The 461,373-nt window shown below is 29.5% G+C and carries 381 protein-coding genes and 4 tRNA genes (2 of these 385 running past the window's edge); 156 read left to right on the top strand and 229 right to left on the bottom strand.

The genetic code is table 11. From position 1 onward, the window contains the following. The 4 genes from ACJJVK_RS00345 to ACJJVK_RS00360 all read left to right on the top strand — a co-directional run. On the top strand, positions 1 to 1,127 hold the final stretch of the coding sequence (locus tag ACJJVK_RS00345) for a TonB-dependent receptor domain-containing protein (RefSeq protein WP_405562176.1). The gene continues 1,555 nt to the left of window position 1, outside the view; 1,127 of the gene's 2,682 nt are visible here — the last part of the coding sequence; its start codon lies off the left edge, out of view; the stop codon is at positions 1,125 to 1,127. Between the two features lie 400 nt (positions 1,128 to 1,527). Then, positions 1,528 to 1,830 carry a hypothetical protein gene (locus ACJJVK_RS00350; protein ID WP_405562177.1) on the top strand — a complete coding sequence of 101 codons (303 nt, stop codon included), beginning with the start codon at positions 1,528 to 1,530 and terminating at the stop codon, positions 1,828 to 1,830. Continuing rightward, positions 1,830 to 3,902, top strand: coding sequence for a PepSY-associated TM helix domain-containing protein (locus tag ACJJVK_RS00355; protein ID WP_405562178.1), 2,073 nt, complete (start codon positions 1,830 to 1,832; stop codon positions 3,900 to 3,902). Before ACJJVK_RS00350 ends, ACJJVK_RS00355 begins: the two co-directional genes overlap by 1 nt. 16 nt (positions 3,903 to 3,918) lie before the next feature. Beyond that, the gene (locus ACJJVK_RS00360) at positions 3,919 to 4,272 is read left to right on the top strand and encodes a DUF6686 family protein (RefSeq protein ID WP_405562179.1); all 354 of its coding nucleotides are present in this window, start codon (positions 3,919 to 3,921) and stop codon (positions 4,270 to 4,272) included. A gap of 50 nt (positions 4,273 to 4,322) precedes the next feature. Here the strand turns inward: ACJJVK_RS00360 and ACJJVK_RS00365 are convergent, their stop codons facing one another. Then, the gene (locus tag ACJJVK_RS00365; protein WP_405562180.1) at positions 4,323 to 5,783 is read right to left on the bottom strand and encodes a magnesium chelatase; all 1,461 of its coding nucleotides are present in this window, start codon (positions 5,781 to 5,783) and stop codon (positions 4,323 to 4,325) included. Positions 5,784 to 5,878: 95 nt separating this feature from the next. Further along, positions 5,879 to 7,003 carry a vWA domain-containing protein gene (locus ACJJVK_RS00370; RefSeq protein ID WP_405562181.1) on the bottom strand — a complete coding sequence of 375 codons (1,125 nt, stop codon included), beginning with the start codon at positions 7,001 to 7,003 and terminating at the stop codon, positions 5,879 to 5,881. 125 nt (positions 7,004 to 7,128) lie between these two features. On the opposite strand from ACJJVK_RS00370, the gene ACJJVK_RS00375 reads away from it, so the two are divergent. Continuing rightward, positions 7,129 to 8,007, top strand: a complete 879-nt coding sequence (locus tag ACJJVK_RS00375) for a TIGR01777 family oxidoreductase (RefSeq protein WP_405562182.1) — start codon at positions 7,129 to 7,131, stop codon at positions 8,005 to 8,007. 4 nt (positions 8,008 to 8,011) lie between these two features. Here the strand turns inward: ACJJVK_RS00375 and ACJJVK_RS00380 are convergent, their stop codons facing one another. The 7 genes from ACJJVK_RS00380 to rsfS are packed head-to-tail and all read right to left on the bottom strand — an operon-like array spanning position 8,012 to position 13,335. After that, positions 8,012 to 8,647, bottom strand: coding sequence for a YceI family protein (locus ACJJVK_RS00380; protein ID WP_405562183.1), 636 nt, complete (start codon positions 8,645 to 8,647; stop codon positions 8,012 to 8,014). Then, positions 8,644 to 8,949: an acyl-CoA-binding protein gene (locus tag ACJJVK_RS00385; protein WP_215995941.1), complete on the bottom strand. Its 306-nt coding sequence runs from the start codon at positions 8,947 to 8,949 to the stop codon at positions 8,644 to 8,646. The genes ACJJVK_RS00380 and ACJJVK_RS00385 overlap by 4 nt, the downstream gene beginning before the upstream one ends. Next, positions 8,924 to 9,580, bottom strand: a complete 657-nt coding sequence (locus ACJJVK_RS00390) for a phosphatidylserine decarboxylase family protein (RefSeq protein ID WP_405562184.1) — start codon at positions 9,578 to 9,580, stop codon at positions 8,924 to 8,926. The genes ACJJVK_RS00385 and ACJJVK_RS00390 overlap by 26 nt, the downstream gene beginning before the upstream one ends. 2 nt (positions 9,581 to 9,582) lie before the next feature. Then, positions 9,583 to 10,377, bottom strand: a complete 795-nt coding sequence (locus tag ACJJVK_RS00395; protein ID WP_405562185.1) for a phosphatidate cytidylyltransferase — start codon at positions 10,375 to 10,377, stop codon at positions 9,583 to 9,585. A 2-nt stretch (positions 10,378 to 10,379) separates the two neighbouring features. Further along, entirely contained in the window at positions 10,380 to 10,964 is a 585-nt protein-coding gene (locus ACJJVK_RS00400; RefSeq protein ID WP_405562186.1) for an LUD domain-containing protein, read from the bottom strand. 21 nt (positions 10,965 to 10,985) lie between these two features. Then, complete coding sequence (ftsH, locus tag ACJJVK_RS00405) at positions 10,986 to 12,947, bottom strand: ATP-dependent zinc metalloprotease FtsH (protein ID WP_405562187.1); 1,962 nt, start codon at positions 12,945 to 12,947, stop codon at positions 10,986 to 10,988. Positions 12,948 to 12,966: 19 nt separating this feature from the next. Further along, positions 12,967 to 13,335: a ribosome silencing factor gene (rsfS, locus tag ACJJVK_RS00410; protein ID WP_215995936.1), complete on the bottom strand. Its 369-nt coding sequence runs from the start codon at positions 13,333 to 13,335 to the stop codon at positions 12,967 to 12,969. 87 nt (positions 13,336 to 13,422) lie between these two features. On the opposite strand from rsfS, the gene ACJJVK_RS00415 reads away from it, so the two are divergent. Next, the gene (locus tag ACJJVK_RS00415; RefSeq protein ID WP_405562188.1) at positions 13,423 to 14,154 is read left to right on the top strand and encodes a biotin--[acetyl-CoA-carboxylase] ligase; all 732 of its coding nucleotides are present in this window, start codon (positions 13,423 to 13,425) and stop codon (positions 14,152 to 14,154) included. On the opposite strand, the gene ACJJVK_RS00420 is transcribed toward ACJJVK_RS00415, so the two are convergent. Together ACJJVK_RS00420 and pyrE are read right to left on the bottom strand one after the other, a co-directional pair. Next, on the bottom strand, positions 14,151 to 14,540 hold the full coding sequence (locus ACJJVK_RS00420) for an SRPBCC family protein (protein WP_405562189.1): 390 nt from the start codon (positions 14,538 to 14,540) through the stop codon (positions 14,151 to 14,153). The two genes, ACJJVK_RS00415 and ACJJVK_RS00420, sit on opposite strands and share 4 nt — an antisense overlap. Positions 14,541 to 14,552: 12 nt before the next feature. Further along, positions 14,553 to 15,194 carry an orotate phosphoribosyltransferase gene (pyrE, locus tag ACJJVK_RS00425; protein ID WP_215995933.1) on the bottom strand — a complete coding sequence of 214 codons (642 nt, stop codon included), beginning with the start codon at positions 15,192 to 15,194 and terminating at the stop codon, positions 14,553 to 14,555. A gap of 7 nt (positions 15,195 to 15,201) precedes the next feature. Between pyrE and ACJJVK_RS00430 the strand changes: the two genes are divergently transcribed. Further along, positions 15,202 to 15,798 (top strand): NUDIX hydrolase, encoded by a 597-nt coding sequence (locus ACJJVK_RS00430; RefSeq protein ID WP_405562190.1) that lies wholly within the window; start codon positions 15,202 to 15,204, stop codon positions 15,796 to 15,798. 48 nt (positions 15,799 to 15,846) lie between these two features. Then, positions 15,847 to 17,508, top strand: a complete 1,662-nt coding sequence (locus tag ACJJVK_RS00435) for a SulP family inorganic anion transporter (protein ID WP_405562191.1) — start codon at positions 15,847 to 15,849, stop codon at positions 17,506 to 17,508. A gap of 57 nt (positions 17,509 to 17,565) precedes the next feature. Here ACJJVK_RS00435 and ACJJVK_RS00440 read toward each other — a convergent pair whose 3' ends face one another. Then, positions 17,566 to 17,760, bottom strand: a complete 195-nt coding sequence (locus ACJJVK_RS00440; RefSeq protein WP_405562192.1) for a hypothetical protein — start codon at positions 17,758 to 17,760, stop codon at positions 17,566 to 17,568. Positions 17,761 to 17,871: 111 nt separating this feature from the next. Between ACJJVK_RS00440 and ACJJVK_RS00445 the strand changes: the two genes are divergently transcribed. Then, positions 17,872 to 18,141 (top strand): helix-turn-helix domain-containing protein, encoded by a 270-nt coding sequence (locus ACJJVK_RS00445; RefSeq protein ID WP_405562193.1) that lies wholly within the window; start codon positions 17,872 to 17,874, stop codon positions 18,139 to 18,141. Then, entirely contained in the window at positions 18,142 to 20,109 is a 1,968-nt protein-coding gene (locus ACJJVK_RS00450) for a DUF2075 domain-containing protein (protein ID WP_405562194.1), read from the top strand. Positions 20,110 to 20,194: 85 nt separating this feature from the next. On the opposite strand, the gene ACJJVK_RS00455 is transcribed toward ACJJVK_RS00450, so the two are convergent. The 3 genes from ACJJVK_RS00455 to ACJJVK_RS00465 all read right to left on the bottom strand — a co-directional run bounded on the left by ACJJVK_RS00455 (position 20,195) and on the right by ACJJVK_RS00465 (position 23,795). Beyond that, the gene (locus ACJJVK_RS00455; protein ID WP_405562195.1) at positions 20,195 to 20,584 is read right to left on the bottom strand and encodes a (deoxy)nucleoside triphosphate pyrophosphohydrolase; all 390 of its coding nucleotides are present in this window, start codon (positions 20,582 to 20,584) and stop codon (positions 20,195 to 20,197) included. A gap of 539 nt (positions 20,585 to 21,123) precedes the next feature. Then, positions 21,124 to 23,337 (bottom strand): molybdopterin cofactor-binding domain-containing protein, encoded by a 2,214-nt coding sequence (locus tag ACJJVK_RS00460; protein WP_405562197.1) that lies wholly within the window; start codon positions 23,335 to 23,337, stop codon positions 21,124 to 21,126. Further along, positions 23,337 to 23,795, bottom strand: coding sequence for a (2Fe-2S)-binding protein (locus ACJJVK_RS00465; RefSeq protein ID WP_405562199.1), 459 nt, complete (start codon positions 23,793 to 23,795; stop codon positions 23,337 to 23,339). The genes ACJJVK_RS00460 and ACJJVK_RS00465 overlap by 1 nt, the downstream gene beginning before the upstream one ends. Before the next feature lie 152 nt (positions 23,796 to 23,947). On the opposite strand from ACJJVK_RS00465, the gene ACJJVK_RS00470 reads away from it, so the two are divergent. After that, positions 23,948 to 25,015, top strand: coding sequence for a T9SS type A sorting domain-containing protein (locus tag ACJJVK_RS00470; RefSeq protein WP_405562201.1), 1,068 nt, complete (start codon positions 23,948 to 23,950; stop codon positions 25,013 to 25,015). 1 nt (position 25,016) lies between these two features. Here the strand turns inward: ACJJVK_RS00470 and ACJJVK_RS00475 are convergent, their stop codons facing one another. The 3 genes from ACJJVK_RS00475 to ACJJVK_RS00485 all read right to left on the bottom strand — a co-directional run bounded on the left by ACJJVK_RS00475 (position 25,017) and on the right by ACJJVK_RS00485 (position 28,358). Continuing rightward, complete coding sequence (locus ACJJVK_RS00475; RefSeq protein WP_405562203.1) at positions 25,017 to 26,762, bottom strand: M14 family metallopeptidase; 1,746 nt, start codon at positions 26,760 to 26,762, stop codon at positions 25,017 to 25,019. 106 nt (positions 26,763 to 26,868) lie between these two features. Beyond that, on the bottom strand, positions 26,869 to 27,324 hold the full coding sequence (gene coaD / locus ACJJVK_RS00480) for a pantetheine-phosphate adenylyltransferase (RefSeq protein ID WP_405562204.1): 456 nt from the start codon (positions 27,322 to 27,324) through the stop codon (positions 26,869 to 26,871). A gap of 59 nt (positions 27,325 to 27,383) precedes the next feature. Beyond that, positions 27,384 to 28,358: a D-alanine--D-alanine ligase gene (locus ACJJVK_RS00485; RefSeq protein ID WP_405562206.1), complete on the bottom strand. Its 975-nt coding sequence runs from the start codon at positions 28,356 to 28,358 to the stop codon at positions 27,384 to 27,386. A gap of 93 nt (positions 28,359 to 28,451) precedes the next feature. Here ACJJVK_RS00485 and ACJJVK_RS00490 point away from each other — a divergent pair, with 93 nt between their 5' ends. From ACJJVK_RS00490 to ACJJVK_RS00500, 3 genes are all read left to right on the top strand, one after another. Next, positions 28,452 to 29,006: a PASTA domain-containing protein gene (locus ACJJVK_RS00490; protein WP_215995921.1), complete on the top strand. Its 555-nt coding sequence runs from the start codon at positions 28,452 to 28,454 to the stop codon at positions 29,004 to 29,006. 83 nt (positions 29,007 to 29,089) lie between these two features. Beyond that, positions 29,090 to 30,127, top strand: coding sequence for an RluA family pseudouridine synthase (locus ACJJVK_RS00495; protein WP_215995920.1), 1,038 nt, complete (start codon positions 29,090 to 29,092; stop codon positions 30,125 to 30,127). Between the two features lie 40 nt (positions 30,128 to 30,167). Then, entirely contained in the window at positions 30,168 to 31,124 is a 957-nt protein-coding gene (locus tag ACJJVK_RS00500) for a hypothetical protein (protein ID WP_405562209.1), read from the top strand. A gap of 56 nt (positions 31,125 to 31,180) precedes the next feature. On the opposite strand, the gene ACJJVK_RS00505 is transcribed toward ACJJVK_RS00500, so the two are convergent. The 3 genes from ACJJVK_RS00505 to ACJJVK_RS00515 all read right to left on the bottom strand — a co-directional run bounded on the left by ACJJVK_RS00505 (position 31,181) and on the right by ACJJVK_RS00515 (position 32,473). Continuing rightward, complete coding sequence (locus ACJJVK_RS00505) at positions 31,181 to 31,438, bottom strand: DUF6952 family protein (protein ID WP_215995918.1); 258 nt, start codon at positions 31,436 to 31,438, stop codon at positions 31,181 to 31,183. A 2-nt stretch (positions 31,439 to 31,440) separates the two neighbouring features. After that, a complete protein-coding gene (locus ACJJVK_RS00510; RefSeq protein WP_215995917.1) occupies positions 31,441 to 31,749 on the bottom strand; it encodes a co-chaperone YbbN in 309 nt (102 codons plus the stop codon). An 82-nt stretch (positions 31,750 to 31,831) separates the two neighbouring features. Then, the gene (locus tag ACJJVK_RS00515; RefSeq protein WP_215995916.1) at positions 31,832 to 32,473 is read right to left on the bottom strand and encodes a peroxiredoxin; all 642 of its coding nucleotides are present in this window, start codon (positions 32,471 to 32,473) and stop codon (positions 31,832 to 31,834) included. Positions 32,474 to 32,778: 305 nt separating this feature from the next. Between ACJJVK_RS00515 and katG the strand changes: the two genes are divergently transcribed. Together katG and ACJJVK_RS00525 are read left to right on the top strand one after the other, a co-directional pair. After that, complete coding sequence (gene katG / locus ACJJVK_RS00520) at positions 32,779 to 34,956, top strand: catalase/peroxidase HPI (protein WP_405562212.1); 2,178 nt, start codon at positions 32,779 to 32,781, stop codon at positions 34,954 to 34,956. Positions 34,957 to 35,019: 63 nt separating this feature from the next. Further along, entirely contained in the window at positions 35,020 to 35,520 is a 501-nt protein-coding gene (locus ACJJVK_RS00525) for an ankyrin repeat domain-containing protein (protein ID WP_405562214.1), read from the top strand. Here the strand turns inward: ACJJVK_RS00525 and ACJJVK_RS00530 are convergent. The 5 genes from ACJJVK_RS00530 to ACJJVK_RS00550 are packed head-to-tail and all read right to left on the bottom strand — an operon-like array spanning position 35,498 to position 40,668. After that, positions 35,498 to 36,661, bottom strand: coding sequence for a sigma-54-dependent transcriptional regulator (locus tag ACJJVK_RS00530; RefSeq protein WP_405562215.1), 1,164 nt, complete (start codon positions 36,659 to 36,661; stop codon positions 35,498 to 35,500). The two genes, ACJJVK_RS00525 and ACJJVK_RS00530, sit on opposite strands and share 23 nt — an antisense overlap. Then, on the bottom strand, positions 36,662 to 37,534 hold the full coding sequence (locus ACJJVK_RS00535; RefSeq protein WP_405562216.1) for a DUF6268 family outer membrane beta-barrel protein: 873 nt from the start codon (positions 37,532 to 37,534) through the stop codon (positions 36,662 to 36,664). It lies immediately after the preceding gene. 7 nt (positions 37,535 to 37,541) lie between these two features. Beyond that, entirely contained in the window at positions 37,542 to 38,408 is an 867-nt protein-coding gene (locus ACJJVK_RS00540; RefSeq protein ID WP_405562218.1) for a mechanosensitive ion channel family protein, read from the bottom strand. Then, the gene (locus ACJJVK_RS00545; RefSeq protein ID WP_405562220.1) at positions 38,409 to 39,734 is read right to left on the bottom strand and encodes an ABC transporter permease; all 1,326 of its coding nucleotides are present in this window, start codon (positions 39,732 to 39,734) and stop codon (positions 38,409 to 38,411) included. It abuts the gene before it with no gap. A gap of 4 nt (positions 39,735 to 39,738) precedes the next feature. Continuing rightward, positions 39,739 to 40,668, bottom strand: coding sequence for an ABC transporter ATP-binding protein (locus ACJJVK_RS00550; RefSeq protein ID WP_405562222.1), 930 nt, complete (start codon positions 40,666 to 40,668; stop codon positions 39,739 to 39,741). Positions 40,669 to 40,843: 175 nt separating this feature from the next. On the opposite strand from ACJJVK_RS00550, the gene ACJJVK_RS00555 reads away from it, so the two are divergent. From ACJJVK_RS00555 to ACJJVK_RS00590, 8 genes are all read left to right on the top strand, one after another. Continuing rightward, positions 40,844 to 41,299 (top strand): MarR family winged helix-turn-helix transcriptional regulator, encoded by a 456-nt coding sequence (locus ACJJVK_RS00555; RefSeq protein ID WP_215995908.1) that lies wholly within the window; start codon positions 40,844 to 40,846, stop codon positions 41,297 to 41,299. 25 nt (positions 41,300 to 41,324) lie between these two features. Then, positions 41,325 to 43,727 (top strand): 3-hydroxyacyl-CoA dehydrogenase NAD-binding domain-containing protein, encoded by a 2,403-nt coding sequence (locus ACJJVK_RS00560; RefSeq protein ID WP_405562224.1) that lies wholly within the window; start codon positions 41,325 to 41,327, stop codon positions 43,725 to 43,727. Between the two features lie 77 nt (positions 43,728 to 43,804). Further along, on the top strand, positions 43,805 to 44,995 hold the full coding sequence (locus ACJJVK_RS00565; RefSeq protein ID WP_405562226.1) for an acetyl-CoA C-acyltransferase: 1,191 nt from the start codon (positions 43,805 to 43,807) through the stop codon (positions 44,993 to 44,995). Between the two features lie 21 nt (positions 44,996 to 45,016). Continuing rightward, entirely contained in the window at positions 45,017 to 46,825 is a 1,809-nt protein-coding gene (locus ACJJVK_RS00570; protein ID WP_405562228.1) for an acyl-CoA dehydrogenase family protein, read from the top strand. A gap of 124 nt (positions 46,826 to 46,949) precedes the next feature. After that, on the top strand, positions 46,950 to 47,924 hold the full coding sequence (locus ACJJVK_RS00575) for a M20/M25/M40 family metallo-hydrolase (protein WP_215995904.1): 975 nt from the start codon (positions 46,950 to 46,952) through the stop codon (positions 47,922 to 47,924). A 499-nt stretch (positions 47,925 to 48,423) separates the two neighbouring features. After that, positions 48,424 to 49,326, top strand: coding sequence for a septum formation inhibitor Maf (locus ACJJVK_RS00580; protein ID WP_405562231.1), 903 nt, complete (start codon positions 48,424 to 48,426; stop codon positions 49,324 to 49,326). A 12-nt stretch (positions 49,327 to 49,338) separates the two neighbouring features. Further along, complete coding sequence (locus ACJJVK_RS00585; protein ID WP_405562233.1) at positions 49,339 to 49,740, top strand: hypothetical protein; 402 nt, start codon at positions 49,339 to 49,341, stop codon at positions 49,738 to 49,740. 54 nt (positions 49,741 to 49,794) lie between these two features. Then, on the top strand, positions 49,795 to 50,241 hold the full coding sequence (locus ACJJVK_RS00590) for a KTSC domain-containing protein (protein ID WP_405562235.1): 447 nt from the start codon (positions 49,795 to 49,797) through the stop codon (positions 50,239 to 50,241). Between the two features lie 79 nt (positions 50,242 to 50,320). On the opposite strand, the gene trxB is transcribed toward ACJJVK_RS00590, so the two are convergent. Together trxB and ACJJVK_RS00600 are read right to left on the bottom strand one after the other, a co-directional pair. Beyond that, entirely contained in the window at positions 50,321 to 51,268 is a 948-nt protein-coding gene (trxB, locus tag ACJJVK_RS00595; RefSeq protein ID WP_405562237.1) for a thioredoxin-disulfide reductase, read from the bottom strand. A gap of 123 nt (positions 51,269 to 51,391) precedes the next feature. Beyond that, positions 51,392 to 52,468, bottom strand: a complete 1,077-nt coding sequence (locus tag ACJJVK_RS00600; protein WP_405562239.1) for a PQQ-dependent sugar dehydrogenase — start codon at positions 52,466 to 52,468, stop codon at positions 51,392 to 51,394. Between the two features lie 84 nt (positions 52,469 to 52,552). Here ACJJVK_RS00600 and ACJJVK_RS00605 point away from each other — a divergent pair. Then, positions 52,553 to 52,630: transfer RNA gene (locus ACJJVK_RS00605), tRNA-Pro, on the top strand. 64 nt (positions 52,631 to 52,694) lie between these two features. Here the strand turns inward: ACJJVK_RS00605 and ACJJVK_RS00610 are convergent. The 16 genes from ACJJVK_RS00610 to ACJJVK_RS00685 form a co-directional block, all read right to left on the bottom strand. Beyond that, a complete protein-coding gene (locus ACJJVK_RS00610) occupies positions 52,695 to 53,699 on the bottom strand; it encodes a LamG-like jellyroll fold domain-containing protein (RefSeq protein WP_405562241.1) in 1,005 nt (334 codons plus the stop codon). A 25-nt stretch (positions 53,700 to 53,724) separates the two neighbouring features. After that, positions 53,725 to 56,154, bottom strand: a complete 2,430-nt coding sequence (locus ACJJVK_RS00615; RefSeq protein ID WP_405562243.1) for a C10 family peptidase — start codon at positions 56,152 to 56,154, stop codon at positions 53,725 to 53,727. A 105-nt stretch (positions 56,155 to 56,259) separates the two neighbouring features. Further along, positions 56,260 to 58,257 carry a C10 family peptidase gene (locus ACJJVK_RS00620; RefSeq protein ID WP_405562245.1) on the bottom strand — a complete coding sequence of 666 codons (1,998 nt, stop codon included), beginning with the start codon at positions 58,255 to 58,257 and terminating at the stop codon, positions 56,260 to 56,262. 4 nt (positions 58,258 to 58,261) lie between these two features. Then, on the bottom strand, positions 58,262 to 59,152 hold the full coding sequence (locus ACJJVK_RS00625; protein WP_405562247.1) for a LamG-like jellyroll fold domain-containing protein: 891 nt from the start codon (positions 59,150 to 59,152) through the stop codon (positions 58,262 to 58,264). 27 nt (positions 59,153 to 59,179) lie between these two features. After that, on the bottom strand, positions 59,180 to 60,673 hold the full coding sequence (locus tag ACJJVK_RS00630; RefSeq protein WP_405562249.1) for a RagB/SusD family nutrient uptake outer membrane protein: 1,494 nt from the start codon (positions 60,671 to 60,673) through the stop codon (positions 59,180 to 59,182). A 16-nt stretch (positions 60,674 to 60,689) separates the two neighbouring features. Further along, positions 60,690 to 64,076 carry a SusC/RagA family TonB-linked outer membrane protein gene (locus ACJJVK_RS00635; RefSeq protein ID WP_405562251.1) on the bottom strand — a complete coding sequence of 1,129 codons (3,387 nt, stop codon included), beginning with the start codon at positions 64,074 to 64,076 and terminating at the stop codon, positions 60,690 to 60,692. A 56-nt stretch (positions 64,077 to 64,132) separates the two neighbouring features. Further along, on the bottom strand, positions 64,133 to 65,353 hold the full coding sequence (locus ACJJVK_RS00640; RefSeq protein WP_405562253.1) for a FecR family protein: 1,221 nt from the start codon (positions 65,351 to 65,353) through the stop codon (positions 64,133 to 64,135). A gap of 173 nt (positions 65,354 to 65,526) precedes the next feature. After that, the gene (locus ACJJVK_RS00645) at positions 65,527 to 68,091 is read right to left on the bottom strand and encodes a M14 family zinc carboxypeptidase (protein WP_405562255.1); all 2,565 of its coding nucleotides are present in this window, start codon (positions 68,089 to 68,091) and stop codon (positions 65,527 to 65,529) included. Positions 68,092 to 68,202: 111 nt separating this feature from the next. Next, the gene (locus ACJJVK_RS00650; RefSeq protein ID WP_215995867.1) at positions 68,203 to 68,769 is read right to left on the bottom strand and encodes an RNA polymerase sigma factor; all 567 of its coding nucleotides are present in this window, start codon (positions 68,767 to 68,769) and stop codon (positions 68,203 to 68,205) included. Positions 68,770 to 69,187: 418 nt separating this feature from the next. Beyond that, positions 69,188 to 69,295: a hypothetical protein gene (locus ACJJVK_RS00655; protein WP_405568285.1), complete on the bottom strand. Its 108-nt coding sequence runs from the start codon at positions 69,293 to 69,295 to the stop codon at positions 69,188 to 69,190. Between the two features lie 115 nt (positions 69,296 to 69,410). Continuing rightward, the gene (locus ACJJVK_RS00660) at positions 69,411 to 69,587 is read right to left on the bottom strand and encodes a hypothetical protein (RefSeq protein ID WP_405562257.1); all 177 of its coding nucleotides are present in this window, start codon (positions 69,585 to 69,587) and stop codon (positions 69,411 to 69,413) included. Between the two features lie 698 nt (positions 69,588 to 70,285). Continuing rightward, entirely contained in the window at positions 70,286 to 71,437 is a 1,152-nt protein-coding gene (locus tag ACJJVK_RS00665; protein WP_405562259.1) for an adenylyltransferase/cytidyltransferase family protein, read from the bottom strand. A gap of 6 nt (positions 71,438 to 71,443) precedes the next feature. Next, a complete protein-coding gene (locus tag ACJJVK_RS00670; RefSeq protein WP_215995865.1) occupies positions 71,444 to 72,592 on the bottom strand; it encodes an alpha-hydroxy acid oxidase in 1,149 nt (382 codons plus the stop codon). A gap of 30 nt (positions 72,593 to 72,622) precedes the next feature. Beyond that, positions 72,623 to 73,921, bottom strand: coding sequence for an L-fucose:H+ symporter permease (gene fucP, locus ACJJVK_RS00675; protein ID WP_405562261.1), 1,299 nt, complete (start codon positions 73,919 to 73,921; stop codon positions 72,623 to 72,625). Between the two features lie 77 nt (positions 73,922 to 73,998). After that, positions 73,999 to 75,438 carry an aldehyde dehydrogenase gene (aldA, locus tag ACJJVK_RS00680; RefSeq protein ID WP_215995863.1) on the bottom strand — a complete coding sequence of 480 codons (1,440 nt, stop codon included), beginning with the start codon at positions 75,436 to 75,438 and terminating at the stop codon, positions 73,999 to 74,001. 255 nt (positions 75,439 to 75,693) lie between these two features. Then, the gene (locus ACJJVK_RS00685; RefSeq protein ID WP_405562263.1) at positions 75,694 to 76,593 is read right to left on the bottom strand and encodes a helix-turn-helix domain-containing protein; all 900 of its coding nucleotides are present in this window, start codon (positions 76,591 to 76,593) and stop codon (positions 75,694 to 75,696) included. 97 nt (positions 76,594 to 76,690) lie between these two features. Here ACJJVK_RS00685 and rhaD point away from each other — a divergent pair, with 97 nt between their 5' ends. The 4 genes from rhaD (at position 76,691) to fbp (ending at position 81,703) form a co-directional block, all read left to right on the top strand. Further along, positions 76,691 to 77,485, top strand: a complete 795-nt coding sequence (rhaD, locus tag ACJJVK_RS00690; RefSeq protein ID WP_215995861.1) for a rhamnulose-1-phosphate aldolase — start codon at positions 76,691 to 76,693, stop codon at positions 77,483 to 77,485. 19 nt (positions 77,486 to 77,504) lie between these two features. Beyond that, positions 77,505 to 79,295 (top strand): L-fucose isomerase, encoded by a 1,791-nt coding sequence (locus ACJJVK_RS00695; RefSeq protein WP_405562264.1) that lies wholly within the window; start codon positions 77,505 to 77,507, stop codon positions 79,293 to 79,295. Between the two features lie 68 nt (positions 79,296 to 79,363). Next, on the top strand, positions 79,364 to 80,674 hold the full coding sequence (locus ACJJVK_RS00700; RefSeq protein ID WP_405562266.1) for an FGGY family carbohydrate kinase: 1,311 nt from the start codon (positions 79,364 to 79,366) through the stop codon (positions 80,672 to 80,674). 36 nt (positions 80,675 to 80,710) lie between these two features. Further along, complete coding sequence (gene fbp / locus ACJJVK_RS00705; RefSeq protein ID WP_215995858.1) at positions 80,711 to 81,703, top strand: class 1 fructose-bisphosphatase; 993 nt, start codon at positions 80,711 to 80,713, stop codon at positions 81,701 to 81,703. 224 nt (positions 81,704 to 81,927) lie between these two features. On the opposite strand, the gene ACJJVK_RS00710 is transcribed toward fbp, so the two are convergent. Further along, positions 81,928 to 83,112, bottom strand: a complete 1,185-nt coding sequence (locus ACJJVK_RS00710) for a DUF6786 family protein (RefSeq protein WP_405562267.1) — start codon at positions 83,110 to 83,112, stop codon at positions 81,928 to 81,930. 417 nt (positions 83,113 to 83,529) lie between these two features. Between ACJJVK_RS00710 and ACJJVK_RS00715 the strand changes: the two genes are divergently transcribed. After that, a complete protein-coding gene (locus ACJJVK_RS00715; RefSeq protein ID WP_405562269.1) occupies positions 83,530 to 83,667 on the top strand; it encodes an RteC domain-containing protein in 138 nt (45 codons plus the stop codon). A 136-nt stretch (positions 83,668 to 83,803) separates the two neighbouring features. Here ACJJVK_RS00715 and ACJJVK_RS00720 read toward each other — a convergent pair whose 3' ends face one another. From ACJJVK_RS00720 to ACJJVK_RS00730, 3 genes are read right to left on the bottom strand one after another with little or no spacing between them, the layout of a single operon-like run. Continuing rightward, a complete protein-coding gene (locus tag ACJJVK_RS00720; RefSeq protein ID WP_405562271.1) occupies positions 83,804 to 84,640 on the bottom strand; it encodes an aspartate/glutamate racemase family protein in 837 nt (278 codons plus the stop codon). 5 nt (positions 84,641 to 84,645) lie between these two features. Then, positions 84,646 to 86,214 (bottom strand): sulfatase, encoded by a 1,569-nt coding sequence (locus ACJJVK_RS00725; protein WP_405562273.1) that lies wholly within the window; start codon positions 86,212 to 86,214, stop codon positions 84,646 to 84,648. A 53-nt stretch (positions 86,215 to 86,267) separates the two neighbouring features. Next, positions 86,268 to 87,158, bottom strand: coding sequence for a BPSS1187 family protein (locus ACJJVK_RS00730; protein WP_405562275.1), 891 nt, complete (start codon positions 87,156 to 87,158; stop codon positions 86,268 to 86,270). A 607-nt stretch (positions 87,159 to 87,765) separates the two neighbouring features. On the opposite strand from ACJJVK_RS00730, the gene ACJJVK_RS00735 reads away from it, so the two are divergent. From ACJJVK_RS00735 to ACJJVK_RS00755, 5 genes are all read left to right on the top strand, one after another. After that, positions 87,766 to 89,145 carry a sugar porter family MFS transporter gene (locus ACJJVK_RS00735; RefSeq protein ID WP_405562277.1) on the top strand — a complete coding sequence of 460 codons (1,380 nt, stop codon included), beginning with the start codon at positions 87,766 to 87,768 and terminating at the stop codon, positions 89,143 to 89,145. A gap of 41 nt (positions 89,146 to 89,186) precedes the next feature. After that, entirely contained in the window at positions 89,187 to 93,341 is a 4,155-nt protein-coding gene (locus ACJJVK_RS00740) for a two-component regulator propeller domain-containing protein (RefSeq protein WP_405562278.1), read from the top strand. A 428-nt stretch (positions 93,342 to 93,769) separates the two neighbouring features. Continuing rightward, the gene (locus tag ACJJVK_RS00745) at positions 93,770 to 96,754 is read left to right on the top strand and encodes a SusC/RagA family TonB-linked outer membrane protein (RefSeq protein WP_405562280.1); all 2,985 of its coding nucleotides are present in this window, start codon (positions 93,770 to 93,772) and stop codon (positions 96,752 to 96,754) included. A gap of 18 nt (positions 96,755 to 96,772) precedes the next feature. Beyond that, positions 96,773 to 98,314: a RagB/SusD family nutrient uptake outer membrane protein gene (locus ACJJVK_RS00750; RefSeq protein WP_405562281.1), complete on the top strand. Its 1,542-nt coding sequence runs from the start codon at positions 96,773 to 96,775 to the stop codon at positions 98,312 to 98,314. Between the two features lie 80 nt (positions 98,315 to 98,394). Beyond that, positions 98,395 to 101,679: a VCBS repeat-containing protein gene (locus ACJJVK_RS00755; RefSeq protein WP_405562282.1), complete on the top strand. Its 3,285-nt coding sequence runs from the start codon at positions 98,395 to 98,397 to the stop codon at positions 101,677 to 101,679. Here the strand turns inward: ACJJVK_RS00755 and ACJJVK_RS00760 are convergent. The 5 genes from ACJJVK_RS00760 to ACJJVK_RS00780 all read right to left on the bottom strand — a co-directional run bounded on the left by ACJJVK_RS00760 (position 101,676) and on the right by ACJJVK_RS00780 (position 109,449). Beyond that, the gene (locus ACJJVK_RS00760) at positions 101,676 to 103,016 is read right to left on the bottom strand and encodes a GntP family permease (protein WP_405562283.1); all 1,341 of its coding nucleotides are present in this window, start codon (positions 103,014 to 103,016) and stop codon (positions 101,676 to 101,678) included. The genes ACJJVK_RS00755 and ACJJVK_RS00760 overlap by 4 nt on opposite strands. 9 nt (positions 103,017 to 103,025) lie before the next feature. Then, on the bottom strand, positions 103,026 to 105,281 hold the full coding sequence (locus tag ACJJVK_RS00765) for a glycoside hydrolase family 3 N-terminal domain-containing protein (RefSeq protein WP_405562284.1): 2,256 nt from the start codon (positions 105,279 to 105,281) through the stop codon (positions 103,026 to 103,028). A gap of 8 nt (positions 105,282 to 105,289) precedes the next feature. Continuing rightward, positions 105,290 to 106,276 (bottom strand): SMP-30/gluconolactonase/LRE family protein, encoded by a 987-nt coding sequence (locus ACJJVK_RS00770; protein ID WP_405562285.1) that lies wholly within the window; start codon positions 106,274 to 106,276, stop codon positions 105,290 to 105,292. 11 nt (positions 106,277 to 106,287) lie between these two features. Further along, positions 106,288 to 107,031, bottom strand: a complete 744-nt coding sequence (locus ACJJVK_RS00775) for a prolyl oligopeptidase family serine peptidase (protein ID WP_405562287.1) — start codon at positions 107,029 to 107,031, stop codon at positions 106,288 to 106,290. Positions 107,032 to 107,226: 195 nt separating this feature from the next. Beyond that, positions 107,227 to 109,449 carry a beta-glucosidase gene (locus tag ACJJVK_RS00780; RefSeq protein WP_405562289.1) on the bottom strand — a complete coding sequence of 741 codons (2,223 nt, stop codon included), beginning with the start codon at positions 109,447 to 109,449 and terminating at the stop codon, positions 107,227 to 107,229. Positions 109,450 to 109,703: 254 nt separating this feature from the next. Between ACJJVK_RS00780 and ACJJVK_RS00785 the strand changes: the two genes are divergently transcribed. The 22 genes from ACJJVK_RS00785 to ACJJVK_RS00890 all read left to right on the top strand — a co-directional run bounded on the left by ACJJVK_RS00785 (position 109,704) and on the right by ACJJVK_RS00890 (position 127,327). Continuing rightward, on the top strand, positions 109,704 to 111,803 hold the full coding sequence (locus ACJJVK_RS00785; RefSeq protein WP_405562291.1) for a thioredoxin domain-containing protein: 2,100 nt from the start codon (positions 109,704 to 109,706) through the stop codon (positions 111,801 to 111,803). A gap of 149 nt (positions 111,804 to 111,952) precedes the next feature. Continuing rightward, a complete protein-coding gene (locus ACJJVK_RS00790; RefSeq protein ID WP_405562292.1) occupies positions 111,953 to 112,609 on the top strand; it encodes a TetR family transcriptional regulator C-terminal domain-containing protein in 657 nt (218 codons plus the stop codon). A 6-nt stretch (positions 112,610 to 112,615) separates the two neighbouring features. Continuing rightward, positions 112,616 to 113,920 carry an ABC1 kinase family protein gene (locus ACJJVK_RS00795; protein ID WP_405562294.1) on the top strand — a complete coding sequence of 435 codons (1,305 nt, stop codon included), beginning with the start codon at positions 112,616 to 112,618 and terminating at the stop codon, positions 113,918 to 113,920. Further along, the gene (locus ACJJVK_RS00800) at positions 113,920 to 114,543 is read left to right on the top strand and encodes a flavin reductase family protein (RefSeq protein WP_405562296.1); all 624 of its coding nucleotides are present in this window, start codon (positions 113,920 to 113,922) and stop codon (positions 114,541 to 114,543) included. Before ACJJVK_RS00795 ends, ACJJVK_RS00800 begins: the two co-directional genes overlap by 1 nt. Before the next feature lie 3 nt (positions 114,544 to 114,546). Next, positions 114,547 to 115,968 carry an SDR family oxidoreductase gene (locus ACJJVK_RS00805; protein WP_405562297.1) on the top strand — a complete coding sequence of 474 codons (1,422 nt, stop codon included), beginning with the start codon at positions 114,547 to 114,549 and terminating at the stop codon, positions 115,966 to 115,968. 2 nt (positions 115,969 to 115,970) lie between these two features. Beyond that, positions 115,971 to 116,111, top strand: coding sequence for a DUF2256 domain-containing protein (locus tag ACJJVK_RS00810; protein ID WP_215995839.1), 141 nt, complete (start codon positions 115,971 to 115,973; stop codon positions 116,109 to 116,111). Continuing rightward, positions 116,081 to 117,391 carry a DASH family cryptochrome gene (locus ACJJVK_RS00815; protein WP_405562299.1) on the top strand — a complete coding sequence of 437 codons (1,311 nt, stop codon included), beginning with the start codon at positions 116,081 to 116,083 and terminating at the stop codon, positions 117,389 to 117,391. The genes ACJJVK_RS00810 and ACJJVK_RS00815 overlap by 31 nt, the downstream gene beginning before the upstream one ends. After that, positions 117,392 to 118,879 carry a cryptochrome/photolyase family protein gene (locus ACJJVK_RS00820; RefSeq protein ID WP_405562300.1) on the top strand — a complete coding sequence of 496 codons (1,488 nt, stop codon included), beginning with the start codon at positions 117,392 to 117,394 and terminating at the stop codon, positions 118,877 to 118,879. It begins immediately after the preceding gene. Then, positions 118,869 to 120,356, top strand: a complete 1,488-nt coding sequence (locus ACJJVK_RS00825; RefSeq protein WP_405562302.1) for a deoxyribodipyrimidine photo-lyase/cryptochrome family protein — start codon at positions 118,869 to 118,871, stop codon at positions 120,354 to 120,356. The genes ACJJVK_RS00820 and ACJJVK_RS00825 overlap by 11 nt, the downstream gene beginning before the upstream one ends. A gap of 90 nt (positions 120,357 to 120,446) precedes the next feature. Then, positions 120,447 to 120,881: a hypothetical protein gene (locus tag ACJJVK_RS00830; RefSeq protein ID WP_405562303.1), complete on the top strand. Its 435-nt coding sequence runs from the start codon at positions 120,447 to 120,449 to the stop codon at positions 120,879 to 120,881. A gap of 11 nt (positions 120,882 to 120,892) precedes the next feature. After that, positions 120,893 to 121,165 carry a TIGR03643 family protein gene (locus ACJJVK_RS00835; RefSeq protein WP_215995835.1) on the top strand — a complete coding sequence of 91 codons (273 nt, stop codon included), beginning with the start codon at positions 120,893 to 120,895 and terminating at the stop codon, positions 121,163 to 121,165. A 60-nt stretch (positions 121,166 to 121,225) separates the two neighbouring features. After that, positions 121,226 to 121,924, top strand: a complete 699-nt coding sequence (gene folE / locus ACJJVK_RS00840; RefSeq protein ID WP_215995834.1) for a GTP cyclohydrolase I FolE — start codon at positions 121,226 to 121,228, stop codon at positions 121,922 to 121,924. A 3-nt stretch (positions 121,925 to 121,927) separates the two neighbouring features. Beyond that, positions 121,928 to 122,155 (top strand): hypothetical protein, encoded by a 228-nt coding sequence (locus ACJJVK_RS00845; protein WP_215995833.1) that lies wholly within the window; start codon positions 121,928 to 121,930, stop codon positions 122,153 to 122,155. A gap of 76 nt (positions 122,156 to 122,231) precedes the next feature. Beyond that, a complete protein-coding gene (locus ACJJVK_RS00850; protein WP_109404891.1) occupies positions 122,232 to 122,447 on the top strand; it encodes a hypothetical protein in 216 nt (71 codons plus the stop codon). 5 nt (positions 122,448 to 122,452) lie between these two features. Next, the gene (locus ACJJVK_RS00855; RefSeq protein ID WP_405562304.1) at positions 122,453 to 123,136 is read left to right on the top strand and encodes an SDR family NAD(P)-dependent oxidoreductase; all 684 of its coding nucleotides are present in this window, start codon (positions 122,453 to 122,455) and stop codon (positions 123,134 to 123,136) included. Positions 123,137 to 123,149: 13 nt separating this feature from the next. Then, positions 123,150 to 123,623, top strand: coding sequence for a glutathione peroxidase (locus tag ACJJVK_RS00860; protein ID WP_405562305.1), 474 nt, complete (start codon positions 123,150 to 123,152; stop codon positions 123,621 to 123,623). A gap of 5 nt (positions 123,624 to 123,628) precedes the next feature. Then, positions 123,629 to 123,796 (top strand): Lacal_2735 family protein, encoded by a 168-nt coding sequence (locus ACJJVK_RS00865; protein ID WP_405562306.1) that lies wholly within the window; start codon positions 123,629 to 123,631, stop codon positions 123,794 to 123,796. Positions 123,797 to 123,801: 5 nt separating this feature from the next. Next, positions 123,802 to 124,263, top strand: a complete 462-nt coding sequence (locus tag ACJJVK_RS00870; protein WP_405562307.1) for a TspO/MBR family protein — start codon at positions 123,802 to 123,804, stop codon at positions 124,261 to 124,263. 15 nt (positions 124,264 to 124,278) lie between these two features. After that, entirely contained in the window at positions 124,279 to 125,076 is a 798-nt protein-coding gene (locus ACJJVK_RS00875; RefSeq protein ID WP_405562308.1) for a DUF3050 domain-containing protein, read from the top strand. 6 nt (positions 125,077 to 125,082) lie between these two features. Then, positions 125,083 to 125,547, top strand: coding sequence for a cell division inhibitor (locus tag ACJJVK_RS00880; protein ID WP_405562310.1), 465 nt, complete (start codon positions 125,083 to 125,085; stop codon positions 125,545 to 125,547). Then, positions 125,548 to 126,849, top strand: coding sequence for a cryptochrome/photolyase family protein (locus ACJJVK_RS00885; protein WP_405562312.1), 1,302 nt, complete (start codon positions 125,548 to 125,550; stop codon positions 126,847 to 126,849). Between the two features lie 115 nt (positions 126,850 to 126,964). Then, complete coding sequence (locus ACJJVK_RS00890; protein WP_215995824.1) at positions 126,965 to 127,327, top strand: nuclear transport factor 2 family protein; 363 nt, start codon at positions 126,965 to 126,967, stop codon at positions 127,325 to 127,327. A gap of 89 nt (positions 127,328 to 127,416) precedes the next feature. On the opposite strand, the gene ACJJVK_RS00895 is transcribed toward ACJJVK_RS00890, so the two are convergent. The 7 genes from ACJJVK_RS00895 to ACJJVK_RS00925 form a co-directional block, all read right to left on the bottom strand. Beyond that, a complete protein-coding gene (locus ACJJVK_RS00895; RefSeq protein ID WP_405562314.1) occupies positions 127,417 to 127,884 on the bottom strand; it encodes a DUF6428 family protein in 468 nt (155 codons plus the stop codon). Between the two features lie 20 nt (positions 127,885 to 127,904). Continuing rightward, entirely contained in the window at positions 127,905 to 128,231 is a 327-nt protein-coding gene (locus ACJJVK_RS00900) for a helix-turn-helix transcriptional regulator (RefSeq protein ID WP_068358662.1), read from the bottom strand. Between the two features lie 59 nt (positions 128,232 to 128,290). Continuing rightward, a complete protein-coding gene (locus ACJJVK_RS00905) occupies positions 128,291 to 129,208 on the bottom strand; it encodes a hypothetical protein (protein ID WP_405562315.1) in 918 nt (305 codons plus the stop codon). A 13-nt stretch (positions 129,209 to 129,221) separates the two neighbouring features. Next, complete coding sequence (locus ACJJVK_RS00910; RefSeq protein WP_405562316.1) at positions 129,222 to 129,695, bottom strand: hypothetical protein; 474 nt, start codon at positions 129,693 to 129,695, stop codon at positions 129,222 to 129,224. Positions 129,696 to 129,740: 45 nt separating this feature from the next. Further along, the gene (locus tag ACJJVK_RS00915; protein ID WP_405562317.1) at positions 129,741 to 130,613 is read right to left on the bottom strand and encodes a hypothetical protein; all 873 of its coding nucleotides are present in this window, start codon (positions 130,611 to 130,613) and stop codon (positions 129,741 to 129,743) included. A gap of 79 nt (positions 130,614 to 130,692) precedes the next feature. Further along, a complete protein-coding gene (locus ACJJVK_RS00920) occupies positions 130,693 to 131,226 on the bottom strand; it encodes a hypothetical protein (RefSeq protein ID WP_405562318.1) in 534 nt (177 codons plus the stop codon). 41 nt (positions 131,227 to 131,267) lie between these two features. Further along, positions 131,268 to 131,777 (bottom strand): RNA polymerase sigma factor, encoded by a 510-nt coding sequence (locus ACJJVK_RS00925; protein ID WP_252726890.1) that lies wholly within the window; start codon positions 131,775 to 131,777, stop codon positions 131,268 to 131,270. A gap of 215 nt (positions 131,778 to 131,992) precedes the next feature. On the opposite strand from ACJJVK_RS00925, the gene yaaA reads away from it, so the two are divergent. Both yaaA and ACJJVK_RS00935 read left to right on the top strand, forming a co-directional pair. Beyond that, positions 131,993 to 132,751 (top strand): peroxide stress protein YaaA, encoded by a 759-nt coding sequence (yaaA, locus tag ACJJVK_RS00930; RefSeq protein ID WP_405562320.1) that lies wholly within the window; start codon positions 131,993 to 131,995, stop codon positions 132,749 to 132,751. 2 nt (positions 132,752 to 132,753) lie between these two features. Further along, a complete protein-coding gene (locus ACJJVK_RS00935) occupies positions 132,754 to 133,398 on the top strand; it encodes a vancomycin high temperature exclusion protein (RefSeq protein ID WP_405562321.1) in 645 nt (214 codons plus the stop codon). Between the two features lie 91 nt (positions 133,399 to 133,489). Here ACJJVK_RS00935 and ACJJVK_RS00940 read toward each other — a convergent pair whose 3' ends face one another. Then, entirely contained in the window at positions 133,490 to 134,914 is a 1,425-nt protein-coding gene (locus ACJJVK_RS00940) for an L-serine ammonia-lyase (protein WP_405562322.1), read from the bottom strand. 87 nt (positions 134,915 to 135,001) lie between these two features. Beyond that, positions 135,002 to 135,340, bottom strand: a complete 339-nt coding sequence (locus ACJJVK_RS00945) for a DUF2853 family protein (protein ID WP_215995814.1) — start codon at positions 135,338 to 135,340, stop codon at positions 135,002 to 135,004. 249 nt (positions 135,341 to 135,589) lie between these two features. On the opposite strand from ACJJVK_RS00945, the gene dnaK reads away from it, so the two are divergent. From dnaK to ACJJVK_RS00965, 4 genes are all read left to right on the top strand, one after another. Further along, the gene (gene dnaK / locus ACJJVK_RS00950) at positions 135,590 to 137,497 is read left to right on the top strand and encodes a molecular chaperone DnaK (protein WP_215995813.1); all 1,908 of its coding nucleotides are present in this window, start codon (positions 135,590 to 135,592) and stop codon (positions 137,495 to 137,497) included. Positions 137,498 to 137,667: 170 nt separating this feature from the next. Continuing rightward, positions 137,668 to 140,559, top strand: coding sequence for a histidine kinase (locus ACJJVK_RS00955; protein WP_405562323.1), 2,892 nt, complete (start codon positions 137,668 to 137,670; stop codon positions 140,557 to 140,559). After that, entirely contained in the window at positions 140,552 to 141,289 is a 738-nt protein-coding gene (locus ACJJVK_RS00960; RefSeq protein ID WP_405562324.1) for a LytR/AlgR family response regulator transcription factor, read from the top strand. Before ACJJVK_RS00955 ends, ACJJVK_RS00960 begins: the two co-directional genes overlap by 8 nt. A gap of 329 nt (positions 141,290 to 141,618) precedes the next feature. After that, positions 141,619 to 142,506 (top strand): metallophosphoesterase, encoded by an 888-nt coding sequence (locus ACJJVK_RS00965; RefSeq protein ID WP_405562325.1) that lies wholly within the window; start codon positions 141,619 to 141,621, stop codon positions 142,504 to 142,506. 57 nt (positions 142,507 to 142,563) lie between these two features. Here ACJJVK_RS00965 and ACJJVK_RS00970 read toward each other — a convergent pair whose 3' ends face one another. Beyond that, positions 142,564 to 143,022, bottom strand: a complete 459-nt coding sequence (locus tag ACJJVK_RS00970; protein ID WP_215995809.1) for a hypothetical protein — start codon at positions 143,020 to 143,022, stop codon at positions 142,564 to 142,566. Positions 143,023 to 143,281: 259 nt separating this feature from the next. Between ACJJVK_RS00970 and ACJJVK_RS00975 the strand changes: the two genes are divergently transcribed. Both ACJJVK_RS00975 and ACJJVK_RS00980 read left to right on the top strand, forming a co-directional pair. Beyond that, positions 143,282 to 144,325, top strand: a complete 1,044-nt coding sequence (locus ACJJVK_RS00975; protein ID WP_405562326.1) for a hypothetical protein — start codon at positions 143,282 to 143,284, stop codon at positions 144,323 to 144,325. Positions 144,326 to 144,370: 45 nt separating this feature from the next. Then, on the top strand, positions 144,371 to 147,349 hold the full coding sequence (locus ACJJVK_RS00980) for a leucine-rich repeat protein (RefSeq protein ID WP_405562327.1): 2,979 nt from the start codon (positions 144,371 to 144,373) through the stop codon (positions 147,347 to 147,349). 90 nt (positions 147,350 to 147,439) lie between these two features. Here ACJJVK_RS00980 and ACJJVK_RS00985 read toward each other — a convergent pair whose 3' ends face one another. Further along, positions 147,440 to 149,605 carry a response regulator gene (locus tag ACJJVK_RS00985; protein ID WP_405562328.1) on the bottom strand — a complete coding sequence of 722 codons (2,166 nt, stop codon included), beginning with the start codon at positions 149,603 to 149,605 and terminating at the stop codon, positions 147,440 to 147,442. A gap of 268 nt (positions 149,606 to 149,873) precedes the next feature. On the opposite strand from ACJJVK_RS00985, the gene ACJJVK_RS00990 reads away from it, so the two are divergent. The 11 genes from ACJJVK_RS00990 to ACJJVK_RS01040 all read left to right on the top strand — a co-directional run bounded on the left by ACJJVK_RS00990 (position 149,874) and on the right by ACJJVK_RS01040 (position 159,391). Continuing rightward, the gene (locus ACJJVK_RS00990; protein ID WP_405562329.1) at positions 149,874 to 150,704 is read left to right on the top strand and encodes a hypothetical protein; all 831 of its coding nucleotides are present in this window, start codon (positions 149,874 to 149,876) and stop codon (positions 150,702 to 150,704) included. Between the two features lie 274 nt (positions 150,705 to 150,978). Continuing rightward, entirely contained in the window at positions 150,979 to 151,503 is a 525-nt protein-coding gene (locus ACJJVK_RS00995) for a hypothetical protein (protein WP_405562330.1), read from the top strand. 52 nt (positions 151,504 to 151,555) lie between these two features. After that, entirely contained in the window at positions 151,556 to 152,842 is a 1,287-nt protein-coding gene (locus ACJJVK_RS01000) for an NAD(P)/FAD-dependent oxidoreductase (protein WP_405562331.1), read from the top strand. Position 152,843: 1 nt separating this feature from the next. Further along, positions 152,844 to 153,149, top strand: a complete 306-nt coding sequence (locus ACJJVK_RS01005) for a hypothetical protein (protein ID WP_405562333.1) — start codon at positions 152,844 to 152,846, stop codon at positions 153,147 to 153,149. Between the two features lies 1 nt (position 153,150). Continuing rightward, a complete protein-coding gene (locus tag ACJJVK_RS01010) occupies positions 153,151 to 153,504 on the top strand; it encodes a hypothetical protein (RefSeq protein WP_405562334.1) in 354 nt (117 codons plus the stop codon). Further along, positions 153,501 to 154,421, top strand: a complete 921-nt coding sequence (locus ACJJVK_RS01015) for a GyrI-like domain-containing protein (RefSeq protein ID WP_405562335.1) — start codon at positions 153,501 to 153,503, stop codon at positions 154,419 to 154,421. The genes ACJJVK_RS01010 and ACJJVK_RS01015 overlap by 4 nt, the downstream gene beginning before the upstream one ends. Positions 154,422 to 154,516: 95 nt before the next feature. Further along, on the top strand, positions 154,517 to 156,673 hold the full coding sequence (locus tag ACJJVK_RS01020) for a TonB-dependent receptor (RefSeq protein ID WP_405562336.1): 2,157 nt from the start codon (positions 154,517 to 154,519) through the stop codon (positions 156,671 to 156,673). Positions 156,674 to 156,813: 140 nt separating this feature from the next. Continuing rightward, on the top strand, positions 156,814 to 157,614 hold the full coding sequence (locus ACJJVK_RS01025; protein ID WP_405562337.1) for an alpha/beta hydrolase: 801 nt from the start codon (positions 156,814 to 156,816) through the stop codon (positions 157,612 to 157,614). A 90-nt stretch (positions 157,615 to 157,704) separates the two neighbouring features. After that, positions 157,705 to 158,136, top strand: coding sequence for a DUF2141 domain-containing protein (locus ACJJVK_RS01030; protein WP_405562339.1), 432 nt, complete (start codon positions 157,705 to 157,707; stop codon positions 158,134 to 158,136). Then, positions 158,136 to 158,756: a DUF2306 domain-containing protein gene (locus tag ACJJVK_RS01035; protein ID WP_405562340.1), complete on the top strand. Its 621-nt coding sequence runs from the start codon at positions 158,136 to 158,138 to the stop codon at positions 158,754 to 158,756. The genes ACJJVK_RS01030 and ACJJVK_RS01035 overlap by 1 nt, the downstream gene beginning before the upstream one ends. Positions 158,757 to 158,767: 11 nt before the next feature. Further along, the gene (locus ACJJVK_RS01040; RefSeq protein WP_405562342.1) at positions 158,768 to 159,391 is read left to right on the top strand and encodes a tetratricopeptide repeat protein; all 624 of its coding nucleotides are present in this window, start codon (positions 158,768 to 158,770) and stop codon (positions 159,389 to 159,391) included. Between the two features lie 52 nt (positions 159,392 to 159,443). On the opposite strand, the gene ACJJVK_RS01045 is transcribed toward ACJJVK_RS01040, so the two are convergent. From ACJJVK_RS01045 to ACJJVK_RS01095, 11 genes are all read right to left on the bottom strand, one after another. Continuing rightward, the gene (locus tag ACJJVK_RS01045; RefSeq protein ID WP_405562344.1) at positions 159,444 to 160,529 is read right to left on the bottom strand and encodes an amidohydrolase family protein; all 1,086 of its coding nucleotides are present in this window, start codon (positions 160,527 to 160,529) and stop codon (positions 159,444 to 159,446) included. Between the two features lie 37 nt (positions 160,530 to 160,566). Then, a complete protein-coding gene (locus ACJJVK_RS01050; RefSeq protein WP_405562345.1) occupies positions 160,567 to 161,409 on the bottom strand; it encodes a metallophosphoesterase in 843 nt (280 codons plus the stop codon). Next, positions 161,410 to 161,940: a 3-hydroxyanthranilate 3,4-dioxygenase gene (locus ACJJVK_RS01055; RefSeq protein WP_405568287.1), complete on the bottom strand. Its 531-nt coding sequence runs from the start codon at positions 161,938 to 161,940 to the stop codon at positions 161,410 to 161,412. It lies immediately after the preceding gene. 147 nt (positions 161,941 to 162,087) lie between these two features. Beyond that, positions 162,088 to 162,864: an SDR family oxidoreductase gene (locus tag ACJJVK_RS01060; protein ID WP_405562346.1), complete on the bottom strand. Its 777-nt coding sequence runs from the start codon at positions 162,862 to 162,864 to the stop codon at positions 162,088 to 162,090. 106 nt (positions 162,865 to 162,970) lie between these two features. Further along, positions 162,971 to 163,183 (bottom strand): DUF6500 family protein, encoded by a 213-nt coding sequence (locus tag ACJJVK_RS01065; protein WP_405562348.1) that lies wholly within the window; start codon positions 163,181 to 163,183, stop codon positions 162,971 to 162,973. A 52-nt stretch (positions 163,184 to 163,235) separates the two neighbouring features. After that, a complete protein-coding gene (locus tag ACJJVK_RS01070) occupies positions 163,236 to 163,757 on the bottom strand; it encodes a DUF1697 domain-containing protein (protein ID WP_405562350.1) in 522 nt (173 codons plus the stop codon). Between the two features lie 136 nt (positions 163,758 to 163,893). Next, the gene (locus ACJJVK_RS01075; protein WP_405562352.1) at positions 163,894 to 165,303 is read right to left on the bottom strand and encodes an FAD-dependent monooxygenase; all 1,410 of its coding nucleotides are present in this window, start codon (positions 165,301 to 165,303) and stop codon (positions 163,894 to 163,896) included. After that, positions 165,287 to 166,498, bottom strand: coding sequence for a S41 family peptidase (locus ACJJVK_RS01080; protein ID WP_405562354.1), 1,212 nt, complete (start codon positions 166,496 to 166,498; stop codon positions 165,287 to 165,289). Before ACJJVK_RS01080 ends, ACJJVK_RS01075 begins: the two co-directional genes overlap by 17 nt. Beyond that, entirely contained in the window at positions 166,495 to 167,754 is a 1,260-nt protein-coding gene (gene kynU / locus ACJJVK_RS01085) for a kynureninase (protein WP_405562355.1), read from the bottom strand. The genes ACJJVK_RS01080 and kynU overlap by 4 nt, the downstream gene beginning before the upstream one ends. Positions 167,755 to 167,824: 70 nt before the next feature. Continuing rightward, positions 167,825 to 168,325, bottom strand: coding sequence for a sterol desaturase family protein (locus ACJJVK_RS01090; RefSeq protein ID WP_405562357.1), 501 nt, complete (start codon positions 168,323 to 168,325; stop codon positions 167,825 to 167,827). A gap of 153 nt (positions 168,326 to 168,478) precedes the next feature. Beyond that, positions 168,479 to 169,276, bottom strand: coding sequence for a 2-oxo acid dehydrogenase subunit E2 (locus ACJJVK_RS01095; protein ID WP_405562359.1), 798 nt, complete (start codon positions 169,274 to 169,276; stop codon positions 168,479 to 168,481). A gap of 110 nt (positions 169,277 to 169,386) precedes the next feature. Between ACJJVK_RS01095 and ACJJVK_RS01100 the strand changes: the two genes are divergently transcribed. After that, a complete protein-coding gene (locus ACJJVK_RS01100; protein ID WP_405562361.1) occupies positions 169,387 to 170,574 on the top strand; it encodes an NlpC/P60 family protein in 1,188 nt (395 codons plus the stop codon). Between the two features lie 4 nt (positions 170,575 to 170,578). On the opposite strand, the gene ACJJVK_RS01105 is transcribed toward ACJJVK_RS01100, so the two are convergent. After that, a complete protein-coding gene (locus ACJJVK_RS01105) occupies positions 170,579 to 172,306 on the bottom strand; it encodes a hydroxymethylglutaryl-CoA reductase, degradative (protein ID WP_405562363.1) in 1,728 nt (575 codons plus the stop codon). A gap of 143 nt (positions 172,307 to 172,449) precedes the next feature. Here ACJJVK_RS01105 and ACJJVK_RS01110 point away from each other — a divergent pair, with 143 nt between their 5' ends. The 3 genes from ACJJVK_RS01110 to ACJJVK_RS01120 are packed head-to-tail and all read left to right on the top strand — an operon-like array spanning position 172,450 to position 176,759. Continuing rightward, positions 172,450 to 174,636: a S9 family peptidase gene (locus tag ACJJVK_RS01110; protein ID WP_405562364.1), complete on the top strand. Its 2,187-nt coding sequence runs from the start codon at positions 172,450 to 172,452 to the stop codon at positions 174,634 to 174,636. 32 nt (positions 174,637 to 174,668) lie between these two features. Continuing rightward, entirely contained in the window at positions 174,669 to 176,183 is a 1,515-nt protein-coding gene (locus ACJJVK_RS01115; protein WP_405562366.1) for a peptide MFS transporter, read from the top strand. Between the two features lie 54 nt (positions 176,184 to 176,237). Next, positions 176,238 to 176,759, top strand: a complete 522-nt coding sequence (locus ACJJVK_RS01120) for a thioredoxin family protein (RefSeq protein WP_405562367.1) — start codon at positions 176,238 to 176,240, stop codon at positions 176,757 to 176,759. Positions 176,760 to 176,762: 3 nt separating this feature from the next. Here the strand turns inward: ACJJVK_RS01120 and ACJJVK_RS01125 are convergent, their stop codons facing one another. The 5 genes from ACJJVK_RS01125 to surE are packed head-to-tail and all read right to left on the bottom strand — an operon-like array spanning position 176,763 to position 181,470. Beyond that, positions 176,763 to 178,781, bottom strand: a complete 2,019-nt coding sequence (locus tag ACJJVK_RS01125) for a ComEC/Rec2 family competence protein (RefSeq protein WP_405562368.1) — start codon at positions 178,779 to 178,781, stop codon at positions 176,763 to 176,765. Positions 178,782 to 178,819: 38 nt separating this feature from the next. Next, positions 178,820 to 179,308, bottom strand: a complete 489-nt coding sequence (locus ACJJVK_RS01130) for a C40 family peptidase (protein WP_405562370.1) — start codon at positions 179,306 to 179,308, stop codon at positions 178,820 to 178,822. A 4-nt stretch (positions 179,309 to 179,312) separates the two neighbouring features. After that, positions 179,313 to 180,425, bottom strand: coding sequence for a lipid-A-disaccharide synthase (gene lpxB, locus ACJJVK_RS01135; protein WP_405562372.1), 1,113 nt, complete (start codon positions 180,423 to 180,425; stop codon positions 179,313 to 179,315). Beyond that, positions 180,425 to 180,712 (bottom strand): hypothetical protein, encoded by a 288-nt coding sequence (locus ACJJVK_RS01140; RefSeq protein WP_405562373.1) that lies wholly within the window; start codon positions 180,710 to 180,712, stop codon positions 180,425 to 180,427. Before ACJJVK_RS01140 ends, lpxB begins: the two co-directional genes overlap by 1 nt. Then, positions 180,700 to 181,470: a 5'/3'-nucleotidase SurE gene (surE, locus tag ACJJVK_RS01145; RefSeq protein ID WP_068363899.1), complete on the bottom strand. Its 771-nt coding sequence runs from the start codon at positions 181,468 to 181,470 to the stop codon at positions 180,700 to 180,702. Before surE ends, ACJJVK_RS01140 begins: the two co-directional genes overlap by 13 nt. 359 nt (positions 181,471 to 181,829) lie before the next feature. On the opposite strand from surE, the gene ACJJVK_RS01150 reads away from it, so the two are divergent. Beyond that, positions 181,830 to 183,968 (top strand): carboxy terminal-processing peptidase, encoded by a 2,139-nt coding sequence (locus ACJJVK_RS01150; protein ID WP_405562375.1) that lies wholly within the window; start codon positions 181,830 to 181,832, stop codon positions 183,966 to 183,968. 68 nt (positions 183,969 to 184,036) lie between these two features. After that, complete coding sequence (locus ACJJVK_RS01155) at positions 184,037 to 184,480, top strand: thioesterase family protein (protein ID WP_215995774.1); 444 nt, start codon at positions 184,037 to 184,039, stop codon at positions 184,478 to 184,480. Between the two features lie 61 nt (positions 184,481 to 184,541). On the opposite strand, the gene ACJJVK_RS01160 is transcribed toward ACJJVK_RS01155, so the two are convergent. The 18 genes from ACJJVK_RS01160 to ACJJVK_RS01245 form a co-directional block, all read right to left on the bottom strand. Next, positions 184,542 to 186,170 carry a sodium/sugar symporter gene (locus ACJJVK_RS01160; RefSeq protein WP_405562376.1) on the bottom strand — a complete coding sequence of 543 codons (1,629 nt, stop codon included), beginning with the start codon at positions 186,168 to 186,170 and terminating at the stop codon, positions 184,542 to 184,544. A gap of 258 nt (positions 186,171 to 186,428) precedes the next feature. Then, on the bottom strand, positions 186,429 to 187,700 hold the full coding sequence (locus ACJJVK_RS01165) for an alginate export family protein (RefSeq protein WP_405562378.1): 1,272 nt from the start codon (positions 187,698 to 187,700) through the stop codon (positions 186,429 to 186,431). 134 nt (positions 187,701 to 187,834) lie between these two features. Beyond that, positions 187,835 to 188,665 (bottom strand): ABC transporter ATP-binding protein, encoded by an 831-nt coding sequence (locus ACJJVK_RS01170; protein WP_215995771.1) that lies wholly within the window; start codon positions 188,663 to 188,665, stop codon positions 187,835 to 187,837. Positions 188,666 to 188,673: 8 nt separating this feature from the next. Then, positions 188,674 to 189,522 carry an ABC transporter ATP-binding protein gene (locus ACJJVK_RS01175; RefSeq protein WP_405562380.1) on the bottom strand — a complete coding sequence of 283 codons (849 nt, stop codon included), beginning with the start codon at positions 189,520 to 189,522 and terminating at the stop codon, positions 188,674 to 188,676. Positions 189,523 to 189,605: 83 nt separating this feature from the next. Beyond that, positions 189,606 to 190,712, bottom strand: a complete 1,107-nt coding sequence (locus ACJJVK_RS01180) for an ABC transporter permease (protein ID WP_405562382.1) — start codon at positions 190,710 to 190,712, stop codon at positions 189,606 to 189,608. Positions 190,713 to 190,792: 80 nt separating this feature from the next. Beyond that, positions 190,793 to 192,178: a CmpA/NrtA family ABC transporter substrate-binding protein gene (locus tag ACJJVK_RS01185; protein ID WP_215995768.1), complete on the bottom strand. Its 1,386-nt coding sequence runs from the start codon at positions 192,176 to 192,178 to the stop codon at positions 190,793 to 190,795. 298 nt (positions 192,179 to 192,476) lie between these two features. Then, entirely contained in the window at positions 192,477 to 193,229 is a 753-nt protein-coding gene (locus tag ACJJVK_RS01190) for a Crp/Fnr family transcriptional regulator (RefSeq protein WP_405562384.1), read from the bottom strand. Between the two features lie 15 nt (positions 193,230 to 193,244). After that, complete coding sequence (locus ACJJVK_RS01195) at positions 193,245 to 194,678, bottom strand: rubredoxin (RefSeq protein WP_405562386.1); 1,434 nt, start codon at positions 194,676 to 194,678, stop codon at positions 193,245 to 193,247. Beyond that, entirely contained in the window at positions 194,675 to 198,196 is a 3,522-nt protein-coding gene (locus ACJJVK_RS01200) for a molybdopterin-dependent oxidoreductase (RefSeq protein ID WP_405562388.1), read from the bottom strand. The genes ACJJVK_RS01195 and ACJJVK_RS01200 overlap by 4 nt, the downstream gene beginning before the upstream one ends. 153 nt (positions 198,197 to 198,349) lie before the next feature. Beyond that, positions 198,350 to 199,771: an MFS transporter gene (locus tag ACJJVK_RS01205; RefSeq protein WP_405562390.1), complete on the bottom strand. Its 1,422-nt coding sequence runs from the start codon at positions 199,769 to 199,771 to the stop codon at positions 198,350 to 198,352. A gap of 169 nt (positions 199,772 to 199,940) precedes the next feature. Continuing rightward, positions 199,941 to 200,600 (bottom strand): response regulator, encoded by a 660-nt coding sequence (locus ACJJVK_RS01210; protein ID WP_405562391.1) that lies wholly within the window; start codon positions 200,598 to 200,600, stop codon positions 199,941 to 199,943. An 86-nt stretch (positions 200,601 to 200,686) separates the two neighbouring features. Next, positions 200,687 to 201,706: a putative zinc-binding metallopeptidase gene (locus tag ACJJVK_RS01215; RefSeq protein ID WP_405562393.1), complete on the bottom strand. Its 1,020-nt coding sequence runs from the start codon at positions 201,704 to 201,706 to the stop codon at positions 200,687 to 200,689. Between the two features lie 142 nt (positions 201,707 to 201,848). Further along, positions 201,849 to 202,367, bottom strand: coding sequence for a hypothetical protein (locus tag ACJJVK_RS01220; RefSeq protein ID WP_405562395.1), 519 nt, complete (start codon positions 202,365 to 202,367; stop codon positions 201,849 to 201,851). Between the two features lie 75 nt (positions 202,368 to 202,442). After that, positions 202,443 to 204,263 carry an ATP-binding protein gene (locus tag ACJJVK_RS01225; RefSeq protein WP_405562397.1) on the bottom strand — a complete coding sequence of 607 codons (1,821 nt, stop codon included), beginning with the start codon at positions 204,261 to 204,263 and terminating at the stop codon, positions 202,443 to 202,445. A 15-nt stretch (positions 204,264 to 204,278) separates the two neighbouring features. Beyond that, complete coding sequence (locus tag ACJJVK_RS01230; RefSeq protein WP_215995760.1) at positions 204,279 to 204,863, bottom strand: DUF4202 domain-containing protein; 585 nt, start codon at positions 204,861 to 204,863, stop codon at positions 204,279 to 204,281. A gap of 9 nt (positions 204,864 to 204,872) precedes the next feature. Next, the gene (gene nirD, locus ACJJVK_RS01235; RefSeq protein ID WP_405562399.1) at positions 204,873 to 205,250 is read right to left on the bottom strand and encodes a nitrite reductase small subunit NirD; all 378 of its coding nucleotides are present in this window, start codon (positions 205,248 to 205,250) and stop codon (positions 204,873 to 204,875) included. Between the two features lie 317 nt (positions 205,251 to 205,567). Continuing rightward, the gene (gene nirB, locus ACJJVK_RS01240) at positions 205,568 to 208,087 is read right to left on the bottom strand and encodes a nitrite reductase large subunit NirB (RefSeq protein WP_405562401.1); all 2,520 of its coding nucleotides are present in this window, start codon (positions 208,085 to 208,087) and stop codon (positions 205,568 to 205,570) included. Between the two features lie 310 nt (positions 208,088 to 208,397). Continuing rightward, complete coding sequence (locus tag ACJJVK_RS01245) at positions 208,398 to 208,619, bottom strand: hypothetical protein (protein WP_405562402.1); 222 nt, start codon at positions 208,617 to 208,619, stop codon at positions 208,398 to 208,400. An 83-nt stretch (positions 208,620 to 208,702) separates the two neighbouring features. Here ACJJVK_RS01245 and ACJJVK_RS01250 point away from each other — a divergent pair, with 83 nt between their 5' ends. The 4 genes from ACJJVK_RS01250 to ACJJVK_RS01265 are packed head-to-tail and all read left to right on the top strand — an operon-like array spanning position 208,703 to position 212,793. Continuing rightward, positions 208,703 to 209,701, top strand: a complete 999-nt coding sequence (locus tag ACJJVK_RS01250) for a GntR family transcriptional regulator (RefSeq protein ID WP_405562404.1) — start codon at positions 208,703 to 208,705, stop codon at positions 209,699 to 209,701. Beyond that, on the top strand, positions 209,701 to 210,594 hold the full coding sequence (locus ACJJVK_RS01255; RefSeq protein WP_405562406.1) for an aldose 1-epimerase: 894 nt from the start codon (positions 209,701 to 209,703) through the stop codon (positions 210,592 to 210,594). The genes ACJJVK_RS01250 and ACJJVK_RS01255 overlap by 1 nt, the downstream gene beginning before the upstream one ends. Before the next feature lie 8 nt (positions 210,595 to 210,602). Next, positions 210,603 to 211,751, top strand: a complete 1,149-nt coding sequence (galK, locus tag ACJJVK_RS01260) for a galactokinase (protein WP_405562408.1) — start codon at positions 210,603 to 210,605, stop codon at positions 211,749 to 211,751. 19 nt (positions 211,752 to 211,770) lie between these two features. Beyond that, positions 211,771 to 212,793, top strand: coding sequence for a UDP-glucose--hexose-1-phosphate uridylyltransferase (locus tag ACJJVK_RS01265; RefSeq protein ID WP_405562409.1), 1,023 nt, complete (start codon positions 211,771 to 211,773; stop codon positions 212,791 to 212,793). Positions 212,794 to 212,908: 115 nt separating this feature from the next. On the opposite strand, the gene ACJJVK_RS01270 is transcribed toward ACJJVK_RS01265, so the two are convergent. The 6 genes from ACJJVK_RS01270 to ACJJVK_RS01295 form a co-directional block, all read right to left on the bottom strand. Continuing rightward, entirely contained in the window at positions 212,909 to 214,720 is a 1,812-nt protein-coding gene (locus tag ACJJVK_RS01270) for an arylsulfatase (RefSeq protein ID WP_405562410.1), read from the bottom strand. An 85-nt stretch (positions 214,721 to 214,805) separates the two neighbouring features. Next, a complete protein-coding gene (locus ACJJVK_RS01275) occupies positions 214,806 to 216,194 on the bottom strand; it encodes a sulfatase (protein ID WP_405562412.1) in 1,389 nt (462 codons plus the stop codon). A 7-nt stretch (positions 216,195 to 216,201) separates the two neighbouring features. Beyond that, complete coding sequence (locus ACJJVK_RS01280) at positions 216,202 to 217,743, bottom strand: arylsulfatase (protein ID WP_405562414.1); 1,542 nt, start codon at positions 217,741 to 217,743, stop codon at positions 216,202 to 216,204. Positions 217,744 to 217,752: 9 nt separating this feature from the next. Then, on the bottom strand, positions 217,753 to 218,901 hold the full coding sequence (locus ACJJVK_RS01285) for a putative glycoside hydrolase (protein ID WP_405562416.1): 1,149 nt from the start codon (positions 218,899 to 218,901) through the stop codon (positions 217,753 to 217,755). 11 nt (positions 218,902 to 218,912) lie between these two features. Continuing rightward, positions 218,913 to 220,718 (bottom strand): alpha-L-fucosidase, encoded by a 1,806-nt coding sequence (locus ACJJVK_RS01290; protein ID WP_405562417.1) that lies wholly within the window; start codon positions 220,716 to 220,718, stop codon positions 218,913 to 218,915. A gap of 47 nt (positions 220,719 to 220,765) precedes the next feature. Beyond that, the gene (locus ACJJVK_RS01295) at positions 220,766 to 223,885 is read right to left on the bottom strand and encodes a TonB-dependent receptor (protein ID WP_405562419.1); all 3,120 of its coding nucleotides are present in this window, start codon (positions 223,883 to 223,885) and stop codon (positions 220,766 to 220,768) included. 319 nt (positions 223,886 to 224,204) lie between these two features. Here ACJJVK_RS01295 and ACJJVK_RS01300 point away from each other — a divergent pair, with 319 nt between their 5' ends. The 11 genes from ACJJVK_RS01300 to ACJJVK_RS01350 all read left to right on the top strand — a co-directional run bounded on the left by ACJJVK_RS01300 (position 224,205) and on the right by ACJJVK_RS01350 (position 242,727). After that, positions 224,205 to 225,722 carry an alpha-L-fucosidase gene (locus ACJJVK_RS01300; protein ID WP_405562421.1) on the top strand — a complete coding sequence of 506 codons (1,518 nt, stop codon included), beginning with the start codon at positions 224,205 to 224,207 and terminating at the stop codon, positions 225,720 to 225,722. A gap of 12 nt (positions 225,723 to 225,734) precedes the next feature. After that, positions 225,735 to 226,928, top strand: a complete 1,194-nt coding sequence (locus ACJJVK_RS01305; protein WP_405562423.1) for a putative glycoside hydrolase — start codon at positions 225,735 to 225,737, stop codon at positions 226,926 to 226,928. Positions 226,929 to 226,966: 38 nt separating this feature from the next. Beyond that, complete coding sequence (locus ACJJVK_RS01310) at positions 226,967 to 228,883, top strand: sulfatase (protein WP_405562424.1); 1,917 nt, start codon at positions 226,967 to 226,969, stop codon at positions 228,881 to 228,883. A 10-nt stretch (positions 228,884 to 228,893) separates the two neighbouring features. Further along, a complete protein-coding gene (locus ACJJVK_RS01315; protein ID WP_405562426.1) occupies positions 228,894 to 230,819 on the top strand; it encodes a sulfatase in 1,926 nt (641 codons plus the stop codon). A 101-nt stretch (positions 230,820 to 230,920) separates the two neighbouring features. Beyond that, entirely contained in the window at positions 230,921 to 232,399 is a 1,479-nt protein-coding gene (locus ACJJVK_RS01320) for an arylsulfatase (RefSeq protein ID WP_405562428.1), read from the top strand. Between the two features lie 12 nt (positions 232,400 to 232,411). Further along, the gene (locus ACJJVK_RS01325; protein ID WP_405562429.1) at positions 232,412 to 234,292 is read left to right on the top strand and encodes an alpha-L-fucosidase; all 1,881 of its coding nucleotides are present in this window, start codon (positions 232,412 to 232,414) and stop codon (positions 234,290 to 234,292) included. Between the two features lie 13 nt (positions 234,293 to 234,305). Further along, positions 234,306 to 235,913 (top strand): arylsulfatase, encoded by a 1,608-nt coding sequence (locus ACJJVK_RS01330; RefSeq protein WP_405562431.1) that lies wholly within the window; start codon positions 234,306 to 234,308, stop codon positions 235,911 to 235,913. 33 nt (positions 235,914 to 235,946) lie between these two features. Beyond that, the gene (locus tag ACJJVK_RS01335) at positions 235,947 to 237,443 is read left to right on the top strand and encodes a sulfatase-like hydrolase/transferase (RefSeq protein WP_405562433.1); all 1,497 of its coding nucleotides are present in this window, start codon (positions 235,947 to 235,949) and stop codon (positions 237,441 to 237,443) included. Between the two features lie 15 nt (positions 237,444 to 237,458). Then, positions 237,459 to 238,604, top strand: a complete 1,146-nt coding sequence (locus ACJJVK_RS01340; protein ID WP_405562434.1) for a carboxylesterase family protein — start codon at positions 237,459 to 237,461, stop codon at positions 238,602 to 238,604. A 193-nt stretch (positions 238,605 to 238,797) separates the two neighbouring features. Next, entirely contained in the window at positions 238,798 to 240,351 is a 1,554-nt protein-coding gene (locus tag ACJJVK_RS01345) for an arylsulfatase (RefSeq protein ID WP_405562436.1), read from the top strand. Between the two features lie 372 nt (positions 240,352 to 240,723). Continuing rightward, entirely contained in the window at positions 240,724 to 242,727 is a 2,004-nt protein-coding gene (locus ACJJVK_RS01350) for a T9SS type A sorting domain-containing protein (protein ID WP_405562437.1), read from the top strand. Positions 242,728 to 242,977: 250 nt separating this feature from the next. On the opposite strand, the gene ACJJVK_RS01355 is transcribed toward ACJJVK_RS01350, so the two are convergent. The 5 genes from ACJJVK_RS01355 to ACJJVK_RS01375 are packed head-to-tail and all read right to left on the bottom strand — an operon-like array spanning position 242,978 to position 254,431. Further along, the gene (locus ACJJVK_RS01355; protein ID WP_405562438.1) at positions 242,978 to 245,719 is read right to left on the bottom strand and encodes a T9SS type A sorting domain-containing protein; all 2,742 of its coding nucleotides are present in this window, start codon (positions 245,717 to 245,719) and stop codon (positions 242,978 to 242,980) included. Positions 245,720 to 245,774: 55 nt separating this feature from the next. Continuing rightward, complete coding sequence (locus tag ACJJVK_RS01360) at positions 245,775 to 248,597, bottom strand: chitobiase/beta-hexosaminidase C-terminal domain-containing protein (protein WP_405562440.1); 2,823 nt, start codon at positions 248,595 to 248,597, stop codon at positions 245,775 to 245,777. Positions 248,598 to 248,646: 49 nt separating this feature from the next. Beyond that, the gene (locus ACJJVK_RS01365) at positions 248,647 to 250,260 is read right to left on the bottom strand and encodes a hypothetical protein (protein ID WP_405562442.1); all 1,614 of its coding nucleotides are present in this window, start codon (positions 250,258 to 250,260) and stop codon (positions 248,647 to 248,649) included. 42 nt (positions 250,261 to 250,302) lie between these two features. Further along, the gene (locus tag ACJJVK_RS01370) at positions 250,303 to 252,861 is read right to left on the bottom strand and encodes a hypothetical protein (protein ID WP_405562443.1); all 2,559 of its coding nucleotides are present in this window, start codon (positions 252,859 to 252,861) and stop codon (positions 250,303 to 250,305) included. Between the two features lie 46 nt (positions 252,862 to 252,907). Then, positions 252,908 to 254,431 carry an arylsulfatase gene (locus ACJJVK_RS01375; RefSeq protein WP_405562445.1) on the bottom strand — a complete coding sequence of 508 codons (1,524 nt, stop codon included), beginning with the start codon at positions 254,429 to 254,431 and terminating at the stop codon, positions 252,908 to 252,910. 284 nt (positions 254,432 to 254,715) lie between these two features. Here ACJJVK_RS01375 and ACJJVK_RS01380 point away from each other — a divergent pair, with 284 nt between their 5' ends. From ACJJVK_RS01380 to ACJJVK_RS01400, 5 genes are all read left to right on the top strand, one after another. Further along, positions 254,716 to 257,094 (top strand): glycosyl hydrolase family 95 catalytic domain-containing protein, encoded by a 2,379-nt coding sequence (locus ACJJVK_RS01380; protein ID WP_405562447.1) that lies wholly within the window; start codon positions 254,716 to 254,718, stop codon positions 257,092 to 257,094. An 8-nt stretch (positions 257,095 to 257,102) separates the two neighbouring features. Beyond that, positions 257,103 to 258,638 carry a sulfatase-like hydrolase/transferase gene (locus tag ACJJVK_RS01385; RefSeq protein WP_405562448.1) on the top strand — a complete coding sequence of 512 codons (1,536 nt, stop codon included), beginning with the start codon at positions 257,103 to 257,105 and terminating at the stop codon, positions 258,636 to 258,638. Positions 258,639 to 258,662: 24 nt separating this feature from the next. Then, positions 258,663 to 260,501, top strand: a complete 1,839-nt coding sequence (locus ACJJVK_RS01390) for a sulfatase (protein WP_405562450.1) — start codon at positions 258,663 to 258,665, stop codon at positions 260,499 to 260,501. Positions 260,502 to 260,599: 98 nt separating this feature from the next. Further along, entirely contained in the window at positions 260,600 to 262,582 is a 1,983-nt protein-coding gene (locus ACJJVK_RS01395) for a T9SS type A sorting domain-containing protein (RefSeq protein ID WP_405562452.1), read from the top strand. 138 nt (positions 262,583 to 262,720) lie between these two features. Beyond that, positions 262,721 to 265,711 carry a sulfatase-like hydrolase/transferase gene (locus tag ACJJVK_RS01400; protein ID WP_405562454.1) on the top strand — a complete coding sequence of 997 codons (2,991 nt, stop codon included), beginning with the start codon at positions 262,721 to 262,723 and terminating at the stop codon, positions 265,709 to 265,711. 751 nt (positions 265,712 to 266,462) lie between these two features. Here the strand turns inward: ACJJVK_RS01400 and ACJJVK_RS01405 are convergent. The 10 genes from ACJJVK_RS01405 to ACJJVK_RS01450 all read right to left on the bottom strand — a co-directional run bounded on the left by ACJJVK_RS01405 (position 266,463) and on the right by ACJJVK_RS01450 (position 286,207). Further along, on the bottom strand, positions 266,463 to 268,376 hold the full coding sequence (locus ACJJVK_RS01405; protein ID WP_405562456.1) for a sulfatase: 1,914 nt from the start codon (positions 268,374 to 268,376) through the stop codon (positions 266,463 to 266,465). A 164-nt stretch (positions 268,377 to 268,540) separates the two neighbouring features. After that, on the bottom strand, positions 268,541 to 269,893 hold the full coding sequence (locus tag ACJJVK_RS01410) for a T9SS type A sorting domain-containing protein (protein ID WP_405562457.1): 1,353 nt from the start codon (positions 269,891 to 269,893) through the stop codon (positions 268,541 to 268,543). A gap of 156 nt (positions 269,894 to 270,049) precedes the next feature. Next, entirely contained in the window at positions 270,050 to 272,179 is a 2,130-nt protein-coding gene (locus tag ACJJVK_RS01415) for a putative glycoside hydrolase (RefSeq protein WP_405562459.1), read from the bottom strand. A gap of 27 nt (positions 272,180 to 272,206) precedes the next feature. Next, complete coding sequence (locus ACJJVK_RS01420) at positions 272,207 to 275,548, bottom strand: T9SS type A sorting domain-containing protein (RefSeq protein ID WP_405562461.1); 3,342 nt, start codon at positions 275,546 to 275,548, stop codon at positions 272,207 to 272,209. A 549-nt stretch (positions 275,549 to 276,097) separates the two neighbouring features. Further along, complete coding sequence (locus ACJJVK_RS01425) at positions 276,098 to 276,439, bottom strand: hypothetical protein (RefSeq protein ID WP_405562462.1); 342 nt, start codon at positions 276,437 to 276,439, stop codon at positions 276,098 to 276,100. A gap of 83 nt (positions 276,440 to 276,522) precedes the next feature. Beyond that, positions 276,523 to 276,675: a hypothetical protein gene (locus ACJJVK_RS01430; protein WP_405562464.1), complete on the bottom strand. Its 153-nt coding sequence runs from the start codon at positions 276,673 to 276,675 to the stop codon at positions 276,523 to 276,525. A gap of 66 nt (positions 276,676 to 276,741) precedes the next feature. Continuing rightward, entirely contained in the window at positions 276,742 to 278,931 is a 2,190-nt protein-coding gene (locus ACJJVK_RS01435; protein ID WP_405562465.1) for a T9SS type A sorting domain-containing protein, read from the bottom strand. A 541-nt stretch (positions 278,932 to 279,472) separates the two neighbouring features. Next, positions 279,473 to 283,606, bottom strand: a complete 4,134-nt coding sequence (locus ACJJVK_RS01440; protein ID WP_405562466.1) for a two-component regulator propeller domain-containing protein — start codon at positions 283,604 to 283,606, stop codon at positions 279,473 to 279,475. Positions 283,607 to 284,729: 1,123 nt separating this feature from the next. Next, positions 284,730 to 284,811, bottom strand: a tRNA-Leu gene (locus ACJJVK_RS01445). A gap of 88 nt (positions 284,812 to 284,899) precedes the next feature. Beyond that, positions 284,900 to 286,207: an NAD(P)/FAD-dependent oxidoreductase gene (locus ACJJVK_RS01450; RefSeq protein WP_405568290.1), complete on the bottom strand. Its 1,308-nt coding sequence runs from the start codon at positions 286,205 to 286,207 to the stop codon at positions 284,900 to 284,902. Between the two features lie 192 nt (positions 286,208 to 286,399). Here ACJJVK_RS01450 and ACJJVK_RS01455 point away from each other — a divergent pair, with 192 nt between their 5' ends. Together ACJJVK_RS01455 and ACJJVK_RS01460 are read left to right on the top strand one after the other, a co-directional pair. After that, positions 286,400 to 287,785 carry a dipeptidase gene (locus ACJJVK_RS01455; RefSeq protein WP_405562468.1) on the top strand — a complete coding sequence of 462 codons (1,386 nt, stop codon included), beginning with the start codon at positions 286,400 to 286,402 and terminating at the stop codon, positions 287,783 to 287,785. 156 nt (positions 287,786 to 287,941) lie between these two features. Beyond that, on the top strand, positions 287,942 to 289,120 hold the full coding sequence (locus tag ACJJVK_RS01460) for an OmpA family protein (RefSeq protein WP_215995751.1): 1,179 nt from the start codon (positions 287,942 to 287,944) through the stop codon (positions 289,118 to 289,120). 88 nt (positions 289,121 to 289,208) lie between these two features. Here ACJJVK_RS01460 and ACJJVK_RS01465 read toward each other — a convergent pair whose 3' ends face one another. Then, on the bottom strand, positions 289,209 to 289,838 hold the full coding sequence (locus tag ACJJVK_RS01465; protein ID WP_405562470.1) for a peptidylprolyl isomerase: 630 nt from the start codon (positions 289,836 to 289,838) through the stop codon (positions 289,209 to 289,211). A gap of 109 nt (positions 289,839 to 289,947) precedes the next feature. On the opposite strand from ACJJVK_RS01465, the gene ACJJVK_RS01470 reads away from it, so the two are divergent. The 6 genes from ACJJVK_RS01470 to ACJJVK_RS01495 all read left to right on the top strand — a co-directional run bounded on the left by ACJJVK_RS01470 (position 289,948) and on the right by ACJJVK_RS01495 (position 297,908). Continuing rightward, positions 289,948 to 290,319 (top strand): BlaI/MecI/CopY family transcriptional regulator, encoded by a 372-nt coding sequence (locus tag ACJJVK_RS01470; RefSeq protein WP_405562472.1) that lies wholly within the window; start codon positions 289,948 to 289,950, stop codon positions 290,317 to 290,319. Then, positions 290,316 to 292,610, top strand: a complete 2,295-nt coding sequence (locus ACJJVK_RS01475) for a M56 family metallopeptidase (protein ID WP_405562473.1) — start codon at positions 290,316 to 290,318, stop codon at positions 292,608 to 292,610. Before ACJJVK_RS01470 ends, ACJJVK_RS01475 begins: the two co-directional genes overlap by 4 nt. A gap of 91 nt (positions 292,611 to 292,701) precedes the next feature. Then, positions 292,702 to 293,802, top strand: a complete 1,101-nt coding sequence (locus tag ACJJVK_RS01480) for a DUF4407 domain-containing protein (RefSeq protein ID WP_405562474.1) — start codon at positions 292,702 to 292,704, stop codon at positions 293,800 to 293,802. A gap of 431 nt (positions 293,803 to 294,233) precedes the next feature. Beyond that, positions 294,234 to 295,931: a lysine--tRNA ligase gene (gene lysS, locus ACJJVK_RS01485; RefSeq protein WP_405562475.1), complete on the top strand. Its 1,698-nt coding sequence runs from the start codon at positions 294,234 to 294,236 to the stop codon at positions 295,929 to 295,931. 145 nt (positions 295,932 to 296,076) lie between these two features. Then, positions 296,077 to 296,994 (top strand): glutaminase, encoded by a 918-nt coding sequence (locus ACJJVK_RS01490; RefSeq protein ID WP_405562477.1) that lies wholly within the window; start codon positions 296,077 to 296,079, stop codon positions 296,992 to 296,994. A gap of 56 nt (positions 296,995 to 297,050) precedes the next feature. Further along, positions 297,051 to 297,908 (top strand): DUF3667 domain-containing protein, encoded by an 858-nt coding sequence (locus ACJJVK_RS01495; protein ID WP_405562478.1) that lies wholly within the window; start codon positions 297,051 to 297,053, stop codon positions 297,906 to 297,908. Here ACJJVK_RS01495 and rsmG read toward each other — a convergent pair. Beyond that, positions 297,905 to 298,537, bottom strand: a complete 633-nt coding sequence (rsmG, locus tag ACJJVK_RS01500; RefSeq protein WP_405562479.1) for a 16S rRNA (guanine(527)-N(7))-methyltransferase RsmG — start codon at positions 298,535 to 298,537, stop codon at positions 297,905 to 297,907. The two genes, ACJJVK_RS01495 and rsmG, sit on opposite strands and share 4 nt — an antisense overlap. A gap of 119 nt (positions 298,538 to 298,656) precedes the next feature. On the opposite strand from rsmG, the gene ACJJVK_RS01505 reads away from it, so the two are divergent. Both ACJJVK_RS01505 and ACJJVK_RS01510 read left to right on the top strand, forming a co-directional pair. After that, complete coding sequence (locus ACJJVK_RS01505; RefSeq protein WP_405562480.1) at positions 298,657 to 299,748, top strand: fatty acid desaturase family protein; 1,092 nt, start codon at positions 298,657 to 298,659, stop codon at positions 299,746 to 299,748. A gap of 27 nt (positions 299,749 to 299,775) precedes the next feature. Continuing rightward, positions 299,776 to 300,963 carry a pyridoxal phosphate-dependent aminotransferase gene (locus tag ACJJVK_RS01510; RefSeq protein ID WP_215995741.1) on the top strand — a complete coding sequence of 396 codons (1,188 nt, stop codon included), beginning with the start codon at positions 299,776 to 299,778 and terminating at the stop codon, positions 300,961 to 300,963. Positions 300,964 to 301,046: 83 nt separating this feature from the next. Here ACJJVK_RS01510 and ACJJVK_RS01515 read toward each other — a convergent pair whose 3' ends face one another. The 15 genes from ACJJVK_RS01515 to mraZ form a co-directional block, all read right to left on the bottom strand. Further along, positions 301,047 to 301,259 (bottom strand): hypothetical protein, encoded by a 213-nt coding sequence (locus ACJJVK_RS01515; RefSeq protein WP_405562482.1) that lies wholly within the window; start codon positions 301,257 to 301,259, stop codon positions 301,047 to 301,049. Between the two features lie 204 nt (positions 301,260 to 301,463). After that, positions 301,464 to 304,100: a T9SS type A sorting domain-containing protein gene (locus tag ACJJVK_RS01520; protein WP_405562483.1), complete on the bottom strand. Its 2,637-nt coding sequence runs from the start codon at positions 304,098 to 304,100 to the stop codon at positions 301,464 to 301,466. 180 nt (positions 304,101 to 304,280) lie between these two features. Next, on the bottom strand, positions 304,281 to 306,170 hold the full coding sequence (gene ftsZ / locus ACJJVK_RS01525; RefSeq protein WP_405562485.1) for a cell division protein FtsZ: 1,890 nt from the start codon (positions 306,168 to 306,170) through the stop codon (positions 304,281 to 304,283). A 62-nt stretch (positions 306,171 to 306,232) separates the two neighbouring features. Continuing rightward, positions 306,233 to 307,558 (bottom strand): cell division protein FtsA, encoded by a 1,326-nt coding sequence (ftsA, locus tag ACJJVK_RS01530; protein WP_215993774.1) that lies wholly within the window; start codon positions 307,556 to 307,558, stop codon positions 306,233 to 306,235. A gap of 6 nt (positions 307,559 to 307,564) precedes the next feature. Further along, entirely contained in the window at positions 307,565 to 308,290 is a 726-nt protein-coding gene (locus ACJJVK_RS01535) for a cell division protein FtsQ/DivIB (protein WP_405562487.1), read from the bottom strand. Beyond that, positions 308,280 to 309,632: a UDP-N-acetylmuramate--L-alanine ligase gene (gene murC / locus ACJJVK_RS01540; RefSeq protein ID WP_405562489.1), complete on the bottom strand. Its 1,353-nt coding sequence runs from the start codon at positions 309,630 to 309,632 to the stop codon at positions 308,280 to 308,282. The genes ACJJVK_RS01535 and murC (ACJJVK_RS01540) overlap by 11 nt, the downstream gene beginning before the upstream one ends. Then, a complete protein-coding gene (gene murG, locus ACJJVK_RS01545) occupies positions 309,629 to 310,720 on the bottom strand; it encodes an undecaprenyldiphospho-muramoylpentapeptide beta-N-acetylglucosaminyltransferase (protein WP_405562491.1) in 1,092 nt (363 codons plus the stop codon). Before murG ends, murC (ACJJVK_RS01540) begins: the two co-directional genes overlap by 4 nt. Next, positions 310,707 to 311,894 (bottom strand): FtsW/RodA/SpoVE family cell cycle protein, encoded by a 1,188-nt coding sequence (locus ACJJVK_RS01550; protein WP_405562493.1) that lies wholly within the window; start codon positions 311,892 to 311,894, stop codon positions 310,707 to 310,709. Before ACJJVK_RS01550 ends, murG begins: the two co-directional genes overlap by 14 nt. 39 nt (positions 311,895 to 311,933) lie before the next feature. After that, positions 311,934 to 313,268 carry a UDP-N-acetylmuramoyl-L-alanine--D-glutamate ligase gene (gene murD, locus ACJJVK_RS01555; protein WP_405562494.1) on the bottom strand — a complete coding sequence of 445 codons (1,335 nt, stop codon included), beginning with the start codon at positions 313,266 to 313,268 and terminating at the stop codon, positions 311,934 to 311,936. 2 nt (positions 313,269 to 313,270) lie between these two features. Further along, a complete protein-coding gene (mraY, locus tag ACJJVK_RS01560) occupies positions 313,271 to 314,497 on the bottom strand; it encodes a phospho-N-acetylmuramoyl-pentapeptide-transferase (protein WP_405562496.1) in 1,227 nt (408 codons plus the stop codon). Positions 314,498 to 314,499: 2 nt separating this feature from the next. Further along, positions 314,500 to 315,966, bottom strand: coding sequence for a UDP-N-acetylmuramoyl-L-alanyl-D-glutamate--2,6-diaminopimelate ligase (locus ACJJVK_RS01565; protein WP_405568292.1), 1,467 nt, complete (start codon positions 315,964 to 315,966; stop codon positions 314,500 to 314,502). Between the two features lies 1 nt (position 315,967). Beyond that, positions 315,968 to 317,929, bottom strand: a complete 1,962-nt coding sequence (locus tag ACJJVK_RS01570) for a penicillin-binding protein (RefSeq protein ID WP_405568295.1) — start codon at positions 317,927 to 317,929, stop codon at positions 315,968 to 315,970. Between the two features lie 59 nt (positions 317,930 to 317,988). Then, complete coding sequence (locus tag ACJJVK_RS01575) at positions 317,989 to 318,315, bottom strand: FtsL-like putative cell division protein (RefSeq protein ID WP_405562497.1); 327 nt, start codon at positions 318,313 to 318,315, stop codon at positions 317,989 to 317,991. Position 318,316: 1 nt separating this feature from the next. Further along, the gene (gene rsmH / locus ACJJVK_RS01580) at positions 318,317 to 319,219 is read right to left on the bottom strand and encodes a 16S rRNA (cytosine(1402)-N(4))-methyltransferase RsmH (protein ID WP_215993782.1); all 903 of its coding nucleotides are present in this window, start codon (positions 319,217 to 319,219) and stop codon (positions 318,317 to 318,319) included. After that, a complete protein-coding gene (mraZ, locus tag ACJJVK_RS01585; protein WP_215993783.1) occupies positions 319,212 to 319,679 on the bottom strand; it encodes a division/cell wall cluster transcriptional repressor MraZ in 468 nt (155 codons plus the stop codon). Before mraZ ends, rsmH begins: the two co-directional genes overlap by 8 nt. A 203-nt stretch (positions 319,680 to 319,882) precedes the next feature. Between mraZ and ACJJVK_RS01590 the strand changes: the two genes are divergently transcribed. Genes ACJJVK_RS01590 through ACJJVK_RS01605 form a run of 4 tightly spaced genes read left to right on the top strand, consistent with a single transcriptional unit; the run spans position 319,883 to position 322,679 of the window. Then, the gene (locus tag ACJJVK_RS01590) at positions 319,883 to 320,647 is read left to right on the top strand and encodes an alpha/beta fold hydrolase (protein ID WP_405562500.1); all 765 of its coding nucleotides are present in this window, start codon (positions 319,883 to 319,885) and stop codon (positions 320,645 to 320,647) included. A 12-nt stretch (positions 320,648 to 320,659) separates the two neighbouring features. Continuing rightward, positions 320,660 to 321,271, top strand: coding sequence for a ribosome biogenesis GTP-binding protein YihA/YsxC (yihA, locus tag ACJJVK_RS01595; RefSeq protein WP_215993785.1), 612 nt, complete (start codon positions 320,660 to 320,662; stop codon positions 321,269 to 321,271). A 6-nt stretch (positions 321,272 to 321,277) separates the two neighbouring features. After that, complete coding sequence (locus ACJJVK_RS01600; protein WP_405562501.1) at positions 321,278 to 321,964, top strand: RluA family pseudouridine synthase; 687 nt, start codon at positions 321,278 to 321,280, stop codon at positions 321,962 to 321,964. Between the two features lie 25 nt (positions 321,965 to 321,989). Further along, a complete protein-coding gene (locus tag ACJJVK_RS01605) occupies positions 321,990 to 322,679 on the top strand; it encodes a DUF6624 domain-containing protein (protein WP_405562503.1) in 690 nt (229 codons plus the stop codon). Here ACJJVK_RS01605 and ACJJVK_RS01610 read toward each other — a convergent pair. Further along, positions 322,676 to 325,060, bottom strand: a complete 2,385-nt coding sequence (locus ACJJVK_RS01610) for a penicillin acylase family protein (protein ID WP_405562504.1) — start codon at positions 325,058 to 325,060, stop codon at positions 322,676 to 322,678. The two genes, ACJJVK_RS01605 and ACJJVK_RS01610, sit on opposite strands and share 4 nt — an antisense overlap. Before the next feature lie 73 nt (positions 325,061 to 325,133). Here ACJJVK_RS01610 and ACJJVK_RS01615 point away from each other — a divergent pair, with 73 nt between their 5' ends. Together ACJJVK_RS01615 and galE are read left to right on the top strand one after the other, a co-directional pair. Next, positions 325,134 to 326,297, top strand: coding sequence for a DegT/DnrJ/EryC1/StrS family aminotransferase (locus tag ACJJVK_RS01615; RefSeq protein WP_405562505.1), 1,164 nt, complete (start codon positions 325,134 to 325,136; stop codon positions 326,295 to 326,297). Between the two features lie 28 nt (positions 326,298 to 326,325). Then, entirely contained in the window at positions 326,326 to 327,336 is a 1,011-nt protein-coding gene (gene galE, locus ACJJVK_RS01620) for a UDP-glucose 4-epimerase GalE (RefSeq protein ID WP_215993790.1), read from the top strand. An 80-nt stretch (positions 327,337 to 327,416) separates the two neighbouring features. Here galE and ACJJVK_RS01625 read toward each other — a convergent pair whose 3' ends face one another. The 4 genes from ACJJVK_RS01625 to ACJJVK_RS01640 all read right to left on the bottom strand — a co-directional run bounded on the left by ACJJVK_RS01625 (position 327,417) and on the right by ACJJVK_RS01640 (position 331,266). After that, positions 327,417 to 327,959 (bottom strand): DUF2911 domain-containing protein, encoded by a 543-nt coding sequence (locus ACJJVK_RS01625; protein WP_215993791.1) that lies wholly within the window; start codon positions 327,957 to 327,959, stop codon positions 327,417 to 327,419. Positions 327,960 to 328,156: 197 nt separating this feature from the next. After that, positions 328,157 to 330,268 carry a ferrous iron transport protein B gene (feoB, locus tag ACJJVK_RS01630; RefSeq protein ID WP_405562507.1) on the bottom strand — a complete coding sequence of 704 codons (2,112 nt, stop codon included), beginning with the start codon at positions 330,266 to 330,268 and terminating at the stop codon, positions 328,157 to 328,159. Then, positions 330,268 to 330,498 (bottom strand): FeoA family protein, encoded by a 231-nt coding sequence (locus tag ACJJVK_RS01635; RefSeq protein ID WP_215993793.1) that lies wholly within the window; start codon positions 330,496 to 330,498, stop codon positions 330,268 to 330,270. Before ACJJVK_RS01635 ends, feoB begins: the two co-directional genes overlap by 1 nt. Before the next feature lie 87 nt (positions 330,499 to 330,585). Further along, positions 330,586 to 331,266, bottom strand: coding sequence for an SCO family protein (locus ACJJVK_RS01640; protein ID WP_405562509.1), 681 nt, complete (start codon positions 331,264 to 331,266; stop codon positions 330,586 to 330,588). A 170-nt stretch (positions 331,267 to 331,436) separates the two neighbouring features. Here ACJJVK_RS01640 and rseP point away from each other — a divergent pair, with 170 nt between their 5' ends. After that, positions 331,437 to 332,783, top strand: coding sequence for an RIP metalloprotease RseP (rseP, locus tag ACJJVK_RS01645; RefSeq protein WP_405562511.1), 1,347 nt, complete (start codon positions 331,437 to 331,439; stop codon positions 332,781 to 332,783). Between the two features lie 581 nt (positions 332,784 to 333,364). Here the strand turns inward: rseP and ACJJVK_RS01650 are convergent. The 4 genes from ACJJVK_RS01650 to ACJJVK_RS01665 form a co-directional block, all read right to left on the bottom strand. Next, complete coding sequence (locus ACJJVK_RS01650) at positions 333,365 to 334,981, bottom strand: RagB/SusD family nutrient uptake outer membrane protein (RefSeq protein WP_405562512.1); 1,617 nt, start codon at positions 334,979 to 334,981, stop codon at positions 333,365 to 333,367. A 30-nt stretch (positions 334,982 to 335,011) separates the two neighbouring features. Further along, on the bottom strand, positions 335,012 to 338,143 hold the full coding sequence (locus ACJJVK_RS01655; protein ID WP_405562514.1) for a SusC/RagA family TonB-linked outer membrane protein: 3,132 nt from the start codon (positions 338,141 to 338,143) through the stop codon (positions 335,012 to 335,014). A 287-nt stretch (positions 338,144 to 338,430) separates the two neighbouring features. After that, entirely contained in the window at positions 338,431 to 340,323 is a 1,893-nt protein-coding gene (gene serA, locus ACJJVK_RS01660; protein WP_405562516.1) for a phosphoglycerate dehydrogenase, read from the bottom strand. A gap of 141 nt (positions 340,324 to 340,464) precedes the next feature. Continuing rightward, the gene (locus ACJJVK_RS01665) at positions 340,465 to 341,286 is read right to left on the bottom strand and encodes a hypothetical protein (RefSeq protein WP_405562518.1); all 822 of its coding nucleotides are present in this window, start codon (positions 341,284 to 341,286) and stop codon (positions 340,465 to 340,467) included. A 186-nt stretch (positions 341,287 to 341,472) separates the two neighbouring features. Here ACJJVK_RS01665 and gcvP point away from each other — a divergent pair, with 186 nt between their 5' ends. Beyond that, positions 341,473 to 344,358, top strand: coding sequence for an aminomethyl-transferring glycine dehydrogenase (gene gcvP / locus ACJJVK_RS01670; protein ID WP_405562519.1), 2,886 nt, complete (start codon positions 341,473 to 341,475; stop codon positions 344,356 to 344,358). 147 nt (positions 344,359 to 344,505) lie between these two features. After that, complete coding sequence (locus ACJJVK_RS01675) at positions 344,506 to 345,210, top strand: FadR/GntR family transcriptional regulator (protein WP_405562520.1); 705 nt, start codon at positions 344,506 to 344,508, stop codon at positions 345,208 to 345,210. Between the two features lie 142 nt (positions 345,211 to 345,352). Here the strand turns inward: ACJJVK_RS01675 and ACJJVK_RS01680 are convergent, their stop codons facing one another. Continuing rightward, a complete protein-coding gene (locus ACJJVK_RS01680; RefSeq protein WP_405562521.1) occupies positions 345,353 to 345,970 on the bottom strand; it encodes a class I SAM-dependent methyltransferase in 618 nt (205 codons plus the stop codon). Positions 345,971 to 346,145: 175 nt separating this feature from the next. Between ACJJVK_RS01680 and ACJJVK_RS01685 the strand changes: the two genes are divergently transcribed. From ACJJVK_RS01685 to ACJJVK_RS01695, 3 genes are all read left to right on the top strand, one after another. Continuing rightward, complete coding sequence (locus ACJJVK_RS01685) at positions 346,146 to 347,075, top strand: GYDIA family GHMP kinase (protein ID WP_405562523.1); 930 nt, start codon at positions 346,146 to 346,148, stop codon at positions 347,073 to 347,075. Then, positions 347,072 to 348,283, top strand: coding sequence for an NAD(P)/FAD-dependent oxidoreductase (locus ACJJVK_RS01690; RefSeq protein WP_405562525.1), 1,212 nt, complete (start codon positions 347,072 to 347,074; stop codon positions 348,281 to 348,283). Before ACJJVK_RS01685 ends, ACJJVK_RS01690 begins: the two co-directional genes overlap by 4 nt. A gap of 116 nt (positions 348,284 to 348,399) precedes the next feature. Beyond that, positions 348,400 to 348,954: a thioredoxin family protein gene (locus ACJJVK_RS01695; protein ID WP_405562526.1), complete on the top strand. Its 555-nt coding sequence runs from the start codon at positions 348,400 to 348,402 to the stop codon at positions 348,952 to 348,954. Between the two features lie 295 nt (positions 348,955 to 349,249). On the opposite strand, the gene ACJJVK_RS01700 is transcribed toward ACJJVK_RS01695, so the two are convergent. Both ACJJVK_RS01700 and ACJJVK_RS01705 read right to left on the bottom strand, forming a co-directional pair. After that, positions 349,250 to 350,758 (bottom strand): hypothetical protein, encoded by a 1,509-nt coding sequence (locus tag ACJJVK_RS01700; protein WP_405562527.1) that lies wholly within the window; start codon positions 350,756 to 350,758, stop codon positions 349,250 to 349,252. Between the two features lie 43 nt (positions 350,759 to 350,801). Next, positions 350,802 to 351,839, bottom strand: a complete 1,038-nt coding sequence (locus tag ACJJVK_RS01705; protein ID WP_405562529.1) for a glutaminyl-peptide cyclotransferase — start codon at positions 351,837 to 351,839, stop codon at positions 350,802 to 350,804. Between the two features lie 241 nt (positions 351,840 to 352,080). Between ACJJVK_RS01705 and ACJJVK_RS01710 the strand changes: the two genes are divergently transcribed. Together ACJJVK_RS01710 and ACJJVK_RS01715 are read left to right on the top strand one after the other, a co-directional pair. Beyond that, positions 352,081 to 352,332 (top strand): type B 50S ribosomal protein L31, encoded by a 252-nt coding sequence (locus ACJJVK_RS01710; protein WP_068363688.1) that lies wholly within the window; start codon positions 352,081 to 352,083, stop codon positions 352,330 to 352,332. 251 nt (positions 352,333 to 352,583) lie between these two features. Further along, the gene (locus ACJJVK_RS01715; protein ID WP_405562532.1) at positions 352,584 to 354,089 is read left to right on the top strand and encodes an FMN-binding glutamate synthase family protein; all 1,506 of its coding nucleotides are present in this window, start codon (positions 352,584 to 352,586) and stop codon (positions 354,087 to 354,089) included. Between the two features lie 120 nt (positions 354,090 to 354,209). Here the strand turns inward: ACJJVK_RS01715 and ACJJVK_RS01720 are convergent, their stop codons facing one another. From ACJJVK_RS01720 to ACJJVK_RS01745, 6 genes are all read right to left on the bottom strand, one after another. Then, positions 354,210 to 354,398: a Lacal_2735 family protein gene (locus ACJJVK_RS01720; protein ID WP_215993809.1), complete on the bottom strand. Its 189-nt coding sequence runs from the start codon at positions 354,396 to 354,398 to the stop codon at positions 354,210 to 354,212. Positions 354,399 to 354,530: 132 nt separating this feature from the next. Beyond that, a complete protein-coding gene (locus tag ACJJVK_RS01725; protein WP_405562533.1) occupies positions 354,531 to 356,135 on the bottom strand; it encodes a family 16 glycosylhydrolase in 1,605 nt (534 codons plus the stop codon). A 99-nt stretch (positions 356,136 to 356,234) separates the two neighbouring features. Further along, positions 356,235 to 356,948 carry a DUF4197 domain-containing protein gene (locus ACJJVK_RS01730; RefSeq protein WP_405562535.1) on the bottom strand — a complete coding sequence of 238 codons (714 nt, stop codon included), beginning with the start codon at positions 356,946 to 356,948 and terminating at the stop codon, positions 356,235 to 356,237. A gap of 58 nt (positions 356,949 to 357,006) precedes the next feature. Continuing rightward, positions 357,007 to 357,171 carry a DUF5522 domain-containing protein gene (locus tag ACJJVK_RS01735; RefSeq protein WP_215993812.1) on the bottom strand — a complete coding sequence of 55 codons (165 nt, stop codon included), beginning with the start codon at positions 357,169 to 357,171 and terminating at the stop codon, positions 357,007 to 357,009. Between the two features lie 55 nt (positions 357,172 to 357,226). Continuing rightward, on the bottom strand, positions 357,227 to 359,041 hold the full coding sequence (locus ACJJVK_RS01740; RefSeq protein WP_405562536.1) for a Xaa-Pro dipeptidyl-peptidase: 1,815 nt from the start codon (positions 359,039 to 359,041) through the stop codon (positions 357,227 to 357,229). 12 nt (positions 359,042 to 359,053) lie between these two features. Beyond that, positions 359,054 to 360,973 carry a CocE/NonD family hydrolase gene (locus ACJJVK_RS01745; RefSeq protein ID WP_405562538.1) on the bottom strand — a complete coding sequence of 640 codons (1,920 nt, stop codon included), beginning with the start codon at positions 360,971 to 360,973 and terminating at the stop codon, positions 359,054 to 359,056. A 237-nt stretch (positions 360,974 to 361,210) separates the two neighbouring features. Here ACJJVK_RS01745 and ACJJVK_RS01750 point away from each other — a divergent pair, with 237 nt between their 5' ends. The 3 genes from ACJJVK_RS01750 (at position 361,211) to cdaA (ending at position 363,516) form a co-directional block, all read left to right on the top strand. Next, positions 361,211 to 361,939, top strand: a complete 729-nt coding sequence (locus tag ACJJVK_RS01750; RefSeq protein WP_405562539.1) for a DJ-1/PfpI family protein — start codon at positions 361,211 to 361,213, stop codon at positions 361,937 to 361,939. Between the two features lie 143 nt (positions 361,940 to 362,082). Further along, entirely contained in the window at positions 362,083 to 362,688 is a 606-nt protein-coding gene (locus ACJJVK_RS01755) for an ExbD/TolR family protein (RefSeq protein ID WP_405562541.1), read from the top strand. Between the two features lie 51 nt (positions 362,689 to 362,739). Beyond that, complete coding sequence (gene cdaA, locus ACJJVK_RS01760) at positions 362,740 to 363,516, top strand: diadenylate cyclase CdaA (protein WP_215993817.1); 777 nt, start codon at positions 362,740 to 362,742, stop codon at positions 363,514 to 363,516. A 62-nt stretch (positions 363,517 to 363,578) separates the two neighbouring features. Here cdaA and ACJJVK_RS01765 read toward each other — a convergent pair whose 3' ends face one another. The 3 genes from ACJJVK_RS01765 to truA all read right to left on the bottom strand — a co-directional run bounded on the left by ACJJVK_RS01765 (position 363,579) and on the right by truA (position 366,652). Next, positions 363,579 to 364,019, bottom strand: coding sequence for a hypothetical protein (locus ACJJVK_RS01765; RefSeq protein WP_405562543.1), 441 nt, complete (start codon positions 364,017 to 364,019; stop codon positions 363,579 to 363,581). Between the two features lie 137 nt (positions 364,020 to 364,156). After that, complete coding sequence (locus ACJJVK_RS01770; protein WP_405562544.1) at positions 364,157 to 365,923, bottom strand: ABC transporter ATP-binding protein; 1,767 nt, start codon at positions 365,921 to 365,923, stop codon at positions 364,157 to 364,159. Positions 365,924 to 365,926: 3 nt separating this feature from the next. Further along, entirely contained in the window at positions 365,927 to 366,652 is a 726-nt protein-coding gene (gene truA, locus ACJJVK_RS01775; RefSeq protein WP_405562546.1) for a tRNA pseudouridine(38-40) synthase TruA, read from the bottom strand. 63 nt (positions 366,653 to 366,715) lie between these two features. On the opposite strand from truA, the gene ACJJVK_RS01780 reads away from it, so the two are divergent. Then, the gene (locus ACJJVK_RS01780; protein ID WP_405562548.1) at positions 366,716 to 367,213 is read left to right on the top strand and encodes a metallophosphoesterase family protein; all 498 of its coding nucleotides are present in this window, start codon (positions 366,716 to 366,718) and stop codon (positions 367,211 to 367,213) included. Here ACJJVK_RS01780 and ACJJVK_RS01785 read toward each other — a convergent pair. The 4 genes from ACJJVK_RS01785 to ACJJVK_RS01800 form a co-directional block, all read right to left on the bottom strand. Continuing rightward, positions 367,200 to 369,023: a tetratricopeptide repeat protein gene (locus ACJJVK_RS01785; protein WP_405562549.1), complete on the bottom strand. Its 1,824-nt coding sequence runs from the start codon at positions 369,021 to 369,023 to the stop codon at positions 367,200 to 367,202. The genes ACJJVK_RS01780 and ACJJVK_RS01785 overlap by 14 nt on opposite strands. Before the next feature lie 107 nt (positions 369,024 to 369,130). After that, positions 369,131 to 369,817, bottom strand: coding sequence for a hypothetical protein (locus tag ACJJVK_RS01790; RefSeq protein ID WP_405562550.1), 687 nt, complete (start codon positions 369,815 to 369,817; stop codon positions 369,131 to 369,133). A 169-nt stretch (positions 369,818 to 369,986) separates the two neighbouring features. After that, the gene (locus tag ACJJVK_RS01795) at positions 369,987 to 370,652 is read right to left on the bottom strand and encodes a response regulator (RefSeq protein WP_405562551.1); all 666 of its coding nucleotides are present in this window, start codon (positions 370,650 to 370,652) and stop codon (positions 369,987 to 369,989) included. Positions 370,653 to 370,919: 267 nt separating this feature from the next. Continuing rightward, positions 370,920 to 371,351, bottom strand: a complete 432-nt coding sequence (locus tag ACJJVK_RS01800; RefSeq protein WP_215993825.1) for a DUF4293 domain-containing protein — start codon at positions 371,349 to 371,351, stop codon at positions 370,920 to 370,922. Positions 371,352 to 371,553: 202 nt separating this feature from the next. On the opposite strand from ACJJVK_RS01800, the gene rho reads away from it, so the two are divergent. Next, a complete protein-coding gene (gene rho, locus ACJJVK_RS01805) occupies positions 371,554 to 373,215 on the top strand; it encodes a transcription termination factor Rho (RefSeq protein WP_405562553.1) in 1,662 nt (553 codons plus the stop codon). 148 nt (positions 373,216 to 373,363) lie between these two features. On the opposite strand, the gene ACJJVK_RS01810 is transcribed toward rho, so the two are convergent. The 7 genes from ACJJVK_RS01810 to ACJJVK_RS01840 all read right to left on the bottom strand — a co-directional run bounded on the left by ACJJVK_RS01810 (position 373,364) and on the right by ACJJVK_RS01840 (position 381,025). Continuing rightward, on the bottom strand, positions 373,364 to 375,451 hold the full coding sequence (locus ACJJVK_RS01810) for a peptidylprolyl isomerase (RefSeq protein ID WP_405562555.1): 2,088 nt from the start codon (positions 375,449 to 375,451) through the stop codon (positions 373,364 to 373,366). Between the two features lie 121 nt (positions 375,452 to 375,572). Next, positions 375,573 to 376,838 carry a hemolysin family protein gene (locus ACJJVK_RS01815; RefSeq protein ID WP_405562557.1) on the bottom strand — a complete coding sequence of 422 codons (1,266 nt, stop codon included), beginning with the start codon at positions 376,836 to 376,838 and terminating at the stop codon, positions 375,573 to 375,575. A gap of 12 nt (positions 376,839 to 376,850) precedes the next feature. Next, positions 376,851 to 377,054, bottom strand: coding sequence for a hypothetical protein (locus tag ACJJVK_RS01820; RefSeq protein WP_215993011.1), 204 nt, complete (start codon positions 377,052 to 377,054; stop codon positions 376,851 to 376,853). A 3-nt stretch (positions 377,055 to 377,057) separates the two neighbouring features. Continuing rightward, entirely contained in the window at positions 377,058 to 377,621 is a 564-nt protein-coding gene (gene lptC / locus ACJJVK_RS01825) for an LPS export ABC transporter periplasmic protein LptC (protein ID WP_405562559.1), read from the bottom strand. Further along, a complete protein-coding gene (locus ACJJVK_RS01830) occupies positions 377,621 to 378,979 on the bottom strand; it encodes a lipopolysaccharide assembly protein LapB (RefSeq protein WP_215993009.1) in 1,359 nt (452 codons plus the stop codon). Before ACJJVK_RS01830 ends, lptC begins: the two co-directional genes overlap by 1 nt. 16 nt (positions 378,980 to 378,995) lie before the next feature. Further along, the gene (locus tag ACJJVK_RS01835; protein WP_215993008.1) at positions 378,996 to 380,300 is read right to left on the bottom strand and encodes a hypothetical protein; all 1,305 of its coding nucleotides are present in this window, start codon (positions 380,298 to 380,300) and stop codon (positions 378,996 to 378,998) included. Continuing rightward, positions 380,297 to 381,025, bottom strand: a complete 729-nt coding sequence (locus tag ACJJVK_RS01840) for a type III pantothenate kinase (RefSeq protein ID WP_215993007.1) — start codon at positions 381,023 to 381,025, stop codon at positions 380,297 to 380,299. Before ACJJVK_RS01840 ends, ACJJVK_RS01835 begins: the two co-directional genes overlap by 4 nt. A 98-nt stretch (positions 381,026 to 381,123) precedes the next feature. On the opposite strand from ACJJVK_RS01840, the gene ACJJVK_RS01845 reads away from it, so the two are divergent. Continuing rightward, positions 381,124 to 381,196, top strand: a tRNA-Phe gene (locus ACJJVK_RS01845). Positions 381,197 to 381,241: 45 nt separating this feature from the next. On the opposite strand, the gene ACJJVK_RS01850 is transcribed toward ACJJVK_RS01845, so the two are convergent. From ACJJVK_RS01850 to ACJJVK_RS01885, 8 genes are all read right to left on the bottom strand, one after another. Continuing rightward, on the bottom strand, positions 381,242 to 381,688 hold the full coding sequence (locus ACJJVK_RS01850; RefSeq protein ID WP_405562562.1) for a DUF1569 domain-containing protein: 447 nt from the start codon (positions 381,686 to 381,688) through the stop codon (positions 381,242 to 381,244). A 70-nt stretch (positions 381,689 to 381,758) separates the two neighbouring features. Then, positions 381,759 to 382,592 carry a pseudouridine synthase gene (locus ACJJVK_RS01855; RefSeq protein ID WP_405562564.1) on the bottom strand — a complete coding sequence of 278 codons (834 nt, stop codon included), beginning with the start codon at positions 382,590 to 382,592 and terminating at the stop codon, positions 381,759 to 381,761. 115 nt (positions 382,593 to 382,707) lie between these two features. Next, complete coding sequence (locus tag ACJJVK_RS01860; RefSeq protein ID WP_405562566.1) at positions 382,708 to 383,625, bottom strand: geranylgeranylglycerol-phosphate geranylgeranyltransferase; 918 nt, start codon at positions 383,623 to 383,625, stop codon at positions 382,708 to 382,710. 10 nt (positions 383,626 to 383,635) lie between these two features. Beyond that, positions 383,636 to 384,562, bottom strand: a complete 927-nt coding sequence (locus tag ACJJVK_RS01865; protein WP_215993003.1) for a mevalonate kinase — start codon at positions 384,560 to 384,562, stop codon at positions 383,636 to 383,638. A gap of 53 nt (positions 384,563 to 384,615) precedes the next feature. Beyond that, a complete protein-coding gene (locus ACJJVK_RS01870; protein WP_405562568.1) occupies positions 384,616 to 385,011 on the bottom strand; it encodes a toxin-antitoxin system YwqK family antitoxin in 396 nt (131 codons plus the stop codon). Between the two features lie 28 nt (positions 385,012 to 385,039). Then, positions 385,040 to 386,122 carry a diphosphomevalonate/mevalonate 3,5-bisphosphate decarboxylase family protein gene (locus ACJJVK_RS01875; protein WP_405562570.1) on the bottom strand — a complete coding sequence of 361 codons (1,083 nt, stop codon included), beginning with the start codon at positions 386,120 to 386,122 and terminating at the stop codon, positions 385,040 to 385,042. Positions 386,123 to 386,156: 34 nt separating this feature from the next. Beyond that, positions 386,157 to 386,843 carry a LytR/AlgR family response regulator transcription factor gene (locus ACJJVK_RS01880; protein ID WP_405562573.1) on the bottom strand — a complete coding sequence of 229 codons (687 nt, stop codon included), beginning with the start codon at positions 386,841 to 386,843 and terminating at the stop codon, positions 386,157 to 386,159. Further along, positions 386,833 to 387,888, bottom strand: coding sequence for a sensor histidine kinase (locus tag ACJJVK_RS01885; protein ID WP_405562576.1), 1,056 nt, complete (start codon positions 387,886 to 387,888; stop codon positions 386,833 to 386,835). The genes ACJJVK_RS01880 and ACJJVK_RS01885 overlap by 11 nt, the downstream gene beginning before the upstream one ends. Positions 387,889 to 388,093: 205 nt before the next feature. Here ACJJVK_RS01885 and ACJJVK_RS01890 point away from each other — a divergent pair, with 205 nt between their 5' ends. The 6 genes from ACJJVK_RS01890 (at position 388,094) to ACJJVK_RS01915 (ending at position 392,810) form a co-directional block, all read left to right on the top strand. After that, complete coding sequence (locus ACJJVK_RS01890; RefSeq protein ID WP_215992999.1) at positions 388,094 to 388,429, top strand: MotA/TolQ/ExbB proton channel family protein; 336 nt, start codon at positions 388,094 to 388,096, stop codon at positions 388,427 to 388,429. An 80-nt stretch (positions 388,430 to 388,509) separates the two neighbouring features. Further along, a complete protein-coding gene (locus ACJJVK_RS01895) occupies positions 388,510 to 389,118 on the top strand; it encodes a thiamine diphosphokinase (protein WP_405562579.1) in 609 nt (202 codons plus the stop codon). A gap of 8 nt (positions 389,119 to 389,126) precedes the next feature. Then, on the top strand, positions 389,127 to 389,360 hold the full coding sequence (locus tag ACJJVK_RS01900; RefSeq protein WP_405562582.1) for a hypothetical protein: 234 nt from the start codon (positions 389,127 to 389,129) through the stop codon (positions 389,358 to 389,360). 244 nt (positions 389,361 to 389,604) lie between these two features. Then, entirely contained in the window at positions 389,605 to 391,224 is a 1,620-nt protein-coding gene (locus ACJJVK_RS01905) for a glycoside hydrolase family 30 protein (RefSeq protein WP_405562585.1), read from the top strand. A 297-nt stretch (positions 391,225 to 391,521) separates the two neighbouring features. After that, a complete protein-coding gene (locus tag ACJJVK_RS01910; protein WP_215992995.1) occupies positions 391,522 to 392,202 on the top strand; it encodes an SDR family oxidoreductase in 681 nt (226 codons plus the stop codon). A 17-nt stretch (positions 392,203 to 392,219) separates the two neighbouring features. Then, positions 392,220 to 392,810 carry a SprT-like domain-containing protein gene (locus tag ACJJVK_RS01915; RefSeq protein ID WP_405562589.1) on the top strand — a complete coding sequence of 197 codons (591 nt, stop codon included), beginning with the start codon at positions 392,220 to 392,222 and terminating at the stop codon, positions 392,808 to 392,810. 7 nt (positions 392,811 to 392,817) lie between these two features. Here the strand turns inward: ACJJVK_RS01915 and ACJJVK_RS01920 are convergent, their stop codons facing one another. The 4 genes from ACJJVK_RS01920 to ACJJVK_RS01935 form a co-directional block, all read right to left on the bottom strand. Continuing rightward, entirely contained in the window at positions 392,818 to 394,254 is a 1,437-nt protein-coding gene (locus tag ACJJVK_RS01920) for a TIGR00341 family protein (RefSeq protein ID WP_405562592.1), read from the bottom strand. A 118-nt stretch (positions 394,255 to 394,372) separates the two neighbouring features. Then, positions 394,373 to 394,445, bottom strand: a tRNA-Lys gene (locus ACJJVK_RS01925). 63 nt (positions 394,446 to 394,508) lie between these two features. Then, positions 394,509 to 395,276 carry an ABC transporter ATP-binding protein gene (locus ACJJVK_RS01930; RefSeq protein ID WP_215992992.1) on the bottom strand — a complete coding sequence of 256 codons (768 nt, stop codon included), beginning with the start codon at positions 395,274 to 395,276 and terminating at the stop codon, positions 394,509 to 394,511. Further along, positions 395,277 to 396,017 carry an ABC transporter permease gene (locus ACJJVK_RS01935; protein WP_215992991.1) on the bottom strand — a complete coding sequence of 247 codons (741 nt, stop codon included), beginning with the start codon at positions 396,015 to 396,017 and terminating at the stop codon, positions 395,277 to 395,279. Positions 396,018 to 396,126: 109 nt separating this feature from the next. Between ACJJVK_RS01935 and pafA the strand changes: the two genes are divergently transcribed. Then, positions 396,127 to 397,764: an alkaline phosphatase PafA gene (pafA, locus tag ACJJVK_RS01940; protein WP_405562594.1), complete on the top strand. Its 1,638-nt coding sequence runs from the start codon at positions 396,127 to 396,129 to the stop codon at positions 397,762 to 397,764. A gap of 33 nt (positions 397,765 to 397,797) precedes the next feature. On the opposite strand, the gene ACJJVK_RS01945 is transcribed toward pafA, so the two are convergent. Both ACJJVK_RS01945 and ctlX read right to left on the bottom strand, forming a co-directional pair. Beyond that, the gene (locus ACJJVK_RS01945) at positions 397,798 to 398,469 is read right to left on the bottom strand and encodes a PrsW family intramembrane metalloprotease (protein WP_405562597.1); all 672 of its coding nucleotides are present in this window, start codon (positions 398,467 to 398,469) and stop codon (positions 397,798 to 397,800) included. A 6-nt stretch (positions 398,470 to 398,475) separates the two neighbouring features. Next, positions 398,476 to 399,417, bottom strand: coding sequence for a citrulline utilization hydrolase CtlX (gene ctlX, locus ACJJVK_RS01950; protein WP_405562599.1), 942 nt, complete (start codon positions 399,415 to 399,417; stop codon positions 398,476 to 398,478). A gap of 142 nt (positions 399,418 to 399,559) precedes the next feature. Here ctlX and ACJJVK_RS01955 point away from each other — a divergent pair, with 142 nt between their 5' ends. Further along, complete coding sequence (locus ACJJVK_RS01955; protein ID WP_405562602.1) at positions 399,560 to 400,018, top strand: nuclear transport factor 2 family protein; 459 nt, start codon at positions 399,560 to 399,562, stop codon at positions 400,016 to 400,018. 6 nt (positions 400,019 to 400,024) lie between these two features. Here ACJJVK_RS01955 and ACJJVK_RS01960 read toward each other — a convergent pair whose 3' ends face one another. The 36 genes from ACJJVK_RS01960 to rpsL form a co-directional block, all read right to left on the bottom strand. Beyond that, positions 400,025 to 400,939, bottom strand: a complete 915-nt coding sequence (locus ACJJVK_RS01960; RefSeq protein ID WP_405562604.1) for a dimethylarginine dimethylaminohydrolase family protein — start codon at positions 400,937 to 400,939, stop codon at positions 400,025 to 400,027. A 75-nt stretch (positions 400,940 to 401,014) separates the two neighbouring features. Continuing rightward, positions 401,015 to 402,301 (bottom strand): citrate synthase, encoded by a 1,287-nt coding sequence (locus tag ACJJVK_RS01965; protein ID WP_215992985.1) that lies wholly within the window; start codon positions 402,299 to 402,301, stop codon positions 401,015 to 401,017. A 175-nt stretch (positions 402,302 to 402,476) separates the two neighbouring features. Beyond that, positions 402,477 to 403,763: a phosphopyruvate hydratase gene (eno, locus tag ACJJVK_RS01970; RefSeq protein ID WP_215992984.1), complete on the bottom strand. Its 1,287-nt coding sequence runs from the start codon at positions 403,761 to 403,763 to the stop codon at positions 402,477 to 402,479. Between the two features lie 266 nt (positions 403,764 to 404,029). After that, on the bottom strand, positions 404,030 to 405,148 hold the full coding sequence (gene carA / locus ACJJVK_RS01975; protein ID WP_405562609.1) for a glutamine-hydrolyzing carbamoyl-phosphate synthase small subunit: 1,119 nt from the start codon (positions 405,146 to 405,148) through the stop codon (positions 404,030 to 404,032). 152 nt (positions 405,149 to 405,300) lie between these two features. Further along, a complete protein-coding gene (gene rplQ / locus ACJJVK_RS01980; protein ID WP_405562611.1) occupies positions 405,301 to 405,783 on the bottom strand; it encodes a 50S ribosomal protein L17 in 483 nt (160 codons plus the stop codon). 63 nt (positions 405,784 to 405,846) lie between these two features. Continuing rightward, positions 405,847 to 406,839 (bottom strand): DNA-directed RNA polymerase subunit alpha, encoded by a 993-nt coding sequence (locus ACJJVK_RS01985; RefSeq protein ID WP_215992981.1) that lies wholly within the window; start codon positions 406,837 to 406,839, stop codon positions 405,847 to 405,849. 96 nt (positions 406,840 to 406,935) lie between these two features. Next, positions 406,936 to 407,541 carry a 30S ribosomal protein S4 gene (rpsD, locus tag ACJJVK_RS01990; RefSeq protein ID WP_068363346.1) on the bottom strand — a complete coding sequence of 202 codons (606 nt, stop codon included), beginning with the start codon at positions 407,539 to 407,541 and terminating at the stop codon, positions 406,936 to 406,938. 140 nt (positions 407,542 to 407,681) lie between these two features. Next, positions 407,682 to 408,065 carry a 30S ribosomal protein S11 gene (rpsK, locus tag ACJJVK_RS01995; RefSeq protein WP_068363343.1) on the bottom strand — a complete coding sequence of 128 codons (384 nt, stop codon included), beginning with the start codon at positions 408,063 to 408,065 and terminating at the stop codon, positions 407,682 to 407,684. 83 nt (positions 408,066 to 408,148) lie between these two features. Continuing rightward, positions 408,149 to 408,514 carry a 30S ribosomal protein S13 gene (rpsM, locus tag ACJJVK_RS02000; RefSeq protein ID WP_215992980.1) on the bottom strand — a complete coding sequence of 122 codons (366 nt, stop codon included), beginning with the start codon at positions 408,512 to 408,514 and terminating at the stop codon, positions 408,149 to 408,151. After that, positions 408,514 to 408,630 carry a type B 50S ribosomal protein L36 gene (gene ykgO, locus ACJJVK_RS02005; protein WP_004568720.1) on the bottom strand — a complete coding sequence of 39 codons (117 nt, stop codon included), beginning with the start codon at positions 408,628 to 408,630 and terminating at the stop codon, positions 408,514 to 408,516. Before ykgO ends, rpsM begins: the two co-directional genes overlap by 1 nt. Before the next feature lie 12 nt (positions 408,631 to 408,642). Next, a complete protein-coding gene (gene infA / locus ACJJVK_RS02010) occupies positions 408,643 to 408,858 on the bottom strand; it encodes a translation initiation factor IF-1 (protein ID WP_068206835.1) in 216 nt (71 codons plus the stop codon). Position 408,859: 1 nt separating this feature from the next. Continuing rightward, on the bottom strand, positions 408,860 to 410,185 hold the full coding sequence (gene secY, locus ACJJVK_RS02015; protein ID WP_405568297.1) for a preprotein translocase subunit SecY: 1,326 nt from the start codon (positions 410,183 to 410,185) through the stop codon (positions 408,860 to 408,862). Between the two features lie 13 nt (positions 410,186 to 410,198). Next, positions 410,199 to 410,651 (bottom strand): 50S ribosomal protein L15, encoded by a 453-nt coding sequence (rplO, locus tag ACJJVK_RS02020; protein ID WP_405562621.1) that lies wholly within the window; start codon positions 410,649 to 410,651, stop codon positions 410,199 to 410,201. A gap of 10 nt (positions 410,652 to 410,661) precedes the next feature. After that, the gene (rpmD, locus tag ACJJVK_RS02025; RefSeq protein ID WP_215992978.1) at positions 410,662 to 410,844 is read right to left on the bottom strand and encodes a 50S ribosomal protein L30; all 183 of its coding nucleotides are present in this window, start codon (positions 410,842 to 410,844) and stop codon (positions 410,662 to 410,664) included. An 11-nt stretch (positions 410,845 to 410,855) separates the two neighbouring features. Further along, on the bottom strand, positions 410,856 to 411,380 hold the full coding sequence (gene rpsE, locus ACJJVK_RS02030) for a 30S ribosomal protein S5 (RefSeq protein WP_076686301.1): 525 nt from the start codon (positions 411,378 to 411,380) through the stop codon (positions 410,856 to 410,858). Between the two features lie 3 nt (positions 411,381 to 411,383). Then, positions 411,384 to 411,728: a 50S ribosomal protein L18 gene (gene rplR, locus ACJJVK_RS02035; RefSeq protein WP_405562624.1), complete on the bottom strand. Its 345-nt coding sequence runs from the start codon at positions 411,726 to 411,728 to the stop codon at positions 411,384 to 411,386. A gap of 11 nt (positions 411,729 to 411,739) precedes the next feature. Continuing rightward, on the bottom strand, positions 411,740 to 412,285 hold the full coding sequence (gene rplF, locus ACJJVK_RS02040) for a 50S ribosomal protein L6 (protein ID WP_405562627.1): 546 nt from the start codon (positions 412,283 to 412,285) through the stop codon (positions 411,740 to 411,742). Between the two features lie 10 nt (positions 412,286 to 412,295). Next, positions 412,296 to 412,694: a 30S ribosomal protein S8 gene (gene rpsH, locus ACJJVK_RS02045; protein ID WP_405562629.1), complete on the bottom strand. Its 399-nt coding sequence runs from the start codon at positions 412,692 to 412,694 to the stop codon at positions 412,296 to 412,298. A gap of 163 nt (positions 412,695 to 412,857) precedes the next feature. Beyond that, positions 412,858 to 413,127, bottom strand: a complete 270-nt coding sequence (rpsN, locus tag ACJJVK_RS02050) for a 30S ribosomal protein S14 (RefSeq protein WP_091891535.1) — start codon at positions 413,125 to 413,127, stop codon at positions 412,858 to 412,860. Positions 413,128 to 413,130: 3 nt separating this feature from the next. Beyond that, positions 413,131 to 413,682 carry a 50S ribosomal protein L5 gene (gene rplE, locus ACJJVK_RS02055; protein ID WP_215992975.1) on the bottom strand — a complete coding sequence of 184 codons (552 nt, stop codon included), beginning with the start codon at positions 413,680 to 413,682 and terminating at the stop codon, positions 413,131 to 413,133. 8 nt (positions 413,683 to 413,690) lie between these two features. Beyond that, positions 413,691 to 413,993, bottom strand: coding sequence for a 50S ribosomal protein L24 (gene rplX / locus ACJJVK_RS02060; protein WP_405562633.1), 303 nt, complete (start codon positions 413,991 to 413,993; stop codon positions 413,691 to 413,693). A gap of 13 nt (positions 413,994 to 414,006) precedes the next feature. Next, positions 414,007 to 414,375, bottom strand: coding sequence for a 50S ribosomal protein L14 (gene rplN, locus ACJJVK_RS02065; RefSeq protein WP_068363309.1), 369 nt, complete (start codon positions 414,373 to 414,375; stop codon positions 414,007 to 414,009). A gap of 1 nt (position 414,376) precedes the next feature. Then, positions 414,377 to 414,634, bottom strand: a complete 258-nt coding sequence (rpsQ, locus tag ACJJVK_RS02070) for a 30S ribosomal protein S17 (RefSeq protein WP_299062192.1) — start codon at positions 414,632 to 414,634, stop codon at positions 414,377 to 414,379. A gap of 20 nt (positions 414,635 to 414,654) precedes the next feature. Continuing rightward, positions 414,655 to 414,846, bottom strand: coding sequence for a 50S ribosomal protein L29 (gene rpmC / locus ACJJVK_RS02075; RefSeq protein WP_087565044.1), 192 nt, complete (start codon positions 414,844 to 414,846; stop codon positions 414,655 to 414,657). Positions 414,847 to 414,857: 11 nt separating this feature from the next. After that, on the bottom strand, positions 414,858 to 415,289 hold the full coding sequence (gene rplP, locus ACJJVK_RS02080) for a 50S ribosomal protein L16 (protein WP_068363304.1): 432 nt from the start codon (positions 415,287 to 415,289) through the stop codon (positions 414,858 to 414,860). A 23-nt stretch (positions 415,290 to 415,312) separates the two neighbouring features. Continuing rightward, positions 415,313 to 416,029, bottom strand: a complete 717-nt coding sequence (gene rpsC / locus ACJJVK_RS02085; protein ID WP_068363302.1) for a 30S ribosomal protein S3 — start codon at positions 416,027 to 416,029, stop codon at positions 415,313 to 415,315. An 11-nt stretch (positions 416,030 to 416,040) separates the two neighbouring features. Next, the gene (gene rplV / locus ACJJVK_RS02090) at positions 416,041 to 416,445 is read right to left on the bottom strand and encodes a 50S ribosomal protein L22 (RefSeq protein WP_068363299.1); all 405 of its coding nucleotides are present in this window, start codon (positions 416,443 to 416,445) and stop codon (positions 416,041 to 416,043) included. A gap of 6 nt (positions 416,446 to 416,451) precedes the next feature. After that, positions 416,452 to 416,730, bottom strand: coding sequence for a 30S ribosomal protein S19 (gene rpsS, locus ACJJVK_RS02095; RefSeq protein WP_109403430.1), 279 nt, complete (start codon positions 416,728 to 416,730; stop codon positions 416,452 to 416,454). A gap of 7 nt (positions 416,731 to 416,737) precedes the next feature. After that, positions 416,738 to 417,562, bottom strand: a complete 825-nt coding sequence (gene rplB, locus ACJJVK_RS02100; RefSeq protein ID WP_405562639.1) for a 50S ribosomal protein L2 — start codon at positions 417,560 to 417,562, stop codon at positions 416,738 to 416,740. 11 nt (positions 417,563 to 417,573) lie between these two features. Continuing rightward, a complete protein-coding gene (gene rplW, locus ACJJVK_RS02105) occupies positions 417,574 to 417,864 on the bottom strand; it encodes a 50S ribosomal protein L23 (RefSeq protein ID WP_215992972.1) in 291 nt (96 codons plus the stop codon). A gap of 4 nt (positions 417,865 to 417,868) precedes the next feature. After that, entirely contained in the window at positions 417,869 to 418,498 is a 630-nt protein-coding gene (gene rplD / locus ACJJVK_RS02110; protein WP_068363288.1) for a 50S ribosomal protein L4, read from the bottom strand. Then, a complete protein-coding gene (rplC, locus tag ACJJVK_RS02115) occupies positions 418,498 to 419,115 on the bottom strand; it encodes a 50S ribosomal protein L3 (protein ID WP_215992970.1) in 618 nt (205 codons plus the stop codon). Before rplC ends, rplD begins: the two co-directional genes overlap by 1 nt. A gap of 295 nt (positions 419,116 to 419,410) precedes the next feature. Beyond that, entirely contained in the window at positions 419,411 to 419,716 is a 306-nt protein-coding gene (gene rpsJ / locus ACJJVK_RS02120; protein WP_068363283.1) for a 30S ribosomal protein S10, read from the bottom strand. Positions 419,717 to 419,734: 18 nt separating this feature from the next. Then, positions 419,735 to 421,852 (bottom strand): elongation factor G, encoded by a 2,118-nt coding sequence (gene fusA, locus ACJJVK_RS02125; protein WP_215992969.1) that lies wholly within the window; start codon positions 421,850 to 421,852, stop codon positions 419,735 to 419,737. A gap of 5 nt (positions 421,853 to 421,857) precedes the next feature. Beyond that, positions 421,858 to 422,337, bottom strand: a complete 480-nt coding sequence (gene rpsG, locus ACJJVK_RS02130) for a 30S ribosomal protein S7 (protein ID WP_068363273.1) — start codon at positions 422,335 to 422,337, stop codon at positions 421,858 to 421,860. A gap of 27 nt (positions 422,338 to 422,364) precedes the next feature. After that, the gene (gene rpsL, locus ACJJVK_RS02135; RefSeq protein ID WP_018943587.1) at positions 422,365 to 422,739 is read right to left on the bottom strand and encodes a 30S ribosomal protein S12; all 375 of its coding nucleotides are present in this window, start codon (positions 422,737 to 422,739) and stop codon (positions 422,365 to 422,367) included. A 174-nt stretch (positions 422,740 to 422,913) separates the two neighbouring features. Here rpsL and ACJJVK_RS02140 point away from each other — a divergent pair, with 174 nt between their 5' ends. From ACJJVK_RS02140 to ACJJVK_RS02165, 6 genes are all read left to right on the top strand, one after another. Further along, positions 422,914 to 424,578, top strand: a complete 1,665-nt coding sequence (locus ACJJVK_RS02140) for a POTRA domain-containing protein (protein WP_405562646.1) — start codon at positions 422,914 to 422,916, stop codon at positions 424,576 to 424,578. A 195-nt stretch (positions 424,579 to 424,773) separates the two neighbouring features. After that, complete coding sequence (locus ACJJVK_RS02145; RefSeq protein WP_405562648.1) at positions 424,774 to 427,872, top strand: SusC/RagA family TonB-linked outer membrane protein; 3,099 nt, start codon at positions 424,774 to 424,776, stop codon at positions 427,870 to 427,872. Between the two features lie 10 nt (positions 427,873 to 427,882). After that, entirely contained in the window at positions 427,883 to 429,340 is a 1,458-nt protein-coding gene (locus tag ACJJVK_RS02150; protein WP_405562651.1) for a hypothetical protein, read from the top strand. Positions 429,341 to 429,363: 23 nt separating this feature from the next. Next, positions 429,364 to 430,059, top strand: a complete 696-nt coding sequence (locus ACJJVK_RS02155) for a hypothetical protein (protein WP_405562653.1) — start codon at positions 429,364 to 429,366, stop codon at positions 430,057 to 430,059. 82 nt (positions 430,060 to 430,141) lie between these two features. Further along, the gene (gene rlmB / locus ACJJVK_RS02160; protein WP_405562656.1) at positions 430,142 to 430,885 is read left to right on the top strand and encodes a 23S rRNA (guanosine(2251)-2'-O)-methyltransferase RlmB; all 744 of its coding nucleotides are present in this window, start codon (positions 430,142 to 430,144) and stop codon (positions 430,883 to 430,885) included. A 136-nt stretch (positions 430,886 to 431,021) separates the two neighbouring features. Then, entirely contained in the window at positions 431,022 to 431,660 is a 639-nt protein-coding gene (locus ACJJVK_RS02165) for a peroxiredoxin (RefSeq protein ID WP_215992963.1), read from the top strand. 74 nt (positions 431,661 to 431,734) lie between these two features. Here ACJJVK_RS02165 and ACJJVK_RS02170 read toward each other — a convergent pair whose 3' ends face one another. Next, complete coding sequence (locus ACJJVK_RS02170) at positions 431,735 to 432,400, bottom strand: rhomboid family intramembrane serine protease (RefSeq protein WP_405562660.1); 666 nt, start codon at positions 432,398 to 432,400, stop codon at positions 431,735 to 431,737. A gap of 76 nt (positions 432,401 to 432,476) precedes the next feature. Between ACJJVK_RS02170 and ACJJVK_RS02175 the strand changes: the two genes are divergently transcribed. After that, positions 432,477 to 433,748: a replication-associated recombination protein A gene (locus ACJJVK_RS02175; protein ID WP_405562663.1), complete on the top strand. Its 1,272-nt coding sequence runs from the start codon at positions 432,477 to 432,479 to the stop codon at positions 433,746 to 433,748. Here the strand turns inward: ACJJVK_RS02175 and ACJJVK_RS02180 are convergent. From ACJJVK_RS02180 to ACJJVK_RS02195, 4 genes are read right to left on the bottom strand one after another with little or no spacing between them, the layout of a single operon-like run. Then, the gene (locus tag ACJJVK_RS02180) at positions 433,745 to 434,557 is read right to left on the bottom strand and encodes a hypothetical protein (protein WP_405562665.1); all 813 of its coding nucleotides are present in this window, start codon (positions 434,555 to 434,557) and stop codon (positions 433,745 to 433,747) included. The two genes, ACJJVK_RS02175 and ACJJVK_RS02180, sit on opposite strands and share 4 nt — an antisense overlap. Before the next feature lie 2 nt (positions 434,558 to 434,559). After that, positions 434,560 to 435,933 (bottom strand): DUF5723 family protein, encoded by a 1,374-nt coding sequence (locus ACJJVK_RS02185; RefSeq protein ID WP_405562668.1) that lies wholly within the window; start codon positions 435,931 to 435,933, stop codon positions 434,560 to 434,562. A 2-nt stretch (positions 435,934 to 435,935) separates the two neighbouring features. Beyond that, the gene (locus ACJJVK_RS02190; RefSeq protein WP_405562671.1) at positions 435,936 to 436,484 is read right to left on the bottom strand and encodes a hypothetical protein; all 549 of its coding nucleotides are present in this window, start codon (positions 436,482 to 436,484) and stop codon (positions 435,936 to 435,938) included. A gap of 53 nt (positions 436,485 to 436,537) precedes the next feature. Next, positions 436,538 to 437,221 carry a YjjG family noncanonical pyrimidine nucleotidase gene (locus ACJJVK_RS02195; RefSeq protein WP_405562674.1) on the bottom strand — a complete coding sequence of 228 codons (684 nt, stop codon included), beginning with the start codon at positions 437,219 to 437,221 and terminating at the stop codon, positions 436,538 to 436,540. Between the two features lie 71 nt (positions 437,222 to 437,292). Here ACJJVK_RS02195 and ACJJVK_RS02200 point away from each other — a divergent pair, with 71 nt between their 5' ends. Then, positions 437,293 to 438,426, top strand: coding sequence for a glycosyltransferase family 4 protein (locus tag ACJJVK_RS02200; protein ID WP_405562677.1), 1,134 nt, complete (start codon positions 437,293 to 437,295; stop codon positions 438,424 to 438,426). Between the two features lies 1 nt (position 438,427). Further along, complete coding sequence (locus tag ACJJVK_RS02205; protein WP_405562679.1) at positions 438,428 to 439,693, top strand: polysaccharide biosynthesis C-terminal domain-containing protein; 1,266 nt, start codon at positions 438,428 to 438,430, stop codon at positions 439,691 to 439,693. Here the strand turns inward: ACJJVK_RS02205 and ACJJVK_RS02210 are convergent. Genes ACJJVK_RS02210 through ACJJVK_RS02225 form a run of 4 tightly spaced genes read right to left on the bottom strand, consistent with a single transcriptional unit; the run spans position 439,663 to position 444,830 of the window. Beyond that, complete coding sequence (locus tag ACJJVK_RS02210; RefSeq protein WP_405562681.1) at positions 439,663 to 440,514, bottom strand: hypothetical protein; 852 nt, start codon at positions 440,512 to 440,514, stop codon at positions 439,663 to 439,665. The genes ACJJVK_RS02205 and ACJJVK_RS02210 overlap by 31 nt on opposite strands. Further along, a complete protein-coding gene (locus tag ACJJVK_RS02215) occupies positions 440,515 to 441,819 on the bottom strand; it encodes a polysaccharide deacetylase family protein (protein WP_405562682.1) in 1,305 nt (434 codons plus the stop codon). 39 nt (positions 441,820 to 441,858) lie between these two features. Continuing rightward, positions 441,859 to 442,545, bottom strand: a complete 687-nt coding sequence (radC, locus tag ACJJVK_RS02220) for a DNA repair protein RadC (RefSeq protein WP_405562684.1) — start codon at positions 442,543 to 442,545, stop codon at positions 441,859 to 441,861. A gap of 38 nt (positions 442,546 to 442,583) precedes the next feature. Further along, entirely contained in the window at positions 442,584 to 444,830 is a 2,247-nt protein-coding gene (locus ACJJVK_RS02225; protein ID WP_405562687.1) for a tetratricopeptide repeat protein, read from the bottom strand. Positions 444,831 to 444,999: 169 nt separating this feature from the next. Here ACJJVK_RS02225 and trkA point away from each other — a divergent pair, with 169 nt between their 5' ends. The 6 genes from trkA to ACJJVK_RS02255 all read left to right on the top strand — a co-directional run bounded on the left by trkA (position 445,000) and on the right by ACJJVK_RS02255 (position 453,457). Further along, entirely contained in the window at positions 445,000 to 446,346 is a 1,347-nt protein-coding gene (trkA, locus tag ACJJVK_RS02230) for a Trk system potassium transporter TrkA (protein ID WP_215992951.1), read from the top strand. Between the two features lie 4 nt (positions 446,347 to 446,350). Continuing rightward, complete coding sequence (locus tag ACJJVK_RS02235) at positions 446,351 to 447,850, top strand: TrkH family potassium uptake protein (RefSeq protein ID WP_405562691.1); 1,500 nt, start codon at positions 446,351 to 446,353, stop codon at positions 447,848 to 447,850. Between the two features lie 174 nt (positions 447,851 to 448,024). After that, positions 448,025 to 450,934 (top strand): lamin tail domain-containing protein, encoded by a 2,910-nt coding sequence (locus ACJJVK_RS02240; RefSeq protein WP_405562693.1) that lies wholly within the window; start codon positions 448,025 to 448,027, stop codon positions 450,932 to 450,934. Positions 450,935 to 450,961: 27 nt separating this feature from the next. Continuing rightward, on the top strand, positions 450,962 to 451,132 hold the full coding sequence (locus ACJJVK_RS02245; protein ID WP_215992948.1) for a hypothetical protein: 171 nt from the start codon (positions 450,962 to 450,964) through the stop codon (positions 451,130 to 451,132). A gap of 95 nt (positions 451,133 to 451,227) precedes the next feature. Beyond that, entirely contained in the window at positions 451,228 to 452,355 is a 1,128-nt protein-coding gene (locus ACJJVK_RS02250; protein ID WP_405562696.1) for a hypothetical protein, read from the top strand. Further along, positions 452,345 to 453,457, top strand: a complete 1,113-nt coding sequence (locus tag ACJJVK_RS02255) for a nucleotidyltransferase family protein (protein WP_405562698.1) — start codon at positions 452,345 to 452,347, stop codon at positions 453,455 to 453,457. Before ACJJVK_RS02250 ends, ACJJVK_RS02255 begins: the two co-directional genes overlap by 11 nt. Here the strand turns inward: ACJJVK_RS02255 and murC (ACJJVK_RS02260) are convergent. Further along, positions 453,441 to 454,793 (bottom strand): UDP-N-acetylmuramate--L-alanine ligase, encoded by a 1,353-nt coding sequence (gene murC, locus ACJJVK_RS02260; RefSeq protein ID WP_405562701.1) that lies wholly within the window; start codon positions 454,791 to 454,793, stop codon positions 453,441 to 453,443. The genes ACJJVK_RS02255 and murC (ACJJVK_RS02260) overlap by 17 nt on opposite strands. Before the next feature lie 170 nt (positions 454,794 to 454,963). Between murC (ACJJVK_RS02260) and ACJJVK_RS02265 the strand changes: the two genes are divergently transcribed. Further along, positions 454,964 to 461,373, top strand: the 5' portion of a protein-coding gene (locus tag ACJJVK_RS02265; RefSeq protein WP_405562704.1) for an MG2 domain-containing protein. The gene runs 232 nt beyond the window's last position; the window shows 6,410 of its 6,642 coding nt (coding positions 1–6,410); its start codon is at positions 454,964 to 454,966; the stop codon falls past the right edge of the window.

A 461,373-nucleotide genomic window follows, 5' to 3' on the forward strand; every position in this document is an offset into this window, starting at 1 on the left:
TAATTGCCACCCTTAATGCTTTAGGTTTATCTCCTTTTTCAGAAGCAATAGAGAGCAATTTTTCTACTTTTCCATATTTTGATGCTTTTATAGCAGCAAATGGAGATGTAATACCAACTACATTTACACCAAATGCTACATATTTTACAGATGCAAAAAATGTACAAGAAAACTTTGATAAATTAGATCCTTTTGTAAGTAATTTAAAATCTCAAACGCTTGCAGCTTATGTTTCTGATGTAATCAATATTACACCTGCATTAACAGTTAATGTTGGTTTACGTTTAGATCATTTTATACAAGATGGTAAAGAATCTACTACAGCAGATGATTATACAAAAACAACCTTATCTCCAAGCGCAGGTATATTATATCAGCCAATTAAAGATCAGTTATCAGTTTTTGGAAATTACCAAACAGGTTTTGTTAATAACAATCCTATAGTTAATGCAGATGGTTCAGTAGATGTCTTTCAACCAACTAAAGCTGTACAGTTTGAAGGAGGAGTAAAAACAAATTTATTTAAAGGAAAATTAAATTTAGGAGCTAGTTATTATTATATAACTGTAAATGATTTTACAACAAGTGATCCTTATGCATTATTATTTCCTGTAACAATTGACATGGCAGAAAGTATTAGTAAAGGTTTTGAATTCGAGATAAATACAAACCCTATTAAAAACCTTAATATTAGAGCTTCTTATTCTATTAACGACAGAAAATACACAGATGTATATAGTGAAAAAGCAATAGATCCAACAACTGGTATTGTAGGTAGACAAGTTGTAGAATATTTAGACAGAAGACCCACAGAAGCAGGTGCAGAAAATTTATATAATTTTTGGGCAGACTACAAATTTGATGAAAATAGTTTTGCAAAAAACTTTGGTGTAGGTTTTGGTTTTAATGGAGCTTCTGAAAACTTAACAAAAAACAATGCTATTGCAGGCGTATTTACAATACCAAGTTATACTGTTTTTAATGCTAGTTTATACTATAATGTTGATAAATTTAGAATAGCAGTAAAAGCAAATAATTTCACAAATAAAATATATTATAATGGTTGGACAACTGTAAACGCACAAGCACCTAGAGCATTTTTAGGCACAATTAGCTATAATTTTTAATGTATCCAAAAGGTTTAATTGAATACAAAATTCTAAGTATAGAGTTTTATAATATATAAAAAAATGATAAGTATTTTAATAATAGTTATTTTATTAGGGTGTTATTTTTTGTACAACACATCAAAAAAAACTCAGTTAGAAAAAAACTCTCTATTAGATTTTTGGTTGCAAAAAAACATCAAAAGAACTAAATATTTGGGGCTAATAATTTTATTTATTGCACTCATATTAACTATCATTTTTTTTGGATTAACAAGTGGCTTATTTTTTTGGTTCTTTACAATATCTACTATTTTTATTTTACTAATTCTAGTATATCCGTTAAAAATATTTAAGAAAAAACACATTATTATTCTGTTTTTAACAACTCAAACACTTGAAATAATTCTAAACTTATAATATGCCTGCTAACAAAAAATATTTAACTAAAAATTCTTGGCAAAAATTTGCTAAAATATCAGCAGGAATTATAGGAGGATATATTATAACTGCTCTTTTTCATTTATCATTAGCCTTATGGTTACCAAATCATAAAGAGGTTTTAATAACATCTATCTATACCTTTTTTATACTTTGGGGAGTTTTGTTAATTATTCCTTATTTGTTTAAAAACGGATGGAAAGTTTGGGTGATATATATTTTAATATCTATACTTTTTTATACAATTTACTTCTTTGGCAAACAACAAAATCCTTTTATATAATGAGTAAAAGAAATTATAATATTTTTTTTAATACACATACTGTAAGCGGTATTGTAATAAGTATAGCTTTATATGTTATATTCTTTGCAGGTGCATTTTCGTTATTTAAAGATGAAATTTCAATATGGGAAGAAGGAAATAATTTAAAACATATTGAGAAAAAAGATATAAATTATGATAAAATATTAAATAATTTAGATCAAAAATATAATTTAATAGGTAGAGATTTACAATTAAACTTTAACTTTAAAAGTGATGATATTTCTGTTTCTATTGATGCACAAAAAGACTCAATTAATAATAAAATTGATCTTGAAAGAAAAGTCTTCTATATAAACACCAATACGTTTGAGCAAAAAACTTATAAAGAACAATATAGCTTAGGAGAGTTTATTTATAGATTACATTATTTTAGGCAAATTCCTTTTATTGGGCAATACTTATCTGGTTTTATTTCTTTATTTTTTTTGTTTGCTATAATAACTGGTGTTATTATTCATTGGAAAAAAATTATTCCTAATTTTTATCAATTCAACCCTAAATCAACATTAAAACGTATCTGGACAGATTCTCACACAGCTCTTGGTGTTATTGGTTTACCTTTTCAATTTATATTTGCTGTTACAGGAGCTTATTTGGGTATTGGTGTTCTAGTGCTTTTACCAGCCACATTTTTATATAATGGGAGTCAAGATAAATTAATAGAAGATTTACGTCCTGCAAGAAAAACTTACGAATGGAAAACCACTACAGATAAAGAAGTTTTAAGTTTTAATTCTTTTGCTAAAAAAACAAACGATACTTGGGATAATTTTCAATTAACCAGAGCATTTATAAGAAATTATAAAGGTAATAATATGGAGTATGTATTAATTGGAGAGCTTAGTGACAAAGAGAGATATATAGGTATTGGTAGAATTGTTTACAATGCATTTACAGGAGAAATACAAGAAATTAAAAACCCTAATAAATTAGGTTATTTAGAAGATTCACAAAGATTATTAGCAAGATTACACTTTGCTGATTTTGGTGGATTTTGGGTGAAAATCATCTATTTTATTTTGGCATTAATTACTTGTTTTGTAATAATTACAGGAGTTTTAATTTATGTAGAAGCTAGAAACAAAAAAAGCATGACGTTAAAACAACGTTTGTTTACTGCTAAAGTTGGTCATATTTATTTAGCAATGTGTTTATCTATGTTTCCTATTATTGCTGCTTCATTTTTATTGATAAAACTGTTACCACAAGCATACATGAATCAAAGAATGGACATTTTGTATGTTTTCTTTTTTATTACTTGGTTAATTACAACAATATATTTTCGCTACAAGAGAGATAATTATTTTACAAACAAAGTCAATTTATTAGCAGGCGCAATTATCGGAATTTTAATTCCAATTGCTAACGGAATTGTTTCTAATAATTGGATTTGGCATACTTATAAGAATAATCAATTTGAAATTCTTTCAGTAGATCTTTTATGGATACTATTGTCTATTACAGCTTTTCTGGTGTATTTAAAAATTAAACCTTCCATTAAAGAACAAAGTGCTTTTACTAAAAACCCTATTGATTTTAAGAATCGAAAAATATTATTACAAGCTGAGAAAAATAAATCAACTATACCTCTTAAAAAAGTAATTACAGTAAAAAATTCATTAAATAAAAACAATATTTCTATGAGAACAAAAATTATAATTCTTTGGATATTTTTAGCAATAGGTTGGATTATTCATCATATATATGGGCTATTCAACATCTATTATAATGAAACTCTAATTATTGATGGAGCTACAGGAAAAGTACCAATGGCACATCACATTTATAGAGTGATATTTGAAGGAGTTTGTTTACTTTTTGCTTTATTTACTCTAGAAGTTTCTAAAAAATGGTTTAGATGGACTTCTTTTACCTGGGCAATTATTACAAGTATGTATAATATATATCATTTTATAGAAGCCCTAATTTTTGAAAGTAGTAATATTTCAGAAATTTTTATGTTGGCATTAGTTTCAGTGGCTAGTATTTTCTTGGTTAGGAATTTAAATAATTGGAGAAAACTTAAATAACCCCAAACAATAAAATATGTGTCAGAATTCAAGAATAATATCAAGTGTAAAAAATGGCGAACTTGCTGTTTGCGATAGTTGTAAAAACTATGCATTAACCTATAATAATGTGTATTTTCAATTTGATAAAAACCAACTTTTACAATTTAGAAAATATGTTGCAAATATAGATATTGATTACTGGCAAGATTATTATGCATGTACAACTAAAAAAAGAAAAATACCTGTAACTACATTACATCAAAATTTAATATTAATTTTTAGTTTAGAAGAAATTGAAGATTTAAAAGTGTTGTTATTACTAAAAGATGATAATAAAGAAGAGTTTTTAATCCCTATTGAAATTGATTACCCATTAATCTTGAATTAATGTTAACTAGAAACCTCATAGATTTTTGTCTATGAGGTTTTAATTTTTAATTATAATCCATTTATAAAATTACCATAAGGATCTTTAAATTGTGTGCCTTCTGCAAATCGATATTTGCTTAGTTTTTTAAATTCTACTAAAGCCCAAAGCACAAATTCTTTTACAAAATACGTATCAGATTTATTCATGTTAGGTTGATGATCTTTTAAGAAATCATCTAAAGGTTTTATTTTATCTAACTCTTTTTTATAAGCTTCTTCTGAGTAATCATCTAACAATTCAAAATCTTCATCAGCATTAAAAAACCAAGACACAATATCATCATAAGGTGATTCATCTGTAGTTTTTTCCAATTTTTTTATTTCAGGAAAATAAGTAGGAAAAAGTGTTTTAATTGCTCTTTTAATTAAAGTTTCTGCAACAACCTGTGCACCTTCTTGTTCTCCTTCATAAACCAATTCTACTTTACCTGTAATTGCTGGTATAATTCCATCAAAATCATTTAAACGAATCATAGTTTCAGCATCACCAGATAAAATGGATCTTCTTTCTGCTGTGCTTAATAAATTCTCGAAAGCAGAAATACTTAAACGTGCACTTACACCACTTTTAGCATCAATATATTCACTATCTCTTGCCTCAAAAACAATTTGTTCTAACAAATCTTTTGCCAATTCTGGAACTTTTATAAAATCCTTTTGAACATTTTTTGCTTCTTGTTGAGTAATTATTTTTGCAGTTTCAATATCCTCTGGATAATGTGTTAAAATCTGCGAGCCAATTCTATCTTTTAAAGGAGTAACAATACTACCTCTATTTGTATAATCTTCAGGATTTGCAGTAAATACGAATTGCATATCTAAAGGCAATCGTAATTTAAATCCGCGAATTTGAATATCTCCTTCTTGCAAAATATTAAACAAAGCCACTTGAATTCTTGCTTGTAAATCTGGCAATTCATTAATAACAAAAATACATCTGTTTGCTCTTGGAATCATTCCATAATGAATAACTCTATCATCTGCATAACTCAATTTTAAATTGGCTGCTTTTATAGGATCTACATCACCAATAATATCTGCTACTGTAACATCTGGAGTTGCTAATTTCTCTGCAAAACGATCACTCCTATGCAACCAAAAAATCGGAGTTGCATCTCCCTTTTCTTTGATTATTTCTACTGCAAATCTAGATATTGGATTTAAAGGATCATCATTGATTTCTGAACCTTCTACAACAGGTATGTATTCGTCTAACAAATCTACCATTAATCTTGCCAAACGTGTTTTTGCTTGACCTCTTAAACCTAATAAGTTGATATTATGTTTGCTTAAAATTGCTCTTTCTAATTCAGGAATTACTGTGTTTTCATAACCATGTACACCTTTAAAAACGGTTTCTTTACTCATCATTTTACTTATGAGATTTTCTCTTAACTCGTCTTTAATTGATTTTGATTCGTATCCAGAATTTTTTAATTCTCCTAATGTATTTATAGTACTTATGTTCATATAATTTGCTTTTTGCCTTTGGTTTTTAGCCATTAGCACTTACATTTATGTTATTACCACTAAAAGCGAAAGGCCAATAGCCAATAGCTGTTTTTCTAACCTTTTATCCTTTTCTTTCTATTCGTTTCATAATCTTCAAAAATCATTTCTCCTAAACCTTTTAAGCCAGTGTAAAATGCTTTTCCTTGATTTGCCTGTGTAAATGCTTTTACAAATTGCATTAAATAAGGGTCTTGTGCAATCATAAAAGTAGTAATTGGTATATGTAATTTTCTGGCTTGTTGAGCCATTGCATAGCATTTATTTACAATGTGCTTATCTAAGCCATTGCTATTTTTATAATATTGTCCATCAGGCAAACGCAAACAACTTGGTTTACCATCAGTTATCATAAAAATCTGTTTATTGGTATTTTTCTTTCTACGTAATAAATCCATTGCTAATTGCAAACCAGCTACTGTATTTGTGTGGTAAGGACCAACTTGTAAATAAGGTAAATCTTTAATTTTAATGGTCCATGCATCATTACCAAAAACCAAAATATCTAAAGTATCTTTTGGATAACGAGTTGTAATTAACTCAGCTAAAGCCATTGCAACTTTTTTGGCAGGTGTAATTCTATCTTCACCATATAAAATCATTGAGTGACTAATATCTATCATTAATACAGTACTCATTTGACTTTTATGTAGTGTTTCTTCTACAACCAAATCATTTTCTGAGAGTGTAAAATCGCCAATTCCATTATTAATTTGAGCATTTCTAATACTTTCAGTCATGGAAACTTTGTCTAAATTATCTCCAAATTGATACGCTCTAAAATCTCCTGTATGTTCATCTCCAATTCCTGGCGATTTACTTTTGTGATTCCCAGAACCACTTCTTTTAATCTTACCAAAAATATGATTTAATGCTTGCTGACGAATTGCTCTTTCTGTTTTAGAAGTAATTTTTGTGCCTCCTGTTCCATCTCCTTTTATTTCTTCTTTAATATAACCTTTCTTCTTTAAATCCTCAATAAAATCATCAATGGTATAATTTTCATCAGTTAAATTATATTCTTTATCTAGAGAACGTAACCAATCTATGGCTTCATCAAAATCGCCAGAAGTATGAGTGATTAACTCTTTAAAAATTTCAAAAAGTTTCTCAAAAGGAGATTGTTTATCTGCTTCATACGTTTTAAAAACAAAACCTTTTCTTTTAATATTATCTTTCATCAGTATAAAAATACAGCTTTATCTACTTAAAAAATAAAGATTAACATTGCTTTAATATATGTACACATAAATTTGTTTTATTATATTTAAAAAAGATTAAACAAAAAAATATTTAACTTTGGTATATGGCAAAAATAATTATTACAGGAGGCACAGGTTTGGTAGGTACAAAACTTACAGAATTGTTATTAAAGAACAAATATGATGTCATTGTTCTAAGTAGAAATCCGAAGAAAAATAACGAATATAAATGGGATATTTCTAAAAATTATATTGATAAAAAAGCCTTAGAAAATGTAGATTATATTATTCATTTAGCTGGTGCAGGTATTGCTGATAAACGTTGGACAAACGAAAGAAAAAAAATAATTATTGATAGTAGAGTTGATACTGCTAACTTACTTTTTCATAAAATAAAAGAACACAATTTAAATCTAAAAGGTTTTATTTCTGCTTCTGGCATTGGTTATTATGGAGCTATTACTTCCGATAAAATTTTTGAAGAATTAGATAAAGTTGGTAACGATTTTTTAGGTGAAGTTTGCCAAAAATGGGAAGATGCTGCACATCAATTTAAAACCTTAAATATACCAGTAACTATTTTAAGAACTGGTGTTGTTTTATCAGAAAAAGGTGGTGCATTAGAAAAAATGAAAACGCCAATTATTACACCTTTAGGTTCTGGTAAACAATATATGCCATGGATTCATATAGAAGATCTTTGCCAAATATATTTTAAAACAATAAATGATAATTTATCAGGAATTTTTAATGCTGTTTCTCCAGAACATCAAACAAATGCAACTTTTTCTAAAGAATTGGCAAAAAGTATAAAAAAACCATATTTGGGTATTGGTGTACCTAGTTTTATGTTGAAAGTAATATTTGGAAATATGGCAAAAATACTTTTAGAAGGTAGTAGAATTTCTGCAAAAAAAATCGAAAAGAATGGGTATTCTTTTCGATTTAAAACGCTTAAAAAAGCATTAAATACTTTATTTTAAAATCTTAGAATGTTGTTGTAATATTTAAAGCAACATCGCTCCAAGTTTTAGAAACTCCATCTGCACCTGTATGTAAAATTTCACAAACTTTATTTAAAGACGCTAAAGCTTCACCTGCATTCCAATTATTAATATCAATTGTAGTTTGCATATTAAAAGTTTTATCTACAATTGTGTAAGTAAAAAGTACATCTTCTGTTTTACCATTCATTGTAATTTTAGCAATACCATCTTTATCTGTAGTTAAAGATAATTTACCAGTAAGCAATTTTGTATCAGCCATTGCACCAAAGAAAAACTTTCTAATTTTAAAATCTCTACTGCTATCTTTAGTAGCTAAACTACTAACAGGTATAGAAAATTCAGTGTTGTTAATAGCTTCTTTAACAGAATTACCTTCACCTCCAGCAATAATATCAATTTTATCAAACTGACCTCCTACCCCAATTTTTTCTGTAGTTTTATAAGCTGTAAATTTAATATCGTTTTTTGCCTTTGCTACAGAAAAAGCTGCAGAACTAGTTTTAACTTCTGTAGTTATCGTTTCTTTATTTTCTTCTTTTTTAGTTTCTGATTTACAAGCAGAAAAATTAAATGCTGTTGCTACAATTAAAAAAGAAATAATACTTATTTTTTTCATGATTTTAGATTTTTACTATTTAAAATTATATTTGCAAGTGTAATGTATTCTTGTTTTGCTTCCTTTACAGACATACCATTTAATTGCATCCAAGCATTAAATTTAAAAGCATTTCTAACATCTAATTCGTTGTTATTAGAAAATTTATTACCAAAATTTGCTTGCTTATAATAAGCATACAATTTTAGCATGTTGTCTGGTGCAACTGCTTCTTTTAATTCAGATATTTTTTTAAAAGCCGTTTTAAACTTTTCATCTAAATCGTCTGAATTATTTCTATTTTTCTGCGATAACTTGGACACCACCTTTAACTTTATCTCCTAATTTTACATTAATTTTAGTACCTAATGGTAAATAAACATCAACTCTAGAACCAAATTTAATAAAACCTGCATCTGTGCTTTGCACTACTTTATCTCCTTCTTTAGCATAATTTACAATCCTTTTTGCTAAAGCACCAGCAATTTGTCTGTATAAAATTTCACCTACAGTTTTATTTTCTATAACAACAGTTGTTCTTTCATTTTCTGTTGATGCTTTTGGATGCCAAGCCACTAAATATTTACCTGGATGATATTTACTATATTTAATTATACCACTCATTGCATATCTAGTAACATGCACATTTATTGGCGACATAAAAATAGAAACTTGTATTCTTTTATCTTTAAAATATTCTGGTTCTTCTACTTCTTCTATAACTACAACTTTACCATCTACAGGTGCAATAATGGTATGATCTTCTAAAACACCAACTCTTGTAGGGTTTCTAAAAAACTGAAGTACTATTATAACAAAAGCTAAAACTATTATTTGAATTACTTTAACAAGCCAATAAATATCAATAAATTTTTCTGCCAAAAAAATTGCTGCAATAGCAATAATAAAAGTGATTGATATTATTTTATAGCCTTCTTTATGAAATCGAAACATAGTTAAATTATATAGTTAATATACAAATATACAAAGGGTGCAGCAAACAACAAACTATCTAACCTGTCTAAAATACCTCCATGACCAGGCATAATATTTCCACTGTCTTTTATATTTGCTTGTCTTTTAAATTTAGATTCTACCAAATCTCCAACTGTACCTATTAAAGATACTATAACAGCAATTATAAGCCAGTTAAGTGTTGTAAAATCTGTATTATATTTACTAATGATAAAGCCTGTAATAATTGCAAAAACCAAACCTCCTAGAAGACCCTCAATTGTTTTTTTAGGTGATACTGATGGAAATAATTTATTTTTCCCAAAGTTTTTACCAACTAAAAAAGCAAAAGAATCATTTACCCAAATTAATGATAATATGCTAATCATTAAATAAGGATGAAAACTATCTTCATAAAATGGCAACATGACTAAAAAACACATCGAAAAAATTACATAACGAATTGTTAGTCCTAATTTAGATCTGTCATCTGTGAATTTAATCTCTTTTTTTGCAAATAATTGATAGATTAATAATATTGATGACAATAAATTAATAATTAAAATACCAATAGTTGCAAAACTATTTTGTCTTTTTATTAATAGAAACAAAATAAGAGGAAAAAACAAATAGGCAGCATAACTTTTAAGTTGAGCAATTTTAGAAAATTCCCAAATACAAAGAAAGCCAAATAGTGTAATTAATATAATGTATGATTCTTTTGAAAAAAGAATCGCAGAAATAAAAATTAAAATGTAAACAATTCCAGAAAAACTCCTTCTTAAAAGGTTGCGCATATTTATAAATCTTCAAGCAGGAGCAAATATAAGTTTTTTGAGTTATTGTTACCGTAGTTTAAAAAGTTATCATCACTATTATTACTATTATAGTTCTTTATTGATGAAATATTGGTTGGTAAATCTTTTTTAAACTTGGTTTTTATACCTGTTAAACCCTGATTAGTATCTTTAACCAACTGACTTGTAGTTGCAAAAACAATAAAATTATCTGGAAAATCTTTTAAACGCGTACTTTTTAATTGATTAGACGAAAAAAGAATTTCTCCTTTATCTGCTATTAAATGTTCGCAAGAAGTAAATATAGAAGGATCATCGTTAAAAGAATCTACTATATTTAAATCATTAGTTTTTAAAAGTGAACTTAATCTATCATCTAAAAGAAAAATATTTTTCCAGTTATTCTCTGCTATAACTTTTTTAAAATTAGCTATAACTTCCTGATTATTTATACAATACAAAAATTTACCACCTTTTTCTACAAAATTATGTGCAAAAAGATCATCTAAAGCTAGATTTACTTCTTGTTTTTGAACCTCTTCTTCCTCTTTATCAGGGATACTAAAAATTTTCTTAAAAAAATTCATTCAAAAAGTTTAATCAGAAACCTAATCTATAGACGGCGTTTCAATTTCTTTTATAACCTCTACTTCTTCATTATTACTAACTTCAAAAGGTCTTTTACCAAAGATTTTAACTAAATCATCTTTAAAAATAACTTCTTTTTCTAATAATAATTCTGCTAAAACAGTTAATTTTTCTTTATTATTTGATAATAAATCTATAGCTCTTGCATACTGTAACTCTATCATTTTAGAGATTTCTCTATCTATTTTCTTTCCAGTTTCTTCGCTATAAGGTTTAACAAATGCGTCATTACCAGAAGAATCATAATAAGTAATATTCCCTACTTCTTCATTTAAACCATAAACAGTAACCATTGCTCTAGCTTGTTTGGTAACTTTTTCTAAATCGCTTAAAGCACCAGTAGAAATTTTATTAAAAATAATTTTTTCTGCAGCTCTACCACCTAAAGTAGCACACATTTCGTCTAACATTTGCTCTGTTTGTACAATTAACCTTTCTGCTGGTAAATACCAAGCAGCTCCTAAAGATTGACCTCTAGGTACAATTGTAACTTTTACTAATGGTGCAGCATGTTCTAACATCCAACTTACAGTTGCATGACCTGCTTCGTGAAAAGCAATTACTTCTTTTTCTTTTGGTGTTATTACTTTCTTTTTCTTTTCTAAACCACCAACAATTCTATCTACAGCATCTAAAAAGTCTTGATGATGTATTGCTTTTTTACCATTTCTGGCAGCAATTAAAGCTGCTTCATTACACATATTTGCAATATCTGCACCAGAAAAACCAGGTGTTTGTTGTGCTAAAAACTCAACATTAACATCATTAGCTATTTTTAATGGTTTAATATGTACATCAAAAATTTCTTGTCTTTCTCTAATATCTGGTAAGTCAACATAAATCTGACGATCAAAACGACCTGCTCTCATTAATGCTTTATCTAAAACATCTGCTCTGTTTGTAGCAGCAATAACAATTACATTAGTATCTGTACCAAAACCATCCATTTCTGTTAAAAGTTGGTTTAAAGTATTTTCTCTCTCATCATTACCACCTGTCATAGAATTTTTACCACGAGCTCTACCAATAGCATCAATCTCATCAATAAAAATAATAGAAGGCGATTTTTGTTGTGCTTGTTTAAATAAATCACGCACTCTAGAAGCACCTACACCAACAAACATTTCTACAAAATCTGAACCAGATAAAGAGAAAAATGGCACACCTGCTTCACCTGCAACTGCTTTGGCTAATAAAGTTTTACCTGTACCTGGAGGACCTACTAATAAAGCTCCTTTTGGTATTTTACCACCTAATGAAGTATATTTTTCTGGGCTTTTTAAGAAATCTACAATTTCTTGTACTTCTTCTTTTGCACCTTCTAAACCTGCAACATTTTCGAAAGTTGTTTTAACTTTTGTGTCTTTATCAAATAATTTAGCTTTAGATTTTCCGATACTAAAAATTTGACCTCCACCTCCAGAGCCACTTCCTCCTCCAGACATTCTACGCATAAAAAATAACCAAACTGCTATTAAAATAATAAAAGGTAAAAAACCTATAATTGCATCAAAAATGCTAGTTCTTTCTCTATTATCTATATCAACAATTAAATCATTTTCTTGTTTTGCTTTTGCTACACTTTCTTCAAAAGTTCTTTGATCTCCAAAATTATACTCATATACAGCAGAACCTGGTCTGTAAAATGTAGAATTCGTAAACTCTTTATGAGTCGTTTTTTTTAAAGCCTCTTGCGTTAAAAATATTTGAGCTACGTCTTTATTTAAAACAACAATTTCTTTAATATCATTTGCTTTTAAAATTGCATCAAACTTATTTTTAGAAATACTTTTTGATGCTAAATCTCCACTATTAAAAAACTGAACTGCTATAATTACGATTAAGATTGCTCCATAAATCCAATAAGAATTGAATTTAAATTTTGGCAAATTACTTTTGTTCTCTTTATTTGAATCACTCATTGTTATAAAATCAATAGGTTTAAATTGGGTTAATTTCGGTGATTTTAGCATCACCCCAAAGACTTTCTATGTCATAAAAATCTCTTACTTGCTTTTGGAAAATATGAACTACAACATTTACGTAATCCATTAAAACCCACTCAGAATTACCTTGCCCTTCTATATGCCAAGGTTTATCTTGTATTTCTTTACTAACTATTTTTTGTACAGAACCTGAAATTGCATTTACTTGCGTATTAGAATTACCTGAACAAACTACAAAATAATCACAAACTGTATTTTCTATTTCTCTTAAATCTAGTAATTGAATGTTTTCTCCTTTAACATCGTCAATTCCTTTAATAATTACAGCGATTAAATCGTCTGTGCTTACTTGTTTTTTTGTCATTAATTTTATTCTAATTTAAAAGCAAAGTTATTATTTTTTTGCGAGTTTTTTATGTAATATTGAACTTGTTTACACTTTATTTAACAATTGAAAATAATCAAACTTAGTGCCATTGATTCTACAAATTCTTTTTTAAAAGAATTGTCTCAAAAATCTCCAATAGATAACTTTACTGTTGTTGTTACAGACAAGCAAACAAAAGGTAGAGGACAACAAGCTAATACTTGGATTTCTGAACCCTATAAAAACCTTACTACCAGTATATTTATCACAAATTTTGATTTAGAGATTTATCATCAAAAATACTTGAATTTTGCAATTAGCTTGGCTATTTTTGATGTATTATTTGCAAACAACATTAAAGCTCTTTCTATTAAATGGCCAAACGACATTATGTCAGCAAATAAGAAAATATGTGGCATTTTAATAGAAAATAACATCAGAAAAAATAAAATTTATTCATCTATTATTGGTTTAGGCCTAAATGTAAACCAAGAAAGTTATCCAGATTATTTAGAAAAAGCATCATCATTAAAAATGATAACTAACATTAACTATAATTTAGATGACTTACTTTTAGAGTTAATCAATTATCTAAAAGAAAGGGTTAATCAATTAAATTTAAAAAATTATAGTAAACTAGAAAGTAATTATTTAAACGTATTATACAAAAAAGAAACACCATCTATGTTTAAAGACAAAAATGGTGTTTTATTTATGGGTAAAATTACAGGTATTTCTAGTTTTGGTAACCTTTTAGTTGAAATTGAAGATGAAACCATTAAAGAATTCGGAATTAAAGAAATTTCTTTCGTTTAAATTTTCTCTAAATTACTGGTTAAAGTTTCAATAAAACTGGTTAATGGTTTTTTAACCATCATTGCCATCATTGCATTAAATTGACCATTAAAATCTAATTGAACTTCAGATGAACTTTCATCAATAGCATTAATATCTGCAACCAATTCAAAATCTAACTTACTACTTGCAGCACCTAAAGTAATGTTAGAATATTCTGTAGAATCTTTTAAAACCAATCTAATTTCTGGCATTCCTTTTAATCCGAAGATAAAAGAATCTCCATCCACTTCGAATTTTTGGATAGATTCTGGCATTAACTGCTCAAAGTTTTTTAGTTCAGTTAAAAATTCAAAAGTCTCTTGTTGAGATTTTTGCAATACTACTTTATTACCTTTAATGTTCATTATTATTTGCTTTTAAATATTCCATTCACTAGGGTTGGCACGCCATTTCTGTAGTGTTAACCATTCTTTTTCAGAGATGTAACTACTATCTAAAGCTTGTTCTAACAAGTTTTCGTAATTACTTAACGTTTTTAAGTTTACGTTTTTTTCTTCGAAATTTTTTGTAGCCACATCAAATCCGTAAGAAAAAATAGCAACCATACCTTTTACAACAGCTCCTGCTTCTTTTAAAGCAGCAACAGCATTTAAGCTACTATTACCTGTACTTATTAAATCTTCTATAACCACTACATTTTGACCACTTTCTAAATGCCCTTCAATTTGGTTTTTTCTACCATGTTTTTTAGGTTCGGGTCTTACATAAATAAAAGGAACACCCAATTCTTGAGCCACTAATACACCAATAGCTATTGCACCTGTTGCAACACCAGCAATAACATCTGGCTTACCATATTCTAATTCAGCAATTTTAGCAATTTCTTCTTTTAAGAAAACACGTACTGAAGGATAAGATAAAGTGATTCTATTATCACAATAAATTGGAGATTTCCATCCTGAAGCCCAATTAAAAGGCTCTGTTGGACTCAACTTTATTGCTTTTATTTGCAACAAAAGTTCAGCCGTTTTTTTTGCAGTATCTTTGTTTAAAATCATATCGCAAATGTATAAAGTTTTTGTAAATGATACCCCTATTATTATAACTCAATCATCAAAAATTGAAAGTATTTTTCCTGTTTTTGCATTTAACGATATTACTTTTGATGAAATTCTTAGAAGATTAAACGAGAAACTAATAAAAGGAATTATACTCTACTCTATTGATTTAGAGAAAGATTGGAAAACCTTTAAACAAAACCTAAGAGTTATTTCTGCTGCAGGTGGTTTGGTTTTAAATGATAAAAAAGAAGCGCTATTTATTTACAGAAATAAAGTTTGGGATTTACCTAAAGGATGGGTTGAAAAAGACGAATCTCTTGAAAACGCTGCTATTAGAGAGGTTGAAGAAGAATGTGGAATTTTTAATCTTACTATCACAAAAAAATTAATTACAACTTATCATATTTATCATCAAAATGGTTACATTTTAAAAGAAACTTATTGGTATTTAATGCACTCAAATTATAATGCACCTTTAATTCCGCAATTGGAAGAAGGAATTACTGAGGTTTCGTTTAAAAAAACGGATGAAATTGAAGATATTTTAAAAAATACTTACGCGAACATTAAAATAGTGTATGCTACTTATAAAGCGCAGTAGTTTTCTAAAAAACATACTATATTTGCGGACTTAAACAGGCCGATTTTCATGACAAATTTTATCAAAAAGATTACACCTAATGCTAAAAATGACGTTTTAGCTGGAATTACAGTTTCTTTAGCTATGATTCCAGAAGTGGTTGCTTTTGCTTTTGTGGCACAGATAGACCCATTAATGGCACTTTCTGGTGCATTTATTATCGGAATAATTACAGCTATTTTTGGAGGTAGACCAGGATTAATTTCTGGTGCTGCTGGTGCTGTAGCAGTAATTTTTGTACACATGATTTCTGAAGGCCATACCAAAGGAATGTTATTAGATCAGCCAGTAGAAAATATGGGCTTTTTCTATTTAATGGCTTGTGTTATTCTAATGGGAATCATTCAAATTTTTGCAGGTGTTTTTAAATTAGGAAAATTTGTTCGTTTAATTCCGCATTCTGTAATGATGGGGTTTGTAAACGGTTTATCTATCGTTATTTTTATTGCACAGGTAAAAATGTTTTCTCATAAATCATTATCTGTATCTGCAGAAGGCGTTAACCAATATAAAAGTACTTTTATGCAAGGTACTGAGCTGTATACCATGATTGGTTTGGTTTTATTAACCATGGCCATTATTTGGTTGCTACCAAAAATCACTAAAAAATTACCTGCAGCATTAACCGCAATTTTAGTTACTACTTTAATAGTTATCGGTTTTAATATAGATACAACAACTGTAGGTTCTTATATTATAGAAGGTGGTGGAACAGGTTTAAAAGGCGAATTCCCAACTCCGAATTTAGCTTTATGGCAAAATTTACCTTTTAATTTAGATACTTTACAATTTATTGCATTGCCTGCTTTTTTAGCGGCTTCTGTAGGTTTAATAGAAACTTTAATGACCATGAATTTGGTTGATGAATTGACAGAAACAAGAGGAAATGGAAATAAAGAATGTATTGCACAAGGTTCTGGAAATATTATTTCTGGTTTGTTTGGTGGTACAGGAGGTTGTGGAATGATAGGACAAACTGTAATTAATATTAATGCTGGTGGTAGAGGACGTTTGTCTGGTATAATGATGGCAATAACCTTGTTAACTTTTATTCTTTTTGCTGATAAATACATAGAAATGGTGCCTATTGCAGCTTTAGTAGGTGTTATGTTTATGATGGTGATAGAAACTTTTGCTTGGTCAAGTTTTAGAATTTTAAAGAAAATACCAAAATCGGATGCTTTTGTTTTAATTTTAGTATCTGCTGTTACTGTTTTTGTAGACTTGGCTGTGGCTGTTTTTTTAGGTGTTATCGTTTCTGCTTTAGCTTTTGCTTGGGAAAATGCCAAGAAGATTAGAGCTAGAAAACGTTTTAGAGAAGATGGCACAAAAGTTTATGAAATTTGGGGACCTTTATTTTTTGGTAGTATTGCTGCTTTTAACGAAAAGTTTGATATAAAAAATGATCCTGAAAGTGTGGTTATCGATTTTGTTGAAGCTCGTATTTCTGATCATTCTGCCATAGAAGCTATTTTTGCCTTAGTTCAAAAATACCAAGCTGCTGATAAAAAAATTGTATTAAAACATTTAAGCGAAGATTGTAAAGTTTTACTATATAAAGCTAGTCCAATTTTTACGGATATTATTGTAGAAGATATTGATGATCCTAGATACCACTTGGCTGCAAATCCTGAGAAATTCCCTAAACCTTTAGGGGAGTATAAGTTTTAGGTATAGTAATACAATAATAAAAAAAAGCTCAACTTTTAAAAGTTGAGCTTTTTTTTATTATTGTATTTTAACTACTCTATACCTCATAATATGTTCGCAATTCTCACAGGTTATAAAACTATTATTGTTAACAATATTGTTTTTTACATCTATTTCAATATCGCAACTTGGACAATTAATATATTCTATAAAATTTAGTTTAATTGGCGGATCTAAAACAGATTTAATCTCAATTGTTGAATACGTTTTCATTAAAATATGTTTAATTAAATTTAATTAAAAATTTCTTTTTTTTAGACAAAAGTACAAAAATGATACTAATTGTATGTTGACTATTGCATACAATAAGTATAGTTTCGAATAATGATAAATAAATTTCTTCTAAAAGAATTTGGTTTAAAAATTCGAAATTTAAGAACTCAAGAAAATTTGAGTCAAGAACAACTTTCTTTCAGAACAGGTTTTCATCGCACATATATAGACATGATTGAAAGAGGAGAGAGAAACATATCGCTTACAAATATTACTGTATTTGCAAAAGCTTTTAAAATGGATGTCTCTGAATTGTTGAATTTTAAAATTCAGAACCCCAAATTAAGTTATCATGATTATCAACTAAAATCTGATAATTAAATGAGAAGAGCTTATTATAATAATTCAATTAAAGATTTCTTACTTGAAGATTCAAATAAAATTTTAGGTCAATTAAGTTTAAACCATTCTAATCGTTCTCTTGAAGATTTACAAAAAAATGCTTGGGTTAAACAAATACAGATTCTTAAAAGTGAATTAATAGGAGTTGATGGAATAATTTACTTTGAATTTACAATTCCCAGAATGGGAAAAAAAGTTGATAATATAATTATTGTTAATGATTGTGTATTTGTTGTGGAATTTAAAGTTGGAGATGATTCTTATGGGAAGCATGCAGAAATACAAGTAATAGATTATTGCTTAGATTTAAGAAATTTCCATGAAGGTAGTCACTTAGTTAAACTTGTACCTGTTTTAGTGGCAACCAATGCACAATCATGTTCTTTTAATATTGAAGAAGTGATTGAGTTAAACAAAGTTGCTAAATGTAATAAAGAAGGAATTAGTGATGTAATAAAAAAATTTACTCCTTTTTCAAAAAATAAGATTGATGCTAATCTTTGGGAAAACTCTATATATAAGCCAACTCCATCAATAATAGAATCAACGCAAGCTCTATATAAAGGACATAAAGTTGAAGAGATATCAAGAAATGATGCAGGAACTATAAATCTTTCAAAAACATCGAGTTACATAAGTAAAGTCATAGATAATTCAAAATTAAATAAAAAGAAATCTATTTGTTTTATTACAGGTGTTCCTGGTGCAGGTAAAACATTAGCAGGTTTAACTATTGCTAATGAAAGAATGAATGCAGATAAAGATGAGCATGCCGTTTTTCTTTCAGGAAATGGTCCTTTAGTTGATGTTTTAAGAGAAGCTTTAACAAGAGATACTGTTAAAAATTCTAAAGAAAAAGGGGAAAGTATTACAAAGGAATCAGCCAAAAGAAGAACTAGTGCTTTTATCCAAAACATTCATCATTTTAGAGATGAATATTTAAAGCATAAAATAGAACCTACTGAAAAAGTAGTTGTTTTTGATGAAGCTCAAAGGGCTTGGACTAAAAAACAAGTAAGTTCCTTTATGAAAAGAAAAAAAGGAATTGATGATTTTGAAATGTCTGAACCTGAGTTTCTGATTGATGTGATGAATCGTCATAAAGATTGGTGTACAATTGTATGTCTTATAGGTGGAGGACAAGAAATAAATACTGGAGAAGCAGGTTTAGAAGAGTGGATTAATGCTTTTCAAGTCAATTTTAATGATTGGAAGATTCATTATTCTAATTCAATTGTTGACAGTTCAAATTATATAAAAAAAGAATCACAAAAAAAATGGCTTTTAAAAAACGCCATTTCAGAAAAGGATTTGCATTTATCAGTTTCTGTTCGTTCTTTTAGGTCAGAAAAGGTATCAGATTTTATTTATCAACTTTTGGAATTAAATATTGTTAAAACTAAAGCTCTTTTTTCTCAAATTAAAGATGATTTTCCTATTTACTTAACAAGAGATATTGAATCAGCTAAAAGTTGGCTGCGAAAAGTTAGAAAAGGATCTGAGAGAACAGGGCTGATAGCATCATCAGGAGCTAGAAGATTAAAAGCATTAGGTTTAAATGTGAAAAATGAAATTTCAGCTCCTAATTGGTTTTTGAATTCAGAAGATGATATAAGGTCCTCTTTTTTTTTAGAAGATATAGCAACTGAATTTGATATTCAAGGATTGGAGATTGATTATACTTGTTTGATTTGGGGAGCAAACTTCCATTTAAATAATGGTGTCTGGAAATATCAAAGTTTTAAAGGTAGTAAGTGGATGAATATAAATCAGGAAATAAGTAAAGATTATCTCAAAAATACTTACAGAGTGCTATTAACACGAGCAAGACAAGGTATGGTGATTTTTATTCCTGATGGCTCTACATTAGACCAAACAAGACCAAAAACTTTTTACGATGAAACTTATAATTATTTAAAAGAGATTGGTATAACAGAAATACCCTAAAAAAAAAACCTTGTCATTCTAAATTAAGTCTAGACAACTAAATAGAAAATATGATTTTTCTCTAATTACAACTTCATCATTTCTATTAAATTGCTAAAAATTCTTTCAAAATAGGTACATCTGATTCAGCCCAATCTAGGTTAATTAATTCTTTTTTATGAGCTAAAACAAAATCTGAATGCTCTTTTAAGATTAGTTCTCCTGAAATATAATCAGTTAAAAAAGGAATCAATTTAATTTTAAAATCTGGATACTCATAAGCTACAGGAGTTAGCCTTTTTTTAATTTCAATTTTAATATTTAATTCTTCAAATATTTCTCTTTTAATGCATTCAATATCTGTTTCTCCTTTTTCTATTTTTCCACCTGCAAATTCCCATTTTAAAGGTATTTTCATTGTATCACTTCTTTGTACAGCTAGAATTTTATCATTAAATTGAATGATTGCACAAGTAACTTTAATTCTTTTTTCCATAACACAAAAAGCTGAAGAAATTGCTTTTAAACGAATTTACAAATAATTTATAGTTTAAAATAATACTCTCATTCTAAAATTAATGAAATTTTTAATGTATTAAAATTCTAGAAATACCAATAACTAACTATTGTAGCTAAAGTCAACAACTTTATAATATTGCTCCTTATACTTTAATACATTTGTTACCTAATATTTTTCTATAACTTTTGTTACTTTTTTATCCTTAGTAAGTTATTTTTTTAACACTATACTAGTATATTCTAAAAAGTAAAGTGTATAATTTTAAAAAAATTGTAGTATTATTTGACTAAAGGCAATCTTGTAGATTTGGATAAAGTAGACAAATTTAAAAACGGGATTTCAGTGCACAGCATAAGAAGATTATAAACACCTATCGCCCAATAAAAGCATTAAAAAATAACACATTAATTATTAACCTTCAATAAAGATGAAACGTAAATTAAAAGGAGGCATTACAACTTATAAAGAAGGTAGTAAAAGTAAGGATTGATTTTTTTCTTATTGAGAAAAACAAATTAAACCAGTCCAGCATCAATTAAAGGCAAACTTCTTACACGTTTACCTGTAGCATTGAAAATAGCATTGCAAATTGCTGGGGCTATAACTGGAACTCCAGGTTCTCCTACTCCAGTTGGTTTTTCGTTCATTTTATCCATAATATGAATATGGATATTTGGTGCATCTTTCATTCTTGTCATTTGATAATCGAAAAAATTATTTTGCTCAACAGCACCTTCTGTTGTAGAAATTTTTCCATACAAAGCCAAAGACATTCCAAAAAAGACAGAACCTTCTAGCTGATTTTTAACATTGTCTTTGTTTAAAACCAAACCACAATCTATGGTGGTCCAAGTATTTTTGACTTTAACTTTATCATCTATAACAGTAACCTCAACAATAGTAGCTACATAACTGTAAAAACTGTATTGAATTGCAACTCCCAATCCATGATTTTCGGGCAAAGTTCTGCCCCAATTTGCCATTTGAGATGATTTTATTAAAACATCTTTCATGCGTTTTGAATTGTAAGGATGTTCTGATTTTCCTTGAATAACCCTATCTTTCCCTATTAAATCTAAATGAAACTGAACAGGATCTACATTTGCAGCATTTGCTAGCTCGTCTACAAAAGAGTTATTCCCAAAACCACTGTGAATATTAATTACAGAGCGCATCCAACCAATTCTTACATGTGCTTCTGCTTTCGCATTTTCTAATCTAAAGTTTGTTAAATTATAAGGGTTATTGGTAAAACCTTGGTTTAATTCTGAACCAGTTGCATAATCTGACAATGGTTTAAAAATTGATGCAATAGAAGGCATAGCCAATCTTTGCAACCAACCAGAAACATTTCCGTTTTTATCTAAACTTCCTTTTAAATATTGCGCACTTGTAGAATGATAAAAACCGTGTTTGATGTCATCTTCACGTGTCCAAACTACTTGTATTGGTGTACCCATTTCTTTGGATAAAGTAACTGCTTCTACAACAAAATCTGACTTTGATTTTCGTCCAAAGCCACCTCCTAACATAGTTACATTTACAGTAATATTCTCTAAAGGAATCTCAAAAAAATGTGCTAATTCTGCTCTTGCCGTTTGCGGATCTTGTACAGGCGCCCAAACTTCAATTTTATTTTCTTGAAACCAAGCTGTTGCATTGGGTACTTCCATAGGTGCATGTGCCAAAAAAGGAACGTGATACGTAGATTCTACAATTTTATCTGCTTCCTCAAAAACAGTAAAAACATCGCCTTTTTTACCTGGCACTAATTTTGCTTTTTGATGCACTCTTTGGGTTAAGCGTTTTTTATATTCATCAGAATTAAAAGAATGATTCTCTCCATAATTCCACTCAATATCTAATTCTAATTTTCCCTGAAAAGCAGACCAAGTATTATTAGCAATTACAGCAACACCACCTAAAGCTCCAAAAAATTGACCAATTGGAGGATCCATTTTGTTTAATTTAACCACTTTTTCTACACCAGCAACTTTTTCTGCATCAGCACTGTCAAAACTTCTTACAGTTCCGTAAGTTACAGGACATCTTGCAATGGCTGCAAATTTTAAATTCGGAATTCTAAAATCGATTCCATAAGTTGCAGTTCCGTGTGTGAAATCTTTTAAATCGACACTTTTTAAATCTTTACCTATATATTTAAAATCTTCTACTTTTTTTAGTTTGATGTTTTCATCAGCAGGAATTGCAACTTTAGCAGCTTCATCAACCAAATCTCCAAAGAAAATTTTATCACCAGAATTGGTATTTATGATATAGTGATTCTCTGCTTTACAAATAGATTCAGCTACATTCCATTTTTTTGCTGCTGCAGTAATTAACATCATTTTAGAAGCTGCACCCATTTTACGCATAGGTTCTAAAATAGTTCGTACACTTCTAGAACCATCCGTATTTTGATTACCATATTTGGCATTTCCTGTGGCTTGTTTTACAGTAATAAATTGCCAATCTGCTTCTAATTCATCTGCAATAGCAGAAGCCAAAGAAGTTTTAATGCCTTGCCCCATTTCTGAACGAGAAGCAATTAAAGTAATGTTGCCATCTTTTTGAATTTGTACAAATAAGTTGGGTGTAAACGTTCCATCCACTTTTGGTAAAAATTCTTTTTTGTTTGATGACACATTGCAACCTAAAATAATCCCTGTAGATGCTAAACCAAATAATTTCACAAAATCTCTACGATTTATTTGTTGTATTTTACTCATCAATTTTGGTTTTTAAGTGCTACAGCTTTGTGTATTGCTTTTCTAATTCTTGAATAAGTTCCACATCTGCAAATATTAGCACTCATAGCATCATCTATATCTTTATCTGTAGGATTTTCAATTTCATCTAACAAAGAAGTGGCTGCAATTAATTGCCCTGACTGACAATAACCACATTGTGGCACGTTACCTTTAAACCAAGCTTCTCTTAAATATTCTAAATTTTGTGTTGTCCCTTCAATAGTTAAAATCTCTTTACCTACTCCATAAGAAACTGGCATACTACAAGATTTTGTGAGTCTACCATCAATTAAAATAGAACAAGCACCACATTGTGCAACTCCACAACCAAATTTTGTACCTGTCAAACCAACAATATCTCTTATTGCCCACAAAAGTGGCATATCATCCTGCACATCAATCTCATAAGATTTATTATTAATTGAAAGTTTTGTCATATTTTATGTTTATTGTTTTACAAGGTACATAAATTTTAAAAATGATAATTTTATGACGTTAATTTAATAAATCTCGTAATTTTTATATAACACAAAAATTCTTTCTATATTTGGATAGCCAAAATTGGTTAACCAATTCTATCACAATCAAAATGAAACATTTATACCTTCTTTTTTTATTTGTATTTTGCTTTTCTTCTCCAACTTTTTCTCAAGTAACTTTAACTGCAGATGGTTCAGGAAATACTTATGAATTGATAAATTCTGTTTTAGCACCTAATTATGATGTAGTTGAAGTGCCAGATTGCAAACACACCACTTTTGGCAGACATATAGATGAACTTTTTGATGCTGACTTAAACAAAAACGTTTTTCGATTTTTTGCACATGCTAATGAAGATGATGATCGTTGTAAAAACGACGATAGACAACGAACTGAAATTAAATCTTATGACAAAAGTCCTGAAAATTTAAAAGCGATTGAAGGCGAAAAAGTTGTTTACAAATGGAAAATGAAAATTGATGCAAATTTTCAAGCATCACCTAATTTTACACACTTGCATCAATTAAAATCTGTGGGTGGCGATTTTTCTTCTATACCAATGTATACGTTAACTGCAAGAAAAGGGACACCAGATCAATTAGAATTAAGACAAACGAGCACTGATGATCAAGAAACATTAAAAAAAGTAGATTTATCTTTAATAAAAGGACACTGGGTTGAGTTTACAGAAAGAATTGAATTTGGCACAAACAGTTATTATTCCATAGAAATTAAAAGAGTTGACAACCAAACTATTGTTTTTGAATACGAAAACAACTCTATTGATAATTGGCAAAATGGTGCTGAATTTGTACGCCCAAAATGGGGTATTTATAGAAGTTTAAACAACGTGCAAGATTTAAGAGATGAAGCTGTTTTATTTGCCGATTTTAGTATTGAAGAAGTAAATACTTTGTCTGTAAACGATTTAAAAACCAACAATCAAATTATTAAAATATTTCCTAATCCTGTTGTAAATGAAATTCAGATTATTAATTATTTTCCTGAAGATTACAGTCAGATTTACATTTATAATGTACTTGGTAAATTAATTGATATCAAACAAAAAAACAGCTCTAACACGCATAATATTTCTCATTTAAAAAGCGGAACTTATTTTTTAATCTTTAAAAATGATGAAAAAATCATCAGCAGAAACACTGTAGTTATTCAATAAATTAAAAAACTTTAAAAACGGGTAAACGTAAATGCGCTTTTTCGTAATATGGTGAATTTTTATGAATAAAATCTAACTGCATTCTTGGATTCTTAGCAAAATCTGAATCATTGCTTAATTTATCTTCAAACTCTTTTTTAAGTGATGGATTTTCTGCTAATAATTGTTCAGCAACATCTTCGAACACATAGGCAGAATACCCTTCTTTTTGTTGTAAAATAGTATCGAAAAAGTTCCAGTTAAAAAAGGAATCTGTAGCTTCTGCTTCTAAGGTTTCTAATAAATAACGAACTCCATTTTGATTGGTATCAATATAAATATCACCTTTTAAAAATTTAATACTTTCTTTAGATGCAGAAATTGTAGTGTTATAATGCAGATAGTGTCCTTCATAAGGCGATGTTCTACTTTTATAATCTTTAATATGATTTACCTCAACTTTAATTATGGTATCATTATTAAAACGTGTAAACTCAATATTGTTATTCTTTAATCGATCAACAACATTATGCCAACCTTGAGGCAAAATATACGCTTTCGGAATTTCGATTGTTTTGGTAACTTTAAACTCATCAAAATACTTAGTTTCTTTTACAAAAGGTTTTGATTTATCATAAAACAATCGTTTTCCATTGGTAACTTTACTATCTATAATTTCACCTTCATAACCTTTAAAATTTAAAGTTCTATACTTTTCTCTATCCACTTTAAATTGTATAGGATATATTTTTTTAGCTAAAATTTCTGATGTAGCTTTGGCACGTAATTCTTTAATATCTACTGAATTATTTTCAGCAAAATCAAAAGCAGAAAGCATTAACTCATACGTTTGCTCTACTCTAATTTTATAAGGTTTTAGCATATGCGTTTCTACCATTAAACCTAAAGTATTAAACATGGTTGTGTAACCTGTAGAATATCTTGGTGAATCGAAAAATTGCGAAAATCCAGTTTCTGGAGTTGTGCCCCAAACATTTACATAAGGTGTAATATTAATGCCTTTATTAACCAAAGATGTTTCTAAATCAGGTCGCATTTTATTTTGTAAAAAGTTACCTAAACTGCCACCTAATTTGTTATGTTGCGTAAATAAATGTGTAATTGCATATTGATAATCTGCTCCATTACTTACGTGATTATCTATAAAAACATCAGGATTTACAGTGTGAAATATCTCTGCAAAAGCTGCCGCATTTTTTGTGTCTTGTTTTACAAAGTCTCTATTTAAATCGTAATTTCTGGCATTACCTCTAAAACCATATTCTAAAGGCCCATTTTGATTAGCTCTTGTGTGCGAATTTCTATTTAAAGAACCACCAACATTATATACAGGTATTACACAAATAATTGAATTTTGATACTTTTTCTGTAAAGAATCATTTTTCACAATGTCTCTTAACAACATCATAGAAGCGTCAATTCCATCAGATTCACCTGGGTGAATTCCGTTATTGATTAGAATTCGATTTTTTGGTGAGTTTTTTATTTCATCAACATTATAAATGCCTGATTTGTCATACACCACCAAATGCAAAGGTTCCCCTGAATCTGTTTGCCCAAAAGAAAACAAAGAAATTTCATCATATACTTCTGCCAAATCTGTGTAATACGAAATTACCTCTTTGTATTCTGGAGTTTCTGTACCTTTTGAAGTTTCAAAAAGTGTAGTGAAATCTATATTTTCTTTGGATGAATCATCACAAGAAAAAATTAAAATTGAGATAAGAAGTACGATTATTTTTTTCATTTTATATTAAATTAAAATGTCGACAATAAAATCAACATTAATGTATGAGATTTCTCCACAAGGTCGAAATGACAAAACAAAGTGGAAAGCATATTTGTTTTGATTTTTATTTTACTCTAACAGCCTCTGGCACTAAACCTGTGTAATCTCCATCGTTTCTAATTACATCTCTTACAATTGATGAAGAAATATAACTTTTACCAGAAGATGTTAATAAGAAAACCGTTTCAATTTCTGATAATTTTCTGTTGGTATGTGCTATGGCTTTTTCAAACTCAAAATCCCCAGGATTTCTTAAACCTCTTAGAATAAAATTTGCATTTTGTTCTCTACAAAAATTTACAGTTAAACCTTGGTAGGTTACAACCTTTATTTTGGGTTCGTGTTTAAAGGTTTCTTCGATAAACTTTTTACGTTCTACTAAAGAAAACATATATTTTTTATCTGCATTAATACCAATGGCGATAATTAATTCATCGAAAACGGTTACCCCTCTTTCAATAATATCTACGTGACCCAATGTTAGTGGATCAAATGATCCTGGAAAAATTGCTTTTTTCATCTTTATTCTTTTGATTGTCATAAATTCACATTTTTTTATCAGTGAATTTGTAACAGAAATTATCTTAATGTCATTTCAATGGAATTGTCAAACAGTTCTTTTAAAGAAATTCCAGCAGCTTTGGCTTGTTGTGGCAAAATGCTTTCTTCTGTCATTCCTGGCACTGTATTCATTTCTAAAAAATGAGGTTCTCCATCAACAAAAATATATTCAGATCTAGAAAAACCACTCATATTTAAGGCCTTGTATACTTTTTTCGCAACCACTTCTACCCTACTTTTTTCTTTTGATGAAATTCTGGCAGGTGTTATTTCTTGAGATTTACCTTCGTATTTGGCTTCATAATCAAAGAAATCATTTTCTGATACAATTTCTGTAATTGGCAATACTTTTATTTCGTTTTTATACTCAATAACTCCAACTGAAACTTCTGTTCCGTTTAAAAAAGACTCAATTAAAATGGAATTGTCTTCTTTATACGCAACATCAATTCCTTTTAAAATTTCTTCTTTATTATAAGCTTTAGAAATTCCGTAACTAGAACCAGCATTATTTGGTTTTATAAAACAAGGTAAACCAACTTTTTCAATAATTGCATCAGTATCTATAACATCACCTTTATTTAAATATACAGAAATTGCAGTTTTAATCCCATATTCTTTTACAACACTTAAACAATCTCTTTTATTAAAAGTTAATGCCATTTGATAAAAAGGAGCAGAAGTATGAGGTATATTTAGCAGTTCTAAATAACCCAATAGCATTCCGTTTTCACCTGGTGCACCATGAATTGCGTTAAAAACACAACTAAATGTTATAGTTTCATTCGCTAAAACAAAAGAAAAATCGTTTTTATTGATTTTATATTCCTTATCATTATCATCTAAAGCAACCCATTTATCCTTTAGAATATGCACTCTAAATGCGTTGTATTTTTCTTTATCTAAATGTTTGTAAACCACATTTCCACTCACTAAAGAAATGTTAACTTCGGATGAATATCCACCCATTATTATGGCAATATTTTTTTTCATCAAATTGTATTAATTATAACAAATTTATCAAAATATAAATAGAAACTGCAACGTTTAGTTTTTATATCTTTGTGCATCTATCAAAAAACATTTATGAGTATTTTTAAATTTCTGAAAAGCAAATCGTTTTTATTGCAAATTGTAATTGCAATTGTTGGTTTTTTTATATTATTTTTTGTCTTAAAGTTTTGGTTAAACATAACCACAAATCACGACCAAAAAATACAAGTTCCTAATCTTCATAAAATTACTTTAGATGAAGCCGAACGAAAATTAAAAGAATTAAATTTAGATTTTAAAGTGATAGACAGCGCAAGCTACAACCCAACTTATCCTAAAAAATCTGTGATAGAACAAAGCCCTGAAGCTGGAGATTTTGTTAAAGAAAAACGTAAAATATACCTTACTTTAAATCCGTCTAAATTTAGAGATATTACCATTCCAGATTTAAATGGACGCACCAAAAGACAAGCTGAATCTGAATTAACAGCAATTGGTTTTATTGTAGGTACAGATTATACTTATGTTAGAGACATTGGTTTAGATGTAGTTAGAGGTTTACGCCACAAAGGAAAAATCTTAAACCCTAATGATAAATTGCCTAAAAACTCTATTATTGAGTTGGTTTTGGGTGATGGTGAGAGATAGAATTCAGTTAGCAGTTAGTTAGCAAAAATAAAATTCATTAAACTTTACAACTTTGTTTCTTAGAAACTTAGTAACTAGAAAATATGCAAGAAAATAATTCTCAAGACATAGAAAATGATGATTTATACGAACATCATAGATTTACAGCCACTGCTGGTCAAGAGCCATTAAGAGTTGATAAGTTTTTGATGAATTTCATTGAAAACGCAACAAGAAACAAAGTACAACAAGCTGCAAAAGCAGGTAATGTTTTAGTGAATGATGTTGCTGTAAAATCGAACCATAAAGTAAAACCACTTGATGTAGTAAGAGTTGTTTTGGCATATCCACCAGCAGAAAACTTATTGGTTGCAGAAGATATTCCTTTAGATATTGTTTACGAAGATGATACTGTTATTGTGGTTAACAAACCAGCAGGAATGGTTGTGCATCCAGGTCATGGAAATTATTCTGGAACTTTAGTAAATGGATTAATTCATCATATTGAAAATTTACCAACAAATTCTAACGAAAGACCAGGTTTGGTACATAGAATAGACAAAGATACTAGTGGTTTATTAGTTGTTGCTAAAACCGAATTTGCAATGGCACATTTATCGAAACAATTTTTTGATAGAACTACAGAACGCTTATACTACGCTTTGGTTTGGGGAAATATAGAAGATGATGAAGGTAGAATTGAAGGCAATATTGGGCGTAGTTTAAAAAACCGTTTGCAAATGGCTGTTTTTCCTGATGGTGATTTTGGAAAACATGCAGTTACTCATTTTAAAGTTTTAGAGCGTTTAACGTACGTTACTTTAGTACAATGTAAGTTAGAAACTGGTAGAACTCATCAAATTAGAGCGCATTTTAAACATATAGGCCATACTCTTTTTAATGATGAAAGATATGGAGGAAATGACATTTTAAAAGGAACAACTTTTACCAAATACAAGCAATTTGTACACAACTGTTTTAAAGTTTTACCAAGACAAGCTTTACACGCAAAAACATTAGGATTTACACACCCAATTACTGGTGAATTTATGCAGTTCAATTCAGAAGTACCTAAAGATATTACAGACTGTTTAGAAAAATGGAGAACATATTCTGAGAATTCTAAGGATGTTGAATTGTAACTCCTATAAATCATTATAAAAAACCCTAAAAAAATTGAAAATGAAAAAAATATTACTATTTGCTTTTATACTTCTTTGTCAAAATTTATCCTTTTCTCAAACAGATAGCACTACTGTTTCTTTTGTAGCTTATTGGTCTTTAGGTGATATGTATGAATATAAAGTGTCTAAAATTCAACAACAAACTAAAGAAGGCAAATTAGTTAAAGATAGAAAAAGTGAATATACTGCACTTTTTGAAGTGATCGATTCTACCGAAACTTCTTATACGATTAGCTGGAAATATGAGAATGATTTGGGCAATAATTATAACATTCCTGAAGAACTTTTAGAAAAATTTGAAAAATATGAATTTACAGAAGTAAAGTATAAAACCTCTGAAACTGGCGAGTTTTTAGAAATTTTAAACTGGCAAGAAGTCAGTACTTTGTTAAGTGCCATGATTGATGATGTTGTTATTGTTTTAGGTGCAGAAGATAAAGAGATGGAGAAGGTTTTAGAAAAATCTATGAAACCAATCAAAGCCATGTATGCTACTCAACAAGGTATTGAAAAACTGGTTATTAAGGAATTACAATATTTTCATTTTCCTATGGGATATGAATTTAACACTAATGAAACATTAACTTATGTAGATCAATTACCAAATATGTTTGGTGGAAATCCTATAAAAGCAGATGCAAAAGTGTTTTTTGATTCTGTTGATGTAGATGATGATTTTTGTGTATTTAAACAAGAATTAGATTTAGACCCTAAAGATTCTTTAGAATTACTAAAATTGGTATTTAAAAAATTAGGTATTACTGATGAAAAGTTTGAAGAAGCTTTAAAAACATCAAAATTTGAAATAAAAGACAGAAATACTTACGAATATTATTACTACCCTGGTTTACCTCATAGAATAGAAACCGAAAGAACATCATTAATAGATATTAATAATGAAAAAGGTACAAGAGTAGATAAAACTATTATTGAACTACAATATCAAGAAGAATAAAACACAAAAAAACCTCAAGCTTCCACTTGAGGTTTTTTACTATTATTTTGCAATACTTATTTATCTATAGAGCCTAAAACTCTTTTCATAAAAGTATTTAAAGCTTCTTTTTTTGGTGTGCCAGTCTTTACCATTTTATCTACTTCTATAGCACCATACATGTTAGAAATTAACTCACCAATAACATCTAATTCTTCGTCTTTTAAAGAAGGAACTTCTGTTAATGCTTCAAGTGTTTCTATAGTTTCTAAAACATAATCTTGATCGTTTTCTTCGATAAAATTAGTTAAGTGTTTTATTACAGGTAATTTCATAACTACACAACTTCGTTTACTAAATCTTTTAATACATCAAACTTATTGGTTTGGGTTTGATTTACAATTTTACCATCTACAAAAGTTGCAAAAGTTGGTAAATTACTTACATCTGCTAACTTTCTGCTTTCTGGATAAGCTTCTGCATCTGCAATAACAAAAGCTACGCTTTCGTTTTCTGAAGCCAATTTTTTAAATTTTGGTTTCATTATCCTACAATTTCCACACCAAGTTGCAGAATATTGTACTACTACTTTTTGATTATCAGCAACAATTTCTGATAAATTATCTTGACTTAATTCTTGTAACATAATTCTGTTTTTTTATATTTAAAAAATGAGTTTGTGCTATTATCCCCCAACACTAACACAAACTCATTTAAAAAAAATCTATTTAATGAGAAGCTAAATATTCTGCAGTTCCTTTTGCATTAGGAGACATAGCATCTTTACCTTCTTCCCAGTTTGCAGGACAAACTTCACCTTTTTCTTGAACATGAGTTAAAGCATCTACTAAACGTAAATATTCACCAACATTTCTACCTAAAGGCATGTTATTGATACTTTCATGTTGTACAACACCTTCTTCATCAATAATATATGTAGCTCTGTAAGTTACGTTATCACCTTCTACTTGTACAGTTTGTGTAGCTTCATCAAAAGTTTCGTTTGTAATATCTAAAATTCCTAAAATTGAAGATAAGTTTCTGTTAGAATCTGCTAATAATGGATAAGTAACACCTTCTATACCTCCATTATCCTTAGATTGACTCAACCAAGCAAAATGTACTTCAGGAGTATCACAAGAAGCACCAATTACTATTGTGTTTCTTTTTTCGAATTCACCTAAAGCAGCTTGAAAAGCATGTAATTCTGTAGGACATACAAATGTAAAATCTTTTGGGTACCAGAATAAAACAACTTTTTTGTTATTATTAACTGCTTCTTCTAATACATTTACTTTAAATGTATCACCCATTTCATTCATTGCGTCTACATTTAAATCTGGAAATTTTTTACCAACTGCTGTTGCCATTTTTTTTAAATTTTATTTTATTAATAATTTGTTCTTATTTCTTTTACAAAGATACTAATACAAGCAAACTATTTTAAAAATATTAATGGGATGTTCTTATGTTTTAATAAATTTTATTTATACCAAATTACACTTAAGATAAATTAACTTTATTTAAAATTTACTATTTTTAGAAATGCTACAATTCATTATCAATAATTAATATCTATATTAAAATAAAAACAATAGATTTTAATTATTTATAAAATAGTCGTAGGTTTGCCTCATCAATAAAAATAAAACTAAAATTTAAAAATATATTTATAATGGAAAATTTAAAACACGGTTCTGGAGATATCACTAAATGTCCTTTTCACGGAGGCAATACTTCAGCTGAAAAAGATAATAAAGAATGGTGGCCAAATGCATTAAATCTAGACATTCTACATCAGCATGACACTAAAGTAAATCCTTTAGGTGAAGAATTTAATTATCATGAAGAATTAAAGAAACTTGATGTTGCTGCTTTAAAAGAAGATGTTACAAAACTTATGACAGATAGCCAAGATTGGTGGCCAGCAGATTGGGGTCATTATGGAGGTTTAATGATAAGATTAGCTTGGCACTCTGCAGGTTCTTATAGACTTTCTGATGGACGTGGAGGAGGTGGAACAGGAAATATTCGTTTTGCACCTTTAAATTCTTGGCCAGATAATGCAAGCTTAGACAAAGCAAGACGTTTACTTTGGCCTATCAAGAAAAAATATGGTAACAAATTAAGCTGGGCAGATTTAATTGTTTTATCTGGTACAATTGCTTACGAATCTATGGGTTTAAAAACTTTTGGTTTTTCTTTTGGTAGAAATGATGTTTGGCAACCAGAAAAAGACACGTATTGGGGTGCAGAAAAAGAATGGTTAGCACCAAGTGATGAACGTTATGAAGATGTAGAAGAAGCAAGCTCAATGGAAAACCCTTTAGCTGCTGTACAAATGGGACTAATTTACGTTAATCCAGAAGGTGTAAATGGCAAATCTGACCCTGCTAAAACAGCTTTTCATATTCGTGAAACTTTTGCAAGAATGGCTATGAATGATGAAGAAACAGCTGCTTTAACTGCTGGTGGACATACTGTAGGTAAAGCTCATGGAAATGGAGATGCAAGTAAATTAGGTCCTGAACCAGAAGCTGGGCCATTAGAAAACCAAGGTTTTGGTTGGGAAAATTCTAACGGAACTGGTATAGGGAGAGATACTTTTACAAGTGGAATTGAAGGTGCATGGACAACAGAACCTACAAAATGGGATAATGGTTATTTTGATCTTTTATTTGGTTATGAATGGGAACTTGTTAAAAGTCCAGCAGGTGCAACTCAATGGGCACCAATTAATATAAAAGAAGAAGATAAACCTGTTGACGTAGAAGATCCATCAATAAGATTAAACCCAATGATGACAGATGCAGATATGGCAATGAAAGTTGACCCAATTTATCGTGAAATCTGTGAGAGATTTAGTAAAGATCATGATTATTTTACAGAAACTTTTGCAAGAGCTTGGTTTAAATTAACTCACAGAGATATGGGACCAAAAGCAAGATATTTTGGACCAGACACACCTACAGAAGATTTAATTTGGCAAGATCCTATTCCTGTAGGTAATGCTAATTATGATGTAAATCTAGTAAAAGAAAAAATTGCAAATACAGATTTAAGTATTTCTGAATTAGTAAGTACAGCTTGGGATAGCGCAAGAACTTACAGAGGCTCTGATATGCGTGGAGGAGCAAATGGAGCTCGTATTCGTTTAACACCACAAAAAGATTGGGCTGGTAACGAACCAGAAAGATTACAAAAAGTATTATCTGTTTTAGAACCAATTGCAGCAGAATTCAACATCAGTATTGCAGATACTATTGTTTTAGCTGGTAATGTTGGTGTAGAAAAAGCTGCAAATAATGCTGGCTTTGATATAACTGTTCCTTTTTCTTCAGGACGTGGAGATGCTACTGATGAAATGACTGATGTAGATTCTTTTGATGTTCTTGAGCCTGTTGCTGATGGATTTAGAAATTGGTTAAAACAAGATTACATTGTTAGCCCAGAAGAAATGTTATTAGATAAAACTCAATTATTAGGCTTAACTGCTGTAGAAATGACAGTTTTAATTGGTGGTATGCGTGTAATTGGAACAAATTACGGAGATACTAAATATGGAGTTTTTACTGATAATGTTGGCTCTTTAACCAATGATTTCTTTGTAAACTTAACAGATATGGCAAATACGTGGCATCCTGTTGCTGGTACTTTATACGAAATTAGAGATCGTAAAACAGAAACTTTTAAATGGTCTGCAACTAGCGTAGATTTAGTTTTCGGGTCTAACTCTATATTACGCTCTTATGCAGAAGTATATGCACAAGATGATAGCAAAGAAAAATTTGTAAACGATTTTGTAAAAACTTGGACAAAGGTGATGAACGCAGATCGTTTTGACATCAAATAAATAATAAACTACATAAAGGATAAACTCTTTAAATAGAGTTTATCCTTTTTAAAAAATAAAAATATGAATACTTTAAATGCTTTTTTTGGAGCAATCCAAAATGTAAATATTAACTTAATTGAAACACTTTTAAAAAGGTTTCCAAGCTTAGCAAACTCTAAAGATCAAAGAGGATTCAGTCCCTTAGTTTTTGCCACTTATTTTGATAAAAAAGAAATTGCAGAAACTTTAATAAAACACAATGCCAATGTAAATCATAGAGATGCAAAAGGTAACACTGCTTTATTAGGTGTAGCTTTTAAGGGTAATGTAGAAATTGCTGAACTTTTATTAAATAATGGCGCTAAAATAAATATTCAAAATAAATTAGGCTATTCTGCTTTAATTTTTGCAACCTTATACAATCAACCAAAAATGGTAGAATTTTTAATAAAGCAAAATGCAGATTCATCACTAAAAGATTTAGAAAACAAATCTGCATTAGATTATGCAAAAGAAAAGAATTTTAAAGAAATAATTACACTCTTAGAAACTAAAGAAGTTACTTACTTGCAAACAATTTAATATCGTTTGCAGAAACTTCTTTTTCTCCTAAAATAATTAAACGCTCTACTACGTTACGTAATTCTCGTATATTACCTGTCCAATCATATTTTTGTAATAGCTGAATTGCATCCAAAGAAAAAGATTTTTTAGGTGTACCTTGTTCATTAGATATTTTTTCTGTAAAAAAGTCAACTAATAAAGGTATATCTTCTCTTCTATCATTTAACGCAGGTACTTGAATTAAAATAACTGCTAATCTATGGTATAAATCTTCTCTAAATCTACCTTCTGCAATTTCTACTTTTAAGTTTTTGTTAGTTGCTGCAACAACTCTTACATTTACTTTAATGTCTTTATCAGAACCTACTCTAGAGATTCTATTTTCTTGTAAAGCACGTAAAACTTTTGCTTGTGCAGATAGGCTCATATCACCAATTTCATCTAAAAAAATCGTTCCTCCATTTGCAGCTTCAAATTTACCTGCCCTATCTTTATTTGCTCCTGTAAATGAACCTTTTACATGACCAAACAACTCACTCTCAATTAATTCTGATGGAATTGCAGCACAGTTCACCTCAATCATAGAAGCTTTAGAACGATTTGATTTTTCATGTAACCAATGTGCAACCAACTCTTTACCTGTTCCATTTGGCCCTGTAATTAATACTCTTGCGTCTGTTGCTGCTACTTTTTCTATGATTTCTTTAATGTGAGTAATTTCACTACTCTCACCAATCATTTCATAATTTTTACTTACTTTTTTCTTAAGCCTCTTGTTTTCTACAACTAGAACTTTTCTATCTAAAGCATTTCTAACCGTATTTAAAAGTCTGTTTAAATCTGGTGGTTTAGAAATATAATCAAAAGCGCCTAAACGCATTGTATTTACTGCTGTATCTAAATCTCCATGGCCAGAAATCATAACAATTGGCACTTCTGGTTTAATCTTTTTTGCTTTCTCTAAAACCTCAACACCATCCATTTTTGGCATTTTAATATCGCATAAAACCAAATCATAATCGTTATTTTTTATCATTTCTATACCCAACAAACCATCTTCTGCTTGCTCTACATTGTAATCATCATTTTCTTCGGATATTATTTTTGATAAAACTCTTCTAATTGCTGCTTCGTCTTCTATGATTAGTATTTTTGCCATCTATATCTTAAATTTTATTCCTGTTCTTAAATATTGAGCATTCACATTATCTAATGTAAATACATTTTCTCTGTCTTTGTCTCTTAAAACGTTATTCATTCTTAACGTATAACCACAATAAGCATACAATACCAAATGCTTACTAAGTAAATACTCATAACCCAAACCAGAAATTACGACAGATAAAGATATGTGATCTACTTCTTTATCTAAAATTGTTGCTGGTCTTTGTAAATGAGCAAAATAACCATCTATACCAACAAAAGCTTGCAAGTCATTTTTATCATTTAAGCTATATTTTATATTCGATTTTGGCACACCTGCATTAAAAGACCAAGACTCATTAATTTGTCTAAAATAACTAACAAAAGGTAAAGGAAAAGGTATACCAGTTGTTGTGTTATAGGTTAAACCTAAAATTAACCTATATGGCTTTTTTAATTTTGTGGCTTTTGTTCTATCTTTTACAAAAAACATACCACCATTTAAAAATAAGTCATCACCAGTAATTTTTTCTGTTAAAGTAGATGCTAATCTTGGTGTTAGTTTAAAGCCTGCCCTCCATTTATCATTAATTTTATATGTATAACCTAAATTAATATCTAATATGGTTAAGGTTTCTAAAAGTGATTTATCAAAAGGATAATTATCATTAAGGTTCAAAAAAATATTATTATACTCAGCACCTATAAAAATATATTTATCATTTTTTAACTCTATGGGATAGTTAAATAAAGCTCTAATTCTTGTATACTCGTCATCTGATTTTTTTTTAGGTATAAAAGAATATTCTAGCCTTGCTAAATCTGTTAATTGAGCATTCAAAAAACCGATAGAACTTAAGAAGATTAATAAGGTTATTCTTTTTATCACAATTATATTATTTTTCGGTAAACAAATGTACATCTCTTTGTGGAAAAGGGATTGTTATGTTATTTTGTTTAAAAGCTTTATCAATTTCGAAACGAATATTACTTTGAGTAAAACGTACTTCAAAACTATTATTTAACGTAAAAACTACCTTAAAATTGAGTGAACTGTCTGCAAAATCTGTAAATAATACTACAGGTGCAGGATTTTTTAATACAGTTGGCTGATTTTTAGCAATTTCTAATAATATTTTTTTTACTTTTTCTACATCTGTACCGTAAGCAACTCCTACACTAACAGACTCTCTTGTTTCTGTTCCATTCTCTGTCCAATTAAATAAAATATTGGTTAAATATAAATGGTTAGGTATCACTAAAACTTTATTGTCTACAGTTACAGCTCTAGTGGTTCTTAATCTAATATCTAAAACTCGACCAATTTTTCCTTCTAATTCTATAATATCGCCAACGTGAACAGTTTTATCAACCAAAATAAAAATACCAGAAATTATATCTTGAAAAAGGGTTTGCAATGCCAAACCCACACCAATTAATAAAGCTGCAGAAGCCGCAAATACTGCTGTAACATCTACCCCAGAAGTATTCATTGCAATTAAAAAAATAACCAAAAACACAAACCACCTTACATAACCAAAAACTGTTGCAAATTTTTGTTTATCATTAGCAGGCATTTTTCTGGTGATAAACCTTCTTATCAGTTTTAACACATAAGAAGTTACCAATAATGCAACCACAACAAAGATTAACCCTCTTACTGTAATTCCTATTTCTTGACTAAAAACAAATTTATAATCTAAAATAGAAGTGGTTTCTTCTACAATGGTTTCTTTAACTTTATCAATAGTATCTTGCAACATTTATCCTTTATATTTTAACCACTTATATAAGTCTTTGTAGGTAGGTTTTTTACCATACATTAAAATACCAACTCTATAAATTTTGGCAGCTAACCAAACCATAAATACAAATGTAATGATTAACAGACACATAGAAATTGCCAATTCTACCCAAGAAACTCCAAAAGGAACTCGCATTAACATTACAATTGGGCTAGTTAATGGAATGTAAGAAAAAGCAACCGAAATTGGTCCATGAGGATCGTTAATTACAGTTGCAAAACCAACATAAACACCTAAAATTAAAGGCAACATTATTGGCAACATAAATTGTTGTGTATCTGTTTCATTATCTACAGCTGCACCAACAGCAGCAAATAAAGAACTATATAACATATAACCACCTAAAAAATAAAAGATAAATAAAATAAACATTTTTAAAATTGGTAATCTTAAAATCTCTTGAATTACCAATTGCATTTTATCTCCACCAGCAGCTTTTTGTACAGCTTCTAATTGGTCTGCAGGAATTCTAGAAGTTTGCATTTCTGCCACATCAACCCCAAAAACAGAAGATGCTATAGTTATTATAATAAACAATAAAATTCCCCAGATAAAAAATTGTAACAAACCTGCAGAGGCATTACCAATAATTTTACCCAACATTAACTGAAAAGGTTTTACTGATGATACAATAACTTCTATAATTCTACTGGTTTTTTCTTCGATTACGCTACGCATTACAGAAGTTCCGTAAATCATTACAAACATCATTAAAAAATAACCAGCTATTACACCTACTCCAATTTTTAATCCGTTTATTAATTTTGATGATTCTTCACCAGAAAAATTATACATTTTAATATCAGACTGAATTCTAGATGCATTAATTTTTGCAATATCAATTCCGAAATTATTTAGTTTTTCGTTTCTGATTTTAGATTCAATTTTACTTTCTAAAGCACCCATTACAGACATTCCTGGTGAATCTTTTGAGTAAAATTCTATTGATTTTGCCAAAAGCTCTAAACTATCTTGTTTAGGTATTATTAAAGCTCCATAATGATTACCAGCTTCTACTTTCTTTTTGGTTTCCTCAACTCCTAAAGCCGTAAAATCTTGATAGTGCAACGTTTTGGTATTTTTAAAATCTTCTTTAGAAAACAAACCTGATTGATCTACATAAACGATTTCTTTAACCTTTTCGTCATTTTTTTTCATCAAAAAATAAACTAAAGCCCCCATACCTACCATAATTAGCGGACTTAAAAAAGTCATCACTATAAACGATTTATTACGTGCTTTTGCAATAAACTCTCTCTTTATAATTAGTGTTAATTTGCTCATTTTCTTAACTGTTTTTATTTATTGCCTGAATAAAAATATCGTTTGCACTTGGTATTAATTCTACAAAATGTTGTACTTCTCCTCTAGTTGTTAAAAATGATAACAAATCGTTTGCAGAATTTGTATCTCCTAATTTCACATTCATTGTCATTTCTTCTCCAAGCAATTTAAAATCCGCAGGAAAAACTTCGAAACTCTCTTTTAATTGCGCTTTAACTTCATTCGGATTTGCTGTATTTAAGCCCACTTGAAAAGTATTTGTTCTAAACTCGCGTTTAATATCAGCCAACTTACCATCTAATATTTTGTTTGATTTATTAATTAATGCAATTTCATCACACATTTCTTCAACAGATTCCATTCTGTGGGTAGAAAAAATAATTGTTGCACCTTCATCTCGCAATTGTAAAATTTCTTTAGCAATTAATTGTGCATTTATAGGATCGAATCCAGAGAAAGGTTCATCAAAAATTAATAATTTAGGATTATGCATTACAGTAACTATAAATTGTACTTTTTGTGCCATTCCTTTTGATAGTTCTTCAATTTTTTTACCCCACCAAGCAGAAATATCAAACTTATCAAACCAATATTTTAATCGTTTTTTAGCTTCAGTTTTAGACAAACCTTTTAATTGAGCTAAATACAAAGCTTGTTCACCAACTTTCATCGATTTATATAAGCCACGTTCTTCTGGTAAATAACCAATATCTGCAGTATGTTTTGGTGACAAAGGCTCACCATCTAATAAAATAGAGCCAGCATCTGCCATTGTAATTTGATTAATAATTCTTATTAATGAGGTTTTACCTGCTCCATTTGGGCCTAGTAAACCATAAACACTACCTTTTGGTATATGGATAGAAACATCATTTAATGCTCTAAAATCTCCATAATTTTTTACAACATTATTTATTTCTAGTAAGTTATTCATAAATTAGAGTCGATTTTTTAAAGTTGATTAATCACAAATTTAGGTATTTTTTACAGCTATTAGTATCTAAACAAGAGATTTGTTACAGATAAATAAATTGTTAATTTTATTATGCACGCATAACTTTTTTAAAATTTACTATGCACGCATAATAAATTTTAATATATTTGTCAAAATGGACAAAAGTAAATCAATAGATCATCAATTAAGAGCAACTTGGCAAGCAGTCGCAAAACTATACAATGAGCAAGCAACAAAGTATGATAGCACAATGTCTTCTGCTTTTGTTTTGCTAACCATAGACAAAGTAAACGGAACACCATCAACTGCTTTAGGTCCATTAATGGGTATGGAACCCACTAGCCTTTCTAGAATATTAAAATCTATGGAAGAAAAAGGGGCTATTTACAGAGAAAAAAACCCAGATGATGGTAGAAGTGTTATTGTAAAACTAACAGATTATGGATTAGAAAGACGTAAGTTTTCTAAAAATCACGTTTATCAATTTAACAATATTGTAAGAGAACATGTTAATGAAAATGATTTAGAATCTTTTTTTAAGGTGATGAAAACCATTAACATATTAATTGCCGAAAAGAAAATTTTTGAATCTACAAATCAAGATAAATAAGACATAGTTAACTAATTACAAAGAAATGACAAGAAGAATTAAAAAAGTAGCAATTATAGGATCTGGAATTATGGGTTCTGGTATTGCATGTCATTTTGCTAATATTGGCGTAGAAGTTCTTTTATTGGATATTGTTCCAAGAGAATTAAACGACAAAGAAAAAGCAAAAGGACTCACATTAGAAGATAAAGTAGTTCGTAATCGTTTGGTAAATGATGCTTTAACCACTTCTTTAAAATCGAAACCATCTCCTATTTATAGTCAAAAATTTGCAAGTAGAATAACTACTGGTAATTTAGATGATGATATTGCAAAAGTAGCAGATGTAGATTGGATTATGGAAGTTGTTGTAGAACGACTAGACATTAAAAAAATCGTTTTTGAAAAATTAGAGAAATATAGAACTCCTGGTACTATTGTTTCTTCAAATACTTCTGGAATTCCGATTCAATTTATGAACGAAGGCAGAAGCGATGATTTTCAGCAACATTTTGCAGTAACTCACTTTTTTAATCCTCCAAGATATTTAAAACTTTTTGAAGTTGTTCCAGGACCAAATTGTAAACAAGAAGTTACAGATTTCTTAATGATGTATGGAGATAAATTTTTAGGTAAAACATCAGTTTTAGCAAAAGATACTCCTGCATTTATTGGGAATAGAATTGGAATTTTCGGAATTCAATCTTTATTTCATCAAGTAAAAGAATTAGGTTTAACTGTAGAGGAAGTAGATAAATTAACAGGCCCTGTAATTGGTCGTCCAAAATCGGCTACATTTAGAACTGTAGATGTTGTTGGACTAGATACTTTGGTACACGTTGCCAATGGTATTTATGGAAATTGTCCAGATGATGAAGCACACGAGTTGTTTAAATTGCCAGGTTTCATCAACACAATGATGGAAAACAAATGGTTAGGAAGCAAAACTGGCCAAGGGTTTTATAAAAAATCTGTAGTTGATGGTAAAAAGGAAATTTTAACCTTAGACTTAGACACATTAGAATATCGTTCTAAAAAACGTGCGAAATTTGCAACTTTAGAACTTACGAAAACGATTGATAAACCAATTGATAGATTTAAAGTTTTAGTGGGTGGTAAAGATAAAGCTGGTGAATTTTATAGAAAAAACTTTGCTGCCATGTTTGCTTATGTTCAAAATAGAATTCCTGAAATTTCTGATGAACTTTATAAGATTGATGATGCCATGAAAGCTGGTTTTGGTTGGGAAAATGGTCCTTTCGAAATTTGGGATGCAGTTGGTGTAGAGAAAGGAATCGAACTAATGAAAGCAGAAGGAAATGAACCTGCTACTTGGGTAACAAAAATGTTAGCTACTGGTTCTACCTCTTTTTATTCTGTTAAAGAAGGTGCTACTTATTTTTATGATATTCCTTCAAAATCTCAAACTAAAAAACCAGGTCAGGATTCTTTTATCATTCTAGATAATATTAGAAAATCAAACGAAGTTTGGAAAAACTCTGGTGCTGTAATTGAAGATTTAGGAGATGGAATTTTAAATCTAGAATTCCAATCGAAAATGAATACCATTGGTGGTGATGTTTTAGCTGCAATTAATAAAGCAATTGATTTAGCAGAAAAAAATTACCAAGGATTAATTATTGGTAATCAAGCTGCAAACTTTTCTGTAGGTGCAAATATTGGTATGATTTTTATGATGGCTGTAGAGCAAGAATATGATGAATTAAATTATGCAATTAAATATTTTCAAGACACAATGATGCGTATGCGTTATTCTGCAATACCAACTATTTCTGCTCCTCATGGAATGGCTTTAGGTGGTGGTTGTGAAATATCACTTCATGCAGATAAAGTTGTTGCAGCAGCAGAAACTTATATAGGTTTAGTAGAATTTGGAGTTGGTGTAATTCCTGGTGGTGGTGGTTCTAAAGAAATGGCTTTAAGAGCATCAGATTTGTTTCATAAAGGTGATGTTCAATTGAATGTTTTACAAGAACATTTCTTAACAATTGGTATGGCAAAAGTTGCAACTTCTGCTTACGAAGCTTTCGATTTAGGTTTATTACAAAAAGGAAAAGATGTAGTGGTTGTAAATAAAGACAGACAAATTGCACAGGCTAAAAAGCATGCGTTATTAATGGCAGATGCAGGTTACACACAACCAACAAAACGTAATGATGTTTTAGTGTTAGGTAAACAAGCTTTAGGAATGTTTTTAGTAGGTACAGATTCTATGGAAGCAAGTAACTATATTTCTGCACACGATCAGAAAATTGCAAATAAATTGGCTTATGTAATGGCTGGTGGAGATTTATCTGAACCAACAAAAGTATCTGAACAATACTTATTAGATATTGAGCGCGAAGCTTTTTTAAGTTTATGTACAGAACGTAAAACTTTAGAAAGAATTCAGCACATGTTAAAAACGGGTAAACCTTTAAGAAATTAGATTATTAGAATGTTAGATTTCTCGATTGTTAGAAATCTAAATATCTAAAAATCAAATAATCTAAAAATCACAAAAAAATGAAAACAGCATATATAGTAAAAGCATATAGAACAGCAGTTGGTAAAGCACCAAAAGGACTGTTCAGATTTAAAAGAGCTGACGAATTAGCTGCAGAAACCATTCAATATATGATGAATGAACTGCCTAATTTTGATAAAAAAAGAATTGATGATGTAATTGTTGGTAATGCAATGCCAGAAGGTGCTCAAGGTTTAAATATGGCACGTTTAATCTCTTTAATGGGGTTAGATATTGTTGATGTTCCTGGGGTAACTGTAAACCGTTTTTGTTCTTCAGGGTTAGAAACAATTGGTATGGCTGTTGCTAAAATTCAATCTGGAATGGCAGATTGTATTATTGCAGGTGGAGCAGAAAGTATGAGCTCTGTACCAATGACAGGTTTTAAACCAGAATTAAATTATGATACAGTTGCAGCTGGTCATGAAGAATATTATTGGGGAATGGGTAATACAGCAGAAGCTGTTGCTAACGAATTTAAAGTGTCTAGAAAAGACCAAGATGAATTCGCTTTAAACTCGCATTTAAAAGCATTAAAAGCTTTAGAAGAAAATAGATTTCAAGACCAAATTGTACCTATAGAAGTAGAACAAACTTTTATTGATGCAAAAGGTAAAAAAGCAACCAAAAAATATACAGTTAACAAAGACGAAGGTCCAAGAAAAGGATCGAATATTGAAGGTTTAGCTAGATTGCGTCCTGTTTTTGCTGCTGGTGGAAGCGTAACTGCTGGTAACTCATCTCAAATGAGTGATGGTGCTGCATTTGCTTTGGTGATGAGCGAAGAAATGGTGAAAGAGTTAAATCTAGAACCTATAGCAAGAATGGTAAGTTATGCTGCTGCAGGTGTACCTCCTAGAATTATGGGAATTGGACCAGTTGCTGCAATACCTAAAGCATTAAAACAAGCAGGTTTACATCAAAATGATGTTGAATTAATAGAATTAAATGAAGCATTTGCTTCTCAATCTTTAGCTGTAACTCGTGAGTTAGGCTTAAACCCTGATATCATCAACGTAAATGGTGGTGCAATTGCATTAGGTCATCCTTTAGGTTGTACAGGTGCAAAATTATCTGTGCAATTGTTTGATGAAATGCGCAAAAGAGAAATGAATAATAAATACGGAATGGTTACCATGTGTGTAGGAACAGGACAAGGTGCTGCTGGTATTTTTGAATTTTTAAACTAATCATCCGTAAAAAACATTAAAATGGAAACTACAAACAAAGACATATTAAGAGGAGGACAATTCCTAGTTAAAGAATCAAAATGCGAAGACATCTTTACTCCTGAAGATTTTTCTGAAGAGCAAGTAATGATGAAAGAAGCTGTAAGTGAATTTACAGACAGAGAAATTGTTGCAAATAGAGATCGTTTTGAAGCTAAAGATTATGCATTAACAGAAGAAGTAATGAAAAAAGCTGGAGAACTTGGCTTTTTAGGTGTGGCTGTTCCTGAAGAATATGGAGGAATGGGAATGGGCTTTGTTTCTACTATGATTACTTGCGAATATATTTCGAGTGGAAATGGTTCTTTAAGTACTGCTTTTGGTGCACATACAGGTATTGGTACAATGCCAATTACATTGTATGGAACAGAAGAACAAAAACAAAAATATGTACCAAAATTAGCTTCTGGTGAATGGATGGGTGCATATTGTTTAACGGAACCAGGTGCTGGTTCTGATGCCAATTCTGGTAAAACTACTGCTGAGTTAACAGAAGATGGTAAATCATATAAAATTAACGGACAAAAAATGTGGATCTCAAATGCAGGTTTCTGTAATGTGATGATTGTTTTTGCACGTATAGAAGATGATAAAAACATTACTGGATTTATTGTTGAGTATGATTCTGAAAATCCGAATGGAATTACTTTAGGTGAAGAAGAACATAAGTTAGGTATTAGAGCTAGTTCTACAAGACAAGTATTTTATAACGATACAATTGTACCTGCAGAAAATATGCTATCTGTTAGAGGTGGTGGATTTAAAATTGCTGTAAACGCATTAAATGTTGGTCGTATTAAATTAGCTGCAGCTTGTATCGATTCTCAAAGAAGAGTGTTAACAACTGCTTTACAATATGCAACAGAAAGAAAACAATTTAAAACTCCTATTGCAGAGTTTGGTGCTATAAAAGCCAAATTAGCTGAAATGGCTACAAATTGTTATGCAGGTGAATCTGCTAGTTATAGAGCTTCTAAAAATATTGAAGATAGAATTAATATGAGAATGGCTTCTGGTAACACACATCAAGAAGCTGAATTAAAAGGTGTTGAAGAATATGCAATTGAATGCTCTATCTTAAAAGTAACTGTTTCTGAAGATGTACAAGCTTGTGCAGATGAAGGTATCCAAATTTTTGGAGGAATGGGCTTTTCTGAAGAAACTCCTATGGAGGCTGCTTGGAGAGACGCAAGAATTGCTCGTATTTACGAAGGTACAAACGAAATTAACAGAATGCTTTCAGTTGGTATGTTAATTAAAAAAGCAATGAAAGGTCACGTAGATTTATTAGGGCCTGCTACTGCTGTTGGAGATGAGTTAATGGGTATCCCTTCTTTTGATACACCAGATTATTCTGAACTTTTTGCAGAAGAAAAAGAAATGATTGCTAAACTAAAGAAAGTCTTTTTAATGGTTGCAGGTTCTGCAATTCAAAAATATGGACCAGATTTAGAGCAACATCAACAATTATTAATGGCAGCTGCTAATATTTTAAATGAGATTTATTTAGCAGAATCTACTTTATTACGTGCAGAAAAAAATGCAAAACGTTTTGGAGAAGATGCACAAGAAGGCCAAATAGCTATGGCTAAGTTATACTTATACAATGCTGTAGAAATTATTGCCAAAAATGGTAGAGAAGGTGTTGTTTCTTTTGCTGAAGGAGATGAGCAACGTATGTTATTAATGGGGTTAAAACGTTTTACTAAATATGCTAACTATCCTAATGTTGTTGCACTAAGAAACACTATAGCAGAAAAATTAAAAGCAGAAAACAAATATTGTTTTTAAAAATTATTTTAAAACTAAAAATGTTTTAAATTTAGTTGTTTGTTTAAAAAGACCATTGTAATTAATGGTCTTTTGTTATATTTGCCATTGAAATTCCCTGATTAACCATAACTTTAACCAATTTATGAAAACAAAACTATTTTCATTTATTTTATTTTTTGTGCTTTTAGGGAGCTGTAAAGAACCAAAGGTAATTGAAATCAACTCCGAAAAATTATTAGAATCTATTAAGTTTCTTTCTAGTGATGAAATGCAAGGAAGATCTTTTTCTGCTCCAGGTAATTTAAAAGCAAGACAATATATTGTAGATCAATTTACAGCATTAGGTTTACAAAAAGTAATGAATAACGATTACGTACAAGAATTCTCTCATACATTTAAAGGTAAAAGTAGACACGAGGTTTTTCCTATGACAAAACCAAAACCATTAGATGATTACTCTAATGTACCAGACACAACTGCAACTGGGGGTAATGTAATTGGTATGCTTAAGGGCCAAACAAATAAAACTTTTGTAATTAGTGCTCATTTTGATCATTTAGGTATAAGAAAAGGTAATATCTATAATGGTGCAGATGATAATGCTTCTGGTACAGCTGCTTTATTTACAATTGCAAAATATTTTAAAGACAAACCAACAAAGCATAATTTAATATTTGCTGCTGTAGATGCAGAAGAAATTGGTTCTTTAGGTGCAGATTATTTTTTAAAAAATTATAATGACAAGTCTAATATTGATTTAAATATTAATATGGATATGATTGCACATAGTGATTACGATCCTGAGTTATTTGTAAGTGGTTTATACCATTATCCAGATTTAAGAGATCCTTTAGAAGATATAAAATCAGAAAAAATAATTTTATTATTTGGTCATGATGATCCTGAAAACAAAGAACAAAGTGATTGGACTTTCTCTTCTGATCATCGAGTTTTTCATAAAGCACAAATACCTTTTATTTATTTTGGGGTTCCAGATCATAAAGACTATCATAGAAGTACAGACACTTTTGGTTCTATAAACCAAGATTTTTATATAGAGGCTGTAAAGATTGTAATTCAAGCTATAGAAAATCTTGATGAAGATTTAAGTGAATAAATTTAAAAGAGGTTACAATTTGTAACCTCTTTTTTTTGATAAATTATTTAACAAAAAAAATAATTATTTAAATTAATAGTAATCTTAATTTTATCAGTTTCTACTTCTTGTAAATCAGTTCAAAAACCATTAGTATAGATATCGTTTTTTTTATTGATAATAAATTAACAAAAACCAAGTAACTGATATAGCTTTTGAAGCCCATATTTTATCCATAGAAAATCTAAAAACAAGAAAAAAGTGCAACAATTGAAGTTCAGTTTAACTCCTTTTCTAATAGAAAAATTCTAGAAAACAATCCTTTTGTTTTTTATAGAAATAGATGGAAAAAGATTTAGTTTATTGCTTTAAATTAATTAAAAGTTATACCAACACTCTGCATCAAGCTTCTTAAGAATTAAGACAAGTTCTATTATTATACTTATTTCAAATTCAAAAAAAAATCATTCTAAATAGTTTTTGTAATTTATCGTAAATTAGTTCTTTTAAAGCATTAATTATGAAACGAATCACAAAAATATATTTACCAACTCTTCTAAGTCTACTCTTTTTTTATTGTTCAAAACCTGAAGTAAAAAAAGAAAAACCAAAATCAAATACAATTATAGTAAAAAAAAATCCTGACTTTGATAAATATTGGTATTCAGGAAAAGCAGAAATAACTTCGTATAAACTATTACAAGTTCGTTATGGAGAAATTTATGAGGGAACTGCTGTAAACATCTTTGTAACAGAAGGTTTTTTACCTGAAAAACAAGTAAAAGCTGATTATCAAAATGAAAAAAACATTCCTGTTATAAAATTAAATAGTACTAAGAAATTTACAACTGGTATTTATCCATATTCTATAATGACAAGTACCTTCTCTCCTATTAATATCAACAAAAAAGCTCTTAAAATTTCTTTTTCTAGCCAAGAATGGTGTGGAAATACTTTTGCTCAATTAAACAATAAAAGTGATTATCAAATTCAGTTTTATTCTTATTTTGAAACCAATTCTGATAAGAAAATTACATTAAAAAAAGAAATTTTAGAAAATGAACTTTGGAATCAACTGAGAATATCACCAGAAAAAATACCTGTTGGTGAATTGCAAATTATTCCTTCTTTTGAGTATTTGAGCTTGAATCATAAAAAAATTCAAGCTTACAAAGCTGAGGCTAGTTTGTTGAAAAACAGCGATTTTTTAGTCTATACTATCAATTATCCATCACTAAAAAGAAAACTTTCTATACAATTAACAAAAGAATTTCCATTTATAATAGAATCCTGGAAAGAAGAAATAGTTAGTCGTAATAAAACTTTAATAACTAAAGCAGAAAAAATAAAAACGTTACAATCTGCATATTGGAGTAAAAATGGAACTGCTGATGTTGATGAACGAAAAGCATTAGGCTTATAAATTCATATAATTATGAAAATATCAGAATCTAAAATTTTCATTCTATCTGGATTAGTAAATATAATTGCTATTTTAATTTTATCTCGCTTTTTTACTAACCAATATATTCCTAAATATGATGCTATAGTAATGTCTAACTTTGGGTTATTAATGATTGTTCTTTGGGGTTTTGCGTATATCTCAGTTGCTAAAAGTTATAAAAAAGTAAAATGGATTGTGGCTGTATTTGCAATCGAAAAACTAATTTATGCACTTATTTGGTTGAATTGGCGTTTACAAAACAATCTTTCTCCTATTTTTGAAAAAGATGTAATGGCTGGTATTTTCTATTCTATTTACGGAATTAACGATACTATCTTTTTTATCTTCTTCTCTATGGTTTTTATAAAATTATTTAGAAATAAAGCTATTTAAAACAGCTAATCCCTTTTTTATCAATACTTTTGCACGCAATTTGAAAACAAAGCAATGAAACGTATAAAACAATATAAAAAACTCTTTAACGTAGAAGGAGCAATCGATCTTAAAGAATTAAAGAAAACTTATCGAGGTTTAGTAAAAGAATGGCATCCAGACAAATTTCAGGATGAAGAAAAAAAAGCAGAAGCAGATATAAAAAGTACAGAAATTATAGATGGATATCACTTTTTGGTAAGTATTGCTCCTGAAACTAAAGAAGCAAATTTAGAGGCTTATAAAAAAACGATAACAGAATTTCAAGTATCAGATTGGCATCATAAAAGTATGTTGTTAGAAGTAACTTTTACTGATGGTAATACTTATGAATATTTTGGTGTAAATAAAATTCTTTTCGGAAAATTTGTAAATGCTAGATCTATGAATAATTTTGGTAAAAGAAATATTTTTAATTCTTTTACGTACAGAAAATCGATGAAAGCTTCTGTATCAGCTTAAAACACTGATTTAATTATATAAAAAAAAGAGATTACAAAAAATGTAATCTCTTTTTTTTTATATCAAAACTTATATCTATCTATTCTAAAGCACCTAAATAGCGTTCTGCATCCAAGGCTGCCATACAACCAGTTCCTGCAGCAGTAACTGCTTGTCTGTATTCTTTATCTTGTATATCTCCAGCTGCAAAAACACCTGGCATATTTGTATGTGTAGTTTTACCTTTGGTAATTAAATAACCAGTTTCATCCATATCTAAAACTCCTTTAAATAAATCTGAATTTGGTTTATGACCAATAGCAATAAACACTCCTGTTACAGAAATATCGTGCTTTTCTTTTGTTTGATTATTGATTGCTCTTACACCTTCAACAACATTATCACCTAAAACTTCATCAATTTCTGTATTATATAAAACTTCGATATTTTCAGTTTTATTTACACGATGTTGCATTGCTTTAGATGCTCTCATATAATCTTTACGCACCAGTAAAGTTACTTTTTTACAAATATTAGCCAAATAAGTAGCTTCTTCAGCAGCAGTATCTCCTGCTCCAACAACTACAACATCTTGTCCTTTATAGAAAAAACCATCGCAGGTTGCACAGGCAGAAACTCCACCTCCAATTAAACGTTGTTCACTTTCTAAACCTAAATATTTTGCAGTTGCCCCAGTAGAAATAATAATTGTTTCTGCTTCAATTTCTTTAGACTCATCAACAATCACTTTGTGTTTACCTCCTACTTCTGGGTTTAATTCTACTTTAGTAACTAAACCAAAACGAACTTCTGTACCAAAACGTTCTGCTTGTTTTTGTAAATCTGTCATCATTGCAGTACCATCAGTTCCATTTGGGTAACCAGGAAAATTATCAACCTCTGTTGTTGTTGTTAATTGCCCTCCCATTTGCATACCTGTATACATTACTGGTTTCATGTCTGCTCTTGCAGCATAAATTGCGGCAGTATAACCTGCAGGTCCAGAACCAATAATTAAACATTTAATTTTTTCTATATTTTCAGACATAATATTGTGTATCAATTTTGAATAGTAAAAATAAAAATTTTTACATCTTAAAAAAGAGAAAGTTTATAAGTTTTTATGATGAAAAAATAAGAGAAAAGAATAGTAATAAAATAAGTTAAAAATCTATTGTGGTAGCAAACGAACTATGCCCAAATTTTCAACTCCTATATAGATAAAACCGTCTAAACCTTGCTCAATAGAACGCACTCTACCAATATCTTTAAGCAATTTAACTTCTTTAAAAACTTTATTTCCTTTTAAAATACATCTGCTCACATATTGGAATTTTAATGAACCAACTAACAAATTACCTTTCCATTTTCCATATTTATCACTATTGATAAAAGCCATACCACTAGGTGCTATAGAAGGCGTCCAATAATGAATAGGACTTTTCATACCTGGAGCACTTGTTTTATCTGTAAATTTAGTACCACTATAATTAATTCCATAACTCACTTTTGGCCAGCCATAATTTTCTCCTTTTTGTATGATGTTAATCTCATCTCCACCTTTTGGTCCATGTTCATGAGCCCAAATTTCATTAGTAAAAGGATTCATTTCCATTCCTTGCGGATTTCGATGTCCATAACTATAAATTGCCTTTTTGGCATTTTTGTTATTTACAAATGGATTATCTTTAGGGATTGAACCATCATCATTTAATCGATAAATTTTGCCACAATCTCTAGTAATATCTTGCGGATTTACATCTCTATTCCCTCTGTCTCCAATGCTAAAATAAACATGATTTTTTGCATCAAAAGTAATTCTAGAGCCAAAATGTTGACCTCTTGTAGTATTTGGATACGCCTTATATAAAATTTCTTTATTTATTAATTCATTGTCTTTTAATTTTGCCCTCATTAAAGTGGTGTTACCCCCACTACCTGAACCTTCTGAAGAAGCGAAAGTAAAATAGATCCAACCATTTTCTTTATAATTCGGATGTATTTCAACATCCATAAAACCACCTTGACCTCGAACGTAAATTTTTGGAAGATTTGTAACCTGGGTTTTCTTACCATTTTTAAAATGAATTAACCTTCCATCTTTTTCTGAGATTAACATAGAATTATCTGGCAAAAAAGTAAAACCCCAAGGATTTTTTAAACCAGGAACAATCAATTCATATTCCTTATTTTGAGAAAATATTGATAAACTAAAAAAGAATATTGTTATAAAAATAAAATGTTTCATAATCTTTAAAATTAAAATCTAAAAACAAATACAATATATAAATATTATTCTATATTTGCAGTCCTAAAATTGATGACTATTTTTCGGGGTGTAGCGTAGCCCGGTCATCGCGCCTCGTTTGGGACGAGGAGGTCGCAGGTTCGAATCCTGCCACCCCGACCAAAACAAAAACCTTCAGAAAAGTTCTGAAGGTTTTTGTTATTTAATTACAAGAATATAATAATAACTACTTTATCATAATTTTTTCAATTCCTGCTCCTTTATCAGTTACTGTTTTCACAAAGTAAATTCCATTATTTAATTCAGTTGCATTTATTAAAATATTATTCTTTTTTTCTGTTATATTAATTTTCTTTACAGATTTACCTAAAATAGAAAACATCTCTATACTTTTAAGTAATTCGTTATTACTTGTTTGAATTGTAAAACTTTTATCCAAAGAAGGATTTGGGAATAACTTAAATATTGTAGAGTTTAATTTATTAACAGATAATGTATTAGAAAGTTCTACCCATGTTGGTAATTGTGTACAATCTGTTGCAGTACAGGCTAATTCTCCACTAATATTACTAGACTCGTTAAGAGTTGCTGTACCACTTCCTTCATTAAAATTTAATAAAACAACTGTATTATCATCAGATGTATAATCAGCATCTGCAATATCAGTTTGTAAACTAGTTATAATTTCTGTGGTCGTTTTTATTCTTACTTTATCTATGTTTGCATTTAAATAGGTACCAGAACCTCCATATGCCACATAAAAATTAGCAGCTTCTGGTGTTGTAGCCAAAGGTAATGCTACTTGATCAGATAATGTTACATCTACTCCGTTAGCGTATAGTTTTACAGAATTTGTAGCAGAACTACATACTACAACTAAATGGTTCCATTCATCAATATTAATTGCATTGTCTATAGTATTTACAAAAGTATTTCCTGACGTACTATAATGTGTAAAATAGAATCTTTTATCAGCATCTTTATATAAAGTTAACGCAAATTGATTCCATCTTTTAAGAATAACTCTATTATGAATTTCTGTTGATAATGGTTTTACCCAAACCTCAATAGTATAATCTGAAACTCCATTTAGTTTATCTAAAGTATCGTCTGTTTCATACTTTATTCTCTGATCTACACCATTAAACTCAAGGGTATAATCTGTTTGTGCATATGTAAAAACATTTGCAAGTAAAATAAAAAATAAGGTAATTTGTAGTTTTGTTTTCATACTGTATTTATTTAAAGAATTAATATTAGTTTTTTATAAATTTTGATTTAATTAATTTCGTGTTTGTTTCAATTTGAATTATATAATATCCATTTTTAAAATTTGAGACATCTATAGCAACCCTATTATTTTGCTTTTCATATATTATTGTATTTGGTTCTACTAATTTTCCTAAATAATTATATATTGTAATCTTTTTTACTTCTTCTAATAAAGTATTATCTAAATAACAGAATAGAGTATTTGTAGACGGAACTGGATATAATTTTACTTTATTTAATTTTACTTCTTTAGCAACATTTAAAGTTTTAAATTCTAGATTATCATCTGAACTCATCCAATTTGGCTGATTTGGAGAGGAACGCAACTGAATCGTGCTAAAATTACTTGCATCATCTGTTAAATTAATTCCTGTTCCTTCATCTAATGCTAAAAGTATTCTTGTATTACTATCTGCAAAGTATTCTTCTTTTAAATCGGGAATAAAATTAGATGTGTATACAACATTGTCTGTTATTCTAATCTTATCTATTTTGCCATCTAAATAACGACTATAGCTACCCCAATATCTTGCTCCAATGTTTAATGCATTTGATGATGCTGACAAAGAAAAATCACTATCTGTTGAACTATTAATTAAATTACCATTAATAAATAATTTAGTTATGTTTCCTGTTCTAGATACTGCAACATGTACCCAATCTCCGTAACTTAAATTTTCTGTTGAATTATCAGATTGTAATGATGCATTTATATTTCCTGAAGAATCTCGAGATACAAATTTAACAGCATAATCTGCATTTGAATCAGCAATTAAAAACATAGAAAACACTGTTCTTCTATCTAGAATAATTGGATAAGTATCACTTGTTCTTGAATCAATATTTATCCAAGTTTCGATAGTATATGTATTAGAAATATCAAAGTCATTATTTGAATTTTCGTACACAAAGAAAGAATCATTTCCATCAAAATCTAAATAGATATATTCATATGGAACTACAACATCAATAGGTTCAGAATAGCTATTAGCATAATAATTCCCATCAACTTTAGATCGAACTCTATATTTATATGTACCAGCTGATGGAACTATTCTTGTATATGTGGTATCTGTAATATTATTACTTATAGTAGTGTATGAAGAACCCCCATCTGTACTTTCTTGTAATTCAAAAGCATCCCAATTTATTTTCTCACTTGTTTTCCAATTTAAAGTAAATGTTTTACTAGTTGCTGTTATACTACTTTCCACAAAAGCAGGCTCTGGTAAAAGATCAAAAACTGCAGCACTAACACTAGTATATCCACCAGCACTAAAAGATCCTTGCAACCTATACCAAGCATTACTTGTACCATACCAACCCATATTTAAGTGGTAATAAAATTCATTTTCAGGATCCCCTTCATTATAACGATACCCATCAACAACAGGGGCATGTCCTACTCCACTAGAGGCATCTATTGCAATTGGTACTGGATGTCCATTTTCTAAATTCTCATGCATTCTAGACCAAAAGTTTGACCAGCTAGAATATTGATGATGACCTGAAGACCTAAAATAAGAACCAACTGCAGACGGTATCCTATTAATATTACTTGTGGATCCAGATGATTCATAATCCATATCTAAGGCTGTGGCTGTATGAAAAGAAATATAACCCATCGCTTGCTGTTGAGCTAAAGTAGACGAAACTCCATAATATTCATTTAACATATTATTCCAATTGTAGTTGGCACTAGCAAAATTTGCTGTCCAACTTGTTTGAGAATTTCCAGTAGTATCATAATTTGTATGAGAACCAACACCTGTCTCTGGCCATTTGTAATAATGTAAAATCATACTAAGTGATGTTGCTACACAACCTGGTGAATAATTATTTGGAGTGTAATAATTACCTACATTTATTCCGTTTCCAGAATCATTATAACAATTTACCCCTCCCCAAATACTTGATAAATGAGCTCCATATTGTATTAAATTAGATTTCGCTGAAGTTTTTGCTGCAACTTTAGAACTTGCTTGTTTTAACTTTTCCCAAGATTCATTATTCAATAAAACTTGTTTTTTCTTTTTTAGATTTATTTTTTCTGATAAATTTTTCAACTCCTTTTTTGCGTTATTTTTTATCATTTCTAAAAGAATATTTTCTTTTGAAATTTTATAGTTAAAATTAGATTCAGTTGAATAAGAAATTACTGGCAATAAATTTTTAGAAGTAGAAAAAACTATAAACCCTTTAGGTTTTAGGTTCACAACGTAAGAAATTACAGCGTTATTTTCATCTTTTAACTCAAAAACACTTACAGGTTTAATATTATTCTCAAAATTTAAATTTTGTGAGTTTAGAAAACCTAAACCATACTCTATAAAGTCACTTTTCTTTATCTGCGCTATTATACTAAGCTTTATAAATAAAAAAATAATTGTGAAAATAAGTAGTTTTGCTCTCATAGTTTAAATATTTAGAAATGAATAATGGTTATACTGTTTTAATTATAACTAGACTTTATTTTACAGACTTTACTTAGTTTCTCCTAAAACATTCTTTAGCTAATTTTACTTTACTATAACTTTTCTAGTCATACTCAAATTATCTAATGTAATCTGTAATAAATACACTCCACTTTTTACCTTATCTACATCTAATTCCCAAGATTTCATAGACTGTAAACTGGTATTAATTAGCATATCTCTACCAGCTAAATCATACATTTTAAATTGAATTTCATCAAAGTTAAAATCTTGATTTAATGATATTTGCAAATATTTATTTACTACCGGATTTGGAAATAATGTTATGGAATTTTTAATTTTATTTACATCTTCAATAGATAAAGTACCGCTATTTAATTCGTAACTCCATTCTGTATTATTAATATCATTTAGAACGATAACACTGATATTTGATGCTTCATCTTTAAAACGAACTTTATGTATATCTTGAAATGTAAAATAGGATATGGTATTATCATCTAATGAAAAATGATTTTCTTGACTTGGTGTAAAATTATCTGAATATCTATCTACTTTAGAGATTCTTAACTGATCGAAATCTGCTTTAATTCTAGAAGAATAACTACCATGATATTTTTCTGCGATATTTAAAGCTTTATTAGAACTGGGTAAATTAAAATTTGAACCTTCATAAAAATTAATTAAAGAACCATTTATAAACAGTTTTGTTTTATTATCTGAGTGTGAAACTGCGACGTGTACCCATTCATTTAATAAAATTGTATTGTTAGAAACTAATGCTTCTCCACTTGAGTAAGATTTATATTTTATTGCAAAATTATTGGCATTTACATCAAAAATTTCTAATCCAAAAACTCCTTCTATGTCTAAAATTGTATTGCCATTTGCATTATTATCTTTTAACCTTAACCAAGTTTCTAATGTATAATCAGCAGTAAAATCTAAATCGTAATTTGGTGTTTGACGTGCATATGCATATTGGCTACCTCCAAAACTAACATAACCATTATAACCACCTGTTACATTATAAGTTTCTATTTCTGACCAAGAATTAGCATAATAATCTCCATCAACTTTAGCTTTTACCCTAAATTGATACATTTTACCAGTTGGATTATTTACATTAAATTCTTTTGAGGTAATTTCTGTTGAGACTTCTTCCCAATCTCCATTGTCTACTTTTTGTTCTAACGTAAAAACTTCCCAATTTAATTTATCACTTACTTCCCACTTTACAAGAAAACCATTCCCTAAATCTGATTTAGAAATAGAAGTAATATGTGGATTGGGTAAAACATCAAACATAGCACCTGTAATGGTATTATATCCTCCAGAAGAGGCAGTCCATCCTTGTATGTTGTACCAACCATTAATTCCATTATCATTATACCACCCCCAATTAAGATGATAATAGGGTTTACCATTAATTTCTTTGTACCCATCAACTACAAACACATGGCCATCTCCTGTTCTACTTGCATCTACAGCTACAGGAACTGGTCTACCTTTCTGCACATTATCATACAATCTGTCCCAAAAACCTGACCAAGTTACATCTTGATAATGCCCAGAAAAACGAAAAAAATTCTGATAAACAAAAGCTGTTTTATTAATATTAGATGTAGATCCTGAAGGCTCATAATCCATTTGTAAAGCAACACCTACATGATAAATTAATTCGCCAACCGCTTTTTGTTGTTGTTCAGTAGATGGCTTATTCATGTATTCATCTAAAATATCATCCCAATTATAATAAGTACTATCAAAAAAAGCTGAGTGCCTTTTTAATTGCCCATTGTAATTTTCGGAATAAACGTTATTACCTACTCCTTTGATAGGCCATTTATAATAATTTAAAACTTGCGCCATAGAAATTGCTACGCATCCTGGTGAACTGTTGTTTGGTGTATAGTAATTTGTTGGATAAATTGTTTTTCCATTATCATCTACACAATTAACCCCACCCCAAACATCTGTTAAAAAAGGATTTATTTCTTGTGAATACAAAGGTTTAGTTAACAAAAACAAGAGGAATACAAAACCCTTAATTGATAATTGATTTAGACTATTTTTCTTCATCTGTTTATTTTGTTGGTACTGTTGAATCTTCGCTAGTCCAATAAACAGTATTAATTACTTGTATATAATAACTATACACTCCTTTAATTTCTACTTTATCAAAATCTGTAGCAGGCTCAAATGGTGTTAAATTCTCATCTAAATCCATTTGTAATAATGTATTACTATCAACAGCAAATTTTTCATATTGATTAGGAATAAATGCTGTTGGATATCTATCTATATATGAAACTCTAATATTATCAAAAGATCCTTTAAAAAAGTTTATGTTACCACCTCTATACATATAATTAAAATCTAACCAAGTATCATTTACTGGTTGTATCCATAAATCATCTGTACTAGAATCTATTAAAACTCCATTGATATAAAATTTAGCTGTATTATCTGATGAAGAACGAGAAATGGCTATATGTGCCCATTCATCAAAACTTAAATTAATATTAGAATCACTAGAATTCATTGAGCCAAGAGCCAGATTATCATCATCTAATCGATTATATTTTATTGCAAAATCTGCATCTGAATCTTCAACTAAGTACAATTCAAAATTTCTACCTCTTTCCATAATATTTGCTCCGCCTGCTGTTTTACCAGAGATAGAATCTAAACTGCCAATTAATGCATCTGAGTCTACTTTTATCCAAGTTTCATAAGTAAAATCTTCTCCAGACATTGAACTTAAATCTGTACTTGCACCTCCACTAAAAGCGTAAAATCTATCATCTGAAGTATTTGAGCCTGTAAAAGTTGGGTAAGTACGATTAACTCCTTTTACAAAAACGGTATCTACTCTTACAATTATACCTGGATAAACCTCTACAGGATCATCTGAACAAGAAACAAAGATTAGTCCTAAAGAAAAGATGATGATCAGTAATTTAATTATTTTCATATTGTTGTAATTATTTTATGTTATTATTTAAGGTTTGTACCATCCGTTTACAGAAACATCTTCATTTGGTGTTCCAAATTGTGGTGCTAAACCTCCAAATGTGTAAAATGATTCTTGGATTACTTCTAATTGTTGTGCTGGCATAGGAAAATGTAGTAATGAACCATCTTGTAAATTTCCATTTCTTCTCATATCAAAATACTCTATTCCCATCCCTGTTAATGCTAATTCTATAGTTCTTTCGTATGTTATTGCTTTACTAATATCATTTTCATTAACTAATACTTCTGGTAAATTACCTCTGGTTACTCTAGTGCTTGAATTTATTATATCTGCTGCTTCAGACAATCTATTAAGTTTTAATAGTGCTTCTGCTTTAAGCATATCTATCTCTGCTTTTCTCATTAAAATTACGGGTGCAAAAAAGTTTGCATTTATATAATCGTCTAAACGAGAGTATCTATAAGTAGACCACCTGTACATACCTCTTTCTGGCCTGTTATTAGATGCATCATATTCAAAGTCTGTTAGAATTCTTTTATCGTTAGAAATTATTTTCCCTTCATGGGGTAAATCATTTACACCACCATCTGGCCAGTTTGCAGGTATTGATTCATCTAATAGATTTACAACTCTCATATCTACTTTACCCCAGTTTGGTCTTGCTAAATAATATTTATACCAAGACATCCATTTTCTATCAGATCCATTTCCATCTCCCTCTACATTAAAATCTTCTGTAATTCCTTTATTAGTATGTTCTAAAACCGAAAGCCAATCTATAGCCTCTGTTTGTTCTTTATTTCTGGCTGAATACACCATTAATCTCGCTATAAAAGAATGCGCGAGTTTAGACATATCTCCACTAGTAAATGCGTTACCATTTATCCAATCTTCTGGTAATACAAAATCATTATTATCAAAAATTTCTATGGATTTTTCTAACTGCTCAATTGCTAAATTTATTGATGCTGCATAATCTGTAACTAGTAAAGTTTCGTAATCTGTATTTTCATCAGATGGAAAAGTTTTATCGTAAACTAAACCTATATAACCATTACCTAAACCTTGCATAAAATGAGAAAAGCCTTTAACCATTGCTGTTTCTGAACCATTTTCTCCTATCTCTAAACCATTTTGAATCGCTAAAACAACATCATTTGCAGTAGTTGTTACACTATACATATAGCGCCAATAATTATTAATTACAGAATGATAGGCATATGAAGGCGAATTATCTAGAAAAACTCTAGGTTCCATACTCATATCTAGAGTACCATAATTAGCCCAAGTAACAGTTCCCCAATCTGCCATTACCCACATTGCAGGACCTGGTGAACCAAAATTATGTTGTTCTTGTATAAACCAAGTATTAAATAAACCAGATGCTAATGCTCTTACACCATCTGCACCTCGTAAAACTTCTTCTCTATTTGGTTCGTTTATATTCTCTACATCTAATTCTGAAGAGCAAGCAATAAAAAACATACTTCCTAAAAAAAGTAAAAAAGTTTTTTTCATGTTATTAATCATATTTTTAAAATTTTAATTCAACAGAAAATGAATAACTACTAAAATTTGGGTATCCGAAATTATCGAATAAGAAACCATCATAACCTGCTTCTGGATCGTAGCCAGAATAATTGGTTATGGTTAACAAATTTCTACCTAAAACCCCAAGTTTTACAGATTCTATATATTTACCAAACTGACCTAAATCTTTCTTATCAAACAAATAAGAAATAGAAGCCTCATTTAATTTTAAGTATGAAGCATCTTCTACCCAAAATCCGTTTAAAGCTTGTGCATCATATAAAGCCTGATAATAATCTACCGTTTTTTTATTTTCAGGTTTAGTATAAATTTGGTCTATCATTGCATGACGATTGTCGCGAACTAAATACTGAGCAGTTGCATTATAAAGATCTCCTCCGTTTTTCCATTGCCAAAGCATATAGGCTGTAAATCCTTTGTATTTAAAGGTAGAATTGATTCCTAATCTAAAATTAGGGTTAATATCACCTATTTTAACATTTTTTTCGGCTCCATTTTCATCTAAAACAACAAATGGCTTCTCGTCTACTGTACCAACATCTGCTTTATTAACTACAACTCCATCTCTATTTACTATATAGTTGGTTATATCATCATCACTAGCTAATTGTTCAGACATTTGGTCTAAGGTTCTAACAAAATCTACCCCATACATACTTCCATAAACTTCACCTTCACGTATTTTAAATGCACTTCTTGGTCCTGTGCTATATTCAGGAATATTTAATTTTGTTATTTCTTGTCTTGTTCTATCGTATGTTAAAGTTAAATCCCAAGAAAATTGATCATTTGAGATAATTTTAGAGTTTAGCATTGCTTCGAAAGTATTGCTTTCTAATTCACCTCCATTTAACCATTGATATGGATAACCACCTGCGTGTACAGGTAAAGGAGCCAATAAATATTGATCTGTTACTTTTGTATTAGAGTAAGTTGCTACAAAATTAAATCTCTTAAAAAAAGAAGATTCTATACCAATTTCTAACTCACTAGAACGTGATGGTTTTAAATATTTATTACCTAAAGTGCTTTTTGTAAAAGAACCATCATTTACATTAAAAGTTTCGTATTGCGAAGAAAATGAAGGCCTTAACCCAGATGTACCATAAGCAGCTCTTAACTTTAACTCTTCTACATTTTTTATCTTAATATCTTCTGTTAAACGATAAGCTCCTGAAACACGAAAATAATTTTGCCATCTTTCTTCTTCTCCAAATAAAGAAGAACCATCTATTCTAAATAAACCATCTAAAATATATCTGTTTTTATAAACAAAAGATGCAATAGCAAAATAGTTAATTGCTTTTTGATCTGTTTGATAATCTGTAGCATCTATATTTTCTTGAGGTATGTATTTTAGAGATGGAATACCTGGTAAAGTAAACCCAGTACCTGAAGATGTTAAACTATTAAAATGATTGTTCTCGTATAAATAACTTAATTTACCGTTAAAAGCTAAATCATTCCATTTTTTATTAAAACTAAAAGTAGCTCGTAAACTATTGTTATCGATTTTAGAGCGATATTTATTTAAAGAACCTTCTGAGTATTGTGGACTTATAATAGAATTATTATTAGTTTCTTCTGATAATAAATCTATAATTGTACCTTTTGGTATATAATCTGTACTTTGATAATCTTGAGATTCTATTGCAAAAGATCCTTCGAATTTTAACCAATCTGCTATTTTCCATTCTAAACTGTAAGAACCTAAAAATCTTGTTTTTTCTGAGTCGCTTTCTTTAACCCATAAATCGTATAATGGATTTGCAAATTGAGTATTCCATTGATTTGGATAAAAATTATATTTTTGACCATCTACATTGTTTGAAAATAAATCTACATCAGGATCTGTCATTAAAACTTCGAAAAAGGCTTGTGTACCTCCACCTAAAAAATCATTAGAAGTTTTAATAAAATTATTACTTGCAGAAATTTTAATATTATCAGAAATTCTATGATCAATATTCATTCTAACACTTTGTCTTTCGTAACCTTCTGTTTCAATAACAACACCTTTGTTTTGGTTATTTTCGAATGAAAGAAAAATACTCGTGTTATTTACCCTGTGCCCAACACCTGCATAGTTGGTTAAATATTGCCCATTAGTAAACATTTGCTCTTGTAAATCATTATTTACTCTATAAGGCATATCTTGATAATGATCTTCTTTCTCTACTCTATTACCAATAATATTAGGATCCCAACCTGTTACATAATCAGAAGGATAATCTACAAAGTAATATTGTGTATATGTAGTTTGGTCTAACCAATCTGGAGAAAGTTGATAATGATGAGATGTTGATAAATCTAAGTATTTAGTAACTTGTTGTATACCAACTTCATTTCTGATGGTTACAGAGGTAGTGCCATCTTTTAAATTTCCGGCTCTTTTTGATGTAACTACAACAACACCATTTGCTGCTCTAGATCCATACAAAGAAGAAGCAGAAGCACCTTTTACAACCTCTATAGATTCTATATCATCTATATTAATATCTGCTAAAGAGCCTTGAAGTATAACACCATCAACCAAAATCATAGGGCTATTGTTACCTGTAAGATTTGTAGAACCTCTTAAAACAATATTAGAACTACCACCAGGAGAACCACTAAAAGAAGTTACTGTTACTCCAGGAACTTTACCTGCTAAAGAAGCTGATACTGATGTTTGCGGAACTTCATTAAATTTATCTTCATTTAATTTAGATACTGAAACCGACATTAATTTTCTTTTTGTTCCAGAAGCAACACCAGCTATTATTACTTCTTCTAACATATTGTTTTCTAGTTCTAAAACAACATCAAAATAAGATTTATCACCAACTAATATTTCTTTATTTTTAAACCCTAAAAAAGAAAATACTAAAACATCTTTAGCGTTAACTTTTAAGGTAAATTTTCCATCTACATCTGTAATTGTTCCTTTACTTGTGTTCTTTATCAAAACATTTACATCTTGTAAAGGGTAACCTAAATCGTCTTTAACAATACCAGAAATTGTTTTATTTAACTGTTTTGTATTTTTTCTGATAAGAATATCGTTCCCTTTTATAGTATACTCTAAAGACAAATCTTTAAAAGCAATATTTAATATTTTAGAAACAGGTGCTTTAATTACACTCAAGTCTATTTTATAATTTAGTTCTTCTAAATCGCTATTATAAAAGAAATCATACTCTGTTTTTTCTGTTATTAAATTGAATAATTCTTTAATTGTTAATTCTTGATTTACAGTTAATGTAGAGTCCTTAAATTTTTCATAACCAAAGGTGTTAAAGGAATTAGAAAATATTGAAATAGCAATTAAAAGTTGTACTGCAACTCGCATTACTTTTTTACTACTTCTTATAAAAATATGTTTATTCATAAGTTATCTTTTTTTGTCTTTAATTGAAAAAACTTGTTTGCGTAAATAAGTGTATTTTATTTCTCTAGATCTTTGGTTAACTTTACTTTTTTACCTTCAATAGAATAACTTATACCTTTTGTATACTTAAGCATTTGTAAAAAATGATTCAGGTCGTTTTCTTTTTTCAAGGTTCCTGTAAATTTAAAATCTAATAATTCTTCGCCTTCAAACTCAAACTCCTTATTAAACCATCTGTTTAATCTTGGTATTAGTTTTTCTAATTTTTCATTTCTAAAAATAAATACGCCAGATGTCCAAGCAACTACATTTTGCACATCTGTATTTTCTACAATTATCTTATTTTGATTATGATATAATTTGGCCTGATTACCTGGCTCTATAATTTTACTTTCTCCTTGAGGATTAGAAACTTGTATAGAACCTTCTACCAATGTTGTACTAGTAAAATTATTTTCTTTGTAATTAGAAACATTAAATTCTGTACCTAAAACTTTAATTTCTAAATCTGAAGAATTTACCAAGAAAGGGCGTTCTTTATTATGAGCTACACTAAAAAAAGCTTCTCCATTTAAGTTAACTTTTCTTTCTTTAGATAAAGTAGAATTGTTAAAAGTGAATTCTGAATCTGAATTTAATTCTACTTCTGTACCATCTATCATAGAAACATGGTAATTTTTACTTTTCGGTACATAAATAGTATAATCTACAGCTCTTGCTTTACTTACATTATCTGTAGATACAAAAGATATTTCATCAGAATTTACATTTACTAAAATTCCGTTTTCCATTAACCATTTACTATTGGTATCATCTTTTATTTTATAAAACTTATTGCTAGGTGTTTTAATTAATATTTCTGAAGAATTAAAGTCTGAAGTAGCTAGATATTTATCAAAAGATTTTTTTGACAACTTATTTACAACAACATTACCTAAAGTAAAAAGTAAAATAAAAATTGCTGCATATTTTAATACATTTCTAAAAACAACATATTTCGATTTTTTTGCAATTTTCTCTTTCTTAGATTTTTCTAGTAATCGAATATATTGTTCTTGTATAAACTCTGCAGACAAATTAGTATCATCTATATGTAACGCAAATACTTTTTTTAAGATAGAAATTGCTTTTTCAAAATTAGCTTTTCCTTCTGCATTTAATTGCTTTTTATATTCTTGCCAATTGTCGTTGCTATTTTTTTCGTTCGATTTAATCCAAAGAATAAAATCATCATTATTTAACAATTCGTCAATCTTAAAATTTTGATTATTTAACATACTTTTCGTTATGATTTATAAGTACAAGTAAAACTTTACCATTTTGTACTATAAGAAAAGTGTTAAAATTTAAATTTTCTTATTTTTTATTCATCTTAAACATAAAAAAAAGAGAAATAATCTATTAAAACAGACATTTCTCTTCATTATCAAGAATTGAATAATTATTGCTTCTAAGGGATATTTATAATAGATCCAAAGAAAATAGCATTCATAAATAGTTTATTTGTTCCATACCAAGCTCCTCTAAAATTAGGATTATCAGCAAACATTACAACTCTTCCTTTACCTATTTGATTTACTATTATTGATGCAGATTTTGTAAGATAATTATCTAAATTCTCTTTGGTAATATAACCATCTATATGTGGGTTTTTTGTGTACTTTGCTACTGTAGAAAATTTATTTTTACTTGGTGCCAACCAAACTCTATTATTTTTATAAATAGGTAATTCTCTGTTATGATAACCATAACCAATAGGGTGTGTAGTATCTAAATCTACTTTAAAAATTGCTCCACCTATGCTATTTCTTCCTAAATGTTCTCTAGATTCTCCATAATTTAAACGTACTAAAGAATCTTTCGTACTATTTTTATGAACCACCAATTTTTCTTTAACCAATTTATTTCTAATTGCCCAAGAACTTGCTGTACGTATAGTAATTAACGTATTACCCTGAGCTACCCAGTCTTTAAGTTTTTGTCTACTTTTTTCATTTAACAAATTATAATAACCAGAAACCATGATAATAACATTATACTTTCTTAAATCTGTTCTATAAAAAATTCTTTCTGGAACTTTACTAATTGGCATTTGCATTCTTTGTTCTAATAAATGCCAAACTTCACCAGCCTCGTAAGCAGAAACACCTCCTTCTACTAACATCATTGCTTTTGGTTTTTCTAAAGTTATAAAATTAGAACTTCCTAAATCTATACCCTGTAAGCTAAACCCAGTTTTTACAGCGTTTATATTTATATTATATTTTTCTGATGCCTCTTTTAAAATAGTATATAAAGATTCTTCTGAAACATTTTGTATTCCTACAGCAATTAACAAACTGCCTCTTTCTAATTGTTGTGATGAATTCTTTACACTTACTTTAAAAGGTTTGGTGGCAGTTTTTACAATTACCCCTTTATTATGCAGATAATTTAATAAAGCAGGAGCATAATAATCATCCCAAGAAATTAAATATGCATAATTACTTCTAGTAAATTTTTCTAAAGTTATTTTATTTGTTTTTGATGTAAGTTCACTTTTATATTGTGGTGTTTTTTTAAGCGAACTATATTTCATATTATAAAAATTAGCCAAAGACCAAGAAGATGCATCATAAAAAACACTATCTCTATATTTATTATAGGTTTCAAACATAGTTCTTACCATTAAATATTGTGCTTGTTTTGTAGGCACAAAATAAGATTTGTCTTTTCTGTATTTTTTATTTTCTACAGTAATATCATTCTCTAAATCATAAACTTTAATCTTATGTTTTAACAATAAGTCTATAAAGGATTTATTTCTGTTTTTATCATAATCATCACCAAAAACATAGCCTTTTATTTTACTTTCTGATGCTTTATCTATAGATGATCTAAAGAAATTATTTTGATATGAATACAACAACTCTTTATTTGAAATAGCAGCTTTTATGGTAGAAAAACTTGTAACAAACTGATTTCTAATTGTAAATTTAAAGGTAATGTTACCTGTTGGTGTTTCTTGTATATGCCCCCTAGAACTCGCTTGCTCAAATAATAATGATAAAGAACCTTGTAAATCGCCATAAGTAGAACCATAACCAGGATAAGTAGCATCATATTTTTCTTTAGTAAAATACAAGGATTTAATTTTATCTAAATCTGCAGTAAAAAATTTTGCAAAAGCATCATTTAAAACTGTGTAATTTTCTTTTGGTGTAACTGGCGTTAAAGATGCAGAAAGTTGTTTTGGCTCAAAGAAAAAAGTACTATTAGTACCCATTTCATGAAAATCTGTTACTACATTTGGATACCATTCATGATACCATTTTAACTTTGCATTACTTTCGGTCTGCACTGCTAACAGCAAATCTCTATTTAAATCGAACCAATAATGATTTGTTCTACCTCTTGGCCAAGCTTCATTATGTTCTATATCATATTTATCTGCTATTAACGGACTACCTCTAAAAGTATTTACCCAATTGGTATGTCTATCTCTACCATCAGGATTTATTAATGGATCTAGAAAAATAATAGCTTCTTTGAGGTATTCTTTTACTTTAGGATGTTCTGATGCCAATAATACATAAGCTGTTAATAAAGCTGCTTCAGTACCAGAAGGCTCATTACCATGCACATTATAACCTAAGTTGATAAAAATAGGCAAATCAGAAAAATCTTTTATATCTATATTTTTATGAATAACTTGTAGATGCTTTTCTTTTAAATTTTCTAAATTCTTAAGGTTTTTTTCTGAGGATATTACTAAATTAATTAGTTTCCTATTTTCATTTGTTTTTCCATAAGGCTGTAAAATTGCATTATTAGATACTTCTGATAGTTTAGTTATATATGCAACCACTAAATCGTGCCTGGTATGATAATCTCCAATAGCATATTCTAAGAACTCTTCTGGACTTGGAATGTTTTTATTAAAAGGAGCATATTCATTATAAAAGTAACTTTGAGAAAAAGAAAAATAAGAAAAAAAGAATGTAAAAATTACTAATAGCGTACGAGTATTTGTCATATAGAAATTCATTAAGAAGTTTGTCTTTATATTTAAAAACCTTAGTTATTGTTTTTAAGAGCAAACTAAATTTAAATTGTACTATATGAAATATGTTAATTTTAAAGAAAATTATTTTGACAATAAAAAAAACAAAATTTCTATAAAATTACTTCCTAATTTTCTTAATTTTTTAATAGCTCCTGCCAAAACATTTCTAACAGTCTGATATTTAACATCTAATAATTCAGATATTTCAAAATTATTAAAGCCTTGAAAATATTTTAAATAAATTAATTCCTTTTCTCTCGGACTTAATTTTTCTATAAGTAATTTTAATTCATTCAAAACCTTTTCTTTATCTGTATCATCTTCTTGATAAGCAACTGTGCCATCTATAAGATCAAATTCTATTTTTTTAGATTTCTTTACTTTATAAATTTGATTTCTTAAACTTTTAAATAAATAAGCTTTAACATTAGTAATTTCTGATATAGAATCTTTATAATGAATAATATTTAAAAAAGTATCATGAACACAATCTGTAACCTCATTAGAATCAATATATCTAAGACCAAAATTATACATCATTTGATAATGAAAATTATAAATTTTACGAAAAGCAATCATATCTCCTTTCAAAAATAACTTCCATAAATCTTCTTGTGTATCTAAATTAGAGGTTTTTTTAAAACTCATTTTTAAAGTTTAATTTAAAGTTATCTTTAAATTTATTTAATGCTAACATACAAAAATGTCCTAGATACGTTGTCAGGTAATTATATAATTTTGAATATTACATTAATTTAACATTATTGTTAATTTAATAAAAATAATAAGCTATTTAATTGTAATTTTCGAAGTCGAGTTGCTATACAGTTTTTAAATTATATTACTATTTAAAAAGTAATAATTTGGGTATATACTTACCTCCCAAAAAAAAACAAAAACTTAATTTTTACTTTCTTGTTGAATTTCTAAAAACTAAATCTGTATTAAAAACCACTTCTTCATGTGCATATATATTTTTATGTTTTAATTTCTTTATAGAGTAATTTAAAAGCCTTTTTACCCATTTCAAATCCAGGTTGATTTATAGTGGTTAAAGGTGGAGAAATTACAGACGCCATAAACCAATTACATTTATTTGTTCTGGTACTTTTATGCCTTGATTATTAAGTTCTGATATGGAGCCAATGGCTACTAAATCTGTATTAATAAATATTCCATCAACGCTGGTATGATTTTTAAACGTTTATTCGCTTAAAATTTTCCTTCTTAAAAACTCATATTATTTAAGAAGTATACCAAATTGGGGTCATAAATTATATTATTATCATTTAAAGCCTGTTGTAACCTAAAAAACAATCAATTGAATTTTGAGGCAATAATGACCCTCTAAAATGTGCAATTCTTTTACAACCAATGTCTATTAAATATTGTGTTGCTTTGTAAGCTGCCTTTCTATCGTCAATTATAACTTTAGAGCATTTTATAACATCAATTGAAATCTCCAAACCTTAAATATTTTAAACATCAAAGTTCTGCTTTTTATCGTTACTCCAAACTTTTGGTATTGAGCCTAAATTATTTTAAAAAGTTAAAAAGGCAACCGAATTATATTGGTTTGATTTTCGTATTAAATTATTTTCCAACAAATTTAATGACGAAAAATCATGAAAACTTGAACCACAATTAATACCAGAACTTTCCTGAAATAGGTTGACTAAAAATAAATTACAGTGACTTATGAAAACACAAAATTAATAATAGTGAAAAAAAATTACCAAAAAGCAACTTTAGATCTCCAATAATTGGTTGTTATCAAATTTAAAACGGTCTTATCTTAACAAACTTTACAAGTAAAAAATATGAGAATAATATGCTACTGGATTAGAAGGTATTGAACCTTAGAGCAACAATAAACGGGTATAATTAAACTAGATGAAATTAAAAAACTAAAAGAACATAATATTAGAAAGAACTTGAGTTTAAAAAAGAGTTTTTACAAGATATTATTGCAAATATTGAACTCAATACAGGTGTAGATATATCCAAAAAAGTAGTTCCAAAAAATATTTACAAAAGAGATTTAACTAGAAAATAAAAATAGTTAAACGACAAAAAAATCATCAGAATAGTAAAAGAATTTCGAAAAAGATCAACTTATAACAATATAAAACATACTTTATTTAAAATAGATTGTAATATTATGTTACAGCATTTCTTTTCTTCTTATTTTAATTCTCATAGCGCCTTCAATAGGTTTTTCTGAAACTAAAATTAGATATCCAGCACCTCCAGCACCTGCTAATTTCCAAGCAAGGGCTTTTTCTTTATATTTATCAATTTCATTTAAAATTCTATCATTAACCATTGATGGAAACATTTTAACTTGAGCATTAAAAGATTTTAAAAAGCTATCAGCAAACCCTTCTAAGTCCTTCTCTTTTATAGATTCCCAAACATTATCAGCTGCAGTTGTAAGAGATTTTACATTTTCCTCATTGATAAAAGTGTCAGATAGTAAATCTAATCCTTTTTCTCTAGGCCATAAAAGAACCATAGAAATATGTTCTTCTAACCATTCTAATGTGGTTTCATCTTGTATAGATTCAAATTTTGTAGGCCAAAATCCATCATTATAATAATGCCTTGTTAATCCAGGCATACAAATACCAATAGCATCTTGTGCTCCAGATATCATTGTAGAACCTGGTGTATTTTCAAATTTAAAAAGTATTTCAGCAAGTTTTTCTGGCTTTTCTAAAGGCAAATAATAAGGCCATATTTTTTTTGCAGCATTTCTGGTTGATGTAGACATTCCACATCGTTCATTATATTCTACTATTGGCTCTAAAGAAATAGTAATAGCCCAACCTGGATGGTATTTAGAAACATATGGTTGATCTATCCAAGTTCCTCCTAAATCAATTCTATAAGGTAAAGTACAATTTCCACCAGTTCTTATAGCTGTTGTTGATCGTTCAGGAAGACCAGTATCTGGAATTCTCTTTAACTTTTTTAATTCAATATTTAATTCCTGACACAATTCTTCTTTCTTCGGAGAATAGCCATCTTCATTAACAACAAAAAAATCTGGTTTTAGTTTTATAAGATCTTCTTTAAAATCTAAAATCCCAGAACCTGAATTTACGAATGCTTGTTTTACATGCTTTATGGCATTAATCATATAAATTCTCTCTTGCTCAGAATTTATAGTTTGTCTTCCTTTTAATTCTGAAATTGTGCTGTCAGAACCAATACCTACATACAAATCTCCATATTTAGATGCTTCTTTGAAAAATGCAATATGACCACTATGAAGCATATCAAAACAACCAGAAACAAATACTTTCTTTTTCATTTTTACTTATTTCAATAAATGTTTAGGTAAATCTTCAACTCTCTCACAACAAAGCTGCTCCATAACTTGCTGTAATTCAGTTTTTAAAAGCGATATAGTATGATCTCCACCTTTTTTACCAAGAGCAGCAGCTCCATACATAAAAGATCTTCCCATAAATGTAAATTTCGCTCCACTTGCTAATGCTCTAGCAACATCTGGTCCAGAACGAATTCCACTATCCATCATTACCTCAATTTGATCACCATATTTTTCTGCAATAGAAGTTAATGGTTTAATTGATGATTCTCCTGCATCTAATTGTCTTCCTCCATGATTAGAAACGATTATTCCATCTAAACCTAAACGTATTGCTTTTTCTGCATCTTGATGACATGCAACACCTTTTAAAACGATTTTACCTTTCCACATTTCACGAATTGGTTTTATTTTTTCTTCATCTAACCTTCCAGAAAAAGTTTGATCCATAAATTTACCTAATTGTTTTAAATCTAAATTTTTAGGCATATATGGTAGTAAATTCGCAAAATTTGGGATTCCATGTTTTAAAGTTTGTAAACTCCAATGAGGTCTTCCAAAAGCTTGTAAAATATTAGTTAGGTTCATTTTTGGAGGCATTGCCAATCCATTTCTGATATCTCTTGGTCTAAATCCAAAACTTGGCACATCACATAAAATAACTAAAACAGGGCACTCTGCAGCTTCAGCTCTCTTTAAAATATCATCTCTTAAACTATCTTCAGCTGGATGATACAATTGAAACCAAGCTTTCCCTTCAGTTATTTCACTTGCACGTTCTATACTAGTAGTAGTAACTGTACTTAAAATAAAAGGAATATTTTGTTCAAAAGCAGCTTTTGCCAGAATTTCTGGAGAATTTGGCCACATTAAACCTTGTAATCCTACTGGAGCAATTCCAAAAGGCGCATCATACTCAATGCCAAATAATTTAGTTTTTTGGTTAGCTCCATTAAATTTTCTTAAGTATTGAGGTACCAATTGTACATCTCTTAATTCTGATGTATTTCTGTGCAGATTAACATCTTCATTACAACCACCATCTAAATATTCAAAAGCAAATTTTGGTATTTTTTTTTGTGCTTTTTTCCTTAGATCATCTATAGATGGGTATTTGGTATTAAAATTTAATGCCATTTTATATTTAAATTTAACGTTGGTTGATTTTTATTTATAAATTTTTAAAGTTCTATAGCCATAAACTGCAATTACACAAAAACAAATAAGAGGTAAGATAAAAGAAAAGTTTACCCCAGAAAAAGGACCTATTTTCTCCATATCTATCATTGTTCCTTGTAAAATTGGCATTAATGCTCCTCCAACAATTGCCATAACCAATCCAGCAGCACCTAAAGCTCTATCATCTTCTTGTAAACCATCTAAAGCTATTCCATAAATTGTTGGAAACATCAATGACATAAAAGCAGAAGTAGCAACAAGTAAATACAGTCCTATAATACCTTCAATTAGTATAACTCCAGAAACAGTAACCATTGCACAAAGTGCAAAAATCATAAGTAATTTTTTGGAGTTTATATACTTCATTAAAAAGGTACTTATAAATCTGCTACATAAAAAGATAGTCATTGCTATAATATTATAGTTTTGAGCATCTGCTTTGGCTATTCCTAAATTTCCAGCATATTGAATAATGAACGTCCAACACATAATTTGTGCAGCAACGTAAAACAATTGAGCCAATACTCCTTCTTTATACTTTCCGTTTTTAAATAGCCTAGAAAATGATGAAGATGCACTTGAATAAGTTGCTGACTTATTCCTTTTTGGCATTTTAGTTACTGCTATTAAAATAAGCATAGCAATAACAACAAAACCAAGAATTACATACGGATTTCTAATAATTGCTAAATCACTAGTTCTAATAATTGCTTTTTGAGCTTCATCAAGAGTACTGAAAATTAATTCACCTGCTTCATTTCTTTTATCAGAATCTAAAGCTACTAAAATAAATTTTGATGCCACAAACATTCCAAAAAGAGAACCAATAGGATTAAATGCTTGTGCAAGATTCAAACGTCTTGTAGCTGTTCTTTCATCTCCCATTGATAAAATATATGGGTTTGCTGTGGTTTCTAAAAAAGCCAAACCGAAAGTTAAAATATATAAAGACCCTAAAAAGAATCCAAATACTTCAAATTTTGCTGCAGGGAAAAACAATAATGCTCCAACAGCATATAAGGTTAATCCTAATAAAATACCTTTTTTGTAGCTAAATTTCCTAACAAACAAAGCTGCAGGAATTGCCATTGTTGCATATCCTCCATAAAAAGCTAGTTGTACTAAAGCAGCTTTTGCTGTAGATATTTCCATAACTGTACCAAATGCTGCAACCATTGGGTTTGTAATATCATTAGCAAAACCCCAAAGCGCAAATAAGGAAGTAATTATTATAAATGGAACTAGCATTTCTTTGGATACTACTGGTATTTTTTTCGGATCTGACATGGAAATAGTTATTTTTTTAAGTTTATAAGTTAAAATAAAAGTGTAATTATTAATTACACTTTTATTACTCTTTCTTTCTATCTGTATTGAGCGTATACAACTTTAGTCTGTAAATACTCTTGCATACCATGTTTACCATCTGCTCCACCAAGTCCAGATTTTTTCCAACCTGCATGGAAACCTTGAATTGCTTCAAAATGTTCTCTATTGATGTATGTTTCACCAAATTCTAATTGATCTGCAGCATGCATCACTTTATTAAAGTTTTCTGAAAAGATTGATGATGTTAAACCATATTCACAATCATTAGCCAAAGCAATAGCCTCATCTAATGAACCGAATTTCATCACTGGTAAAACAGGTCCAAAAATCTCGTCTTTCATTATTTTCATATCTTGAGTCACGTTGGTTAATAAAGTTGGTTGATAAAAATAACCTTTATCAAATTGGTTAGATTTAGTACCACCTACTAAAACTTCTGCTCCTTCTTTTTTAGCAAACTCTACCATTTCTGCAACTTTATCCATTTGTGCTTTTGAAACCAAAGCACTTAAATCTGGATTATCTTTAGAAAATGCATCTTGCACATTTAGATTATTCATTTTTTCAGTAACCATCTCCATAAATTGATCATGGATTTTATCTTCTACATAAACTCTTTCTGCACAATTACAAACCTGTCCACTATATATAACTCTAGAGTTAACAACAGCATTAACAGCCAATTCTAAATTAGCATCTGCACAAACAATAGCAGGTGCTTTACCACCTAATTCTAAAGAAACTTTTGCTATATTTTCTGCAGCAGCTTCCATAACTTTTTGTCCGGCCATAACACTACCAGTTAAACTAATAATCCCTGTAATTGGGCTTTTACAAAGTGCGTTACCTACAACTGGTCCTGTTCCACAAACCATGTTTAAAACTCCTGCAGGTAATTTAATTTTATCAATTAATTTTACCCATTCTAAAATGGTAATTGGAGCAATACAACTAGGTTTAATTACACAAGTGTTTCCTGTAATTAATGAAGCTGCTACTTTTCTTGCCATTACAAAAAATGGAAAGTTCCAAGGTAAAATACCAACAGCAGTACCAATAGGAGATTTGTGTAAAAAGATGTGTTCTTTTCTACGATCACTTTGTATAATTTCTCCTTCTATTCTTCTAGCCCAACCAGCGTAATAATCAAAATAATCTGCAGTAACATCAATTTCTACTTGCGCTAATCCAATTACTTTAGCTTGTTCAGCAGCTAAAGTCTCTGCTAAAAAAACTCTATTATCTCTAATTACTGATGCCATTTTATTTAAGTAACCAGCTCTTTCTATAGCAGTCATGGATCTCCATCCAAATTGCGCATTTTTCGCAGCATCTAATGCTTTATTAGCATCTTCTATAGAACCTTCTGGTATAACAGATAAAACTTCTTCTGTACAAGGGTTTACAACCTCTGTAACCTTTGTTGAAGTAGATTTTATCCATTGTCCATTAATAAACTGGTCGAATTCTTTCATAATGATATAATTTAATTTTTTGATATTGATTTTAATAAATCAGTTATTATAATTTAATTTTCTAGTGATTTGTGTACTTTTTAAAAATCAGTAAACTTCACTTAAGCCTAAACAACTACCAATAAACCTTTGATAGCCAAGCAAAACTAAATTAATATTAAAAGTAAAAGTTTATCCATAATAATCAAAATTATGTATAATTTAAACATCGGCACTTTGCTCCAATAAAACATCAACAAAAAAAAGCACTAAAATTTAAGTATATTTCCCTGATTTATAAATAGCAGGTGTTAAACCTGTAACTAATTTAAAAACCCTTGAAAAGTGATATCGATCTGAAAAACCTAAATCAAATGCAACTTCTTCAATTGTTTTATTAGAATGATCAAAGAAATCACAAGATTTTGCGATTTTTCTATTTTGAATAAAATTATGAAGCGTAATATTCATCTCCTTTTTAAATAATCTTGCAAAAGAATTTGGAGCCATATTTACCTTATCTGCAAGGTTTGGGTTGCTAAATTTCTGAGTAATGTTAGATTCTATATATCTAATAATTTTTAAAACTCTATCATCTATATTTATGGCTTTCCATAATTCTGGCCCCATGTTCGTTAAAACCTCTTTAATAAATGATTGCAGCTTTAAATTAAAAGTCAACTTAAAATTAGTGTTTTCTATTTTTAACCTTTCAGTAATATAATGTAATCTATCTTTTAAATAGTCTGTTAATTTTATTTCGATAATACCTGGATATACGTTATCAAAAGGAAGTCCTAAATTAAAATGTGTAAAAAAATGAACAAGAGATTTATCTAAATAGCTTTCTTCACTATAATTCGTAGTTAAATGCCTCCCAGAAACATGTATCCCTTTTGAATAAATATTATTTTTTACAAATCGAGATGAAAAAGAGGTGAATGGTGGAATTATATATAAACTGTCTGGATTCATAACATACACTTTTTCTCCATGTGTTAATTCTCCACCATCATTTTTATTCCAATAAATACGCCAATATGGAAAAACCATATCATGACAATCCCACAAGTCTAATAGCCAATATCTACAACAAAGAATCTTTAACTTAATATCTATTAGGTTTTGATTGTTAGAAGATGGATCTCCTAGCTCTATGCTTTTTGGGTATTTCAAAAATGTAGAATGTTTAAATTAGATACAAAAATACAGATTTTAAATATTTATTACACTTGAAGTTAGGTTTATTTTTGTAGAATAAAATATTCTTATTATGAAAAAAGTTAATCTTCCTAAGGAAGTAGAAATAGAATTAAAAAAAGTATCTGAAGTTGCAGGTTATTTATGGCAACGTGAATGGGCAGAAAGAAATGCAGGTAATATCTCTATGAACCTTACTTCTTTCTTCAACATAGAAGATTTAAAAGGAATTGGTACAGAAGTACCTTTCGAATTTCCAAAAGGCGCTGCTAATTTTGTTATATACATTACTGGTACAGGTTGTTATTTAAGAGACTTAGTAGATCATTTAGAAAATGTTTCTTGTATCCTTTTAATTAATGAAGATGCAACTGGTTATTCTATAGTTTGGGGTGGAGAAAGAGAAAACTTTGGCCCTACATGTGAGTTGATTTCTCATTCAAGTATTCACTTATTTAATAGCATTCATCATCCAGAAAATTTAGCAGTTGTGCATACACATCCTTTAGAATTAATCTGTATGAGTCATCATGAGTTGTTTGATAATGAAGAAGAATTAAACAGACAAATTTGGATGATGTGTCCTGAGGTTAAAGTATTTGTTCCTAAAGGAATTCACTGTACACCTTACGCTTTATCTAGTACAGCAGCTTTAGCTGAAGTAACAATAGAAGCTTTTAAAACAAGAAATGTTTCTCTTTGGGAAAAACATGGAGCAACAGCAACAGCACCAGATGTAATGAAAGCATGGGACTTTTTAGATGTAGCTAATAAAGGAGCTAAAATGTTAATGATGTGTTGGGCTGCAGGTTTTAAACCAGCAGGATTATCAAACGAGCAATTAACAGAGTTAGAACAATTTACATAGGACTTAAAAAATTAATATAATGAGTAGTAGACTTATAGGTAGATTACCAAAAGTAGGAATTCGTCCAGTGATTGATGGACGTGAATTAGGTGTTAGAGAGTCTTTAGAAGTTCAAACAATGGACATGGCTAAAGCTGCAGCTAAACTAATTGAAGAAACATTGCGTTTCCCTAGTGGAGAAAAAGTAGAATGTGTTATTGCAGATACTACTATTGGAGGTGTTGCAGATGCAGCAGCTTGCGCAGATAAATTTAAAAGAGAAGGTGTAGAAGTTTCATTAACAGTAACTCCATGTTGGTGTTATGGAACAGAGGTTATGGATACAGACCCTTCAACTCCAAAAGCAGTTTGGGGATTTAATGGAACAGAAAGACCAGGTGCAGTTTATTTAGCAGCAGCTTTGGCAGGATATTCTCAAAAAGGGTTACCAGCTTTTGGTATTTATGGTAAAGAAGTTCAAGATGGTGGAGATCAAACAATTCCTCAAGACGTTTCTGAAAAGATTTTACGTTTTGTAAAAGGTGGTTTGGCTGTCGCTCAAATGAATGGGAAATCTTATTTATCTATAGGATATAGTTCTATGGGTATTGCTGGTTCTATGGTTGATGTGAATTTTTTACAAGATTATTTAGGTGTTAGATCTGAGTTTGTAGAGTCTGTAGAAATTTTAAGAAGAATAGATGAAGGAATTTTTGATCAAGAAGAATATGCAAAAGCATTGGCTTGGACAAAAGAAAACTGTATAGAAGGAAAAGACTATAACAGTCCTGAAGCTCAAAAATCGGCAGAAGTAAAAGAAGCTGAGTGGGAAAAAGTTGTGAAAATGACATTAATCTGTAAAGATTTAATGAACGGAAATCCAAAGTTAAAAGAAATGGGCTTTGGTGAAGAATCTAAAGGTAGAAATGCTATTATGGGAGGTTTTCAAGGTCAACGTCAGTGGACAGATTACCAACCAAACGCAGATTATACTGAGTCTATTTTAAATTCTTCTTTTGATTGGAATGGAATTAGACAAGCATATACTTTTGCTACAGAAAACGATTGTTTAAATGCAATTTCTATGTTATTTGGACATTTGTTAACTAATAAAGCACAATTATTTTCTGATGTAAGAACTTATTGGAGTCCTGAGTCTGTAGAAAGAGTTACAGGTAAAAAATTAACAGGAATTGCTAAAGATGGAATTATTCACTTAATCAATTCTGGTTCTACAACCTTAGATGCAACTGCACAACAAGAAGACGCTGAAGGAAACCCTACAATGAAACCATTCTGGGATATTTCTGAAGAAGATGTTCAAAGATGTTTAGATAACACAAAGTGGCCTGCTGCAATTGCAGAATATTTTAGAGGTGGTGGTTTTTCATCTCAATTTAAAACTAGAGGTGAGTTACCAATGACAATGTGTAGAATAAACTTGGTAAAAGGAATTGGACCAGTTTTACAAATTGTAGAAGGTTGGAGTGTTGAGTTACCAGAAGATGTTCATGAAGTTTTAGATGAAAGAACAAACCCAACTTGGCCAACAACTTGGTTTGTTCCAAGAACTACAGGTACAGGTTTCTTTAAAGATGTCTATACAGTAATGGCTAAATGGGGAGCAAACCATGGAGCAATTTCTCATGGTCATATTGGTGCAGATTTAATTTCTTTAGCTGCTATGTTACGTATTCCTGTGAATATGCACAATGTTAGTGAAGATGATGTATTTAGACCAAGTGCATGGTCTGCTTTTGGAGAAGGATTAGAAGGTGCTGATTATAGAGCTTGTAAAAATTATGGTCCTTTATACGGATTTAAAGAATAACGAATTTAGAAAACAACTAAAAAGGTGTGAGGTTAAAACTAAACACCTTTTTTAAATTAGGGTTTGTAATGAAAAATGTAATAGCTGTAATAGATATTGGAAAAACCAATAAAAAAATATTTTTATTCGATGAAAAATTTGAAGTTTGTGCAGAAAATTCCACTCAATTTCAAGAGGTTCTAGATGAGGATGGTTTTCCTTGCGATGATTTAGAATCTATAGAAAGTTGGATTTTAAACGAAGTAGAAAAAGTTCAAGACAATCCTTATTACAACTTAAAAGCTATTAACTTTTCTACACATGGAGCGTCACTAATCTATTTAGATAAAGAAGGAAAACGCATTGCTCCATTATACAATTACTTAAAACCATTAGAAACAGAAGATTATAAAGATTTCTATCAAAATAATGGTGGTGTAGAAGAATTTTCTAGAAGAACAGCATCTCCTTCTTATGGAATGTTAAATACTGGTCTTCAGATTCTTAAACTAAAGAAAGAAAAACCTCAAGTTTGGGAAAAAGTACATTCTATTTTACATTACCCTCAATACTTAAGTTATCTTTTTACAAAGAAAATTACTTCAGATTTTACTTCTGTTGGTGCTCATACAGCTACTTGGGATTTTGACAATATGGAATATCATTCATGGTTAAAAAAAGAGAATATAAATTTACCAGAACCTACTAATGGAGAAATTGCTATTTCAACAACTATAAATGGAAAAAAAGTTGCAGTTGGCTCTGGTTTACATGATAGCTCTTCATCAATAATCCCTCTTTTAGAAGAAAATAACACTAAAGACTTTATGTTACTTTCTACAGGAACTTGGATTATTGCTATGAATCCATTTAGTCATGAAACGCTTACAAGTCATCAATTGACTAACAATTGTTTATGTTTTATGACCCCAAAAAAGCAACAAATAAAATCTTCAATGCAATTTTTAGGACGCATTCATGAGGTATATTTAAAACCCTTAAGTGAGCATTATAACGTTCATATAGATAGGCACCTAAGCCTTGGTTTAAATGAAAAACTTTGTCAAGAACTAATTGTCGAAAACGCTCAAATTTTTTTAGCAGAAGGTATAGATACTGAATTTGAAGCAAATGAAAAATTATTCAAATATTTTGGCTCTTATGATACTGCCTATTATCAATTAATATTAGAAATCTGTAAAAAAGTTATTAATGGTATTAATTTAATATCAGATAAAAATTCGGAACTAAAATGTATTTATATTTCTGGTGGTTTTAATAGAAATAGAATATTTATTAAATACTTATCATTATTAAAAAAGAATTGTAAAATTAAAATTTCTAACTGTAAAAACGAAAGTGCTTTAGGGGCTGCTATGTTAATGAAGAAATATCTATAATAAATTATTTCTATTAACATACAAAAACAAAAAACTATGAGCGACCATATTACTTTAGGAGAATTTATTATTGAAAATCAATCAGCATTCCAATATTCATCTGGCGAATTATCTAAATTGTTAAATGGTCTTAGACTTGCTGCTAAAATGGTAAACCATGAAGTAAATAAAGCAGGATTAGTTGATATTATTGGAGGTGTAGGCGAGGTAAATGTTCAAGGAGAAAATCAACAAAAACTTGATGTATTTGCCAACGACAAGTTTATCCACTCTATAATAAAACGTGATATTGCTTGTGGAATTGTTTCAGAAGAAGAGGATGAATTTATTTCTATAAACGGAAGTGATAAAGCCAATAAAGGTAAATATGTAGTTTTAATGGACCCTTTAGATGGTTCTTCAAATATTGATGTAAACGTATCAGTTGGTACTATTTTTTCGATTTTTAGAAGAGTTACACCAATTGGAACTCCAGTACAACTTGAAGACTTTTTACAGCCAGGAAGTTTACAGGTAGCTGCAGGATATGTTGTTTATGGCACATCAACTATGCTAGTATACACAACAGGTAATGGTGTAAACGGTTTTACATTAAACCCAGCAGTAGGATCATTCTATTTATCGCATGCTGATATACAAATACCAAAAACAGGAAATATTTATTCTGTAAATGAAGGAAACTATTCTCATTTTCCTCAAGGCGTAAAAGATTATATTAAATATTGTCAAAAAGAAGAAGAAGATCGTCCATATTCAGCTAGATATATTGGTTCTATGGTTTCAGATTTTCACAGAAATATGCTAAAAGGTGGTATTTATATGTACCCAAATTGTACTAAAAACGCAAACGGAAAATTAAGATTACTTTACGAAGCAAACCCAATTGCTTTACTAGCTGAACAAGCAGGCGGAAAAGCTACAAATGGTGTTCAACGTATATTAGACATTAAACCTACTGAAATACACCAAAGAGTACCTTTTTTCTGTGGTAGTACAGAAATGGTTGATAAACTAGAATCATTTTTATAACATTAAGTTTAAATCTATATTAAAAACATATTCCCCAGTGATATATTTCAATACATGAAAATATCCAAAGAAATGGGTATCTAGATGAAATTGATTTCTCTAATGCCCATTTTCCCTTAAACAATTTCAATACTTTTTATTGTTTGTATTGCATTTATGTAAAATTTTTAAGGTTGTAATTACTGTACAAAAAATGATTATGTTGCTTTTTAACGAACTTTAAATTAGAACATTTTTATAATCTCATCTAAGCTAACACCTAATGTTGCTTCTGAGATTTCACTTAATTCTTGTTCTTCTCCTTGTAAATGAATCGTGGTTTGGATATGAACCATAGTTTCATTAGGTTTTAATGCTGCTGCTGGTGACGAAGTTTCTAACTCATAAAAAGGTCCCATTGGAGGAACTCCTGGTTCTGGAGAACCATCATTATATGCGTTTAATACATCTCCTACATATGGTTCTTCTTGATATTCCCATGAAGAATTAACATAACCATTGGGTGCTTCTTGTATATTATAAGTTACCAAAGTCAATACTTTACCATTAGCATCATAACTACCTGCAATTCCTTGTGTTCTTTTAGCTCCCACACCTATTTTACCTCTTTTGGTTCCATCTCCTTTAAAAAACAAAACATCTTCCTTTGTTATTAAGTATTCCTCAGATATTTTCCCAAAATATGCGTCATTTACCTTTTCTCCTAATTCAATTTCATTTCCTTCTTTAAAAGGAATAACTACAATTGTTTCTGGAGATGGATTGTACATTCCCAATATCCAAATAGATGGTAACCCTGTTTCTGGAATCCATGCGACTTCTCCTGTATTTGTAATTTGATTATTTGTTTGATAACCTACAAATTCAATTTTTGTAGAAATATCTTTTTTAAGAATATTTTCTATAGATTTTTTTTCTAAAATAGTAACAGTACGTCCAATACCCATTTTAAAAATAGTTCCACTTTTATTAATTAGCTCACAACTGTGTTTAAACTTAACTGTACTTTCTGTTTTAGTTACTAAAGTAAAAGCATCTGTATCTATAACTGCAGGTGTTTTCCAATTAGAAAAATCAAAATTATCTCCTTTTTTAAAAAAAATAGAAAATTGACCACCTTCTGGCCCTAACCAAAAACGCTCTTCTCCTCCAAATACATAAATTTGATTTTCTATTCTTCCTTTACGTTCTTCTTCTGATAAAAAACCTGTCTCAATTACTTTTTTGTTAATCCATCCAAATCCAGTACCTTCAACTGAATTGGTAGTACTTGTCATAACTCGCCCTTGAAATAAAGGAGCAACAGCTACTGCACTATTATCATTTTTTAAAACAACAATATCTGTATGTTTTTGAAGAAATGATACATCTTTAGCAAAACTTCTATGTTCTTTTGTGTTTTTAGTCATAATACTAGGAATAATTGATGATTTTTAGGAATGCTAATTTGGCTCTTCTTTTTTATTATTCTTATATCTAATTCAATCAAAACTATATCTCATTTAATTATTAAGAAAACACTTTATTTCATTTTTAAGGTATTGTAAACAGCCTGAAGGCTTTTTGAGAGGTTTTATCATTAGAACTATCTAACCCACAATCATTATTATTTAGATGCTGAGTTTTTACAAGTAATTATTTGAAAGTACTGCAATCATTTCAAATAATTTATTAAAAGCTTTTGCAAAAAAAATAGAAGTATTAAGCACTATGAATGATCAATTTTTTTTATGATAATTTTAAAAATCTAGTTGAAAAAAAAAAAAATCAATCTGAAATGTAATCAGATCCGATTTAATTAAATTAATATCTTCAAACATTCAGAAGTGAAAAACATAGGAATTCTTCGAATGAAAGAAATTATACGATTTTTAGAGGATATTTTTGTTGTTGCCTTAGGGAGTTTTCAAAAAACTTATACTGAAATAAAAAACAGAACAAAAGAGAGAACTAAGTTTAAATAAATTATCAGAAAATTTAATGTAACCTCGAAAACTAAAAAAAAATTCTAGTAAAATTTAATTTTGATGGATACAGAGAACCCAATGAGTTTAAAGTCTTTATTAGAATATAATTTCTGACAAATTTATCTTTTTAAACTTATTCTTTTAAAATATAATTTACGGCTGCTTCTGAGTGTATTTTAGTAGTGTTAAAAATAGGAATTTCTAAATCATCATCAAAAATCATTAAAGGAAATTCTGTGCACCCTAACACAATACCTTCTGATCCTCTATTTACCAATTCTTGAATAACATTTAAAACATAAGTTTTAGATGCTGGTTTTATAATACCATAAGTAAGTTCTTCTTCTATAATTCGTTGTAATTCAGTAAGAATTTCTTTTTCTTCAGGCACAAAAACCTCAACATTATTATCTGCAATTCTTTTGGTAATAAAATCACCTTCCATTGTATAAATAGTACCCAAAAAACCAACACGATTAACTCCCTTATTTTTTATTGCAGTTGCAGTTGCATCTCCAATATGAATTATGGGAAGATCTAATTGTTTTTGTACAATATCAAACACTTTATGTGGTGTATTTGCACAAAACATTACTGATTTTGCTCCTCCTTTTTGTAATCCTAATGCAGCTTCTTTTAACATTTCTGCAATAGCATCCCATTTATTAATTTTTTGTAATCGATGAACTTCTGCTTGATTAATTGTGTAAACCAATAAAGGTGGATTTGTATTATTACCATAATAATCATTTATAGATTGATTTATTGCAGCATAATATTCTATAGTAGAATGCCAAGAAGTTCCACCAATCAACCCTAATTTATTCATTTCTTTGTGTGGTAATTTATTTTGTTCCATTTTTGTTTTGGTACTTTCTGATGTTTTGCTTTTGTCAGTTACTTTATCACAAGAAATAAAGAATACAAACAGTAGACAATATATTATATTTTTTAAAATTACTTTTTTCATAAATTTTATAATACACTTTTAGGCAATGCTCCCTTCCATCCTTTTGATAATTGAATAGATAGTTGTTTTACAATTTCAGCCTTATCTTCATCTGCTGCAACATTTACAGTTTCATTAACATCTACAAAATGATCGTATAATTCTGTAGCTGCAAAATCTCCTTTTTCTTTTTTAACATTGTCCCAATGATACCATTCTATATAATGGTATTGTTTGGTTTGCATAGAATACCCCATGTATTCCTGTCCGTCTTTAGATATTCTTGGTCTTCGTCTGAATTGTGTAAAAACTGCATCTTTCCATTCTAATTCTGGGTTCTTAAAAACAGGAGTTAAACTAGTCCCTTGAAAATAATCTGCTTTATTAACACCTGTTAAATCACATAAAGTAGGGAAAATATCTACCAATTCAGACAATGCTTCTATGCGTTTTCCCTCTTGCTGATGTGCTCCTTTTATAATTAAAGGAACATGAGTATCTATATAAAAATTGGTCATTTTTCCCCAACCATTATGGTCTCCTAACTTCCATCCATGATCTCCCCAAAGAACAATAACAGTATTTTCGTACAATCCTCTTTCTTTTAATCCTGCTATTAATTTACCAACACAAGCATCAATAAAACTTACACTTGCATAATAACCTCTTTTTAAAGAATCTGCATATTTTTCTGGTAAAGGTGCATCTTCTGGTCTTCCAATTTTAGTTGGGTTTGTATAAGCTCTTAACTCGTAATTTGCATTGGCAGACATTATAGGTGCATTTTTTGGCAACTTCGGATTTGCTGCAGGAGAAACGGATCCTGCAGGATATAAATCCCAATATTTTTTTGGCGCTACAAATGGTAAATGTGGTCTGTACAAACCAAGCCCTAAGAAAAAAGGTTCTTTTTTATCTTTAATTCGATCAATAGTTGCTAAAGCTAATTTTGTTTGCATAGCATCGTAATACAAAGAATCTGGAGCATCTGCACTTTCTAATGCAGGTCCTCTATTCCATCCATCACCATAAACTACTTTTCCTTTTCTTCTTTCTAATAAAATTTCTCTTTTTATTTTTTGATCTGCTAACGCTTCTGGTGTGTAATAATATGTTTCTGCATCTCTTTTAGAATATTCTTTGGTATTATATGGATAAGGCTTTAAATCTGGCTCGTCCCAAGAAATAGAATCTGGCATATAATTATGAAAAATCTTACCAATATTTACAGTATGATATCCCGCTTTTTTAAAATACTGAGGCATTGTTACAGCATTAGGATTGATTTCTCTAAACTTATCTCCCAAATGCCAAACTCTGGTAGAATCTGGCCTGTACCCCAACATTGTACTTGCTCTTGAAGGTGCACAAACTGCTGCTTGAGAATGGGTATTTAACATTACCATAGAACTTGCAGATAATGCATCTATATTTGGTGTTTTTATTTCTTTATTACCATAAGAACCTAAATCTGCTCTTAAGTCATCAATAGATAAAAAGATAATATTTGGTTTTTGTTTTAATGCTTCTTTCTTTTGTTCTTTACAAGATGTAAATAAGAGAAATGATATTAGAACTAGAAGTGATAGCCTCATATATTTTGTTTTGAACGATTTTATTTAACTTAAATGATTAAAAAACATCCATTTTAATTTCCTTTTCCTAATAACTCAATCCATTGAGCTTTATATCCTATATTTCTAACTCCATTAGAATGTCCTTTTTTTCCTTCTGGAACAGCTAAATTAAAAGGATAAATATGGTTTTCTGGAATTCCTAAGGCATCATAAGTTTCTTTAATTGTTTTCGCTTTAGGTTCTGTAACATGAAAGGTACCATACCACAAATTAGTAGGAGTTACACTCTTATTAAAATACCATTTTGCTATTTCATTTTTGGCTGCATAATCCCAACCTCCAGAAAAATCGATAACTCTTGCCACTAAATGTTCTTGTGCTATAAAAGCTGCCATCCCTCCTCCTTGAGATTGACCAGAAACAGCTATTTCACTCCATTTTGGTTTACCATCTTCTAAGTAAGCATCCCAATTACCTTCTTTATCATTTTTAGATAAATAAATTAATAATTTAGTTAGCCTACTAACTATTGCATCATGAGGTTTATCATCAATTAAAGAAAAATCGTTATCACCATAAATACGTTTTGTTCTAAATTCTGATGTACATTTAGTGTTATTTGCTAAGTTTTCTCCTCTACAAATTTGAGCAACTGCTGGTCTATTTATATAAGAAATATTAATAACATGATAACCTTGAGAAACAGCTGTTGCAAACAACTTTTTTGGCCCTCTTAGAGCTATTCCTCCTGTACCTGGCATAAAAAAAAACAATTTTCCTTGTTTAGATTTAGGATTATAAGCTACCAAATGTGGCGAATTTGCTTCTGTAATTTTTGCATCTGTATCAGAAGGTTTTACCTTTAAAACTTTGTATTCTTTTGGAAAATCAGAAAAAGATTGGGCAAAAGAAAAATTAGAAACGAAACAAATAAAAGCTAGTGAAATTAAAGGAAACTTCATTATTATAAAATTATAATTAGATTTAAAAAAGAATTAAATTGATTAAAAAAAATGGTCGAAAAAAATTAAATTTTTTGTAACAAATAAAAGCTTTTACTGTTTTTTAAACAATCATTCTTAACAAATATAAATAAATATTGCATTTTTATTAATGTTTTAAATACTTTAACATAAAAGAAGTCTTTTATTAAAAACTGCTAATCTATTTTAATTTACAAATCTCTTTATATTTTTAATATCTAAAAATTACATCCATATTAAATATTGTTTATCTTAAAACATCATCAAAAAAAGTATCTAAAATTTACACTTATATACTTACAATTATAAATCTTCTTTAAAAAAAAAAAAACACTCATTTATAAACTTATCTCTTATTTTTATTAATTAAATAATATTTTTAGAAGTATATTTTATATTTCTAAACAGCTAGCTTTTCTTAGCGTTAAAATCATAATCTTTACGTTATTTTTACCTAAAAGCAACATTTCTGTTAGTAGATGTTTATTATGTTGCACCCTTATTTAAGTTGTAAACCTATCTTTAAACATTCTTTAATTAAAGAAAAGGTCTTTTTTAAACATCATAAAATAAACAGTATTGCAAAATGAATAATGTAAAATTTTTACTATTAATAACTTCAATTAGTGCCTTAGGGGGCTTACTTTTTGGGTATGATACAGGCGTAATAAACGGAGCACAATTTTACTTAACCAAATACTTTCAACTAGATGCAGCCACAAAAGGTTGGGTAGTTGGTAGTGCCTTATTAGGGTGTTTATTTGGGGCAATTATTGCAGGCCCTTTAAGTATAAAATTAGGTAGAAAAACTTCTTTAATTATTTCTGCCATTTTATTTACCTTTTCTGCCTGGGGATCTGGATTACCTAGTTTTCTAGAAGAATCTGTAACCTTATTAGTAGTGTTTAGAATAATTGGTGGATTAGGTATTGGAATTGCTTCTATGAATGCACCTATGTATATTGCAGAAATTGCGCCTGCAGAAAAAAGAGGTAAATTGGTCACCTATTATCAATTAGCCATTGTAATTGGTTTCTTTGCCGTTTTTTTAGTCACCTATTTTATAGGAAATAATTTAACAGAAGCAGAAAACTTAGCCTTTGGTTGGCGAAGAATGTTTTGGTCTGAATTAATACCTAGTGGTTTATTTTTAAGTGCATTATTTTTGGTTCCTAAAAGTCCTAGGTGGCTTTTACTTAAAAACAAAGACGAAGAAGCTTTAGCTGTTTTAACTAAAATACATGGTAAAGACAATGCTAAAAAAGAGGTGGATGAAATAAAAAAATCTTTGGCAAAAGAAACTAAAAAAGGAAAGGTAAATTATTTATCTAAAAGTATTATTACAATCATAATTATAGGTTCTGTATTCTCTTTGCTTCAACAATTTACAGGTATAAATGCAGTTTTGTATTATGGAGCAGATATTTTCGAAAAATCTTTGGGTTTTGGTAAAGAAGATATTTTAAAACAACAAGTTTTATTAGCTTTTGTTAATTTAATATTTACATTAATAGCTATGGTAACTGTAGATAAATTTGGTAGAAAACCTCTTGTTTACATTGGTTCTATAGGTATGTTAGCTGGTTTTTTAATTCTTGGTTTTACCATTCAGCAAGAGTCAATTGGTATTTTATCTCTGTTAGGTGTTTTAATTTTTATTGGTTCTTTTGCCTTATCAATGGGACCTGTGGTTTGGGTAGTGTTATCAGAAATGTTTCCTAATAAAATTAGAAGTGTTGCTATGTCTGTTGCAGTTGCAGTTCAATGGGCAGGTAACTATGTGGTGTCTCAATCTTTTCCTATGGTTACAGTTAGCGAGGTAAATAATAATAATTTTTGGAATGGTTCTTTACCTTATTTTATTTTTTCTTTCTTTATCATAATTATAATTATTTTCACATATAAATTTATCCCAGAAACAAAAGGTAAATCTCTAGAAGAAATTGAAGCTATTTGGAGTGAATAATTTCAATAAAACTGTATAATCAATACCATCAAATTTAAAGTATGAAAAAAACCTATGTTTTAATAATCTTGTTTTTGTGCATAAAACTGTATGCTCAGAAAACTAATAAAGAATATAGTTTTGTAAACATAAAAGAAGGTATTCCTAAAGTTGCTGTTTCTTCTATTATACAAGATCATTATGGTTTTATTTGGATTGGAACAATTGGAACAGGTTTATATAAATTTGATGGTATTGATTATACTGCTTATAAATTTAATTTCGAAAACTCAAACTCTTTAAGTAGTAACCTTGTACAATGTAGTTTTATTGATAGTAAAAATAGACTTTGGTGTGGTACAGAAAACGGATTAAATCTTTACATAAGAGATTTAGACCAATTTAAAAGGGTACAAATAAATAAAACAAGCACACTTAAAGAAAATGTAACTGCTATAGAGGAAGATTCTTCTGGAAATTTACTAATAGGCACAGATAACAAAGGGCTCTATAAACTAAACATCAACACCTTAGAAGCAGACCGAATTTTAAATAGCACCTCCCCAGATTTAAGCATAAACAGTATAAAACACACAAAACAAGGCAAAACTTTTGTGGGTACAAATCTTGGATTAAAAGAGGTCGATTTTATACATAATAAATTAATACACACCAGGGTTTTTACTGGTAATAATAAATCTATTGATGCTGCTATTGAAGATCTATACATAGATAATAAAGACAATTTATGGATTGGTTTTCAAAGAGATAAAGGTGTTTATAAATGTAAATTAACTGATGATAGAAACAATAATATCATCAACCTAAAAAAATTAAACTTTACTAGTAAAAAAATCTTAAAAATCATTCAATTATCAGACTATACTATGATGATTGGAACAGAAAACGACGGGCTTTTTCACCTAGATGAAAATGATAACATCATAGAAAATTACGTTTACAACAAATCCGCAGAAAACAGCATACTTCATAATTCTATTTGGGAACTTTTTATTGATAAAAATGATAGAATTTGGCTAGGTTATTTTAATAGTGGAGTTGCTGTTAGCGACCATCTTTTTAATAAATTTAATAATCTTAAAAGTTTACCTAATAAAATCAATTCCCTAAATACAGCTTCTGTAACAAGTATTGTTAAAGATAAATCAGACAATTTATGGATTTCTACAGATGGTGGTGGTATTGATGTTTACAATCAAAAAACATCAAAAATAACACATATAAATACTCAAAACAACAAAGTATATTCTGGTTTAAACTCAGATTATATTGTAAGTTTATTTTTAGATTCTAAGAATAATTTATGGGCAGGTAGTTGGGATAATGGTATTTTTTTACTTAAAAATGGCACTAAAAAATTTCTTAATTTTAATAAAAAAAACAAACCAGATATTTTTTCATCAAACACAATTAGAAGTTTTTCTGAAGACTCTAAAGGAATTATTTGGATTGCAACTTTTTTTGAAGGGCTACATTCTTACAACCCAGCAACAAATCAATTTAAAAAACACAAGTCTAAAGAATTTTTAGAACAAAAATCTTTAAGTAATAAATTAATGACCGTTTTTGTAGATTCTGAAGATATTATTTGGGTAGGTACAGCAGACGGTTTGTTTAAAATAAAAAAGATTAATGACAACAAATTTAAAGTAGTTTCTCTTGGAGAAAGAATGCAAAAAGAATTTGGTAATTCTTCTGATGCCAGTCATATATTATACATCTACGAATCTTCTGAAAATGATATTTGGATAGGTACAAGAGGTTCTGGTCTTTGTAGATACAACAAAACTAAAGACACTTATACTTGGTATAATAAATCTAAAGGTTTAATTGAAGAAAACATTGCAGCTATAATTGAAGATAATGATAAAAATATCTGGCTTAGTGGTAATTCTGGATTAACCAAAATGGATGTAAATAATTTAGAATTTACAAATTACACATCTAATGACGGGCTTTTATCTAATGATTTTAATTTTGGGGCTGTTTTAAAAGATGAAAAAGGCATTTTGTATTTCGGTAATTTTAAAGGTTTAGACTATTTTAATCCTAAAGAAATAAAAACAAATGCTAGTATACCTTCTTTGCACCTAACAGATTTTAAACTTTTTAATGAAAAAGTTATACCAAACACAAAAAACTCGCCACTGCAAAAAGTAATCTCAGAAACAAAAAGTATTAATTTATCTCATACTCAATCTGTATTTACCATAGAATTTACAGGTTTAAATTATACAAGGCCAGAAAAAAATAATTACGCTTATTATTTAGAAGGATATGAAACTGCATGGAATTATGTTGGCAGAAAAAGAAGTGCCACTTATACAAATTTAGATCAAGGAAATTATACTTTTAAACTAAAAGCATCTAATAATGATGGCATTTGGAATGAAACACCTTTAGAACTTAAAATTACCATTTTACCTCCTTGGTGGAAAACTAACTTAGCCATAATTGCATACACACTTGCTTTTCTTTTTTGTGTATATTTATTAAACAACTTAACTCAAAAACGTGTAAAAGAAAAAGAATTACTAAAAAATGAACGCTTACAACAAACACAAAATGATGAATTAAATAAAAACAAACTTCAGTTTTTTACTAATATTTCTCATGAGTTCAGAACACCTTTAACCCTAATTATCAACCCAATAAAAGATTTAATCAACAATAAAGAACTAAACTTACCACAAAGCGTTAAAAACAAACACGCTATTATTTACAAGAACACAGACAGGCTTTATCGATTGATAAATGAATTGATGGATATTAGAAAACTAGAACATAACAAAATGAAAGTTAGAGCTAGTAAAATTAACTTAATTGCGTTTACAAAAGATTTATCTAGTTATTTTCAAGAAGAAGCTAACAAGAAAAACATTTTATTAAGTGTAGATGCAGATGTGCCAGATTTAACAGTTTGGGCAGATGAAAAAATGCTAGAAAAAATAATTTTTAACCTACTTTCTAACGCCATAAAAGCAACACCTAATGGAGGCACCATTAATATAGAACTTTTATCTAATGACAATTTATACAACTTACCTTTAATTAATGATAAAAAACCTGTAAAAGCAATAGAAATTATTATTTCTGATAGTGGTTCTGGATTAAATGAAAATGAAGTAGAAAAAATATTTGACCGTTTTTACCAAGTAGAGAATCAAAATAAAACATATATAGGTGGTACTGGTATTGGTTTAGAGGTCGTTAAAAATTTCGTTCACCTGCATAAAGGAGCTATTAAAGTAGAAAGCAAACTTAATTTAGGTACTACTTTTAAAATTTTACTTCCTATTGGTAATAAGCATTATAATGAAAACCAAATACTATCAGAAAAAAAAGAAGAAGAGTTTTTAAAAGAAGAGTTTTTGTTATTTAAACCAGAAGAAACACAAAATGAGTCCAATAAAAATACTGATTTCAATAAAACAAAAACAATTCTAATTGTAGAAGATAATGTAGAATTATTAGATTATTTAAAGCTAGAATTAGGTACAGAGTACAAAGTATTTGCCACTAGTAGTGGTACAGATGGTATAAAAATAGCTAAAGAAACATTGCCAGATGTAGTAATTACAGATGTAGTAATGCCAGAAATGGATGGCTTTCAGTTCTGTAATTTAATTAAAACAGATGCATCAACCAGCCACATACCTGTACTTATGTTAACAGCAAGAACAACAATTGAAAACAGAATAGAAGGTATAGAAAACGGTGCAGATGCATACATGGTAAAACCTTTTGATTTAAAACTATTAAAACTACGTTTATCGCAATTAATAACTAGTAGACAATTAATTTTTGATAAGTTTTTTGGCGCAATAAGTGGAGCTGAAGAAAAAATAAACTCAAATTCTATAGATAAAGAGTTTATACAAAAATTATTAGATTATATAAATGATAATATTTCTGACTCTAATTTAAGTGTAGAAGAATTAGCATCTCAATTAAAATTAAGCAGAAGTCAATTGTATAGAAAAATTAAAGCCTTAACAGGCCAAACTGTTAACGAGTTTATCAGAAAAATTAGATTAGAAAGAGCAAAACAAATTTTAGATGCAGGTAATGCAAATATTAGTGAAGCATGTTTTAGTGTAGGTTTCTCATCTCCATCTTATTTTTCTAAATGCTTTAAAGCACATTTTGGCATCTTACCTTCTGAAATAGAAACTAACAAAAATTCTAAAAATTAACATCTAATTACTATTAAATCAATTACATTTAATCACTTAATTTTTAAAAAATGCTATATATTAAATATCAACACAAAAAAGAACTATAAAACAATTGTTGCGTTAAATGAATTAAATGTAGCATAACTGTTAATTAAAGGTTAAATAGCAACAATAGTTTTAAATTCTGTTTTTTTCGTGGCAAAAAAGTTGAATTTGTTCATATACTTTTGAAGAGTACAGCAATGTCCATGAAACAAAAAAACTCAAAAAAAAAATTATTCTATGAAATCCTATTAGTAGTAATAATGTCTTTATTACTAATATTAATTTTTAATAATATTTAAGTTACTTGTTTTTTCATTGTGAATCAAAAAATTTTTACTAACCAATTAATATGAATGATGATAAAATTTAAAGTCACGATTATTGCATGCCTAATGTTATGTATGCAGAATGTTTTTTCACAAAACAAAACAATTACAGGGCAAGTAAAAGATACTTCCGGAAACCTTTTACCTGGAGTATCTGTTATGATTAAAGGAACCGAAAAAGGAACAAATACAGATTTTGATGGTAATTACTCTTTATCTAATGTTTCTGCAAATGATGAATTAATTTTCTCTTTTATAGGGATGAATTCTTCTACAATTCTAGTAGGCAATCAAACTAAAATTGATGTTGTTTTACAAGATGATTTAGAGTCTTTAGACGAAATTGTAGTTGTAGGATATGGAAGCAAGAAAAAAAGCTTGGTAACAGGTGCCATTTCTAGTATAGATTCTAAACAAATTAAAAGTTCATCTAACCAAAGAGTAGAAGCTGTTTTACAAGGTAGAACCTCTGGGGTTACTGTATCTTCTTCTTCTGGTTCTCCTGGTTCTGGTGCAAAAATTAGAATTCGTGGAGCGGGTTCTAGTGGTAACTCAGAACCTTTATTTATTGTTGATGGAATGAAAGCTTCTTCTATTGCAGATATTGCTCCTGCAGATATTGCTAATATAGAAATCTTAAAAGATGCTGCTTCTGCTGCAATTTACGGTACAGAAGGTGCAAATGGTGTAGTTATAATTACTACAAAAAGAGGTAAAAAAGGGGGGCTAAAAGTTTCATACAACAGTCAATTTGGTGTTCAATCATTAAGATCAAACATGGAGTTAATGAATGCTTCTCAATTTGTACAATACATGAACGAAGCTGGTATTACAAGTGTTGTTGATAATGGCTATGATACAAATTGGATAGACGAAACCTTTTCTACAGCTTTAATGCATAGAAATGATATAAATTTATCTGGTGCTACAGATAAATTTTCTTACTACACCTCTGCTTCTCATTTAGACCAAGATGGTATTATTAAAGGAGGTAATACTTCTTTTAAAAGAACTACATTTAGAGTAAACTTAAAAAGTGATGTTGCTAAATGGTTAGAAGTAGGTATCAATTCTACTTATTCTAATTCTGATAAAAGCGGAATTCCAGAGAATAGTGATACAAGAGGGGTAATACAAAACATGTTAATTTTAGACCCTTTAACTCCAGTAACTTATGCAGATGGGCAAGTACCACAATCTGTTATAGACAATGCAAATGATAATGGAGTACCTTTATTAAGAGATAAAAACGGTAATGTTTATGGTTACCCAAGTTATTCTACAGGAGAAGTAATAAATCCAGTAGCATATGCAAATGTAATAAACAAAACAACTGTAGATGCTTATCAATTTCTAACCTCTGCTTATTTAAAGTTTAAACCTTTTGATGGTTTTTCTTTTACAACCAGATTTGGATATGATGAAAATCAGTGGGACACTAGAAACACAATCAACCCTTATTATGTAACATCAGAAGCAGCAAATACAGCATATACAGGTTCTCAAGATATTGTAGAATCTAAAAGATGGTTGTGGGAAAACTTTGCATCTTATGAAAAAGAAGTTGGCAATCATTCCTTTAAATTATTAGCAGGATATTCTGCTGAAAATACAAGAGTAAAAACGGTAATCTCTAGAAGTGGATCAGCATCCATTGCAGATTTTAAAGGTTTCGATTTTGATTTGCCTGACTTTAATACTCAAATTAACTTAATAGACCCATCACCAGACAATATGGTTTCTATGTTTGGTAGATTCTCTTATGATTATGCTGGTAAATATTTATTTGAAGCTTCTTTAAGAAGAGATAAATCAGATAAATTTCCATCAGCAAATAAAGTGGGTACTTTTCCTGCATTTTCTGCTGGATGGGTAGTTTCTAAAGAAAATTTCTGGAAAGAAGATTCTAAATTAGATTACTTAAAACTAAGAGCTAGTTGGGGGCAAAATGGAAGTAGAAGTAACTTAAGTGGTAACTCAGACAAAACCTATATTACTTCTATTATTAACGGACAAACTATTGATTATTTAGGTAGTACAGGTGCACAAATTACAGGATATTCTAACCTTAACTTAGTTTGGGAAACATCAGAACAATTAGATTTAGGTGTAGATTTAAGAGCATTAGATAATAGATTAAACTTTTCTATAGATTACTACAAAAAAACAACTAGAGATGCAATTGTAAACGATGGTAGTTTAATTACACCTGGTTCTGCAGGTTTTGTTTCTAACGAATTTAACTCAGGAACCATAGAAAATAAAGGTTTCGAATTTGAATTGGGTTATGGAGACACCACAGAAAACGGACTTAGTTATAACATAAACGCAAACTTGTCTACCTTACAAAACGAGGTAACAGAAATCCTTTTTGTTCCAGAAGGTACATCTCTTACAGGAGCAGGTGCACCTCAAAATGCAGACGGAATTACGAGGTTTACAGAAGGGCAACCTTCTTGGTATTTTTACGGTTACCAAACCAATGGAATAGACCCAGCAACAGGAGAAGTAATTATTGTAGATACTGATGGTGTAAGTGGTATTACAAATGCCGATAAAACAAATATTGGTTCTCCACATCCAGATGTTTTATTTGGTGGTAATATTAGCTTAGGTTATAAAGCTTTCGACTTTAATTTACAGTTTCAAGGTACAATTGGTAATGATATTATTTCTACATACCACCAACCTTCTAGAGCAATTACAAACAAACCTGTACACTTTTTTAACGAAAGATGGCAAAACCCAGGTGATGTAGCTACATATCCAGGTGCAGGTAGTGTTATTGGCTCGTATCAAACAGATTTAATGGTTGAGGATGGCTCTTTTATGAGAATTAAACAAATACAATTTGGATATACTTTACCAGAGCAAATTGTAAAAAGAATTCATGCTAAAAACTTAAGAATATATGTTTCTTTTGATGATTATTTCACTTTTACAAAATACAAAGGTTTAGATCCTGAAGTTGGTAATTTTAGCTTTAACAGTATAGGAGTTGATAGAGGATTTTTCCCTACAGCAGCAAAAGCAATATTCGGATTATCTCTAGACTTTTAATAAAAAACACAACATATTATGAAAAAAATATTTTTAACAATTATTGTAGTTCTTTTCTTTGGGGTTTACTCTTGTAGTGAAGAATTTACAGAAAACCCAAGATTAAATGTACAAGATTTAGAAACATTTTTTCTTGAAGAAGAAAATGTAGAATCTGCCATTATAGGTATTTACGATTTAATGCAATTTAATTATGGTAGAGATTGGCATAGTGCTTTTTTAGTAAAACTTTTACCTGGAGATGATGCAAATGCTGCTGGTGGAAATTCAGAAGATCAAGGGCAATTACAAAACATAGATGATTATGCAAATGTGTCATCATCAAACGTATCAATTGCCAGTGTTTGGGATCTTTATTACAGAACCATATCACTTTCTAATTTAGTTATAGAAAACATTAAAGATTCTAACTTAAGCAATAAAGACAATGCATTAGCAGAAGCTAAATTTATGAGAGCTTGGTCTTACATGGAGTTAACAACCATGTTTGGCGATGTTCCTTTACGTTTAACGGTACCAACAAGTGCAGAAGAATTCGGAATAGCAAAATCTTCTAGAGCAGATATTTACGCTCAAATACAATTAGATTTAACAGACGCAATTGCTTCACTACCAGAAAAGGGTGCTTTAGCAAATAACTTTAGAGTTTCTAAAGGAGCTGCACAAGCTTTAATGGGTAAAGTATTGGTTTTTCAAGAAAAATATTCTGAAGCCATTCCTTATTTTCAAAGTGTAATTAGTAATACTGCTCACGATTTAGAAACAAATCCAGCAGATGTTTGGAGTGTAAATAATGAATTTGGTATCGAATCTTTATTCGAAATTGGTTATGTATCTACAACTTCTAGAGATTGGGGTAACCTTGCTTGGGGAGGTAGAAACGAAAGTAATTTACATATACAATTAATGGGTCCTAGAGGTGATGGAATTTTCGATCTTACTGGTACTGGTTTAATTAATGGATGGGGTTTTAACTTACCAACAAGCAAGTTAGTAAGCGCTTTTGAAACTGCTGGTGATGTAGATCGAAAAGCAGCAACATTAATGACAGAAGCAGAACTAATTGCTGCAGGTGGTGCTGTAGATGCTTCAGCAGCTTCTGGTGGTGTTATTTGGGATTATGAAGGTGCCATCAGAATTAAATACGCTACAAATCCAGATGATTCTAGCGAAGATGGAGTAAAAGAATTAAATTACAGTACCAACTTTAGATTGTTCAGATATGCAGAGGTTTTATTATTAGCAGCAGAAGCTTATAATAAAGCTGGGCAAGATGCTGCTGCAATAACTGAATTAAACAAAGTAAGAAACAGAGCTGGCTTAGCAGATATAGATGCAGCAACTTCTGGAGATGCATTGTTTGAAGCTATTGTAAATGAAAAATTCTTAGAATTAGCACACGAAGGGCAACGTTTTTGGGATTTAGTTCGTTGGGGAAAAGCAAGTACAGAATTAGCTGGTACTGGTTACTCTTCTACTAACGATTTATTTCCAATACCTATTACAGAAATTGATAAGAACAGCGAGTTAACAATCGCTGATCAAAACCCCGGCTATTAATATTTTATTTTGATTTGTTATCGTAAAGCAGTATGAAAAAATTCATACTGCTTTATTTACATTTACTAAACTTTTCAATTATGTATAAATCAATCATAATATCTCTAATTTGTTTAGTTCTTTTTAGTTGTTCTGATAAAGCGCATCAACAAAAAACAAAAACGATTTTTACTCAACTTTTATCAGAAGAGTCAAAAATTAATTTTAGCAACAATTTAAAAGAAACAGATTCTTTAAACTATTTTAAATACACCTCAATTTATATGGGTGGTGGTGTTTCTGTGGGTGATATTAATAATGATGCTTTAGTAGATCTTTTTTTTACAGGCAATCAAGTAAGTAATAAATTATACTTAAATAAAGGAAATTTACAATTCGAAGATATAACTAAAAAAGCAAATATTTCTGGTGATGATAGGTGGTATACAGGCGCAACAATGGCAGACGTAAATAACGATGGATATTTAGATATTTATTGCGCTGTTGCTGGTAAAAATGGCGTTAAAAACAACCAACTTTTTATCAATAATAAAGACAATACTTTTACAGAAAAAGCAAAAGAATATCATATAGATAATGAGGCAAACTCTGTGCAATCTACTTTTTTTGATTATGATAATGATGGCGATTTAGATCTCTATATTGCCAATTATCCTATTGCACATCCATCAACATCTAATATGATTTACAAAAACAGAATGCAAAATGCTTCTGACAAAGAAACAGACAAATTGTTTAGAAATGATGGCGCATTTTTTACAGATGTTACAGAAAGTGCAGGAGTTAAAAATTATAGTTTTTCTTTAGGGATTACTGCTGCTGATATAAATAATGATGGTTGGCAAGATTTATATGTATCTAATGATTATAGCATTCCAGATTTTTTATACATCAACAATAAAAACGGAACCTTTAAAGAGGTTGTTAAAGAAGCAACTTCGCAAACTTCTTTTTACGGAATGGGTATTGATATTTCTGACATAAATAATGATGGATTTTTAGACGTTTTTCAAGTAGATATGGAATCTAACAACAACCGTCGTCAAAAAGCAAATATGGCAAGCATGAATCCTAAATTGTTTTTTGAGACTGTTTTTTATGGTTTTCATTATCAATACATGAGCAATTGTTTGCAATTAAATTCAGGGTTAATTGATGATGGAATTCCTAAATTCTCTAACATTTCTAGACTTACAGGAATGTCTTCTACAGATTGGAGTTGGGGACCTTTATTTGCCGATTTTGATAACGATGGATTTAAAGATTTATACATAACAAATGGCACAAGAAGAGAAGTAAACAACAAAGATTATTTTAAAAAAATAGATAAAAAAGAATATGATAAATATTCATTATTAGAAAAAACTAAAATGATTCCTAGTGAAAAAATAGACAATTTTATGTTTAAAAATCAAGGGAATTTAAATTTTGATAATGTTGGTAAAAAATGGGGTTTAGAGCACAAAGGTTTTTCTAACGGAGCTGCTTATGCTGATTTAGATAATGATGGAGATTTAGAAATTATTATCAATAATATTGATGAAAAAGCCACTATTTTTAAAAACCATAGTTCAGAAAACAGCAGTTATTTAAAAATACGTTTCAAAGGTAATTCTACTAATAAATTTGGATTAGGAAACCGAGTTTACGCGTATACAGGTCATCAAAAACAAATGCAAGAATTAACATTAACAAGAGGTTTTCAGTCTTCAGTTGCGCCAGAACTTCACTTTGGATTCAACCAAGAAAAGAAAATTGATAGCTTGCAAATTGTTTGGCAAAATGGAAAAAAACAAACTTTAAAAAACGTTTTCACCAATCAATTATTAATGATAGATCTCAAAGATTCTAAAATTCATCAAACAAAAAAAGAAACAAAAACCGCAAAAAATTTATTTACAGAAACAACAGATTTTCTAAAAGTAAAACATAAAGAAAACGTTTTTAACGATTTTGATAAACAGGTTTTATTACCACATAAAATGTCTACTCTAGGCCCTTCTTTAGCAGTTGCTGATGTAAATAATGATGGTTTAGAAGATTATTTTATTGGCGGTTCTTTTGGTATTTCTGCACAATTATATGTGCAAAAAAATGGCAATTTTATAAAAACTAATATTCCGTTTATAGAAAAAGATAAGTTATCAGAAGATTTAGGGTCTTTATTTTTTGATGCTGATGCTGATGGAGATCTAGATTTATATGTTGTTAGTGGTGGTTATGAATATGCTCAAAATTCATCAATGTTACAAGACAGATTGTATGTTAATGATGGTGTTGGAAATTTTGAAAAATCGAAAAATGCATTACCTAAACTTACAGAAAGTGGTTCTAAAGTTTATCAATTAGATTATAATAAAGATGGTAAACAAGATGTTTTAGTTTTAGGCAGACAAGTTCCTGGTAAATATCCGCTTGCAGCCAGCAGTTATTTGTTAGAAAATAAAACTACCACAAACGATTTAAAATTCATAAAAAATAAAACAAGATTATTTACTGATTTAGGGATGGCAACAAGTGCTATAATCACAGATTTTAATAACGATTCTTGGCAAGATATTATTATTGTAGGAGAATGGATGTCTATCAAAATTTATAAAAACAATAAAGGAACTTTTGAAGATGTTTCTACAAAAATGGGATTAACAAAAGATACTACTGGTTGGTGGTGGAGTATTAATCAGGGTGATTTTGATAATGATGGTGATCTAGATTACATATTGGGCAACAATGGTTTAAACTACAAATACAAAGCCACAGAAAACGAAACTTTTGATATTTATGTTAACGATTTTGATAAAAATAACAAAAGTGATATTGTATTAAGTTACTATAATGATGGCGAGCAATATCCACTTCGTGGAAGACAATGTTCCTCTCAACAAATACCCGGAATTAAGAATAAATTTAAAAATTATGATGAGTTTTCTACTGCAACTTTAATTGATGTTTATGGCAAACAAAACTTAGAAAAAGCGTTACATTATCAGGTAAAATCTTTTGCAAGTATTTATTTAGAAAATAAAGGCGATTCTTTTAAAATACATCAACTACCTATTGAAGCTCAGTTTTCGAGCATTCAAAAAATATTGGTTAATGATTATGATAAAGACGGAAAATTAGATGCTCTAATTGCTGGAAATCTCCATAATTCTGAAGTAGAAACACCAAGAAACGATGCGAGTTATGGTTTATTTTTAAAAGGAAAAGGCAATGGAACTTTTAAAGCAACATCGGTTTTAGAAAGTGGTTTTTATGTTTCTGGTGATGTAAAAGAAATGGCTGAAATACAAATCAACAACACAAAACACATCATTGTAGGTAAAAATAATGATGAAATACAGTATGTAAAAATTAACAATTAAACTATCAACGACAAAATCATAACACTTGTAAAACCTACAAGAGAGAGTAAAATTGTCATAACAGACCAACTTTTAAACGTTTGCTTTTCATCAATATTTAAATATTTACTTACTAGCCAAAAACCACTATCATTAACGTGAGACATTATTGATGCCCCAGCTGCAATAGCAATTACCAAAAGCGCTTTGTCTATTTCTGTAATAGTATCCGCCAAAAGTGGCGCTGTAATTCCTGCAGCAGTTATCATTGCAACTGTAGAAGATCCCTGTAAAACACGCACAACAACAGCTGCTAAAAAAGCAAAAAACAAAATACTTATTCCTTTATCTGCAAAATAATTTGCCAACATAACTCCAGTTCCTGTGTTTATTAATACTTGTTTAAACACGCCTCCTGCACCTGTTAATAATATAATAATACCAGCTGCCTCCATAGATTTTGTGGTAATTTTTGATAATGTTTCTTTGTGATAACCTCTCTTAATCCCCAATAAATACCAGGCAATTAAATTGGCTATAATTAATGCTGAAAATGGATGACCAATCATTTGCAACCAATTTTTTATATTTACAGGAATTGTATCTTCTGCAAACAAAGGACTATTTAAAACGGTATTACTCACAATTAAAGCAATAGGAATTCCGATAATAGCCAATATTAAACCTACAGCAGGATAATTTTGAAGCGCTTGTTTCTGTTCTATTTTAGGAGCAGCAACAAATATTTTATTTGAAATATGTTTTGCAAATAATGGTCCACTAACAACGGCAGTAGGTATACCTACAATAAACCCAAATAAAATTACCCAACCTAAATCGGCTTTTAAAATATCTGCCACTGCAACTGGACCTGGAGTTGGAGGAATAAAAGCATGAGTAATTGCCAAACCTGCCAATAAGGGAATTGCATACAACAATAAAGACTTTTTAGTTTTACGTTGTAAAGAATAAATTAAAGGCACTAAAATGATAAAAGCAACATCGAAAAAAACAGGAATTGCAATAAAAAAACCTGTAATTACCAATGCCCAAGACGCATTTTTTTCTCCAAATTTATGTAATAGATAATTTGCCAAAGCTTCTGCACCTCCAGAATGTTCTAAAATGGCTCCAAAAATTGCACCTAAACCTACTACAGTTGCCACAAAACCCAAAGTACTACCCATACCTTCTTTTATGGTAGTAATGATTTCTAAAGGATCCATTCCAGAAAATACACCAACAGCAATACTAGCAATTAACAAGGCTATAAAAGCCGGAATTTTTAATTTTAAAATAAGAAAAAGTAAAATTACAATTCCGATAAAAACAGCTGCAATCAGTGTAAAATCAATCATAAAAAAGGATTATTTTTTTAATGAAAAAGCGGTTTTTAAACCTTGTGCAGCATTTGGACCAACCCAAAGATTAAAACTCCCTTCTTCTGCACTCTTTATTAATTTATGATTGACAAACTCTAAATCTTTAGATGAAATTTTAAAAACAATTTCTTTGGTTTCTCCTGTTTCTAAAAATACTTGTTGATACCTTTTTAACTCTTTTACAGGTCTAGTAATACTACCTACAACATCTTGAATGTATAACTGCACAATTTCTTTACCTGCTTTTTTTCCAGTATTTGTAATTGCTATTTTCACCTCTAAATCTTCATCAAAATGAATTGTTTCTTTAGATATAGAAATATCAGAATATTTAAAAGTTGTATAAGACAATCCATATCCAAAAGGAAAATGGGGAGTAAAACCAGCATCTAAATAATGAGAATCGTTACCCAAAGAACTCTGCCAAGCGCCAATAGGAATTTTATCAATTGGTACAAAATTGATACTATCTGCAGGTCTCCCTGTATTTTTATGATTGTAAAAATAAGGCAACTGGCCTGCAGTTTTTGGCCAAGAAACTGGCAATCTTCCTTCAGGTGAACTTATTCCGTTTATAATTTCGTACAAAGCTTCTCCACCCATTGTTCCTGGATGCCAAGCCATAACAACAGCGTCTATTTTATCAATAATATTTGTAATTGTAATGGGTCTACCAGCCATAATTACCAAAACAATAGGTTTCCCTGTTTTAGCCAGTTCATTGATTAATTCTTCTTGAGCACCAGGTAAATCTATATTTGCTCTACTATGTGCTTCTCCAGAAAGAATCGCTTCTTCTCCACCAAAAAATAAAATAACATCAGATTTTTTTGCTATGGATATGGCTTCTTTAAAACCTTTTTTAGAATGATCTCTACTATGCCCTAAACCTTTTGCAAAACTAAAATTTGAATGCACTTTATGGTACGCATCTAATGGTGTATTTGTATGTTCTTTTTCGCCATCAAAAGCCCAAGTACCCAATTGTTCGTGAGGCGCATTTGCCAAAGGCCCAATAATTGCCACTTTTGTTTTTTCTGAAAGTGGTAAAATGGATTCTTTATTTTTTAATAATACCGTACTTTTAATTGCTGCTTTTTTAGCTTCTTTTAAATGATTTTCTGCATAAAAATTTCCTGAATGTTCTTTATTTCTATGTGGATTTTTAAAAAGCCCTAATCTAAATTTTACACGTAAAATATTACGAACAAAATCATTCAGTTCTTCTATAGAAACTTTATTTTCTTTGATTAACTGTTTTAAATGGTTTTCATAGGCTGTACTAGTCATTTCCATATCTAATCCTGCTTTAGCAGCTAATTCTCCTGCATGTTTTTCATCACTTGCATATCCATGAGCAACCATTTCTATAACAGAATCCCAATCACTAACTACAAAACCATCAAACTGTAATTCACCTCTTAAAACCTCTTTTAATAAGAACTCATTTCCTGTTGCTGGTATTCCATTAATTTCATTAAAAGAACTCATTACAGTTGCAGAACCAGCATCTATTGCAGCTTTAAATGGTGGCATATACACATTTCTTAACAATTGTTCGCTTATATCTACTGTGTTGTAATCTCTACCTCCTATTGCTGCTCCATAGGCAATATAATGTTTTGCTGAAGCTGCCATTCTGTAGGAACTACTTAAATCATCGCCTTGAAAGCCTTTAACATAAGCTGCACCTAAAACTTTTGCTAAATACGGATCTTCTCCTGGAGATTCTGCAATTCGACCCCATCTACTATCTCTTGCAATATCTAACATGGGTGCAAACGTCCATCTTATACCATAAGCAGAAGCTTCGTAAGCCGCAATTTCTGAAGATTTTTCTACTATTTGTGCATCCCAAGTTGCTGCTAATCCCAATGGAATTGGAAACATTGTTTTAAAACCGTGAATTACATCTCTACCAAAAATTAACGGAATTCCATTTGGACTTTCTTCAACAGCAATTCTTTGCAATTCGTCTACATAATCTAGGTTCATAATATTTAAAAAAGCACCTACATTTCCTTTTCTTACAGACTCTTTTAAATCTGTTGGCAAAGAAGTTGCTCTGCTAGAAACACCTCTTAAATTGGTTTGCCCAATTTTTTCTTCTAAAGTCATTTTAGCAAGTAAAGCTTCTATCTTTGCTTCATGCTTTGTGTCTTTTACAAAAGATGAATTTTGATTTTCTTTACAACTTATAAGTGTTACTATTAATAGTAATAAAAGGACTATTTTTTTCATAATATAATTTATTTCGTTGATTTATTTTCTATATAAAAATTACTATTTACGCCTTTAACTCCAGGTTTTATTTTAAAAACAGAACCAGCTAAGGGATATTTTTTAACCTCTTCTGCTGTCATATCTACACTTGCAGAAGTAATGTATAAAATATCTAAATTTTCGCCACCAAAAGCACAAGAAGTTATATTATGAGCAGGAACTTCAATTTTAGAAATAACTTTACCATTTATAGGATTAAAACGAATAACTGCATTACCATTCCACATACCTACCCAAAGCATATTTTCTTCGTCTATAGTCATTCCATCAGGAAAACCTAAAGATTCTGGAATCTGCACAACTACTTTTCCGTTTGTAATTTCTCCTGTTTTATTATCGTAATCAAAAGCTTTAATAGATGATGTTGGTGTATCTATATAATACATCGTTTTTTTATCTGATGTCCAAACAATTCCGTTAGAAATTGTTACACTATCTACCTTTTTTATCAATATATTTTCTGAGGTAATTGTATACAAATTCGCTTTATTTTTAAGTTGATTAAAATGCATAGAACCTACCCAAAATCTTCCTGCAGGATCGCATTTACCATCATTTAATCTACTACCTGACAATTCGTTTTTCATATCTGTAAACAAAGTACTTTCTCCTGAATTTAAATTCATTTTATGCACACCATCTTCTAATGCAATTAAAGCTTCTTCTTTAGTAAAAGGAACAACTGTACCAATTCTAGATTTGGTTTTTAAAACTTTGTTTTCTTTTGATTTTGGATTGAAAACATTTAACTGTTTGCCTTCAATATCTACCCAATACAATTCTTGTGTTTTATAATTCCAAATAGCTCCTTCTCCTAAAACTGCTTTTGTTTTATAAGCTAAAGTTGCTGTTTTTATGTTGTTAGATTTCACTTCTTTTTCGCTTTCTTTTTTTGATGAATTACAAGCAATGATCAGAATTAAAAGAGTAACAATTGATATTTTTTTAAGCATAAATTATTTTATTATTTTGATTTAGAAAACAGCCAAGGTATGAATTCTGGCTCTTGAAATGCTTTTTTAAAAGTAGCTCCATGCCCTAAATTGTATTCTGTATATTTTACATCAGCATTAATTTCTGATAAAAGTTTGTACATATTCCTAGAACCTTCTACAGGATTCCATTTGTCTTTATTTCCGTGGAAAATCCAAATTGGGATTTCTTTTATTTTCTGTATTTGATTAGGATCTGAATACCCAGCCATTGGGATTGCTGCTGCAAATAAATTGGGTTTTCTTGCTATAAAATCCCAAGTACCAAAACCGCCCATAGATAAACCTGTTATGTATATTCTAGAACTATCAATTGATTTTTCTTTAATTAATTGCTCTATTAATTCTAGAGTTGCTTTACCAGAATCAGAAGGTATTGGATTTATTTGATAAGCACCATCTTTACCTAAACCTTTAAAAGGTGTTTCTGGAGAATTGCCAATCCATTTTGCCCATTCTTCATTTTCTGTTTTGTCAGAACATTGAGGAACCAAAACATAACAAGGATATTTGTTTTGAGATTTTGGTGTTATTAATGAATTCTTATTCATTATAAACCCTGCATTTCTATAAATTTCACTTCCGTTTTTTGTTCCTCTTTCTCCTCTTCCGTGTAAAAAAATTACCAAAGGAAGCTTTTTATTCTTATTTAATTTAGGAATAAACAAACGATATGGCAGTTTAAATCCGTTAGAAGAAAAATACGTTTTTTTCACCAATAAACGATCTACATTATTCGCTATTCATTGAGTATTAAACCTTTCTTCTTTTAAATTTTGTTTTGAATTACAAGCCAAAAAACATCCAATGATGAAGAGACTTGAGCATATTTTATTTTTCATAGGATAAAAAATTTAAAAAACAGTGTAAATAAATTCACACTGTTCTTCAACATTAATAAACAATAAAAATCAATAAATAATAAACTTAATTTTCTTTTTGATGTTATTAGAAGCGTTACCTACATATAAATAATAAGTTCCTTTTTCTAATGACCAATCTGATATTTCTGTATTATAATACGCTAAATCTGAAGCGTTAATAGTAACAGAAGCTGTTTTTTCAGTTCCTTTATCCAAAGAAATCTTGGCAAATCCTTTTAATTCTTTTAATGCTCTTTTAACTTTAGATTTAGGCTTACCTACATAAACTTGCACAACCTCTGCTCCTTCTCTATCACCTGTATTTGTTACGTTAAAGGTTACTTTAATTTTATCGTTCTTATTGAATTTTGCTTGGTTGATTTTTACATCAGAAATAGTAAAATTTGAATAAGATAAACCATAACCAAAAGCATATTGTGGTTCTATTTTTTTTGTATCAAACCATCTATAACCCACAAAAATATCTTCTTTATATTCTTGATCTACTCCATTTCCTGGATATGAAATTTCTCCAAAAGAATGCGCTGCATTATCGTTTAATTCTTTTGGAAAAGAAAATGGTAATTTACCTGAAGGATTTACATCACCACTAACAACATCTGCAATTGCATAGCCAGCCATACTACCCAAATACCAAGTCTGTATAACTCCTTTTGTTTTCGGCAGCCAATTCATTCCTACAGCATTACCTGTTAATAATAAAAAACCTAAGTTTTTATTAACTTCATAAATGCTGTTTATTAATTTTTCTTGTCCATAAGGCAATGCAAAATTTTCTCTATCATCACCTTCACTGTCTTGATGATAACTTTTGTTTAATCCGCCAGCAAACAATACAATGTCTGCTTTTTTAGCCACTTCTATTGCTTTTACGTACAAAGAATCTTGATTTAAAGCTGCAGGAATGGTTGCATCGTATACAGATGGACCAGATTCATAACCCATAGTATGAATAATTTTTGCATGCTTATACCTTTCTTTTAATCCTTGTAAAGGAGAAATTTCGAAAAGTGGTTTTAATTGAGAAGAACCTCCACCTTGCGTCATATTTCTTGTGGCATTTTCTCCAATAACTGCAATAGTTATTCCTTCTTTATCTTGAATAGGAAAAAAATTATCTTGATTTTTTAATAAAACAATGCCCTCTGCTGCAACTTCTCTTGCTACTTTATGATGTTGTTTTGTATTTAGTTTTCCTAAACCTCTATCTGGATTTAAATTGGTTCTATAAATTAAACGTAAAATTCTACGTACTTTATCATTTACCAAATCTTCACTTAATTCTCCATTTTTAATCGCTTTTAAAAACGGAGTTGCTAAATAGTAATGTTCGTAATGATTAGAAGTTGTAGTACCTAAACCATCTGTACCTGTTCCCATTTCCATATCTACACCATACAAAGCAGCTTCTTTAGTAGAGTGCACTGAACTCCAATCACTGATTACAACACCATCAAAACCCCAATCAGTTTTTAGAATTTTATGTAAAATTTTGTTGTGAGTTGTATACTGCCCTCTAAATTTATTGTAAGCGCCCATTAAAGCCCAAACATTTCCTTTTTGTACAGCTGCTTTAAAAGCAGGTAAATAAATTTCGTGTAAAGCTCTGTCACTAACTTCTACATTAATTTTATCTCGCCAATGTTCTTGATTGTTTAAAGCAAAATGTTTTACGCAAGCTGCAATTCCGTTTTCTTGAATTCCTTTTATATAAGGAACAACCATTGTTGATGCCAAAAAAGGATCTTCGCCTAAATACTCAAAATTTCTACCATTAAAAGGGGTTCTATAAATATTTACACCTGGCCCTAGTAACACATCTTTTTCTCTATACCTTGCTTCCTCTCCTAAATTATAACCGTATTTATTGGCCAATTCAGGATTAAAAGTAGCAGCTAAACAGGTTAAAGCAGGAAAAGCTGTAATTGAATCATTAGACCAACCTGCATTTTCCCAAGCATCCCAACTAATTTCTTCTCTAACTCCATGTGGTCCATCAGACATCCAAACTTCTGGTATTCCTAATCTTGCAACTCCTTTTGTACTAAACTTAGATTGCGCATGCGTCATTGCAACTTTTTCTTCTAAGGTTAAAACAGCAATTATACTATCTATTTTTGCCTCTATAAATGCTGTTGTTGCTTCACCTTTTTCTACTTGAATTTTAGGAATTTTATTTTGTGCCAGTATACAAGTTATATTAAGACATAAAATAAAAACGATGATATTCTTTTTAAACGGTACTCTCATGTTTTTAATTTAATATGGTATTGTTTTTTTTATAAAACTACTTTTTAAGGGCAAATACTAGTAAAACTTATTCTACTAAGATTAAAACATTTGTTGCATTTTTTTTGTAAAAACATTGGTTTTACTACAGAATAGCACATCTGTTATACTCCTTGCTTTAGATTTTATAGTAAAAGAATTTTATAATTTACAGTTTTATAATACATTAGTACACATCACATTTTTATTGTAATCATTATTAAAAACAGCTAAAATTGAATTCTAAAACAAACTTCTTATTATTAATTTGTGTACTTTTTTTATGGAGCTGTTCTAAAAAATCTAACAATGGAAATGAACTAAAATTTGAAACCAGTCCGTATTTATTACAACATGCCAATAACCCTGTGCATTGGAAACCTTGGAATCCAAAAAGCTTAGAACTTGCCAAAAAAGAAAATAAATTAATTATTATTTCTATTGGATATTCTGCTTGCCATTGGTGTCATGTTATGGAAAAAGAAAGTTTTACAAACGATTCTATTGCCAAAATAATGAATACTAATTTTATCAATATTAAAGTAGATAGAGAAGAAAGGCCAGATATTGATAATATTTATATGAATGCTGTACAGTTAATGACAGGCAGTGGAGGTTGGCCTCTTAATTGCATAGCTTTACCTGATGGAAGACCCATTTTTGGTGGCACCTATTTTACCAAAGAACAATGGAAAAGTGTTTTGCAAAACATCACTAAACTTTATAAAGAAAATCCTGAAAAAGCTATCAATTTTGCAAATAAGCTTACAGATGGAATTAAAAATTCTGAATTAATTACACTTAAAAAAGAGAACATCAATTTTAAAGAATCTAATATTTCTAAAGCTGTATTAAAGTGGCAACAAAATTTTGATACCATTTATGGTGGTTCTATAGATAGTCCTAAATTTCCAATGCCAAACTCTTTGGATTTTTTATTGAGATACGCGCATCAATTTAACGATAAAAAGGTGCAAAAACACATAGACAACACACTCACAAAATTAGCATATGGTGGTATTAACGATCAAATTAATGGTGGGTTTTCTAGATATGCTACAGATAAAAAATGGCATATTCCACATTTCGAAAAGATGCTTTACGATAATGCTCAATTAGTAAGTCTTTATGCCAAAGCGTATCAACAAAATAAAAATCCACAGTATAAAGATGTAATTACAGAAACCTTAAACTTTGTAAAACTAGAACTTACAGATAAAAACGGAACATTTTTTTCTTCTTTAGATGCTGATAGTAAAAACAACAAAAATGATTTAGAAGAAGGTGATTATTATTATTGGACTGCTCAAGAATTACAAAGTTTGATTAAAAATAAGTATCCTTTATTTAAAGAATATTACAACATTAACGACTTTGGTTTGTGGAAAAAAGAAAGATATGTTTTAATCAGAAAAATTTCGAATAAAGATTTTTCTAAAAAGCATAAAATAACTTCGGATGCACTTAACAAACTAGTTAAAGATTGGAAAAAAACTTTAAAAAATGCAAGAGAATTAAAAAACAAACCAAATTTAGATGATAAGGTTTTAACATCTTGGAATGCCTTAATGATAAAAGGATATACAGATGCTTACAAAGCTTTAAAAAATGAAGATTATTTAAAATCGGCATTAAAAAACGCCAATTTTATTTTAAAAAATCAATTAAAAAAAGACGGAACGCTTTATAGAAATTATAAAAACGGAAAGATTTCTATTCGCGCATTTTCTGAAGATTATGCCACATTAATTGATGCTTTTCTAAACCTTTACGAAGTTACCTTAAATGAAAAATGGCTAAGGCAATCTAAAAAACTCATGGATTATTGCTTAACACACTTTTTTAATAAAGAGAACACTATGTTTTATTTTATTTCTAACAAAGACTACAATTTAATCTCTAGAAAAATAAAAGTGATTGATAATGTTATTGCCTCACCAAATTCAATTTTAGCTAATAGCCTATTTAAATTAAGCCTATATTTTGCTGATGAAAACTATAATAAAATTGCACATCAAATGCTAAACAACATGCATACTGATGTTTTAGAAAGTGCTGCTGGTTATAGCAATTGGTTACATTTAATGGTAAATTACACCAAACCTTTTTATGAGGTTGCAACTGTAGGTAAAGAAGCAAAACTAAAAAATGATGCTCTTTTAAGCCTCTACAATCCAAATGTAATTTTGGCTGGAGATATCAAAAACAATAATACAATTCCTTTATTAAAAAATAAATTTATTAAAGATGAAACCTACATTTATGTCTGTAATTTTGGGACTTGTAAACTACCTCAACAAGAAGTAAACAAAGCCATAAAATTTATAAAAAAATAAAAGCCAAACTACTTTCAAATTCCCTTTTTGAAACTCATATTCTTACTAATTTCTGATTGTAATTATCTGTTATATTACATTTTAAATTTTTGTTTAACTTATTTAAAAATTAATTAAACATTTTGTATCTTTGTACAAAATAAATAATTATGGCTACAGAAGATAAAATATCAAAAGATAACATTATTTCATTATATATGGAATTTGTTTTAGAAAACAATCATCAACCAAAATCTGTTTTTAGTTTTGCAAAAGACAATAATTTTGAAGAAAGTGATTTTTACAAATTTTATGCTTCTTTTGAAGCGATTGAAGAAGCCATATTTTCAGAATTCTTTCATCATACCATTAATGTTTTAGCAAAAAGTGAAGACTATGAAAATTTTGATGCAAGAAACAAATTATTAAGTTTTTACTTTACGTTTTTCGAAATCTTAACTGCCAATAGAAGTTATGTAGTTTATGCCTTAAAAGACAGCCAAAAAGATTTTAAAAAGTTAAAATCATTAAAAAAATTACGTGAAGATTTTATCGCTTACATCAAAAATTTGGGCATAGAAAAATTAGATTTAAAACAAGAAAAGCTAGAAAAAATTCAAGATAAAAGCATACAAGAATCTTCTTGGTTTCACTTATTAGTGACTATGAAATTTTGGTTGGATGATACTTCTGCTTCTTTTGAAAAAACAGATATTTTTATCGAAAAATCCATCAACGCTCGTTTTGATTTAATGGATATAAAACCGCTGAAAAGCATTATCGATTTTGGGAAATTCATCCTAAAAGAAAAAGTTAACTTTAATTAAAAGCCTATGAAAACAATAGATTCTATACCAACTTCTAAAATTCAGAGGGCTTCTAAGTTAGTTACTACTGGAGCAAAAATTGGGGTAAATTACCTAAAATATTATGGTGATAAAATTACCAAAACCGAAGACGAAGCAAAATCGAAATTAAACGAAAACAACGCAGAAGATATTTACGATGGCTTAAAACAACTTAAAGGAAGTGCTTTAAAAGTAGCACAAATGTTAAGTATGGAAAAAAGCATTTTACCACAAGCTTATGTAGAAAAATTTTCGCTTTCTCAGTTTTCTGTACCTCCTTTATCTCCTGCTTTGGTAACCAAAACTTTTAAAAAATATTTTGGTAAAAATCCGAACGAAATTTATGATAAATTCGACTCAGTTTCTGTTAACGCAGCTAGTATTGGCCAAGTTCACAAAGCTGAAAAAGATGGAAAAAAATTAGCTGTTAAAATTCAATATCCAGGAGTAGCAGAAAGTATTGCATCAGATTTAGCTTTGGTAAAACCAATTGCTATTAAAATGTTTAATATTAAAGGTAAAGATTCTGATAAATATTTTAAAGAAGTAGAAAATAAATTGGTTGAAGAAACCAATTATATTTTAGAAGTAGAACAAAGTAAAGCCATTGTTAAAGCCTGCGCGCACATACCCAATTTAAAATTCCCAAATTATTATTCAGATTTATCTTCGGATAGAATTATAACTATGGATTGGATGAATGGCGTACATTTATCTGAATTTTACACAGAAAATCAAGAAGTTGCCAATAAATTAGGACAAGCTTTGTGGGATTTTTACATGTTTCAAATCCATAAATTAAAGAAAGTTCATGCAGATCCACATCCTGGAAATTTTTTAATATCACCAGAAAACGATTTAATTGTAATCGATTTTGGCTGTATGAAAACCATTCCTAATAGTTTTTATGTGCCTTATTTTGAATTGGCAAAACAAGAAAACATTTCTGATCCTGTTTATTTTGAACAAAAATTATTTGAATTAGAAATTTTACGTGAAGATGATTCTAAAGAAGAATTAGATTTTTTTAGAGCTATGTTTCACGAAATGTTAAGCTTATTTACCCAACCTTTTCAACAAGAAAAATTCGACTTTTCTGATGAAGTTTTCTTTGGAAAAATTTCAGATTTAGGTCAGAAATACGCAAAAAGTACAGAGCTTAAAAACATGAATGGTAATCGAGGTTCTAAACATTTTATTTACATCAACAGAACATTTTTTGGCTTGTATAATTTAATGCACGATTTAAAAGCTAAAAATGTAGTGATTAATAATTTTAACAATTTGTAATGGCTTTTTTTAATTTTGATGACATTAATGCTTTAGAAAAAATTTATAAGATAAACCTTATAAACAGTTGTTCTGGCTTTAAATCTGCCAACTTAATTGGCTCTATTTCTAAAGATGGAACTACTAATGTTGCCGTTTTTAGTTCTGTTACACATTTGGGCTCTAACCCACCTACTTTGGGTTTTATTTTAAGACCTACAACTGTGCCAAGAAACACGCATCAAAACTTAAAAGACGTTGGTTATTTTACAATCAATCATATTTGGGAAGAAATTGTAGAAGATGCACATCATACTTCTGCAAAATATCCTGCAGATATTTCTGAGTTTGATATGACAAATCTAGAACCTGAATTTAAAGGAAATTTCAAAGCTCCTTTTGTAAAAAATGCACCAGTACAAATGAACATGAAATTTATAGAAGAAATTTATGTTCCTTCTAATGATGTTATGTTGATTGTAGCTCAAATTCAAGAACTATATGTTCAAGATAAATTACTACAAGAAGATGGTTTAATCAACTTATCTAAAGGAAACGTAGCTGCTATAAATGGGTTAGATACTTATGCAATTCCTAAGTTTAAAACCCAATTGGGTTATCAAAGACCTAAAACAAATAAATAGCTTATGAAAATTCTTGTAACAGGCGCAACTGGTTATATTGGCAAACGTTTAATTCCTTTATTATTAAACGATGGTCATACTATAGTGTGCCCTGTTAGAGATAAAAAAAGAGCAGAAAACTACTACAAAGATCAAACAAATATACATTTAGTTGAAGCTGATTTTTTAGATGCAAAATCTTTAAATCTAATTCCTAAAAACATAGATGCTGCTTATTATTTAATTCACTCTATGTCTAATTCTGCAAAAGAATTCCATGTTTTAGAAGAAAAATGTGCGTTTAATTTTAAACGATTTGCAGAATCAACATCCATAAAACAAGTAATTTATTTAAGCGGAATTACAAACGACACAAAACTTTCGAAACACTTATTATCAAGAAAAAATGTAGAAAATACATTAGCTTCTAAAAAATATGCTTTGACCACTTTTAAAGCAGGAATTATTGTGGGTTCAGGGAGTTCATCCTTCGAAATTATTAGAGATTTGGTAGAAAAACTGCCAGCAATGATTGCACCTAAATGGTTAAATACCAAAACTCAACCTTTAGCGATTAGAGATGTTTTATCATTCTTACAAAAAGCATTAGCTAAAAAAGAATTGTACAATACTTCTTACGATATTTTTGGACCAGAAATTCTAACTTACAAAGAAATGCTTTTGCAATTTGCAGCCGTTAGAAAACTAAAAAGATCAATTATAACAGTGCCTGTAATGACTGCAAAATTATCTTCTTATTGGTTGTATTTTGTAACCTCAACTTCATACAAACTAGCATCTTCTTTAGTAAACTCTATGGGTGTAGAAGTTATTGGTAAAAAAAGTAACATCAATCAAATACTTGATATTAACCCTATGTGTTACAAAGAAGCTGTACAATTGGCTTTTAATAAAATTGAGCAAAACAGCATTATTTCTAGTTGGAAAGATTCTTATGTAAGTAGTGGAAAACTTAAAAATTATGTTGATGAATTTATTAATGTTCCAAAATATGGATGTTTTAGAGATTTTAAGAAAAGAAATATAAAAGACAAAGAGCGCGCTTTAAATAGAATTTGGGCAATTGGTGGAGAAACAGGTTGGTATTATGGCACTTTTCTATGGAAAATCCGTGGTTTTTTAGATCAACTTTTTGGAGGAGCTGGTTTGCGTAGAGGAAGAAGACATCCTACAGAATTAAATGCTGGTGATGCTTTAGATTTTTGGCGCGTAATTTATGCGGATAAAGAAAAAGGCAAACTACTACTCTATGCAGAAATGATTTTACCTGGTGAAGCTTGGCTAGAATTTAAAATCGAAAAAGGAATTTTATACCAAACAGCTACTTTTAGGCCTCGTGGTTTGGCTGGCAGATTGTATTGGTACTCAGTAATGCCTTTTCATTGGTTCGTTTTTAATGGTATGATAAACAACATCAATAAATAATTTTGAAAAAAGAAAATCTTCCTTCTAAAAATTGCCCAGTCTGTAACAGACCTTTTAACTGGCGAAAAAAGTGGGAAAAGAATTGGGAAAACGTTAAATATTGCAGCGAAAAATGCAGGAGAAACAAAACACAACTGGCTTAATATGGTTTCGTAATAACTTACGAACAACAGACAATATCTCATTAAAAAAAGCAATCGATCATCATAAAAAAGTAATTGCTGTCTATTTTTTTGATCCAAAATATTTTACTGTGGATGAATTTGGTTTTCAAAAAACTGCAAAATTTAGAGCCCAATTTTTAATTGATACCATCAGCAATTTAAAAGAAAATTTAGCCAAGTTAAATATTACACTTCTCACCTATTTTGATGCTCCAGAAAATAAAATTTATTCTTTGTGTGATGAATTTTCTGTGGATACTATTTACACACAAAAAGAATGGACTAAAGAAGAAGTTGACACCACTACTAACATCAAAAATAGTTTAAAAAGTGATGTGAAATTTATTGAAGATTTTGATCAGTTTTTATATCATCCAGACACCGTTTCTAACAATTTTAGTAATATTCCTGATGTTTTTACGCAGTTTAGAAAAAAATTAGAAAAGTATGTTCGCATTAAAGAAATTGCAACTTTCCCCAAACTTCCTGAAACAAATATATTTAACAATACAACTAAAATTCCAACTTTAAAAGATTTAGGTTTTTCGGATTTTGAAATGCATCCTAAAACTGCTTTTCCTTTTTTAGGTGGAGAAACTGCAGCTTTAAAAAGATTAAATTATTATCTTTTTCAAAGTAACAAAGTTAGTTTTTATAAAAAAACAAGAAATGGTTTAGTAGGTACAGATTATTCTACAAAATTTTCTCCTTGGTTGGCAAATGGTAGTTTATCAGCCAAAATAATTTATCATCAAGTTAAAAATTACGAAGCAGAATTTGGTAAAAATCAATCTACGTATTGGGTAATTTTTGAGTTGATTTGGAGAGATTATTTCAAATTTATTTCTTTAAAATATAATGCTAAAATCTTTAAAATTGGTGGAATTTTAAACAGAAATTATCATTGGAATACTGATAAAAATATCATACAAAATTGGATTAATGGAGAAACCAAAGACGATTTTGTAAATGCAAATATGATAGAATTGCAACAAACAGGCTGGATGAGCAACAGAGGCAGACAAAATGTGGCTTCGTATTTTGCAAAAGAATTACTACAAGATTGGCGAATTGGAGCTGCTTATTTTGAGTCGATGTTATTAGATTACGATGTACACAGCAATTACGGAAATTGGATGTATGTGGCAGGAGTTGGGAATGATCCTAGAGACAGAAAATTCAACACTCAATTGCAAGCAGAACGTTATGATACCAACTATAAATTTAGAAATTTATGGTTAGAAAAAACTTTGTTTTAAATGGATATAAAAGAAATACATATCATTTTTCCACATCAGTTGTTTAAAAATACTGAGGTTTTAAATAAAGTTGACGACATTATTTTGATTGAAGAATATTTGTTTTTTAATCAATATAAATTTCATCAACAAAAAATAAGTTTTCATAGAGCTACAATGAAAGCTTATGAAAATTATTTAATTCAATTGGGCAAAAATGTACGATATATAAATGCAATTAATAATTTAAATGACGTAAGAAATATACTACCAAATTTAGAAAAAGAAGGGATTACTAAAATCCATTTGATAGATCCTACAGACAATTGGTTGCAAAAACATATCCATCAAAAAAAAGGAAATTTAGAAATTATTTGGTACAACAATCCTTTATTTATCAACACAAAAGAAGAATTATCTAGTTTTTTTAAATCCACTAAAAAGAAATATTTTCAGACTTCATTTTACAAATCCGAAAGAAAAGAAAGAGATATTTTAATGGACGGAAAAAATCCGTCAGGTGGTAAATGGACGTTTGATGATGAAAACAGAAAAAAATATCCTAAAAATAAAATTGCACCACATATAAATTTCCCAGAAGAATCTGAATATCAAAAAGAAGCTAAAGAATATGTACTCAAAAACTATAAAGAAAACTATGGGAAATTAAATGATTTTGTCGTTTATCCTATAGATTTTAAAACCTCAGAACAATGGTTACATCAATTTTTTGAAATCCGTTTTCACGAATTTGGTACTTATGAAGATGCGATTGTAAAAGAAGCACATTTTTTAAATCATAGTTTGTTATCTCCTTTAATTAATGTGGGTTTGTTACACCCAAAAGATGTTATTGAAAAAGCTATTGATTTTGCAACTAAAAATGATGTTCCTATCAATTCTACAGAAGGTTTTGTACGTCAAATTTTAGGTTGGCGAGAATTTATAAGAGGTGTTTATGAAGCCAAAGGTTCTGAAGAACGCACCAAAAATTTCTGGAAATTCTCTAGAAAAATTCCTAAATCTTTTTACAACGGAACTACTGGCATAGAACCTATTGACGATGTTATTAAAAAAGTGAATAAAACTGCGTATGCACATCATATAGAACGATTAATGATTTTAGGCAACTTTATGGTGTTGTGCGAATTTGATCCAGATGAAGTTTACCAATGGTTTATGGAACTTTTTATAGATGCTTATGATTGGGTTATGGTGCCTAATGTGTATGGAATGAGTCTGTTTGCTGATGGTGGTTTAATGAGTACAAAACCATACATAAGTAGCAGCAATTATGTAATGAAAATGAGTAATTACAAAAAAGGGAATTGGCAAAAAACATGGGATGGTTTGTTTTGGACATTTATGGACAAACACAGAGATTTCTTTTTAAGCAACCCAAGATTAGGGATGTTAATTAGAACTTTTGACAAAATGGCACAAGATAAAAAAGAATCTCATTTTAAAAATGCCGAACAATTTTTTAAACAATTAGACAATGAGCAATAGAGAAGAAATAAATATTGTTTGGTTAAAGAGAGATCTACGTTTGCAAGATAATGAAGCTATTTACAATGCTTTACAAACAAACAAAAGAGTTTTATTTTTGTATGTTTTTGAAAACTCTTTGATAAACGATGCACATTATAGCCAACGCCACTGGAATTTTATAAAACAATCGATTCAAGATCTTAATCAAGATTTAGAAAATTATAACACCAAAATTCTCTCTGTAAATTCAGAAGTTATCAATGTATTTAATCAACTGCAAACCTATTTTAAAATTGGTACTGTTTTTTCGCATCAAGAAACAGGCTTATTAATTACCTATAATCGCGATAAAGATTTTAAAAGATATTGTAGAAACAATAATATTAACTGGAAAGAAAACAATAATAATGGTGTTTTAAGAGGATTGTTAAACAGAGAAGATTGGTTCGAAAAATGGGATGATTATATGGGTGCTAATCCATTTAAAACTAATTTTAAGAACGATGATTTTATCAATATTGATGAAATTCTAGCATTAGAAAAAAGATTTATTACCACAGATTTAGAAACAGAAAAACATCCTTACTTTCAAAAAGGAGGCACAAAAATGGCTTGGAGATATGCCAATGGTTTTTTTAAAGAAAGGCACAAAAACTACATGTATCATATTTCTAAACCAGCATTGTCTAGAGAAAGTTCGAGCAGATTATCGCCTTATATTGCTTGGGGAAATGTTTCCATTCGTCAGATTTATCAAAAAACACAAGAATACATTACCGATGAAAATAAAAAACACTTAGGCGCATTTATTTCTAGATTAAGATGGCAAGCGCATTTTATTCAAAAATTTGAAATGGAACATACCATGGAAGAAGCTAGTGTAAATAAAGGCTATCATAAATTAAAGAAAAACCTTTCTGAAGCCTACCAAAAAGCTTGGAGAGAAGGCCAAACTGGTTTTCCTTTAGTAGATGCTAGCATGCGTTGTTTAGTAGAAACTGGTTATTTAAATTTTAGAATGCGTTCTATGTTAGTTTCCTTTTTTACGCATATTTTATGGCAACCTTGGCAAGCTGCTACACATCATTTATCGCAACAATTTTTAGATTTTGAACCTGGTATTCATTTTCCTCAATTGCAAATGCAAGCCGCAGAAACTGGCATTAATAATATCAGAATTTATAATCCGATTAAAAATAGTTTAGAACATGATGCTGATGCAACATTCATTAAAAAATGGGTGCCAGAATTAGCAAATTTACCTTTGGCTTTTATTCACGAACCCTATTTAATGACTCCTATGGATGAGCAATTCAATAGTTTTAAATTAGGCGAAAATTATCCTTTTCCTATTGTTGATGGAAAAACTGCAAGAAAAAAAGCAAGTGATATTCTTTTTGGAATGCGAACAAATCCTGAAGTTTTATCAGAAAATTTTAGAATTCTAAAAAAACACACATTATCAGATAGAAAAAGGATGTTAAACAGCAACTAAACTATAGTTTTTGAACAAATTATAATGCTTTGTTAATTTTTGTTTAACTATTTTTATATTTCGTTAAACATTACTATATTTGATGTGTTAATGATTTACAATACAACAAATACAAACAAAGAAGCAGTATCAATGTTTAATAATTTATTAGGCAAACCTTTTTCATTTTTACAATCTATAAAAATGAAAGGAACTGGTTCTAAAAGAATGATAATAGAAGAAGTAAGTCCTAGTTTCTTTAAATATATGAATTCAGTTTCTGATATTAATTATGGAAATATTGAGCTAAGAGAAAAAGGAATTTTATTACACATTAATAAAGGTTTGCAAAATTTTAGCTGGGCAATTCCCTTTTATCAATTACACACTTATAAAACTTCTGGTTTTAGCATTCACGCTCAAGGTAATTTTGTTCGTTTTAAAAACAATAAATTATTGAAAGAAAACAAGAAGTTTCTCGACAAAATAATTAACCTAAAAATAGAAAACGACAAAGAGTACGAATTCTATGATGTTATAAATTAATTCTATAGAGAATGAAGTTAGATGGAATAGCAATTGATAGAATTATAGAAATGGCTTGGGAAGACAGAACAACTTTTGAGGCCATACAGTTTCAATTCGGATTAAAAGAACAAGAAGTTATTAATTTAATGCGAAAAGAAATGAAACCTTCTAGTTTTAGAATGTGGAGGAAAAGAGTGCAAGGAAGAAGAACAAAACACCAAAAATTAAGAACATTCGCAAAAGGCAGATTTAAATGTTCTAGACAAAAATCAATATCTAATAACTCTATAGCAAAAAGATAAAAACAGTGCTTTGCTTTTAAGATTAGAGTACTTAAAGACAGCACATTAAAAAGACAAATAATGATTACAGAAGTAGTATTAAAAGAAAAACAAACAGACCAAAAATTAAATGGATTTTCATTCGAAGAAATTGGAGATGACCATTTATACACTGGTTTAGAAACCCCAATGAAAAGAGGTGCATTCTTACTTTCTGATGATGAAAAGAAAGAAAAAATTGAAGGTTTATTTTCTGAAATTATGGATGTAATGGGTCTTGATTTAACTGATGATTCTTTACAAGGCACTCCTAAAAGAGTTGCCAAAATGTATATAGATGAAATTTTTTCAGGATTAAATCCTGCCAACAAACCAAAAGTGGCATTGTTTGATAATAAATATCAATATAACCAAATGTTGGTAGAAAAAAACATTACGTTTTATTCTAATTGCGAGCATCATTTTGTGCCCATTATTGGTAAAGCACACGTAGCCTATATCTCATCAGGTAAAGTTATTGGTTTATCAAAATTAAATAGAATTGTACAGTATTATGCAAAAAGACCACAAGTACAAGAACGTTTAACAAATCAAATTGCTGAAGAATTAAAAAACATATTAGAAACAGAAGATGTTGCAGTTATAATAGACGCAAAACATCTATGTGTATCATCTAGAGGAATTAAAGACGATACTTCATCCACAGTAACTTCTTACTTTGGTGGTAAATTTAACAACCAAGATAAAATTCTTGAATTACAAAATACATTAAAATATTAAGTTATGGAACTTATTGACAAGGCATTAGAATTCGAAAAAAGAAAAATGAGATTTCCAACTACAAGCGACAGAATCTTAGCAGCAAGAGAAGCAAAATCTTTAATTTTAAGCTTAAACGAAGTTTATAAAAAAAGTAAAGACAAAAATATAATGGACATTATGAAACGATTAACGGCCATAAAACAAAGAATTGAAAAGCGTTTAAAAGGGAAACCACTAACAGCAGCATAATATTTTTCAGATTTTTCTTGCAGTTCTAACTTTTATAATTATATTGCCAAATTAGTTAAAAGAGAGAAACGAAAGAATGAATTTATTAGAAAGAGCTGTAGAATTTGAGAATAGAAAATTCTCATTTAAAACAACAAGTGATCGTATTTTAGCCTCTAGAGAGGTAAAAGCTTTAATATTAGAGCTTAACGAAGTTTATAAATTAGAAAAAGATCCAGAAATTATGGATCAAATGAAGCGCTTAACTGCAGTTAAACAAAAAATTGAAAAGCGCTTGAAAGGAAGACCTTAAAGCAAATGAATAAAATTTTAATTATTGGAGGAAGCAAAGGAATTGGTAATGCAATTATCAATGCTTTGGTTAATAAAAACAAAATTATTAACATTAGTAGAACTGCGCCTTTGCAGCCTCACAGTAATTTAACACACCATTCGTGTGATATTCTTACAGATGATTTACCAAATATAGATGAAATAGATTCGTTAATCTATTGTCCTGGTAGTATCAATTTAAAGCCAATTTCTAGACTTGAATTAGAAGATTTCAGAAGCGATTTTGAAATTAATGTTATTGGTGCTGTAAAGGCAATTCAACATTATTTACCTTCATTAAAAAAAGGAAGCAATCCTTCAATAGTATTATTTAGTACTGTTGCTGCAAAATTAGGGATGCCTTTTCATGCAAGTGTTGCTGCAGCAAAATCTGCTGTAGAAGGTCTTACAAAATCTTTAGGTGCAGAATTTGCACCAACGATTCGTGTAAACGCAATTGCACCCACTGTAACAGATACTGACTTAGCAGCTAAATTATTACGTAACGAACGTTTAATAGACAGCATTAAAGAACGTCATCCTCTTAAAAAAATCTTGGCTCCAAATGAAGTTGCAGATCTTGCTACTTTTTTAATTTCTGATAAAGCAAAATCTATATCTGGTCAAATTTTTGAGTTAGACTGTGGTATTGTAAGTTTTAAAATATAACAACATTACATTTATGACTGATATTTATAATATAGAGATTAATAGTCTCCAGAATAACCCTATACAATTATCAAACTTTAAAGGGAAATACATTTTATTTATAAATGTGGCTTCTAAATGCGGTTTTACACCTCAATATAAAGAATTAGAAAAACTACATCAAACCTATAAAGACAAGTTAGTTGTAATTGGTGTTCCTTGTAATCAATTTGGAAGTCAAGAACCAGGATCATCAGAAGAAATTCAAGAATTCTGCCAAGTAAATTATGGCGTATCTTTTTTAATTACTGAAAAAATTGATGTAAAAGGAATTAACCAACATCCTTTATATTCTTGGCTAACTAAAAAAAAATTTAACGATAAAAAAAGTTCTTCTGTAAAATGGAACTTTCAAAAATACTTAGTTTCTCCAGAAGGTAATTTAATTGATTATTATTTTTCAATTACAAAACCATTAAGTTCTAAAATTACAAAACATTTAAAATAGATAGAATGTTTGGATTATTTAAAAAGAAATCAGAAATAGAAAAGCTTCAAGAGAAATATAAAAAATTGATGGAAGAAGCTTATAAATTACAATCTATAAATAGAAGTGATAGCGATCAAAAATATTTAGAAGCAGATACTCTTTTAAAGAAAATAGAATCTATACAAGCATAATAAATATGAAACAATTAAAACTTACTTTTTTATTTTTAGTAATTAATTTTGGTGGTTTAGCCATTGGTAGTTTGTTAATGAATAATGGGCCAACTTCAGATTGGTACGTTAATTTAAATCAAGCTCCTTGGACACCTCCAGGTTGGGTTTTTGGTGTAGCTTGGACTTTAATTATGATTTGTTTTTCTATTTATTTAGCCAAGCTATTTACTAAAGAAAATTCTTTAAAAATGAAAATTATATTTCTTTTTCAATTTATTTTAAATGTAAGTTGGAACTATATTTTCTTTAATAAACATTTAGTATTAATTGGCTTAATTACCATTGCACTATTAACGTCTCTCTTATTTATTTATTTTTTTAAATTAAGCACCAAAGTAAATAATTATAAATATTTACTTTTACCTTATATGGTCTGGTTGTGCATTGCCACTTCTTTAAATCTTTACATTTTAGTTCATAATTAAATGACAAAAAGTAATATGAATAGCACACAAAATATTGAGAAAAACATAGCTGATTTAAGAACAAAGCTAAAGGAACATAAACTCTATAAAAACTTAAATTCTTTAGATGATATTAAGATTTTTATGGAAAACCACGTATTTGCTGTTTGGGATTTTATGTCGCTTTTAAAAAGTTTACAAAATCATTTAACAAATGTAAATATTCCTTGGACACCACCAAAAAACCCAACATTATCAAGATTTATAAACGAAATTGTTCGCGAAGAAGAAAGTGATGTAAATGAAATTGGCATACCTAAAAGTCATTTTGAAATGTATATGGATGCCATGTATCAAATTGGTGCAAAAACTAATAAGATAGATACATTTATAGACTTAATTTCTGAAGGTAATGAATTAAATTATGCTTTTAGTGAAACACAGTTAAACCAAAAAGTTGTAGATTTTTTAAAATTTACATTTTCTATTATTAATACTAAAGAACCACATTTAATAGCAGCAGCTTTTACTTTTGGTAGAGAAGATATTATACCAGATATGTTTATAGAAATTCTACAAAATGCTGATGCAGATAATAAATTATACTACAAATTAAAGTATTATTTAAAAAGACATATAGAACTTGATGGAGATGAACATGGGCCACTTTCTCTAAAAATGGTTGCAGAACTTTGTGGTAATGATGATGAAAAATGGAAAAATGCAAATATCGTAGCAAGAAAAGCATTGTTAAAAAGAATTGAACTTTGGGACGGAATTAACGATTTAATAAAAAATAAAGAATCAAATAATACCAAACCCATTTTAAAATAAACAACCTTGAAAATCTACACTTTACATAAGAAACAAAATTTACCAATTTCTTTAGAAAAAGCTTGGGAATTTTTATCTAGCCCAAAAAATCTAAAAACAATTACACCAGATTACATGAGTTTTGATATTATTTCTGATATAGATAAACCTATGTATCCAGGGCAAATTATTCAATATATTGTTACTCCAATTCTTGGTATTAAAACAAAATGGGTTACCGAAATTACACACGTTAAAGAATTAGAATATTTTGTTGATGAACAGCGTTTTGGACCTTATGCTTTATGGCATCACAAACATTTTATAAAAAAAATTGATGGTGGTGTAGAAATGGAAGATATTATAGATTACAAAATACCTATGGGTATTTTAGGCCAAATAGTACATCCTTTTTTGGTAAAACCAAAATTGGAGGAAATATTTGCTTACAGACAAAAAAAATTACATGAACTTTTTGGGGAATATAAATAAATGAAATCAGCAATTAACATTTTTTGGTTTAGAAGAGATTTACGTTTAAATGATAACTGCGGATTATATCACGCATTAAAATCAAGTGAAAACGTTTTACCTATTTTTATTTTTGATGATGATATTTTATCAAAATTACCAAAAGATGATGCTCGTGTTACTTTTATTCATCAAGAGTTAGAGAGCATAAATAATCAATTAAAAAAAGTTGGAAGTTCTTTGGCTGTTTTTCACGGAAAACCGAAAGACATTTATCAAAAATTATCAGAAAAATATAATCTTGATACTGTTTTTACAAACCACGATTATGAACCTTATGCTAAAACTAGAGATTTAGAAATTAAAGATTTTTTAGCATCAAAAGAAATTGATTTTAAAACTTATAAAGATCAAGTAATTTTTGAAAGAAATGAAATTGTAAAGCAAGATGGAACAGCTTATAAAGTTTACACACCTTACTCAAAAAAATGGTTAGAAGCTTTTCAATTTAAAGGACTTCAATTTTATCCATCAGAAGAAAATTTAGGTAATTTTATCAAAAAAGAAAATAATACTTTTTTAAGTTTATCTGATATTGGTTTTACAAAATCTAAAATAAAAGTTGCTTCTTATAAAGTTTCTTCAAAATTAATTGATGATTATGAAGAAACTAGAAATTTTCCAGCAAAAGATGCAACATCAAAATTAGGTACACATTTACGATTTGGTACTGTTAGTATCAGAAAAATGGTAGAAAAGGCTCAAAAAAGTAATAATATTACTTTTTTAAAAGAATTAATTTGGCGAGAATTTTTTATGCAAATTCTATGGCATTTTCCACATACTGTAAACGCTAGTTTTAAACCCAAATACGATAGAATTGTTTGGAGAAATAACGAAGCCGAATTTAATGCTTGGTGTAAAGGACAAACTGGTTATCCTTTAGTTGATGCTGGTATGCGTGAACTAAACCAAACTGGTTTTATGCACAATAGAGTGCGTATGTTAGTGGGTAGTTTTTTGTGCAAACATTTACTAATTGATTGGAAATGGGGTGAAGCTTATTTTGCAGAAAAATTACACGATTATGAAATGGCAAGCAATGTTGGTAATTGGCAATGGGTGGCTGGTTCTGGAGTAGATGCATCACCATATTTTAGAATATTTAATCCTACAACTCAAATTAAAAAGTTTGACAAAGATTTACAATATATAAAAAAATGGGTGCCAGAATTTGAAGAATTAACCTACGCCAAAGTAATTGTAGAACATAAAGCTGCTAGAGAACGTTGTCTAAAAATTTATAAAGAAGCAGTCTCTTAATAAACTTGTGTTCTTAAAAATTGTGATTTTTTTTAAATCAATAAAACTAACAATTATTTAATATTTTGTATTTCAATTTTTTATAACTTTAAGCAATTACTAAAAACTTAAAATTATGAATACATTAGAAGTAGCTACAAAATGGAAACAAATGTGCCTTGAAGGTAAAAATATTGAATGCATAGAAGAACTTTATGCAGATAATATTGTTAGTAAAGAAATGCCAGGAGTACCTTATGGAGAAGTGCTTACAGGTAAAACAGAAGTTCTAGAAAAAAGTAAACAATGGTTAGATGATGTTATTGAATTTCATAGTAATGAAATTTCTGAACCTTTAATTGCTGGTAAACATTTTTCTAGTAAAATGGCTTTTGATGTAACATTTAAAAGTAGAGGAAGGCAACAAATGGAAGAAGTTTGCGTTTTTAGTGTAGAAGATGGCAAAATTGCAACTGAGCAATTTTTCTATTCGATGTAAAATTTATTATTCTTGACTTAAAAAGCTTCAATTTCTTGAAGCTTTTTTTATTTTTTCTACGCTAAATTAAATTAGAATTTACTTTCTTTTTAACAACAACCAGAACTTGGGTTACAGCAAGAACTCTCTACTTCTGCTATTTTTACTTTTGGTTTTGCTTCTGGAATTCCACAGGCATCTAATGCCAAACAAGCAGTAATTTTTGAGGTTAATAAAAAGTTTTTACCATCAAAATCTAAATTGTATTTACCAATTGTTTCTTTACCTTGATATTCTACTTCAATTTCTAAATCATCAAAATTAAAAATACGTTCAGACAATTCTATAATTTTAACTAATTTCTCTGGATGCAATCTGTGATCGTAATCATTTTCTTCCCAAAGTTGAAAATTGATAACAGTTTCGCTTCTTACTTTACCTCCACAATCTATAAAATCTCTTGTTATTCTACCTACTTCTGTTACGTGAAAATGTGCAGGAACTAACTCTCCATTTGGTAATTGAAAACCAATAGTTTCTAATTTATTTAGGTGGTTTTTAATTTCTGATAACTTCATATTTTGTCTTTTTAAAATTTTTAACAACAACTTTCAGTAGGATTTTTACTTAAAAATTTACTCAATTTATTATTTATTTCTTTCCAATTTTCATCATCTATACAATAACAAACACTGGTACCTTCTATAGTTCCTTTTAAAATTCCTACTTTTTTTAATTCTTTTAAATGCTGAGAAATAGTGGGTTGCGCTAAACCAATTTCTTTTACTAAATCTCCACAAACACAAGATTTTAATTTGATGATATAATCTAAAATTGCAATTCTTGCTGGGTGACCTAATACCTTTGCAATAGCTGCAATTTCATTTTGCTCGTCTGTAAATATTTCTGATTTAGTTAAACCCATATTAATATATTTATTTATTGCAATATTACGATTAAGTGGTTAAATAAAAAAGTAAATCTCTATTTTTTATTTAAATCAAACATATAACCTACAGAAAGGTTAAAGAAACTTGTTATGTTTACATCAGGTTCGTTTGCAAGGGCATTTGGTAAATTTAAATTGTAACCTAACTCAAAATCCCAAGAATTGGTAGAAAGTGACACAGGAAATGAAATTTGAGTATTTAATAAATCGAACACATTTTGGGTATATTTATATGTTTTATATCCTGAAGCTGTTAGTCTTCTAACATCAAAAGTAATACTCTGATTTGCTATTACAAAACTAATGTTTGGTCTTAACCTTAAAGCAAAATTTGGTTTTCTTTTTAAGTTGATGTTGGCATAAGTATTAGATACTATTTGATAAGATTGGTCTGTACCAAATATATAAGAAACTGCTAATGTACTACCTATAGTGCGTTTTATATTTCTGATGCCTAAACTTACATCCAAAGAATTTGTAAAAACATCATAATCATCAGAATACAAAAAACGGGTGTATCCCAGATTATAAGTGATATTTTCTGTAACTCCTAAAGTATTAAAATAACCTACTGAAAGGCTGGTAAAATCCCAACTTGGGGCAAAATTTTGATAATAAATACCAGAAATACTGGCATTAAAACCAGAAGAATGATAATAAGAAACTTGAGGAATTATATTATACTGATCTGTGCCAGAATCTCTACCAGAAAAATAGGTATTGCTGTTGTAAGAAAGGGATGTATATAAAAAATTATAAGAAAAATCGCTCTCTAATAATTCGTCTAAAAATTGTTGATCATTAAAAAAAAGTTCATCAATTAAACCATCTAAATCTTCTAAATTATCCAAATTTTTATCTTGTGCATAAGAACAAAAAGAGGTTGCCATTGAAAACAATAGCAACCCTAAAACCTGTAAAGTTGTTTTTAATCCTTTATATAGATACACCATAAATAGTTAAAAGCTAATCTTCTTTATTTCTAACTTTTTTATCTTTTTCGTTATTTATCCTTGGTCCACTTTTCAACTCTCCTCTATCTTTAGAGTTTCTGATTTTGTCAATTCGTTCTTTAAGCATTTTCCTTTGCTCACTAGTTAAAGTCTTACTAAAACTTTCTCTAGTTTTTCTTAAACGAACCTGTTGACTCTGAACCATACTTTTTTGATCTGCAGAAAATGTAGCTACCAAACGTTGTTTCATTTCAGTTTTAGAAATGGTTCTATCTTTTAAAATAGCCAATTGCTCTGTGGTTAAAGATGCTTTAAAAGCTTCGCGATTTGTTTTCATAACCTCTCTTTCTTTCTGTAACAAATCAATTTGCTTTTGGGTAAGCTCTTTTTTAATCAAATTATAATTAGAATCTTGAGCAAAAAGTCTTGTATTAAATAGCATCAAACCTAAAAAGCTAACTGTTAATATGATGTTTTTTAATTTCATTTTTTTATTTTACACTGCAAAAAATCTAAAGTACAAATTTACAAATTAAATTGAACAACTGTCTTTAGCAGCTTCATAAGCTGTTTCATCTGCAATAGTTTCTATTGTACCATCTTTATATTCAATATCTAATGGAAAAATTTTAGTTGGTTTTACAGTAAAATCTGGATTTGCTTTTTTCCATTCTCTTATCAATTTATAATCTGCTCTTTCTGTTACTTCAATCACTGTTCCATCTTCCATTGTAAAACTTACTGGCAATACCAATTTAAAACATTTTCTTTTGTCTTTACCACTTTTACAAGAAGATCTTACAATTGCTAACTCATCACTATCTAATAAAGTTTGCACAGTATCATCTTCTAAAGTAACATCTACAGGATAAACTAATTCTGGTCTTTCTGTAGCATCTGGGTTTGCTGCATACCAATCTTTCTTTAAACTCCAATCGTCTGCACTATTTAAAGTAATAGAAGAATCGTCTGGCATTATTAAATCTATAGGATAAACAAACTCAAAACATTTACTTCTACTTCTTCCTCTTTTAGAACTTGTGCTATTTAATTGACGACCTTGTATAGAAAAGAAAACATCTGTTTTTGTATCTTCATAAGAAAGATTATCAGAAACTAAAGCAACTTGATATCCTAATTCTGTAGCCAATTGAACAGTTTCTACAAAACTATCTGCTAAATCTCCATTTAATGCTGATGATGTTGCTGATGGTAAACTTGCTTCTACTATTGTTGTTTTGTCTGCACTTTCTATTTGTTCAATTAATTCTTCATCGTCAGTAACTTCTACACTTGTAGTATCTGAACAAGATGTAAATAATAATGCTGATAAAATTAAAGCAGATATTGTAAAAAATAAAATGCTAGATTTTAAAATGCTTTCTTTAGAAATTGTGGTCTTCATGATTTTTGTTTTTAATTAATTTTGATTCAATTACTTAGAACTACAATTTTTAAAATAGTTTGAAAATTTTTTATTTTTTTTATAAAATAATGGTTTCTAGCAACTCATCATCTATATAATTATCTAATAATGAGTCTTCTACAATAAGTGAATTTAAAATTAAGTTATCAATTTTTTGTTCAGTAAGCTCTGCCTTTACCACAACTTCATTAAATAATGTAGCTTCTGCAAAAGCATCTATTTCTAAATCTTCTATTAGTAAAGAGTTGATTAAAACGTCATCAGAAAAAGTAAATTCTTCAAAATTAGTTTCAATTTCTAAATTTGAATTGTTACTATTTTGTAGCCAAACTGTAAGACTTAATATAAAAACTAAAGTTGCTGCTGCAATATATTTAAACTGTGGTTGTAGATAAAAAACATTTTGTTTTTTTGAATCCTCTTCTACTCTAGCTTCCTCTTTAATTTTATCTAAAATTGACAATTTAGATTGTGCAAAATAATCTTTAGGAATAGTTGTGCCTAAATATTCTTTATGATGTGTAGAAACATCACCTTTTAAACCTTCTTTTAAAAAGTTTTGATTCTTATTATTTTCTGTTGACTTTTCCATATTATAATTCTTAGACCTTTCTAATTTTATTTAGTTTATAATTATAAAAATATTTTTTGTTCAATAATTTTAACGGCTGCATAATAGGTCGATTTTAATGTACTTTCAGAAACGTCTAAAACTTCAGAAATTTGCCTAAAACTTAAATCATCAAAATATTTCATTTGAAAAACACGTTTTTGTTTCTCTTTAAATCCGTCTATAATTGTATTTAATTTTTTCTGAATTTCATCACCATCAAAATACTCATCTTCAAATAAAACTTGTAAACTAGTATCAGAAACCGTTTCTATATTTTGATAACTTCTTTTTTTATTTTTATCTAAAAAACGGATAGATTCATTATACGCAATTCTATACATCCAAGTATGTAAACTACTCTTTTCTTTAAAATTAGCAATACTTTTATAAATTCTGATAAAGGTGTTCTGCAACACATCATCTGCATTTTCATGCGTACCCACAATTTTTCTTATATGCCAATACAAACGTTCTTGATAGACGTTAAGCAACTCACTAAAAGCTTTATCTTTTAGTGCAGGATTCTTCAACTTTTTTACAAGCTCAGCGTCTTTACTCAAGTTATTTTTGGTTGATTACTATTCTTTAGACCTAAGATAAATGAAATAGTTTGATTTTAGAGTCAGAAAAAGGCAAACCCATTAAATCTGATAAATTTTTTAAATAGTTTTATCAATATAAATTGATGTGTTTCTTTGAGAAGTTTTAGAAACCTTAGTATTTTTACATTAGAAAATTATAACAAATGAAAATCATTATATCTCCAGCAAAATCTTTAAATTTCGAAAGTAAAGTACCAACAAGTTTACATACACAACCACGTTTTTTAGAGCAATCTATAAAACTAAATAAAAAACTTAAAACGCTCTCTAAAAACAAGTTATCAGATTTAATGTCAATTTCAAAAGATTTGTCAGCATTAAATTATGATAGAAATCAAAATTGGACAACACCATTTAATCCAGATAACTCAAAACAAGCAATTTATGCATTTACTGGTGCTGTTTTTCAAGGTATTGATGTAAACTCTTTAGCTGAAGAAAAATTGCCTTTACTGCAAGATAGATTACGTATTTTATCGGGTTTATATGGTTTATTAAAACCTTTAGATTTAATACAGCCTTACAGATTAGAAATGGGCACAAAATTAAAAGTTGGCAGAAATGATAATTTATATAAATTTTGGGATGATACTTTGGCTAAATCTTTAAATGATGAATTAGGAGATGATGAATTACTCATTAATTTAGCAAGTGCAGAATATTTTAAAGCTTTGCCTAAAAAGATTTTAAAAACACCAATGATTACACCTGTTTTTAAAGATTTTAAAAACGGACAATATAAAACCATAATGACATATGCTAAAATTGCTCGTGGTTTAATGGTTCGTTACATAATAGAAAACAACGTTAAAACTATAGAAGATTTAAAAGGTTTTAATGTTGATAAATATCGTTTTTCTGAAGAAATGTCTAATGATACAGAATTGGTTTTTACTAGATAATAATGAAAAAATTGATCATTAAATCATCTAAGATTTTACTGTTTTTTGGTCTCTTATGTTTAATTAGCATTTTCATATCTAATATAATTATTCAAAAAAATGCAACTGAAAAAGTTTTTTCAGAAACTAAAAATATCCCTAAAAATAAAATTGGATTAATTCTAGGAACCTCAAAGTATTTAAGAAATGGATATATAAACCTGTATTACAAATACAGGTTAGATGCTGCAATTAATTTGTTTAAATCTGGTAAAATAAATTTTATAGTTATTAGTGGAGATAATGGCTCAAAAAGTTATGATGAACCTACAGATTTTAAAAACGATTTAATAAAAGCTGGAATACCGGAAAATAAAATATTTTTAGATTATGCAGGTTTTAGAACTTTAGATTCTGTTGTAAGAATAAAAGAAATATTTGGTCAAAATTCGGTAACCATAATATCGCAAAAATTTCATAATGAAAGAGCTATTTATTTAGCAGAACACTTTAATATAAAAGCAATCGGATTCAATGCAAAAGATGTAAGTGGAAAATCAGGAATTAAAGTTCAACTCAGGGAATACCTTGCTAGGGTTAAAGTTTTTGTGGATATTATTTTTGATGTAAAACCCAAATTTTTAGGCGATAAAATAGAAATTAAATAAAGATTTATTACTTAAAATAACAATGATTTTTTTTAATTTACACTGTTACTGCTTACTGTCTATTGCAAACTGTGTACTAATAGACTAACTTCTAACAATCAGCCAAACCAACATTTATAGCCAAACCACCTTCTGAGGTTTCTTTGTAGTTTTTATGCATATCTTTTGCAGTTTCCCACATGGTATCAATTACTTTATCTAAAGGTACTTTTACTTCTTTAGGGTTGGTTTCTAAAGCCATTTCTGCTGCATTAATCGCTTTTATTGCTCCCATGGAATTACGTTCTATACAAGGTACTTGTACCAAACCTCCAATAGGATCGCAAGTTAAACCCAAATGATGTTCCATTGCTATTTCTGCTGCTACTAAAGATTGTGCTGGTGTACCACCTAATAATTCTGTTAAAGCTGCTGCAGCCATTGCAGATGACACGCCTATTTCTGCTTGGCAACCACCCATTGCTGCAGATATTGTAGCATTTTTTTTAAAAATACTGCCAATTTCACCAGCTGTTAATAAAAATTGTTTTATTTCTTTAAAACCAGCATCATGATTTTCAATTACTAAATAATACATTAAAACTGCTGGTATTACTCCTGCACTTCCATTTGTTGGTGCTGTTACTACTCTACCTAAAGCAGCATTTACTTCATTTACAGAAAGTGCAAAACAACTTACCCATTTTAGAATTTCTCTAAATTTTACTTCAGAACTTCTAATGGCAGTAATCCATTCTTTAGGGTTTGTATAGACTGCATCTTTTATCAACTTTTCTTGAATGTCAAAAGCTCTACGTTTTACATTTAAACCTCCAGGAAGTATACCTTTGGTATGACAACCAATGTACATACACTCTAACATAGTATCCCAAATTCTATTCAATTCAGCATCAATTTTTTCTTCTGAATTGATTTCTAATTCATTTTTAAAAACGATATCAGAAATTAGTAAATTTTCATTTTCACAATACTCTTCTAATTGTTTGGCACGATTTATAGGATAAGGAAAGTTCTTTTTATTAATTTCTATTTCATCCTCTAAATTATTATCCTCTTGAATAATAAAACCACCACCAATAGAATAATAAGTTTCTGTTGATATTTCTACTCCTTCTGAGAAACCTCTAAAAGTGACTCCATTAGAATGAAAAGGTAAAAAATCTCGATTAAAAACAATAGATTCTTTATAAAAAGGGATTTTTTTGCCGCCTTTAAAATAAATTTCTTTTTGTGTGTTAATTCGATCTACAATAATGGCAATATCCTCTATGGGTATATATTCAGGATCAGCTTCACTTAAACCTAATAGAATTGCTAAATCAGTTGCATGCCCTTTACCTGTTAAAGATAAAGAACCATATAAATCTACTTTTACTGCATCAATTTTATCAAACAAATTAGTAGTTCTCAAATTACTAACCCATTCTTGGGCAGCTCTCCAAGGACCTAATGTATGCGAACTTGATGGGCCAACACCTATTTTAAGCATATCAAAAACACTAATAAATTGCGACATTCGTAAAAGCGATTAAATTTTAGGCTGTAAAAGTAAAAAATCCAACTCAATGAGTTGGATTTTTTATAATAATTATAAAGTTCTATTTTAGCTATAAATAGATTCCTTACCAAATTCAACAGCTAACATATAATAAACAACAGCTCTGTATTTACTTCTTTCTGATTTACCAATTGCTTCTATTACTTTAGCAATTGCTTCATCTAAAGCAGGTGTATCATCTAAACCTAACTTTTTCATTAAAAAGTTCTTTTTTACAGTGGCTAATTCTTTAGCATCTGAACCAGATACAGTTTCAGCATCTCTTTTATAAATAGACGGACCTAAACCTTTTGTTACAGCTTTTAATAAGTCTGCATCATACTTTAGCCCTTTTTCATCCATAAATTTAGAATACTGTGCTACTTTCTCGTCAAATTTACTCATCGTTTTTTATTTAAGTTAATTATTAGGATTCTTTAATTTCTTAAGAATTACTCAAATATATAAAAATAAATGCTTTAAGTAAAGTGGAATTCGTTGAGATGTAGGTTTTACAAGTTGTGTCATATTGTCACAACTATGAATGTCTTTTTAAAAAAAACTGACAATTTCTATGCAAAAAGCGGTTGGCACAGCCTTTGACTAATACACATTGTAAAATTGAATTTAAAAAATTAATATAAAATTATTATTATGAGTAAAATAATTGGAATTGATTTAGGAACAACAAACTCATGTGTTTCTGTAATGGAAGGTAATGAGCCAGTTGTAATTCCTAATGCTGAAGGAAAAAGAACCACACCATCTATTGTTGCCTTTGTAGAAGGAGGAGAACGTAAAATTGGTGACCCTGCAAAAAGACAAGCAGTAACTAACCCTACAAAAACCGTTTCTTCTATTAAACGTTTTATGGGTAATAAATTTTCTGAATCTTCTAACGAAATTAAGAGAGTACCTTATAAAGTAGTAAAAGGAGATAATGATACACCTCGTGTAGATATTGATGGTCGCTTATATACACCACAAGAAATCTCTGCAATGGTTCTTCAAAAAATGAAGAAAACTGCTGAAGACTATTTAGGAACAGATGTAAGTTCTGCTGTAATTACAGTACCTGCATATTTTAACGATGCACAAAGACAGGCTACTAAAGAAGCAGGTGAAATTGCTGGTTTAAAAGTAGAAAGAATTATCAATGAGCCTACAGCTGCTGCTTTAGCTTATGGAATGGACAAAGCACATGACGATAAAAAAATTGTTGTTTTTGACTTTGGTGGAGGAACACATGATGTTTCTATCTTAGAATTAGGAGATGGTGTTTTTGAAGTATTAGCTACAGATGGAGATACACACTTAGGTGGAGATGATGTTGATGCAAAAATTATTGATTGGTTAGCTGCAGAATTTAAAGCGGAAGAAAACATGGATTTAACAACAGATCCTATGGCTTTACAACGTTTAAAAGAAGCTGCTGAAAAAGCGAAGATTGAATTATCTTCTTCTGCTTCAACAGAAATTAACTTACCATATATTACTGCTACTGCAAGCGGACCAAAACACTTGGTTAGAACTTTAAGCAGAGCTAAATTTGAGCAATTAATAGACGATTTAATCAAAAGAACAATAGAGCCTTGTAAAACAGCTTTAAAAAATGCTGATTTATCAACTTCTGAAATTGACGAAATTATCTTAGTTGGTGGTTCTACAAGAATACCGGCAATACAAGAAGCAGTAGAAAAATTCTTTGGTAAATCTCCAAGTAAAGGTGTAAATCCTGATGAAGTTGTTTCTTTAGGTGCTGCAATTCAAGGTGGAGTTTTAACTGGTGATGTAAAAGATGTATTGTTATTAGACGTTACACCTTTATCATTAGGTATTGAAACTATGGGGAATGTTTTCACAAAATTAATTGATGCAAACACAACAATTCCTACTAAAAAATCTCAAGTATTCTCTACAGCAGTAGACAATCAACCATCTGTAGAAATTCACGTTTTACAAGGTGAAAGAGCAATGGCTGCAGATAACAATACTATTGGTCGTTTCCATTTAGATGGTTTACCACCAGCACAAAGAGGAGTTCCTCAAATTGAAGTAACTTTTGATATTGATGCTAATGGTATTATTAAAGTTTCTGCTTTAGACAAAGGAACAAACAAATCTCATGAAATTAGAATCGAAGCTTCTTCTGGATTATCTGAAGAAGAAATCGAAAAAATGAGACAAGATGCAGAAGCAAATGCTGATGCTGATAAAGCTGCTAAAGAAACTGCAGAAAAAGTAAATGGAGCTGACTCTATGATCTTTCAAACAGAAAAGCAATTAAAAGAATTTGGTGATAAATTATCTGCGGATAAAAAAGGACCAATTGAAGCTGCTTTAGTAGAATTAAAAGCTGCTCATGAATCTAAAGATTTAGCACAAATTGATGCTGCTATGGAAAAGATTAATGAAGCTTGGAAAGTTGCCTCTGAAGAAATGTATGCTGCAGAACAAGCTGCTCAAGGAGGTAATCCTGGTGCAGAAGCTCAAGGACAACCAGAATCTGGTGCAGACCAAGGAGATAATGTAGAAGATGTAGATTTTGAGGAAGTAAAATAAGTAGAATAACAAAATTTCGATAGAAATTTTATGTAATTCACTTATTTCCTTAAAAAAGAAATTTCAAAAAAAGAAAACGTCTTTTTTAATATTAAAAAACCCATTGCAAAAAATTGCAATGGGTTTTTCTATTAATATTAATTACTTTTGATTCAGTTGTTTTAAACATTATGAAAAGAATTACTTTATTTCTTGTTTTCTGTTTTTTATTTCTTTCAATTAAAATAAATGCTCAGCACCCTATTTTTCATCATTTAACTGATAAAGAAGGTTTGCCTGATATTGAGTTCTACGATATTATTGAAGATAGCAAAGGTTTTATTTGGCTTGCTGCTAATAAAGGTCTTTTTCGTTATGATGGTAAAACTTTTAAGAATTACACTCATCAAAAAAAAAGAGGCTTATCTGTTTTTGGATTAAAATTAGACTCAAAAGGTAGAATCTGGTGTAATAATATTTCTGGTCAGTTTTTTTTTATTGAGAATGATGAACTATCACTTTTTTTAGATATAGGTAATGAAACTAATGGAATAATTACTTCTTTTGCTTTTCATCAAAATAAAATATTAATAAATACCATGAAAGGTATTTACACTTATGCAATAGACAATCCTTCTGAGTTAAGAGAGTTTAATAAAGGGGTTTTAATAAAAAACAAAAGAAAAACTGATACTCTTTACATCTATAGAGATTATAAAATATTTCGAACAACTAAAAATTCATCATCTAAAATAATATATAATTTAGACGGTTATAAAAATTTTCGTTTTAATAAATGGTCTATACATTCTTATGAAAAAAAGAATTTAATTTATGCATACAATGTTGTAAATTCTAAAATAAAACCAAAACTATTTTATGAAATAAACGATAAACTAAAAGAAATAAAGCTTCCTAAAATATTTGATAATAACGAAATTATAAATATTTATGAAGTAAATAATCAAATTTGGCTCTGTACTTATTTAGGCGTTTATACCTACACTATAAAAAACGAAAAGCTAAAACATATTAACACCTATTTTATAGGAAAAGATGTGGGTGGCCTATTAAAAGATAGAGATGATAATTATTGGTTTGTATCTTTAAGAAATGGAATTTATATAATACCTAATTTATATATAGAAAAATATGATATTCCTGAAGAAAAATCGAATATAAGTGCATTATCTAAAATAGATAAAGATGCACTTTTTTTGGGTTCTGTAAAAGGAGATTTAGCCATATTAAATATAAAAAAAAGCAAATTAAATTTTATAAAAAATAAGTACACTAAAAAAATATATGATATTGGCCAAAATAAAGAAAAGGTATTTTTAAGCTTAAATAATTACTCATTAATTTATGATAAGAAAAAGAAAGAGTTAGTAAGAGATGATTTTTTAAGAAATGCTAAAGATTTTGTTGTAATAGACAATAACAACATACTTAATGCCTTACATGATGCAGCTAGAGTTACTAATATTAACAATAAAAAAAGCAAAATTTTAAGAAGAACTAGAGCATATACCACACATTATAGTAAGAATAAAGAAATGTTTGTTGGTTATGTTGATGGTGTAGAAAAACATTCAGAAAATAACGAAAGCACAAAAATAAAATTTAAAAATCAACCTATAATTGCTATAGATATAGATGAAACAAATAATGGTATAATTTGGATATCTACATTAAAAGACGGTATAATTGGGCTTAAAAACAATGAACCTGTAATTAATTATACTACTAAAAATGGTTTATTATCTAACCAAGCAGGTAAAATAAAAGGAGATGGAAATTATCTTTGGGTTACTACAGATAAAGGGTTACAATTATTAAACTCTGAAACTGGAAAATTTAAAAACCTTACCCAAAAAGATGGTTTAAATTCTTTTAATATTTCAGAAATAATTCCATTTGAAAAACATATTTATTTTAGCTCAAATAAAGGCTTATTTAAAATAAATAAAGAAAAAGTTTTTTTGGACCGTAAAATTCTTGATTTCTACTTTACATCTATTTTAATAAATGATGAAAAAGTTACAGAAAAAGTAAATTATGAATTAAAATCCAACGAAAAAAAAATAAAAATTAATTTTCAGACAAATGGTTTTTTAGGTGATAGTGATATTACTTATAAATACAAATTATTAGATGGTTCTGATAAACCTAAATGGAATACTATTGAAAAAGGGATAAATCAAGTTACATTTAATAATCTTGCACCAGGTAATTATAATATTACATTAAAAGCAATAAAACTTAATCAACAACAACAATCTTTAGAAAAAACGATAATATTAAAAATAAATGCACCATTTTATAGACAAATATGGTTTGTATTCTTAGTACCAATTCTAATATTTGGATTATTTTGGTTAATTATCTTAAAAAGCATCAGAAAAAAAGAAAGAAAACAAAAACAAGCCATAGAAAAAGAAAGAATGCAAAAAGAGTTAATAACCTCTAAACTAGAAACTTTACAGTCTCAAATGAATCCGCATTTTACATTTAATGCTTTAAACTCTATACAAAACTTAGTACTAAAAGGTGAAAAACAAAAAGCTTATAATTACCTTACTAAATTTTCATCACTATTAAGAGAAAACCTAATCTTAAGCACTAAGAGTTTTGTTTATTTTGATGAAGAATTATCTATCATAAAAAAATATTTAGAGTTAGAAAATTTACGTTTTAAAGATGGTTTTTCTTATAAAATTATTGGATCAGAATCTATAGATAATGTAAAAATACCAACTATGATAATTCAACCATTTATAGAAAATGCTATTAACCACGGATTATTACATAAAACAGATGGTGTTGGTATTATAAATATTGAATTTATTTTAGAAGACACATTAAATTGTATAATTATAGATAATGGTATTGGCATAAAAGCAGCAACAATAATAAATGATAAAAGAAATAAAACAAAAAAATCTTTCTCTACAAAATCGATAAGTAGTAAATTAAAAATTTTAAAAGATTATTATAAAACCGATATTGGTTTTAAATATGAAGATGTTAATAACGGAACTAAAGTAATTATTAAAATACCCTACACTTTTTCAGATGACTAAAATTAATGCCATACTTGTAGATGATGAAATTAATGCAAGAGAAAACTTAAGATACTTATTAAACGATTTCTGTAGTAATGTAAAAATTTTAGCAGAAGCATCTAATGTAAAAGATGCAGTTCTTTTAATACAAAAAAACAAACCAGATATTGTTTTTTTAGACATACAAATGCCTCAAAAAAATGGTTTCCAGTTGTTAGAAGAATTCTCAGAAATTAATTTCCAAATAATTTTTGTAACTGCTTACGATAACTACGCCATAAAAGCATTTCAAGTAGCAGCAATTGATTATCTATTAAAACCAATAGATGTAGATTTATTAAAAGAAGCAATTCTAAAAGTAGAAAATAATATAAAAAATAAAATATCTGTAAATCGATATAAATTATTAAAAGAGAACAATAAAAAATTAGCTATTCCTCATAAAAATGATTATGTAATAGTACAAATAGATAATATCTTGTGTATTGAGGCAGATAGAATGTACTCTAAAATATATCTTTTAGATGATAAAACATTTTTAGTTTCTAAAAAACTTAGCTATTATGAAAACTTATTCTTAGAAGATGAAAAATTTATTAGAGCACATAGATCATGGATTATTAATATAAATACCATTAAAACTTATTCTAAAAAAGATAAAGAAGTTATTTTAAAAAACGGTTTTAAAGTACCAATTAGCAAAGGTCATAAAGATGATTTTGAAAAAATATTTACAAACCATTTGTAAGTGAAGTAATTAAGATTTATAACTTAAAAATTAAATTCGGAAACAAATACTTACAGTTCGGAAACTATTACTATGTAAATTTCACAAATACTATTACCTTTAACAAAAAAATTCAACCATAAATTTTAAAGGATTACTCATGTAGTCCTTTTTTTTAAATATTCTATTGGGGGATAGCTTATTTAAAACATTAACCGAACTGTAATTTACAGTTCGGTTTCTTATTTTTACACAATAAATAAATCATTAAAAATCTAATTATTAAAACATAATCTTTAATTTGATTGCGTTTTTTATTACAATATATTTGTAACTAATTACATTAAATAATGAAAAAAATAATTTTATTTTTTGCTTTTATATTAAATATTGCATCTTCTCAACAAACAAATAACACTACTTTTAAAATAGGTGTAATTTCTGATTGCCAGTATTGTAATTGCGAAATAAAATGGGATAGATATTATAAAAAATCACCACAAAGATTAAAAGAAGCAGTAGCAACCCTAAATAAAGACTCTTTAAGTTACACTATTCATTTAGGCGATTTTATAGATCAAAGAATAAGTAGTTTAGACAGTATTCTACCAACTTGGAATTCTTTAAAATCAACATCTTATCACGTTTTAGGAAACCACGATTTTGATGTTGGTGAACCTAACAAAAAGAAAATTATTGCTAAACTAAATTTAAAAAACAGGTATTACAGCTTCACCAAAAAGAATTGGCGTTTTATAGTTTTAGATGGTAATGATTTAAGTTTTTATGGAGCAATTTCTGCTGATAAAAAACAACAAACAGATTCTCTTTATAATATTTTAAAGGATAAAAATTTACCTTATATAAAAAAGTATAATGGCGCTTTAAGCAACACACAACTAAAGTGGATAAAATCTGAATTAGATTTGGCTACTAAAGAAAACCAAAAAGTTGGCTTCTATTGTCATTTTCCTATTTATCCTGTAGACCAACATAATATATGGAATAGAGAACAATTTTTATCACTAATAAAACCTTATAAAAACGTAAAGTTATTTTTTAATGGCCATAATCATGCAGGTGCATACGAGTATGTAGACAATGTACATTACTTAACTTTTAAAGGAATGGTAGACACAGAAAACTCTTCTGCATTTGCAAAAGTAAAATTTAGCAAAGACACTATTTTTGTTGAAGGTTTTGAAAGAGAACTTTCTAGAAAATTAGTGATTCAGTAAATGTTTACATCAAAAAAATATACGTTTTGTTGCGTTACAACATTAAATCCAAGATTATTAAAACTCTCCAACATATTGCATTGCGTATTCTAATGCCTTTTCTCTTGTCATTGTAGAAACTTTTACTTTGTCTTTACTAAAAAAATCTACTACTGTTTCACCTTCAGCTTGATTTCGTTCTTTTTTTTCTCTAACCATAACTAAACTGTTTTCATCATACATAAAAATCATAGACATTCTGTTACGAAAAACAGCTTTTTTTATTTTTTTAGCAACAGGTTCTTGAAATACAAAATATGCTGGCATACCACCTTTTGTTAAGCTAAGAGTCATCATTTTTGTTGTACCTGGTTCTCCAACTGCTAGGTATACTTCTTTTACTTCTTGCCCAGGATTGCCGATCTTATTTAATGAGTAATATTTTCCATTGAATACATCACTCTTTGGGAAATAGTCTTGAGCATTTATATTTAAAACGCTAACCAATAATACTAGTAATAATCCTTTTAATTTCATGATTTTTAATTTTTAATAATTTGTATTAATATAAAATCTAACACTAAATAATTAGCTTATTTCAGCCAAACATTACCCAAATATATACTTTAATTATATAATTATTTTACCCTAATAACAGTTTGAATCAAATGGATGCTTTTTGAATCAAATAGTTGATTTTTGATTTGAATAGCCATTTTTTGAATGATGTAAATATCTGTTTAGAAGTAATTTTGACATGAAATAAAAAAACAAACTAATACAAAAAATGAAAAAAATGAAACAATTAATTTTAGCAATAGTGGTATTAATTACTGCTGCAACTCAAGCCCAAAAAAGTTTTTTCGATAACATTTCTGAAAAGGATACATATAATATATATAGTGGAATTACTGAAAATGGTGATGGTACTTTTAAGGCTACAAAAAAGCTTAAAGCTGTTAAATTTAAAAAGGAATATTTATCAACTGGAGAAGGCTATAAATTTTCTACTATTCTACAAGAAGGCCAAAAAAAAGGTGAAACTGATGTAACAGTTGATATTTCAGATAAAAAAATAGATTGTAAAGGATATCCTTATGAATCAGTTATAAGTCAAGAAGATTGGGGCTATTACTATTATTACGTTTCTATAGATGATTACGTTTTTTGCCTTAAAGGAGTTTCAACTAAAAACGCCACTTTTAAAGACATTTTAAGTGTTTTCATTAAAGCAGGAAAGGTTGAAGCAGCAAGTGATAATACAAAAAAGAAAAAAAAGAAAAATTCTTTTTTCTCTAAAATGAAGGCATTAAAAAATGAAGCATTAGGATCTGCAGGTGTTTTTGGGTCTGAATATAAAGAGTTTAAAAAGAAGAATATAAGGAAATTGATTACTGATTATTTGGTTACCATGAAAGCAAAACAAAATGGTAGAACTGCAGCACAAAAACAATCAGACACAAACGTTGCAAACCTTACTAAAAACAAAATGGCAAAAGAAAAAGCAGCCAAAGATGCATCTTATGCAGAAGCTAAAAGATATAATGATTCTGTAAAAGCTACACCAGAATGGAAAGACTTAGAGCGCAGAAAAAGACAAAACGAAGCAAATTATCAAAGTCGTCAAAAAGCAGATTTTGTAACGCTACGAAATACTAGCGGAAGTGCTATTTATGTAGCACGAAGTGGAAGCAAGAACAGAGGAACAAAAATTAGTGCTGGAGGTTCTGTAAAGTGGAGTTGTGGTCAAGATGCATATATACAAGTAAATAATACAACTACCACTACAAAAGTGTACAGTAAAAATTCTGGATGTGGTAACACCATTACTGTAAGATAATTAAGCCTTAAAAAACGAAAAAATAAATATTAAAAACATTAAATTATGAAAACAAAATTAATTTTATTCTTAGTAACATTTGTTGCTATGGTGGCAAATGCACAACAAACTGTTGGAACTATCTTTACAGTAGGTGGTTTTAAATATCAAATAACTGTAGCAGGTTCAGCAAATGCTTCTTCTGTGAGAGAAGTCGCTGTTATAGACTATTTAGATGTAAATAATTTTACACCTACCATACCTTCAACCGTTTTTTATGGGACAACGTATAATGTAACTTCGATAGGAGTAGAAGCTTTTCGTTCAAATTCACTAACAAGTGTTAGCATTCCTAATTCAATAATTTCGATAGGTGAAGATGCTTTCCTTTTTAATTCATTAACGAGTGTTAGCATTCCTAATTCTGTAACTTCAATAGGACAAAGTGCCTTTAGTTATAACCCATTAACAAATATTACCATTCCTGCATCTGTAACAGCTATAGGTGCTTATGCTTTTAATTATAATTCATCTTTAGTATCAGTTATTTCAGAAAGCACAAACCCAGCATTTTTATTAAGTGGTGTTTTTGATAACAATAATAGTATCGATTTAACAATACCAACAGGTTTAGAACAAACATATTTAGATGCCAATTGGGTTGGTTTTAACACCATTAATTCAATTGATTATACGTTTACTCAAAATGATATCGTTTATCAAATATTGGACATTACAAATAATGATATCGTTGCTACTTATGATTATATAGGAACAAACACTACAATTAGCATACCAGCAACAGTTACTAATTCTGGATCTACTTATAATGTAACTACTATAGGAGATGCTTCTTTTGATTACAATTCATTAACAGAGGTTACCATTCCTGCATCTGTAACAACTATTAGAGCTGCTGCTTTTAAAAATAATTCATTAACAAGTATAACCATTCCTGCAACTGTAACAACTATTGGAGCTTCAGCATTTGAAAATAATTATTATTTAACAGACGTTACTTCAGAAAGTACAACACCAGCAACATTATTAAGTTTTACTTTTAGTAATAATAATATTGATACAGATTTAACCATACCAGAAAACACAACAACGGCTTATACTACAGCAGGTTGGGTTGGTTTTAAAAGTGTAACAGAAGTAGCATCACTTTGTACCGTAAACATACCAGACGCAAACTTTAAAGCATATTTAGTAGGTAATTCATTAATAAATACAAATGGAGATACAGAAATACAATGTAGTGAAGCAACTGCTTTTACAGGTTCAATAGTTGCTATATCTTTAAATATCTCAGATTTAACTGGTATTGAAGCTTTTACAGCTTTAACAAGTATAGATTGTCGAGACAACCAATTAACGAGTATAAATCTTCCTTCTAGCACTGCTTTAACAGAATTAAAATGTGGTGAAAACCAAATAACGAGTTTAGATGTTTCGGCTAACACGGCTTTAACTAATTTAAGTTGTCATACTAACCAATTAATGAGTTTAGACGTTTCAAGTAATACAGCTTTAACAGAACTTGATTTTGATACAAACCCAATGACAAGTATAGATGTTTCTGCTAATACTGCTTTAGTAAGGCTAGCTATTAGTAGAACCCAATTAACGAGTATAGATGTTTCTACTAACACTGCTTTAGAGGACTTTTTTGCTACTGATTGCCAATTAACGAGTTTAGACGTTTCTGCGCAACCAAATTTAGTATTATTATGGTGTAATGAGAACCAATTAACAAGTTTAAATATAGCCAATGGAAATAATGCAAATATGACCTCTTTTTATGCTACAAATAATACTGCGTTAACTTGTATTGAGGTAGATGCTGCTATTGTAGGTACTTCGCCAACTGATTGGTATAAAGATGCTACTGCTACTTATAGTGCAAGTTGTACAACTTGTACCGTAAACATACCAGACACAAAATTTAAAACGTATTTAGTAGGTAACGCAGCAATAAACACAAATGGAGATACAGAAATACAATGTAGTGAAGCAAGTGCTTTTACTGGAACAATAGACGTTAGTAGTTTAACGATTAATTATTTAACAGGTATTGAGGCATTTATTAATATTACAGAGTTAAATTGTAATTATAATAACTACATAAGCAGTATAGATATTTCTGCCAATACAGCTTTAACATCCTTAGCTTGTAATGGTAATGTAATAACAAGTTTAGATGTTTCTAATAATACAGCTTTAAAATATTTAGATTGTGCCAATAATTTAATACCAAGTTTAGATGTTTCTGCTAACACTGCTTTAACAACCCTAGCTTGTAATGGTAATTTATTAACAAGTTTAGATGTTTCCCAAAATACCTTATTAATAAACTTATGGTGCCATATCAATCAATTAACAAGTTTAGATGTTACTAATAATATAAATTTAGAATTTTTAACTTTATATATTAACCAATTAACAAGTTTAGATGTTACTAATAATATAAATTTAGAATTTTTAACTTTATATATTAACCAATTAACAAGTTTAGATGTTTCTAATAATACGGTTTTAGAACAGTTACATTGTTCTAATAATCAATTAACAAGTTTAGATGTTTCTAATAATAGAGCTTTAACAAGATTGTCTTGTGCTATTAACCAATTAACAAGTTTAAATGTAGCAAATGGTAATAACAGTAATATAGTAACCGCAAGTTTTTATGCAGGTACAAATCCTAACCTTACTTGTGTTACTGTAGATGATGTTGCTTATAGTGATGCCAACTGGACAAATATAGATGCACAAACTAGTTTTAGTACAAATTGTGGAGCATTAAGTGTAGATGATTTTAGTTTAAATACGGTTTCTATATACCCAAACCCAACAACATCAGTTTTAAATATAAAAATGGATAGCAACTTAAAACGTGCAACCATCTATTCTGTATTGGGTATAAAGATTTTAGAAACTTCATCAAAAAACATTACAACATCTAACTTAAAAAGAGGTATTTATTTAATTAAAATAGAAGATGAAGATGGAAGTATTTCCTCAAAACGATTTATGAAAGAATAAAAAGTAGTTTAGTTAGTTTTTTAAAACCTTGTAAACATAATGTTTATGAGGTTTTTTTATGAAAATATTTTAATATAAAAATGATAATTTTTAAGTACCATAACGTTCTTTTAATTTATCAAACAAATAAGTAGTGTTTGTAACACCAACAGCTTCTGCAATTTCTTTTTTCGTAGCAAAAGGGTCTTCTATTCTTAAATTACGTGCTTTTTCTAAACGTGCTTCTTGTATTAATTGGTTAACAGTTTGTCCTAAGATACTTTTTACCTTACGATTTAATGTACTTCTAGAAACATTCATATATTCTGATATAGAATCTACAGTAAGCAAATGAGAGTTTAGGTTTTTGTTTATGTAAGATGTAATTTTAGTATTAAATTTATCAGCATATTCATTTAAACTTTTTAAAGTTTCTGGAGAATTTTCATTATCAAACTCTTTAACATTTTTATAAAGTGCTATAGAGTTTTTAATATTAATTAAAAGTTCTTCTTCTAAAAAAGGTTTGTGTAAATAACCATCTATACCTAAACGTAACATAGATAATTTTCCTTGCTGATCTGTTCTTGCAGTAAGTACTATAATTGGTGTTTTATTTTGTTGTTTTTTTAGTTCTTTTACCAAATTTTCTCCATCCATAACAGGCATCATATAATCTGTTAAGATAAGATCAAAACTATTTTTATGAAGTTTACCAAGAGCTTCTTTTCCGTTTTCAGCTTCAGTAACGTCGTAGTTTTTTAAGACCTTTTTTAAGAAAGTTCTCATTTGTTCATGATCATCTACAACCAGTATTTTTGGTTGTTTATTTACAAAAGTTGTTTTTGTTTTTTTTGTGGTAATACTTGTATTTTCATCAATAATACCAATAGTTTTTACTGATGATTTATTTGTGGAAGAACTCAAATACTTCTTTGGAATAGAAATAGTAAAGCAACAACCTTTTCCAAAACTACTTTCTACATCTATTGTAAAATTATGAGCATGAACTATACTCTTTGTAAAAGCCAAACCAATACCACTTCCTTGGCTTTTTGTTATATCGTTTTTAACTTGATAAAAACGTTTAAAAACAGCTTCTGTTTCTTCTTTATTGATGCCAATACCATCGTCTATAATATCAATATTAAGACCATTAACATTAAAAGAAGTATTTATAGAAACAGTTCCATTAGTTGGTGTAAATTTTAATGCATTACTAAGTAAGTTAGTAATGGCTTTAGAAAAAAGCTCTTCATCTACTAAAATACTGGTTTCTAAAGTTTTGTTATTAAAAGTAAAGTTTATGTTTTTTTTAGTGAAAAGGCTTTCAAAATTAGTGTAGTGTTTTTCTAATAAAACGTTAATATCAACAGGAGTACTTATTAATTTAAATTGATTGCTTTCCATTTTACTCAAATCCATAATACTATTAATAATATCTTGCATTTGTTGGCACTGCTCTTTTATAATTGTTGTTTTTTGTTTGTTCTCTTTATCAGATTCTTTAAATTTTAATTGATTTGTATACCCTTGAATTAATGTTAATGGTGTTCGTATTTCATGAGATAAGTTTACAAAAAAGTGAGATTTAAACTCATTCAACTCGTGCAATTCTGCTTCTTGTTTTTCAAGTATTATTTTATCAGAAAGTACTTTATCTCTTTCTAAAGATAAAAGCCTTTCATATTTTAAATTATTTGCTTTAAAATAATTTACTAAAAGGTGTATCACTAAAAAAATACATGCAGTTTCTAAAATTATTAATCGATCAACATATTCAGGAGGATAAACAATATAAATATAATAGGGTGTTAAAAAGCACAAAAAACCGATAGCTAAAAAAAGGTATGATGTAATTTTTTTCTCATAAAGTGTAATCGCTATAGGTGAAATTAATAAAAAATAATACTCAATATAGCTACCAGGAGAAATAATAAGAGAAGCATAGACATTTACTATAATAACAGTACTTATAAAAATAAAACGCCCCCATTTAAAATGAAAATTTTTATTAAGAAAAACTATCGAAATTAGTGAGGTGAGTATAAAAAAATGAGTAACTAAAGATTTTACATTAACAAAATCAAAAGTTATAGTGTTTTGATTAATAACCTCAAGCCCAGAACCAATAAGTGTTTCTAAACATAAAAAAAAGAAAACTACATGCCCCCAAACTAAACAATAAGTATTTAATAAACGTATTTTTTTATTAAGGTTATTCGAAAAATTATTTTTTGTTCCTAAAGCTATAATGCTTTCATATTTATTTCTCATAAAACAATTAAATATTAACTTTTAAACAAAATTAAAATCTTTTAAAAGGGCTAAATGTACTCTAAGACAGTAAAGTTTTGGTGTCTTTATTTTTTTGTAAATATAAATATATTAAGACCATTTTTTTCTACCATACAAAGTTAAATTGATTCATATGGTCATTTTTTGAATTAAATAGTTGCACTATGATTTAAATAGACATTTTTTGAATGACGTAAATAACTGTTTGCTAATAGATTTGTGGGTATAAAAAAAAACATATTTTATAATGAAAAATTTTAAAAAAACACAATTAATAAAAACATCAAAATTAGTATTAATAGCAATTACAATGGTATTTGTTTCTTGCTCAAATAATGAAGATGATGACATGATTAAAGAACAAAGTATTACTGCTGCAAATTTTGAGTCGTATACAAGTTATAGTGATAATGGCTATACAAACATTCAGTTTGGAGACGTGATCAATAATAGTTTTACACCAATTATTAAAGTAGAAAATTATAACGATGCTTATAATTATAGCATTGTTATTAAGGGAGATTATCTAGAAAATGAATATAAAGTAGCTTTAACTTTTGATAAAATTGATGAATATGGAGAAACTATTTTAAAATTTGACAAGGCCGAATTTGATGCAGTTCCAGATACTTACCAAGCTTATGTTTTAGAAGAAGATAGCAATACAGAGGTTATTATAAATAATGCACCTAACCAAGGAGAAAGAACATATTACGTATACGATGCAGATAATTCAGAGTATTTATATGACATCTTTTTTAAAACATCTAGTACAAACTATACAATACCTAATAATATAAATCTTTCTAATACTTTTTATTTAGGCTACCTTAATTCTGTAAACTTTTCTACTGGATTAAATCTTAAATTATTCGTTTATGATGCAGCTTTAAATACTTTAGGAAGTACAGATGTTAGTTCTTTTGGGGGCACTAATTCAATAAATGGATCTAGTTTAAGTTTTATAACAGAAAGTGGCGATTACATTTTTCAAATTGTAGGAACACCAAAAGTTGTTGGAGGTGAATATTCTGCTAGAAAAAGTACTTACAAAACAATGTCAGTAAATATAAATTAATGTAACAACCGTATTTTAGTAAAGTACTAAATAATACGTTTTAATAATAATAAAAACCTACAATCCAAATTGTAGGTTTTTGCTATTATCAATATAGTAAGTATTAAAACTACTATTTTCCAGAAAAACGGACTCTAATTATACACAGTATAAAAAGTTTCAGCATCTACATTTTAAAAACATTGTTTTTACTATTATCCCCAATTAACAAGTTCAAATGTTACTTTAGACGTTTTGTAAACATTAAGAATAGTATTTTTGCAAAAACAACGTTTTGAAAACTTTTAACAAAAACAACTTCTTTAAATACACTTTCTGTGAATTTCAACAAGTTAATGATTTTGATTTTCCAGAAAACACAAATTATAAAAGTAAATCTGAAAGTCAATACTTTTATACCAAAGAAGGGGTTTACAGAAAATCCAATCATTGGGGAAGAGTAGCCAATTGCAGATGGAAATTAATTGCTAATGATAATTACAAAAACCAAAATATTGTAATTGGTTTTGCAAAATGGGCAAACTTCTACCCTATTAACTCATCAGAAAAACTCTTTTTTATTTCTGTTGATTTTAAAGAAAAAACAGCCAAAATTAAATCAGAAAAAGAAATAAAAGAACACATTTTATTTACCTATTCAGAAGCTCAAAAAAGAATAAAACAAATAAATCATTTATTTAAAGATGATAAATGGGCAACTTATTTTAAGTTACCAATTAAAGATTTACGTTTTAAAATAATATCAGAATTTATTTCTTCGGATAAAACATTGCAAGAAATAAAAAGAAGTTTCAAATAAGAAATGATCGGTTTTCAGTAAATTTGCCATTCTAAAAATCAATCCGTTTAAAATGAACATACCACAGTCAAGTTTTCCTAGAGTAGTAATAATTGGTGGTGGTTTTGCAGGTTTGGCTGCAGCAAAAGGTTTAGAGAAACAAGAACTACAAGTTGTTTTAATAGACAAACATAATTATCATACTTTTCAACCTTTGTTATATCAAGTAGCAACTGGTGGTTTAGAGCCAGATTCTATTGCTTTTCCGTTAAGAAAACGTTTTAACGATGTTGATAATTTCTTTTTTAGATTGGCAAACGTTATCAAAATTAATCCTGATAAAAACGAAATTGAAACTTCTATTGGTAATATAGATTATGATGAATTAATTATTGCAACAGGTTCTACAACCAACTTTTTTGGAAACACCAACATCCAAAAAAATACGATGGAAATGAAATCTGTACCTCAATCTTTAGACATCAGAAGTTTAATTTTAGAAAATTTTGAGGAAGCACTTTTAACATCAAACTTAGAAGAAAGAAAAGCTTTAATGAACTTTGTAATTGTTGGTGGTGGACCTACAGGCGTAGAATTAGCTGGTGCTTTAGCAGAAATGAAAAAAGGAATTTTGCCAAAAGATTATCCAGATTTAGATATTAGACAAATGAACATAAACCTAATACAGAGTTCTGGATGTATTTTAAAAGGGATGAGTGCAAAAGCTTCTGAAAAAGCAGAAGATTTTTTAATTAAATTAGGTGTAAACGTTTGGAAAAATTTGCGTGTTTTAGATTACGATGGCAAAATTGTAACGACTAATGGAGAAGATAACTTTAGGGCAGAAACTGTAATTTGGGCTGCTGGTGTTAAAGGAGAAATGGTAGATGGTTTAGAAGCTGAGTGTGTTATAGAACGTGCAGCAAGAATTAAAGTTAATGAATTTAATCAAGTAGTAAATCATCCTAATATTTATGCAATTGGTGATGTTGCATGTATGGCATCCAAAGAAAATCCTTATGGTCATCCAATGATGGCACAACCTGCCATTCAACAAGGTAAATTGGTTGCAAAAAATATTTTAGCAAAGATTTTTAATAAAAAACAGAAAGCATTTGTTTATAATGATAAAGGTTCTATGGCTACAATTGGACGAAATAAGGCTGTTGTAGATTTACCTAAATGGAAATTTCAAGGAGTTTTTGCTTGGTTTGTTTGGATGTTTGTACATCTTTTTTCTTTAATAGGTTTTAGAAACAGAGCCATTGTATTTCTAAATTGGGTGTATAACTACATTCGTTTTGATAGAGAAACAAGACTAATCATTCGTCCTTTTAAGAAGAAAAATAAATTATCTTAAAATGAGTATAAGAAGAATTAAATGCCCTAACTGCGGAGTTTTTAACACCAATAAAGATTATTGTGAAAATTGTGGTCATTTAATATCTTATCAAAAAAAACGAGAACTTAAAATTAAAGCAGAAAAACAAAAACAGATTAAAGAAGCTATACACGAAATTGAAAACCCTAATTTAGCTGAACGTTTAAAGAGACATCCTAATATATTTTTTAGAGTTTTAGGCTGGGTAATTTATTCAGCTATTACAGTTGTAAGTGCTATTGGTGCTGGTTTAGCTTGGTTTATTGCAATGGTTGCAGCTGGTTAAAATGAATAAAAAATTATCTATTTATTGTATTTCATCAATTCTTTTAGGTATTACCATTTACCTTTTTCAATATTTTAATATTTCTTTACCTAAAATCATCAATAATTATTTGAATGATTTTTTAATAATACCTATTGTACTTTATTTGAGTTTACATTTCTTAAAACGGTCTAGAAACAATGCTGATTTTACTTTAGCATTACCCATAATTCTATATGTTTGTTTTATGTATAGCATACTCTTCGAATTTATTTTCCCTAAATATTTAGCAAGATATACCAAAGATTTTGTTGATGTTATTCTTTATTTTGCAAGCGGATTCATTTTCTACAAACTGCAAAACAAACAAAATTGAATACACAACATAAAATAACAAACAATACAATTACCAGAATTTGTGATGCTATTGTATATGTTGAAGAAAATTTAGACAAAAAACTAACTTTAGAAAAAGTTGCTCAAAAAGCCTACTTCTCTCCTTTTCATTTTCATAGATTATTTAAAGTTGTTACCAATGAAACTTTACAAAATTTTATCAATAGAAAAAGAATAGAAAAAGCAGCTTCTTTTTTATTGCATCAAAAAGATAAAACTGTAACTGAAATTTCTGAACTTATAGGGTATTCAAACCTATCATCATTTTCTAAATCTTTTAAAAAATTCTACGGAATTTCACCAACCAAATTCAAAGAAATAACTCCTAATAAATTTAGCAAGATTAGCAAAACAGAAAGCAAGAAAGGACAAATTAAAATTAGTCTTGAGCAATATATTTGTAATATCAATAACGCATTAAATTGGTTAAAAATGAACACAAAGCCAGAAATAAAAAAAACACCAAGATTAGATTTAGCATACATTTCTCATAAAGGAAAAATTGATGCAATTGGCAGTGTTTATAACAAATTAGTAAAATGGGCAACACCAAAAGGTTTAATAAATGAGCAAACAAGAATGGTAACTATTTATCATGATAGTCCTAAAATTACAGATCCAAATAATTTAAGAATGAGTGCCTGTATTGTTTTAAATGATCCAATTGATTTGGATGATTCAGTAAATTTAAGAATACTAAGTCCAACAAAATGTATTGTTTCTCGATTCGAAATTACACCTTTTCAATTTCAACAAGCTTGGGAATCTTCTTTTGTTTGGATGTCTGAAAATGGATACAAAAAAGCCGATAATGATCCTTTTGAAATTTATTATAACAATGCTGCAGAACATCCAGAAAACAAGTTTATTGTAGACTTCTGTATTCCTATTTTATAAAACACAATTCATCAACCAAAACTTACAACTCAGTATTTCTTATTATTTTTTTATTGAACATCATTACATCTTTGTACCATCAAAAATTAATAATGATGAAACGAATTTTATTTTTACTATTTACCATAACTCAATTTTCTTTATTAGCACAAACCACAATATCTGGTAAAGTTACAGACTCTAAAAAACAACCAATTTTAGGAGCAAGTGTATATTTAGAAGGCACTTACGATGGAACATCAACCAACGAAAAAGGAGAATATACTTTTACAACAGAAGAAACAGGAACACAAACCTTAGTAATATCGTTTGTTTCTTTTGAAACTTTTGTAAAAATAGATGATGTATCTAAATTCAAAAATTTACAAGTAAAATTAAGAGACGATGTAAATTCTTTAGATGCTGTTACCATAAACGCTGGTACATTTAAAGCTGGCGAAAAAGCAAAAGTAACCGTTTTAAAACCTTTAGATATTGTTACCACAGCAAGTGCAGTTGGCGATGTTTTAGGAGCCCTACAAACCTTACCAGGAACTTCTGCAGCAGCAGAAGATGGTCGTCTTTTTGTTAGAGGTGGTAATGCAGAAGAAACACAAATTTTTATAGATGGTGTTCGTGTTTTTACACCTTACAGTCCAACACCAAACAACACTCCAACTCGTGGTCGTTATTCACCATTTTTATTCAAAGGAATTACATTTTCTACTGGTGGTTATTCAGCTGAATATGGGCAAGCTTTATCTGGTGTTTTAGATTTAACAACCATAGACAAACCAGACCAAGAAAAAACAGACATTTCTTTAATGACATTGGGTGTTGGTCTTGGTAACACACAAATTTGGGATAACAATTCTTTAAGTATAAATACCTCTTATATAAACCTTGGTCCTTATACAGCAGCATTTCCAGATAGAAATAATTGGTTAAAACCTTACCAAGCTGCAAGTGGAGAAGCTGTTTACAGACACAATTTTAAAGACGATTCTATGTTAAAAGTGTATGGCGCTTTTAGTTATACTGATTTAGATGTTATTCAAGATGATATTAATTTCGAAGACGGATTTCGTTTTGGCTTACAAAACAGAAACCTCTACATAAATAGTACCTACAAAAATAAGTTTGGCAACAATTGGAAAATAGAAAGTGGAGTAAGTTTTACAAATGATAATTCTACCGTAAAAATTATTGATGATGTTGTAAACAACACAGAAAACTCAGCACATTTTAAAGTAAAAATCAGAAAACAATTTTCTAGCAGATTTAGAATAGCCTTTGGTTCTGAATATTTTATCACTAATTTTAACGAAGATTACACACCTATCAACAATCAAAAATTTGATTATGGTTTTAATAATAATCTTTTTGCATCTTTTGCAGAAACAGACATCTTTTTCTCTAAAAATTTAGCCGCAAAAATTGGTGTTAGAGTAGAAAATTCTGATTTACTAAACCAATTTACAGTATCTCCTAGAACATCATTATCTTACAAAACTGGTAAAAATTCGCAATTATCATTGGCTTATGGTCAATTTTATCAAAACCCTAGCAATAATTATTTAAAGTTTCATCAAGATTTTAAAGCAGAAAATACTTCGCATTTAATAGCTAATTATCAACATACAAAAAAGAACCAAATCTTTAGAATTGAGGCATATTATAAAGACTATAAAGATTTGGTAAAGTACGATTCTGAAATAGCTAGTTTCGATTCTAATTTTTCAAATAACGGAACTGCCTATGCAAAAGGAATTGATATTTTTTGGAGACAAAATCAAAAAATTAAAAACACAGATTATTGGGTATCTTACTCATTTTTAGACACAGAAAGAGATTACAGAAACTACACAACCTCAGCAACACCCAATTTTGCATCTGCACATAATTTATCGATTGTTGGTAAACATTGGGTAGAAAAATGGCAAAGTCAGTTTGGTATTACTTACAATTTTGCATCTGGTAGAACCTACACAAACCCAAATGAGCCAGGTTTTTTAAATAATAAAACCAAAAATTACAATTCTGTAAGTTTAAATTGGGCGTATTTAATAGACCAACAAAAAATTTTATATTTCTCTGTAAATAACGCATTAGGCACCAAAAATGTCTTTGGCTACAATTATAAAAACACACCAAATACAAATGGAAATTTTGATAGTCAAGCCATTGTACCCAATGCAGATAGTTTCTTTTTTGTAGGCTTTTTCTGGACAATTAGCGATGACAAAAAATCAAATCAATTAGATAATCTATAGTCTTTTTAGAAGCTATTTCCTGCTTTCAGCACTCGCTTTTTTTCTGAAAAAGAAAAAAGAGCTCAAACAAATGCTTCAATCAGGGCTAAGTCTGTTTGCAAACGAACAGCATAATAATTAACCACTATACTTTTTAACTAATGAAAACATTTACAACAATATTATTTCTATTTCTTATTCAATTTAGCAATGCACAATTCGAAGATCGATTTTATTACCCAAGTAAAAAATTAAAAAAAATTGAAATTCCGCATACAGAAGAATTTATATTAGTAGAAAAAGACACGATACACACTATTTTTTTTCAACCAAAAAAATCAGCAAAAGCAACCATTTTATTTTTTCATGGAGCAGGAGGTAATATTTCTACCTATCAATTTATGATAGCCCCTTTAGTAAAAGATGGTTACCAAGTTTATGCAGTAGATTTTAGAGGTTATGGTAAATCTACAGGAAACGCAACTCATATTAATGTAGCTACAGACAGTGAAATTGTATTTTCGAAAATGAAAAAACATAAAGCCATAAAAAACAAAAAACTAATTGTTTATGGTGCTTCTTTAGGTTGCCAAATTGCAACACATCTTACTAATAAACATCAAAAAGAAATAGACGCTTTAATTTTAGATGGTGGTTTTTCATCTTTTGCAGATATTGCTAAAGAAAACGCACCAGAACAAGTTCATGATTATATAGATAATGCATTAGGTAAAATGTACCCTTCTAAAGAGGAAATAAAAACAATAAAAAATATACCAAAATTAATTATTCATAGTACAGCAGATAAATCTATAACTATAAATCATTCTAAAATTGTTTTTAAAAACGCAGCAGAACCAAAAGTTTTTTTCACTTCTAAAAAAGGGCATTTACTTGCTATAACTTACGAAAGCGAAGCTGTTTTATCAAAAATTAATAGTTTATTTACAATTCAGGAATAAAAAATTACAATTGGGTATGTTTCTTGTTTTAAAACCCTAAAAACATCAGATATTTGAATCATCAAACAGAAACAATTTAAAAATAACAATATGAAAAAAATACTTTTAATAGCAGCTTTTCTTTTTAGCGGAATCATTTCACTACAAGCACAAGATAAAAATACTTACGATTTAACCATCAATATTTCTGGAATGGAAACAGATAAAGGAAAAGTTTTTATAGCCATTTATAACAGCGAAAAAATATTTTTAAAATCTAGTAAAGACACAAAAGGAACCAACGCAATTGTAAAAGATGGTAAAGCAATAGCCTATTTTAAAGGGTTACCAAAAGGTGAATATGCAGTTTCTTTATTCCACGATTCTAATGACAATAAAATTATGGATACCAAGATATTTGGTATTCCTAAGGAACCATATGGGTTTTCTAATGATGCAACAGGTTTTATGGGACCTCCTAAATTTAAAGACGCTAAATTTAATTTAGATACAAATAAAACAATAACCATAAAAGTAAACTAATGTTACTTAAAAAAATATCTTATTATTTAATTGCTTTATGTGGGGTTTTAATAGGCTTATATCCTTTTGCATATTTTATAGTTTCTGATAGAAAATTCGGTTTACTTGCAAGTAAATCAAGTGAGCTTTTAGCTGATAATTTATGGAATATTATGTTTTATATACATATTATTTTAGGGGGTATTGCATTATGTATAGGTTGGCTTCAATTCAATAAAAAATTTAGAAATAAGAACTTAAAACTTCATAAAAACATTGGAAAAATATATGTGTTTTCTGTTTTATTAAGTGCTGTTTCTGGTCTTTACATTGGTTACTTTGCTACTGGTGGCATAATTGCTAAATCTGGATTTATAACAATGGCAGTTGCCTGGTTTCTAACCACTTTATTTGCCTTTACCACAATTAAAAAAGGAAACATTATAAAACATCAAAAACTTATGACATACAGTTATGCAATTTGTTTTGCAGCTGTTACCTTAAGAATTTATTTACCAATATTCATTCCTCTATTTGGTGCTTTTTTACCAGCCTACAAACTTATTGCCTGGTTGTGTTGGGTGCCAAATATTCTAGTCGCTTACTTTATTAACAAACAACATTTTAAAATAGTAAATTAAACATTAACATTATGAAAAAAGTATTATTTATCATCGCAATTTTCATTGCGACAGGGATTTCTGCGCAAACAAAATATCAAAAAGGAATGCAAAAAGCATTCGATTTATGGAACCAAAATAAATTAACAGAAGCATCACAATTATTTGAACGAATTTCTAAAGCTGAACCAGAAAACTGGTTACCTGCTTATTATGCAGCAACTGTAGAAATTATAAGCAGTTTTGGTATAAAAAATGAAACAGTTTTAACTGCAAAACTAACCAAAGCTCAAGAGTTTTTAGATGCAGCAAAATCGAATTCAGAAAACAACCCAGAGCTTATAATCACTCAGGCTTTATTAAATTTAGGATATATTGCTTTTGATGGTCAAAAATATGGAATGACACTTTCTGGTAAAAACAATATGTTATATGCTAAAGCTTTAGAACTAGCACCTAATAACCCAAGAGTAATTTTAGGAAAAGCTGAATGGGAAATGGGTGCTGCAAAATTCTTTGGCAAGTCTACAGCCCCTTATTGCGATGCTATAAAAAAAGCAATTGAATTAGGAAAAGCTGAAAAAGTTGAGCAAGAGTTTTATCCAAAATTTCAACTAAAAAGAGCTGAAGAAGTTTTACAAAAATGCCAAGGATAAAAATTAGTTGGCAGTTGGCAGTTGAAACAGACTGGCAACTGCTTACTGTTTTTTAACTAAGAATTTTATCAATTAAATCTTGTTTTGCTTTTTCATCATCACCAAAAAGCCATTGTAATACATTGTCTTCCCAAATTTGCCCTTTTTCTACTTCTGAAATTATATTTTTTTCGATAGCTAAATCTAATATTTTACCAGGATAAGAAGATTGTTTATCACTTTCCATTTCTCCTAAAGGATAAGGATCGTCTAAACCCATTAAAACTTGTTTGGTTCCTTGTCTTTGTAACATCAATTTTAATGAATCTGTATCGTGAACTAAAGTATCAAAAAAGATATTTTTATGGCCCACAGCTTTTCTAGGATGGTATTTGCCTTCAAACAAATCTGGTCTGCCATCAAAACCTTGAATTCTTCTTCCTAAATTCATTTGTGCTAATTGACCTCCATGTGCAAAACAAGTTCTAATATTTTTAAAACGTTCTTGCATTCCGTTTAAAGTATAAAAATGATAAGCATCTCCACATTGTGCTAACATCCAAATTAAATGAAAACGCCAATTGGTATTTTCTAATTTTATCATTTTATCTCCATCATAAGGATGAATTTCAATCGCCAATTTATATTGATCTGCCAATTCAAAAATTCGGTCATTTTCTTTATCAAAAACACATCTCCATTGTCCAATAGAATCCATAAAATGAGTTGGCAAACAAAGTACTTTTAAATCTAATTCTTCTACACAACGTTTAATTTCATCTAAAGCGCCATAAATAAAACCAGGATGAACCACAAAACCACAAGTAAACTTACTTGGATGATTTTTTTGAATTTTAGCATTAAAATCGTTCTGAAAACGCAGGGCTTTTTTCATCTCTTCTAAACGCAAACCATTACCATATAACTGAGAAAGATTCAGTACAACAGCATGATCTAGTTTATTTCTTTCCATCCATTTTAGTTTTTCATCTAAGAAAAAGCTAGAATCTGTTACAGGCCTTTTCCAGCCTTTTTGCAACATGTGTTTTCGCTCATCATCTACCCAAAAAATTTCTTTTTCCTTCATAAACTGAGGAATTTCTTCTGGATAAGGCAACAAATGCGAATGTCCGTTAATGCGTAATTTTCTTTTTGACATTTTTAATTTAAAATTAAATTATTGAAAAAGTAATTATTTATGCTTGTTCTAATTCGAATATGGTAATTTCTGGTCTTACATTAAATCTTACTTGCCTTAAACACCCCAAAGCTCTATTAATATATAATGTTCTACCATCTTCTAAATCTATTTTACCTGAAGAATATCTTTTGTTTTCTACTGGTAAAATTGGTGGTGGTAAAAAAGGTGGTTTTACTTGTCCTCCATGTGTGTGACCAGAAAGAATCCAACTATTATAGCCATTCCAAACATCTAAATCACAAACATCTGGATTATGACAAAGTGCTACATATGGTTTGTTTACATCTAAATTTTTAGTTGCTTCTTTTGGTTTAAAATTAAAACTCCAATAATCATCAATACCAATAAAATTTAAACCTTGGTAACTGGTTTTACTATTTCTAAGCACATCTATTTTATGTTCTTTTAAAATAGAAATTACATTTTGTGCTACTTCTTCTTGCGACCATTCTTTACCATAATCGTGATTACCCAAAACACCAACAGTGCCAAATTTACCTGTTACAACGTGTTTTAAAACTGTACTTAATTGTGTAAATTGTTCTTCACTCTCATAGTCGATAAAATCGCCAGTGTAAACCACAAAATCTGGGTTTAACTTTTGTGCTTTTTTAAAAGAATCGATTAAGTAATTATAATCAAAACGATTACCTACGTGAATATCGCTAATTTGCATTAATTTTTTACCAACTAAATTTTCTGGCAAATTTTTGATTGGCATTTTTAGTTTTACAAATTCTAGCCAAAATGGTTCTAATTGCCAAGAATAAAAACCTGTAAATAGACTGAGCCCTAAAACAGAATACATACTTTTTTTTAAAAAAGCTTTTCTATTCATTTATTTTATTTTTCGAGGTTTTTGCATTATTGTTCCACAATTACTACAGGTACATTTTTCTTTATCAGAATAAAACTTATCGAAAATAATTGGCATATCTGTTTCTATATTATCGAGTTCAAATTCTTCCCTATACAATTGATTTCCACAGTTTTCACAATACCATTCTAGGGCATCTAACATACCTTCTGATCTTGGATACTCGATTACCAAACCTACTGTATTTTCTTTTCTTTGTGGTGAATGTGGTACTTTACCTGGCAGTAAATAAATATCACCTTCATTAATTTCTACATCAATTTGTTTGCCTTTATTATCTATGATTTTTAAAATCATATCGCCTTCTAATTGATAGAAAAATTCTGGTGTTTCATTATAATGATAATCTTTTCTGTTGTTTGGCCCACCAACAACCATAACAATATATTCGCCATTATCCCAAACTTGTTTGTTACCTACTGGAGGTTTTAATAAATGACGATGTTCATCTATCCATTTTTTAAAATTTATTGGTTGTACTAGATTCATAATAAGCCCTTCCTAACCTTCCCAAAGGGAAGGAACTCCAATCTGGGTGGGAATTGGAATTCTTTATTAATACTTTTTTATTTCAATTACTAATGTAATTATTTTTTCAGAACTTAATTCCCTTCCTTTTGGGAAGGGTTAGGGATGGACTTACAGACTTTTTGTTCTTCCACCATCTACAGGCACGTTAATTCCGTTAATATAACTTGCTTTTTCACTTGCTAAAAACACAATAGCATTTGCAATTTCTTCTGGTTTTGCAAAACGTTTTGCAGGTGAAGAATTCATCATAATTTCAGCTACTTTTTCTATGGGCAAACCTGTTTTTTCTGCTTTATTATTAATGATTTCCTTTAAACGTTCTGTATTGGTTGCACCTGGCAAAACGTTATTTACTGTAATACCAAATTCGCCTAATTCATTTGCCATAGTTTTAGACCAACTTGCGACTGCACCACGAATTGTATTGCTTACCCCCAAACCATCTAAAGGTTGTTTTACTGAGGTTGATATTACATTAATAACTCTACCAAAACATTTACTTTTCATAAAAGGAGCCACAGTTTGTACTAAAATATGGTTGCATTTTAAATGTTGGGTAAATGCTCTTTCGAACTCACCAATTTCTGCATTAAAAATAGGACCTCCTGCAGGACCACCTGTATTATTTACTAGAATATGAAACTGTAAACTTGATGTTTCTAACACTCTTTTTAATTCTTCTGGTTTCGAAAAATCGGCTACCAAATAATTATGTTTTTGGTCTGAATTTGGCAATTCTGCTAAAACTGTCTGTAATTTTTCTTCGTTTCTGGCTAACAATGTGATATTTGCACCTTCTTCTGCTAATAAAATTGCAGTTGCTTTACCTATACCTTGTGTGCTACCACAAACTAATGCATTTTTATTTTTAAGTTCTAAATTCATAAAAAAGCCCATCCTAACCTTCCCAAAGGGAAGGGACTTCAAACTGGGTGGTTAAAGTTTTGTTGTTATTTTTCATAATATTGCTCACTACCTACCTTTGGGAGGGTTAAGCTTTAATCATTTGCTTAATCTTAACCGCTTTTTCAAAATGATCTAATTGATGAGTTTCTATCCACCAAGTTGCAACCTCCATTAATAATTTTGGATTATCGTTTTTATTTTTGAAAAATGCGTAAAAAGACAAACCAACATTATCTCCTTTTTTAGCAATCTTTTCATCACAAACTTGTATGATTTTTTCTTTGATTTCTTTATTCATAATTATTCTAAAACGAACTCTTTAATTTTTGATTTTTTTTTAAATATAGAAACTAACTTTTTGCCAATTCTAACAATTTTAAAGTTGTTCTTAAATTTCTTGTAGTTGCAGTTACTTTTAACTTTTTTTCTAAAATATTATTAGTCAGTTTTGTTTTTGCAAATGTTGACGGACAGTTTAAATAAACTATATCTTCATTTATTTTATATTCATCTTCTCCAACATTTTTAATTTCAATTTCTGTAATTTCTGATGCTTTGTCTAAAAAAGTAAATGCTACTATTTTTTCATTTTCTGTTGAAAAAGGATAATTATTAATCGCTTTTTCCCATTCAGGAATTGTTCTTGCAATTACAGGAACATCAAAACCAAATTTATCTTTAATTCCTTTTTTTATTGTTCTACAAGTTACTGATTTTGTTTTACTTGAATCTAAAATAATATTTCCACTTTGGATGTATGTTTTTACTTTTTGAAACCCTAAACTGTTTAATAAATCTCGTAAATCTGCCATCGGAATTTTGTTTTTACCTGAGACATTAATTCCACGTAATAAAATAATGTAAGTATTCATTATAGTTTTTAAATTTTCTATTGATAGCAAAATTCAATAGTTTTTATAAATAGATTTAGCCCTGATTGAAATGGCATCCTTTTTTCTTTTTCAGAAAAAAGATATAATGGAAAGCAGGAAATAGCTTCTAAAAAAACTACAATCCTGCAATTTTATCTTCTTCTAATATTTTATCTGTTTCGTGAATTACTTTGTCTAAAATAGTTCTTAGTTCTTCTTTTGTCATATTTAAATGCGTGTGGACTTCATCATCTGCAATTAAATTTAACAAAGCTTTATCTTGTGCTCTACCTCTTTTCATAGCTTCATTATAGCCTATATTTTCGTTGAATGTAACTAAAGAATATTTAGAAAAATATTGATTTGGAAACATTTTTTCTAAATCCATTTCAATTTTTCTTTTTTCTTTAAACAACGGATTTGCAACGTGATCTCTCATTTCGTAAAAATTATCAATCGCCAAATCTGCAATTGCATCTGTGTCTTTTTTTCTTGCTTTTTCATAAGCTTTAAAAACAGATTTCCAATCTGATAATTCTTGATTTAAGATTTCATCAAACACAAAAACATCTTCGAAAGAAGCGTTCATTCCTTGTCCGTAAAAAGGAACAATTGCATGAGCAGCATCACCAATTAACAATGTTTTGTTGAGGTAAGACCAAGGAGAACATTTTACGGTACCTAAAGCTCCTGTTGGATTGTGTGAAAACTCCTTTTTTATATTGGGAATTAACGCTAAAGCATCTGGAAATTCTTTTTCGAAAAACTCATTTATCTTTTCTGTAGTTGTTAAATTCTCGAAATTATAATCGCCTTCGTTATAACTTAAAAAGAGTGTTACTGTAAAACTACCATCTAAATTTGGTAAGGCAATTAACATAAAATCGCCTCTTGGCCAAATGTGTAAATGACTTTTGCTTATTTGGTGATTTCCTGAATTATCAGCAGGAATTTCTAATTCTTTATAGCCGTGATTTAAATAGTTTTGCGAATAACTAAACAAAAATTTACGCTCAGAAATATAGCTTTTTCTTAAAGCAGATCCTGCACCATCTGCACCAAAAATAACATCTGCTTTTACAAAAAACTTTCTTTTATTTTTATAATCTTTAAAATGAGCAATGGTATTTTCTATATCTACACTCTCACAACCACTATTAAAATGAATGTTTACATTTTCGTGCTTTTCTACTTCATCTAACAAAATGGCATTTAAATCTCCTCTAGAAATTGAGTTGATGTACTCACCTTCTCTACCAGAATAATTTGATGCAAAAGTATTACCTTCTTTATCATGCATTAATCTACCATACATTGGTATGCTAATTTCTTTTGCTTTTTCTTCCATTCCACATAATCGTAAAGCTTTTAAACCTCTATCTGATAATGCTAAATTTATAGATCTACCTGCAGAAATATCAACCTTTCTTAAATCTGGTCTGCTTTCATACAATTCTATTTTATAGCCTTTTTGTGCCAATCTTAAAGCGAGTAAAGAGCCACATAAACCTGCTCCTATAATTAATATTTTATCTTGTTTTGTCATTGATTAATTCTAAGGCTTTTAAATACGTTTCTTTATAACTATTTGTAGTAAAATCTGGTTTAAAATATTCTCTAGGCAAACCATTAACATTGTATAATTTCTCAAAAGGATAACAAAATCTAATTCCTGAATTCTGCAATTGATTACACTTAATTGCACCTAATAATTTTGCCATTGTTGTACCTACAACTGTTACATTTTCCATATTAGAAAAACCTTGAGCAATTGCTTCTCCAACACTACCTGTCCATCTGCTCACCAAAACATAAACTGGTTTATTATACGGATTTTTAAGTGGTGATAATAGTTCTATATATTTTCTTTTGATCCCAAATTCTCTTTCTAAACCTACTCTTTCGTGAATTTGATAAGGCATTTCTTCTTTTACAAATTTGCCCATAATTGATTTTGCTACATCTGTATTACCTCCATTTGCAGTATTTCTTAAATCAATTATAATAGCTTTACTATTTTGTAAACTATCTACAATTTTCGGAAATTGCTTAATAACATTATTATTACCTAAAGAATTATTGATTTTAATATAACCAATATTTTCTGGCAGCAATTTATAATCTAATAGTGTTGAATTGTATTTTTTAAGATTAGGTTTTAGTAGTTTTAAAGTGATAATTTTACCATTACGTAAAACTTTAATTTTTCTTGGTTTATTATGTCTGCCTGCAAAAATTAAATTGGCAAAATACTCTTTTACTTTATGGTCTGGATTTTCTATTGATTTAGGTAAGTTCCATTGTACAATATCAGCAAAATTAACTCCATTCATTTTTACAATTTCGTCACCAATTTTTAGATTAAAATTTGTGATTGTATAATTTTCTCTGATGTCTTTAATGTAATATTTGTTATTTTTTACTGATACAAAAGCATCAACATCATTAGGAATTAATCGAAATGAAAAAGCCAGATTTTTATTTAAGGTAAAATGCGCATCATAAAGTTCGTGTTTCATTAACTCTATTAAATAAGTAAACTCCCAATCTTCTTTTATCGAATTTAAACGTTTACTATAAACCTCTTTTACCTTTTGCCAATTGGTTTGTTTTACATCAAAATAAGCATATTCCATTTGGATGGTTTCCCAAAAATAATTGAAATCAGACAAATATTTATTTTGAGAAAAAGTTACAAGAGACTGTAAAGTCAGTAAAATAATTAAGATGTTTTTTCTCATAAAAGATTCTTTAAAATTGTAACTATTTTATATACATCTTCAAACGAATTATACATTGGTGTTGGCGCACAACGTATAACATCTGGTTCTCGCCAATCTGTAATAATATTATTTTCTGTTAATTTTTGATATAAACTTTTATCGGCGTTTTTAACTTGAATGGATAATTGACAACCTCTTTCTTTTGGATTTTTTGGTGTGATAATTTTGATGTTATCTGCACCAATTTCATTGATTAAAAACTCGAAATAACCAGTTAATTTTTCTGATTTTTCTCTTAAAACTTCCATACCAACTTCATCAAACAAATCTAAAGATGCTTTTATGGCTGCCATAGATAATATTGGTGGATTACTCAATTGCCAACCTTCTGCACCTTCCATAACATCAAAAGGCATTCGCATATTAAAACGAGTAGATTTGTTATGATTCCACCAACCTGCAAAACGTGGTAAATCTTTATTTTTAGAATGTTTTTCGTGTACAAATAAACCCGCTAAACTTCCTGGACCAGAGTTTAAATATTTGTAGGTACACCAAGCTGCAAAATCTACATTTGAATCGTGTAAATTAGGTTGAATATTTCCAGCTCCATGTGCTAAATCTATACCAACTACACAGTTTTTTGAATGCCCAATTTCTGCAATTTTTTTAAGATCCAAATACTGACCTGTGTAATAATTTACACCTCCAATTAACAACAAAGCAATTTCATCACCTTGTGTAGCAACGATTTTTTCTAAATCATCAATATGTAACAATTCTTCTCCTTTTCTAGGTTTCCATTCAATTATATCATCTTCAGAAAAACCATGAAATTTTAATTGAGACTGCACAGCATATCTATCTGAAGGAAAAGCATCTGACTCAATTACAATTTTATATTTTGATTTTGTAGGTCTGTAAAACGAAACCATTAACAAATGTAAATTTGTTGTAAGCGTATTCATAACCACAACTTCAATTGGTTTTGCACCAACAATTTTCGCCATTTTATCAGTTAAATATTCGTGATAATGTAACCACGGATTTTTAGCTTCAAAATGACCTTCTACACCTAAATTTGCCCAATCTTCTAATTCTTGATTGATGTATTCTTTTGTTGATTTTGGCTGTAACCCTAAAGAATTCCCTGTAAAATACAACCAGTCATTTCCGTTTTTATCTTTAGGGATATGAAATTGATTTCTTAAGTGAGCGAGTTTGTCTTCTTTATCTAATTGTTGGGCAAAAGCCAATGTGTTTTTGTACTTCATCAATAAAAAATAGGATTGTTCTCAAATATAAAACAATCCTTTTTTAGACTAAACTTTTATGATTAAAAACTTATTTCTTTAAAATTAAATCTTCGATTTGATTTTTTGTTAAAATCAGTTTTTTGTATCGATCATCATAAGTATTAAACACCTTATCCCAAATAGTAATTGTATTTCCAAAATTTACATTCCAGTTTTTATAATGATGATATAAATGATATTTCTGAAACAAATTTAGATATCCTTTTTTATGTATTTTTTTATGAATTTGATAATGTACATATTCATAAAAGAGGTAATAAAAAGTTTTACCCAAACCAAAACCAACAGTTAAAACAATACTATTTGTGAGCAAATATATTACGACTAAAATAATAATAGTTAAAGGATACATTAATAAAAAACCAGCATTTAAAACTCGATAATCTTTTAAGTTTTTATGATGATGTAAATGAAAAGCATCTAAAAACCATTGCAATTTTCTACTATTTGTGCGTTTATGATAACCTACTCTATGCACAAAATACTCAAAAAAACTCCAACTTAAAACACCTAAAACAATCCATAACAAAAGTTTGTGAAAAATAAAATTGTTTTGGAGTAACACAAAAATATAAAAACACAAAACTGGCAATATTTTAAGGAATACAAATTTTGGATTTCTAGATGCAAAAAACCGTAACAAATAATGATTATCTGATGCCATATTTTTCATTAGCAGCAGTTATTTTAAGATTAATTTTGGATTAGAAAAAAAACTTTGAAACGTTTCAATAAATTTAGAGAAATGAATACCATCCATTATTCTATGATCAAAAGTAAACCCAAAAGTAGATATATTGCTTTTTACAATTTCATTGTTTAAAATAGTTGGTTTTAGTTCAATTCTACCTAAAGAAACCACCATAGGAATTCTAGTATAAGGTGCAATTGGACAAAATGCTTTTTGAAGGTTTAAACTTCCAATATTGGTAAGCATTACACTTCCAAAAGGATCTTTTGGTGATGGAAATAAATTAATGTGAATGTTTAATGAATACATTAAAAAGCTTAAAAAATCTAAAGTATATTTTGATAAAATAGCAGGAATTATTTTAAAATTTCTTTTAGATGAAATGTGTTTTTCTTCTCCTTTTTTTACTTTTTTTATTTCTGATTTAAATTCAATATCTACCTCTTTTATTTCTTTACTAAAAGCTTCTTCAATTAAAACACCAGATAAATCATCTTTAGTTCTATTGGTTAAAGTATGTATAAAAATGGTGTTTTTTTCTCTTTGATAAATATTTCCAAAACGAACAATACTATTAATTCTGTTGTTTTTATTTATGGTTGATGATAAGGCTTTAATTACAAAACTGTTAAAAGAAATACTTTGTTGTTTACAAAAAACTAAAACCTTATCCACATTAAAATCTTCAAAAACATAGGTAGATGAATCTCCTTTTGGTTTCCAAGAACCTAAAGATATTTTTCTCCAAGGACTTAATTTTAATTTGGACTTGTATTTTATATGTTTCATATAACTTTACTTCAAATATTAATTAACATCATAATTAAAAACGAATGGTTTTTACAATTATTATCATTTTAAATATTACTATCTTTATTTAAAATTAATTAAATCTGAAAATGAAATCCTTAAAATATATATTACTTTTTGTTCTAATCTTATTTATTTCTTGTAATAACAAAGAGAAAGAATTAAAACAAATAAAACAATATGCTTCTTTATTAAAAATGACTGAAACACCAGATCAGAGAGTAGCTCTATTTAATGTGGATATTAATTATGAAGAGGATAAAATTAAACTTGAAGGAATAACAACTACTAAGACACCTATGTTTAAATTAATGAATAGTATTAGTAGAAAAAAAATAAAATACATAAACGAAATTAGAGTTTTACCAGATACTGCTGTTGGAGATTTAAAATATGCTGTTGCTCGAAATTCTGTAATTAACATTCGTTCTCAACCCAAACATTCTGCAGAATTAGGTACACAAGGTTTGTTAGGAATGCCTTTAAAAGTATTAGATAAAAAAGGGGATTTTTATAGAGTTCAAACTCCTGATAAGTATATTTCTTGGGTTGATAAAGGAGGAATTACAAGAATGAACAAAGCCGATTTTGATGCTTGGAATAATGAAAAAAAAGTAATTTTTACTAAAAACTTTGGAGCAATATTTAGTCATAAAAGTGATAAATCTGAGATTATTTCTGATATAACTTTAGGTGGAATTTTAAAATATAAAGCTTTGCATAAAGATTTTATTGAAGTTGAATACCCTGATAAAAGAATGGGTTTTGTAAAAAGAGATGAGGCTACTTTATTTGAATCTTGGCTTACTAATTTACAAGTTTCTCAATCTAATATTGAAGAAATAGCGAAGTCTATGGATGGTTTCCCTTATTTATGGGGAGGAACTTCGAGCAAAGGAATGGATTGTAGTGGGTTTACAAAAATGGTGTATTTATTGAACGGTTTTATCATTCCTAGAGATGCTTCTCAACAAGTTCATGCTGGGCAAATTGTGGATTCTGATTTGAAATTTGAAGGTTTAGAAAAAGGTGATTTAATGTTTTTTGGTAAAAAAGCCACAGCAGAAAAAGGAAAAAAAGTAACACATGTAGGTATTTGGCTTGGTAATGGAAAAGGTGAATTTATCCATGCTTCAGGTAATGTCCATATTAGTTCTATTGATGATTATCAACCAAATTACGATGAGTTTAATAAAAACCGTTATTTGGGTAGTAGACGTTATTTAGGTGTTGAGGATAAAAACATCATCAACCTAAAAGAAGAAATTAAGCTATAAAAGTTTATAATAAATTGAATTGTTTAAAGTGATGCGTAAAATGTTTTACGTGAAATTTTTTCCAATACTCAAAATCTAATTCACCAAAAAACGGATGATTTTCTGTTGTAGCTGTTTTAAAATGATTTTTAAAATCGGTAATTTGATCTACTAAATCAGCAATCGCTTCTTGTATAGTGTTAAATTTTTCTGGAGTTGGTTCATCAGACAAAATAGCCGCTCTAAATCCAATATGCAATTCACCATCTGTATCTAAAAATGGTTTTCTTCTGGCCGTTTTTTCATCAGAAACATAATAATCTGCATCAATTTTTCCGTTAGAAATTTGCATCAACAAACTTAAATGCTCAATAACTTGTTGCCCATTCATTTTACCAAAAACAGGTTTTGTTGTTCTTGTTAAACCACTTAATTTATTAGAAATTTCATCTATATTTAAAAAATTAATCCAATTTATTTTCGGTTTTCTTAATTCATTAAATTGAGTAACCACAGCAGAATGAGAAACAGTTCTGGTTTCGAAATATTTGGTAATTTCTTCTTTTTCTTGCTCATTTGCACCCAACTGATTTAGAATATTTTGCAAGTGCATTTTCATATGTCCATGCTGAATTCCTTTGGTTGTTAAAGCTCTTAAAGCTGCAAAATTTTGTGCTAAACCTGCTGCTGCCATAATTTGCATTAAAGTTCTTGCAGATGGTTTTTGCAACATTTCTAAAGACAATTTAGCCATTGGATGCAAAGCTGTTAAACCACCAACTGTACCTAATGCTAAAGGAATTTCTATCCAAAATTTAAAAATGCCATCATCAATAGAACAATGAGACAAACTAGAATACGAACCATTTCTAGAAGCATATGCATGTGCACCAGCTTCTACTGCTCTAAAATCGTTACCAGTTGCTAAAACTACAGCATCAATTCCGTTCATAATTCCCTTGTTATGCGTAACTGCTCTATAAGGTTCAACTTCTGCTATTTGTACAGCTTGGTAAAATTTTTCTGCAAATTTCTGCGGATTTTCTCCTCCCAATTCTTCAATTTTACAACTCACTTCTGCCCTAACCAAACATTCTGGAACATAGTTAGACAAAATACTCATTACAATTTCGATGTCATCTTTCTCAAACTTTTTAGCAATCGCTTCTAAACAAGAATTAATAAAGTTTGCACCCATTGAATCTTTGGTTTCGAAAGTTACGTGCAATTGATAATAATTGGCAAGTTTATCAGTTTTATCAATCAATTTAATATCTAAAATTCCTCCACCTCTTTTTTTCATATTTTTGGTGATGGAAGCAGTTGCTGCAAACAATTCAGTTTTATTTTGATTAAAATAAATTTCTAAATCATTTTTATTGCCAGCAAACATAAAATGAACCTGCCCAATTTTAGTTGTAGAAATTACGGTTGTTTTAAAACCACCTCTAGTACTCCAAAATTTACCAACCAAAGATGCTGCAGCCACCACAGAACTTTCTTCTACAACCATAGGAATAACGTAGGTTCTATCATTAATTACAAAGTTAGGTGCAACTCCATAAGGCATGTAAAAATTAGAAATTGTGTTTTCTATAAAATCGTCATGCAATTCTTGTAAATTGGTATCAACATTCCAATATTGTTTGATAATATTTACAGTTTCTGTTTGATTGTGAAAGTAGTTTTTAGTTAACCAATCAATTTTTTCTTCTTTGGTAAACTTTGAAAAACCAGATATAATTTTACTCATTTAAGTATCTATAAGCTATAAAGAACAAATATAATTGAAACCTTTCAAAAAGTATGATATAATCAAGTTTTATGGATTTTTAAGATATTTTTTGTGGATTTTTCCGTAAACTTGGCAAATCTTTATTAAAAACAAAGTCTCAAATGAAAAAAAGCATCATTTTAGTAACAATTTTCACATTGATCACTTCCTTAAATTATTCACAACAAGAATCAAAAAACACTTCTGGCACCAAAGAAATTACCCTCGAAGAAATTTGGGATGGTACTTTTTCTGCTAAAAGAATGAACTCTTTAAACTCTATGAATGGCGATTTTTATTCGCTCTTAAATAGGGATAAAGACAGAAACACCTCTGTTGATAAATATAGTTATGCCACTTTAGAAAAAGTTGAAACTATTGTAAATAGCAAAGATTTACCAGAAATTAATGGTTTTCAATCTTACAGTTTTAACAATGATGAGACAAAAATTATATTAGGTACAAACTTTAAAAAGATTTACAGACATTCTTATACAGGTACTTATTACGCTTATGATGTTGCATCAAAAAAAGCAACTTTAATAGGAGAAGATATTCAAGAGCCGATTTTTTCTCCTGACAATCAAAAAGTAGCTTACGCTAAAAACAACGATCTATTTATCAAAGATTTTTCTGAAAACAAAATTATTCAGGTAACTAAAGACGGAAAAAAGAACAGTATTATAAATGGTATTACAGATTGGGTTTACGAAGAAGAATTTGCATTTGTTAGAGCTTTTGAGTGGAGTAATAACAGCAAATACTTAGCATATTTACGTTTTGATGAAAGTAAAGTACCAACTTTTTCTATGGATATTGTTGGTAAAGATTTATACCCAAATCAGCAAGTTTTTAAATATCCAAAAGCAGGAGAAACAAATGCAGTAGTTACTTTACACATGTACACGATTGCATCAGAAAATAGTAAGAAAATTGCTTTAGGTGATTATGAATACATACCAAGAATAAAATGGTCTAATGATGATGAAATTTTAGTGGCAACCACTTTAAATCGTCATCAAAATAATTTAAAATTATATAAAGTTGATGCAGTAAAAAGCACAACTTCTGTATTGTTAAACGAAACTGATAAAGCGTATATAGACATTACAGACAACCTTACTTTTTTAGTTGATAATTCTTTTATCTGGACAAGTGAAAAAGATGGATATAACCATATATATCATTATGATTTTGATGGAAAATTAATCAATCAAATAACAAAAGGAAATTGGGAAGTAACTCGTTATTATGGTTTTAACGAATCTAAAAAAACGATTTATTATCAATCTGTAGAAAACGGATCTATTAACAGAGGTGTATATTCTATTAAATTAAATGGAAAAAACAAAAAGCTTTTAAGTAATGCTGATGGACAAAATTCAGCTGCTTTTAGCACCAATTTAAATTACTTTATCAATACATATTCTTCTGCTGAAACTCCACCAATTTATTCTTTATACAATGCAAAAGGAAAAATGCTAAAGGTGATTAAAGATAATGCAGAATTAAAAGAAGAATTAGCAGCATACAAAATGAGTCCTAAAGAATTTTCTACCATCAATATAAATGGTAATGATTTAAATATGTGGATGATAAAACCTGTAGATTTTGATGAAAGCAAAACTTACCCAATGTTTATGTTTCAATATTCAGGACCAGGTTCTCAGCAAGTAGGTAATCATTGGAATGCAGCAAATGATTATTGGCACAATATGTTAGCCCAAAAAGGGATGATTATAGTTTGTGTAGATGGTAGAGGAACAGGTTTAAAAGGCGCAGATTTTAAAAAAGTTACACAAAAAGAATTGGGTAAATTTGAGGTTGAAGATCAAATAGCTGCTGCTAAAAAATTAGCAGAATTGCCTTATATAGATAAAAAAAATATTGGTATTTGGGGTTGGTCTTATGGTGGTTTTATGAGTACAAATGTTTTGCTAAAAGGTAATGACATTTTTACAACTGCAATTGCTGTAGCACCTGTTACTTCTTGGCGTTTTTACGATACTGTATATACAGAACGTTACATGCAAACTCCGCAAGAAAATGCAAGTGGTTATGATGATAATTCTCCTATAAATTATGCAGATAAGCTAGAAGGAAATTACTTATTAGTTCACGGAACAGGAGATGATAATGTACACGTGCAAAACTCAATGAGAATGATAAATTCTTTAATTGAAGCCAACAAACAATTTGATATGTTTATTGTGCCAGACAGAACTCACGGAATTTATAAAGGAAGAAATACAAGATTAAATTTATACACCAAAATGACAAATTTTGTTGTAGAACATTTATTAAACTAATCAAATAAAACTTAAGAAATAAAAGTAGAATTATGTTAGATAAAGGAGTTAGCACAACTGTTGAAGAACAACAAATGTTTGGACACCCAAAAGGGTTATTTTATTTATTTTTTGCTGAATTATGGGAGCGTTTTAGTTTCTATGGAATGAGAGCATTACTTACGCTCTACATGGTAGAGAAAATATTTGTTGCAATTACAGAAAGAGATACTGCTACAGCTGTTGTTTATGCTTCTTACGGATCTTTAGTTTATGCTTCTACAGTTATTGGAGGTCAAATTTCTGATAAAATTCTTGGAATGAGAGCTTCAATATTTTTAGGAGGAATTTTAATGTCTTTAGGTCATTTTGTTTTAGCAATTGAAAATGACATCGCTTTCTTTTTAGCATTGGCTTTTATTGTAGTTGGTAATGGTTTTTTTAAACCTAATATATCAACATTTGTAGGTGCTTTATATAAAGATGGTGATGTAAGAAAAGACTCTGGTTTTACCATTTTTTATATGGGTATTAATATTGGAGGTATGGTTGCACCATTTTTATGTGCTTTATTAGCTGTTAAATATGGTTATCATTATGGTTTTGGTTTAGCAGGAATTGGAATGTTAGCTGGGTTAGTTTTCTTTTGGAGTGGAATTAAGAAAAATGTATTTGGAGACAAAGGTATGCCACCAAGTCAAGAAATTTATGAAAAGAAAGTATTAGGAATTCCGCAAAAAACTTTAATTCCAGTTATCGCTTTTTTATGTGCTCCTGCAATTGCTTTCTTATTATCTTCTTGGAAACAAAACTACGTAAGTAACATTTTCTATATTATAGGTATTGCTGTTTTAGTATATCTAGGTTATATTATTGCAAGATTAAATAGCAATGAAGCTAGAAAAAAATTAATTATGGCAGTTTTAATTACATTTTTTATGACACTTTTTTGGGGTTTCCATGAATTATCAGGAAGTGTAATTACTTTATTTGCTTCTAGAAATGTCGATTTAGAAGGTATAATGACTGCAGGTCAAACTAATGGATTGAACTCTATGTTTATCATTATTTTAGCCATACCAATTTCTTTACTTTGGGGATGGTTATCTAAAAAAGGATTAAACCCAAGAACTCCTTATAAATTTGGTTTAGGATTACTTTTTGCAGGTTTAAGTTTCTATATTCTTTCAATAAGTGGAGCTAGTGCCAATGAAAACGGAATGGTTCCTTTTTATTATTTATTTGCTATGTATTTAATTATTTCTATTGGTGAGTTATTTATGTCTCCAGTAGGTTTATCAAAAATCACAGATTTATCTCCAAAAAACATTGTAGCTTTTATGATGGGAGTTTGGTTTTTATCATCTGCATTTGCGTTTCAAATAGTTGGGTTTATTTCTGAAGAATTAGCTATAGAAAATGTTCCTGGGCAAGTTATAAATCCAATAGACACATTAGGTGTTTATACAGATGGTTTTAATTTAATTGCAATGTATGCACTTGGTGCTGGAGCAATTGTTCTTTTATTTTCTCCATTAATGAAAAAATTATTAGGGAACGTACATTAAATTTTAATGAAAGTAGAAATTTAACTTTGGCATATACTTTGTAAATGTTTAATTATGAAAAAAACATTTTTATTATTACTAATAGTATTCGCTAGTTTTACAAGCTATGCACAAAACGAAATCAATTGGCTTTCTTTCGAAAAAGCAATCGCTTTAAACAAAGAAAACCCAAAACCAATTTTAATAGATGTTTATACAAATTGGTGTGGCTATTGCAAAAAAATGGATAAAGAAACCTATTCTAATCCAGTAATTATAGACTATGTAAATACAAATTTTTATGCTATTAAATTAAATGGAGAAGGCAAAGAAGATATTAATTACAAAGGCTACACTTTTAAATATAAAAAAGAAGGCAGAACTGAGTTCCATGAATTATCTGCTGCTTTGTTAGAAGGTCAATTATCATATCCTTCAACAATATTTATGTCTGCTAAAGAAGAAATGCTACAAAAAGTACCAGGTTATTTATCTGCTGAGAGATTTGAAAAAATACTCGCTTTTTTTAACACAAAAGCATATAAAGATCAAGAATGGATTAATTTTGAAAAAGGTTTTAAAAGCAACCTAAAATAAGAGTTAATTCTCTAAAATATAAGCTCCTTTTTGTTCTGTATAATGAAAAGGAGTTTTTTTATTCTCTGCAGTTTTCTGCCATCTTTTTACATAACTTTTATAATTAGAACCATCAGCAATAATTTGTTTTGGCTTTAATTCATTAATTAATCTCTCTAAATTTATTTTAGGTGATTGTTGCAACAATACAATCGGATTTTTTAAACCATTTATTTGATAAATACCTAAACTATCTACAACTAAAATAATTTCATTTTTAAATTGATAAATGTTTGAAACTTCATTTTTTAACGTTTGATGTATATTTTCTCCAATCCTATAAGAAGCTAATAAACCCAAATTTTGGATCATAACAGTATCTAAATCGTGATGAATTACAACTTGTTCTCCTACTCTATTTCCAAGAATTGAATTTCTACTTTTATGAAAAACAATAAACTCTTCCTTTATTTTCTTTTGATGTTTCTCATACAGGAAAAAGCTTTGTACAACTAATATAGATGCTAGAAAAGAAACTAATCTTTTGGGTGTATTTTTTATCAAAAATCGAATTCCGAATACAATTAAAGTATAAGTTAACAACATCATAAAAAATGAAAGAGAGATCTCTTTAAGTAAGAATTGTTCTTGATGAGAAACCCAACTTACAAAACTGTTCATTGCAGAGATTATATAACCATAAAGATTTGCCAAAAATTGAGGTAAAACTCCAAATACTGCCAATATTATAATTAAAATTCCGAAAATTAAAATAGTTCCTAAAAACGGAATAATGATTAAATTAGAAAGCATAAATAAGCCTGGAAACTGTTGAAAATAGTACAAACTTAAAGGCAAAATTCCTATTTGAGCAGCAATAGAAACTGAAGCTAATTGCCAGATTTTTTCATCAACTTTAAATCTTGGTTTATAAATTTTATACAATTTGGGTTGCACTAAAATAATTCCGAAAACTGCTAAATAACTCATTTGAAAACCAACATCAAATAAAAACATTGGTTTAAAAATCAACAAGAAAAACATTGACGTTATTAAAGAAAATAACGAAACATTTTTTTGATTAAAAGACATACCAATTGCCAAAAAAGTAAACATAGTTACAGCTCTTGTTACTGAGGCTGATAAACCAGCTATAAATGCAAACATCCAAAGTAATACAACAACAAGTACTGTTTTAATAATTCTACCATTTTTAATTCTTACAAGAGGTTTTAATAACCAATTTAAAATCAGTAAAATTATACCAACATGTAAACCAGAAACTGCCAAAATATGAATGGCTCCTGCATTAGAATAATTTGCTAAAAGTTCTTTAGAAATTTCTTGTCTTTGCCCTAATAAAAGCGCGTTTATTACTGCTAGTTCATCATCTTTAAATTGATATTTTTCTAGTGATTCTTGAATTTTATTTCTAACTTTTGCTGATAAACCAATTAACGAAAAGCTTTTAAAACCTAAGCTTAAAAAGTTATTTTTTGTAAGATATAATTGCTGGTGAATGCCTTGTTTTGCTAAGTAAAACCGATAATCAAATTGATGCGGATTTACAGGCTTGTTTATTGCTAGAAAAGATGATTTTATATAAAAAACTTCATCAACCTGAAAAGATTTAAGTTTACTATCTTTTGATAGGTTTACTAATATTCTACCTCTGGTTTTTATGTTATCTATTTGTATAACCTCTGCTTCAAATTTATAATTATATAAACTTGATTTTAGTATTTTATCAACCTTTAAAATAGCAGCAGAATTATCAGTTAAATGGTTTTGATAATAGTTTTCATAATTCAAATCGTTGTTTACAAAAACAGAAAAAACCCCTGTAAAAAAGAAAAAGATGAATGCTAAAATAGTTCTGATAATTATATTGTTAAGCAACAATATAAAACCTAAAAGCAAAGAAAATAGTACTCCTATTTTGATAAAACTAAAGTGCCAAATTTTGAAGTAAAATTGTAAAACAATCCCTAGAATTATAAAAACAACAAAATGTAAGGGTAAATAACCCAGTATCTTTTTCATATAGCTTGATAAAGATACTAAATTTTTAACAGACTTTATTACAGTATATTAGTCGCTTTTACAAAGGTGTTTTTCCAATATTTTTCTGACATTGATGAAATAATTACACCTCTAGAAGTTGTTGCATGTATAAAGAAAATTTGTCCGTTTTTAATCTCAGTTACCAAACCCACATGATTAATTTGGTTTGACCTTCTGCTTATTTTAAAGAATAGTAAATCGCCTTTTTTAACTTTACCTAAAGCAACTTTTTTTCCTTCATTTGCCATGTATCTAGAAGATCTTGGCAATGCAATATTTTCTGCACCAAAAGAAACAAAAACAACTCCAGAACAATCCATCCCTTTTCTAGTTGTGCCTCCATATTTGTATTTTACACCTTTATATTTTAGTGCATTTGCAACAACAATATCTGCTTTTGTAATAGATTTAGATTTTGTTTTACTATGGTAATTTACAGCACTGTTTGTAGAAGAACAAGAACTTAAAATAAAAAGGAATAGTATAAAAAGTATTTTTTTCTGCATAGGCTTAACGCTTTAAATTCTCTACTATAAGTTTTGCTGTTTTTGCTGATGCTCCTTTACCACCTAACTTTTTCTCTAGTTCAAAATAGTCCAAAAACAATTTTTCTCGATGTTCTTGATCTAGTATTTTAGACAATTCTTTTTTAAGTTTTGTTTTGGTAAAATCGTTCTGAATCAATTCAGTAACAACCTCTTTATCCATAATTAAATTAACTAAAGAAATGTATTTTAAAGTTACAATTCTTCTTGCTATTTGATACGATATAAAACCACCTTTATAACAAACCACTTGTGGCACTTTAAACAAAGCTGTTTCTAAAGTTGCTGTACCAGAAGCTACTAAAGCTGCACTTGAAACCGATAATAAATCATAGGTTTTATTATTTATAAAACTTACTCTTTTAGTACCAATTATATTTTGATAAAAAGAAAAATCTTGACTTGGTGCACCACCAACTACAAATTTATAATTAGGATAATCGTCTACCAAAGACAACATTACAGAAAGCATTTTGGTAATTTCTTGTTTTCTACTTCCTGGTAATAAAGCAATTATTGGCTCATTACCTAAATTATGTTCTTCTCTAAATTTTTCTACATCTGTTTGCTCTCTATCTGCAATGGCATCAATTAAAGGATGACCAACAAAATCTACATTATAATCGAATTTTTTATAAAACTCTTTTTCGAAAGGTAAAATCACAAACATTTTATCTACATCTCTTTTTATCCCTTTAACCCTTGTAGCTCTACTTGCCCAAACTTGTGGAGAAATGTAATAATTGGTTTTAAAACCTTTTCTTTTTGCCCATTTTGCAATTCGTAAATTAAAACCAGAATTGTCTATAAAAATAATTACATCTGGTTGAAATAATTCGATATCATTTTTACAAAATTTAATAAAAACTAGAATTTTATTTAAGTTTTTTAGCACTTCAAAAAAACCCATAAAGGCTCTTTCTTTATAATGACTTACTAAATAACCACCAGCAGCTTTCATTAAATCTCCTCCCCAAAATTTAATATCTGCATCAGCATCTTCTTTATACAAGGCTTTCATTAAATTAGAACCATGTAAATCTCCTGAAGCTTCACCTGCTATAATGTAATATTTCATCAGATAAATTTTAAAATTAAGGTGGTTAAAGCAATAAAAATGGTTGTCATTAACACACCTTTTGCTCTATTATCTTGTTTCTTTTTGATAAAAATTAAGAACACAAATAAATTAGGAATTGCTGCTATAGATAGAATTTTACCATATAAATCTCCATCTTCTATCAATTGCAAAGTCTCATTAAAACCTACATTAGAAAAATATTCTACATATAAATAACAACCAGCAAGCGTGGCAAATACAGCCACTAAAACTCCTATGAATATTTCTTTTTTTACAGTTCCCAAGAATTTAATTTTTGAATCATATGATGTGCAGTTAAATCGAACTGAACAGGTACAATAGAAATGTAACCATTTTCTAGCGCATAAATATCTGTGTCTTGACCTTTATCTCTGTTTACAAATTCGCCAGAAAGCCAATAATATTCTTTACCAAAAGGACTTTTTCTTTTATCAAAATCTTCTTTCCAAACTCCCATTGCTTGTCTGCAAATTTTTGTTCCTTTTATTTCTTCTTCTTTTAGATCAGGAATATTTACGTTTAAAACAATACCTTCTGGCAAACCGTTTAACAAGGTATTTAAAGTAATGTTTTTTACAAAGTTTTCACAAGATTTAAAATCTGCATGCCATTTAAAATCTAATAAAGAAAAACCAATTGCAGGAATCCCTTCTATACCAGCTTCTATTGCAGCACTCATTGTACCAGAATAAATAACATTTATAGATGAATTTGGTCCATGATTAATACCAGAAACACACAAATCTGGTTTTTTATTAAGAATTTCACTAATTGCCATTTTTACGCAATCTGCAGGTGTACCAGAACAAGTATATTCTAACTGAGGTCCATCATCTATGGTTATAGGATTACATGTCAAAACATTATCAACTGTAATTGCATGTCCCATTCCACTTTGTGGGCTATCAGGAGCTACAACTACAACTTCTCCAATTTTGTTCATTATTTTAATAAGCGCTCTAATTCCTGGAGCTGTAATTCCATCATCATTTGTTACTAAAATCAAAGGTCTTTCATTCATAAAGAATAATTTTTAGATTTTAAATTTAAGTCTTTTAAACAAATGTAATTTATTTTAATCAAATTTCTTTTTAACATTTTGTAAAGATTGAAAACCTCTATTTTTAAGTAATATTGTTAGTTAAATAACAAGGAATTAAACAGAAAAAATATTTAACTCATTAAAAAAACAAATACTTTTCTTTTAATGTTAATTATATAATATTCTGTTTAAATTACTATAAAATTAGAAACCTTAATTATCTCTTAAATTTTAGAGGTAATTATAAAAAGTGTTGATTCTTAAATAATTTGGCACTATTTTAGTAGATTAGCAAGTAATATTAGTAATTTTTAAATAAAAATAACGACAGTAGATTTATGAAGACGAAATTTAAGTTAAGTACCATTTTATTAGCATTTGTATTGTTTATAAATAGTATGTCTATAAATGCATCAGAAAATAATGAAATAACAAACCTTGATCCTGAAAAAGACAAAGTTTTAATTTTTGTACTAAAAAACATTTTAACAAGAGGTCATTTTGTAGTTAAAGATATGAATGATGATTTTTCTGAACATGTTTTTAATTCTTTTATTGATGGTTTAGATAGCAACAAAAGATATTTTACTCAAAAAGATATTAAAGAGTTTTCGAAATATAAATATCAAATAGACAATCAGCTTTTACAAGACGATTTAACTTTTTACAAATTAGTTTACGGGCGTTTTTTAAGTAAAATTAAAAATGCAAAATCTTATTATGGAGAATTATTAGCTCAGCCATTTAATTTTAACAAAAATGAAGTTATTGATTTAGATTATGAGAAAGTTCCTTTTGCTGAAAATGATAATGAATTAATTGATTATTGGAGAAAGCAATTAAAATTACAAACTCTAAGTAGAATCGAAGAACAAACTGACTTACAAGAAAATAAACTTAAAAAAGACAAAACATTTAAACCAAAATCTTTTGCCACTTTAGAAAAAGAATCGAGAGCTAAAGTGCTAGAAAATATGGATGAATTGTATATTAGAATTGAAGAATTAGAACATGATGATTGGTTTTCTACTTTCTTAAATTCGGTTGTTGGTGCTTTTGACCCTCATACAACTTATATGGATCCTTCTATAAAAGAACGTTTTGACCAAACCATTTCTGGTAAATTAGAAGGTATTGGAGCGCGTTTACAAAAAAAGGGAATTTACACTCATGTTTTTGAATTGGTTGCTGGTGGACCTGCTTCTAAACAAGGTGAGTTAGAACCTGGAGATATTATTTTAAAAGTTGCACAAGGTGATGAAGAACCTTTAGATATTGTTGGTATGCGTTTAGATGATGCCATTAAATTTATTAAAGGGAAAAAAGGAACAGAAGTACAATTAACAGTTAAGAAAAAGTTAGATGGTTCTACCAAAGTAATTTCTATTATTAGAGATGTTGTACAACTTGATGAAACTTTTGTAAAATCGAGTATTGTAGAAAAGAACGGAAAAAAATATGCAATTATAGATTTACCTAGTTTTTATATCGACTTTTCTGATAACAATTACAGAGATTCTGCAAAAGATATGGAAAAGGAAATTGAAAGATTAAAAGCAGAAGGTGTTAATGGTTTAATTATCGATTTAAGAAATAATGGTGGTGGTTCTTTAAAAACTGCCATAGAAATATCTGGTTTATTTATTGATGAAGGCCCAGTTGTACAAGTAAAATACAGAGGAGAAAGCCCAATTATTAAAAATGATATAGATCCTAAAATGCAATGGGATGGAGCAGTTGTTGTTTTGGTAAATGAATTTTCTGCATCTGCATCAGAAATCTTTGCAGCTGCAATGCAAGACTATAAAAGAGGTATTATTTTAGGTGGTAACCAAACTTATGGTAAAGGAACTGTGCAAAATGTATTACCTATCAATCAATTTTATCAAAAATATGAAGGCGACTTAGGTTATTTAAAAATGACAATTCAAAAATTCTACAGAGTTAATGGTGGTTCTACTCAAAAAGAAGGTGTTTACTCTGATATTGCAATGCCAAGCAGATTGAGTTATATGAAATATGGTGAGCGTGATTTAGAAGATGCTTTAGATTGGGACAAAGTACCACAAGCCAACTTTACTCAAACAAATTCTTACACTAATTTTAATGATGTAGTATATAATAGTAAACAAAGAATTGCAAATAGCGATAACTTTAAATTAGTAAATGAATATGCAAAATGGCTTAAGAAAAACCAAGATGACACTTCATATTCATTAAATTATAAAACATTTTTTAAAGAAAGTGAAACTAGAGAAAAAGAAGCAGAAAAGTTTAAATCTGTTTTTGATTACAAATCTAATTTAACCTTTACTTCACCAAAATACGAACAATCTTTATTTAAAGAAAATGAAGATTTAAAAGATAAAAGAGTTGCTTGGCACAAAAATTTATCTAAAGATATGTATATATCTGAAGCTCTAAATGTTTTAAGTGAATTAAAATTAAAAGAAAAAACAGACATTGTTAAACATTAACAATTATTAAAATTAATTTTTAAGCCTGATAAGTTTCTATAACTTATCAGGTTTTTTATTTTTGAACTATGGAATTTAAAGTAAACTTTACAACAAAATGGTCAGATTTTGACCCAAACAGGCACATGCGTCATACAGCCTATAATGATTATGCAGCAGAAGTAAGAGTTCGTTTTTTTGCAGGCCAAAACTTTACGTTAGAAGATTTTAGCAAACACAATATTGGACCAATACTTTTTACAGAAGAAACTTCTTTTAGAAAAGAAATTTATATTGGCGAAAATATTTCTGCAAACTTTAAAATATTAGGTCTTTCTAAAAACAATGAACGCTGGAAAATTACTCATGAAATCTTTAATCAAGCAGGTAAATTATCAGCAATTGTAAAAGTTTACGGTGCTTGGTTAGATTTAAAAACTCGTAAGTTAACAGTACCTCCAAAAGAAGCTCAACATTTATTTTTAGCAGCAGACAAAAGTGATGATTATGAAGAAATAATTCTAAAAAAATAATTACAATAAAAAAACGTCTAAATTTCTTTAGACGTTTTTTTATTGATTTTTAATTTAATTTTTACCAAAATAAAGAATACAATACTGCTAATAAAATACAAACTACGATTGACCCCATATTAAATAATGGTGATGTTTTAAATAGGTTTTTAGAAATTTCTATACCTTTTTCATCATCAGCACCTTTGTTCTGTAAATAACTTAATATCATTGTTACTGCCATAGATAATAAAGTTGCAATTCCCATTTGATGCATCCAAGGCTCTAAAGCCGCAATTGGAATGAATTTTAAAGCTAATGCAATCGGAATTGATAAAATAGCTCCCCAAATTGCTGCGTTGTTAGTAGTTTTTTTCCAAAATAAACCTAACATAAATACAGCTAAAATACCAGGACTTACAATACCTGTCCACTCTTGTATAAATTGAAAGGCTTGATCTATACCCCCTAATAAAGGAGCAACAATTACAGCAATTAATAATGAAACTGCAGCAGAAATTCTTCCCACATTTACAGTTTGTTTATCATTTGCATTTTTATTGATGTATTGCTTGTAAATATCCATCGTAAAAATGGTAGAAGTTGAATTTAACATAGATGCTAAAGAAGAAACAACAGCAGCTGCTAATGCAGCAAAAGCTACACCTTTTAATCCTGTAGGTAAAAATTGTAATAACCAAGGGTAAGCTTTATCTGCTTGTTCTGGAGAAGGTGTGTTTAACATGCCAACTTCACCTAAATTTGCCATAATTGCAGGGTCATTTACCATAACATAAGCTGCAATACCTGGTACAACAACTATTAATGGAATAATTAATTTTAAAAATGCAGCTAATAAAATCCCTTTTTGAGATTCTTTTAAAGATTTTGCTGCTAAAGTTCTTTGAATTATATATTGATTGAATCCCCAATAATATAAATTGGCAACCCATAAACCACCAACTAAAACCCAAATTCCTGGTAAGTTTACATAGTTTTCATTGCTTTCTTCTAAAATCATATGAAACTTTTCTGGTGCAGCTGCCCACACTTTAGAGAAACCAGCTATCATTCCTTCACCTCCAGAAACTGTGTTTAAGGCTAAATATGTGGTTATTAATCCTCCTAAAACTAAGAAAACTACTTGTATAACATCTGTCCAAGCAACTGCAGATAAACCACCATATAAAGAATATGCAGCTGCAAATAATGCCAAACCTATTATAGCATACATCATATCTACACCCATAATAGTTTCTATGGCTAATCCTCCTAAATAAAGAACAGAAGCTAAGTTTACAAAAATGTATAATGCCAACCAAAAAAGCGCTAAAATGGTTTTTAAGTTTGTTGAAAAACGTTTTTCAACAAATTCAGGAATTGTATATAAGCCTTTTTCAATAAAAATCGGTAAAAAGTATTTACCTACAATAATTAAAGTTAAGGCTGCCATCCACTCATAAGAAGCAATTGCAATACCCAATGCAAAACCAGAACCAGACATTCCAATAAATTGTTCTGCTGATATATTTGCTGCAATTAAAGATGTACCAATAGCCCACCAAGGTAAAGATTTACTTGCTAAGAAATAATCTTCTGCATTTTTTTGGTGCCCTTTTTTATCACGTGAAACCCATAAACCTACACCTAAAATTAAAATGGCGTAAGCTACAAAAACTACATAGTCCCACATATCAAATCCTGCTGTCATAATTGTTTTTATTATTTGTTTAGTTAATTTTTAAGACTCAAATATACTATATATTAAAAAGAATAGTAATAGCTAGAACATAAACCAACAGAACAAATAACTTAAATTACACAATTAATTGAGTTTTTTTTTGATAATACAAGTAGACCTCAACGATATACTTTTTTAAGTAAAGTCAAGTTTTATTTTATAAAAAAAGGCTGTTCTACGTAGAACAGCCTATAGCTAATTATCAAATTCAAATAATAAAAAGTTTATTTATTTACCTAAAAACTTTGGTTTAATTACCAACATAACCCAAGCCCAATTTTGAGTACCTGCAGCTGCAGCTTCTGTTACTCCTTTTAATTCATACATACCATCAGAAGCAAACATTTGAGAATAACCTGCAACTAAAGCGTAACCTTTAAACTTCTTTTTGTATACTAAATCCACCTCTGTTCCTAAAGATTTCTCTCCACTAGCTAAAGCTTGCTCTCCACTAAAATTTAATGCTTTTACTAACAAACTAGAACCTTTACCTAAATTAAAATTAGCACTTACATGAAAATCTACTAAACCAATTGAGTTTGCATGATTACCTACATAGAAATAATCCATAAAACCATTAAATTTATGATTTGTACCATATAAAGGGAAGAACGCTCCTGTTTCTCCTGCTGCACCATCATTACCACTTATAGATTCTATACCTGCTCCTAAAGTAACTTTATCTGATGCTTTAAGTGATGCATCTAAACTAAATAAATAAGCTCCTTTTACATCTACAGCTCCTTGTCTTTTACCTGTTTGTAAAAATGCATTAGCAGCCAAACCAAAACTACCAGATTTATAATTTAAATGTGTACCAATAGTTTGTAAATTACTTACACCATCTGCTGCACTTGCTGCATCAAATTCTTGAAAACCATTATTTAAAAGTAATAAACTACCTGTAAATTTCTCCCAACTTTGTTTCATATATAACATTTGCATTGTTTTATATGAGAAAAAACCAGTTGTATTATATGCTGTACCTGATGAAATAAAACCTGTTGGGTTTGAGTAATCTTGATTAAAAGCAAACGCAAAATCTAACATAAATTTATCCTTTTTATATTTAATTAATGCTGCATCATGATTTCTACCTTGTTGTGCCCAATCTAAACCTCCTAAAATTCTTTGATCATCGTAAGAAAGTACTTGACGACCAATTTTTGTAGTTGTATTTTCTCCTAACTTAAGAGATGCCCAAGCTTGGAAAACTGCAAATGAATTGTTAGCATCATAAGGCAAAATTTGTCTGTTTTCTCCCCAAACCATTACATCTTGCAAACTAATAAAAACGTTATATGAATCTGTTTTAAAACCTGCATTTAATCTTGCTCTTGTAGATATTCCAAAACCTGCATCTGATGCATCAGGAATTAAACTACCAAATCCGTTTCTATATTCTGTACGTGGTCTAAATTCTCCATCTAGTGTAAACTGTGCATTTACGAATTGAAAGCTTACTAACAATATCGCTAAAATTGTGTATTGTCTTTTCATTTTTTTACTTTTTTAATTAGTGTTGTTTGTTATTTAATTTGTTAAGTTTTGGCTGTTAATGCCTAAGTTTATGAAGTTTCATACTTCAAAAACCGATTTTAATTTTAAAATTTATGTTTGTTTATTATACTTTCTTAATGCTCTAAAAAGTCGATTAAGTGTTTTCGATATTTATAATAATCGTCGTGTTCTAAAACTGATTTTCTTGTTCTTGGTCTTTTAAAATCGATATCTAAAACATCTCCGATTTTTGCTCTTGGCCCACTTGTCATCATTACTACTCTGTCTGCTAAAAAGATGGCTTCATCAACATCATGAGTAATCATTACAGCAGTAATTTTTTCTTTGTTCCAGATTTCGATTAAAATATCTTGCAACTCTCCTCTTGTTAAAGAATCTAGCATTCCAAAAGGTTCATCTAGCAATAATACTTTTGGTTTTATAGCAAATGCTCTTGCAATTCCCACACGTTGTTGCATTCCTTGCGATAATTCACTTGCTTTTTTATGAAAAGCATCTTCTAAACCTACTTTTTGCAAATAATATTTAGCAATATCATTTCTTTGCGCTTTTGTTGCGTGAGGAAAAACTTGATTTACCCCAAGTAAAACATTCTGTAAAGATGTCATCCAAGGCATTAAACTTGGCGATTGAAATATTACACCTCTATCTGGCCCTGGACCTTTAATATGCTTACCCAGTACAGAAATATTACCTCCAGAAATAGGATTTAAACCTGCAATCATAGAAAGCATAGTTGTTTTACCACAACCTGAATGCCCAATAATGGTTACAAATTCTTCTTTACGAATTTGCAAATTTAAGTGTTCTAGAACTACATAATCTCCTTTAGGAGTTGGGTAAACTTTCTTTAAATCGTTTAGATCTAACATTACATCATTAGAAGGAAATTTTCCGTTTTCTAAAACATTTTTTGTGATGGTATTTTCAGTTATTATGCTCATAATTTTTCCTATCTAAATTGATTAACAAAATCTTTTGGTGTTAAATCTGGTAATATAAATTCTTCTTTAGCTTCAGATTTACGTTCGTTCCCTATATCCATCAAATACTCAATAATTGCGTTTCTAGTTTTCTTAAAACTTTCGCTATCATTCATTTCTGTTTTATCTCTTGGTCTGTCTAGATCAATTTTAAATTCAGGGCCTAAAGTTGCATTTGGTCCAGGTCTTAAAGGAATAATTCTATCTGCCATATAAATACCTTCATCAACATCATTAGTAATTAACAAAGCTGTTCTTTTATCTTTACCCCAAATGTTTAAGATTTGATCTTGTAAATTACCACGAGTTAAAGCATCTAAAGCTCCAAGAGGTTCATCCATTATAATCATGTCTGGCTTCATAGATAAAGCTCTAGCTACAGCAACTCTTTGACGCATTCCTCCAGACAATTCTTTTGGAAGTTTATTTATAGCAGGTGTTAAACTAACCATATCTATATAATGTGCAGCTTTACGTTTCCAAACAGCTTTTTCTCTTTTCGGAAATGCTTCCTTTACTGCCATTAAAACATTTTGCTCAACAGTTAACCAAGGTAATAACGAGTAGTTTTGGAAAATTACACCACGTTCATGGCTAGTTCCAGAAACAGGTTCACCTTTAAACAAAACCTCACCACTAGTAGGTTTCAATAATCCATTTATAAGATTTACTAAAGTAGTTTTTCCACTACCCGTAAAACCAACTATGGCAACAAATTCTCCTTCTTCTATTTTTAAGTTGATGTTAGACAATACTTCTGTCTCACTATCTCCTTGACCATAGGTTTTATAAATATTATTTAATTCTAAATATGCCATTTTTTGTATGTTGAATTGTTTAATTGTTTAATTGGGTAATTGTTTACGCTTACACGATTTAACAATTACACGTTTACACATATTTATATTGCATCTTGTTTATCAAAAGAAACCCAGTTTTGAATAGTTAACATTAATCGATCTAATAAGAAACCAATAATACCAATCACAAACATTGCAACAATAATTTTTGCATTAGAATCGTTAGCTCCATTCTGGAATTCTTCCCAAACAAATAATCCTAAACCAGGACTTTGAGCTAATAATTCGATTGCAATTAAAACCATCCAAGCTACTGATAATGTAATTTTTAATCCTGTAAAAATTAATGGTAAAGAAGATGGTAACACCACTTTAAATATCTTTTGAAAAGTTCCTAATTTTAGAACTTTTGCAACATTTATATAATCTTTATCTACAGTAGAAACTCCCATAGCTGTATTTACTAATGTTGCCCACATAGAACATAAACCAACACTTATAAATGAAATTGTAAAAGAACTATCGTCTGTAGAACCTATTAATAATGTTTTTACAATCATAAAAACTAATAGATACCAAACTACTGGAGATACTGGTTTAAAAATTTGAATAAACCAATTGAATGCGCTTTTTAAAGTAGGACTCAATCCAATAAAAATACCTAGTGGCACAGCTATAAATAAGGCTAATAAAAAACCTGCAAATACAGTTTGTAAACTTCTAAAGATTTGGTCTACAAAAGATGGTCTACCTGTATAAACGATTGCATCTTTACCAGCAGCAACTCTTTTTGCATTTAAAGCTGCTGTTTTTTCTACAAATGCGGATTTGTCTGCACTAATAATATTGTGATCTCTTAATAATGATTGAAAAGAATCCCAAACTTGACTTGGAGATGGCAATGTATTTGGCTGACAACTAGATTCGCCAGAAGCTATACAAGCTGTTAAAGCATCTGCTGCTGCTTGCCCTTGATCTTGTAAAGCTTTTTCAATTTTATATTCTGCCTCTATATTGTATAAAGATTTTGCACCTAAATGCCATAAAAGAAAGAACAATAAAATGGAAGCAAGTGGAACAATAAACTTGCGTAGTAAATTTTTAAAGTCTTCTTTTTCTAACTTTCCAGTAAATAGATCTTTAAGCGTTGTAAAGAAACCCAATCCTAAAAAACTAGAAACTTTTCCTAATGTTAAACTTGCTTTCATTTTTTTATCCTTTTTAGTTTTGTTTGCTTTAAGTTATACCTACAAGGCTTTAAAACCTTGTAGGATTTTAGTAAACTAAATTATTTTTTGTCTTTATTACCTATCGAGAAACTATTGATGTATCCAATAGGATCTTTTGCATCATAAGTAGTACCATCTATAAAATCTGCAGTTGCTGGTTTATAACCATCTGTTGCTGGTATATCTGTTGCTGGTATATTACCTTCTTCTACTAAAAGAGCCGCAGCTTTTTTCCAGATATCAGGTCTGTAAATATCTTTTATTGTAGAAGAATACCAATCTGCAGTTTTAGCTTCTGGTATTTGTCCCCATCTTCTCATTTGAGTTAAGAACCAAATTCCATCAGAATAAAAAGGATAAGTTGCATTGTATTTATAGAAAACATTAAAATCTTCCATTTCTCTTTTATCACCTTTTTCAAATTCGAAAGTACCTGTCATTGAATTTGCTAAAACTTCTACTGGAGCTCCAACATATTGACTCATAGATAAAATTTGTACAGCTTCTTTTCTGTTTTCTGGTTTATCTAACCATTTACCAGCTCTAATTAATGCTTTTGTAACTGCAACTGCTGTATTTGGGTTTTCTTCGATAAATTTCTCTGTCATTACAAATACTTTTTCAGGATTATTTTTCCAGATGTCGTAGTTTGTAACTACAGGAACTCCAATTCCTTTAAAAACCGCTTGTTGATTCCAAGGTTCACCTACACAATATCCAAAAATAGTACCTGCTTCTAAAGTTGCTGGCATTTGTGGTGGTGGAGTTACAGATAATAAAACCTCTGCATCAATTTGTCCTTGTACATTTTCTTTTGTGTACATACCTGGGTGAATCCCTGCAGCAGCTAACCAATATCTAATTTCGTAGTTATGAGTAGATACAGGAAAAACCATACCCATTTTAAAGGCTTTACCAGAATTTTTGTATTCTGTAATTACAGGCTTTAAAGCATCTGCCTTAATTGGATGAACTGGTTTTCCATCACCATCTGTAGGTACATTTGGTTTCATTTTAGACCAAACATCATTAGAAACTGTAATTCCATTTCCATTTAAATCCATAGAAAAAGGAGTTACTAATTTTGCTTGACGACCAAAACCTGCACCAGCAGCAATTGGCTGACCTGCTAACATGTGAGAACCATCTAATTGACCATCTATAACTCTGTCTAAAACATTTTTCCAGTTAGATTGTGCTTCTACAGAAACAAATAAACCTTCGTCTTCGAAAAACCCTTTTTCTTTAGCAATTGCTAAAGGTGCCATATCTGTTAATTTGATAAAACCAAAAGTTAATTGAGGTTTTTCTATGTCTAATTGTTTTGTTTTTGATGTTTTTACAACTTCTGTTGTTGTTTCTTTCTTTGTTCCTTTACCTCCACAAGCAAATAATAACATTGCTACTGGTAAAATGTAAATTGTTTTTTTAAATAAAGATTTCATTGTTTCGTAAGTTTTAGTAATCTACGTATTAATACTTAATTTTTTAACAAATATATACCTAGTTATTATTTCAACTTATGATATTACACATACTTAAAACTCTTTTTATACATATAAAAACCTATCAAAAAACATATTTAAACAATAAAACATTGTTATACATATACTTAACTAAAAAACAAGCACTAAGTAAAAACTAGATATACTTATTTTTTTTTTAAATAAGTACGTAAAAAAAAGCCTTTCAATTAAAAAACTGAAAGACTTTATGGTTCAAAAATAAAAAAGGGTACTAATTTTATGAATCTAGATAATAATTATGTTCGCTGATTTCGTTTTTAAGTGCCTGAAGATTAGTAATACCAATCTTTTTTCCTTTAGCAATTATTAATTCTTCTTTTTTTAATAAAGAAAAAACTCTAATTACTTGCTCTTCTGTTGTACCTGCGTAATCTGCGTATTCTTTTCTACTTAAAGGCAAATTTAAAAAACCTCTTAAGTCACCAAATTTTCTATTGATATATAATAAAGTATCTATAACTCGTTCACGAACCGTCATTTGAGAAATAGATTTAACTTTAGATTCACTCCTATTGAGTTCGTTAGCGTAAAACAACATCATATCATAAGCAAACTTCGGATTTTTTAATAAAGCTTCTTGTAAATCAGTTTTAGAAAAATAACACAAAATAGTATCTTGTAATGCGATTGCACCTATTGAATAATACTCTTCTGTACCAAAACCTCTGTGCCCAATAATTTCACCTTCTTTTGCAAAGCGCACAATTTGTTCACGACCATTAATACCTGTTCTAAATACTTTAACTGTACCTTTTAAAATAAAAAACAAGCCATTTACTGGTGCACCTTCAATAATAAATTGTTGACCTTTTTTACATCTCAGTGATTTTTTATTATCAACAAAACCAGCGTTACCAATAATATTTATATTCTTTTTAATTAAACAATTAGTATTAATACAAGAACCACAAGAAAAATCAACATTTACTTTTCTTGAATTTTTTACCGCTATGTTTTGATTAAATGCCAATTTATAATTAGGGTTTTATTTTACCATCACAACCTTTTCAAAATTACTTTTAGAAGCCTCACAAAGAGGGCATTCGTAATTTTCTGGAAGCGCTGTAAATAAGGTTTCTGGTGCTATATTTTGAGTTACATCTCCATAAGCTTCATCGTAAATTGTGAAACAATCTTGACATTGATACACCTCTAACTCAACCTGTTCTTTTTTAACTTCAGCTCCTTTTTCATCTTCTTTTTCACTACCTAAGTCATCAAAATACAGCTGACTTAACTCCATTAACAAACCAGGTAATTCAACTTTATCTACATCTTGTACATGCATGATATATTGCCTTGTATTTGGATCAAAGTTTTTGGCATACAATAAATTATAAGTATCTCTAGTTTGAAAATTACCAATCATTTCTGGTTGCTTATTTTTCTGAACTACTATAGATGTAAAATAATAAGAAGCTTTACTGTAATTTGTAATTCCAAAAGTTAAACCATAGGTACTAATATCATTTTGATCGAAATTAGCTACTAAGTATTTTTTTAAATTTAATGCTTCTTTATTTGCAACTGGTAAGTGCCAATTTAACTCTAACATTGAGTGACGCACATTGATACCTCTTTTACCCAAAAATTTTTCCCAAACTAATTTAGATTCTCTTGGAATTCCTTTTACAATAAAAGATTTCCAAGGTGTAATTGAAATTTTACCAATCTTGTTTTCTGAACATAATTCGCACATTTCTTTTAGAAAAGAAATATCATATTTATTATTTCTCCAATATAAACCCAACCAATACTTATCAGGTCCAATTTTATTCATTCCTTCAAAATAAGGAAAAGGGTAAAAAGGAACCTCTAAAGGCTTATCTACAGTTCTATTATTTGCATCTAAAGCATCGTTTACCAATTCAAAAATGGTTTCAATAGTCTCAGGCTCTTCTTTTAAAATATTCTCTATTGTCGTTTCAATTTTATCTAAATCCCAAGTATAAATTAAAGCTGGGTACATTTTTATTTCATCCCAACCAGGAAGCCTTATGTACAAATACCAATAATCTTCGTGTTCTGAAGCAATAAAATTAATATGCCCTGTAAATAAAGGCACTAAACGTTGTTTTGGGTCTGTAATATTTATTTTTAAGGTTGATTTTGATCGGAATTGCTCTAAAATATACAAATATCTATCTCCAGTTAACCAAGAAGTACTAGGAAAAATATCTGCACAAACATAAGAAGACACCATATTCTCTATACCAATTTCATCTGCTTCTACCACTTGTAATTTATCAAATTGAGATAAATCTTCTTTTTTTACTTTTTTAGGCAATAAAATATCTTGTCTAGAACCAAATGAAATAGTTTCTTGACCTAAACTTTCTACAGATTCGCAAATGTATTTTAGTTCTCCTGGCGATAAAACACCACCTTTTACAATAACTCGATTCAATTGCTTGCTCATACTTTTACTTTTGCGTTATTCAAAATTTCTCTTACCTCAGTTTTACAACTTCCACAACCTAAACCAGCACCAGTTTTATTACATAATTCTGTAAAGTTTGTGCAACCACCAGCAATTGCCTCTTCTATATTACCAGCACCAACTTGACTACAAGAACAAACCAACTCACCTAACATTGGCACATCATTAGAAGAACCTCTTAATAAAGTATCTCGTTTATCAGACATTTCGATTTTGCTTTCTATCATTGTTTTGAATTCTGCAAACTCGTTTTTATCACCCATTAAAACAGCTCCAATTAAAAGATCATCTTTAACAATACACTTTTTATAGTATCGTTTAGACATGTCTGTAAAAATGATTTCTTCGTAACTATTATCGTTTTCTGGCACTTTAATTTCACCTATTGAACAAAGGTTTAAATCGTTGAATTTTAAGATATTCATTAACACAGAACCTTTATAAGATTCACTAATATCACCTGCAATAAAATTGGCTAAAATTCCTGCTTGCTCTTCTGCTGCAGATGTAATACCAAATAATTGATTGTTAAATTCTGCAATTTCTCCGATAGCAAAAATATCTGGATGTGAAGATTGTAAATGCTGATTTACTTTTACACCTCTACCACAAACAATTCCGTTATTTTTTGCAATTTCTATATTTGGTCTTGTACCAATTGCATACACAATTGCATTAGCTGTAATGTATTTTCCTGATTTTAGGTTGATGGTTAACTCACCAGTTTCATCATCATCAAAAACAGTACTTACTTCATTATCAAAATAAATTTGAATGCCTCTTTCTTGTACATCTAAAGACAATAATTTACTAGAAATTTTATCTAATTGACGCTCCATTAATCTTGATGCTCTTTGCACAATTGTAATTTTCACATTCTTGTGCTTCATTGCTGCAGCCAATTCTAAACCTAATAAACCACCACCAACAATAACAACATGTTGCTCTTCTGGAGGCAAACCTGTATTTTCTAAATATTTTTTAAATTCATCTGCATCACTTTTATTACGCATTGTAAAACGACCAGGTAAATCAATTTGCACATCTTTAGGAATAAATGCTCTACTACCTGTGGCTAAAATCAATTTATCAAAATTATGCGTTTCACCATTTGAATCTGTAACTATTTTAGCTTCTTTATCAATCTTATCAATTAAAGTTTCTGGATGAATATGAATGTCTAAATTACTTAATTCAGCATTTTTAATCTTTAATAATTGTTGCCAAGTAAGCTCTTCTGTAATATATTCTGGCAACAAAACACGATTATAAAATAAGTTTGACTCTTTAGAAAACACATGAATTTCATCTACCTCATTATAATCTCTATAATTCTGTAAAAAACGAAAAGCAGCAGCTCCTGCACCAGCAACAATTATTTTTTCTTTTATTTTTTTATACTTAGAAACTGAAACCGTAGTAAATTTAAAATCTGGCTCTTTAGAAACAGGATCTATATGTGTATTTGTTAAATTATTAGCTCTATTTAAATTACTTTTTAAAACCTTACCCCAATGCATAGGTAAAAAAACGACACCTTCTTTTATAGCATCCGTAATTTTTACACGCACTCTAACTACACCATTTGTGCTTTTTATTTCTGCAACATCACCATCTTTAATTCCATTTAAATATGCATCAACAGGATTAATTTCTAAAACTGGTTTTGGATAATGCGTTTTTAAACGCGACACTTTACCCGTTTTTGTCATGGTGTGCCATTGATCTCGAATACGACCAGTAGTAAGTATTAATGGATAATCTTGATTCGTTTTTACTGATGTATTCTCTATGGTTGATGGAACATTAAAAATTGCTTTTTGAGATGGTGTATAGAATTTTTTATCTTCAAAAAGACGAGGTGTACCAGAATGACGATATTCATTTACTGGCCACTGAAAAGTACCTTCGTTTTTTAAACGATCGTAGTTTAAGAAAGAAACATCAATATTTGTACCTTTTGTCATTGATGCATATTCGTCATAAATTTCTTCTGCACTATTGTAATTAAAACCTCTAAAGCCCATTCTTTGCGCAAAATCGCAGAAAATTTCTACATCTGGTCTTGCTTCTCCTGGTGCATCTATTTCTTTTGGCAAATAAGAAATTCTTCGTTCAGAATTTGTCATTGTACCTTCTTTCTCTAACCAAGCTGCTGCTGGTAAAACCAAATCTGCATATTTTACAGTATCTGATTTATGAGAAATTTCTTGTACCACAACAAACTTAGAATTTGCCATCGCTTTTTCTATTTGATGCGAATTTGGCAAACTCACTAACGGATTTGTACAAGCAATCCAAACTGCTTTTAGCTTTCCACTTTCTAAAGCATCAAACATTTCTGTTGCAGTTAAGCCTGGTTTTGGTGATATTTTATCTACACCCCAAAACTGTGCAACTTCTCTTCTATGCTCTTCGTTTCCTAAATCTTTATGAACTGCTAAAAGATTAGCCATTCCACCAACTTCACGACCACCCATTGCATTTGGCTGACCTGTTAACGAAAATGGACCTGAACCAGGTTTACCTACTTGCCCCGTAATTAACGATAAGTTTAAAAGCGATGTATTTTTATCTGTACCCACCACACTTTGGTTTAAACCCATTGCCCACATACTAATAAAGCCTTTTGATAGCCCAATAATTTCTGCAGCTTTTTCTATATCATCTTCAGGTACTCCACATATTTTTGAAGCTTTTTTAAGATTTGTATCTAAAATTATTTTACGATAATCTTCAAAACCTTGAGTATGTTTTTTGATAAAATCTTCATCAATTAAACCTCTTTTATACAAACGTCTGGCAATTGCATTATACAAAACTATGTCTGTACCTGGAGTTAGTTGTAAATGTAAATCTGCAAAATTTGCAGAATCTGTTCTACGAGGATCAATTACAATAATTTTTACATTCGGGTTTTCTTCTTTTCTTTTTTCTATCCTTCTAAATAATATTGGATGACACCAAGCAGGATTTGCACCTGTTATTAAAAAACAATCTGCTAATTCTATATCTTCGTAAGAAACTGGTACACTATCTTCTCCAAAAGTTTTTTTGTACCCCACAACAGCAGAACTCATACATAAACGTGAGTTTGTATCTATATTATTTGTACCTAAAAAACCTTTGGTTAATTTATTTGCGATGTAATATTCTTCTGTTAAACTTTGTCCAGAAACGTAGAAAGCCACTGAATCTGGCCCATGTTTTTTTATGATAGATTTAAATACGTTTGCAGCTCTATCCAAAGCTGTATCCCAAGAAACTCTTTCTCTAGGATGAGAACGAGACCAACGCATTTCTGGATATAAAATTCTATCAGACACATCATTTGCTACATAATGTAAGTTCATTCCTTTAGAACACAACATCCCTTTATTTACAGGATGATCTTTATCTCCTTCAACAAAAACCTTGTTGTTAATGTCTTTTTTTACGATAATACCACAACCTACCCCACAATAAGAACATGTTGTTTTAACTTCATTTTTGATCATTTAAACTAAGATTTTATACTAAATACGACATTAAATTTTCACAAACCAAACATTGACTTTATTATTCTTAATAACTTAAAATAGTTTAGTTGGTTTTACATCAAAAAAAAACAAATATTTTTTTCTGATTAAGAATACAACAACTGTAATTCTTTATTTTACAGTTACCAATTCTGGTGCTATTTCTTTTATTTTTTCTGATGCTTCTGAGTATTCATCTTCTTTAGAAAACTTAATAGTTAAAGATACAACTGCTGTTGCAATTACCACAAAACCAATTAATAAATACCCACTAGAAACTGCACTTGATGAAGCTACAGATTGGGCTGCTTTAATTGCTTCTTCTCCCAAACCTTCATTAGCTGCAATAGCTGCTTTTTCTGCTACAGCAGATTTTGATTTTAATAACATTGCTGCTAAAAAAGCACCAACATTACCACCTGCACCAACAATACCAGAAACAGAACCAATTGCTTTTTTATTGATAAATGGCACTACAGAAAATGTAGCTCCTTCTGCCATTTGTACACTTAAACTAAAAGAAATTAATAAAACAATTCCTAAAATTATACTTGTTGATCCTGAAAAGGATATCAACATAATACCTTGTAATGTTAAGATAAAAGACAAGAATAAAACTCGACCTCTTAAACCTTTTAATTTCCCAAATTTATCACCAAAGAAACCACCTAAAGTTCTTGCAAAAATATTCATTAAAGCAAATGAAAGTACAATATTACCAGCTGTAACTCTTTCTAATTGAAATGTATTTTGAAGGTAATCATCCATAGTTCCGTAAACTGTTAATTCAATTCCAAAACTTGCTGCATATACTACAAAAAGAATCCAAACTCTATAATCTTTTAAAACCTCTAAAAAACCAATCTGATCTTTTTTGGTCGTAATCATTTCTCCTGAAGCTTTTAATTCTTTAAAATTTCCTTTTGGAGTATCTTGTGTAAAAAAGAAATAAACAATACCCATTAAAAAACAAACAACACCTGCAATAACCATAGAATATCTCCAAGCATCTGCATCTGCAATTCCAAAAGCAACAACTGCCCCAGCTATTAAAGGCATTCCTAATCTATTTGCTCCTCCTCCTAAATTACCCCAACCTGCAGAAGTTGCATTTGCAGTACCCACAATATTTGGCGCAAACATTAATGAAGTATGTACTTGCGTTATTACAAAAGATGCCCCTATAAAACCAATAAATAATCTACAAACTAAAAATTGAGTTGGTGTTTGCACTAAACCACATAAAATAACTGGAATAGCACCTAACATTAACAACCAAGTATAACATAATCTTGGCCCATATTTATCGCATAATTTACCTATTAGTAAACGCGCAAAAACAGTTCCTGAAACTGCTAAAATTATAGAATTCCATTTTTGATCTGGTGTTAAACCTAAATCTTTTACAACATCTGGCATAAAAGGCACAATACCAAACCAGGCAAAAAAGCACATAAAAAATGAAATAGATGTAATCCAAAAAGTACGAGTGGATACATTTTTAAAATTAAACAAACTTAGTTTTGTTGCTTTTTCTTGAGCTAAAGTAGACATAATACATATATTTATACTACAAAACTAAGTATAAATACTTAATTCTAAGTATAAAAATACGTATATTCTAATTATTAGGATATCAACAATTACACAACACTGATTTTAAGGATATTGTAAAATTGACGTTAAAAAATAATTGTTTTAAAAAACAAACTTAACTAAGTACTTATATTAATTGATATTCTTTAACCTTATTAGTTAATTCCATTAGATTTTTAACCTCTAATTTCTTCATTAAGTTAAATCGATGTACTTCTGCAGTTCGTTTACTGATTTTAAGTTCATCAGCAATATCTTTATTATTTTTTAATTCTAAAACTAGATCTAAAATCTGCCTTTCCCTTTTAGTTAATTTAAAAGGAAGCTCTGTACTTACTTTTATAGAAGTATCAATACTTGTGGTATTTCCGCTTACAAAATTGTTCATTATTATAGAAGAAACATCACCTGTAAAGTATTTACCACCAGAAGCTACTTTTATTACAGCTTTTAAAAATTCTTCTTTACTTGCTCCTTTTAACAAATAACCATCTGCACCTGCTTGTATAGATTTTACTACATATTCTTCTGAATCGTGCATAGAAAGCATTAAAGTTTTTACATCACTAAAATGTTTTTTTACTTCTGCAACAGCTTCAATTCCATTCATTTCTGGCATACGAATATCTATAATTAAAACGTGTGGTTTGTTTTTAGAAAGCACCTCTAAAGCCTCTATACCATTAGAAGCTTCATCAATTACAGTAATTCCTGATTGATCTTCTAATAGCGCTTTTATTCCATCTCTTACCAAAACGTGATCGTCTGCTAACACAACATTTATCATAATTAATTATAGATTTTATACTTACAAAAATAAGAATTTTAAGTAAAACTACGTATGTTGAATAATTAGATTAAGTTTATATTAAATTATTTCAGATTCCAATTGTTATTAAATAATAAATTGTGAATGAACTCTAACTTAAAATAAACGGGCTCTGGAATAACAAAAGGATAAATATCTGGCAAGCCCATTGCTCTATTTAAACTATTTGCAGCAGAAGTTAAAGTAATACTTGCATCAAAAATTTTTCTAAAATCTTTAATTTTATAAGGATCATCAAAATTAGAAACACAATCTTTAGACAATATTGTTTTAGATTTTGTAAAAGAAATACCTAAAGAACTTGCAGTTTCTAAAGTATCCATAATATGTAGATAATGTGCCCAGGTTTCTGCCCAATCTTCCCAAGGATGTGAACTTGCATAGTTACTTATAAAATTCACGTTCCAATCTTTTTGCTCACCGTTTTTGTAATGTGCTTCTAATGATTTACCATAATCTTTTCTTTCATCACCAAAAAGATTTCTAAAACTCTGTAAGTGTTCTTTTTCGAAAAATAGCATCCAATAATAATGTCCTATTTCATGCCTAAAATGCCCCAACAAAGTTCTATAAGGTTCGTTCATCAGCTTTTTTAACTGAGCTCTATGAACAGCATCAGCTTCAGAAAGGATTATAGTTACAACACCATCTGCATGACCAGTAAGTTTATTTTCTTTGTTGTTTTCTGATAAAAAATCAAAAGCAATACCTTTGTCATTAAGGTTTTTTGCAACTAATGGTAATTTTAATTTATACAACTGATAAATTAATCGATGTTTAGCAAATTCTAATTGCTCCCATTTATTAAAGTCATCAAGATCTCTTTTATTTGGTATTGTTCTATTTAATTGGCAAGCTGTACAGAAATCATTTTCATCAGAAACATTTATCAACCAATTACAATTATCATAGATATAATTTTTACAAAATTTTAGGCTATTATTATCTGGTATCTTAAAATTATCAGAGTCTAGATGATAACCTAAAGTGCTTTCACAATTTTCGCAACTTGTATTCTCAAAATAAACAGTATTACTACAATTAGGGCATTGAAAAATATTCATAACTATCGTGTTTATATAAGTTTAGTTGCGTGATTCAGTTGTTAATTTAGTAAATAAACCATGAACGTCGAAATTACTTCAGAATTTCGCAAATAAGTAAATCTAGCAATATTTTTATGTGATGTTGTCAATTGGATTTTTATTAAACAATATCGAATCCAATTTCTTTAATTCCTAAAAAATCTTGTTTAGATTTTCTTTCAGTTAATATTCCGTTTTCTTCTAATTCTCGTAATAGTTTTTTTAAGACCTTAATCCTTTGCTTTTGACCTAACAACCAAGCTTGATTAGAAACAGGTGCTCCATTCAATTTCATTAAATTAATTGGGGTAATAACTATTTTTTTTTCAGAATTTTTAAGAGTATTTATCAATTCCGAAAGCAATTCTAAAGATAGTTCTTTGTGTTCAATTTTGGTAACATTAGGATATGTTTTCCAATCATAAATAGACTCCAATTCTTGAGCTTTTAAATCGAAACTATTTTCGAATTTTAATAACCCTTCTAATAAATTTTCGTCTTCAATATAAAATACTTCAGGATTAGATTTTTTAGTCTTAGTTCCACAAATAATTAATTGACCTAATCTAAAATCAGGATTAGCTTTCCAAATTCTTTCCAGTTCACTTAATATTTTCGGTATTCGATTCTTATCTCTCAATTTCGGATTCGTAATTTTTCAGCTTGTTGTCAACTTAGATATAAAATGATGCTTTAGCAAGCATATTAAAATAAATTAAACTGTTTTTAAAGGGATATTTAAAGTTACTCTAGTACCTTTTCCTAATTCAGAATTTAAGAACAAACGACCATCAATATACTTAATTCTTTCTTTCATAAAAGTCATACCCATTCCCCCATCACCATTTTTAACTTTTTTCACTTTGGCTGGCTCAAAACCCTTACCATCATCATCTATAACAATGCTTAACATATTTTTACTATGAGAAAGTGACACTAAAATACTGGAAGAATTTGCATATTTTATTGCATTATTAATTGCTTCTTGCGTAATTCTGTATAAATTTATTTCGGTTAAAGAATCTAATCGTTGATTGAAATCGGTTTTATTAAATAAAAGAATTTCTTTACCTGTTAGTTTACCTAATTCTTGAGTTAATTTTGATATTGCTGGTACAATTCCATGATCTGACAATTCTGGTGGCGTTAAATTAAAAGTAGCTGTTCTAACCCCTTTTATAATATTGGTAGTCAATTCTTTTAAGTGCTCAATTTTAGTTTTAGACTTTTCTAAATCACCTAAATTTATACTTTCTAAATTAAACTTTAAGCCTGTTAACATTTGCCCTATTCCATCATGAACATCTTTTGCAATTCTATTTTGTTCTTTTTCTTGATTTTCTATAATCTTGCTAGAAATTATTTTTTGCTGACTCATCTTCTCTTCGAAACTAACTTTTGTAAGTCTCTCTACTTCTATCTGCGCTTCTTTTCTATCTGTAATTTCTGATGCAATAATTAATAATTCTGATTTATCTTCTGTGGGTCTATAAGGTATAATAGACATTTCTAACCAAATAGAAATATTATTTTTAGCAGTTGCTTTTACCTCTCCTTGCCAACCTATTTTTTTATGTTTATTTATTAAATTTTCTATTACAACTTTTTCATTTTCGTTGATTGACAAAAGGTCCCAAAATAAAATTTCTTTATTAAAGTTTGATAATCGAAACAAACGCGAAAACTTATTACCCATATGGATTAAGTTTCCATTTGGAGAAATTCGTGCAAACAACAACGTTTCATCCATTGCATGACTTAAAGCTCGTAATTCTTTTACAGACTCTTCTTTAGCAACACTTAACTGATCTGCATTAAAAGCCATTTTTTTAGCTCTTTTTTCAGCCAATAATAATTCTGACAATGTTGCTTTTACCGATTTTGCAGTTGGCCAAAAAATGAATAAAAATTCACCTAAAAGAATTATTAAGGTTAATGCCATTAAAAAGAACTCCAACTTTCTTAACCAAGCTACTTTTTCATTTGCCTCTAAATCATATTGATTTACAATATCATCCATCTTTGCTAAAAAAGAACCTTCATTTTGAGTCACTTTTTTTATATCAGTAGCTAAATCATAAATAGCCAAATCTGAATTTTGTTGCAATTTTTCTATGATAGATTCTGAAGCAGTTTTTATAATCTTAAAAACAGGGTTAATTTCTTTAAAACGTCTTTTTATCTCATAACTATTTTCTGCTGGTAAACCTAAAGAATCATTACCATTTTGGAGTGCATAGTGAGAAAGCTCCCACAAAGTTAATGTATTTTTAATTCTATTTTTTAATTGATTTCTAGTAAGTTCTTGGTCTGAAATAGATAAGGAAAGAATATCTTTTGTTAATTTTTGACTTAACATTCGTTGCCTACCAGCAACATTTATTACAGTTGAATCACTTTCTTGATTTGCCAAATGATTACGAACTAAAACTTGGCTAATTATAACAGAAAGCGCAATTGTACTTAAAGCAAGAATATACAAACGGCTTAATTTAGAAAACGTACGTTGATCTAAAGAATTCCCGTTTTTTGTCATTTTAAGTCATTTTTGTTATGAAATAGCTTGTTTTACCAAAGCCAAGCTTTTATCTGAAAAAGGAATAGTTAATGCAGCTGCATGACCTTTGTCTGACATTTTAACCCAAGTCTTTTTTAAGATATCAATTACTTTTTCATCATTGTGTTTAGCTGCAAATTCATCGAAATAATAATCTAAAAAAACCAAGCAAATGGCATCTTCTAAAGTTTGAGATTCCTCGTTTTTCTTTATTAATTTCTTAAGGATAATTTTCTTTACTCTTTCTTGAAATTGCTCATCAAAACCTACTTGTTGCAAAATTTCTACAGTTAAATCTGCGTGCATTTTTTTAAGCGTTTCTCGCCATTTTAAATACCCAACTCTATCCATAGGATATTCTTTCCTTTCAATTTTCCACCTACAAATGTGCTGTGCTCTTGCTGCAATTTGTAATGCCTTAGATGCATTAGGCTCAAATTGAAGTAATTTTCTTGTCATTCTTTGCGAGTACAACAGCTCTTTAGCGTATTCTAGACCAGCAACTTGATAGGCATTTGGGTCTTCAGCATTTTTTTTATCTATTAAGGCAATTGCAGTTTCGAATCTTGTTGGCTTCATAAAATGGCTTTATTCTGAAAAGCCAATATACACAATTTCATCTTCTATTTTAACAGGATAAGTAGCAATTTTAAAATCTTCGCCAGTTAAATTAGATCCGTCTTCTAAAGAAAATGTTTTTTTATGTAAAGGACAAGCAACTTTTGGAGTTCCTTTATCATCACCAATCATACCTCTACTTAACACCATTTCCATTTTATGAGGACAAACATTTTGGCAAGCATACCATTTATTTAGTCTTGCAAAATTAAAAACAGCAATTTGTTTGTTTTTGTATTTTACACAAGCACCACCATCTAAAGGAAAATCTTGTACAGTTGCAGCTTTAAACCAGATTTTTACATCTTCTAGTTTTGTTGATGTGTATTGTTCTAAAATTTGTTCCATAGTTATGTAATTAAAAACCCCCTTAGTATCTCTGAATACAAGAAATAATTATTAGAGAAATAGTATTATTTTTATTCTGTTTAGACTTTTCAGGTTTTAAAAACCTGAAAAGTCTTTTTTTTTATTTAGTCTTAAAAATGCTTCTATTAAATTAGTTTTTACCAATTGTATTCGCTGGCTTTTGCGTTAGGGATTGAAGCATTTGTTTGAGCTCTTTTTTCTTTTTCAGAAAAAAAGCGAGTGCGTAAAGCCCGTTAAAACGCCCAAATTAATTTATCTCTTATATACCTACACCATTTTTGAAACCTTGCAGGAAACTAAACCCATTGTTCTGGCATTTTCTGATCTCTCATTGGTACAAAAACTATATTATCATCTTCTTCATCAGAATTTACAAAGTGATTAAAACGCTTCATAACTTCTGGGTCATTTACAGCTTGCGTCCATTCACATTCAAACTTATTTACTAAAGTTTCCATTTCAGTTTCTAAGTCTTCTACAATACCTAATTTATCTTCAATAATTACCTCTTTTAAATACTCTAAACCACCTTCTAAACGCTCTTGCCAAGCAGCAGTTCTTTGTAAAGGTTTTGCTGTTCTCATATAAAACATTAAATATCTGTCTAGATATTTAACTACAGTTTCATTATCAATTTGTTCTGCAAACAACTCTGCATGTCTTGGGTTTGCGCCTCCATTTCCACCTAAATAAAGATTCCAACCACCTTCTACAGCAATTAAACCAAAGTCTTTTCCACGAGCTTCTGCACATTCACGAATACAACCAGAAACTCCTCCTTTAATTTTGTGTGGTGCACGAATTCCTCTATATCTATTTTCTAATTCTATACCAAAACTGACACTTTCTGCCATTCCATATCTACACCAAGTAGAACCAACACAGGTTTTTACAGTTCTTAATGATTTACCATAAGCGTGTCCGCTTTCAAAACCGTGAGCAATTAATTCTTTCCAGATTAATGGCAGTTGATTTAAGGTTGCACCAAACAAATCGATTCTTACTCCACCTGTAACTTTAGTGTATAAATCGTATTTTTTAGCAATTTGCCCTAAAGCGATTAATTTGTCAGGAGTAATTTCTCCACCAGGAACTCTTGGAACAACAGAGTAGGTTCCATTTCTTTGGATGTTTGCCAAAAATCTATCATTAGAATCTTGAATTGCATATTCTTTATTTGCAGTATCTGCATTAATTGTAGCCATTAAAGAAGCTACTAAAGGTTTACATAACTCACAACCATGACCTCCATTTCCGTGATTATCTAAAACTTCATTAAAAGTTGTATACCCTTTTACTTCTATAATTTTATATAAATCTTGTCTGTTATAATCGAAATGTTCGCAAACAGAATCTTTAACTTCTATACCTAAAGATTTTAATGTTGCTGTAGTAATATCTTTTACCATAGGCTTACAACCACCACAACCTGTACCTGCTTTTGTACAAGAAACTACATCTGCTAAATCTTTAGCTTCTCCACTTTCTATAACTCCACAAATCTGACCTTTTGTAACGTTTTCGCAAGAACAAACTTGAGCTTCATCTGGCAAATCCATAACATCACCAAAAGAAGAACCGCCTTCTGTTGCAGGTAAAATTAATTGTGCTGGATCTTCAGGAATTTTCATTCCGTTTAAATAAATTTGATGCAACATATTATAGTCTGATGCATCACCAACTAAAATTCCTCCTAATAAAGATTTACCATCCAGACTAACATTAATTCTTTTATATAAATGTTGTGTTTTATTTTCGAAAATGATAGAATGCCCTTTTGATGCAGGCATAAAAGGTTCTCCAAAACTTGCTACGTCTACACCTATTAATTTTAATTTAGTAGACATATCTATACTTGCAGGCATTAAACTTTCTTTATTACCTAAAATTTGGTCTACTGCAACTCCAGCCATATCATAACCTGGAGCTACTAAACCATATATCATTTGATTATACAAAGCAACTTCACCAATTGCAAAAATATTTTCATCTGAAGTTTGCATTTTATTGTTTACTACAATTCCTCCACGAACTCCCATTTCTAAACCAGAAGTTTTACCAAGCTCATCTCTTGGACGAATTCCTGCAGAAACCACTAGCATATCTACATTTAGAACATCATCTTCACCAAATTCCATTCCAGTAATTTTACCTTCATCACCTAAAATCTGATTTGTAGCTTTACTTAAATGTATATTTAAACCAATAGATTCTAATTTTAACTGTAAAACCTGACTACTTCTAGAATCTAATTGTCTTGGCATTAATTTAGGAGCAAACTCTACTATATGTGGCTCTAACCCCATATCCATAACAGCTTTACCAGCTTCTAAACCCAACAACCCACCACCTAAAACAGCAGCTTTTGCATCTGGGTTTTCTTTTCTTAGCTTATCTGCATAAGCTAACATACCTTCTAAATCCTCTATGGTTCTATAGACAAAAACCCCTTCTTTTTCCACTCCTTTAATTGGAGGCACAAAAGCAGAAGAACCTGTAGCTAAGACTAAATAATCGTAAGTAAAAACTCTATTTTTAGCAGTTATAACTGTTTTTGTATTTCTTTGGATATCAGAAACCCTTTCATCAACAATTAAATCGATAGCATTTTCTGCATACCATTCAGCAGGTGCCATTTCTAAAGCCTTTGCATCTTGATTTTCAAAAAACTCGCTTAAATGAACTCTATCATAAGCTGGTCTTGGCTCTTCACCAAATACGATAACCCTAAACCCTTTATTATTAGCAGCTGAAACAAATTTTTCACAAAATTTATAACCTACCATTCCATTACCTACAACTATAATAGTTTTCATAATTACGTATTTTATATCACAAAACTACGTATTATTACTTACTTTTAATTATTTTTAACTATAAATTTTAAGTATATCACTTATTATTAGAGATTTCGAAAAAAATTGATAATTAATTTATTTTTATTAAATAAAACATCATTTAAATTATTAAAACTATACTAGGGCAATTATAAAATGGAATAAAAAAAAGATAAAAAAGAAAATAAGACTTCCTTTAATAGAATAACTTAAAACAATAAAACCTGAAATTATTTTAGAGTTATCTGAATATTTAAATAAAGAAAAAATGGTTCATCTATTTAATCATTCACACAAATACATTTTTTTTTCTTTTAAAAGCCACTGTGGTTCTAGGAAAAATAGTATTTATAAAAGTTGATTTTGTACTTATAATTTTAAAGATTCTCTCTAATGTTACTTTTGATGAATTTGACAAGTCATCTAAAATTACAACATAGCACTTGCTTTCTTTTAATTCAATTACAGTGTGAGAACCAATATAACTAGTCATTTTAATTTTATTTTTCATTTTTAGAACAACAAAAAAAATAAAAAAAAACATACCAGAACCTACTAGTTGTTTTTTATAGTAAAAACATATATCTTTGTTGTATGAAAATTGTATCACTTAAAAAAAATATTGGTATTCCAAAATACAAACAGATAGTTGCCTCTATAGAAGAAGCTATATCTAATGGGTTATTAAAAAAAGGAGACCAATTACCTTCTTTAAACGCTATAAGAGACAAACACAAACTATCTAGAGACACTGTTTTAACTGCATTTAACGAATTAAAAAACAGAGGCATTATCCATTCTATAGTTGGTAAAGGGTATTATGTTACCAGCGAAGACATTTTAGTTCAACAAAAAATATTTGTATTGTTTGATGAATTGAATTCTTTTAAAGAAGATTTATATAATTCTTTTTTAGAGAACCTTGGAGACTCTATTCAGGTTGATATTTTCTTTCACCACTTTAACCATGATGTATTTAAAAAACTCATAAATGATAGCGTAGGCAATTACTCCTATTATGTTATTATGCCTGCTAATATAAATAACACAAAAGCTATCATCAATAGTTTACCAGATGATAAAGTTTACATTTTAGATCAAGTACCTGAAGGATTAGAGAATTACCCAGCAATTTATCAGGATTTTGAAAATGACATTCAAAAAGGGCTATTTACTGGTTTGCACGCCATCAGGAAATATGAAAAATTAGTTTTAGTTTTCTCAGATTACAAACAACCCAATCAATTACTAAAAGGATTTAAAAGTTTTTGTAACGATTACAAAATTAATTTTGAAGTTACTGAATCCATCTACAAGAGAGTTCCACAAAATGGGGAATTGTATCTTGTTTTTGAAGATAAAGACCTAATTAAAATTATTAAAAAAATTAAAGAACAAAAACTAGAACTAACTAAAGATATTGGAATTATTTCTTACAATGACACACTGTTAAAAGAAGTGGTTGCAGATGGTATTACAACCATTTCAACAGATTTTAATTTGATGGGTAAAACATTGGCAGATATGATTACTAATAACTCACAAACTTCTGTTGCAAATCCAAGTAAATTAATTTTTAGAAAATCAATATAATGTTTAGCATATTCAACAAAACTGAGAACAATTTACCAACCATCATTTTACAAAACGCAGACAACTCTACTTCAGCAAAAATTTCTTTACAAGAAGGAGGTAGATTACAAGAATTAAAATGTAAAAATATCTATTTAATAAAAGACATCGCAAATTTTGATTATGTAAATTCTTATTCGTCTTCGATCTTATTCCCATTTGCTAGTAGAATTGAGAATGGCTCATACAGTTTCTTAGAACAAAAATATCAACTAAAGAAAAACGACAATAATACAAGTGCATTACATGGTTTAGTCTATGATAAAAAATTTGAATTATTTGATTCTAAAACAGATAAAGACAACTGCTCAGTAACATTAAGTTATTATGAAAATAATGAAAGCGTAGGTTTTCCTTTTAAATACTTTATATCGCTTACCTATACTTTATTTGAAAATAGTTTGCAATTAAATATTACTATTAAAAATATAGACGATTCTCCTTTTCCTTTTATTTTAGGTTGGCATCCTTACTTTTTAAGTGATGAATTATCAAATAGTTTTTTAAAGTTTAAGAGTGATAAAAAAGTAATTTTTGATGAAAACTTAATCACGAAAGAAATTGTAGAAAACACACAAGATGAACTTTTTAGAATTGAAGATAAAGGGTTAGATGATTGCTTTTTCTTAAAAGACAATAAAGCATCATTTTCAACATCAAAATACAACTTACAAATAACAAGTAGTAATAAAGAAAATTTCTTGCAATTATATACACCCAAAGACCTACCAGTTATAGCTATAGAACCAATGACGGGCATTTCTAACAGCTTTAACAACCTTGTAGGATTAAAGGTATTAGAACCTCAAAAAACAGATGGTGTTACTTGGAATTTAGATATTGATATTAAATAAAAAAAGATATGAGTGAAATATTAGTAAAAGAGGTAAAGCAAAAGTTTCTAAAAACTTTTAATTTAGAACCTATGTTAGTTTTTTCTCCTGGAAGAATTAATATTATTGGAGAACATACAGATTACAATGGAGGTTTTGTATTTCCTGCAGCAGTAGATAAGGGAATTGCAGCTGCAATTCAAAAAAGTGATACAGGAAGTTGTACTGCAATTGCTATGGATTTAGATAGCACTATCCATTTTGAATTAGACAAATTAAAACCATCAAAAGAAGGTAGTTGGGAAAATTATGTTTTTGGTGTGGTTGCAGAAATTCAGAATAGAAATAAAATTATTGGTGATTTTAACATCATATTTAAAGGTAATATTCCTGGTGGTGCAGGTATGTCTTCTTCTGCAGCTTTAGAAAATTCTGTTGTTTTTGGTTTAAATGAATTGTTTGATTTAGGTTTGACTAAACATCAAATGATTTTGATATCTCAAAAAGCAGAACACAATTATGTGGGTGTAAACTGTGGAATTATGGACCAATATGCAAGTATGTTTGGAATTAAAGACCATGCATTGCATTTAGATTGTAGGACTGTAGAATCTAAACCCTACAAAATTGATTTTAAAGAACATCAACTAATGTTAATCAATACAAATGTAAAACATAGTTTGTCTGATAGTGCTTATAATGATAGACGTTCTGCTTGTGAAAGTATATCTGAATTATTAGGAGTTGAAGCTTTAAGAGATGCCACAGAAGAACTTTTAGAAACTGTGATTGATAAAGTTACCCCTACTAATTATCAAAAAGCATTGTATGTTATTCAAGAAAATGCAAGAACAATTAAAGCTGCAAAAGCTATTGAAAACAATGATTTAGAATTATTAGGTTCTTTAATCTATCAATCTCACGCAGGTTTATCTGATCAATACAAAGTAAGTTGCGAAGAATTAGATTTTCTTGTTGCACAAGCAAAAAAGAATAAACATGTTTTAGGAGCAAGAATGATGGGTGGTGGTTTTGGTGGTTGTACTATCAACTTAATTGCAAAAACGGAAGCAAAAGTTTTTGCTGAAACAGCTTCAAAAGCTTACAAAAATAAATTTGACAAAGATTGTTCTGTGTATTTTATTGAACTTTCTGAAGGAACACATTTAGTAAAATAATCAACTAAAAATAAAAAAAATGAGCAATACCAATCTACAAGATTATTCGCATAAGCGATTTAATATCTTAACAGCAGAATGGGTTTTAGTTTCACCTCATAGAGCAAAAAGACCTTGGCAAGGTCAAAATGAAGAAGTAAATAACGAGAAAAGACCAACATATGATGAGTCTTGTTATCTATGTGCAGGAAACACAAGAATTAACGGAGAAATAAATCCAGAATATAAAGATGTTTTTGTTTTTACCAATGATTTTGCTGCTTTACAAAATGATTCACCTACATTTAATATAAATGACGGTCTTTTAAAAGCTGAAAGTGAAACAGGTATTTGTAAAGTAATTTGCTTTAGTCCTGATCATTCAAAAAGCTTGGCAGATATGTCATCAGAAGAAATACAAAAAGTAGTTTTTGCATGGCAAAAAGAATATACAGAATTAGCAGCAAATCCAAACATCAACTACGTACAAATTTTTGAAAATAAAGGGGCAGTAATGGGATGTAGCAACCCTCATCCTCATGGGCAAATTTGGAGTCAATCTTCTTTACCCAACGAAGTTGATAAAAAAAACACACAACAATTAAATTATTTTGAAAAAAATAATAGTAGTTTGTTAGGTGATTATTTAGCACAAGAATTAGAAAAAAAAGAACGTATTATTTTTGAAAATGATGGTTTTGTTGTGCTAGTTCCTTTTTGGGCAATTTGGCCATTTGAAGCAATGATTGTTCCTAAGAGACATTTATCTAATATTTTAGAAATGACAGAAGACGAAACATTACAATATGGAGAAGCAATTGCTGTTTTAACAAAAGCTTACGATAAAATTTTTAACACTTCTTTCCCTTATTCTAGTGGAATACACCAAGCACCAACAGATGGAAATACTAATAAACATTGGCATTGGCACATGAGTTTTTATCCACCTTTATTAAGAAGCGCTTCTGTAAAGAAATTTATGGTAGGTTATGAAATGTTTGGAACTCCACAAAGAGATATTACTCCAGAACAGGCTGTAAAAATGATTAAAAATTGCTTGTAATAACATATAAAGTTAAAAAAGCTTCTCATAATGAGAAGCTTTTTTAATTTAGATAAATAAATTCTAATTATAACATTAGTCCTTAAAAATCCTTTAGTTTTTTTGTTTGAAGGGATTATTTAGATAATCTTGTTACTCTAATATAAAAAGCACCCCAATCAACATTTTTATTATTTTTAAACCAAGTACTCATATTTGTTTTTCCTTTAGAAAAATTTCCTTCAAAAACAATAGCTTTAGCATCTTTTATTACTTGTTTTTCTTGTTCCCAAGCTCCAATCTTAATTCCACCTTTTGTAAAATTCATACTTCTACCTTCACTAATTTCTTCTGTAGAAATTGTTTCTGGTCTTCCTTTAACAGCATCATTAATCGCTAATCCAGATTCAAAAGGCCATCTACTAATTTCTATTTGATATTTACCAGTTTTTTCAAACTCTACAGTAAACTCACCCCCAATAGGATTCTTTTTAGCTTCTCTTATATAATCTTGATTCCAAGGAATTTTAGAATCGTGAATATGCGTATCATGACAAGTTAATTCTATTGGATTTTGATTATCTGACCCTAAAATAACAACTGGAAAAATATTAAACTCTGTAGAAACTGAACTCCACCATTCATTATAATAACCTCGCATTTTTTCAACCTTCTTTGGAAATTGATTTGCAATGTTATTAATTTGACCTGGATCTTTAGATAAATCGTACAACTCTGTACCATTAACTAATCTCATTTTATTAGACATTACAGTACTTTTTCTCCATTTTATAGGACTCTGAACTCTTTGAGAATCTGTAATAAGATATTCTCTACCAATAGTTTCTTTGTCTCCTAAAAGTAATGAAGAAATATCTGAACCATCAATTTTTCTTTTTCCTTCTGGTAACTCTAAATCACATAAAGTTACTAATGTTGGTAAAATATCTAAATGTGCTGTTAAATCAGTAACATCTTTACCACCTTTAATATTTTTTTCTGGGTATGATATAAAAAACGGAACTCTGTGTCCTCCTTCATATTCACTATTTTTTGTCCCTTTCATTCCAGCATTAAAACCATATTGTTTACCTCCTATTTTTTTATAACCAGAAGCAGTTCCATTATCAGTCATAAAAATTACAATTGTATTATCAGCAATTTTTAAATCTTTTAATTTCTTTTGAAGTTTTGCAAAATTTTCATCAACATTAGTTATCATTCCGTAAAATATTTTTTGAAATTCTGGGATATCTAAATCTTTGTATTGATTATAATATTCTTCTGGCACATTATAAGGTAAATGTGGTGCGTTAGTAGAAATATAGGCAAAAAATGGTTCATCTTTCTTTTCCTCAATATATTTTATAGCTTCATCAAACCAAACATCAGTACAATAACCTTTATACTTAGTTGGAACTCCATTTTTTAAATACGTATCATCAAAATAATCGTTATTCCAGTAATCTGGTGTTTGCCCTACACCTCCACCTCCATGAGATACTGTATATTTAAAGCCTTTATCTTGTGGTCTAGAAGGATACGTGTCACCTAAATGCCATTTACCAAACATTGCTGTTTCATAACCGTTTTCTTTAAAAACATCGGCCATAGTAGCTTCTTCTTTTCTTAAAATAGAAACACCACCAATTGTATGCCACACACCTACTCTATTTGCATATCTACCAGTCATTAAACCTGATCTAGAAGGTGCACATGTTGGCCCAACATGAAAATCTGTTAATCGAACAGATTCATCATGAAATTTATCTAAAGCAGGTGTTTTAACTAATGTGTTACCATGAGCAGCAATATCTCCATAACCTTGATCGTCTGTAATTACAACAATTACATTTGGTCTTTTTACTTTTTGAGAAGTTTTAGATTGAGAAGTACAAGAAATTGTAATTCCTGCAAGAATGATTAACAGCGCTATTTTTTTATTCATTTTATTTTATTTATTAAATTAATTTTGCCTTTTTTTATTCATTTTAAGACTAATCAATTTTATGACCATCAAATTTTATAAAAACCTATTTAGGTAAATCTTTTTTCCAATCGTTCCACAAACTTTTAAACTCAGTTACAATTTGATTATTATTTTCTGCTAAATTATTTTTTTCAAACGGATCTTTAGCAATATTATATAATTCTTCTCTATTGATTTCCTCATTAAAAAGTAATTTAAAATCACCATTTCTAACAGCACCCTTTGCCCAGTGATCTGTTTGTACTTTTGGAAAACGCCATTCCCAAAACAAAGGTTTTGTTCTTTCAAAACTTTTATTATCTAAGATTGATGCAATATTTTCTCCATCAATGCTATAGTTTTTTGGTAATTTTGTTTGTGCTAAACTTGCAAATGTTGGTAATAAATCTACTGTAGAAAGTACACTTGTAGAATCTACTTTATTCGCTTGCACGTGATTTTTCCATTTTACAATAAAAGGTACTACAACTCCACCTTGAAGAATATCAACTTTCCTACCTCTTAAACCAGCAGTAGAACCTGCTTCTTTAGATGGTCCCCAACCTGCAGGTCCATTATCACTAGAAAAAATCACTAATGTATTTTCATCTAGCCCCATTTCTGATAAAGAATTTAATAACCTTCCTACATGAAAATCAGCATCTTTTAAAACGGCATAATAGGTTTCTTTACTTGGAGATAAACCCTTGAATGGTTTACGTTGGTCTTCTGAAGGCCATAAAGGTGTATGTGGATCTTTTAACCAAAGATTTATAAACATTGGTTGTTTTCCCTTATTTCTTTCTATAAAATTTATGGTTTCATCAACAACAATTCTACTAGAACTTTGTACCCAAAGTGTATCATTATCCATATATCTTGTGGTTGGCCATTTTTTATCACCTTTCCAAGTTGGGCCATTTCCGTTCCAAACTCTGGTTTCATCATAACCATATACTTTTGGTTCTGGCGCAGTTGGATCTCCATGTGGTTTTCCACCACCACCTAAATGCCATTTTCCAAAATGGGCAGTTTTATATCCTGCATTTTGCATTGTTCTAGGTAAATAAACAGCTAAAGAATCATTCAAATAATTTGGCATATTACGTTTTGCATTCACTTCATTTCCTGCAAAATGACCATGAACACGATTTCTTGCAGGAAAATGACCTGTTAAAACCGAAGATCTACTTGGAGAACACACCCCACTTGTAACATGAAACTGTGTAAATCGTGTTCCTTCAGCAGCCATTTTATCGATGTTTGGCGTTACTACTTCATTATTTCCATAAACACCTAAATCTCCATAACCCCAGTCATCAGCAAAAATAAAAATGATATTTGGTCTTACGTCTTCGGATGAATTTTGCTCATCTTTTTTTGTATTTGCACAAGAAAGCATTGAAACTGTAACAAATAACAATGCAATGTATTTTATAATGCTTATTTTCATTATCACTTTAATCTTTAAATGTTTCTTCTTTTTGTTGATGGATTAATGCTGCATTTAATTCCATAACTTTATTTGGATAGGTACTTGCTAAATTTTTGGTTTGTTCAATATCTTGTTTAAGATTAAATAGTTGAACGCTATCCTTAGCTGTTTCAAAATGATTTCCTTTTTCAAACCATTTTGGTATTCTTGAGTGATATCCGTCTTTATTGTTGATATACAGCCAATCACCTTTTCTAATTGCATATTTAGTTTTCCAAGTATTATGCACAAGCAGATCTCTTACAGGTTTATCAGTATCCTTTAACCAAACCTCAGAAAAATTATGGCTATCGTGTAAAAAACCTTTAGGTAACTCACTTTTAGTAATAGATGTTAAGGTTTTTAAAATATCAATTTGACTGAATAATTGATGATTTATTGTGCCCGCTTTTATGTTTTTTGTCCATTTTACGATAAAAGGCACATGATGTCCTCCTTCATAAATATCTCTTTTAACTCCTCTAAATGGTTTTGAACTATCGTGATTATAATTTTTAATTCGATCATAAGCATATCTTTCAGATCCATTATCTGAAGTAAAAATAACAATCGTATTTTCATCAGCTTTTATTTCTTTTAATGCTTTTAAAACCTGACCAACTGCATCATCAGTTTGATATACAAAATCACCATAAGGGCCTGCTTTACTTTTGCCTCTAAACACTTTATTAGGAATTATTGGTGCATGAGGTGAAGGAAATGGCAGATATAAAAAGAATGGTTTCTTTGCTTTTTCTTGATTTTTTATAAACGTTACTGCAGTTTTTGTTATTGTAGGTAAAACCTTATAAAAGTCCCAATCTTTAACTGCTGGTCCTGGTCTTAATTCCCAATTTCCTTCTAGGGCAAATTCTTTTTTTGGATGCTGTAAAGTAATTGTTGGTGCTTCTGTAACTTTATCATTTTTTATCCAAGTATAAGGAGGAAAGTTAATAGTTCCATCACCAAAATAAGAATTGAAGCCAATAGATAAAGGTCCATTAGGAATCTTTTTATTCCAATCATACGCTTGTGCTGGCCAAATTTCGATTTCCTTTTTCCTTAATTTTGTTTTTACTTTTTCTGTAAATTCTTTTTTTCTGATAGCCTCCCAGTTCCAACCTAAATGCCATTTGCCAATAGCTGCAGTATTATAGCCATTATCTTTAAGAATTTTTGGTAAAGTGACTTGATTTTCTTTAAAAACGGATTCGTCCATAGAATGCACAATATCATTAAAATCTCTCCAATGATATCTGCCAGATAAAAGCGCATATCTACTTGGTGTACAAACTCCAGAAGAACTATGAGCATCTGTCATTAGCATTCCTTCTCTTGCTAATTGATCTAAATTTGGTGTAGGTATTTTTGATTGTGAATTTTGAATTGCTAAATCTCCAAAACCCATATCATCGGCATAAAAAATAATGATATTTGGTTTATTTTCTTCTTTTGATAATTTTATTTCTTGCTTACAAAATGTTAAAAACATCAAAAGAAGAAAATAGAAATAGTTACTTATTTTCATTCCTTAAACCTATTTTTTCCAATCGATTTTTGCATTTTTATTTTCTAAATCTACCCAAACGTTTGCATATTCATATTTTCTTGTTAAAACCCAACCATTCGTTTGCATTTCATTTAAAGGCTTTCCTAAAGGTTTGTCAAATTCTGGATACCATAAAAGAGACCCCATTTTTAATCGATAACCCCAATTGTAAATAATATAAGAATGTTTTTGTGCTCCAGCTAAAAAAGATGCTAGAGCAAAAGTTATATGTTTTTTAGAAATTTCCTCTTTTTCTTTTTCTGATTTGGCCATAAAACCTTTGTTTAACCAAGCATTTTCTGGCCACGTTTTAAAAACTACAATTTTACCAGTTTTACCCGCTTTTTCCATTTCTTGAATATCACTAAGCATACTTTCTTTAGTTTTACTATTAAAGTATCCAAAATGCTCAATCATTATAGCATCCGTATTTTCAGGAAAATCATTTCCTGTAATTCTTTTAGGAGTTGATCGAATTCCGTTATAAACGATTAATTTTTCGTCACCAATTTTAGCTCTAGTTTCTTTAATTAAATCTTTTAATCCTTTTTGGATTGCATTGTACTTATCAATACCCCACAACCTTTTATTCCCTGGACTGGTTACTTGGTTTAATGCATCAAAGAAAACACCATCTATATTTTTATTATCCAAATTTTCTTTGGCAATATTAGACCACCAATTTCTAACTTCCGGGTTAGATAGATCGTATCTTTTAATTTTGTTATCTTTTAAATCATACTCCCCTTTTGCTGTTTTTAACCACCAATCCTCTTTTGTTTGATATTCATTATGCGCTTTATACATAGAATAATCTAAAAAAGCATTCCAATAAAAAACCACTTTTACATCTTTATTTAGTTTTTTTAAAACTTTAGCATCTGCAGCAATTGATTCTTCAGAATATTTATATTTTGGAAAACCATGTGCTTTTTCTAATACCACAAAATTGGAATGACAAGCAATAAACTTTGCCTCTTTTTTTGTTAAAAGATCTCCTTTTTTTCCAAAGTGAAAAGCTACAGGAACTTTATCCCAACTAAAAGCTGGATAATATGAGTCGTTTTGAGAAAATGCTGTTTGCACTAAAAACAAACCAACTAGCAATAAAGATGTATGCAAAAAAGGGTATTTCATTATTCTTGTATTTATTTGATAGGTCTTAACTTTAGAGATTTTAAACTTGATGTTTTTTTATCTCCATCAACTAAAGATGTTGTAATTGTATGTAACCCTGGAGTTTTAAATTCTAAGATACCCATACTATAAAAAACATACTTTTCTGTAGCTGCTTGTTGATTTTGTAATACAACTCCCTCATCTGTAACAGTTTTCCATACTAATCTTTTTTTACCTGCATACGATAAATCTAAGTAATAATAACCAGCTTCTTTTACATCAATATTCCATGTAATTGTTCCATTCTCTTTCCAATTACTCACTTGATCAGCATGTTTCCATTCACCAAACTTTTCCATCCAACGTTTGTTAGATTGAGTTGCATTTTTAGCTTCTCCAAATTCTGTAATTAAAACAGTATCTGTATTTGGGTAAACACCTAAAGAATTATCTTCTACAGAAATTGTATCTTCTTTATCAAACTTTACTTCAATAACAGAAATTAAATCATCTGGTGCTTTATAAGGCACATCAAAAGATACCCAATCAGTATCATCACTTTGATTAAATTTAACTTTTTTGTTTTTCCCTTTAGGATTAACAATATAAGCTGATTTAATTTTAGTTTTTAATCCTGGTAAGTATAACTTACCATCCGTAGGCCATTCAGAAACCGCTAAAAACATAGAATTGTCTTTAGTTGTAACATCTCCCCAAGGTAATTTGTAACTCCATGGAGATGGATTAGCGTTATAAACAACTTGAGAATATTTCTTTAACCAATCTCCAGATTCTCTTAAAAATTTTGCTCCAATTTCTGGAATAACACCCATTTGATTTGGACCTACATTAAATAAATAAGTACCACCTCTAGCAACAGTTTCTATAACTCTTCCTAAAATTACTTTAGGACTCTTAAAGTTGTTGTCATACCAAGCATAAGACCATGAATCGTTGTTTGTGTCTGCAGTTTCCCATAATCCTTTAATTTTTTTTGTAGGCACCTCCATATCTCCAACACTAGCATAGTCTCCTAAACCATAACCAACTCTACTACACATCATTGCATTTGGTTGTAATTCTCTTACCAAATCTGCTAATTCTACAACATATTTTTCCTCCATATCTCCTGGAGTATCAAACCAAACAAAATCAATTTGTCCGTAGTTAGAACATATTTCTTTTACTTGTGGCTTACATTTATTGTAGAAATAATCTTCAAATGTAGCTTCTTTTCCATTTTCATCAACTTTAGGACCTCTAGTTCCACCTGGAGCAGTCCAATCTTGATTATGCGAATAATAGAAACCAAAACCTAACCCTAATTCATGACAAGCATCTGATAACTCATGCATAGGATCTCTACCAAATGGTGTAGCTTTTACAATATTAAAATCACTTGCTTTACTATCAAACATAGCAAATCCTTCGTGATGTTTACTTGTTATAATAATGTATTTCATACCAGCATCTTTTGCTAATTGAGCAATTGCTTTAGCATCAAATCCTGTTGGATTAAAATCATTAGCAACTTTCTTATAATCCTCTACAGGAATACCTGCCATTCTTGGATTCATAATCCACTCTCCAATACCATAATATGTTTTATTATCCCAAACACCTGCTAGGTTTGAAAATAACCCCCAATGAATAAACATTCCGTAATTACCTTCATCAAACAATTTTGCTTTTCCACTTTTTAAAGCATCTCCAGAAACTTTCGTTTCTCCCCACATTTCTTCCATTCCTTTTTCTTTAGGTTCTTGAGAATTTATATCTAAGACACCAATAAAGAGTACTAAAATGGAAAAAATTAAATATCCTTTTTTAAACATATGTGTATATTCTAATTAAATTTATTTTGAATCAACTATTTTTTTTATTAAAATTTATATCTCATCGTTAATTTCCAAATTGGGTTTCTAGCATAGTAAGCTGAAAAATTTCTAGTATCACCTCCTTGAAATCTACGAATATCTTCACCTGTAAGGTTAGATACTCCTGCACTAAGTTGTAATTTTTTATTTAATAAATTCTTTCTAACGGTAATTCCAAGAGTAGTATTTCCTTCAGTATAGTGTGGTTCATCTGCACGTGTATTTCCTCCAATAGCTCCTAAATTACTCAAGTAATCACCTCTATAAGCTGCCGTAAACCTTACCGAAAAACCAGATCGTTCATAATACAAAGTTCCATTAGCATTATGCTTAGCTGTACCAGGAAAACCATCAGCTTGCTCACCTAAATCTCCATCAAACTCACTTTCTACAAAAGAATAATTAGCTTTTATACCAAAATCTTTTGCAAAACCAGGTAAAAAAGAAAGGTGTTGATTAAGGCCCACTTCAAAACCATAAATTTGTCCATCAGTAATGTTTATTGGCTTAGTTATATCAAATAACAAACCAGTTAAATCATCTGTACCACCTGTTCCATCTGGTAATGCTATCCCTAATAATTCTTCTCCAGGATATGCTTGATCTGGTGTTACTGCTTTTACGATGTAATTTTTAAGATTTTTATAAAAAGCACTAAAAATAAAAGCACCTCCGTTGTTAGTATAAAACTCCAAAGTAGTATCATACATCCATGCTGTATAAGGTTTTAAATCAGGATTCCCAGATACAATAGTTCCTCTTAATCCAGAATTAGCTAGGTCTGCTGCATCTGCAGGGGCAATATTGGATAGAAAAGTAATCTCATTGTTTGGAATTAAATCAACAAACTTTGGTCTTGAAACTCCTCTATAAGCGCTAAATCTTAATTTTGTTCTTTTTTGTAATGTAAAATTGGCATTAAAGCTAGGTAATACATCCCATCTTGAAGTTTCTACTTCATAATAAAAATTCTCTATTGAAAACTCATCAAGATCATCACCAGTATCTGCATCTTCAAATGCAACTCCACTAAATCCTCTAGAATTATTTTGTATTCTTACAGCTCTAACTCCAAAATTAAAACTTACAGGAAGCTTAAAAAGCGCTGTTTTTATATCCATTTGTGTATAAAAATCGGTTGTAGCTTCATTTGCACCATATGACCTTCTAGCATCAAAACCTAAATTATTTTCTTCTGCCTCTACGTCTTTTAAATCTACATCAAAATCAAAAATACTTCCTCCATCTATATCAGAATAACCTGGAATTAAGTCTAATACTGCTTGCCCAGGTACTTTAACCCATCCATTTTCTAAACCAGCAACATTGCCTTCATTAAAACCTACTCCTGTAATTTCTCCTAAAAGGTCTGTATAAGCACCACTAGAATTTAGGTCAGCCACAATACCTCCATATAAACCACTTAATTGATCACTATCAGTATGCGATGAAGTTGTTTGCCTAGCTTCAAAATCAGTTTCCGCATATCTAGCTCCAAAAGATATTATTGATTTTTTATCTAACTTATATTCAAAATCAACTTTTGCTGCATAATTATACCCTTTAGTTCTAATAAGTCTACGTGAAACTCTATTAAGATCGAAAGAAGCTGGATCAAAAGCCTCTACTGGTAATCCATAATCAGGAGTATCCCCTCTCAAATCAACATCCAAACTTGTTTGATCATATCCTCCATTACGTCCTTGAACTCTGTGAGTTATTTGTGTTAAATTTTGAAAATAATCTAAATCTGAATACGAAATATCTGAAATGATTTTTAATTTTCTTGTTGGTTTATATGTTGTATTTAAACCAACTATATTATTGGTTGAGTGATTGTCATAAAATTGATTTGCATTTGTAATGGTAGTCCTTACATTGTCTTCTGAAGAAGGACTAATATAAGTTAATATATTTCCATTAAAATCAAGATCTTCTTCATTAAAAATATGGTTTCCTCCTAATAATTGAGTACCTCCTGTACTTCCCAAGCCTATCTGAAATTGCTGTCTATCTGAATTAGCTTCTACAGTTGTTCGAGTATAGTCTAATACCATATCTATTTCTTTTATTGGTCTCCATTGTATAGCTGCAGATGTTGCAAAACGCACTTGATTGGTTCTTAACAATGAATTATTAATGGTTCTTCCAACAATTACATCAGAATATTCTGTCCCATTTTCATCTGTAAGGTTTATACCCTGAGTAATCCCTCTTAAAGAAGCTTCATCTTTTATATTGTCTTCATCAGCATAAATAACTGAAAGAGCGACACCTAGTTTATCATTTATTTTAGTACCATAAACACCTGAAAATCTATGACCAAAATCAAGATCTTCAATAGTTGAATTAGATGCACCTCTTACATTTATACTGGCAAAATAATTCTTCTTTCTATATTTTGCGTCTAATGGTCTAATCGTTTGAAAATCTACAGTACCTCCAATATTCGTTGAAACTTCTTTAGCCTGCGTTGTCTTATGAATTCTTGCTCCCGAAATAATTTCGGTAGGGATCACATTTAAATTAAACTTTCTAAAATCTGATTTTCCTTCATTACCTGCAGATATTGGTGTACGTCCATTCATTGTTACACCAACAAATTGCGGCCCTATTCCTCTAATAGAAACTCTATCTCCAGAAACCCCATCAACATCTCTTTCTATTTGTACACCTGCAACTCTTTGCAAAGCATCTGCTGCGTTGGTGTCTGAAAAATTACCAATATCTTCTGGAGTAATCGCTTCTATAACTGTAGCAGCATCTCTTTTAGCTCTTACTTCAGATATATTAGAAGCACGAATACCTGTAATCACAATTTCTGTTAAAGATTGTGCATCAACATCCATTTGAACATTAATTTGTTTTTTATCTGCTATTGCAATTTCTTTAGTCTTATACCCTAAATAATAGAATGTCATTACTGCATTAGCTTTCTTTACCTCTATACTATATTCACCTTCCATGTCAGAAACTGTACCATTAGTAGTTCCTTTAATAATAATACTTACCCCTGGTAAGGGTTGATTGGTTTCATCAGTAACTTTTCCTTTAATCACTTTTCCTTGCGAATAAGCAAATGATGACATCAAAACAACAATAATAATAGTTATGATTTTTTTCATGTTTAATAAATTTAGTTCTAGTCTAATTATGTGATGCTAATTTCTAACTTATTTAAACAAATGGTCTTCTTATTTCAATCATTTCTTTGCTCTTTTTAAAAAAACACTAGTAATACACCTTGGCTTTGCTGCTATATATAAGGCCTTTAAAAAAAATATTGCTTTTAATAGTGCATCAATTTTTTATTTTCTAAAAAACATTTTTCTCTTTATTGTTATTGATATTTATTTTTTACAGCAAAAAATTGATGGAATAGAGAATCGTTTGTTAATAGGTAAATAGTTACTTTGTTTACCTGATAAATGAATGAATATAGCAATGAAGAAATTTTTAACAATCCTTTTTTTAACATTAAGTGCATCTTTTGTTTTCTGTCAGAACAATCAGCTTCAAAAAACAATTGATGCTAATTGGGAATCAATGGCAAAAAACTATCAGGTGCCAGAATGGTTTCAAGATGGTAAAATTGGAGTTTGGATGCATTGGGGAATTCCTTCCTCTATTGATGAAAATAGAATAGAAGATGGATCGCATTATGGAAGAAGAATGTATGGAGATACAGATTACGATGCCAGAAACGAACCAGACAGAGTACGAACTGTAAAATTAACCAAATGGCATGCAGAAAGGTATGGAAATCCTGCTGAATTTGGTTATGAAAAATTTATAAAAGATTTTAAAGCAGAAAACTTTAATGCCAATGAAATTGTAAAGTTTGTGAAAGAATGTGGAGCTCGTTTTATTATGCCAGTGGCAACTCATCATGATAATTTTGATATGTATGATTCTTTTTTTCCTTGGAACTCTGTTAAAATGGGGCCAAAAAAGGACATTCTTAGAGAATGGAAAAATGCTGCAACAAAATATGATTTAAAATTCGGAGTCTCAACTCATTTATATTGGTCTCCTCGTTTTTTTAGAACTGCAAGAAAATTTCAGAAAGAAGATACTCCAGAATGGGAATTCTTTAATATGGATTATGATACTAAAGAATTTGCCAGCCAAGATAGTTGGAACCAACATTGGTACAAACGTTCTTGGGATTTGATAGAGAAATATGATCCAGATATGTTTAATAACGATTCTCCTTATCCAACAATAAAAACCGGAAAAGGATTAGGTGTTAAACTATTTTCTGATTACTTAAATAGAGATTTAAAAGAAAATAACGGAAAACAAACCACTGTTTTATCTTTTAAAAATGCGAAAGAAAATAAAGCAGCATTTACCTACAATTTGGAAAGAGGTATGTTTGGCGAACAACAAAAACATCCGTGGATTTGGGCTACAGATTTATCTGGAAGTTGGTTCTACAGAAAAAAATCTTTCACAAAAATGTCTTTAGATGTTTTAATTGGCAATGCCATTGATGCCATCAGTAAAAATGGTGTAGTTATGATTAACATTGCTTTAAAAGGAGATGGAACTATCCCTGAAAACCAAACAAAAATGCTAAGTGATTTTGGTGCATTTGTAAAAGTTAATCAAGATGGAATTTACAATACAAGACCTTGGATAGTTTATGGGGAAGGGCCTTTAAAAATAATTACTAAAAGAGCAGGTGAAAATCTTAAAAAATTCTCTGAAAAAGACATTCGTTTTACTAAAAAAGAAGGAAACCTTTTTGCTTTTGTTTTAGCAGTACCAACAGAAGATATTTTAATTAAAACATTAAGTAAAGATGGTGTTTTACAAAAACAGATAAAAGAAATAAAACTGTTAGGTAGTAATCAAAAAATTACTTGGCATCATAAAAAAGAGGGGTTAGTTATTCAAAATAACTTTCAAAAATTATCGAATCAATCAGCCCTTTGTTTTAAAATAATTCTAGAATAATTTATGTATAAAATGTATTTAAAATCTTCATTTTTATTGGTTGTTTTAGCACTTTGTTTAAGTTCTTGCAAAACACAAAACATAGATACCCCTTCTGTGAAGTTGGTAAAAAATAAGTTGCCAGAATTTTCTTGGGATACAATGCCTTTGTATATGCATGTACGTAAATCAACTACTTTTACTAAAAAAGAGATTAAATATTTATCAAAATTTCCTTTAATAACTTTTGAAAAAACAACAGGAAATAAAACTTTTGGATCAACAGAAAAAGGAACTATTAAAGCTGCTAAAGCCGTAAAACGTATTAATCCAAATGCAAAAATATTATATTATAAGAATGTAGTTATCAATTGGGGAGGCTATAATGAAGATGAAATTTTTTTATACGAACAGCCAGAAGCGTTATTAGTCAATGCCAAAGGAAAAAAAGCGGTAATGCCAAATGGTAAAACAGGATTCTTTGACATATCAGAAGATTACGTTCGTAAGTATTGGTTAAATCATGTAAAAAAGGTTACTGAAAATCCATTTATTGATGGTGTTTTTTTAGATGCTAATATAAAAGTACTAGTTCCAGGTTTTTTTAATAGTCGTATTGGAGAAGAAAAACAAAAAGCAATTGAGAAGGGATATTTAGCCATGATGTCAGATTTAGAATCACAATTAGGAGATGATAATTTACTCATAGCAAATATTCTTCGTGTTCGACCAGAATTTAAAGATTCTGGTAGAGAATACTTAAAATTCTTTGACGGTTCTTATTTAGAAGGGTTTGAACATAAAAGTTTTGGCATGACTTATGAAGATTACTTAGCACAAGGAATTGAAGCTGTACAAAAATCTGCAAGAGAAGGGAAAGTAATAGCCATGTCTCTTGGAATTGGTAAAGGATTAAAAGGCGTAGAAGAAGGTATTGATGATGTTAGAAAAAAAGTAAGCATAAATAAAGATTTTACAAAACGATTAGATTATCTATTAGCCATTTTTCTTGTTTGTGCAGAAAAATACAGTTACGTATATCCACATGATGGTTATGGTATTGAAAAATCTGCTGTTTGGCTTAAAACGTTTCCTCAATATGAAAAACCTTTAGGAAAACCTTTGGGTTTTGCAAAACGCGAAGGCTACATTTATACCAGAAAATTTGAACATGTAGACGTCTGGTTAGATATCAAAAACAAAACATCAAAATTAAACTATAAATAAAACTTTACGTCCTAGAATTAATATAACAAATTAAAAAAATGAAATCAATTTTAACATCACTAGCAATTTTATTGTTCTTTTCTAATTATGTTATTAGTCAAGAAAAAAAGGATTTAATAAAACCCAATGTCATTATTTTTTATGCTGATGATTTAGGTTGGCAGGATACAGAAATAAATAATTTAGACGAACCAAGCCCATGGGAAACGCCTAATATTTCAAAATTAGCTGAAGATGCTGTAAACTTTACAAACGGATATTCTCCTGCACCTACTTGTGCTCCATCTAGATGTGCTGTTTTAAGCGGATTACACCCTACCAAAACAGGAGTAACACACGTTGCTGGTGGGCAAATGCCTAATGCAGGACAAAGTGCAAACTATATATCACCTTTTTTTGAAGGAGGATTGTTTCCAAAACATTTTACAATTGCGGAAGCTTTAAAAATGAATGGATATACAACAGGACATATTGGAAAATGGCATGCAGGACATGACGATTCTCAAAAATCAAAAAACCAAGGTTTTGATTTTGTTCATGAATCTAGAGGAGCACATCAAGGACCTAAAAAACCAGACAATAGATTAACAAAGTTTGCAACATATGATAAAAATGATGCATATAGATTGAGTAAAGAAAAATATCCTCCTTTTACAAAAGAATCTCCAGAAGGAATTTCATACCCATATGATGAAATTACTGAGAATGCTCTTAAATTTATTGGTGAAAGTAAAAACGAACCTTTCTTTTTATATTTAGCACATTGGATGGTTCATTCTCCAATTCATACTAAAAACCGCGAGTTATTACAATACTACTGTGATAAATTAGGAATTGATTTTCCAACAAAAGATGTTCCTGTAACTACAGAAGGTCAAACAAATCCATATTTTGGATCTATGGTAACCACTTTAGACTGGAGTTTAGGACGTGTTGTTGATTTACTTAAGAAAACAGATGACCCTAGAAATCCTGGTAAAAAATTACACGAAACTACGTACATCTTTTTCTCTTCGGATAATGGAGCTGTTGAACACGTAGGTAAAGAAATAGTTACAGATAATTTTCCATTGGATGAAGGAAAAAAATATGCTCAAGAAGGAGGTATTAGAGTACCAATGCTTATTTCTGGACCAAGTATACCAAAAGGAAAAGTATATGATGGATTGGTAAATCAATTAGATTTTTACCCAACAATTTTAGACCTTACAAATAGTAAGATACCTACTAAGTACAGTTCAGATTTAGATGGTTTAGATATTTCTGGTGTTTTGTTAAATAATGAAACTGTTATCAAAAATAACAATGGAGATCCAAGAAAAGATTTATGGTGGCATTTTCCTCACAATCGTGAATTTCAAATGCAATCTGCAATAAGAGCGGGAGATTATAAATTGTATAAAAACCATGTAAAAGGTAATTATGAGTTATACCGTTTGTACAAAAATGGTGAAAGAGCAGATTTAGAAGAGAAATTTGATATTGCAGAACAGTCTCCTAAAGTTGTTAAAGATTTATCTACAAGATTAGAAAAGTATTTAAAAGAGTACGATGCTAAATTCCCTTATAAAAATCCTTTAAAAATAAAAGGAGAACCAGAAAATGTAGCTGCTATTCCACAAATTAAAACAGATTCTTTTGATCCTACATCACGTAAAATTACGGTTACATTAGAAAAAGGAAAGTCTAAAGTTATTGAGTTTTATGGATTGATATCTTACAAAGATTTACATGCTGTTAAGAAAAATGGCCAGAAAAGAAAAGTACATGAACCTTTTACAAAATTAGAAGGAGAATTTAATAAAAAAACATTAGAATATACCTTAACCCTTCCAGTTGGAGTAACAGAAGCAGGTATCATTTTTATAGATGAAAATAGGTTTATGATTAAGAGTAAATTTCATACTTTAAAATCGCCTAAAAAAGTTAAGAAAAATAGAAAAAATAAAAACTAAAATACTTAAAATGAAAAACAAATCAAATCTTTTAGGTTTATTGTTCTTATCACTACTTGTATCTAATACAATGTATAGTCAAAAGAATTCTAAATTAATAAAACCAAATATCATCATTTTTTATGCGGATGATTTAGGTTGGCAAGACGTACAATTAAATGATTTAGACGAACCTTGTGCTTGGGATACACCAAACATTACAAAGTTAGCTGAAGATGCTATTAATTTTACGAATGCATATTCTCCAGCACCTACGTGTGCGCCCTCAAGATCTGCTATTTTATCAGGCTTACACCCTGCTAGAACTGGGATTACAAATGTAAGTGGTGGAAGCATTCCTAAAGCAAGTAAGGGTTCTAGATTTATTAGTCCTTATTTCCCATCAGGATTAATGCCAAAGAATTTTACTATAGCTGAAGCTTTAAAAATGAATGGTTATAAAACAGGTCATGTAGGAAAATGGCATGCAGGAGAACTTAAAATTCAGAGTTCTGAAAATCAAGGATTTGATTTTGTTCATGAATCAAGAGGAGCTCACCAAGGACCTAAAAAGCCAGACACTCGTTTAACTAAGTTTGCTACAAACTCAGCAAGTGATCCATTCCGTTTAAGTAAAGAGAAGTATTTTCCTTTTACAAAGGATGATCCTAAAGGAATTTCTTATCCAACTGATGCAGTTACAGAAAATGCACTTAAATTTATTAACGAAAGTAAAGAAGAACCTTTCTTTTTATATTTAGCACACTGGATGGTTCATTACCCAATTCATTCAAAAAACCGTAAATTATTAGACTATTATTGTGATAAATTAGGTGTAGAGCTTCCAGAAGTAGATACTGAATGGACTAAAGAAGGTCAGAACAACCCTTATTTTGGTGCAATGGTTACAACCTTAGATTGGAGTTTAGGACGTGTTGTAGATTTGTTAAAGAAAACAGATGACCCTAGAAATCCTGGTAAAAAATTATACGAAACTACTTACATCTTCTTTTCATCTGATAATGGTGGAGCTGAAACTCGTAAGGCAGAAGTAATGTCTGACAATGCTCCTTTAGATAAAGGTAAAAAATATAGTGAAGAAGGTGGTATTAGAGTGCCAATGCTTATTTCTGGACCAAGTATTCCTAAGGAAAAAACAAAAGATGTTTTAATCAATCAATTAGACTTCTATCCAACTATTTTAAACCTTACAAATAGTAAAATACCTTCTAAGTACAGTGATGATTTTGATGGTCTAGATATTTCTAATGTCTTGTTGAATAACGAAAATGATGTAAAAGATAACAAAGGCAACCCTAGAGAAGATTTATGGTGGCACTATCCTTATGGTGATGATGTTAAAAACCAATCTGCTATTAGATCTGGAGACTATAAATTGTATAAAAACTTTAACTCAGGTAAATATGTATTACATCGTTTATATAAAAACGGAAAGAGACATGATTTAGAAGAACAACATAATATTGCAGCAGAATCTCCTAAAATTGTTAAAGAATTAGCTGGGAAATTAGAAAAGTACCTTAAAGATTACGATGCAAAATTGCCATATAAAGACGTTTCAAAATTTAAAAATGATAAAAATTCAACTGCTATTCCAGTTGTTGTAACAGATGTTTATGACGCAACATCTCGTAAAGTTTCTATTCAATTAGAAAAAGGAAAATCTAAAGTAATTGAAAGCTATGCACTTATTAAAATTTCTGATAAACCAAGTGCTAAAGGAAGAAAAAAGTTAAAAACAACATACATAGAAGTGCCTTTAGAGGCTAGTAAAGATAAATTAGAATACACTTTTAATGTACCTAAAGATACACATGCGTGTGGTGTTGTTTTTATTGATGAAAATAGATTTATGGTAACAAGTAAATTCCATGAATTAATAAAAGCACCAAAAAAGAAAAAGAAAGGTAAAAAGAAAAAGAATAAAAAGAAATAAGCTCTTAAAAGAAGTGAAAATAGATTATATGTATTTAATAGATTTATAGTCTTTTTATGGAAAAAAGAATTCCATAAAGCAAAATTATAAAAGCAGGAATTATGAAAAATATCGTTACTACTTGTTTTTTGTGTTTCCTGTTTTTATCAAAAATAACATATTCACAAAAAAGCATAAAAAAATTAAAAAATAGCAGGCCCAACATCATCTTTGTAATGACAGATGATCAAGGTATGGGAGATTTCTCTTGTATGGGAAATCAAGTAGTAAAAACGCCAAATATTGATGCTTTTTATCAAAAGTCAACACGTTTTACAGAATACCATGTAAGTCCTACTTGTGCACCAACAAGAGCTGCATTAATGAGTGGTAACCATGAGTTTAACGCAGGAGTAACACATACTATTTTAGAACGTGAAAGAATGGCTTTGGACATTTACACACTTCCACAAGCTTTGCAATCGGCAGGTTATAAAACAGGTCTTTTTGGCAAATGGCATTTAGGAGATGGAGATGAATATCTCCCTCAAAATAGAGGTTTTGATGAAGTATTGATGCATGGTGCTGGAGGTATTGGTCAAGTAAGTTTAGGCGATTTCCCTGCGAATAAAGAAAACTTATATTTTGACAATGTTTTACTTCATAATAAAACGATTGTAAAAACGAAAGGCTTTTGTACAGATGTTTTTTTTGATGCAGGATTGGCTTGGACAAAAAAACAAATAGATACTAAAACTCCATATTTTACATATTTATCATTAAACGCACCTCATGCCCCATTGATTGCTCCTGAAACGTATAAAAAGCGTTTCTTAGAATTGGGTTATGATGAAGGTACTGCTGGCAGATATGGAATGATTGAAAACATTGATGATAATTTTGGAAGGTTGATAAAAAAACTGAAAGAATGGGATGTTTTAGATAATACGTTAATTATTTTTACAACAGATAATGGCGCAACACATTTAAGAGGAACATTAAATGGAGATAAAGTAAAACATTTTAATGCCAATTTAAAAGGTGGAAAAAACTCACCTAATGAAGGTGGTAATCATGTACCTCTTTTCTTTTATTGGAAAGGTGTTTTATCCGAAGGAAAAGATATCAACCAACTTACAGCACATATAGATTTATACAAAACCTTTACAGAATTGGCTGGTGCTAAATTGCCAGGAACCATGCAATCTTTAAAAGGATTATCGCTAATTCCTTTATTAGAAAATACAGTAACAAATTGGGAAGATCGTTTGATGTTTACGCATTGTGGACGCTGGAAAACAGGAAAATTAGAAGAAGCTAAATATACTAAAATGGCTATAAGAAGTCAGCAATGGCGTTTTGTAAACAATAAAGAATTGTATGATGTTATCAATGACCCTGGCGAAACAAAAAATATTGCAATAGAAAACCCTGAAGTGATAGAGAATTTTAAACAACCTTATGATGAATGGTGGAGTAATTCTATTCCTCTAATGGTTAACGAAAATAGAAAAAGAATAAAGGAGCAACCGCTTCATGCAAAGTATTATAAGCAATTAAAGGAGAAAGGGATTTTAGAATGGAAACCTACAGTTGATTAAAAAATTACGAAAATGAATGTTATAATGCGTCCGTCTAAAACCAAAATAAGAATCTATAGTATTGTGTTTTCTATGTTTTTAGTTACTATATCTTGTAAAAAAAAGGAAGATATTACTGTGTCGATTGAAAAACCATTCGACCAAACCAATAATTGGATTGTACTGGAAAAAACAAATGCGGAAAAAAAAGAAACTACATATTCTTGGTACTTTAATGTAAAACATCCTGCTGAATATGTGCTTCAAATGGTTTCAAGTGGAGCAATATCCGAAGATAAAAAATCTGTAAAAGTAAAGATTGATAAACAAGAGTTTGAAGAATCACTCTCAGAAAACTACCTAATTAACTCGAATGAGATCGTTTCAGAATTCAAAAGCAAAATTCAATTTAAAAATACAGGAGAACAGAAGATTTCAATAACAACTGATAAAAATTTTAAAACGCTAAGAATTATTCCTTATTATAAAAAACCAATTGGTTCTGGCAACTATCATCAAGAATGGTTAACAATGCACAATTCTGATGAAAAACAAAAAGCACTAAAACGTTTTAAAGAAGCAAAGTTAGGAATGTTTATTCACTGGGGATTATATTCTGAAATTGGTGGAATATGGAAAGGAACTAAAATAAGTCATTCTCCTTACCCTGGACCAAAAGTTGCAGAATGGTTAATGTATGCTTTTAAAATACCAAGAGAAGAATATAAAGAACTTGCTAAAACGTTTAATCCTGATAAATCATTTGCTCAGAACGTTGCAAAACTTGCAAAAGATGTTGGTATGAAATATATGGTTATCACCTCTAAACACCATGATGGTTTTGCTTTGTTCGACTCTAAAAGTTCAGAATTTGACATAGCTGATGCAACACCATATAAAGCAGATATTATTAAAGAATTGTATGACGCCTGTTTAAAAGAAGGTATCGATTTTGGTGTATATTATTCTCATGGAAATGATTGGATGGATGGTGCTGATGGTAATTATGCCAACGTTAAGAAAATAAATGATTCTTTAGGGATTTACACACATCCAACAGGTAAAAACTTATGGGATCCAAGTAAAAACACACATAAAGAATACCTACAAAACAAAGCATATCCTCAAGTAAAAGAACTTTTAAATTTATTACCAGAATTGCGCTTAATTTGGTTTGATGGAACTGGTTTTACTACAGAAGAACAAGCATTTCAGTTTTATAAATTGGTTTATGATACCAATCCAAATGTAGTAGTAAACAGAAGAGTTGGTTATGCGTTTGGAGATTATTTAGATGCTGGAGATAATAAAATTCCTTCTGCATCAGAAAAGTTAGAAAAATATTGGGAAACCTGTGGAACAACAAACAATTCTTGGGGTTACAAATCTTATGATAAAGACTGGAAAAGCCCAAAAGAATTGTTATACTACTTTGTTGATATTTTATCAAAAGGAGGAAATTACTTATTAAATATTGGACCTGATGGAAAAGGAAATGTACCAGAAACAAGCGCCCAAAATTTACGCGAAATGGGTAAATGGATTCATCTAAATGCTGATGCTGTTTATGGAACATCTCGTTGGAAAACACCAAATGAAGGTCAAGAAGAAACCCTTTTAGATGGTACAGGTCATAGAGCTGCTAAAGGTTTTGAAAGAAAATTTACTTCCAAAGATTTTTGGTTTACAACAAAAGAAAATAAAGTATATGCTATTTCTTTAACAAATACAGAGGGAGATATCCTTATAAAATCGCTGAGAAAAGGTGAAGGAGATATTGAACAAGTAAAGTTATTAGGAAGCGGCAAAATCCTTAAATGGAATCAAAATAAAAACGGATTAAAAACAACTGTAATTGGATTACCAAAAAATGCGCTTGGTTATGTTATAGAAGTTACTTTAAAAAACAATTAAACTAAATTACATTATGAAAAGTAAATTGAATCAAATTCTTCAAATACGATTTCTACTTTTAACAGTATTACTAATTACTACAAATTGTGCTAGTAGCCAGACATCAAAAAAGGAAGATCAAAAAAAACCAAACATTATCTATATTTTAGCTGATGATTTAGGTATTGGTGATGTTAGCCTTTATAATGAAAAAAGTAAAATACAAACGCCCAATTTAGATAAAATGGGTAAAGAAGGTATGCAATTTACAGATGCACATACCTCCTCTTCTGTTTGTACACCAACCAGATATGGTATTTTAACAGGTAGATACAATTGGAGAACACCCTTAAAAGAATTTGTAACTTGGGGAAACTCACCATCTTTAATTCAAAAAGAACGATTAACAGTTGGGCAATTACTAAAAGATAATGGCTATAACACAGCAAGTATAGGAAAATGGCATTTAGGTTTAAACTGGTCTATGAAAAATGATAGCCCAGAGTTTGATCATTTTTCAAATAAATCTGAGCGTTTAAATTTCAAAAATATTGATTATAGTAAACCTTTAAAATTTGGACCTAATGATATGGGATTTGATTATTCTTATATGATTTCTGCATCCTTAAATATGCCTCCTTTTGTTTATATAGAAAACAATAAGGCAACTATGATTCCTACAAAAATAACTGAAAGAAGCAGAAAGAAATACCCTTTTAGTAGTTGGATAAAAGGAGATGTTGCTGATGATTTTAAACATGAAGAAGTACTTCCAAACGTTGTAAATAAATCAATTTCATTTATTAAAGAGAATGCCAATAAAGAAAAACCTTTTTTTATGTACATTCCATTGCCTTCTCCACATAATCCTGTTTTACCAATTGCTCCATGGAAAGGACAAAGTGAAATTGGTAGTCCTTACGCAGATTTTGTAATTATGATTGATGATTTAATGGGTACTATCTTTAAAACATTAAAAGAACAAGGTATAGAAGACAATACATTAGTTGTTTTTACAAGTGATAATGGTTATGCTACTACAAACGATTTAAAAACTCTAAAAAAGGAAAAACACAGTCCAAGTTATATTTATAGCGGTTACAAAGGAAGCTTTTTAGAAGGTGGACATAGAGTACCGTTTTTAGTAAAATGGCCTGGAAAAATTAAACCAAATTCGGTTTCTGATGCAACCTTATGTACCACAGATTTTATAGCAACTTGTGCAGACATTATTAATTATGATTTTAAAGATAATGAAGCAGAAGATAGCTACAGTATGTTACCATTATTAACCAATAAAGGAACCTTTTTAAGAGACGCAACGATTCATCATGATAAATATGGGGTATTTGCGATTAGAAAAGGGGATTGGAAATTAATTGTATCGCCAAATTCTGGAATTGCAGCATCTGGAAAAACAAAAATACACAAAGATATTTCATCAAAAGAAATACTATACAATCTAAAAACAGACGTTAAGGAGAAAAAAAATATTGCTAGTAAATTTCCAGAGAAGGTAAAAGAATTAAAAGATTTGTTAATCAAACAAATTAAAGAAGGTAGAAGTACATCTGGAAAAGTTCAAAAAAATGATCCTATTTTAGATCCTTGGCCACAAGCAGATTTTGCTTTTAAAAAATAATTTTTCCTTGTAAATATTAAATCAAAAAATCTAATGAAAATATTGAAATTACTTTTCATACTATTTGTAGTAATCTCTTGTAAAGCTAATCAAGTTACAAAAAAACAGATTATTCCTTCTAAAAAAACAGCACCAAATATTGTATATATTTTAGCGGATGATATGGGGTATGGAGACCTTTCTGGATTAAATTCAGAATCAGGTATTCAAACGCCTAACATGGATAGAATCATAAAAGAAGGTGTTCATTTTACAGATGCACATACCAACTCTTCAGTATGTACACCAACTAGATATGGAATAATTACAGGACGTTATGCTTGGAGAAGTTCCTTAAAAAAAGGGGTTTTAAATGGTTATAAGCCAGCTTTAATTGAAGAAAGTAGACCTACTATTGCTTCTTATCTCAAAAGTAATGGTTATACAACAGCCTGTATTGGAAAATGGCATATAGGCTTAGGTTTACAACCAAAAGATGGAGATAAAAGGATAATAGCAAAAGACGGAGTTAGTAATGTAGATTTTTCTAAACCAATAAAAGATCCTAGTGATTTAGGGTTTGATTATTCATACATTATTCCTGCTTCTTTAGACATCCCTCCTTATCTTTATATAGAAAATGGAAAAGCTGTAGAACTACCTACAGAATATACAACAGAGAAAAGAAAAGGTCGAGGTCTTAGTTGGAGACCAGGAGAAAAAGCACCTAATTTTGTATTTGACCAAGTATTAGATAATTTTACAAAAAAATCTGTTTCTTTTATTGATAATCAAAAAAAAACAGATTCACCTTTCTTTCTTTATTTTGCGTTAACAGCACCTCATACTCCTTGGTTGCCAGTAGGTAAAGCCGTTGGTAAATCTAAAGCTGGCAATTATGGCGATTTTGTGACGATGGTAGATGATGCTGTAGGTACAGTTATTACTGCGTTAAAAAAATCTGGTCAATTAGAAAATACATTGATTATTGTTACTTCTGATAACGGATCTAATTGGACAGAAAGAGACAAGGAAAAATTTGCCCATCGTGCAAATTATATTTACAAAGGTCAAAAAGCAGATATTTATGAAGGAGGTCATAGAGTGCCTTATATTGCGCAGTGGCCTGGTGTAATTCCTGCAGGATTGGAATCGAATCAATTAATGTGTACAACCGATTTATTTGAAACTTTATCAGGTATTTTAAATCAACCAAAAGTAGAAAAAGGCGCAGATGATAGTTATAACATATGGCCTGCTTATACTTCTAATGTAAAAACACCCATTAGAGAAGCGGTTGTACACCATTCTATGTACGGTATGTTTTCCATCAGAAAAGGAAAATGGAAATATACTCCAGAATTAGGATCAGGTGGTTTTACAAAACCAAAAAATGTAGAAGCAAAACCCAATGAAGCTGCAGGAACTTTATATGATATAATTAATGATCCAGAAGAAAAAAACAATTTGTATAAAGAAAATCCAGAAGTGGTTGCAGAATTAAGTAGTCTTTTAGAAAAGTATAAAAAACAAGGTTATAGTAATAAATAGGAAGACAGCAGAGTTATGACGCAATCTAGAAAATTTAATTTTAATGTTTCACTAGTAATTCTATGTATCACATTTCCTTTTTTTAAAGGAATTGCTCAAACAGACGATCAATCCAATGGTGCGTATCGTGAAGTTTACATTAACAAAACTTGGGAAAGATTAGACGAAAACAAAGACGGTCAATTTACAGAGGAGGATAACAAACGTATTTGGAAACATTTAAATAAATTATTGGACAGTAACAAAGATGACCTAATTAGCTTTGAAGAATTTTCGACTAAAAAGCAAGTTCCGTATTTGCAGACGGAAGGAAAAAGAAAGTTAAACATTCTATACAAAACAACTAAAGAAGAAAATCTATATCTAGATATTTATTATCCTAAAAACAAAAAAGTAAGTCAAAAATTACCTGTAGTTATTTATACGCATGGAGGTGGCTGGGCTGCAGGAAGCAGACATGTTGCTGCAAACGCATCTTTTAAAACCGTACATAAAGCACTTTTAGAAAAAGGGTTTTGCGTAGTTTCTGTAAGTTATAGACTTTGGGAAAAAGGAGGAAATACTACTATGAGAGATTGTGTAATAGACAGTAAAGATGCTATGCGTTATTTGTCTAAACATAGAGAAACACTAGGAATTGATGCTAATCGTTTTTTCTCTTTTGGAGATTCTGCTGGTGGTCAAATAGCACAGATGTTATTACTAAGTCCTCCTGAAAGTCTAAAAGGAGAAAAATCATTAGAAAAACATACTTATAAAATGGTTGCAGGAGTTTCTTGGTATGGCCCTTGTGACTTTGAAGATATTAGTTTATTCAACCATGATGATAGCCCAAATTTTAAAGATAGATTTGGTGCAAGAATAACAAAACCAAATACCAAACCGAAAGACAAATTATTGCTATATAAAGAAATGAGTCCGATTAATTATTTAGATAAAAACAGTGCTCCGTTATTTATGATTCAAGGAGACAAAGACACTACCATCCCAGTAAAACATGCTTATTATATGGCAGAAAAAGCAAATGAGTTTGGCGCACCTGTAACCACATTAATTGTAAAAAATGCAGGACATAATTGGCGAAAAGTTGGTGCGGATATTAATCCTAATAGAGGAAATATTGAACAAGCAACAATTGATTATTTTGTTTCTCATTTATAATTAATTAAAGCAAACAAACGATTGAATAGAGAAACTATTGTTTTTAGTTTAGCTTTAAATTTGTTTTATAGACTTATAATATTATGAGAAATGACACGATTTGGTATGCATTCTTAAAAAACAATAAGAGTTAGTAGTATAGTCTGTTCATTAGTATAACTATTTAAAAAGTAAAACATAAAGTAAAATAATCATGAATAAATTTAGTTTTTTTAATGTAAAATTAGTTTTTTTAGTAATGTTGGTATCTGTTTTGTCCTCATGTGCACAAAGTAAACCAGCAATTGCACATAATAAATCAGAAAAACCTAACATAGTTTTTATACTATGTGATGATTTAGGATATGGAGAGATACAAAGTTTAGCTCCAGAAACAAGTAAAATTAAAACTCCTCATGTTGATAAACTAACCCAAGAAGGGATGGTTTTTACGGATGCTCATTCAGGGTCTTCAGTTTGTACACCTACTCGTTATGGAATTATGACAGGGCGTTATAGCTGGCGTACAAAATTGCAGAGTGGAGTGGTATCTGGTTTTGCTCCAGATTTAATTAAAGAAGATCGCCCAACCGTTGCAAATTTTCTTGGTAATCAAGGTTATAACACAGCAATCATAGGTAAATGGCATTTAAACTTTCAATATGTAGATTCTATTTCGAAAGAAACAATAAGAAAAAAAGGTAGAAATTTACCTGCAGTAGGTTCACTTATACCAGATGGACCAATTCATAGAGGATTTGATTATTACCATGGTTTTCATCATGCTGGTAGTATGAAAGCGGTTTTAGAGAATGATAAAGTGATTCTTCATGATGATGAAATTAATATGCTACCTCGTTTAACAACAAAATCTGTAGAATACATTAATAATCAAGCAAAAAATAAAGATAGAAAACCATTTTTTCTATATGTGCCTTTAGGTTCGCCACATACGCCAATTGTACCTTCAATAGAATGGCAAGGTAAAAGTGGACTTGGAAATTATGCAGATTTTGTAATGCAAACAGATGCCACTGTAGGCGCTATTACAAAAGCACTAAAAGATAATGGGTTATCAGAAAATACATTGATAATTTTTAGTAGTGATAATGGTACCTCTAAAGCAGCAAATATAAAAGGCCTTGCGAAAAAAGGACATATTGTAAGTGCAGGTTATCGTGGTTCAAAATCTGATTTATGGGATGGTGGACATCGTGTGCCTTTTATTGTAAAATGGCCAAATAAAGTAGAAGCAGGTTCTGTAAATAATAATTTAATCTGTTTAACAGACATGTTTGCTACTTTTTCAGAGATCATAAACGTTCCTGTACCTAGTAAAAGTGGAGAAGATAGTGTAAGTTTTTTACCTGCCTTAAAAGGAGAAAAATTAAAAAGCACTAGACCTGGTGTTATACATCATTCAATAAGTGGCCATTTTGGATATAGACAAGGAAAATGGAAGTTACTATTAGCAAGAGGGTCAGGAGGTTGGAGTTCACCTCAAGAAGACAATACTACATTAGATAATATGCCTATTGCTCAGTTATATGATATGGAAAATGATGCTACTGAAACAACTAACTTATATTTAGAGCGTCCAGAGATTGCAGAAAAGTTATTAGAACTTTTAGAAAATGACATTAAAAATGGAAGAAGTACAACAGGGGAGTTTTCTCAAAACGATATTGATAATATCATTTTATGGAAAAAAAGAACTGTTAAAAGAAGTAAGAAAGCGAAAAATAAAAAGAAGAAAGCGAAAAAATAATTTATTTAGAACTTTTAAAATTTAATTTATCACAAATACTTACTGAGCAATACATAAAACCTATTATGTATCGCTCAGTTTTTTTATATAACAAAGAAGAATTCTTTGAAAAAGAAAAAATTACCATTCAATTCTTATAAATATATAAAACACTAAAAAAACACTTTAATCAATCTATATTAATTGTTTTTGTTACTATGTAATTGAAAAGAGAAAGTAAATGATCTAAACAAGCATAAATAATAAGAAAAAAAAGACAAAATTGTAAAACCAAATATCAAGAAGGAATATTTTATTTTACAAATTGTTTTTTACTGTGATAAGTTAAAAACTTAAAAATAAATATTAGTTCCTTTAGTAAAAAAATAAAAAATGTCAAAGCTAAATATTTTATTAATATCGTCATTTTTCCTTTTGTTAGGAAACAAAATTCATGCACAACATATTTGGTATGAAAATGAATCAGAAAAGGAAAATATTACATTTACAAAAACAGTAGATGGTACTTTTACTATAAATGAAACCAATCCAGATGTTAGCGATATAAATACAAACACAACAAGTTCTAAGTTTGTTAGAGATGCAAATGTTACTAGAGGGTTTACCTATTTTGATTTGTTTACCCCACTAACAACTGCTTCAAAATATACAGTAACCTTAAAAGCTTACATAGATGTTGCAACTTCAGACTTATCGTTTGAACCAAATCGTTTACGTATCTATTTACGAAATACAACTACTGGAGATTTTAAACAGGTAACCAAAACATTTACAGTAGGTCAAGCCTGGGAGGAGTTCTCTTTTGTTTTTGAAGCTACTGATTTTACTACAGAAGGTTTAGAAAGTGGAGGTTATAATCGATTAGACATAGGTCTTGGAAATGGACAAGAATCAACTTCTGAGATAACCTATTATATAGATCAAATTAAAGGATCAATACCACAAGTGCCACTTGATGAAGTTCTTAAAGGTTCTTGGGGAGGTCGTTTTTACATAAGATCAGGAGAAGATTTAGATGAGTATGTAGATAATAGAGGCTATGATTATATAACAGGAGCACAAGAAATTGCTGATAGTTACCCTACAATGGGGCATATAATTACCAATGGTACCAATAACGCAAATGCGCAATTGTGGTCTTTAAGAACAAATCCTAATGTAGATGCTGTAATGGGAGCTACAGGTTCAGTTGTAGATGAAGAATTTGTACCTAGTTTAGCTAATGAACAAATTATTATTGATGTTATTGATATCTTTAAAAATTCAGGTAAAAAAGTTATTTTATATGTAAATACGCAAAGTCCAGCAAATAGAGCAACAGCATCAGGAGCAGTAGCTTGGAATAATTATGTAGATACTTATTTTGCTGGTGATGGTCATGCAGCATGGATGAACTATTGTGAAGGTTATATAAAACGTTTTACAGAAATAGGAGTTGATGGCTATTGGTTTGATTCATTTGGAAGTTATAATATAAATAATAGTCTTGGAAATGCTGATGTTGATAGTACTACTGAGCAAAAAGATGAATTTGTAGCAATGATTCGTAATGCAGCTCCTAATGCTATCATAACAACCAATATTGATAAAGATTCTTTTGTTGATGAAAATGGAGATTTAATATTGGTAGATACTGATGGAATTGATGAATTGGTAGGTGTTGATGGAACTGGTGATGATCCTAATAGAGATTATACTATTATAAAGATGACAGCAACTAACCCTTGGTCAGATTTTACAGCAGGACATATTACTCCTCTAGGACAAGGAGCTCCTCCTAACTCTTGGGCGTATGAAGAATTCACAGTAACAGATATTGAAGAATCATCAATATCTATATATGAAAATGAAAAACAAGCATTAAAACATTTATTTTTACCAATAAGAGCTACTTGGTCTAGTGAAAGATCCGATTTAATGTTTGATAATGATCAAGCCTATCGTTTTGCTAAAAGAATTACAGATGCAGGAGGATCCGTTACATTTTCAAACACAACTGCTACAGATGGTACCACATCAGAAGATGAAGTAGAAATATTAACATTTATGGATCAACAATTTGCCATCAATGCAGATGCAACTGTTTATGAACGTCCTGAGGGAGCATTTCTTGTTGGAGAAGAAGTTCTTTCTATAGAATCTAACGTGCTTGAAGATTTCTCTCTTAAAGTATTTCCTAATCCAGTAAAAAATGTTTTTAGTCTTACAAAAGAGGTTGTATCTGGTGTTTTGTATAATACATTTGGTGCTAAATCATACGAATTTAATAATCAATATAAAAACATTGATATATCAAATCTAAGTTCTGGTTTGTATTTATTACAGGTAAATTATAAGGATGGCCGTAAAGAACATCTGAAATTATTAAAAGAATAATTTTTTCTGTTTTCAGTAATCGTGTTAAAAAGTTTAGAATACTAGTCAAATCTCAAAACCGAAATACATTCGTTATGCTTTATAGGGAAAGCAGCAGTAAATTTGGTTAATGAGCTGGACTTTCCTGTATATCCATTTCGTACAGATATATTTAAGCCATAAAGTGTTGATTCTTATTAAAGAATCAAAAAGAAACAGAATTAATAATACTATAGTTTTATAGAATTATTAACCTCAAAACTTATTTTACTTATTGAATAATTACTCTTTGAGATTTTAATACTTTATTTCCTGAATAAATTTTCAAGATATATACTCCACTTGAAGCTTCTAATTTTATTTGTTTTGTATTAGAGGCCTTTAATTCTAAATTATGAACATCATATATTTTGGCTCCTTGTAAATTATAAATTTCTACAGAAGTATTGTAGTTTTCTTCTGTTGTTTTTATATTGAAAACACCGTCATTTGATATTGTTGGATATACAACTAAAGAATTACTATTTAACTCATTATCATTTATTGATAAAGCTTCATCTGTTGTAAAAGTACTTGTAAACAAACCTCTACCATAAGTAGAAGCTAACACTGTATTATCAGCTTCTCTTAATTCAAAGGATGTTACTTTTACACTAGACATTCCGTTTTGAGAATGTTCCCATTCTGGGGTATCATCTGTAAAGTTATCTGTTTGCCAAACTCCATAATTTGTTCCTATAATTACTTCATCTTTATCCAAAGGATTCATCATTATTGCTTTTACAGGAATGTCTGCAAAATCCCCCTCTTTTTCAGCCCAATTAGCTCCACCATCAGAAGTGTAATAAATATTATTTACACCGTAATTATGAAATGTTACCAATATCTCGTCTTCATTTGCTCCAAACGCTATACTAGAAATTGCACCTGTATTTAAAACACCATCAACATCTAAATTTGTATAAGTAAGACTAGTACTACCAAAACTATCGTCATCAGCATTTACTATCTTTACAATTGATCCTGTCTCAGTACCCACAAATAATGTAGTACTACCTGTAGTATATGGAGAAACTTTAATTGCAGTAGGCTCACTGTCTATAAAATTAGTATTAGCAAAACTACCTGCCCCAGCATCACCAGAAGTTAAATCCGTAAATCGTGAAACTCTATAAGTACCACCTGAAGAACCATTCACATATAAAATATCTAAATTATCATCTAAATCTGCAACATTTGCGAAAGAACCTCTTGAAGTATCGTCTCTAATTTCTATAGGCCTACTATTGGCAGTTATTGGTAATAAATAAGATTCATATACATTATATACATAAGAAACTATTAAATACTCTTCATCTTTATCTATAAAAGTAGCAATTCCATCACCTGAATAAATTCTAGAAAATGAATTGGACTCACTAGTAGCATTAGCAACATATAAAGAACCATTGTCTTGTGCTCCTCCTAATAATAACTCATTTTCAGGATCTGGACCAATAGCTCCTGAATAAAATTGTGTAATATTGTAATTGTTATTTCTGGCAACTATTGCCCTTTCACTTGATGAAGCACTTGACAAATTAGATGAATAATAAACTCCTCCATCATTGGCAAAGATACCTTTATTAGAATCAGAGGGATCAAAAACAAGTGCATGTTGATCTGCGTGAACTAAGGATACATCTAAATCTGCTAAATCATTATTATTAGACCATTTAGAAATTTGATCCCATGAAGTACCTCCATCATTAGATCTAAATAAATCTATTCCTCCTACATAAACAATGTCATCATCTGTAGGATCAATCTCTATCATTAAATTAAAAAAAGCCTGACCTCTTGTAAAATGATCTGGATCAATACCAGTATCTACATCTGCTGGTTCTGATAAAAGCGTAAAGTTTTCTCCATCTGTTGTTTTAACAATTCTAACACCTGTCGAATTTCCTTCTTCTACCAAAGCATATACTACATTAGCATCTGTTTTAGATACAGAAAGTTCTACCCTATCCCCTGTAGATAAAGAATATTTCTGTGTAAAGTTTTCACCATCTGTTGTTCTATAGATCTCTCCACCTCCATTATTCCATCTATTCTTTTTTGTAGCACACCACAAAGAATTATCTGCAGCTACCTCTACATCACTAAAAACATAGGCTCTTCCATCAACTTCAAATTCTATTTGATTTATGTCCCCATTAGTATCCATTTTATACCAACCAGCTGCATTAAAACCAACATAATCATAATCTAACCAGCCATCTAATGAGAAAAACACTTCGGTTGTACCATTATTATCCCAGGCTACAATTTCATTAAAGAAGTAAGGTCGTCTTCCTCTCCCTTGATTCAGGTTTACAGACCATAATACAGACCATGTAGCTCCTCCATCTGTAGTATACCACGCTCCATTTCCTGTACCATCATTATGTGTATATGCCTCTCCAGTACCTACATACCAAGTATTAGAATCGTTTGGATCTATAGCGAAACACGTAATCGCTAAGTTTTCATCTATTCCTACTTGAGTCCAAGAAGAAGATGCATCACTAATATCATCGTTTACCCATAAACCTCCACTTACTCCTCCTGCAAACACCCTTTTTCCGTTTACATCATTTGGATCATAAAAAACAACTCTAGTTCTACCTCCAATATTATTTGGCCCTCTATCTACCCAAGCATTCTCTGAAGTTTCACCAGGTGATTTAGCATAATTCCCTAATAGTTTGGAATTTCTTTCTTCTTCTATTATTGCTTGAATGTTTTCAGGATTTGTTTTTCCTGTAGTAGGATTCATCTCTAATAAATATTGATCATCAAAATATCTATTTGGGGGAGTTCCTGCTTTTTTTCTCTCTGATTTTGATAATTTTAATCTTTCTTGCATTGGATGATGATCTATCAACGCTTTAAATTCTGCTTTAGTAACTCCTTTATTTTCTTTAAAAAAGAAGGTTAACAAAACAACAAAAGCTGTTGTAATGATTAAAAAAGTAGTAATCTTTTTCATAAAAAAATATTTTAATTTATTGAGTTTTTTTTAGACTAAAACACATATAATTTACTTAAGGAATGGTTAGCTCAAATACTTTAGAACCATAATCTCTGGCAGCAGTAATCTTTACGGTTTGTCCAGAGTATTTTTTAAGAAACTTCTGTAAATGAGCAATATTTGAAATTTTATGTTGATTTAATTTTTGAATTACCCAATCTTTTTTTAATCCAGCATCTAACCAAATTTTAGCTTTTTTAGGATTTAATGACTCAATATAACAACCAAAATTATAGCCACCTGTAGCATCTATTAAATCTGGATCATCTGCAATATTTATTAACAAAGCTCCTTTTACTTCTTTTTTAAGTGCTTTTTTTGTTTTTGCAGTCTTTCCTACAGCAACAGTTTCTCCATCATATTTACCAGCTAATAGCGTTGCTAACCAACTAGGGTAGGTAACTCTTTTAACTTTTGTAAATTCAACCTCATTTGTAAAACCAACTGGAATTCCTTTAGCTGTAAACGTTCTAACTCTCAACAAAATTGATTCGTTTATTGTAAATGGCTCTGAATATTTTAACGAACTCATTGTTGGTTCTGAACCATCTATTGTATAATACACTTTGGCTTTTTTACCTGCATTATCATCTGCTTTTAAACGTACAGTGGTTTCGTTTTCGAAATCACCTCCAAATGGTAGAATACGTGTCATTTTATGACCAAACTGATCCATAGGGAAGTTTATAAACCCTGTCTTTAATGCTGGAGAATTTTCTTTAACTTGATAATTACCGTTGATTGGATCTACAAAATTTGGATTTGCTGAAACAGAGTTTAAATCATATCCTTCCTTATTCCAAACTTCTATTTTTTGATTTGGTGACATCTCAAAATTATCAGGGAAATTTACATTCCAATACGTGTTATTGTCATAATTTTCACTCCATTTAACTTCTTTAGACAATCCTACACCACGAATAAAGTTTTTAGTAGGTACATTTTTACCAGGTAATGTACCAGCAATCACAAAAATGTTTTTATATATTTCGTCTTCTGAATGTTCAGGCCATACATGCCATCCTGAAGGAACTGCACTTACTGTAATATTATTATACACTTTACGCCCCATACCATCTCTTAACTTAATGGTAGAACCTAAGTTTAAGTTATTGTATATTTCGTAATAGCTAGAACCATCATCTAAATCAATAGTCCAGTTTCCTGCACTAATAGATTTTCTATAATTGGCTATTTTGTTATTTCGTAAAATAGTGTTGTCAATAGCATCCAATCTAGTAAATTCCTTTATAAAATGCTCATTGGTTCCTCTACCACCTTTCCATTGTCTTTCTCGTCCCCAAGAATTAAAAGGTCCATGCTCACCAGTTTCTCTAACCGTTTCCCAAATATCATTAAATTCAATAAGATGTCCTCCCCAAGTTCCATCATTAATACATATTCCTGCACGCGGACAGTTATAAATGGTATTGTGAGACGCTGTAATTTTATGACTCATAGAAATATAAACACCTGCAACTTGCTTACCAACATCTCCAAAATCGTGCATGATACTATTTTCAACAATACATTCTTTTGGATAATCAGGTGTTTTAGGTCCAGGCTCTAAATCCATGTTTTCACGCATTTTATTCCAATTTTTTCCATCCAATAATCTATCGTCCCACGTTTGATAAAAACGAACTGCTTTAGGAGAACCAACAAAGCAAACAGCACTTTCTCCAGTATGCACAAATCGACAACCGCTTACTTTATTATTACGATTGTAAGCACTCATAAATACACCATTACCACCTACATACTCAAAATTACAGTCTTCAATTAACAGGTTTTCTGTACCTTCCATAAAAATGGTACCACCTCTGTGAATAGCCCAATCTCCACGAGCAACTGGCTCATAAGCCTCCATAAACGTAAAATTGGTTTGTGTAAAATTGAACCCTTTAAATTGAATGTTTTTTACAGGAGATTCTTTAGTTCCTTTTAATTGAATGATATCTGCTATTACTGGTACTTCAATTTTAACGTCACTTAATTTTACATCTTGCATCGGATAATAGTAAAGAGTACTAGTTTTGGTGTCTAAAAACCATTCACCAGGAACATCCAATTCTTCAAAAATATTTTCTACGAAATAATAAGAAGCATGACTTTTTTTTCCTCCAATACCATGTGTTCTTTGTAATTGCCAACCACCTTCGTTCAGAAAAATTTTATTTTGTTCTCTATTTATAGATTTAAGTCTATACTGCATATTTCCCCAGTTATGACTTTGAAAACCGTGTACAATTCCTGTTTCTGGGTGCTCCCACTTTTTATCTGAAAAAGTTTTAGGATCGTATGAAAACCACTTGTCATAACGTTTGTCTGTACCACCTGTTACTTGAAGGTATCCTTTTCCGTCACGAAGTGGGTTTTCGTAATCATAATTAGGAAAACGCGCTCTTACCTGACGAACATCATCAACAAATAATTGATCCATTGACAATCCACTAGGAACTTGAGTTTTATAAATCCCTCCTTTGTGTTTTTTCCATTTTAAAGATGTTAATTGACGAGAACCTTTAATAACAACTTTTTCTCCTGGTATTGCAGAGAATACAACTGGTTTTTTTGTTGCCCCTGAATACTCGTTACCTAATGTAAGCGTTTCATTAATATAATATTCACCAGCAGAAAACCAAACGGTTACTAATTCTTTACCTGCATACTTTTTTACTTCTTGTAAGGCTTTTTCAAAGCTTAAATAAGGACTGTTTTTTGTGCCTGAATTCGCATCATTTCCTTTGGGAGATACATAAATATCATTCGCAAAAGAATTGCTAAGCATTAACAGAACTAGAAGGATTGTTAATAAATTTCTGTTTATTATCATCTTATAAAATTTAATTTTCGTTTTAAATACGAGTGGTGATTTTTAAATCTTATTTATCAAACGAAACAACTACCTTATCTAAAATTGGTTTTGATTCATTTTCTGTAGTATCCGTCATTTTAACCTCAAATTGAAAACCATATCCTTTAGGTAAGTCAGAAAAATTCATTTGCGCAGGAGTTTTTTCAATTTGTTTAGAAAAACCTTTGATATAATCATACTGCTCCTTTACAACTTGCCAATCGCTCCACTCATTCACCAATCCATCATTAGTGGTATCTACACCCATTCTTACTTTTACGGTTTCAACCCAAGGACCAGAACTTACATAATCATTTCTTGTTTGTGTAAGTAAGTAGTATTTACCTTCTGCAAACATAATATCTGGATCTGGATGTCCTTGACCTATATTTCCACAAAACTCAAATTGTTTATTGATGTTATCAGAAGTAAACCAAGCGACACTCATATGTTTACCACCTGTTTTACCTGCAGGATCATAATCTGCGAATAAATAATATTGACCACCAATAGAAATAGAAGCCCAATCTCCAAAAGAATTTTGTTCTGGCTCATGGATTTCGTATTTACCAAAAGAAACGACGTCTCCTTTTTTGATTCTTTGTCTAGGAATATCAACAGGTGACGCTTTTCCAGGATAGTTATCAGGGTCTTCCTTAAACCAATGTGGATGTGCATATTCAGCAAATTTACCAGTTGGTTTGGTGCGTTCATCTACAGCAGGATTTAAAATTTTAAAATCATTAAAACCATCTTTACTAACTGCATGAGTTGCTAAGGGCGAATCCCAAGCATGCGTAGAAGCATCAATAGGCGACCAATCTTCAGCTATAATATGAAAATTTCCATCTAAATCTCTAATAACTGCACAATCTGAACCATCTGAAGGATCCTTAAAAGCCATGCCCATTTTTTTACCAATAAGACCATCAGTTAAGTTTTCATCAATAAGTAAATGCGGATCTTGATCGTTTGGAAAATCATAATAAAAATAAAATTTTCCATCAATATATTCTGCAGAAGTTACCCAACGTGAAGACATATCTGATATAGGTCCATAATGCACCCAGTTTTTCATATCGATACTATGCCAAGCATGGTACCCCTTTTTAGTTTTCTTTAATCCTGCTGGTGCATCAAATTGATTTTTAAGATGTGTTGTTTTTAATACAACATCATAACCTATTAAGGTTGTATCCTTACTCTTAAAATCTTTTGGGCGTTTATTCTTTTTTCTAGTATCATATTTACCAAACATCCAATAGTTTCCATCACCTAACTGTAATGCTACAGGGGCATCACCTAAATTGGCTGGTGCTGCAGTAGGAATTTGTTCCCAATTTAACCATTCTGCTGATTGAGAAAAAGTAATGGATTTTGCAGATTTCTTTTTCGTAAACTTTTTCATTGAGCTTTTGAAAACAGCCTCTTTCTCAGTAGGAATTACTTTTCCTTCGGTGATTTCTAAATTTGATTTCTCAGCAATATTTGCTTGCCAGTCTTCTTGTGACTCAATTGTCCAAGTGTTACCTTTTGAAGAATCAATGTTTTGGGCTTGTTGGACTCCACAAGCTACGAAAAGTAAAGTTGTAAATGCTAGTAAAAAGGCATTACTTATTTGTATTCTATTCTTTGTTTTCATTAAATTATTTTTTAATTGTAAATACTGAATTTTGTATATTATTTATTTTGTAAAAGAGAAAGTAATTGGACTCTGATGTCTCCACACTTTTACTGTGTGTTTACCACTAGGTAAGCTTTTCATATTTTTAATAAAAGTTTGTTCTTCTTTTATTTTATCAGAATTTAATTCTATCACAACATCATCAACTTTAAATCCCATTTTAGCCAATTTACTATTCTTAGGAACAGAAACTAATAACACTCCATATTTCTGAAACATTCCAGTTGCAGAAAGTTCTGCTTCTGTATTTAATGTTTTAAATTTAGCTCCAAAAAGCCCTTTCATCTTTTTCTTAACAAAAACATTAGACGCTACTTCTTTAGGTGAAAGAATTTTAGGTTTCATTGCCAAACGCTTCAATTTATCTGAAGTAACACCGAAACCAGACATTGGAAAATTTTTAAATCCAAGTTTTAAAGCTTCTGATTTACTTGAGACTGTAAAATCGCCATGCTCAAGTTTAGATTCTGTAAAAAGAACATTACCATATAGACTTTCTGCATCATCTTGTGTTTGCTGTTGTGCTCCATAAGCTGGTACAACTTTTTTAGAATCTGGATTGTGAGCGAAATTGAAATTTCTAGTTCCTCCCCAAAGCGTTGGGTTACTAGAACGATATATTGGTGAACCCCAAAGAATGTTTCTTTCAAAAACATCCTGAGTTGGTTTAGGGTAGGGTACATTACACGTGTATCCTCTGCCAAGGATGATATTATTAGTTACAACACGATGATATCCTTCACGTGTTTTAATACCTCCAGATAGACTTATATTATTGTAGATCTCATAATTGGTAGATCCGTCATCTAAATCAATATCCCAACCATGATCACATTGCATTCTATTATTTCGAATAATAGTTGTTTGATAAGCATCCCATAAAGGAGCATTTGGATACTTTTCTATATAGTAACTAATCATTGCTTTTCCATTCTCATCTCTATAGTCAGGTCCTGATGGTCCAGCTCTAAACCAGTAACGATCTCTTCCCCAAGAGTTAAAAGCTCCATGATCGTGTGTTTCTAAAACCGTTTCAAAACAATCATTCCATTCAATAATATGACCACCCCAAGTTCCATCACAAACGTTAATGGCAGCTCTTGGTGTATGACTGATTGTGTTATGACGAAGTGTAATTCTTGATGACATAGATATATTAATTCCTGATGCTTGTTTTTCAAAACGACCACAAAGCATCATTAAATTATTTTCTACAATACAATCTGCTGGATAATCTTCTGATTTTGGTCCAATAGTAGTATCTATTTCATCTAATGGTGGAGGAAGATGTTGAAAACTAAATGAAGGATCACGAACTGCAGCAAAGGAACCAACAAAGTTTACATCCGTAGAACCATTATTTTGAAAAATATTTTCTTTTATTTGAATATTACGACTATAGCTATCAACAAATACAGCATTTCCTCCCAATTCTTTAAAAGAACAATGATTGATGACAATATTTTCCGTTCCTCTCATATGAATAGCTCCACCACGATATACACACCAATCACTTCTTAGTAAAGGTTCAATGGTTTCTCTTAAAGTTCTTTTAGTACCTGTAAAATTAATTCCAGAAATCTGAATATGTTTTACTGGATTAGTTGTTTCATAATTTTTAACAACGGTCTCTTTTTGAGCATTACCACTTTTAAGAATGACCATTTCTGAAACAGGATGCTTATAGTCTCCATAAATATTGATAAGATGCTTAATTTGAAGTACAGCTTCAATCTTTATGTTGTTAAGATTTATATCCGCTTCTGGCATATAATACAACCAACCATCCTTAGTATTATGATACCATTCTCCTGGAACATCTAATTCTTCAAAAACGTTTTCTATCATTCGATACCCTTTGTGAGGTGGAGCAGAACGATTGTTTTGCCAACCACCTTCATAAACCAATTCTCCTTTAGCATCTTTACCAGTCACAAAATAATGCTGACTTCCCCATAACCCTCTATGCATACCATTTAAAATTGCTCCAGTAGGATCTTTCCATTCTGCCGCTTTTTTAGCATCCCAAGCATCTGGAGCTGCTCCTGAAAAAGGAACTGTTCCTGCTTTTTTTCCACGTACAGAAGGGTCACCATCAGTAGGTATAAAACCTGCATTAAAATTAGGATATCTTGCCATGTGTTGTCTTTTCTGATCTACAAAAAGTTGATCAATTGCATTTAAATCTCCCACATTGGTGCGATAAATACCATCTTTAAATTCTTCCCATTTAGAAGTAATTAATTGTCCTCCTGTAATAACTACGTTTTCATTTTTAGCTGCAGCATAAACAACAGGATATTTTTCATTACCACTATCTGCTGTGGTAATTTGTAAAGGCGTTATTAATCTATAAACTCCCTCATGTATAATAATGTTACATGCTTCTTTTCCTAAAAGCCCACTAGCTCTTAATTTAGCTTGTGCTGCTTTTATGGTAAGTAAAGGTTTGGATTTTGTTCCATCATTAGAATCCGAGCCATTAGTTGCCACATGGATATCTATTGCATACACTGGCATAATGCACAGTGCTAATAATAAGACGATTAATTTCTTCATTAACTTATATATTAATTTTTATTTTTTTTCCTTTTTAAACAGTAAATTATTTAGCTTTATCTTCTGCATATATATTTACTTCTCTATCATTTTTTTGATTTTCTCCAGATGTACTTCTTCCTTTATCTACATAAGATTGAAGTAATTTTGTCAATTCTTTTACTTTTTCAGGATATTTATCATACAGATTCGTGGTTTCAGCAATATCGTCTGATAGATTGAATAACTGCAAACTAGGAGATCCTGCTGGAGTTTTACCAGCTCTTGGAGTACTCCAACCACCAGATCCAGGACAAAGAGCTAGTTTCCAATCTCCTTTTCTGATAGAAAAAGAACCATTAATACTATGACTAATAATGTCTTCTCTATTTGTTTTCTTTGGATTTTTTAATGTTGATAAAAAAGAAATGGCATCTACACCTGATGCATCATCTAACTTTACACCTGTAATATCAGAACAAGTAGCTATAAAGTCAGTCATACATGTTAGTCTTTCTGTTTGCGTTCCAGGTTCTATAACTTCTGGCCAACGAATAATAAAAGGAACGCGATGTCCACCTTCATAAATATCTGCTTTATTCCCTCTTAAATTTCCACTTGGTGAGTGTCCTTTCTTTTTTAAAGCAGGAATTTTTGCTGCAGGCGAACATCCATTATCCGTAGAAAATAAAACAATTGTATTTTCGGCTAAATTATGTTTATCAAGTGCTTTTAGAACTTGGCCTACAACCCAATCTGTTTCCATTAAAAAATCTCCATAAGGCCCCAATTCAGATTTTCCTCTCCATCTTTCACTAGGAACAATAGGCGTATGTGGTGAGGTTAATGGCAAGTATAAAAAGAAAGGTTCTTTTTCTCCAGCTCTCTCGTTTATATAATCAACAGATTTTTCTGCAAAAACTTGCAAACATTCACCTGATTTAAAACTTGGAGCAGATGGTCCTTTCCTAGAACGTATTTTTGGATCATTCATAACAGAAGGAAGTTCTGTCACTTTTTCATTTTCAATATATACATATGGAGGCATATCTAAAGAAGCTCCTATTCCATAAAAGTAGTCAAAACCATTACTCGTAGGTGTTATAGCAGGTTTTGTATAATCGATATTCCATCCACCACCTATTTGCCATTTTTCTTTTTTGTAATTAGGTAACAATTCCCAACCAATACCTAAATGCCATTTCCCAACCATAGCTGTATGATAGTCTGCTTGCTTTAACAAACTTGCTACAGTGGTTTCACCTTTTTTAAGCAACGGTTTCGTAGTTGGTTTATTGATAACCCCTTTAGATAAACTTGTACGCCAATTATAACGTCCTGTTAAAAGTGAATATCGAGAAGGTGTACAAACAGAAGATGAAGTATGCGCATCTGTAAAACGAATTCCTTCTGCAGCCAAACGATCTAAGTTTGGTGTTGCAGCTTTCCCTGTGGTATGAGAAACGTCACCTATTCCCATATCATCAGCATAAATAAAAATGATATTAGGACGACTTATATCTGCCTTTTTTTGCGCCCAAAAATTTTGACTCAAAATTAAAACAACAACAGCAATTATAGATTTGTACATTTTTAATAAGATTATATTGTTAAGGTAAAATTATTATTTATCATTAATATAAGCTTACTCTAATCTCTCTTTTTGTTGCTCTTATTGAATAGAGTTAAACATCCATACTTTATGACAAGAATTCTCATCATACATACTTATCGCCTTATAATGAATTGTTTATATTTCAGATTTATCAACTAAATGTTAGCGAAATGTTGAATTACAGAAAGGAATTGAATGATTAGAGTAAAGCTTTTTTTAATATAAAAATTAACTTTGTCTTTTGTAAATAATAATTATCTATGTTTAACTTAAAAGTTTTATTTGTTTGTATTTTAATTTTATTTTCAATTCCGTTTTCTTCTCAAGAAAAACAGGTTGATTTTAAAGTGGACTACGAATCGTTTCTATCTAAACATGATATGCTTTGGGATTTAGTTCCTGATAAATGGCAAACAGCACCTTATTCAGGTAATGGAAATATTGGTTTTTTATTTTATCAAGCACAAGAATCAGAAAAAAATGTAATCTCTCTTCACATAGGAAGACATGATTATTACGACCATAGAGAAGCTAAAACAAAGGCAGATGAAATGCTTTGGATAAAAAGAAGTAGATTACCTCTTGGCCATTTTCAGTTAAAATCTAAAGGAAAAATAACAGGAGTTGATATGCGTTTGGATTTATGGAATGCTGAATTAACAGGTTCTGTAACTACTTCTAAAGGAACTTATAAAATTAAGGGTTTTACGCACAGCACAAAAGATGTTATCTTTTTTGAAACAGACACAACTGATGAAAATGTAGAAATTACTTGGCATGCAGAAGATCCTATTCCTCCTGTTTATGAAGTTTTAAAAAGTGGAGGAGGTCCAAAAGGTGGCACTTGGGATAAAATGAGAGCGGTAACTTTAGAGATGGCTCCAAAACCAACATTTAGCGAGAAAAACGGCTACTCTTTTTGTTATCAACCTTTATTTGATCATAGAGGAGAAACCACTACAGGTTATAAAATTACTGGAAATCCTTCTGGAAAACAGCAATTAATAACGAGCGTTCATCATAGCTATCCAGAACGAAATTCACTAGAAATAGTTACTAAAAATTTAGAAATCGGAGAAAAACTGATTAAAGAAAATAGCTTTATTTCAACACATAAAAAATGGTGGCATGAGTATTATCCGTTGAGTTTTTTAACTATTAATGATGCAGAAAAAGAATCTTTCTATTGGATACAGATGTATAAACTAGGATCTGCATCTAGAGGAAATGGACCTATTTTAGATCTGATGGGACCTTGGTACAATAGAACTTTTTGGCCAATGGTTTGGGGAGATTTAAATGTGCAATTAATTTATTGGACACATTTAACTGCAAATAGAATGTTTATTGGTGAATCTTTACCAAATAATATTGATAAATACACTGCTAATTTAGAAGGAAACACACCAAAACATTGGAAAAACAGTGCTGCAGTTGCTGCTTTAATGCCTCAAGATTTAATCGCTTTTAATGGTGGGAAAGTGCCAGATATGTTAGCTTGGATATTAAATGATTATTGGTTGCATTGTCAATTTGATGGTGATGATATCCGAATGCGAGATAAATTATTTCCTATTTTAAAGAAGACAGTGAATAGTTATTTAAATTACATTAAAGACAATCCTGTTGATGCTAAAGATGGAAAAATTCATATAAAATATAGCTGGTCTCCAGAATACAAACCAGGTCGTGGTCAAGACATTAATTTTACGCTGGCTTTAATTCGTTGGAGTTGTCAAACTTTAATAGACATTGATAAGCAACACAATTTAAATGATCCTTTGGTAAAAGAATGGGAGAATTTACTAACTAATTTGGTTGATTTTCAAATTGATGAAAACGGATTGATGATAGGAAAAGATAGACCTTTTGCAAATCCACACAGACATTATTCGCACTTATTGGCTTTTTATCCATTAATGGTTATTACTCCAGAAAAAGAAGCTGATAAAAAACTATTACGCACTTCATTAGACCATTGGTTAGATGTTACTTTTAATAGTGGTAAAAAAATTAAAGCAATGCCTGTAACAGGTTATACAGCTACTGGAGCTTCTTCTATGTACGCTAATTTAGGAGACGCAGAAAAAGCTTATTATTATCTTGATTTTTTAATCAAACATAAAAATATTTCATCAACAACAATGTATTCAGAAGGTAAAATCAATCCAGTAATTGAAAGTCCTTTATCATTTGCTACAAGTTTACATGATATGATGTTGCAAAGTTGGGGAGGTAAAATAAATGTATTTCCTGCAAGTCCAAAAAGATGGAAAGATGTTTCGTTTCATAACTTAAGAACACAAGGAGCCTTTTTAGTTAGCGCAAAAAAAGTAGATGGAACAACAGAATTTGTATCCGTAAAAAGTTTGAAAGGAAACGAATGTAACGTTCAGGTCGATTTTAAAAACCCTAAATTTTATATCAATGGAAAATGTGTTTCAATAAAGCAAAATGCAAATGGTTCTTATCATATAAATTTAAAGAAAAATGAATCGGTAATAATTACTTCCAAAACTTTAAACAAAACCGATTTAAGTATTAAAGAGTTACCAAAATCTAAAAAAGAACAGAATCTTTTTGGATATGGGAGCAAAACAAAAAGATTACCTGGTCATAAATATTACAGTGCTTATTAAATTCAACAATGAAAACAATTTTATATAATTTATTTATTATTTCTTCCTTTTTATCATGCACTGCAGTTACACAAACTGTGCAAGCGCAAAAGAAAAAACCGAATGTAATTTTTATCTTTTCTGATGATCAAAGATTCAATTCTTTGAGTATGACAGGAGACCCTATTATTCAAACTCCAAATATTGATGAATTGGCTAAAGAAGGAGTCTTTTTTAACAATGCATATATGACGAGTCCTATTTGTGGACCAAGTAGAGCAAATATTTTTACAGGACAATGGGAACGAAGAAATAAAATTGGCTTTACTTCTGTTTCTAAAAATCTTATTTCTGAAAACACCTATAAAAATAGCTGGCTAGCACAATTAAAAGAAGCAGGATATTCAACCGCTTTTATTGGAAAACATCACACGAAAATTGGAGATAAAAAAAACACACCTTTAAGAGAAGATGTTGATTTTTGTTATTATGGTAATGGTCATTTAGGATTTTATCCTGGTAAAAAGCACAAAGTATTTAGAAACTTAAAAAACGAAACACAAGTTGAAGGAATGTTAGAGGCTACTAAAGCTTTTTTAACACAAGGAGAAACTTATGATTATTTTTATAAAAATGCGGATGAATCTATTAAAAATCAAATTAAAAAAAGAGATCCTAAAAAACCTTTTTCTGCTTGGATTAACTTAAACCTTCCACATGCATCTAGTATTGGAGGAATGGGTACAAGAGCATCTGATCCTGAATATTACAAAACAGGATATGATGATGTGAAACATAAAATTGAATTGCCAGATGGATATCCACAGAAAATCAGTTTACCTGAAGATGTATATGCCACTAAAGATTTAATGAAATATTATATTACTGCAAAAAAAGGGAAATTATTAAATGAGAAACTAAAAATGACTCGAGCAATTCATGCCATTGATGTGATGGTAGGTAATTTGCGTTCATTTTTAAAGGAAATTGGTGAAGATGAAAACACAATTATTGTATTTACTTCAGACAATGGTTTATTTTTAGGCGAACATGGATTAGGTGGAAAAACTATTTTATACGATGAATCTGTACATGTACCTATGATTGTGTATTCTCCTTTTTTCAAAAATAAAACAAAAGGAAAAGTAATAGATAATTTGGTGGTAGGTCAAGATATTCCTGCTACTCTTTTAGAAATGTGTGGTGTAACTATTCCTAAATCTTATCAAGGAGAAAGTGTACTTCCTTTAATTGAAAAAAATAATGTAAAATGGAGAGATGAAATCTTTTTAGAAAACTTATTTACAGATCAAGGATATCCACGTCAAGAAGGAGTAAGATCTAAGCAATATAAATACATTCGTTCTTTTAGTAAATTAAATGACCGAAATAAATATGTTCCAAATCTATCTTCAAAAAATAACGAACAACCTATTTACGAGGAATTGTTCGATATCATAAAAGACCCAAAAGAACAAAATAATTTAGCGGGAGATAAAAAATATATCAAAATATTAAACGAATACAGACAAAAATGTAAAACCTTAGTGTCTGAACTAAATTAGTTTTAAAATTAAGTAATTAGCATCATGAAAAAAGTATTTCTATTAGTAATGGCCTGTTTAGTTACGTCAAGCAGTTTTACACAAGAAAGACCACAAAAACCAAATGTATTAGTAATATTAACTGATGATTTAGGTTGGCAAGATGTAAAGTGTTACGATATTGACGAACCTTCTCCATTCGAAACACCAAATATTGATAAATTAGCTACAGAAGGCGTTCTTTTTTGGCAAGCTTATTCTGCTGCAACTGTTTGCTCTCCTTCTAGAGGAGCTATTTTATCAGGTAAACATCCTGTTCGTCTAGAAAGAACTAGCGTTAGAGGAGGTCATCCACCATTACCTTTTAATCATGGGTCTTCATTAATAAGTCCTTGGATGAGAGGTGCTTTAGACACATCAGAAGTTACAATTGCCGAATCTCTTAAAACCAATGGTTACAAAACTGGACATTCTGGTAAATGGCATGTAGGTATTGCAGTAACAGACTATCCAGAACCGAAAGATCAAGGTTTTGATTTCTCAAAGCATGGTTTTGGATCTCATAAAAGAATGAAAGACCGCACAAAAGGATTTTCTACTTCTGATAAATCTGATCCCTTTTATTTAGATGAAGAAGGTTTTCCGTTTGATGATATTACTCAAGATGGAATCGATTTTATGGATGGAAACAAAAACGATCCATTTTTTCTATTCTATTGTTCTCGTTTAGTTCATACACCAATTCATACAAGAAGTGAAGCTTTATTAAAAAAATACTACCAGAAATTAGGAATAGATTATCCTAAAGAAAAGGATCTTTGGGAAGAAAAAGGACAAAGAAATGCCTATTATGGTGCAATGGTAGAAACGATTGACCATTATACAGGTTTATTGATTAAGTACCTTGAACAAACTGAAGACCCAAGGTGGCCTGGGCATATGTTAATTGAAAATACGTATGTGGTTTTTACTTCTGATAATGGAGGTATGGAGCAACATACTGGTGAAATTATTACAGACAACTATCCATTAGATAAAGGAAAAATCAATGCTAAAGAAGGAGGTACCAGAGTTCCTTTTATTGTAAAAGGCCCAACAATTTCTTCAAATATAGAATCTAACGTAATGGTAAATGGTCTTGACCTTTATCCTACAATACTTAGTTGGACAGGAACCCAAAAAGAAGACAATCAAATCTTAGATGGTGCTGATTTGTCTATTTTACTAGACAAAGATCCTACAGATTCAAAATTAGTAATAGATACTGAGACTGGAGGCCCAAGAAACACAATGATGTGGCATTTCCCTAACAGCTCTATGCAATCCACCTTACGTATTGATGGATACAAACTTGTTCGTCAATATGTTGATACTGATGAAAAAGCAAAATTAGAGTTATATCATTTATACGAAGATGGTTCAAAACGTATAGATATTGAAGAGGCTAAAAATATTGCTTCTGCAATGCCTAAAAAAGCAAAAGAAATGGATCGCCTTTTAGATAAAAGATTGGAGAAATTAAATGCTAGATACCCATTTTTAAACCCTGCTAGTAAGAAATCATTACCTAATAAAGCTAAAATACCTACTGTTGTTAAAAATGGTGTTGACGGAAATAAAGTATGGCTACAGTTTAAAAACAATGGCGCTAAAGTTGTAAAAGCAGAGTTAATATATACAAAAAACGGCGGTGTAAAAGGTGAAATTTGGTTTCCTATTACCATGAAGCTTACTGGTAATAAAGTTTGCGTAAAATTACCTAAAGGAACCACACATTATGTCTTTAATTTGGTTGACGAAAACAATTTTTTAATTAGTTATCCAGATGCCGGTTACCAAAAAACCACAAAATTATTTGCAACGAAAGCAATACAAGTTAAATAATATATTTCAATCAAAGAAAAAGGGATATTTTACAATGTACCAAACATTGAAAACTATGTTTCTAATTTAAGTAATGAACCAACCTTATCACTAACATCATGATCAAAAAAATTACGTTTTTAATAGTATTCCTTTTTTCTGTACAAGTTTCTAACGCACAATTTTTGTGGTTAGAAGATGAAACAAATACGCGCAAAATTGAGTTTACAGCCGAAGAAGATATACCTACAAATTTAACAGGAAACATTCCAAACCCTAATACATCAGGAATTAACACACACACTATTGTCTCTAAATATAATAGACCTGAAGGGACTAGTGATTTTTTATCTTTTAACTTATTCAATTATGTAACAGATTTAACCGATTATACAGTTACTCTTAAAGCATATATTGACATACCTACTGATGAGCTTACTTCAAACAATTCAAAACTTAGAGTCTTTTTTCAAAGTTCAGATGAAGGAGGACGTGTTTTTGAACAATTGAATTTCACAGTTGGGCAACAATGGGAAACTTTTACATTTCATTTTCAAGATGTTGCTATTCCACAAAATGTATTAGATGTTGGAGGATATGATCTTATGGTTATTGGTTTAGCTAATGGTAGTATAGAAGAACCAGCTACAACTTACTATTTTGATGAAATATATGGAGCAACAGATCAAACTGCAACAACAGTAGATCACCCAGCTGAATGGTTAGCAGGTTCGTGGGGTGCTACCTTTCCTGTTTGGGGTGGAGAAAGGCTAGATACAGAAGTCGCTGGCGGTCACGATGCTATAAGCGGTGTACAGGAACTAGTAACAGAACTTCCTGCAGTAGGACATGTAATTACAAATCTTTCTTATTTTGCTCATTCACATTATTTTACTATCAGAGACAATACCAATGTAGATGTAGCTACTGAGATAAATGAAAGTTTAGTTCCTAGTGCTGAAAATCAAGAAATAATACTTGAAGTTTTACAAACTCTAAAAAATTCTGGAAAGAAAATTATTTTGTACATATCTACAAATTATTTAAACAGAGCAAGTGATGAAACACAAGCAGCTTGGACAGCATATTATACAGCTAATTTTGGTGGAGATGAATATGCAGCATATAGGGATTTAGTACAAGGATTTATTCCTGCCATAGCAGAATATGCTGATGGTTATTGGTTTGACACAACCTCAACACTTCGTGACGATGGATATTTAGAAGATTTTGTACAAATGTTTAAAGATGCGGATCCTGGTGCTGCAATGTCAGTTTCTGAGTTTGGGCATTTACATTATATAGACGGAGAACCAGTTACTGTTGATTCAGATGGAATTGATGATGAAGATGAAAGAGACTATAATGTATCAAACTTTAGAGGAAACAACTCTTATTCAGATTTTACAAGAGGACACGTCTCAGCATTGGGTGGTGGAGCTCCTCCAAATTCATGGGGATATGAAGAGTTTACATTACCTGCTATGGTTGGGAATCCTTGGTCAATTTATGAAAAGAAACAAGTACTAAAACATGCATGGTTTCCTATTAGAGCTTCTTGGCATGGAACCAGATCTGATTTAGTATTTGGGATAGAAGACGCTTACCGATTTTCTAAAATTCTTTTAGATGCTAAAGCTGGTGTTACATTTGCTAATACAGTATCTAGTACTACTGGAATTGCGGGACGTATGACTCCAGATGAAATGGTGATTATGAAAGAAATTAATGATAGACTTTTATCTAGTTCTGTACCTAATTATGAGCCTTATGTAAGACCAGAAGGAGCTTTTCTGTTGGGAGAAATTGATGATATTCTTTTATCAACTGATGGTTTTATAAATCCAACATCCAATCCATCTCAAATTAATTTATATCCTAACCCTGTAGTTGATGAGTTAACCATTACAAAGACTGCAACTGGTATCTCAAAGATAATTGTTGTGTCTGTTACAGGTACAAAAGTATTAGAAAAGTTATGGGATGATGGGACTTTAACAACACAATTAGATTTGTCTAAATTAAAATCAGGAATGTATTTTATAAAACTTTCAAGTGGTAATAACTTGAGTATCACTAGAAAAATAATAATAACAAAATAAGCTACTCAAACAGTATAGAATAATTACTTATCAAATTATAAGTTAATTGTAATCATAGAGTCAATAATTGATTGTTTAGAGCAAATTGAATATTGTAGAGCCCTTTATTTTTGTATAAAAAATAATAAAACATAAATAATGAAAAAATCAATTTTATATTTCTTTTTGTTTATCACAATTTTTTCTCTTAAAGGGCAAGAATTAGTTAAGCCCAATATTGTTTTTATTTACGCAGATGACCTAGGTTGGCAAGACACTCAATTAAATGATGTTGGTGATGTTGTTCCTTGGGAAACACCAAATATGTTAGCATTGGCAGAGAGTGGAGCTAATTTTTCACAAGCCTATGCTTCAGCACCTAGTTGTGCTCCATCAAGAGGAGGTACAATGAGTGGTAGAATGCCTCTTAAAAATAAAATGACTCACGTAGCTGGAGGGCAAATACCTGAAGGAAAAAATTCAAATAAAATCATACCTTCATATTATCCAGGTAGATTACAACTTGATGAAGTTACTATAGCTGAAGCTTTGAACCCTTTAGGATATGTATCTGGTCATGTTGGTAAATGGCATATGGCAGCCAATCACAATATTTATCCAGAGGCCGTAGATCAAGGTTTTGATTATCAAGATACTGATAGAGGAATTACGAGATCTATGGGAGATAGGTCAGTTGATTTTGCTACTGATGCTGAAGATGATCCTTATAGATTAGATGAAGATGGAAGACCTTATGATGCTGTAACAGAACTTGCATTGGATTTTATGGCTGACAATAAAGAAGAGCCCTTTTTTCTTTACATGGCTCATTGGTTGGTACATTCTCCTATTCAAACTAGAGATTTAGCATTGCTACAATATTATTGTGATAAATTAGGAATTCCTCTGCCAACAACGGATGCAAATATTACGACACCAGGGCAAACGAATCCATATTATGGAGCAATGATTGCTAGTTTAGATTGGAGTTTAGGGAGAGTTGTAGATTATTTAAAAGAGACTGATGACCCAAGAAATCCAGGGAAAAAATTATTTGAAACTACGTATATTATTTTTTCATCAGATAATGGAGGTGCAGAAGTTCATGGTACAGAAATTATTACAGATAACTTCCCTTTAGATAGAGGAAAAACAAGTCCTAAAGAAGGTGGGTTACGTACGCCTCTTGTGATTGCTGGACCTGGTATTGTTGCAGGTGAAACATACAATAATATGGTTTCTCATTTAGATTTCTATCCTACAATTATGGAGGTGACTGGAGCTGATGAGCATGCTGATAATACAAATGTAATAGCTAATTTAGATGGTGTAAGTTTATATCCTTTTTTAAGTGGATCTGAAACAGAAATAAAAAACAACGACGATACAGAAAGAACAGATCTTTTTTGGCATTTCCCACATGGAACAGATGATAGATCAGCGTCAGCTATTAGAAGTGGAAATTATAAATTGTATAAAATCTATGTTGATGGAGGTTATTATCAAGCGTACAAATTATATAATGACGATGGTTCTGATAATGATATAGAAGAAATGTTTGATGTTATAGATACAATGGATTCATCTCTAAAAAATGAAATGATCCAAAAATTAGAGACCCTTTTAACTGAGAACAATGCAAGAACACCAGTGTTTAATCCAGATTATAATGGTGATCCATTAGAGAATCAAGATATTGTTCCGTCTGTTGTTTCAACAGTTTTTGATCAAGATACAGGTGTAGCCACAGCAACACTAACTACTAATGCTGGAGATGCTATTATTGAAACGGCTTATTTACTTTATAGAATAGAAGAGGTAGATTCATCAGAAGAAGAGTGGTTTGAAATTTCAGCAACTATAAATGGCAATGTGATTACAGCTGATGTACCAGAAGTAGCTACAGGGGTTATATTTACGTTAGTAGATGAAAATAATTTTTTAGTAAAATCAGAAGCGATATCAATATTTAATCCTCATAAGATAACACTTGCTAATTCTGTTGGAGAACAATCTTTTAAAGTAGTAGAAGAATATGCTGAGATAATTGGAAATACAACTATAGGAGGTACAGCTTATTTACAAGCAAGGACTGAAGAAGGAGGAGATGGAGCTAAATTTTATGTAAAAGCTCCTGCTGATGTTGAAACTATAACTTGTGATAAAATTACATTAGGAATTATATCTCAATCAGGAGATACTGTAAATGTTGATATAATTATTGATGGAGAAACACAAAGTTTTACCTATGTAAGTACAAATAATAATACTGCTGAATTATTTGAATTTGATACTCCAGTTACATTTACACAGTCAGCTAAAGAAATTCAGGTGATAACAACCTCACTTTCTAACTCAGAAGGGTTAGCACCGAGAGTAAGATTTGTAAATCTTTTCTTTAATGTTTTAGGGGCAACAGAACCACTTCATGAAATAATTCTGAATAGTTCAGAATTGGAACAAACTTTTACAGCTGTAGATAATTATTCAGAATTGCTTGGAGGTACAGCTGCTGGGAGTAATATTTATTTGCAAATGAGAACAGAAATTGACCCAGAAGATAATCTTGAAGGAGATGGAGCTAAATTTCTTGTGAAATCTGCAGAGGGTTATCAAAGTACATTAAATAAAGTAACATTTGCTGCGACTTCTCAAAAAAATGATATTGTAGATGTGGCAATTACCATTAATGGAGAGACGCAACAGCAAGATACTTATACAAGTGGTGGTAATAATGAAGGTAATAATTTCGAGTTTGTATTTGATACTCCACTTACGATAGCTGATGATGAGGCTACAGAAATAAAATTTGTAACAACAGGTCTTTCTAATTCAGGAGCGGATGTTGTTGGACGATTAAGAGTTCAAGATATTATATTTCATATCTCTGAATTTGTTTTAGGAGTTGATGATTTTGATAAGGAAACGAATAAAGAGATAAATCTATATCCTAATCCTGTAAAGAATACTTTTAGCCTCACAAAGGAAGTAGAATCTGGTATTTTGTACAATGCATATGGGGCAATAGCGTACAAATTTGAAAACGAAAATAAAGACATTGACATATCTAATTTAAAGCCAGGTATATACTTACTAAAAGTAATATGTAAAGATGGCGTCAGAAAACATATAAAATTATTAAAAGAATAAGTTTATTATACCCCAATTTAAGCCCCCCTCTATAAATTAGAGGGGGATTTTTATATAAATAAGAATCGTTAGAGAATAAAGTTATTGTATATACTTATTTCAATTTACGTACATAGATAAGTATTCTTTTAATATCTAGAAATAGAAACGTTTTTTTTATTAACCAGACAATAAGTGAAAAAAAGGCTAGAAATATTCGAAATGTAAGAACGCCACTCATTTAAATATAAAAACTATGATTTAATGATATTTAGACGAAGGGTAAGTTGTCTAAGTAGAATTTATTTCTAGGTACCTTAGAAATATATACTAAGAAACCTTTTTATTATCTAATCTGATATTGAAACAGAACGTCCATCACACGTAGATGTAAATTTTAAATCTGTTACTGAATTGTCAATGTATTGATCCTGTTAAAGCTAAAATAATTGTAAGTAATTGTTTTTCATAATATAAATATATTTTTTCTTAATAATTTATATAAGTTTACACAATGAAGCTTGAGGTTATTTACTCTGTCTTATCTAATCATACTCCTATTCATCAAAACACTCCTCAGACTTTATGAAAACAATAGTAAATGCACTTTACTTTTAAAAAATCAACAATTAATCAATTCTCAAATAAGTAGGAAACAAAATTAAATGAATGTTAAAGACACTTCAAATAAGTGTAATTCATCTATATAACAAAAAAAACGGGACAAAGCCCGTTTTTTTTATAGTTTTTAGATTATACTAAAAATAATTATCTAGTTATTCTTCAAAGCATATTTAGAATATTGCTTTTTCTCTGTCTTAAGAGATTTTTTAGTAGGCATTTCTGGGTAACTTACTAAAAAATTATGCTCATCAATTAAATTAATTAAATAGTGAGTTGTTCCTTTTGGTAGAACAGCTGTTATCGTAAAATCTTCTTCTATTTTTGCATCTGCCTTAAACCACTCTTCATATTTATGTCCGCCATTTGTTGTATAAATAAGATTAGCTTTTACCACTTTTGCTCCATTTTCTTTGTACTTAAATGTAGCCTTACCTTTCTTTTTAGATTCAGAAATCACTGTTGGAACCGTTTCTTTATGCTCCATCTTTTTTAAGTAAAAGGGATTGTAAGAAGGATAACTTGCTTTCATTTCTGTTAAGATTGATGTAAGCTTATCATTCATCTCTTTTGTTCTTTTAGTATCTACTTTTGCTAAGTTATTTGCTTCTTCTATATCAACACGTTCAGCAATTCCGTTAGAGGTATCATACAATCTGTAAAGCTCAAATTCTTGAGTTTTAGGATTGTTTTTATAATCATAATTCCTAATAATTTTATAATCTCCTACACGTAATGTACTTTGATATGATGAATGTGGAAAATGCCACATCATTGTATTTCTCTCATTTCCTTCTTTGTCTAAAACTAATTTAGAATCCGTAGGATCTTTAAGTAATAAAGTTGATAAATCATCACCATCTAAATGTTTATTTTCTGGTTTTTCAACATTTAATAATGAAAGAATTGTAGGGTAAAAATCAAGCCCATTTACAACAACATCAGATTGTATTCCTTTTTTAATTCCAGGTCCTGAAATAATTAAAGGAACTCTTGTACCACCTTCTTTAGCGTTTATTTTCCCTTTATCTAAAGGATAATTATCTGTAAAAACTTCACCTGGGTGACCTTCCATTCCTCCATTATCAGAAGTAAAAATAACATAAGTATTTTCACTTAATTTATGACCAGGCCAACGAGGATCATCTGTAGTTTCTAAATAATCAAAAACTTGTCCTACATAATAATCTAACATTTCTACCATTGCAGCATAATATGGATTATTTTGTCCTTTTACGTCCCAATGACTAGGGTCTGTAGGGTATTCTAGACCTAATTTTTCACAGTATTTTTCTAATAGCGCTTTACTTCTAGTATGTATTGGAGCATGTACTAAAAAAGTAGCGTAATACAAGAAAAATGGATCTTGTTTGTTCTCTTTTAAGAACTTTAACGCATTTTCGTTATTTAGATGAAAAGGAAACCCTTTTTCATCTAAACGATAAGGATCTGATGCTTTATTAGTTGCAAAATCTGTAAGTCTATGTGGTTTTTGAGGACTTGTAACTCCACGATCATGCGTAGTAACATTAAAACCTTGGTCTTCTGGTTGCGGATAAGCAAAGTGGTTTATAGCCATATGCCATTTACCTGCATGCCCTGTTGTATATCCTTTTTGTTGTAAGACTCTCGCTAATGTCATTTCGTTTTCTGGCATACGACCACTATACCAAGGCTCTATAATTCTTTGTGAATTTTTACCAGCATAAACTGTAGGAGGTCCACCACCTACAACATGTGTTTTTTGTGCTCTTGCAGGATGATTTCCGCTCATAATTGCGCATCTACTGGGTGCACAAGTAGGTGCTGGAGAATAGGCTTGCCAAAACTGAACACCTTCTTTAGCAAAAGCATCAATATTTGGTGTTTCGTAAGGAGATGGTTCATCAATATCATAAACTTTTAAGTCTTGCCAACCTAAATCATCTGTAAGCAAGAGCACAACATTTGGCTCTGGTCTATCTGTGCTCTGCGTTTTGTTGTTGGCTACTTTTTGTGTGTTACAACTAAATAGTAGTGCACTTAATAAAAATAAAGTGAGCTGATTTTTGTAATGTGTTTTCATTATTGTATATGATTGTAATCCATTAAAATTATCTGGAAAAAGATAGTTGTTTTTACAAAAAAAAAGGTAGTAATATAAAATTACCACCTCTTCTTTTCAATAAATTTATATATTCTTGAATATTTTACAGAAACAAAATTTCAAAAAATAATAAAGATATATGGTTACTTTTTTACAAGTCTTAATGTTTTAGACCCTAATTGAGTTTTAATCGTTGTAATATAAACTCCTGTAGCTAAATCGCTAACATCATAATTAGTATTTGCTTTAAATGTCTTTACCAAACGTCCACTAATATTATACAGTTTTACATTATCTACTTTCTCACTAGAATCTATTTGAAAGCTATTGGTTACAGGATTAGGATATGCTGTAATAGAAGCGCTATTTAACTCAAAGTTATCTACAGGTAATGTATCTGCAGAAGGCCCTTGAAAAGCATCTAAATAATACACATTTCCTGTAGCATCAAAATTAGGGTCTGGTTGATCAAATAATAGGTTTACAGTACTATAACTATCTGCTGTAAGATTTACCCCTGTAAAATCAAAGGTATATTCTTGCCATTTATCAAAAGTAGTAACATCAATGGTTACATTTTTTTGAGTATTGTTACTTAAGTCTCCATCTCGTAAAAATAATCTTAATCTTCTAGCCGTAGTTCCAGGTGCATTATTAGTTGACGGTATATAGGCTCTGATTTTAAAAATAGCCTTCGATTGATTTGCTGTGGTAATTAGAGCTGGTAATTGGAATTTTACTTGTGAACTTGCCTCGTCTTCTTTTGTGAATTTGGCAACTAAAGTACTACTATTTTCAGTAGTTGATGGTGTAGCCACTGCATCTCCTTGTGCTAAAAACACACCACCTTGCACCTCATTAACTGTTGCTCCAAATGTATCTGGACTATAGTTAAAATACCACTCATTTCCAGCATCTAAAGTTGCTTCTGAATCTAAAGGAGGAGTAGGTACTGTCCCATTAATTTTAATACTGTAAATTCTAAAACGTAGCGTAGAAGCAGCATTTTTAACAAATTCATTAAGAGTGAATGTTACATTAGTTGCTGTTGAAGATATAGGAAATTCTACAGTGTAATCAAAAAACTTATGAGTACCAGAATGATCAGGATCTCCATCTTCTACTGTAGTATCTGGTAAATCAAAAGGAAAATCAGCTTGTCCAGCTATAGAAATAACTCCACTTACAGTACTAGCTGCAAATTTTCTATATTTAAATGTTAGGGTTGCATTTATGTTACTACCATCCGTGTTTATACTAAAAGTTTCACTAACAGGAGCATCAACACCAGAAACAATTTCTTTGTTATATTGGATAAATGCACCACCTTGTGTGAATGAAGGATCAGCAGAAAGCGCATAGATTTCTTGGTTAGATCCAAGACCTAATTCTTGATTTTCATCACCACCACTAGTATATGTTAATGTGTTTGATTGTGCAGAGGCAACAAAGGTTACTAATAAAAAGGCGAAAGTAAAAAGTAATGTTTTTTTCATAATTTTATGTTTATTGATTAATCATTTTATGTAAAAGTAATTGATTTTAGTAGATGTAAATTGCTTAAATCCATCATTTACTTGCTTGCTTACACATATATTACACTCATTTAGAGGGGTTTATTGTTTTTGATATGATGTAATTGAAATTTTAATCTATTTTTTCACAAAACGAATGCTATTTATCTTATCATTATCTAACACAGTTTTAACGATATAAAAACCGTTTTTAAGACTAGATACATCATATTGATTTTGGTTATTAGAAAACGACATCACTTCTTGACCTAATAAATTAAAGACAGTTGCAGATGTAATTTTTTTTGATAAACTAAAAGTATCCTCTACAGGATTAGGATATAGACGGATGATATCATTAAAGATTTGTTTATCAGTAGACAAAATCGTTTTATCTTTCCAATTAAAAACAGTTTCATTGGTTTCTATATTTACCCAAAGATCTAAGTTTTCAAAAGAGCGTTCGTAGATGTAACCATTTTTTATAGGATTGTTTAAAGGTTTTCCTAGAAAGTACTGAAATTCATCTATAAAACTTGCGTCCCATAAATCTGAACTAGAAGGTAAAGCATTTACACCTGTTGTATAACTAAAATAGGCGTTCTCTTCTGCAATTATTAAAAAAACTGCCAAAGGAAAGTGTATATTTTCTTTTGTATAGGCCATTAACTCATCATCATCTGTAGGCTCATCATCATCTGTACTATAACTTGGGTTTGTTTGTAGATTAATCATTTTGCCTTTTTGCAATGCTTCTCTCATTAATTGGATAGATACAGCAATTGCATCTGCTTCAGACTGTCCACTACTTGCTATATCCCATCGTTCTAAATAAGAACCATCCATGATTTGCATAAGTGCTCTAGCACCTCCTGATCGTTCATTTCTTAACGTGTTACCAATAAGTAATTTATGATCAGGTAATTCATCATTTAAATCACTCAACATTTTAACATAATTATTTGCTAAGTTCTCATCTGTATCATATAAATTACCATTAGCGTCTGGATTTGTAATTTTATCTACAAAAACACCATCAATTACATCTAAATTAGCCATTGTTACACAGGTATCAATCCACCAGTTTCTCATGGCTTCTACATCATGATTATACCAATAATATAGGTCTTTAAAAAGATATATTTCTCCATCTTCATAAGTGCTCCAATCTGCAGCATTATCATTGAATTCCAGGTTTGCTTCATAATTAAAGTAATTTATACGTGTATTGTAATAAAACAGCGTTGTTAAATCTGGATTTATAGCTTTAATTCTTGTTGCTGCATTTTCAACACCATCTTCAATATATTGAAAACCTTGTTGATTCGCTTTTTCTAACATCACTAACTGGTAATTGTTTGCTATACTTGTAACGTCTTCTTCAGTAAAAGAGGCACTATTTCTTACAGCAAGCCATCTAGGAATCTTATTCCATGAAAATTTAGGTAATGTTGTTTTCTTTTCTGTTAGTGTAGGATAATTATGATATAAAGTAGGCCCTTTTTCAAAAGTAGCATAATCAGTTACATCCCAAAAAGTAGTATCTGGTCCATTTATTTCAATCTTAATTTTTAAGGATGAAACTGCAATTTCTCGAAAAGTTGTAGTAAGACTTCCTGCTCCTGTTAAAGAAAAAACAGTATTTATACCCAATGGAGAAACACTTTTATCAACATCTATTTCAAATGATTCTAAATCATTACCAAAACCAAAAACCATGGTATGATCTCTACCTCCATTTGTTTCAATTAAATTAAAAACTGAGAAACGAATATTACTACTAAAATCAGAACTGACTCCATTAATTGTAAAGTTTTCTATTTCATAAACTAATGATTCACCAGCATCAATATCAAAATCACCAAAAACTCCCCAAGTATTGTCTATAATTGTTACATCAGATTGTAATCCGTAATCTGTTACAGAAGAAGCATTTGTTTCTGTACTATAATTGTATGTTGCTTCTCTATAACCTTTTATTCTTAAGTCAAAAGATACTTGATTTTCTGTACCATTATTATCAAAATCACTATCTGTGTATGTAACTGAATATCTTAACTCATCATTTATAGTAGATTGTGATACACTTATATTTCCTGAAGAAATATCGTTAATAAAAACTCCATTGTTAATGGTAACATCTTCATTAATTTGATCTACACTACCTGCATTGGGTTTTAAAGTAATCCATAAATTCGAAGATTGAGCATATGAAATACCAGAAATCACAAACATCAAAATAATAAAAAAGTACTTATAAGTTCTCAACTTTAAAATTTAGGGATTATAATAAATTTATTCTAAAATTATTTTCTTGTTCAGTATTCCTGAGGCAGTTTTTAACTGAACTATATAAATTCCTGTTGCTAATTTTGGTAAAGAAATATTATCGTTAGCACTACCATTTGAATCAAAATAAACATTCATTAATTGTTTACCTAGAGTATTAAATAGTTTAATATTTGCTTTTATTTTAGACAAACCCTTTATTTTTAAGGTAGAATTATTAGTTTTATAAATAGCTACATTTTCTGAAATTTGAGTTTCTGTGCTTAATACTTGTCCTGAAGTATGAAGATAAAAACGTCCTTTTCCATTTAAAACTTCTTCCGTAGTAAAGCTAAAAGAAGTATTATCATTTAATAATGTAAAAGAACCTTTATTTCTATCTTCTAAATACGCATAACTATCTGATAGAAAATTATCGAATTCTGTATTTATAGTAATGATTTTATTAGCATCTACATGTAAGCCTAAAGGAATAATAGCAGATTGTTTTAACGATGTTGGTAAAGATTGTACTTGATAATTTTTACCATTATCATCTAATAACTCTGAGTATAAAGCAAAAGAATGAGAAATACCCCCAAATAATTCTCCATCATAACCATTATCAAAACCTTTAGTTGCTTCTTCATTAAAATAGATTTTTGCCATTCTAATATTACTATCTTCATCAGTAATAGAAATACTTATTGAAGATTTTGTACTTGTAGATTTTTGAAAAGTATCTGTTCCTTGGTGAGAAACAGCATTGATATCAAAAGTTAAATTATCATCTGTATTCGCAGCGGTTCCTGCTTGTACAAAAAATGCTTGACCATGTGCAATTTCATAATCACCATCATTTCCAGAGGTTTTTACATCATAAGTAGCATTAGTAGCATTCCAAACCCAAATTGAATTTTGACCTAATAAATTAGATGTAGCATTATCTTGAAAAAAGTCTCCTAAATTTAGATATGCAGTAAAAGGATTACTTACTAAGTTATAATTACTTGTACTTTGTGTAATAGTAGTGGTTTGACTATCTGAATAAAACTCAGAACCTGTAAAAGAAATTGTACCTGTTGTTGCACGAATAACTCCATAACCTTGACCTACATTAAAGGAGGTGACAGCTCCATCTGTTTGAAAATATCTCCAATAACCAGTTGTATCATCTAAAGAAGTATTGTCAAAAATACTTATACCTCTATTACTACTTGTACCTGTAGCAATACCATTTTCAGTAACCCAATCGTCATCAAAACTTTCTCCTATTACTGGCGATGATATTTGATACCATTTGTTAGCATCTATTATTCTTTTGTAAACTACATTTGTAGTAGCAGTTAAAGTTCCTCCTGCACTAAATACTAAAGAAGCATTGTCTTCTATAGAAACGCTGTTTACAGAAACTGCAGTAGTAATTGTTGGGTAATTTGGCGCATTTGAAGGTATTATGATATTGTCTGTAAACACTGGTACTTTAGCTTTACTCCAGTTTGTATCAGTACCCCAAGTTGAATCTGAAGATCCATCCCAAGTATTTAATGTTTGAACTTCGCCAACAAGAAAGGCACCTGCAGGACGTTGATAAACGGTTGCATCTGCATTGATAGCAAATTGTTGATCTATAAATGTTAATATTTCTACCTCATCATCTGAAGTAGTACCATCTGTAGATGTTGTATTAGAAAAAGTAACTGACCCTCCTGCATCTGTAATTCTTTTAGCAAAACGATACGCTTGTTCTTTATCAAACATTAAATCAGATCTTTCGCTAGACCAAGTAGATCTTATAGGTAAAAATAAATGTTTTAATGTTTGTTTAGAGTTTTCTTCATATATCGTTATATGATTTTCTTCAATATCTGGTACTGTGAATTCTTCATACGCCCAAGAATTAGGAGGAGCTCCTTGCCCTAAAGGTGTAATATGTCCTGCTGTAAAGTCTGACCAAGGGTTTGTTGCTTGCATTTTTATTATAGCATAATCTCTTTCATCTTCCTCAAAAGGTATATCATCATCATCTTCACCTTCAGCTAGATCATTATAATCAATACCTACTGATTCATTAATCCCATCAGTATCAACAAGTATTAGCTCTCCGTTTTCATCTAGAAACTGATGTTTATCTTTATTATTTGCTATAATAGCATTAGGAGCTGTATTACGAATCATTTCTACAAACTCATTTTTTTCTTCATCAGTCGTATCAACACCAGCACTTCCAAGACTATTATTTCTAGCATATTGTCCAAATGTATCAAACCAGTAACCATCAACTCCTAATTCTGTAAAACGTTTGATATAACCTTCACAATAATTCATCCATGCTTCATGATTACTACCCTCAAAATAAGTATCTACATAGTTATTCCAGGATGCTGCCCCTTCATCTGTTGCTCTATCTCCTGGGCTTAAAGAGTTTATATATAAGATTACTTTTTTACCTGAATTTTTAAAGATATCAATAACATCAATAATGATTTGTTCATTAGCTAAACTCGGTACAAATTCTTCATCTACAACTGAACCTGTAGCTCCCATTACAGCATCTACATTAGGATTTGTTCTTAAAGTCCACAAATGTGAATTTGCATTATTAGTACCATTGGTAATTACATGCCCCATTGTAGGGTAATTATCAGCAATTTCTTGTGCTCCTGCTATATAATCATAGCCTCTGTTGTCAACATATTCATCTAAGTCTTCACCTCCTCTTACATAAAAACGTCCACCCCATGATCCTTTTAGTACATTTACAAGTGGATCTTCTGGAAGCGGTTCTGGCACAACTATTTCCTGTAAAACTGAACCATATATTTGATCTATATAATAAGTAACTTCTGATGTTGATCCTTGTCCATTTCCATAACCTATATATACTTGATTGTAACCATCCTCTATAAATCCTTCAGAAGGTAAATCACCTTGGTTAAAAACAAACGAGAACTCTTCCCATTCTTGGCCTTTTGAAAATTTTAATTGAACTGCCTTAAGATCTCCTGTAGTTGTATTTTTTATATAGAAACGTATACGATTTATACTTGTCAAATCTTCAGTTGGTATATCTACATATGCTTTAAGGCTTATCGTATATGTTACATCTTCTAAAAGGTTTTGTGATAATTCAAAATAAGAAAAACCTTTGGTAACATTTGCTTCTCTAACAAACTTAGAAGTTAATGCGTTTGTATTTATACCACTGGTATCTGGATTGGTTTCGTTAATAGAAAAAGTACCATTTCCAGAGTTTGAAAATATAATATTCTCTATGTCTGTTTCATTTTCGTACCAAAGATGTTGTGCTTGTAAAGAGCATAAACAGATGCATGAAAACATAACTATTAAATATACCTTTTTAATCATATTATTGATGGTTTTTTTGCAAATACTATTGAAATAGGAATGTTGTACTTTCTCGAATTAAACAATTTCTTACTGAAATAAGTCTAAAATTTGATGATACTGAATATTTTGGAAACACTTATTTTTTTTCTGTTGACAAGAACATATTAGGATGCTATTATTGTTACAGTTTATAAATACCCAACTGATAATTGTTATTATAATAAGCTGTTAAATATAAGCATGAGATTAATGTTTCTTCTTTAAGTTTCTATTACACACGATAAACATCGAAATGATAAAATAATACTTGTATAGCTTCATCTTTTTTCTAATTTTTAGAACAAATTAAAGATTAAATGTCGCTAAGTCTTTACTCTATTACATCTTTTTGTTGCTTTGTTTAGTGTATAAACAAGATGAATATTAAATCAACACATTCCTACAAATACAAGATTTAGTAGGCTTTACCTATTTCTAAACACAGAACATCCTTTTGGCTGAATTTTATAAAAATATCAGAAACACAAAAGGATGTTCTATATGTAAAAGAAATACTAAAAGCTCGTTTTATTCTTTCTTCTTTTTCTTCTTTTTAGCTGCTTTTCTTATTTCTTGAGCTCGCTCTTTTCCAAAAGCTTTTATAAGAGCTTTAGAAAAATCTTTATTACTTGCTTTTCTTTGCTCTTTTAATTCTGGCGTACCTTTTTCATACTTTTTATTAATTTCAAAAGCAGATTGCATCTGTGCCGCTTTTAAGGTTTTTAAGGTTTCTTTTTCTTTACTAGATAGTGTTATTTTACTTGCAACAGTTTCTACATATGTATTTACCTTTTTTTCTATATTTTTTTGAGCAAATGATGAGCTAATCATTGCTACTGTAAATACTAAAAATAATATTATTTTTTTCATAATTTCGAATTGTTATTAAAATACAAGCATTTAAAATATCATTTCTTTTAAATGCTTGTAATATGTTATGTTAATTATTTTATTTAAAATCCACTACCTGCATCAGGTGGTGCAGATTGTGCTTGTGCCTTTTGTGGGCTTAATATTATAAATGTACCTAATGCCGTAAGTGCAGCATACTTACCCAGTTTTTTAACAGCTTCTTTTCTTGTGATTTCTTCTTGATTGTTTTTCATTTTATATGTTTTAAATAATTTTATTAAAGTTTTTTTTTAAAAATTTAAATAGTTATTAGTAGTCTATTACTTAATAATAACTTTTTGAATTTTATTTTCTAATTGTACCATGTATACTCCTGTATTTAATGAATTAGCATTAATTACATTTGTAATATTAGAACTTTCTATTTTTTGTTCTAATACCATTCTACCTTGTATATCAAATACTTTTGCACTTGCATCCGTTTTTAATAATCCTTTAATAATAATTGATTTATTTGCTTGGTTTGTGTAGATTAACATTTCATTTACTGAAAACTCATCTGTAGCTAATACTGATTTAGCAGAGAATTCTAAAAAGAAACGTCCAGTTCCATTTAATGCTGTAGTTGGTGTAAAAACATAATCTACATCATTTAATAATGTAGTAGTATTTAACACATTGTCTTTAAGAAATACATAAGTATTTTCTGGTAACGTTAATGAAGCTATATCTAAACTAATTGTTAATTCAGCACCTGCCTCAGCATTAATAGCAACTGGTACAACTACATTGTTATAATCATCATAAGGTAAAGCCTGAATTAAAAGACCTTCACCTGTGTTAGCTTCAACTAAATTTGTAAAAATACCATCAGTACTACCTGCAAAAGCACCTGCATCATAACCAACATCTAATCCTCTAGTTTGGTTTTGTATAAAATAGATATCTGTAGCAAATGTTTTTGTAGCTGTAGTTAAATTTATTTTTGCTAAAGCTTTCTCATTATTATTAGCAGATTTAGACACTAAAGTTCCATCAGCAGCAATTTTTCTCATTGCTGGCGTAAATGTTACAGTACCTGTTGTAGAAGCTATTGTTTTTACAAAGAAACCTTGACCTGGAGCTATCAATGAAGTAGCTGTGGTACTAGCATTATTATAAACTGAATAACCTGCACCATTCCACATATAAAGAGCATTGTTTGTACCAGATTCAAACTGATCTGTATTAGCTGTAAAGAATTCTTGAAAATTTAAATAAGTAGGGTAAGGGTTCCCTATTAAATTCCATTGACCATACGTTGCATGATTTCCATGATCAATAGTAACTTCTATATTTGCTATTGTTGCTGGTACAGCTTTAAATTGAACAGTACTTCCACCTGTTGTTGCTGCTCTATATCCAGTTCCTGGTTCTGCGTCAGTACTATTATTGTCAGTAGTGTTCCATGTTTCAAACATCCCACTATCATTATTAAAAGGACCAAAAAGTTTTTCAGTTGTATCTAAAGTATTCTCAAAAAGATCTCCACCAGATTGAGATAACATTCTTGATAAAGATTCAATAAAAGGTGGTGAAATAAGCTCGTTACCATTACCATTTGAATCTATAAATAAGTTATACCCTACAGCCTGGGTTACAGAACCATTTAACATTATACTAGCAAAACTAGTTTCTGTTGAATTTCCAAAAAGCTGATGTCCTGTGTCTGCCACTCCATTTATAGTAATAGAAAAACCTGGCTCAACTGTTACACTACCTGAAGAACGTGCAAGATCATTTATTGTTACATCTGAATTTATAGTTACAGTATTATCTATGATTATATTATCTGTTGCTTCAAAAGGAACAACACCACCTACCCAAGTACCAGGAGTTTCCCAAGCACCATCAGTTGTTGTTGTGTAAGTGGTTGCAGTAGGAGCACCAGCAACAGCAGTTTTATTAATAGAAACTCCATCAAACCTAAATGTTGGCGAATGCGACGAAATCTGAGATTCTCTTAATAATGAAGTTAAATTTACTACAATAGTTTTAGGTGTAGTTGTTAATGTAACATTACTTAAAACTACATCAGAAATATCATGGAGAGGCTGGTTTGTAGTACCATCTGAAGCAGCAGAGAAAGTTGCGACTTCACTACCCTCTAAATCAACACTTCCAGTAACTGAATTACCTCTTCTTTTTCTAAAAGATAATGTAATATCTGAAGTTACATCTACACCAGTTGATCTTACCGTAAAAGTGAAGGTTCCTTGCACATTATCAGATGAAGAATATGGTTCTGCAGAACCCACTGCATCAGATAAAATAGAGATAAAACCACCACTTTCTGTTGCTGTTCCAGTTCCTGCAGTAATTGCACTTATAGTACTATCAAGATCTCCATCCCTTTGAACCGTAAAGGCTTGAACTTCTACAACATCTGTTACTGTTAATTCTGTTTGCGCATTTACTTGAAAACTACATAAGCCTATAAAAGCCAGTAGCAGAAGTGCAGTTTTTTTCATGTTAAAGTTTTTTTGTAATTGTTTTTTCATGATATATTTTTATAGTTAAATTAATCTATTGCAAATCTATTAAGTATAGAGATAAATGGATTTTCTTTTATTCATCATTCTTTTGCTCAATGCCATCATTTTGTTGTTTTTAGGGGCTAAAATGCAATCTCTGTATGGTTTTTTAGTAAATGTTGTAAAATAAAAATAGCCATTTTAACTGTCCTCTCAAAGTTTGAATAACTCTAAAAATATTATTTCAAAAGGATAATTTAGCAGTTTTTTAGAATCAATAATAACATAAAACTACGTTTGATATTTGCCCTAAAAGTTCTTTATATACTTTTAATAGATTTAGTAAAATTTGCTTATTTTTTATACAATGTGTAAGCTTATTTTAGAAAAAAGTTAAATGTTTTTTATTCTTTTTTGGTTTTGTATTACAAAAAAAAATGATTTGGTTAAACATTTATCTTCCATAAATACTAACTCCTAAAGCTGTTTATTTGAGAATAAGTAATTGGAATTTTCTGGTTTTTATTTAGCTCAAAAACTATCTTTTGGATCTTTTAGAATACTCAGAAGGAGACACTCCATGTAATTTCTTAAAAGATGTAGAAAAATAAGAATTAGACTCTATACCAATTTGATACATTACTTCTGCAACATTATAACCACTATTACTAGCTAATAATTCTGCCGCTTTTTGCAATCTAAAGTTACGCAAATATACATTAGGTACTTGCCCTGTAAGTTGTTTTAGTTTTCTATAGAAATGAGCAGAACTTAAACCTGCTTGTATAGAAAGTTCTTCTACACCAAAAGTTGAATTAGATAAATTTTTCTCTATTACTTCTGCAATTTTCTCTAAAAATTCTAAATCTCTTTTAGATAGACTTAATTCTTTTTTATCTTTTGGTGGTAAACTGTTTTTTGAAAAATAATCTTTTATTTTAAGATTGTTCTCAATTAATTTTTTTAAACGTAGCTCTAGATGTTTTAATGAAAATGGTTTGCTTATATACTCATCTGCGCCAAATTCTAATCCTTTTATTAAATCTGCATTATCTCCTAAAGCAGTTAATAAAAGCACAGGTAATTGGCAAGTTTTTGGGTTTTCTTTTATTCTTTTACACAGTTCAAAACCATCCATCTCTGGCATCATAACATCACTAATAACGGTACTAAATTCTGTTTTATTAATTTCTTCTAATGCCTCAACACCATTGTTGGCTATTGTTATATTATAGTTGTTTGAAAGTGCACTTTCTAGGAAATTTTGAATGTCTGGTTCATTTTCTACCACTAAAACACTTTGCTTCTTTTTACTTTGTTTTTTACTAGTATTTTCTTCTAAGTTTTCAGATTGTAAAGGCACCCAATTTTTTATAAATGACTTTTTTACACTACTCTCTTCTATCAGAATCTCTTCTGTTTTAGAAGATGGAATTACAACTGTAAAACGAGTTTCCTTTTTTGGGATACTTTTTACTGAAATACTGCCATCAAATAAATCTATTAAAGATTTACAAAATGACAAACCAACACCACCACCACTTACATTACCATCTTGATTTCCTAATTGATAAAATCTTTCAAAAATATTGTCTAAGTTTTCTTTGGGAATCCCTTTTCCTGTATCTACCACATCAATTTTAATACTTTTAACTTTGTCTTCAAATACAATTGATGCATCAATACTTATAGTTCCTTGTGCTGGCGTGTTTTTAAATGAATTTGAGAGTAGGTTAAAAAGTATTCTTTCAACTTTTTCTACATCTATAACAATTTCTTCATTAGGCGAACTAATTTTATAGTAAAAATTAATATTTTTTTCTAGGGCATAATTTTCAAAAGCTTCTGTTGTTGGATATAAAAAATCACCTAAAGTAGATTTTGTATAGTTTAAATTTAGAAAACCTTGTTCTGCCTGTCTAAATGTTATTAATTGGTCTATTAAACTTAAAAGTCTGTGTGTGTTTCTTTTAATGATTGCTAAAAAACGTTCGTTTTCTTTGTTAACATTGTTTTCTATAACTCTATCTAAAGGGCCTGATATTAATGTTAGAGGTGTTCTAAACTCGTGAGATAAATTTGTGAAATATTTAAATTTACCTTGGTTAATCACTTCCATTTTATCCTTGTCTAGTTGCTCGTAAATAAGTTTTTGTTTCAACTTTTCATGTCTAACAAAATAGAAAACGATACCTACTCCAACACCTAAAAAGAGCAATACCAATAAAGAATAACTCCACCAAGTTTGATACCAAAGAGGTAAAATAACGAGCTTTAATGATTTTGTTGTTGCACTCCAAATACCATCGCCATTGGCAGATTTTACTTTTAAATTATATGTGCCAGCAGCCAGATTTGTATATGTAATAGTAGACTTTCCTTTATTTATTTCTACCCAATCTTTATTAAACCCTTCTAATTTATACGCTAATTTATTTTTAGTTGGTGCAGCTGTATGCTCTGCAGCTAAATTAAAAGATATAATTCGTTGACTTTGGCAAAGAGTAACTGTTTCTGTTTCGGAAATTGCCTTTTTAAGAATAACAATATCATTTAATTTTTCACCTATTTCTATAGGTTTGTTATTAACAGATAAAGAAGTTATTAAAACTTTTGGAGGTTGGTTATTTAAATATATTTTATTTGGATTAAAAATGGTTAAACCATTTAAACCTCCAAAATACATAAAACCAGATTTACCTTGAGTATAGGCAGATTGTCTAAAATTATTTTGCATTAAACCATCGTTTACATCAAAAACATTAACTTGGTTTGTATCTTTATTAAAACGAACTAAGCCCATATCTGTACTTATCCATACTTTATTGCTATTCTCTTGAGGTAAAATTCCATAGACAACGTCATCTGGTAATCCATCGCTTTTTCTAAAATAACCAATTTTTATAGGATTCTGGTCTTTATCAAATCTAATCTTATTTAATCCACCACCAAAGGTACCAATCCAAATATTAGTTTTTTCATCTTCATAAATAGTAAAAATACTATTGTAACTTAATTTATGGTTTCCTGTTTTGTTTTTTTGATATTGTCTAATTACAGTAATATTACCACCTTCATATGTACATTGCAACAAACCATCATTTGTACCAAACCATAAGTATTTATTACTTGCTTGTAAAAAACATTGCACTTTAGCAGCTTTAATTTCTAGGCTAGCTTTAACTTTAATTTCAGGATTTCTTTTTTGATCTAGCTCTTTCCAAGGGTTTTCTATAACGATAATTCTCTTTCCAGATAAAACAATCTCATTTTTATTTATTTGTGAAATAACTCTTACCAAAGGCAATGGTAATTTACCATTTTCTGATAAAAACTGAACTTCTTTAAAATTTCTTTGTTTGGGATTGTAAACAAATACTTTTTTGTCTGTACCAAACCAAATGTAATTTTTTTGATCTTGATAAATAGACCTAATTACATCATTTTCTCCTATGGGTAATTCAGCTTGTATATCTTTAAATTTTAGGTTGTCAACATTATTTTCATTAATTGCCTCAGTACTCCTAAATAATTTTTTATGATAACCAGAAATCCAAACTTTACCAGTATTATCTTCTAATATAGAGGTAATTAGATTGTCTCCAATAGAAAACTTATTACTAGGGTTACTTGTGTAAGCGTAAAATGGCTTTTGAAAAAGGTCTAATTTATTAATTCCTCCTTGGGCAGTACCAACCCAAAGAATGTTAAAACTATCTTGATAAATAGCATTAATTTGATTACTACTAATACTATTTTTAGCATTTAAATCATATTTATAATGATTAAAGGAATTTAAAATAGGATTATAATTATAAATGCCATTTTCCAATGTACCAATCCAAATGGTGTTTTCATTATCTTTAAAAAGACTATTTACAAAAAACGTAGTATCCTGATTATTAATTTTTATTTTTTTAACTAAATGTTTTGAATTGGAGTCTAAATTAGAACTGAATAACCCTTTTCTTGTGCCAATCCAAAAAATATTATCTACTTTAATTAATTCAGTAATTTCTTTATTATTAAAAAAACTAAATTCTTCTAAATTAAAAGAACCTTTATTTACTAATAAGAAATCTGACGAATAATTAACTTTTTTTAAACCTTTATTTGTTCCTAGAATAATAGTAGAATTGAGTCCAAAAGCGAAAGTGTTAATTTTTATGTTTTCTGTATTATTTTCAAGAATATTATCGAAAACAGAAAAACTACCTTCATTAATACTTGTTAATTTACATCTTATTATTTTTTTAAATGATGAAATCCATACAGAACCATCATTTTCAGAATCAATTTTATTTACGTCAATATTATATTTAAGCGGAACTGTAAAAAAACGTTCTAACCAAGGTACATATATATTAATACCAATATTAGTTCCTATCCAAAGAATACCATCTTTATCATTAAATAAATAGGTAATATTATTGCTTGAAATTGCACCTTTACCTTTAGTTTGCGTGGTAAAAGTTTTAAACTCATACCCATCATATCGTATCAATCCATTAGGTGTTGCATACCATAAAAACCCATATTTATCTTGTGCAATGGCATTTACAGTATTCTGATTAAAGCCTTCGTTATTAGAAATTCTTTCAAAATTTTGAGAATTAATTTGCTGTGTAAATAGCGTAATTACAAGGCCAATAAAGAATACAATTCTATGCATGCTACTTTTTTTGAATTTGCTCTAAAAATATGCATATTTTTAATTATTCTTTAATAAATTCTTGTAATTATTTACTAAACACTAAATTTTGTATTTTAAAGACTCATTAGTTGTAGAATAAATAGTAAAAACGACGCCACATCTCTATAATGTCGTTTTAAATGCTTTAGTAACAAAACTATAATTACTGTATACTTTTAAGATTTTTTGATTGTTCAGATAAAAGCTCAATTCTTATTTATTCTCTTATCCTTTTTAAAAAGTTTTTAAGATTATTTACCTAGACTTTAGTTTTTAGATTTTTTGGCGGAAAAAACATAGGTAACTGGAAAGAAGTATTTCCTACTTATATTTCTTAAACAAATACAAGTCCTGAAATAGATTTTAAAGAGGTTTAATTTTAATTTAAAAGAAATAAACCTATATGATGTTTATAACATGTCATCTAAAAAATATATTGAAAAAAAAGATGTAGTGTTTGAACTCCCAAAGGAAGAGTTACGGATCCTTCATCAAACCCAGAAACCCCAAAAATAACTAAACCTGCTTATTTGATCTTTGATCAGAATGATATACTTCTTTATGCTAATTTTTCTTCATTAAATTCTTATATGTATTTATGCTCCCATACTTTTAGTAATGAAGGATGGTAGCATACCTCCTAAAAACTATAATAAGGGAATAAACAATCTAAGTACATTTCTGAATGACTACTTTACAAATAGTTCTGATAGTAAAACTACGAGTAATTATAGCATCAAAATTTATGATATAAATCTTCTAGATTATATAAATTTTGCTGATGCAAAAAGGAGAAAAAAGAAGTAAGAAATCATCTTACTAGCAAACAAATAAACCACCTCATATTGGGTTAGTTTCTCTTTTACTTCAAAACTTTTTTCTTCTAATCCATATTATCAAGAGCTGACAGCCATCATTAATTTTTCTGGAAATTAAGTCGTTTTGAATTCTCTTTTTTATCCATAATTTATAGGTTTTAAGATTAATAAAAAGACCAAAATTTTAATCTTATGTTTTTGGATTTTCTAAAACACTAAAGTAAATCCTTATTTGTTGTCCTAATAAAAAAACCTTTCAAAGAAAAACTCTGAAAGGCTTATTGTACAGGCGGAGAGACTCGAACTCTCACACCTCGCGGCACTAGATCCTAAGTCTAGCGTGTCTACCAATTCCACCACGCCTGCATTTTGGATTGCAAATATAATCAAGATTTTTAAATAGCAAACCTAGAAAGTATAAAAATGTGTTTATGTTTATTCGAAAGACAAACACTTACAATTCAGAATTTGTTCTCACCTTTCTCTCACTTACACTAAACCTTCTAATGATTAGCCTTGAAGCTTTATTATAATTTGTGTAATTATATATCCAATTAAAAAACACAATTAGCCTATTTCTAAATCCTACTAAAGCCATTAAATGAATAAACATCCAAACCAACCAAGCTAAAAACCCATTAAGTTGTAAGTTTCCAATATCTGCAACAGCTTTGTTCCTTCCAATGGTTGCCATAGAACCTTTGTCTTTATATTTAAATGACTTTAAATTAGTATCACCTTTCAATATTTTCTTAAAATTACTAGACAGATTATTTGCTTGCTGAATTGCAGGTTGAGCTACTTGTGGATGACCATTAGGATAATCTTCACTTTCCATTAAAGCAATGTCTCCTAAAGCAAACACATCCTCATAGCCTTTAATTTTATTGTATTTATCTACATAATAGCGTTTACTTCTTGCATTGTAACTTTCTTCAGGAAAACCTTTTATTAGGTTACCTATTACTCCTGCAGACCATATAAGCGTTCTCGTTTTAAACTCTTTACCGTCTTTGGTTTTTACAAGTGTACCATCAAAATCCGTAACTATAGTATTGGTATGTATTTGTACACCTAATTTCTTTAAAGCTTCAGCAGATTTATTGGAAGATTTTATACTCATTGGAGGTAGCACCCTATCAGCACCTTCCAAAATGTGAATTTGCATCAGCTCTGGATCTAAATCAGGAAAATCCAATGGCAGCACACTATGCTTAAATTCTGCAATGGCACCTGCTAATTCAACTCCTGTTGGCCCTGCTCCAACAATTACAAAATTTAATAAAAATTCTTTATCAGCCTTAGGAACAACTACAGTACTCTTTTCAAAATTCTGTAAAATCAAACTTCGCAAATTCAATGCCTGAGGTATAGTCTTCATTGACATCGCAAATTTTTCAATACGTTTATTACCAAAAAAATTGGTTTTTGTCCCTGTATTTATAATCAAATAATCATACGTCAACTCACCAATATCAGCAATAATTGTTTTACTTTCTGGATTTATTTCTTTTACATCCGCTAATCTGAAATAGAAATTTTTTTGGCGTTTGATGAACATTCGTAATGGGTAAACAATGGAATCTGGTTCAATACCACTTGTAGAAACTTGATACAGCAAGGGTTGAAATGCATGATAATTATGTTTATTAATCATTACTAATTGTACTGGAAGTTTTCTCAGTTTTTTAACAAGATTTAAACCTGCAAACCCTCCACCTATTACTACAACTCTTGGTAAATCTGATTTTTGAACATTCATGTAAATTATTCTTAAAATTGTTTGTAAATTTACAACAGTCACCATTAAAATGCACTTTGAATCTTAATATTTTTCAACTATTGGCACTTTTATAAAATATACTAGCTATCTCTTGATCATTGCCAAAAAAAACCATGAAAAATTAATATCTTCACACTATTGATGTCAAAAATAAAAACACTTTAAAAATTTATGGATTCTATAAAAAACTATATTAAAGAACATAAAAATCGCTTTTTAACCGAACTTATTCAACTTTTAAAAATTCCATCTATTAGTGCAGATGCTTCTTATCATAAAGAAATCTTACTTTCTGCCGATTTTATTAAAAAAAGTTTAGAAAAAGCAGGTTGTGATAAAGTAGAATTATGCGACACCCCAGGAAATCCAATTATTTATGGTGAAAAAATTATTGATGCAAGTTTACCTACAGTTTTAGTATATGGTCATTATGATGTACAACCTGCAGATCCTATAGAACTGTGGAATTCTCCTCCTTTTGAACCTGTTATCAAAAAAACGGAGATTCATCCAGAAGGTGCCATTTTTGCACGTGGTTCTTGTGATGATAAAGGACAAATGTATATGCATGTTAAAGCTTTAGAATACATGACATCAACAGGAAATTTGCCTTGTAACGTAAAATTTATGATTGAAGGTGAAGAAGAAGTTGGTTCAGAAAGTTTAGCTTGGTTTGTACCAAGAAACAAAGAAAAATTAGCCAATGATGTTATTTTAATTTCTGATACAGGAATGATTGCAAACGATATTCCGTCCATAACAACTGGTTTACGTGGATTGAGTTATGTAGAAGTTGAAGTTACTGGACCAAATAGAGATTTACATTCTGGTTTATATGGAGGAGCAGTTGCAAATCCTATCAACATTTTAACCAAAATGATTGCTTCTTTACATGATGAAAATAATCATATTACAATTCCTGGTTTTTATGATAATGTAGAAGAACTATCAACTGAAGAAAGAGCAGAAATGGCAAAAGCACCTTTTTCTTTAGATGATTATAAAGATGCTTTAAAAATAGATGATGTTTATGGAGAAAAAGGTTTTTCTACAAACGAACGTAATGCAATAAGACCTACTTTAGATGTTAATGGAATTTGGGGAGGTTATACTGGTGAAGGTGCAAAAACAGTAATTGCAAGTAAAGCTTTTGCAAAAATTTCTATGCGTTTAGTTCCTAATCAAGATTGGAGAGAAATTACGGAATTATTCAAAAATCATTTTGAAAGTATTGCTCCAAAATCAGTAAAAGTAGTTGTAAAACCTCATCATGGAGGTCAAGGTTATGTAACTCCAACAAATAACATTGCTTATAAAGCAGCAAGCCAAGCTTATGAAACAACTTTTGGTAAAACTCCAATTCCTCAAAGAAGTGGAGGAAGTATACCAATTGTAGCCTTATTTGAAAAAGAACTTAAAAGTAAAACTATATTAATGGGCTTTGGGTTAAATTCAGATGCCATTCATTCTCCTAACGAGCATTTTGGAGTTTGGAATTACTTAAAGGGCATTGAAACTATTCCATATTTTTATACTAATTTCACTAAGCTTTACTAATAATTATTATCTTTGACGCAATTTAACAAGTAATTTTATCTCTTTAACGATAAAATGAAACAGTTGATAAGATAAAATTCCCCAAAATCATTAATAGTATTAATTTTGTCATTAATCAAGTAACTGAAAAAAAAATAATAAATAAACAAAAATAAGATGAAGAAAATTTACTTTGGGGCAGTATTTACATTATTGTCTTTTTTAACTCAAGCACAAGAAGATTTCGACCACTGGTCTATAGATATTGGAGGTGGATTACATCAAATTGGTTCAACTATATCTCCAGGTTATTCTGCAAATATTTTAGGGCAAGGAAGTATGGGGTATAGATATATGTTCAATGAAAAATTTGGTGTACGTTTAGACTTAGGTTACAATAGCTTTAGTGCAAACGAAAACAGTACTGCAGATTTTAAATCTAATTATTACAGAGCTTCTTTAGAAGGTGTTGTAAATTTAGGTAACCTTTTAAATTTTAAATCGTTTACTAATCGTTTTAATCTTTTAGCACATATTGGTGCAGGTGCAGCTTCTTTAAATGTTACAGAACCAACAGATAATGGTGGAGACTTAATGTATGTAATGAATTTGGGGTTAACACCACAAATTAAATTAACAGATAGGTTTTCATTATTTTTAGATATCAATTCTTTAATTCATTTTCATCAAGAAGATAATTTTGATGGTGGGGCTAATACAAGTTCAAGAGAATCTAATATTAGTTTAATGAATACTTCTATAGGTCTAAATATTGCTTTAGGTAAAAACAAGCAATCTGCTGATTTCTGGAATGAAGAATTAGATGAAGAAGTAATGGATAGCGAACTAGTTACATTAAAAAAGCGTTTAGATTCAGCTGAGAAAGAAATTGCAATCTTAAAAACAAAAGGATCTGGTCCTAATAAAGAACTTATTATGACAGAACTTGATGAAAGATATGTTAAAAAGAACGAAATTAATAAATATGCAAATGTTGTTAGTGGTTCTAATGTAGATTTTATCAAAAACTTACTAAACAGCGGTTATATTAATGTATATTTTGATACAAACAAAACTAAAATTCAGGATGGTTCATTAAACTCAGTAAATTATTTAAAACAATTTATGTTAGATAACCCTTATGTAAATGCAGAATTAATTGGTTATGCTGATGAAACTGGTACTGCTGAAAGAAACAAAACACTTTCTCAAAATAGAGCAAAAATGGTATTTGACGTTTTAGTAGCTGCAGGAATAAACCCAACAAGACTTTCTTATTTTGGTGGTGGAGAAGATACATCTGTTGCAAAAGACGCAAGACAATTAGCTAGAAAAGTTACTTTTAAAATTAAATAAATTTTAAATTTTATCATATTTAAAAAGCATCAACATTAATTTGTTGATGCTTTTTTTATATTATAAGAAACTCTAAGCTTTCTTAAAGTTATTTTTTTAAAATATAAGCTTTGGTTATATAATCTACTTTAGGAAACTTTTCTCTTAAAAACTTATTCCCAAATTTGTTTATAGAATCTTGTTTACGGCCTAATTTATCTCCATAACCATCGTAAAACTCTAAAATATTTTCTTGACCAGAAATTACTTTGGCAATTACAGGAAAACCAGTTACTCCAGAATAAGCCAATTTATCTAATCTATGATTTTCTTTTAGGTTGATAAATATTTGATTGGATCTAGAATTTACTCCTCCTCTAGCAAAAGAAATAGTCATAGAATCATTTTTCTGAACTACAGGCTCATCTATAATTTTTCTACTTTGCCAAGCTTTATTTATTAGAGTATCATTATGTAAACCAAATTGAGCAACAAAATTTGGTACAACTCTAAAAATAGCTATATCTTCATAATAATCATTTTTTATTAGTTGATACAATCTATCCACTCCATTTGGAGACCATTCTCTTTTTGCTTCAATCTCAAAATTACCTTTTGTAGTTTCAAATCTTGCTTTAAAACTAGCAGGAGCTTCTTTTTTTAACCATTTTTCATTAAACTTTTTTGCTGCACAAGAATACATTATAAGTATCGATACTAATAGTAAAATTCGTTTCATTCTATTTTTTTTATAAAACCAAAGGTATAAAAAGTAAAAACTATTTTAACTCTACGTTTGTAGAATTAAAATTTTTATTCTATGTTTGTAGAGTAAAAATATTTGAAGGATGCAATTATCAAAAACAGAAGAACAATTAATGCAATATTTATGGAAGCGTAAAAAGGCATTTTTAAAAGATTTATTAGAAGATTTTCCTGAGCCAAAACCAGCGACTACAACTGTTGCAACCCTTTTAAAAAGAATTAAAGACAAAGGTTTTATAGATTATAAATTATTTGGAAAATCTAGGGAATATTACCCAATCATAAAAAAGACAGATTATTTTTCGAAACACGTAAATAGTCTAATCAAAAACTTCTTCAATGATTCTGCAAGTCAATTTGCATCGTTTTTTACTAAAGAAACAAATTTATCTACTAATGAATTAGAAGAATTAAAAAAGGTAATAGATTCTCAAATAAAAAAACAACAAAAATGATTGCATATCTTTTAAAATCAGCAACTTGTTTAGCATTACTTCTTGCATTCTATTACTTAGTTTTAGAAAGAGAGAAAATGCATAATTTTAATCGATTCTATTTAATAGGTAGTATATTCTTTTCATTTTTAGCTCCTTTATATATTATTTATGTTGATGCTACTCCTATCATTATTGAGAATGTTTCAGCCGGAAATATAACTTACGATATTGAAAATATCTCATCAGAAATTATTATTGAGAACCCTATTGATTACAAATCAATTTTAGTCACCATTTATTTTATAATATCAACAATATTATTCATTCGTTTATGTAAAAATTTATTTAACATAATTCATAAAACAAGAAAAAACACAGCAATTCCTTTTGAAAAAGCAATTTTAATTTTGGTTAATGATAAAATATTACCTCATACTTTTTGGAACTATATTTTCATCAATAAAAATGATTACGAAAACAAAAAGGTTGAAAAAGAACTTTTTACACACGAGCTAACACACGTTACACAAAAACACACACTAGATATATTACTCTTAGAATTATTACAAGCCATTTTTTGGGTAAACCCTTTCTTTATTTTGCTAAAAAAAGCGGTGCAACTAAACCATGAATTTTTGGCAGATGAGAGTGTAATTCATCAACATAAAAACACAATCCAATATCAGCATTTATTAGTAAATAAAGCTGCTTGGAAAAACGAATATTACTTGGCCAGTAATTTGAATTATTCACTTACTAAAAAAAGATTAAAAATGATGACCACACAAAGTTCGCACACAAAAATCTTGTTAAAAAAACTGGCGGTAATTCCGTTATTAGCAGGATTTGTTTACCTCTTTGCAGAAAGAGTTGAAGCGCAAGAAGTACAAGAAATTGTAGAAAACCCAATAGAGACTATTGAAGAACAACTTAATTCAAAAGAAGGATACCCTATTAAAACAGGGTTTATAGAAATTAAAAACAACAAATATTTTTATGTAGATGTAAATAAATCTATTAAATATTATAATAAAAATGGAATATTGAGTGATAAAAATGGTAAAACATTATCAAATAAAAAAGCAAATGCAAGTGAAATTCTACCAGATAATTACATAACAAAAACATACTTAAATAATAAAGTATTCTGTGAGTTTCTAGATGATAAACCAAGTGAAAAAGCTAAATGGCAAAAATTATCTGATGTAGATACTATACAAATTATTGAAGTTATAGAAGAAAAGAAGCCAAAAGAAATTGAAATAAAAGAGCAAAAAAAGAAATATAATTCTCCAAGCAGTAATGGTTCTCAACAAAGTTTTAATGATATTAAGTTAGCGGATGTTAAAAAACTATATGCAAAAATAAATTCAACAAGTAATGTTTATAACAGAAAAAATAAATATTACGAAGAATTACGTTTAGAAAAACCACATTTTGTAAAAAGTACTAAAGAAAGACAAAAACAATTAGAAAAATTATTTTCAGAATTAGGGAGTTTGTACTTTAAATTATCAAAAGAAAATAAAGAAAAAGCTAAAAGACCTATTCATCCCTATGATCCTTATTTAAAATTAAGAAAAAACAATAAAGTATTTTATAAATTAAGAAAAGAATTAACAGAAGAAGACAAATTATTAATTCCACCTCCACCACCTGTTCCAAATGCATCAGAAGAAGAAATTTTAAGAGCGAAAAAAGCTTATGAAGCTTGGAAAAAAAGGACTGGAAATGACTTTGCTCCTCTACCTCCACCAAATAATCATTTAGACCAAGTGATTGAAATGGCAAAAAAAGGAGCCGAATTTTATTATGAAAAAGAGCCTATAAATTCTGATAAAGCAATAGCCTTATTAAAAGAGAATAAAAGTTTAACCATACACTCAGAAAGCACAAATAATAGCAATTATAAAGTATGGATTTCAAATACATCACTAAAGAATAAACCATCAGAGAAAGGAACAATAAGTATTCACAACAGCACAAATAAAGTAGTGAAAACAAAATTTTCTATCATTCTTGAAAAAGATCAAGAACAAATTAAAATGATTTGTAAAAAAGGATGTGAATGGAAAGAATTAAATTTTAAGCTGAATCTAAAAACTCCTCAAATTGTAAATAAATATGGGTTAAACGAAGTGAATCAAAGAAATAAAGATGATTCTTTTTACTTAGTTCTATTACAAGATAAAGGCACTTTTGATATGAAAAGCACAAAAAACACAAAGTGGAAAGGCGTTAGTGGGTCTTCTAATGAAAAGATGAAACTACTAATTAATGAAAATAAAGTGAAATCTATAATTAAATAAACAGTTTATAAGCCTCGAAAATTTGAGGCTTTTTTTTATGTAACAAATTCGCTTTTAAAACGTTGTATTTATACATTTAAATACAAAACTTTTGCTTAAAAATTTCTTTCTTACCTGTTCTGGAGTTGATAAAAATTTAATTAACGAGTGTTCTAATGGAGAACAAAATAAATATGTTGGTATTGGTGCCACAGTTTTTTTTACAGCAATTATGGCAATTATTGCTGGTTCATATGCTTTATACACTGTTTTCGATAATTTGTATAGTGCTATTTTCTTCGGATTAATTTGGGGATTGTTAATCTTTAATTTAGACAGGTTTATAGTCTCTACCATTAAAAAAACAGATTCTAAATGGAAAGAATTTACACAAGCAACTCCTAGAATAATTTTGGCAATTATTATTGCAACTGTTATTTCTAAACCTTTAGAATTAAAATTGTTCGAAAAAGAAATCAATCAGGTTTTGTTGACAGAAAAAAACCAAATGACTTTGGACAACAAATCTCAAATTGCACAACAATTTATACCAGAGATTGATAAAATAAACGCTGAAATTGAAGTGCTTCAACAAGAAATTATTAGTAAAGAAAATGAAACCAATAATTTGTACGAGATTTATATTTCTGAAGCAGAAGGTACAACTGGAACAAAAAAATTAGGCAAAGGACCCGTTTACAAAGAAAAAAGAGCAAAACACGACGCTTCTTTATTGGCTTTACAGCAACTGAAAAAAGAAAACTCAGCTAAAATTGAACAAAAAGAAAGTACAATTGCTTCTTTAATAGAAAATCAAAAGTTGGCAGAAACAAAATCGCAACCCATAATTTCTAATTTTGATGGATTAATGGCAAGAATTAATGCTTTAGGTGAGTTACCATTCTTTACATCTTTTTTTATTTTCTTGCTGTTTTTGGCTATTGAAACATCTCCAATTATTGCAAAATTATTAGCGCCAAAAGGTGAATATGATTTTAAACTCGAAGAAAAATTATCTGCTGTTAAAACTTGGGCAACTCAACAAATGCAACAAAGAGAACAAATGTTAAATGCTGATATTACTATAGATAATAAAGTTTATAAAGATATAACTGCTGATGAAGAATTGTACAACTACAAACAAAAAATGGCAAGAGAGTTAATGAAATTACAGGCAGATTCGTTTTATAAAAAACAACAGAAAATGTTATAAAAAATAGTATTCTTCTTTAAGATTCGAATAACCTTAAAAACTTCAATAACACATCAAACAAGTTTAGCCCAGATTGAATGGCTTGTTTAAGCTCTTTTTGTTTTTACAAAAAAGCGAGTAATGAAAGCTGGAAATAGCTACAAATAATATATATAAAAGTCTCGTTTCTAAAAGAGTATAAAAAAGGTGTAAAAACAAAAAAAGCGTCCCTTTATAGGGAAGCTTTCCATTGGTTAACAAAACCACGACACTTTTACTAAAGTGCCAAAACAACACAACTAAATGTTACTTTAACAAAAAGCAACATGCAAATATACACTGTTTTTAATTATCAAGAAATAATTATCTGTTTTTTTACAATTTTCTCAATTGTCTATTTACTCATAGATTGTATCTTTGTTGCCTTTATTTAACACTAGAATTATAAGCAAATGCAATTATCAGAACAAGAAGTTGTACGTAGAGAGAAACTCGAAAAATTAAGAGATTTGGGTATAAACCCTTATCCAGCAGATTTATTTCCAATAAATTCAAATTCGAAGGAAATAAAACAGGAGTTTACTGAAGAAAAACAGGTAATTATTGCTGGTAGACTAATGTCTAGAAGAATACAAGGTAAAGCGTCTTTTGCTGAATTACAAGATGGTGAAGGTAGAATACAAGTGTATTTTAATCGTGATGAAATCTGTAAAGGTGAAGATAAAACGTTGTACAATGACGTTTATAAAAAATTACTAGATATTGGTGATTTTATAGGTATTGAAGGTACGTTATTTACTACAAAAGTTGGTGAAAAAACAGTAATGGTTAACAATTTTAAATTGCTTTCTAAGGCTTTAAAACCACTACCATTACCAAAAGTAGATGCAGAAGGTAACACTTTTGATGCTTTTAACGATCCTGAAATGCGTTATAGACAACGTTATGCAGATTTAGTGGTAAATCCGCATGTAAAAGAAGTATTTGTAAAAAGAACAAAATTGTTTAATGCAATGCGTTCTTTCTTTAATGATGCTGGTTATTTTGAAGTTGAAACTCCGGTTTTACAACCAATTCCTGGTGGTGCAGCAGCAAGACCTTTTATTACACATCATAATTCTTTAGACATACCTCTTTATATGAGAATTGCTAACGAATTGTATTTAAAAAGACTAATTGTTGGTGGTTTTGATGGTGTTTATGAATTCTCTAAAAACTTTAGAAATGAAGGAATGGATAGAACTCATAATCCTGAATTTACAGCCATGGAAATCTATGTTTCTTACAAAGATTACAACTGGATGATGGATTTCTGTGAGCAACTTTTAGAGCATTGTGCAATTGCTGTAAACGGAACTTCTGAAGCTACTTTTGGTGAGCACAAAATAGACTTTAAAGCGCCTTATGCTAGAGTTACTATGGCAGATTCTATTAAACATTTTACTGGTTTTGACATTACAGGAAAAACAGAAGATGAAATTAGAACAGCTGCTAAAAGCATGAATATTCCTGTGGATGAAACAATGGGGAAAGGAAAATTAATTGATGAAATTTTTGGTGAAAAATGTGAAGGAAACTACATTCAGCCAACTTTTATTACAGATTATCCAAAAGAAATGTCTCCACTTTGTAAAGAACACAGAGACAACCCAGAATTAACAGAGCGTTTTGAATTGATGGTTTGTGGTAAAGAAATTGCAAATGCATATTCTGAATTAAATGACCCAATTGACCAACGTGAGCGTTTTGAACATCAACTAAAATTAGCAGCAAAAGGAGATGATGAAGCAACAGAATTTATTGATCAAGACTTTTTACGTGCTTTAGAATACGGAATGCCACCAACTTCTGGAATGGGAATTGGAATGGATAGATTAATAATGTTTTTAACAAATAACCAATCTATACAAGAAGTGTTATTTTTTCCGCAAATGAGACCAGAAAAAAAAGCTCCTTCTATAGAACTGAATGATGAGGAAAAAGCGGTTTTAGAAATTATTACAAAAGCAGAAAAAATAGAATTAGTTGCATTAAAAACACAATCTGGTTTATCTAACAAAAAGTGGGATAAAACCATTAAAGGCTTAACTAAAAAAGATGTTGCAAAGGTTTCTAAAACTGATGAAGGTTTGTTTGTAGAAATTGTTTAACAATTACTAATTCTGATTTTTTTTCAGAATCTATAAAATATTAAGAAGGGATTACAGCAATGTAGTTCCTTTTTTTGATTTCTTATTTGTTGTTTCTTAACAAATATTCTAATACGTTTGCAAGTACTAATTCTATAAATAATCAATGGAAAATTATAAAGAAGTAATTGAATGTGTTTATGATGATTTAAAACACATAAACGATACAGGTAAAGTTGCAGATTATATACCAGAATTGGCGTTTGTAGATTCTAATAATTTTGGAATTAGTATAACTACAATTGATAAACAAAACTTTGGAGTTGGAGATTTTGAAAAAAAATTTTCTATACAAAGTGTATCTAAAATTCTTTCATTAACCTTAGCGTATAAATTTGAAGGCGCAAAATTATGGGACAGAGTAGATGTAGAACCTTCTGGAAATCCGTTTAATTCTCTTTTGCAATTAGAAGCCGATTTTGGGAAACCTAGAAACCCATTTATAAATGCAGGAGCCATTGTTATTTGTGATGTTTTAGTTAGTCATTTAAAAAATCCGAAGAAAGAATTTTTAGAATTTTGCAGAGAAATCTCAAACAATCAAAACATTAATTACAATGAAAAAGTTGCTGAATCTGAAAAAACATCTGGTTTTAGAAACGTCGCTTTATGTAATTTTATTAAATCTTTTGGCAATATTAAAAATGATGTAGATGATGTTTTAGATTTCTATTTTCATATTTGCTCTATAGAAATGACTTGTAAAGAGCTCTCAGAAATTTTCCTTTTTTTAACTGATGACCAGTATACAAACAAAAAAGGAGAAAGTATACTTACTGAAAGCCAGGCAAAAAGAATAAATGCAATAATGCTTACTTGTGGTTTTTACGATGAATCTGGTGAGTTTGCCTTTAGAGTTGGTTTACCAGGTAAAAGTGGTGTTGGTGGTGGTATTGTTGCCATTCATCCTGATGAATATTGCATTACAGTTTGGAGCCCAAAATTAAATAAAAAAGGGAATTCTTATAAAGGAATGCTATTTTTAGAAAAATTTACTACTAAAACAGCTTCTTCTATTTTTTAAAAAACTAAAATTCAATTATTTAAAGTTAAAATAATTTTATTTTTATCTTTGGTTTTATGAATTGTAAAAACTGCCAAAATCCTTTAAAAGAAAATGCACATTTTTGTGAAAATTGTGGAGCTAAAGTAGTTACAGATAAAATTACTTTTAAAAATCTGTTTTTAGATTTTTTTATAAATGTTTTCGGTTTTGATAGTACTTTTTTTCTAACAATGAGAACTATTTTAATTACTCCTGAAAAAATTCTAAAGGAATATTTAGGTGGAGTTCGCAAACGCTATATGAATCCGTTTGCATTTTTAGCAGTTTCTGCTGGTATTTCTCTTTTAGTTTTCAATTATTTTGCTGATGATTTTATTGCTATCAATAAATCTGTAAACACAAGTCAATTAATTCAACTAGAAAAAGACACCAAAATTGACACTTCTAAAATGATAGATCTGTCTGAAAAAGAAAAAAGCAAATTAGAAAGAAGAAAAAAAACTGCAGAAATGCAATTGAAGTTGAATGATGGTATAATGCAATTTATGCTTCGTTATTTAAATCTTTTAACTTTTGTATTTTTATTTATACTTGCTATTTTAAGTAAATGGACCTTTTGGAAACCTTATAATTATGGTGAACATTTAGTGATTAATGCTTACATATATGGTTTTGCTAATTATTTAACTTTAATCTTATTTTTCTTAGCAATTGCCTTTTATCCTTCTATATACTTTTACAGTACTTTACTTTATATACTATTTTATATCTATGCTTTTGGTAGATTTTTTAAAGTGTCTATTTGGAAAAATTTTCTAAGAACACTAAAGTTTTTATTTGGTTTAGCAGTTGTTTGTTTAATACTATTTATAATTACTACTATTATAGTTTTGCTTTTGAGTGTTATGGGAGTTATAGATTTTGCTGTTTAATTCGCTTTATACTTCATACCTAAATGCACCACTTTTTTAGTTTCAAAAAATGGTTCATCAAAATAATTAGGCAAATCGTAAATGGTTGCAGAAGTATATAGTTTTAATTCTTCTGATAAATCACCACCTTTTAAATATAGAATTCCGTTTTTTAAATCGTGATTTTGCTTTTTGGCAATTTTACCTTTATTCCACCTTACAAAAGTTTCCATTTGGGCAACTGCTCTACTCACTATAAAATCGTAAGTATCTTTTACCTCTTCTACTCTACCATGTGTTGTTTTTACATTTTCTAATCCTAAACCTACCACAACTTCATCTACCACTTTTATTTTTTTACCAATAGAATCTACTAAATGAAACTGTGTTTCTGGAAACAAAATTGCCAAAGGAATACCTGGAAAACCACCACCTGTACCAACATCCATTACTTTTGCTCCTGGTTTAAATTGCATTACTTTAGCAATCCCTAAAGAATGCAAAACGTGTCTTAAATACAGCTCATCAATATCTTTTCTAGAAACTACGTTTATTTTCAAGTTCCAATCTTCATATAAATCTTGTAATTTAGAAAATTGCTTAATTTGATTTTCAGATAAATCTTTAAAATATTTGTGTATAATTTCCATGAATAATAAAATTTGTAATGCAAAAATAGTTATTTGTTACTTACAATTCTTTACAAAAGCTGACGTTTATCATATACAGCAATGTAAAATATCTTATTTTTGCTAACTTTAATAAATATATGAATACAATAAAATTTTCTAGAGTAGATAAAGCTAAGTTTTTTAGAACTCTAAATAAAAGAGTAAATACTTACTTTAAAGAAAATAATATAAAAAGAACAGGGAACTGGAAACTATATACAAAAGCAATTGTAATGTTTTCTTTATTTTTAATTCCTTTTATATTAATACTAACAGTTTCTATGCCTCAATGGGTTATGGCACTTTTAATGGTAATTACTGGTGTTGGAATGGCTGGTGTTGGTATGAATGTAATGCATGATGCTAATCATGAATCTTTTTCTAAAAGAAAATGGGTTAATAAATTAATGGGGAGCAGCATTTATATTTTAGCTGGTAATGTTTATAATTGGAAAGTACAACACAATGTTTTACATCATACTTTTACTAATGTAGAAGGCCATGATGAAGATATAGATGCTGGTAGAATTATCCGTTTTTCATTACATTCTAAATGGTTAAAAATTCATAAAATTCAGAAATATTATTCTATATTTTTATACGGATTACTAACCATAAATTGGGCAATAACTACAGATATAAAACAAATGCGTAGTTATTTAAAACGCAAATTATCTTATGGTAAGTTTCCTAATCCAAAAGTAGAATGGACTAAATTAGTGATTTCTAAAATTGCATACTATGCACTTTGGATAGTTTTACCAATCTTGGTTTTAGACATTGCTTGGTGGAAAGTTTTAATAGGCTTTTTTGTAATGCACTATACTGCAGGTATGATTTTGAGTTTGGTTTTTCAATTAGCACACATTGTACCTAATACAGAAATGCCTCTTCCTGATGAAAATGGAAATTTAGAACACACTTGGGCAGTCCATCAATTATACACCACAAGTAACTTTGCACCAAGCAATTGGCTTGTAAATTTTTATACTGGAGGCTTAAATCATCAAGTTGAACATCATATTTTTCCACACATTTCTCATGTACATTATAGTAAATTAGCTAAAATTGTAAAAGAAACAGCTAATGAATTTAATTTGCCCTATAATGAATATCAAACAATGAGAAAAGCTATTATAGAGCACTTTAAACACTTAGGTGTTTTAGGACAAGAACCTGAATTAGCGTAAACAAAATTTCAACAATTTACATTTAAAATGACACATCCATTATCGGACAGAATTAACAGCTTGCCAGCGTCTCAGACATTAGCAATGGCTGCTAAAGCAAGAGAATTAAGAGCAGAAGGAAAAGATATTATTGGTTTAAGTTTAGGAGAACCTGACTTTAACACACCAGATTTTATTAAAGATGCTGCTATTGATGCTATTAATGAAAACTATAATTCTTACACACCTGTAGATGGTTATGGAGAATTAAAAGAAGCAATTTGTACAAAATTTAAACGAGACAACGATTTAGATTACAAACCAAGTCAAATTGTAGTATCTACAGGAGCTAAACAATCTATTGCAAATATTGCACAAGTTTTATTAAACCCTGGAGATGAAGTTTTATTACCTGCACCTTATTGGGTTAGTTATTCTGCAATTGCAACTTTATGTGAAGCTTCTTTTGTAGAAATCCCTTCTTCTATTGATACTGATTTTAAAATTACACCAGAACAATTAGAAGCTGCTATTACTCCTAAATCTAAAATGATTTTCTTTAACTCACCAAACAACCCTAGTGGAACTATTTATAGTGAAGCTGAGTACAGAGCATTGGCTGCAGTTTTAGAAAAATATCCGCAGATTTATGTTTTATCTGATGAAATTTACGAACATATTAACTACGACACAAAACCTTTTAGTTTTGCAGCTATAGAAAGTATGTACGATAGAACTATAACTGTAAATGGTTTAGCTAAAGCATTTGCAATGACTGGTTGGAGAATTGGTTATATTGGCGCTCCAGAATGGATTGCTAAGGCGTGTACAAAAATGCAAGGGCAAATAACTTCTGGTACAAACTGTATTGCACAAAGGGCTGCAATTACTGCTGTATTAGCTCCAATAAATAAAATTCAATATATGGTAGACGAGTTTAAAACTCGTAGAGATATTATTATTGGCTTATTAAGAGAAATAGAAGGATTTAAAGTAAATGTACCTGAAGGTGCTTTTTATGTTTTTCCTGATGTTTCTGCATTTTTTGGTAAAACTATTGATGGCGTAAAAATTGAAACTGCCAGCGATTTTTCTTTATTTATTTTAGAAAAAGCTAATGTTGCCACTGTAACTGGTGATGCTTTTGGTGCACCAGATTGTATTAGAATTTCTTATGCAGCTTCTGAATTACAAATTAGAGAAGCAGTTAAGAGAATTAAAGAGGCTTTAAGTTAGTCTTAAACCTAAATAATTTTCGCATATTAAAAATAAAAATCCATCTAAAAAGATGGATTTTTATTTTTACAAATACTTTTTAATTAATAAACAATTTTAATTATTGCTACAAAAAACAAAGCAACTCTTAATATAGTACCTGTTTGGCTTTGTACATGATCTTGATGACTTTCTATTATAGATTTAAAATTAGATAATGTAGCTCTTTTAGAGGCTGAAATACCTTGTTTAATTTCTCTTTTATAAGTTGATGTTAAAATTCCTCTTTCTGTTGTGTTTGTGTATATTGATTTCATAAGGTTTGGTTAAATTGATTACATACTTAAGACGAGATATAATTTATTTTGTTACAAGCTAAACAACAAACAATCAGCCCAAAAAATCATTTTTTATAGCATTGATGGTTTACGAGCATCAGAAAAAAAATCAAAATAAAACAAAAAAACCACCAAAAAGATAAACTTTTTGATGGTTAAATTTAATATTAACTATTTATTAAACTAATCTACTACCAATTTACTTGCAGTATAATTTCTATAATCATTAGAGACTTTTACTAAATATAAACCTCTTTTTAAGCCTTGTCTAAACAATTCTATACTATTATTCCCTATCTGAGTTTCTACTTCTACTCTTCTAATTAAAGCACCTGTTAAAGAATACACTTCAATTTTAGTTTTAGTATCTATTTCTGAATAAAAACGAATATTAGTTTTTGTACTTAAAGGATTAGGGTAAATGATGCTTTCATTTTCAGCAATAACCTCAGATCCTACACTTAAAGCTTGTTGTGTAAACTCAATGTTTTTTAGTTCCAATTCTTTATCAACCGCTGTTTGTCCATCAGAAGACATCGTAAAGACCATATTTACAGCATCACTTAAATCTATATCACCTTCTGTTGTTGATTTAAAATAAGAATAAGGTATTGCATAATGTGTTTCTCCTTCTGTTAATGTAATTGTTGTTCTAAATTGGCTCTCCCAAGCATCTACGCTTTCTTTAAGTATTGTAATTTCTATATCTCCTGTTCCACTTGCATCAAACTCTAAAACATCGTATTCTGATAAATCTAATGCTGTAAATCTTGGTGTAAAAGATCTAAAGACTGCAACATATTCACTTGTATTTGCTTTTAAAGAAATGTTTCTTTCTACTCTATAACCACTTCCTGTATAAACATTATCGTTTTGAGATATTGTAAACTCTGTTACAGTTGTACCTGCAGGTGAATCGTCTTTACCCCAAACACCATCAGACATAAACAAATCATCAGGAGTTAAATTAAACTCATTTTCAATTCTAAAACCTATATCAAAAATGTTTCCTGTTTCTATTGTTACGTGTTCTATATAGTTACCATTTAATTGAATTGTATTATTAAAGTATTCTGTATCTGAAGTTTCTGTTCTTTTAAAACCAGCATCTATTACTGCAGAAGAACTTCTTCTAACATTAATTAATTCTAACTCTAATTTTCCGTTTACATATTCACCTTTTTTAACAAATATTGGTGGTGGAGATGATGTATCGTAATTTGTAATTGGCTTTTGTACTTCGAATAACTCTAATGCTTCATGACCAAGTGTTAATAAATCATCTATACTACTTGCCCAAATTTGGAAGTTGTAATATGTTGCACCTGCTTCGTATTTATCTATATTCCAATGGCTATCAATTTGAAAGTTTTCGTCATTATTAATTAATCTACCAGAAAAACTTAAAACAAATTCTTTACTACCATTACTATTTTTTATAATTGATTTTATAAAATGAACCCCTTCTCCTTCTCCATTTTCATCACTTTCTTGAAATAACTCAATTGTAGAGACAGATAATAATTCTGCACCTAATAAACGATCACAAATAAACTTAGTATGTTCATAAACACCATCTTCTGTTTTAGTTGCTAAGACTACTGCTATAGTTTCGTTATTTTTCACATAATCTAAAGAATATAATTCTGTAGCATTTGTAATATCAACTAAATCTGTAGCAGAAGATTCTACTGCTGTTGCACCCTCTATTACATCTAAAGGAATTAAATCTTGTAAAGCAATATTTTCATTTTTTGCTATGGATGTTTTATATTTTTTAGTCTTTACTACTTTTTTAGCAGTTTGAATATCAAATTTATGATTGCCTTTTACTCTTAAATAATTTCTCTGATTAATTTTTTGTGATAAACGATCGTTACTTTCTAAACCACCATCATTACCACTAGAAACTTCTGGTAAAATAACTGGGCATTCTGCAACACCAGAACAAGAAGGATCATCACAATCTGTTAAACCATCTCCATCATCATCTAAACCATTAATACAATCTTCTTGTGGTACAGGAGCTGTAGGACATCTTGCACCATCATTAGAGCTACTAGAAGGTCCGAATGCAAAAAGATTAGAATCCATTGTATCTCCTGATTCTAAAGATTGTACATCTTTAATTACATATACTGTACCTGTTTGATTTGCTGATACATAAAAACGACCAGAAGCATCAAAATAAACGGCTCCATAATGATAATCTAATCCTGTTAATATTGGCACTTCACCTAAATCTACAATTTCACTTGTTGTTCCATTTATTCTATATAAATGATTTGTACCTTTTTCTACAGTATATAAATGCCCATCTACAGCATTAAATGCCCAATCATGAATACTTAAATTTACAGAAAATGTTCCTTGACTTATAAATTTTGTATAATTTTCAGAATCTGGATTTAAATCAATTGTATAATAAATTTTTCCTCCTCCTTTTAAATAATAGATTCCTTCTGAACTAACATCTCCTATATATCTACTAGAAGTAGGCAATTCATCAATATAAAAACTTTCTACATTAAAATTCTTTCCAATTCTTACAATTGTTTTAGAAGGAGTAGCTACTGACCCCCAAATGTACCCATCTGTAGGATTGTAACCTACAGCATTAACATTGCCTTCAGTAACATTTTCTTTTATTAAATAAGAGCTTCCTGAAGCTAAATCTAATGCATAAATATCATTTCTTTGAAATAAATATGCATTATAATCGCAACTAAAAGGTTCGTCTTGTGCATACCCGAAAAATCCTACTAAAAGAATTAATACGAATAGTTTAAATGTTTTGGTTTTTTTTTGTGTTGTTTTCATTGTCCTAGATTTTGGTCAAAGATACAGAGTGGACTAACTATAAAACTTTAAAAAAAGTTGCTTTACTTTAAAGTGTCGACTAACGGTATAATTGGGGGTTATTACTTGTTTGATAACAATTTACAAAAAAAAGTCACATCAAAACGATGTGACTTTTATAATTTAATGAAAACTTAAAAATTAATCTACATTATCATGTAAAAAAGAGTTATTTGATTTAAAATCAATACTTTCTTCATCTTTTTTTAACGCTGTTTTAGTTTTACTTGTAGTCATATTCTTATCTAAATCTACTCCTAGTCTTTTATAAGCTGGCTGACGTTCTATTTCGTCTATGTTTTTATTTAAGTTTTCTTTAAAGTCGTAATTAAATTTTTTCATATTCTTACGTCTTTCTTCTGCTCTTTTTTGCAACTCATTTATAGTTAAATCCATAGGAGAAACTTCTTCACTTAAAGTTTCTATATTATTAACTTCATTTGGAGTAGCTGATTTTAGCTCAAACTTAATTTCTTCTTCTGCAATTTTTCTTTCTTCAGTAATTCTAGAACTCTTACCAATTGTTGGTTCTGCTGCAAAATCTTCTAAAACGTAACGTGTTTCTTTTTTTGCTACAATTTCTGTTGCTCCAAACACTTCAATATTATTAACATTTACTTCCTTTTCTTCGTTTGTAATGCTAAATTTTATTTCATCGTCTTTTGTAACTTCTGTGTAAGAATTTAAAGGCAAATCAAACAACAAATCAGTTTGTATAGGTTTTGGCTCTTCTTCTATTTTTTCTTGTTTAACAATATCAGTAATAATAAAGTCATCCTCAGAAATTATAGTATTAGAAACTTCTTCGAATTCTACTGGCATACTTGCAATAATAGCATTCGTTTTTACTAAATCCATTTTAGGTTTAGTATCCTCTACTTCTTCAACTAAAGTATGTACTATTTTTTCTTCTGCTCTATTTGTAGCTAAAGGTGTATTTATTGTTGGTTGCTTTGTAATTGTTTTTTCTGCAAAATTATAAGTTGCTTTTTGCTCATCTTCTAATGTGTGAATTACTTTTTTAACCTCTGTATTTGTAATTGTACTTTGTTGATCTGCAGCAAAACCTGTGGCAACAATGGTAACAGAAATAGCATCTCCTAATTCTTCATCTTCTCCAATACCCATAATAATGTTGGCATCATAACCAGCTTCATCTTGAATATAATCATTAATTTCTCCTATTTCATCTAATGTAACTTCACTAGTACCAGAAACTATTAACAACAATACATTTTTGGCTCCTGTAATTTTATTATCATTTAATAAAGGTGAATCTAAGGCTTTAACAATTGCATTTTTGGCTCTTGTTTCTCCTTCTTCTTTTGCAGAACCCATAATTGCTGTACCACTATTAGATAGTACAGTTTTAGCATCATGTAAATCAATATTTTGTTTATAGTGATGTGTAATAACTTCTGCAATACCTTTAGATGCAGTAGATAAAACCTCATCAGCTTTAGAGAAACCAGCTTTAAAACCTAGATTTCCGTAAACTTCTCTTAATTTATTATTGTTTATAACAATTAAAGAATCTACATTTTGGCGCAGTTGATCAATTCCTAATTGTGCTTGTTTTGTACGTCTTTTACCTTCAAAAGCGAATGGCATTGTTACAATACCAACCGTTAAAATATCCATATCTTTTGCAATTTTTGCAATTATAGGTGCAGCTCCTGTACCTGTACCACCACCCATACCAGCAGTAATAAATACCATTTTTGTTTGGGTATTTAACATTTGCTGTACTTCTTGCATACTTTCTTTAGCAGCTTGTGCTCCAATTTCTGGATTTGCACCTGCACCCAAACCTGAAGTAAGGTTTGCACCTAATTGAATTTTATTAGGAATAGGGCTATTTTCTAGAGCTTGTGCATCTGTATTACAGATTACAAAATCTACTCCGTTAATGTGTTGCTTAAACATGTGGTTTACAGCATTGCTACCTCCACCACCAACACCAATTACTTTTATGGTGTTCGATTGTGTTTTTGGCATATCAAATAAAATGTTATCAAATTCTGCGCTCATAATAACGTTTATCTTTTTAAATTTATATTGTTGTTTGTTCTTTCTATTATTCTTTACTGATCTTACTCAGCATTATCTAAAAAATCTTTTAATCCTTCTGTAAACTTCTCGAAGAAAGATTTCTTTTTTGGCTTTGCCTTAATTTCTACTTTTGGTGTTGTATCTTCTTCTGTTTCTTCTTCAGTTTGTTCGTTTACAATTTCTTCTACAACCTCTTCAATTTTTATTTCTTTTTCTAAACCTTCCATTAACAAACCAACTGCAGTTGCATAAGAAGGGCTTGACAGTGCTTCATCAGAATCGCCTGCTAAATGTTCGTTTGGAAATCCAATTCTAGCATCCATACCAGTAATATATTCTACTAACTGACGTAAGTGTTTTAATTGAGAACCACCACCTGTTAACACAATACCTGCAATTAGTTTACCTTTTGCAGTTTCATGTCCGTAATTTTTAATTTCTAAATACACATGCTCTATAATTTCTTGAACTCTAGCATGTATAATTTTTGATAGATTTTTTAAGGTAATTTCTTTTGGTTCTCTACCTCGTAAACCTGGTATAGAAACAATTTCTGTTTCTTTATTTTCTCCTGGCCAAGCAGAACCGAACTTAATTTTTAATAATTCAGCTTGCTTTTCTATAATTGAACAGCCTTCTTTAATATCATCAGTAATAACATTACCTCCAAAAGGTATTACAGCTGTGTGTCTAATAATACCATCTTTAAAAATGGCTAAATCTGTTGTACCACCACCAATATCAATTAAAGCAACACCTGCTTCTTTTTCTTCTTGACTCAATACTGCAGATGCTGATGCCAAAGGTTCTAAAGTAATTTCACTTAAATCTAAACCAGCACTTTTTACACACCTTCCAATATTTCTGATAGATGAAACTTGCCCAACAACTACATGAAAATTAGCTTCTAAACGACCTCCATACATACCTATTGGTTCTTTAATATCAGCTTGAGAATCCACCTTAAATTCTTGTGGTAACACGTGAATAATTTCTTCTCCTGGTAACATTACCAATTTATGTACTTGGTTTACCAAATCATCTATATCTACATCTTCAATTACTTCATCTGCATTATTTCTTGTGATATAATCGCTGTGATGTAAACTTCTAATATGCTGACCTGCAATACCTACTACAACTTCTTCAATTTTAACACCAGATACACTTTCTGCTTCATCTACTGCTTGTTGTATAGATTGTATAGTTTGTGTAATATTACTTACTACACCACGTTTAACGCCTAAACTTTTTGCTTTACCTATACCAACAACCTCAATTTTTCCATATTCGTTTTTACGACCAATCATGGCAACTATTTTGGTTGTACCAATATCTAAACCAACAGCTATTTTATTATCTTCCATTTTAGTTTATTTAGTGCACACAACTTGGTTGTGATATTTTACATTTATTGTTTTATAATTTTGAATAGTTTTATCCAAAAATGTTTTATTATAAAACGCTTTTAATTTTTTAAATTTTACGTCAACTTCTTCTAATTTTCCGAAATCAATTTTATAATTACCACTTCTTACAGAAAATTTATACTCAGAAACGTCAGATTTCTGAATTCCGACTATTTCTTTTTGCAAAAAATCATCCTCTAGAATTTTAGATATTAAAGGCAATATTTCTTTAATATCTTCCTCTTTTCCTATACCAGAAACCAAGATAACTCTTGCTGAATAATTCTCTGACAAAGGCACTTTTACTCCCTGTTTATCAACATAATAAGAACCACCATCAGCAATAATTCTTGCTACAGGAGTTCTTTGTTTTATGATAGATTTAAGTGTACCATTTATGGTTAAAAATACAGATGCTTTTTCTACATAAGGGTTCTTTGCTACCTGTTTTTCTAAACCGTATAAATTTATCACAGATTTTGCTTGGTTTATCACACTCGAGTCATTTTGTATTAACAATTTATTAACCATCGAATGTGTTAAGAAATTATTGTCACCATCTTCAAATTCTATTACTATTTCTGATACTTTTTTTTCTTGATTTCTTACAGATGAAAAACTATACAAAAACCCTAAACTAGCTATTATCAAAAGAAATAGAGTGTATTTTAAAACCTTTTTAAACTTCATTTTCTTGGGGTTTTAAAAATTGTTCTGCAACCTCATTTATCATTACTCCAATATCACCTGCACCTAACATTACTACTATTTTTGATGCCGAATTCTTAATATCTTTAACCAAATGTATTCTTTGGGTCAACTTTTTGTTGCTATTCTCAATTTTATTTAATAACCACTCAGAGGTTACTCCTTTTATTGGTTCTTCTCTAGCAGGATAAATATCTAATAACAAGATTTCATCAAACTTTGATAAGGCATTTGCAAAATCATCTATAAAATCTTTAGTTCTAGAAAACAAATGCGGCTGAAAAACAACCAACACTTTTTCATTTGGATACATTTCTCTAACTGCACTTTCAACTGCATTTATTTCTGTTGGATGATGTGCATAATCATCAATCAAAACAAAATCATTGCTTTTAATCTTATAAGAAAACCTACGTTTAACCCCTTTAAATGTTGCTAAACTTTTTCTGATAATCTCTAAAGAAACTCCATATACATCTGCCATAGCTAAAGCTGCCAAAGCATTCATTATATTATGATTACCAGGTAAAAGAAACGTTATATCATATATTTTTTCTGATGGTGTTTGTACATCAAAAATATACTTTCCGTTTTTAATCCTTAAGTTAAATACCTTATAATCTGCATCTTCATTTATAGCATAAGTTAATCCTTCTATAGGTAAGCCTTTGGCAACTATTAAAGTATCTGACACTTTTTGTGAGAATGCAAAAAACGATTCTTGTAAAGCTTCTGGGGCTCCATAAATATCTAAATGATCTGCATCCATAGAAGTTATGCAAGCAATGTTAGGACTTAATTGTAAAAAAGATCTATCAAATTCATCTGCTTCTACTACAGAAATTTTATCTTCTCCTAAAATTAAGTTTGAATTGTAGTTTTCTGCAATTCCGCCTAAAAAAGAAGTGGCTTTTACTTCTGCCATAATATGACCCAAAATAGAAGAAGTTGTGGTTTTACCATGTGTACCTGCTACTCCTAAACAAAAGGTAGATTTTGTAATTTCTCCTAAAATTTCTGATCTTTTATAAACCTTAAAATCATTTTGTATAAAATAATTTAATTGCTTATGATTCTTAGAAATTGCAGGCGTATAAACAACCAAAGTTTTATCCTTATTTAAAAATGAAATTGGAATGTTTTTAACAACATCATTAAAATGAATTTCGACTCCTAATTTCTCTAAATCATTTGTAATTTGAGAAGGAGTTTTATCATAACCAGACACAGCTTTATTATTGGCGGCAAAATAGCGTGCAATTGCACTCATACCTATACCTCCAATACCTATGAAAAAAACGTTATGTATATTTTTTAAATTCACTTATTTAATAACTTTTCTATTTCGTTTACAATATTTGTTGTTGCACTTGGCAAAGCCAATTCTTTAATGTTTTCTGATAAATTTTCTTGTTTCCCTTTATCTTTTAATAAAGTTTCAAAAACAATTGGAAATGTGTCTATTTCTTTTTCAGGTAATAAAATTGCTCCATGATTATCTGCAATTGCTTTTGCATTTTTTGTTTGATGATCTTCTGCCACATTTGGAGAAGGAATAAAAATTACAGGTTTACCAACTATACATAATTCAGAAACTGAACTTGCACCTGATCTAGAAATCACAAAATCTGCAGCTGCATAAGCCAAATCCATTCTATTGATAAATTGATGTACTTGAGTATACTCTAAATCACTGTATTTCTTATAATCATCAATATAAAATTTACCACATTGCCAAATTACTTGAACTTCTTGCTTTTTAAAAAACTCTAAATTACTTTCTATTAACTGATTTATTTTTCTTGCGCCTAAACTTCCTCCTAAAACTAAAACTGTTTTCTTTGTTTTATCTAACTTAAAAAACTGTTTTCCCTCATCAACTTTTGTATAAATATTTAACAAATCTTGACGAACAGGGTTACCCGTTTTTACAATTTTATCCGAAGAAAAAAAACGTTCTAAATTATTGTACGCTACACATATTTTATGAGCTTTTTTACTTAATAACTTATTCGTTATTCCTGGAAAAGAATTTTGCTCTTGTATTAATGTTGGCACTCCATTTCTACTTGCCATTATTAATGTTGGCCCACTTGCAAAACCTCCTGTACCAATAGCAACATCTGGCTGAAACTGCCTTACTATACTTGATGCTTTAATTAAACTACTAATGAATTTAATTGGAAACATTAAATTACTGAATGTTATTTTTCTTTGAATACCAGAAATCCACAAGCCTTTAATTTTGTATCCTGCTTGTGGCACCTTTTCCATTTCCATTTTATCTTTTGCACCTACAAACAAAAAGTTTGCATCTGGATATCGCAATTTTATTTCATTTGCGATTGCAATTGCAGGATAGATATGACCTCCTGTTCCTCCTCCAGAAATAAGTATGTTATATCGTTTCATGCAAAATATCTAAAGGGTTATCATCTAAAATATCTTCTTCCGTTTCTTCTTTTGATGCACTTACACTTAAAATCATTCCAAGTGCAAAACAAGTCATCCAGATAGAAGTACCACCACTACTAATTAATGGTAATGTTTGTCCAGTTACTGGAAACAAATTTGTAGCAACTGCCATATTTATTGTTGCCTGAAAAATTATGGGACAACCTACACCAACCACCAATAAAGTTCCGAAAATTGTGGTCGTTTTTCTAATAACAACAAAAATTCTAAACAACAATAGAAAGTATATAAATATTACCATAAGTCCGCCAGCCAAACCATATTCTTCTACAATTATTGCAAAAATAAAATCTGATGATGATTGTGGTAAAAAATTTTTCTGTACACTTTTTCCTGGACCTCTACCAATTGGACCTCCTGTTGCTATTGCTATTTTCGCTTTTTCTACTTGATAGGCTTCTTTGCTTTCTTTATCAGAAAAATTTTCTATTCTATTTTGCCAGGTTTGCACTCTGTTTGGCATTGCGTCTGGAAATGCTTTTGCTATTAAAACAAAAAATGCTAGTGCTAAAATACCTGCTCCTAAAATGATCCCTATATATTTTATTGGGTATCCACCTATAAAAACAACCATTAAAATCATTACAAAAATAATAGCTGTTGTAGAAAAGTTTGCGGGTAAAATCAATATTAAAACTATAGCTACAGGCAACCAAAGTTGAAAAATACTTTCTTTAAATTTTATTTCTTTCTCTTTATTCTTTGCCAAATATCTTGCTACATAAACCATTAATACCAAACCAGCTAAAGTTGATGTTTGAAAACCAACACCTACAAACGGAATACGAATCCATCTACTTGCGTTTGCGCCTTCTATTACTGTACCTTGCATTAAAGTAAAAATCAATAGAATAATTACGATTGGCAGCATTAAAACTGAGCCTCCAGAAAAATATCTGTATGGTATTTTATGTACTCCATAAATAATAGCGAAACCCATAATTAATAAAACCATATGTTTTATTAAATATCCTAAAGTAGAACCAGAACCCACAACATATACCAGATTTGTGCTTGCACTATACACTGGCATAAATGAGAAAACCGCCAAAATAGCAACAATTGCCCAAATGGTTTTATCTCCTTTTATATGTTGAAAAACGGTTTTCATTTCCTATTTATCTCTTTTTAAAAACTAGGATTTTATTTATTATAAATTTCTAACTGCATTTTTAAATTGACGACCTCTATCTTCGTAACTTTCAAATAAATCGAAACTTGCACAAGCTGGTGATAACAAAACAGCATCTCCTTTTTCTGCCAATTTATGAGATACTTTTACTGCTTCTTCTGCACCTGCAGTTTCTACAATAAAATCTACAACATTGCCAAACGTGTTTTTAATTTTGGTATTGTCTAAACCTAAACAAACAATTGCCTTAACTTTTTCTCTAACTAATGGCAACAAATCTGCATAATCATTTCCTTTATCTACACCACCTACAATCCAAACTGTTGATTTTTCCATACACTCTAATGCATAAAAAGTTGCGTTAACATTAGTCGCTTTAGAGTCGTTTATGTATTCTACACCCATTATTTTACCAACATTTTCTAAACGATGCTCTGCACCCTCAAACTCTGCCAAACTTTCTTTAATAAACTCTTTTCTTACACTCAACAATTGTGCAGCCATAGCAGAAGCCATTGCATTTTTTGTATTGTGTTTTCCTTTCACTGATAATGTTGAAATTGGCATATTTATTTTTTCTTTATTTATATTGATCATTATTGTATTTTCTTTGATATAAGCTCCATATTCTAATTCTTTGTCAAGCGAAAAAGGAACCAATTTTGCGCTTGTTTTATTTACTTTTAACCAATTATATATTGCTTCATCATCTGCATCATAAATTAAATAATCAGTTGGTTTTTGATTTTTAGTAATTCTAAATTTTGAGGCTATATATTTATCAAAATCATATTCATATCTATCTAAATGATCTGGTGTAATATTGGTTATAATTGCAATGTGTGGGCAGAAATCTACAATACCATCTAACTGAAAACTACTGATTTCTAAAACATAGTTTTTAAAATCGTTTTCTACCACTTGCTTTGCAAAACTGTCACCTATATTACCTGCAATACCAACGTTTAAACCTGCGTTTTTTAAAATATGATGCGTTAATAATGTGGTCGTTGTTTTACCATTAGAACCTGTAATACCAATAATTTTTGCATCCGTAAATTGTGCTGCAAATTCAATTTCAGAAATTACTGGAATCGAATTTTTAATCAATTTTTGAATTAAGGCAACTTTATCAGGTATACCAGGACTTTTCATTACAACATCAGCATTTAAAATTTTGCTTTCTGTATGTTGATTTTCCTCAAAATCTATTTCGTTATGTAAAAGAACTTCTTTGTACTTTTTTGATATTAAACCTTTGTCTGAAACAAAAACATCATATCCTTTTTGTTTGCCTAAAATTGCTGTTCCAGCTCCACTTTCTCCTGCTCCAAGAACAACTAGTCTCTTCATTTTTATCTTAATTTTAAAGTAACAATTGTAAAAACTGCTAATAGAATTCCGATAATCCAGAAGCGAACAACAATTTTACTTTCGTGATAATTTAACTTTTGATAATGGTGATGTAAAGGCGCCATTTTAAAAATCCTTCGTCCTTCACCAAACTTCTTTTTTGTGTATTTAAACCAAGAAACTTGCATAATCACAGAAAGATTTTCTACTACAAAAATTCCTGCTAAAATTGGCAACAACAATTCTTTACGAATCGAAATTGCAATTACTGCTATAATACCACCAATGGTTAAACTACCAGTATCACCCATAAAAACTTGAGCAGGATATGTGTTGTACCATAAAAACCCAATTAAAGCTCCTGCAAAAGCAAGTATAAAAACTGTCATTTCTCCAGAATTTGGTATGTACATTACATCTAAATAATCTGCAAAAATTATATTCCCAGAAACCCAAGCAAATACTGCTAGTGTAATAACAATAATTGCTGATGATCCTGCAGCTAACCCATCAATTCCGTCTGTTAAATTTGCTCCATTAGAAATACCTGTTACAATAAAAACGGTGATGAAAATGAAAATAATCCAACCATATTTTTGATAACCATCACCTAAAAAACTTAAAGGTTTTGCATAATCGAACTCGTTATTTTTAAAGAATGGAATTGTTGTTTTGGTTGATTTATGTGCCTCTCCAAAAACCTTTCTCTTTCCATTTTCTTGAACAACTTGCTGTTCTACTGGCAATTGTTCTTTTATAGTAACACCATCATTAAAATAAAGCATAGAACCAACAATTACACCTAAACCAACTTGCCCAAGAACTTTAAATTTACCTTTTAAACCTTCTTTGTCTTTTTTAAAGACTTTAATATAATCGTCTAAAAAACCAATAGAACCCATCCAAACTGTAGTTATTATTAGAATTACAATGTAAATATTATCTAACTTTGTTAATAAAATAACTGGGATTAAAGTTGCCAAAATAATGATAACACCTCCCATTGTTGGTGTACCAGATTTCTGTTTTTGTCCTTCTAAACCTAAATCTCTAACTGTTTCACCTATTTGTTGTTTTCTTAAAAAATCGATAATTCCTCTACCATAAATAGAAGAAACTAATAAAGACAAAATAAAAGCTGCTGCTGCTCTAAATGTGATAAACTGAAACACACTTGCGCCTGGAATGCTAAACTGACTTTCTAAATATTCGAATAAATAATACAGCATTTCTACTTCTTTTTTAGTTGATTGAAACAATTAGTAACTTCTTCTAAATCATCAAAATGAGTACGAACTCCATTTATTTCTTGATAATTTTCGTGTCCTTTTCCAGCAATTAAAATAATGTCTCCAGTTTTAGAAATTTTACACGCTGTTTTTATAGCCTGTCTTCTATCTAATACTGTTAATGTTTTTCTATAATTTTCTGCAGAAACCCCAACTTCCATTTCATCTAAAATGGTTTGTGCATTTTCTGTTCTTGGGTTATCTGATGTAAAAATGGCTTGGTTACTTAATTGCGATGCAATATTTGCCATTTTTGGTCTTTTTGTTTTGTCTCTATCACCTCCACAACCTACAACTGTAATCACACTTTCGTTGTTGGTTCTAATATCATTAATGGTTTCTAATACATTTTTTAATGCATCTGGAGTGTGTGCATAATCTACAATTGCTGTAATTCCATCATCAGAAATTGTGTACTGAAATCGCCCACTCACACTTTCTAATTGACTTACAATTGTTAATATTTCTAATTTATCTAAGCCTAATAATTCTGCAGTTGCAATAATTGCAGTAAGATTATAGATATTAAAAACACCTATTAATTTGGTCCAAACTTCTGTACCATCCACAGAAATTAAAGTTCCAGAAAGTTGTTTTTCCAAAATTCTAGTTTTATAATCTGCTAATGTTTTTAAAGCGTAAGTGTATTTTTTAGCTTTGGTGTTTTGCAACATAAAGTTGCCATTTTTATCATCGATATTTGTTAATGCAAAAGCCGAATTAGGCAAAGCATCAAAAAATTGTTTTTTTACATTTCTGTACTCAGCAAAAGTTGCATGATAATCTAAATGATCGTGAGAAAGGTTTGTAAAAATTCCGCCAGCAAAAGTTAAACCTTCTGTTCTTTTTTGATGAATTCCGTGCGAACTCACTTCCATAAAACAATACTCAACACCAGCCTCTAACATCATATCTAAATACTTGTTAATGGTAACTGAATCTGGAGTGGTATGCGTGGCTTTGAACTCGGCATCATCAACCAAAATTTTAACTGTTGATAATAAGCCTACTTTATAACCTGCCTTATGAAATAACTGATATAAAAGTGATGCAATTGTGGTTTTACCATTTGTACCTGTTACACCAACAACTTGAAATTTTGTGGAAGGATTATCATAAAAATTAGAAGCCATAATTGCCAAAGCAACATTTGCATCATCAACCTGAATATAAGTTATTCCTTCCTTTTTATCCGAAGGAAAATCTTCGCAAACAACAGCTGTAGCACCTAAAGCAATTGCTTTATCAATATATAAATGACCATCTACTTGCACACCTTTTTGCGCAATAAAAACATCGTTCTTTTCAATTTTTCTAGAATCGAAAACAATCTGATTTACATCAATATTGGTAATACCAAACACTTGTTTGATAGCAACCTTATATAATATGTCTTGTAAATTTTTCAGTTTATGATAATTTTAAAATAATGGTACTTCCTTTTACTAACTTTTCTCCTTTTTTAATAGATTGCGATTTTACTTTCCCAACTCCAGAAAATTTTACTTTTAAGCCAATATTTTCTAACATAGAAATGGCATCCATTCCATTCATCCCTTTTACATTTGGCACTTTTGTAAAATCTACACTTAAAAGTTTGTTGTATTTTTTATACTGATCATCTATTGCTGCAAATTCTACTTTATCATCTACAGATTGATTATCAATAGGCGTTGTTGTATAAATTTTCTGAGCAATTTCTTTAAACACTGGTGCAGCTACTGTTGCTCCATAATACCCCTTCTTTTTATCAGGATTATGCACCACAACAATACACGAGTATTTTGGTTCATCAGCAGGAAAAAAACCTGCAAAAGAAGCCACATATTCTTTTGTAGAATAGTAACCACCTTGCCATTCTCCTTTACTATTTTTAGTTCTTGGAATGTATTTTTTAGCAGTACCAGTTTTACCAGCCATCGAAAAGTTTGGAGAATAAATATTATCTGCAGTACCTTTAATGACTACATTTTCCATCACTTTTTTAATCTTCTTTAAAGTTTCTTCGGATGCAATTTTTGGATTAACAATTTCTGTTTCGAAAACTTTTTCTGCTTTATTTTCTCTTCTTAATTCTTTTACAAAACGTGGTTTTACCATAACTCCATTGTTAGCAACAGCATTATAAAACATAAGTGTTTGCATTGGTGTTACAGAAATTCCATATCCCCAAGACATCCATTCTAAAGAAATTTTACTCCAACTTTTGTCTGATGGTTTTGGCACATAAGGTTTTCCTTCACCTTTAATTTGAAAACCAATTGGTTTTGTAAATCCGTATTTTTCTACTTTATCAATAAATTTTTCTGGTTGATGATCGTAATGCTTTTTTATCAACTTAACAATACCAACATTAGACGAAACCTCAAAAACACGCGCTGCAGAAATTTTACCATAACCACCTCTTCTAGAATCTTCTACTTTTCTGTTATTGATGTAAATTCTACCTTTTTCTGTATCAACCACTGTAGATGTATCAATTACTTTATCATCTAAAGCCGCCATTAAGCTTGCTAGTTTAAAAGTAGACCCTGGTTCATGACTTTCCCAAACTGCGTAATTTCTCTTTTCGAAATACTTTCCTTTTGATGTTCTTCCTAAATTAGAAATCGCTTTAATTTCTCCTGTTGCAGTTTCCATAACTACTGCACACCCATGATCCGCTTCAAAATTCTCTAATTGACGTAATAATGCATGATGTGTTATATCTTGAATATTTACATCTATAGTTGTAATAATATCATGACCATCTATTGGCTCTTTTTCATTTACATCAGAAATTGGTTTCCATTGATTTTTAGCAATTTTCTGTTTCCATCTTAAACCATTTTCACCTTGCATAAAATCTGCAAAAGCACCTTCTATACCTGCTTCTCCTCTAAAATCATCATAACCAATTGTACGTTCTGCAATTTTACCAATTGGATGCGCACGCACAGTTTTATGTTCTGCAATAAAGCCACCTTGATAAACACCTAATTTAAAAATTGGGAATGTCTTCATTTTTAGATAATCATTATACCCCACATTTCTGGCAATTAACAGATATCTGTTTTTGCGTTTTTTAGCTGTTCTTAATTTATTCTGATAGTAGCTTGCAGATCTACCAAACATTTTTGATAACTCTTTAGATAAAGCTGCAATATTTTTTTCGAACACATTACCATTTACAGCTACAACATCCATTCTAATAGTGTATTTAGACATTGAAGTTGCTAACAAATTACCATCTGCAGCATAAACATTTCCTTTATTTGCAGCAATTGTAAATTGCTTAACTGTAAGTTCTGTAGAAAGTTTTTTGTATTTTTCTCCTTGAAAGTATTGAATATCTACAACCCTAAAAATGATTGCAAACAAAATTAGCGTCATAAAAGAAGCTACTATGTAGAATTTGGTAAGTATGCTTTTTTTGTGAGTTGCCAATTTTATTAGTCTTTAATCGTTACTTTTATTTTCTTTGGAGGAGTTTCTGATGGTTTTAATCCTCTTGCTTTTGCTTTTTCTCTAACACTAGATTCCATTTTCATTCGCATTAAAATGGTACCTGTATCTACATACTCTGCTCTTAATTCTCTTTTTCTTTTATTTAATTCTGATATTTCAAACACTTTCTTTTCAGAACTATGAGCACTATAAATCATAATTAACATCAATAACACCAAAAAAATGATAATTCGCCAATTTTTAAAAGCTGATTCGTCTGTAAGGAAACTTCCTCTTAGAAAATCGTAAACCCCTTTTTTAACTTTTGCCATTCTAATTCTTTAAAGTTGCAATTCTTAATTTTGCACTTCTTGCTCTATTATTAATTTTGATTTCTTCAGGTTTTGGAATAATTAATTTCCCCACCTTTTTTAATGGTTCATTAGAAACCCCAAAAACATCTTTTTCAGGTTCACCCTCAAACAAACCTGTTCTTATAAATCTTTTCACCAATCGATCTTCTAGAGAGTGATAAGAAATTACACTTAACCTACCTTCATCATTTAATAAATTTGGCACTTGTTCTAAAAACTCTTTTAAAACATCTAATTCTTCATTCACTTCAATTCTGATGGCCTGAAAAATTTGAGCCAATATTTTATGTTCTTTTGCTTTAGGCAATACTGTTCTTAAAGCCTCTTTTAATTGAAAACTGGTTTCAATTTTTTTATTACTTCTATCATGAACTATAAGTCTCGCTATCTTTCTCGAATTTCTTAACTCACCATAAGCAAATAAAATAGCTGCTAATTGCTCTTCAGAATATTTATTTATAATTTCTTGTGCAGATTTTTTAGATTTCTGATTCATTCGCATATCTAAATCACCTTCAAAACGCGTTGAAAAACCTCTTTCAGCTTCATCAAACTGATGAGAAGAAACTCCTAAATCAGCTAAAATCCCATCAACCTTTTTTATTCTATGAAATCTTAAAAATCTTGAAATGTATCTAAAGTTTTCTGGAATCAAAATAAAACGCTCATCGTCAATCTCATTAGCTAAAGCATCAGGATCTTGATCAAAAGCGAACAATTTTCCGTTTTTGCCAAGTCTGTTTAAAATTTCTTTAGAATGACCTCCACCTCCAAAAGTAACATCAACATAAATACCATCTTCTTTTATGGCTAATGCATCTATACTTTCGTGCAATAAAACAGGACTGTGGTAACTACTCATTATCATTATTATTTGAATCCCCCATTACTTCTTCAGCTAAACTTGCAAAATTATCTCTAGCATCTGCAATTGCTTTTTCGTACTTCTCTTTATCCCAGATTTCTATAATTCCTGCTGATGCAGACATTACGATTTCTTTTTTTACACCAGCGAAATCACATAAATTCTTTGGAATTAAAAACCTACCTGTTGCATCTAATTCAACTAACTTTACACCCGCTGAAAAAATTCTTATGAAATCGTTTGTTTTTTTATTGAACCTATTTTTTTTACTAACCTCTGCCATTGTTACATCCCACTCTTGCATTGGATACAACTCTAAACAAGACTCAAATATAGATTGCTTTAACACAAAACCTTTTTGTAAAACTGGCGCAAGTGCTTTTTTAAAAGCTGATGGTAGCATCACTCTTCCTTTGGCATCTGCCTTGCAATTATGTTCACCAATTAGGTTTATCACTTAAAATCTCGATTTATAGGTCAAAAATATACAAAATATACCACTTTTTACCACTTTTTACCACTTTGTTAATAAAAACAGAGCATCCTCAGTATTTGCAAGAAAAAACAGTTGTTAACAACTCTAACTTACTGATACTGAAATCAATTTTTATATCATAAAAAAGAACTACATTTGCGATTAGTGAATTCAAACAAAAATCAATGACTGACAAGTTAAAAACTGAAGGTAAGTTTACATATGCAGAAGCTGGAGAAGGACCTGCAATCATTGTTTTACACGGTTTAATGGGGGCTCTGAGTAATTTTGGTTCTACATTCGAACACTTTTCTAAAGAAGGTTACACAGTGTTAATTCCAGAATTACCATTGTACACACTTCCATTAATAAAAACTAATGTTAAAAACTTAGCTGCTTACTTAAAAGAATTTCTAGAATATAAAGAAATTGACAGCGCTATTTTATTAGGAAACTCTTTAGGAGGCCATATTGCATTGTATTTTACCAAACATTACCCAGAAAAAGTGAGTGGTCTTGTACTTACTGGTAGTTCTGGTTTGTATGAAAATGCAATGGGAGATAGTTTTCCGAAAAGAGGAAACTATGAATTTATAGAGCAAAAAGCGAAAGATGTTTTTTATGATCCTGCAGTAGCGACTAAAGAATTGGTAGATGATGTATATGCCACTGTTAACGACAGAATAAAAGCATTAAAAACAATATCTATTGCAAAAAGTGCCATTAGACATAATATGGCCAATGATTTGCCAAACATGCAACAACCAACCTGTTTAATTTGGGGAAAACAAGATGGAGTTACGCCTCCTGAAGTTGCTCACGATTTTCATAAATTGTTACCAAATTCAAACTTGTTTTGGATAGATAAATGTGGACATGCTGCAATGATGGAAAGACCTGAAGAATTTAATCAGATTTTGGGTGATTGGTTAAAATCGACAAAATTCTAAACATTTTACGTTGTGAAAATTAAAACTGCTGAATTTGTAATGAGTAACAGCAATGTTATTAATGCACCTAAAGAAAGGCTACCAGAATATGCTTTTATAGGGCGTTCTAATGTTGGTAAATCTTCATTAATAAATATGTTAATGGAGCGTAAAGCGCTTGCAAAAACTTCTGGAAAACCTGGTAAAACGCAATTAATTAATCATTTTAAAATTAATGATGAGTGGTTTTTGGTAGATTTACCTGGTTATGGTTATGCTCAAGTTTCTAAGAAAAAAAGAGTTATTTTTCAGTACTTTATAGAGAACTACTTTAAAGAAAGAGAACAGCTAGTTTGTACTTTTGTTTTAATTGATTCTAGACACGACCCACAAAAGATCGATTTAGATTTTATGCGTTTTTTAGGCGAAAACCAAATTCCTTTTTGCTTAATTTTTACAAAATCAGATAAATTACCAAGTTCTAAATTAAACAAACAAATAACATCTTATAAGAAAAAGTTATTGCAACACTGGGAAACTTTACCTACTTCTTTTTTAACCTCATCTACTTCTGGTTTAGGTAGAAAAGAATTTTTAGAATTTATTGATGGTGTTAATAAAGATGTTGCCAAAGATTTTAAATAATCGATAATGCATTCTAACAAAGACAACTTACAGGTTTTGTTTGAAGACAATCATATAATAATTGTTAACAAACGTTCTGGAGATATCACACAAGGTGATAAAACTGGAGACAAACCTTTAAGTGATGTTGTAAAAGAATACATTAAAGCAAAATACAATAAAGCTGGGAATGTTTTTTTAGGTGTTGTACATCGTTTAGACAGACCCACTTCTGGTGTAATTATTTTTGCAAGAACCTCTAAAGCTTTAGAGCGTTTAAACAAAATGTTACGTGATAAAACCATTAACAAAACCTATTGGGCTGTTGTTAAAAATCATCCGAAGAAAGAAAAAGACACACTTATTAATTTCCTAAAAAAGAACCCTAAAAACAATAAATCTTCTGTTTTTAATAAAGAAATAGAAGGCTCTAAAAGAGCAATTTTACATTATACTGTTCTTAAAAAATTAGACAATTACTCTTTATTAGAAATTGATTTAGAAACTGGCAGACATCACCAAATTAGAACACAATTATCTTCTATTGGTTTTCCTATTAAGGGCGATTTAAAATACGGTTTTAACAGAAGTAATAAAGATGGCAGCATACATTTGCATGCTAGAAAAATTGAATTTATTCACCCTGTTTCTAAAGAACAGATTTCTGTAATTGCACCTACACCTATTGAAGTAATTTGGAATGCTTGTAGTTAATAATTATCTTTATAGAAAAATTCTAATGAGAAAATTATTAATTCTATTGCTTATTTTTCCACTGATAATATTTAGTCAAACTAAAGAAAATGAAGCCTCTCTAAAAACTGAATTAGATAGCATATATAAAGTTGATCAAAATTTCAGACGCTTTATAAATAATTCTTCAGCTGACTCTTCATCAGAGTTAAATGAATTTCTAAAAGAACAAGGTTATACTCTAAAAGAATTTAGAGCAAACAGTTGGCCAATTATAGACAAACACGACAAGCTAAATCTTGAGAGAATAGAAGAGATTATAAGAAAATATGGTTACCCAGGAAAAAGCTTAGTAGGATACCCAACAAATGAAGTAGTTTGGTATGTGATTCAGCATTCAAAAAAAATAAAAGAATATTTACCTATTATAGAAAATGCTAGTAAAAATGGTGAACTGAAATTTACTTTAGTTGCTATGATGCAAGACAGACAATTAATGTTTGAAAATAAAGAGCAAATTTACGGGACACAAGGATCTTCAAGACTAATAAAGAATAAAGATACTGGAGAAGAAGAATATAAATGGTTTATTTGGCCAATTAAAAATCCTGAGAAAATTAATGAACTGAGAAAGTCTACAGGATTTACTTCAACAATTGAAGAATATTCTAAACAATTAAGCATTACCTATAAAGTTTATACTCTTAAACAAGTTAAAAATCTTGATTTTGATTAATTCTTAGGCTTCAAAATCAAGACATTCTCACTTTTTTTAATTTCGGTTTCATTTAATTTCATTTTTTCAAATTTACCATCAACATATTTTTGTGCCTGATCTTTATAATAATTGCTAAAAACATTACCAGATTGACCTGTTGGAACAATACCTAAACTATTTTCTACATCAGAAAAATCGATAACTCTTCTAGAGGATGGCCCTGAAGTTATTTTATAAATCCCTGTACTATCTAACTTAAAAATTTGATTGTTAATTACCTCATTACCGCCAACTGTTTTAAAAGGCCCAACATTAAAAATTTTACGTAAAAGTCCACCAGCTTTACCAATTGCGTGTTCGTGTTCAACAGAAATCACTCTATCCCAAGTCCAACTTTCTACATTTTGTCCCAATTGATTTTGTAAAAAAGAGATTGCATTTTTAAACGATGTTGTAATAATTTCTTCTTTTATTTCAATTTTATTTTTGGTAGAAACATCATCCCACCAAACAGAATTTTCTCTATCTATTTGACTAACCAAAACCTGATCTTGTAACTGAGAATTGATAAATAAATCAAACCCATTACCTAATTCATCTTTATAGGTATTTTGTAAAAACTCAAACAAAAAACGATTGTAAATTGTAGGTGCAATTGATGATTTTAAATAAATACCTTCCCAATTTTCTAAAATTGAAAATGCTTGTTTTTCTGATGCTCCAAGATTATCCTTAGCAACAAATTGCAACATATCATGAGCAATATTATGATCTACAGAAGAAGTAACATCGTATAACATTTCTGCAACATTTTGTTTTGTAAAATCGTTTTTAGCTTCTAAAAGGGTAACAATTCTTTTAGTTCTATTTTCTGGCTGATAATAACCAGGATACAATTTACCTCTTACAGAATCTGGCTGATGATTTGCAGAATAAACATAATTTGATTTCGGATTTATCGATTTCGGATTTTCGCTGAAATCTAAATATTCTGTAATTTCATCTTTACCAGAAGCACCATTTAAATACATTTTAGTAGACAAACTATCTCTTAATTGATACAATTTTGCAGAAGCAAACCAAGCAATATTATCATCAGCATCACCATACATTACATTTAAACCTGGAGCATGAATTTTAGAAACAGCAACTTTAAAATCATCAATTGAATTAGAATGAGATATTCCATAAGAAACATCTAACATTTCGTTTTTTAATTGTGTATAAATCCAATTCATTGCTATTGGCCTTTTATCTTCTAAATGAGATATAATACCGTTCATAATTGGCCCATGTTTAGAAACTTTAACTGTAAAAGTAGTATCTGTATCTCCTTTTATATTGATAGTTTTTGTTCTAGTTTCATAAAATTTATAACCATTTTCAGTTTTATAAGCTCCTTCATTTTTCGGATTATTTTCTTCGATATAAAAGTTTAAATCGTCATTTGCCAACATTGTTAATCCAAATGCATAATCTTTATTATGACCCAATAATGGAAAAGGCATTAATGCAATATTAAATCCATACATTTCAAAATCGGGTGTTTTTATATGATTTTGATACCAAACAGAAGGTTGAGAATAACCAATATGAGGATCGTTTGCAAAAATTACTTTTCCGTTTTTAGTTTTATCAGCACCAATTACCCAAGAATTACTCCCTATTAAAGGCGGAACTGGCATTTGATCCATAATTGCACTTACACTTTTAGAAAAATTAGCATTAATTTTAGAAACGCTATCCATTTTGTTGATGAATAAATTTTTGGAGTAAGCACCTAAAACTTCATCTAAATAAGGTTTACCCAATTTCTCTTCTATTTCTGTTAAAAGCGGATCTGTTTTATGAGCAACAGCAAAGCTAAAAGACATATAACCAAACACATTATAAATATCTTTTAGGGTATATTTCTCTTTTTCAATACCTAATAACCTAAATTCTAAAGGCGTACTTCCTTCTTCTAAATATTGATTAATTCCATCTAAATAAGCTTGAGATAACATATAAGAATCTGAGTTTTTATCTAAACTAGCAATCGTTTTATCTGCAGCTTCTTCTATTCCTAATCCAGAGAAAAACACATCTGTACTTACTAAATCTTTACCAAAAATTTCCGATAATCTTCCTGGTGCAATTCTTCTGATGAGTTCCATTTGCCACAATCTATCTTGTGCGTGAATATACCCCAAAGCCAAATATGCATCTTTCTGATTTTGTGCATTTATATGTGGCACACCAATTTCATCAAAATAAACAGTTACTTCTTCTGATAGATTTTTAATTTCTAATTCACCTGAATATTTTGGTTCATTTACTTTAGAATACACAAAAATTAAGACAGCAATTAGAATTACAAGAAAAACTACAACTTTTAAACCTTTTTTTAGAAATTTCATTTGAAAATTTTTGAACTTATCAAAGATAAAGGATTTAAATCGTATTTTTGATGTATCAATATATGTAGCTTTTATGAAAAAAATTCAAATGGTTGATTTGCAAAGTCAATATCAACAAATTAAAGAAACTGTTGACACTTCAATTCAAGAAGTCTTAAATTCTTCAGCTTATATAAATGGTCCTTTAGTAAAAGAATTTCAAAAAGATTTAGAAGATTATTTGGGCGTAAAACACGTTATTCCTTGTGCCAATGGTACAGATGCCTTGCAAATTGCAATGATGGGTTTAGGTTTAGAACAAGGTGATGAAGTAATTACTGCAGATTTTACATTTGCAGCAACTGTAGAAGTTATTGCTTTACTAAAATTAACACCTGTTTTGGTTGATGTTGAAGCTGATACTTTTAACATTGATATTGATGCTCTTAAAAAAGCAATTACTCCAAAAACGAAAGCCATTGTACCTGTTCATTTATTTGGACAAGTAGCAAATATGGATGCTATTTTAGAAATAGCTAAAGAATACAACTTATTTGTAATCGAAGATAATGCACAAGCTATTGGCGCTGATTACACTTTTAAAGATGGTTCACAGAAAAAAGCAGGAACTATTGGTAATGTGGGTACAACTTCATTTTTTCCATCAAAAAACTTAGGTTGTTATGGAGATGGAGGTGCTATTTTTACAAATGATGACGAACTTGCACACACAATTCGTGGAATTGTAAATCACGGAATGTATACAAGATACTATCATGATGTTGTTGGTGTAAACTCTAGATTAGATTCTGTGCAAGCTGCTGTTTTAAAAGCAAAACTACCTAAGTTAGATAGTTATTGTGATGCTCGTAGAAATGCCGCACGTTTTTACAATAAAGCTTTTGCAAACAACTCTAACATTATTACACCTACTATAAAATCTAATAAAACAGAAAATTGTAATTCTATTTGTGATGTTTGTGACTGCCACGTTTATCATCAATATACATTACAAATTACAAACGGAAAAAGAGATGAATTGCATAAACATTTACTTGCAGAAGGCATACCAAATGCAATTTACTATCCTGTAGCTTTACATTCGCAAAAAGCCTATCAAGATAAAAGATATAAAGAAGAAGATTTCCCTGTAACCAACAGTTTAATAAAAACAGTTATTTCTTTACCAATGCACACAGAATTAGATAAAGAACAACTTACTTTTATTACAGAAACTATAATCAATTTTTTAAATTAACTAACCCTAAAAATAACAATCAAAAAAAATGAAAAGAATTTTAGTAACAGGAGGTCTAGGTTTTATAGGATCGCACACAGTAGTAGAATTACAAAATGAAGGTTTTGAAGTAGTAATTATTGATGATTTATCTAACACAACAATTTCTGTTTTAGATAGCATTACAGAAATTACAGGTACAAAACCAGATTTTCACCAAATAGATTTACGTGTTAAAAATGATTTAAAAAACTTTTTTGACAATAACAAAGTAGATGGAATTATACATTTTGCTGCCTTTAAAGCTGTAGGAGAAAGTATGAGCAAGCCTTTAGATTATTACGAAAATAATTTAGGAAGCCTTGTATATTTACTACAAGAAATGAGAGATCGTAAATTAGATAACTTTATCTTTTCTTCTTCTTGTACTGTTTATGGACAAGCAGATGAGTTACCAATTACAGAAAATGCACCTGTAAAAACTGCTGAATCTGTTTATGGAAATACAAAACAAATTGGAGAGGAAATTATTAGAGATGCTAGTACAGCACACAATATAAACACAATTGCTTTACGTTACTTTAATCCTGTTGGTGCTCACCCAACTGTAAAAATTGGAGAATTGCCATTAGGTGTACCTGCCAATTTAATACCTTTTGTAACACAAACTGCTGCAGGAATTCGTAAAGAATTATCTGTTTTTGGTGATGATTACCCAACTGAAGATGGAACTGCTGTTCGTGATTATATTCACGTTGTAGATTTAGCCAAAGCACATATTGCTGCTCTAAAAAGATTAATTGGTAATAGCAACAAAGAAACTTTTGAATATTTTAATGTTGGTACAGGTAGAGGAACGTCTGTTTTAGAAATTATAAATACTTTCGAAAAAGTAAACAACGTAAAATTAAATTATAAAATTGTTGGTAGACGTGAAGGTGATATTACTGCTGCTTTTGCTGATACTACAATTGCAAACAAAGAATTAAACTGGAAAACAGAAAAAAGCTTAGAAGAAGCTTTAGAATCTGCTTGGAAATGGCAACAGAAACAATCTTAATTCTATATTGAATTCTCATAAAAAAACCTCAAAAGTATATTTACTTTTGAGGTTTTTTATTTTTTATTGTTATCCGTTTTTTACCCTTTAACTGGCAAAGAAACAACTGTTTCTCCCCAAGCTAAATACATTGTTACGTTCTCTTCTTCACCATCAAAAGCAATAGAAAAAGCCTCAACAGATTCCTTTCTTTTAGAAACTTCTGCTGTAACTCTAACTACATCTTCATCTTCATCATAAAAATAAGAACCCCAAACATTTTTTTGATTACTTAAAATTACTGTCCATTTACCATCAGCAGGAATAGTAAATAACGTATAAGTACCTGCTTTTACTTTTTTATCTCCAAAAGTTACATTTTTATAAAATGTAATTTCTGCAGCTTCGTTTGCACCAGTTCTCCAAACTTTATCTTTTGGCGCTAGTTTTTCTAAAGATCTTCCTTTTAATTGCGGTCTACTGTAAATAACTTTTACTAATTTATCTGCATTTCTCCAGTTTACAGGATAAGCAGCTGCATCCATAGGACTTACATCTAATTTAGCAAATTCTTGAGCAAAAGTGTTTTTTGTTGAAATTAAAGCAATTGTAAATATTGCAATTGATAAAATAGCTTTTTTCATTTATTTTAAATTTATATTTTCTGTTTTGTGTTATAAAAGTAAAAAACCTTACAAAGACAATCCTTAAGTTTCTGTTAATATTTAATGACAATTGCAATCTGAACTGCAATTCTTATCTTTTTTTGATGGAAAAACGTACTTTTTTATTAAAAAAACAGCTGCTAAAGCCACTAAAAGATATACAATAACTTGTTGCATTAACTTAAAATTTGATAGGTTAATAATGATGAAACATAAGCCAATAATGCCATTCCAAACAACTGAATTAAAGGCCATTTCCAAGATTTTGTTTCACGTTTTACAATGGCTAAAGTTGCCATACATTGCATTGCAAAAGCATAAAAAACCATTAAAGACATACCCACAGGAAAATTAAATCGTTTTTTACCTGTATCAGGATTTATTTCAGAAGCCATTTTTTGTTTAATTGTTGTAGTATCTTCATCATCTGCTTCTACACTATAAATGGTAGCCAAAGTACCAACAAACACTTCACGAGCTGCAAAAGAGGTAATTAAAGCAATTCCTATTTTCCAATCGTAACCTAAAGGTTTAATTGCTGGTTCAATTGTTTTTCCTAAAACACCTATATACGACTTCTCTAATTTTACTGATGCTATTTTTTGCTGAAGCTCATCATCATTTAAATTCTGATTATCAACATTAGTAATTACACTTTGTTCAGCTTTTTTATAGTCTTCACCTCCATTAGATGCCAAAAACCATAATACAATAGAAAGTGCTAAAATAATTTTACCTGCTCCAAAAACAAATGCTTTAGTTTTTTCTAACACCTCATAAAAAACATTTTTAACAGATGGTATTTTGTAATTTGGCATTTCTACTACAAAAAAAGATTTTGTTTTAATCTTTAATGTTTTGTGTAAAATATAAGCAGCAATAATTGCTGACGCAAAACCTAAGAAATATAACAGTAACAAAACTAAACCTTGTAAATTTAAAAATCCTAGAATTTTAGTGTCAGGAATTATCAATGCAATTAGAATAGCATAAACAGGTAGACGTGCAGAACAGGTTGTAAAGGGTGTAACTAAAATGGTAATTAAACGTTCTTTCCAACTAGAAATAGTTCTAGTTGCCATTATTGCAGGTATTGCACAAGCTGTACCTGAAATTAGCGGAATTACACTCTTACCATTCATACCAAAACGTCTCATAATTTTATCCATTAAAAAGACGACTCTACTCATATAACCAGTTTCTTCTAAAATAGCTATAAATAAAAATAGAATTGCAATTTGAGGTATAAAAATAATAACACCTCCAATTCCTGGAATTATACCTTCTATTAACAAATCTGTAAAAACACCTGTTGGTAAATTATTTTTTGCAAAGTCTGCCAATTGTGCAAATATGGTATCAATAAAATCCATAGGAATTGATGACCAATCAAAAATAGATTGAAAAATTACAAGTAAAATCAAACTAAAAAACACATAGCCAAAAATTTTATGGGTAAAAATTTTATCTAATTTACCTCTTAAGTCTGTAGCTTTAGTTTTATCAATAATATAAGTTTTTTTTAAAATCTTATTTATTTCTTGATAACGATAAATGGTTTCTTTATGCTGATATTTTTTAAGCTTAGAAATATCTTGTTTAAAAGCTAAAAGTTTTTCTTTTTCTTCTTTAGTAATAGATTCTGGAAAATTATTTTGGGTAACCATTAACCACAATTGATACATTGAGAAGTTAGGGCTAATTTCTTTTAATTTTTCAAAATAATCAGGATCAATTTTAGAATCTATACTACATAAAGGAGACGCTTTTGCTGCAACATGACAACGAATTATAGCTTCTTTAACCTCTTTAATCCCTTCATTTTTTCTTGCACTAATAAGAACTATTTCTGTATTTAATTCTTCCTTTAAAAGAGATAAATCTATACTAATTCCTTTTCTATGCATTTGATCAACCATATTTATGGCCAAAACTGTAGGAATTTCTAAATCTTTAATCTGCGAAAATAACAGTAAATTTCTTTTTAAATTTTCTATATCTGCAACCACAAGAATAACATCTGGTGAAGCTTTAATATCATTATTTAAAAGGGTTTTTAAAACAATACTTTCATCCAACGAAGTTGGATTTATACTGTAAGTACCAGGTAAATCTGTAATTATTGCGTTCTGAGTAGGTGATAATTTACTTACTCCTTGTTTTTTATCTACAGTTACTCCTGGGTAATTCCCTACTTTTTGATTTAAACCAGTAAGTTGATTAAATAAAGAGGTTTTACCTGTATTTGGGTTACCTATTAAAGCAACTTTTATATCGTTCTTAGACATTAATTACTTGCTTTAAGAATTTGAATTTTACTTGCTGTTTCTTTTCTAATTGCCAAATGACTGCCATTTACACATATATAAAGTGGATCTTTTAATGGCGCAATTTGTACTAACTCTACTTCTGCACCTGGCAAACAGCCCATTTCTAATAATTTTAAAGGAATAAAATCTAATGATTCTTCAGAAATATAACCTATTTCACCAATATTTAAAGTTGCAATTGTACTCAATTCGTTTGTTATAAAAAGAATCCCGCAAAAAAAAGCGGGATATATTGTTCTCTACAAAGATAATACTTTAGAATGATTCTAAACAAGTTATTTAGTGCTATATTCTTCTTTTAATAGCGCAACATCTTCTTTTAATTTTACCATATCTTTTTTTTCTGTACCATCGTAAAATCCGCGAATGCGTCTTTCTTTATCAATTAACACAAATTGTTCTGTGTGTATAAAATCGTTTTCTCCTCCATCACCATCTTCAATAACTGCAAAATAACTTTTTCTAGCAAGTTCATAAATGTGCTTTTTAGAGCCAGTTGTAACATTCCATTTACTATCAATTACACCTTTATTTATGGCATATTCTTTTAAAACAGAAACGCTATCAATATTTGGAGTTACTGAATGAGATAAGAACATTACATCATCATCATTTTTATAAAATTCTTGTAATTCACTCATATTGTATGCCATTGCTATACAAATATTCGTACATCGTGTAAAAAAGAAATCTGCAACATAAATCTTATTTTCATAATTTTTATTGGTAATTATATCTCCATTTTGATTTGTTAATTCAAAATTAGCAATTGTATGATCTTTGGTTATATGTTTTATTGAAGCATCAACTAAACTGGGATTTACATCAGCAGGGCTATAGACTTTTAATTTTTTATCAGATTTTAATAAATGATAAAAAACAGGGAGAGAAACTGCCGAAAAAACAATTAAAAATATTAATGTTGATTTACTTTTTTTGAAGAATTTAAAATCCATTAAACGAGTTATTTCTGCAAATTTACTGCTTAAAAATAGCTTAGAAAAGTGAGGCGAATTAAATTTGTACCAAAATGTTTGTTAAAAATAAAATCAACCTAAAATAGTTCTTTTTATCCAATCTTTAAAAACGTACATTTGTGCGTTTTTTAATTATGATTTAACGCTGAATGGAAATATTAATAAAAGCATCGCAATTTATTTTAAGTTTATCTTTATTAATTGTTTTGCACGAATTGGGGCACTTTATCCCTGCAAAATTATTTAAAACAAGAGTAGAAAAATTCTATCTATTTTTTGATTATAAATTTTCTTTAATTAAGAAAAAAGTTGGTGAAACTGTTTATGGTATTGGTTGGATTCCTTTAGGAGGTTATGTAAAAATCTCTGGAATGATTGATGAAAGTATGGATACTGAACAAATGAAACAACCTGCACAACCTTGGGAGTTTCGCTCAAAACCAGCTTGGCAACGTTTAATAATTATGTTAGGTGGTGTTTTTGTAAACTTTGTTTTGGGTATTTTTATTTACATTATGTTGATGTATGCTTATGGAGAAAAGTATCTGCCTAATGAAAACGTAAAAGATGGTATTTGGGTACAAGACTCTTTAGCGATGAATTTAGGTCTACAAACTGGTGATAAAATTTTAACTATTGATGGACAGAAAATTAAAAAATTCTCTGGCTTAACTTTAGAGTTTATCAACGGAAATAATTTTCAGATTGAAAGAAATGGTGTTGTAATTGATAAGGAAATTCCTACAGATTTTATTTCTCAATTGATGGATCGTGGCAAAGAAGCAGGCGCTTTTTTATACCCACGTTATCCGTTTGCAATTGCAGAAGTTTCAGAAGATTCACCTAATATAGATTCAGAACTTAAAGCGAAAGATATTATTACTGCTATAAATGGTAATGCTTTAAAGTATTATGATGAGGCAGAAGAAGTATTATCTAATTACAAAGGACAAGAAGTAACTGCAACCATAAAAAGAGGAACTGAAACTAAAGATATTACTTTAAAAATAACAAACGAAGGTAAAATTGGTGTTGCATTTGCAGGATTAAAATACAAAGATTTAGAAAAATTAGGATATTATGATTTAGCTGATATAGAATATTCTTTTGCAGAAGCTATTCCTGCTGGATGGAACAAATCTTGGAAAACCTTAACAGATTACGTAAAACAATTAAAGAAGATTTTTAACCCAAGTACAGGTGCTTATAAAGGTTTAGGTGGTTTTATTTCTATTGGTAGTATTTTTCCTGATGAATGGAGTGCAGAATCTTTCTGGAATATTACAGCTTTCTTATCTATTATGTTAGGTTTTATGAACCTTTTACCAATTCCGGCTTTAGATGGTGGTCATGTAGTTTTTACACTTTGGGAAATGATTACAGGTAAAAAACCTGGTGATAAATTTTTAGAATACGCTCAAGTAGTTGGCTTTGTTTTATTAGTTGCACTACTACTCTTTGCAAACGGAAATGATATTTTTAGGCTATTTAAATAAACTATAAAGCATTTATATTATTGAAAAACCTCGCAATTGCGAGGTTTTTTTAGTTTTAAATAGAACGATTTATGATTGGAATCCAAGTATATCTTGTGTTGCATTTATCGCATGCATAAGAATGTGAACCTGGAATTAGCTTTACATACCAATCCCTTTTCATTCTATATCTTGATGTAGATTTACATTTGGGACAAGCTTTCATAATTAGTTATATTTGTTTAGACTCCATTAAAATAACTAATTATCAAAGAGTTAACAAGTTCTAAATTAACCAATATGTAATCAAAATTAATATTTAAGAGCTTATATGAGTTTCTATTAAATAAATAATTTTAACATTAATTCTTAACTAATAACGAAAATTCTTATTAAAAATCAGAAGTTAAAATGATACTAAACCTTCATTTTAATTTATAAATGAAATTAACTCAATACTTTTTATAAATCTTTGAACTATTCATTTTGAAAATTTTTCATAAAAAAAAACCAGAACAATTACTTGTTCTGGTTTTAATATTTATTGCAAAACTGTCAAATAATATGTCTGACAATTTAAAAACTAATTATTAGCTTAAATCTTAATTTTGATCTGCTTCAGTTAAGTTTGGATTTGCATCAATTTCATCCTGTGGAATTTTCCATATCCAAGCATCGTTTACAGAAGGCTTGTCTTGCATAAATCCATCTCTATATAATACTTCAGAAGCTCCAGAATTGGTCATATCAATTCCTTCATCCCAACGAATGTGATCATGGAAACTGAAACCTTCACCATAAAGTTCAATAGCTCTTTGCCATTTAATATGGTCCATTAAATCATCTTGTGTAGCGAATGCTGTAGCATCATAAGCAGAATCTCTGCTAGACCCAAATACTTGTAATACAGCTTGTGCACCAGAAACATCATTTAGCATTGCTTTAGCTTCTGCTTCAATTAAATACATTTCAGCAGATCTCATATAGATAACGTCATCTGGATCAATACCTCCTGGATTAGATTGTAAAAATTTAACAGCCATATATGGGTGAGTATTATGACCAGTAGTCATACCATATTCATTAATTATATCTTCCCAAGCACCCCAGAAATCGTCTGCATTATCATAATTTGGATCAGTTTCAAAACTACCTCCTAAACCATTAGATGCAGAAGAATTTGTATTTGGCGCTAAAGGTAATGCCATATTAATTCTAAAGTCTGTATCTGGTATTGCATCATAAGCCTCATTATTAATCAATTTAGGGTTTGTTCTATTCTGACTTCCGTTAAAAGTTGGAGAGATGTAATAGAAATAAGATTGAAAATAATTTGTTTCAGCATCGATTACTGTACCTGCCCAAATTACCTCAGACAAATCTGCAGAGTTAAAACCTGATAACCAAGTAGACTCTGATAATAATGGAAAACCATCTCTTGCTGCTGCTGCTGCTGTAGCTGCTGCTGCCCAATTACCTTGAGTTAAATCTATTCTTGCTTTAATACCTTGTGCAGCATTAATAGATAAGTGAGATTTATTATCAGGGCTAGAAGCACCATTAAAAAAGCTAATTGAATTAGCAATATCAGAATTAATTTGATCATACACTACTTGTACAGTAGATCTAGCTTCACTAGTATAAGGTGCACCTGCAACTAATAATAATGGTACACCAGGATCTGTAGATGGAGAACCAATTAAATAACCTTTAGCATAAGTAGCTACTAATTGGTGATAAGCCCAAGCTCTATATGCATATGCTTGACCAAGAATATTTCTAATATCTGGGTCTGTAGTTTCGTAACCATTATCTGCAATTAAGTTTATTAAATTATTTGCAGTAGCTACAAAGTGATAACGCTCATACCAAAAGTTATTTACTGTAGTAAAAGTAGAATTAGTATGTGTTAACCAACGTAAATCACTTGTCATCCAACCATTACCTGGTGATGAGTGAATCATATCTCCACCCATAGCATCTAAAGATGGCATAAAGTGACTCTGACCACTTCTACTTGAAGCTGTACCTGATAATGGGTTTTGAGCATACATTTGTCTATGCAAACCATTAAGTACCAAAAACATATTATTAACACTTGCAAAAGCGTCTCCTTCTGATATAGAATCTGTTGGTGTTGTTTCAAGAAAATCTTCTGAACAACTTGTAACAAAAACTACTAGTATCCCTAAAATTAATAGGTTTATTTTTCGTAACATATTGTAATATTTTATAATTATTATTATTTTTTAGAAAGATAAATTTAACCCCATTGTAATTATCTTAGAAGGATTAAAGTCGTTTCCACCTTGTGTACCTGCTAAGTTATATTGAGGATTAATTCCTTTTCTTTTTGCATTGATAAATAGGTTTTCTCCAGAAAGAGAAAGACGTAAATTAGTTAAACCTAATTTTTCTGCTACACTTTTATCTAAATTATAACCTAAGTTTACGTTTCTTAATGCTAAATAAGAAGCATCAGTTAAAAAACGAGTTGAACCAGCAATACTTTGATTTGGGTTTCCATTTTCTAAACGTGGAACATCAGTAATATCTCCTGGATTTCTCCAAGCATTTTCTGCATCAACGTGTAATGATCTACCATAAGTACCTGCATGCATTGCGTTAGAGTAACCACCATCTAAGATTTTACCTCCAAGACCAAATGTGAATAAGAAATCTAAAGAAAATTGCTTGTAACTAAAAGAGTTAGAAAGTGAACCAATTACATCTGGTATACTACTATCTCCTGTATACGCTTCACCTGCTGCTTGATAATCGTTTGTTGTAGCTTGTGTACCATCTGCGTTTAAAACTGGTACTCTAGTTCCTGCTTCTAAATCATCTTCGAACATATAGTAAAGTGCATCACCATTATCTGAATCTACTCCTGCAAAGTGATAAATGTAATAATCATATCTAGATCTACCAACTTCCCAACGTTTAGACCCATTATCTGCAGGACTATCTAATTTAGTAATTTCATTCTTAAAAGTAGAAGCTTGTACAGTTAAATCCCAATTAAAATCGTTTGATTTAATTAAATGACCTGTTAAACCAACTTCAATACCTTGGTTATAAATATCTCCAACATTAGTTGGTGCTTCATTTAATCCTTCAGAAATTGGAATAGGTAAGTTATATAATAAATCTTTATTTGTTTTCTTATAGAATTCTACAGAACCATCAATAAGGTTATTAAATAATCCAAACTCTAAAGCAACATCCCAACTAATTTGGTTTTCCCACTCTAAAAGAGTATTACCTGTTGTACTCCAAAAGATACCAGGAGCACCTGCATTTGGTAAAATTTCATATAATGCTTGAGATGCATAAAAACTACCAATTCTTTCGTTACCTATCTCTCCATAAGAAGCTCTTAATTTTAATCTATCTACAAAAGAAACGTTTTCCATAAATTTTTCTTGGTCTATTCTCCAAGAACCACCTACAGAATAAAATGTTCCCCATCTTGCATCTTTAGAAAATCTTGATGTACCATCTCTTCTTACAGAAGCACTTAAATAATATTTACTATCAAAGTTATAGTTTAACCTTGCAAAATATCCTTCAATTTTATGTTCAGTTGTACTACCATCTACATTATCTCCAGCAGCAAAGTTATCAAACTCATAAATACCTGTTGCAGTTTGAGTATTAGCAATACCTCCCATAGCTGAATAGTTTCTATCCATACTTTCATGGCCTAAAGTAACATCTAAGTTATGTATGTCATTAAAAGATTTACCATAAGTTAAGATTTGAGTAAAGTTTTCTATAACTCTTCTAAATCTGTCTTCACTATATCTACCTGTTGGTGCTCCATCACCTACGATTTCATTTTCGTAACCTTTAATGATATTATCTTGAATATCTCTACCATAAGTTACTTTAGCTTTTAATCCATCTAAAATTCCGATTTCTAAATAGTTTCTAAATCCATAAAGGTTTAATCTATTTACATCTTCATTTAAAATTAACTCTGCAATACCATGTCTACCTGGGTTATATGGTCTTGTTTGAATATTGTAATCTGGGTATCCTTCTCCTAAATCATATAATGGATTACCAGCTGTATCATTGATAATAGCACCATCATTGTCTACCTGATAAACAGGGTAAATAGGACCTAAATCTGTTGCCCAGTTAAATGGATTAACTATAGAACCAGAACCTCCACTTGTTGGTCCATGAGAATCTGTAGTTGTAATATAAACACTACCACCAATAGAAATATTTTCAGTTGGTTGAAAATCTGCATTTATTCTATTTGTAACTCTTTCGTAATCACTTTCTATTACGTAACCTTTTTCTTTTAAAAATGAAGCAGAGTAAAATACATTATAGTTATCACCACCAGAAGCTACATTTACAGAATGGTTTTCTCTAGAACCTGTTCTTTCTAAATAATCGAACCAGTTTAAAGATTGGTATTTAAGATTAGCATCTGGGTTTATCTTACCATCAGTACCAACAATTTGATCATTAGCAACATCAAAAGGATTATAACCTAATTGATTAAAAATTGTAGCAGAAGCTTGAGCCTCTACATCTGTACCACTTAAAGTATTTTTGTAAGCTTCCCACATTAACTCATAGTAAGATTTTGCTCCTACTGTTTCGTAGTTATCAATAGCTCTTGTAATAACACTATATTGAGTAGATGCATTTACAGCTAATTTACCTTTTTTACCTTTTTTAGTAGTAATAATAACAACACCATTTGCTGCTCTAGAACCATATAAAGAAGTAGATGCTGCATCTTTTAATACTGTCATAGAAGCAATATCATCTTGGTTAATTGCACTAAGTGACCCATCGAATTGCATCCCATCTACAATATATAAAGGGTCAGTACTACCATTTAACGTACCTACACCACGAATAACAATTTCTGGTGAAGATCCTGGCTGACCAGAAGCAGCAATAAACTGAACCCCTGTTGCTTTACCTTCTATGGCAGCAATTGGATTGGTAACAGTTCTAAGGGCTAATTCTTTTTCACCAACAACATCTGCAGAACCTGTAAATGCTTCTTTTGTAGTTGTACCATAAGCAACAACAATTACTTCTTCTAAAACACTACTATCTTCTACCATAGAAATATTAATAGTAGTAGAGTTCCCTACAGTTTTCTCAACTGTTTTGTAACCTAAGTAACGAAAAACTAACACATCTCCTTTTGCAGCAGAAATAGTGTATTTTCCATCAAAATCTGTTTCTGCACCTGTAGATGTACCTTTAACTAATACACTTACACCTGGTAAAACGCCTGAATCCTCGGATACAGTACCTGTAACCGACAATTTTTGAGCACTAATTGAAGTGATTACTCCCAAGAGAAATACCAACAACAACGCTTTTTTGTTAATTTGTTTCATAAAAAATTTGAATTGATTTATATTAATATCGAACGAAACTAAAAATTTTGTTAATATAATTCGCAACTATTTCAGATTTTAACAATACTACATGCGCGTATTTAACATTTTGTTAACTTTGTTGTTTTCCTTATCATTTATTAAAAAAGGGTGTTTTAGATGTGATTTTATAAGTATTTAACAGCATATAAGCCTTTTAACTTACACTTTATAAATGGCTATCTCATAAAAAAGCCTCTAAATGCTTTTTAACACTTAGAGGCTTAAATTTATCTTATAAAATAATGTTAATACAATACTCTAAATTTAATAGTACCTTCAACTTCTCTTAATTCGTCTATAACTTCTTTATTATACTCTTTATCTAAATCAGTAATAACATAACCTACTTTAGGGTCTGTAGATAAATATTGCCCACTAATATTCAATTCGTATTTTGCTAAAATCTTATTGATTTCTGCCATTACTCCTGGAACATTTTTATGGATATGCAAAAAACGATGTGCATTCGTTTGTCTTGGTAAACGAATATTTGGGAAATTCACAGCGTCTACAGTATTACCTGAATTAATATAAGCCATAATCTTACTTGGTACAAAATCTGCAATATCTCTTTGTGCTTCTTCTGTACTACCACCAACGTGAGGTGTTAAAATAACATTATCTAAACCTCTTAACTCTGTTTCAAACTCACCATTTTTTCTTGGTTCAGAAGGATATACATCAATTGCAGCACCTGCTATTTTTTTACTTTTTAAAGCAGTTACCAAAGCTGGAATATCTACTACAAAACCACGTGCTAGATTTACCAATACAGCACCATCTTTCATCTGAGAAATTTCTTTTTCGCCAAAGAAGTTTTTATTTGCTGCATTATCATCTACATGTAAACTTACTGCATCAGAAATAGCTAAAAGCTCTTCTAATGAATTCATTTTTGTAGCATTCCCTAAAGAAAGTTTATCTTCTACATCATAATAATGAACATCCATACCTAAAGCTTCAGCTAAAACAGATAATTGCTTACCAATATTACCATAACCAACAATACCTAGTTTTTTACCACGAACTTCTCTAGAACCTGCTGCTGTTTTTTGCCACTGACCATTATGTATTTCTGTACTTCTTTGAAAAACAGAACGCATTAACATAATAATTTCTCCAATAGCTAATTCTACTACAGAACGTGTATTACTATAAGGTGCATTAAAAACAACAACTCCCCTTTCTTTACAAGCATCTAAATTAATTTGTTTAGTACCAATACAAAATGCACTAACTACCATTAACTTTTCTGCTGCATCAACTACTTTTTGAGTTACTTGTGTTTTAGATCGAATACCTAAAACGTGTACGTCTTTTATTTTTTCTATTAATTCATCTTCTGATAAACTTTTAGAAACTGTTTCTACAGAAAACCCATCTCCAGATAACTTTGTAAAAGCATCTTTATGTACGTTTTCTAATAATAAAATTTTAATTCTGTTCTTTGGGTAACTTATATTTCTTGGCAACTTGTTAACGTATAAAAATTCATCTAAATTTGGCGCAATATGGTCTGCGTTTTTTGTTGTTTTATCTCTAGAAACATTTTCTGTATATGCAAAAAACTTATCTGCTACACCTGCTTCTCGAGTTACATAATCGCTGTAACCATCTCCAATTACTTGTATTTCTCCCTCAAGGTTCATATCACTTAAACACTTGATTTTTCCATTATGTTGTGATAAAGGATTGTTAGCATCAAAGCTAACAATTTTTCCATCAGTATCAAATTCAAAAGTATTTGCATATACTCTTTCTGATGGTATATTGTATTCTGCAACAATAGGATCTATAAACTCTTTAAATCCGCAGGAAATCACATAAATATCGTCTGCAAAATCTTCAAAAAATTCTTTATTACTTTCTATAGATTTAGATACTTGTTTCTTAAGCGCTTTTATTAAACCTTCTAAATCAGATTTATTCGCATTTAATAACTTAATTCTTCTTTCTAAAGATTCTGTAAAAGAGATTTCACCATCAATTCCTAAATTGGTAATATCTATAATTTGTTGAATAATTTCGTCTTTCTTAGGGTTATTTTCTAGCGTAATTTCGGCTAAAACATCTAAGGCTTCTACACGTGTTAAAGTGCTGTCAAAGTCGAAAATGTAATTTCTTTTTGTAGTAATCATTACTTTAAAATCTTAATTGAATTTAAGTGAGTAAATCTACAAATATAGTAGGGAATTAAGAAGTAAGTTAGCAGTTTTATGATATAAATTTAATTTCTTGGAATTCTTTAAAAAACATTTTAAAAAAAAGGCACTTTCTAATTAAAAATTATCAAATCCTAAAAGTATTAACCACCAAACAATTGGTAAAGATTCTATGTAAAACGAACTGTAGTATTTAGATTGATCTATTTTGGCTCTCATTAAGAAAATAATCACCAAAAAAAAGAAAATCATAAAAGGAGTTTTTACTGTGTTTGATGTTGAAGTTAAATATTCTAAAATCAACGAAAAAACCATTAACATTAAACCCAATCTTTTTGTTTTTTCTACACCAATTTTCTTTGGTATAGTTTGTAGAGAAATTGCATCATATTTTACATCTCTAATATCAAAAGGTAAAATTAAAACTACTACAATTAAAAAACGCTGCAACATTAACAAAACAATATTAATCGAGGTTTGTTTCTCTTCTTCCATTGCAGGAATTAAAACAGTAAAACCAGCCCAAACTAAGGCTACAACTACAATTTTAAGATAACTAACTTCTCTTAAAGTTTTATCAAATCCGCTTAAAAAAGGTACACCATATAAAATAGTTAATGCAATAAATGGAAGTGTATAGTATAACGTTTTTATAGGAACTAAGTATGCATAATAACACAGCCCTAGAAAACAAAAAAACGAAAAAATTTGAATTACTTTTAGGCTGTTTGTTAAACTTCTATGGTGCAATTTTGCGACGCCTGCATATTTTACAAAATTATAACCTGTTATTGTGCCAAAAAATACAAAATAATTTAAGTTTGAGTTATAAGGTAAATCAAAATAAATTTCTGTGATTCTTAAAAAAGCATATACAGCTATAGCAACGTGAATGCTAGCTTTAATATAAAAGTCGAAAATCAATTTTAAGAATCTCATTTTACAAAAGTAAAGTTTATGTTAATAACATTTTAATTTGGTTGATAATTAACAGACTTTTATCATTTTTAATAGAACTTTAGAACTCATTAAATCGCTATTTTTGTTGTTTTTTAAAATCGATAAAATTCGTTAAGAATTTAAACGACTAAATCGATTGAAATAAGACTTTAAAAACTTTATTTAATGAACACAAATTCGTTTCAATTAAGGCATATTGGGCCAAATGCAAATGAGCAAGAAAAGATGTTAAAAGCTATTAAAGCAGATAGTTTAGAACAACTGATTTATGAAACTGTACCAAATAATATCCGTTTAAAAGATGATTTAGATTTAGATCCTGCAATGAGCGAATATGAATACTTACAGCACATTAACTCCCTTGCTAATAAAAATAAAGTTTTTAAAACCTATATTGGTTTAGGTTACCATGAAGCGATTGTACCAAGTGTAATTCAAAGAAATATTTTAGAAAACCCAGGTTGGTACACAGCTTATACACCTTACCAAGCAGAAATTGCACAAGGTCGTTTAGAAGCTCTGTTAAATTACCAAACCATGGTTTGCGATTTAACAGGAATGGAATTAGCAAATGCTTCTTTGTTAGACGAATCTACTGCTGCTGCAGAAGCTATGGCATTATTGTTTGATGTTAGAGAACGTGCAAAGAAAAAAGCTGGCGCTAATAAGTTTTTTGTTTCTGATGAAATTCTACCACAAACTTTATCTTTATTACAAACACGCTCCACTCCTATTGGTATAGAACTAGTAATAGGAAGCCATGAAGAATTTGATTTTTCTGATGAATATTTTGGAGCAATTTTACAATATCCTGGAAAATTTGGTCAAATTTTTGATTATGAAAATTTTGTTACAAAAGCCAATAAAAATGATATTAAAGTAGCAGTTGCTGCTGATATATTATCACTTGTAAAATTAAAAGCTCCTGGTGAATTTGGTGCTTCTGTTGTTGTAGGAACCACACAACGTTTTGGAATCCCATTAGGTTATGGAGGACCTCATGCTGCTTATTTTGCTACCAAAGAAAAATATAAAAGAAGTATTCCAGGACGTATTATTGGCGTTACTAAAGATATGAATGGTAAGCATGCTTTAAGAATGGCATTGCAAACTAGAGAGCAACATATTAAAAGAGAAAGAGCAACTTCTAATATTTGTACAGCACAAGTTTTATTAGCAGTTATGGCTGGTATGTATGCAGTTTACCATGGTAAAAACGGATTACAATATATTGCTGATACAGTTCATAATAAAACAAAATTAGTTGCAGACTTTTTAGAAAAGGCTGGTTTTAAACAACTAAACTCATCTTATTTTGATACGCTTTTAGTAGAGATTGATGCCATTAGATTAAAACCAATTGCAGAATCTTTTAAAGTAAACTTTAATTATGTTGATGATAATTCTGTTTCTATTTCTATAAACGAAGCTACAACTCAAAAAGATTTAATGACTTTGTTTACCATTTTTGGTCAGATGAAAAAAAGACCAAACCCTGTAAATGAAGAAAATTACGATACTTTTTCTCAAATTTTAACACAAGAACCTTTTCATTCAGATTTTGAAGTTATTAATGATTCTGTTTCTAGAAACACATCATTCTTAGACAATGAAGTGTTTAATACATATCATTCAGAAACAGATATGATGCGTTATATAAAGAAACTAGAACGTAAAGATTTAGCTTTAAATCATTCTATGATTTCTTTAGGTTCTTGTACAATGAAATTGAATGCAGCATCAGAAATGTTGCCTTTAAGTAATCCTAATTGGGGAAATATTCATCCATTTGTACCTTTAAATCAAGCGCAAGGTTATCAAGAAGTTCTTAAAAAGTTAGAACATCAATTGAATATTATTACTGGTTTTGCAGGTACCTCTTTACAACCAAATTCTGGTGCACAAGGTGAGTTTGCTGGTTTAATGACCATAAGAGCTTATCATCAATCTAGAAACGAATCACATAGAAATATTTGTATTATTCCTGCTTCTGCACATGGTACAAACCCTGCTTCTGCTGTTATGGCTGGTATGAAAGTGATTGTAACCAAAACTGCCGAAAATGGTAATATTGATGTTGCTGATTTACTAGAAAAAGCAGAATTACATTCAGATAATTTAGCAGCGTTAATGGTAACTTACCCATCTACACATGGTGTTTTTGAAAGTGAAATTAAAGAAATCACTAAAATTATTCATGATAATGGTGGTCAAGTTTATATGGATGGTGCAAATATGAATGCTCAGGTTGGTTTAACAAACCCTGCAACAATTGGCGCAGATGTTTGTCATTTAAACCTACACAAAACCTTTGCTATTCCTCATGGAGGAGGTGGTCCAGGTGTTGGCCCTATTTGTGTTGCACCTCAACTAGTCCCTTTTTTACCTACAAATCCTGTAATAGAAACTGGTGGAGAAAATGCAATTACAGCAATTTCATCTGCTCCTTGGGGCTCTGCTTTAGTTTGCCTAATTTCTTATGGATACATAACCATGCTAGGTTTTAGAGGATTAACCAACTCTACAAAAAATGCAATTTTGAATGCAAATTATATTAAAGAGCGTTTAAATGGTCATTTTGATACTTTGTATACAGGCGAAAAAGGACGTGCAGCTCACGAAATGATTATTGATTGTAGAGACTTTAAACAAAAAGGGATTGAAGTTGTAGACATTGCCAAACGTTTAATGGATTATGGTTTCCATGCTCCAACTGTTTCTTTTCCTGTTGGTGGCACAATGATGATAGAGCCAACAGAATCTGAATCTATTGCTGAACTTGATCGTTTTTGTGATGCAATGATTGCTATTCGTGAAGAAATTAAAAATGCAACGAAAGAGGATGCAAATAATCCTTTAAAAAATGCACCTCATACTCAAGAAATGCTAACTGCAGATGATTGGCAATTGCCATATACCAGAAAACAAGCAGCTTTTCCTTTAGATTATATTGCTGATAATAAATTCTGGCCAACTGTAAGAAGAGTAGATGATGCTTTTGGTGATAGAAATTTAAATTGTTCTTGTACCCCAATTGAAGATTATATGTAGAAGAAATTATGTCTTAAAAAAAATAATTTTAATAAAATTATACAAATAACTATTAAATTATTATTGATAAATAAATAAATTTGATAGTTTTATCAATTATTATAGACATACAATAGAAAACACATAATTAATTGATTGATTATTTAAATGAAGATTAGCTTAATAGATTCTAATGAAAATAGAATTTTACAAAATGATATTATTAGAAAAATTAGAGATTTAATAAACTCTAAAAATTTAGAACGTGGAGAAAAATTACCTTCTGAACGCGTTATTTCTGAAAAATTTAATATCAAAAGAAATCATATTAAAGAGGCAATTAAAAGGTTAGAGTTTTATGGAGTTGTAAAATCAATATCGCAAAGTGGTACATTTTTATCTATTGGCTTAACAGGTTTTAACGGAATTGTAGAAGAAATTTTAACAATAGACTCTCCTTCTTTTATAGAACTCGCAGAAACTAGAATTTCTCTAGAATTAAAAACTGTTGCATTGGCTTCTAAAAGAAGAACAGAAGAAGATTTAATTAGAATTGAAAAAACGCTTAAAGCATTTGAATTAAAAATTACTAATGGGCAAGATTATTTAGAAGAAGATTTATTGTTTCATTTAGCAATAGCTAAAGCAAGTAAAAACAGTACAATGCTTTCTGTTATGCTTTTAATAATACCACCAATTTTAGATACTTACGAAAGAGATGCTGTTTGCGATGGTGATCAAGTTATTTCAGAAATAAATAAACATAAAGATATTTATTTAGCAATAAAAGCAAAAAACACGAAGAAAGCTGAAGAAATGATGCAAAAACATTTCTTTAAGTTATCTAAGTTTATAGAAAATAAAAAAGCTTAAAACAGACTTATATTACCAGTAAACTAACATTTAAATTCCTCAGATTTTCTTTTCGGATTCACTTATTATTTATAACTAAAAATATTCTTCAATTTTTTAGAATTAATCCGCTTAAAATAATTTAGACGGATTTTTTTAATCATTAAAAAATCTCAAAACACCAAGTAACAACAACACCTTTTCCATCAGCTAAATCAATAGATAATACTTCTTTTTTTGATTTCACTTTAAAATTAAAAGGTGGTTTTAAAATATCCAATCCGCTTTGTTTTTTTATTCTGATACCTTGTCCTGAAATAATATCTTTATTGGGTTCAAAGTTTCCATTTGGTAAGTGTTCAGTTAAAATCAAGTATTTATAATTACTTAATTTATTTAAAATACTCTCTACTTCTGCATTCGATAAATGTTGTAGAACCTGTCTAATTATTACACAGTCTGCTTTAGGCAAATTATCTTTTGCAATATTTAAACATCTAAATTCTAAATTATTCGCTTTATATTTTTCTGTATTGTAATTGATTAAATCTTCAACAATATCAATAGCAATATAATTTTTAGAGTATTTATAGAGTTCTTTACCAATATTAAAATCACCACAACCCAAATCTAAAACTGTTAAAGGAACATCAAAAGAAGTTAAAAAAGATTTTACCATATCTCTATATGGTTCCACCAATTCTGGATGATGAGAGCCAAAACCAGAATAAAATTCAGTTTTATTTCCTCCCCAAAGATTCAAGTCATAAATCTGCTCCATTGCCTTTTGAGTTGGCCATGGTTTTTTATTTTTTTTGATTTTGTTTTTTATCTTATCCATAAAATCAACAAAATATAAACATCAATTAGAAGCAACTATTTTACTTATTTAGTAAACGAAGATAACTATCTTTGTGTGTTTCTAAATAAAAAAAAAGAAAAATCCTTAATACCAAATGACAAACTATTACTCTAATGGAAAATTGCTACTAACAGGAGAATATCTTGTGTTAGATGGTGCAAAATCATTAGCAATTCCTACAAAATTTGGGCAAGATTTAATTATTGAAAAAATTAAAGAACCTCAAATTATTTGGGGAAGTTTCACAAATACAGGTGAATGCTGGTTTGAAGCCGTTTTTGATTTACCAAAGCTACGTTTAGCAAACTGTACTTTTAATTCTGATAAAGAAGGAAGTGCAGAGTTTATTGCAGAGACTTTGTTAGAAATTTTACAGGAAGCCAAAAGAATGAAACCAGAATTTTTGTCTTCAGAAAATGGATTTATTGTAAAAACAAAACTGACTTTCCCTAGAAATTGGGGATTAGGCAGCTCTTCTACTTTAATAAATTCTATTGCAACTTGGGCAAAGGTTGATGCTTTTCAATTGCTGTGGAATTCCTTTAAAGGCAGTGGATATGACATTGCTTGTGCTCAAAATAATTCTCCTATTTTTTATGAAATTCAAGACAATAAACCAGTTGTAAAGCAAGTTAATTATAATCCTAGTTTTAAAGAAAACATCTTTTTTGTGTATTTGAATCAGAAACAAGATTCTAAAAAAGGGATTGCAAAATTTAGAGAAAGTAACATTAATTTTGAAAAAGAAATAGCGCGTATTTCTGAAATTTCTGATGCCTTTTTAAAAGCGAATTCAATTATTGAATTTAATAAATTAATTGTAGAACACGAACAGATTATAAGCTCAATCATCAAACTAAAACCTGTAAAAGAACGATTATTTTCTGATTATTTTGGAGAAATTAAAAGTTTAGGAGCTTGGGGTGGAGATTTTGTAATGGCAACAGGAAACGAAAAAACAAAAGCATATTTTAACAACAAAGGATTTGATACAATTCTTACATATCAAGAAATGATTTTATGACTAAAATAATTATAATTGGAGGTGGTGCAGCAGGATATTTTACAGCCATAAATGCCAAAGAAAACAATCCTGATTTAGACATCACCATTCTCGAAAAAGGAAAAGATGTTTTACAAAAAGTTAAAATTTCTGGTGGTGGACGCTGTAATGTAACTCACGCTTGTTTTATTCCTAAAGATTTGGTGCAGTTCTACCCAAGAGGGAAAAAAGAACTTTTAGGTCCTTTTCATCAATTTATGACAGGAGATACTTTTGAGTGGTTTGAAGAAAGAGGTGTGCCTTTAAAAATTGAAGATGATAATCGTGTTTTTCCTGAAGCAAATACAAGTCAAGCAATTATAGATTGTTTTCAAAATGCTGTTGATAAGCTACAAATTAAAGTGTTAACAAACTGTGGTGTAAATGAAGTTTATCAACAAGAAAATGAGTGGGTTATCAACACAAAAAATAAAAATTTTACAGCTGATAAAGTTGTTTTTGCTGCTGGTAGTTCTAAAAAAGTTTGGGATTTATGTAAATCTTTAAATCATTCTATTGTAGAACCAGTTCCGTCTTTATTTACGTTTAACATTAACGATAAAAGACTTGTAGATTTATTAGGGACTTCTGTGCCCAATGCTACTGTAAATATTGTGGGTACAAAATTAGAAGCTTCTGGGCCGTTATTAATTACACATTGGGGTATGAGTGGTCCAGCTATTTTAAAATTATCTGCTTTTGGTGCAAGAATTTTAGCTGATAAAAATTATCAATATAATGTAAGTGTCAATTGGTTATCTAGACCAACTGATAAGGTTTTAAACGTTTTATTGAACCTAAAAAAGAAAGAACCACGTAAAACTGTAATCTTAAAATCACCTTTTTCTGAAATTTCAAAAAGATTATGGGAACGTTTTGTAATTGCATCAGAAATAAAAAATAATCAAAATTGGGCAGATTTAAAGAATTCTCAATTAGAGAATTTAGCAAATCAATTGACAAAAGGAACTTTTAATGCCAATGGCAGAACTACTTTTAAAGATGAGTTTGTAACTGCTGGTGGTGTAGATTTAAAAGAAATTAACTTTAAACACTTTGAAAGTAAGCAACATAAAAATTTATTCTTTGTAGGTGAAGTTTTAAATATTGATGCTGTTACTGGTGGATTTAACTTTCAGAATGCTTGGACAGGTGGTTATATTTGCGCTAAAGCATTAGCTGAAAATTAATCTTTTTTTGTTATTTTAAATAAAGTGAAACGAAATTGAGAATTCTTGAGATATAAATATTAGAGATTTCTCCATAAAATCGAAATGACAAACGAATACTTAAAAACTAATTTATAATGGCAAGAACAGAATCTAACGAATTTAAAACAGGCACAAAAGCTCCAGATTTTAGTCTAAAAAATTCTATTGATGATAAAAATTACTCTTTAAATGATTTAAAAGGTGATAAAGGAACTGTTATTATGTTTATCTGTAATCACTGTCCGTTTGTAATTCATGTTAACGAAGAATTGGTAAAAATAGCAAATGAGTATCAGCAAAAAGGCATCAATTTTATAGCTATAAGTTCTAATGATGTTGATAATTATCCAAAAGATGCACCTCATCTAATGAAAGAATTGGCTGCAAAAGAAAAGTATACTTTTCCTTATTTATATGATGACACACAAGAAGTTGCTAAAGCTTATGATGCTGCTTGTACTCCAGATTTTTATGTTTTTGATACTGATTTAAAATCAGTTTATCATGGACAATTAGATGATTCTAGACCAGGAAATGGCAAATCTGTTACAGGTTTTGATTTAAGAACTTCTTTAAACAATATATTAACACTTAAAAATCCGTTAGAAAACCAAAAGCCAAGTGTAGGTTGTGGTATTAAATGGAAATAAAATATTACATTTTAACTAGAACTTAGGCGTTAACAAAGAAGATTACTTTATATTTGTATTCAATTAGTTTAAAACTAATTACACTCTTCCCCCAAGAAAAATTCTACTATGAAAAAATACTTGAATCTTTTTTGGGCTATTTTAGCAACAATAATCATTTTTAACGAGTTAAAAACGAATCAAATTAATTCAATTACTATTTTAGGTAAAGAATTTAAATTTTGGTTCTTAGCATTTGTATGGTTAATAATAGGTGTTAAAAACTATTATTATTTTATACAAAAGCTTTTAAAAATTAATCAAAAGTAATATTTTGATATGCTCCAATATCAGGATTTGTAGTTCTATCTACCCCTAATATATCAAAAGAAAAAGATGTTGTTTTTGCTTTGTTTATAGCATCAGAATCTTGACCAATAATAAAATCTTCCTTTTGCGAATCTCTAAAATTTACAAACCCGTTTAAAATTATATTTTGATAATTGGTATTGTTGGTAAAATCTAATTCAGCAAAATCTGTATAAGAATCACTTACATCGTTAAATTGAATCATAGAATTGCTAATGTTATAGTTGAATAAGCTACCTTCAACTTTATCTAAAACAAATTCGATATTGTTGTTCCCATTAAAAATACAATTTGTAAAATTAGCCGCTTTTAAGTCTCTAGTTTCTATAATTTCTTGTCCATTTTCATCATTATAAACAAAGAAATTATTTACTAAAACTGCAGGTAATTGCCTAATCCCATTATTCCAAAAGTTTGCAAAAGTACTGTGAGTAAAATTATAAGTACCACCAATGGTTGCTGCTAAAGAAGCTTCGCCTGCAGAACCAATTACAACATTATGTGCTTCTATATTGGTTTCTCTTGCTAAAATTCCAAAATTAGAATGGTTGTAGATTTCTGTATTTTGCAACTTTAAAGTTGGGTTGGTATCAGAGCCAATACTATCAATTAAAATACCTATAACTCCGTTTTTAATTTGTGCATGATAAACTTCGTTGTCTTTGCTTCCTGCACGCATCCAAATTGCACCCCATTGACCTGGAGTTTGGTTAAATCTATGCTCTAAACGATCTCCTTCAAAAACTACTTTTTCATTTAGAGTTCCATTTACTTTTAAAGTGGCTTTATCATCGATTATTAAACCAGAATTATCATGAAAATAGAGTTTTGCACCAGCTTCTATAGTTAATGTTTTATTAGCAGGCACAGCTGCATAGCCATAAATTACTGTAGGTTTTGTATTTGTAATCGTTAACTCTGCATCTAATAAATATCTTCCTTTTATTGTTGTTGCTTGTCCATCTATGGTTAAACTATCAATTTTCATTGTAATTGGGTCTCTATCAGGAAAAATAAAATTGGCATCTTGTACTAAAGTAACCAAATCTACATCTTGCTGATTTGTTCCTGTATCAAACAAAATACGATCTGTATATAAAGGATCTGAAATTGTACTTTCATCAATGGTAGTTTCAACAAAAACATAAATACTATCTTTTGCTAAAATATCTATATCGTTAAATTCTTTACCAGGTATACCATCAACATTTAATCTATAGTTAGATGTGGTTCCGTTTTCTAAAGAAATTTGCGGAATTGTAATAGCTTCATTACCTCTATTATAAACTTTTAAATTATAAGTTGCAGAACCAATGTTTGTAAAAATAGTATCTAAAAAAACAGTGTCTTTAGAGAATTCTAAACTACCAAAACTAGGTACAGTAGAAAAGTCTTTTCTACAAGAACTCATAGAAATTAAAGCAACACAAATTAAAAAAGTAATAAAATAACGCATAAATCAATTTTTATAAAAATAGAACTTTAAAATGAATGGTTTATTATTCAGTTATTAATTTGATTTCAAAAAGTTTACCCCAATTTTTACCCGTAACAAAAAGTTTATCATTAGCAGCATCGTAAGCAATACCATTTAAAACATCATCTTGATCTTTTAATTTTTGAGTTTTCTCCATTTCTTTAACTAAACCTTTTAAATTTATAATACCATCTACAACACCATTTTTAGGGTTTATAATTGCAATTAAAGGTTTTTGCCAATAGTTCGCATATATTTTACCATTAACCCACTCTAATTCGTTTAACTTTTTAAGTGATAATTTATTAGTATACGCTTGTATAGCTCTTTTTTCATTTAATGTTTCTAAATCTAAAAACCAGATTTTATTAGAACCATCAGATTTTATAAATTCTCTATCATTATGTGTTAAACCCCAACCTTCTTTACTTTTATTATACTTAAACTCACTCTCTTGTTTAAACGTTTTTAAATCATACACAAAACCTTTTTTAGCTTCCCAAGTTAGCCAATACACTTTATCATTAACTATAGTCATTCCTTCACCAAAAAATTGTTTATCTAAATCTATTTTTTGTAACACTTTACCTGATTTAATATCCACTTTTCTCAGCGTAGACTGCCCTCTTCTACCAGTTGTTTCATATAAAAAACCATTGCTGTACTCTAAACCTTGTGTAAATGCATTAGTGTCATGTGGATAAGAATTTACAATTTCAAAATTGTAAAGCACAGGTTTTTTGTCAGCAAAAATTTCAAAAGAATTGTTTAATTTTTTCGTTTTTCCAGGATAAAAAGCCAATGTAGAAACAGAATGTTTACCTACACCAAAATCTGCAGCATTTAACGTTAATGAATTTCCATCAGAAGAAATTTCTTTTCCGTTTACAAAAAACTGAACACTATTAACTTGTTGGTTATTCTCTTCTTTTAGATTGATTGTAATTTTATCTTTAATCGTATTTTTTTTGGTTACATTTAAAGTAAACTTGTAATCTTTATCGCAACTTGTAAATAAAAAGAACGATAATAGTAATGTAACAAAAGCAATTTTCTTCATTTTTATATTTATTTTATATGATTTAAAGTAGCTAAAAATAACTTTTAACCACTTATATTTAGTGTTTTAAACCAGAAATTCATTAGAACTACAAAGAAAAGTAATTTATTTATTTGTAAATTAAAAAATATCCTTAAATTTGCATCCTCAAAATAGTAATTTATAGCTATTTAGAGAATTTTGTAAAGCCTTACCAACTTTACTTTGCAAACATAACATTAAAGAATTAAAATATTATAAAATGAAAAAAGGAATTCATCCAGAAAATTATAGAATGGTAGCTTTTAAAGACATGTCTAACGAAGACGTTTTTTTAACACGTTCTACTGTAGACACTAAAGAAACTTTAGAAGTTGATGGTGTAGAGTATCCTTTAGTAAAATTAGAGATTTCTAGAACATCTCACCCATTTTACACTGGTAAATCTAAACTTATTGATGCTGCAGGACGTATTGACAAGTTCAAAAACAAATACGCAAAATTCAAGAAATAATTTTCTTAGAGTTTTAACAATATCAAAAGCCTCAACAATTGTTGAGGCTTTTTCTTTTCAATAAAATTAAAAAATAATTATTTGGGCGTTTCCTTTCAGGTCGGGTTTTACGCTACAATCTTTTTTTAGCTGAAAAAAACAGCTTAAAAAAGGATTTCCACTGCAACCCCTAACGCAATTATTTGCCAACTTTTTTAATTATTTTAAAACAAATAGATTACTTTTAATCTTCTTAAAAACTAAAATTAAAAATGAGAAATACCATACTTTCTATTTTAATAACTGCAACTATTCTTTCTGGAGTTTTAGTCTATTTTTTACCACATATTGGTAATATAATACTGCTCTCAATATCAGGATTATTAACCTTAATAGCCATTTACGATAGTTTCCAAACCAAGCACTCATTATTGAGAGCTTTTCCTTTAATAGCTCGTTTACGTTGGTTTTTTGAAGAAGAAAGAGATAAAATTCAGCAATATTTTATAGAAGACAATTTAAATGGCACACCAATAAATAGAGAAAAAAGAAGTATCGTTTACCAAAGAGCAAAATTAGCAAAAGACACTATACCTTTTGGCACACAACATAATGTATATGAAAAAGGATATGAGTTTGTAAAACACTCTTTATTTCCTAAAACTCATCATCAAACAAAAGGAGAAAGAGTTCTTTTTGGTTCTGATAAATGCACAAAAAAGTATAGTGGCTCTATTATAAATATTTCTGCAATGTCTTTTGGTTCTTTAAGTAGTCATGCAATTATGGCTTTAAATCAAGGAGCTAAAATGGGCAATTTTGCACACAATACAGGTGAAGGAGGAATATCTCCTTATCATTTACAAGGTGGAGATTTAATTTTTCAAGTGGGTACAGGTTATTTTGGAGCAGGAAAATCTGTAGATGGCAAACGTGTTTTTGATGAATATATTTTTAAACAAAACGTAATTAGACCAGAAGTAAAAATGATTGAAATAAAATTCTCTCAAGGTGCAAAACCTGGTCATGGAGGCATTTTACCAGCCAAGAAAAACACACTTGAAATCGCAAAAATTAGAGCTGTAGAAGCAGGTACTCAAGTAGATTCTCCTCCAGGTCATTCTGCGTTTTCTAATTATTCTGAAATGATTGATTTTATTCAGAAAGTAAGAGATTTATCTGAAGGGAAACCAGTAGGAATTAAGTTCTGTGTAGGTAATAATGATGAAATTGAACAAATGATTAAAGCTTTTGCTGAAGCTAACAATTACCCAGATTTTATTTCTGTTGATGGTGGTGAAGGTGGTACAGGTGCTGCTCCCTTAGAATTTACCAATTATATTGGTTCTCCTTTAGTAGAGGGGTTAGTTTTTGTAAATAAACTTTTAATACAATATAATTTAAAACATCAAATTAAAATAATTGCTTCTGGTAAAGCTATTGATGCTTTTGATATTGTAAAATATCTTGCTTTAGGTGCAGATGCAATAGGAATGGCAAGAAGCTTTATGCTAAGTTTAGGCTGCATACAAGCTAGAGAGTGTAATTTAGATACTTGTCCAGTTGGTGTAGCTACACAAGATGAAGATTTAGTTGAAGCTTTAGTAGTAGAACAAAAAAACGTTCGTGTTAAAAATTACCATAATAAAACTATTACAGCTGTAAAAGAAATGGTTGCAGCTATTGGTTTAGATTCTATTGAAGATATACAAGCAAATCAAGTATTTAGACGTAGAAAAGACGAAGAGATTGCAAGTTTAGAAGAGATATATTATTAAAATCTTCATAAGTCAAGTCAAATCAAAAAAAAATCACCATTAACTTAATAAATTAATGGTGATTTCTTTTTCCTAATAAATAGGAAATAAATAAATTTCTAAAAAGTTTTAATGAGCTTTTTAAACTGCTACTTCTCTGTTCAAATAACGAAATCTATTCAACTTTTCTAAAACTTTCATAGCTTTAAAAGCTGCTAAATCACTTACTGCTTCGTTTATATGTCTATAACTGTTAGACTTTTCAACAAGGTTTTTGTAACGTTTTTGTAATTGCTTTTTAAAATTTGAAAGCTGTACTTTGTAGTGCATAATAATGGGGGTTTTAATATTATATTTCAAATGTAATAAAAAATTATTAACTAGCAATTAATAGTATATCATAAAATCTTCTTAAAAGAAATACATTATCTTTTATACTTTTTAATCAGTTTAGAAATCTAATTAGTTTTTTACAATTTTTTGTATTTTAATTCCGTTTTCAGTTTCGTATTTTAAAAAGTAAATACCTTTTGATAAATGTGAAAGATTGATTGTTTTATGATTTGAATTCTGATAAAATGATAGTATTTTTTGACCTGATACATTATAAATTTCAGCTTGAAACTTCTCTAAATTAGATGACAATTGAATGTTTAAATTATTTTGAACAGGGTTTGGGTAAAATTTCACTTTACTTAAATCATCTACATTTATTACAGAGGCTACAGCTTCTTGATATACTCTTACATAATCGATTTCCAAAGCACTTTTTGTAAAAGATGAAGCAATACCTGGTTCTATGGCTATATTTAATAAGAGATATTGCTCTTTATCAAAAGGCCAAGTATTTTCATTTTTTATACTTGGGTTGTAGGTATAATGTTCTACATCATCGACTTTAAAAACCATTTTTTCTGAAGACCATTCTAAGGAATATATGTGAAATTCACTAGAAACTGTAGCAATGCTTCTACCTCCATGATTTACAGTTCCTCCAAAACTAGAAGGTGTATGCATAGCACTTTGCACAAAATTTTGATTACGTCCCCAATGTTCCATAATATCTATTTCTCCACAAGCTGGCCAATATTCTGAGCCAAAAGTATCAGTCCAAAAACCACCAGTTTCAATAATGTTTTTGCCCAACATCCAAATGGCTGGCCAAGTACCTGCACCTGTTGGCAATTTTGCTTTAATTTCTATTTTACCATATTTAAAAGCAAACTTAGAATTTAACCTAGCAGAAGTATAATTTTTAGTGTAACCTTGGTCTGTAAACGTTTCTTTTTGTGCAGTAATGCTTAAAATTCCTTCATTTACTGAAGAGTTTTCAACTCGATTTGTATAATGCTGAATTTCTCCATTATACCAACTTCCTCCATTTGGTAATTGTGTTTGATGAAACCATTTATCACCATCAATAGCTCCTGTTCCATCAAATTCATCAGACCAAACCAAATGATTAAAAACAGGATTTGTTCCTACATTGAGAGTTCCATCATAAATAAAATCATCAATATAAGCTGTGACAAAACTGTTATTGTTTTCGCCATTTATCTGAATTAATATCCTATTAAAATCAGTTCTGTTTATTGGATTTTGGGAATTTGCATCTAAATTGATAAAGTTATCACTACTAAAATCAAAAGAAACTGTTTGCCATTGATCTAAAACCAAAGGTTTTATAATTTCGGATTGTGTAGCCCAAGGACTGCCAACTGTCCCATCTTGTAACTTTAAAGAAACTTGGTTTGTTTCGTTACCAGTAATACCAGAAGATGGAACATAAATTTTAACTGAAAACGTACTGTTTGTAGATAAATTAAAGTTTATAGGAACATCAAAACGAACATTTGCATATTGCCCTCCATTATCAGTATATTTTAAAACGGTATCTGATGTATTTGAATCGGTTTTAAAAGGATTTAGAGATGAATTATCAATTACACAATCGTCTCCAAACCAAGAAGAAATTGTTCCATTACCTTCAAAATCGTCTTCGACTTTTTGTTGTGCTAAAATAGAGTTGATAAAAACTAGGGCAATCAGTATAAAAAAATTTCGCATTTTTAAGATTTTGATGTATTCCTACAAATATATCTTTAAATACAGGTGTTTCGTAAAAAAACACCTATACAAATACCATACTGATAATAAAAACTTGTTTTATCTATTGTCTTGTAAAGCAAAAACTTGCTTTAATAATGCAGTGTCTCTTAAACCTACTTTTTCTCTAATTCCTTTTTCTTCTACTTCTATCATAGTAAAAACGCCTTTTAAAGCTTGGTTAGTAACATAAGATGTTAAATCTGGATCTACTTTATTTACAAAAGGAATAGAATTATATTTAGTAATTAAGTTGCTCCAAATTTTATCTGCACCAACTTTAGAGAAAGACTGATTAATTACAGGACTAAAACTATTATATAAACTTTGATTTGTTTTAGACTGTAAATAAGATGTTGCAGCGTTTTGATCGCCTAATAAAATATTTTTTGCATCTGCAAAAGTAATTTCTTTTACAGCATCAACAAAAATAGGCGTTGCTGTTTTTACAGCATCTTCTGCAGCTCTATTTAATGCTTTAATTCCTTCATCTGCTAAATTACCTAAACCAATTTTTCTTAAACCATTATCTACAGCTTGTAATTCTTGTGGTAATAAAATTTTAACCAAATCATTTTTATAAAAACCATCTACAGAAGTTAGTTTTGTAACCTGATTTTCAATTCCATGATCTAAAGCTTGTCTTAATCCATTACCAATTTGTTCTTGTGTTAAAACTCCACCTCCACTTGGTAATTGACTAACAACTTTTTGTAACTCTGCACAACCTGCAAACTGAATTGCAACTACTAAAACTAAAATTCTTTTTATCATTATTCCTGATTTATTTTATACTATTATTAGACACTTTTTTTATGAAAAGTCACTCAAATTATTTAAAACTATCTGTTTTTTTATCATAACCATAAGGACAATGTTTACAACCACTTTTACAACAATAACCACGTTTTAGGTGATATTTTTCTGTAAAAACTTTATAACCTTGTTCGTTTAAATAAAAATCGTCTTTTTCTAGCTCTATTCTTGGTTTAAACATGTTGCAAAAATAGGTAAATTACATGTTAATTAAATTCTATTTTAGTTTCTTTAATCTAAAATTTAAAACTAGCTACACCACCCACAACAGGTATTGTTATAGAGGTATTTTCTAAATCAACAGTTAACTCTGTGCCTGGTTTTGGTAGTAATGTATAATTATTATCACTAGAAAAAATCATTAAACCTATTTGTTGTCCTTTTTTTATAATTTGATCATCTGGTTGTAAAGTAAAAGTCATTTCGTAAAACTTGCCTGGTGTTAAAGGCTTACTCTTTGTTAAGGATTTATAATTTTGTAAATCTGCCCAACCACGTGTAATAATATTATCAGTTATTTTTGCTCTTCTACCTTTATTCCAAGGTAATGAAACTAAATACACAGATAAATTTACAGCTGGTTTAGAACTTGCTGCTTTTATGGTTATGGTTGATAATCCAGAAATATGAACATCTTCTTCTAAAACCGGAGTTACATATAATAAACGATGATTTGTATAATCAGCTTGCGCTAAAGCTTCCGAAGAAAAAGAATAATTATCAACTAATGTTTCTTTTGTATTTGATGTTGGTTTTTCTGTAGATAAAGTACCTGCTCCTGGTGCACCTGCATTTAAATAAAAAGTAACTGGTTTTGCAGCCGGATTTGGATAATTTTCATAAGAAGTTGGTGCCTCTCTTTTATCATTTTCTCTAACAATCCATGCTTTTGCATCATTCTCAACTCCATTTTCAACCCCATGTAAATAACGTGTAAACCAACGATTCATCATTGATATTGGTGGTGGTCCTCCATGACCATTTTGATGATAAAATATTTGAGTTGGTAAACCCATTTCTGATGCTTTCTTATAAATTCTATAACTATGCTCTGGCATTACATTCCAATCATTAAATCCGTGAGACATTAATAATGCTGCTTTCATTGGTTGCATTTCATTTAAATAATCTCTACCAGCCCAAAAATCATTATAATCTCCAGTTGCTCTATCCATTCCATTAACTAATTCTGAATCTCTAACCACCTTATTATTTCTGGCACGATTTTCTTCTTTTCCACTGTGAATAAAATCGTACAAAACATCAATATCTTCACCTAAATATCCACCAGGTGAACGCACCAGACCATTTGATCGATAATAATGATAATAAGAAGTATTTGGCGCAATTGGAATGATGGCTTCCAAACCTTCTACTCCTGTAGTTGCAGCTGCTAGAGGAATTGTACCATTATAAGAAGTTCCTGTCATACCTACTTTTCCTGTAGACCAAAATGCTTTAACTTCTTCGTTTCCTGTTCTAGAAGCATAACCTTTTGCTTTTCCATTAAGCCACTCTATAACCGCTTTTGGTGCTAAAGACTCATTATCTCCTCCAACTGTTGGTGATCCATCAGACAAACCTGTTCCTGGAGAAGAAGAATGCACTACAATATAACCTCTAGGTACCCAAGTTTTAATTTGAGAATTCGAAATAATTGGTCTTTTTCCTCTTCTTTCAACATCAGAACGTGTTGGTTCTGGAACTTTTTCTCCAAATTCGTGTTTTACATTCCAAAATAATTCTTTCCCTCCACTTGCAACACCTGCATAATAAGGGCTAGATTCGTAAACAACAGGTAATTTTAAACCTTCTGTTTCAGTTTGATTTGGTCTAGTAACATCTACGTGAACTCTGTCTAATTTTCCATCTCCATCTGTATCAAAACTTGTTTCTACCCATAAATCATGACGAATCCAGCTTTTAGAATCATTAAAAGCTTCTACTATCTGTGCTTCACCATCTTTAAAAACAGGAACTGCTTTTTGTGCATTTAATGAAATCGTTAAAAAAAGAAAAAATATAAATTGAATTTTGTTATTGTTTTTCATAATTACTTTGTGTTATTTTAAGACAGAAAACTCTATACTAGAATCTGTAAAAACAGTGTGAGTTTGAGTTTTAAAGTCGGCCTCATCTGCTTTATAAATATTATCTACATAAGTCTGTGGATTTAAATCGATTAAAGGAAACCAAGTACTTTGCACTTGAATCTGTAATTTGTGCCCTTTTTTAAACGTATGAAAAACATCTTGCAATTTAATATTTACATCCGTTTTTTTGTTAGGTTTAAAAGGTTGTGGTTTTGCAAAACTATTTCTAAAACGTCCTCTTAAAACTTCGCTCCTAACCATTAAATGATAATTACTCATTTTTAAATGATCTTGTAAGCCTTCATTATCTTCTTTTGTATCTGTTGGGTGAACATCAATAACCTTTACAACCCAATCTGCTGCAGTACCTGTAGTTGCTACTTTTAACTTTGCTAAAATATCACCTGCTAATGTAAAATCTTCGTCTAAAATATCCGTTTCAAATACTAAAACATCTGGCCTTCTTGCTGCAAAACGTTGATCGTCTGTCATGTATTTTCTAGGTGTAAAAACGGTTTTAATATCCTCAGAATAAGGCACAGGATGTTTGATATCACTAATAAACTTTATTTCTTTTGTAAGTATACCATCATGCTTTTTAGCTAAACCTTGATTTCTATTTAAGAAAAAAGATTGTTTCTCAACATTTTTTGGCGGCCAAGAATCATAAGATTTCCATTCTTTTTTACCTGAATCAAAAACATAAGCTTCTGGTAAACCTGAATTTTTATCACCTTTACCTTTTAAGAAATGGTTAAAGAATTTTGTTTCTATTTCTGATTGAAATTTTAAGGAAATAGAATCGCCAAAATAATAATTACCAACCGTATTTTTCACAGTATTTCTAGCCCATTTTCCATGATCCCAAGGACCAAAAACCATTGTATTGTAGTTTTCTTTTCCGTTTTTTTCTATTCCTTTATAAGTTTCTAAAGGCCCATATAAATCTTCAGCATCAAACCAACCACCAACAATCATAGTTGCTACTGTGCTTGGCACTTTATCCATATGCTGAATAATTCCTTTACTTTGCCAATTCTCATCATAATTTGGATGTTCTACAATTTCTTTCCAGAAAAAATCATCAATTCTATCTTTAGAAGCTGTTGAATTTACGTCTAATTTATCATATTGAAAATATTCATTCAAGTTTTTTAAAGGACCTTTGTCTAAGAAAAATTGATATTGATCTTGAGAATTCATCTTTGGAAAAGAATACCAAGAAGTATCAGTTGGTGCATCTTTATAAGTACCAAAAAGAGAAATTGCTCTAAAATAGCTTAGCAAAAATGCTCCATTATGATGAAAATCATCAAAGAAAAAATCGCCAATACAAGCTTGTGGAGAAGCCGCTTTTAATGCAGGATGTGCTTCTATTGCAGAAACTGTTGCATAATGACCAGGATAAGATATACCCCAAGTACCAACATTTCCATTATTATTTTCTACGTTTTTCACTAACCAATCAATCGTGTCATAAGTGTCAGAAACCTCATCAGATTCATTTTCTTTTTTATTTGTTTTGTAAGCGCGCATATTATCGTAAACGCCTTCGCTCATCCATCTACCTCTAACATCTTGATAAACCACAATATTACCTTCTTTCATTAAATGAACATTTGGGCCAATTTTAGATTTCATTTTTCCTTCTCCATAAGGAGCAGAACTATAAGGTGTTCTTTGCATTAAAATAGGATATTTTTTAGAAGTATCTTTAGGAGAATAAATTGTAGTATGGAGTTTTTTACCATCTCTCATTTCTATATCTACTTCTTTTTTTGTATAATTATCTGCTACAAAAGTGTCTTTTTTTACTTCTTTTTCTGTGGATGAATTACAGGAAATGAATATAAAAATGCTTACTAAAAATACAATAAATTTTGTTTTCATAATGGTGTTTGATTTGTTGTCATAAACTTACAAAAACTTAAATTAAAAAAATCTGATAAGGGCACTAAGAGATTTAGATAAATCATAATTATTTCTTAAAATTACTGTTAAAAAAATTGAAGTAATCCACACTTTTATTACTTATTGATAGAATTGTAATTCATATTAAATTACAAAAAATTTCTATTAAGAAAGTTTTTGTAATGTTTTATATTGTGCTTTTTGAAATACATCCTTATGAAAAATACTGTTTTATTACTTTTAACATTTATACTTTTTAGTTGTTCTAATCACAAAACTGATAAAACTTACCAGTCAAAAAAAGAATTTCCTGAGTTAATAGAAGATAGATACAATGTCGCTTTTTTAATAATGGATGGAACTTTTAATACAGAATTAACGGCTCCTTTCGATATTTTTCAGCACACCATTTACAGAGAAAACATTAAAGCTATGAATGTGTTTACAGTTGCAAATACTGATAAAACTATTACAACTTTCGAAGGAATTAGAATGTTACCTGATTTTAATTATCTTAAAGATTCGTTGCCAAAAATTGACATTTTAGTGGTTCCTTCTGCAGAACATCATTTAGATTCTGACTTAGAAAATGAAGCTTTAATTAATTTTGTAAAACAAGTTGACAAAGAAGCAATATATGTAACTTCTCATTGTGATGGTGCTTTTGTTTTAGCGAAAGCTGGATTATTGAACAATAAAGTTTCTACAACTTTTCCTTCGGATATTGATAAAATGAGAACTATGTTTCCTGATTTAGATATTAGAAAAGAGGTTTTATTTGTACACGATCATAAATACATTACTTCTGCAGGTGGCGCAAAATCTTTTGAAGCTGCTCTGTATTTATGTGAATTTTTATATGGCAAAGAAATTGCCCAATCTTTAGCTGGTGGATTAGTAATTGACTGGAATTTAGATAATGTTCCTCATTTAATTATCGAATAAAATTTTTCAACTTGGGTTTTTGGCATTCTTTTTGTTAAAGAAATGTTAACGCAATCAACTCAACTTACCTAAACTTTAATAAGCTTCTTGAATTTTATCAAGAGGTAAAAAACCAATTTATTAACTTTTAAAAACTAGGTATTATGAGTAGAAAAGAATCTCCAGAAATTAATGCAGGCTCAATGGCAGACATCGCATTTTTATTATTAATTTTCTTTTTAGTTACTACAACTATGAATGTAGATGCAGGTATTAATCGAAAAATCCCGAAAAAAGATCCATCAGCAGCAGCTTTAACCATTAAAGACAAGAACATTTTAGAGGTAAACATCAACCTTAATAATGAAATTTTTGTTGAGGGCGAAATTGTATCTCCTACAACTTTAAAACAAATTGCTATCGACTTTATAGATAATGGTGGTGGTTTAGATAACCAAAACAAGCCCTGTGATTGGTGTAATGGAAATCAATTAACAACTTCTTCAGATCATCCAACAAAAGCATTTATATCAGTAAAAACAGATAGAAACACCAATTATGAAACTTATATTTTAACGCTAGATAACTTGAACTCAGCTTATACACATTTAAGAAATAAATTGGCCGTAAAAATGTATGCTAAAAATTATGTAAGCTTACTAGAAGATTATAAAAAAACAAATCATATAGATAAATCTCTAGAAGTAAAAATAAAATTAATTCGTGAAAAATACCCGCTATTATTATCTGATGCAGATATAAAAAACTGATATGGTACTCAGAGAATTTATTAGTACTTTTACCTAAAATCAATCTATTGCGTGTTAGATTTTATTGAATTTTCTATTTTAGATGTGTTAGATGTTTTGCTAGTTGCAACATTGCTCTACTATATTTATAAATTACTAAAAGGTACTGTAGCCATTAACATTTTTATTGGTATTGCTCTTATTTTCTTAATCTGGAAAATTACACAAGCTTTAAAAATGGAAATGTTAAGTGGTATTTTAGGCTATTTACTTTCTGGTGGTGTTATTGCATTAATTATTGTTTTTCAGCAAGAAATTAGAAAGTTTTTGTTGATGATAGGTACTACAAACTTTTCTAACAAAAGAAGTTTTTTAAAGCAGTTAAAGTTTTTACAGACTGAAATTGGCTCTGAAATTGAAGCTGAAAAAATAGTAAAAGCTTGTAATAATATGTCTAAAAATAAAACTGGGGCATTAATTGTTATTGAACGTACCAACAGTTTAGATTTTTTAATTAATACTGGAGACCAAATGAATGCCTTAGTAAATGAGGTTATTTTAGAAAGTATATTTTTTAAAAATAGCCCTTTACATGATGGAGCAACAATTATTAGAGATAATTATGTGGTAGCAACTAGAGTTGTTTTACCTATTTCTGATAGCACAAAAATACCTGCAAGATTTGGTTTAAGGCACAGAGCTGCTATTGGTGTTAGTGAAAAAACAGATGCAATTTGCTTATTAGTATCTGAAGAAACTGGCGAAATTTCTTACATAAAAGATGGTGAATTTGTGTTGTACACTACTCAAGACGAATTAATAGAAAAGATTAAAAAAGACAGTATTTAAAATAAAAAAAACTCCCTAAATTAGAGAGCCTTTACTTTTTTATATTTTAAAAATGATATAAATTAATCTTCAATATCATCCTCAATTTCTTTAACTTTTTCGTTAATTTTTGCCATTGTTGCTTTATAAGATGCTTTTGCTTCAGCACCTAAGTTTTCCATAAATTTCTCACTTTTATCAGCAAACTCGTTAGTTTCTTTTGCAAACTCAGAGTTTTTTATGTTTTCTGCACCTTTATCCATTTGCGATTTTACGTATGCTGCATAAGATCTTAAATTTGCCTCTGCTTCTTCATCATCGAATTCTGGAATTGTTATATCATCAAAAGCAGATTTTACATCTTCTCCAAATTCATTTAACTCTTTTCCTGCTTCATCTAAACCTTCGTTTATTTCGTTTCCAATTTCTGAAGTTTCTTCTTTAATATCTTTCTTTGTCTCGTTTTTACAAGATGTAACTACTAAGGTTGCCATTATTAATATTGATAATCCAAGTTTTTTCATAATTTCTATTTTGTTTTAATTAATAACTAATTGTGATACAAAAATAGATTTATGATAACTTGTTTATTATCTCTAAAAATTCTTTTTTTAACTCGTTTACTAGAGCAGATTTGGTTTTTAAGTACTTAAAAAACTAATTAAGAAGCGACATCTAAACTAAATTGTTTGTCGTAAAGATTTTTATAATAGCCATTTTCTTTTTCTAATAATTCTTGATGAGAACCTTCTTCAACAATTAAACCTTTATCCATAACAATAATTTTATCGGCTTGTTTTATTGTAGCTAATCTGTGCGCTATTACAATAGATGTTCTGTCTTTTGTAATAGTTTCAGTTGCATATTGAATCATTTGTTCTGCGTGAGCATCTACAGAAGAAGTGGCTTCGTCTAAAATTAAGATACTAGGTTTACTTACATAAGCTCTTAAAAATGCAATTAATTGTCTTTGCCCAGAAGATAACATTGCTCCTCTTTCTTTTACATTATAATGATAGCCACCAGGAAGTGTCATAATAAAATCGTGAATACCAATTTGTTTTGCCGCTTTTTCTACCTCTTTTAAAGTGATATTTTCATCTTTTAAAGTGATATTATTTAGAATAGAATCTGAAAACAAAAAAACGTCTTGTAAAACAATAGCAACCTGACTTCTTAAACTCTCTAAAGTATAGTCATCCAAAGAAATATTGTCTATTTTGATAGTTCCAGAATCAATTTCATAAAAACGATTTATTAAATTAATGATAGTGGATTTACCTGCACCAGTTGCACCAACAATTGCAATTGTCTGTCCCGATTTTACATCTAAATTAATCCCTTTTAAAACCTCTTCGTCTTTAATGTAACTAAATCTTACGTTTTCTAAATTAATGTCTCCTTTTAAATTTGTAGCTTTTATTGTTCCGTTTTTAGCAATACTGCTATCTGTATCTATTACTTTAAAAACACGTTCACCAGCAACAATACCCATTTGTAACTGATTGAATTTATCAGCAATTTGACGTAAAGGTCTGAATAACATTTGGGCAAATTGAATAAAACCCATTATCATACCAATAGAAATCCCTGAATCTTGCACAACTTGTCCACCACCAAACCAAACGATTAATCCTATACCTATTGATGATAAAATTTCTGCAATTGGAAAAAAGATAGAGAAATACCAAATGGTTTTAATATTTGCATTTTTATGTTTCTCATTAATATCTTTAAAATTCTGATATTCTATTTTTTCACGATTAAAGAGTTGTACAATCTTCATTCCTGTTACTCGCTCTTGTACAAATCCGTTTAAATTAGCAACTTGATTTCTTACTTCTTGAAAAGTAGCTTTTATAGCAACTTGGAATAATTTTGTAGCATAAATTAAAATTGGTAAAATTGATAAAGTAATCAATGCTAGTTTCCAGTTTAAAACTAACATAACTACTGTTACCGCTAACATTTTTAGAATATCACTTAAAATAGTAAAAACTCCATTGCTAAAAAAAGCAGCAATAGTTTCTATATCAGAAACAACTCTTGTTACTAATTTACCCACAGAATTATTATCAAAATAAGACATTTTAAACTGTAAAATATGTCTAAATATTTTAGCTCTAATATCTCTAATAATGTGCTGACCAACCCAATTTGCGAAATAGATAAAAGTAAATTGTAATAAAACTTCTACTAATAAAATACCAAACATTAATAGGGCATAATTTCTTAAACCAACTTTATCGTTAGATAAAATATAATCGTTAACTGTATTTATTAAAACCAAAGGTGATAAAACCGAAAATAGCGCTAATAATATAGTTGATGAAGATGCAATAAAAAAATACAAACGATAGCGTTTTGCAAAAGACATTAGTCTCGAAAAAATTTGCATATCAAAAGCATTTCCTGTTTTTTCTGCCAAAACTTAGTATTTTATTTTTGTTAAAAATAATCCTTTTGCAGGAACTGACAACCCTGCATTACCTCTATTTCTACTTTCTATAATTGTTCTAAAATCATCTACAGACAATTTACCTAAACCTACATCTACTAAAGTACCTACAATTGCTCTTACCATATTTCTTAAAAAACGGTTTGCTGATATATGGAAGGTTAATTCATCTCCTTTTTGTAGCCAGAAAGCTTCTGTAACATCGCAATTAAAAGTGTACACTTCTGTTTTTACTTTAGAAAAAGTTTGAAAATTTGTGTATTCTAAAAGTAATTCAGCAGCTTCATTCATTAAAGTTATATTTGGTTTTTGAGAATGAATTTGCCAAGAGAAATCTAACAAAAAAGGATTTCTGCCTAACCAAATTTTGTATTCATAACTTCTAGAACTCGCATCGAATCTTGCATGTTTTTCATCATCAACCAAAAAAACTTGTTGTACAGAAATATCATTTGGTAAAATTGAATTCAGTTTAAAAACAATTCTATCTTTTAAATCTTTATCAATATTAAAATGTGCAAACATTTGAGTGGCATGTACACCTGTATCCGTTCTTCCAGCACCTACAACTTCTATTTTTTCTTGAAAAATAGTACTTAAAGCATAATTTAACTTTTCTTGTACAGAAACTACATCAGGTTGAATTTGCCAACCATGATATTTTTTTCCATTGTAAGAAAGTTCTATAAAATATCTCAAGAAAATGTTTTTTTGAAGATACCAAAATTACATAATTTATTTTGTTATGATTACTTTTGAAATGTGAAAAAAATCTTATTATTATCAGACACGCATAGTTATATTGATGATCAAATTTTAAAGTTTGTAAAACAAGCTGATGAAGTTTGGCACGCAGGCGATATTGGCAATTTAGATGTTACAGATACCATAAAAAAATTAAAACCTCTACGTGCTGTTTATGGTAATATTGACGATAAAAATGCTAGAACTGAATTTCTTTTAGACAACAAATTTAACGTTGAAAATGTTTCTGTTTGGATGACACATATAGGTGGGTATCCTAATAAATATAATTTAAGAATTCGTGATGAAATCAGTAAAAACCCTCCAAAAATATTTATTGCAGGGCATTCTCATATTTTAAAAGTACAATATGATAAAAAATTAAACCTATTGCATTTAAATCCTGGTGCAGCTGGTAACCACGGTTTTCATAAAGTTAGAACTATGCTTCGTTTTGAACTGCAAAAAGGAGAAATAAAAAATTTAGAAATTATTGAATTAGCTAAACGAGGTTAGGTTCTTCTTTTTCTAAAACTGGTAACTCTACAGATATTTGAGTTCCGTTGTTTTTTGAAGAATCAATCTTAAACTTACCTTTCATCATTTGAATTCGAGCATCAATCTGATTTAAACCTAATCCATCCTTTGATGTTATTTTTATTTTATCAAACCCAATACCATCATCAGAAATTGTAATAAATAATGTTTCACCTTTTTGCTCTAATTCAATAAGAGCGTTATCTGCTTTACTGTGTTTTAGAATATTATTTACAAATTCTTGTATAATATTATAAACTTTAATTTCGAAATTTTGATGATATCTATCTACATTATTAATTTCGGTTTCGATATTTAATTCTGAATTCGAATATTTTTCTGCAATGTCTTTAATTGCAAATGTAAGACCAAATTTTAATAAAACTGATGAGACTAAAGTATGAGAAAGATCTCTTATTTTCTGAGAAGCTTCTAAAATTATTTCTTGAGTTTTGTCAATTTCTACAGGCACATTAGTAAACTGTTTTCTAGTAGCTTGTAAATGAAGGTTTGCAGATGACAGTAATGCACTTACACTATCGTGTAAAGTTTCTGCTATTTGCTTTCTTTCTGATTCTTTACCATCTATAGTAGCATTTAAAACTCTTACTTGAGATTCAGATTTAAGCTTCTCTATATTTTGATCTTGAATTAACTTTGTTTGTGATAAACTTAATGCTAAGTTTTTTTGTTTAAGACTATTTAATGCAAGCCAATAAGCTAGAGAGATAATTACTATGACAGCTATTATTGCTGCATTCCAAAAAAATTTTTGAGATTTTAACCTTTTATTTTCTTCTTCTTGCCTAACTCTACTTTCTGCTACATCTACATCATATTTGGCGCTAATTTCTTCTATAATTCCCCTAAATTCTTTATCCCTTTCATTTTCTTCAATTTCATAAAATTTTTCTTGGAAATCATACGCCTCAAATTCTTCTAGATTTCGCATTGCCCAAGCCAAATTATAATACAAATTAGCTTTTCTTCTAATTGCTGTTGAATTGTTATTATATTTTATTAATTCTATTGCTTCTATATATATTTTTTTTGCTTTTTGATATTTTTTTTGAGATAAAGATATATTTCCCAATTTATTTAAGGATGTAGCAATTTTTAGTTTATCCTTATTTTTTTTATGAATTTCTATTGCTTTTAATGCATAATATTCTGCTTTTGTAAATAATGAATCTTCTTCATAAATATTTGAAATATTATTAAAAGCAGTACCTTTTAAAACTTCAACTTCTCGATTAACACTAGGTAATTTCTCTATTTTTTTATAAATAGCCATTGCACTATCTATATAACTTTTCTTTTTGTAAGCTAATCTAATACTATCTTTTTTTGAATGGTTTTTATTAAAATTAATAGAAACATGCATTGCATGGTATGAAGTACCAAGTTGTAATAATGAATTAAAATAATCAAAATCTGAAAATTTAATATAGTTTTTATCAACTTTAGATAAACGTATTTTCAGTAACGATTGATTAAAATATTCTATAGCTTTTTGAAATCTATTGGTTTTTCTATAAATTTCTGCAATCAAGTAATTACATTTAAAAATCCAATAGTTGCTTTTGAGTTTTTTACTTTCCTCTAAAAGTTTTAATGCTTCTTCTAAAGCTTTAAAATATTCTTGTTTTTTATTTAAATCAGATATTTTATCAAATTTTGACTTAATTAATAAAGAATCTTTTTTAATAGAAAAAACTGAAGAGGTCTCAAGTTTTAAGACTTCTCCAATTTTTATTTTTTCTCTCTCTTTAGCATTAATTAGATGCATAGAAAAGAAAAAAAGTATTAATATAAGATATTTTTTTTTCAAATAATTATAAATAAAACAAGTGTACATCAACTCTTCAGACAAAGAGAATTAACTTTTTCAAAATTTTAAAATTGATCATTCGTATCTACAAGAATTCTTGGTTTTCTTATTTGAGATTCTGAAGAAGATTTAGCATTTTCATTTGAAATATGATTTACAAAATCTATTTTTAAAGGAGAATCTTCTTCTTTCTCTAAAGTTCTAATAAAATCTAAATCTGCACTTTTACCATCTTCTAAATGCACCTCATAAGTAGCAACCCCTTCATTATAAACAAAAGTTACTTCTACATTATTTTTTACACTAAAGGCTAAATTATAAGTACCATCTTCGTTTGATATTACACTATAATTTGATAATTTTTTAGAATCTTCTGACTTACTTAAGAAAGAAATATTGTCGTCTGTAATAGAAATTAATTTTCTACCATTTGTATTTGCATCAACAAAACCTACTTTTAAATTATTATTATCGATTAATAATTCTTCTGAAACACTTTTTTGAGTAAATAAATCTGATGATGTTAAATGAAATTCGCTTTTATTTTCTGATAGGTCAGTAAATTTATCAATTTTAGTATTGTCTGAAACATCAAAATTAACAGAATATGCACCTGTAGCATCTCTTTTAACTTCAAAAGTTTTTAATAAGCTAACGTTTTGGTTTTCTACCTGTGTAGTTTCTTCATTTGAACAAGATGTGAATACGAATGCTACTGTTGCAATTAATACTAATAAACTAATTTTTTTCATGGTTAAGGTTTTTAATAATACTTTATTATTGGATTCATAAAAAGTAAGTTTTACAATGCACACAATAAATAGAAATATTGGGGAAATCTTTTTCAAATCTTTTAGGGATTAACCATGAAAATAGCTAAAGAGGTGAAATACGATTAAATTAAACCAATTGGGGGAAGGCTTATACTATTTTATTTTTTACTGCATACATTGCTAGACCTACTGCATTTTTTACTTTTAATTTTCTTAATAAACTTTTTCTATATGTATCTACTGTGCTAATACCCAAATTAAGAGTATCTGCAATTTCTGATGTATTGAATTGTTTTGTAATTAATTTTAATACATCTAATTCTCTGTCTGTTAAGGTATCTATTAGAAAATTTTCTGGTAGAGCACCTTCTTCAACTTGTTGACCTGCTAAAGTTTTTAATAATTGCCTTTGAATGTTAGGACTAAAATATTGCTCTCCATTTGCTACAGTTTTAATAGCTTCTATGATGTGTTCTCCTGCATTGTTTTTTGTAATGTAACCTTTACAACCTAGGCTTAACATTTCTTGAACAATTTTAATATCATCATAGCTAGATAAAATAATAACTTTTTGTCTGATTCTGTTTTTTTTGAAATACTTTAAAACTCCTATACCATCTAAAATTGGCATTGTAATATCGAGTATTAAAACATCTGCTTGGTTTTGATCATTTTCGAACCAGTTTGTTACTTCTTTACCTGTAAGAGAATATCCTCTTATTTCTATATCTTTATCAGTATTTAATACAGCTATAATACCATCAATCACAATTTTATGGTCATCAGCTACATGAACGTATATCTTATTTTTCATTGTTACTTTACAAATTTAAACTAGTTTTTAGCATTACACAATCCCCATTTATGGTGAAATTTTCTTCTCCCTATAAATGGGGAGTCCTTTCCCTATAAATAGGGAGGAAAATATTTTAACAAACTAATTATCAGAAATTTATTAAAACATGTTTTACAACATTTTATTAAGAATTGATAAATATAAACTAAATATTATTTCTTTAAAATGCAAAAAACCGAGAAAATTTCTCGGTTTTTTTCGCACTAAATATACTATTTGTTAGTTTTATCGCAATCTGTCTACAGATTTCACGAGATCTTCATCCTTTTTAATAGCTTTATTTGCCAAAACAACAAGCAAAATAGCCAAAATTGGTAAAAACATCCCAATACCTTTCTCAGAAACATTTGTTTCTCCAGATAAATTTAGAGACAAATAAATCAATAAACCTAATAAAAAAAGATTTATCAAAATTATAATTCTGCCAACTACAAATTGTAGTTTTCTATTCTTAAATAAAAAAATAGTTACTATTGATAAAATAGCAGACAAAATGAACATAAAAGGAATTACATTTAAAGTAATTGCTTCTTTCGAAAACAAATCTACAACAAATATTTTTTCTTTAATTGTATTCCATAAATTAAATACAAAAATTAAGCCTCCAGAAACAACAGATGCTAATAATAAATAAATAGATTGTATTCTTTGTATCATATCATAATATTACTCAACAAAAGTAGAATTTCTTTTTTAAAAAAAGAAAAGTTGTAAGTTAAAAAAAAAGTTTATATTTGTTATTATAATAACCGCACACAAAATATTGTATAGTACTATATACAATAATTAAAAAAATCAAGTAAACAATTTTTAAATATCTTAAAAGTTTAAGATTTATCATAACTTAATAAATACATAAATGTTCGAAATTTCTGAACTAAAAGCAAAAACTATTGCTGATTTGCAAGTAATTGCAAAATCCATTGGGCTTACAAAAACGAGTCAATTAAAAAAATTAGATCTAGTTTATCAAATTTTAGATACGCAAGCCTCTAATCCAGATTCAGCAAAAACCACTACACCTGCTGAAGAAAAGCCTAAAACAGAAAAACCTAAAAGGAAAAGAGTTGTAAAAAAAGCGCCTGCAGTTGCAGCCCAAAAACCTGTTGTTGAAGAAAAAGCTGAAGTTAAAGCTCCTCCTGTTCAAGAAAAGAAAACACCAGTTAAACGAACTGTTAAAAAAGAGGTTTCTAAAGAGAATAAAACTGAAGTTGTAAAAAAGCCAGAAGTTAAAGAAACAAAAGAACAAAAACCTGCGCATAACAACCCACCAAGAGCTGCTAAAAACCAGCCAAGAAACAACAATCAACAGAATAATAAAAACAAGAATAATAACCAAAACAACGCTAAAAATAATTCTAACAGACATAAATCTGGCAATAGATACAGAGACCCAGATTTTGAATTTGATGGAATTATAGAGAGTGAAGGTGTTTTAGAAATGATGCCTGATGGTTATGGTTTTTTACGTTCTTCAGATTATAACTATTTATCATCACCTGATGATATTTATGTATCTCAATCTCAAATTAAATTATTTGGTTTAAAAACAGGAGATACAGTAAGAGGTAATGTTCGCCCACCAAAAGAAGGCGAAAAATATTTCCCTTTAATCAGGGTATCAAAAATTAACGGATTAAATCCTAACATTGTTAGAGACCGTGTTTCTTTTGAGCATTTAACACCTTTATTTCCTCAAGAAAAATTCAATTTAGCAGAAAAAGGTAGTTCTTTATCTACAAGAATAATAGATTTATTTTCGCCTATTGGAAAAGGACAAAGAGGTATGATTGTTGCCCAACCAAAAACGGGTAAAACAATGCTTTTAAAAGACGTTGCTAATGCAATCGCTAAAAATCATCCAGAAGTTTATCAAATTGTATTATTGATTGATGAACGCCCAGAAGAGGTTACAGATATGCAAAGAAGTGTTCGTGGAGAAGTTGTAGCTTCTACTTTTGATGAACCTGCAGACAAACACGTAAGAGTTGCAAACATTGTTTTAGAAAAAGCAAAACGTTTAGTAGAATGTGGGCATGATGTAGTTATTCTTTTAGATTCTATTACACGTTTAGCTAGAGCTTACAATACTGTTGCTCCTGCATCTGGAAAAATACTTTCTGGTGGTATAGATGCTAATGCTCTACACAAACCAAAACGTTTTTTTGGTGCTGCAAGAAATATTGAAGGTGGTGGTTCTTTAACAATTATTGCTACTGCACTTACTGAAACTGGTTCTAAAATGGACGAAGTAATTTTCGAAGAATTTAAAGGTACAGGTAATATGGAACTTCAGTTAGATAGAAATATTTCTAATAGAAGAATTTACCCTGCTATTGATTTAATTAAATCTTCTACAAGAAGAGACGATTTATTGCTAGATGCCAAAACTGTACAAAGAATGTGGGTTTTACGTAAATATCTTGCTGATATGAACCCTATAGAAGCAATGGAATTTATTAATGATAGAATTAAATTCTCTAAGAATAACGATGAATTTCTAATTTCTATGAATGGATAGGAATTAAATTATTAAACATAAAAAAACCTTTTAGAATAGTTCTAAAAGGTTTTTTTATGTTTAATAATTTCTGATGTTTAAAAACTATATAAAACAAAAAATCCGTTCTAAAAAGAACGGATTTTTTATATGATAAATTAAAAGAATATTAATTACTATACATAATATCTCTATTATCTTCTACAGCTGAAGCTTCTTTAATAGCTTCGTAAATTTTATAAGTTAATCTTTTTCTAGACTCAGCAATTCTCTTTCTGTTTGCATCATAATTTGGCAAAGCAGTTGGTAATTCTTTATTAGTAAGTTTAAAAGCATAAACTCCTCTTGTACCTTCTATTGAATTGTAAATTTTATTTAGCTCTGCATTGTACATTGCACCTACTATTTTAGGCTCTACTCCTACTCCAGAAAGTGTAGGGCTTTTTAATGTTACATTACTTGCTGTTCTAATACTTACACTGTTTGCAGTAGCAATTTCAGTTAAATCTGAACCTTGTAATTTATCTTTTAATAATGCTGCCTTCTTTTCGTTTATTAAAATAGGTTTAACTCTACCTGCTGCTTTTGTTACAGACATTAACCCTTTAGATTCTGCAGCAGTAACAACTGCAACAATATGACTACCTTCTAAATCAAAACTTTTAAAACTACCAATTTCTGAATCAGTATTAAAAGCCCAACTTACAATTTGTCTTTGATTACCAATTCCTGGTACATTTTCATCTAAAGATTTTAAACCAACAGCTGGTTTAGTAATATAATTTTTCTCTTTAACAACTTCAGAAAAATCATTTCCTTGAGAAACTGCTAATTCAAATTCTTTAGCATTTCTAAATACAGCATTTTCAGTTGCTTCAGAAGCTTCAATTTTTCTACTAAAAGTAGCTAATTTTAAAACTTTTTGTTTGTTTTTCTGATCATCAATTTTAATGATATGAAAACCAAATGGAGTTTGCACAACACCTATATCTCCTTTTTTACCTTGAAAAGTATAATCTCTAAACTTAGGCGTCATTCTAGCATAATTAAACCAATCTAAATCTCCTTCTTTTGCACCTGAACCTAAATCCGAAGAAAAATCTTTAGCTAAACTACCAAATTTACTTTTTCTTCTTTTTACAACATTGTAAAGACTATCTGCTAATTTTTTAGCTTCCTCTTCTGTTCTAGTTACATCTGCAGCTGCACTTTGAGCTCCCATATAAGGGATTAAAATATGACTTGCCTTAACAGAGTCTGGCATTTGAGTAACTTCTAAAACTTTAGAAATTTTAAAATATTCCTTGTCTTTGTATGGACCAACAACATCACCTTTATTACCATCAAAAATAAGATTTGCTACTATTTGATTTACAGAACTTTTATATTGATAGTTAGGATTAATACTAGTATCAGAATCATTTTCTGATAAAAACACTGCATCATTATCTGTAGTTTTAAAATCTTCTATTAAAGTTGCAACATCTGCTTTTATTGCTTGCTCATCTTCTGAAGATGCAACAATATCAAACTTTACATAAGATATATCTCTAGATGCTTCTACTTTAAAGTCATCTGAATGTGCTTTAACATATGCCTCAACTTCAGACTTTTTTATTTTTACTAAACTATCTGCAATAGAAGTATATGGTACATATACAAATTGAGCATTTAATTTAGTGTTCTCTATCATATATTCTTGCTCTCCTTCTTTTAAAGAAGCTCCTAAACCTGCAGTTACTAAATTATTATAAGTATCTCTTTCAGAATTATCTCTAATTTGGTTCATATAACCTGCCCATTGAGACCACAATTCTGTATTATTCTCTTTAGTATCTGCTAAAAATTGTTTGAATTTAGATTCATCAAATAAACCTGCTTCGTTTTGATATTGAGGATTACTTTGTACAAATTGTGCACTTACTACTTGATTCCAAACATCTTCTTCACCAATTGTAATACCTGCTTGATCTAATTGATTAGAATATATTTTTTTTCTAACAATATTATCCCAAACAGTTTTGGCTGCTTGCATTTCAGAAACTCTATTACCTGTTTGCTGCTTATATGCTTCTAATTCATTTGCAAATTCTTGTCTAGAAATTGCTTCCCCATCTACTTCACCAATTTCATTTACTTTACTTGAGTTAAAAAAATCTCCAAGTGTTGATGGATCTAATACAAAAGCAAAAAGTGCTAATCCAATAATGATAAGTAAGAACATTGAACGTTCTCTAATTTTTGATAAAATTGCCATTCTTTTTATTTATTTTCAGTGGGCGAATATACGATTTTTGGTTTTAATTTTGCAAACCAATTAACACTAAATAGTTAGTTGAAATATGTAGTTTTTTTTGGCGCTAAAAAGAAGCTGATTTTTAATCTTCTTTATTAGGTAATTTTATGGAAACTTCATTAATTTTTGCTCCACTCATTTTTAAGATTTTAATCTCAAAACCTTCAATATCAATCAATTCTTTTTCTTCGGGTATATTTTCTGTGTGCTCAATAATAAAACCTCCTAAAGTTTCGTAAGCTTCAGATTTAGGAATATTTAAATCATACTCTTCATTTAAATAATCTACCTCTAACCTTGCAGAAAAGTTAAATGTATCTTCATTTATTTTTTCTTCTAAAAATTCTTGAGAGTCGTGTTCATCTTCAATTTCACCGAACAATTCTTCTACAATATCTTCTACAGTTATCATACCAGAAGTACCTCCATATTCATCAACAACAACAGCAACACTTTTTCTTTTTTTCATTAAAGTGTTTAGAATATCATTAATCATCATAGATTCTGGCACAATTTCTAAAGGCAATAAAATAGATTTTATAGATTTTGGTTTTTTAAATAATTCGAATGCATTTACATAACCAACCACATCATCTAAAGAAGTTTTGTAAACCAAAATTTTAGACAAACCAGTTTCTATAAAAATCTTTTTTAAATTTGTTACTGTTTCGTGCATTTCTACAGAAATAATTTCTGTTCTTGGCACCATAACTTCTCTAGCTTTTACATTCTGAAAAACTAATGCGTTTTGAAAAATTTGGATTTCAGAATCCATTTCATCATCATCATTACCTGTTTCTAATTGTTCATTAATATAAATACCTAATTCTTCTTTACTAAACTCTGTTTGTTGTTCGTCTGCGTTTGTTTTAAAAAAAACACGCAGAAAAAAGTCAGAAATCATTGTAATAAACTCAGAAAAGAAATGAAATAAATTATAAAAAATATATGCAGGAAAAGCAAAAACTTTTAAAACCTCATTTGCATAAATTCTAAATATTGCTTTTGGTAAAAACTCTGCTGTAACTAAAATTACAATTGTAGAGATTATTGTTTGTAGAAGTAATAAAGAAAACTCGTTAAATGAATTTGTGGGTATAAATCTTAAAAGAAATTCGCCCATATAATAACTGTAAATTACCAAAGAAATATTATTACCCACTAACATTGTAGTAATAAACTTTGATGATTTTTGAGTTATTTTGGTAAGTATTTTAGGTATAAAACCTTCTCTTTTCTTTTCTAATTCTATATGCATTTTGTTGGCAGATACAAATGCAATTTCCATACCTGAAAAGAATGCAGATAACAAGATTGATATAATAATAATTATGAGTTCAACCTCCATTAAAGATTTATATTATTTCTTATTTTGATTATTTCTTTGCTGAACTTTTTTTCTAAAATGTCTTTTAAAGAAAAACACTAATGTAATAAAAATTGCAAAACCAAGAAAAAAATATGCTCTTGTTCTCTCTGAATTCCAACGAACTATAGCTTCTATTACACATATAAAAGCAACCATTAAATATCCGTATTGAAAAAATTTCCAAATTTTATTCATAATTTATTCTTCTGAAGTTTCTAATTTACCAGTTGTTTTTTTAGCCAAGTGCTTTGTTAAATCGTCTTTAGACTCAAAACCAACACCAAAAATAGTGTCTTTTTCTTTAGTAAGTTTAAATGCTTTTTCTGATACAAAATATTTTGTTTTCTGATCCCAAAATAATTGTTCTGTTTCTAATCTAGAATTATCTGTATGATTTACAACAACTACATTACCTCTAATTTCTGATATAGATGTTGTTGCGTATGAAAGGGCATAATCGCCTATTACTGTAACAGAATCTAACCCTTTATTTTCGAAATTAATTATTTTAATACCTGTTGGAAACTCTCTGTAAGGATGCTCTTTTCTGTTACTAAAATCTAACATTAAAGGTGTAATCAATTTAGATGTTACTCTGCCAGAATCTTTATAAACATGAAATGCATTTTTAGAAGTACCAATTGGTAAATTTTTATCAGCCAAAAAATCTCTAGCTTTTTGGGTATCTTTAGAACAAGAAAAAAACACTACTGTTAAAATAACAGCAGTGCTTTGTAATAATATTTTATTTTTAATTCTCATTATTTGCCACTAGAAGCAACCTTAACAGTTTCTCCAATCCAACATTTTATTGTGTAAGACTCACCTACTTTTCTATTTGCTGTAAAAATCACTTTTTTACTAGGTAAGTTAGCTCTATAAGTTGCAATGTATTTTCTTGCTGTAGAAGAAATACTTGGGTCTACAGAAGATGCTCTTTGTGCTTGTCTTAATGCAGCAGCATAAACCATTCTTTTTTCAAACTCATCAGAACCACAACTATTTACACTAGATTGATATGCTCTACCTATTAATAAATATGCTTTACCGTAATTTGGGTTAAATTTTAAAGCTTCTCTTGCTAAACTTCTAGCTTTAGATTTTTGACCTCTAGCTAATGCTGCTTGTGCAAACTTTAATTTTGTTTTTGCTTTCTTTAAAGGATCTGTTTCTAAATCAAATGCTTTTTGTCTCATTTCAGCAGCACCACTTGCATCTCCATTCTTTTCTAAAATACCTGCGTAAAAAGAATAAGAATCTGGTGAAGGTGTAGCCTCTGCATAAGCTTTAGCTAAAGTTTCGAATAAAGGGTCTTCTTGACAACCTTTATTAAACATTCTAGACACTGCTCTTCTTAACCATACTGCATTTGTTTTATTTGCTTCGAAATCTCTTTGATAAATTGGTATTAATCTCTCGCAAGTTGCAATTACAGAAATAATATTATCTAAACCACCCTCTACTTGACCTAAAGCTTTAGAGTTAATAGTATAAGCTCTTAAATATCTTTTTTCTTTTGCGCTTAAAACTTTTGTTGAATCTGCTGTAAGTTTGATAATTTTCTTAGTATAATCATCTAATTTTTCTCCTACAGATTCAATTACGTCATCATAAGTATCAAAAACCTTTTGTGGTTCTACGTCTTTATATTTATCTGTAACTCCTTGAAAATATTTGTAAATATTTTTTACACTCATATCCTTAGGAGATATTTTATAAGCAGTTTCTAAAATATTGAAAACCTCATCATCAGAAGCTAACTTATTTTTAATTAAATAAGTTGCATAATCACTATGTGCTTTTGCAAGATTATTTTTAGTATCATGATGTTCTGGAAAATATTTAAGTCTTTGTTCGTAAACTTTTTTAGCTAAAACAGGATCTTTCTTAACATCTTCTGCTAAAGTAGAACCATTTTTATAGATGTTTACAGATAAATCTTGACAGTTTTCCATTAAGTATGTCCAATTTACAAAAGCTTCATCGTATTTTTTAGACTTAAAATCTCCTCTAAAAAGATTGTACTTAATTTGACATTCTCTATTTGCGTCTTCTTGTGCATTTGTTTTTGCTGTAACTAAAAATGCTGTAACAGCTAATAAAAACGTAATTTTCTTCATTTTTTTTTATTTTTTGTTAATCTATTTTCCTTTTTACGAACCAATTGTCTGTCAAAGATAAACTTAATCTAAAATTAAAATAATTTTCTTGTATTAAATTATTTTCAGTGGTTCCTCTTTTACCAAACTCAAACCCAACATTTACTGTAGATAATTGTTTCAGTGGTATACCTAGACCAAAAGACATGCCAAAGTCATTTATCTCTGTAAAATTTGAATTATTCCCTGAACCATCAACCAATAAACCAGTATTTTTATAGCTAACTCCTGCTCTATAGGTTACTCTGTTCCAATAACTTGAAATAGAATTAATTTTAGGCAAATAAAAACCTCCTAAAGATAACCTGTTAGAATTACCATATCTATATGCACCTGTAGTATTTGCTAATAAACCAGAAGTAGTAATTGCATCTTGATTTTCATACTCTAAACCTGCATACCATTTATCTAATTCTCCTACACCAATACCAATTGTAGTATTAATTGGTAATTTAAAACTACCATCAATGGCTGTTATTTTATCACCATTTTGATCTGCAAGAGTATCTCTAATAAACTCACCACCTGTATTAGTAAGTGTTAAACTATAGATTAAACTCTCTCCTGTAACATCTATGTCATTACCTAATTTAACACTAGCACCTGCATTTAAAATTAAATTATTTTTTAATTTATGTTCATATTGTGCACCCAACTTAACAGACAATCCTTTAATTTCTGTATCCTCTTTATATTTTGTAGCTAATGATACATTTGCAATTTGATTGGTAATACTATTTTCAATATTTCCAAAATTGTAATCACCTTCAATACCTAGAGATAAACCTTTATAAATTTTAATACCAAAAGCTGCATGAAATCTATTTACACCACCATTTCCTTCAAACAAAGAAATTTCTGTAGTATTACCATCTGCATCTACAGTACTATTAGATAAAGAATATCCAACAGAAGAAATTGGTTGTAGTCCAAAAGAAAAACCTGCTGTTTTACCTATTGGAAAAGCTAAAGCTATATAAGACAAACTTGTAGAAGTACTACTTTGTTTAACATCTCCACTTTTTATTGTTAAATCGTTGTTTAACAATCCAAATCCGTAAGTTGTGTACCTTAAATTAGCATAAGCCGCAGGATTTGTAAAGTTTAAATATTTGTAATGGCTAAAAGCAACACCAATACCCCCCATTGAGCTTTGCTCTACTGTAGTAGCACTAAACTCATCTCCAATACCAAAATAAGAATATGGGGAAGAACTTGTTCTTTGTCCCATAAAAGTCAAAGAAGTAAAAAGTAAAACAATTATTACAATGTTTCTAATCATTTGTTTTTGTTAAAAATCAATATTTCATTTAATCCTTCTAGGAGAAAATTTTGATTGGCAAATATGCTACTTTTTAATTGTTTTGACAAGAAATTTGTGTCGCCACCTGTTAAAACGACTGTTAAATGTAAATATTTCTTTTTGTATTGTTGTATTACGCCCTCAATTTCTTGAATTACACCATTTACAACACCAGAATTAATACTTTCTTTTGTACTATTTCCAATAAAATTATCAGGTATATTTGTCTCTAACAAGGGTAACTTTGCTGTAAGTTGATGTAAAGATTTATATCTCATCTGTATTCCTGGAGAGATTGCACCTCCTAAATATTCATTTTCTTTGTTTACAAAATCGAAAGTAATACATGTTCCTGCATCAATAATTAAGATATTTTGTACTGGATATTTTATCACTGCACCAAAAACCAACGCAATTCTATCTACACCTAAAGTTTCTGGAGTTCTATATAAATTCTTAAAAGGTGTTTTTATTGCTGATGAAATTAACGTTAACGAAACTAATTCTTGGAGTTTTTCTGTCTTTTTTAATGAGATTGATGATACTGAAGACATAATTGCTTCATCAATTTGAAATTTTTTTAATATTTTTTTTACTTCGGATATAATCCTATTTTTATTAAAAACGAGCAATTCAATAACTTTATCATGCTCAAAAACAGCTACTTTTACTCGAGTGTTACCAATATCAATAATCAGATTCATTTTTGTTTTTTATATAAATTCAAAAATACAATAGATTTTTTTCATTTTTTTGTAGGAGATGTAAAAAAACATATTATATTTGCATCCGCTAAGGCAATGGTACCTTAGCTCAGTTGGTAGAGCAAAGGACTGAAAATCCTTGTGTCCCTGGTTCGATTCCTGGAGGTACCACTTAAAAACCCAAACTTATGTTTGGGTTTTTTTTATGTTTAAAATTTAATTTAAAATATCTTTTACAATTTTTAAATGATGATTTGTATGAATCTTTAAAAACTGCAAAGCTTGCTTTTTATTCAATTGTTTAAAAATTGGATGCACAAAATATTTATTGTTTTCTATATTTTCAAGTAACTTTAAATTTATTTTCACTAATTCTATCTGATCTACTAAATCTTTCTTTAAAATAGATTCTGGAGGCAATACTCTTTTAGGAGCTTGCACCTTACCTCTTGGAAAAATACCTAATGCAAAAGTTATAACCCTAGAAAAACTGAATGTTTTTTTATAAGCTTTAGGATCTGAATTAATTAAAAACTCTGAAACACTATTTACAACTTTTAACGAATGGTCTAAGTGCCAACCAACATTAGCTTTAGAAATCTTTGAATTTTCTTTATCAAAATGAATCAGGTAATCTTCTATTAGCTTCAATTCTTTATGCATAATTTATTCTAATTATATTATTTTAAATATAAGAAAAAATCCAGCTAAAAGCTGGATTTTAATAAAAAGACTATTGCATTTTTTGAAGATTCACTAACTCCAAATTAGTTAATTCTCTCCATCTACCTCTTGGTAAATTTTTCTTAGTTAATTCAGCAAAAATTACTCTATCTAGTTTATTTACTTTGTAACCTACGTGTTCAAATATTTTACGAACAATTCTGTTTCTACCAGAATGAATTTCTATACCAATTTCTGTTTTTGGTTCTCCATTTACATAAGAAACAGCATCAATAAAAACTTTTCTCCCCTCAATAATTACTTCTCCCCTAAGTTTCTCTAAATCTTTTAATTCTAATTTTCTATCTAAAGAAGCATGATAAAGTTTGCGAACATTGTGTTTAGGATGGGTTAACTTTTTGGCTAAATCACCATCATTAGTAAATAACAATAAACCTGTTGTATTCCTATCTAATCTACCTACAGGATAAATTCTTTCTTTAGAAGCATTTGCAATCAACTCCATTACTGTTTTACGACCACGATCGTCATCCATAGTAGTAATGTAATTCTTTGGCTTATTTAGTAAAATATATTTCTTTTGTTCTGGCGAAATTGCAGTACCATCAAAACGAACAACATCATTTGGTTGTACTTTGTAACCCATTTCTGTTACTAGTTTTCCATTTACCTCTACACTACCATGTTCTATATATGTATCTGCTTCTCTACGTGAACAAATACCAGAATTTGCAATGTATTTATTAAGACGAACCCCAGAAGTTTCATCAGATTTTTGAGTAGGTTTTATTTTTTTGTACTCTTTTTTAGCACTTTTTCTGTTTAGAGGAGTACTTTTTTTTCCCTCTTGTCGTCTTCGCGACGAGTTTTTATTTGAATTCATTTTTTAAAATTTTTGCAAAGGTAAATAAAGAATATCTCGAAACCTAAAATCCTAATAATAAAGCTAAAACCAATTTTATTACTTTGGTTTAAATATAAAATTGAAAAGATAAAGGTTAATTCAATTTATCTATCACTTTTTCAATAATTAAAGAAGTATCAATAAATACCAAACAAAAAACACCTACAAGAAGTAATAATTTTAAAATGTTGTGTAAAAATCTATATTGACTTCTTTTAGTTGATTTTAAAAGATAAAAACCCACAAAAATTAAAGTTATTAAAGCAAAATAAAAATAATATTTCATATAACTCAATTCAGGATAACTAAACAAAATTACAACAGGAAAAATAGTTAAAAAGAGAAGTGCAAAACATAGTTTTTTCGTAATCTTCTCTCCATAAGAAACCGTAAAAGTTTTATAATTATTTGCAATTGCACCTGTTAAATTCTCTAATTCTTTAATTAATTCTCTGAGCATAATTACTAAAAACAAGAAAACAGCGTGCACAAAAATAATTTTTGAGAAATTTTTATAATACACAAAAATGGCAAAAAAAGGTAAAATTGTAAGTATTGTTGCTGCTAACAACCCTCTAAAAGGATGTTTCTTTAAATTGTGAGAATAAAACCAAATGGCAAAAATATAAATTGCAAAAAATAAAGCGGCTTTCCAAGAAACTAAAAAACCAAATACAAAACCTATAAAGTTTAAAGTAAAATAAAGTGATAATTTAGTTTCTTGTTTAATATAATTATCTAAACCAGCTTTTACAGGTCTATTAATTCTATCTACTTGACTGTCATAAAAATTGTTGATGATATAACCAGAAGCAACTACACAAACTGTAGCAATGACTATATAAAATAGATGTAAATCAAAAAAAACAGAGGTAGCTGACTCTTGAGATGAAAATATAAAAATAGATGCTAAGTATTGAGCAAAAATCAATACTAAAATATTATAACCTCTTACAACTGATAATAAGCTGAATATTTTTTTAAAAAAAGTTTTTGTTTTTGAAGCACTCATAAATGCTTTTTTAGAATCTATATACCAATTCTAATTTATAATTTTCTAAACTTTTTTGTGCTTTTTCATAATCTTGAGTAAATCCTAAAATATAACCTCCACCACCAGAACCACAAAGTTTTAAATAATAATCATTTGTGCTAATCCCTTTTGCCCATACTTTATGAAAAGCATCAGGAATCATTGGTTTAAAGTTTTTAAGCACAACTTTAGACAAGCTTTTAACATTGCTAAACAAAGATTTTACATTTCCTTGTAAAAAATCTTCTATACAAGCATCTGTATGTATTGAAAATTCTTCGCTTAACATTTTTCTAAAACCTTCGTTTTTCATCTTATTCATAAAAATGTTAACCATTGGTTCAGTTTCTCCTGCTTGCTCAGAATCTAATAGAAAAACAGCCCCTTTTCCTTCTTTTTGAGACGGAATACCTGCTGGCTCTATATTTTCTTTAGAATTTATTAAAATTGGTAAGCTTAAATAAGAATTTAAAGGATCTAAACCAGAACTGTTTCCGTGAAAAAAAGATTCCATTAAAGAAAAAACAGCTTTCAATTTTAGTAGTTTTTCTCTGGTTAAATTCTCTAAAACTGTAATTTTATCATTTGCATATTTATCATAAATAGAAGCAACTAAAGCACCAGAACTACCTACTCCATAGCCTTGTGGAATGGAAGAGTCAAAATACATTCCGTTTTCTAAATCTGATTTAAATTCATTTACATTAAATGTAACTAAATCTGATTTTAAATTAGAAATATAATCGTAATATTTATATAAGTTTTGATTAGAAGTTTTAGAAATACCTTCTAAATTTTCTGAAGTTTTTAAAGCACCTCTATAGGTATTGTAAGGAATTGCTAAACCTTTAGAATCTTTTATAATTCCATATTCTCCAAAAAGTAGAATTTTAGCATAAAATAAGGGTCCTTTCATTTCTTTTTCAATTAAAGTACAAAAATACGAATTAATATCTAAAAGTAAGATTATCAATCATTTTTGTAGAAAAATTTCCAAATCCCCACTTTTTCTCCATCTTTATATCTTCCCTTAGATTTTATTTTTCCGTTTTTATAATACGTTTTCCAATTGCCGTCTTTTGTTCCGTTTTTATACTTTCCATCTACTTTTAAGTTTCCAGAAGCATAATATTCATTAAATTTTCCATCCAATTTACCATCAACAAAATAAGTTTTTCTGTAAACGGTTTTGCTTTTATAAAAATATGAAACACTACCATCTCTTTTATTTCCTATTTTGTAATAAACAGCTTTTGCCTGACTTGTAACTTTTAAGTTTTTATCTAACCAAACCGTTTCTTGAACTGTAAAAGATGATGTTAAAAAAATAACTATGAATCCTAAAATTAAAGTTGAACCTCTCATAATACGTTATGTTTTTACTACTTCAATTTTAGATCATTTTTGCTCCAAAACCAACAGCATCACAAATATAATGATTTTTCTGACAGAATTTAGAAAGCTCATTTTCAATAAATTGATTCACGTTTTCTTTTTCTTTAAAAGGATATAAAACATGTACGTTTGCACCAGCATCTAGTGTAAAACAAATATTACTGTTTTGTTCTTTTCGATATTCCCAAATTTTATTGATAATTTCTAAAGTATTGGGTTTCATCAGAATAAAATACGGATTGCTGGTCAACATCATAGCATGCAATGTTAAAGCTTCACTTTCTACTAAATTGATAAACTCTTTTAGGTTTCCTTCTTGAAGTATTTTAGACATCTTACCCAAATTTTCATTGGCTTGTACAAAACGAATTTCTGCATAAGGATGATTGTGCATTAAGTTATGCCCAACTGTACTTGACACTTGTTTTTCGCCTTTATCTACCAATAAAATGGCATCTTGATAATTCTCAAAAATCGGATGTACTTGATATGGGAATTGCACTCCAAATAAATCTGAACTTCCTTCAATTTCTGGATGTTTTCCCCAAACAACTAAAGGGCCTTCTATACTTCTACTTGCAGATCCAGAACCTAACCTTGCTAAAAAAGATGCTTTTTTGTTGATATATTCCTCAGACAATCCTGAAATAATTTTACTTTCTAAACTTAATAAACATCTTGCAATAGCACTTAAACCGCTTGCAGAAGAAGCTATTCCACTTGAATGCGGAAAAGAATTCTCTGAATTAATTGTCATTTTATAATCAAAAATATAAGGACAATATTCTTGAATTCTTTTAAAGAATTCTGCAATTTTTGGTTTAAATTCTTCTTTTTCTTTGCCCTCGAAAAACAAATCAAAAATAACACGTCTGTCTTTGGTCAGTTTTCGTTCAAATTCTATTGTAGTTATAGTATGACAATTGTTTAGCGTAAAACTAATGGATGCATTTTTTGGTATTTGCGGATTGCTTTTTCCCCAATATTTTACCAAAGCAATGTTGCTTGGCGTTTGCCAAGTATAACTGGTTTTGTCAATAAATTTTAAATCTGATTTTACTAAAAATTGATCTGTATTCAAGGTCTGAAAATTTATGACAAAGATAAAGTTTCAACTACACTTCTGCTAATTTTTGCAAAACGCTTTCTTTATAACTCCTACTTATGGGCAGGGCTTTTTTATCAATTTCAATAAATTCGTTGGTGTAAGATGTAATTTTATCTATAGAAACAATATAAGATCTATGAATTCTAATAAATGATTTACCCTCTAATTTTTGCTCTAAATTAGAAATGGTTTCTCTGGTTATAATACTCTTTTTTGATGTAAATATTTTTACATAATCGCTTAAACTTTCGATATATAAAATGGATTCAAAATCAATTTTCACCATTTTTCTGTCTGCTCTTACAAACATAAAATGGTTATTGTTTTTTGAATCTTTTATAGGATTTACTTTCTCTACAGCTGCCAAAAAACGATCATAAGAAATGGGTTTTAACAAATAATCTGCCGCCATTAAATCGAAACCATCTACAGCATAATCTCTATAAGCTGTTGTAAAAATAATTTGTGCTTTTTTATTTATGATTTTTGCCAAGCTCAAACCAGATATTTCTGGCATATTAATGTCTAAAAAATACACATCAACTTGGTTATCTTGCATAAAAACCAAGGCTTCTGAAGCATTTTTACAACTTTTTATTAATTGTAAATTAGCAGTTTTTTCTATGTAAGAAGCTAAGATTTCTCTTGCCATTGGTTCATCATCAACAATAACACATCGCATTTTATGCTTCATTTTTTATGGGTATTTTTAAATCGATGGTAAACAAATTTTCATCCTCAGAAATTTTTAAAAAACCATCTTCACCATACAACATGTCAAATCTTTTTTTAATGTTTTGCAAACCAATTCCTTTTTTTGAATGGACTTTTTGTTTGGCTGAATTTTCGACATTAAAACATATAAATTTATCATCAACCTGTAAACTAATATTCACTTTTAATCTACCATCAATTTGCGATCCATGTTTAAATGCATTTTCTACAAATGGTAATAATAACATAGGTGGTATCTGCAATGCATCATCAAAATTATCTTTAATAATAGCAATCTCTACACTATCTTGAAATCTACTTTTTTCTAGCATTATGTAATCTTCTATATGATTGATTTCATCCTTTAAAAATACAAAAGGTTTTTCTACTTGATATAAAATATAATCTAACAAACTCGATAATTTTAAAATCATTTCTGGAGCTTGATCCGATTTTTTTAAAGCAAAACCATACAAGGTATTTAATGTATTGAACAAAAAATGTGGGTGAATTTGCATCTTTAAAAACCTCAACTCTTGTTCTTTTAGTTCGAGTTGCGTTTGAAGAAATCTGTTTTCTAAGGCTTTTTTTTCTTCAATAGATTGATAATTGTGTTTTAGAATTTTAAATCCGCCTGCAAGTGCAATAATGAGCAAGCTACAAACTATAATTACTCCTGAATTTTTAGTTAACCCTGGCATTTTCTGAAACTCTAAATTGTAGAAAAACACAAAGCCAAAAACCACTGTCATTAATACTGCACAGGCTATAAAAACAAGTGCATAAAAAACATATAACACAAATGATTTATATTTTTTTGTGAGCAAAAAATCTGGAATTAATTGATAAACAACCACATAAGACGCAGCTATGGTAATGACGCTTAAAATTGTAGAAAACCAAAAAATAAAATTTTTATTCTCTGAACCCACACTAAAAAACACAAAGAAAAAGAACCAAACCACCAACCAAAACAACAGGTGTAAAGGAATCTTTTTTAACGTTCGGTTTATGTGATGCTTCATCTTACAAAGTAACTATTATTAATTTCTATACACTTTAAATATAGATGAATTTTAGTTTTAAACCCCTATTCTACCAAATTAATGCTGTTTTTGAATCTCTATAGAATTTCTGCTAAATCCTTTTAAAAATCGGTTACTGGTCGCATTATTAAATATTGCTTAGCTTTAACAAATACTTTAGCAACATAATTTAAAAAACTTTATTATGAATTTTATTATGGATGGTGGACCAATTTTTATGGTTCCTTTATTAACTTTAATGATTGTTATTATTATTTTATTTGCAAAAGGATTAAAAAATAACACAGAAAAAACTCACAAACTCATTAATTCTTTAGCATTATTTTCCTTCGTATTTGGAGTTTTAGGTTTTGTAATTGGTATGTTAGGAGCTCTAGACGATATATCTCACGCAAATAATATTGCACCTCAAGTTTTAGCTGGTGGATTTAAAATCGGCTTACTTTCCCCTACTTTTGGAATGGTGATTTTTTTAATAGGAAAATTGTTTACTATTATTTTGACTTCGATGAAAAAGTAAAATCAATTTATTCTTTTCATTAAAAAGCATCATTTCTAAAATTTAGAAATGATGCTTTTTTGTTTGTATTTTTGCTTCTGATGAAACAAAAAAAAGTCTTTTTACTTTTAAATGGTGAAACTCCAAAAATACTTCCAGAATTTTCTGATTACGAGATGATTTGTGCAACAGATGGCGCTTATCAATTTTTAGAAAAGAACAATATTAAACCCAATTTTATTAGTGGCGATTTTGATTCTTTAGAAAACCTACCAAAAGATATTGAAGTTATTCACACGCCAAATCAAGATTTTACAGATTTTGATAAAATCCTTCAAATCTTATTTGATAAAGGTTTTTTTTTGATAGATGTTTATGGCGCAAGCGGCAAAGAACAAGATCATTTCTTAGGCAATTTAAACACTGCAATTCAATGGAAAAAGAAATTAAAATTAACTTTCTTCGATAATCATAGTCGTTATTTTTTAGCTGATAAAAACACCAGTATTTCCAATTGTATAAACAAAACCATTTCTTTAATCCCTTTTCCTAAAGCAACAAATATTATAACGGAAGGTTTACAATATCAATTAAATAACGAAGATTTAATTTTTGGCAAAAGAATTGGCACAAGAAATAAAGCAATCAAAAACGATATACAAATTACCTTTAAAAATGGAGAATTATTCATTTTTATCAATCATTTATAAAATAAATTATGAATAGAAAAATAAAATTATTATGGGATTTTAGAGGTCCTGATGCAAAAGAAACTGCGAAACATCATACTATTCATTTAAAAGAATTTGCAACGATTGAAAATTTAGCTTTTCATGAAATTGATATTCAAGAAAAAAATGAAATGTTATTTTCTGCTTTTATTACAGTTGATGAACAAGACATGAAAATTTATAGAGATGCATTAAAACCTCATCGTGGAGAAATTGGATAAAATAAAACTATTTTAAAATTCCGTTAAAACAACACAACTTAAAATAAAATTAAGGCTTAATCATTTTTAATTTTAATTGAGATTTACTGCAATCACAAAACCTATTTTTGTTTGAAACTAAAATTTAAAGAGTTATTTTAGCTCGATAAATTTAGCAAATAAACAAGCTTTAAATACTAGTAAATTACACAAAACAAAAAAGTGTAATCCTAAAAAATTAAACGACTATCCTAAAACAATTAAAATGCAATCAAAACTTAGTAAAACTAATTTTCCTAAAATTGTATGTTTATCATTCTTAATATTGTTTCTTGTTTTGGCTGGATGTTCCTCCAAACAAACCAATCAAGAATACAAGTACACCTCACAAGTATATCAAACTTCTTATGCTGGTGATAATCTAAAATTAATAAATACCAACAATCTTAAGACAACTGATAAAGAAATAAAAAAAGTAACTTTAGAATTACTTCCTAATAAAGAATTTCAAAAATATTATGGTTTTGGAGCTTCATTTACAGAATCTTCTGCATGGAATTTAGCTGCAATTCCTGTTAATCTTCGTAAAGAGGTACTTACCAAAATGTTTAGTCCAACAGAAGGTGCTGGCTTTTCTTTAACTAGAACTCATATAAACAGTAGCGATTATTCTAACACTCATTACACTTACATAGAAGAAGGTGATGAAGATTTATCAACATTTAGTTTAAACGAAGATTTAAAAGGATTTTCTGGAGATGAAAACAAACAAGTTAATAACATTGAGTTAGTTGATGCTACTTACGATCTTATTCCTATGATTTTAGAAGCTTCTAAAATTCCTGGAGCAGATTTTAAAATAATTGCATCTCCATGGAGCCCTCCTTCTTGGATGAAATCTGGTGAAACAAGTACAATGACAAATGGTAGTTTATTACCTAAATACTATCCTGTTTGGGCAAAATATTTATCAAAATATGTAAGTGCATATAAGGAAAAAGGAATTAATATTTGGGCGATTACCCCACAGAATGAACCACTTCATTATCATGATGCAAGATGGGACAGTAATGGTTTTACACCAGAACAAGGTCGTGATTTTTTAAAAGATCATTTAGGGCCACAACTAGTCAAAGATGGTCTTCTTAATACAGACGATTTAAACGCTGGTCTTAAAGTGTTAATTTACGATCATAATAAATCTGTAATGAATGATTACGTAAATCCAACATATTCTGATCCTGAAGCTGCAAAATATGCTTGGGGAACAGGATTTCATTGGTACGCAAATTCTGAATTAAATGAAAATAATTTTTATGCTGAAGAACTAGATAAATTACAGAAAAATTGGCCTCAAAAAGCTATGATTCATACAGAGTCTAGTATAGATATTGATGAAAAAGAACCAGTTAATCAGTATTTTAGAGAAAGTACAGATTATGCAGGTACTTTTGTTCCTTTTGAAACGTATGCTTATGATATTATTACCGATTTAAATCATGGTACACAAGGATATGTAGAATGGTGTAGTATTTTAAGCCATAAAGGTCAACCAAATCCTTATGATAATTTTAATAGTGCTCCGATTTTAATAAACCCAGAAACGGATGAAGTAATTTATACGCCTTTGTATTATTTATTAAGTCACTTTAGTAAATTTATTCGTCCAGATGCTGTAAGAATTGACTTAAATGGAAATACAACAGATGGATTAATTTATACGGCTGCAAAAAATACAGATGGTTCTATTGCAATTGTGGTTTTCAATAATAATGATGAAGAAACTGAATTATCTTTTAAAATTGAGGATGAAACATACATTTTTACAATAACAAAAAAAGCGATGCAAACTATTGAATTAAAAAAGAAGCCAAGTGCAAAATAAATCTATTCTTGTTCTATATTAAATGAAAATCGATTAAATTCCTGCCTTTTAGTATTATGTAAACCGCTTTAAGGTTAATAATTTATTTTCGTTTATTAAAATTGTTTTTTCAGCACTAACCTTACTAGACTTCATATCAATGAATATATCACATAAAATATAAGTAGTTTATCCGATTATATTTTGCATAAAAATAAATGCAGTAAAAAATAAAATTGTTTTCTTCTTTTGTTTGATATTAATTCTTAAATGTATGGAAATTTAAGTAGATTGCTCCTTTAAATATTTCAATTTTAAATGAAAAACGTAGTAATTACTGGTACAAGTAGAGGGATTGGTTTTGAATTAGCAAAGTTATTTGCAAATAACAACCATAATGTGTTAGCACTTTCTAGAAATACAAAACCTTTAGAAACAGAAAACCATAAAAATATTAAAGTACTTTCTGTTGATATTTCTAACAGTACTGATTTAGAAAAAGTTTCTAATTTTATTAAAAACAACTGGAAACAAGTTGATATTTTAATTAATAACGCAGGTAAATTAATCAATAAACCTTTTACAGAATTAACTTCGGAAGATTTTTTAGAAGTCTATAAAGTGAACGTTTTTGGAGTTGCAGAAATCACTAAAAATTTAATTCCATTTTTACAAAAAGGAAGCCATGTTGTTACCATAAGTTCTATGGGCGGAATTCAAGGAAGCATGAAATTTCCAGGTTTAGCTGCTTATTCATCCGCTAAAGGAGCTGTTATCACTTTATCAGAATTATTAGCAGAAGAATACAAAGAACAACAAATTGCTTTTAATGTTTTGGCTTTAGGTGCTGTACAAACTGAAATGTTAGCAGAAGCATTTCCTGATTATAAAGCACCACTTTCTGCTACAGAAATGGCTAATTATATTTTTGATTTCTCTTTAACAGGAAATCAATTTTATAATGGTAAAGTATTACAAGTTTCTAACTCAACACCATAAAAGAAATTTAATTAAAATTGAGTAATAGCTACCACAATTACATACCTCAAAAAGCAATTCCTTTTGTTCAATTTTTAATTGATAAACATTCTTTTGATTTATTTATCGTAAAACAACGTCAAACAAAACATGGCGATTTCAGAAAATTACCCAATGGTAAATTTCAAATTACAGTAAATAATAATCTTAATAAGCATCAATTTTTATTAACTCTAGTCCATGAAATTGCACACCATGTTACCCATCAAAAATTTGGAAGAGTACAACCTCATGGAAAAGAATGGAAAACTGTTTTTCAGCATTTAATGTTACCCTTTTTAAGGCCTGATATTTACCCTGTTATCATGTTAAATCATTTGGCTAATTATTTAAAAAACCCTAAAGCAAGTACAGATTCTGATGTGAATTTATCTTTAGCGTTAAGAGAAAACAAACCAGAAACAGGTAAACATTTTATATTCGAAATTCCTGTTGGTAGTTTATTTAATTTTAAAAATGTAGTTTACAAACGAGGTAATAAACGAAGAACAAGAATTGAATGCTTAAATACTACGAATAAAAGAGTGTATTTATTCAATCAGAATGTAGAAATAGAGTTGTTGAAATAAATTTAGCTTACTCTCTTTTAATAAATAAAGTATCTAATTTCATTTCTGATTGAAGCCAGCTTCTTAATTCTCTTTCTTTAGGTGATATAATACTGTCTGGCAACCTCATATTCCATTTTATTGTTGCCACAGGAATTGTATCTATTTTAATAAAATCTTTTGATGATAATACACTTGCAAAACCTATAGCTTCAATATCAGAATATCTAATTTTTGCATCTTTAGCAATACTACTAAATGCAACTACATTTTGATTTTTATTTAAAGCATCTTGCTCTATTCTATTATTTAATGTAGAAATGGTTTCTTTTAAATCAGTAATTTCTTTCTGTAAACCATCAATTATATTTTTACTCTGTTGCAACTCTTCTCTGTTTTCTTTGTATGCAGAAGAAATTAAATCGAAAGTTTTGGTATCACTTCCTTTTATTTTTATAGCAAAGTCTTTTATTTTACTATATTCTTGTTTGTTAAGTTGATTTTTTAATAGATTTCTTTCTCCTTCAGTAACCTCATTAAAAAAACTTAATTTTAGTGTTTTTTCATTAGCATCATAAGAATTTTCTATAAGCTGAAAGTTATCTATAGCTTTAATTTCATTTTTAACAAAAGAATTTACTTGCAACTTTATTTGACTTTCTTTAAATACAGTTAAAAAAGTAAATATTGCAGGTATCATTACTGCAACACCAACAATAGTTGCAATAGTTGCATATCTTTTTCTTTTTGCTGTATTTGCATATTTATGCATTGGAAAATTCAGCATTTTTAATACTATAAATGCTGCTAAAGCAATAAAAATGGTGTTAATAGTAAATAGATATAAAGCACCAAAAAAGTAAGGGAAATTACCTTTTGCTAAACCATAACCTGCAGTACATAAAGGAGGCATTAAAGCTGTTGCAATAGCAACACCAAAAATTACAGAAGCTATTGTCCCTTTTTTTGTTCTTGCTACCATTAATGCTAAACCTCCAAAAAATGCTATTAAAACATCTCTAATATCTGGACTAACTCTACCTAATAACTCAGAAGTATCTTCACTTAAAGGAAAAAAGTAAAAAAACATAAATGAAGCAAAAAGACTCAAACCAATCATAATACCTAAATTGGAAAGAGATTTCTTAAATGTATCTATATCATTTAACGCAAAAGACATTCCTAAACCTAAAATAGGCCCCATTAATGGAGATATAAGCATGGCTCCAATAACAACAGCAGTAGAATCTGCATTTAAACCTATAGAAGCTACAAAAACTGCAAAAATTAAAATCCAAGCTGTAGCTCCTTTAAAAGGGATATCTGCTTTAATTGCATCTATTGTTGCTGTATGATCTGTATCTTCTCTAAAATCAAAAAGCTCCATTAAAAAACTACTTATACTTTCTAAAGGGCTAGCTATTTTTTCTTTTTCAGTTGATTTATTTTCCGAATTTTCTTGCATTGATATAAATTGAATACTTTGGAAAGATACAAAAAAGTAGAATTATTTTTTATATTAATAAAAAAGATATAAAAACAAAAAACTCTGCAAAATTTTGCAGAGTTTTTATAATTTTCTGTGACCGGGCTGGGGCTCGAACCCAGGACCCTCTCCTTAAAAGGGAGATGCTCTACCAACTGAGCTACCAGGTCAATTATTTTTTCCTTTTAGCGGGTGCAAATATATAAGTTATTTTCAATAAAACAAATCTATTTTTAATTTATTTCATTTAAATATGCTTCTCTAACTTTCTTGAATAAATTAGAAGAATAAACAAATTTCACAACAGACTCATTATCAGTTTTAAAAATCTCTTTATTACTTCCTTCCCATGCTTTTGTTCCATTTTTAAGAAATAATATTTTTTCTCCAATTTCCATTACAGAATTCATATCATGAGTATTTATTACAGTTGTAATTTTATATTCATCTGTAATTTCTTGTATCAAATTATCGATTACTATTGCTGTTTCAGGGTCTAAACCAGAATTTGGTTCATCACAAAACAAATATTTTGGGTTCATTACAATTGCTCTTGCTATCGCAACTCGTTTTTGCATACCTCCAGATAATTCTCCTGGTAATTTTTTATTTGAGTTATCTAAGTTTACCCTTTGTAAAACAAAATTTACTCGATCTAACATTTCTGAAAGTGGTTGTTTGGTAAACATTTTTAAAGGAAACATAACATTTTCCTCTACAGTTTGAGAGTCAAATAAAGCACTTCCTTGAAAAACCATACCAATTTCTTGCCTCCATTGTCTTTTCCCTTCAATTGTAAATTCTGTATTTACTCTACCATCAAAAGAAATTGTGCCTTCTTCTGGTTGATGCAAACCAATTAAAGTTTTTAGAAAAACTGTTTTTCCAGAACCACTTTGCCCAATAATTAGACTTGTTTTTCCTGGATGAAAAGAGGTAGTAATTCCTTTTAAAACTTTTACATCTCCAAAACCTTTATGTAAATTTTTAACTTCTATCATTTATGTAAGCATCATTTGAGTTAAAAAATAATTTGCAATAACTATTAAAATAGTTGTCCAAACAACAGATTGTGTACTAGCTTTACCAACAGCAATAGAACCACCTTTTACATAATAACCATGGTAAGATGGTACAGTTGCAATTAGAAAGGCAAAAACCAAAGTTTTAAGCATTGCATAAAAAATTAAAAACGGTTTAAATTCTGTTTGTAAACCTTCTATATAATCTACACCACTAAATAAATCTGATAGTACTCCTGCAATCCATCCTCCAAAAAGGCCTAACATCATTCCTAATAAAATTAAAAAAGGGTAAAAGAAAACTGTTGCAATTACTTTTGGTAATACTAAATGATTTAATGAGTTTATACCCATAACATCTAAAGCATCTATTTGCTCTGTAACTCTCATAGTACCAATACTAGACGTTATATATGAGCCTACTTTACCTGCTAAGATAATAGAACAAAAAGTAGGTGCAAACTCTAATATAATAGACCTTTTAGTGGCAAAACCAATTAAAGATTTGGGTATAAATGCACTGTCTATATTTAATGCGGTTTGCAAAGCAATTACACCTCCAATAAAGAAAGAAATAAACATGATGATCCCTAAAGATTTTAAACCTAGTTCTTCAATTTCTTTTAATAAAGATTCATAAAATATTCTGCCTTTCTGAGGTTTTTTAAAAACCTGCTTTAGCATTATAAAATATTTACCAATATGCTCTATATAATTCACAAAATAAATTTTATGCTAAATTAATAAATAACATTTAGACAATATAAAATTACTCTAATCAAAATAAAAAATTAATTATTTTTGCAATAAATAAACATATATACTCTTTATGAAAAATAATATTCTGTTTTTTACTTTTTTCCTTCTACTTTTTATTGGGTGTGAGGTGAAAGAAAAAAAACAAACAAAACCAAAACTTGTAGTGGGAATTGTAATAGATCAAATGCGCTATGACTATTTAACTCGATTTTATGATAGATACTCTGAAAATGGTTTTAAAAGATTATTAAATAATGGATTTTCTTTAGAAAATGCACATTATAACCTAATACCTACTTATACAGCTGTTGGTCATTCTTCTATTTATACAGGAACAACACCTTCTAATCACGGAATAATATCTAACAATTGGTATGATAAATTTTTAAAAAAATCTATTTATTGTGTAGATGATGCTAATTATAAAACCATTGGTAATGATAGTAATGATGGTAAAAAATCGCCACACAGAATGTATTCTACAACTGTTACAGATCAATTAAAATTAGCACAAAACATGAATGGTAAAACCATAGGTATTGCCTTAAAAGATAGATCTGCAATTTTACCTGCAGGTCATACAGCAAATGCAGCTTATTGGTATTATGGTAAAGATAAAGGTGATTTTATTTCGTCTTCTTTTTATATTGATGAGTTGCCTAAATGGGTTTTAGACTTTAATGACTCTGATAAAGCTGAAAGTTATGTTAAAACCCCTTGGGAAACTTTATATAATATTGAAACGTATACAAATAGTATTGTTGATGATAATATTTTTGAAGGAAAATTTAAAGGAGAATCTACAAGTACTTTTCCTCATAATATTCCAGAAATTAAAGAAAAAAATGGGAATTTAGATATTTTAAAGGCAATACCTAATGGAAATTCTTTTACTACAGATTTTGCTAAGGCTGCAATTATTGGTGAAAATTTAGGTAAAAATACGCATACTGATTTTTTAGCTGTAAGTTATTCTTCTACAGATTATGTTGGACATCAATTTGGGCCTGCATCAAAAGAAATTGAAGATACTTATTTACGTTTAGATAAAGATTTAGCTGACCTATTTTCTTTTTTAGACCAACAAGTTGGAAATGACAAATACACAATTTTTTTAACAGCAGATCATGCAGCCGTTCATGTACCAGCTTATTTGCAATCTTTAAAAATTCCTGCTCATTACTTAGACACAAAGCGATTTAGAGATGATATTTTATCAATTACTCAAAAATATTTTAACTCAAAAGAATTAATCGAAAACGTATCTAACTATCAAGTATTTTTGGATAAAAAGAAAATTGAGTCTTTAGGTTTAAATAAAAATAAGGTAGCTGAAAAAATAGCTGAAGAAATTGTAAATTTTGATGGCATTTATAAAGCTGTAACTGCAAAAACATTACAAAGTTCTCATTTTTCTGACGGAATTATGAACTCTTTACAAAATGGATACAATCAAAAGTTTTCTGGTGATGTGCTAATGATTCCTTTTCCTGCAACTTTAACTGGTGGAAAAACAGGTACATCTCATGGTTCTGGTTATTCTTATGACACTCACGTTCCTATACTTTTTTATGGAAATGGAATTAAAAAAGGTGTTTCTAAAAAGCGTTATAATATTACAGATATTGCACCTACAATAGCCAACTTACTAAAAATAGAGGCTCCAAATTCATCCTCAGGAAAAATTGTTGAAGAGGCTTTAAAATAAAAAAGTATTATTTTTTTAAGCATCAATTAGGTTCTATTTAAAATGAGAACTTAATTGATGTTTTTTTATGGCTTTATTTGCTAAAATAATTCCAACTAGTAAAGACAATATTGCACCTATTATCATACCTGGTATAAAATTAATAAACAAAAAGAAGTCGTAAGCTCCATGAAAAATTGTTGCTGCTACTAAACCTATTAAATTGTTTTGTACTTTTTTATCAGAAAACTTAGATTTCCCCATAAAATAGCCCATTAAAATACCAAAAGTTGCGTGTGCTGGTACAGCTGTAAATGCTCTTAACAAACCTGTTGTAAAACCAAATTGATATACATACATTATGTTTTCTAAGGCTGCAAAACCCATAGAAACCATTACTGCATAAACAATACCATCAAAAGGTTCATTAAATTCTTTGTTTTTTTGAGCATAAAATTTTACAATAATATATTTAGAAAACTCCTCTACCAAAGCAACTACAAAAAATGCTTTTACAAATTGCTGAAAAATATTTGTGTAATCTGTTACAGGAAAAATTGCATTGGCAACAGCACCTAAAAGTAATGTTACAAAAACACTAACAATTGCACCTAACAAAAAATTCTTAATTAAGAAATGAATGGGTTCTTTTTCATATTTATCCTTTAGGTAAATAAAAATAACCACAATCATTACAGGTGCAACTGCAAGTAGTAATAACTTCATTTTATTTTAATTTTTAATTGCTTTAGGTAAAAAAACTTCAGCCATCATACAACGTGCACTTCCTCCTCCACAAGTTTCTATGGTATGTAATGAACTAGATATTATATTACAATGATTTTTTATTTTAGCTCTTTGGCTGTCTGTTAAACAATCATTTGCTGCTTGGCTCATTACTAAAAATCGTTCGTTATTTTTGCCTTTAACTTGTAGCATATTACCTGCAAAATGAGTTACTTGTTCTTCTGTAATATCAATAATTTGTTTTTTATCTTCTTTTAAATGCTTTAAAAGGTTTTTACGTTCTTTTTTATCATCTATAGAAGAAAGACAAACTACTGCAAAAGTTTCTGCAACACACATCATAACATTGGTATGATATATTGCTTCTCTTGTATTGTTTACTGTTTGATTTGCTGTAAAAATAACAGGTGTATACTCAAAATCTTCACAAAATTCTATGAATAATTCTTCGTCTGCTCTTGGAGATAAAGCACAATATGCTTTTTTATTTTCTCGATCTAAAATCATACTTCCTGTGCCTTCTAGAAAAATATTATCTTCTTCTGCACTTGTATAATCAACAATATTATCTATTAAAAAACCTTGATTTTCTATCTCTTCTAGAATATCTTCTCTTCTTTCTAAACGTCTATTCTCCGCAAACATTGGGTATATTGCAACAGTACCATCAGCATGAAAAGAAATCCAATTGTTAGGAAAAATAGAATCTGGAGTATCAAATTCTTCGTTATCTGAAACTACAACTACATTTACCCCAAAACTTCTTAAAACATCTACATATTCATCAAACTCTTTTTGTGCTTTATTATTAATCTCTGAATTCTTTAAATCGATTTCTTCTTGGTAATAATTATTTACAGCAGTTTGCTCATTCATCCTAAAACTTACAGGACGAACCATTAAGATTGTATTTGTAGTTTGTTGCATATCTATTTTATTAAAAGGGTAAAATTAGGCTTTTTTATGACATAATTTTATCACTTTAAAATAATTTTACTTGCGTCTAAACTTAGAAAATTTTAAATTGTAGGCATTATTATGATACTGACCTAAATAACTAAAAATCAGAATGAAAATTCTAAAAATCATATTCTTATTTTGTTTGATTTCATTTAACTCTTTAACTGCACAAGAAAGTTGTTTGAGTAACAAAAATTTAAAACAAATAGATTTAGCTTGGGAAAAAGCACAATTGAATTCTGATGTTGATTTTTTTGAGAATAACTTGTCTAAAAACTTTGTTTGGACACATAACAACGCAAAAACTATTGACAATAAAGATGCTGTTATTAACAGAGCTAAAAGGTATTTAAAAAATAAAATTAAATACTCTTATTCTAGAACTACTGAGGGTGTATCTACTGTTATTTATGGCAAAACAGGCATTGTAAATGGTTTTACAGTTGTTCTAAAAACTAAGGATGCTAAACCAGTAATTTATCATTTTATGAGAACTTATTCTGAAAAAAATGGTAAATGTATCTTGATTGCCAATCACACAATGGCTGTTGATAAAACAAAATGGTAAATTAAATTAATCTCTAATTAATGGCATTGTAGAACAACGCAATAACCCTTCTTGCTTAGCAATTTCTGAATAATTTACTTCTTCTACTATAAAACCTTCTGATCTTAACCAAGTATTTAATCTTGTAAAATTTTTCTCAGAAATAATTACTTCTTCAGAAATAGAAAACACATTACTATTCATGTTATACATTTCGTCTTTAGTAATTTCAAAAACATTTTCTTTTCCGAAAAAATTTATTAACCAGTCGTATTCTTCTTCTATTAAAAATCCATTTTTATGGATGATGGCTTTGTTTTTTCCTATTGGTTGAAAACAGCAATCTAAATGAAGTGCATTGTCTTTAGCAATTGTATTCGACTTTCTTAATTCGAAAGATTTAACTGTTTTATTTGGAAATATTTTTTGTAGTTCTTTTACAGCTTCTAAATTTGTACGTGCTGTAATATAATCTGGATAATCATCTCCTGTATAAGTACCAACAAATATATAATCATTCCAAGGCATAACATCACCTCCTTCTACATGACATTCTTCTGGTAGCTGAATTAAATTATCTGGGTTTATTTGATCTAAAACATGCTGTATTGCTAAATATTCTTTTTCTCTATCAGGTAAAATATTAGCTTTTATTAATTTGTCTTCTATTACAAACGCAATATCTCTAGAAAAAATTTGGTTGTAGTTTTCGATAACGTTTGGTCTAAATACTTTTACATCGTATTTCTTAAAAACAGCTGCAACTTCTTCCATTTCTGGAATCATATCAGACTCACTAGGATAAGTACCTGCTAAAACGTGTTCTATACTCTTAGGGTCATAACAGTCTTTAACTTTAGGTGTTTTACCATTGCTATTTGCTATTCCTAAAACTACTGCTCTTAATCTAGACGTTTCGTTATTTACATTTAATTTTATCATAGCATCAAAGCTATAAAAAAAGCTTCATAATTAAATTATGAAGCTTTTAAATTTTTATTAAATAAATACTAAGTATTATCTTTTTTCACATTCAACAAAAGGTCTTTGTGTTTCACCAGTATAAATTTGACGAGGTCTACCTATTGGTTCTTTTTTAAGACGCATTTCTTTCCATTGAGCAATCCAACCTGGTAAACGTCCTAAAGCAAACATTACAGTAAACATTTCTACAGGAATACCCATAGCTCTATAAATAATACCAGAATAGAAATCTACATTTGGGTATAATTTTCTATCAACAAAATAAGGATCGTTTAATGCTTCTTGCTCTAAACTTCTTGCAATATCTAAAATAGGATCATTAACACCTAAATCATTTAAAACTTCATCTGCTGCAACTTTAATAATCTTAGCTCTAGGATCGAAGTTTTTATAAACTCTATGACCAAAGCCCATTAAACGAAAAGGATCGTTTTTATCTTTAGCTTTTGCCATATATTTTTTAGTATCTCCACCATCTGCTTTAATATCTTCTAACATTTCTAATACAGCTTGGTTTGCACCACCATGTAATGGCCCCCAAAGAGCAGAAATACCTGCAGATAAAGAAGCGAATAAACCTGCATGAGATGAACCTACAATTCTTACTGTAGATGTAGAACAGTTTTGTTCATGATCTGCATGTAAAATTAATAATTTATCTAAAGCATTTTTTATTACAGGGTTCATTTTAAACTCTTCATTTGGTTGCTTAAACATTAAATACATAATGTTTTCTACATAGCCCAATGATTTTTTACCATAGTTTAAATGCATTCCTTTTTTCTTACGCATTGTCCAACCAACTAAAACTGGGAATTTACCCATAATTCTAACGATTGCATTATACATATCTTCTCTAGATTCTATATTTACAGAAGCAGGATTAAAAGCTGTTAATGCACTCGTTAAAGAAGAAAGTACACCCATTGGATGAGCATTCTTTGGAAATGCTTCTAAAATCTTTCTCACATCATCATCTACTAAAGAGTGTTCTTTAATATCTGCGTGAAATTTTTCTAATTGTTCTTTATTTGGTAAATCTCCAAATATTAAAGCATAAGCTACTTCTAAAAAATCTGCTTTTTCTGCTAATTCTTCAATAGAATAACCTCTATATCTTAAAATACCTTTTTCTCCATCTAAAAACGTTATAGCGCTTTCACAAGAACCTGTGTTTTTATAACCAGGGTCTATTGTAATTACACCATCAGTTGCACCTCTTAATGTTTTAATATTAATTGCAACTTCATCTTCTGTTCCTTTAATTAATGGAAACTCGTAAGTTTTATCGGCTATCTGTAATTTAGCAGTTTCTGACATTTAGTAATGATTTTTGTTTTTGCGAATATACCAAAATATAAAGGATTTTGAAAGATGTAACATATAGATTTTCGATATTATCAAATAAGGTTAATCGATTAAGCAAAAATTTAAAGAATATAAAAAAAACCTTACTAAAAAGTAAGGTTTTAAAACTGATAAGTATATTATCTATTTATATTTTAAACGCATTTTCTTTTGGAAAATATGCAGTTTCTGCTAATTCTTCTTCAATTCTTAATAATTGATTGTATTTAGCCATTCTATCTGAACGTGAAGCTGAACCTGTTTTTATTTGCCCACAGTTTAATGCTACAGCTAAATCTGCAATAGTATTATCTTCTGTTTCACCAGATCTATGAGACATTACAGAAGTATAACCAGCATTTTTAGCCATGTTTACAGCTGCAATAGTTTCTGTTAAACTACCAATTTGGTTTACTTTAATTAAAATTGAATTTGCAATTCCATTTTCGATTCCTCTTCCTAAACGCTCTACATTTGTTACAAATAAATCATCACCAACTAATTGAACTTTATCTCCAATCTTTTCAGTTAAGTATTTCCAACCTTCCCAATCGTTTTCATCCATACCATCTTCAATAGAAATAATAGGATAGTTAGCTGCTAATTCAGCTAAATAATCAGCCTGCTCTTGGCTAGTTCTTACTACACCTTTACTTCCTTCAAATTTAGTATAGTCGTAAGCTCCATCAACATAAAATTCTGCTGCAGCACAATCTAAAGCAATTTTAACTTCATCACCAAAAGAATAACCAGCATTTTTAACTGCTAAAGCAATTGTATCTAGTGCATCTTCTGTACCATCTAAAGTTGGTGCAAAACCACCTTCGTCTCCTACTGCTGTAGATAAATCTCTATCGTGTAAAACTTTCTTTAAGTTATGAAAAATTTCAGAACCCATTTTCATAGCTTCTGTAAATGTTTCAGCTTTAACTGGCATAACCATAAATTCTTGAAAAGCAATAGGTGCATCTGAATGAGAACCACCATTAATGATATTCATCATTGGTAATGGTAAAGTGTTTGCAGAAACACCACCTACGTATCTATACAAAGGCATACCTAATTCATTTGCAGCTGCTTTTGCAACAGCTAAAGAAACTCCTAATATTGCATTAGCTCCTAATTTAGATTTATTTGGAGTACCATCTAAATCTATCATTAATTTGTCTATTGCATTTTGCTCAAAAACAGAAACTCCTAAAAGTTCTTCTGCAATAATGCTATTTACATTATCTACAGCTTTTAGAACTCCTTTACCCATATAATCTTTACCCCCATCTCTTAACTCTACTGCTTCATGTTCTCCTGTAGATGCTCCAGAAGGAACTGCTGCTCTACCTAAAACTCCATTTTCAGTAGTTACATCTACTTCTACAGTTGGGTTTCCTCTTGAATCAAAAATCTGACGTGCGTGAACGCTAATAATAATGCTCATTTTAATATTTTTTGTTTAATTAATTGAATCTTTTACTACAGTGCTAATTTACAAAAATGAAACAAGTTATATATGATATGTATTTGATTAATTACGAAAACGTTTGCTATTATTAGAATAAAAAAAACCCACTCAGAAACTGAGTGGGAAAATTGCTATGAAAAAGAATGTGATTTCTCAACCACAGTTCAAATATAATTCAAATATTTATTAAAATACCATAAAATAGATAAATAACGATTTTGCATAGACCATCTGCAAAAATGTTACGATAAAACTTTTTTAGATTCCTTAATATTTGAAATAAATTGATCAAATAAATATTCTGAATCATGTGGTCCTGGACTAGCTTCTGGATGGTATTGTACAGAAAAAGCATTTTTATCTTTAATACGAATACCAGCTACAGTATGATCATTTAAATGCAAATGTGTAATTTCTACATTATCATTAGCTTCTGTTTCTTCTCTATTGATAGCAAAACCGTGATTTTGAGAAGTAATTTCTCCTTTTCCTGTTAATAGATTCTTAACTGGATGGTTAATACCTCTATGACCATTGTGCATTTTATAAGTAGAAATTTCTTGTGATAAGGCAATTACTTGATGACCTAAACAAATACCAAATAATGGTAAATCTCTTTTTATAATTTCTTTTGCAACTTCTTGTGCTTCTACTAAAGGTTCAGGATCACCAGGTCCATTAGAAATAAAATATCCGTCAGGATTAAAATTTTCTAATTCTAAAAACGTTGAATTATATGGATATACTTTAATATAAGCTCCTCTTTTAGCTAAATTTCTTAAGATATTCTTTTTAATACCAATATCTAAAGCAGAAATTTTTATATCAGCATTTTCATCTCCTATAAAATAAGGTTCTTTGGTTGATACTTTAGAAGCCAACTCTAAACCTTCCATACTTGGTACAGCTGCTAATTGACTTTTTAATTCATCAATTTTATCAACTTCAGTAGAAATAATAGCGTTCATTGCACCATTATCTCTAATATACGATACTAATGCCCTAGTATCTACATCTGAGATTGCAACTAAATTATGTTTTATAAACCAGTCTTTTAGGTTTCCATCAGAATCTACTCTTGAGTGTGTAAAACTGAAATTTCTACAAATTAAACCTGCAATTTTAATTCCATCAGATTCAACTTCATCATTATTTATACCATAATTACCAATGTGAGCATTTGTAGCCACCATTAATTGTCCAAAATAAGATGGATCTGTAAATATTTCTTGATAACCTGTCATACCTGTATTAAAACAGATTTCTCCTGTAGAAGTTCCTTCTATACCAACAGATTTTCCATAAAAAATTGTTCCGTCTGCTAATAGTACTAGTGCTTTCTTTCTTTGTTGATATTTCATTCTTGTTTTGATAATTTTTCTGACTTTGCAAAAATAAGAATTATCATCTTTTTTTAAGTCAAAGAGTTATTAGTTTTTTTTGACAATAAAAAAGGGATAAACATAAATGCTTATCCCTTTTTAAAATATTTAAACTAAAAAATTTTCATTTTTTATTCTTCTGATTTTTGTTCAGTTGAAGTTTCTTCTACTTGAGCAGTTGCTTCAGTTTTAGAACTACCTCTTCTACTTCTACGAGTAGTTTTCTTAGCTTGTTTACCTTTAGGGTTATAAATTTCGTTGTAATCAACTAATTCAACCATTGCCATAGGAGCATTATCTCCTTGACGATTTCCTAATTTAATAATACGAACATAACCTCCTGGTCTGTCTGCAACTTTAACAGAAACTTCTCTAAAAAGTTCTGTTACTGCATATTTATCACGTAGATAAGAGAATACAACACGTCTATTGTGAGTTGTATCTGACTTAGACTTTGTAATTAATGGCTCTACAAAAACTCTTAATGCTTTTGCTTTTGCTACTGTAGTGTTAATACGTTTGTGTTCTATTAAAGAACAAGCCATATTAGCTAACATCGCCTTTCTGTGCGCTGTTTTTCTACCTAAATGATTGTGTTTTTTTCCGTGTCTCATTTTGACGTTTGTTTTATGCTTTCATCTTGCATCTACCCATTTTGAGGAGCAAAATATGAAAGGTTAATCTCTATCTAATTTGTATTTTGTTAAATCCATTCCGAAACTTAAACCTTTAACTATAACTAATTCTTCTAGTTCTGTTAATGATTTTTTACCAAAGTTTCTAAACTTCATTAAATCACTTTTGTTAAAAGAAACTAAATCTCCTAATGTATCTACTTCTGCTGCTTTTAAACAATTTAAGGCTCTAACAGATAAATCCATATCAATTAATCTAGTTTTTAATAATTGACGCATATGTAATGATTCTTCATCATATGTTTCAGTTTGTGCTATTTCATCAGCCTCTAAAGTGATACGCTCATCAGAGAATAACATAAAGTGGTGAATTAATATTTTTGCAGCTTCTGTTAATGCATCTTTAGGATTAATTGAACCATCAGTATCAATATCGAAAACTAATTTTTCATAATCCGTTTTTTGTTCTACACGATAATTTTCGATTGAATATTTTACATTCTTAATTGGTGTGTAGATAGAATCTGTAAAGATTGTACCAATTGGTGCTGAAGATTTTTTATTTTCTTCTGCAGGTACAAATCCTCTACCTTTTTCTATGGTAATTTCTGCATTTAATTTTACAGATTTATCCATGTTACAAATAACTAAATCTGGGTTTAATACTTGAAAACCAGAAATAAACTTCTGTAAATCTCCAGCAGTAAACTGCTCTTGACCAGATATTGAAACAGATACAGTTTCTCTATCAGTTTCATCAATTTGTTTCTTAAAACGAACTTGTTTTAAGTTTAAGATAATTTCTGTAACATCTTCTACAATACCTGGTACTGTAGAAAACTCATGCTCTACACCATCTACTCTTAATGATGTAATTGCAAAACCTTCTAAAGAAGATAATAAAACTCTTCTTAAAGCATTACCCACTGTTAAACCAAAACCTGGTTCTAATGGTCTGAATTCAAATCTACCTTTAAAATCAGTAGATTCTATCATAATTACTTTATCAGGTTTCTGAAAATTTAAAATTGCCATTTATTTCTTCGTTTTAATTGTTATTTAGTTGCGCGGTTTGTAAGAGTGAAGAAAAACAAACTAACCCTTTGGCTAAATACCAATATGATTAAATTATTATTTAGAATATAATTCTACTATTAATTGTTCTTTGATGTTTTCTGGAATCTGTAGTCTTTCTGGTGCTTTTACAAAAGTTCCAGATTTAGTATCATTATTCCAAGTTAACCATTCATAAACAGTACTATTAGATGCTAATGCATCTTCGATTGCTACTAATGATTTAGACTTTTCTCTTACAGCAACAACATCACCATCTTTTAAACTATAAGAAGGTATGTTAACAATTTCTCCGTTAACAGTAATGTGTCTGTGAGATACTAATTGACGAGCTCCACTTCTAGAGTTAGAAACACCCATTCTGTAAACTACGTTATCTAAACGAGATTCACATAATTGTAATAAAATTTCACCAGTAATCCCTTGAGAAGCTGATGCTTTTTTAAATAAGTTACTGAATTGGCGCTCTAAAATACCATAAGTATATTTTGCTTTTTGCTTCTCCATTAATTGAGTAGCATATTCAGATTTCTTTCCTCTTCTTCTTGCATTTCCATGCTGTCCTGGAGGGAAATTTCTTTTTTCGAAGTTTTTGTCTTCTCCAAAAATTGCTTCACCAAATTTACGAGCAATTTTAGTTTTTGGTCCTGTATATCTTGCCATTTCTTTTGTGTTATAGATAGGGATTATGAATTAAGGCTTATCCTTCGCTAATCTTTATCCTATCAAGTTAAAAAATAATATTAATTGTTTAAAAAAGATGCTGAAACATTGTTCAGCATCTTTTTTTATAAGAATATAAATTATACTCTTCTTCTTTTAGGTGGACGACATCCATTATGAGGAATTGGAGTAACATCAATAATTTCTGTTACTTCGATACCTGCATTGTGTAAAGACCTAATAGCAGATTCTCTACCATTACCAGGTCCTTTTACATAAACTTTTACTTTACGTAAACCTGCTTCTTTTGCAACACCTGCACAATCTTCTGCTGCTAATTGAGCTGCATATGGAGTATTCTTTTTAGAACCTCTAAAACCCATTTTACCTGCAGAAGACCAAGAAATTACGTCTCCTCTTTTATTTGTTAAAGAAATAATGATGTTATTAAAAGATGCTGTTACGTGAGCTTCACCTATTGCATCAATTATTACTTTACGTTTTTTTGCACTTGCTTTTGCCATAATTTTAAATGTTTAGTTATTATGTTTAGTAAATTGTATATATAAATACGGCACACTAAACCATAACTAGGTTAATCACTAACTTATTTTTTCTTGTTAGCAACAGTTTTTCTCTTACCTTTTCTAGTACGAGAATTGTTTTTTGTTCTTTGACCTCTTAAAGGTAATCCCATTCTGTGACGGATTCCTCTTTGACATCCAATATCCATCAAACGTTTGATATTTATTTGAACTTCTGAACGTAATTCACCTTCAATTGTAAAAGTACCTACTTGTTCTCTAATTGCTGCGATTTGATCATCTGTCCAATCTTGAACTTTAATACTTTCGTCAACCTCTGCGTTAGCTAAAACTTCTTTAGCTCTACTGTTTCCTATACCAAAGATGTAAGTTAAAGCAATAACTCCTCTTTTATTCTTTGGAATATCAATACCTGCTATTCTTGCCATTACCCTTGTCTTTGTTTAAATCTAGGATTTTGTTTATTAATCACATATAATCTACCTTTTCTGCGTACTATTTTGCAGTCGGCACTTCTTTTTTTAACTGATGCTCTAACTTTCATCTGTATATTTTTTTAGTATCTGTAAGTAATTCTTGCTTTTGTTAAATCATAAGGACTCATTTCTAATTTCACTTTATCACCAGGTAATAATTTGATATAATGCATACGCATCTTTCCTGAAATGTGAGCCGTTACAATATGTCCGTTTTCTAACTCTACACGAAACATAGCATTTGACAATGCTTCTGTAATAGTTCCATCTTGTTGAATTGCGGGTTGTTTAGCCATCTTACTTATTCGATTTTCTGTTACTATTTCCTGGTTTCATTAAACCATCATAATGACGATTTAATAAATATGAATTTATTTGTTGTAAGGTATCAATTGCAACACCAACCATAATAATTAATGATGTACCTCCATAAAACATTGCCCAACTTTGTTGTACTCCAAACTGAACTACAACTGCTGGTAATATTGATAATACTGCTAAAAATATAGATCCTGGTAATGTAATTCTTGATAATACAGAATCTAATCTATCTGCGGTGTCTTTACCTGGTCTGATACCTGGTATAAAACCACCACTTCTTTTTAAATCATCTGCCATTTTATTTGTGGGAATAGTAATAGCAGTATAGAAATAACTAAAAATGATAATTAATAATGCAAAAATAATATTATATCCTAACCCATTAATATCTTGCAAGCTCGCCATAAATGGAAACTTTTGGGCTAAAGCAACAGGTAAAAACATTATTGCTTGAGCAAATATAATTGGCATTACCCCAGCTGCATTTAATTTTAAAGGAATATAATCTCTAGATGATCCAGCAACATTTTGCACATTACCTGCAACAGTTCTTCTGGCGTATTGAACTGCAATTTTTCTTACAGCAGTAACCAATAATACAGATAATAAAATTACAACAAACCAAACTATGATTTCAATTAAAACCATCATAATACCACCAGCACCTGCGTTTGTAGTTTTAGCCACAAACTCTTGTAAAAATGCTGCAGGAAAGTTAGCAATAATACCTACAGTAATTAATAATGATATTCCATTACCAATTCCTTTATCTGTAATACGCTCACCTAACCACATTGCAAATATTGTACCTGCAGTAAGTATAACAATAGAAGAAACCCAAAAAGTTGGGCCAGAAACTAAAAATGCTTCTGGTCCTAAACCAAATTGAGTTTTAATAGCTGTAATATACGTTGGTGCTTGCACCAAAGTAATACCAATAGTCAACCATCTTGTGATCTGTGTAATCTTTTTACGTCCACTTTCCCCATCTTTTTGTAATTTCTGTAAATAAGGAACAGCAATTCCCATTAATTGAACTACAATAGAAGCAGAAATATAAGGCATAATACCAAGAGCCATAACAGACGCTCGTGCAAATGCCCCTCCAGTAAATGCATTCAATAATCCTAAAAGACCATCTGCAGCACTATCTTTTAAAGCTGCTAACTGTAATGGATCAATCCCTGGTAAAGGAACTGATGCCATAAAACGATATACAGCAATTAAACCGATAGTCAGAAGAATTTTATTTTTTAATTCTTCAATACTAAAAATCTCTTTTAATTTATTAATTAAATTCATCATTTACGGAATGTTATAAAGTTACAGCTTCTCCTCCAACTGCTTCAATAGCCGCCTTTGCTGATGCTGTATATTTATGTACAGTTATGTTTAATTTAGTTTTTAACTCTCCATTACCTAAAATTTTAACTAGGTCATTTTTTCCTGCTAATCTATTAGCTATTAAAATATCTAAATTTACTGTATCAGTTATCTTACCACTATCAACTAAAGCTTGTAACTTGTCTAAGTTGATACCTTGATATTCTTTACGGTTTATATTAGTGAAACCAAATTTTGGAACACGTCTTTGAAGTGGCATTTGCCCACCTTCAAAACCAATTTTTCTAGAATAACCTGAACGAGATTTTGCCCCTTTGTGACCTCTTGTAGAAGTACCTCCATGACCAGAACCTTCACCACGTGCGATTCTTTTCTCTTTTTTAACAGATCCTTCTGCTGGTTTTAAGTTATGTAAACTACTCATTTTAAATATCTTATTTTAATTCCTCTACAGAAATTAAATGTGAAACTTTATTTACCATACCAACAATTGAAGGAGTTGCCTCATGCTCAACTGTCTGGTTTAATCTACGTAAACCTAATGCCTCTAAAGTTCTCTTTTGATTCTTAAGACGCCCGATTTGACTTTTTACTTGTGTAACTTTAATTTTTGCCATCGTTCTTAGATTTATCCGTTAAATACTTTTTCTAAAGAAACACCTCTTTGTTTCGCAATTGCAGCTGCACTACGTAATTGTAATAAAGCATCGAAAGTTGCTTTTACTGCATTATGAGGGTTAGAAGATCCTTGAGATTTAGATAATACATCATGTACACCTACAGACTCTAAAACTGCACGAACTGCACCACCAGCTATTACCCCTGTACCAGGAGAAGCTGGTTTGATGAATACTTTTGCACCACCAAATTTACCTTTTTGTTCGTGAGGTAAAGTACCTTCTAAAATTGGTATTCTTACTAAATTTTTCTTAGCATCTTCTACTGCCTTTGCAATAGCAGAAGAAACATCCTTAGACTTACCTAATCCGTGACCAACAACTCCATTACCATCACCAACAACTACAATAGCAGAGAAACCAAATGCTCTACCACCTTTTGTTACTTTAGTTACACGTTGTACACCAACTAATCTATCTACAAGCTCTAATCCACTTGGCTTAACTCTTTCTACGTTTTTATAACCTTGCATAATTTCTTAAAATTTTAAACCAGCTTCTCTTGCAGCATCTGCTAATACTTTAACTCTACCATGGTATAAATAACCATTTCTATCGAAAGCAACTGTTTCTACTCCTGCTTTTACAGCTTTTTCTGCAATTGATTTACCAACTGCTGTTGCTGCTTCCGCTTTTGTACTTGCTTTTATATCTCTTGATGAAACTGAAGCTAATGTTACTCCGTTTACATCATCTACCAATTGAGCGTAAATTTCTTTATTACTTCTATAAACCGATAATCTTGGTTTTGAAGCTGTACCAGAAATAATTTTTCTGATTCTACGCTTAATTCTAGCTCTTCTCTGTAATTTTGATAATGCCATAGTGCTATATCTTATGCAGATTTACCTGCTTTTCTTCTTAATACTTCACCAACAAACTTCACACCTTTACCTTTATATGGCTCTGGAGCTCTGAAAGAACGAATCTTTGCAGCAACTTGACCTACTAATTGTTTGTCAAATGAAGATAATTTAATGATTGGGTTTTTCCCTTTCTCAGATACAGTTTCAACTTTTACTTCTGGAGCTAAATTTAAAACAATATTATGAGAGAAACCTAAAGCTAAATCTAATTTTTGTCCTTGATTAGAGGCTCTATAACCTACACCAACCAATTCCAATTCTTTAGTCCATCCTTTAGAAACACCTTCAATCATGTTAGCGATTAAAGCTCTCATTAAACCATGTTGTGCTTTATGGTCTTTACTTTCTGACGCTCTATCTAAAACAATAGTTGCATCTTCAATTTTCACTGAAATTCCATTAGAAATAGTTTGAGTTAACTCTCCTAATTTCCCTTTTACAGTGATTACATTTTCATTAATGTTTACATCTACACCTTGTGTTATGCTAACTGGGTTTTTTCCAATTCTACTCATCTTTCAAGATTTAATAAACGTAACATAAAACTTCTCCTCCAACGTTCTCTAAACGTGCTTTTTTGTTTGTCATTACACCTTTTGATGTAGAAACAATAGCAATTCCAAGTCCATTTAATACTCTTGGCATCTCTGTAGAGCCAACATATTTACGTAAACCTGGTGTACTGATACGTTGAATTTTTCTAATTACTGACTCTTTTGTTTCTCTGTCGTATTTTAAAGCTATTTTAATAGTTCCTTGAACTTTATTGTCATTGAACTGATAACTTAAAATATACCCTTGATCGAACAAAATTTTAGTCATTGCCTTCTTCAAGTTTGAAGCTGGCACTTCTACTACTCTGTGTCCTGCAGCGATTGCATTTCTTACTCTTGTAAGAAAATCCGCGATTGGATCTGTATACATATTAATATAAAATTGCGATTACGGTTTTCAATTACCTCTATTTATGCTACAGATTTCTCTGTGATAAATGAACCTATAATCAGTTAAAATTCTTATACTCAAAAAAAATAGAGCGTGCAAAGATACACATTCTATTTTTATATTTAAGCTTTATTTAAAATTTCTACCAACTTGCTTTTTTAACACCTGGTATTAATCCTTGATTTGCCATTTCTCTGAACGTTACACGAGAGATACCAAATTGTCTCATATATCCTTTTGGACGACCAGTTAACTTACATCTATTATGCATTCTAATTGGTGAAGCGTTTTTTGGTAATTTTTGCAATGCTTCATAGTCTCCAGCTTCTTTTAAAGCTTTTCTCTTTTCTGCATATTTTGCAACTGTTTTTGCTCTTTTACGTTCGCGAGCTTTCATTGATTCTTTAGCCATTTCTTAATTTTTTTTGAATGGTAAACCTAATTCTCCTAATAATGACTTTGCTTCCTTATCAGTATTTGCAGATGTTACAAATGTAATATCCATACCGTTAATTTTTTTAACTTGGTCAATATTTATTTCTGGGTAGATGATTTGTTCAGTAATACCTAAATTATAATTACCTCTCCCATCAAATCCATTAGCTTTTATACCGTTAAAATCTCTAACACGTGGTAAAGATGCAGTAACTAATCTATCTAAAAACTCATACATTTTATCACCTCTTAACGTAACTTTTACACCTATAGGCATACCTTTACGTAATTTAAATGATGCAACATCTTTTTTAGACATAGTAGAAATTGCTTTTTGACCAGTAATTTTAGTCAATTCTTCTACAGCATAATCTATTAATTTCTTATCTGCAATAGCAGCACCAACACCTTTAGAAACAACTATTTTTTCTAATTTAGGCACTTGCATTACATTCTTATAACTGAATTCATCAGTAAGAGCTTTTATAACTCTTTCTTTGTATTCTGCTTTTAATCTTGGTACGTAACTCATGATTACTACTATTTTTTAGTTTTTTTAGAGATTCTAGTTTTAGCATCTCCATCAACATTATAACCAACTCTTACAGCAACACCTTCTTCTACTAACATAACGTTAGAGATGTGTAAAGATGCTTCTTTTTTTACAATACCACCTTGAGGATTTTGAGCACTAGGTTTTGTATGCTTAGATACTAAGTTTACACCTTCTACTAATACCCTATCTTTATCCTTGATAATTTGTAAAACTTTACCTTCAGACCCTTTGTTGTCTCCTGCAATTACTTTTACAGTATCTCCTGATTTTAATTTGAACTTCTTCATCTTATATAATGATTTAAAGCACTTCAGGTGCTAATGATACTATTTTCATGAATTGTTTCTCACGAAGTTCACGAGCTACAGGACCAAATACACGTGTTCCTCTCATCTCCTCAGTAGGATTTAAAAGTACACAAGCATTATCATCAAATCTAATGTATGATCCATCCTTACGTCTAACTTCTTTTTTTGTTCTTACAACAACTGCTCTTGATACTTGACCTTTTTTTACAGTTCCGTTAGGAGTTGCAGCTTTTACTGATACAACAATCTTGTCTCCAATACTTGCGTAACGTTTTTTTGTTCCTCCTAAAACTCTAATTACTAAAACTTCTTTAGCTCCAGTATTATCTGCTACTTTTAATCTTGATTCTGTCTGTAACATATTATTTAGCTCTTTCTAGGATTTCTACTAATCTCCAACGTTTAGATTTACTCATAGGTCTAGTTTCCATTATCCTTACAGTATCTCCTTCGTTGCAATCATTCTGTTCGTCGTGTGCAACATACTTTTTCGTTTTTAAAACGAATTTACCGTACATTGGGTGCTTAACTCTCTTAGTTTCTGCTACAACAATAGATTTCTCCATTTTGCTACTAGAAACAACACCAATTCTTTCTTTTCTAAGATTTCTTTTTTCCATCTTTAAAACTGACTATAGAATTATTGTAATTCTCTTTTTGTTAATTCTGTTGCAATTCTTGCTACAGTTCTTCTTAAGCTTCTCAATTGCAATGGATTCTCCATTGGAGTTATTGCGTGAGCCATCTTAAGATCGGTATAATTCTTTTGCAACGCTCCCAATTTCTCATTAAGATCTGCTATAGATAATTCTTTTATTTCTGATTGTTTCATTTTATTTAGAATTATGCATTAATATCAAAATCTCTTGCTATTACAAACTTCGTTTTTACTGGAAGTTTTTGAGCAGCTAAACGTAAAGCTTCTTTTGCTACGTGCATTGGTACACCACCAACCTCAAACAAAATTCTACCTGGCTTAATAACTGCAACAAAATGATCTGGTGCTCCTTTACCCTTACCCATACGTACCTCTAAAGGTTTTTTGGTAATAGGTTTATCTGGAAATATTTTAATCCATAACTGACCTTCTCTTTTCATATGACGAGTTGCTGCAATACGAGCTGCCTCTATCTGACGAGAAGTTAATAAGTTCTGATCTATCGATTTAATACCAAACATCCCATTAGATAGTTGATTTCCTCTTTGAGAATTACCAGACATATTTCCCTTGCCCTTCTGTACCTTACGGTATTTTACTCTTTTTGGCTGTAACATTTTTAATTTCTAATTTTTAAAAATTATTTTCTTCTACGAGGTCCACGTTTAGATCTGTCACCACCTTTACCACCTTGTTTTTTAGACAAGCCAACTAATGGAGATAATTCTCTTTTACCATAAACTTCACCCTTCATGATCCATACTTTTATACCTAATCTTCCATAAGTAGTATGAGCCTCAACAAGTGCATAATCAATATCAGCTCTAAAAGTAGATAGAGGAATTCTACCTTCTTTAAAATGTTCTGAACGTGCCATTTCTGCTCCATTTAAACGACCTGAAATTTGGATTTTAATCCCTTCAGCATTCATTCTCATAGTTGCTTGGATAGCCATTTTGATAGCTCTCTTGTAAGAAATTCTATTCTCAATTTGACGTGCTACACTCGTTGCAACTAATTTTGCATCTAATTCTGGACGTTTAATTTCAAAAATATTAATTTGAACTTCTTTACCAGTAATTTTTTTAAGCTCTTCTTTTAACTTGTCTACCTCTTGACCACCTTTACCAATAATGATACCTGGACGTGCAGTAGTAATAGTTACAGTTACAAGTTTAAGCGTACGCTCAATAATTACTCTAGAAACACTTGCTTTAGATAATCTAGCATTAATATACTTTCTTATCTTATCATCTTCAGCAATTTTATCTCCGTAGTCATTTCCACCATACCAGTTAGATTCCCAACCTCTGATGATTCCTAAACGATTTCCTATTGGATTAGTTTTTTGTCCCATTTCTACTTTGATTAATTACTTAAATTTTTGCTACCTAACTCTAAAGTAACGTGATTAGAACGCTTACGAATTCTATGAGCACGACCTTGTGGAGCTGGTCTTAATCTTTTTAACATTCCTGCGCTATCTACACAAATAGATTTCACATATAAACCTGCGTCTTCAATAGTTGCATCTTCATTTTTAGCTTGCCAGTTTGCAATTGCAGACAATAACAATTTCTCTAAATTGATGGATGCTTCTTTAGGGCTAAACTTTAAGATTTGTAAAGCTTTTTCAACTTCTACTCCTCGTACTTGATCTGCTACTAAACGCATTTTTCTTGGTGATGTAGGACAGTTAGTAAGCTTAGCGAAAGCACGTTGCTTTCTATCTGCTTTTAACTGATCTGCCATATTTTTTTTACGAACTCCCATTTCCTACTATTTTTTACCTTTATTTTTTGCACCAGCGTGTCCTCTAAAAGAACGTGTTGGTGAAAATTCGCCTAATTTATGCCCTACCATGTTTTCTGTAACATAAACTGGTACAAACTGACGTCCGTTATGAACAGCAATAGTTTGTCCAACAAAATCTGGAGAAATCATACTTGCTCTAGACCAAGTTTTGATTACTGTTTTATTTCCAGCTTCTACATTAGCCAACACTTTTTTCTCTAATTTATAGTGAATGTAAGGTCCTTTTTTTAATGATCTTGCCATAACTTAATTATTTCTTTCTACGTTCGATAATGTACTTATTACTAGCTTTAGTCTTAGATCTAGTTTTAAATCCTTTAGCAGGAATACCATTTCTAGATCTTGGATGACCTCCAGAAGAACGTCCTTCTCCACCACCCATTGGGTGATCAACTGGATTCATTCTTACAGCGTTAACTCTTGGTCTTCTACCTAACCATCTTCTTCTACCTGCTTTACCAGATACTAATAATTGATGATCTGAGTTAGATACAACTCCTATAGTAGCAGAACAAGTTAAAAGAATTAATCTTGTTTCACCAGAAGGTAACTTAACTGTTGCATATTTACCATCTCTTGCCATTAATTGAGCAAAAGAACCAGCAGAACGAGCCATAACAGCTCCTTGACCTGGGTGTAATTCTATACAAGAAATTGTAGTTCCTAAAGGAATTTCACTTAAAGGCATAGCGTTTCCAATTTCTGGAGCAACACCACTACCTGATACAATAGTTTGACCTACTTTTAAACCGTTTTGAGCAATTACATAACGTTTTTCACCATCAGCATAACTAAGTAAAGCAATAAATGCAGTACGATTTGGATCGTACTCTATAGTTTTAACTGTTGCAGGCATATCATTCTTATCTCTTTTAAAATCGATAATACGATATCTTTGTTTATGACCACCTCCAATATTACGAGTTGTCATTCTACCTTGATTGTTTCGACCTCCAGATCTTTTTTTCGGTGCCAATAATGACTTTTCCGGCTTATCAGTTGTTATGGTGTCGAACCCATTTACAACTCTAAAACGCTGACCTGGTGTTATTGGTTTTAATTTTCTAACTGACATTCTGTCTTTTCTTAAAGATTGTTATAAAAATCAATACTTTCTCCTTCTGCTAATTGCACAATCGCTTTTTTATACCCGCTCTTAACACCAGTTACTAAACCTTTTTTAGTAAACTTAGTGTTTCTTTGAATAGGGTAATTTAAAGTTTTTACACTTGAGATAGAAACTCCATAAGCTGCTTCAACAGCATCTTTAATCTCTATTTTATTAGCTTTTTTATCTACTACAAATGTATAACGATTATATACTTCACTATCGTTTGTAGCTTTTTCCGTAATAATAGGTTTAATTAAAATACTCATATCCCTATTTGCTTAAATTTGAGTTAATTCCCTCTAAAGAACTTTCAGTAATAACAACTTTATTAGCATTTAAAACACCATAAGTATTAATTTCTGAAGCTTTTACTACTTTAGAATTTTTTAAATTACGTGATGATAAATACACATTAGCATTATCATTACCTAAAACAAATAAAGATTTTTTTGTATCTAATTCTAAAGCTTTTAAAACATCTACAAAGTTCTTAGTCTTTGGAGTCTCAAAGTTTAAATCTTCGATTACTACTAAATTCTTATCATTTGCTTGAATACTTAAAGCAGACTTACGTGCTAAACGCTTTAAGTTTTTATTCAATTTAAAAGAATAATTTCTTGGCCTTGGACCGAACATACGACCACCTCCTCTAAAAACACCAGACTTGATAGAACCTGCTCTTGCAGTACCAGTTCCTTTTTGCTTTTTTATCTTTCTTGTAGAACCAGTAATTTCTGCTCTTTCTTTAGATTTATGAGTTCCTTGACGTTGATTAGCCAAGTATTGTTTAACATCTAAATAAATTGCATGATCATTAGGCTCAATACCAAATACATCATTAGAAAGCTCAACCTTTCTACCTGTATCTTTTCCTGTAATATCTAAAACTGCTAATTCCATTATTTCTGAATAGTTACAAAAGCATTTTTGTGTCCAGGAATAGCTCCTTTAACAACAAGTAAGTTCTTTTCAGCAACTACTTTTAATACCTTTAAGTTTTGTACTTTCACTTTTTCTCCCCCCATTCTTCCTGCCATACGCATTCCTTTGAATACTCTTGCAGGATAAGAAGCAGCACCAATTGAACCAGGAGCTCTTAAACGGTTATGCTGACCGTGAGTTGCTTGACCAACACCACCAAAACCGTGACGTTTTACAACACCTTGAAAACCTTTACCTTTAGACACACCTGATACATCAACGAATTCGCCTTCTTCAAAATGCTCTACTGTAATAGCATCTCCTAATTTATACTCCTCTTCAAACCCTTGGAATTCAACGACTTTTTTCTTAGCAGTGGTGCCAGCTTTTTTAAAGTGACCATCTAACGCTTTGTTAGAACTCTTCGCCTTTTTGTCATCGAAACCAAGTTGTAACGCATTGTATCCGTCAACCTCTTCGGTTCTGACTTGGGTAACAACGCAAGGACCTGCTTCGATTACTGTACAAGGAATATTCTTCCCATTTTCGTCGAATAAGCTGGTCATTCCAATTTTTCTACCTATTAACCCAGACATTTAGTTAAAATTTTAGACGATAGATATATTTATCCAGCGCGTCTCTTATTAATAATTATTTGTTTTGAAACAATTGTTTCACTCTTAATCCGTAAAATTTCACTTAAAAAAAAACAGCGCAAACAAATTCAACGCTGATTTTGTTTTTCCGTTTTTCCTTCGCGAAACGCTCTGGACATGTATCTATTATTGATTTTTACATCAAAAAATAGGGTACCCTACTCTATTTCGGGTTGCAAAAGTATAAAAAACTTTCGGTTTAACAAAATTAAACCGAAAGTTAATATTCTAATACTTAAACTTTAATCTCAACTTCAACACCACTTGGTAATTCAAGCTTCATTAAAGCATCAATAGTTTTCGAAGAAGAACTATAAATATCTAACAATCTTTTGTACGCAGCTAATTGAAATTGCTCTCTAGATTTTTTGTTTACGTGTGGAGAACGTAAAACTGTAAAAATCTTTTTATGTGTTGGTAAAGGTATTGGTCCGTTTACAACAGCACCAGTACTTTTTACTGTCTTTACGATTTTTTCAGCAGATTTATCTACTAAATTATAATCGTAAGACTTTAATTTTATTCTAATTTTTTGACTCATCTTATATTATTTAGTCGATTAACCTTTAGATTTTGCAATTACTTCTTCAGATACATTTGAAGGAGTTTCAGCATAATGTGAAAATTCCATTGTAGAAGTTGCTCTACCAGAAGACATAGTTCTTAAAGCAGTAACATAACCGAACATTTCTGATAACGGCACTAATGCTTTCACAACTTTAGACCCATTACGATCACTCATATCGTTAACTTGCCCTCTTCTTCTATTTAAATCTCCAACAATATCTCCCATATTTTCCTCAGGAGTTAATACTTCTAACTTCATCAAAGGCTCCATAATTTTAGCTCTAGCAGCTTTTGCAGCAGCTTTGTAACCTAATTTTGCAGCTAACTCAAAAGATAATTGATCAGAATCCACTGCGTGGAAAGAACCATCTTTTAATGTTACTTTCATTGAATCCATCTCATAACCTGCTAAAGGACCATTCTTCATTGCTTCTTTGAATCCTTTTTCTACAGAAGGCACAAACTCTCTAGGAACATTACCACCTTTAATAATAGACTCAAATTGTAATCCTTGAACACCTTCATCAGCTGGCTCCATTGTAAATACAATATCAGCAAATTTACCACGACCACCTGATTGTTTCTTATAAACTTCTCTATGATCTGCAGCAGCTGTAATAGCTTCCTTATATTCTACTTGAGGTTGACCTTGGTTAACTTCTACCTTAAATTCACGCTTTAAACGATCTACAATTACATCTAAGTGTAATTCACCCATTCCAGAGATAATAGTTTGTCCAGAAGCTTCGTCAGAACGAACTGTAAAAGTTGGATCTTCTTCAGCTAATTTACCTAAACCAATACCTAATCTATCAACATCTGCTTTTGTTTTAGGTTCAACAGCGATACCGATTACTGGATCTGGAAAATCCATAGATTCCAATACAATTGGATGCTTTTCATCAGTTAAAGTATCTCCTGTTTTAATAGATTTGAAACCTACAGCAGCACCAATATCACCAGCTTCGATATAATCAATTGCATTTTGCTTGTTAGCATGCATTTGATAAATACGAGAAATACGTTCTTTTTTAGCTGAACGATTGTTTAATACATAAGAACCTGCATCTAAACGACCTGAATACGCTCTAAAAAATGCTAAACGACCTACAAAAGGGTCAGTTGCAATTTTAAATGCTAAAGCAGCAAACGGCTCCTTTACATCCGGCTTACGCAATTCTTCTAAACCAGTATCAGGGTTTGTACCCACAATACCTTCTTTATCTGTAGGAGATGGTAAATAACGACAAACAGCATCTAACAAGAACTGAACACCTTTATTTTTAAACGCAGATCCACAAATCATAGGAATGATAGCCATATCCATTACAGCAGCTCTAAGTGCAGCATGCACTTCTTCTTCTGTAATTGAATCTTCATCTTCCATAAATTTCTCTAAAAGATTCTCATCATAACTTGCTACTTCTTCAATTAAAAGTGCACGATACTTACGAGCTTCTTCTTTCATATCCTCAGGAATATCGATAACATCGAACGTTGCTCCTTGAGTTTCGTCATGCCATACAATAGCACGATTCTTTACTAAATCAATAACACCTTTAAACTCATCTTCGTCACCAATATTTAAAACGATTGGCACCGCATTTGATTTTAACATGTCTTTTACTTGTTGACAAACACCTAAAAAGTCTGAACCTTGACGATCCATTTTGTTAACAAAACCAATTCTTGGCACTTTGTAGTTATCTGCAAGCCTCCAGTTAGTTTCAGATTGAGGCTCAACACCATCAACAGCTGAAAATAAGAAAACTAAACCATCTAATACACGTAAAGATCTATTTACTTCTACAGTAAAATCAACGTGACCAGGAGTATCAATTATATTAAAATGATACCCTTTAGTATCTGGTGTTTTTGCTCCATTTTCAATTGGAAATTCCCACGTACAAGTTGTAGCTGCAGAAGTAATTGTAATACCTCTTTCTTGCTCTTGCTCCATCCAGTCCATAGTTGCTGCACCATCATGTACCTCTCCAATTTTATGAGAAACACCTGTATAATACAAAATACGCTCTGTAGTTGTAGTTTTACCAGCATCAATATGTGCTGCAATTCCAATATTACGAGTAAATTTTAAATTTCTAGCCATTATTATTAAAATCTAAAGTGTGAGAATGCTTTATTGGCTTCTGCCATTTTATGTGTATCTACTCTTTTCTTAACAGCAGCTCCTTCTTCTTTAGCCGCAGCTAAAATTTCAGCAGCTAAACGCTGTGCCATAGTTTTTTCGTTTCTCTTACGAGTATACAAAATCATCCATTTAATTGCCATAGACACTTTACGGTCTGGTCTAATTTGCATTGGAATTTGAAATGTTGCACCACCTACTCTACGAGATCTAACTTCTACGTGAGGCATTACATTAGACAAACCTTCTTTCCAAATTTCTAAGGCTGTTTTTTCTTCTCCTTCACCTTTTCTTTCTTCTACGATATCCATTGCATCGTAAAATACTTTAAACGCTACTGACTTCTTACCACTCCACATCAAGTTATTCACGAAACGTGTTACTAACTGATCATTAAACTTTGGATCTGGTAATAAGACTCTTTTTTTTGCTGCTCTTTTTCTCATGTCTTTACATTAAAAAAGTTACTAATTTTACTTTTTTGGGCGTTTCGCACCATACTTAGACCTACGCTGAGTCCTTCCCTCAACACCTGCTGTATCTAATGCTCCACGTACCACGTGATATTTAACACCTGGTAAATCTTTTACCCTTCCACCTCTAACTAATACTATCGAGTGCTCCTGTAAGTTATGTCCTTCACCTGGAATGTATGCGTTTATCTCATTACCATTTGTCAATCTAACTCTGGCAACTTTACGCATTGCTGAATTAGGTTTCTTTGGTGTTGTAGTATAAACACGAGTACAAACTCCACGTCTTTGAGGACAAGACGACAAAGCAGCCGATTTACTCTTCTTAGTTATTTTGGTTCTTCCTTTACGAACTAATTGTTGAATAGTTGGCATACTAAATAATTACTGTTTTTCGTTTATAATTAAACTTTGCTCTTTTTAAGAGTCCGCAAATGTACGAATATTTTCTAATTATTCAAATATCAGTGAGTTATTTTTTGTTAATGATTTTTTATTCGTAGTTTTTTATGAATTTAAATTACATTTGAACTACATATCACAATCATATTGAAACTAAAACAATCTACATATTTAATAACTTTTTTTACTTTTCTCATAATAAATGATTTTTTAGCACAAGAGTTATTAATAAAAATTATTCCTATAGAAAAAAGAGAACTCTCATCAATACAACAATTAGAATATCAAAAAAAACACGATGATTCAGTTTCCATTTTTAAAGAGATTGATAAAATATCTGAACACCTAAAAAATATTGGATATTTCACAAATACCATAGACAGTATAAAAAAAGAAAAACAACACTACACAGTTTACATTTCTCTAAAAACTAAAATCGAAAAGGCGATTATAAAAACACATCAATTTTCTGATTTAGTTTTAAAAGACAATAAAGTAGATAGTGAAACTATTTCGATTCATATTAGAGAATTAAAAATCTTGCTTTCAAATATTACTAAGAAACTTGAAAAAGACGGTAAATCATTCTCAAAAGTTCAATTAAAAAATATTGTAATAAAAAAAGACATCTTATATGCGGATTTAGATGTTAATCAAACTAAAAAAAGAACCATCAATAAAATAATTATAAAAGGATATGAAGATTTCCCTAAACCTTATTTGAAAAATTATTTTAAGATCAAAACCAACACTCTATTCAATCAAAAAAAATTAAAACAAATATCAAACAACTCTAAAAATCTAGACTTTATAAAAGAAGTAAACCCTCCTGAAGTTTTATTTACAAAAGATTCTACCTTTATATATATGTATCTTAAAAAATTGCAAAAAAACAGTTTTGACGGTATTGTAAATTTTGCATCTCAAGAAGATGGTGGTGTTTTACTTAATGGTAACATAGACTTTAAACTACATAATATTTTAAACAGTGGAGAAAAATTTGAACTATTTTGGAATAGTATTGGAGATGAAAGACAAGAATTAAAACTTAGTACAGAAATACCATTCATTTTCAATTCTAAATTAACACCTTTAATATCTCTATCCATTTACAAACAAGACTCTACTTTTTTAAACACAAATTTTAACTCTAAATTATTCTACAACATCAACCCAAGCGTTAAAATTGCTGCAACATATTACTCAGAATCATCAGAAAACCTAGCGGAATCAACAAACAATAACATAGAAACATTTAAAAATATTTTTTGGGGGATTGAAATCAATTACAGAATCGCAAAAAATGATTATTTTTTTAATGATAAGTTTTCTTTTAATATTAATCCCACGTTTGGGACAAGGAAGTATGATAATACTTCAACAAATCAAATAAAGATTAAAACATCAGCCACTTATATTTGGGACATAAGCCAAAGAAGCAGTTTCTACATAAAAAACACATCAGGACATTTAAACTCTGACACCTATCTAGACAATGAATTTTTTAGACTAGGAGGCGCAAACTCATTAAGAGGTTTTAACGAACAGAGTATTTTTTCACCTAGTTTTAGTTTTTTTAACACAGAATATAGATTTTTAACAAATAAGGAATCCTATCTATATACAATAACTGATTTAGGTTATTTAAAATTAAATTCTACTTACCAAAATTTCTTAAGCATAGGTCTAGGTTATTTGTTTACTATTAATAAATTTCAGATAAAAATAAGCACAGCTATAGGCAAAAAACCCCAACAAAACCTAAATTTTAATGAAAGTAAAATCATTATTAATTGGAAAACCAATTTTTAACTTTTCTCTAAAAAAGTTAAAAAAAAGAGAAAAATTCTTTTTAAACTGTCTTAAAAATTAAAATGATATTATTAACAGAACTTTATTGGTATATTAACATTAATTAACAAAATATTGGTTTTTTTCTGTTAATTAATTGTTTTTTTAAGTTTAATTTAAGACTTTTGGCACTAATTAATTCAAATAATTATACAAATGAAGACAAAGTTTAATGGAATTTTAACGCTTTTTTTAGCGTTGGTGGTGCAAATTTCTTTTGCGCAAGAAAAAACTATTTCTGGAACTGTTTCTGATGAATCAGGTGCTTTACCAGGAGTAAGTATTTTAATTAAGGGTACCAATAAAGGTACAGACACAGATTTTGACGGTAAGTATACTATTAAAGCGAACACTGGTGATGTTTTAGTTTTTAGTTACCTAGGTTATGAGTCTGTAGAAAAAACAATTGGATCTAATAGCACTATCAATGTAACTCTTACTGAAGGTGGTGAGATATTAGATGAAATTGTAATTACAGGGGTTGCTGGTGCAACTAGCAGAAAAAAACTTTCTGTAACAGTAAATAAAATTAGTGAAAAAGACTTAGAGAACATTCCTACTACTTCTGCAGCTAATGCTTTGCAAGGTAAGGTAGCTGGGGTTACTGTAACAAACTTTGGTCAACCTGGTCAAGGAGCAACAATTCAATTAAGAGGTGCTACAAATATTTTTGGTAGTCAATCTCCGTTAGTAATTGTAGATGGTGTAATTGTAGAGAATGGTCTTCAAGACATTAACTCAGATGATATTGCTTCTTACGAAGTTGTAAAAGGAGCTTCTGCTTCTGCACTTTATGGTTCTAGAGCAGGTAATGGTGTAATTGTAATTACAACTAAAAAAGGTAAAATTGGTAAAATGCAAGTTACCTTAAAAAGTGAGGTAGGTATTTCTAAATTAAATAGCTTTATTGATTTAAATAACTCTCACCACTATCAATTAGCTTCAGATTGGCAAAGTGTACAAGGTGTATATACAAAATATGCTGGTGTAACTTACCCAAGTGATTATAATGGATCTAACTATCAAAACGTTTCAGGTGCAAGACAAGCCGAAGATGACGAAATAGCAGACAATCCTTATGGTATTTATTACAACAATCAGGATCAATTCTTTGATGCGGGTATTAACAAAAACTTATACGCATCAGTATCAACTGCAAACGAAAACTCTAACTTATTCTTATCTATAGAAAAAAATAACGCAGGTGGTATCTTAAAAAACACTGGTGGTTACGAAAGAAATGGAATAAGACTTAATGGAGAGTTTAAAGTTAATGAATGGTTGAAAATTAGTTCTAGAAACCAATTTGTCCGTACTTTTGACAATACACCTGGTGGTGGAACCGGAGTTTTCTTTGATGTATCTGTAATGGACCCAGATGTAAACTTAAATGCACTTAACCCTGATGGTCAGCCATATTTATATGCACCTAACACTTGGGCTTCTACAGTTACAAATCCATTATACCCTTTATATGCTAATCCAGAAAACAGAAATGATGTAAAATATTCAGGTAGCTTTTTAGCAAATGTTAAATTCACGAATTGGTTAAATTTAGATGTGGAATATGCAATTGAATCTACTGATAGTAAATTAAAAGATTTTACTTCAACGACTACTTGGACTGGTGGTGGAGATAGAGAGGATTTATTTGCAACCTATTCTCAAGGTAGTTACTTTATGAGTTCTTACAGAAATACTTCACAAAAATTTCAAACCACACTTAATTTTAAAGAAACTATTGGAGAGGATTTAAATCTTACTGGTAAATTAAGTTATTTATTAGAAAATTCTGATTATGAATACTACTATGGACAAGGTAATGTTGCAGTTGCTGGCGGTAGAACGATTTCTTTAGACAACTATACAGATACTTTTATTGGATCCAATGAAACACATGCTGTAACAAATAACTATTTTGCTATATTAGGTTTAGACTACAAAGACAGATATATATTTGATGGTATGTATCGTATTGATAACTCTTCCTTATTTGGTGAAAATTATAGGACTAACGATTACTTTAGAATTTCAGGTGCCTATAGAATTTCAAAAGATATTGAAATCCCTGGCATACAAGAATTAAAAGTTCATGCAGCTTATGGTACAGCAGGTCAAAGACCACAATATTATTGGCAATATACAAGAAGAGATATTAATAATGGTGACCCTAGTAATTTACAAACTGTTGGTAATCCAGATTTAAGACCATCAAACACTACAGAAAAGGAATTCGGTTTAAATATTGACTTTTTAGACAGATTTTCTTTTGAAGGAGTCTACTCTAATGCACAAACTGAGGATCAATTTATGCTAGTAGATTTATTTGCTCCATCTAGTGACGGTAATAATCAATTTCAAAATGTTGGTACAGTAGAATTTAATACAATAGAACTTGTTTTAGACGCAAAAATTATTAATACTCCAGATTTTAAATGGAATACTGGTGTTGTATTCTCAACAACTACAAATGAAGTTACTAAATTAAATATAGACCCAAGAATTGAAGGACCAGCAAATGGTGAAATTTTCAGATTAGAAGAAGGAGTTGAATTTGGTACTATGTATGGTAGAGATTTTGTAAGAACTTTAGATGAAATGGCGACACAATTACCAACAGGTAAAACTATTAGCGAATATGTTGTTAATTCTGACGGTATTGTAGTTGATGCTTCAACTATCGGTACAAAATATGAAATAGGTACCATTAAGTTAAATGAAGACGGATCTACTTGGGTTGGAGACATTGGTAACTCTACAGCAGACTTTAATATGGGTTTACGAAACACCATTTCTTATAAAGGTTTTGATTTTTATATGTTATGGGATTGGAAACAAGGTGGAGATTTATACAACAGAAATGGTCAATGGTTAACTAGAGACAATAGACACGCTATGATAGACCAAAGTGGTAAAGCTCCAGGAGAACAAAAAACAATAACTTACTACCAAAGTCTATACGATACAAATGAAAACAATGCTTTTTGGGTAGAAGATGCAAGTTTTGTTAAACTAAGAGAAGCTTCTATTTTCTATACTTTAGATTCTGACAAATTAAAAAATGTTGCTAATGGGTTCTTTGAATCTTTTAGAATAGGTTTAACAGGTAACAACTTGTTAACCTTTACAAATTATTCTGGTTGGGACCCTGAAGTACAATTATATGATGGAGATACTTTCCAATATTACGCTGTAGATTATGGAGTATATCCAGTTAGTACTACATATACTTTATCAGTAACATTAAAATTCTAAATTTAAAAAAATGAAAAAAATAAGTTTATATATAACGCTAATATTTACAATTGTTTTTACAAGTTGTGAAGATTTAAGCACAGACGTTAATGTTAATTACGCAGAGAATCCAACTTCAGATGAACTAGCTAACTATAATTTGGCAAACACTTTTATACAAAGTTGGTACAATAACACGAATTCTTATAATGGTCCTGGATTAGCAATAGCAGGTATGGCAGATGCTGGTACATGCTCTTGGGGTAATTCAGGAATGAGAGATACTTCTAGTGAACCTAGAGTAGCATGGAACAACGAAACCACTTATGGTAGTGGTTACATTACTACTACTTATTTCAATTCATTATATAATTCAATTAATGATATTAATGCATTAATGGCTAAAATTGCTTTTGCTGGAGATGATCCAGATGACGCTTTTCCTAGACGAACTGAATCTTTAACTAGATTTGCTCAAGCTGCTAATTTTGGCTATATCGCCTTGTTATTTGACCAAGTTTGGTTAAAAGATGAATCAGGGCCAATAAATGATGGTGAATCTGTTACACCTCAGGTGGCCTTAGAATTGTGTTTAGAAAAATTAGACCAAGCCATTGCAATTGCAGACAACAATAGCTTTGAAATCACTACTGATTTTATTAATGGAGTAACTTTAACAAGTACTCAATGGTCTCAATACTTAAATTCTTTTGCAGCTAGATTAATGGTTAATATGCCGAGAAATGCTTCACAAAAAGCGGCAGTAGATTGGTCAAGAGTATTAGCTTATACAAATAAAGGACTAACCTACGATTACAATATAACCTCTGATGGTTGGACAACTTGGTATACTGAATGGGTTTATTATCAAATATATCCAGGTTGGGGTAGAACAGATATGAGAGTTATCAATATGTTAGACCCTAATACTCCAGATTACTTCACAGAGGCTTCAGGCGTTTACCCAGAAAGTTCGAGTGATGATAGTAGGTTGGCATCAGATTTTCAATATTTAACAAGTCAGGATTTTATCCCTTCTAGAGGTATTTATCACTTCTCTACATATAGACATAGCAGATTTGATGCTCAAGCGCATGGATCTAACTGGACAGGTGCTACACCAGAAATGTTAAAAGCAGAAAATGATTTATATAAAGCAGAAGCTCAATACAGAACAGGTGACTTAGCTGGTGCTGCAGCAACAATTAATGCTAGTAGTAGGTCTTTAAGAGGTAATTTACCTGCAATTGGTGCTACCGCTTCAGAAATTGAAGAAGCAATTCATTATGAAAGAATTGTTGAATTAATGAATTCTGGATTAGGTTTAGCATTTTTTGAAATGAGAGGTAAAGATTTATTACAAGCAGGTACTCCTTTACATTTTCCAGTTCCTGGTGATGTATTATTAGCTGGTGGATTTGAAATTTACACTTTTGGAGGTACAACAGGTGTTGCTGGTGAAGATTATTCAACTGGTGGTTGGAGATAATAAAAAAATAAAATATATAAATTATGAAGATTAATAAATTTTTAAATATAAAATCATTAGCAATATTAGCATTAAGTTTAGTAGTGTTAGTTGCTTGTAATGATGATGATGATTTTGGAACTGATACTGATAAAATAGTTGCTAAAATATTCGATTTTTCAGGACCAACATTAGTAAGTTTAGGTGATGTAGAACAATTTTCTGTAACACCAAGAGCCGGATCTACATTTGTTTGGGAAGTTACTGGTGCAGAAATGGAAGCAATTGAAGGTGCAACTCACAAAATTAATGTGAACTACAACCAAATTGGTGTTGCAACAATATCTGTTTATGAAGTAGCTGCTAACGGTTCTACATCTGAAGTTTCTTCTCAAAATGTAGATGTTTTATCACTTTGTAGCTGGAGTGTAGAAATGAACGATACTTGGGGTGATAGCTGGAATGGTGCAGAGTTACAAATAACTTTTGATGGCGCTGTTGATTTAGCTCCAGTTGTAATGGCTTTAACTGATGATGATGCTGGTTATAAATTAGAATCATTTTCAGCTCCTGTCGGTTATGATATGACAGTTACATTTGTATCTGGAGATTATGATGAAGAAATATCTTATTCTATATTTGATGCTTCTGACAATACTGTTTATTCTGTAGGTGATTTTACTTATAGCATTATACCTCCTGCTGGTGTAGTTTATACAACTACAGTAGTTTGTCCATAAATAAATATATATTAATATATATTTTTAAAACCACCTCTTTTTGAGGTGGTTTTTTTATTATATAATACCTTACATTTGCAATATGATTACAGAAACTACAAACATATTTGGTATTAGAGCAATTATAGAGGCCATAGAAAGTGGATCTACAATTAACAAGGTATATTTACAAAAAGGCTTAAGAGGAAACTTATTTTATGAATTAGACAAACTAATAAAACAAAATAAAATTGCTACAAGTACAGTTCCTGTAGAAAAATTAAATCGATTATCTAAAAACAGCAATCATCAAGGTGCAGTTGCTCAAATATCTCCAGTAGAATTTTATGATTTAGAAAAACTAATTGAATCTACTTTAGAAAAAGGTGATACTCCCTTATTTTTATTGTTAGATCAACTTTCTGATGTACGTAATTTTGGTGCAATTATTAGAACAGCAGAATGTACAGGTGTAAATGGGATTATCATTCAAAAAAATGGAAGTGCACCAGTAAACGCAGAAACTATTAAAACTTCTGCAGGTGCCGCTTTTAAAATACCAATATGTAAAGTTGATCATATAAAAGATGCTATATTTCTATTACAAGCATCAGAAATAAAAACTGTGGCAGCTACTGAAAAAACAGAAGATTCTATCTTTGATATTGACTTTAAACAACCTATAGCTATTATTATGGGGTCTGAACATAGAGGTGTAAATCCATCAATATTAAAAATGGTCGATTATAAAGCTAAACTTCCTCTTTTAGGCGAAATAGCTTCTTTAAATGTTTCTGTTGCCTGTGGTGCATTTTTGTACGAAACTGTAAGACAAAGATTACAATAAATTAATAACACCTATTTATATCTAAGCATTAACACTTCTTTATTTATTTTTTAACAGCTATTTAGCGCTTAAAATTGATTAAGTGATTCAATAAGTTGTAGTTTTATACTAGATTTTAATCTTAAAAAATAAAAATATGAGCGTTATTAGATTAGGTGATACAGCACCAAATTTTACTACACAGTCTTCTTTAGGAGAAATAAATTTTCACGAATGGTTAGGTGATAGTTGGGGTATCTTATTTTCGCATCCAGCAGATTATACTCCTGTTTGTACAACAGAATTAGGTACAGTAGCCAAATATAAATCAGAATTTGAAAAAAGAAATGTAAAAACCATTGCATTAAGTGTAGATGGTGTTTCATCTCACCAAGGTTGGATCAAAGACATCAACGAAACACAAAATACAGAAGTAGATTTTCCTATTATTGCAGATGAAGATAAAAAAGTTTCTACTTTGTATGATATGATTCATCCCAATGCAGACAACAACTTAACTGTAAGATCTGTTTTTATTATTGATCCTGATAAAAAGGTAAAGTTGATAATTGTGTATCCTGCATCAACAGGTAGAAATTTCGAAGAATTATTAAGAGTAATAGACTCTTTACAATTAACAGCTTACCATAAAGTTGCTACACCAGCAAACTGGAAAAATGGTGAAGATTGTGTAATTTCTCCTGCTGTAAGTAATGAGCAAATTCCAGAATTGTTTCCTAAAGGACACAAAGAAGTTAAACCCTATTTAAGGTTAACACCTCAGCCGAATTTGTAAATAGTAATAGTATAATAAAAATAGAAAGGACATCAATCAAGATGTCCTTTTTTTATAACCACTATTCTACTCTTCTATTTTTCGTTTTCATCCTCTAAAACTGGCTGAACAAAATTTCCATTTTCATCAAACATAGTATCAAACTCAGTTTCTGTAAATTGATGTTCTTGTTTAACAATTCCTTTATTTTTAAATAAAAAAGCAAAAACTAATCCTACAAGAAAACCCGATAAATGTCCTTCCCAAGACATACCATCTTTAATTGGCAAAACATACCAAATCATACTTCCGTAGAGAAAAATAATAATTAAAGAAAGTGCTACCAATCTAAAGTGTTTTTTTATCATTCCACTAAAAAAAACAAAACTAAACAGTAAATACACAATTCCGCTTGCGCCTATATGATAAGATTCTCTGGCAATACACCAAGTTAAAAATCCGGAGAAAAAACCACCTACAAGCAAAACCTTAAAAGCAACATCTTTATAAAAGTAAAAAAGACTGGTTAATAGCACAAATAAAGGTATTGAATTATTAAAAAGATGACTTGTATTACTGTGGATGAAATGTGTTAAAAAAACCCCTTTAAAACCCTCTAAAGTTCTAGGATAAACACCTAATTTATTAAAATTGAAATCAAATTGAATTTCCACCCAATAAACAAACCAAATAGACACCACATATACAACTGGTACTAAAAAAATTGATTTTGATATTTTAAGTTGATTCTCTTCGTTCATCAAAATAAAAATAACAATAATCTAACCAAATACTAATTTTGCAAATTCTGTCAGAAATCTTTATTATTTTTACTTTATGAATGAACCTTTGGCAGAAAGAATAAGACCTAAAACGCTCGATGATTATATTAGTCAACAGCATTTGGTAGGTAAAAATGGTGTTTTAACCAATTTAATTAAACAAGGCATTATACCGTCTTTGATATTATGGGGACCTCCAGGAATTGGCAAAACAACACTCGCAAACATAATTGCTAAAGAATCTAACAGACCTTTTTACACTTTAAGCGCCATAAGTTCTGGTGTAAAAGATGTAAGAGAAGTTATAGAAAAAGCGAAAAAAAGTGGTGGATTGTTTACCACAAAAAATCCTATATTATTTATTGATGAGATTCATAGATTTAGTAAATCCCAACAAGATTCGCTTTTAGGAGCTGTAGAAAAAGGTTGGGTTACTTTAATTGGGGCTACCACAGAAAATCCGAGTTTCGAGGTGATTCCTGCCCTACTTTCTCGCTGTCAGGTTTACATTTTAAATTCTTTTGATAAAAATGACTTAGTTGCTTTGCTACATAGAGCAATGGAAAAAGACGAAATTTTATCAACCAAAAAAATTACACTTTTAGAAACAGATGCGCTTTTACAGGTTTCTAGTGGAGATGCTCGAAAACTGCTAAATATTTTCGAATTATTAGTTTCTAGTGATGATGAAATTGAAATCACCAACAAACTCGTTTTAGAAAAAATACAAAAAAACACAGTTAGATACGACAAAACTGGAGAACAACATTATGATATTATTTCTGCATTTATAAAATCGATACGTGGTAGTGACCCAAATGGAGCTGTATATTGGTTAGCAAGAATGATTGAAGGTGGTGAAGATGTAAAATTTATTGCAAGGAGGTTATTAATTTCTGCATCCGAAGATATTGGTAATGCCAACCCAACAGCTTTAATTTTAGCAACTAACACATTTCAAGCAGTTTCTGTTATTGGTAATCCAGAATCTAGAATAATTTTGAGTCAGTGTGCTGTGTATTTGGCGAATTCACCAAAAAGTAACGCATCTTACCTTGCTATAGACAATGCTCTTAATTTGGTTAAAAATACAGGTGATTTATCTATCCCTTTACATTTAAGAAATGCGCCTACAAAATTGATGAAGGATTTAGATTATGGAAAAAACTATAAATATTCGCACGATTATCCTAATAACTTTGTAACTCAAGAATTCTTACCTGATGAAATTTCTGGAACAAAAATTTACGAACCAGGTAACAATTCTAGAGAAAATCAATTTAGAGAAACTTTAAAAAATAGATGGAAAACAAAATACAATTATTAGAACTTAACCAGGTATTCTTCTTTTACTAATTGATCATTTTTATAATATTCTGCAACCCAATTATCTCCTTTTTTAGTAAGTGTACCATCTTTACCTTTAATGATAAAAACATCACTTTTATTGGTTTTTAAGATGATAAACACAACTTCTGGTTTCATATTAACCAATTGAAATCCGTTATTTTTTGGCTGAGCGTATAAAACTGGTGCTGGTTTAGCAGTTTTTACAATTTCTGCTTTTGTTGGTTTATCAACTTTAATTGTTTTTTCTTCTTTCGCTTTTTTTACAACTTTAGGCACGGCTGTTACTGGCTTTGATGCTTCTTTTACAGGATGATGAGCTGGTTGAATTACTTTAGGTGTTAAAACTGAATTTGGATTATAAGTATATTCAAAATCTTCCATAGATTCATAAGCCTTTCTTATGGCATCTTGATGACTTTTTTTGAAATCTTTTAACTTACTTCTACCAACTTGAGACTTATAAAGTACTTTGTTTGTGCAATCTTTAATTTCTATATAACTTTTGGTAGAAAGCATATTAGACTCGTCTTTTACTGTTGCAAACAATGCCAAACATCTATTTTGACTAACTTCTGTAGGAATAGATTCATTACTTAAAAAAACTTTGAATCCTTTTTTCTTTAACAAAAACTTGGTTAATGAACTGGTTTGATATTCGTCTACTTCTTTTAAACCTTCGAACTTTTCATGAACAATAATGTATTGATATTGATCAAAATTATATTCTTGACTATAAATAGAAATACTTATAAATAAAAGAATAGTAAAGCTTATTTTTTTTATCATTTTTAATTAAATATTAAATTTATACCTAGTTGTAAAGATACACTATTTGATGATGAGAGGTTTTTGTAAGATAAAATATTATCGAACATGCCATAAAAATTAACTTTACCTAATTGCATAGAAAGTCCTGCCCCAAGGTTAGCATATGAAATATCATCTACAGTATATGTAAATTTAGTGTGTATTTTATTAGACAATGATTTTTCATAAAATGCTGTTAGCGCCAACTGTGGTCTTAGAGGTCTAAAGACACTAAAAATTTGTACACCAATTGCATCTGTATAAAAATCTTTGTAACGATTATCATAACAAACTTTACTTTTTCTCTGTCCAAAACTATATTTTACAGCAGCATTTAATTTTGTAGGTCTCCAGGAAATATAAGTATCTTGATTATCTGTTCTTGGTAATTCTTCATTAAAACGTTCATCAATTTCTCCCCAATAATTTACGTTATCTTCACCAAAGAGAAAATTTACACCTTCAAAAACAAAATCGCCTTCTACATTAGTTGTTTTAACATTTTTAGAATAAGAAACAAACCCAAGATCTAAAATACTACCAGAAAACTCTAATTGAGGGGATACTTTGTATGTAAAACCAGCATCAAAACCTAGACCTAAATTACCTGCTAAAAAAGTATTTTTAACGTATTCATCTATATCTTTATTATACCTATCTGTTTCTGCATTTACAAGTCCAGAAGTTCTGAAGGTAGCATTTATATTATTAAAGTAATGGGTATATAAATTATTTGCACCCTCTACTGTAGTAAAAGTACCTGTATTGTTATTAGATTCTAAATTTAATGAGGCTGAGTAAATTTTAAATCGACCACCAATGGTTAATTTTTCATCTACTTTTTTTGATATTCCAAAATGTAAAACTCCCAAAACATCTAATTTGTATTGAATTTGTGATACACTAAAACTTCTATTCAAATGAGCACTATTACCTTGACTATACAAATCGTATACATCTTTAGCATAATACCCAATACCATCAACCTCTTCATAAAAACCAAAACTTAAATTTATTTTATCATTTAAACGATAACCACCACTAAAAACTTCTATTTGTGTGTTTATTTTTACAAAATCTTGTGTTGTTAATTTATTAAAGGCTGATGCAATTTTATCATTTATATTAATATTATCTCTTGCAAATAGGTCTGTTAAAACTAAACCTGTAGACCCAATATCTGTAGAAAAACCAGATAATAATGGAATACCAACATAATATTTATAATTGGTTTCTGCTGCAGGATTTAATAGTTGAGTTTGTGGCAACTCTGCAAAATTGTACAAGACTTGTTTGTTTTGAGCTACAGTTTTATGAATACATAAAATCAGTAAAAAAAATAAAAGTTTTTTCATCTTTAAAAATCTGATTCTACAAATAAGGTTACAGAAGATTTAAACTCAAATTCACTTGTATCTAAAGGGTTCATTTGAGTACCTGTATCTTCTAAAAAAGCTCTAAACCGTACTTTTGTAGCGCTTAAAATATTTGGATTGGTCGCAATAACAATTTCTTCTTCGTAAGGTGGAGGATCTACATCTCCACTTTTTACAGTTATTGGTGCAAAAGAGTAAATTGCGATATTATTAGCATCCAAAAAATCTACTTGTATCATTGCATCTCTATCAAACTCATTTTTAAATTCTGCATTAAAAACCATTTTAACTACACTCTTCCTAAAGAAAGAGTTTTCAAAAACAATAAAATCTGTAATATCTTCTCTGCTATTTTGTTGCACTCCATTTTCATCAAAAAATTGTATAGGTGAAACTTTAAAATAGGTTAAGGAAGATGTTAAAACAGGTTTAACTACATAATCATCTAACTGATTAAAATCTAGACTTTCTGCACAAGAAGTAAAGACAAAAAAACTTAATATAAAGTATATTAATTTGGAGAATCTCATAAATTTTAGGGGAAATTTCTAAATGTTGTGTTTAAAACAAAACGAACTTAAAGCTAAAGATATTGTTTTATTTCTAATAAATTGGTAACACTTTTAAAGTTTTTAGCGTTTATAACTTTAGAATCAAAATTACAATGAATGGCTTGCATACCTACATTTATTGCACCTAAAACATCTGCTTCTACACTATCTCCAATCATTATAGAGTTTTCTTTTTTTGCATTTGCAAGTTCTAAAGAATGAGTAAAAACCTTAGGATTTGGCTTTTTAACTCCCACAGATTCAGAGGTAACAATTACATCAAAATAATCTATAATATTTGAACTTTTCATCTTTAGAAGCTGTACCTCTTCAAAACCATTGGTAATAATATGCAGTTTATATTTGGCTTTTAAATAATCTAAAATTTCGAAAGTACCATCAAACAAATAATTAAAATGAGGTAAAAACTCTATATATTCTATGGCTATTGTATCTATCAAATCGTCTGAAATAGTATAATTTAAAGCATCAAAAGTGTTTTTGAGTCTACCATATCTTAACTCACTTTTGGTTACCTCCTCATTTCTAAACAGTCGCCAAAATTCTAAATTTATTGGCTTATAAACTTCTAAAAATTTATCTAAGCTTAAGTTTATATTTTGCTTGTTGAATACTTTTTGTAGTGCCAAAGCTGAGTTTTTTTCAAAATCCCAAAGGGTATGATCTAAATCGAAAAAGATGTGCTGTATTTTCATAGCAATAAATGTAAAATTTTTATGCTTATGAAAATTGTTTAAGTTGTTATATTTGTTATAAATAATATTTTTTGAAAAAGCGATTATCAGTTTTATTTTTATGTGGATGGTATCCTTCAAAAATTTCTCCTACAAATGGAGATTTTATCCAAAGACATGCAGAAACTGTATTTTTAGAACATAATGTTACTGTTGTTCATATAATTTCTGATAAACAGGCGACTAAAAACATTATAATTACCGAAAACACAATTAATGGTGTTGAAACTTTTATAGCTTATACTAAGTTTTCTAAAAATCCATTAAAAAAAGCAATCTTATTTTTTAATGCTTTTCGTTTGCTTTTAAATAAAATTAAACCTTTTGATGTTGTTCATTTAAATGAAATTTTTCCTTTCGGAATTTTCAGCCTCTATTTAAAATGGTTTAAAAAAACACCCTATATAATTTCTGAACACTGGACAGGCTATTTAAGAAAAGCAGAAATATCGATTATTTTTTTAGAGAAATTAATTTCTAAAATTATCACAAAAAATGCAGTAGCTATTTGTGCTGTTAGTAATTATTTGGCCAAAAACTTACAAGATTTAGACCTTAAAGGCAATTACAAAGTGGTTGCAAATGTGGTAAACTCAACATTATTTATCCCTCAAAAAAAAGAAGGTTCAATTTTAAGAATAATCCATATATCATCACTTAAAAATGAACACAAAAACATAAAAGGAATGTTACGTGTTGCTGCACGTTTAAGTGATAAAATAGATTATTTTGAATGGGATTTTATAGGAAATAATGGTTTAGAATACCAAGAATTTTTACAAAGTTTAAACATTAAAAATGCTGAAATATCTTTTGCTGCACATAAAAACCATCATGAAATTGTAAACGATTTACAACAAGCAACTGTTTGTGTTTCTTTTAGTAATTACGAAACTTTTGGTATTGTAATACCAGAAGCTATTTCTTGTGGAACCCCTGTTATTGCAACAAATACAGGTATTGCTACTAGTTTTAAAAATGAAAATTTCTGTAAAATTATTAATATTAAAGATGAAGACGCTCTCTTAAGCTCCATTTTAAATCATAAAACCATTTTTGCTGATTTAGATATAAATGAAATGCATAATTTTATCAAACTAAAATTTAGTAAAGATGTAATTGCTAAACAATTTTCTGAATTATATTTTAAATCTCTAAACAGCTAAGTTGAAATTATTAAAAAACTACATATTAAATTTTTTAAGCAGATCTGGCAGTTATGTTTTTTCTGCTACTATAATTGCAAGATTGTTCTCTTTTCTTGCATCTTGGTTAGCTTTAAAACTAATTTCTAATGACGAATTAGGGGTTGTGCTTTTTGCTTATAATATTGTGGTTTTTATAATTCCTATTAGTGGTTTTGGCTTACACCAAAGTTTAATAAGATATGGTGCTTTGCTAAAAAATGATGACGAAAAAAATAGTTTGTTCATCTATGTATTTAAAAAAGGTTTTTGGGCTTCTTTAGCTATAATAGCACTTATAATTATTAGTAGTTTTTTTATCACTTTTAAATTTGAAAACACACAATTTTATGTAATTATTTTGTCTTTTATAATTTTACCTTCATTTATTTTCGAAATTATTAGAGCCCAATTTAGGTTAAAACACAACAATAAATCTTTTGCTTACACAGAATTTACCAATAGTATTATTTTATTAATAAGTGTTTTGGGGTTGAGTTATTTTTTTAAAGGTACAGGTTATGCAATTGCACTTTTAATTACTCCTCTTTTAACATCAATCTTATTTATAAAAAAATTAGACATTAATTTTAACTCAGAAATTAAATTAGACATCACTAATTTCTCTTTCTGGAAATATGGTTTTTTTGCAAGTTTATCTAACGTTGTAACACAACTACTTTTTGTAATTGATATTATTTTAATTGGTTATTTATTAGATGATAAAGAAATGATAACCAATTACAGATACATTTCTATAATACCTTTTAGCTTATTATTTTTACCAAGAGTTTTTATTTCTACGGATTTTGTTGCCTTCACAGAAAAAATATTTGATAAAAAATACATATTAAATTATATTAAAAGTTACATGCTTTTCTTCTCTGTTGTAAGTGTGTGTGCACTTTTAGTTTGCTATTTTTTTGCTGCCGAAATTTTAAGTTTACTAGATGCTAATTTTATCAATTATACAGAACCTTTTATAATTTTGATGTTAGGTATTACAGGTATTTTTATTTTTAGAGGTTTGTTTGGCAACTTACTTTCTTCCATAGGTAAAGCACATATAAATTACTACATTTCTAGCATTGCAATAATTATTAATGTAATTACAAATTATTATCTAATACCTGAGTATGGTATTACAGGATCCGCAATTACCTCTGCTGTTTTAATGTGGTTTACAGGAATTTTATCAGCAATTTTATTTCAAATAAATTACAACAAAGTTCTTTCTAAAAAGGAATAATCTTCTTGTTCTGCCCCAAAACTTCTATAAAATTTACCAATATTTGGTAAATTACCACCTTCAAAATCTAGATAAAAATTGCTTTTTATATTTTTCTGAATAACATAATTAATCAAAAAACTTGCAGCTTGGTATTTTCTACCATCAGCATTAAAAGAAGAATACAAATAGATAATTCTACTTTTAGATTTTATAAAAAAACCTCCACCAATTAAAACATCATCTTTAAAAACACCTAAAACTTCACCTTTATTTTTGTTGATAAGAGCTATAGCCAAATTCTTTAATTTAGTTTCAGAAATAATGTAATTGTAATGTTGTTTCTGTATTTCTATTAAACTGCTTATTTTTACATCCTTTATAGTTAAGCAGTTCTTTTCTGCAACTTTTATGGCGTGTTTTCTACCTTTAGAAAATTGTTTTTTTACTTCTGAATATTCATTTGATAAATCTAAAACGTAATTTACTCGTAAATTCTTTTTTATAATTAGGTTTTTGCTATTAAAAACAAGCTGAACTTTTAAATATTTTAAAGGAATTTTAGCAATAAAATTTTGTTGAATTTCTTCGGATATTTCATCTAAAGAAAAAACACCCAATTGCTGACAAAATGGTGGTTGTGCAATATATTTTATCAAATATTTCTGGCTCCAAATAATTGGCATTACAGCATCATAATCATCCAACACTAAAACATCCCAATTGTCTGCAACAATATCTAAATACCAAGAAAAAGCGTAGATTCTACTTTGTATTGAATTTTCTATACAAGCATCATATTTATCATCTTCTAAATCCTTTCTTTTAATGTATTTAATCATTTAAGAAGTAGCTATTTTAAGCATAGATTCGTATAAACGTTTCCAACCTTTCCAGCGTAAATAATCACTTAAACTTTCGTTATGAAACAAGGTGATAAAAGTTCCGTTTACCGCTTTTACTTCATTTTTTAAATCTCTAATTCTACCTAAAGATTGTTTTGGAGTAAGCTTCATATAATCGTTTAAAGTAGTATCCATAACTGCAAAAGGATAAATTTTTAATGGAGTTTGAATCTCGAAATCTAAATCGTAAAAATAAAAAGGTGTACATGTACTTGCTCTAAAACCTACGTTACTTGCGTACCCCATAGAATAATCTTCTTCTATTTCTAAATCTATTAAATGTTGGTAGGTTTCTGGCAAACTAAAACGCAAATAATGTTGTCTAGAGCTTTTTACAGGTGTATTTGTTATACCCTCTAACCTTTCTTTTTCTTTCTTTAGCATTGCAAAATTTTGCATAGAAAAGTAAGAAGGATGCAAACCAACTTTTGCGTAATCTACCATTTCTTTAATAAGTAATCTGTATTTCTCTTTTGATGCAGAAACATTGGTATCTAAAGTAGTATAATCGCCTATTAGGAAAAAGAATATTGTCTTTACATTATAATCTTTTTTAAACCTAAGCAGTTTAGCAAACGTATTAAAAGGATCATTTTTTATATTAAAAGTAACCACAAAACGTGTCCAAACATTCAACAATTTAAAATGAAATAAATCGTTAAAAAAACCACCTACACTTCTAACTAAACTTTTGTGTTTATAAGCAAAAGCATTATCTATATCTATAGTAGAAATAAAATTATAAGTCCGCTTTTCATAGTCGTAATCAGGAAACTTTTCTTTTAATAATTCTACAAATTTAAATGCCCAAATATCTACAACTGGTTTTTCTAAAAAACCTTTTTTAAAAGCTAAACTCTGTTCTGCTGTGAAACGTCCGTGAATATCTTTTACATGTGGCAAATATTCCTCATAACGTGTAATTAAGTAAAAACTAGCCGCAAAAATATCAAAAGGAATAGATGATTTTGAATTTGTTGCAAAAAAGCAAGGTACATCTTCCCATTTATTCATCATTATTTCAACATCATTTAAACCCTGTTCAAATAACAGCTCATTACTTTTTATAAAAAACTCAGTTCCTAAAGGTGTTTTTGTATATGATAATTTAGGTCCATTATGTGCAACAAATTCTTCTACTTTATTGGTAAAGTCTACAGAAATCAATAAAGTTCTTGTAAGAATATGCTTAAAAATATAGCGAACTCTAGGTGTAATTTTATGTGTATAAACTAATATCATTAAACGAATTACAATTTTTGATTTACGAATTTCTATTTTTTACAAAATCCCTTCATCTGCAAAGCTAAAATACGCTTTTTGAGTAATTATTAAATGATCTAACAATTTTATATCTAAAATAGTACCTGCTTCTTTTATTTTTTGAGTAATATTTTTATCTGCATTACTAGGCACTAATTTTCCTGAAGGATGATTATGACAAGCAATTAAACCTACACAAGCTAACTCTAAAGCTCTTTTAAATAACAACCTAACATCTACAATTGTAGCTGTTAAACCACCTTTACTTACTTGAGATTTTGCAATAACTTTATTTGAATTACTTAAAAATAAAACCCAAAATTCTTCATGATCTAAATCGCCAATTATTGGCTGCATTACATTAAAAACATCTTTACTACTAGTAATTTTAGGTTTCTCTAAAGCTACTTCTAATTGCCTTCTTTTACCCAATTCTAAAGCTGTAATTATTGCAATAGCTTTGGCTTCTCCTATACCTTTAAATTCAGTAAGTTTTTCTACGGATAGTTTAGCCAATGCATTAATATTACCTTCTACAGATTGTAAAATTCTTTTAGACAAAGCCACAGCACTTTCGTTTCTATTTCCAGAACCAATTAAAATAGCTATTAGTTCTGCATCAGACAATGCTGCTTTTCCTTTTGCCAATAATTTTTCACGAGGTCTATCATCTAAAGCCCAAGATTTAATCGTTAACTTTTCCATAAACAGTTTTTTATAAAAGTACGAAAAACGAAAAGAAACTATAACTGACTTAAAAAAGCTCTGTATTGTTGGTTATTTGGGTATAAATCAATTAACTTTTTTACAATGTTTTTTGCTTTTTCTTTTTGATTGGATTTTCCATAAATATAAGCTAAAACGTACAACAAACTTTCGTTAGTATTATCTACCTTTAAACCTGTAATTATTGTTTTTTCTGCTTGTTTAAAATCTTGCTTTTTATCATATAACAATCCTAAATTATAATAGACTCTTATATTTTCTGGCATTAACTTTTGGGCTTTCTTTAATTGCTCAATAGCTCCATCCACTCTATTAAGCTCAGCATATAAAAGTGATAAAGAATAATAAACAGGTCCATAATCTGGTTGTAATTTAATAATCTCTTTATAAGTGGTTTCAGCTTTATCAAACTGTTGCGTATTGTAATATAAAGTTGCTAAATTTACTCTAATTTGATTATTAATATCATCAATATCAAGTGCGCTTTCGTAACTTTTAATTGCTTCGAAAAGTTTGCCTTGTTTAATTAAATAATCTCCTTTCTTCATTCTTGTACCTACAAAATCTGAATTGGTGTTAATATGGGTCCAAAATTCATTTTTTACTTTTTGATAACTTTCTTGATAGACTTTAGGAATTGATAAAGCATCTAAAGTACCTAAACCAAAGAATGCTTTAATTCTAACACTTCTTTTTGGATCTTCTAAAAGCGGTAAAAAATAAGCTGTATAATCTGTGTTGTTTATCAAATTTAAAACATCTACACTTGCGCCTCTAACAATGGCAGATTCATCTTTTAAAAGTTTCGTAAACTCATCAATAAAACTATCTACATCATAATTAGATAATGCTTTTACTGCTGATGCTCTTACAATTTCTGGTTGATGTTTTTCGTTCATCAACTCAATTAAACCCAAATGAGCATTTGGTTGCATTGTAATACCTGGTGCTAATTTTTCTGAATAATGTACAGAATCTACAGCTCCAAATAACTTTGTAAAACTTGCTGCTGCCCAAACATCATCTTTGTCTTTATGACAACCAGAACATGCATTTGGCGTTCCATATTTTACACTTAAATCTGGCCTTGGCACTCTAAAACTATGATCTGGTCTAAAATCATTCCCCATATAAACACGCCCTGGCATATGACAACTTACACACTTTGAAGATTCAGTATTTAAAGGATGAGCATGATGTTTTGGAGTATCATAAGTTTCTGGAACATGACATTGTGCACACAATTTATTTCCATCAAACTTTAGTTTTAATGTATGCGCATCATGACAATTGGTACAAGTAACATCATTTTGATACATTTTACTTTGTGTAAATGAACCATAAACATAAACTTCATCTAAAATCTGCCCATCAGCTTGATATAATCTTTCTTCTAATAATTGAGGATAATAATGATCTAACATAGTTCCTTCAAAATTAAAAGTTTCAGAATATTGCTCTCTTCTCATGTGGCAACGTGCACACTGATCTACCAATTCTTTAGGTTCTGTTTTAGAAGTCATTTGAAAACGCCCATTAGAAACATAGTTCTCTCCCATTTTATCAACATCTGTAACATGTTGTTTTCCTGGCCCATGACAAGCTTCGCAATTCACATTTATAATTGCAAATTTGGTATTATAACTGTGTGTTTTTACATCGTAATTTTTACGAACATTTGTAGAATGGCAATCTGAACACATGTTGTTCCAATTTAAACCTCCTCTAGACCAATGCAACCATTCTGAATGCACTACTTTAAAGTCTGGATATAAATCGAACCATTTATTTTTTACAGAATCCCAAGCTGTTCTTAAACATTGATAATGCCCATCAGGAAATTGAACAATGTATTGTTGTAAAGGTGTTATTCCAAAGACATAAATAATTTTGTAATCGTGATTTTTACCATCAGGCCCATCTGTGTTTACATAAAAATCTTTTCCTTTTTTAAAAAAGTGAGAAGTTACACCTTGACTTGTAAATTTTTTATTATTAAAATTTGCTAAAACAGTAGCACTATCTGCAATTTGCATTGCTTTATCATGATGAGAACCTTTCCATTTTTTAAATTCATTTTGATGACATTCTTTACATTTTTGATCACCTAAAAAGTGGCTATCTGGAATAACTTCACCTGTTAGAAATACGCTTTTTTTTGTATTAACCTCTTTGTAGTCTTCTTTTTTCTGACAAGAATAAAACAACAAAATTAAAATTATACTGGCAAAAATAACGGATAAACTCTGCTGTTTTGTGTTCACAAATTTGCGTGTTAAGATTAATTATAAAGTAAAGTTAAAACTTCTATTTTAAAAAAAAGAAGATAATTATCATATAATATTTAATTGTTACTCAACTGAAAAATTCTATTAATTTGTATTTCCAATAAAACTCTTCATATCTTTGCATACTATATTCTATTTATTTTATATGAAGATTATTATAGCTGGTGCTGGAGATGTTGGATTTCACTTGGCCAAGCTTCTTTCTTACGAGTCTCAAGACACTTACATTATCGATTTTGATGGTGATAAGTTAGATTACCTTAATAATCATTTAGATGTTATTACCAAAAAAGGTGATGCAACTTCTATAAAATTATTAAAAGAAGTTGGTATTGCTTCTGCAGATTTGTTAATTGCTGTAACAGATAGTCAAAACACCAACTTTACAATTTCTGTTATTGGTAAATCTTTGGGAGTAAAAAAAACCATTGCTAGAATAGATAACCCTGAGTTTTTAAATGAATGTGAGGTCGATTTTTCTAAATTCGGATTAGACTTTATGATTTCTCCTCAAGAATTAGCTGCTAACGAAATTAAAATGCTGCTAAATCAATCTTCGTTTAATGATACTGTAGAGTTTGAAAGTGGATTGATTAACGTTTTAGGTACCACTTTAGATTATAAATCGCCATTGGTAGATTTATCTGTTAAAGAAGGTAATCAGAAATTTTCTAGCGTAGATTTTACGACAATTGCCATTAAAAGAGAAAACGTTTCGCAAACTATAATACCAAGGGGAGATACTGTTTATCAAATAGATGATCAAGTATATTTTTCTGTACCAAATTATAGTATGACAGATTTATACCCAATAATTGGTAAAACTCAATTCCAGATTAAAAACGTTATGATTTTAGGTGGTAGTAGTATTGGCGAAAAAACAGCAAGAAATCTTTGTGAAGATAATTTTAAGGTTAAACTTATTGAAAAAAATAGAGAAAAAGCAGAATCTTTGGCAGAAACACTATGCAACACACTAGTTATAAATGGTGATGGTAGAGATTTAGAGTTACTTGAAGAAGAAAACATAAGAGAAACTGATGCATTTATTGCTGTAACAGGTAATTCTGAGACCAATATAATGTCTTGTTTGGTAGCCAAATCTAAAGGTGTAAAAAAGACAATTGCTTTAGTAGAAAATATGGATTATATTGATATTTCTCAGACAATTGGTATTCAGTCACTCATCAACAAAAAACTAATTGCAGCCAGTAATATTTTTAAACATATTAGAAAAGGTGAAATTTTAGAATTAGCAAATTTACACAATATTGATGCAGAAGTTTTTGAGTTTGAAGTACAACCTAAAGCAAAAGTTACAGAAAAACCAATTAGAGATTTACGTTTTCCTAGAGAAGCTGTTTTTGGTGGAGTAATTAGAAATGGAGAAGCTTTAATGCCTTATGGTGATATGCAAATTCAAAATGAAGATAAAGTAATTGTTTTTTGTTTACCAGAAGCAATAACAGCTGTAGAGCGTTTATTTAAATAAGAAAATGGGAAATTTAAACTTAAAAGTAATCTATCGTTTTTTAGGCGTAACAGCCATATTAAACGGTTTTTTTATGTTTATTGCTTTTCCTTTTAGTTTTTTTTCTGATGAAGATGCAGCTTGGGGAATTCTAAATGCGGCTGTAATCACCACGTTTATAGGACTTTTATTATTTTTCCTTAACAAGCCAAAAAACACGAATATTCAAAAAAAAGAAGGGTATTTAATTGTTACTTTAGGTTGGTTAATACTATCAATTACAGGAATGTTACCTTATTTATTATCTGGTGCAATTCCACATGTTTCTGATGCTTTTTTCGAAACTATTTCTGGCTATTCTACAACTGGCTCTTCCATTTTAACAGATATTGAAGCAATGCCAAAAGGAATCCTTTTCTGGAGGTCTGCCACACATTGGATTGGAGGAATGGGAATTATCGTGCTTACAATTGCTATTTTACCATTATTAGGTATTGGTGGTATGCAGCTTTTTTTAGCTGAAGCACCTGGGCCATCTGCAGACAAATTACACCCAAGAATTACTGATACTGCAAAACGTTTGTATTTAATATATGTGGTGTTAACATTTGCTCAGTTTTTTCTATTAAAAGTTGCAGGTATGACCTGGTTTGATGCAATAAACCATGCAATGGCTACAGTAAGTACAGGTGGTTTTTCTACTAAAAACAACAGTGTTGCTTTTTATAATAATTTACCTTTTATACAATACATAATCATCTTTTTTATGTTGGTAGCAGGTACAAACTTTGTATTAACTTATTTTGCTTTGAAAGGTAAGATTCAAAAAGTTTTTCAGAGTGAAGAATTTAAATATTACTTACTTGGTATTATTGGGGTATCATCAATCATTGTAATTATAATTTACTTTTTTCAAGACCCAAACTTACAAACCACAATTGCGCATCCTAAAGTTTATGGAGAAGCAGAAAGTGCCATAAGACACGCTCTTTTTATGGTTACTTCTGTAGTTACCACAACCGGTTTTGTAACCGCAGATTTTACAATGTGGAGTTTCTTTGCAACTGGTATTTTCTTTGCTTTATTTTTTACTGGTGGTTCTGCTGGTTCTACAAGTGGTGGAGTTAAAGTGGTAAGACATATTGTAATGTTAAAAAACAGTTTTTTAGAATTTAAAAAAGCCTTGCATCCAAATGCGATAATTCCTGTTAGGTATGATGGTAAATCTGTAAGTCAGAATATTGTATTTAACATACTTTCCTTTTTTATAATTTATATGTTAATATTTATAGTTTCTTCTGTAATATTAACATTCTTAGGTCTCGATTTTTATTCTGCTTTAGGTGCTGCTGCATCTTCTTTAGGTAATATTGGCCCAGCATTAGGTTCTGTTAGCCCTGTAAATAGTTTTGCACATTTATCTGCTGGCGCAAAATGGTTTTGCTCTTTTTTAATGCTAATTGGTAGGCTAGAATTGTTTACTGTTTTAATTTTATTTACCCCTTTCTTTTGGAGGAAAAATTAAAATTTAATTCTTTTTTATTTTTTAGAATTTCATAAAATCACACACTCTTTTTTGCGAAAAAAATAAAAATATTATTTTTATTTTACCATAACATTATCTTACTGTTAAATAGATCGTTAATAAGGTTTTAGTTATATTTTTTTGTACATTTATCACTGAAAAAATCAAAAACTCATGAAACAAAAAAACTTTTTAAAAATTACCTTTTTATTCTTTTTAACATGGATTTCAACATTTAATTTGAATGCTCAAACAACAATTTATTCTGAAAACTTCTCAGGACAAGATGATAAAGGTTCTATTGGGCCTACCCCTACTACAGATTTGTCTGGTGTTGATTGGACAGTAGACATTTCTGATACAGATTTAAGCGCAAATACTGATTGGTTTAAAGTTACAAGCGAAATTTTTGAAGCAAGAGATATAGATGGTGATGCTATCTGGATTTCTCCTTCAATAAATATTTCTGGATTTACAAACGTTCAATTTTCATTATCTGCTGTTGAAGACGGAACAATGGAAGCTGCTGATATTTTTAATACAGAATATAGGATAGATAATGGTACTTGGACTGCTGCTTCAACAAATGGTTTATTAAATGATGATTTTACAAGTGCAACTGTATCTCAATTAGGACTTTCAGGTGGAACCTTAGAAATTAGAGTAACAATGAATAATAATGCTGGAACTGAATATCATAGGCTTGATGACATCTTAGTACAAGGTAATCCTGCATCTTCTGACCCAACAATAACTTTCGATTCTGCAACAAGTACAGAAACAGAAACAGACGCTACTTTTACAAGTGCTAATATTCCTATTAGTGTAACAAACTACGATGGAAACCAAATAGACATAGACGTTGCTATAACTGGAGGTACAGCAGAACCTGCTGACTATTCTTATACTACACAATCTTTGTCTTTTTCATCAGATAGTACTCAAAATATAACTATTGATATTAACGATGATGTTGACACAGATAATGAAACTATTATTTTTACAATTACAGAAACAAGCTCTGTTACTGGTTTAGTGATATCTCAAGCTACTCATACTTTAACAATTACAGACGATGATTTACCTAATATTATTATTAATGAATTACTAGCAGATCCAGGTTCTGTTGTGGATGCTAATGGTGATGGTATTGTTGATTCTTCTGATGACGAATTTATAGAAATTGTAAATACAGATGTTGTTTCATATGATTTAACAGGGTATACTATAGAAGACAGCTCTTTACGTTATACTTTTGGAGCTACGACTATACCAGCAGGGGGATCTGTTGTTATTTTTGGTGGTGGTACACCAACAGGAATTCCTGGAATTTCTGATACAGTTAACGAAAGTACCATTTTAGGGTTAGCCAATACTGGAGATACTGTATACTTAAAAAATGCAGATGGAACAATTATTGCAACATATACTTATGGTAGTGAAGCCAACAGCGATGAATCAATAGGTAGAAGTCCAGATTTAACAGGTAGTTTCGTAAAGCACGAAACTATTAATTCTAATCCTGTAAGTGCTTCTCCTGGTAGATACAATACAACAGGAGAGCCATTTACTACAAACACATGGACAGGAGCAACAGATACTTCTTGGACAACTGCATCTAACTGGAGCTTAGGAACAGTACCTGGGAGTGGTGATGATGTTCAAATTATAAATACTACAAATCAACCTACAACTTCTGGAGCTGTTACAGTTAATTCAATTTCAATTGCATCAGGTTCTTCATTAATAGCTACAAGTTCTTTTTCTGGAACTGTAACTTACAACAGAGCCTTAACAAATGGAAGTCAATGGTATTATATGTCATCTCCAGTAATAGGTGAAACCTATGATAATAATTGGGCAACAAGTAATTCTATATTATCAGGTCAAAACTTAAATAAGGGTTTAAGTTTATATGACAATACAACATATGATACTGATACAGATGCTGGAGGTAGTGATACTGAAACCGGAAATTGGAGGTATTTACAATCTGACAATAGCAATAATGGAACTTTTAATGTTGGACAAGGTTATGGAATTATAAGAGATGGTTCTGGTACAATCTCTTTTACAGGTGCTGGTTTGTACACAGATAGCCAAGTAATAGGCATTACTCAAGGAGCTTCAACTAATTTTAATATGGTTGGTAATCCATTTACGGCATATTTAAATTTAGGTGATTTTTTCACAGATAATAATGGCTCAGTAATAACAGACGCAAGTGCCTATTTTTGGAATGGTTCTGGTTACGACACAAAATTATCTGGAACTGATGGCTCTTTTGAAATTGCTCCAGGTCAAGGATTTTTTGTTGAAGCTGCTGCAGATACAAACCTAACTTTTGATATTGCTGATGTTACACATCAAGCTACAGAAACATTTCAAAAAAGCTCAAGACCAGAAGTACATTTATTTTTATCTGATGGTAAAAACAAAAAATATGCAAATATTTACTATATAGATGGTACAACAACTGGTTATGACAATGGTTTTGATGGTAAGTTGTTTGAAGGTGTAGAACATTCATTTGCCTTGTTTTCTCATTTAGTTACAGATAGTGAAGGCAAAAATTTCCAAATACAATCTTTACCAAATTCAGATTTAGAAACTATGACAATTCCTCTAGGAGTTAAAGTAGAAGCTAATAAAGAAATCAGTTTTACTGCTGATGCTTTAAATTTACCTTCTAATACTAAAGTATTTTTAGAAGATAGATTAACAAATACATTCACAAGTTTAGACGAAGCAAATAGTGAATACAAAATTACTACTGATGTAGCTTTAGATGGAATTGGTCGTTTTTACTTGCATACAAGATCTTCTGCCTTAAATATTGAAAATTTAGATTTAGACAATGTAAGTATCTATAAAACTGACAACTCTAATTTAAGAATTGTTGGATTATCAGAAGGAAAAGCTAGTATTAAATTATTTAACATTCTTGGTAAACAGGTTTTAAAAACTACTTTTACTTCTAATGGAATTAAAGATATTTCTTTACCGACTTTGACTAAAGGAATATACATTGTTCAATTAGAAACTGAAACTGGAAAATTAAATAAAAAAATTACTTTAGAATAATTACGATAATTTAAAACTTACTACATTATGAAAAATATTAAAGATAACAATCCAGAAATTACTCGTAAAGAAGCTATTAAAAAAATAGGTAATTACGGTAAATACGCAGCTTTAACTGCATTAGGTACTTATATGATTTTAAATCCAGAGAAAGCACAAGCATTTTCAGGACCTTCAGATCCTGGAACTGGATTTTAATTAAATTTAAAATAAACTTTTAAACGCCTCATTTTTTGAGGCGTTTTTTATTTGATATAAATATAAAATAAGTATTTTTATCGATATTGAAATAAATGAAGACACTCTATAAAAAAATTGAGGATAAAACCATTACTTGGTTTGAAGACAGAAATGAATATTTAATACTAGAAAACACAACTGCTGATGTTTTAAAGCGATTAAATAACGGAATTTCGGTTAAAGAAATTGCGCTTTCATTATCTAAAAAATTAGACGTTCCTTTAGACAAAGCTGCAGACTTTATAATTCATTTAAAAAAGGAGCTAAATGACCCAAAAAAAAGCAATAAAAAAGCAATCATTAATGATTACAGAGATATAGAAAAACCTAGAAACTATAATTTTGTAAATTATTATAAAGTAAATAATGTTGTCTTTAAAATTTCATTTTTAAGTGAGACTGAACTCGATTTAATACATCCAAAATTCTCTCATTTAATTATTGATAAAACCGAAAACTATGAAAACGAATTTGAAGTTTTTATTAATAACAATTTCATATTCTTATACGTAAATAATAAACATATAGATTCATGGAGTCATAATAATGTGCACTATTTTCAGGGTAAATTTTCTATGGAATTCATTCAAAGAATTCATCAAAAAGAAGAAAATGAATGGTTAGGAGTTTTCCATGCTTCTGCTGTAAGTAATGAAGAAAAATCTATACTTTTTTTAGGCGATTCTGGTAATGGAAAAAGTACTTCACTTGCACTTTTACAAGCCAATGGTTTTACGTGTTTAGCTGATGATTTTGTACCTGTAGATGTTAAAAAACAAGAAGTATATAGCTTTCCTGCTGCAATCTCCATCAAAAAAAATAGTTTAGAAACTTTATTACCTATTTACCCTGAACTTAAAGATGGCAAAGAATACAACTTGGTTAAGTTAAATAAAATTGTAAGGTACTTAAAACCCAATAACACTAATTACTTTGCTCACTTACCTTGCAACGATTTGGTTTTTATTAAATATCAAAAAGATAGTGAACTCACTTGTACAAAAATTTCTAAAATTGATGCATTTCAGCAGTTAATTCCTGATTCTTGGCTTTCACCTAAAACAGAAAATGCACAAGTATTTTTAGATTGGTTTGTTAATTTAAATTGTTATCAATTAACTTATTCTAACAATAAAGAAATGATAGACACTGTTCATAAATTATTTTCTAATGACTTATAAAGAAACGCTTTTTTTTATTGCAAAATGTTTAACTATTAACCAAGAAGAGAGTAATAAAATAATAGTTGAAAAAGAATTAAAGTCAGAGAATATTAATTGGGAAGCTGTTGTTAAAATAAGTACAGCTCATTTTGTTTTTCCTGCTTTATACTGCAACATAAAAAAAGCTGACTTTCTTAATTATTTACCAGATGATTTGGTAAATTATATGAAACACATCACTGATTTAAACAGAGAAAGAAATCAACAAATAATTGAGCAAGCCAAAGAAATTAATGACTTATTACTTGCCAATAATATCACTCCTATTTTTTTAAAAGGAACTGGAAATTTATTAGAAGGTTTATATGATGATATTGCTGAAAGGATGGTTGGTGATATTGATTTTATTATTTCAAAACAAAATTACCCCCTAACAATTAAAGTTTTAGCAAATTTTGGATATAAAAAAGTGCATAAAACTGATTATGATTTCCCACAATTTAAACATTACCCAAGATTAAATAAAAAAAATAATATCGCAGCTGTTGAAATACATAAAGAACTTTTAACTGAAAAATATGCAAATGAGTTTAATTTTAATTTAATAGAAAAAGACACTCAAAATATAGATAATATAACTGTACTTAGTTTTGAAAATCAATTAGCACTATCAATAATTGCTAAACAAATAAACGATCATGGTTTTTTGTATAAAAATATAACATTAAGAAATGCTTATGATGTTTTTTTACTTTCTAAAAAAACAAAAGCTTTAGCAGCTTTCAATAATTTAGCTAAACTCAAAAAACCACTAAATTGCTTTTTATCCAGTTGTTATGTGATTTTTAACAAACCTAATTCTTTAAGATATTCATCAAATAAAAACACTAAATCTTATCTTAAATTATTTAACAAATTTCTTAATGATGACATTTTACGAAAAACACATCATAAAAAAATAAGTAAAAAAATAATTTTAAATCATAGAGTGTTTATGACTTATAAATCAATTGTTAGTAAAGAACATAGAATTTGGTTTAAAAACACAATGACAGATAAAAAATGGTTAAGAAAAAAAATGATAGAATTCGGCCTAAAAAAAACTAAACCAAACGTTTAACTTCATTAAAATCTAAACCTCCATAATTACCTGAACTCATTAAAACAACTGCTGTTTTATCCAAATTCTGACTAAATAAAAACTCCTTAAATTCAGCAGGATTGGTGTAAATAATCAAATCGTCTCTTTGAAAAGCATTCGCAATTTGCTCTTTTGTAACTTCGCCTAATTGTTTAATCTTAACTGCATGAGGTGAATAAAAAACAACAGCTTTATCAGCAAAATCTAATGCTCCTTTGTATTCTGACAGAAATTCTGCATTTAAACTAGAATAGGTATGCAATTCTAAACAAGCTAAAACTGTTCTCTGAGAGTATTGTTCTTTTACAGCTTTGGTAGTTGCAGCAACCTTACTTGGACTATGTGCAAAATCTTTAAAAATTACGGTTGAATTATTTTTAGCAATTTCTTCTAAACGCTTACTTGCTCCACTAAAACTAGCAATTGCTTCATAAAAATCATCTTCATCAATTCCCATATGCTGACAAATCCATTTTGCTCCAGCTAAATTTTGTAAGTTATGTTTACCAAATATTTCTAAAGGTAAATTTCCTTCTGCTGTTTCTAAATAGGTAATTCCGTTTTCTATAAAATGATTTGGAGTTTCGTAAGGATATTTTTTAATATGATTCTCAGAAGATTCTACAATATCAGCTACATTTTCATCTTCACTATTATAAACCATGCTACCACCATTTACCATTGAATCAGTAAAAACAGAAAACTGTTCTTTATAATTCTCAAACGTCGGAAAAACATTAATATGATCCCAAGCAATTCCGCTTAAAAGAGCAATATTAGGTTTATACAAATGAAATTTAGGTCGCATATCAATTGGTGAGCTCAAATATTCATCACCTTCTAAAACAATAAAATCATTGTCTTTTGTTAAATGCACCATAGTTTCAAAACCTTCTAATTGTGCACCAACCATATAATCTACTTCTTTTTCATGATAATTTAGCACGTGTAAAATCATAGAAGTTATGGTAGTTTTACCATGAGAACCACCAATTACAACTCTAGTTTTATCTTTAGATTGTTCATACAAAAACTCAGGATAAGAATATATTTTAAGACCTAATTCTTGTGCTTTTAACAATTCAGGATTGTCTTTTTTTGCGTGCATTCCTAAAATAATTACATCTAAATCTGCAGTTATTTTTTCCGGAAACCATCCAAACTCTTTTGGCAATAATCCATATTTTTCTAATCTAGATTTTGATGGATCGTGTATAGTATCATCACTACCAAAAACTTGGTATCCTTTTTGGTGTAAAGCAATTGCCAAATTGTGCATTGCACTACCTCCAATTGCAATAAAATGAATGTTCATGTCTAAAAATTATTAAAAAGTAAAAATACAAAAGCTTACCCAATATTAATTATCTTTAGAACTAAACTCAACTAAAAATTAGTTTTACGAACTCAAAATAACAGTTTACTAATTATTAATTGTTTTACTAAATGATTTATACGTGCTTTACAACATTAAATCTATTGATTATGAAAAAAATTACAACTACTTTATTAATGCTCATATTATTCTCTACAATTACATCTGCTCAAAATAGTTTTGACAACCTCTGGTTAGAAGTTGAAAAATTTGAGGTGGATGATTTACCAAAATCTGCTTTAAAAATTGTAGAAGAAATATACGCAAAAGCAGAAAAAGAGAACAATTCTCCTCAAATTATAAAATCGCTATTTTATAAAAGTAAGTTTGCTTTAACTTTAGAGGAAGATGCCCAGTTAAAAATTATTAATAGTTTTAAAAAGCAAATTGCTAATAGTAATTTTCCTACCAGAAATGTATTAGAAAATATTTTAGCAAATTTATATTGGCAATATTACAATCAAAATAGATATAAATTTTATAACCGAACAAAAACGAATAATAAATCTAATATTGATGATTTTAGAACTTGGGATTTAGACACTTTATTTAGAGAAATTAACGGCTATTTTAATGCTTCTTTAAATGATGAAAAAGCACTTCAAAAAATAGAAATAGAAGCTTTTTCTGATATTCTTCAAATTCAAAAAACAACAAAAGAGTACACACCTACTCTATTCGATTTCTTAGCACAAAACGCACTTAATTTCTATAAAACATCCGAAAATTCAATTACAAGACCTGCTTACAAATTTACAATTGATAATCCTGATTTTTTAAGCGATGTAAATACTTTTAAAAACTTAAAAATTGCATCTAAAGACAGTTTATCACTTCAATTAAATGCTTTAAAAATCTATCAGAAATTACTTGCATTTCATATCAAAACAAACAATAAAAATGCCTTAGTAAATATTGATATAGAACGTTTAAACTTTATAAAACAACATGCAATTTTTAAGAATAAAAGTGATTTATTTTTACAAACTTTTAAAAACGCACAAGAGCAAATTGCAAACCACAAAGCTAGTGGTCTATATGCTTTTGAAATTGCAAAAATTCACAAAAACAACGCTAAAAACATACAAGCTTTAGAAATTTGTGAAAACATAATAAATAAATTTAATGACAGCTTTGGTGCAGAAAAATGTATCCTATTAAAAAAGCAAATTGAAGCAAAAACACTTTCTATTCAATCAGAAAAATACATCCCTATAAATACAAACTCTAGAATTTTAGTTACTTATAAAAATATAGAAAAACTTTTTTTTACGAGTTATAAAATCAATGAAAAACAGCAAGAAACTTTTAATAAAACCTACAGAATAGAAGATAGAAAAGCTATTTTGAAAAAGCTTGAAAAACATAAAAATTGGCAACATCAATTAAGAAATAAAGGTGATTATTTAGCACATTCATCAGAAATAATTGTTCCGAAATTAGAAAACGGAATGTATTTAATTGTTGCTTCTGAAAATGAAAATTTAGATGAAAAGTCAATTTATGGAACGTCTATTATTCAAGTTACCAATTTAACTTTAATAGAAAATACTTTTGATAAAAAATACAATTATCAAGTAGTTGATAGAAACACAGGAAAACCGATAGAAAACGCAGTATTAGATCTTAACAATAAGCAAAGAACTAAAGGTCAGTATTTTTACAAAAAACTAATTACAGATAAAAACGGATTCGCATCTTTTAAAAGCAAAAGCTATTCTAATAATGTTGATATTTCTGTAAAAACAAAAAATGATGCTGCAATTTTTGGTAGTTATTATTTCCGAAATCAAAGTACTAAAGATAATATAGAAACAGATGATGAAATATCCATAAAGCCTTTTATTTTTACTGATAGGAGTATTTACAGACCTGGACAAACTGTATACTTTAAAGTAATTGCTATTAAAAAACAAGCTGATGAATCTACAGTTTTAAAAAACGAATATGTAACAATTAGCTTAACAGATGTAAATAACCAAATTGTTAAAGAACTAAATTTAAAATTAAATGAATTCGGTTCTGTAGCTGGACAATTTATATTGCCTAACAATGGTTTAACTGGTGAGTTTGAAATAGAAGTGGATGAAAGTTCCAAATCTAAAAGTAAATTTTATGATCGTGAAAATGTTTATTTTGAAGATAGTTATAAACAAATTTCTGTTGAAGAATACAAAAGACCAAAATTTGAAACTGATTTTAAACCAGTAACTGAAAGTTATAAAATTAATGATTCTGTAACTGTAAATGGTTTTGCAAAAGCATTTTCTGGTGCCAATATTACTGATGCAAAAGTAGTGTATAGAGTTCATAGAAAAGTGCAATACCCTAGTTGGTATTATTGGCGAAATCCAAATTCATATTCAAGTTCTCAAGAAATTACAAATGGAGAAAGTATTACAGATCATTTAGGTAATTTTTCAATACAGTTTAAGGCTTTGCCTGATGAAAATGTTTCTAAAGAAAGTTTACCAATTTTTAGCTACGAAATAACTGCGGATGTTACAGATGTTAATGGCGAAAGTCGCTCAGCGACCTCAATTATTAAAGTTGGGTATCATTCTTTAATAGCTTCTTTTTCTGTGGATGACAAAATTGATAAAAACGAAAAAGAAACCATTTTAAAAATTGATACAAAAAATTTAAATGATGAATTTGTTGCTGCCAAAGGAACCATTAAAATATATAAATTACAAGCACCTAAAAATCCGTTAAGAAAAAGACCTTGGCCTGCTCCAGATTATCAAGATATTTCTGAAAATACGTTTAGAACTTTATTTCCAAACGATTCTTATTTAAAGGATGAAACTGATGCTAAAAATTGGCAAAAAGGAAAACAAGTATTTGCTGCGGATTTTAACACAGAAAACTCTAAAGAAATTATTCTAAACAACACGCAAAATTGGATTTCTGGAAAACACATCATCTTTCTAGAAAGTAAAGACAAATTTGGGCAAGATGTTAAAGACGAAAAAATTATTACTCTTTTTTCATCAAAAGAAAGTAAAGTTTCAGACAATCAATTGTTTACTATCAGTAATATTAAAGCAAATTATACTATTAATGATAATGTTGAACTGCAATTAGGTTCTGCTTCTAAAAACATGACTGTAGTTGTACAAATTGAAAAAAATCATAAAATAATAGACACAAAATTTATACAATTAAACAATAATGTCAAAACAATTCAAATTCCGATAAACAAAGAAGATATTGGTGGTTTTGCAATTAAATATCACTTTCTAAATTATAACTATTTTAAAAGCGGAAATCTGTTAATTAATGTTCCATATCCGCCTAAAAACAACATTGGTATTACCACAAATATTTTTAGAGATAAATTACAACCTGGCCAAGAAGAAACTTGGAGTTTTACCATAAAAGATGATAAAAACGATGCTATTGCTGCAGAAGTTTTAGCCTCTATGTATGATGCTTCTTTAGATGAATTTAAAACACATCATTGGAGTTTTAACCCAACACCTAATAAACCTAAATATTATTCTTATAGTTCTAGCAGCGCATATAAAAGTTTTGGGAATTCAAATTTTTACATAAAAAATAATCAAAGGAATTATTATAATTTTCCATCAATAAAAAACACAACTTACAATTGGTTTGGTTTTAGTTTTAGAAATAACAGATGGGTTAATCAACAGTATTTAAACAAGATAGCCCTTAAATTTCAAGAAGAAAAAGAAAAATCTACCTATGTTAAATCCGGAGAATTTACAGGTACTATAAAAGGAAGAGTTTCTGATAAAAAAGGGCATCTTTTAGCTGGTGTTAACATTTTAATTAAAGGCACAAAAAATATAACCATTAGCAATTTTGATGGTGAATACAGAATAACTGCTAAAAAAGATGATGTTTTAATTTTTAGCTACTTAGGATATCAATCCATAGAAATTAAAGCCGAAAATTTCTCTACATTAAATGTTTCTTTAGCAGAAAATTTAGAAGATTTAGATGAAATAGTAGTTATAGGTTATGGAACCAAAAAAAAGAAATCAGTAACTAGTGCTGTTTCTGTAATTCGTGCTGATGAAATTGAAGCTGAAACAATTTCAGAAGAGGTTACTGCTTTAAATGGATTTACTTCAGGCGATTCAATATCTAAAAATGGTGATAATATAACTCTAAGGGGAGCGAGTTCTTTAAACAACAACAACAAAGCACCATTGTATATTGTAGATGGTGTTATTGTAGAAAACCCTGATTTAAGTGCCAATGATATTGCACAGATTAATATTTTAAAAGATGCCTCAGCAACTGCTCTTTATGGCTCTAGAGCTTCAAACGGAGTTGTAATTATCAACACAAAAGAAGGACAAGCAAAACTAGATAAAGAGTTAAGCAATGTTAAAGCACGTAAAAACTTTAAAGAAACAGCTTTCTTTTATCCGCAATTAAAAACAGATAAAAATGGTAAAGTAAGTTTTTCTTTTACGATGCCAGAAGCTTTAACTCGTTGGAAATTGCAATTACTAGCACATACTACTGATGTAAAATATGCATCAAAAACAATGCAAACTATTACCCAAAAAGAGTTAATGGTTGTACCTAATGCACCTCGTTTTTTAAGAGAAAAAGATACAATTACATTCAGTGCAAAAATTACCAACTTAACAAATAACCAATTAAGTGGTTTTGCAAAACTAATTTTAACGGATGGTATTTCTGGAAAAGAAATTAATACAGAGTTACAAAACAAAAATGCTAACAAAAATTTTATTGTAGACAAAGATGGCAATACTAACGTATCTTGGCATTTAGCAATACCAGAAAACATACAAACTGTACAGTATAAAATTGTTGCAAAAGCTGGTGATTTTTCTGATGGAGAACAAAATGTATTACCAGTTTTAACGAACAGAATGTTAGTTACAGAGACATTACCAATGTGGGTTCGTTCTAATCAAACCAAAACTTTTACGTTAGATAAATTGAAAAACAACACCTCATCAACCTTAAAAAATCATAAGTTGACTTTAGAGATAACGTCAAATCCTGTTTGGTACGCAATTCAAAGTTTGCCTTATTTAATGGAATATCCTTATGAGTGTGCAGAGCAAACTTTTTCAAGATATTATGCAAATACTTTAGCAAGTTTTGTCGCAAATTCTAATCCTAAAATTCAAGAAGTTTTTAATGCTTGGAAATCTTCGGATGCGCTTTTATCGAACTTAGAAAAAAATCAAGAATTAAAATCTTTAATTATTCAAGAAACACCTTGGTTAAGAGATGCTGAATCAGAAACCGAGCAAAAGAAACGCATTGCTTTATTGTTCGATTTAAATAAAATGAAAAATGAACAAGAAAAAGCAATTCGCAAACTAGAAGATATTCAAATGAATTCTGGAGGGTTTCCTTGGTTTAAAGGCAGTAGTCACGAAAGTAATTTTATAACCCAACATATTGCCACTGGTTTTGGGCATTTACAAAAATTGGGCGTTACCGATTTTAATTCATCAACAGAAAATATGATTAAAAATGCTGTTCATTTTTTAGATGATGAAATAGCAGAACAATATAAAAAGCTATTAAACAAAGCAGAAGAAGCAAAACAAAAAGCAAAAACAAAAAAGAAAGGAGAAAAAGCGTATCAAGATTATTTATCAAACAATAACTTGAATTATTTTACCATTCAATACTTGTATATGCGTAGTTTTTATGCTGATTTTTCTATGGATGACAATCTTAAAACCGCTTTTAATTACTATCAAAAGCAAACAGTTACCTATTGGAAAGACTATAATTTGTATGCAAAAGGACAAATTGCTTTATCATTATTTAGAAATGATAAAAAAACAATAGCCAATAAAATTTTAAAATCGTTAAAAGAAAACGCTATTATTTCTGATGAATTGGGTATGTATTGGAAAAATAATACTGCTGGTTATTACTTTTATCAAGCACCTGTAGAAACACATTCTTTATTAATAGAAACCTTTTCTGAAATTAAAAATGATGAAAAAACTAATGATAATTTAAAAATTTGGTTGCTAAAAAACAAGCAAACTAACAGATGGAAAACCACAAAAGCAACAACAGAAGCTGTTTATGCTTTACTTTTAAATGGCAGTAACTGGATTTCTACTACTGAACTAGTAGATATAAAAATCGGAAATCGAAAAATGGACCCAACAAAGTTGGATGATGCAAAAATTGAAGCTGGAACTGGTTATTTTAAAACTTCTTGGAATGGTAGTGAAATTACTCCAGAAATGGCAACTGTTACCATCAGTAAAAAAAATAATGGTATTGCTTGGGGTGGTTTATATTGGCAATATTTTGAAGATTTAGACAAAATTACATCCGCAGAAACACCCTTAAAATTAAAGAAAAAACTATTCCTAAAAGTAAATTCTGATACTGGTAAAGAACTAAAAGAAATTACTGATAAAACACATTTAAAAGTTGGAGATTTAATTACAGTAAGAATTGAATTAAGCTCAGACAGAAATATGGAATTTATTCATTTAAAAGATATGAGAGCTTCTGGTGTAGAACCTATAAA

This window comes from Polaribacter sp. Asnod6-C07 (assembly GCF_045063625.1).
GTDB lineage: Bacteria > Bacteroidota > Bacteroidia > Flavobacteriales > Flavobacteriaceae > Polaribacter > Polaribacter vadi_A.

What these genes read in the sequence shown, in the direction of transcription:
- ACJJVK_RS00350 (WP_405562177.1), top strand. Translation starts at nt 1,528, where the DNA reads ATGCCTGCTAACAAAAAATATTTAACTAAAAATTCTTGGCAAAAATTT.
- ACJJVK_RS00355 (WP_405562178.1), top strand. Translation starts at nt 1,830, where the DNA reads ATGAGTAAAAGAAATTATAATATTTTTTTTAATACACATACTGTAAGC.
- ACJJVK_RS00360 (WP_405562179.1), top strand. Translation starts at nt 3,919, where the DNA reads ATGTGTCAGAATTCAAGAATAATATCAAGTGTAAAAAATGGCGAACTT.
- ACJJVK_RS00365 (WP_405562180.1), bottom strand. Translation starts at nt 5,783, where the DNA reads ATGAACATAAGTACTATAAATACATTAGGAGAATTAAAAAATTCTGGA.
- ACJJVK_RS00370 (WP_405562181.1), bottom strand. Translation starts at nt 7,003, where the DNA reads ATGAAAGATAATATTAAAAGAAAAGGTTTTGTTTTTAAAACGTATGAA.
- ACJJVK_RS00375 (WP_405562182.1), top strand. Translation starts at nt 7,129, where the DNA reads ATGGCAAAAATAATTATTACAGGAGGCACAGGTTTGGTAGGTACAAAA.
- ACJJVK_RS00380 (WP_405562183.1), bottom strand. Translation starts at nt 8,647, where the DNA reads ATGAAAAAAATAAGTATTATTTCTTTTTTAATTGTAGCAACAGCATTT.
- ACJJVK_RS00390 (WP_405562184.1), bottom strand. Translation starts at nt 9,580, where the DNA reads ATGTTTCGATTTCATAAAGAAGGCTATAAAATAATATCAATCACTTTT.
- ACJJVK_RS00395 (WP_405562185.1), bottom strand. Translation starts at nt 10,377, where the DNA reads ATGCGCAACCTTTTAAGAAGGAGTTTTTCTGGAATTGTTTACATTTTA.
- ACJJVK_RS00400 (WP_405562186.1), bottom strand. Translation starts at nt 10,964, where the DNA reads ATGAATTTTTTTAAGAAAATTTTTAGTATCCCTGATAAAGAGGAAGAA.
- ftsH (WP_405562187.1), bottom strand. Translation starts at nt 12,947, where the DNA reads ATGAGTGATTCAAATAAAGAGAACAAAAGTAATTTGCCAAAATTTAAA.
- rsfS (WP_215995936.1), bottom strand. Translation starts at nt 13,335, where the DNA reads ATGACAAAAAAACAAGTAAGCACAGACGATTTAATCGCTGTAATTATT.
- ACJJVK_RS00420 (WP_405562189.1), bottom strand. Translation starts at nt 14,540, where the DNA reads ATGAACATTAAAGGTAATAAAGTAGTATTGCAAAAATCTCAACAAGAG.
- pyrE (WP_215995933.1), bottom strand. Translation starts at nt 15,194, where the DNA reads ATGATTTTAAACAAAGATACTGCAAAAAAAACGGCTGAACTTTTGTTG.
- ACJJVK_RS00430 (WP_405562190.1), top strand. Translation starts at nt 15,202, where the DNA reads ATGTATAAAGTTTTTGTAAATGATACCCCTATTATTATAACTCAATCA.
- ACJJVK_RS00435 (WP_405562191.1), top strand. Translation starts at nt 15,847, where the DNA reads ATGACAAATTTTATCAAAAAGATTACACCTAATGCTAAAAATGACGTT.
- ACJJVK_RS00440 (WP_405562192.1), bottom strand. Translation starts at nt 17,760, where the DNA reads ATGAAAACGTATTCAACAATTGAGATTAAATCTGTTTTAGATCCGCCA.
- ACJJVK_RS00445 (WP_405562193.1), top strand. Translation starts at nt 17,872, where the DNA reads ATGATAAATAAATTTCTTCTAAAAGAATTTGGTTTAAAAATTCGAAAT.
- ACJJVK_RS00450 (WP_405562194.1), top strand. Translation starts at nt 18,142, where the DNA reads ATGAGAAGAGCTTATTATAATAATTCAATTAAAGATTTCTTACTTGAA.
- ACJJVK_RS00455 (WP_405562195.1), bottom strand. Translation starts at nt 20,584, where the DNA reads ATGGAAAAAAGAATTAAAGTTACTTGTGCAATCATTCAATTTAATGAT.
- ACJJVK_RS00460 (WP_405562197.1), bottom strand. Translation starts at nt 23,337, where the DNA reads ATGAGTAAAATACAACAAATAAATCGTAGAGATTTTGTGAAATTATTT.
- ACJJVK_RS00465 (WP_405562199.1), bottom strand. Translation starts at nt 23,795, where the DNA reads ATGACAAAACTTTCAATTAATAATAAATCTTATGAGATTGATGTGCAG.
- ACJJVK_RS00470 (WP_405562201.1), top strand. Translation starts at nt 23,948, where the DNA reads ATGAAACATTTATACCTTCTTTTTTTATTTGTATTTTGCTTTTCTTCT.
- ACJJVK_RS00475 (WP_405562203.1), bottom strand. Translation starts at nt 26,762, where the DNA reads ATGAAAAAAATAATCGTACTTCTTATCTCAATTTTAATTTTTTCTTGT.
- coaD (WP_405562204.1), bottom strand. Translation starts at nt 27,324, where the DNA reads ATGAAAAAAGCAATTTTTCCAGGATCATTTGATCCACTAACATTGGGT.
- ACJJVK_RS00485 (WP_405562206.1), bottom strand. Translation starts at nt 28,358, where the DNA reads ATGAAAAAAAATATTGCCATAATAATGGGTGGATATTCATCCGAAGTT.
- ACJJVK_RS00490 (WP_215995921.1), top strand. Translation starts at nt 28,452, where the DNA reads ATGAGTATTTTTAAATTTCTGAAAAGCAAATCGTTTTTATTGCAAATT.
- ACJJVK_RS00495 (WP_215995920.1), top strand. Translation starts at nt 29,090, where the DNA reads ATGCAAGAAAATAATTCTCAAGACATAGAAAATGATGATTTATACGAA.
- ACJJVK_RS00500 (WP_405562209.1), top strand. Translation starts at nt 30,168, where the DNA reads ATGAAAAAAATATTACTATTTGCTTTTATACTTCTTTGTCAAAATTTA.
- ACJJVK_RS00505 (WP_215995918.1), bottom strand. Translation starts at nt 31,438, where the DNA reads ATGAAATTACCTGTAATAAAACACTTAACTAATTTTATCGAAGAAAAC.
- ACJJVK_RS00510 (WP_215995917.1), bottom strand. Translation starts at nt 31,749, where the DNA reads ATGTTACAAGAATTAAGTCAAGATAATTTATCAGAAATTGTTGCTGAT.
- ACJJVK_RS00515 (WP_215995916.1), bottom strand. Translation starts at nt 32,473, where the DNA reads ATGGCAACAGCAGTTGGTAAAAAATTTCCAGATTTAAATGTAGACGCA.
- katG (WP_405562212.1), top strand. Translation starts at nt 32,779, where the DNA reads ATGGAAAATTTAAAACACGGTTCTGGAGATATCACTAAATGTCCTTTT.
- ACJJVK_RS00525 (WP_405562214.1), top strand. Translation starts at nt 35,020, where the DNA reads ATGAATACTTTAAATGCTTTTTTTGGAGCAATCCAAAATGTAAATATT.
- ACJJVK_RS00530 (WP_405562215.1), bottom strand. Translation starts at nt 36,661, where the DNA reads ATGGCAAAAATACTAATCATAGAAGACGAAGCAGCAATTAGAAGAGTT.
- ACJJVK_RS00540 (WP_405562218.1), bottom strand. Translation starts at nt 38,408, where the DNA reads ATGTTGCAAGATACTATTGATAAAGTTAAAGAAACCATTGTAGAAGAA.
- ACJJVK_RS00545 (WP_405562220.1), bottom strand. Translation starts at nt 39,734, where the DNA reads ATGAGCAAATTAACACTAATTATAAAGAGAGAGTTTATTGCAAAAGCA.
- ACJJVK_RS00550 (WP_405562222.1), bottom strand. Translation starts at nt 40,668, where the DNA reads ATGAATAACTTACTAGAAATAAATAATGTTGTAAAAAATTATGGAGAT.
- ACJJVK_RS00555 (WP_215995908.1), top strand. Translation starts at nt 40,844, where the DNA reads ATGGACAAAAGTAAATCAATAGATCATCAATTAAGAGCAACTTGGCAA.
- ACJJVK_RS00560 (WP_405562224.1), top strand. Translation starts at nt 41,325, where the DNA reads ATGACAAGAAGAATTAAAAAAGTAGCAATTATAGGATCTGGAATTATG.
- ACJJVK_RS00565 (WP_405562226.1), top strand. Translation starts at nt 43,805, where the DNA reads ATGAAAACAGCATATATAGTAAAAGCATATAGAACAGCAGTTGGTAAA.
- ACJJVK_RS00570 (WP_405562228.1), top strand. Translation starts at nt 45,017, where the DNA reads ATGGAAACTACAAACAAAGACATATTAAGAGGAGGACAATTCCTAGTT.
- ACJJVK_RS00575 (WP_215995904.1), top strand. Translation starts at nt 46,950, where the DNA reads ATGAAAACAAAACTATTTTCATTTATTTTATTTTTTGTGCTTTTAGGG.
- ACJJVK_RS00580 (WP_405562231.1), top strand. Translation starts at nt 48,424, where the DNA reads ATGAAACGAATCACAAAAATATATTTACCAACTCTTCTAAGTCTACTC.
- ACJJVK_RS00585 (WP_405562233.1), top strand. Translation starts at nt 49,339, where the DNA reads ATGAAAATATCAGAATCTAAAATTTTCATTCTATCTGGATTAGTAAAT.
- ACJJVK_RS00590 (WP_405562235.1), top strand. Translation starts at nt 49,795, where the DNA reads ATGAAACGTATAAAACAATATAAAAAACTCTTTAACGTAGAAGGAGCA.
- trxB (WP_405562237.1), bottom strand. Translation starts at nt 51,268, where the DNA reads ATGTCTGAAAATATAGAAAAAATTAAATGTTTAATTATTGGTTCTGGA.
- ACJJVK_RS00600 (WP_405562239.1), bottom strand. Translation starts at nt 52,468, where the DNA reads ATGAAACATTTTATTTTTATAACAATATTCTTTTTTAGTTTATCAATA.
- ACJJVK_RS00610 (WP_405562241.1), bottom strand. Translation starts at nt 53,699, where the DNA reads ATGAAAACAAAACTACAAATTACCTTATTTTTTATTTTACTTGCAAAT.
- ACJJVK_RS00615 (WP_405562243.1), bottom strand. Translation starts at nt 56,154, where the DNA reads ATGAGAGCAAAACTACTTATTTTCACAATTATTTTTTTATTTATAAAG.
- ACJJVK_RS00620 (WP_405562245.1), bottom strand. Translation starts at nt 58,257, where the DNA reads ATGAAGAAAAATAGTCTAAATCAATTATCAATTAAGGGTTTTGTATTC.
- ACJJVK_RS00625 (WP_405562247.1), bottom strand. Translation starts at nt 59,152, where the DNA reads ATGAAAATAATTAAATTACTGATCATCATCTTTTCTTTAGGACTAATC.
- ACJJVK_RS00630 (WP_405562249.1), bottom strand. Translation starts at nt 60,673, where the DNA reads ATGAAAAAAACTTTTTTACTTTTTTTAGGAAGTATGTTTTTTATTGCT.
- ACJJVK_RS00635 (WP_405562251.1), bottom strand. Translation starts at nt 64,076, where the DNA reads ATGAATAAACATATTTTTATAAGAAGTAGTAAAAAAGTAATGCGAGTT.
- ACJJVK_RS00640 (WP_405562253.1), bottom strand. Translation starts at nt 65,353, where the DNA reads ATGTTAAATAATCAAAATTTTAAGATTGACGAATTGTTAAATAATGAT.
- ACJJVK_RS00645 (WP_405562255.1), bottom strand. Translation starts at nt 68,091, where the DNA reads ATGACAAATACTCGTACGCTATTAGTAATTTTTACATTCTTTTTTTCT.
- ACJJVK_RS00650 (WP_215995867.1), bottom strand. Translation starts at nt 68,769, where the DNA reads ATGAGTTTTAAAAAAACCTCTAATTTAGATACACAAGAAGATTTATGG.
- ACJJVK_RS00665 (WP_405562259.1), bottom strand. Translation starts at nt 71,437, where the DNA reads ATGAAAAAGAAAGTATTTGTTTCTGGTTGTTTTGATATGCTTCATAGT.
- ACJJVK_RS00670 (WP_215995865.1), bottom strand. Translation starts at nt 72,592, where the DNA reads ATGGCATTAAATTTTAATACCAAATACCCATCTATAGATGATCTAAGG.
- fucP (WP_405562261.1), bottom strand. Translation starts at nt 73,921, where the DNA reads ATGTCAGATCCGAAAAAAATACCAGTAGTATCCAAAGAAATGCTAGTT.
- aldA (WP_215995863.1), bottom strand. Translation starts at nt 75,438, where the DNA reads ATGAAAGAATTCGACCAGTTTATTAATGGACAATGGATAAAATCTACT.
- rhaD (WP_215995861.1), top strand. Translation starts at nt 76,691, where the DNA reads ATGAAAAAAGTTAATCTTCCTAAGGAAGTAGAAATAGAATTAAAAAAA.
- ACJJVK_RS00695 (WP_405562264.1), top strand. Translation starts at nt 77,505, where the DNA reads ATGAGTAGTAGACTTATAGGTAGATTACCAAAAGTAGGAATTCGTCCA.
- ACJJVK_RS00700 (WP_405562266.1), top strand. Translation starts at nt 79,364, where the DNA reads ATGAAAAATGTAATAGCTGTAATAGATATTGGAAAAACCAATAAAAAA.
- fbp (WP_215995858.1), top strand. Translation starts at nt 80,711, where the DNA reads ATGAGCGACCATATTACTTTAGGAGAATTTATTATTGAAAATCAATCA.
- ACJJVK_RS00710 (WP_405562267.1), bottom strand. Translation starts at nt 83,112, where the DNA reads ATGACTAAAAACACAAAAGAACATAGAAGTTTTGCTAAAGATGTATCA.
- ACJJVK_RS00720 (WP_405562271.1), bottom strand. Translation starts at nt 84,640, where the DNA reads ATGAAAAAAGTAATTTTAAAAAATATAATATATTGTCTACTGTTTGTA.
- ACJJVK_RS00725 (WP_405562273.1), bottom strand. Translation starts at nt 86,214, where the DNA reads ATGAGGCTATCACTTCTAGTTCTAATATCATTTCTCTTATTTACATCT.
- ACJJVK_RS00730 (WP_405562275.1), bottom strand. Translation starts at nt 87,158, where the DNA reads ATGAAGTTTCCTTTAATTTCACTAGCTTTTATTTGTTTCGTTTCTAAT.
- ACJJVK_RS00735 (WP_405562277.1), top strand. Translation starts at nt 87,766, where the DNA reads ATGAATAATGTAAAATTTTTACTATTAATAACTTCAATTAGTGCCTTA.
- ACJJVK_RS00740 (WP_405562278.1), top strand. Translation starts at nt 89,187, where the DNA reads ATGAAAAAAACCTATGTTTTAATAATCTTGTTTTTGTGCATAAAACTG.
- ACJJVK_RS00745 (WP_405562280.1), top strand. Translation starts at nt 93,770, where the DNA reads ATGCAGAATGTTTTTTCACAAAACAAAACAATTACAGGGCAAGTAAAA.
- ACJJVK_RS00750 (WP_405562281.1), top strand. Translation starts at nt 96,773, where the DNA reads ATGAAAAAAATATTTTTAACAATTATTGTAGTTCTTTTCTTTGGGGTT.
- ACJJVK_RS00755 (WP_405562282.1), top strand. Translation starts at nt 98,395, where the DNA reads ATGTATAAATCAATCATAATATCTCTAATTTGTTTAGTTCTTTTTAGT.
- ACJJVK_RS00760 (WP_405562283.1), bottom strand. Translation starts at nt 103,016, where the DNA reads ATGATTGATTTTACACTGATTGCAGCTGTTTTTATCGGAATTGTAATT.
- ACJJVK_RS00765 (WP_405562284.1), bottom strand. Translation starts at nt 105,281, where the DNA reads ATGAAAAAAATAGTCCTTTTATTACTATTAATAGTAACACTTATAAGT.
- ACJJVK_RS00770 (WP_405562285.1), bottom strand. Translation starts at nt 106,276, where the DNA reads ATGCTTAAAAAAATATCAATTGTTACTCTTTTAATTCTGATCATTGCT.
- ACJJVK_RS00780 (WP_405562289.1), bottom strand. Translation starts at nt 109,449, where the DNA reads ATGAGAGTACCGTTTAAAAAGAATATCATCGTTTTTATTTTATGTCTT.
- ACJJVK_RS00790 (WP_405562292.1), top strand. Translation starts at nt 111,953, where the DNA reads ATGGCTACAGAAGATAAAATATCAAAAGATAACATTATTTCATTATAT.
- ACJJVK_RS00795 (WP_405562294.1), top strand. Translation starts at nt 112,616, where the DNA reads ATGAAAACAATAGATTCTATACCAACTTCTAAAATTCAGAGGGCTTCT.
- ACJJVK_RS00800 (WP_405562296.1), top strand. Translation starts at nt 113,920, where the DNA reads ATGGCTTTTTTTAATTTTGATGACATTAATGCTTTAGAAAAAATTTAT.
- ACJJVK_RS00805 (WP_405562297.1), top strand. Translation starts at nt 114,547, where the DNA reads ATGAAAATTCTTGTAACAGGCGCAACTGGTTATATTGGCAAACGTTTA.
- ACJJVK_RS00815 (WP_405562299.1), top strand. Translation starts at nt 116,081, where the DNA reads ATGCAGGAGAAACAAAACACAACTGGCTTAATATGGTTTCGTAATAAC.
- ACJJVK_RS00820 (WP_405562300.1), top strand. Translation starts at nt 117,392, where the DNA reads ATGGATATAAAAGAAATACATATCATTTTTCCACATCAGTTGTTTAAA.
- ACJJVK_RS00825 (WP_405562302.1), top strand. Translation starts at nt 118,869, where the DNA reads ATGAGCAATAGAGAAGAAATAAATATTGTTTGGTTAAAGAGAGATCTA.
- ACJJVK_RS00830 (WP_405562303.1), top strand. Translation starts at nt 120,447, where the DNA reads ATGATTTACAATACAACAAATACAAACAAAGAAGCAGTATCAATGTTT.
- ACJJVK_RS00835 (WP_215995835.1), top strand. Translation starts at nt 120,893, where the DNA reads ATGAAGTTAGATGGAATAGCAATTGATAGAATTATAGAAATGGCTTGG.
- folE (WP_215995834.1), top strand. Translation starts at nt 121,226, where the DNA reads ATGATTACAGAAGTAGTATTAAAAGAAAAACAAACAGACCAAAAATTA.
- ACJJVK_RS00845 (WP_215995833.1), top strand. Translation starts at nt 121,928, where the DNA reads ATGGAACTTATTGACAAGGCATTAGAATTCGAAAAAAGAAAAATGAGA.
- ACJJVK_RS00850 (WP_109404891.1), top strand. Translation starts at nt 122,232, where the DNA reads ATGAATTTATTAGAAAGAGCTGTAGAATTTGAGAATAGAAAATTCTCA.
- ACJJVK_RS00855 (WP_405562304.1), top strand. Translation starts at nt 122,453, where the DNA reads ATGAATAAAATTTTAATTATTGGAGGAAGCAAAGGAATTGGTAATGCA.
- ACJJVK_RS00860 (WP_405562305.1), top strand. Translation starts at nt 123,150, where the DNA reads ATGACTGATATTTATAATATAGAGATTAATAGTCTCCAGAATAACCCT.
- ACJJVK_RS00865 (WP_405562306.1), top strand. Translation starts at nt 123,629, where the DNA reads ATGTTTGGATTATTTAAAAAGAAATCAGAAATAGAAAAGCTTCAAGAG.
- ACJJVK_RS00870 (WP_405562307.1), top strand. Translation starts at nt 123,802, where the DNA reads ATGAAACAATTAAAACTTACTTTTTTATTTTTAGTAATTAATTTTGGT.
- ACJJVK_RS00875 (WP_405562308.1), top strand. Translation starts at nt 124,279, where the DNA reads ATGAATAGCACACAAAATATTGAGAAAAACATAGCTGATTTAAGAACA.
- ACJJVK_RS00885 (WP_405562312.1), top strand. Translation starts at nt 125,548, where the DNA reads ATGAAATCAGCAATTAACATTTTTTGGTTTAGAAGAGATTTACGTTTA.
- ACJJVK_RS00890 (WP_215995824.1), top strand. Translation starts at nt 126,965, where the DNA reads ATGAATACATTAGAAGTAGCTACAAAATGGAAACAAATGTGCCTTGAA.
- ACJJVK_RS00895 (WP_405562314.1), bottom strand. Translation starts at nt 127,884, where the DNA reads ATGAAGTTATCAGAAATTAAAAACCACCTAAATAAATTAGAAACTATT.
- ACJJVK_RS00900 (WP_068358662.1), bottom strand. Translation starts at nt 128,231, where the DNA reads ATGGGTTTAACTAAATCAGAAATATTTACAGACGAGCAAAATGAAATT.
- ACJJVK_RS00905 (WP_405562315.1), bottom strand. Translation starts at nt 129,208, where the DNA reads ATGGTGTATCTATATAAAGGATTAAAAACAACTTTACAGGTTTTAGGG.
- ACJJVK_RS00910 (WP_405562316.1), bottom strand. Translation starts at nt 129,695, where the DNA reads ATGAAATTAAAAAACATCATATTAACAGTTAGCTTTTTAGGTTTGATG.
- ACJJVK_RS00915 (WP_405562317.1), bottom strand. Translation starts at nt 130,613, where the DNA reads ATGAAGACCACAATTTCTAAAGAAAGCATTTTAAAATCTAGCATTTTA.
- ACJJVK_RS00920 (WP_405562318.1), bottom strand. Translation starts at nt 131,226, where the DNA reads ATGGAAAAGTCAACAGAAAATAATAAGAATCAAAACTTTTTAAAAGAA.
- yaaA (WP_405562320.1), top strand. Translation starts at nt 131,993, where the DNA reads ATGAAAATCATTATATCTCCAGCAAAATCTTTAAATTTCGAAAGTAAA.
- ACJJVK_RS00935 (WP_405562321.1), top strand. Translation starts at nt 132,754, where the DNA reads ATGAAAAAATTGATCATTAAATCATCTAAGATTTTACTGTTTTTTGGT.
- ACJJVK_RS00940 (WP_405562322.1), bottom strand. Translation starts at nt 134,914, where the DNA reads ATGTCGCAATTTATTAGTGTTTTTGATATGCTTAAAATAGGTGTTGGC.
- ACJJVK_RS00945 (WP_215995814.1), bottom strand. Translation starts at nt 135,340, where the DNA reads ATGAGTAAATTTGACGAGAAAGTAGCACAGTATTCTAAATTTATGGAT.
- dnaK (WP_215995813.1), top strand. Translation starts at nt 135,590, where the DNA reads ATGAGTAAAATAATTGGAATTGATTTAGGAACAACAAACTCATGTGTT.
- ACJJVK_RS00955 (WP_405562323.1), top strand. Translation starts at nt 137,668, where the DNA reads ATGAAAAGAATTACTTTATTTCTTGTTTTCTGTTTTTTATTTCTTTCA.
- ACJJVK_RS00960 (WP_405562324.1), top strand. Translation starts at nt 140,552, where the DNA reads ATGACTAAAATTAATGCCATACTTGTAGATGATGAAATTAATGCAAGA.
- ACJJVK_RS00965 (WP_405562325.1), top strand. Translation starts at nt 141,619, where the DNA reads ATGAAAAAAATAATTTTATTTTTTGCTTTTATATTAAATATTGCATCT.
- ACJJVK_RS00970 (WP_215995809.1), bottom strand. Translation starts at nt 143,022, where the DNA reads ATGAAATTAAAAGGATTATTACTAGTATTATTGGTTAGCGTTTTAAAT.
- ACJJVK_RS00975 (WP_405562326.1), top strand. Translation starts at nt 143,282, where the DNA reads ATGAAACAATTAATTTTAGCAATAGTGGTATTAATTACTGCTGCAACT.
- ACJJVK_RS00980 (WP_405562327.1), top strand. Translation starts at nt 144,371, where the DNA reads ATGAAAACAAAATTAATTTTATTCTTAGTAACATTTGTTGCTATGGTG.
- ACJJVK_RS00985 (WP_405562328.1), bottom strand. Translation starts at nt 149,605, where the DNA reads ATGAGAAATAAATATGAAAGCATTATAGCTTTAGGAACAAAAAATAAT.
- ACJJVK_RS00990 (WP_405562329.1), top strand. Translation starts at nt 149,874, where the DNA reads ATGAAAAATTTTAAAAAAACACAATTAATAAAAACATCAAAATTAGTA.
- ACJJVK_RS01000 (WP_405562331.1), top strand. Translation starts at nt 151,556, where the DNA reads ATGAACATACCACAGTCAAGTTTTCCTAGAGTAGTAATAATTGGTGGT.
- ACJJVK_RS01005 (WP_405562333.1), top strand. Translation starts at nt 152,844, where the DNA reads ATGAGTATAAGAAGAATTAAATGCCCTAACTGCGGAGTTTTTAACACC.
- ACJJVK_RS01010 (WP_405562334.1), top strand. Translation starts at nt 153,151, where the DNA reads ATGAATAAAAAATTATCTATTTATTGTATTTCATCAATTCTTTTAGGT.
- ACJJVK_RS01020 (WP_405562336.1), top strand. Translation starts at nt 154,517, where the DNA reads ATGAAACGAATTTTATTTTTACTATTTACCATAACTCAATTTTCTTTA.
- ACJJVK_RS01025 (WP_405562337.1), top strand. Translation starts at nt 156,814, where the DNA reads ATGAAAACATTTACAACAATATTATTTCTATTTCTTATTCAATTTAGC.
- ACJJVK_RS01030 (WP_405562339.1), top strand. Translation starts at nt 157,705, where the DNA reads ATGAAAAAAATACTTTTAATAGCAGCTTTTCTTTTTAGCGGAATCATT.
- ACJJVK_RS01035 (WP_405562340.1), top strand. Translation starts at nt 158,136, where the DNA reads ATGTTACTTAAAAAAATATCTTATTATTTAATTGCTTTATGTGGGGTT.
- ACJJVK_RS01040 (WP_405562342.1), top strand. Translation starts at nt 158,768, where the DNA reads ATGAAAAAAGTATTATTTATCATCGCAATTTTCATTGCGACAGGGATT.
- ACJJVK_RS01045 (WP_405562344.1), bottom strand. Translation starts at nt 160,529, where the DNA reads ATGTCAAAAAGAAAATTACGCATTAACGGACATTCGCATTTGTTGCCT.
- ACJJVK_RS01050 (WP_405562345.1), bottom strand. Translation starts at nt 161,409, where the DNA reads ATGAATAGAAAAGCTTTTTTAAAAAAAAGTATGTATTCTGTTTTAGGG.
- ACJJVK_RS01060 (WP_405562346.1), bottom strand. Translation starts at nt 162,864, where the DNA reads ATGAATTTAGAACTTAAAAATAAAAATGCATTAGTTTGTGGTAGCACA.
- ACJJVK_RS01065 (WP_405562348.1), bottom strand. Translation starts at nt 163,183, where the DNA reads ATGAATAAAGAAATCAAAGAAAAAATCATACAAGTTTGTGATGAAAAG.
- ACJJVK_RS01070 (WP_405562350.1), bottom strand. Translation starts at nt 163,757, where the DNA reads ATGAATACTTACATTATTTTATTACGTGGAATTAATGTCTCAGGTAAA.
- ACJJVK_RS01075 (WP_405562352.1), bottom strand. Translation starts at nt 165,303, where the DNA reads ATGACAAAACAAGATAAAATATTAATTATAGGAGCAGGTTTATGTGGC.
- ACJJVK_RS01080 (WP_405562354.1), bottom strand. Translation starts at nt 166,498, where the DNA reads ATGAGAAAAAACATCTTAATTATTTTACTGACTTTACAGTCTCTTGTA.
- kynU (WP_405562355.1), bottom strand. Translation starts at nt 167,754, where the DNA reads ATGAAGTACAAAAACACATTGGCTTTTGCCCAACAATTAGATAAAGAA.
- ACJJVK_RS01095 (WP_405562359.1), bottom strand. Translation starts at nt 169,276, where the DNA reads ATGAAACATATAAAATACAAGTCCAAATTAAAATTAAGTCCTTGGAGA.
- ACJJVK_RS01100 (WP_405562361.1), top strand. Translation starts at nt 169,387, where the DNA reads ATGAAATCCTTAAAATATATATTACTTTTTGTTCTAATCTTATTTATT.
- ACJJVK_RS01105 (WP_405562363.1), bottom strand. Translation starts at nt 172,306, where the DNA reads ATGAGTAAAATTATATCTGGTTTTTCAAAGTTTACCAAAGAAGAAAAA.
- ACJJVK_RS01110 (WP_405562364.1), top strand. Translation starts at nt 172,450, where the DNA reads ATGAAAAAAAGCATCATTTTAGTAACAATTTTCACATTGATCACTTCC.
- ACJJVK_RS01115 (WP_405562366.1), top strand. Translation starts at nt 174,669, where the DNA reads ATGTTAGATAAAGGAGTTAGCACAACTGTTGAAGAACAACAAATGTTT.
- ACJJVK_RS01120 (WP_405562367.1), top strand. Translation starts at nt 176,238, where the DNA reads ATGAAAAAAACATTTTTATTATTACTAATAGTATTCGCTAGTTTTACA.
- ACJJVK_RS01125 (WP_405562368.1), bottom strand. Translation starts at nt 178,781, where the DNA reads ATGAAAAAGATACTGGGTTATTTACCCTTACATTTTGTTGTTTTTATA.
- ACJJVK_RS01130 (WP_405562370.1), bottom strand. Translation starts at nt 179,308, where the DNA reads ATGCAGAAAAAAATACTTTTTATACTATTCCTTTTTATTTTAAGTTCT.
- lpxB (WP_405562372.1), bottom strand. Translation starts at nt 180,425, where the DNA reads ATGAAATATTACATTATAGCAGGTGAAGCTTCAGGAGATTTACATGGT.
- surE (WP_068363899.1), bottom strand. Translation starts at nt 181,470, where the DNA reads ATGAATGAAAGACCTTTGATTTTAGTAACAAATGATGATGGAATTACA.
- ACJJVK_RS01150 (WP_405562375.1), top strand. Translation starts at nt 181,830, where the DNA reads ATGAAGACGAAATTTAAGTTAAGTACCATTTTATTAGCATTTGTATTG.
- ACJJVK_RS01155 (WP_215995774.1), top strand. Translation starts at nt 184,037, where the DNA reads ATGGAATTTAAAGTAAACTTTACAACAAAATGGTCAGATTTTGACCCA.
- ACJJVK_RS01160 (WP_405562376.1), bottom strand. Translation starts at nt 186,170, where the DNA reads ATGACAGCAGGATTTGATATGTGGGACTATGTAGTTTTTGTAGCTTAC.
- ACJJVK_RS01165 (WP_405562378.1), bottom strand. Translation starts at nt 187,700, where the DNA reads ATGAAAAGACAATACACAATTTTAGCGATATTGTTAGTAAGCTTTCAA.
- ACJJVK_RS01170 (WP_215995771.1), bottom strand. Translation starts at nt 188,665, where the DNA reads ATGAGCATAATAACTGAAAATACCATCACAAAAAATGTTTTAGAAAAC.
- ACJJVK_RS01175 (WP_405562380.1), bottom strand. Translation starts at nt 189,522, where the DNA reads ATGGCATATTTAGAATTAAATAATATTTATAAAACCTATGGTCAAGGA.
- ACJJVK_RS01180 (WP_405562382.1), bottom strand. Translation starts at nt 190,712, where the DNA reads ATGAAAGCAAGTTTAACATTAGGAAAAGTTTCTAGTTTTTTAGGATTG.
- ACJJVK_RS01185 (WP_215995768.1), bottom strand. Translation starts at nt 192,178, where the DNA reads ATGAAATCTTTATTTAAAAAAACAATTTACATTTTACCAGTAGCAATG.
- ACJJVK_RS01195 (WP_405562386.1), bottom strand. Translation starts at nt 194,678, where the DNA reads ATGAGCAAGCAATTGAATCGAGTTATTGTAAAAGGTGGTGTTTTATCG.
- ACJJVK_RS01200 (WP_405562388.1), bottom strand. Translation starts at nt 198,196, where the DNA reads ATGATCAAAAATGAAGTTAAAACAACATGTTCTTATTGTGGGGTAGGT.
- ACJJVK_RS01205 (WP_405562390.1), bottom strand. Translation starts at nt 199,771, where the DNA reads ATGTCTACTTTAGCTCAAGAAAAAGCAACAAAACTAAGTTTGTTTAAT.
- ACJJVK_RS01210 (WP_405562391.1), bottom strand. Translation starts at nt 200,600, where the DNA reads ATGATAAATGTTGTGTTAGCAGACGATCACGTTTTGGTAAGAGATGGA.
- ACJJVK_RS01215 (WP_405562393.1), bottom strand. Translation starts at nt 201,706, where the DNA reads ATGAATATTTTTCAATGCCCTAATTGTAGTAATACTGTTTATTTTGAG.
- ACJJVK_RS01225 (WP_405562397.1), bottom strand. Translation starts at nt 204,263, where the DNA reads ATGACAAAAAACGGGAATTCTTTAGATCAACGTACGTTTTCTAAATTA.
- ACJJVK_RS01230 (WP_215995760.1), bottom strand. Translation starts at nt 204,863, where the DNA reads ATGAAGCCAACAAGATTCGAAACTGCAATTGCCTTAATAGATAAAAAA.
- nirD (WP_405562399.1), bottom strand. Translation starts at nt 205,250, where the DNA reads ATGGAACAAATTTTAGAACAATACACATCAACAAAACTAGAAGATGTA.
- nirB (WP_405562401.1), bottom strand. Translation starts at nt 208,087, where the DNA reads ATGAAAACTATTATAGTTGTAGGTAATGGAATGGTAGGTTATAAATTT.
- ACJJVK_RS01245 (WP_405562402.1), bottom strand. Translation starts at nt 208,619, where the DNA reads ATGAAAAATAAAATTAAAATGACTAGTTATATTGGTTCTCACACTGTA.
- ACJJVK_RS01250 (WP_405562404.1), top strand. Translation starts at nt 208,703, where the DNA reads ATGAAAATTGTATCACTTAAAAAAAATATTGGTATTCCAAAATACAAA.
- ACJJVK_RS01255 (WP_405562406.1), top strand. Translation starts at nt 209,701, where the DNA reads ATGTTTAGCATATTCAACAAAACTGAGAACAATTTACCAACCATCATT.
- galK (WP_405562408.1), top strand. Translation starts at nt 210,603, where the DNA reads ATGAGTGAAATATTAGTAAAAGAGGTAAAGCAAAAGTTTCTAAAAACT.
- ACJJVK_RS01265 (WP_405562409.1), top strand. Translation starts at nt 211,771, where the DNA reads ATGAGCAATACCAATCTACAAGATTATTCGCATAAGCGATTTAATATC.
- ACJJVK_RS01270 (WP_405562410.1), bottom strand. Translation starts at nt 214,720, where the DNA reads ATGAATAAAAAAATAGCGCTGTTAATCATTCTTGCAGGAATTACAATT.
- ACJJVK_RS01275 (WP_405562412.1), bottom strand. Translation starts at nt 216,194, where the DNA reads ATGAAAATAAGCATTATAAAATACATTGCATTGTTATTTGTTACAGTT.
- ACJJVK_RS01280 (WP_405562414.1), bottom strand. Translation starts at nt 217,743, where the DNA reads ATGAAAATAAGTAACTATTTCTATTTTCTTCTTTTGATGTTTTTAACA.
- ACJJVK_RS01285 (WP_405562416.1), bottom strand. Translation starts at nt 218,901, where the DNA reads ATGAAATACCCTTTTTTGCATACATCTTTATTGCTAGTTGGTTTGTTT.
- ACJJVK_RS01290 (WP_405562417.1), bottom strand. Translation starts at nt 220,718, where the DNA reads ATGTTTAAAAAAGGATATTTAATTTTTTCCATTTTAGTACTCTTTATT.
- ACJJVK_RS01295 (WP_405562419.1), bottom strand. Translation starts at nt 223,885, where the DNA reads ATGAAAAAAATCATAACTATTATTATTGTTGTTTTGATGTCATCATTT.
- ACJJVK_RS01300 (WP_405562421.1), top strand. Translation starts at nt 224,205, where the DNA reads ATGAAGAAATTTTTAACAATCCTTTTTTTAACATTAAGTGCATCTTTT.
- ACJJVK_RS01305 (WP_405562423.1), top strand. Translation starts at nt 225,735, where the DNA reads ATGTATTTAAAATCTTCATTTTTATTGGTTGTTTTAGCACTTTGTTTA.
- ACJJVK_RS01310 (WP_405562424.1), top strand. Translation starts at nt 226,967, where the DNA reads ATGAAATCAATTTTAACATCACTAGCAATTTTATTGTTCTTTTCTAAT.
- ACJJVK_RS01315 (WP_405562426.1), top strand. Translation starts at nt 228,894, where the DNA reads ATGAAAAACAAATCAAATCTTTTAGGTTTATTGTTCTTATCACTACTT.
- ACJJVK_RS01320 (WP_405562428.1), top strand. Translation starts at nt 230,921, where the DNA reads ATGAAAAATATCGTTACTACTTGTTTTTTGTGTTTCCTGTTTTTATCA.
- ACJJVK_RS01325 (WP_405562429.1), top strand. Translation starts at nt 232,412, where the DNA reads ATGAATGTTATAATGCGTCCGTCTAAAACCAAAATAAGAATCTATAGT.
- ACJJVK_RS01330 (WP_405562431.1), top strand. Translation starts at nt 234,306, where the DNA reads ATGAAAAGTAAATTGAATCAAATTCTTCAAATACGATTTCTACTTTTA.
- ACJJVK_RS01335 (WP_405562433.1), top strand. Translation starts at nt 235,947, where the DNA reads ATGAAAATATTGAAATTACTTTTCATACTATTTGTAGTAATCTCTTGT.
- ACJJVK_RS01340 (WP_405562434.1), top strand. Translation starts at nt 237,459, where the DNA reads ATGACGCAATCTAGAAAATTTAATTTTAATGTTTCACTAGTAATTCTA.
- ACJJVK_RS01345 (WP_405562436.1), top strand. Translation starts at nt 238,798, where the DNA reads ATGAATAAATTTAGTTTTTTTAATGTAAAATTAGTTTTTTTAGTAATG.
- ACJJVK_RS01350 (WP_405562437.1), top strand. Translation starts at nt 240,724, where the DNA reads ATGTCAAAGCTAAATATTTTATTAATATCGTCATTTTTCCTTTTGTTA.
- ACJJVK_RS01355 (WP_405562438.1), bottom strand. Translation starts at nt 245,719, where the DNA reads ATGAAAAAGATTACTACTTTTTTAATCATTACAACAGCTTTTGTTGTT.
- ACJJVK_RS01360 (WP_405562440.1), bottom strand. Translation starts at nt 248,597, where the DNA reads ATGATAATAAACAGAAATTTATTAACAATCCTTCTAGTTCTGTTAATG.
- ACJJVK_RS01365 (WP_405562442.1), bottom strand. Translation starts at nt 250,260, where the DNA reads ATGAAAACAAAGAATAGAATACAAATAAGTAATGCCTTTTTACTAGCA.
- ACJJVK_RS01370 (WP_405562443.1), bottom strand. Translation starts at nt 252,861, where the DNA reads ATGAAGAAATTAATCGTCTTATTATTAGCACTGTGCATTATGCCAGTG.
- ACJJVK_RS01375 (WP_405562445.1), bottom strand. Translation starts at nt 254,431, where the DNA reads ATGTACAAATCTATAATTGCTGTTGTTGTTTTAATTTTGAGTCAAAAT.
- ACJJVK_RS01380 (WP_405562447.1), top strand. Translation starts at nt 254,716, where the DNA reads ATGTTTAACTTAAAAGTTTTATTTGTTTGTATTTTAATTTTATTTTCA.
- ACJJVK_RS01385 (WP_405562448.1), top strand. Translation starts at nt 257,103, where the DNA reads ATGAAAACAATTTTATATAATTTATTTATTATTTCTTCCTTTTTATCA.
- ACJJVK_RS01390 (WP_405562450.1), top strand. Translation starts at nt 258,663, where the DNA reads ATGAAAAAAGTATTTCTATTAGTAATGGCCTGTTTAGTTACGTCAAGC.
- ACJJVK_RS01395 (WP_405562452.1), top strand. Translation starts at nt 260,600, where the DNA reads ATGATCAAAAAAATTACGTTTTTAATAGTATTCCTTTTTTCTGTACAA.
- ACJJVK_RS01400 (WP_405562454.1), top strand. Translation starts at nt 262,721, where the DNA reads ATGAAAAAATCAATTTTATATTTCTTTTTGTTTATCACAATTTTTTCT.
- ACJJVK_RS01405 (WP_405562456.1), bottom strand. Translation starts at nt 268,376, where the DNA reads ATGAAAACACATTACAAAAATCAGCTCACTTTATTTTTATTAAGTGCA.
- ACJJVK_RS01410 (WP_405562457.1), bottom strand. Translation starts at nt 269,893, where the DNA reads ATGAAAAAAACATTACTTTTTACTTTCGCCTTTTTATTAGTAACCTTT.
- ACJJVK_RS01420 (WP_405562461.1), bottom strand. Translation starts at nt 275,548, where the DNA reads ATGATTAAAAAGGTATATTTAATAGTTATGTTTTCATGCATCTGTTTA.
- ACJJVK_RS01425 (WP_405562462.1), bottom strand. Translation starts at nt 276,439, where the DNA reads ATGAAAAAAATAATATTATTTTTAGTATTTACAGTAGCAATGATTAGC.
- ACJJVK_RS01430 (WP_405562464.1), bottom strand. Translation starts at nt 276,675, where the DNA reads ATGAAAAACAATCAAGAAGAAATCACAAGAAAAGAAGCTGTTAAAAAA.
- ACJJVK_RS01435 (WP_405562465.1), bottom strand. Translation starts at nt 278,931, where the DNA reads ATGAAAAAAACTGCACTTCTGCTACTGGCTTTTATAGGCTTATGTAGT.
- ACJJVK_RS01440 (WP_405562466.1), bottom strand. Translation starts at nt 283,606, where the DNA reads ATGCATAGAATTGTATTCTTTATTGGCCTTGTAATTACGCTATTTACA.
- ACJJVK_RS01450 (WP_405568290.1), bottom strand. Translation starts at nt 286,207, where the DNA reads ATGAATGTTCAAAAATCAGATTTACCAAGAGTTGTAGTAATAGGTGGA.
- ACJJVK_RS01455 (WP_405562468.1), top strand. Translation starts at nt 286,400, where the DNA reads ATGGATTCTATAAAAAACTATATTAAAGAACATAAAAATCGCTTTTTA.
- ACJJVK_RS01460 (WP_215995751.1), top strand. Translation starts at nt 287,942, where the DNA reads ATGAAGAAAATTTACTTTGGGGCAGTATTTACATTATTGTCTTTTTTA.
- ACJJVK_RS01465 (WP_405562470.1), bottom strand. Translation starts at nt 289,838, where the DNA reads ATGAAACGAATTTTACTATTAGTATCGATACTTATAATGTATTCTTGT.
- ACJJVK_RS01470 (WP_405562472.1), top strand. Translation starts at nt 289,948, where the DNA reads ATGCAATTATCAAAAACAGAAGAACAATTAATGCAATATTTATGGAAG.
- ACJJVK_RS01475 (WP_405562473.1), top strand. Translation starts at nt 290,316, where the DNA reads ATGATTGCATATCTTTTAAAATCAGCAACTTGTTTAGCATTACTTCTT.
- lysS (WP_405562475.1), top strand. Translation starts at nt 294,234, where the DNA reads ATGCAATTATCAGAACAAGAAGTTGTACGTAGAGAGAAACTCGAAAAA.
- ACJJVK_RS01490 (WP_405562477.1), top strand. Translation starts at nt 296,077, where the DNA reads ATGGAAAATTATAAAGAAGTAATTGAATGTGTTTATGATGATTTAAAA.
- ACJJVK_RS01495 (WP_405562478.1), top strand. Translation starts at nt 297,051, where the DNA reads ATGAATTGTAAAAACTGCCAAAATCCTTTAAAAGAAAATGCACATTTT.
- rsmG (WP_405562479.1), bottom strand. Translation starts at nt 298,537, where the DNA reads ATGGAAATTATACACAAATATTTTAAAGATTTATCTGAAAATCAAATT.
- ACJJVK_RS01505 (WP_405562480.1), top strand. Translation starts at nt 298,657, where the DNA reads ATGAATACAATAAAATTTTCTAGAGTAGATAAAGCTAAGTTTTTTAGA.
- ACJJVK_RS01510 (WP_215995741.1), top strand. Translation starts at nt 299,776, where the DNA reads ATGACACATCCATTATCGGACAGAATTAACAGCTTGCCAGCGTCTCAG.
- ACJJVK_RS01515 (WP_405562482.1), bottom strand. Translation starts at nt 301,259, where the DNA reads ATGAAATCAATATACACAAACACAACAGAAAGAGGAATTTTAACATCA.
- ACJJVK_RS01520 (WP_405562483.1), bottom strand. Translation starts at nt 304,100, where the DNA reads ATGAAAACAACACAAAAAAAAACCAAAACATTTAAACTATTCGTATTA.
- ftsZ (WP_405562485.1), bottom strand. Translation starts at nt 306,170, where the DNA reads ATGAGCGCAGAATTTGATAACATTTTATTTGATATGCCAAAAACACAA.
- ftsA (WP_215993774.1), bottom strand. Translation starts at nt 307,558, where the DNA reads ATGGAAGATAATAAAATAGCTGTTGGTTTAGATATTGGTACAACCAAA.
- ACJJVK_RS01535 (WP_405562487.1), bottom strand. Translation starts at nt 308,290, where the DNA reads ATGAAGTTTAAAAAGGTTTTAAAATACACTCTATTTCTTTTGATAATA.
- murG (WP_405562491.1), bottom strand. Translation starts at nt 310,720, where the DNA reads ATGAAACGATATAACATACTTATTTCTGGAGGAGGAACAGGAGGTCAT.
- ACJJVK_RS01550 (WP_405562493.1), bottom strand. Translation starts at nt 311,894, where the DNA reads ATGAAAACCGTTTTTCAACATATAAAAGGAGATAAAACCATTTGGGCA.
- murD (WP_405562494.1), bottom strand. Translation starts at nt 313,268, where the DNA reads ATGAAGAGACTAGTTGTTCTTGGAGCAGGAGAAAGTGGAGCTGGAACA.
- mraY (WP_405562496.1), bottom strand. Translation starts at nt 314,497, where the DNA reads ATGCTGTATTATTTATTCGAATATTTAGAAAGTCAGTTTAGCATTCCA.
- ACJJVK_RS01570 (WP_405568295.1), bottom strand. Translation starts at nt 317,929, where the DNA reads ATGACGCTAATTTTGTTTGCAATCATTTTTAGGGTTGTAGATATTCAA.
- ACJJVK_RS01575 (WP_405562497.1), bottom strand. Translation starts at nt 318,315, where the DNA reads ATGGCAAAAGTTAAAAAAGGGGTTTACGATTTTCTAAGAGGAAGTTTC.
- rsmH (WP_215993782.1), bottom strand. Translation starts at nt 319,219, where the DNA reads ATGAGTAGTTACCACAGTCCTGTTTTATTGCACGAAAGTATAGATGCA.
- ACJJVK_RS01590 (WP_405562500.1), top strand. Translation starts at nt 319,883, where the DNA reads ATGACTGACAAGTTAAAAACTGAAGGTAAGTTTACATATGCAGAAGCT.
- ACJJVK_RS01600 (WP_405562501.1), top strand. Translation starts at nt 321,278, where the DNA reads ATGCATTCTAACAAAGACAACTTACAGGTTTTGTTTGAAGACAATCAT.
- ACJJVK_RS01605 (WP_405562503.1), top strand. Translation starts at nt 321,990, where the DNA reads ATGAGAAAATTATTAATTCTATTGCTTATTTTTCCACTGATAATATTT.
- ACJJVK_RS01610 (WP_405562504.1), bottom strand. Translation starts at nt 325,060, where the DNA reads ATGAAATTTCTAAAAAAAGGTTTAAAAGTTGTAGTTTTTCTTGTAATT.
- ACJJVK_RS01615 (WP_405562505.1), top strand. Translation starts at nt 325,134, where the DNA reads ATGAAAAAAATTCAAATGGTTGATTTGCAAAGTCAATATCAACAAATT.
- galE (WP_215993790.1), top strand. Translation starts at nt 326,326, where the DNA reads ATGAAAAGAATTTTAGTAACAGGAGGTCTAGGTTTTATAGGATCGCAC.
- ACJJVK_RS01625 (WP_215993791.1), bottom strand. Translation starts at nt 327,959, where the DNA reads ATGAAAAAAGCTATTTTATCAATTGCAATATTTACAATTGCTTTAATT.
- feoB (WP_405562507.1), bottom strand. Translation starts at nt 330,268, where the DNA reads ATGTCTAAGAACGATATAAAAGTTGCTTTAATAGGTAACCCAAATACA.
- ACJJVK_RS01640 (WP_405562509.1), bottom strand. Translation starts at nt 331,266, where the DNA reads ATGGATTTTAAATTCTTCAAAAAAAGTAAATCAACATTAATATTTTTA.
- rseP (WP_405562511.1), top strand. Translation starts at nt 331,437, where the DNA reads ATGGAAATATTAATAAAAGCATCGCAATTTATTTTAAGTTTATCTTTA.
- ACJJVK_RS01650 (WP_405562512.1), bottom strand. Translation starts at nt 334,981, where the DNA reads ATGTTACGAAAAATAAACCTATTAATTTTAGGGATACTAGTAGTTTTT.
- ACJJVK_RS01655 (WP_405562514.1), bottom strand. Translation starts at nt 338,143, where the DNA reads ATGAAACAAATTAACAAAAAAGCGTTGTTGTTGGTATTTCTCTTGGGA.
- serA (WP_405562516.1), bottom strand. Translation starts at nt 340,323, where the DNA reads ATGATTACTACAAAAAGAAATTACATTTTCGACTTTGACAGCACTTTA.
- ACJJVK_RS01665 (WP_405562518.1), bottom strand. Translation starts at nt 341,286, where the DNA reads ATGAGATTCTTAAAATTGATTTTCGACTTTTATATTAAAGCTAGCATT.
- gcvP (WP_405562519.1), top strand. Translation starts at nt 341,473, where the DNA reads ATGAACACAAATTCGTTTCAATTAAGGCATATTGGGCCAAATGCAAAT.
- ACJJVK_RS01675 (WP_405562520.1), top strand. Translation starts at nt 344,506, where the DNA reads ATGAAGATTAGCTTAATAGATTCTAATGAAAATAGAATTTTACAAAAT.
- ACJJVK_RS01680 (WP_405562521.1), bottom strand. Translation starts at nt 345,970, where the DNA reads ATGGAGCAGATTTATGACTTGAATCTTTGGGGAGGAAATAAAACTGAA.
- ACJJVK_RS01685 (WP_405562523.1), top strand. Translation starts at nt 346,146, where the DNA reads ATGACAAACTATTACTCTAATGGAAAATTGCTACTAACAGGAGAATAT.
- ACJJVK_RS01690 (WP_405562525.1), top strand. Translation starts at nt 347,072, where the DNA reads ATGACTAAAATAATTATAATTGGAGGTGGTGCAGCAGGATATTTTACA.
- ACJJVK_RS01695 (WP_405562526.1), top strand. Translation starts at nt 348,400, where the DNA reads ATGGCAAGAACAGAATCTAACGAATTTAAAACAGGCACAAAAGCTCCA.
- ACJJVK_RS01700 (WP_405562527.1), bottom strand. Translation starts at nt 350,758, where the DNA reads ATGCGTTATTTTATTACTTTTTTAATTTGTGTTGCTTTAATTTCTATG.
- ACJJVK_RS01705 (WP_405562529.1), bottom strand. Translation starts at nt 351,839, where the DNA reads ATGAAGAAAATTGCTTTTGTTACATTACTATTATCGTTCTTTTTATTT.
- ACJJVK_RS01710 (WP_068363688.1), top strand. Translation starts at nt 352,081, where the DNA reads ATGAAAAAAGGAATTCATCCAGAAAATTATAGAATGGTAGCTTTTAAA.
- ACJJVK_RS01715 (WP_405562532.1), top strand. Translation starts at nt 352,584, where the DNA reads ATGAGAAATACCATACTTTCTATTTTAATAACTGCAACTATTCTTTCT.
- ACJJVK_RS01720 (WP_215993809.1), bottom strand. Translation starts at nt 354,398, where the DNA reads ATGCACTACAAAGTACAGCTTTCAAATTTTAAAAAGCAATTACAAAAA.
- ACJJVK_RS01725 (WP_405562533.1), bottom strand. Translation starts at nt 356,135, where the DNA reads ATGCGAAATTTTTTTATACTGATTGCCCTAGTTTTTATCAACTCTATT.
- ACJJVK_RS01730 (WP_405562535.1), bottom strand. Translation starts at nt 356,948, where the DNA reads ATGATAAAAAGAATTTTAGTTTTAGTAGTTGCAATTCAGTTTGCAGGT.
- ACJJVK_RS01735 (WP_215993812.1), bottom strand. Translation starts at nt 357,171, where the DNA reads ATGTTTAAACCAAGAATAGAGCTAGAAAAAGACGATTTTTATTTAAAC.
- ACJJVK_RS01740 (WP_405562536.1), bottom strand. Translation starts at nt 359,041, where the DNA reads ATGAAAAACAATAACAAAATTCAATTTATATTTTTTCTTTTTTTAACG.
- ACJJVK_RS01745 (WP_405562538.1), bottom strand. Translation starts at nt 360,973, where the DNA reads ATGAAAACAAAATTTATTGTATTTTTAGTAAGCATTTTTATATTCATT.
- ACJJVK_RS01750 (WP_405562539.1), top strand. Translation starts at nt 361,211, where the DNA reads ATGAAAAATACTGTTTTATTACTTTTAACATTTATACTTTTTAGTTGT.
- ACJJVK_RS01755 (WP_405562541.1), top strand. Translation starts at nt 362,083, where the DNA reads ATGAGTAGAAAAGAATCTCCAGAAATTAATGCAGGCTCAATGGCAGAC.
- ACJJVK_RS01765 (WP_405562543.1), bottom strand. Translation starts at nt 364,019, where the DNA reads ATGAAAAAACTTGGATTATCAATATTAATAATGGCAACCTTAGTAGTT.
- ACJJVK_RS01785 (WP_405562549.1), bottom strand. Translation starts at nt 369,023, where the DNA reads ATGCATCTAATTAATGCTAAAGAGAGAGAAAAAATAAAAATTGGAGAA.
- ACJJVK_RS01790 (WP_405562550.1), bottom strand. Translation starts at nt 369,817, where the DNA reads ATGAAAAAAATTAGTTTATTAGTATTAATTGCAACAGTAGCATTCGTA.
- ACJJVK_RS01795 (WP_405562551.1), bottom strand. Translation starts at nt 370,652, where the DNA reads ATGAAAAATAAGATATACGTTCATGTAGCTGATGACCATAAAATTGTG.
- ACJJVK_RS01800 (WP_215993825.1), bottom strand. Translation starts at nt 371,351, where the DNA reads ATGATACAAAGAATACAATCTATTTATTTATTATTAGCATCTGTTGTT.
- rho (WP_405562553.1), top strand. Translation starts at nt 371,554, where the DNA reads ATGTTCGAAATTTCTGAACTAAAAGCAAAAACTATTGCTGATTTGCAA.
- ACJJVK_RS01810 (WP_405562555.1), bottom strand. Translation starts at nt 375,451, where the DNA reads ATGGCAATTTTATCAAAAATTAGAGAACGTTCAATGTTCTTACTTATC.
- ACJJVK_RS01815 (WP_405562557.1), bottom strand. Translation starts at nt 376,838, where the DNA reads ATGGAGGTTGAACTCATAATTATTATTATATCAATCTTGTTATCTGCA.
- ACJJVK_RS01820 (WP_215993011.1), bottom strand. Translation starts at nt 377,054, where the DNA reads ATGAATAAAATTTGGAAATTTTTTCAATACGGATATTTAATGGTTGCT.
- lptC (WP_405562559.1), bottom strand. Translation starts at nt 377,621, where the DNA reads ATGAGAATTAAAAATAAAATATTATTACAAAGCACTGCTGTTATTTTA.
- ACJJVK_RS01830 (WP_215993009.1), bottom strand. Translation starts at nt 378,979, where the DNA reads ATGAAGAAAATTACGTTTTTATTAGCTGTTACAGCATTTTTAGTTACA.
- ACJJVK_RS01835 (WP_215993008.1), bottom strand. Translation starts at nt 380,300, where the DNA reads ATGATTAGAAACATTGTAATAATTGTTTTACTTTTTACTTCTTTGACT.
- ACJJVK_RS01840 (WP_215993007.1), bottom strand. Translation starts at nt 381,025, where the DNA reads ATGAATCTGATTATTGATATTGGTAACACTCGAGTAAAAGTAGCTGTT.
- ACJJVK_RS01850 (WP_405562562.1), bottom strand. Translation starts at nt 381,688, where the DNA reads ATGCATAAAGAATTGAAGCTAATAGAAGATTACCTGATTCATTTTGAT.
- ACJJVK_RS01855 (WP_405562564.1), bottom strand. Translation starts at nt 382,592, where the DNA reads ATGAATTCAAATAAAAACTCGTCGCGAAGACGACAAGAGGGAAAAAAA.
- ACJJVK_RS01860 (WP_405562566.1), bottom strand. Translation starts at nt 383,625, where the DNA reads ATGAGTGCTTCAAAAACAAAAACTTTTTTTAAAAAAATATTCAGCTTA.
- ACJJVK_RS01865 (WP_215993003.1), bottom strand. Translation starts at nt 384,562, where the DNA reads ATGAAAGGACCCTTATTTTATGCTAAAATTCTACTTTTTGGAGAATAT.
- ACJJVK_RS01870 (WP_405562568.1), bottom strand. Translation starts at nt 385,011, where the DNA reads ATGAGAGGTTCAACTTTAATTTTAGGATTCATAGTTATTTTTTTAACA.
- ACJJVK_RS01880 (WP_405562573.1), bottom strand. Translation starts at nt 386,843, where the DNA reads ATGAAGCATAAAATGCGATGTGTTATTGTTGATGATGAACCAATGGCA.
- ACJJVK_RS01885 (WP_405562576.1), bottom strand. Translation starts at nt 387,888, where the DNA reads ATGAAGCATCACATAAACCGAACGTTAAAAAAGATTCCTTTACACCTG.
- ACJJVK_RS01890 (WP_215992999.1), top strand. Translation starts at nt 388,094, where the DNA reads ATGAATTTTATTATGGATGGTGGACCAATTTTTATGGTTCCTTTATTA.
- ACJJVK_RS01895 (WP_405562579.1), top strand. Translation starts at nt 388,510, where the DNA reads ATGAAACAAAAAAAAGTCTTTTTACTTTTAAATGGTGAAACTCCAAAA.
- ACJJVK_RS01900 (WP_405562582.1), top strand. Translation starts at nt 389,127, where the DNA reads ATGAATAGAAAAATAAAATTATTATGGGATTTTAGAGGTCCTGATGCA.
- ACJJVK_RS01905 (WP_405562585.1), top strand. Translation starts at nt 389,605, where the DNA reads ATGCAATCAAAACTTAGTAAAACTAATTTTCCTAAAATTGTATGTTTA.
- ACJJVK_RS01910 (WP_215992995.1), top strand. Translation starts at nt 391,522, where the DNA reads ATGAAAAACGTAGTAATTACTGGTACAAGTAGAGGGATTGGTTTTGAA.
- ACJJVK_RS01920 (WP_405562592.1), bottom strand. Translation starts at nt 394,254, where the DNA reads ATGCAAGAAAATTCGGAAAATAAATCAACTGAAAAAGAAAAAATAGCT.
- ACJJVK_RS01930 (WP_215992992.1), bottom strand. Translation starts at nt 395,276, where the DNA reads ATGATAGAAGTTAAAAATTTACATAAAGGTTTTGGAGATGTAAAAGTT.
- pafA (WP_405562594.1), top strand. Translation starts at nt 396,127, where the DNA reads ATGAAAAATAATATTCTGTTTTTTACTTTTTTCCTTCTACTTTTTATT.
- ACJJVK_RS01945 (WP_405562597.1), bottom strand. Translation starts at nt 398,469, where the DNA reads ATGAAGTTATTACTACTTGCAGTTGCACCTGTAATGATTGTGGTTATT.
- ctlX (WP_405562599.1), bottom strand. Translation starts at nt 399,417, where the DNA reads ATGCAACAAACTACAAATACAATCTTAATGGTTCGTCCTGTAAGTTTT.
- ACJJVK_RS01955 (WP_405562602.1), top strand. Translation starts at nt 399,560, where the DNA reads ATGAAAATTCTAAAAATCATATTCTTATTTTGTTTGATTTCATTTAAC.
- ACJJVK_RS01960 (WP_405562604.1), bottom strand. Translation starts at nt 400,939, where the DNA reads ATGATAAAATTAAATGTAAATAACGAAACGTCTAGATTAAGAGCAGTA.
- ACJJVK_RS01965 (WP_215992985.1), bottom strand. Translation starts at nt 402,301, where the DNA reads ATGTCAGAAACTGCTAAATTACAGATAGCCGATAAAACTTACGAGTTT.
- eno (WP_215992984.1), bottom strand. Translation starts at nt 403,763, where the DNA reads ATGAGCATTATTATTAGCGTTCACGCACGTCAGATTTTTGATTCAAGA.
- carA (WP_405562609.1), bottom strand. Translation starts at nt 405,148, where the DNA reads ATGAAATATCAACAAAGAAAGAAAGCACTAGTACTATTAGCAGACGGA.
- rplQ (WP_405562611.1), bottom strand. Translation starts at nt 405,783, where the DNA reads ATGAGACACGGAAAAAAACACAATCATTTAGGTAGAAAAACAGCGCAC.
- ACJJVK_RS01985 (WP_215992981.1), bottom strand. Translation starts at nt 406,839, where the DNA reads ATGGCAATTTTAAATTTTCAGAAACCTGATAAAGTAATTATGATAGAA.
- rpsD (WP_068363346.1), bottom strand. Translation starts at nt 407,541, where the DNA reads ATGGCAAGATATACAGGACCAAAAACTAAAATTGCTCGTAAATTTGGT.
- rpsK (WP_068363343.1), bottom strand. Translation starts at nt 408,065, where the DNA reads ATGGCAAAAGCAAGTGCAAAAAAACGTAAAGTAATAATTGATGCAATA.
- rpsM (WP_215992980.1), bottom strand. Translation starts at nt 408,514, where the DNA reads ATGGCAAGAATAGCAGGTATTGATATTCCAAAGAATAAAAGAGGAGTT.
- ykgO (WP_004568720.1), bottom strand. Translation starts at nt 408,630, where the DNA reads ATGAAAGTTAGAGCATCAGTTAAAAAAAGAAGTGCCGACTGCAAAATA.
- infA (WP_068206835.1), bottom strand. Translation starts at nt 408,858, where the DNA reads ATGGCTAAACAACCCGCAATTCAACAAGATGGAACTATTACAGAAGCA.
- secY (WP_405568297.1), bottom strand. Translation starts at nt 410,185, where the DNA reads ATGAATTTAATTAATAAATTAAAAGAGATTTTTAGTATTGAAGAATTA.
- rplO (WP_405562621.1), bottom strand. Translation starts at nt 410,651, where the DNA reads ATGAGTAGTTTACATAACTTAAAACCAGCAGAAGGATCTGTTAAAAAA.
- rpmD (WP_215992978.1), bottom strand. Translation starts at nt 410,844, where the DNA reads ATGGCAAAAATTAAAGTTACACAAGTAAAAAGTCAAATCGGGCGTCTT.
- rplR (WP_405562624.1), bottom strand. Translation starts at nt 411,728, where the DNA reads ATGGCATTATCAAAATTACAGAGAAGAGCTAGAATTAAGCGTAGAATC.
- rplF (WP_405562627.1), bottom strand. Translation starts at nt 412,285, where the DNA reads ATGAGTAGAATTGGAAAAAACCCAGTTAGCATAACACAAGGTGTAGAT.
- rpsH (WP_405562629.1), bottom strand. Translation starts at nt 412,694, where the DNA reads ATGTATACAGATCCAATCGCGGATTTTCTTACAAGAGTAAGAAATGCA.
- rpsN (WP_091891535.1), bottom strand. Translation starts at nt 413,127, where the DNA reads ATGGCTAAAGAATCAATGAAAGCTCGCGAACGTAAAAGAGCAAAAACA.
- rplE (WP_215992975.1), bottom strand. Translation starts at nt 413,682, where the DNA reads ATGAGTTACGTACCAAGATTAAAAGCAGAATACAAAGAAAGAGTTATA.
- rplX (WP_405562633.1), bottom strand. Translation starts at nt 413,993, where the DNA reads ATGAAGAAGTTCAAATTAAAATCAGGAGATACTGTAAAAGTAATTGCA.
- rplN (WP_068363309.1), bottom strand. Translation starts at nt 414,375, where the DNA reads ATGTTACAGACAGAATCAAGATTAAAAGTAGCAGATAATACTGGAGCT.
- rpsQ (WP_299062192.1), bottom strand. Translation starts at nt 414,634, where the DNA reads ATGGAAAAAAGAAATCTTAGAAAAGAAAGAATTGGTGTTGTTTCTAGT.
- rpmC (WP_087565044.1), bottom strand. Translation starts at nt 414,846, where the DNA reads ATGAAACAATCAGAAATAAAAGAATTATCTATAGCAGATCTTAATGAG.
- rplP (WP_068363304.1), bottom strand. Translation starts at nt 415,289, where the DNA reads ATGTTACAGCCAAAAAGAGTAAAATACCGTAAGGTACAGAAGGGCAAG.
- rpsC (WP_068363302.1), bottom strand. Translation starts at nt 416,029, where the DNA reads ATGGGACAAAAAACTAATCCAATAGGAAATCGTTTAGGAATCATCAGA.
- rplV (WP_068363299.1), bottom strand. Translation starts at nt 416,445, where the DNA reads ATGGGAGTTCGTAAAAAAAATATGGCAGATCAGTTAAAAGCAGATAGA.
- rpsS (WP_109403430.1), bottom strand. Translation starts at nt 416,730, where the DNA reads ATGGCAAGATCATTAAAAAAAGGACCTTACATTCACTATAAATTAGAG.
- rplB (WP_405562639.1), bottom strand. Translation starts at nt 417,562, where the DNA reads ATGTCAGTTAGAAAATTAAAACCAATAACACCAGGTCAGCGTTTTAGA.
- rplW (WP_215992972.1), bottom strand. Translation starts at nt 417,864, where the DNA reads ATGAGTATTTTAATTAAACCTATTATTACGGAAAAAGCTACAAACGAT.
- rplD (WP_068363288.1), bottom strand. Translation starts at nt 418,498, where the DNA reads ATGGAATTAGCAGTTTTAGATATTACAGGAAAAGATACAGGTAGAAAG.
- rplC (WP_215992970.1), bottom strand. Translation starts at nt 419,115, where the DNA reads ATGTCTGGGTTAATAGGTAGAAAAATTGGAATGACCAGCTTATTCGAC.
- rpsJ (WP_068363283.1), bottom strand. Translation starts at nt 419,716, where the DNA reads ATGAGTCAAAAAATTAGAATAAAATTAAAGTCTTACGATTATAATTTA.
- fusA (WP_215992969.1), bottom strand. Translation starts at nt 421,852, where the DNA reads ATGGCTAGAAATTTAAAATTTACTCGTAATATTGGAATTGCAGCACAT.
- rpsG (WP_068363273.1), bottom strand. Translation starts at nt 422,337, where the DNA reads ATGAGAAAAAGAGCAGCAAAAAAAAGAGTCTTATTACCAGATCCAAAG.
- rpsL (WP_018943587.1), bottom strand. Translation starts at nt 422,739, where the DNA reads ATGCCAACTATTCAACAATTAGTTCGTAAAGGAAGAACCAAAATAACT.
- ACJJVK_RS02145 (WP_405562648.1), top strand. Translation starts at nt 424,774, where the DNA reads ATGAAGACAAAGTTTAATGGAATTTTAACGCTTTTTTTAGCGTTGGTG.
- ACJJVK_RS02150 (WP_405562651.1), top strand. Translation starts at nt 427,883, where the DNA reads ATGAAAAAAATAAGTTTATATATAACGCTAATATTTACAATTGTTTTT.
- ACJJVK_RS02155 (WP_405562653.1), top strand. Translation starts at nt 429,364, where the DNA reads ATGAAGATTAATAAATTTTTAAATATAAAATCATTAGCAATATTAGCA.
- rlmB (WP_405562656.1), top strand. Translation starts at nt 430,142, where the DNA reads ATGATTACAGAAACTACAAACATATTTGGTATTAGAGCAATTATAGAG.
- ACJJVK_RS02165 (WP_215992963.1), top strand. Translation starts at nt 431,022, where the DNA reads ATGAGCGTTATTAGATTAGGTGATACAGCACCAAATTTTACTACACAG.
- ACJJVK_RS02170 (WP_405562660.1), bottom strand. Translation starts at nt 432,400, where the DNA reads ATGAACGAAGAGAATCAACTTAAAATATCAAAATCAATTTTTTTAGTA.
- ACJJVK_RS02175 (WP_405562663.1), top strand. Translation starts at nt 432,477, where the DNA reads ATGAATGAACCTTTGGCAGAAAGAATAAGACCTAAAACGCTCGATGAT.
- ACJJVK_RS02180 (WP_405562665.1), bottom strand. Translation starts at nt 434,557, where the DNA reads ATGATAAAAAAAATAAGCTTTACTATTCTTTTATTTATAAGTATTTCT.
- ACJJVK_RS02185 (WP_405562668.1), bottom strand. Translation starts at nt 435,933, where the DNA reads ATGAAAAAACTTTTATTTTTTTTACTGATTTTATGTATTCATAAAACT.
- ACJJVK_RS02190 (WP_405562671.1), bottom strand. Translation starts at nt 436,484, where the DNA reads ATGAGATTCTCCAAATTAATATACTTTATATTAAGTTTTTTTGTCTTT.
- ACJJVK_RS02195 (WP_405562674.1), bottom strand. Translation starts at nt 437,221, where the DNA reads ATGAAAATACAGCACATCTTTTTCGATTTAGATCATACCCTTTGGGAT.
- ACJJVK_RS02210 (WP_405562681.1), bottom strand. Translation starts at nt 440,514, where the DNA reads ATGATTAAATACATTAAAAGAAAGGATTTAGAAGATGATAAATATGAT.
- ACJJVK_RS02215 (WP_405562682.1), bottom strand. Translation starts at nt 441,819, where the DNA reads ATGATATTAGTTTATACACATAAAATTACACCTAGAGTTCGCTATATT.
- radC (WP_405562684.1), bottom strand. Translation starts at nt 442,545, where the DNA reads ATGGAAAAGTTAACGATTAAATCTTGGGCTTTAGATGATAGACCTCGT.
- trkA (WP_215992951.1), top strand. Translation starts at nt 445,000, where the DNA reads ATGAAGATTATTATAGCTGGTGCTGGAGATGTTGGATTTCACTTGGCC.
- ACJJVK_RS02235 (WP_405562691.1), top strand. Translation starts at nt 446,351, where the DNA reads ATGGGAAATTTAAACTTAAAAGTAATCTATCGTTTTTTAGGCGTAACA.
- ACJJVK_RS02240 (WP_405562693.1), top strand. Translation starts at nt 448,025, where the DNA reads ATGAAACAAAAAAACTTTTTAAAAATTACCTTTTTATTCTTTTTAACA.
- ACJJVK_RS02245 (WP_215992948.1), top strand. Translation starts at nt 450,962, where the DNA reads ATGAAAAATATTAAAGATAACAATCCAGAAATTACTCGTAAAGAAGCT.
- ACJJVK_RS02250 (WP_405562696.1), top strand. Translation starts at nt 451,228, where the DNA reads ATGAAGACACTCTATAAAAAAATTGAGGATAAAACCATTACTTGGTTT.
- ACJJVK_RS02255 (WP_405562698.1), top strand. Translation starts at nt 452,345, where the DNA reads ATGACTTATAAAGAAACGCTTTTTTTTATTGCAAAATGTTTAACTATT.
- murC (WP_405562701.1), bottom strand. Translation starts at nt 454,793, where the DNA reads ATGAACATTCATTTTATTGCAATTGGAGGTAGTGCAATGCACAATTTG.